The organism is Paenibacillus sepulcri, from assembly GCF_042647105.1.
Lineage (GTDB): Bacteria > Bacillota > Bacilli > Paenibacillales > Paenibacillaceae > Paenibacillus_Z > Paenibacillus_Z sepulcri.
On sequence record NZ_JBHRUP010000001.1, the window covers coordinates 1153427 to 1614799 of the forward strand.

422 protein-coding genes, 5 tRNA genes, 1 other RNA gene, 2 pseudogenes, 1 riboswitch and 2 other annotated features (2 of these 433 only partly in view) are annotated in these 461373 nt (G+C 51.3%); of the genes and pseudogenes, 57 read left to right on the top strand and 373 right to left on the bottom strand.

Annotated elements, in window-relative coordinates; genetic code table 11:
* The 52 genes from ACFOLF_RS05220 to ACFOLF_RS05475 form a co-directional block, all read right to left on the bottom strand.
* Positions 1 to 369 carry the 5' portion of an RNA polymerase sigma factor gene (locus tag ACFOLF_RS05220; protein ID WP_210041386.1) on the bottom strand. The gene continues 225 nt to the left of window position 1, outside the view, so the window shows 369 of its 594 coding nt (coding positions 1-369); the start codon lies at positions 367 to 369; its stop codon lies beyond the left edge, outside the window.
* Positions 370 to 1015: 646 nt separating this feature from the next.
* Positions 1016 to 2107 carry a prephenate dehydrogenase gene (locus tag ACFOLF_RS05225; RefSeq protein WP_210041388.1) on the bottom strand — a complete coding sequence of 364 codons (1092 nt, stop codon included), beginning with the start codon at positions 2105 to 2107 and terminating at the stop codon, positions 1016 to 1018.
* 4 nt (positions 2108 to 2111) lie between these two features.
* A complete protein-coding gene (gene hisC, locus ACFOLF_RS05230; RefSeq protein ID WP_210041391.1) occupies positions 2112 to 3209 on the bottom strand; it encodes a histidinol-phosphate transaminase in 1098 nt (365 codons plus the stop codon).
* Positions 3210 to 3522: 313 nt separating this feature from the next.
* Complete coding sequence (gene trpA, locus ACFOLF_RS05235) at positions 3523 to 4332, bottom strand: tryptophan synthase subunit alpha (RefSeq protein ID WP_210042259.1); 810 nt, start codon at positions 4330 to 4332, stop codon at positions 3523 to 3525.
* 5 nt (positions 4333 to 4337) lie between these two features.
* A complete protein-coding gene (gene trpB, locus ACFOLF_RS05240; protein WP_210041393.1) occupies positions 4338 to 5534 on the bottom strand; it encodes a tryptophan synthase subunit beta in 1197 nt (398 codons plus the stop codon).
* Positions 5531 to 6268 carry a phosphoribosylanthranilate isomerase gene (locus ACFOLF_RS05245; RefSeq protein ID WP_210041395.1) on the bottom strand — a complete coding sequence of 246 codons (738 nt, stop codon included), beginning with the start codon at positions 6266 to 6268 and terminating at the stop codon, positions 5531 to 5533. The genes trpB and ACFOLF_RS05245 overlap by 4 nt, the downstream gene beginning before the upstream one ends.
* The gene (gene trpC / locus ACFOLF_RS05250; RefSeq protein WP_210041397.1) at positions 6268 to 7062 is read right to left on the bottom strand and encodes an indole-3-glycerol phosphate synthase TrpC; all 795 of its coding nucleotides are present in this window, start codon (positions 7060 to 7062) and stop codon (positions 6268 to 6270) included. The genes ACFOLF_RS05245 and trpC overlap by 1 nt, the downstream gene beginning before the upstream one ends.
* Positions 7049 to 8098, bottom strand: coding sequence for an anthranilate phosphoribosyltransferase (gene trpD / locus ACFOLF_RS05255; protein WP_210041399.1), 1050 nt, complete (start codon positions 8096 to 8098; stop codon positions 7049 to 7051). Before trpD ends, trpC begins: the two co-directional genes overlap by 14 nt.
* A gap of 7 nt (positions 8099 to 8105) precedes the next feature.
* The gene (gene trpE / locus ACFOLF_RS05260) at positions 8106 to 9656 is read right to left on the bottom strand and encodes an anthranilate synthase component I (RefSeq protein WP_210041401.1); all 1551 of its coding nucleotides are present in this window, start codon (positions 9654 to 9656) and stop codon (positions 8106 to 8108) included.
* Between the two features lie 356 nt (positions 9657 to 10012).
* Positions 10013 to 10381 carry a chorismate mutase gene (gene aroH, locus ACFOLF_RS05265; RefSeq protein WP_210041403.1) on the bottom strand — a complete coding sequence of 123 codons (369 nt, stop codon included), beginning with the start codon at positions 10379 to 10381 and terminating at the stop codon, positions 10013 to 10015.
* Positions 10378 to 11481 carry a 3-dehydroquinate synthase gene (gene aroB / locus ACFOLF_RS05270; RefSeq protein ID WP_210042261.1) on the bottom strand — a complete coding sequence of 368 codons (1104 nt, stop codon included), beginning with the start codon at positions 11479 to 11481 and terminating at the stop codon, positions 10378 to 10380. The genes aroH and aroB overlap by 4 nt, the downstream gene beginning before the upstream one ends.
* An 8-nt stretch (positions 11482 to 11489) precedes the next feature.
* Positions 11490 to 12659, bottom strand: a complete 1170-nt coding sequence (gene aroC, locus ACFOLF_RS05275; protein WP_210041405.1) for a chorismate synthase — start codon at positions 12657 to 12659, stop codon at positions 11490 to 11492.
* A gap of 194 nt (positions 12660 to 12853) precedes the next feature.
* Complete coding sequence (locus ACFOLF_RS05280) at positions 12854 to 13021, bottom strand: hypothetical protein (protein WP_210041407.1); 168 nt, start codon at positions 13019 to 13021, stop codon at positions 12854 to 12856.
* A 69-nt stretch (positions 13022 to 13090) separates the two neighbouring features.
* Complete coding sequence (locus ACFOLF_RS05285; protein WP_379114582.1) at positions 13091 to 13873, bottom strand: CheR family methyltransferase; 783 nt, start codon at positions 13871 to 13873, stop codon at positions 13091 to 13093.
* Between the two features lie 31 nt (positions 13874 to 13904).
* The gene (gene ndk / locus ACFOLF_RS05290; RefSeq protein WP_210042265.1) at positions 13905 to 14348 is read right to left on the bottom strand and encodes a nucleoside-diphosphate kinase; all 444 of its coding nucleotides are present in this window, start codon (positions 14346 to 14348) and stop codon (positions 13905 to 13907) included.
* Between the two features lie 22 nt (positions 14349 to 14370).
* Positions 14371 to 15342 carry a polyprenyl synthetase family protein gene (locus ACFOLF_RS05295; RefSeq protein WP_210041409.1) on the bottom strand — a complete coding sequence of 324 codons (972 nt, stop codon included), beginning with the start codon at positions 15340 to 15342 and terminating at the stop codon, positions 14371 to 14373.
* A complete protein-coding gene (locus ACFOLF_RS05300) occupies positions 15339 to 16199 on the bottom strand; it encodes a menaquinone biosynthesis protein (protein WP_379114580.1) in 861 nt (286 codons plus the stop codon). The genes ACFOLF_RS05295 and ACFOLF_RS05300 overlap by 4 nt, the downstream gene beginning before the upstream one ends.
* 1 nt (position 16200) lies before the next feature.
* Positions 16201 to 16824: a UbiX family flavin prenyltransferase gene (locus ACFOLF_RS05305; RefSeq protein ID WP_210041432.1), complete on the bottom strand. Its 624-nt coding sequence runs from the start codon at positions 16822 to 16824 to the stop codon at positions 16201 to 16203.
* Positions 16818 to 17693, bottom strand: a complete 876-nt coding sequence (locus ACFOLF_RS05310) for a UbiA-like polyprenyltransferase (RefSeq protein ID WP_210041434.1) — start codon at positions 17691 to 17693, stop codon at positions 16818 to 16820. Before ACFOLF_RS05310 ends, ACFOLF_RS05305 begins: the two co-directional genes overlap by 7 nt.
* On the bottom strand, positions 17690 to 18409 hold the full coding sequence (locus tag ACFOLF_RS05315; RefSeq protein ID WP_210041436.1) for a demethylmenaquinone methyltransferase: 720 nt from the start codon (positions 18407 to 18409) through the stop codon (positions 17690 to 17692). The genes ACFOLF_RS05310 and ACFOLF_RS05315 overlap by 4 nt, the downstream gene beginning before the upstream one ends.
* A gap of 9 nt (positions 18410 to 18418) precedes the next feature.
* Complete coding sequence (locus ACFOLF_RS05320; protein WP_210041445.1) at positions 18419 to 19288, bottom strand: heptaprenyl diphosphate synthase component 1; 870 nt, start codon at positions 19286 to 19288, stop codon at positions 18419 to 18421.
* A gap of 131 nt (positions 19289 to 19419) precedes the next feature.
* On the bottom strand, positions 19420 to 19980 hold the full coding sequence (locus ACFOLF_RS05325; protein ID WP_210041447.1) for a hypothetical protein: 561 nt from the start codon (positions 19978 to 19980) through the stop codon (positions 19420 to 19422).
* An 80-nt stretch (positions 19981 to 20060) separates the two neighbouring features.
* Positions 20061 to 20282, bottom strand: coding sequence for a trp RNA-binding attenuation protein MtrB (gene mtrB, locus ACFOLF_RS05330; protein WP_210041449.1), 222 nt, complete (start codon positions 20280 to 20282; stop codon positions 20061 to 20063).
* An 82-nt stretch (positions 20283 to 20364) separates the two neighbouring features.
* A tRNA-Pro gene (locus tag ACFOLF_RS05335) sits at positions 20365 to 20441 on the bottom strand.
* 169 nt (positions 20442 to 20610) lie between these two features.
* Positions 20611 to 20886 carry an HU family DNA-binding protein gene (locus ACFOLF_RS05340; RefSeq protein WP_210041451.1) on the bottom strand — a complete coding sequence of 92 codons (276 nt, stop codon included), beginning with the start codon at positions 20884 to 20886 and terminating at the stop codon, positions 20611 to 20613.
* A gap of 267 nt (positions 20887 to 21153) precedes the next feature.
* Positions 21154 to 22140, bottom strand: coding sequence for an ABC transporter permease (locus ACFOLF_RS05345; RefSeq protein WP_210041460.1), 987 nt, complete (start codon positions 22138 to 22140; stop codon positions 21154 to 21156).
* Positions 22137 to 23666 (bottom strand): sugar ABC transporter ATP-binding protein, encoded by a 1530-nt coding sequence (locus tag ACFOLF_RS05350; RefSeq protein WP_379114578.1) that lies wholly within the window; start codon positions 23664 to 23666, stop codon positions 22137 to 22139. Before ACFOLF_RS05350 ends, ACFOLF_RS05345 begins: the two co-directional genes overlap by 4 nt.
* A gap of 48 nt (positions 23667 to 23714) precedes the next feature.
* Positions 23715 to 24881, bottom strand: a complete 1167-nt coding sequence (locus ACFOLF_RS05355; protein WP_210041462.1) for a sugar ABC transporter substrate-binding protein — start codon at positions 24879 to 24881, stop codon at positions 23715 to 23717.
* Between the two features lie 168 nt (positions 24882 to 25049).
* Positions 25050 to 26528: a stage IV sporulation protein A gene (gene spoIVA / locus ACFOLF_RS05360; protein ID WP_210041470.1), complete on the bottom strand. Its 1479-nt coding sequence runs from the start codon at positions 26526 to 26528 to the stop codon at positions 25050 to 25052.
* A gap of 352 nt (positions 26529 to 26880) precedes the next feature.
* Positions 26881 to 27609, bottom strand: a complete 729-nt coding sequence (locus ACFOLF_RS05365) for a hypothetical protein (RefSeq protein ID WP_210041472.1) — start codon at positions 27607 to 27609, stop codon at positions 26881 to 26883.
* A gap of 59 nt (positions 27610 to 27668) precedes the next feature.
* Positions 27669 to 28013: a 2Fe-2S iron-sulfur cluster-binding protein gene (locus tag ACFOLF_RS05370; RefSeq protein WP_210041480.1), complete on the bottom strand. Its 345-nt coding sequence runs from the start codon at positions 28011 to 28013 to the stop codon at positions 27669 to 27671.
* Entirely contained in the window at positions 28010 to 28609 is a 600-nt protein-coding gene (locus tag ACFOLF_RS05375) for a hypothetical protein (RefSeq protein ID WP_210041481.1), read from the bottom strand. Before ACFOLF_RS05375 ends, ACFOLF_RS05370 begins: the two co-directional genes overlap by 4 nt.
* Before the next feature lie 20 nt (positions 28610 to 28629).
* Positions 28630 to 28926: a 2Fe-2S iron-sulfur cluster-binding protein gene (locus tag ACFOLF_RS05380; RefSeq protein WP_210041483.1), complete on the bottom strand. Its 297-nt coding sequence runs from the start codon at positions 28924 to 28926 to the stop codon at positions 28630 to 28632.
* Positions 28927 to 28975: 49 nt separating this feature from the next.
* Positions 28976 to 29155: a DUF2768 family protein gene (locus ACFOLF_RS05385; protein WP_210041485.1), complete on the bottom strand. Its 180-nt coding sequence runs from the start codon at positions 29153 to 29155 to the stop codon at positions 28976 to 28978.
* A 185-nt stretch (positions 29156 to 29340) separates the two neighbouring features.
* Complete coding sequence (locus tag ACFOLF_RS05390; protein WP_210041494.1) at positions 29341 to 29622, bottom strand: stage VI sporulation protein F; 282 nt, start codon at positions 29620 to 29622, stop codon at positions 29341 to 29343.
* 161 nt (positions 29623 to 29783) lie between these two features.
* A complete protein-coding gene (locus ACFOLF_RS05395; protein ID WP_210041496.1) occupies positions 29784 to 30821 on the bottom strand; it encodes an NAD(P)H-dependent glycerol-3-phosphate dehydrogenase in 1038 nt (345 codons plus the stop codon).
* Positions 30822 to 30829: 8 nt separating this feature from the next.
* Positions 30830 to 31423 carry a glycerol-3-phosphate 1-O-acyltransferase PlsY gene (gene plsY, locus ACFOLF_RS05400; protein ID WP_210041504.1) on the bottom strand — a complete coding sequence of 198 codons (594 nt, stop codon included), beginning with the start codon at positions 31421 to 31423 and terminating at the stop codon, positions 30830 to 30832.
* Positions 31424 to 31773: 350 nt separating this feature from the next.
* A complete protein-coding gene (gene der / locus ACFOLF_RS05405) occupies positions 31774 to 33096 on the bottom strand; it encodes a ribosome biogenesis GTPase Der (protein WP_210041514.1) in 1323 nt (440 codons plus the stop codon).
* 184 nt (positions 33097 to 33280) lie between these two features.
* Positions 33281 to 33466, bottom strand: coding sequence for a capping complex subunit for YIEGIA (locus ACFOLF_RS05410; protein WP_210041523.1), 186 nt, complete (start codon positions 33464 to 33466; stop codon positions 33281 to 33283).
* Positions 33459 to 34382: a YIEGIA family protein gene (locus ACFOLF_RS05415; RefSeq protein ID WP_210041525.1), complete on the bottom strand. Its 924-nt coding sequence runs from the start codon at positions 34380 to 34382 to the stop codon at positions 33459 to 33461. The genes ACFOLF_RS05410 and ACFOLF_RS05415 overlap by 8 nt, the downstream gene beginning before the upstream one ends.
* A gap of 3 nt (positions 34383 to 34385) precedes the next feature.
* A complete protein-coding gene (locus tag ACFOLF_RS05420; protein ID WP_210041527.1) occupies positions 34386 to 35009 on the bottom strand; it encodes a YphA family membrane protein in 624 nt (207 codons plus the stop codon).
* A gap of 156 nt (positions 35010 to 35165) precedes the next feature.
* Positions 35166 to 36506: a 30S ribosomal protein S1 gene (gene rpsA / locus ACFOLF_RS05425; RefSeq protein WP_210041529.1), complete on the bottom strand. Its 1341-nt coding sequence runs from the start codon at positions 36504 to 36506 to the stop codon at positions 35166 to 35168.
* 108 nt (positions 36507 to 36614) lie between these two features.
* The gene (locus ACFOLF_RS05430; RefSeq protein WP_210041537.1) at positions 36615 to 37193 is read right to left on the bottom strand and encodes a lysophospholipid acyltransferase family protein; all 579 of its coding nucleotides are present in this window, start codon (positions 37191 to 37193) and stop codon (positions 36615 to 36617) included.
* Between the two features lie 3 nt (positions 37194 to 37196).
* Positions 37197 to 37898 carry a (d)CMP kinase gene (cmk, locus tag ACFOLF_RS05435; protein ID WP_379114576.1) on the bottom strand — a complete coding sequence of 234 codons (702 nt, stop codon included), beginning with the start codon at positions 37896 to 37898 and terminating at the stop codon, positions 37197 to 37199.
* 133 nt (positions 37899 to 38031) lie between these two features.
* Positions 38032 to 38235 carry a hypothetical protein gene (locus ACFOLF_RS05440; protein WP_210041541.1) on the bottom strand — a complete coding sequence of 68 codons (204 nt, stop codon included), beginning with the start codon at positions 38233 to 38235 and terminating at the stop codon, positions 38032 to 38034.
* Positions 38236 to 38345: 110 nt separating this feature from the next.
* Positions 38346 to 38999, bottom strand: coding sequence for a flagellar brake protein (locus ACFOLF_RS05445; protein WP_210041548.1), 654 nt, complete (start codon positions 38997 to 38999; stop codon positions 38346 to 38348).
* A 104-nt stretch (positions 39000 to 39103) separates the two neighbouring features.
* Positions 39104 to 40438, bottom strand: a complete 1335-nt coding sequence (gene ypeB, locus ACFOLF_RS05450; RefSeq protein WP_210041557.1) for a germination protein YpeB — start codon at positions 40436 to 40438, stop codon at positions 39104 to 39106.
* A gap of 116 nt (positions 40439 to 40554) precedes the next feature.
* Positions 40555 to 40710 (bottom strand): hypothetical protein, encoded by a 156-nt coding sequence (locus ACFOLF_RS05455; protein ID WP_210041559.1) that lies wholly within the window; start codon positions 40708 to 40710, stop codon positions 40555 to 40557.
* A gap of 76 nt (positions 40711 to 40786) precedes the next feature.
* Complete coding sequence (gene prsW / locus ACFOLF_RS05460) at positions 40787 to 41482, bottom strand: glutamic-type intramembrane protease PrsW (protein WP_210041566.1); 696 nt, start codon at positions 41480 to 41482, stop codon at positions 40787 to 40789.
* A 37-nt stretch (positions 41483 to 41519) separates the two neighbouring features.
* Entirely contained in the window at positions 41520 to 42776 is a 1257-nt protein-coding gene (locus ACFOLF_RS05465) for a Glu/Leu/Phe/Val family dehydrogenase (protein ID WP_210041568.1), read from the bottom strand.
* A 135-nt stretch (positions 42777 to 42911) separates the two neighbouring features.
* Positions 42912 to 43520 carry a genetic competence negative regulator gene (locus ACFOLF_RS05470; protein WP_210041571.1) on the bottom strand — a complete coding sequence of 203 codons (609 nt, stop codon included), beginning with the start codon at positions 43518 to 43520 and terminating at the stop codon, positions 42912 to 42914.
* A 247-nt stretch (positions 43521 to 43767) separates the two neighbouring features.
* On the bottom strand, positions 43768 to 44073 hold the full coding sequence (locus ACFOLF_RS05475; protein ID WP_210041572.1) for a hypothetical protein: 306 nt from the start codon (positions 44071 to 44073) through the stop codon (positions 43768 to 43770).
* Between the two features lie 270 nt (positions 44074 to 44343).
* Between ACFOLF_RS05475 and ACFOLF_RS05480 the strand changes: the two genes are divergently transcribed.
* Entirely contained in the window at positions 44344 to 45297 is a 954-nt protein-coding gene (locus ACFOLF_RS05480) for a polysaccharide deacetylase family protein (protein ID WP_379114575.1), read from the top strand.
* Here the strand turns inward: ACFOLF_RS05480 and ACFOLF_RS05485 are convergent.
* Both ACFOLF_RS05485 and ACFOLF_RS05490 read right to left on the bottom strand, forming a co-directional pair.
* A complete protein-coding gene (locus ACFOLF_RS05485) occupies positions 45248 to 46105 on the bottom strand; it encodes a metallophosphoesterase (protein ID WP_210041587.1) in 858 nt (285 codons plus the stop codon). The genes ACFOLF_RS05480 and ACFOLF_RS05485 overlap by 50 nt on opposite strands.
* Positions 46106 to 46373: 268 nt before the next feature.
* Complete coding sequence (locus ACFOLF_RS05490; protein ID WP_210041589.1) at positions 46374 to 46967, bottom strand: CPBP family intramembrane glutamic endopeptidase; 594 nt, start codon at positions 46965 to 46967, stop codon at positions 46374 to 46376.
* 101 nt (positions 46968 to 47068) lie between these two features.
* On the opposite strand from ACFOLF_RS05490, the gene ACFOLF_RS05495 reads away from it, so the two are divergent.
* Positions 47069 to 47989 (top strand): hypothetical protein, encoded by a 921-nt coding sequence (locus ACFOLF_RS05495; protein ID WP_210041591.1) that lies wholly within the window; start codon positions 47069 to 47071, stop codon positions 47987 to 47989.
* A 13-nt stretch (positions 47990 to 48002) separates the two neighbouring features.
* On the opposite strand, the gene ACFOLF_RS05500 is transcribed toward ACFOLF_RS05495, so the two are convergent.
* Positions 48003 to 48329 (bottom strand): rhodanese-like domain-containing protein, encoded by a 327-nt coding sequence (locus ACFOLF_RS05500; protein ID WP_210041593.1) that lies wholly within the window; start codon positions 48327 to 48329, stop codon positions 48003 to 48005.
* A 336-nt stretch (positions 48330 to 48665) separates the two neighbouring features.
* Here ACFOLF_RS05500 and serA point away from each other — a divergent pair, with 336 nt between their 5' ends.
* Positions 48666 to 50258: a phosphoglycerate dehydrogenase gene (gene serA / locus ACFOLF_RS05505; RefSeq protein WP_210041595.1), complete on the top strand. Its 1593-nt coding sequence runs from the start codon at positions 48666 to 48668 to the stop codon at positions 50256 to 50258.
* A 154-nt stretch (positions 50259 to 50412) separates the two neighbouring features.
* Here serA and ACFOLF_RS05510 read toward each other — a convergent pair whose 3' ends face one another.
* The 28 genes from ACFOLF_RS05510 to ACFOLF_RS05645 all read right to left on the bottom strand — a co-directional run bounded on the left by ACFOLF_RS05510 (position 50413) and on the right by ACFOLF_RS05645 (position 79235).
* Complete coding sequence (locus ACFOLF_RS05510) at positions 50413 to 51870, bottom strand: ATP-binding protein (protein WP_210041597.1); 1458 nt, start codon at positions 51868 to 51870, stop codon at positions 50413 to 50415.
* A gap of 3 nt (positions 51871 to 51873) precedes the next feature.
* Entirely contained in the window at positions 51874 to 52590 is a 717-nt protein-coding gene (locus tag ACFOLF_RS05515) for a response regulator transcription factor (protein WP_210041599.1), read from the bottom strand.
* A 27-nt stretch (positions 52591 to 52617) separates the two neighbouring features.
* A complete protein-coding gene (ccsB, locus tag ACFOLF_RS05520; protein WP_210041607.1) occupies positions 52618 to 53883 on the bottom strand; it encodes a c-type cytochrome biogenesis protein CcsB in 1266 nt (421 codons plus the stop codon).
* Positions 53880 to 55547 (bottom strand): cytochrome c biogenesis protein ResB, encoded by a 1668-nt coding sequence (gene resB, locus ACFOLF_RS05525; RefSeq protein WP_379114573.1) that lies wholly within the window; start codon positions 55545 to 55547, stop codon positions 53880 to 53882. Before resB ends, ccsB begins: the two co-directional genes overlap by 4 nt.
* A gap of 19 nt (positions 55548 to 55566) precedes the next feature.
* Positions 55567 to 56094: a redoxin domain-containing protein gene (locus ACFOLF_RS05530; RefSeq protein WP_210041611.1), complete on the bottom strand. Its 528-nt coding sequence runs from the start codon at positions 56092 to 56094 to the stop codon at positions 55567 to 55569.
* 118 nt (positions 56095 to 56212) lie between these two features.
* A complete protein-coding gene (locus ACFOLF_RS05535; protein ID WP_210041613.1) occupies positions 56213 to 56953 on the bottom strand; it encodes a pseudouridine synthase in 741 nt (246 codons plus the stop codon).
* Positions 56954 to 57088: 135 nt separating this feature from the next.
* Entirely contained in the window at positions 57089 to 57622 is a 534-nt protein-coding gene (locus tag ACFOLF_RS05540; protein ID WP_379114571.1) for a spore maturation protein, read from the bottom strand.
* On the bottom strand, positions 57615 to 58322 hold the full coding sequence (locus ACFOLF_RS05545) for a nucleoside recognition domain-containing protein (protein WP_210041615.1): 708 nt from the start codon (positions 58320 to 58322) through the stop codon (positions 57615 to 57617). The genes ACFOLF_RS05540 and ACFOLF_RS05545 overlap by 8 nt, the downstream gene beginning before the upstream one ends.
* On the bottom strand, positions 58316 to 59533 hold the full coding sequence (locus tag ACFOLF_RS05550; RefSeq protein ID WP_210041617.1) for a D-alanyl-D-alanine carboxypeptidase family protein: 1218 nt from the start codon (positions 59531 to 59533) through the stop codon (positions 58316 to 58318). Before ACFOLF_RS05550 ends, ACFOLF_RS05545 begins: the two co-directional genes overlap by 7 nt.
* Before the next feature lie 480 nt (positions 59534 to 60013).
* A complete protein-coding gene (gene ytfJ, locus ACFOLF_RS05555) occupies positions 60014 to 60511 on the bottom strand; it encodes a GerW family sporulation protein (protein WP_210041626.1) in 498 nt (165 codons plus the stop codon).
* A 93-nt stretch (positions 60512 to 60604) separates the two neighbouring features.
* Positions 60605 to 61300, bottom strand: a complete 696-nt coding sequence (locus ACFOLF_RS05560) for a DUF2953 domain-containing protein (protein WP_210041633.1) — start codon at positions 61298 to 61300, stop codon at positions 60605 to 60607.
* A gap of 65 nt (positions 61301 to 61365) precedes the next feature.
* Positions 61366 to 61986, bottom strand: a complete 621-nt coding sequence (gene scpB / locus ACFOLF_RS05565) for an SMC-Scp complex subunit ScpB (protein WP_210041642.1) — start codon at positions 61984 to 61986, stop codon at positions 61366 to 61368.
* A complete protein-coding gene (locus tag ACFOLF_RS05570) occupies positions 61955 to 62734 on the bottom strand; it encodes a segregation and condensation protein A (RefSeq protein ID WP_210041650.1) in 780 nt (259 codons plus the stop codon). Before ACFOLF_RS05570 ends, scpB begins: the two co-directional genes overlap by 32 nt.
* Before the next feature lie 17 nt (positions 62735 to 62751).
* On the bottom strand, positions 62752 to 63225 hold the full coding sequence (ribH, locus tag ACFOLF_RS05575; RefSeq protein WP_210041652.1) for a 6,7-dimethyl-8-ribityllumazine synthase: 474 nt from the start codon (positions 63223 to 63225) through the stop codon (positions 62752 to 62754).
* Between the two features lie 54 nt (positions 63226 to 63279).
* A complete protein-coding gene (locus tag ACFOLF_RS05580; RefSeq protein WP_210041654.1) occupies positions 63280 to 64521 on the bottom strand; it encodes a bifunctional 3,4-dihydroxy-2-butanone-4-phosphate synthase/GTP cyclohydrolase II in 1242 nt (413 codons plus the stop codon).
* Between the two features lie 36 nt (positions 64522 to 64557).
* On the bottom strand, positions 64558 to 65253 hold the full coding sequence (gene ribE / locus ACFOLF_RS05585) for a riboflavin synthase (protein ID WP_210041656.1): 696 nt from the start codon (positions 65251 to 65253) through the stop codon (positions 64558 to 64560).
* Positions 65254 to 65286: 33 nt separating this feature from the next.
* Entirely contained in the window at positions 65287 to 66384 is a 1098-nt protein-coding gene (ribD, locus tag ACFOLF_RS05590) for a bifunctional diaminohydroxyphosphoribosylaminopyrimidine deaminase/5-amino-6-(5-phosphoribosylamino)uracil reductase RibD (protein WP_379114569.1), read from the bottom strand.
* A gap of 175 nt (positions 66385 to 66559) precedes the next feature.
* Positions 66560 to 66758: riboswitch (FMN riboswitch) on the bottom strand.
* Between the two features lie 254 nt (positions 66759 to 67012).
* Positions 67013 to 67360: a hypothetical protein gene (locus ACFOLF_RS05595; RefSeq protein ID WP_210041658.1), complete on the bottom strand. Its 348-nt coding sequence runs from the start codon at positions 67358 to 67360 to the stop codon at positions 67013 to 67015.
* Positions 67361 to 67525: 165 nt separating this feature from the next.
* Positions 67526 to 67957 carry a peptidylprolyl isomerase gene (locus ACFOLF_RS05600; RefSeq protein WP_210041668.1) on the bottom strand — a complete coding sequence of 144 codons (432 nt, stop codon included), beginning with the start codon at positions 67955 to 67957 and terminating at the stop codon, positions 67526 to 67528.
* Between the two features lie 503 nt (positions 67958 to 68460).
* Positions 68461 to 69792, bottom strand: a complete 1332-nt coding sequence (gene lysA / locus ACFOLF_RS05605; RefSeq protein ID WP_210041670.1) for a diaminopimelate decarboxylase — start codon at positions 69790 to 69792, stop codon at positions 68461 to 68463.
* Between the two features lie 129 nt (positions 69793 to 69921).
* A complete protein-coding gene (locus tag ACFOLF_RS05610) occupies positions 69922 to 72012 on the bottom strand; it encodes a spore germination protein (protein WP_379114567.1) in 2091 nt (696 codons plus the stop codon).
* A gap of 67 nt (positions 72013 to 72079) precedes the next feature.
* Positions 72080 to 72514 (bottom strand): stage V sporulation protein AB, encoded by a 435-nt coding sequence (locus ACFOLF_RS05615; protein WP_210041672.1) that lies wholly within the window; start codon positions 72512 to 72514, stop codon positions 72080 to 72082.
* Positions 72507 to 73160 (bottom strand): stage V sporulation protein AA, encoded by a 654-nt coding sequence (locus tag ACFOLF_RS05620; protein ID WP_210041674.1) that lies wholly within the window; start codon positions 73158 to 73160, stop codon positions 72507 to 72509. The genes ACFOLF_RS05615 and ACFOLF_RS05620 overlap by 8 nt, the downstream gene beginning before the upstream one ends.
* 382 nt (positions 73161 to 73542) lie before the next feature.
* The gene (gene sigF / locus ACFOLF_RS05625; RefSeq protein WP_210041676.1) at positions 73543 to 74298 is read right to left on the bottom strand and encodes an RNA polymerase sporulation sigma factor SigF; all 756 of its coding nucleotides are present in this window, start codon (positions 74296 to 74298) and stop codon (positions 73543 to 73545) included.
* Positions 74299 to 74318: 20 nt separating this feature from the next.
* Positions 74319 to 74765, bottom strand: coding sequence for an anti-sigma F factor (gene spoIIAB / locus ACFOLF_RS05630; RefSeq protein ID WP_210041684.1), 447 nt, complete (start codon positions 74763 to 74765; stop codon positions 74319 to 74321).
* Entirely contained in the window at positions 74762 to 75115 is a 354-nt protein-coding gene (gene spoIIAA / locus ACFOLF_RS05635) for an anti-sigma F factor antagonist (RefSeq protein ID WP_210041686.1), read from the bottom strand. The genes spoIIAB and spoIIAA overlap by 4 nt, the downstream gene beginning before the upstream one ends.
* Positions 75116 to 75503: 388 nt before the next feature.
* The gene (locus ACFOLF_RS05640) at positions 75504 to 76694 is read right to left on the bottom strand and encodes a D-alanyl-D-alanine carboxypeptidase family protein (RefSeq protein WP_210041688.1); all 1191 of its coding nucleotides are present in this window, start codon (positions 76692 to 76694) and stop codon (positions 75504 to 75506) included.
* 288 nt (positions 76695 to 76982) lie between these two features.
* Positions 76983 to 79235, bottom strand: coding sequence for an FAD-dependent oxidoreductase (locus tag ACFOLF_RS05645; protein ID WP_210041690.1), 2253 nt, complete (start codon positions 79233 to 79235; stop codon positions 76983 to 76985).
* A 125-nt stretch (positions 79236 to 79360) separates the two neighbouring features.
* Between ACFOLF_RS05645 and ACFOLF_RS05650 the strand changes: the two genes are divergently transcribed.
* Positions 79361 to 80146, top strand: a complete 786-nt coding sequence (locus tag ACFOLF_RS05650) for an AraC family transcriptional regulator (protein WP_210041699.1) — start codon at positions 79361 to 79363, stop codon at positions 80144 to 80146.
* A gap of 37 nt (positions 80147 to 80183) precedes the next feature.
* Here ACFOLF_RS05650 and ACFOLF_RS05655 read toward each other — a convergent pair whose 3' ends face one another.
* From ACFOLF_RS05655 to ald, 7 genes are all read right to left on the bottom strand, one after another.
* Entirely contained in the window at positions 80184 to 81521 is a 1338-nt protein-coding gene (locus ACFOLF_RS05655; protein ID WP_210041717.1) for a pyrimidine-nucleoside phosphorylase, read from the bottom strand.
* A 52-nt stretch (positions 81522 to 81573) separates the two neighbouring features.
* Complete coding sequence (locus tag ACFOLF_RS05660) at positions 81574 to 81753, bottom strand: Spo0E family sporulation regulatory protein-aspartic acid phosphatase (RefSeq protein WP_210041732.1); 180 nt, start codon at positions 81751 to 81753, stop codon at positions 81574 to 81576.
* 109 nt (positions 81754 to 81862) lie between these two features.
* Complete coding sequence (locus ACFOLF_RS05665) at positions 81863 to 82687, bottom strand: purine-nucleoside phosphorylase (protein ID WP_210041734.1); 825 nt, start codon at positions 82685 to 82687, stop codon at positions 81863 to 81865.
* A 29-nt stretch (positions 82688 to 82716) separates the two neighbouring features.
* Positions 82717 to 83892, bottom strand: a complete 1176-nt coding sequence (locus ACFOLF_RS05670; RefSeq protein WP_210041736.1) for a phosphopentomutase — start codon at positions 83890 to 83892, stop codon at positions 82717 to 82719.
* A gap of 50 nt (positions 83893 to 83942) precedes the next feature.
* On the bottom strand, positions 83943 to 84842 hold the full coding sequence (gene xerD / locus ACFOLF_RS05675) for a site-specific tyrosine recombinase XerD (RefSeq protein ID WP_210041738.1): 900 nt from the start codon (positions 84840 to 84842) through the stop codon (positions 83943 to 83945).
* A gap of 131 nt (positions 84843 to 84973) precedes the next feature.
* Positions 84974 to 85204, bottom strand: coding sequence for a DUF4227 family protein (locus ACFOLF_RS05680; RefSeq protein ID WP_210041740.1), 231 nt, complete (start codon positions 85202 to 85204; stop codon positions 84974 to 84976).
* Positions 85205 to 85347: 143 nt separating this feature from the next.
* Entirely contained in the window at positions 85348 to 86451 is a 1104-nt protein-coding gene (gene ald, locus ACFOLF_RS05685; RefSeq protein ID WP_210041744.1) for an alanine dehydrogenase, read from the bottom strand.
* Positions 86452 to 86626: 175 nt separating this feature from the next.
* On the opposite strand from ald, the gene ACFOLF_RS05690 reads away from it, so the two are divergent.
* A complete protein-coding gene (locus ACFOLF_RS05690) occupies positions 86627 to 87895 on the top strand; it encodes a S8 family peptidase (protein WP_210041745.1) in 1269 nt (422 codons plus the stop codon).
* A gap of 59 nt (positions 87896 to 87954) precedes the next feature.
* Here ACFOLF_RS05690 and fur read toward each other — a convergent pair whose 3' ends face one another.
* From fur to ACFOLF_RS05710, 4 genes are all read right to left on the bottom strand, one after another.
* Positions 87955 to 88407, bottom strand: coding sequence for a ferric iron uptake transcriptional regulator (gene fur, locus ACFOLF_RS05695; protein ID WP_210041748.1), 453 nt, complete (start codon positions 88405 to 88407; stop codon positions 87955 to 87957).
* A gap of 97 nt (positions 88408 to 88504) precedes the next feature.
* Positions 88505 to 89149, bottom strand: coding sequence for a stage II sporulation protein M (gene spoIIM, locus ACFOLF_RS05700; protein ID WP_210041759.1), 645 nt, complete (start codon positions 89147 to 89149; stop codon positions 88505 to 88507).
* 133 nt (positions 89150 to 89282) lie between these two features.
* Positions 89283 to 90479 (bottom strand): endonuclease Q family protein, encoded by a 1197-nt coding sequence (locus ACFOLF_RS05705; RefSeq protein WP_210041761.1) that lies wholly within the window; start codon positions 90477 to 90479, stop codon positions 89283 to 89285.
* On the bottom strand, positions 90479 to 91042 hold the full coding sequence (locus ACFOLF_RS05710) for an NUDIX domain-containing protein (protein WP_210041763.1): 564 nt from the start codon (positions 91040 to 91042) through the stop codon (positions 90479 to 90481). Before ACFOLF_RS05710 ends, ACFOLF_RS05705 begins: the two co-directional genes overlap by 1 nt.
* A 186-nt stretch (positions 91043 to 91228) precedes the next feature.
* Here ACFOLF_RS05710 and mciZ point away from each other — a divergent pair.
* Positions 91229 to 91300: pseudogene (mciZ, locus tag ACFOLF_RS05715) on the top strand (Z-ring formation inhibitor MciZ); the annotation flags it as partial.
* A gap of 184 nt (positions 91301 to 91484) precedes the next feature.
* Here the strand turns inward: mciZ and ACFOLF_RS05720 are convergent.
* The 6 genes from ACFOLF_RS05720 to lpdA all read right to left on the bottom strand — a co-directional run bounded on the left by ACFOLF_RS05720 (position 91485) and on the right by lpdA (position 98459).
* On the bottom strand, positions 91485 to 92615 hold the full coding sequence (locus tag ACFOLF_RS05720) for a M20/M25/M40 family metallo-hydrolase (protein ID WP_210041782.1): 1131 nt from the start codon (positions 92613 to 92615) through the stop codon (positions 91485 to 91487).
* 134 nt (positions 92616 to 92749) lie between these two features.
* Positions 92750 to 93487: a lipoyl(octanoyl) transferase LipB gene (lipB, locus tag ACFOLF_RS05725; protein WP_379114565.1), complete on the bottom strand. Its 738-nt coding sequence runs from the start codon at positions 93485 to 93487 to the stop codon at positions 92750 to 92752.
* A 15-nt stretch (positions 93488 to 93502) separates the two neighbouring features.
* Positions 93503 to 94876: a dihydrolipoamide acetyltransferase family protein gene (locus tag ACFOLF_RS05730; RefSeq protein WP_210041784.1), complete on the bottom strand. Its 1374-nt coding sequence runs from the start codon at positions 94874 to 94876 to the stop codon at positions 93503 to 93505.
* Between the two features lie 11 nt (positions 94877 to 94887).
* Positions 94888 to 95871 (bottom strand): alpha-ketoacid dehydrogenase subunit beta, encoded by a 984-nt coding sequence (locus ACFOLF_RS05735; protein ID WP_210041792.1) that lies wholly within the window; start codon positions 95869 to 95871, stop codon positions 94888 to 94890.
* 2 nt (positions 95872 to 95873) lie between these two features.
* On the bottom strand, positions 95874 to 96908 hold the full coding sequence (locus tag ACFOLF_RS05740; RefSeq protein WP_210041794.1) for a thiamine pyrophosphate-dependent dehydrogenase E1 component subunit alpha: 1035 nt from the start codon (positions 96906 to 96908) through the stop codon (positions 95874 to 95876).
* A 123-nt stretch (positions 96909 to 97031) separates the two neighbouring features.
* Entirely contained in the window at positions 97032 to 98459 is a 1428-nt protein-coding gene (gene lpdA, locus ACFOLF_RS05745) for a dihydrolipoyl dehydrogenase (RefSeq protein WP_210041796.1), read from the bottom strand.
* 269 nt (positions 98460 to 98728) lie between these two features.
* Between lpdA and ACFOLF_RS05750 the strand changes: the two genes are divergently transcribed.
* Positions 98729 to 99028, top strand: a complete 300-nt coding sequence (locus ACFOLF_RS05750) for a DUF2627 domain-containing protein (protein WP_210041798.1) — start codon at positions 98729 to 98731, stop codon at positions 99026 to 99028.
* A 190-nt stretch (positions 99029 to 99218) separates the two neighbouring features.
* Here ACFOLF_RS05750 and clpP read toward each other — a convergent pair whose 3' ends face one another.
* The 29 genes from clpP to ACFOLF_RS05895 form a co-directional block, all read right to left on the bottom strand.
* Positions 99219 to 99815 (bottom strand): ATP-dependent Clp endopeptidase proteolytic subunit ClpP, encoded by a 597-nt coding sequence (clpP, locus tag ACFOLF_RS05755; protein WP_210041800.1) that lies wholly within the window; start codon positions 99813 to 99815, stop codon positions 99219 to 99221.
* Positions 99816 to 99840: 25 nt separating this feature from the next.
* A complete protein-coding gene (locus ACFOLF_RS05760; RefSeq protein WP_210041802.1) occupies positions 99841 to 100587 on the bottom strand; it encodes an RNA polymerase sigma factor in 747 nt (248 codons plus the stop codon).
* 293 nt (positions 100588 to 100880) lie between these two features.
* On the bottom strand, positions 100881 to 101480 hold the full coding sequence (locus ACFOLF_RS05765; RefSeq protein WP_210041804.1) for a hypothetical protein: 600 nt from the start codon (positions 101478 to 101480) through the stop codon (positions 100881 to 100883).
* 259 nt (positions 101481 to 101739) lie between these two features.
* Positions 101740 to 102552, bottom strand: a complete 813-nt coding sequence (gene spo0A, locus ACFOLF_RS05770) for a sporulation transcription factor Spo0A (protein WP_210041813.1) — start codon at positions 102550 to 102552, stop codon at positions 101740 to 101742.
* Positions 102553 to 102805: 253 nt separating this feature from the next.
* A complete protein-coding gene (gene spoIVB / locus ACFOLF_RS05775; protein ID WP_210041821.1) occupies positions 102806 to 104131 on the bottom strand; it encodes a SpoIVB peptidase in 1326 nt (441 codons plus the stop codon).
* Positions 104132 to 104253: 122 nt separating this feature from the next.
* On the bottom strand, positions 104254 to 105954 hold the full coding sequence (gene recN, locus ACFOLF_RS05780; RefSeq protein ID WP_210041823.1) for a DNA repair protein RecN: 1701 nt from the start codon (positions 105952 to 105954) through the stop codon (positions 104254 to 104256).
* 70 nt (positions 105955 to 106024) lie between these two features.
* Complete coding sequence (ahrC, locus tag ACFOLF_RS05785; RefSeq protein ID WP_210041825.1) at positions 106025 to 106474, bottom strand: transcriptional regulator AhrC/ArgR; 450 nt, start codon at positions 106472 to 106474, stop codon at positions 106025 to 106027.
* Between the two features lie 37 nt (positions 106475 to 106511).
* Positions 106512 to 106970, bottom strand: coding sequence for a hypothetical protein (locus tag ACFOLF_RS05790; protein WP_210041833.1), 459 nt, complete (start codon positions 106968 to 106970; stop codon positions 106512 to 106514).
* 222 nt (positions 106971 to 107192) lie between these two features.
* Positions 107193 to 108035: a TlyA family RNA methyltransferase gene (locus ACFOLF_RS05795; RefSeq protein ID WP_210041835.1), complete on the bottom strand. Its 843-nt coding sequence runs from the start codon at positions 108033 to 108035 to the stop codon at positions 107193 to 107195.
* Positions 108036 to 108046: 11 nt separating this feature from the next.
* Entirely contained in the window at positions 108047 to 109948 is a 1902-nt protein-coding gene (gene dxs, locus ACFOLF_RS05800) for a 1-deoxy-D-xylulose-5-phosphate synthase (protein ID WP_210041837.1), read from the bottom strand.
* A gap of 109 nt (positions 109949 to 110057) precedes the next feature.
* Positions 110058 to 110969, bottom strand: coding sequence for a polyprenyl synthetase family protein (locus tag ACFOLF_RS05805; RefSeq protein WP_379114563.1), 912 nt, complete (start codon positions 110967 to 110969; stop codon positions 110058 to 110060).
* Positions 110970 to 110971: 2 nt separating this feature from the next.
* The gene (gene xseB, locus ACFOLF_RS05810; protein WP_210041846.1) at positions 110972 to 111223 is read right to left on the bottom strand and encodes an exodeoxyribonuclease VII small subunit; all 252 of its coding nucleotides are present in this window, start codon (positions 111221 to 111223) and stop codon (positions 110972 to 110974) included.
* Between the two features lie 3 nt (positions 111224 to 111226).
* Positions 111227 to 112579 (bottom strand): exodeoxyribonuclease VII large subunit, encoded by a 1353-nt coding sequence (xseA, locus tag ACFOLF_RS05815; RefSeq protein WP_210041848.1) that lies wholly within the window; start codon positions 112577 to 112579, stop codon positions 111227 to 111229.
* Positions 112580 to 112600: 21 nt separating this feature from the next.
* Positions 112601 to 113452 carry a bifunctional methylenetetrahydrofolate dehydrogenase/methenyltetrahydrofolate cyclohydrolase FolD gene (folD, locus tag ACFOLF_RS05820; protein WP_210041850.1) on the bottom strand — a complete coding sequence of 284 codons (852 nt, stop codon included), beginning with the start codon at positions 113450 to 113452 and terminating at the stop codon, positions 112601 to 112603.
* A 569-nt stretch (positions 113453 to 114021) separates the two neighbouring features.
* Positions 114022 to 114522 (bottom strand): transcription antitermination factor NusB, encoded by a 501-nt coding sequence (gene nusB / locus ACFOLF_RS05825; protein ID WP_210041857.1) that lies wholly within the window; start codon positions 114520 to 114522, stop codon positions 114022 to 114024.
* Positions 114523 to 114672: 150 nt separating this feature from the next.
* A complete protein-coding gene (locus ACFOLF_RS05830) occupies positions 114673 to 114906 on the bottom strand; it encodes a DUF2273 domain-containing protein (protein WP_210041865.1) in 234 nt (77 codons plus the stop codon).
* Positions 114907 to 114917: 11 nt separating this feature from the next.
* Positions 114918 to 115481: an alkaline shock response membrane anchor protein AmaP gene (gene amaP, locus ACFOLF_RS05835; RefSeq protein WP_210041877.1), complete on the bottom strand. Its 564-nt coding sequence runs from the start codon at positions 115479 to 115481 to the stop codon at positions 114918 to 114920.
* Between the two features lie 105 nt (positions 115482 to 115586).
* Positions 115587 to 115994 carry an Asp23/Gls24 family envelope stress response protein gene (locus ACFOLF_RS05840; RefSeq protein WP_210042292.1) on the bottom strand — a complete coding sequence of 136 codons (408 nt, stop codon included), beginning with the start codon at positions 115992 to 115994 and terminating at the stop codon, positions 115587 to 115589.
* Positions 115995 to 116481: 487 nt separating this feature from the next.
* Positions 116482 to 117840 carry an acetyl-CoA carboxylase biotin carboxylase subunit gene (gene accC, locus ACFOLF_RS05845; protein WP_210041879.1) on the bottom strand — a complete coding sequence of 453 codons (1359 nt, stop codon included), beginning with the start codon at positions 117838 to 117840 and terminating at the stop codon, positions 116482 to 116484.
* An 80-nt stretch (positions 117841 to 117920) separates the two neighbouring features.
* A complete protein-coding gene (gene accB, locus ACFOLF_RS05850; RefSeq protein WP_210041881.1) occupies positions 117921 to 118412 on the bottom strand; it encodes an acetyl-CoA carboxylase biotin carboxyl carrier protein in 492 nt (163 codons plus the stop codon).
* A 404-nt stretch (positions 118413 to 118816) separates the two neighbouring features.
* Positions 118817 to 119506 (bottom strand): SpoIIIAH-like family protein, encoded by a 690-nt coding sequence (locus tag ACFOLF_RS05855; RefSeq protein ID WP_210041887.1) that lies wholly within the window; start codon positions 119504 to 119506, stop codon positions 118817 to 118819.
* 39 nt (positions 119507 to 119545) lie between these two features.
* Positions 119546 to 120184: a stage III sporulation protein AG gene (gene spoIIIAG / locus ACFOLF_RS05860; RefSeq protein ID WP_210041904.1), complete on the bottom strand. Its 639-nt coding sequence runs from the start codon at positions 120182 to 120184 to the stop codon at positions 119546 to 119548.
* Positions 120185 to 120242: 58 nt separating this feature from the next.
* Positions 120243 to 121064, bottom strand: coding sequence for a stage III sporulation protein AF (gene spoIIIAF, locus ACFOLF_RS05865; RefSeq protein ID WP_210041906.1), 822 nt, complete (start codon positions 121062 to 121064; stop codon positions 120243 to 120245).
* A gap of 61 nt (positions 121065 to 121125) precedes the next feature.
* Positions 121126 to 122376, bottom strand: a complete 1251-nt coding sequence (spoIIIAE, locus tag ACFOLF_RS05870) for a stage III sporulation protein AE (RefSeq protein WP_379114561.1) — start codon at positions 122374 to 122376, stop codon at positions 121126 to 121128.
* A 3-nt stretch (positions 122377 to 122379) separates the two neighbouring features.
* Positions 122380 to 122775, bottom strand: a complete 396-nt coding sequence (spoIIIAD, locus tag ACFOLF_RS05875) for a stage III sporulation protein AD (RefSeq protein ID WP_210041922.1) — start codon at positions 122773 to 122775, stop codon at positions 122380 to 122382.
* 31 nt (positions 122776 to 122806) lie between these two features.
* The gene (gene spoIIIAC, locus ACFOLF_RS05880; protein ID WP_210041931.1) at positions 122807 to 123010 is read right to left on the bottom strand and encodes a stage III sporulation protein AC; all 204 of its coding nucleotides are present in this window, start codon (positions 123008 to 123010) and stop codon (positions 122807 to 122809) included.
* Positions 123011 to 123026: 16 nt separating this feature from the next.
* Positions 123027 to 123545, bottom strand: a complete 519-nt coding sequence (gene spoIIIAB, locus ACFOLF_RS05885; protein ID WP_210041943.1) for a stage III sporulation protein SpoIIIAB — start codon at positions 123543 to 123545, stop codon at positions 123027 to 123029.
* Positions 123538 to 124548 (bottom strand): stage III sporulation protein AA, encoded by a 1011-nt coding sequence (gene spoIIIAA / locus ACFOLF_RS05890; RefSeq protein ID WP_210041953.1) that lies wholly within the window; start codon positions 124546 to 124548, stop codon positions 123538 to 123540. Before spoIIIAA ends, spoIIIAB begins: the two co-directional genes overlap by 8 nt.
* A 186-nt stretch (positions 124549 to 124734) precedes the next feature.
* On the bottom strand, positions 124735 to 125001 hold the full coding sequence (locus ACFOLF_RS05895; protein ID WP_210042298.1) for a YqhV family protein: 267 nt from the start codon (positions 124999 to 125001) through the stop codon (positions 124735 to 124737).
* A gap of 202 nt (positions 125002 to 125203) precedes the next feature.
* Here ACFOLF_RS05895 and ACFOLF_RS05900 point away from each other — a divergent pair, with 202 nt between their 5' ends.
* The 3 genes from ACFOLF_RS05900 to ACFOLF_RS05910 all read left to right on the top strand — a co-directional run bounded on the left by ACFOLF_RS05900 (position 125204) and on the right by ACFOLF_RS05910 (position 127363).
* Positions 125204 to 126064 (top strand): phosphosulfolactate synthase, encoded by an 861-nt coding sequence (locus ACFOLF_RS05900; RefSeq protein WP_210041955.1) that lies wholly within the window; start codon positions 125204 to 125206, stop codon positions 126062 to 126064.
* 29 nt (positions 126065 to 126093) lie between these two features.
* Positions 126094 to 126804: a 2-phosphosulfolactate phosphatase gene (locus tag ACFOLF_RS05905; protein ID WP_210041963.1), complete on the top strand. Its 711-nt coding sequence runs from the start codon at positions 126094 to 126096 to the stop codon at positions 126802 to 126804.
* Positions 126805 to 126901: 97 nt separating this feature from the next.
* The gene (locus ACFOLF_RS05910) at positions 126902 to 127363 is read left to right on the top strand and encodes a DUF441 domain-containing protein (RefSeq protein WP_210041965.1); all 462 of its coding nucleotides are present in this window, start codon (positions 126902 to 126904) and stop codon (positions 127361 to 127363) included.
* Positions 127364 to 127421: 58 nt separating this feature from the next.
* On the opposite strand, the gene ACFOLF_RS05915 is transcribed toward ACFOLF_RS05910, so the two are convergent.
* The 6 genes from ACFOLF_RS05915 to ACFOLF_RS05940 all read right to left on the bottom strand — a co-directional run bounded on the left by ACFOLF_RS05915 (position 127422) and on the right by ACFOLF_RS05940 (position 132751).
* Positions 127422 to 127916 carry a CcdC protein domain-containing protein gene (locus ACFOLF_RS05915; RefSeq protein WP_210041967.1) on the bottom strand — a complete coding sequence of 165 codons (495 nt, stop codon included), beginning with the start codon at positions 127914 to 127916 and terminating at the stop codon, positions 127422 to 127424.
* Between the two features lie 430 nt (positions 127917 to 128346).
* Positions 128347 to 129600, bottom strand: a complete 1254-nt coding sequence (locus ACFOLF_RS05920) for an aspartate kinase (protein WP_210041975.1) — start codon at positions 129598 to 129600, stop codon at positions 128347 to 128349.
* A 196-nt stretch (positions 129601 to 129796) separates the two neighbouring features.
* Positions 129797 to 130354 (bottom strand): elongation factor P, encoded by a 558-nt coding sequence (gene efp / locus ACFOLF_RS05925; protein ID WP_210041977.1) that lies wholly within the window; start codon positions 130352 to 130354, stop codon positions 129797 to 129799.
* Positions 130355 to 130469: 115 nt separating this feature from the next.
* The gene (locus ACFOLF_RS05930) at positions 130470 to 131543 is read right to left on the bottom strand and encodes a M24 family metallopeptidase (protein ID WP_210041986.1); all 1074 of its coding nucleotides are present in this window, start codon (positions 131541 to 131543) and stop codon (positions 130470 to 130472) included.
* An 81-nt stretch (positions 131544 to 131624) separates the two neighbouring features.
* Entirely contained in the window at positions 131625 to 132068 is a 444-nt protein-coding gene (gene aroQ, locus ACFOLF_RS05935; protein ID WP_210041988.1) for a type II 3-dehydroquinate dehydratase, read from the bottom strand.
* Between the two features lie 92 nt (positions 132069 to 132160).
* A complete protein-coding gene (locus ACFOLF_RS05940) occupies positions 132161 to 132751 on the bottom strand; it encodes a YqhR family membrane protein (RefSeq protein WP_210041990.1) in 591 nt (196 codons plus the stop codon).
* A gap of 210 nt (positions 132752 to 132961) precedes the next feature.
* Between ACFOLF_RS05940 and ACFOLF_RS05945 the strand changes: the two genes are divergently transcribed.
* Positions 132962 to 133927 (top strand): DUF1385 domain-containing protein, encoded by a 966-nt coding sequence (locus ACFOLF_RS05945; RefSeq protein WP_379114559.1) that lies wholly within the window; start codon positions 132962 to 132964, stop codon positions 133925 to 133927.
* Between the two features lie 53 nt (positions 133928 to 133980).
* Positions 133981 to 134271 (top strand): hypothetical protein, encoded by a 291-nt coding sequence (locus ACFOLF_RS05950; RefSeq protein WP_210041992.1) that lies wholly within the window; start codon positions 133981 to 133983, stop codon positions 134269 to 134271.
* Between the two features lie 10 nt (positions 134272 to 134281).
* On the opposite strand, the gene ACFOLF_RS05955 is transcribed toward ACFOLF_RS05950, so the two are convergent.
* Both ACFOLF_RS05955 and mntR read right to left on the bottom strand, forming a co-directional pair.
* On the bottom strand, positions 134282 to 135190 hold the full coding sequence (locus ACFOLF_RS05955; RefSeq protein WP_210041995.1) for a patatin-like phospholipase family protein: 909 nt from the start codon (positions 135188 to 135190) through the stop codon (positions 134282 to 134284).
* Positions 135191 to 135341: 151 nt separating this feature from the next.
* Positions 135342 to 135764 carry a transcriptional regulator MntR gene (gene mntR / locus ACFOLF_RS05960; protein ID WP_210041997.1) on the bottom strand — a complete coding sequence of 141 codons (423 nt, stop codon included), beginning with the start codon at positions 135762 to 135764 and terminating at the stop codon, positions 135342 to 135344.
* Positions 135765 to 135949: 185 nt separating this feature from the next.
* On the opposite strand from mntR, the gene splB reads away from it, so the two are divergent.
* Complete coding sequence (gene splB / locus ACFOLF_RS05965; RefSeq protein ID WP_379114557.1) at positions 135950 to 137011, top strand: spore photoproduct lyase; 1062 nt, start codon at positions 135950 to 135952, stop codon at positions 137009 to 137011.
* Here splB and ACFOLF_RS05970 read toward each other — a convergent pair.
* The 7 genes from ACFOLF_RS05970 to yidD all read right to left on the bottom strand — a co-directional run bounded on the left by ACFOLF_RS05970 (position 137008) and on the right by yidD (position 143341).
* Entirely contained in the window at positions 137008 to 137721 is a 714-nt protein-coding gene (locus tag ACFOLF_RS05970) for a cytochrome c biogenesis CcdA family protein (RefSeq protein ID WP_210042015.1), read from the bottom strand. The two genes, splB and ACFOLF_RS05970, sit on opposite strands and share 4 nt — an antisense overlap.
* A 79-nt stretch (positions 137722 to 137800) precedes the next feature.
* A complete protein-coding gene (locus tag ACFOLF_RS05975; RefSeq protein WP_210042300.1) occupies positions 137801 to 138607 on the bottom strand; it encodes a metal ABC transporter permease in 807 nt (268 codons plus the stop codon).
* A gap of 4 nt (positions 138608 to 138611) precedes the next feature.
* On the bottom strand, positions 138612 to 139409 hold the full coding sequence (locus ACFOLF_RS05980; RefSeq protein WP_210042017.1) for a metal ABC transporter ATP-binding protein: 798 nt from the start codon (positions 139407 to 139409) through the stop codon (positions 138612 to 138614).
* An 84-nt stretch (positions 139410 to 139493) separates the two neighbouring features.
* Positions 139494 to 140462: a metal ABC transporter substrate-binding protein gene (locus ACFOLF_RS05985; RefSeq protein ID WP_210042019.1), complete on the bottom strand. Its 969-nt coding sequence runs from the start codon at positions 140460 to 140462 to the stop codon at positions 139494 to 139496.
* A 121-nt stretch (positions 140463 to 140583) separates the two neighbouring features.
* Entirely contained in the window at positions 140584 to 142617 is a 2034-nt protein-coding gene (metG, locus tag ACFOLF_RS05990) for a methionine--tRNA ligase (protein WP_379114555.1), read from the bottom strand.
* 81 nt (positions 142618 to 142698) lie between these two features.
* On the bottom strand, positions 142699 to 142953 hold the full coding sequence (locus tag ACFOLF_RS05995) for a hypothetical protein (RefSeq protein WP_210042029.1): 255 nt from the start codon (positions 142951 to 142953) through the stop codon (positions 142699 to 142701).
* 109 nt (positions 142954 to 143062) lie between these two features.
* The gene (gene yidD, locus ACFOLF_RS06000) at positions 143063 to 143341 is read right to left on the bottom strand and encodes a membrane protein insertion efficiency factor YidD (protein WP_210042031.1); all 279 of its coding nucleotides are present in this window, start codon (positions 143339 to 143341) and stop codon (positions 143063 to 143065) included.
* 261 nt (positions 143342 to 143602) lie between these two features.
* On the opposite strand from yidD, the gene ACFOLF_RS06005 reads away from it, so the two are divergent.
* The 3 genes from ACFOLF_RS06005 to ACFOLF_RS06015 are packed head-to-tail and all read left to right on the top strand — an operon-like array spanning position 143603 to position 146687.
* Complete coding sequence (locus ACFOLF_RS06005; RefSeq protein ID WP_210042033.1) at positions 143603 to 144595, top strand: Gfo/Idh/MocA family protein; 993 nt, start codon at positions 143603 to 143605, stop codon at positions 144593 to 144595.
* 41 nt (positions 144596 to 144636) lie between these two features.
* Positions 144637 to 145608, top strand: coding sequence for a helix-turn-helix domain-containing protein (locus ACFOLF_RS06010; protein WP_210042041.1), 972 nt, complete (start codon positions 144637 to 144639; stop codon positions 145606 to 145608).
* Positions 145605 to 146687, top strand: coding sequence for a Gfo/Idh/MocA family protein (locus tag ACFOLF_RS06015; RefSeq protein WP_210042043.1), 1083 nt, complete (start codon positions 145605 to 145607; stop codon positions 146685 to 146687). The genes ACFOLF_RS06010 and ACFOLF_RS06015 overlap by 4 nt, the downstream gene beginning before the upstream one ends.
* A 154-nt stretch (positions 146688 to 146841) precedes the next feature.
* Here the strand turns inward: ACFOLF_RS06015 and ACFOLF_RS06020 are convergent, their stop codons facing one another.
* The 6 genes from ACFOLF_RS06020 to ACFOLF_RS06045 all read right to left on the bottom strand — a co-directional run bounded on the left by ACFOLF_RS06020 (position 146842) and on the right by ACFOLF_RS06045 (position 152605).
* A complete protein-coding gene (locus tag ACFOLF_RS06020; RefSeq protein WP_210042045.1) occupies positions 146842 to 148818 on the bottom strand; it encodes a stalk domain-containing protein in 1977 nt (658 codons plus the stop codon).
* Positions 148819 to 148971: 153 nt separating this feature from the next.
* Positions 148972 to 149193, bottom strand: coding sequence for a hypothetical protein (locus ACFOLF_RS06025; protein WP_210042047.1), 222 nt, complete (start codon positions 149191 to 149193; stop codon positions 148972 to 148974).
* Between the two features lie 112 nt (positions 149194 to 149305).
* Positions 149306 to 150481 carry an ABC transporter permease gene (locus tag ACFOLF_RS06030; RefSeq protein ID WP_210042049.1) on the bottom strand — a complete coding sequence of 392 codons (1176 nt, stop codon included), beginning with the start codon at positions 150479 to 150481 and terminating at the stop codon, positions 149306 to 149308.
* On the bottom strand, positions 150474 to 150677 hold the full coding sequence (locus tag ACFOLF_RS06035; RefSeq protein ID WP_379219411.1) for a hypothetical protein: 204 nt from the start codon (positions 150675 to 150677) through the stop codon (positions 150474 to 150476). Before ACFOLF_RS06035 ends, ACFOLF_RS06030 begins: the two co-directional genes overlap by 8 nt.
* Entirely contained in the window at positions 150649 to 151644 is a 996-nt protein-coding gene (locus ACFOLF_RS06040) for an ABC transporter permease (RefSeq protein ID WP_379219413.1), read from the bottom strand. The genes ACFOLF_RS06035 and ACFOLF_RS06040 overlap by 29 nt, the downstream gene beginning before the upstream one ends.
* A 16-nt stretch (positions 151645 to 151660) precedes the next feature.
* Positions 151661 to 152605, bottom strand: a complete 945-nt coding sequence (locus ACFOLF_RS06045; protein WP_210042060.1) for an ABC transporter ATP-binding protein — start codon at positions 152603 to 152605, stop codon at positions 151661 to 151663.
* Positions 152606 to 152785: 180 nt separating this feature from the next.
* On the opposite strand from ACFOLF_RS06045, the gene ACFOLF_RS06050 reads away from it, so the two are divergent.
* The 3 genes from ACFOLF_RS06050 (at position 152786) to ACFOLF_RS06060 (ending at position 155332) form a co-directional block, all read left to right on the top strand.
* Positions 152786 to 153952: a sensor histidine kinase gene (locus ACFOLF_RS06050; protein ID WP_210042062.1), complete on the top strand. Its 1167-nt coding sequence runs from the start codon at positions 152786 to 152788 to the stop codon at positions 153950 to 153952.
* Entirely contained in the window at positions 153949 to 154614 is a 666-nt protein-coding gene (locus ACFOLF_RS06055; protein ID WP_210042063.1) for a response regulator transcription factor, read from the top strand. The genes ACFOLF_RS06050 and ACFOLF_RS06055 overlap by 4 nt, the downstream gene beginning before the upstream one ends.
* A gap of 94 nt (positions 154615 to 154708) precedes the next feature.
* Entirely contained in the window at positions 154709 to 155332 is a 624-nt protein-coding gene (locus tag ACFOLF_RS06060; RefSeq protein WP_210042301.1) for a YktB family protein, read from the top strand.
* A gap of 97 nt (positions 155333 to 155429) precedes the next feature.
* Here the strand turns inward: ACFOLF_RS06060 and ACFOLF_RS06065 are convergent, their stop codons facing one another.
* Positions 155430 to 156860 (bottom strand): efflux RND transporter permease subunit, encoded by a 1431-nt coding sequence (locus tag ACFOLF_RS06065; RefSeq protein WP_379114553.1) that lies wholly within the window; start codon positions 156858 to 156860, stop codon positions 155430 to 155432.
* Positions 156811 to 157308 (bottom strand): efflux RND transporter permease subunit, encoded by a 498-nt coding sequence (locus ACFOLF_RS06070; protein ID WP_379114551.1) that lies wholly within the window; start codon positions 157306 to 157308, stop codon positions 156811 to 156813. Before ACFOLF_RS06070 ends, ACFOLF_RS06065 begins: the two co-directional genes overlap by 50 nt.
* 357 nt (positions 157309 to 157665) lie before the next feature.
* Here ACFOLF_RS06070 and ACFOLF_RS06075 point away from each other — a divergent pair, with 357 nt between their 5' ends.
* The 3 genes from ACFOLF_RS06075 (at position 157666) to ACFOLF_RS06085 (ending at position 160190) form a co-directional block, all read left to right on the top strand.
* Positions 157666 to 158421, top strand: a complete 756-nt coding sequence (locus ACFOLF_RS06075; protein WP_210042065.1) for an ABC transporter ATP-binding protein — start codon at positions 157666 to 157668, stop codon at positions 158419 to 158421.
* Positions 158418 to 159437: an ABC transporter permease gene (locus ACFOLF_RS06080; protein ID WP_210042067.1), complete on the top strand. Its 1020-nt coding sequence runs from the start codon at positions 158418 to 158420 to the stop codon at positions 159435 to 159437. The genes ACFOLF_RS06075 and ACFOLF_RS06080 overlap by 4 nt, the downstream gene beginning before the upstream one ends.
* An 87-nt stretch (positions 159438 to 159524) precedes the next feature.
* On the top strand, positions 159525 to 160190 hold the full coding sequence (locus tag ACFOLF_RS06085; protein WP_210042069.1) for a TetR/AcrR family transcriptional regulator: 666 nt from the start codon (positions 159525 to 159527) through the stop codon (positions 160188 to 160190).
* Between the two features lie 22 nt (positions 160191 to 160212).
* Here ACFOLF_RS06085 and ACFOLF_RS06090 read toward each other — a convergent pair whose 3' ends face one another.
* Both ACFOLF_RS06090 and ACFOLF_RS06095 read right to left on the bottom strand, forming a co-directional pair.
* Positions 160213 to 161403: an MFS transporter gene (locus ACFOLF_RS06090; protein WP_210042071.1), complete on the bottom strand. Its 1191-nt coding sequence runs from the start codon at positions 161401 to 161403 to the stop codon at positions 160213 to 160215.
* Between the two features lie 21 nt (positions 161404 to 161424).
* Positions 161425 to 162690 (bottom strand): MFS transporter, encoded by a 1266-nt coding sequence (locus tag ACFOLF_RS06095; RefSeq protein ID WP_210042073.1) that lies wholly within the window; start codon positions 162688 to 162690, stop codon positions 161425 to 161427.
* Positions 162691 to 162825: 135 nt separating this feature from the next.
* On the opposite strand from ACFOLF_RS06095, the gene ACFOLF_RS06100 reads away from it, so the two are divergent.
* Positions 162826 to 164295 carry an aminotransferase class I/II-fold pyridoxal phosphate-dependent enzyme gene (locus ACFOLF_RS06100; RefSeq protein WP_210042075.1) on the top strand — a complete coding sequence of 490 codons (1470 nt, stop codon included), beginning with the start codon at positions 162826 to 162828 and terminating at the stop codon, positions 164293 to 164295.
* A 60-nt stretch (positions 164296 to 164355) separates the two neighbouring features.
* Here the strand turns inward: ACFOLF_RS06100 and ACFOLF_RS06105 are convergent, their stop codons facing one another.
* Entirely contained in the window at positions 164356 to 165189 is an 834-nt protein-coding gene (locus ACFOLF_RS06105; RefSeq protein WP_210042077.1) for a dienelactone hydrolase family protein, read from the bottom strand.
* Between the two features lie 116 nt (positions 165190 to 165305).
* Here ACFOLF_RS06105 and ACFOLF_RS06110 point away from each other — a divergent pair, with 116 nt between their 5' ends.
* The gene (locus ACFOLF_RS06110) at positions 165306 to 165725 is read left to right on the top strand and encodes a DUF1885 family protein (RefSeq protein ID WP_210042079.1); all 420 of its coding nucleotides are present in this window, start codon (positions 165306 to 165308) and stop codon (positions 165723 to 165725) included.
* 106 nt (positions 165726 to 165831) lie between these two features.
* Here ACFOLF_RS06110 and ACFOLF_RS06115 read toward each other — a convergent pair whose 3' ends face one another.
* The 3 genes from ACFOLF_RS06115 to ACFOLF_RS06125 all read right to left on the bottom strand — a co-directional run bounded on the left by ACFOLF_RS06115 (position 165832) and on the right by ACFOLF_RS06125 (position 167197).
* Positions 165832 to 166152 carry a DUF1292 domain-containing protein gene (locus ACFOLF_RS06115; RefSeq protein WP_210042088.1) on the bottom strand — a complete coding sequence of 107 codons (321 nt, stop codon included), beginning with the start codon at positions 166150 to 166152 and terminating at the stop codon, positions 165832 to 165834.
* Between the two features lie 111 nt (positions 166153 to 166263).
* Positions 166264 to 166836, bottom strand: a complete 573-nt coding sequence (locus ACFOLF_RS06120; RefSeq protein ID WP_210042090.1) for a stalk domain-containing protein — start codon at positions 166834 to 166836, stop codon at positions 166264 to 166266.
* Positions 166837 to 166996: 160 nt separating this feature from the next.
* Complete coding sequence (locus ACFOLF_RS06125) at positions 166997 to 167197, bottom strand: hypothetical protein (RefSeq protein ID WP_210042092.1); 201 nt, start codon at positions 167195 to 167197, stop codon at positions 166997 to 166999.
* A gap of 176 nt (positions 167198 to 167373) precedes the next feature.
* Between ACFOLF_RS06125 and ACFOLF_RS06130 the strand changes: the two genes are divergently transcribed.
* Positions 167374 to 168099, top strand: a complete 726-nt coding sequence (locus ACFOLF_RS06130; RefSeq protein ID WP_379114549.1) for an MBL fold metallo-hydrolase — start codon at positions 167374 to 167376, stop codon at positions 168097 to 168099.
* A gap of 58 nt (positions 168100 to 168157) precedes the next feature.
* Here the strand turns inward: ACFOLF_RS06130 and ACFOLF_RS06135 are convergent, their stop codons facing one another.
* The 4 genes from ACFOLF_RS06135 to ACFOLF_RS06150 form a co-directional block, all read right to left on the bottom strand.
* Positions 168158 to 168415, bottom strand: a complete 258-nt coding sequence (locus ACFOLF_RS06135) for a DUF3892 domain-containing protein (RefSeq protein ID WP_210042094.1) — start codon at positions 168413 to 168415, stop codon at positions 168158 to 168160.
* A gap of 65 nt (positions 168416 to 168480) precedes the next feature.
* Positions 168481 to 168732 carry a hypothetical protein gene (locus tag ACFOLF_RS06140; protein ID WP_210042103.1) on the bottom strand — a complete coding sequence of 84 codons (252 nt, stop codon included), beginning with the start codon at positions 168730 to 168732 and terminating at the stop codon, positions 168481 to 168483.
* A 95-nt stretch (positions 168733 to 168827) separates the two neighbouring features.
* Positions 168828 to 168995, bottom strand: a complete 168-nt coding sequence (locus tag ACFOLF_RS06145; protein ID WP_210042106.1) for a hypothetical protein — start codon at positions 168993 to 168995, stop codon at positions 168828 to 168830.
* 105 nt (positions 168996 to 169100) lie between these two features.
* Positions 169101 to 169817: an acyltransferase gene (locus tag ACFOLF_RS06150; RefSeq protein WP_210042107.1), complete on the bottom strand. Its 717-nt coding sequence runs from the start codon at positions 169815 to 169817 to the stop codon at positions 169101 to 169103.
* A gap of 49 nt (positions 169818 to 169866) precedes the next feature.
* Here ACFOLF_RS06150 and ACFOLF_RS06155 point away from each other — a divergent pair, with 49 nt between their 5' ends.
* The 3 genes from ACFOLF_RS06155 to ACFOLF_RS06165 all read left to right on the top strand — a co-directional run bounded on the left by ACFOLF_RS06155 (position 169867) and on the right by ACFOLF_RS06165 (position 172865).
* The gene (locus tag ACFOLF_RS06155; RefSeq protein ID WP_210042109.1) at positions 169867 to 171039 is read left to right on the top strand and encodes an alpha/beta hydrolase family protein; all 1173 of its coding nucleotides are present in this window, start codon (positions 169867 to 169869) and stop codon (positions 171037 to 171039) included.
* Positions 171040 to 171745: 706 nt separating this feature from the next.
* Positions 171746 to 171853, top strand: a complete 108-nt coding sequence (locus ACFOLF_RS06160) for a YjcZ family sporulation protein (protein ID WP_379114547.1) — start codon at positions 171746 to 171748, stop codon at positions 171851 to 171853.
* Between the two features lie 214 nt (positions 171854 to 172067).
* A complete protein-coding gene (locus tag ACFOLF_RS06165; protein WP_210042111.1) occupies positions 172068 to 172865 on the top strand; it encodes a DUF2935 domain-containing protein in 798 nt (265 codons plus the stop codon).
* 845 nt (positions 172866 to 173710) lie between these two features.
* Here the strand turns inward: ACFOLF_RS06165 and ACFOLF_RS06170 are convergent.
* The 3 genes from ACFOLF_RS06170 to ACFOLF_RS06180 all read right to left on the bottom strand — a co-directional run bounded on the left by ACFOLF_RS06170 (position 173711) and on the right by ACFOLF_RS06180 (position 174912).
* A complete protein-coding gene (locus ACFOLF_RS06170; RefSeq protein ID WP_210042122.1) occupies positions 173711 to 173887 on the bottom strand; it encodes a hypothetical protein in 177 nt (58 codons plus the stop codon).
* A 378-nt stretch (positions 173888 to 174265) separates the two neighbouring features.
* A tRNA-Val gene (locus ACFOLF_RS06175) sits at positions 174266 to 174341 on the bottom strand.
* A 256-nt stretch (positions 174342 to 174597) separates the two neighbouring features.
* A complete protein-coding gene (locus ACFOLF_RS06180) occupies positions 174598 to 174912 on the bottom strand; it encodes a hypothetical protein (protein ID WP_210042303.1) in 315 nt (104 codons plus the stop codon).
* Positions 174913 to 175159: 247 nt separating this feature from the next.
* Between ACFOLF_RS06180 and ACFOLF_RS06185 the strand changes: the two genes are divergently transcribed.
* A complete protein-coding gene (locus ACFOLF_RS06185; RefSeq protein WP_210042124.1) occupies positions 175160 to 176182 on the top strand; it encodes an S-layer homology domain-containing protein in 1023 nt (340 codons plus the stop codon).
* A 96-nt stretch (positions 176183 to 176278) separates the two neighbouring features.
* Here the strand turns inward: ACFOLF_RS06185 and ACFOLF_RS06190 are convergent, their stop codons facing one another.
* From ACFOLF_RS06190 to ACFOLF_RS06220, 7 genes are all read right to left on the bottom strand, one after another.
* Positions 176279 to 177097: an SPL family radical SAM protein gene (locus ACFOLF_RS06190; protein WP_210042138.1), complete on the bottom strand. Its 819-nt coding sequence runs from the start codon at positions 177095 to 177097 to the stop codon at positions 176279 to 176281.
* A 3-nt stretch (positions 177098 to 177100) separates the two neighbouring features.
* Entirely contained in the window at positions 177101 to 177808 is a 708-nt protein-coding gene (locus tag ACFOLF_RS06195; protein WP_379114545.1) for a uracil-DNA glycosylase, read from the bottom strand.
* Positions 177809 to 178230: 422 nt separating this feature from the next.
* Positions 178231 to 178722 (bottom strand): hypothetical protein, encoded by a 492-nt coding sequence (locus tag ACFOLF_RS06200; RefSeq protein WP_210042142.1) that lies wholly within the window; start codon positions 178720 to 178722, stop codon positions 178231 to 178233.
* 263 nt (positions 178723 to 178985) lie between these two features.
* On the bottom strand, positions 178986 to 180329 hold the full coding sequence (locus tag ACFOLF_RS06205; protein ID WP_210042148.1) for a hypothetical protein: 1344 nt from the start codon (positions 180327 to 180329) through the stop codon (positions 178986 to 178988).
* A 281-nt stretch (positions 180330 to 180610) separates the two neighbouring features.
* Complete coding sequence (locus ACFOLF_RS06210) at positions 180611 to 181594, bottom strand: hypothetical protein (RefSeq protein ID WP_210042149.1); 984 nt, start codon at positions 181592 to 181594, stop codon at positions 180611 to 180613.
* Positions 181595 to 181599: 5 nt separating this feature from the next.
* Positions 181600 to 181962 carry an SLATT domain-containing protein gene (locus ACFOLF_RS06215; RefSeq protein WP_379219416.1) on the bottom strand — a complete coding sequence of 121 codons (363 nt, stop codon included), beginning with the start codon at positions 181960 to 181962 and terminating at the stop codon, positions 181600 to 181602.
* Entirely contained in the window at positions 181859 to 182134 is a 276-nt protein-coding gene (locus tag ACFOLF_RS06220) for a hypothetical protein (RefSeq protein WP_379219653.1), read from the bottom strand. The genes ACFOLF_RS06215 and ACFOLF_RS06220 overlap by 104 nt, the downstream gene beginning before the upstream one ends.
* A gap of 421 nt (positions 182135 to 182555) precedes the next feature.
* Here ACFOLF_RS06220 and ACFOLF_RS06225 point away from each other — a divergent pair, with 421 nt between their 5' ends.
* A complete protein-coding gene (locus ACFOLF_RS06225) occupies positions 182556 to 183506 on the top strand; it encodes a restriction endonuclease (protein WP_210042164.1) in 951 nt (316 codons plus the stop codon).
* Between the two features lie 370 nt (positions 183507 to 183876).
* Here the strand turns inward: ACFOLF_RS06225 and ACFOLF_RS06230 are convergent, their stop codons facing one another.
* From ACFOLF_RS06230 to ACFOLF_RS06260, 7 genes are all read right to left on the bottom strand, one after another.
* Positions 183877 to 187080: a hypothetical protein gene (locus ACFOLF_RS06230; protein WP_210042172.1), complete on the bottom strand. Its 3204-nt coding sequence runs from the start codon at positions 187078 to 187080 to the stop codon at positions 183877 to 183879.
* 83 nt (positions 187081 to 187163) lie between these two features.
* On the bottom strand, positions 187164 to 187622 hold the full coding sequence (locus tag ACFOLF_RS06235; protein ID WP_210042174.1) for a hypothetical protein: 459 nt from the start codon (positions 187620 to 187622) through the stop codon (positions 187164 to 187166).
* A 39-nt stretch (positions 187623 to 187661) separates the two neighbouring features.
* On the bottom strand, positions 187662 to 187901 hold the full coding sequence (locus tag ACFOLF_RS06240; RefSeq protein ID WP_210042176.1) for a hypothetical protein: 240 nt from the start codon (positions 187899 to 187901) through the stop codon (positions 187662 to 187664).
* 258 nt (positions 187902 to 188159) lie between these two features.
* Positions 188160 to 189309, bottom strand: a protein-coding gene (locus ACFOLF_RS06245; protein ID WP_379219418.1) for an IS3 family transposase whose coding sequence is annotated in 2 segments (ribosomal slippage) — positions 188160 to 189038 and positions 189040 to 189309 — 1149 coding nt in all. Because the reading frame shifts where the segments join, the coding sequence is not laid out codon by codon here.
* 382 nt (positions 189310 to 189691) lie between these two features.
* Positions 189692 to 190471 carry a hypothetical protein gene (locus ACFOLF_RS06250; protein ID WP_210047217.1) on the bottom strand — a complete coding sequence of 260 codons (780 nt, stop codon included), beginning with the start codon at positions 190469 to 190471 and terminating at the stop codon, positions 189692 to 189694.
* Positions 190464 to 191584, bottom strand: a protein-coding gene (locus ACFOLF_RS06255; protein WP_210047218.1) for an IS3 family transposase whose coding sequence is annotated in 2 segments (ribosomal slippage) — positions 190464 to 191335 and positions 191335 to 191584 — 1122 coding nt in all. Because the reading frame shifts where the segments join, the coding sequence is not laid out codon by codon here. Before ACFOLF_RS06255 ends, ACFOLF_RS06250 begins: the two co-directional genes overlap by 8 nt.
* A gap of 63 nt (positions 191585 to 191647) precedes the next feature.
* A complete protein-coding gene (locus ACFOLF_RS06260) occupies positions 191648 to 191950 on the bottom strand; it encodes a hypothetical protein (protein WP_379114520.1) in 303 nt (100 codons plus the stop codon).
* A 107-nt stretch (positions 191951 to 192057) separates the two neighbouring features.
* Here ACFOLF_RS06260 and ACFOLF_RS06265 point away from each other — a divergent pair.
* Positions 192058 to 193178, top strand: a protein-coding gene (locus ACFOLF_RS06265) for an IS3 family transposase (protein WP_210047218.1) whose coding sequence is annotated in 2 segments (ribosomal slippage) — positions 192058 to 192307 and positions 192307 to 193178 — 1122 coding nt in all. Because the reading frame shifts where the segments join, the coding sequence is not laid out codon by codon here.
* A gap of 214 nt (positions 193179 to 193392) precedes the next feature.
* On the opposite strand, the gene ACFOLF_RS06270 is transcribed toward ACFOLF_RS06265, so the two are convergent.
* From ACFOLF_RS06270 to lspA, 28 genes are all read right to left on the bottom strand, one after another.
* Positions 193393 to 193605, bottom strand: a complete 213-nt coding sequence (locus ACFOLF_RS06270) for a helix-turn-helix domain-containing protein (protein ID WP_210046532.1) — start codon at positions 193603 to 193605, stop codon at positions 193393 to 193395.
* A gap of 992 nt (positions 193606 to 194597) precedes the next feature.
* The gene (locus ACFOLF_RS06275; RefSeq protein WP_210046533.1) at positions 194598 to 195035 is read right to left on the bottom strand and encodes a hypothetical protein; all 438 of its coding nucleotides are present in this window, start codon (positions 195033 to 195035) and stop codon (positions 194598 to 194600) included.
* A 395-nt stretch (positions 195036 to 195430) separates the two neighbouring features.
* The gene (locus tag ACFOLF_RS06280) at positions 195431 to 195901 is read right to left on the bottom strand and encodes a hypothetical protein (RefSeq protein WP_210046534.1); all 471 of its coding nucleotides are present in this window, start codon (positions 195899 to 195901) and stop codon (positions 195431 to 195433) included.
* Positions 195902 to 196168: 267 nt separating this feature from the next.
* Positions 196169 to 196384 carry a hypothetical protein gene (locus tag ACFOLF_RS06285; RefSeq protein ID WP_210046535.1) on the bottom strand — a complete coding sequence of 72 codons (216 nt, stop codon included), beginning with the start codon at positions 196382 to 196384 and terminating at the stop codon, positions 196169 to 196171.
* A 13-nt stretch (positions 196385 to 196397) separates the two neighbouring features.
* On the bottom strand, positions 196398 to 197342 hold the full coding sequence (locus tag ACFOLF_RS06290; RefSeq protein WP_210046536.1) for a tyrosine-type recombinase/integrase: 945 nt from the start codon (positions 197340 to 197342) through the stop codon (positions 196398 to 196400).
* 163 nt (positions 197343 to 197505) lie between these two features.
* A tRNA-Leu gene (locus tag ACFOLF_RS06295) sits at positions 197506 to 197594 on the bottom strand.
* 19 nt (positions 197595 to 197613) lie between these two features.
* Positions 197614 to 197690 (bottom strand) — tRNA-Ile (locus ACFOLF_RS06300).
* 21 nt (positions 197691 to 197711) lie between these two features.
* Positions 197712 to 197788, bottom strand: a tRNA-Met gene (locus ACFOLF_RS06305).
* 86 nt (positions 197789 to 197874) lie between these two features.
* Positions 197875 to 198039, bottom strand: a complete 165-nt coding sequence (locus ACFOLF_RS06310) for a hypothetical protein (protein ID WP_210046537.1) — start codon at positions 198037 to 198039, stop codon at positions 197875 to 197877.
* 123 nt (positions 198040 to 198162) lie between these two features.
* Complete coding sequence (locus ACFOLF_RS06315; RefSeq protein ID WP_210046538.1) at positions 198163 to 199701, bottom strand: ABC transporter substrate-binding protein; 1539 nt, start codon at positions 199699 to 199701, stop codon at positions 198163 to 198165.
* A gap of 5 nt (positions 199702 to 199706) precedes the next feature.
* Positions 199707 to 200588, bottom strand: a complete 882-nt coding sequence (locus tag ACFOLF_RS06320) for an ABC transporter ATP-binding protein (RefSeq protein WP_210046539.1) — start codon at positions 200586 to 200588, stop codon at positions 199707 to 199709.
* Between the two features lie 7 nt (positions 200589 to 200595).
* A complete protein-coding gene (locus tag ACFOLF_RS06325; protein ID WP_210046540.1) occupies positions 200596 to 203514 on the bottom strand; it encodes an ABC transporter permease in 2919 nt (972 codons plus the stop codon).
* A gap of 3 nt (positions 203515 to 203517) precedes the next feature.
* Complete coding sequence (locus ACFOLF_RS06330) at positions 203518 to 204597, bottom strand: efflux RND transporter periplasmic adaptor subunit (RefSeq protein WP_210046541.1); 1080 nt, start codon at positions 204595 to 204597, stop codon at positions 203518 to 203520.
* Entirely contained in the window at positions 204563 to 205363 is an 801-nt protein-coding gene (locus ACFOLF_RS06335; RefSeq protein ID WP_210046542.1) for an ABC transporter ATP-binding protein, read from the bottom strand. The genes ACFOLF_RS06330 and ACFOLF_RS06335 overlap by 35 nt, the downstream gene beginning before the upstream one ends.
* A gap of 378 nt (positions 205364 to 205741) precedes the next feature.
* Positions 205742 to 206572, bottom strand: coding sequence for an ABC transporter permease (locus ACFOLF_RS06340; RefSeq protein WP_379114343.1), 831 nt, complete (start codon positions 206570 to 206572; stop codon positions 205742 to 205744).
* Positions 206556 to 207374: an ABC transporter permease gene (locus tag ACFOLF_RS06345; RefSeq protein ID WP_210046543.1), complete on the bottom strand. Its 819-nt coding sequence runs from the start codon at positions 207372 to 207374 to the stop codon at positions 206556 to 206558. Before ACFOLF_RS06345 ends, ACFOLF_RS06340 begins: the two co-directional genes overlap by 17 nt.
* Positions 207374 to 208387: an ABC transporter ATP-binding protein gene (locus ACFOLF_RS06350; RefSeq protein WP_210046544.1), complete on the bottom strand. Its 1014-nt coding sequence runs from the start codon at positions 208385 to 208387 to the stop codon at positions 207374 to 207376. Before ACFOLF_RS06350 ends, ACFOLF_RS06345 begins: the two co-directional genes overlap by 1 nt.
* 238 nt (positions 208388 to 208625) lie before the next feature.
* The gene (locus tag ACFOLF_RS06355) at positions 208626 to 208871 is read right to left on the bottom strand and encodes a hypothetical protein (protein WP_210046545.1); all 246 of its coding nucleotides are present in this window, start codon (positions 208869 to 208871) and stop codon (positions 208626 to 208628) included.
* A 262-nt stretch (positions 208872 to 209133) separates the two neighbouring features.
* A complete protein-coding gene (pyrE, locus tag ACFOLF_RS06360) occupies positions 209134 to 209781 on the bottom strand; it encodes an orotate phosphoribosyltransferase (protein WP_379114346.1) in 648 nt (215 codons plus the stop codon).
* Between the two features lies 1 nt (position 209782).
* On the bottom strand, positions 209783 to 210517 hold the full coding sequence (gene pyrF, locus ACFOLF_RS06365; protein ID WP_210046546.1) for an orotidine-5'-phosphate decarboxylase: 735 nt from the start codon (positions 210515 to 210517) through the stop codon (positions 209783 to 209785).
* 67 nt (positions 210518 to 210584) lie between these two features.
* Positions 210585 to 213800: a carbamoyl-phosphate synthase large subunit gene (gene carB / locus ACFOLF_RS06370; protein ID WP_210046547.1), complete on the bottom strand. Its 3216-nt coding sequence runs from the start codon at positions 213798 to 213800 to the stop codon at positions 210585 to 210587.
* Positions 213787 to 214932, bottom strand: coding sequence for a carbamoyl phosphate synthase small subunit (locus tag ACFOLF_RS06375; protein WP_210046548.1), 1146 nt, complete (start codon positions 214930 to 214932; stop codon positions 213787 to 213789). Before ACFOLF_RS06375 ends, carB begins: the two co-directional genes overlap by 14 nt.
* 134 nt (positions 214933 to 215066) lie before the next feature.
* The gene (locus ACFOLF_RS06380; protein ID WP_210046549.1) at positions 215067 to 216359 is read right to left on the bottom strand and encodes a dihydroorotase; all 1293 of its coding nucleotides are present in this window, start codon (positions 216357 to 216359) and stop codon (positions 215067 to 215069) included.
* Between the two features lie 52 nt (positions 216360 to 216411).
* On the bottom strand, positions 216412 to 217311 hold the full coding sequence (locus ACFOLF_RS06385) for an aspartate carbamoyltransferase catalytic subunit (RefSeq protein WP_210046550.1): 900 nt from the start codon (positions 217309 to 217311) through the stop codon (positions 216412 to 216414).
* Positions 217312 to 217329: 18 nt separating this feature from the next.
* Entirely contained in the window at positions 217330 to 217896 is a 567-nt protein-coding gene (gene pyrR, locus ACFOLF_RS06390) for a bifunctional pyr operon transcriptional regulator/uracil phosphoribosyltransferase PyrR (protein ID WP_210046586.1), read from the bottom strand.
* A 281-nt stretch (positions 217897 to 218177) separates the two neighbouring features.
* On the bottom strand, positions 218178 to 219413 hold the full coding sequence (locus tag ACFOLF_RS06395; protein WP_210046551.1) for an LL-diaminopimelate aminotransferase: 1236 nt from the start codon (positions 219411 to 219413) through the stop codon (positions 218178 to 218180).
* A gap of 119 nt (positions 219414 to 219532) precedes the next feature.
* Positions 219533 to 220486, bottom strand: a complete 954-nt coding sequence (locus tag ACFOLF_RS06400; protein WP_210046552.1) for an RluA family pseudouridine synthase — start codon at positions 220484 to 220486, stop codon at positions 219533 to 219535.
* On the bottom strand, positions 220452 to 221018 hold the full coding sequence (lspA, locus tag ACFOLF_RS06405; protein WP_210046587.1) for a signal peptidase II: 567 nt from the start codon (positions 221016 to 221018) through the stop codon (positions 220452 to 220454). The genes ACFOLF_RS06400 and lspA overlap by 35 nt, the downstream gene beginning before the upstream one ends.
* Before the next feature lie 185 nt (positions 221019 to 221203).
* On the opposite strand from lspA, the gene ACFOLF_RS06410 reads away from it, so the two are divergent.
* Positions 221204 to 221911, top strand: coding sequence for a TraR/DksA C4-type zinc finger protein (locus ACFOLF_RS06410; RefSeq protein WP_210046553.1), 708 nt, complete (start codon positions 221204 to 221206; stop codon positions 221909 to 221911).
* A 50-nt stretch (positions 221912 to 221961) separates the two neighbouring features.
* Here the strand turns inward: ACFOLF_RS06410 and ACFOLF_RS06415 are convergent, their stop codons facing one another.
* From ACFOLF_RS06415 to mraZ, 32 genes are all read right to left on the bottom strand, one after another.
* Positions 221962 to 222246 (bottom strand): DUF5665 domain-containing protein, encoded by a 285-nt coding sequence (locus ACFOLF_RS06415; RefSeq protein ID WP_379114353.1) that lies wholly within the window; start codon positions 222244 to 222246, stop codon positions 221962 to 221964.
* A gap of 198 nt (positions 222247 to 222444) precedes the next feature.
* Complete coding sequence (ileS, locus tag ACFOLF_RS06420) at positions 222445 to 225540, bottom strand: isoleucine--tRNA ligase (protein WP_210046555.1); 3096 nt, start codon at positions 225538 to 225540, stop codon at positions 222445 to 222447.
* A 93-nt stretch (positions 225541 to 225633) separates the two neighbouring features.
* Positions 225634 to 226002, bottom strand: a binding site (T-box leader).
* A gap of 63 nt (positions 226003 to 226065) precedes the next feature.
* Positions 226066 to 226563: a DivIVA domain-containing protein gene (locus ACFOLF_RS06425; RefSeq protein ID WP_210046556.1), complete on the bottom strand. Its 498-nt coding sequence runs from the start codon at positions 226561 to 226563 to the stop codon at positions 226066 to 226068.
* Positions 226564 to 226704: 141 nt separating this feature from the next.
* A complete protein-coding gene (locus tag ACFOLF_RS06430) occupies positions 226705 to 227487 on the bottom strand; it encodes a YlmH family RNA-binding protein (RefSeq protein WP_210046557.1) in 783 nt (260 codons plus the stop codon).
* Positions 227484 to 227729, bottom strand: a complete 246-nt coding sequence (locus ACFOLF_RS06435; RefSeq protein ID WP_210046588.1) for a YggT family protein — start codon at positions 227727 to 227729, stop codon at positions 227484 to 227486. Before ACFOLF_RS06435 ends, ACFOLF_RS06430 begins: the two co-directional genes overlap by 4 nt.
* Positions 227730 to 227763: 34 nt before the next feature.
* The gene (locus ACFOLF_RS06440) at positions 227764 to 228216 is read right to left on the bottom strand and encodes a cell division protein SepF (RefSeq protein WP_210046558.1); all 453 of its coding nucleotides are present in this window, start codon (positions 228214 to 228216) and stop codon (positions 227764 to 227766) included.
* 165 nt (positions 228217 to 228381) lie between these two features.
* Positions 228382 to 229104: a YggS family pyridoxal phosphate-dependent enzyme gene (locus ACFOLF_RS06445; RefSeq protein WP_210046559.1), complete on the bottom strand. Its 723-nt coding sequence runs from the start codon at positions 229102 to 229104 to the stop codon at positions 228382 to 228384.
* The gene (gene pgeF / locus ACFOLF_RS06450; RefSeq protein WP_379114348.1) at positions 229101 to 229967 is read right to left on the bottom strand and encodes a peptidoglycan editing factor PgeF; all 867 of its coding nucleotides are present in this window, start codon (positions 229965 to 229967) and stop codon (positions 229101 to 229103) included. The genes ACFOLF_RS06445 and pgeF overlap by 4 nt, the downstream gene beginning before the upstream one ends.
* Before the next feature lie 94 nt (positions 229968 to 230061).
* Complete coding sequence (locus ACFOLF_RS06455) at positions 230062 to 230340, bottom strand: PRC-barrel domain-containing protein (protein WP_210046560.1); 279 nt, start codon at positions 230338 to 230340, stop codon at positions 230062 to 230064.
* 213 nt (positions 230341 to 230553) lie between these two features.
* Positions 230554 to 231336, bottom strand: a complete 783-nt coding sequence (gene sigG / locus ACFOLF_RS06460) for an RNA polymerase sporulation sigma factor SigG (RefSeq protein WP_188992832.1) — start codon at positions 231334 to 231336, stop codon at positions 230554 to 230556.
* Positions 231337 to 231492: 156 nt separating this feature from the next.
* Entirely contained in the window at positions 231493 to 232728 is a 1236-nt protein-coding gene (locus tag ACFOLF_RS06465; protein WP_210046561.1) for a hypothetical protein, read from the bottom strand.
* Positions 232729 to 232748: 20 nt separating this feature from the next.
* Complete coding sequence (locus tag ACFOLF_RS06470) at positions 232749 to 233597, bottom strand: hypothetical protein (protein WP_210046562.1); 849 nt, start codon at positions 233595 to 233597, stop codon at positions 232749 to 232751.
* On the bottom strand, positions 233594 to 234283 hold the full coding sequence (locus ACFOLF_RS06475) for an ABC transporter ATP-binding protein (protein ID WP_210046563.1): 690 nt from the start codon (positions 234281 to 234283) through the stop codon (positions 233594 to 233596). Before ACFOLF_RS06475 ends, ACFOLF_RS06470 begins: the two co-directional genes overlap by 4 nt.
* Positions 234284 to 234307: 24 nt before the next feature.
* Entirely contained in the window at positions 234308 to 234697 is a 390-nt protein-coding gene (locus ACFOLF_RS06480; protein ID WP_210046564.1) for a GntR family transcriptional regulator, read from the bottom strand.
* Positions 234698 to 235115: 418 nt separating this feature from the next.
* Positions 235116 to 235838, bottom strand: a complete 723-nt coding sequence (sigE, locus tag ACFOLF_RS06485) for an RNA polymerase sporulation sigma factor SigE (RefSeq protein ID WP_210046565.1) — start codon at positions 235836 to 235838, stop codon at positions 235116 to 235118.
* Positions 235817 to 236800, bottom strand: a complete 984-nt coding sequence (spoIIGA, locus tag ACFOLF_RS06490) for a sigma-E processing peptidase SpoIIGA (RefSeq protein ID WP_379114351.1) — start codon at positions 236798 to 236800, stop codon at positions 235817 to 235819. The genes sigE and spoIIGA overlap by 22 nt, the downstream gene beginning before the upstream one ends.
* A gap of 242 nt (positions 236801 to 237042) precedes the next feature.
* Entirely contained in the window at positions 237043 to 238185 is a 1143-nt protein-coding gene (ftsZ, locus tag ACFOLF_RS06495; RefSeq protein ID WP_210046567.1) for a cell division protein FtsZ, read from the bottom strand.
* Between the two features lie 17 nt (positions 238186 to 238202).
* Positions 238203 to 239444, bottom strand: a complete 1242-nt coding sequence (gene ftsA / locus ACFOLF_RS06500) for a cell division protein FtsA (RefSeq protein ID WP_210046568.1) — start codon at positions 239442 to 239444, stop codon at positions 238203 to 238205.
* A gap of 245 nt (positions 239445 to 239689) precedes the next feature.
* A complete protein-coding gene (locus tag ACFOLF_RS06505) occupies positions 239690 to 240454 on the bottom strand; it encodes a cell division protein FtsQ/DivIB (RefSeq protein ID WP_210046569.1) in 765 nt (254 codons plus the stop codon).
* An 87-nt stretch (positions 240455 to 240541) separates the two neighbouring features.
* A complete protein-coding gene (gene murA / locus ACFOLF_RS06510; protein ID WP_210046570.1) occupies positions 240542 to 241822 on the bottom strand; it encodes a UDP-N-acetylglucosamine 1-carboxyvinyltransferase in 1281 nt (426 codons plus the stop codon).
* 15 nt (positions 241823 to 241837) lie between these two features.
* Positions 241838 to 242743 carry a UDP-N-acetylmuramate dehydrogenase gene (gene murB, locus ACFOLF_RS06515; RefSeq protein ID WP_210046571.1) on the bottom strand — a complete coding sequence of 302 codons (906 nt, stop codon included), beginning with the start codon at positions 242741 to 242743 and terminating at the stop codon, positions 241838 to 241840.
* 179 nt (positions 242744 to 242922) lie between these two features.
* Positions 242923 to 244032 (bottom strand): undecaprenyldiphospho-muramoylpentapeptide beta-N-acetylglucosaminyltransferase, encoded by a 1110-nt coding sequence (gene murG, locus ACFOLF_RS06520; RefSeq protein ID WP_210046572.1) that lies wholly within the window; start codon positions 244030 to 244032, stop codon positions 242923 to 242925.
* Between the two features lie 7 nt (positions 244033 to 244039).
* Positions 244040 to 245137: a stage V sporulation protein E gene (gene spoVE / locus ACFOLF_RS06525; RefSeq protein WP_210046573.1), complete on the bottom strand. Its 1098-nt coding sequence runs from the start codon at positions 245135 to 245137 to the stop codon at positions 244040 to 244042.
* A 45-nt stretch (positions 245138 to 245182) separates the two neighbouring features.
* Positions 245183 to 246604 carry a UDP-N-acetylmuramoyl-L-alanine--D-glutamate ligase gene (gene murD, locus ACFOLF_RS06530; protein WP_210046574.1) on the bottom strand — a complete coding sequence of 474 codons (1422 nt, stop codon included), beginning with the start codon at positions 246602 to 246604 and terminating at the stop codon, positions 245183 to 245185.
* Positions 246605 to 247112: 508 nt separating this feature from the next.
* Positions 247113 to 248069 carry a phospho-N-acetylmuramoyl-pentapeptide-transferase gene (mraY, locus tag ACFOLF_RS06535; RefSeq protein ID WP_210046575.1) on the bottom strand — a complete coding sequence of 319 codons (957 nt, stop codon included), beginning with the start codon at positions 248067 to 248069 and terminating at the stop codon, positions 247113 to 247115.
* 12 nt (positions 248070 to 248081) lie between these two features.
* Positions 248082 to 249539: a UDP-N-acetylmuramoyl-tripeptide--D-alanyl-D-alanine ligase gene (locus tag ACFOLF_RS06540; RefSeq protein WP_210046576.1), complete on the bottom strand. Its 1458-nt coding sequence runs from the start codon at positions 249537 to 249539 to the stop codon at positions 248082 to 248084.
* A complete protein-coding gene (locus tag ACFOLF_RS06545) occupies positions 249536 to 251023 on the bottom strand; it encodes a UDP-N-acetylmuramoyl-L-alanyl-D-glutamate--2,6-diaminopimelate ligase (protein ID WP_210046577.1) in 1488 nt (495 codons plus the stop codon). The genes ACFOLF_RS06540 and ACFOLF_RS06545 overlap by 4 nt, the downstream gene beginning before the upstream one ends.
* A 112-nt stretch (positions 251024 to 251135) precedes the next feature.
* Entirely contained in the window at positions 251136 to 253073 is a 1938-nt protein-coding gene (locus ACFOLF_RS06550; protein ID WP_210046578.1) for a stage V sporulation protein D, read from the bottom strand.
* Positions 253074 to 253185: 112 nt separating this feature from the next.
* Positions 253186 to 255381 (bottom strand): penicillin-binding transpeptidase domain-containing protein, encoded by a 2196-nt coding sequence (locus ACFOLF_RS06555; protein ID WP_210046579.1) that lies wholly within the window; start codon positions 255379 to 255381, stop codon positions 253186 to 253188.
* An 11-nt stretch (positions 255382 to 255392) separates the two neighbouring features.
* Positions 255393 to 255797, bottom strand: coding sequence for an FtsL-like putative cell division protein (locus ACFOLF_RS06560; protein ID WP_210046580.1), 405 nt, complete (start codon positions 255795 to 255797; stop codon positions 255393 to 255395).
* Between the two features lie 58 nt (positions 255798 to 255855).
* Complete coding sequence (gene rsmH / locus ACFOLF_RS06565) at positions 255856 to 256788, bottom strand: 16S rRNA (cytosine(1402)-N(4))-methyltransferase RsmH (RefSeq protein WP_210046581.1); 933 nt, start codon at positions 256786 to 256788, stop codon at positions 255856 to 255858.
* 71 nt (positions 256789 to 256859) lie between these two features.
* A complete protein-coding gene (gene mraZ / locus ACFOLF_RS06570; RefSeq protein WP_210046590.1) occupies positions 256860 to 257291 on the bottom strand; it encodes a division/cell wall cluster transcriptional repressor MraZ in 432 nt (143 codons plus the stop codon).
* A 238-nt stretch (positions 257292 to 257529) separates the two neighbouring features.
* Between mraZ and ACFOLF_RS06575 the strand changes: the two genes are divergently transcribed.
* Positions 257530 to 257775, top strand: coding sequence for a hypothetical protein (locus tag ACFOLF_RS06575; RefSeq protein WP_210046582.1), 246 nt, complete (start codon positions 257530 to 257532; stop codon positions 257773 to 257775).
* Positions 257776 to 257848: 73 nt separating this feature from the next.
* Here the strand turns inward: ACFOLF_RS06575 and ACFOLF_RS06580 are convergent, their stop codons facing one another.
* The gene (locus ACFOLF_RS06580; RefSeq protein WP_210046583.1) at positions 257849 to 258919 is read right to left on the bottom strand and encodes a DUF4349 domain-containing protein; all 1071 of its coding nucleotides are present in this window, start codon (positions 258917 to 258919) and stop codon (positions 257849 to 257851) included.
* A 661-nt stretch (positions 258920 to 259580) separates the two neighbouring features.
* Here ACFOLF_RS06580 and ACFOLF_RS06585 point away from each other — a divergent pair.
* Positions 259581 to 260701, top strand: a protein-coding gene (locus ACFOLF_RS06585) for an IS3 family transposase (RefSeq protein WP_210047218.1) whose coding sequence is annotated in 2 segments (ribosomal slippage) — positions 259581 to 259830 and positions 259830 to 260701 — 1122 coding nt in all. Because the reading frame shifts where the segments join, the coding sequence is not laid out codon by codon here.
* Between the two features lie 955 nt (positions 260702 to 261656).
* Here the strand turns inward: ACFOLF_RS06585 and ACFOLF_RS06590 are convergent.
* The 5 genes from ACFOLF_RS06590 to ACFOLF_RS06610 all read right to left on the bottom strand — a co-directional run bounded on the left by ACFOLF_RS06590 (position 261657) and on the right by ACFOLF_RS06610 (position 266921).
* Entirely contained in the window at positions 261657 to 262925 is a 1269-nt protein-coding gene (locus ACFOLF_RS06590) for an adenosylhomocysteinase (protein WP_210037663.1), read from the bottom strand.
* 17 nt (positions 262926 to 262942) lie between these two features.
* A complete protein-coding gene (gene bshC / locus ACFOLF_RS06595) occupies positions 262943 to 264601 on the bottom strand; it encodes a bacillithiol biosynthesis cysteine-adding enzyme BshC (RefSeq protein WP_210037664.1) in 1659 nt (552 codons plus the stop codon).
* Positions 264602 to 264794: 193 nt separating this feature from the next.
* Entirely contained in the window at positions 264795 to 265184 is a 390-nt protein-coding gene (locus ACFOLF_RS06600) for a DUF3397 domain-containing protein (RefSeq protein WP_379114073.1), read from the bottom strand.
* Between the two features lie 27 nt (positions 265185 to 265211).
* Complete coding sequence (locus tag ACFOLF_RS06605; RefSeq protein WP_210037665.1) at positions 265212 to 266165, bottom strand: ketopantoate reductase family protein; 954 nt, start codon at positions 266163 to 266165, stop codon at positions 265212 to 265214.
* A 108-nt stretch (positions 266166 to 266273) separates the two neighbouring features.
* Positions 266274 to 266921 (bottom strand): RsfA family transcriptional regulator, encoded by a 648-nt coding sequence (locus ACFOLF_RS06610; protein WP_210037666.1) that lies wholly within the window; start codon positions 266919 to 266921, stop codon positions 266274 to 266276.
* 270 nt (positions 266922 to 267191) lie between these two features.
* On the opposite strand from ACFOLF_RS06610, the gene ACFOLF_RS06615 reads away from it, so the two are divergent.
* On the top strand, positions 267192 to 267428 hold the full coding sequence (locus ACFOLF_RS06615) for a DUF2626 domain-containing protein (protein ID WP_210037667.1): 237 nt from the start codon (positions 267192 to 267194) through the stop codon (positions 267426 to 267428).
* 87 nt (positions 267429 to 267515) lie between these two features.
* Here the strand turns inward: ACFOLF_RS06615 and ACFOLF_RS06620 are convergent, their stop codons facing one another.
* The gene (locus ACFOLF_RS06620) at positions 267516 to 268700 is read right to left on the bottom strand and encodes a class I SAM-dependent methyltransferase (protein WP_210037668.1); all 1185 of its coding nucleotides are present in this window, start codon (positions 268698 to 268700) and stop codon (positions 267516 to 267518) included.
* A gap of 135 nt (positions 268701 to 268835) precedes the next feature.
* On the opposite strand from ACFOLF_RS06620, the gene ACFOLF_RS06625 reads away from it, so the two are divergent.
* Positions 268836 to 269924, top strand: a complete 1089-nt coding sequence (locus tag ACFOLF_RS06625) for a hypothetical protein (RefSeq protein ID WP_210037669.1) — start codon at positions 268836 to 268838, stop codon at positions 269922 to 269924.
* 36 nt (positions 269925 to 269960) lie between these two features.
* Here ACFOLF_RS06625 and ACFOLF_RS06630 read toward each other — a convergent pair whose 3' ends face one another.
* A complete protein-coding gene (locus ACFOLF_RS06630) occupies positions 269961 to 271238 on the bottom strand; it encodes an extracellular solute-binding protein (RefSeq protein ID WP_210037670.1) in 1278 nt (425 codons plus the stop codon).
* Between the two features lie 127 nt (positions 271239 to 271365).
* Between ACFOLF_RS06630 and ACFOLF_RS06635 the strand changes: the two genes are divergently transcribed.
* Positions 271366 to 271857, top strand: coding sequence for a hypothetical protein (locus ACFOLF_RS06635; RefSeq protein WP_210037671.1), 492 nt, complete (start codon positions 271366 to 271368; stop codon positions 271855 to 271857).
* Between the two features lie 45 nt (positions 271858 to 271902).
* Here the strand turns inward: ACFOLF_RS06635 and ACFOLF_RS06640 are convergent, their stop codons facing one another.
* Complete coding sequence (locus tag ACFOLF_RS06640; protein WP_210037672.1) at positions 271903 to 273234, bottom strand: PhoH family protein; 1332 nt, start codon at positions 273232 to 273234, stop codon at positions 271903 to 271905.
* A gap of 116 nt (positions 273235 to 273350) precedes the next feature.
* On the opposite strand from ACFOLF_RS06640, the gene ACFOLF_RS06645 reads away from it, so the two are divergent.
* Positions 273351 to 273896, top strand: a complete 546-nt coding sequence (locus tag ACFOLF_RS06645; protein WP_210037673.1) for a YhcN/YlaJ family sporulation lipoprotein — start codon at positions 273351 to 273353, stop codon at positions 273894 to 273896.
* A gap of 63 nt (positions 273897 to 273959) precedes the next feature.
* Here ACFOLF_RS06645 and ACFOLF_RS06650 read toward each other — a convergent pair whose 3' ends face one another.
* The 7 genes from ACFOLF_RS06650 to ACFOLF_RS06680 form a co-directional block, all read right to left on the bottom strand.
* A complete protein-coding gene (locus ACFOLF_RS06650) occupies positions 273960 to 274412 on the bottom strand; it encodes a pyridoxamine 5'-phosphate oxidase family protein (protein ID WP_210037674.1) in 453 nt (150 codons plus the stop codon).
* An 82-nt stretch (positions 274413 to 274494) separates the two neighbouring features.
* Positions 274495 to 275430 carry an LCP family protein gene (locus ACFOLF_RS06655; protein WP_379219421.1) on the bottom strand — a complete coding sequence of 312 codons (936 nt, stop codon included), beginning with the start codon at positions 275428 to 275430 and terminating at the stop codon, positions 274495 to 274497.
* A 135-nt stretch (positions 275431 to 275565) separates the two neighbouring features.
* On the bottom strand, positions 275566 to 275838 hold the full coding sequence (locus ACFOLF_RS06660; protein WP_210037676.1) for a hypothetical protein: 273 nt from the start codon (positions 275836 to 275838) through the stop codon (positions 275566 to 275568).
* 48 nt (positions 275839 to 275886) lie between these two features.
* Positions 275887 to 276201: a YlaH-like family protein gene (locus ACFOLF_RS06665; RefSeq protein WP_210037677.1), complete on the bottom strand. Its 315-nt coding sequence runs from the start codon at positions 276199 to 276201 to the stop codon at positions 275887 to 275889.
* A gap of 113 nt (positions 276202 to 276314) precedes the next feature.
* Positions 276315 to 278156: a translational GTPase TypA gene (gene typA / locus ACFOLF_RS06670; RefSeq protein ID WP_210037678.1), complete on the bottom strand. Its 1842-nt coding sequence runs from the start codon at positions 278154 to 278156 to the stop codon at positions 276315 to 276317.
* 67 nt (positions 278157 to 278223) lie between these two features.
* Positions 278224 to 278706: a hypothetical protein gene (locus tag ACFOLF_RS06675; protein WP_210037679.1), complete on the bottom strand. Its 483-nt coding sequence runs from the start codon at positions 278704 to 278706 to the stop codon at positions 278224 to 278226.
* Positions 278707 to 278814: 108 nt separating this feature from the next.
* Complete coding sequence (locus ACFOLF_RS06680; RefSeq protein ID WP_210037680.1) at positions 278815 to 279474, bottom strand: TerC family protein; 660 nt, start codon at positions 279472 to 279474, stop codon at positions 278815 to 278817.
* A gap of 161 nt (positions 279475 to 279635) precedes the next feature.
* Between ACFOLF_RS06680 and ACFOLF_RS06685 the strand changes: the two genes are divergently transcribed.
* A complete protein-coding gene (locus ACFOLF_RS06685; RefSeq protein WP_210037681.1) occupies positions 279636 to 280340 on the top strand; it encodes a TerC family protein in 705 nt (234 codons plus the stop codon).
* A gap of 36 nt (positions 280341 to 280376) precedes the next feature.
* On the opposite strand, the gene thiI is transcribed toward ACFOLF_RS06685, so the two are convergent.
* The 6 genes from thiI to ACFOLF_RS06715 all read right to left on the bottom strand — a co-directional run bounded on the left by thiI (position 280377) and on the right by ACFOLF_RS06715 (position 284910).
* Positions 280377 to 281597 (bottom strand): tRNA uracil 4-sulfurtransferase ThiI, encoded by a 1221-nt coding sequence (gene thiI / locus ACFOLF_RS06690; protein WP_210037682.1) that lies wholly within the window; start codon positions 281595 to 281597, stop codon positions 280377 to 280379.
* A complete protein-coding gene (locus ACFOLF_RS06695) occupies positions 281594 to 282757 on the bottom strand; it encodes a cysteine desulfurase family protein (protein WP_210037683.1) in 1164 nt (387 codons plus the stop codon). The genes thiI and ACFOLF_RS06695 overlap by 4 nt, the downstream gene beginning before the upstream one ends.
* A 119-nt stretch (positions 282758 to 282876) precedes the next feature.
* Complete coding sequence (locus tag ACFOLF_RS06700; RefSeq protein WP_210037684.1) at positions 282877 to 283587, bottom strand: lytic transglycosylase domain-containing protein; 711 nt, start codon at positions 283585 to 283587, stop codon at positions 282877 to 282879.
* Positions 283588 to 283747: 160 nt separating this feature from the next.
* Positions 283748 to 284134: a DUF4190 domain-containing protein gene (locus ACFOLF_RS06705; protein WP_210037685.1), complete on the bottom strand. Its 387-nt coding sequence runs from the start codon at positions 284132 to 284134 to the stop codon at positions 283748 to 283750.
* Between the two features lie 9 nt (positions 284135 to 284143).
* Complete coding sequence (locus ACFOLF_RS06710) at positions 284144 to 284356, bottom strand: DUF1540 domain-containing protein (RefSeq protein WP_210037686.1); 213 nt, start codon at positions 284354 to 284356, stop codon at positions 284144 to 284146.
* 53 nt (positions 284357 to 284409) lie between these two features.
* Positions 284410 to 284910: a YpuI family protein gene (locus tag ACFOLF_RS06715; RefSeq protein WP_210037687.1), complete on the bottom strand. Its 501-nt coding sequence runs from the start codon at positions 284908 to 284910 to the stop codon at positions 284410 to 284412.
* Between the two features lie 190 nt (positions 284911 to 285100).
* Here ACFOLF_RS06715 and ACFOLF_RS06720 point away from each other — a divergent pair, with 190 nt between their 5' ends.
* The gene (locus tag ACFOLF_RS06720; protein WP_210037688.1) at positions 285101 to 286969 is read left to right on the top strand and encodes a S8 family peptidase; all 1869 of its coding nucleotides are present in this window, start codon (positions 285101 to 285103) and stop codon (positions 286967 to 286969) included.
* A gap of 93 nt (positions 286970 to 287062) precedes the next feature.
* Here the strand turns inward: ACFOLF_RS06720 and rnpB are convergent.
* The 28 genes from rnpB to ACFOLF_RS06860 all read right to left on the bottom strand — a co-directional run bounded on the left by rnpB (position 287063) and on the right by ACFOLF_RS06860 (position 312801).
* Positions 287063 to 287499, bottom strand: an RNA gene (gene rnpB / locus ACFOLF_RS06725) — RNase P RNA component class A.
* Positions 287500 to 287629: 130 nt separating this feature from the next.
* On the bottom strand, positions 287630 to 288751 hold the full coding sequence (locus tag ACFOLF_RS06730) for a Nif3-like dinuclear metal center hexameric protein (RefSeq protein ID WP_210037689.1): 1122 nt from the start codon (positions 288749 to 288751) through the stop codon (positions 287630 to 287632).
* Positions 288727 to 289509: a tRNA (adenine(22)-N(1))-methyltransferase gene (locus tag ACFOLF_RS06735; RefSeq protein WP_210037690.1), complete on the bottom strand. Its 783-nt coding sequence runs from the start codon at positions 289507 to 289509 to the stop codon at positions 288727 to 288729. The genes ACFOLF_RS06730 and ACFOLF_RS06735 overlap by 25 nt, the downstream gene beginning before the upstream one ends.
* A 1-nt stretch (position 289510) precedes the next feature.
* Positions 289511 to 290338, bottom strand: coding sequence for a hypothetical protein (locus tag ACFOLF_RS06740; protein WP_210037691.1), 828 nt, complete (start codon positions 290336 to 290338; stop codon positions 289511 to 289513).
* Positions 290339 to 290459: 121 nt separating this feature from the next.
* Positions 290460 to 291587 carry an RNA polymerase sigma factor RpoD gene (gene rpoD / locus ACFOLF_RS06745; RefSeq protein ID WP_210037692.1) on the bottom strand — a complete coding sequence of 376 codons (1128 nt, stop codon included), beginning with the start codon at positions 291585 to 291587 and terminating at the stop codon, positions 290460 to 290462.
* A 33-nt stretch (positions 291588 to 291620) separates the two neighbouring features.
* Complete coding sequence (dnaG, locus tag ACFOLF_RS06750) at positions 291621 to 293456, bottom strand: DNA primase (RefSeq protein WP_210037693.1); 1836 nt, start codon at positions 293454 to 293456, stop codon at positions 291621 to 291623.
* A gap of 38 nt (positions 293457 to 293494) precedes the next feature.
* Positions 293495 to 293962: a YaiI/YqxD family protein gene (locus ACFOLF_RS06755; protein WP_379114071.1), complete on the bottom strand. Its 468-nt coding sequence runs from the start codon at positions 293960 to 293962 to the stop codon at positions 293495 to 293497.
* An 80-nt stretch (positions 293963 to 294042) separates the two neighbouring features.
* Positions 294043 to 294861 (bottom strand): pyruvate, water dikinase regulatory protein, encoded by an 819-nt coding sequence (locus tag ACFOLF_RS06760; protein WP_210037694.1) that lies wholly within the window; start codon positions 294859 to 294861, stop codon positions 294043 to 294045.
* A gap of 58 nt (positions 294862 to 294919) precedes the next feature.
* On the bottom strand, positions 294920 to 297001 hold the full coding sequence (gene glyS / locus ACFOLF_RS06765; RefSeq protein ID WP_210037695.1) for a glycine--tRNA ligase subunit beta: 2082 nt from the start codon (positions 296999 to 297001) through the stop codon (positions 294920 to 294922).
* On the bottom strand, positions 296994 to 297881 hold the full coding sequence (gene glyQ, locus ACFOLF_RS06770) for a glycine--tRNA ligase subunit alpha (RefSeq protein WP_210037696.1): 888 nt from the start codon (positions 297879 to 297881) through the stop codon (positions 296994 to 296996). The genes glyS and glyQ overlap by 8 nt, the downstream gene beginning before the upstream one ends.
* 333 nt (positions 297882 to 298214) lie before the next feature.
* Positions 298215 to 298961, bottom strand: coding sequence for a DNA repair protein RecO (recO, locus tag ACFOLF_RS06775; RefSeq protein ID WP_210037697.1), 747 nt, complete (start codon positions 298959 to 298961; stop codon positions 298215 to 298217).
* A gap of 34 nt (positions 298962 to 298995) precedes the next feature.
* Positions 298996 to 299151, bottom strand: a complete 156-nt coding sequence (locus ACFOLF_RS06780; protein WP_210037698.1) for a YqzL family protein — start codon at positions 299149 to 299151, stop codon at positions 298996 to 298998.
* A gap of 125 nt (positions 299152 to 299276) precedes the next feature.
* A complete protein-coding gene (era, locus tag ACFOLF_RS06785; protein WP_210037699.1) occupies positions 299277 to 300194 on the bottom strand; it encodes a GTPase Era in 918 nt (305 codons plus the stop codon).
* A 27-nt stretch (positions 300195 to 300221) separates the two neighbouring features.
* Positions 300222 to 300647, bottom strand: a complete 426-nt coding sequence (locus tag ACFOLF_RS06790) for a cytidine deaminase (protein ID WP_210037700.1) — start codon at positions 300645 to 300647, stop codon at positions 300222 to 300224.
* 25 nt (positions 300648 to 300672) lie between these two features.
* Positions 300673 to 301035, bottom strand: a complete 363-nt coding sequence (locus ACFOLF_RS06795; RefSeq protein ID WP_210037701.1) for a diacylglycerol kinase — start codon at positions 301033 to 301035, stop codon at positions 300673 to 300675.
* Positions 301035 to 301532, bottom strand: a complete 498-nt coding sequence (ybeY, locus tag ACFOLF_RS06800; RefSeq protein ID WP_210037702.1) for an rRNA maturation RNase YbeY — start codon at positions 301530 to 301532, stop codon at positions 301035 to 301037. The genes ACFOLF_RS06795 and ybeY overlap by 1 nt, the downstream gene beginning before the upstream one ends.
* Positions 301529 to 303742 (bottom strand): HD family phosphohydrolase, encoded by a 2214-nt coding sequence (locus tag ACFOLF_RS06805; protein WP_210037703.1) that lies wholly within the window; start codon positions 303740 to 303742, stop codon positions 301529 to 301531. The genes ybeY and ACFOLF_RS06805 overlap by 4 nt, the downstream gene beginning before the upstream one ends.
* A 124-nt stretch (positions 303743 to 303866) precedes the next feature.
* Positions 303867 to 304838 carry a PhoH family protein gene (locus ACFOLF_RS06810; protein WP_210037704.1) on the bottom strand — a complete coding sequence of 324 codons (972 nt, stop codon included), beginning with the start codon at positions 304836 to 304838 and terminating at the stop codon, positions 303867 to 303869.
* A gap of 6 nt (positions 304839 to 304844) precedes the next feature.
* A complete protein-coding gene (yqfD, locus tag ACFOLF_RS06815) occupies positions 304845 to 306038 on the bottom strand; it encodes a sporulation protein YqfD (RefSeq protein ID WP_210037705.1) in 1194 nt (397 codons plus the stop codon).
* Between the two features lie 31 nt (positions 306039 to 306069).
* Positions 306070 to 306348, bottom strand: coding sequence for a sporulation protein YqfC (gene yqfC / locus ACFOLF_RS06820; RefSeq protein WP_210037706.1), 279 nt, complete (start codon positions 306346 to 306348; stop codon positions 306070 to 306072).
* A 179-nt stretch (positions 306349 to 306527) separates the two neighbouring features.
* Positions 306528 to 307034: a hypothetical protein gene (locus ACFOLF_RS06825; protein ID WP_210037707.1), complete on the bottom strand. Its 507-nt coding sequence runs from the start codon at positions 307032 to 307034 to the stop codon at positions 306528 to 306530.
* Positions 307035 to 307088: 54 nt separating this feature from the next.
* The gene (gene floA / locus ACFOLF_RS06830; protein WP_379114069.1) at positions 307089 to 308084 is read right to left on the bottom strand and encodes a flotillin-like protein FloA; all 996 of its coding nucleotides are present in this window, start codon (positions 308082 to 308084) and stop codon (positions 307089 to 307091) included.
* A gap of 17 nt (positions 308085 to 308101) precedes the next feature.
* Positions 308102 to 309487: an NfeD family protein gene (locus ACFOLF_RS06835; RefSeq protein ID WP_379114067.1), complete on the bottom strand. Its 1386-nt coding sequence runs from the start codon at positions 309485 to 309487 to the stop codon at positions 308102 to 308104.
* Between the two features lie 118 nt (positions 309488 to 309605).
* Entirely contained in the window at positions 309606 to 310958 is a 1353-nt protein-coding gene (locus tag ACFOLF_RS06840; protein WP_210037708.1) for an MATE family efflux transporter, read from the bottom strand.
* Positions 310959 to 311134: 176 nt separating this feature from the next.
* A complete protein-coding gene (locus tag ACFOLF_RS06845; RefSeq protein ID WP_210037709.1) occupies positions 311135 to 311578 on the bottom strand; it encodes a GatB/YqeY domain-containing protein in 444 nt (147 codons plus the stop codon).
* Positions 311579 to 311594: 16 nt separating this feature from the next.
* A complete protein-coding gene (rpsU, locus tag ACFOLF_RS06850; protein WP_188992903.1) occupies positions 311595 to 311768 on the bottom strand; it encodes a 30S ribosomal protein S21 in 174 nt (57 codons plus the stop codon).
* A 162-nt stretch (positions 311769 to 311930) separates the two neighbouring features.
* Complete coding sequence (locus tag ACFOLF_RS06855) at positions 311931 to 312272, bottom strand: histidine triad nucleotide-binding protein (RefSeq protein ID WP_210037710.1); 342 nt, start codon at positions 312270 to 312272, stop codon at positions 311931 to 311933.
* A 139-nt stretch (positions 312273 to 312411) separates the two neighbouring features.
* Positions 312412 to 312801 (bottom strand): hypothetical protein, encoded by a 390-nt coding sequence (locus ACFOLF_RS06860; RefSeq protein WP_379114065.1) that lies wholly within the window; start codon positions 312799 to 312801, stop codon positions 312412 to 312414.
* 197 nt (positions 312802 to 312998) lie between these two features.
* Here ACFOLF_RS06860 and ACFOLF_RS06865 point away from each other — a divergent pair, with 197 nt between their 5' ends.
* Together ACFOLF_RS06865 and rpiA are read left to right on the top strand one after the other, a co-directional pair.
* Positions 312999 to 313640, top strand: coding sequence for a hypothetical protein (locus tag ACFOLF_RS06865; RefSeq protein ID WP_210037711.1), 642 nt, complete (start codon positions 312999 to 313001; stop codon positions 313638 to 313640).
* An 11-nt stretch (positions 313641 to 313651) separates the two neighbouring features.
* Positions 313652 to 314314 carry a ribose-5-phosphate isomerase RpiA gene (gene rpiA / locus ACFOLF_RS06870; protein WP_210038068.1) on the top strand — a complete coding sequence of 221 codons (663 nt, stop codon included), beginning with the start codon at positions 313652 to 313654 and terminating at the stop codon, positions 314312 to 314314.
* Positions 314315 to 314467: 153 nt separating this feature from the next.
* Here rpiA and ACFOLF_RS06875 read toward each other — a convergent pair whose 3' ends face one another.
* The 6 genes from ACFOLF_RS06875 to ACFOLF_RS06900 form a co-directional block, all read right to left on the bottom strand.
* On the bottom strand, positions 314468 to 315085 hold the full coding sequence (locus ACFOLF_RS06875; RefSeq protein WP_210037712.1) for a hypothetical protein: 618 nt from the start codon (positions 315083 to 315085) through the stop codon (positions 314468 to 314470).
* A 178-nt stretch (positions 315086 to 315263) separates the two neighbouring features.
* On the bottom strand, positions 315264 to 318755 hold the full coding sequence (locus tag ACFOLF_RS06880; protein ID WP_210037713.1) for an AAA family ATPase: 3492 nt from the start codon (positions 318753 to 318755) through the stop codon (positions 315264 to 315266).
* Complete coding sequence (locus ACFOLF_RS06885) at positions 318752 to 319978, bottom strand: metallophosphoesterase family protein (RefSeq protein WP_210037714.1); 1227 nt, start codon at positions 319976 to 319978, stop codon at positions 318752 to 318754. Before ACFOLF_RS06885 ends, ACFOLF_RS06880 begins: the two co-directional genes overlap by 4 nt.
* Positions 319979 to 320003: 25 nt before the next feature.
* Complete coding sequence (addA, locus tag ACFOLF_RS06890; protein ID WP_210037715.1) at positions 320004 to 324149, bottom strand: helicase-exonuclease AddAB subunit AddA; 4146 nt, start codon at positions 324147 to 324149, stop codon at positions 320004 to 320006.
* Positions 324149 to 327727 (bottom strand): helicase-exonuclease AddAB subunit AddB, encoded by a 3579-nt coding sequence (addB, locus tag ACFOLF_RS06895; protein ID WP_210037716.1) that lies wholly within the window; start codon positions 327725 to 327727, stop codon positions 324149 to 324151. The genes addA and addB overlap by 1 nt, the downstream gene beginning before the upstream one ends.
* A gap of 268 nt (positions 327728 to 327995) precedes the next feature.
* The gene (locus ACFOLF_RS06900; RefSeq protein WP_210037717.1) at positions 327996 to 329411 is read right to left on the bottom strand and encodes a class I SAM-dependent rRNA methyltransferase; all 1416 of its coding nucleotides are present in this window, start codon (positions 329409 to 329411) and stop codon (positions 327996 to 327998) included.
* 116 nt (positions 329412 to 329527) lie between these two features.
* Here ACFOLF_RS06900 and ACFOLF_RS06905 point away from each other — a divergent pair, with 116 nt between their 5' ends.
* Positions 329528 to 330532: a Na/Pi cotransporter family protein gene (locus tag ACFOLF_RS06905; RefSeq protein WP_210037718.1), complete on the top strand. Its 1005-nt coding sequence runs from the start codon at positions 329528 to 329530 to the stop codon at positions 330530 to 330532.
* On the opposite strand, the gene deoC is transcribed toward ACFOLF_RS06905, so the two are convergent.
* From deoC to gpr, 18 genes are all read right to left on the bottom strand, one after another.
* The gene (gene deoC / locus ACFOLF_RS06910) at positions 330459 to 331190 is read right to left on the bottom strand and encodes a deoxyribose-phosphate aldolase (RefSeq protein ID WP_210037719.1); all 732 of its coding nucleotides are present in this window, start codon (positions 331188 to 331190) and stop codon (positions 330459 to 330461) included. The genes ACFOLF_RS06905 and deoC overlap by 74 nt on opposite strands.
* Positions 331183 to 331620 (bottom strand): NUDIX hydrolase, encoded by a 438-nt coding sequence (locus ACFOLF_RS06915; RefSeq protein WP_210037720.1) that lies wholly within the window; start codon positions 331618 to 331620, stop codon positions 331183 to 331185. The genes deoC and ACFOLF_RS06915 overlap by 8 nt, the downstream gene beginning before the upstream one ends.
* A 161-nt stretch (positions 331621 to 331781) precedes the next feature.
* On the bottom strand, positions 331782 to 333173 hold the full coding sequence (gene mtaB / locus ACFOLF_RS06920; RefSeq protein ID WP_210037721.1) for a tRNA (N(6)-L-threonylcarbamoyladenosine(37)-C(2))-methylthiotransferase MtaB: 1392 nt from the start codon (positions 333171 to 333173) through the stop codon (positions 331782 to 331784).
* 4 nt (positions 333174 to 333177) lie between these two features.
* Positions 333178 to 333966, bottom strand: a complete 789-nt coding sequence (locus ACFOLF_RS06925; protein ID WP_210037722.1) for a 16S rRNA (uracil(1498)-N(3))-methyltransferase — start codon at positions 333964 to 333966, stop codon at positions 333178 to 333180.
* A gap of 248 nt (positions 333967 to 334214) precedes the next feature.
* Positions 334215 to 334934 carry a site-2 protease family protein gene (locus ACFOLF_RS06930; RefSeq protein ID WP_379114062.1) on the bottom strand — a complete coding sequence of 240 codons (720 nt, stop codon included), beginning with the start codon at positions 334932 to 334934 and terminating at the stop codon, positions 334215 to 334217.
* A gap of 74 nt (positions 334935 to 335008) precedes the next feature.
* A complete protein-coding gene (prmA, locus tag ACFOLF_RS06935) occupies positions 335009 to 335992 on the bottom strand; it encodes a 50S ribosomal protein L11 methyltransferase (RefSeq protein WP_210037723.1) in 984 nt (327 codons plus the stop codon).
* A 187-nt stretch (positions 335993 to 336179) separates the two neighbouring features.
* Positions 336180 to 336437 carry a hypothetical protein gene (locus ACFOLF_RS06940; RefSeq protein ID WP_210037724.1) on the bottom strand — a complete coding sequence of 86 codons (258 nt, stop codon included), beginning with the start codon at positions 336435 to 336437 and terminating at the stop codon, positions 336180 to 336182.
* Positions 336385 to 336540, bottom strand: coding sequence for a hypothetical protein (locus ACFOLF_RS06945; protein ID WP_210037725.1), 156 nt, complete (start codon positions 336538 to 336540; stop codon positions 336385 to 336387). The genes ACFOLF_RS06940 and ACFOLF_RS06945 overlap by 53 nt, the downstream gene beginning before the upstream one ends.
* Before the next feature lie 111 nt (positions 336541 to 336651).
* A complete protein-coding gene (dnaJ, locus tag ACFOLF_RS06950; RefSeq protein WP_210037726.1) occupies positions 336652 to 337779 on the bottom strand; it encodes a molecular chaperone DnaJ in 1128 nt (375 codons plus the stop codon).
* Between the two features lie 254 nt (positions 337780 to 338033).
* The gene (gene dnaK / locus ACFOLF_RS06955; protein ID WP_210037727.1) at positions 338034 to 339878 is read right to left on the bottom strand and encodes a molecular chaperone DnaK; all 1845 of its coding nucleotides are present in this window, start codon (positions 339876 to 339878) and stop codon (positions 338034 to 338036) included.
* 46 nt (positions 339879 to 339924) lie between these two features.
* Positions 339925 to 340521 (bottom strand): nucleotide exchange factor GrpE, encoded by a 597-nt coding sequence (gene grpE / locus ACFOLF_RS06960; RefSeq protein WP_379114060.1) that lies wholly within the window; start codon positions 340519 to 340521, stop codon positions 339925 to 339927.
* Positions 340522 to 340548: 27 nt separating this feature from the next.
* Positions 340549 to 341574 carry a heat-inducible transcriptional repressor HrcA gene (gene hrcA, locus ACFOLF_RS06965; RefSeq protein ID WP_210037728.1) on the bottom strand — a complete coding sequence of 342 codons (1026 nt, stop codon included), beginning with the start codon at positions 341572 to 341574 and terminating at the stop codon, positions 340549 to 340551.
* Positions 341575 to 341715: 141 nt separating this feature from the next.
* The gene (locus ACFOLF_RS06970; protein ID WP_210037729.1) at positions 341716 to 342183 is read right to left on the bottom strand and encodes an N-acetyltransferase; all 468 of its coding nucleotides are present in this window, start codon (positions 342181 to 342183) and stop codon (positions 341716 to 341718) included.
* A gap of 227 nt (positions 342184 to 342410) precedes the next feature.
* On the bottom strand, positions 342411 to 343598 hold the full coding sequence (gene hemW, locus ACFOLF_RS06975) for a radical SAM family heme chaperone HemW (protein ID WP_210037730.1): 1188 nt from the start codon (positions 343596 to 343598) through the stop codon (positions 342411 to 342413).
* Positions 343599 to 343796: 198 nt separating this feature from the next.
* Positions 343797 to 345611, bottom strand: a complete 1815-nt coding sequence (lepA, locus tag ACFOLF_RS06980; RefSeq protein ID WP_210037731.1) for a translation elongation factor 4 — start codon at positions 345609 to 345611, stop codon at positions 343797 to 343799.
* A gap of 67 nt (positions 345612 to 345678) precedes the next feature.
* On the bottom strand, positions 345679 to 346152 hold the full coding sequence (locus ACFOLF_RS06985) for a hypothetical protein (RefSeq protein WP_210037732.1): 474 nt from the start codon (positions 346150 to 346152) through the stop codon (positions 345679 to 345681).
* A 29-nt stretch (positions 346153 to 346181) separates the two neighbouring features.
* Positions 346182 to 347531, bottom strand: a complete 1350-nt coding sequence (gene spoIIP, locus ACFOLF_RS06990; RefSeq protein WP_210037733.1) for a stage II sporulation protein P — start codon at positions 347529 to 347531, stop codon at positions 346182 to 346184.
* A gap of 196 nt (positions 347532 to 347727) precedes the next feature.
* Entirely contained in the window at positions 347728 to 348732 is a 1005-nt protein-coding gene (gpr, locus tag ACFOLF_RS06995; protein ID WP_210037734.1) for a GPR endopeptidase, read from the bottom strand.
* 191 nt (positions 348733 to 348923) lie between these two features.
* Between gpr and rpsT the strand changes: the two genes are divergently transcribed.
* Positions 348924 to 349196 (top strand): 30S ribosomal protein S20, encoded by a 273-nt coding sequence (rpsT, locus tag ACFOLF_RS07000; protein ID WP_210037735.1) that lies wholly within the window; start codon positions 348924 to 348926, stop codon positions 349194 to 349196.
* A gap of 142 nt (positions 349197 to 349338) precedes the next feature.
* Here the strand turns inward: rpsT and holA are convergent, their stop codons facing one another.
* The 15 genes from holA to ACFOLF_RS07075 all read right to left on the bottom strand — a co-directional run bounded on the left by holA (position 349339) and on the right by ACFOLF_RS07075 (position 386862).
* A complete protein-coding gene (holA, locus tag ACFOLF_RS07005; RefSeq protein WP_210037736.1) occupies positions 349339 to 350361 on the bottom strand; it encodes a DNA polymerase III subunit delta in 1023 nt (340 codons plus the stop codon).
* A 227-nt stretch (positions 350362 to 350588) separates the two neighbouring features.
* On the bottom strand, positions 350589 to 351719 hold the full coding sequence (locus tag ACFOLF_RS07010; RefSeq protein WP_379219424.1) for an anti-sigma factor family protein: 1131 nt from the start codon (positions 351717 to 351719) through the stop codon (positions 350589 to 350591).
* Positions 351716 to 352264 (bottom strand): RNA polymerase sigma factor, encoded by a 549-nt coding sequence (locus tag ACFOLF_RS07015; protein ID WP_210037738.1) that lies wholly within the window; start codon positions 352262 to 352264, stop codon positions 351716 to 351718. Before ACFOLF_RS07015 ends, ACFOLF_RS07010 begins: the two co-directional genes overlap by 4 nt.
* A gap of 310 nt (positions 352265 to 352574) precedes the next feature.
* Positions 352575 to 353489 carry an iron-hydroxamate ABC transporter substrate-binding protein gene (locus tag ACFOLF_RS07020; protein WP_379114058.1) on the bottom strand — a complete coding sequence of 305 codons (915 nt, stop codon included), beginning with the start codon at positions 353487 to 353489 and terminating at the stop codon, positions 352575 to 352577.
* An 11-nt stretch (positions 353490 to 353500) separates the two neighbouring features.
* Positions 353501 to 354508, bottom strand: coding sequence for a helix-turn-helix domain-containing protein (locus tag ACFOLF_RS07025; protein WP_379114125.1), 1008 nt, complete (start codon positions 354506 to 354508; stop codon positions 353501 to 353503).
* A 340-nt stretch (positions 354509 to 354848) separates the two neighbouring features.
* Complete coding sequence (locus ACFOLF_RS07030) at positions 354849 to 355802, bottom strand: D-2-hydroxyacid dehydrogenase (RefSeq protein WP_210037739.1); 954 nt, start codon at positions 355800 to 355802, stop codon at positions 354849 to 354851.
* A gap of 321 nt (positions 355803 to 356123) precedes the next feature.
* Positions 356124 to 356834, bottom strand: coding sequence for a S1 family peptidase (locus ACFOLF_RS07035; RefSeq protein ID WP_210037740.1), 711 nt, complete (start codon positions 356832 to 356834; stop codon positions 356124 to 356126).
* A 25-nt stretch (positions 356835 to 356859) separates the two neighbouring features.
* A complete protein-coding gene (locus tag ACFOLF_RS07040) occupies positions 356860 to 366246 on the bottom strand; it encodes a chitobiase/beta-hexosaminidase C-terminal domain-containing protein (protein WP_210037741.1) in 9387 nt (3128 codons plus the stop codon).
* A gap of 118 nt (positions 366247 to 366364) precedes the next feature.
* Positions 366365 to 374098, bottom strand: coding sequence for an S-layer homology domain-containing protein (locus tag ACFOLF_RS07045; RefSeq protein WP_210037742.1), 7734 nt, complete (start codon positions 374096 to 374098; stop codon positions 366365 to 366367).
* A 116-nt stretch (positions 374099 to 374214) separates the two neighbouring features.
* Positions 374215 to 379758 (bottom strand): hypothetical protein, encoded by a 5544-nt coding sequence (locus ACFOLF_RS07050; RefSeq protein ID WP_210037743.1) that lies wholly within the window; start codon positions 379756 to 379758, stop codon positions 374215 to 374217.
* Between the two features lie 155 nt (positions 379759 to 379913).
* On the bottom strand, positions 379914 to 381041 hold the full coding sequence (locus ACFOLF_RS07055) for a response regulator (protein WP_210037744.1): 1128 nt from the start codon (positions 381039 to 381041) through the stop codon (positions 379914 to 379916).
* 284 nt (positions 381042 to 381325) lie between these two features.
* Positions 381326 to 384061 carry a ComEC/Rec2 family competence protein gene (locus ACFOLF_RS07060; RefSeq protein WP_210037745.1) on the bottom strand — a complete coding sequence of 912 codons (2736 nt, stop codon included), beginning with the start codon at positions 384059 to 384061 and terminating at the stop codon, positions 381326 to 381328.
* A gap of 207 nt (positions 384062 to 384268) precedes the next feature.
* Positions 384269 to 384799 carry a deoxycytidylate deaminase gene (locus ACFOLF_RS07065; RefSeq protein WP_210037746.1) on the bottom strand — a complete coding sequence of 177 codons (531 nt, stop codon included), beginning with the start codon at positions 384797 to 384799 and terminating at the stop codon, positions 384269 to 384271.
* A 30-nt stretch (positions 384800 to 384829) separates the two neighbouring features.
* Complete coding sequence (locus tag ACFOLF_RS07070) at positions 384830 to 386122, bottom strand: homocysteine synthase (RefSeq protein WP_210037747.1); 1293 nt, start codon at positions 386120 to 386122, stop codon at positions 384830 to 384832.
* Positions 386123 to 386190: 68 nt separating this feature from the next.
* Complete coding sequence (locus ACFOLF_RS07075) at positions 386191 to 386862, bottom strand: ComEA family DNA-binding protein (protein ID WP_210037748.1); 672 nt, start codon at positions 386860 to 386862, stop codon at positions 386191 to 386193.
* Between the two features lie 128 nt (positions 386863 to 386990).
* On the opposite strand from ACFOLF_RS07075, the gene comER reads away from it, so the two are divergent.
* Complete coding sequence (comER, locus tag ACFOLF_RS07080) at positions 386991 to 387830, top strand: late competence protein ComER (RefSeq protein WP_210037749.1); 840 nt, start codon at positions 386991 to 386993, stop codon at positions 387828 to 387830.
* A 68-nt stretch (positions 387831 to 387898) separates the two neighbouring features.
* Here the strand turns inward: comER and leuS are convergent, their stop codons facing one another.
* The 18 genes from leuS to ACFOLF_RS07170 all read right to left on the bottom strand — a co-directional run bounded on the left by leuS (position 387899) and on the right by ACFOLF_RS07170 (position 405312).
* Positions 387899 to 390340, bottom strand: coding sequence for a leucine--tRNA ligase (gene leuS / locus ACFOLF_RS07085; RefSeq protein ID WP_210037750.1), 2442 nt, complete (start codon positions 390338 to 390340; stop codon positions 387899 to 387901).
* 73 nt (positions 390341 to 390413) lie between these two features.
* Positions 390414 to 390656 (bottom strand) — a binding site (T-box leader).
* Positions 390657 to 390722: 66 nt separating this feature from the next.
* Complete coding sequence (locus tag ACFOLF_RS07090; protein ID WP_210037751.1) at positions 390723 to 391496, bottom strand: class I SAM-dependent DNA methyltransferase; 774 nt, start codon at positions 391494 to 391496, stop codon at positions 390723 to 390725.
* A gap of 12 nt (positions 391497 to 391508) precedes the next feature.
* Positions 391509 to 392411, bottom strand: a complete 903-nt coding sequence (locus ACFOLF_RS07095; protein ID WP_210037752.1) for a CvfB family protein — start codon at positions 392409 to 392411, stop codon at positions 391509 to 391511.
* Positions 392408 to 392755, bottom strand: a complete 348-nt coding sequence (gene rsfS, locus ACFOLF_RS07100) for a ribosome silencing factor (RefSeq protein ID WP_210037753.1) — start codon at positions 392753 to 392755, stop codon at positions 392408 to 392410. The genes ACFOLF_RS07095 and rsfS overlap by 4 nt, the downstream gene beginning before the upstream one ends.
* On the bottom strand, positions 392752 to 393327 hold the full coding sequence (gene yqeK, locus ACFOLF_RS07105; RefSeq protein ID WP_210037754.1) for a bis(5'-nucleosyl)-tetraphosphatase (symmetrical) YqeK: 576 nt from the start codon (positions 393325 to 393327) through the stop codon (positions 392752 to 392754). The genes rsfS and yqeK overlap by 4 nt, the downstream gene beginning before the upstream one ends.
* Complete coding sequence (nadD, locus tag ACFOLF_RS07110) at positions 393317 to 393904, bottom strand: nicotinate-nucleotide adenylyltransferase (protein ID WP_210038071.1); 588 nt, start codon at positions 393902 to 393904, stop codon at positions 393317 to 393319. Before nadD ends, yqeK begins: the two co-directional genes overlap by 11 nt.
* Before the next feature lie 62 nt (positions 393905 to 393966).
* Positions 393967 to 394266, bottom strand: coding sequence for a ribosome assembly RNA-binding protein YhbY (gene yhbY, locus ACFOLF_RS07115; protein WP_210037755.1), 300 nt, complete (start codon positions 394264 to 394266; stop codon positions 393967 to 393969).
* A gap of 25 nt (positions 394267 to 394291) precedes the next feature.
* Positions 394292 to 395194: a shikimate dehydrogenase gene (gene aroE, locus ACFOLF_RS07120; protein WP_379114056.1), complete on the bottom strand. Its 903-nt coding sequence runs from the start codon at positions 395192 to 395194 to the stop codon at positions 394292 to 394294.
* A gap of 19 nt (positions 395195 to 395213) precedes the next feature.
* Entirely contained in the window at positions 395214 to 396335 is a 1122-nt protein-coding gene (gene yqeH / locus ACFOLF_RS07125) for a ribosome biogenesis GTPase YqeH (protein WP_210037756.1), read from the bottom strand.
* Positions 396332 to 396859 carry a YqeG family HAD IIIA-type phosphatase gene (locus ACFOLF_RS07130; RefSeq protein WP_210037757.1) on the bottom strand — a complete coding sequence of 176 codons (528 nt, stop codon included), beginning with the start codon at positions 396857 to 396859 and terminating at the stop codon, positions 396332 to 396334. Before ACFOLF_RS07130 ends, yqeH begins: the two co-directional genes overlap by 4 nt.
* 159 nt (positions 396860 to 397018) lie before the next feature.
* Complete coding sequence (locus tag ACFOLF_RS07135) at positions 397019 to 399244, bottom strand: transglutaminase-like domain-containing protein (protein WP_210037758.1); 2226 nt, start codon at positions 399242 to 399244, stop codon at positions 397019 to 397021.
* Positions 399241 to 400503 carry a DUF58 domain-containing protein gene (locus tag ACFOLF_RS07140; protein ID WP_210037759.1) on the bottom strand — a complete coding sequence of 421 codons (1263 nt, stop codon included), beginning with the start codon at positions 400501 to 400503 and terminating at the stop codon, positions 399241 to 399243. Before ACFOLF_RS07140 ends, ACFOLF_RS07135 begins: the two co-directional genes overlap by 4 nt.
* 5 nt (positions 400504 to 400508) lie before the next feature.
* The gene (locus ACFOLF_RS07145; RefSeq protein ID WP_210037760.1) at positions 400509 to 401465 is read right to left on the bottom strand and encodes an AAA family ATPase; all 957 of its coding nucleotides are present in this window, start codon (positions 401463 to 401465) and stop codon (positions 400509 to 400511) included.
* Between the two features lie 319 nt (positions 401466 to 401784).
* Positions 401785 to 402135, bottom strand: coding sequence for a stage V sporulation protein AE (gene spoVAE / locus ACFOLF_RS07150; RefSeq protein ID WP_210037761.1), 351 nt, complete (start codon positions 402133 to 402135; stop codon positions 401785 to 401787).
* 31 nt (positions 402136 to 402166) lie between these two features.
* Positions 402167 to 403177: a stage V sporulation protein AD gene (spoVAD, locus tag ACFOLF_RS07155; RefSeq protein WP_210037762.1), complete on the bottom strand. Its 1011-nt coding sequence runs from the start codon at positions 403175 to 403177 to the stop codon at positions 402167 to 402169.
* A 2-nt stretch (positions 403178 to 403179) separates the two neighbouring features.
* The gene (gene spoVAC / locus ACFOLF_RS07160; protein WP_210037763.1) at positions 403180 to 403671 is read right to left on the bottom strand and encodes a stage V sporulation protein AC; all 492 of its coding nucleotides are present in this window, start codon (positions 403669 to 403671) and stop codon (positions 403180 to 403182) included.
* Between the two features lie 299 nt (positions 403672 to 403970).
* The gene (locus ACFOLF_RS07165) at positions 403971 to 404093 is read right to left on the bottom strand and encodes a hypothetical protein (RefSeq protein ID WP_379219426.1); all 123 of its coding nucleotides are present in this window, start codon (positions 404091 to 404093) and stop codon (positions 403971 to 403973) included.
* Between the two features lie 91 nt (positions 404094 to 404184).
* Positions 404185 to 405312 (bottom strand): LacI family DNA-binding transcriptional regulator, encoded by a 1128-nt coding sequence (locus tag ACFOLF_RS07170; RefSeq protein ID WP_210037764.1) that lies wholly within the window; start codon positions 405310 to 405312, stop codon positions 404185 to 404187.
* A gap of 144 nt (positions 405313 to 405456) precedes the next feature.
* Here ACFOLF_RS07170 and ACFOLF_RS07175 point away from each other — a divergent pair, with 144 nt between their 5' ends.
* Positions 405457 to 408630 carry a beta-galactosidase gene (locus tag ACFOLF_RS07175; RefSeq protein WP_210037765.1) on the top strand — a complete coding sequence of 1058 codons (3174 nt, stop codon included), beginning with the start codon at positions 405457 to 405459 and terminating at the stop codon, positions 408628 to 408630.
* A 236-nt stretch (positions 408631 to 408866) separates the two neighbouring features.
* Here ACFOLF_RS07175 and ACFOLF_RS07180 read toward each other — a convergent pair whose 3' ends face one another.
* From ACFOLF_RS07180 to ACFOLF_RS07190, 3 genes and pseudogenes are all read right to left on the bottom strand, one after another.
* Positions 408867 to 409433, bottom strand: coding sequence for a nitroreductase family protein (locus tag ACFOLF_RS07180; protein ID WP_210037766.1), 567 nt, complete (start codon positions 409431 to 409433; stop codon positions 408867 to 408869).
* A gap of 621 nt (positions 409434 to 410054) precedes the next feature.
* Positions 410055 to 412466, bottom strand: coding sequence for an immunoglobulin-like domain-containing protein (locus ACFOLF_RS07185; protein WP_379219428.1), 2412 nt, complete (start codon positions 412464 to 412466; stop codon positions 410055 to 410057).
* A gap of 55 nt (positions 412467 to 412521) precedes the next feature.
* A pseudogene (locus ACFOLF_RS07190) lies at positions 412522 to 414243 on the bottom strand (RCC1 domain-containing protein); the annotation flags it as partial.
* Between the two features lie 387 nt (positions 414244 to 414630).
* On the opposite strand from ACFOLF_RS07190, the gene ACFOLF_RS07195 reads away from it, so the two are divergent.
* On the top strand, positions 414631 to 415035 hold the full coding sequence (locus ACFOLF_RS07195) for a hypothetical protein (protein ID WP_210037768.1): 405 nt from the start codon (positions 414631 to 414633) through the stop codon (positions 415033 to 415035).
* Positions 414984 to 415574 carry a hypothetical protein gene (locus ACFOLF_RS07200; RefSeq protein WP_379114054.1) on the top strand — a complete coding sequence of 197 codons (591 nt, stop codon included), beginning with the start codon at positions 414984 to 414986 and terminating at the stop codon, positions 415572 to 415574. The genes ACFOLF_RS07195 and ACFOLF_RS07200 overlap by 52 nt, the downstream gene beginning before the upstream one ends.
* A gap of 76 nt (positions 415575 to 415650) precedes the next feature.
* Here ACFOLF_RS07200 and ACFOLF_RS07205 read toward each other — a convergent pair whose 3' ends face one another.
* On the bottom strand, positions 415651 to 416484 hold the full coding sequence (locus tag ACFOLF_RS07205) for a sugar phosphate isomerase/epimerase family protein (RefSeq protein ID WP_210037769.1): 834 nt from the start codon (positions 416482 to 416484) through the stop codon (positions 415651 to 415653).
* 112 nt (positions 416485 to 416596) lie between these two features.
* On the bottom strand, positions 416597 to 417454 hold the full coding sequence (locus ACFOLF_RS07210; RefSeq protein WP_210037770.1) for an amidohydrolase family protein: 858 nt from the start codon (positions 417452 to 417454) through the stop codon (positions 416597 to 416599).
* Between the two features lie 182 nt (positions 417455 to 417636).
* On the opposite strand from ACFOLF_RS07210, the gene ACFOLF_RS07215 reads away from it, so the two are divergent.
* The 5 genes from ACFOLF_RS07215 to ACFOLF_RS07235 all read left to right on the top strand — a co-directional run bounded on the left by ACFOLF_RS07215 (position 417637) and on the right by ACFOLF_RS07235 (position 422590).
* Positions 417637 to 418347, top strand: coding sequence for a FadR/GntR family transcriptional regulator (locus tag ACFOLF_RS07215; RefSeq protein WP_210037771.1), 711 nt, complete (start codon positions 417637 to 417639; stop codon positions 418345 to 418347).
* Positions 418348 to 418670: 323 nt separating this feature from the next.
* Entirely contained in the window at positions 418671 to 419336 is a 666-nt protein-coding gene (locus ACFOLF_RS07220; protein ID WP_210037772.1) for a helix-turn-helix transcriptional regulator, read from the top strand.
* Entirely contained in the window at positions 419329 to 420462 is a 1134-nt protein-coding gene (locus ACFOLF_RS07225; protein ID WP_379114052.1) for an alanine racemase, read from the top strand. Before ACFOLF_RS07220 ends, ACFOLF_RS07225 begins: the two co-directional genes overlap by 8 nt.
* A gap of 32 nt (positions 420463 to 420494) precedes the next feature.
* Entirely contained in the window at positions 420495 to 422105 is a 1611-nt protein-coding gene (locus ACFOLF_RS07230; RefSeq protein WP_210037773.1) for an N-acyl-D-amino-acid deacylase family protein, read from the top strand.
* 20 nt (positions 422106 to 422125) lie between these two features.
* Entirely contained in the window at positions 422126 to 422590 is a 465-nt protein-coding gene (locus ACFOLF_RS07235) for a RidA family protein (RefSeq protein WP_210037774.1), read from the top strand.
* A 144-nt stretch (positions 422591 to 422734) separates the two neighbouring features.
* On the opposite strand, the gene ACFOLF_RS07240 is transcribed toward ACFOLF_RS07235, so the two are convergent.
* From ACFOLF_RS07240 to ACFOLF_RS07255, 4 genes are all read right to left on the bottom strand, one after another.
* The gene (locus tag ACFOLF_RS07240) at positions 422735 to 423622 is read right to left on the bottom strand and encodes a carbohydrate ABC transporter permease (protein ID WP_210037775.1); all 888 of its coding nucleotides are present in this window, start codon (positions 423620 to 423622) and stop codon (positions 422735 to 422737) included.
* Positions 423623 to 423631: 9 nt separating this feature from the next.
* The gene (locus ACFOLF_RS07245; protein WP_210037776.1) at positions 423632 to 424465 is read right to left on the bottom strand and encodes a carbohydrate ABC transporter permease; all 834 of its coding nucleotides are present in this window, start codon (positions 424463 to 424465) and stop codon (positions 423632 to 423634) included.
* A gap of 143 nt (positions 424466 to 424608) precedes the next feature.
* A complete protein-coding gene (locus ACFOLF_RS07250; RefSeq protein ID WP_210037777.1) occupies positions 424609 to 425952 on the bottom strand; it encodes an ABC transporter substrate-binding protein in 1344 nt (447 codons plus the stop codon).
* 257 nt (positions 425953 to 426209) lie between these two features.
* Positions 426210 to 427067 carry a helix-turn-helix domain-containing protein gene (locus ACFOLF_RS07255; RefSeq protein WP_210037778.1) on the bottom strand — a complete coding sequence of 286 codons (858 nt, stop codon included), beginning with the start codon at positions 427065 to 427067 and terminating at the stop codon, positions 426210 to 426212.
* Positions 427068 to 427718: 651 nt separating this feature from the next.
* On the opposite strand from ACFOLF_RS07255, the gene ACFOLF_RS07260 reads away from it, so the two are divergent.
* Entirely contained in the window at positions 427719 to 428855 is a 1137-nt protein-coding gene (locus ACFOLF_RS07260; protein WP_379114049.1) for an ATP-binding protein, read from the top strand.
* A 37-nt stretch (positions 428856 to 428892) separates the two neighbouring features.
* Here the strand turns inward: ACFOLF_RS07260 and ACFOLF_RS07265 are convergent, their stop codons facing one another.
* The 4 genes from ACFOLF_RS07265 to ACFOLF_RS07280 all read right to left on the bottom strand — a co-directional run bounded on the left by ACFOLF_RS07265 (position 428893) and on the right by ACFOLF_RS07280 (position 438379).
* Positions 428893 to 430359, bottom strand: a complete 1467-nt coding sequence (locus tag ACFOLF_RS07265; protein ID WP_210037780.1) for an RICIN domain-containing protein — start codon at positions 430357 to 430359, stop codon at positions 428893 to 428895.
* A 113-nt stretch (positions 430360 to 430472) separates the two neighbouring features.
* Positions 430473 to 431465, bottom strand: coding sequence for a peptidyl-prolyl cis-trans isomerase (locus tag ACFOLF_RS07270; protein WP_210037781.1), 993 nt, complete (start codon positions 431463 to 431465; stop codon positions 430473 to 430475).
* A gap of 64 nt (positions 431466 to 431529) precedes the next feature.
* Positions 431530 to 434439: a golvesin C-terminal-like domain-containing protein gene (locus ACFOLF_RS07275; protein ID WP_210037782.1), complete on the bottom strand. Its 2910-nt coding sequence runs from the start codon at positions 434437 to 434439 to the stop codon at positions 431530 to 431532.
* Between the two features lie 34 nt (positions 434440 to 434473).
* Positions 434474 to 438379, bottom strand: coding sequence for an S-layer homology domain-containing protein (locus tag ACFOLF_RS07280; RefSeq protein ID WP_210037783.1), 3906 nt, complete (start codon positions 438377 to 438379; stop codon positions 434474 to 434476).
* A 607-nt stretch (positions 438380 to 438986) separates the two neighbouring features.
* Here ACFOLF_RS07280 and ACFOLF_RS07285 point away from each other — a divergent pair.
* Positions 438987 to 439547 (top strand): cupin domain-containing protein, encoded by a 561-nt coding sequence (locus tag ACFOLF_RS07285; RefSeq protein WP_379114047.1) that lies wholly within the window; start codon positions 438987 to 438989, stop codon positions 439545 to 439547.
* Positions 439548 to 440072: 525 nt separating this feature from the next.
* Here the strand turns inward: ACFOLF_RS07285 and ACFOLF_RS07290 are convergent.
* Positions 440073 to 441425, bottom strand: a complete 1353-nt coding sequence (locus ACFOLF_RS07290; protein WP_210037784.1) for an esterase/lipase family protein — start codon at positions 441423 to 441425, stop codon at positions 440073 to 440075.
* 513 nt (positions 441426 to 441938) lie between these two features.
* Between ACFOLF_RS07290 and ACFOLF_RS07295 the strand changes: the two genes are divergently transcribed.
* Positions 441939 to 442160 (top strand): hypothetical protein, encoded by a 222-nt coding sequence (locus ACFOLF_RS07295; protein WP_379114045.1) that lies wholly within the window; start codon positions 441939 to 441941, stop codon positions 442158 to 442160.
* Between the two features lie 326 nt (positions 442161 to 442486).
* Here ACFOLF_RS07295 and ACFOLF_RS07300 read toward each other — a convergent pair whose 3' ends face one another.
* Entirely contained in the window at positions 442487 to 443059 is a 573-nt protein-coding gene (locus tag ACFOLF_RS07300) for a glutathione peroxidase (protein ID WP_210037785.1), read from the bottom strand.
* Between the two features lie 388 nt (positions 443060 to 443447).
* On the opposite strand from ACFOLF_RS07300, the gene ACFOLF_RS07305 reads away from it, so the two are divergent.
* Positions 443448 to 443912: a CHRD domain-containing protein gene (locus ACFOLF_RS07305; RefSeq protein WP_210037786.1), complete on the top strand. Its 465-nt coding sequence runs from the start codon at positions 443448 to 443450 to the stop codon at positions 443910 to 443912.
* A gap of 152 nt (positions 443913 to 444064) precedes the next feature.
* Here ACFOLF_RS07305 and ACFOLF_RS07310 read toward each other — a convergent pair whose 3' ends face one another.
* From ACFOLF_RS07310 to fba, 12 genes are all read right to left on the bottom strand, one after another.
* Positions 444065 to 445942 carry a 5'-nucleotidase C-terminal domain-containing protein gene (locus ACFOLF_RS07310; protein ID WP_210037787.1) on the bottom strand — a complete coding sequence of 626 codons (1878 nt, stop codon included), beginning with the start codon at positions 445940 to 445942 and terminating at the stop codon, positions 444065 to 444067.
* A 739-nt stretch (positions 445943 to 446681) separates the two neighbouring features.
* Positions 446682 to 447593 (bottom strand): hypothetical protein, encoded by a 912-nt coding sequence (locus tag ACFOLF_RS07315; RefSeq protein ID WP_210037788.1) that lies wholly within the window; start codon positions 447591 to 447593, stop codon positions 446682 to 446684.
* A gap of 83 nt (positions 447594 to 447676) precedes the next feature.
* Positions 447677 to 449275: an ABC transporter substrate-binding protein gene (locus ACFOLF_RS07320; protein WP_210037789.1), complete on the bottom strand. Its 1599-nt coding sequence runs from the start codon at positions 449273 to 449275 to the stop codon at positions 447677 to 447679.
* Between the two features lie 67 nt (positions 449276 to 449342).
* Positions 449343 to 450296, bottom strand: coding sequence for a carbohydrate ABC transporter permease (locus tag ACFOLF_RS07325; RefSeq protein ID WP_379114043.1), 954 nt, complete (start codon positions 450294 to 450296; stop codon positions 449343 to 449345).
* A gap of 13 nt (positions 450297 to 450309) precedes the next feature.
* Positions 450310 to 451251 carry an ABC transporter permease gene (locus ACFOLF_RS07330; protein WP_210037790.1) on the bottom strand — a complete coding sequence of 314 codons (942 nt, stop codon included), beginning with the start codon at positions 451249 to 451251 and terminating at the stop codon, positions 450310 to 450312.
* A 225-nt stretch (positions 451252 to 451476) separates the two neighbouring features.
* The gene (locus ACFOLF_RS07335; protein ID WP_210037791.1) at positions 451477 to 453102 is read right to left on the bottom strand and encodes a helix-turn-helix domain-containing protein; all 1626 of its coding nucleotides are present in this window, start codon (positions 453100 to 453102) and stop codon (positions 451477 to 451479) included.
* Complete coding sequence (locus ACFOLF_RS07340) at positions 453095 to 454888, bottom strand: histidine kinase (protein ID WP_210037792.1); 1794 nt, start codon at positions 454886 to 454888, stop codon at positions 453095 to 453097. Before ACFOLF_RS07340 ends, ACFOLF_RS07335 begins: the two co-directional genes overlap by 8 nt.
* A 266-nt stretch (positions 454889 to 455154) precedes the next feature.
* Positions 455155 to 457086, bottom strand: a complete 1932-nt coding sequence (locus ACFOLF_RS07345) for a stalk domain-containing protein (RefSeq protein ID WP_210037793.1) — start codon at positions 457084 to 457086, stop codon at positions 455155 to 455157.
* A 315-nt stretch (positions 457087 to 457401) separates the two neighbouring features.
* Positions 457402 to 458262: an oxidoreductase gene (locus ACFOLF_RS07350; RefSeq protein WP_210037794.1), complete on the bottom strand. Its 861-nt coding sequence runs from the start codon at positions 458260 to 458262 to the stop codon at positions 457402 to 457404.
* A gap of 272 nt (positions 458263 to 458534) precedes the next feature.
* On the bottom strand, positions 458535 to 459407 hold the full coding sequence (locus ACFOLF_RS07355) for an AraC family transcriptional regulator (protein WP_210037795.1): 873 nt from the start codon (positions 459405 to 459407) through the stop codon (positions 458535 to 458537).
* Positions 459408 to 459695: 288 nt separating this feature from the next.
* Entirely contained in the window at positions 459696 to 460523 is an 828-nt protein-coding gene (gene iolB, locus ACFOLF_RS07360) for a 5-deoxy-glucuronate isomerase (protein WP_210037796.1), read from the bottom strand.
* Positions 460524 to 460571: 48 nt separating this feature from the next.
* On the bottom strand, positions 460572 to 461373 hold the 3' portion of the coding sequence (gene fba, locus ACFOLF_RS07365) for a class II fructose-1,6-bisphosphate aldolase (RefSeq protein ID WP_210037797.1). It continues 68 nt past the right edge of the window; the window shows 802 of its 870 coding nt (coding positions 69-870); its start codon lies beyond the right edge, outside the window; it ends in the stop codon at positions 460572 to 460574.

A 461373-nucleotide genomic window follows, 5' to 3' on the forward strand; every position in this document is an offset into this window, starting at 1 on the left:
CGACATCCGCTCATTTTGCAGCAAACGATGCTCAGGCACCGTATCGAGAGCTGCTGTGGGCATAAAGCCGATTTCATCAAGCGACACATTGCCCGTCTTCTGCTTGCGCAGCTCGCTTAATACCGTATTTCTTGCAATGGTGTACAGCCATGTGGAAAAGGAAGCATCAACTTCCCTGAACGAATGCAGGCTGCGGTACGCTTTGTAAAAGGATTCCGAGCATAGATCCTCAGCCAGAAGCTCAAGCTTTGCGCTCTTGAGCATGTGATAGATGAAAGCAAGGATTTTACGTTGGTAGCGCCGCATCAGTTCCGAATAGAGCTGTACGTTACCGTCTTTGATTTCGCGTATTAACTGGGAATCGGTCATTCGCGGGCGACCCTCCTTGGCCATAGGAGTACTCCGCTTCGGTATAATATTGTACCGAAACAGGAGGAAAAAGTTGCGCGGCTAAGGCAAAATAATGAATTTTTTTATAGCAGGCAGAAACGGCTGACGCCTTCCTTGGGGCAGCACGGCAAATTTCTTCGCCATGGAAATATGCAGAGTATAGACAAAAGTTTATACTTTTTTATATTTTAACGAATAGAATTCGGGGAATGAGACCAAATTCCTGCTTCTTTCGACATGTTTTATCATCCCACATTTTTACAGACGATACGTTCATTGTAACATAGAGGTCCATATTGAAAGATAAATTTTTCTCAAAATTATCGGGTCGAACGGATAAACGCGAGTATGTAAAAACCCCGAGCATCTGTCTGCCATAAGATTAGACGGAAGAAGTACCGTTAAAGTTTCACTTTAGAAGAAAGCGGATCAGGAAAAAAAATGCACAGGACTTGAAACTGCTTCAGTTTATAGAAGAAAGCATAAAAAAAAGGCCGCCTCTAGAGGCGGCCTCGCACATAGTGCGAAGGATTGGATAGGAGTGGAGAGAAACCATACTGTACTTTTATTATATGTATACGTTTTCATTTTGTCAATAAGCGTTTTCATAAATAACAGATTTATTTTAAAAATGGACAGGAAATCCAATTTCATCCATTTTGGCCACAGCCTGATCCAGATCCTCCTGAGTACGAAAAGACAACCGAAGCACGCCGGGTACATCTTCCCTGCTCTCGATAATATGGATATTGCTCAAATTGATTCTGCTGTTGCCGAGCTCAGTCGCCACTTTGCCGATGATTCCCGGGTGATCGGGCACGTCGACATAGCATTCGTAGATCGAATGAATCATGCCTTTGCGTCGTTCAGGCAGCTGGCTGCGGAAAATTCCCGCTTCCTGAAAGGCTCGCTCTATCCCCTCGCCATCCCCTGCTTCAAGCATGTGAATGAATGTCTGAATTTCAAGATTCCAATCCTTGAGCAGCTTGAGCAGCACACCGCTGTTATTGATCAGAATATCGCGCCATACAACAGGATCGCTGGATGCTATACGGGTAATATCGCGGAAACCGCCTGCGGCAAGCACGCTGTTCAGCGGATTCTTCTCATTATAGCCGCGCACCTGATTGACGAGCGCCACAGCAATGATATGCGGAAGATGGCTGATAGCCCCAACAATCTCATCATGCTCCTCGGGATTCACGTGGACGATATGCGCCTTGGTCAGCTTGATCAGCCCGGTCAGCTTGTCCACATCGCTGCTCGGCGTACCCGCTGCGGGGGTCAAAACATAAAACGCATTCTCAAACAAATATGACGAGGCTGCTTCAACGCCTGAGCGCTCCGATCCTGCCATGGGATGTCCGCCTATAAAGGTGACGTCCTTGCCGAATAATCTGCTGGCCGTCAAAGCCACAGATGCCTTGGTGCTCCCGACATCCGTAATAATACAGCCGGGCTTCAGCTTCATGGCGCTAAGCTCGCGCACATATTGCTCCAGGTTTCCAACAGGTACGCACAGAAAAATAAAATCCGCACCCTCAGCAGCATCATGCATGGACGTTGTCGCATAATCGACAACGCCTCTCTCCATGTACTTGGTTGCGGATGATTCGCGTACAGAATGACCGACGACGGTGAGCCCCGGCTTGCCCTTGAAGCACAAAGCCAGCGACCCGCCCATCAGTCCGACGCCGAATATTGCAATTTTAGTCATAATATTAACCCAGCACCGCCGCTTCTTGAAGCACTTCTTCCAGAGCCCGGATAAACGACTGATTCTGTTCCTGACTGCCCACCGTTATGCGGATATAAGTCGGGTAATACGTCCAGCGGGCACGGGAGATGATCCCTCTGCGCAGCAAACCGTCAAATACCTGCTGAGATGGCAGCTTGGCATCGAACATCACAAAATTGCCTTGCGATTCGAAATAGCTCAGACCCATGCGATCAAATTCCTGGTACAGATAGCGCCGTCCCTCTTCATTGCGGTCCCTGCAATTGTTCAGGAAATCAAGATCGGCCAGAGAAGCGACGGCAGCAGCCTGAGCGAACCGCGTAGTATTGAAGGGCTCACGCACCTGGTTCACGTGGCGGATCAGGCCGGAATGCGCAACTCCGTAGCCGATACGAAGCGAAGCCAGGCCGTATACTTTGGAGAATGTCCGCAAAATAATAATATTCTCATGCCCGCGCAGCAGCTCGAGGCTGTTCGGATATTCAGCATTTGTCACATATTCGAAATAAGCCTCATCCAAGGCAATAATGATATTTTTCGGCACCTGGCTTACGAAATGGGCCAGTTCGTCTTCATTGTTGATCGTTCCGGTTGGATTGTTGGGATTGCAAATCCAGATGATTTTGGTGCGGTCCGTGATCTTCGCCAGCATCGCCGGCAGATCATGCGTACCGTCCTTGAGCGGCACCTCAATCGCAGTCCCTCCCTCAATGACGGTATTATGCTTGTACTGCGGGAAAGTTTCATCCGCCATGATGGTCTCGTCTCCGGGAGACAAATATGCGCGGGCCAGCATCAGGATGACCTCATCAGAGCCGGCACCGAAAATAAGCTGATTGCGTTCCACCTGCAGATAATCGGCAACAGCGCCGGTTAATGCTGTACTGAAGCTATCGGGATAGATGGAGATATTCGCAAGCTCATCCTGGATCGCAGCTTTCGCATGCTCCGAGCATCCGAATGGATTTTCATTGGAAGCAAGCTTAATGACTTCAGTAAGTCCAAGCTCACGTTTAACCTCTTCAATCGGTTTGCCGGGTTGATACACAGGTAAATTTACGATACTTTGTTTAGGCTGCACCAATAGTCACCTCTTTGATTAATGAATTAACATTCAAGCTTCATTGTCTCATAAGTCGCTTTCATTTTAAAGGGAAAGATAAAACAGCTCCATTTTCCAAAAATGACCTTGAAGTGTCGGGAACTATTATTGTTGCTATAAACAAAGCCGGACCGTTACACCGCATCGGATGCCTATTTACAGCTTATGAATTGAACACTCGCCAACAACCATCGAAAAAAGCTCTGCAGGAGCGGCCCGAAGGCATCACTTGCAGAGCTTTTTCTACTTATCGGCGGCGGCCTCATGGAAAGAACAATCCGGCAATTCGCCGCTAGCCTTTGAGGGCGCTGACGAATGCGCGGATCTGCTCCAGACCTTCGGCCTTTGTTTGCGGCTCGTGAAGCAGAGGCAGCACCTCTTCGATTTTACGGACAATCGCGCTTCCGACGATCACACCGTCCGCCTGCTTCCCAAAGCGTTCAACCTGCTCGCGGCTGGAAATCCCGAAGCCAACCGCGATAGGCACCGACGAGTTATTCCTGACCGTGGCCAGAAATTCGTCGATTCCCTGATGAAAATCGGCACGGACCCCGGTGACACCAAGAGAGGATACGCAGTAGACAAATCCGCGCGCTTTGCTGGCAATCCGTGCGACGCGGTCGTGAGAGGTTGGAGCGACGAGCGGGATCAGATGTATATTCGCCTGCTCTGCCATGGAACGGACTTCCCCGTCCTCTTCGATCGGAAGATCGGGAATAATAAGACCGCTGATGACCTTGTCCACAATGAAGCGGAAGAATGGCTCAAGGCCGAACTGGAGAATCGGATTAAAGTAGGAAAATAGAATAAATGGAATCTGAACGCCCGCCTGCCGTGCGGTTTCAGCTACCTGTACGCAGTCCGCAAGCGTGACTTTGCCATTCTTCAAGGCGCGCTCGGAAGCGCGCTGAATGACCGGTCCGTCGGCCAGTGGATCGGAATACGGCACGCCAAGCTCAATCATATCCGCTCCCGCAGCCTCAAGCGATTGGATAATTTCAATCGAGGTCTCAATATCCGGATCGCCAATCGTGAGGAACGGGATCAGAGCGGTCCCGCCCTCCTTGCGAAGAGCCTCGAAGGCTCCGTCTATACGATTCAAGCTGCTCATCCCTGCTCGCCTCCCAGATAGCCCATGATGGCCTGAACGTCCTTGTCGCCGCGCCCCGAAAGGTTGACGACGATCATTTGATCCGGGCTCAGCTTGGGAGCCAGCTTCGTGACTTCGGCGATGGCATGGGCCGATTCAAGCGCCGGGATAATACCTTCAGTGCGGCACAGCAGCTGCAGCGCATCCAGCGCTTCTGCATCCGTAATCGGCACATATTGGGCGCGTCCGGTATCTTTGAGATGGGCATGCTCCGGTCCGATACCGGGATAGTCCAAGCCTGCGGAGATGGAATGCGCCGGCTGTACCTGTCCATATTCATCCTGCAGCACGTAGCTGAGCGATCCCTGGAATACCCCATGCCTGCCTTTCGTCATGGTAGCCGCATGCTCCTCAGTGTCCACGCCTTTGCCTGCGGCTTCGACGCCGATTAGCTTGACCGATTCATCGCCAATGAACGGGTAGAACATCCCGATCGCGTTGCTGCCGCCGCCAACAGCTGCGACGATATAGTCGGGCAGCCGGCCGGCTTCTTTTTGAATCTGCTCCCTGGTCTCATCGCCAATAATGCGCTGGAAGTCGCGTACGATCATGGGATACGGATGCGGACCTGTAACAGAACCCAAAATATAATAAGTGTCATCAACATGGCTGACCCAGTAACGCAGCGTCTCATTACAGGCGTCCTTAAGTGTGCGGGTGCCGGACATGACCGGAATAACCTCAGCGCCCAGCAGCTTCATCCGGAACACATTCAACTCCTGCCGCTTGGTGTCCTCTTCCCCCATGAATACCTTACATTCCAGCCCCAGAAGAGCGGCCACCGTCGCCGATGCGACACCATGCTGGCCTGCTCCGGTCTCGGCGATGATCTTGGTCTTGCCCATTCGTTTGGCAAGCACGCCTTGTCCGATGGTGTTGTTGATTTTATGCGCCCCTGTATGATTCAAATCCTCACGTTTCAAATAAATCCTGGCTCCGCCAAGATGCTTGGTCAGCCGCTCCGCATAAAATAACGATGTCGGACGGCCTGAATACTGGTTCAGCAAATACCGGACCTCCGCAATGAAATCCGGATCCTTGGAGTAATGCTTGTATGCTTCTTCCAATTCGAGAAGCGCGTTCATCAATGTTTCCGGCACGTAACGTCCGCCGAATTTGCCAAAACGCCCGTTTGCATCCGGGACCTGGTTCATACGCCTTTCACCCTTTCCACAAAAAGCCTGATTTTCTCTATGTCTTTCATTCCATCCGTTTCCACTCCGCTTGACACATCAACGCCATCCGGCGAATACCGCTCAAGCAGTCCGGCGACATTATCCGGATTGAGTCCTCCCGCCACATAAAGCGGAACACCGATCCCGCGTGCCGCCTCACGATAGCGGTCTATCACCTGCCAGGCAAATGAACGGCCCGTACCGCCGCCTGCCGTGTCGATCAAGATAGCGTCAACAGCGCCCCGGTAAGCCGCCAAACGGTCAGGTCCGGAAGATTGACCGTCTGCAGCCTCACCATTGCCAACCTCCCCTGAAGGAGAATTCCCCGCCTGATCGTCTTCGGTTACGCTTAGCGTCTTCCATACTTCTACGCCCAGTTCCGTCTTGATTGCAGCACACAACTCCGGGGATTCTCCGCCATGGAGCTGGACAATGTCCAGCGGCGCAATGGCAAGCAGATCGCGGAGTGTCATCAGGTCGGCATTGACAAAGACTCCTGCTGTCCTGGGAGCTTTACCCGCAGGCGTGCGCAGCTGGCGCACCTCATCAATAAGTTCGGCAGCCAGCTCCGGCGCAACCTGACGCCGGCTGCTGGCAAACACAAAACCGATTTCATCGACGGGCAGACCATTCATGAGTCGAATGGTTGCCGCATCGCGCAATCCGCAAATTTTCACCCGTGTACGTCTGGCCTGATTCTCTTCACCGTTCATTAATGATTCACCGGTCCCATAAGCTGCCCTACAGCCACGCCGACATCAGGCTGACGCATGAAATATTCGCCGACCAGAACGCCTTTAGCTCCTACAGCTTGCAGATAGGAAATATCCTGCGGGGATGATATGGCGCTTTCGCTGATAACTGTGACACCAGGAGGAACAAATCCAATAAGCTGCTCCGTCGTTTTCAAATCAGTGGCAAAGGTTTGCAGGTTGCGGTTGTTGATTCCGATCAGCGTCGCCTTGCCAAGTCCAAGCACCGACTCCATTTCTTCCTGATCGTGGACCTCAAAGAGGACATCAAGGCCAATCGACTTGGCCAGATCATGCAGCTCCGACAATAATGTGGGACGCAAAATAGCGGCTATCAGCAGGATGGCATCCGCGCCAATGGCACGGGTCTCATACACCTGACGGTAATCAACGATGAAATCCTTGCGCAGCAGCGGCAGCTTCACAGCGGCTCTGACCTCCGTCAGAAACTCATTGCGGCCTTGAAAATAATCCGCATCCGTGAGTACAGAAATACAATCGGCTCCCGCTTCTTCGTAGGTCCGCGCCAATTCAACGGGATGAAAATCAGGCCGGATCACCCCTTTGGAGGGTGATGCCTTCTTCACCTCCGCAATCAGACCAAGGGAACGTTTGGTTCCTGCGGCGAGCGTGCGCTCGAACCCTTTGCAGGCAGGCAGCTCGGCAATGATGCGCTCATATTCATTTATTGAAAAATGCTCGGCCAGATCATCGACTTCTTTGCGTTTGGAAGCTACGATTTTATCCAGAAACATAGGCAAGCTCTCCTGTCATTTCAATTAATTGCTGCAGCTTGGCCGCTGCCTTGCCAGAGTCAATGATGCTCTTGGCCGCCTCAACGCCCGTCCGCAGCGAATCCGCAGCACCGCCCATAAACATACAGGCTCCGGCATTGGCCAGCACAATATCACGATAGGCGCCGCGCTCTTCTCCGTTAAAGATCCTTCTAATGATCGACGCGTTAACATCCGCCTCACCGCCGACGATTTCACTCAGCTCATGCCTTGGCAAACCAAGCTCCTCCGGCGTAATCGCATAGGTACGGACGACGCCACCCTCAAGCTCCGAAATTTGGGTGGGCGCGGAAATGCTGATTTCGTCCAGCCCGTCAAAGCTGCTGACAACCATGGCCCGTTTTAGCCCCAGCTCGCCCAATACCTGAGCTACGGTTGCTGTCCGCGCCATATCGTAAAGCCCCAGCAGCTGACGGTCGGCTCCGGCCGGATTGGTGAGAGGTCCCAGCATATTGAATATGGTGCGGAATCCGAGCTCCTTCCGCGCTGCCGCCGCATGCTTCAAAGAGGGATGGTATAGTTGGGCAAACATGAAGCATATCCCGATCTCCTCCAGGCATTTTGCCGCCTGGTCTGCGGACAGATTGATCTGAACGCCAAGAGCCTCCAGCACGTCCGCGCTGCCTGCTTTGCCAGACATCGCGCGGTTGCCGTGCTTGGCCACCCGAACGCCCGCAGCTGATGCGATCATCGCCGAGGCTGTGGAGATGTTGAATTTATGAATGCCGGAGCCGCCTGTTCCGCAGGTATCCAGCAGTCCCTCCTGCAGCGTTTCCACCCGGTTGGAGTGGGTGCGCATGACCTCGGCGAAGCCGGTGATTTCTTCCTTGGTCTCGCCTTTCATCCGCAAAGCGGTGACGATTGCGCCAATCTGCGGTCCTGTAGCCTCACCCTTCATAATAATGCTCATAACCGATCTCGCATCTTCACGGGACAAATCATTACCGGCAATTACCGCCGCCAGCGCGCGCTGCATCGATATCGTTTCGGTTTCCATGCTCCGCTCACCCTTTCGCATTGGCGTAATAGTCCGTATTGATCATGTTCACGCCCCGCTCCGGAGCGGAGAATACCGCTTCGGCTGCGCGAACGGCCTTCAGCATCGCTTTAGCCTTGTTAATCGTCTCCACATATTCATTCTCCGGCACCGAATCCCATACAATTCCGGCCCCTGCCTGCACATAGGCCTTGCCATTCTTGAAAATAAGCGTACGAATGGTAATACAGGTATTCAGGCTGCCGCCAAAACCGAGATACCCGATGGCCCCGGCATAAGCGCCGCGCGCCTCGTTCTCCAGCTCTGCTATGATCTCCATAGCGCGCAGCTTCGGTGCGCCGGATACAGTGCCGGCCGGCATACAGGAGACAAATGCATCGAAGAAATCTTTATCCGGGCGAAGCTTGCCCGATACGTTCGAAACAATATGCATCACATGGGAATAGCGTTCAATATCCATATAGGCATCGCAGTGGACGCTGCCGAATTGGGATACGCGGCCGATATCGTTGCGGCCTAGATCAACAAGCATCAGATGCTCGGCCCTCTCCTTCTCATCGGCAAGAAGCTCCTGCTCAAGCAGCAGATCCTCCTCTTCCGTCTTGCCCCGCGGACGCGTACCGGCGATGGGCCTGGTCTCCACCCGATCACCGTCCACCTTGACAAGGGCTTCAGGGGAAGTGCCGACGATGACCTCATCATCCATTTTTAAATAGTACATGTAAGGAGACGGATTCATATTACGGAGTATTCTGTATACATGCAGCGGCTCGACATCCGTTTCGATGCTGAAGCGCTGGGACAACACCACTTGGAACACATCGCCTGCGCGGATATACTCCTTGGCCTGATCCACATTTGCGATGAATTGCTCCTTCGTCAGATTGGATTCAACTTCGCCCAGATCCGGATCAGCCGGTATGGTTCCTCCTGCCATCAATGGCGCAGGCAGCGGCTGCTGAATGCGTTCAATAGCGGCCTGAATCTTCGCCAGCGTCTCTTCATAAGCCTGGGCAATGACGCTGTCTGTCGCGGCATTCGGGATATGGACATTGCCAATAACCTGAATCTGCTGCTTGAAGTGATCAAAAACGATGACCTGGTCGCAGAACATAAACTGCAAGTCATTCATATTCATGTCATCAATACGGTGGGGCGGCAGCTTCTCATAATACTGCAGCAAGTCATAACCGAAAAATCCGATCGCTCCGCCGGTGAACGGAGGCAGCTCTGCGATTGACGGACTTCTGAACGAACGCAAATGCGCCTTCAGCAGCTCGATCGGTTTATCGCGGAGAATCTGCTCCTCGCCTCTTTGCTCCACAACCATCTCGCCATTCTTGCCGCGGATGAGCATAAAGGGATCCGTGCCGATAAAGGAATATCGTGCCCATTTCACTCCGCCTTCTACGCTTTCAAGCAGGAAAGCGCGGGGTTCCCGGTAAAAATGCTGAAACAGCCGGATCGGTGTCTCGGTATCCGCCATAACATGGCGTACGATCGGGATCAAATTGTAGGTCCCTGCAAGTCGAATAACCTGCTGCAGCTCCTGATTCATGTCAATCTCTCCTCTTTTTATGAAAATAAAAAAACTCCCGCCGTAGCAGGAGTGTTCATGTCAGAAGATGGAACATGAGTGCTGGAACGCGAATTAGAGGGCGTCGTCTATTCATTACGGCCTTAAGCGGCACAGCAAATGAACGACTCATCCTGCTTGAAATCGTGTTGGTACCTCAACTACTCTCAGCTCTACTCATCTCATCTGACAACATAAACGCTGCCTTTGCTCAGCTCTGCTCTAACTATTGCATCATTCGTATTTCCACACTATACACCAGGGGCAATAAATCGTCAATATGGGTTGGGTTCAATTGTGCAGAACCGGACTATCTGGTATTCTTGACTCTTTGCCGATTATTTATTAGTTAAATCCGGCCGGAGCGCCTGGGCGCCTCCATAATAGACATGCTCGATCTGCTTCTGCGTTTTGTCCGTATTGACCAAGACCATCAGCCTGATGCATTTTTCCAGGCTTCCCTTGACCGGTACTTCAAGCGCGCACATCAGAGGAACAAGCTCCCAGCCGGCCATCTGACGGATGGCGCTCGCCGGGAAGGTTGCGTCAAGATCATGAGTGACGGTTATGAAAACATTGCATATATCATCCGGAACCAGCGCATTGGCATTCACAATACCCTTCAGCAGCTCCAGGGTTGCTGTTAAGATAGGTCCTTCTTCATTAACATCGACTGTAATGGCACCGCGTATTCCTCGAACACTCATGCTTGAACGGCCTCCTGTTTCAATTGCTCCACGATTTCTCTTACAAGAGCCGTGGAGACGGATTTGTTGATTTCCACATGACCAATTGCAGTCGGGACAATAAAGACCATCGTGCCTTCGAGAAATTTCTTGTCATGGCTCATCGCTTCCATGATTCGATCGGTATCTAGATGCTCCGGCAGACGAACAGGCAGTCCAACCCGCGTCAACACGCGCTTCGTCACCGTCAGCACCTGTTCTGGGGCACCCAGCTTGACAGCCAGACGGGCAGAGCCTACCATACCGATGGAAATCGCTTCGCCGTGAAGCAGCTCGTTATAGCCCGCCACAGCTTCCAGCGCATGTCCGATCGTATGGCCCAGATTCAGAATCATGCGCAGGTCGTTTTCCTTCTCGTCCCGGGAGACGACAGCCGCTTTCACACCGCATCCTTTGTAGAGGGCATAGCCCAGCGACTCGGGATCCAGAGCGAGCAGACGTTCCGCATGATCATCGCACCATTGAACAAATTCCGCGTCCCAGATCAAGCCGTGCTTGACGACTTCAGACAGACCCGCACTAACCTCGCGCGGAGGCAAGGTTTGCAGCGTATTTAAATCATAGAGGACAAGCTCTGGCTGATGAAAAGCGCCGATAATATTTTTGGCCAGCGGATGGTTGACCGCAACCTTCCCGCCGACGCTGCTGTCGTGCGCAAGTATCGTTGTTGGCACCTGTACAAATTTGACCCCTCTCATATAGGAGGCAGCCACGAAACCGGCAAGGTCCCCTACAACGCCGCCCCCAAGCGCAACAACCGTCGACTTCCGGTCAAGACCCGCCTGCAGCGCTTTGGTCATCAGCGACTCGAAAACAGAGAGTGACTTTGAACTTTCTCCTGAGGGAACAACGGCGGATGTAACCTGATAGCCGGCTTCTTGCAGAACCGCCGCAAGCTTGGCCAAATGCCGCTCCGCCACGCGTTCGTCAGTCACAATCAGCATTGGCGATTTCTTGCCGATTCCCTGCTTCACAAACAGCTCTCCTGCCTGATCAAGCAGCCCTTCCCCGATATAGATCGGGTAGGATCGCTCTCCCAGTTCAACAGTGAGCTCACGCATCGCGCTCATTAGTAGCGCCCTACTTGAGCAAGATAGTTGTCATAATTGGCGCGAATCTCTTCCATCGAATCGCCTCCGAATTTTTCAAGGAATGCCTTGGCCACTTCCCAGGCGACAACATGCTCCATAACCACGCTGGCAGCCGGAACCGCACAGCTGTCCGAACGCTCCACCTGGGCTGTAAAGGGCTCCTTCGTATCGATATCAACACTTTGAAGAGGCTTGTAGAGCGTCGGAATAGGCTTCATTACGCCGCGTACTACTATCTGCTCGCCGCTGGTCATTCCGCCCTCGAAACCTCCCAGACGGTTGGATGCGCGGTGGTAGCCCCTCTCCTCCGAATACATGATTTCATCATGAACCTTAGAACCTTTCATCAGCCCCGCTTCAAAGCCGATCCCGATCTCGCAGCCCTTGAAAGCATTAATCGATACAACCGCCTGGGCAATCCGTCCGTCCAGCTTGCGGTCATATTGAACATAGCTGCCCAGTCCCACAGGGACCCCTTCGACGATGCACTCGACGATACCGCCGATCGAATCGCCTTCCAGCTTGATTTGATCAATGTAGGCCGTCATCTTCGCTTCCGTTTCCTTATCCACCACACGAACCGGCGATTCCTCTGTGAGTGCAATCAGCTCATCAATTGGCAAATTGTTGGCCGGGGCTTCAATCTCTCCGATCCGGATAACCTGGCCTGCAACCTTAATGCCGAAAGCAGCCAGAAACTGCCTCGCCACCGCTCCAACCGCTACACGTGCAGCCGTCTCGCGGGCGCTTGACCGCTCCAGCACATTGCGCAGATCCTTCAGATTGTATTTCAGTCCCCCGTTCAAATCGGCATGACCCGGGCGCGGACGATGAACTCTGCGCTTCTCCTCATCTCCCCCTTCGATGGGCTCGATGTTCATCACGCTTGTCCAATGCTTCCAGTCCTTGTTCTCCACGACAAGCGCAACCGGCGCTCCGGTTGTTTTGCCGTGGCGCACACCGCCTACTATGTTCGCCGTATCCTTCTCGATCTGCATGCGGCGTCCGCGGCCATGGCCCTTCTGCCTGCGATGCAGCTGAAAATTCAATTCTTCAAAATCCAATTGCAGGTTGCTTGGCAGCCCTTCAATAATAGCCGTCAGCTGCGGACCATGGGTCTCTCCTGCTGTCAAATAACGTAAACTCACGTTAGTGCTCCTCCTTCAAACCGAACAACGAAAATCGTCACCAGGCTTCTCTTGTTTTACGCCCAAATATCTTTGCTCATTATAGTATAGCCTTGCCGGTTTGACAAGGAATTGGAGGCGCCTGCCCGAAATACAAAAAAGCCGTCTATCGCGCTTTTGACCAAGCGTGACAGACAGCTTCTCCAACCTTTTCCCTAACTGTTAACGGATTGCTTGTCCAGCCTGACTTTCGGATCCGCCGACAAGTAAGGATCAGTCATCAATCCTGAAAGCTGGGCCATATCAATGCCAAGAATCTGTGCGCACTCCTGGACATTGATAAATCCCCGTTTGTAAGCTGCTATGACTTTCCGTTTATCCATTATGAAACCTCCAACGCCGTTTGTTTCTAATTGTTAGTATTGGAGAAATTGGAAAACGATATACCCTGCTCACAGCTTGCGGCGGTAAAAGAATGTTTCCTCGGTTTCGAAATCATACTGCGAAGGATTGAATATCTGCTCTGTGCTGCCGACAAACAGCAGTCCTCCGGGACGGAGCGCCTGCGAGAACTTGTGATAGAGCAGCTGCTTGGCTTCCTCGGTAAAATAGATCATAACATTGCGGCAAACGATAATATCAAAATGACGCTCGAAGGGATCATTCAACAGGTTCTGTTGTTTGAATGTGATGGCTTTCTTCAACCGGTCAGTTATGCCATAATGATCCGTCCCCTGCCTGGTCATATATTTTTGCAGGTAGTTCTTCGGCACATCACGGACAGACCGTTCATGATAAACGCCCGCTGCCGCCTTATCCAGAACAATCTGGTCCAGATCGGTAGCCAGAATGGAGGACCGGTCCAGCGCTCCCAGTTCAGCCGTGATCATCGAGAGCGTATAAGGCTCCTCGCCGGTGGAGCAGGCAGCGCTCCACATCTTGATGCGCCCGCCGCCTTTGAGCATCTCCGGAATAAAGCGTTTCTCCATCGCTTCCCATCTGCCGGGATTCCGCCAGAACTCGGAAACATTGATGGTCATGCGATCAAGGAATTCATTCATCAGTTTAGCATCATGCTCGATTGCCTTCCAATAGGAGGCGAAGGAATCAAAGCCGTACTTCTGCCGCAGCGTTGTCAGCCGCCGCTTCATCTGTGCTTCCTTATACTGCGTCAGGTCGATATCTGTCTTGTCTTTTATTCGCTTTGAAAAAAGAACGAAATCCATATCCTCCAACCGTCATACCTCCGCTGCCTGCCATGCTCCATTAAATCCAGTTCTGAATGGTCTGCTCATACTCAATCAGCTCATCTTGTCTGAAGAAAATGCCGATCTCCCGTTCAGCACTTTCCGGTGAATCCGATCCATGAATAAGATTGAAATTCGTATGTACGGCATAGTCGGAACGAATGGTTCCGGGAGCTGCTGCGATGGAATCCGTCTTGCCGATCAGCGCACGGGCAAGAGCGATGACATTGTCCCCCTGCCAAACCATAGCAAATACAGGACTGGACGTAATAAAATCAACAAGCGGCGGATAAAACGGCTTGCCGATATGCTCTGCGTAATGACGCTCGGCGAGCTCCGGAGTAATGCTCATGAATTTTGCTGCGACGAGTTTCAGTCCCTTGCGCTCAAAACGGGAAACGATTTCTCCGATTAATCCCCGCTGAACGCCGTCTGGTTTGACCATCAAAAATGTCTTTTCCATCATAAATTCCTCCTCGCTGATGCTAATAATTCCGTTTGGCTACAAAATGCGCGATATCCGTCAGGTTTTTCTTTGCAGGTATATCCGGCAAATCGGCAAGAGCCTGGGTCGCTTTGCTGATATAGCGGGCTGCCAGTTCCTCAGATATCCGGATTCCTGCGCTCCTACGTATAATGTTCAACGCTTTTTTCGTATCCCCTGCCCCGTCGGACTCGCGAATTTTATTTAATTCGTGAAGCAGCTGCTCCCGCCCCTGTTCCTGCAGCGCAAGCAGAACAGGCAATGTGATATTTCCCTGTCTGATATCCGAACCGGGCGGCTTGCCAATCTGCTTCTCTGTTCCAAGCAGATCCAGCAGATCGTCCCCGATTTGAAATGCCATTCCCACATTATAGCCAAAGCGGTACAGCCTGTTGGAGACCCACCATTCCGCTCCCGCTGCAATAGCGCCAAGCTGGCAGCTGGTGGCGATAAGCAGCGCCGTTTTGCGGCGAATCCGCAATAAGTAATCGCGGATCGACTGTTCCGTATTGAAGAAATCGCGAATCTGCTCCATTTCACCGATACACATCTGAACCATCGCTTTGGACAAAATCTGATGGATAAGCGGATTTTTGAGCTCAGTCACAATAGTGAGCGCTTTACCAAAAATATAATCGCCCGTGTACATGGCGATCCGGTTATCCCATTTGCTTTTGACCGTCAGCTGCCCGCGGCGTGTGTCAGCATTGTCAATCACATCGTCATGAACAAGTGAAGACATGTGAATCAGTTCAAGCGAAACCGCGATTTTTTCCAGCGTTTCCAGCCGGTATTCACCGAATTTGCCGGATAGCAGCACGAATACGGGCCGGATGCGTTTGCCGCCGGCTTTCAGCAGATGGGTGGAGGTTTCGCTCAGAAGGGAGTGATCCGATGTGACGCTTTGCGCCAGCTTCCCTTCGAGAATATCAAGATCGGATTTCATTTTGGCATAGATATCAAGTAGTTTCATTCGTTCACCTGTAGGGCAGTATGATCTGCAAAAAACTCCATCCGGACATGATGGTCAAGCAGGCCAAGTGATCGGGCATATTCAAAATACAGCGACAGCCCCTTCTGCTCCTTCGTTCCAAAGTTATAGGTCAATTCCCGAAAATAGCGCTGCCAGTATTTCTCAGTTCCGCCCAACTGGGCTCTGGCTTTGCTGACTAAAGGCGCAGTGTCCGCAAGGCTGCGGCGCTTGCTGTCCGTTAATGCCTGCAGCACCTGAGATACCGCCTTCGGATATGCTGCTGCCGCAGCCTTATGCACCGCGAACAAGGCAAAGGTCATGCCAAGGCCAGTCCAGCTGCGCCATAGTTCACCAAGATCAATGACTGTAAATCCCTCACTGCGCCATGATGCCTGAATCGCCGGGTCACCGATGAGAAGAGCGGCATCCGCACTGCCCAGCATCTCGTCAAGCGAAGGGTCCATTGTAATATAGTCCGGTGAAGCCTTGTAGTACAAGGACATCAGGATTTTGAGCAAATTGACCGAAGTCGCCGAAGTGGATGTCAGAGCGATCGTCCCCTTCAGCACTTTCTCCAGCGGCTCTTTTGTAATCAGCAGTATTGAATTAACCCGTCCCGCCGCGCTGACTGATAAATCAGGCAGCAGCAGAAAGCTGTCCGCATACTGCGCATAGGCGAACGATGACATCGAGGTGATATCGATTTCTCCCCGCTGCATGGCCGTATTAAGCGCAGAGGGCACTCTCCTGTCGATAATAAAACGGTCAGCCGGCAGCTGCTCTTCGGCATAGTGAAAAATCGGCCAGACGTTCGTATAGTCAATGCGTCCGATGGTGATCGGGCGGTTCAGCCCCATGCTACTCATCTCCCCATCTTCTGTACAGTTGATGTTCGATCGGCAGCTGATCCAGTACTTTTCCCACGAGAAAGTTGACCATATCCGCGACCGTTTGCGGTCCGTTATAAAAGGCGGGCATCGCCGGAATTATTTTGACGCCAAGTCTGGCCAGGGTCAGCATATTCTCCAAATGTATCGCATGAAGCGGAGTTTCCCGCGGAACCAGCAGCAGCTTGCGCCCTTCTTTCATCATGACATCCGCCGCGCGCGACATTAAATTATTCGAGCTTCCATGCGCGATTGAAGCAAGTGTACCCATTGAGCAGGGCATCACGATCATTCCCTCGACCCGGTAAGATCCGCTGGCGATCGTGGCGCCTATGTTGGCATTAGGATGAAAAACAAGCCTGCCCTCATCAAGCTCCGCTTTGAATTTGTCTTCGAGCGCCGCTTGCCTGCGGGTAGTGTCCCATCCCAATTCTTCCTTCAGAACACGCCAGCCTGATTCCGTGACAACCAGATGAACCTCCACATCAGATGCAAGCAGAACTTCAATCAGGCGTATGCCATATACAGAGCCGCTTGCTCCCGTGATTCCGACAACCCAACGCTTGCGCACCTCCGGGGTGCCTGCGCCTACCATTGGTGAAGCACCATCAGATCGATTAGCGTAAAACCGAATAATGTGATGCTGAGCGCCCCGTTCATTGTGAAGAACGCGGTTTGGACGCGGCTTAGATCGGCAGGCTTTACAATCAGATGCTCGTAGAACAGGATGCCCAGTGCGATGACCACCCCAAGCAAATAACCCCAGCTTAAGTTGGTCATCCAGAATAAGGTAAGGAAGCCCGCAGCCGTAATCAGGTGAAAGAGACGCGCAAGCCAGAGAGCGCCTGATAGACCAAAGCGCGCGGGAATGGAATGAACGCCTTCCTTGCGGTCGAAATCGAAATCCTGGCAGGCATAGATAATATCAAATCCCGCCAGCCAGAAGGTTACCGTTCCGAAGAGAATCCATGCCGGCCACGCGAATTCTCCCGTTACCGCCACCCAGGCGCCAAGAGGGGCGAGACCGATGGTCAGTCCAAGCACCAGATGACAAAGCCAGGTGAAGCGTTTGGTGTACGAATAAAAGACCAGCATGAGAACCGCAATCGGCATCAGCTTGATGCATAAAGGATTGAGCTTCGCTGCTGCAAAAAACAAGACAATAAATGATATCGCGATAAACAGGATAACTTCTGAGGTTTTCAACAAACCTGCGGGTATGGCACGTTTCTCCGTACGCGGGTTCTTCTTGTCAATCACCCTGTCAATCACCCTGTTGAGTCCCATTGCGGCGCTTCTCGCGCCGACCATGGCAAGAAGCACCCAACCGATCTCGCTCCACTGCGGAAGCCGGTTTTCCATAACGACTGCTCCAAGCAATGCGCCAATAAAAGCAAATGGCAGGGCAAACACCGTATGCTCCACCTTGATCATTTCCAAAAAAATTCTGAATTTGCGAATCATGCTTCCTCTGTTCCCTTCGTTCCGATATGCAGCGCGGCAATACCACCAGTCAGCGGGTACGCGCGAACGTCTCGGAGACCAATCTCCCGGTATACAGCCGCCAGCTGATTTTGGTCCGGGAAAGCCTTAAGCGATTCCGGAAGCCATTTGTATTGCTCATAACGCTTGGCAAAAAGTTTGCCCAGATTCGGTAAAATACGTTCGAAATAAAAATAATAAATCGACTTGAACGGCTGCCATACAGGCTTGGACAGCTCGAGACAGACCACTTGGCCGCCCGGCTTGACGACGCGCTGCATTTCTTTGAGCACCTGCACAAGATCCGGCACGTTGCGAAGCCCGAATCCGATGGTTGCATAATCAAACCGGTTGTCCTCGAACGGCAGTTCCATAGCGTTTCCCTGCACAAGCGAGATCTGGTTGTCCAGGCTCTCCCGGTCGACTTTCTGCTGACCGACATCAAGCATATTGCGGCTGAAATCCAGCCCGAACATCTTGCCTGTCCCGCTTGCGCGCGCGAGCGCAATCGTCCAGTCGCATGTGCCGCAGCACAAGTCAACGGCCGTTGCGCCCGGTTTGACGTTCATTTTGCGCATGGTGAAGGAGCGCCATGCCTTATGTCTGCGAAAACTGAGCAGATCGTTCATCAGATCGTATTTGGGAGCGATGCTCTCGAATACAGCATGAACATGCGTCTCTTTGGAATTGGATTGCATTATCTTTGATCACCTTCTCTCGCCGTGGACGGAAGCTGCAGGCATCAGCGGACGCCGGAATGATTCTCCGATCTGCAGCAGCTCGCGTACGAGCTTGTCGGACTCAAGCCTGGAAGCGGCCGCTTGAACATGCGCCACGGCGTTTTTCAATTTATCAGCCAGTTGGCTGCGTATATCATACTTGGCAAGAAGAGCGTCGACAAAAAAACTGTCAGCGGTCTTGTCGGCAAGTCCCTGCTTCTCTTCTTCGCTTCCCTCATCCAGGACATGCCAATAGCCCCAGCTGCCGCCGAAACGCTCCGGCTTCTCGCTGCGGGCCAGTTCGTCCAGAATGACCTCGCATCGGCCGAAGCCCTGCAGAAGCACCAGCCAGTCACGAACTGCTTTATCATCCAGAATGTCCGTAAAAGCCTGGAACAATTCGGTTTTCAGCTGAATGCACTGGTTCAGATAATCCTCAGCCGTCACCCGAAGCTGCTTCATCTTCACGTACAAATTCATTTTCAGCTTATTGACTTCACAAACTCCTTCGCTGATGCGCCTGATCATATCCACCTGTCCGGCTTGTGCCAGCAGATGATAAAACCGGCTGCTGAAGTAGTCCCCTGCGAGCACCTTAAGCTGGCGCGAGCGCATCTCACGTTCAGGGACATGTCCGGAATCGGAATCAATCATATCGTGGGTATCCATACCAAGCTGTACAAGAGCGGCAACCAGCGAGTAAAGCTCGCTGTGCAAAAGAGGCGTGCGTTGGTTGGCCAGAAAAGCGAAAAGCAGCCGAATCCGCGAATCAGGAAACTCCGGCAGCTCCGTGTGTGTCTGAATCATCTCATGATCCGTGTACTTCTTGGCTAGTTCAGGTATTCTGTATGGTTTCATAAGGTCAAGCCTCCGGACAGATCAGCGAAAACAGTGCTGTTCTATAATCTAAATTATTATATCATTTTGTCAAGCGTTGCGCTACAAGCTACCCCCTTGTGAATGGGTTATCCAAAAGAGGGACATCTGATTCAGTCAGCTGTCCCCAGACGGATAAGTCCTTCCTGGGATACCGACAAACGCAGCCTCTGTCTCCACTCCGGGCTTGACAGCAAATCCGTCTCTGCGAGGCCTGTCAGCTCGGTAGCCAGCCAATCATCTGTCTTCCTGACGTCGGCGGCTGCCAATACCCGCGCGGCTGACCGTGCTGTATCCCCTCCAGAGGGGATCGGCTCGACAAAACGCACCAGAACACGGTTCACGTTATCCGTCCGCACAAAGGCCAGTTCCAGCAGCCTCTGCAGATCAGCCGCCCATTCCCTGTTTTCATTGCCCCGGCCATCCACGACCAAATCTATCGAGAGCGCAGCCTGATTCCAGGCTACTTTCCTGATCGCAAGCGACAGCTGCAGACCGATCATGGAATCGACCAGATTTCCGCTGGTCAATTGCTTGATGGGCATCAATCGAAAAACGGCTATATCTCCGCTGCGCTGCGGCATGTCCTGCCGGAAATGAGGAAGTGCGGTTAAAAGAACGGTTATTGCCAGTGTTACCGCTGATGCAAGGATAAGCCTCTTCCATACGGACATGCTGCAACGCCTCCGCAACCAGAATGGTCTTCTCCTTACATTGTACAAACTAAAAAAGCAGGCTATGCCTGCTTTTACAATTAGTCTTCGGTGTCGACGGTTCCGTACTTTGTCAGAACAGTGGCTTTTCCGCGGATTTTGATCGCTGACGTATGATCGGTAAACTGGCAGATGAGCACTTCACCCTTGTCCAGCTTCTCGGTGTGATGAAATTTTGTATCCTGTCCGCGTGTGAGTCCGATTACTTGCACGCCCTGGGCTTTCGCTTTTACGACGATGTAATCCCCATGCAAATCACTCATAGAACCGTCCTCCTTGAATTTAAAAAACCGCCTCCCGAACGAAAGCGCTCAAGGGCAGCAGTTTATGGTTTGTCTTATAAAATGGTCGGGTGTACCGGATTTGAACTGGCGACCTCTACCACCCCAAGGTAGCGCTCTACCAAGCTGAGCTAACACCCGCCATGAATCGGGTCAGCACAAGCATCTTTCAGACACTTTCAAGACTGCACCCGTCAACCGCAAAGCCCAGTTTACTGGAATTAGAAGGGATTGTCAATAGGGATTTCTCTTTGAAAAACGCCCGAATGCTAACAAGCATCCGGGCGCCATCAGCGGCAGTGCCGCGCTATTATTTGGAGACTAGGTCTTTAAGCGATTTACCTGCTTTAAAGCTCGGGATTTTGCTGGCCGGGATATCAATCTCCTGACCCGTTTGCGGGTTGCGGCCTTTACGGGCTTCGCGGCTTTTCACCTCGAAGTTTCCGAATCCGACAAGCTGTACTTTATCTCCGCCTTGCAGCGAATCCGAGATGGCATCAAATACAGCGTCAACCGCTTTGGATGCATCCTTCTTGGAAAGCTCAGTCAACTCGGCTACCTTGGCAATCAGTTCCGTTTTGTTCAATTCTTTCACCTCCCCTTAAGTGCAGTTCATAAGCACATCAATATCATTCTGTTTTACCGAAACCTGAGAAATTATACCTGCAGGCTGTAGTAAAGATGAATTTGCTGTCCTTTTCGTAAGATAAGAGCCAGCTTGCCGCACACTTGAAATCAAAATTTGGATAAGTGTGCAACTCCTGCATACTGTACGACGAACAGATTTATAGTAATACAGCGTCTATATAATTTCAAGTGGGAGGGCGGTTTTCCCATGGAAACCATGGGTTTTTTATGTTTTTTTGCGGTTTAAGTGCACAAATGTAACAGCCAGAGCGAGCACAAGCACACAACCTTTCACAATATCATTGGTATAATATTGCAGGTTCATCATGGTCATCCCGTTGAGCAGCACTCCGATCAGCACCGATCCAATGAACGTTCCGATCACATTCGGGCGTCCCGCGCCGAGCACGGAATAACCGACAAAAACCGCCGCCACCGCTTCCATCAAGACGGAGGATCCCGCGTCGATTTGGCCTGTTCCGACCCTGGCCGAGAACAGAATGCCGCCAACAGCCGCGAACAAGCCCGAAGCGACATAAGCCGCGGTGCGGATCCGTTTGACCCGAACGCCCGACAGCCTTGCGGCTTCTTCATTGCCGCCGGTCATTTGCATTTGACGTCCCCAGCGCGTGTAAGTGAAGAACACATGCACGCCTGCTACGGCGATCACCATGAGGATGACCGGAATCGGGATTCCCAGCCATTTGCCCTGCCCCAGCCACAGGAAATCCTCCCGAAATACGCCGGGAGCCGTCGTTCCATCGGTCAGCTGCATATTGTTGTAAATGGAGTAGCCCTTGGTGAACGTTTTATGAATTCCCGCCACAATATACATGATAGCCAGTGTCGCGAGCAGATCCGGAATCCGGATTCTGACGATCAGCAGGGCATTGATCAGCCCTACCACAACACCGATAAGCAAAGGAAATACGATGACCACGATCAACGGCTGCTCATACCAAACCATCAGGGCTGCGGAGACAACCGTCGTAAGCGACACCGTGGAGCCTACCGAAAGGTCAAAGCCGTCCACAGTCAGCGAGAACGTGACGCCGATTGCAACGAAAGTAACGATCGAGATGGAACGTAAAATATCCGTTATGTTGCTGTAGGTAAAAAAGTGCTCATTCCAAAAAGAAAAAAACAGGATGACGATACCTATAACCATTATAGAGCCGTATTTAAAAATAAAATCCATCGGTTTGCTGATCATGCTGTACCTTCTCCTCCCCCGCTGGCATAGTAGAGCAATTGCTCTTGGGTCGTTTCTCCCCGCCCAAAGGAAGCTACAATCCGTCCATCATACATAACCAGAATACGATCGGCAATACCCAGCGCCTCTGAGAACTCGCAAGTTAAATAAACAATTCCCCTGCCCTGCTGCGCCAATTCCCCTATGATGCGGAAAATATCGCTTTTGGCGCCAATATCGACGCCTTTTGTCGGTTCATCAAACAAAAACACGTCTACCCCAGCATTCAGCCATTTGCCGATTGCCACCTTTTGCTGATTGCCCCCGCTTAAATACATCGTTTTCTGGGCGGGAGACGGCGTCTTGATGCCCAAACGGCTGATCACCGATGAAGCATTGCCCTGTTCGCCTGAGCCGGAGAGAAACCCGAAACGCGAGAGCAGCTTCAGAATCGGCAGACTGAGATTGCGCTGCACCGACTCAGAGACAAGAATCCCCTGACTCCGCCGCTCTTCGGGTACCAGTGCGATACCTCCGTTTATGGCCGTGGCCGGCTGGGAGAGATTCATCCTGGTTCCATTGACGCGGACTTCGCCGGAATCGACGGCATCTGCGCCAAACAGAAGCCGGGAAAGCTCCGTCTTGCCTGCGCCGACAAGTCCGACAATCGCAACGATTTCCCCCTTCTTCACCGAGAAGCTGACATCTTGCACAGTACGTGATGCTGTCATACGTGATGCTGTCAAGCCTTTCACTTCGAGCACAATTGATCCGATTTCTGCCTCCGCTTTGGGGAATTCCTGCTCGAAGCTTCGCCCGAGCATTGCCTGAATGACGCCGTCCATATCGGTTTCCTGCTTGTCCTCCGTAAGTACGCGCTCGCCGTCGCGCATGACAGTAATCCGGTCGCACATCTCGAACACTTCCGGCAGACGGTGGGTAATGAAAATACAACCGATGCCGTCGTCCCTCAGTTGCCTCATAACACGGAACAACCGCTCAGCCTCTTCAAGGCTGAGCGGTGCAGTCGGTTCGTCGAAAATGACAAACTTTGCTTGTTCGGTGAGCAGGCGTGCGACAAGGACAAGCTGTTTCTCGGCCAGGGTCAGTTCACTGACCCGTTTGCGGACCGGTATAGGAGAGTCGAGGCGCCGCAGAACGGCCTCCGCCTCCTGATGGAAGGCTTTCCAGCCAAGGAAGTGGCGGCTTCCCGGCGAAGAAATGCGGTCAAGCATAATATTCTCCGTAACGGTCAGATGCGGAACCAGTGCCGTATCGACCTCCTGGTAAACGCAATGGATGCCGCTTGCTTTGGCATCCCCTGGCGTCCGGACCTGGATCGTCTTGCCGTCAATTTCGATAGAGCCGGAATCCGATGTATAAGCACCTGAAAGAATTTTCATCAAGGTGCTTTTACCCGCTCCGTTCGCGCCCAGCAGAGCGTGAATTTCACCTGACCGGACTTCAAAATCAACCTCTTTGAGCGCATGCACACCGGCAAAGGATTTGCCGATGCCGCGCATAATCAAACTGCTGCCGTACCCCATGCTGCACTTCCTTGTCTGCTCATTCGCCTGCTTCATGCAAACGGGCTATTATTTTGCAGCTGAAGCTTCAAGCTCCTTCAACGTATCGGTATAACCTTGATCGTTGCTGCCCCAACCTTCAACATATTGGCTAAGCTGCGATGTACTTACTTTCTCCGGGAGAGCAGGCAAATCCTCACGTTTGACCATGGAAGGAGTGAGGACGACTGTCTCATCCGTTTGATCTCCGTTGAATTTTTGATACAAATAACGGACTTGAACGCTGCCGATCGAGATCGGATCTACGGCTGCGGAAGCGACCCAGGGACTTGCCGTATCTTGAATCATTTGAAGATCCTCATCGCTCATATCGATACCGTATACTTTAATTTCTGTACGTCCAGCCTGTTGGATTGCGCGCGAAGCGCCTTTGGCAAACTCATCCCATGCTGCCCATACCGCTGTTATATCGCCTTTGTTCGGAAATTTCTTCAGAACGGCTTCCATTTGCGATTGTGCATCCATGGCTGGATTGTTGGCATTACCGAAAGCGGAGATTTGCTTGATGTCCGGATTGCTTTCCATAAACGCCTTATAAGCGACTTCACGGCGTTCCATAGGGGCAAAGCCAGCTACCCACACTTTAACGATGCTGCCTTTACCGCCAATATCCTCGGACATTTTGTTCAACGTCATTTCCGACATTTTCTGGTCATCCTGCTGAAGGACCGTTACGCCCGGAATTTTGATATCCGCGTCGAAAACGACGACTTGAATGTTTTGCTCAAGAGCCTTTTTGATGCCGGCTTCAAGCGCACCGGCTTGTCCATGATCGATCAAAATCCCGTCGAAGCCTTGGTTGACGGCCGCATCCAGGTTGGAGGACATTTTGGCGAGATCATTATCCGATGCGAACACCTGCACCTCGCCGCCGAATTTGGCTGCTTGATCCTTGACGCCCTGAATATATTGCGACGAGAACGTTCCTGTATTAAACTGCATTATAAGGGCAATTTTCTTGCCTTTGAGTGCATCCAGGTCTTTGGAATCATTTGTTGTGCCGGCTTCATTGGCTTGGTTCGCCTCGCCAGTCTGGTTCGTAGCATTGTCACCAGTCTGGTTCGCTGCATTGCTGCCGCTGTTTGTGCTTTCATTTGTTTTGTTGCCGCAAGCGCTCAGCACGACCATCAGAGCAACCGCCAGCAGCATAATAGATACTTTTCCCCATTGTTTCATCTTCTCTTTCTCCTCCTGCTAACTCTTTCTATTTTTCATAATGATTATAATATCATGGTTTCCTACTATGTCAATCGGAATTAATAACCTATATGTAGAGATTATCCTTATATCTGTAAAAACGAGAAAAGAGACACGCCTAAGCGTGCCTCCAGCCTTGATTTTAGACTATAAAATGATGGCAATCAATCCGCCTGAGCCCTCGTTGATAATACGTCCGAGCGTCTCCTGGAGCTTGTAGCGGGCATTATCCGGCATCATCGCGATTTTGCCTTGAATGCCTTCGCGCACGATGGAGTGCAGCGAGCGGCCAAATATGTCGGATTCCCAAATCTTTATCGGGTCATTCTCAAAGTCCTGCATCAAATACCGGACCAGCTCTTCACTTTGCTTCTCCGTACCGATGATCGGCGCGAATTCAGATTCCACATCGACACGGATCATATGAATGGATGGCGCCGTCGCTTTCAGCCGGACGCCGAATCTTGAGCCTTGACGGATCAGCTCCGGCTCGTCGAGTGCCATTTCCGCCAGAGATGGGGCTGCTATGCCGTAGCCGGTTGTTTTCACCATCTCCAGCGCTTCGGCGAACCGGTCATATTCGCGCTTCGCGTGGGCGAATTCCTGCATCAGCTGCAGCAGATGGTCCTTCCCGCGAATCTCCACGCCCACGACTTCCATCAGGATTTGATCATACAGCTCATCCGGCGCATAGAGGTCAATTTCCGCGACCCCTTGGCCCATATTCATGCCGCTCAGGCCCGCTCTCGCAATAAATTCGTAATCCATGAACTGCGAAACGACGCGGTCCACATCACGCAAACGGCGGATATCCTTAACCGTGTCGCGAACGGAATTCTCATAGTTGCTGCGCAGCCAGTGCTGATCGTTCAGCACCATGACCCAGCTTGGAAGATTGACATTGACTTCATGCACCGGGAACTCATAGAGCACTTCGCGGAGCACCGACATGACATCTTCCTCGCCCATCGTGGCTACACTGAGCGTCATCACCGGAATATCGTATTTGGCCTGCAGCTCGCCCCGAAGCTGAATAGCTTCGTCACTGCGCGGACGTGTGGAGTTCACAATGAGGACGAAGGGCTTGCCTACCTCCTTCAGCTCCTCAATAACGCGCTCTTCCGCTTCAACATAGGAGCTGCGGGGAATTTCGGCAATCGTACCGTCAGTCGTCACGACGACACCAAGGGTGGAATGCTCCTGGATAACTTTTCGTGTGCCAATTTCCGCCGCTTCCTGGAAAGGAATCGGTTCGTCGAACCAAGGCGTCGTGATCATCCGCGGACCGTTCTCGTCCTCGTAGCCTTTTGCCCCGTTTACGGCGTAACCTACACAATCCACCAGACGGATGTTGACATCAAGCCCTTCTGCCACACGAAGCTGAACGGCTTGATTAGGTACGAATTTTGGTTCCGTTGTCATGATTGTCTTCCCCGCTGCGCTCTGCGGCAGCTCATCAATTGCTCTTACCCGATCGGCGTCGTTCGTGATGTTTGGCAGAACAACCGTCTCCATGAACCGTTTGATGAAGGTTGATTTGCCTGTGCGGACCGCACCGACGACGCCGAGGTAAATATCCCCGCCGGTTCGTTCGGCTATGTCCTTGAAAATGTCCACTTTCTCCACTGAATATCCCCTCCCAATCGAATTTCGCCTGTACATGGACGTACCGTTACTGCCGCGTATCCTCCTGCTGTGTAGCCGCCTGTGTCCGCCGCCTTCCGCCGTCTTTTCGGAGCAGGCCAGCGACGCAACTCGTACATGATTTTGGACTAGTAATAGCTTATTGCGCGTTCGTCCCAATTATGACGACTTGCTGATGAAATCTTTCGATTTGCTTCCTTGGCATCTTCGCCTCTGGTCCTTCCAATGAATGAGGTATATGAGAGAAAGAACGCTGCTATTCCTTGAACCTAAAAAAATCCCCCCTGCGCCTGCCCGGGGCACAAGGGGGACATGTATTCTCGTGTACAGCCGTTCACTTGAGGACCGCTTGCGGTTCCCCATTAATGAGATGATACACCGGAGACTTGACCGGCACGAAATCCGCATTGTTGACCAGCAGCCCGCGCAGGTCCTGCGCTGGTGCGATGCTCTTGCCTCCAGCCTTCTCAATGGCCTGCATGATATCGCTTCCGTAGTCAATGTACACATTTCCTTTGGCATCCATCAGCGTGTATAATGTCTGGCCTGTGAACATGCTGCGGATTACAGGCTCTTTCACAGCAAGCTTCTTATAATCAATGCGGACAAAATCCGGATAGGCCTCATCTGACGACGGGAGCTCGCCATTATGTCCACTCCTATAAGTTTTAACCGCTGCCTGGACATCATTGACTTGTTGATAGATTACCAGATTCATCAGCTTCACCGTCGGATCGGTCTCCTCGTTAATGATAAGGTAGTAATAGCTTCCTCCTTTCTCATAAGCCGTCTCCGGAATGCTCGTTAAGTAATTCATTCTTTGCAGCTTCGCAAAATCAATCAAATATTTTTCATAAATCGGCGTATCTTGATCACTATTTTGAATCGGGAGCAGTCCCGTATCTTTCTGATATTGGTCTATTACCGTCTGCACATTCAGGATGGCATCCTTGGCCGGCTGCTTAGCCAGCTGGTCATCCGGGTACAGACAGCCAGGCAACAAAATAATCATTGCCAGCAAAGTAATCATAGCAGCTGCGCTTCTTGTTCCTTGTCTAATCATAGTGCCTCCTGAGCGTTATAGCTTGCTGCCGGAACCGGTCTCAAGCATGAATCCTGCGCCTACCAGAGCTTATCTTCCTCCGCCTGACGCATTAACTGTTTCCTAACCGCTGCGCGAAGCGGATCTTCGGGTACTTCTACAACCGCTTTACCGATAATTTTAGCCTGACAAGCGAGCCTTGTGCCCTCGGCTTCAAGTCCCCCGAGCTTATACCGTTCATTATTCTGCATGGGAGACAGACCGCTTCCGTTTTGCGCTACGACTTTGCACATCAGGCAGGAGGCTTTCCCGTCGCATCTCGTACGTACCGGGATACCGAAGCGGCGGGCGGCGTCCAGCACCGTTGTCCCTGCCCGAACCGATACGGTACGTTCCGAAGGAAGAAACGTGATGTCTACATTCATAGCGGCCCCTCGTTTCTGGAGATTCCAATAAGATCGTGTATGGCGCCAATTGATGATCCGCTTAGTTGATTTGCCGCCTCAATGGCTTCAAAAGCTTCCAGGTGAACTGCGGGCTCAGTGCGTACCGCACCGGCGATGAGTGCCACCCTGTCCAAACGCTCACGCAGCAGATTGAACCACATTTCATGCGCCAAGGGAACAATGCCAATGGCGGTACCTTTGACAGATAGGGAAAGCTGCCGGGGCGCAAGCACTTGAGTGACCTGCACGGCATAACGGTCCTCACGTGATGTAATGACAAAGCCACCGACCAGCTCGACCGGAACCCCTTCGATGAGATAATGGCTGAGCACCGAACGGTAGATTCCGCTAACGCTTACCTGCTGCTGATCCGTGGCGTAGCTCTGGAGCATCTCATGCAGCCGCAACGCATCGCTTTCATCCGCATAAATATCCAGATCGCGCGGGGAGTTATCGAGCTTGATTCCCCTGAGCAGCAGGCCGGCGCTTCCTCCAGTCAGCCACGTGGCATTGGCGGAAAGGCCCGCTTCCGCGATGATGGACAATACAGACAGCAGGTTACTCTCGTTCAGCAACAAAAAGCACTTCCTTCAAATTAAAAATAAGTCCGGTTCTCCGCTTTGATAGCAGCATCTGCCGATTTTACTACCGCCTGACAGCCAAGCCGGTAGCCCTCATCGAATTCCTGGGGCTCCAAGCGGTCCCATTCTTCATCTGTGACATCTTCAAGGAATTCTCCGCCTTCTATAACGAGGCATCTGCATCGCGCGCAAGTGCCGCGCGTACAGGAGAATCCCCAATCCAGATTGTGCTTCAGCGCGATATCCAGCAAGGACAGTCCTGCCTCAGCCTCTACGCGAATTGATTTCGTCAAACCTTTTAGTTCTAACATATGCAAACCCTACTTCCTTTCGACATTGCAAACTGTACCCCTCGGCTCTTTATGTAATCGAAATTAATCCGAGAAATCCGCCAATCACCAAGAGCAAAAAAGCAAAAGAAGAAACCAGCATCTTAAACACGCCCTTGGTCTTGTACCTTGCCAGAGTGATCAGAACCGCAGCTATTGCCATAAGCCCGATCCCCACAAAAGAAACCCACATTTTCATCATCGGATCCATATTGCATTGTCGCCACCTTGTCCACCAAATAGTCGCTTCATTATACCATTAGTGTACTTTGCTCTGCTACTTTCAGGTTTAATTAGCAGGTTGCAAACAAAGGAACCCAAAAAAATAAGGATCTCGGCGCTGGGCGGCTCGCTGCGGTAGCTTCGCCGCCTACGCCGTGCGCTTCAATCCTCATTTTACTTCTTAAGCATCATTTTCATCAGCATTTCCATGCTTGACGTGTTCATCCCGCTCTTCTTAACGGCACCGATAATATCGTTGACCGTTTTATCCGTAACCGGCACCTTGGCCATAGCCGATACGGACTTGATAAGCTTGCGCAGCTCATCTTCATCCTGCAATGTATTGGCTGTTACATTGCTGGCCAGCTTTTTAACTGCATTCTCCGTTATCGGTTTACCGGTCTTTTTGTTGACCGCATTAAGAACGTCTTTGGAAAGATTATTTTTATCGCTCAATTTTTCCCCTCCTACAAGAGTTTACGAAGTAAACTCACCTCGCAAGCACAGGATTAGTTTACGAAGTAAACCCACCTCGCAAGCGTATGCCCAGTTTACGAAACGTAAGCTTACTTCGAAAGCAAAAGCTTGCTTTCCTCGTATCATATGAGGGGAAAGGATTATTGGTGTAGGCCCCAGGAGCCCGCTCCTTCTTCCATTTCATGCGTGCGGCCCCGGCCCATCAAATCCTCGACAGCGCTGCGCGGCGGTTTATTCGCAAACAAAACCTGGTACAGCTGCTCCGTAATCGGCATGACCACATCGAATCTGGCAGCGAGCTCACGCGCTGCGCTGGTTGTGCGGACGCCCTCAACCACCATTCCCATACGCTGCAGCACATCATCCAGTGCAAGTCCGCCGGCAAGCATGGAACCTGCACGCCAATTGCGGCTGTGCTTGCTTGTACAGGTGACAACCAAATCACCGATGCCGGCAAGACCGGCAAAGGTTAAAGGGTTCGCCCCCATTGCCGTGCCCAGACGGCTGATCTCGGCCAATCCTCTGGTGATGAGCGCAGCCTTGGCGTTATCGCCAAAGCCCAGTCCGTCCGTCAATCCCGCCCCAAGGGCGATGATATTCTTGATTGCACCCGCTACCTCAACACCGACAACATCGGGATTGGTATATACCCGAAAATAGGGGGTGATAAAGGCATCCTGAGCCCGTTCTGCCGATTCCTGGCATGCTGATGCCACTACAACCGTCGTTGGTTGTTTGTTCACGACCTCTTCTGCATGGCTGGGTCCTGAGAGCACAACAAGCTGTTTCGGATCACCTGACAGCTCCTCGGCAAGAATTGAAGTCATCCGGTTATAGGTGACAGATTCAAAGCCTTTGGTTGCATGAACACAAAGCGTCCCCTCAGCGATAAAAGGAGCGGCCTGTCTGGCCACTTCCCGCATGGCGGAGGAAGGCGCGGCAAATAGAACAAGCTCTGCCCCTGTGACCGCTTGTTCTATATCCGTTGTGGCTCCTATCCTGTCAGACAGTACAGTGTCGGGTAAAAATTTATGGTTGCGATGCTCTTCATTGATTTCCGTGACTTGCTCGGAATTGCGGGCCCACATGATGACGTTGTAGTCATTGTCAGCAAGAACGGCTGCCAGTGCGGTCCCCCAGCTTCCGGCAACAAGGACGGCTGCTTTCCGGTTTGTCATATGTGCACCTACCCTTTTTTGGCTCCCAGCTTGTTTTCATTGCCCTGCAGCAGCTTCACAATATTGCTGCGGTGACGGACAAATGCAAAGACACAAACAATCAGACTAGCCCACAGCAAGGCCTCGGACATCCCGAATAGCCAAACAAATAAAGGCGTTAGCAGTGCAAACAGCAAAGAACCCAGTGAAACAAAGCGGGTCAAAGCAATGGCAGCGATAGCCACGCCGCCGGCGATGAGACAGGGCACCAAGGCCAACGTTACCATTACGCCCACTGTCGTAGCAATTCCTTTGCCGCCTTTGAAATTAAACCAGATCGGCCAGTTATGGCCTGCAATGGCTGCCAATCCGCATAATACAGGAGCCCAATCATCACCGACGATCAGCATGCCCAGCAAGACGGCAGCGACTCCTTTGGCGATATCAAGTAAAAAGACGGTAATTCCCGGACCTTTGCCAAGCACGCGCAGCGTGTTGGTCGCGCCAGCATTGCCGCTGCCATGACTGCGGATATCAATGCCCTTGACCCATTTGGCAATTAGAATACTGAATGAGATGGAGCCTAATAAGTAACTTATGAGAACCGCGATGACTGTAAACACGTTCTTCTCTCCCCAGGAAGATATTTCTTACCCCCTAAATCCCCCTTTCATAGGGGGACCCCAAGGGCTCCGCCCTCTGGACACCCGAATGGTATAACGTTTGGGGGACAGAGATGGACTATTTGACTATTTTGCAGCTTCGGCCCGCTTTCGTCCCTTCGGGACACGCTTTAATGCGTAGATTCTGTAAAACGGGCTCTTGGCCCTTTTCACAGAATCGTTTTTTGTCCCCTGCCGGGACATGTTTCAAGCCATTTCAGTTGGTCGTTTTCGAGCTGTCTCGATTTTTCACATGGGCGCTTTTGATAGGAGAAACTCGCTGGTATAACGGTTGCTGCGATATGAATGATTTAATCCTCATCCGATTTGCGGCGGGTATAGATACGGATTGGTGTGCCTTCGAAGTTGAAGGCGCCGCGGATTTTATTTTCCAGATACCGCTCATAAGAGAAATGCATCATCTCCGGATCGTTGGCAAACAGCACGAAGGTCGGCGGTTTGGTGGCTACCTGGGTTGCATAGTTGATACGCAAGCGTCTGCCTTTGTCTGTTGGCGGAGGATTGATGGCGATGGCATCGGATACAATATCATTAAGCAGATGCGTCTGAATTCGAAGCGCATGCTGCTCGGAGACATGATCGACAACCGGAAGCAGCTTGTGCAGCCTCTGCTTGGTTTTGGCCGAAAGATATACAATCGGCGCATAGGTCATGAACAGGAAATGATCGCGGATGCTCGTGGTAAATTGCTGCATCGTCTTCTCGTCCTTTTCGACAACATCCCATTTGTTAATGACGAAAATCGATGCTTTCCCTGCCTCGTGGGCATAACCGGCAATATGCTTGTCCTGCTCGATGATGCCTTCTTCGCCATTGATCAGCACCAGCACAACATCTGCACGCTCGATGGCTTTTAATGCGCGCATAACGCTGTATTTCTCGGTTGTCTCATAAACCTTGCCCCGTTTGCGCATCCCCGCAGTATCGATCAGCACATATTTTTGACCGTCCCGCTCGAATGGCGTATCGATCGCATCGCGCGTTGTACCGGCGACATGGCTGACAATAACCCGTTCCTCGCCCAGCAGCGCATTGACCAGCGATGATTTGCCGACATTCGGGCGTCCGATCAAGGCAACACGAATCACATCGTCTTCATAATGTTCCTCTACAAGCTCGGGAAGCTTACTGACGGCAGCATCCAGCAGATCGCCTATGCCCATACCGTGAGATCCGGAAATCGCGATAGGCTCGCCGAAGCCCAGATTATAAAACTCGTAAATATCATCATGCCGATTGAAATTATCAACCTTGTTTACTGCAACCACAATCGGTTTGCGGGATCGAAGCAGCATTTGTGCAACTTCATCGTCCGCATGAGTCAATCCATCTTTGGCATCCACCATGAAAACAATAACATCTGCTTCTTCAACAGCCAGCTCCGCCTGCATGCGCACTGATTTCATGATTTCGTCTTCGCCGTCGATTTCAATGCCTCCCGTATCCACGATACTAAAGGCTCTGCCGTTCCATTCTCCGGAACTGTAAATGCGGTCCCGGGTTACGCCCGGCTTGTCCTCCACAATCGCTAACCGATCGCCAATGATGCGGTTAAATATCGTAGACTTCCCCACGTTAGGCCGCCCTACGATGGCGATAATGGGTTTTGCCATGTTTTCACTCCTTCATAAAAATAGGTGCTTTTTTGTATTTTCACTGCCTATTCACAGTGTATATGCAACGAATAATGCTATCCGTTTTTTCACAAATATAAGTTATGTATAAGAGAGGGTTATACGAGCTTATATTTACTCACGCCTACCATCATAGCAAAAAACCCCCCGCTTGGCTAACATTTCATTCCTGATGGCGATCTACCAGAATGATTGTTCCATTTTTCAAATCATGAGCGCTGGCGTCTAAAATCTTTTCCAGCAAGAATGCTGTCGTTTCCCGTTTGTCTATGTCGGGTTCGATAAAAATCGGCGCGCCTCCGCGGGTGCCCTCCCCATTCACCGTTACAATAGCCACAATTTTAGCCATGTCTATCCTCCTTACGGTTCACACTTGCTTCAGTTGGCATCCGAACCGCAGACTCCAGAATCGGCACTTTCAAGGTTACTGCACGCGCTTTGCTTCCATCCATATCCTGAGGCAGCAAAAAGACGGCCAACCGCCCATTTTTCATGTCCAATTTGGCTAAGGGGACCAGAGCAGGCTCGCCATCGTCACGGTAGACCCCAAGAATTGTGGACAAATCGAATAAAATCGCCTGCCGCTGTCCAAGATTGCTGAGTGTGGCTTTGCCATTGGCATTGAAGGGCGTCAAAATAATACCAAGACCTCTCTCCGCAATTATCTGCTGATTGGTGGTCAGCCCCACATTCATGATATATATATCTCCCACAAACAAATCCGGACCGTCAACTCTTACCTCAGCGATCTCCGCTTCCGCAATATGGGAAATATTTTTGCCGGATTTAAGCACCCATACCAGCATAAAAGACAAAATCCCCGCAAGAATGCCAAACAACGGCCCCAAGCTGATGGAAGCGAGACTTGTCAGCAAGGAAGTCAATATAACCAGATAGTTCCGGCCTTCAAATACCATGGCGATGCCTTCAATGTAAGTAGCCCCCCGGGGGACCAGCTCCAGACTGTCGATTTTGTCGAGCGTATCCCGTTCCATTTTACGGACATCGCGGAACTGCTGGGCAGCGAGGGTCAAAAAGGTAATCGCTGTGAAATCCTTGTTATACAAAGCCGGAACGGCTACAGCACCCAGCGCCGCCGCAATCACGCCGAGAGAGATATGAATAATCCGGCCATGCGGATATGTCGGATATTGCCGGTAATCCGTCCGCAGCATCAGCATCCTGGAAAAAATCCCAAATGCAATTCCAAGCAGAATTCCGATCAAAATATGATGCGGTTGTCCGATTTTCATCTGTTCCCACATGGATTATGAACTCCCGCCTCTCTGGGTGAACCGGCTATTGCCTTTTTGAAGCAGGCTCCGTATAAAGCACCTGACCAGACTGACAATTCTCGCTGCAAGCAAGGCGATGGCAAATCCATCCCACCATCCCAATGATCCTATAATCAGCATTCCGCCTGGCGGCCGGATAATATCCAATAGCTGCGATATCAGGGCGGAGGCAACAATTAAAGCAAATTGATGACGGAAACGCTCTGCCAGAATGCCGGCCATCAATCCGGCTATCAAGGGCCCATCCCATAAAGGATGGATGCCGACAAATACCGGATCTGCCCGGTACATAACATGCACCCACATCCAGATCACACCCGTAAACAACGAGCAAAGCGTAAGGTACACGAATTGTCCGGCCTGACGGATGCTTACAAGCGAAAGAATCGCTGCCCCGACCGCTGCAAGCACACTGCCTTGCACATAATCAGTCGTCGTTCCGATGGGAATTTTGATATTATGCAGAATAAGAACCGCAATAACGAAAATGGTAAGCGCCCGGCCTGATACCCCGTCGGCAACCTGCTGTTTCCATCCGGTTGCATATAAAATAAGCAGCATGGTAACAAACCAGCATGCGATAAATCCTTCATTCAAGCATTATCCCCCCTCTTTCGACTATCCTATTATGCGCCTAAGCCGCCTAACCTAATCTTGCGTATCCATCTTAGCGTACACAAAGAAAAAAGCCGCAAAGCAGGCAATAAATGCCTGTTTTGCGGCTAATGATAAAGATTTCTACAAATTTCGGTCTTATTTCAATTTGCTCAATTTATCGCCAAACCGCTCAGCCAACGTAAAGCTCATGCCTTCGTTGCTCAAGCTGACGTTCGGATTGTTCAGCTCCACCTTAGGTGAACGCTGCGATGAGGAGGAACGCTCCGGACGCGATGACTTCTCAGGTTGTTCAGGAGCTTCTTCCGTTTCCTTGATGCTGAGGCTAACCCGTTTCTCAGATGGGTTGAAATCAAGCACTTTCGCCTGTACTTCCTGACCTTCTGTAACCACTTCATTCGGAGTAGCTACATGACGGTGAGCAAGCTGCGAAATGTGAACGAGACCTTCAACGCCCGGTGCAATCTCAACAAAAGCGCCAAAGCTGACAATACGGCGTACCGTACCCGTCACGATGTCACCCGTTTTGAATTGACCATTAGCAGATTCCCATGGGCCCGGTTGTGCGGCTTTCATGCTCAAGCTGATTTTGCCTGCGGCAGGATCGACTTTAAGCACTTTAACGCTGACGGATTGGCCTTCCGAGACAATATCCTTCGGATGAGCCACATGCTGCCATGAAAGCTCGGATACATGAACCAGACCATCAATGCCGCCGATATCAACAAATGCGCCAAATGGAGTAAGGCGCTGAACAGTGCCCTCGATCTCTTGGCCTACTTGAATCGAGTTCATTACAGCCAGTTTGTTTTGCTCGAATTCAGCATCCAGCACTTCTTTTTGGGAAAGAATCACTTTATTGTTCTCGCGATCGATTTCCTTTACCTTAACGCGAAGCGTACGGCCTTTGTAGTCACTGAAATCTTCTACAAAATGACGCTCAACCATGGATGCCGGAATAAATCCGCGCACGCCAACATCGGCAACCAGCCCGCCTTTGACAACGTCGGCAACCGTTACTTCGAATACTTCTCCTTGGTCAAAACGGTTCTGAAGCTCATCCCAGGCTTTCTCGCCGTCGACCAGCTTTTTGGACAGAACGAGTTTTTCCTTGTCATCGTCAATGCTGACGACTTTCAATTCTACCTCTTGACCGACTTCTACGGCGTCTGCCGCACTTTCAATCTGAATCGAGGAAAGCTCGCGAAGTGGAATAACGCCGTCATATTTATATCCAAGGCTCACATAAGCTTGGTTATCCTCAATTTTGACGATTGTGCCTTTTACAGAGTCGCCTTTCTTCAAGGACACAAAGTTGTCCAATGCGTCTTGGCTTTCCACTTGCTCAGCGGCTTCGACATTTCCAGTCGTTTCCGCACCAGCGGATTGTTCAATTTCATTATTTTCCGCAGTAGCGGTCTCTTGCGATTCGATATTTTCCGCAGCTGCGGTTTCCTGCACGTTTGTTTCTTCTGACATTTGAAAAACCTCCTCAGTTCATACCCCAACTTTATTTAAACGCACGCCCGCGACATTGAAACAGAAGCTCCGACGTACCATCTAAAACTTAATTATACATGCAAAACCCTATCCTTGTGCAACCATTTCGCGAATTCGCTTCATAATGGCCTCGGTGACCTGCTCCAGAACATCGGATGCGGGATCCTCGGTGAATGCGGAAATATCAATAGGCTTGCCGAAACGGATCTTCATCTTGCGGAAGATACGATAATTCCCGACAATCGCTACCGGTATAATGGTTGCCTTGCTGCGCATTGCAATCATCGCGGCGCCTTTCTTCCCCATCTCGGAGGCGGCAGCCTTACGGGTTCCCTCCGGGAAAATGCCCATAACTCCCCCTCCCTGCAAAAGGGTGATGGAGGATCGTATGGCATCCTTGCTGACACCGCCGCGTTTGACCGGAAATGCCCCAAGCTTGCGGATAAAAGGACCGAATAACGGAATTTGGAATAATTCCGCTTTCGCCATATAGTGCACCCTCCGGTTAAGCTTTGTGCCTACTGTAGGAGGATCAAGCACACTAAGATGATTGGAGCAAAGGATTACGCCCCCTGTAGCCGGAATATTCTCCAGCCCGCTTGCCTCAAATCGGTAAAAGACAGCATACAGGACGCGGAGCACACGGCGGCAAACCCTATATAACATAGTTTACTTCGCCTCCGCCAGTTTGGTTCGGCTTAAGTCTAGAATAAGTGCTACAACTTGGTCAATAGTAAGCTCAGTGCTATCGACCTTGATGGCATCCTGCGCACAAACCAATGGCGAAATTTCACGCTGTTCATCGCTCAGATCACGCTTGGCAATTTCCGCTTCCAGCTGTTCCAGCGAGATTCCCTCAAGATCCTTCAATTCCTCATAACGCCGCTTCGCTCTTATTTGAACGCTTGCGGTCAAGAATACCTTCAATTCGGCATCCGGCAGAACATGGGTGCCGATGTCACGGCCATCCATAACAATGCCTCTTGATGCGGCAAGCTGCCGCTGCAGCTCCACCAACCGGATACGAACCGATTCATGTGAAGCCACCTGTGAAACGTGTAGCGTTACTTCGCGTGAACGAATAGCGGATGTTACATCTTCCTCATTCAAAAATACCATTTGACCGTTCTCACCCGGAGCAAGGCGGATGCTCAGCGAATTCACCAGCTGCTTGAGCCCGTCCGTTTCTCCGGGATGGATTCCCGCCCGATTGGCGGCCAGCGTTACCGCACGATACATGGCTCCGGTATCGATGTAAACATAGCCGAGCTGCTCGGCAACCTTGCGTGCAACGGTGCTTTTGCCGGCACCTGCAGGTCCGTCAATCGCTACGTTAATGCGGTCGCATTCGCGTCCCCCATTGATGCTCAACGGTGTATAACCTCCTTGAGAGCCGTTAGCGGTTTTCATCCCATGCTCTGATCATCAAGAAAAAAGCAGGCTCTGCCTGCGATAGTGAAAATTATACCACAGCAGTTTTGAAGATGCAAAGAACGTGAATCGCCTAGAAGGGGGTCCCCTCCAATCGATCCACGCCTGTTATCCATAAACGAACCTGCGGAATCTGCAGCACAAGCTGACTTACAACCAGAAGAATCAGCAGGATAATAACAATTTTTTTCAGTACATCGGTAACATCATCGGATAACTCTTCAAACCCTTTCAAACGCTTGGTACGTTTGCGGGCGAATAACTGACGAAGCTTCATGGTCGCCTCTCCTTGTTGACTGCCAGGTAGATAGATAGTCATGGGTTGTGAGGATAGTTTTTCCAATAAGCTTGTCCTTATGCGCCAAAAAAAAAGAAAAATGTCGGATTTTATTTTTTGCGAAAATCCAGTTGACGTTCAAAACAGAACCTAATAATCTTCTGTCTGTCACCGTCCGAAATGCTTGCGAATTTGGCCATAATCTGATTTTTGCCCGTTTCCATGCGTTTCACGCGGACAACCTCCGCTTTAAACTGGGCATGGTCTATCGTACCGTTTCGGTAAGGCACCAGCAGCCAGCAGTCCAGATCCGTACCGTCCACAATCGGCCATTTGGCATCGGCAAGAAAGGAGATCCCTCCTCCGCCGACATCGTCCGTCATCCCGATAAAACGGACATGAGTCGACATCTGGATTGCCAGCTCCAGCTCTGCTGACACCCGCAGGAAATGCCGTCTCTGGACCTTGGTTATACTCTCCGGGTCCGGCTTGCCGATCCGGATCATTTTGACCACATCGTCCTTGAATCCCAGCACATGTGAATTAAAATAATGTTTAACCCCATCGCCGGTCATAAAATAGATGGACAGCTCATCTCCCAGAAACAGCCGTTTGTACCGGCCATTACTTTCGAGAATGGGAATATCAATAAGGAGTTCATGATCTGCTTCGTCGGAAACTCTCGATTTATATTCGGTATTCGCTTCTTCTTCATCGGATGAGGCCACTTGCAGGTAAAGAAATTGATTCACTTTCGGCAGCATGATCGTCCCCCCATTTTCCTCGATTATAGCATAGCCCATGCCATATAGGGGAGGTCCTCATGAAAGAAGATAGGACGTGCAACATGAGTCGCACGTCCTATCTTCTATTGGGGCATTTCTTCGATTGCTTCTTCAACACCTGTATCGGCATTAATGTACATCCGATACATCGCATTATTGATTTTGCCGACAAATTCGTAGCACAGCACTTCTTCACCCTGTTCGCTCGCAATCAGGGCCAACTGTTCGGATTTCGTCTGAAAATCCGGATTCAATGCCTTCCTTGCTGCAGCCAAGGTCAGCTTGGGTTTTGGTATTGTCCGCTTATGATGCTCATACACATAATCCGAAGCCTGAAGTCCCACCACATCGCCATTGTCCAGCGCTACCTTAACCGTCACCTTCTCCGGGAAGATAAGCACTCCATCCTGTGTGCCGACGAGAGTTAGGACGGCAATCGTATCGTAGCGGTCGTAATTTACGGTTTTCATGCCTTTATAGCCATGGTCTTTCAAAAACTCCGTCGCCTTGGTCTTGGCTTCTTCGGCCTGCAGAGTCTGCTTGCCGATGGTGCGTGGATTCTCAAACCAGATCAGCTGCCCGCCTTTTTTTGTGAAATCCATCTGTATCGGATTGTCCATATTAGGCTGTTCAATGGTGGCGGAGTAGGACTCATATTCCGTTCCTTTCCCATTTTCGACAACGTGAATGTTGCTCATATCCGGCATATTCATAAAATCGGCAGCAAGCTTCCTGATGTCTTCGGCCGATTTCATATCGCCGCCAAGCATTTTAATCGATCTTTTTTGATACATGCTGGAAACTGAGGGTCCCCAATTGATTTCCGGGTATTCACTGACGGTTTTGTCCACGGTTTTGAATCCGTCAATAATGGTGTTGTCATTAGTCGATTTCTCGGAGGCCAACGCGACTTCAACATCCATCCACCGCAGACTGTTCGCCAGCACCTTGCCTTGAACGCCGATCAGCTCATTGGAGATTTGCTCTGAGTTCGTATACAGTGTTTTGAGCATCTTGTATTCGTCAGTCGACAGCGGTTGTTTGGTTAAATCCCGCACAGAGGTTTTATAAGAGAAGTTGGCGATCTTCGAGAGAAACTCCTCTGTCTTGTTAAACGGCAGCAGTGTAAGCGGCAGCTGATTGATTTCGCTTTGAGCCTGACTTGTCAGACGCCAAACGTTCACCAGCCCTTTGCGGTGATAATTCTGGGATGCCGCATGTACGGCAAGCGTGTTGCCAAGCTCCCGATGAAGCTGCGTGACATGGTAGGTCAAATCATGGAAAGCCCGCTGATATTGGTTCTCCGCTTTAATCAAAACTGAATTCTTCTCTTGATGCTCCTGATAGCCCCAATAAATCGAACCGATAAAAAACAGTGTCATTACCGGGAATAACACAGCGCTTAATCGACGGTACATAAGGCAAAAGCTCCTTTCGTGTGCAAAACCTGGTGTTAGTTTGGTTTGCACGAAGGAGCTTTATACATCCATGTCAATAACATATGGCAGCGGAGGATATTCCTCCGCCGCAGGCTTTACAGAGCCTCTTCCACTTCAAAATCATGCTCATTGTTGCAAAGACACTGCTTGAAGCCTGTATCGATGCGGTCTTTGTCTCTTCGTCCGCGAAGCACAAATTTTTCTCCGCAAACCCTGCAGCGAATGCTCACTTTAACTCGTGCCGTAATCATTTTTTCCTCCTGAATGTAATACTGCTTCAATCTTCAACAATAGTCGCGCTTGATGATGCTATTATGGACCAAAAAATTACAATTTAATCTCTTCTTCCCGCCCAAGCAGGGCAAACGGTGACCGGGCGTTGGCCCGGTTCATTTTCCGGATTCCCTTTATCCACAAATAGGTCATAAGCGGTACAATAAACCATACCCAGTAGGTGGAGCCGGAACCCATAATCCAATCGTAAACGCCATGCTCCACCATGGGCGCAGCGGCTGCAAGCATAATAAATTTGCCGCTGGATTTTTTCGCGGCAAATTTGGCTTTGCCCAAATAATATCCCATTGTGACGCCAAACAAGGCATGTCCGGAAACAGGAAGAAGCGCACGGATAAGCAATGTGCCCATGGAAGAAGGCTGAAATACCGCATAGAGCACATTTTCCACAGTAGCAAAACCAAGCGATATCGCTACTGCATACACAATCCCGTCATAAGGCTCATCGAATTCCGTATGATTGTATATGATGTGATACAGCACGAACCACTTGACCAGTTCCTCCACCCCTGCCGATACGGCAAAGGCAAATACGAAGGGATGGTCGCCCCACAAAAGGGTCAGGCCGCGTTGAATGACCATAATAGGCAGTACGATGACGACACCGAGAAGAAATACGCGCAGTACCATATGAATCGGTTCAGCATCGTACCGGTCCTTCAGATAAAAGTAAGTGAGCAAAGAAATTCCGGGCGCAACCGCTCCGGTTAATATGGAAAAAAGCAGCATTTTCTCGTCTGTCACCTCCTGGTGTCATGCACAACCCTTACACCCAACCGCGATAACGCGAGGCCTCCGCCATCTTGCGGACCCCGACCATATAGGCGGCCAGCCGCATATCCACCTTGCGGCTGATATGAAGGTCATAGACTTGATTGAATCCGCGGATCATCATTTCCTGCAGCCTGCTGTCCACTTCGGTTTCGGACCAATAATAGCCCTGATTATTTTGAACCCATTCAAAGTAGGACACAATCACGCCGCCGCCGCTTGCCAGCACATCCGGAACAAGCAGGATGCCGCGATCCGTCACAATTCGGGTAGCATCCATTGTTGTTGGCCCATTCGCTGCTTCCACAATGATTTTCGCTTTAATTCTGTCGGCATTATTCACCGTTATCTGATTTTCTATCGCAGCGGGTACGAGAACATCGCATTCGAGCTCAAGCAGCTCCTCATTGGATATCGTATCCCGGAATAAATTGGTCACCGTACCGAAGGAATCCCGCCGGTCAAGAAGAGAGTCGATGTCCAGTCCCTCTTTATTATACAACGCTCCGTTCACATCGGAAATACCTATAACTTTGGCACCGGCATCATGCATGAATTTTGCCAGGAAGCTTCCGGCATTTCCGAAGCCCTGAATAACTACCGTCGCATCGGGAAGAGGAATGCCTTTTACCCGGAGAGCCTCGTCGATGACGATCGCAACCCCGCGCGCCGTCGCGCTTTCGCGCCCCAGCGACCCGCCAAGCACAATAGGCTTGCCGGTTATAAAACCGGGTGAATCAAACTCGCGGATCCGGCTGTATTCATCCAGCATCCAGGCCATAATTTGTGAATTTGTCATCACATCGGGCGCGGGAATATCTTTGGTTGGACCCACAAGCTGGCTGATCGCCCGGACATATCCTCTGCTGAGCCGCTCCAGCTCCCGGAAGGACATATTGCGGGGATCGCAGATAATGCCTCCCTTTCCTCCGCCGAAAGGCAAATCGGCAATGCCGCATTTCAAGCCCATCCAGATCGAGAGCGCTTTGACTTCATTCTCGTTCACGTCGGGATGAAAACGGACTCCTCCTTTTGTTGGACCGACCGCATCATTATGCTGGGCCCGGTATCCCACAAACATACGCATATTGCCATTGTCCATCCGGACGGGAATGCGTACGGTCAACAGCCGCATCGGTTCTTTGAGCAGCTCTACCATTTCATCTCCATAACCCAGCTTGCGAAGCGCATCCTTAATTACCGCTTGGGTAGATGCGAGCATATCGTTTGAATTCGATACAGATTCATTCATAAATCCGCCACCACCTTTTCTACCATAATATGAGCGGTTAGAGTCGGGGCTATGCGGCGGCAAGCATGACAGGTAAACAAAAAGCACCGTGCACAGGGATTGAACCCCGGATGCAGATGCTTAGGAATGACCACTTTAGAAATAAGTGCAGATTTCGGCGACAGCCTTGGCCGGCATAATCACTTTGCCATACTCCTCAAGAATCGCAGTTGTCACGGATGTTGCTTCCCCGTACTCGGCAAGGAGGGCAATAATGGCGTGATAGCGCGCCAGCTCTACACCTTCAGATTCAAGAACAAGCATATATTTGCCATTATAGGAATATAAACGTCCATCGTCCGTTAATTCGGCTGCCTTGATTTGCTTGCAAACCGCAATCACATCTTCGATGTCCCGGAAAGCGTACATGACAACATCACTTTGCTCAAGCGTGACTTCAAGCTCATAAACATCCTCGTCGCCGTCGTCTTCCTCGAGGGAGCGTTCCTCCGGCTTGAAATTCACCTTGCCTCTTGTAACAATGACGACCATACCCTGAGCCGGGAGGGCAAATACTTCAACAGCAAGAGGACCGCTCGCATCAAAACCTAATTCGTTATAGGCCTGATCCATCATCTCGCTGAAAAGTTCGTGCACCTTCGGTATTTCGCGCCACATGTCTTCCTTCTGGATCCCACGCTCCAGCAGGTCGTCGAACGTCAGAAATATACGTATTTTGTCTTGATTGAGTCGTTCGATTTTCATGATAGGATCCCCCTTCTCGAAAGCATCTGCTTCGTTTTCGCGGAGCAAAACCGTCTTCGAAAGCGCACAAACGCGGTAATATCGGTTATAAACAGCGTATGAAGCAAGCGCTGTTTGGTGATTAAATCGTGCTATGTAACTATGTTAGCATGTCTGTGATTGGAATGCTACTTAGATCACACAAAAAAAGAATCGCCGGACCGTCTCCTATTATACGAAATCAGACGATCAAACGATTCAATTTTTTTTAATGCTTTGTCGCTTCCGCCATGATCTCTTCCGCCTGCCGCTTCACATGTGGATCCTGATTCAGCATTTCCTCAATTTGATTCCAGCTGTCGCCCGATCCTTCCGAATGCTTCGAGTCATGATCTGCTTTGTCGGAGCGGAATTTACGGTCGAGAACCGCATTAACCGCTCTTCCCTTCATTCCATCCCAAGCCTCGCCCGCCGCTGCGCCAGCCCAGGCAAACATTCCCGGACGTTTTCTGGCGGCATACACCGCTACTGCTGCTCCGGCAAGACCACCGAGCATAAAAGCGCTCCATTTCATCGGTAATCCTCCTTATTAAGCTTCGTGATTTCAAGCTTAGTTTGACCCAACAGGACTGCTGTCATTCCGTGCTCCAAGATATGCCGATTACATAATAACATCCTGTTTTCCTGGAATATTGCAAGCTGATTAAAGAGCGGAAAAATGCGTGCCGGAGGAATAATTATGTTACAATGGTTGAACTTTAGAGTAATAAAGAGGATTAGACTATACATATCCGGCAAGTCTTAGTAAGCCGGACAAATCAAAATGACTTTAGGAGGCATAACTATGCCAGGACTACATAAATCTACCATCATGCTTAAGCTGTCGCTAGGCTTCCTGCTGCTTTCAGGATGCGCGGCTCAGCCTCATAATAATGAAGCAGGCAATCAGACAATTGCGCCTGCGCCAAATACGGCTCCTTCCAATAAGGATGCCCCAGCTAGTGAAGGTCCGGCGCAGCCGGCCGCAGAGCCTGCAGATCCCCAATCCGATCAAACTGCGGGAACAGAGCCTGCTGTCAGCAGCGGGAGCGAAGACAATTCAACGGGTACAGCAGCCCAGAAACCGGAAGATGCGCCGGTCAAGGAAAAACTCTACAAAATGAGCAAGGCTTACCGATTTGAACCGATCTCCAAAGAAACGGCCGACAAGGTTGTTCTTCTCACCTTCGATGACGGGCCCAAAGAGGATAAAATGATTAGCGGCTTGCTGGATACGCTGGATAAGCATAAAGCGAAGGCAATTTTCTTCGTTAATGGCTACCGCGTGAAGAAACATCCCGAACTGCTTAAAAAAATAGCCGACCGCGGACAGACGATCGGCAATCACTCCTGGGATCACATCGATTTGAAAAAAGAATCAGTTGCTGCAATTGAAAAGCAGGTTGGGGATGTTCAGAACATTGTGAAGGAAACCTTAGGCTTTGAGCCTGTATTCTTTCGCCCGCCTTTTGGTTCGGGAGGAGACAAGGTCCGAAGCATTGTCAACAAAAAAGGCATGCTCTATACGACCTGGTCAAACGGTTCTCTGGATTGGGACACGAAAAGCACAAAGGAGCAGCCTGATCTCGTCATAAAAAACGTGCTGGAGCAGCTCCACCCCGGCGCTAATATTCTGATGCATGAGCTTCCCTGGACGGTTGAAGCACTGGACACGCTATTGACCAGGCTCGAAGAGAAGGGCTACGGATTTATTGATCCTCAGACGATAGACCTGGGTCTCGATCAGACTTCAAAGTAAGAAAATGCAGCTGTGCGGGTGCCAGCAGCCTGAGCGGGAATTTGGATGTGCCAAATCCGCAGCTTACGAACAGCAGGGGAGATACCATCTCTGCTGTCTGGATTGCCGGCAGCTTAAACCACCCGCGTCCATAATGCTTCAGAGATTGGGTCCTCAGCACGGGTCCAAGAAGAGGCAGGACGATCTGCCCCCCATGTGTGTGGCCGCTTAGTATAAGATCAACCGGCATATCGGAAAGCAGCCGTCCGGCAATAATGGGGTCATGCGCAAGCAGAAGCGTGAACAAACGATGCCCGTCTTCCGGCTCACTCAAAGCCAGGGACAGCTTATCCCTGTTGGTGCGGGGATCGTCCACGCCCGCCAGGCGGATACGGCTCCCATCCTTTTGCTCCAGAATCACGGACTCATTAACCAGCATATGGATTCTTTCTTCCTGCAGCATTACCTCAAACGGGCGGATATCCTCATCATGATCATGATTGCCATAAATAAAATAAACCGGAGCGATGGAAGCAAGCTTCCGCAAATTGCCGCGCACCCGTTCAAGAGGAACGCCCTTCTCCCGAAGATCGCCCCCAATCAGAACAAGATCGGCTCCCCCTTCCCCGATGCACCGCTCTATCACCTTAACCGGAATTACTCTTCTATGAATGTCGCTAATAAACAATAGCCGCGTACCGTCAAAAGCATCCGGCAGCCTGTCAAGCGAAATCACATGCTGATCAAGCTGGTAGCGGTAGGCTTCACTAATCATATAAACAATAAGACCTATAGCGGCGATCCCCAGAGCAAGCAGCCACCCTATCATCGACGAACCGCCTCCCATACTTGCATAGCCGGTTATATTCCGGACAGTTTTTTTCCCCAGATTACAAGTCCGATCACGAGAATCATAAACAGCATAATAAGCAACCGGTAATACCATTTGGCGATCTTTAGTTTGTTTGAGGGATGCTTCAGGACCCTTGAGGACAGGACGTTACCTTCCGGACGCGTTTCAGATGCGCTCCTGTTCCTTTTCTTCACCCGGGATTCAGGCTCAATCCTCCGCCCTCTTCCGTATTTTAGAACTCTGCTCATGTTTCCCTCCGAAAACGAATAACGAAACCCATCACCATATCAATAACAAAATGGGCGATGATCGGGGCCCATAACGACCCTGTCTGTATGTAAATCCAGCCTAATGCATAACTGATGGAGAAGACCAGACCAGTCGGAATCCAATGTCTCAAATAACGGACATGGATCGCGGCAAACACGATACTCGTCCAGTAAGGACCCAGATTATGCTGGATGGCTCCCCGAAACAAGGTTTCCTCACAAATAGACACAATCAAAGACAGAACGACGATATGCCAGATCGGCCTGTTTTTAAAAATCCGGTCGTTGACTCCTCCGTCGTCCCCCGCTTCCTCAGGGACAAAACGGGATACAAGAAGGTCTACAGCGATGACCGCAGCAGCCAAACCAAGACCCCACAGAAGGAATTTCCAGCCACTCGGGAGAGCATACAATAAAAATGGATTTCGATGCTGAAATAAAATCCAGATCAAACCGATAATAAAAGTAACGGCTTGCGTGGCATATAAATTAATCAGCAGCAGACGGTCATCAATTTGATCAATCGTGACTTTTTTAAAGCGGATTTTACGGATGTCGAATTTTTTCATTGTTAACCGCCTGACATGAAGGTTCATATTTCCTTTTCTACCTATTTAACCTATACTGATTAGGACAATCGAATTAGATCAGAAGAACGAAGGGGATTATCATGGAGAAACGATTAACACGAACTGAAATGCTGTTTAGCCTCGGTTTCCTGTTTATGCTGGTTTGTGCTGTCGGCGCTTTTTTTTATGGTGTAAAGATCGGATCCGACCAGACCGAAGCGAAGCTCATTGAGCAGACCAGGCATTTGAGCGGAGGCAAGAGCAACAGTGTAACCGCGTACCAGCAGCAAGATCTGGTCTCCTTCTATCATACCGTATTTTTACCCTATCGTGAATTTCAAAACGAATGGACTCAAACCTTACATAAAATGTCCACCCAACAGCTGTCGGATTCCGGTTCCGCTTTGAAAGAATTGGCCAGCTCAGCCAGGCAAAAATACGATGAAGCCAAGCTTGCATCCGTGCCGGCCACCTCTCCTCTTCTCGAACAATCCCAGCTGCAGCTCCTAAAGGGTCTTAAACTGTTTGGAGAAGCCGCGCAGCGCGGTGCAGGCTCTGCCAGAGATATGTCATCGGCCAATCTGGTGCAAGGCCTGGAGAAGGACGCTTATTACCTGGAAGGTGTCAAACAAGCTTTAACCGGCCAGCAGAATTATTATTATGCCATGATGAAATGGAGCAGCTCCGTTAATCCGGATATTCCCGACCAGTATGCAGCAACTTCGGTACTGGAGCTCAGCAAGTGGAAATCGCTCCCGCTTGTCGTGAAGAACAAATTAATAGCTGAGCAGTTCAAGGCGCGTATGCTGGTTGTTTCCTATTATCCTCAGGATTTGACAGCGCGCGTGGATCAATTCATCGGATCCGGGCAAGCCGCCAAGATGGGCATGAAAACGCTCGGGTCCGTCATTGATTTACTGATCAGCACAGAGGCCGTCCGTCCCGGAGACTTCGATGACAGCAAGCCGCTGCTTTATCCCAAGGAGCTGCTGCCGCAGCTGCCGTTTTTCTATCCGGAATAATGCAAATGCTTACTTAGTCATATTGGAAGCCTTGAAGAGAGGCTACAGCCGCCATTCCCCCAACAACGTTGTGGAGGCTGCTGTAGCCTTTCTCTGTTAAATACCGGCAGACTCCTGCACTTCTGACCCCATGAGCGCAGATAATATATACCGCTTTGCCCGCGGGAATTTCCGCAAGCCTGTGAGGAATTGTATTCATTGGTATCAGCAATGAGGAATCCAGATGATAATAATCCCATTCCTGCTGCTCCCGAACGTCAATAATTTGATCGGAATCAAGATTCCCCCCGGCCGCAAGCTGCAAAAACTTTCCCGGCTCGATATCATTCCATTGCTCCATCTGTGTGCTCCTCGGCGTTATTTGCATGCATGTCCGGTAAGCCCAAAAACGCCCTTGGGAAGCATGCTCTTTTCAAGGTCGATCATAACGAAATTTTCACAATTGAGCAAGTTTCGCCATTGCAATTATCCGCTTGCTTGCTATAGAATAGTAAAGGTTACGTGTCAATTCTTGTCGGTCCGTGCAGAGTCTCAACCCGCGCGGATGGAAAGCGTCAGGCGATTCACCGGGCACAGCTTTGTTCTGCGCCCGATGTCACCTAAACAACGGCTCTTACTACTTATAGTTCTACATAAGCGTGTACCTGCGTAAATAATTTTCAGGAGGCAATCAGACATGTTTAAAGTATTAGTCTCAGACCCGATAAGCGATCTCGGTATCCAGAAGCTTGTGGATGCGGAAGACGTCATTGTCGACAAAAAACCAGGACTGAGCGAGGACGAGCTTGTTGCCGTCATCGGCGAATATGATGCCCTGCTCGTTCGCAGCCAGACCCGCGTAACCGCGCGTATTATGGCAGCGGGCAAATTGCTGAAGGTAGTTGGCCGCGCAGGCGTCGGAGTCGACAACATCGATCTGGAAGCCGCAACGCAACGCGGTATTATTGTTATAAACGCGCCGGACGGAAACACAATCACGACCTGCGAGCATACCTTCGCCATGATGATGGCCGTTGCCCGTCACATCCCGCAGGCTTACCTGAAAACGGTAGGCGGCGAATGGGACCGCAAATCTTTCCTCGGCGTTGAGCTCCGCAACAAAACTCTGGGTGTATTGGGCATGGGCCGGATCGGCAGTGAAGTCGCCAAGCGTGCCAAAGCATTCGGAATGGAGATATGGGGTTATGACCCGTTCCTGACTGAGGAGCGTGCGGAGAAGCTCGGTATCCGTCTATCATCGGTTGATGATATAATCCGGAATGCCGATTTCATGACCGTTCATACACCGCTTACGCCGGAAACGCGCCACATGATTGGCAAGGCGCAATTCGAAGTGATGAAGAAAGGCATGCGTATTATCAACTGCGCGCGCGGCGGCATCATTGACGAGCTTGCACTCGTTGAAGCCGTAGATCAAGGCATTGTAGCCGGCGCAGCGTTCGACGTGTTCGAATCCGAGCCGCCTGCTGCCGATCACCCTTTCCTGTCCAATCCCAAAATCATCGTAACGCCTCATCTCGGCGCTTCAACAGTAGAGGCCCAGGAGAATGTTGCGATTGACGTCTCGGAGCAGGTACTGAACATTCTGCGTGACAAGCCGTTTATGAACGCAGTCAATATGCCGCCAATCCCAGCCAATGTGTTGAATATTCTTCAGCCGTACTTCAACCTGGGCGAGAAGCTTGGCAGCTTTGCCGCTCAACTGACTGAAGGTGCAATTCAGGAAATCACGGTCAATTTTGCCGGAGAGCTGGCCGAAGTCGATACCCAGCCGCTGACCCGCTATATTGTGCGCGGCGTGCTCTCGCATCATCTGGGCTCTGAGATGGTCAATGTTGTCAACTCCATGCATTTGGCCAAAGAACGCAGCGTTAACATTATTATTCAGAAATCCCATACATCGCGTGACTTTACGAATCTGGTTACGGTAACCCTGCGCTCGAAGCAGGAAGAACGCCTTGTAGCAGGCACCTTGCTCACCGGATATGGACCACGTATCGTGCAAATCGACAAATTCCCGGTCGATGTCGCTCCAGGAGGCAATCTCATTCTCGTATCGCATAATGATAAGCCAGGTATCATCGGCCGTGTCGGCACACTGCTCGGCACCAACGACGTCAATATTGCGACGATGCAGGTCGGACGGAAAATTGTCGGCGGCGCAGCGATCATGGTTCTATCTGTGGATAAAGGCGTTCCAAAGGATGTTCTTTCCCAGATCGCCGAGCTGCCTGATTTGAATAATGCGAAAGAAATTATTTTGTACTAGGCAGCTCCTTCTTCTTGGCGGGGTACAACAGTTTAAAACATTCTCTGACAAAAGCGCTCCTTCGCGGGGGCGTTTTTTTTGATGTTTCACGAACAACAAGATTAGTCGGCCTGCTTCAACAAAAAAAGCACCCCTGTCAGGAGTGCCTTGTCAATTATGTTATTCCTTCGACAGGAAGCAGCAGCGTAAAGGTGGTGCCTTCTCCAACAACGCTTTCGACATCAATTCGTCCGTGATGGGAGTCGACGATGTTCTTCACAATCGCAAGTCCAAGTCCGGTACCTCCCGAGGATGCTCCGCGCGTGCGCGCTTTGTCGGCTTTATAGAAGCGCTCGAAGATATAAGGCAGATCATCCGCAGATATCCCCTGCCCCTCATCCTGTATCTTCAGCTCGACAAAGCTCTTGCGGTCCTTCGTAACATAGCGGGCCGCCAGCTTGATCTGAGCCCCGCCCGGAGTATGGCGAAGCGCATTGTCGAGAAGATTGGTCAGCACCTGCTCCAGCCGGTCCTCGTCCGCTCCACGAATTGTCAGTCCCGTTCCCGGAGGAAGCTCGCTCTGCAGCGTAATGCCCTGTTCCTTGGCATAAACCTGAAATTTGCGATGAACACGCTTGACCAATCCTTCGAGATCAACCTGCTCATTTTTCATCTCGATGTGACCGGCCTCCATTCTGGCCAGATCCAGTAGATCCTTGACCAGCCTGCTCATTCGCAAGGACTCGTCATGAATTACCTGAACCAGCTCCATCCGTTCCTCGGGCGAAGCGGCGATATCATCAATCAGCGCTTCGCTGTATCCCTGCAGCATGGACAGCGGAGTCCGGATTTCATGCGACACATTAGCGACAAAGTCACGGCGAAGCTTCTCCAGCTTCGATTCCTCTGTCACGTTCCGCATTACAGCCACCGCGCCGCGTACAGAGTCATTGGATTTGAGCGGCGCCATTACGACTGACCAAACGCCGCTCTGCACATGAATCTTATCCGTCAAATCTCTGCCTTCGCGCAGCACACGCTTGTACAGCTCCGAGATGGGACCCGGCACCGGGATACCGGGACGTATTCGAGGGGCTGAGCCTGAGGAAGTATCATCCTCATTCCAGATCAGACTGCTCCAATTCTCGATTACATGCTGTCCGCCGGGATTGGCCAGAATCACTTGTCCCTGTGCATCCAACGTAATAACGGCATCTGCCATACTCCTGAGCACGCTTGAGAGATGCTCCTTCTCGTGGTTCAAATCCCGGATTAGCGTATCCAGATCTGCTGCCATGTGATTAAAGGTATTGGCCAGATCCCCGATTTCATCCGAAGAGCGGATTGGAACGCGTGTGCGGTATTCCCCCTGCGAAATAAGATCGGCCGCTTTCTTCAGCTGCAGCAGAGGTTGGGTAATCTTCGTGGATAGGAAAAAAGCAAAAAAAGTTGAAAGCAGGAAGCCGATTATCGCGGTATACACGAACAGCACTTTAACATGATGCGAGCTGCCCGGATCAAACGTAATGTCGATATACTGAAGGAGGAACATCCCCAGAATGAGCAGGACGACGGCGACCAGGCCGATGATGGTAATCCAGAGCTTGCCGACGACGCTTCGCAATAGCTTCATCGATTATTTGGAAACCTCAAGCTTGTATCCTACGCCCCATACCGTTGTAATCATCGAAGCAGCTTCCGGCGATACCTTGTTAAGCTTCTCGCGGAGGCGCTTCACATGCGTATCAACGGTGCGCAGGTCGCCGAAAAATTCATAATTCCAGACGTCCTTGAGCAGCTCCTCGCGGGAGAACACCTTATCTGGCGACGTTGCCAGATAATGAAGAAGCTCATACTCCTTGGGAGTCAGGCTTACTTCCTGGCCGCCTGCCATGACCCGATGAGCGTCATGCTCGATAATCAGGTGAGGAAATACGATATTGTTGGTTGTGATGGTTTCCTTCGTCAGGAACGCTGTCGCGGACGAGCGGCGCAGAATTGCTTTGACCCGATAGATCACCTCGCGCGGACTAAAAGGCTTGACCACATAATCGTCAGCCCCCACCTCGAATCCCTGAACCCGGTTCATTTCCTCGCCTTTAGCCGTCAGCATAATAACAGGCGTCGCCTTCACCTGACGCAGCCTTGTACATACCTCTATGCCATCGATGCCGGGCAGCATGACATCCAGCAGAATCAAGTCAAAGTCGCTGGCTGTCGCCAAGCGCAGAGCGCTCTCCCCGTCCTCTGCCTCCTCGATGGAATACCCCTCTTTTTCCAAATACATTTTGAGCAAACGACGGATCCGTTCTTCGTCATCCACGACCAGAATGCGATGCAGTTCTTCGGACATCCGAATCAGACTCCTCTCATGATAGGTTTAATCGACGCCTGCATAGGAATGCAGACCAACCAGAACAAGATTAACTCCCACCAGCGTGAACATGACCACGATAAAGCCGATAACCCCCAGCCAGGCGGATTTGGAGCCATGCCAGCCGCGCGACAGGCGCAAATGCAGAAAAGCGGTATAATACAGCCAGGTAATAAGCGCCCATACCTCTTTGGGATCCCAGCCCCAGAAGCGGGACCAGGCCTCATATGCCCAGATCATCGCGAATACGAGCGCCCCTAGCGTAAAGATCGGATAGCCGATCGCTATCGCCCTGTAACTGATTTCGTCAAGATCATCAGGGTCTATAGCCCGGGTCAGCGGGTGGATAACAGCGGCAATCGGCTTGCGGATCACAAGCCGGATCAAGCCATAGAGGATGAGACCGGCAATGATCGCCCAAACGATCGTGTTCAGCTTGCGGGCCGCATCTACCCCTTGCATCCAATGCGGCGTTTCAAACAGGCCGTCCTTCATGCCAAGGAAGGAATCCATGGAAGTGACCTGGCTATTGTACGGCTTGAAAATTGGTGGTGTGGTATACGTAACATCCTCGACTTTTGAGCTTTCGACACCCGCATCGCTGATGCTGACCGTTTCCTGGGTGAAAGTCGCTTCATATCCGGCTGCCCGAAAGGCAAATACCGATACCAGAAATCCGATCAGAACGATTCCGACGAACATTACCAGCTCAATCCAGCGCTGCGACCGGCGCGCACTCGCTCCGGTTTCCTTGAAATCAACCGTACGCAGCAGATACATCAGCGACAGCGCAAAGCCGACTCCGAAGAAGGCTTCCCCCAGCGCCGCTGTTGTGACGTGGATTTTCAGCCAGTAGGAGTTGAGCGCGGGAATAAGCGGCTGAACTTCCTGTGGAAATACGGAAGCGTAAGCGACGATAAAAACTACAAGCGGAAGTGTAAACACCCCGATAAGCGGCTTTCGGTAAATCGCGTACACTACAATGAAAGCAAACATGACGGCCATGGCGAGGAAAGTCATGAACTCATACATATTGCTTGTCGGGATATGTCCTCCTCCGATCCACCTCGTAATAAAGAACGTCAGGTGCGAGATAAACCCAAGCAGCGATACGACAAAGGAGATGCGCCCCCAGCGGCGGATATGCGCCTTGGGATCGCGATTGCTGAATTTCGCTCCTGCAACCGTGATGATATAGAAGATAAACCCGAAGCAGTATAAGAAAAATGCGACCAGAAAAATGTCGCTGCTGAAAGTAAGTAGTGAACTCACGTTGTGTTCCCCCCGTTATCTAGCGACTTTGGCTCCACGACGATGCCGGCACTGCCAAGTGCGGCCGCGACGTCGGCACGCATGCCGTAATTGTTCTTGTTTGTGTGAGCGCCGAGCAGCAGCCGGTTCGCGTCGGCGCGAAGCCAAATGCGGCGATGCTGCCAATAGGAGCCGATCAGCAAACCAAACATGGATATTCCCGCCCCCGTCCATATGAACGGCATGGCCCGGTCAGTACGGATGTTAAGGGTGGTAATGATACCGGCAAATGTTACATTTTCCATTGATCCAACCTTGATTTCAAACTGCTCGCCGATTTTACCGTTTATGACATCCTGACTGAAGGTTTGCTTATCCACTTCTTTCGGAAAGTACATGTATGGCTCGCCGGTCGCCGGCAAATTCGGTCCCTTGATCAGAAAAACAAAAGCCGGCGCGTTGGGCTCGGACGACTTGGTTCCCGGCTGCCCGTTCTTGTCCAGCGTAAAATCCATATAGGTCTGCTTCAACTGCAGCGTATAGGGACCGAGCTTATACTCAAGCTCCGGATTGCGCATCTCCAGATTGAACGGCCCATAGGTTTGACCGGTTGCTTTGTCTACAAGCACCGGTTTGACCGCTTTGAGCTTGGGTGTGTCGTCAAAACCGAACTGATAGGCTTTGAGTCCTTTATACGAGAGCGGATCATTCACGATGATATTGTGCCGGTTGACCTCTTTAAGCTTGGGGCCGGCAGCGGGATCATCGCAATCCGCCGTACAGGTATAGAGAACGGCTTGCGTCTCATACAGCTTGGCTCTTGCCGTCCCTTTCAGCGCGTCGGGCAGCTCGGCGTCCGTATAATAGTCAAGCGTGAATTTCTCGTTCTTGATGTAGTAGCTCGTATCGGGAATCTGCACCGTCTCCCCTTCAGGAACGGTCACATAGGAGTCCATGGCCCAGCCCGGTAGCGAACGCAGCAGCACGGCAAGGAGGAATACAATCAGACCGATATGATTAATGTATGGCCCCCATCGGCTGAATCTATTCTTCTCCGCCAGCAAAGCCGTTCCCTCGCGGGTTACGCGATAGCGCTTGCGCTTCAGCTTCTCGCCGATCTGGGCGGTCAGCTTCTCCGCGTCTTCCTCCTGAAGCTGCGTCTCAAATACCGTACGCTGCCGGGTGAGAAACTGCGGATGCTTGCGGATCTGCTGCTTGTTAAGCGCCCTGTAGAGCGGCAGCACACGGTCCAAACTGCAGATGACCAGGGATGTTCCGATCATCACCAGCAGCCCGATAAACCACCACGACTCGTAAGTGTTGGAAAATCCCAGCTTATAATACCACTTCCCGATCCACCCGTAACGATCCTCGTAATATGTAGTGGGGTCAAAGGAAATAAAGGCATTCTCCTGTGTGAAAATCGTTCCGATCATCGCGGCGATCAGCGTAATCACAATCAAGCGAACGGCAATCTTCACGGAAGAGAAGAAACTCCATACCTTGTCGATGACGGATTGATTGCTCTTCTGGGATCGGCGCGCTATTCCGTCGTACCGCATTTCAAGGGGCGTATCAATGTCTACTTCCTTGCCATCCAGCGGTTTGCCGCAGCTCTCACAGAGTACGGTCCCGACTGGATTCTGATGTCCGCATTCGCATTTTGTATTTTCAAATTCCAACAAGAAAAAAGACCTCCCTCGGTCAGGACTGAAGCAGTTTCGTGACGCGCTCATCAATGTCCTTTTCCGTCATCGGCCCGACGAAAATGTCCATAATCGTTCCGTTCGGTTTGATAAAAAAAGTTGTCGGATACGATTTCAAACCATATTGGCGCTCCACTTTGCGATTCTCATCCTGTACTATCGTGTAGCTTACTCCGTACTGTTTGATGAAATTATTAACCGTCAATTTGTCTTCGCCCAAATTAATCCCGATAATCTCAAAGGGCTTGTCTCCCTGCTGCTCGTACTGCTTCTGAAGATCCGGCGTTTCCGTTACGCACCCCGGACAGAAGGTTCCCCAGAAATTAACCACAAGCGCTTTACCCTTGTAATCTGAGAGCCTGTGCGTCTTGCCGTCGATGCCCAGAAGGGCAAAGCTCGGCGGTTTATCTCCTTTACGCGGCAGACCGTCGCTTGAAGCGAACAGAGCATTGCCGATCGCATAGCCGCCCAGCAGCAGCACAGCAAGAAAGATAGTAATTTGTATGGCTCTGCGGTTTGATTTCATGCGTATTATTCACCGCCCTATGCATAAAAAGTATAGTCCCGACAAGCTAATCACAGTTCGCTTTCGTGTCATATTGATTATAACGAAAACCGACGGCAATTGAGATTGCCGCCGCTCGTTATTTTTGAATTTTATGTGTCTTGACAGCAGATTTTAGCAGGAGTTCAACTTCCTTGGGTGTTAAATGACGATACTTCCCTCTTTTTAGTCCAAGCAGACTAAGTTCTCCGAATTTGATTCTGCGCAGCAGAATCACCGGATGGGAGATCGCGTCGAACATACGCCTTACCTGGCGGTTGCGGCCTTCATAAATCGTAATGGATATCGTAGACTGGTTCTTCTCCGTATCCACATCATGATACTCTACCTCGGCGGGAGCCGTCATTCCGTCCTCGAGCATGACGCCGTTCTGCAGCTTCTCCAGCAAGCTGCCGTGAGGCACGCCCTTCACGGTTGCCCAATAGGTCTTGGGCACATGATGGCTGGGATGGGTAAGCAGATTGGCAAACTCCCCGTCGTTCGTCAGAAGCAGAAGCCCTTCCGTATCATAATCCAGTCTTCCGACCGGATATACCCGTTCCGTTATGCCATGCAGAAAGTCGGATACGATCGTGCGTCCCTGCGGATCGCTTGCGCTCGTAATGACCCCCTTAGGCTTGTTAAGAACCAGATAAAGCTTTTTCTCGCTCTTAATAGGCTTGCCTTTTACTGTAATGATATCCACGGCCGGGTCTGCTTTCACCCCTAGCGTTGTAACAGGCTCGCCATTGACTTCAACCTGTCCGGATAAGATAAGCTCTTCGCATTTGCGCCGTGAAGCCACGCCCGCATGCGCCAAAATTTTCTGTAAACGTTCCAATGCTTTCACCTCATCCTTCATAATACCCTAAAAGCGGCAGCAAAGGAAAGGTTGATCAAAGAAGCCCGTCAAGGGAGGCTGCCGTCTCTTTGGAAGGAGATCATGCAGCCCCTTAACGGGCTTTGAGCGATTGTTTCATCCAAATACATATAAACAGATGATAATAGCAGCTATAAAGCCGACCAGATCGGAGAAAAGCCCAACCTTCAGGGCATAGCGGCTGCGGCGGATGCCGATCGCTCCGAAATAAACAGTAAGCACGTACAAGGTCGTATCCGTGCTCCCTTGAATCGTCGAGGCCATGCGTCCTATCATCGAATCGGGTCCGAAGGTTTTGATCAGCTCCGCAGTAAAAGCGAGCGAGCCCGCTCCGGTCAGAGGCCTGAGCAGGCCCAGGGGGAGCACTTCACTGGGTACGCCCAGCTGATCAAGCAGGGGACTGATCAAAGAAGCGAGCATATCCATCGCTCCCGAAGCCCGGAACATGCTGATGGCAACCATCATCCCCACCAGATGAGGAATAATGTTGACGGCTGTGCCGAAGCCGTCTTTGGCACCTTCCAGAAACGTCTCGTAGACTGGAATTCTGCGAAAGGCGGCGTACAGCGGAATAAATACGATAATAAAAGGGATCATCCAGGCCGATATCACCGTTATCCATTCATACAAGAACCTCACCCTTTCCGCTGCCAACGCTTCCGTTAGGCGGACCGCCGTCATGAGCAATGAACTCACGAGGTTCCTTTACAGGCGAATCAATATGACCTCCGTCCTTGTCCGTCCATTTCGGCGGCTTAGCGCGGCTTCTGTACCAGCGGTCAGCTGCGATGGCAGCTACGGTGGCCACCAGTGTTGCAGCCAGGGTAGTCCCGACAATTTCGGCCGGATGCGCCGAGCCATAGGTCATCCGGATAGCAATCAGGGTAGTGGGCACCAGTGTGATACTGGAAGTATTGAGCGCGAGCAGTGTGCACATGGCGGGCGTTGCCGTTTCCTTGTCGGGATTCAGCTTCTGCAGCTCCTGCATGGCTTTGATGCCCATGGGCGTGGCCGCATTGCCGAGTCCCAGAATATTGGCGCTCATATTGCTCATAATGTAGCCGAGCGCCGGATGCCCTTTGGGGACATCCGGAAACAGGAAGCGCACCACGGGCTGCAGCAGCGAGGCCATTTTGCGGAGGAGACCGGCGTCTTCGGCAATCCGCATCAATCCCAGCCACAGCACCATGACGCTGATTAAGCCGAAACTGACCGATACCCCGTTCTTGGCCCCCTCGAAGGCCGCCTCCGTCAGGGCCTCCATACGACCATTAATGACCGCGGCAACAAAGCTGATCGCAATAAAAAATAACCAGATCCAGTTTACCATCCTGCCCTCTCCTTCCCTCCAAATAACATAGAGAGTGTCAGTTTCAACGCACTGCCAAAAGAATGCATTGCCGGCTTCGCGGCAGTGGGATCGGCATCTCTCTCGTCCGCAGGTGTCCGTTCCGGCTGCTGAGTTTGCTGAATTCGACTGCTCTTTGGTTCATATACAGGAGTAGAGCCGATTTTCACATCCCCCATATACCAATCAATTTTCCCCCGCTCGCCGAGCAAGTACTCGGTCTTCTTGGAATCGGTCAGCACCAGCTTGGAGCGAAGCTGCTCCTTCTCCCCCTCCGCAAACGGATAAAGCATTGTGCGTCCTACGGACAAGGGATAGCCATTAACCGCCTGTCCCTTGTGGGTGATCTCGGCGAGCGGATAGTTGGCAAAGCCCCAATCCAGCAGCTTCTGGTGATCAAGCCAATCATTGCCGTCGTTCAACGTCACAACGGCCAGCTGCTGGCCTTCTCTTGTCGCCGAGCTGACCAGACAGCGTAACGCCTGTTTGGTGTAGCCGGTTTTCACGCCATCCGCCCCATCATACATCGTGAGCATTTTATTTTTGTTTTTCCATGTATAATCCCATTCATCATTTGGATTGGGAGCCGTTTTCACTTTGGTTTTCACAATCTCTTTGAAGGTCGGATTCTTCAGCGCATAAGCGGTCAGCTTGGCCATATCATTGGCCGTTGAATAATGACCTTCGATATCAAGTCCATGCGGGTTCATAAATTGTGAATTCGTCATCCCCAGCATCTGTGCCTTATCGTTCATCATGTGGACGAAGCCTTCCTCGGAGCCGCCTACATGCTCGGCAATCGCCGTTGCCACATCATTGCCGGAGCGCAGCATCAAACCGTAAAGCATATTCTGCAAGCTCATTTCCTCGCCCAGCTTCAAATAAATCGATGAGCCTTCCCTGCCTGCCGCCCGCTTGCTTGTTTTCACCATATCCGAGAGCTTGCCATGCTCAATGGCCACAATGGCCGTCATGATTTTGGTCAGGCTGGCGATTTTCATCTGTTCATCACCCTGGGAGGTGTATAGAAGACGCCCGGATTCCACATCGATGAGAGCGGCAGCTTTCGCATGTGTCGTAATCGGCTCCGGAGCGTCGGCATATGCAGCAAGCGGGACACCGATACCAGTGATCCCTGAACATGCAAGGGTTACAATCCCCGTAAGACCAATCAATAAACGGACAAGCCTCATACGCTTCCTCCTAAAGAGTTTTTGGTGGTCTTCATTGAATAACCACCCTTGAATATCAAAAACTCACTTCGTAAGCTTAAACTTAGAGTTTTTGGTGGTCTTCATTGAATAACCACCCTTGAATACCAAAAACTCACTTCGTAAGCTTAAACTTAGAGTTTTTGGTGGTCTTCATTGAATAACCACCTTGAATACCAAAAACTCGCTACGTAAGCTTAAACTTAGAGTTTTTGGTGGTCTTCATCGAATAACCACCCTTGAATACCAAAAACTCGCTTCATTGTGACTCAGCCACTGCTTTTAAGCATATGTAATCTCTGATGAATGGGTCTTGTACTATTATATGAACAAGCTGTCTGGTTATGCCCTTTGTCCTGTTGACCGGACCAGCACGTAAAAAAAGAAACCGCCGGGGATGAACGGTTTCTATAGGCGCTATCCGTTTACGAGCTCCAAAGCCCGTTAAGACGCGGAGTCTTTTTAGATATATTTTCCTTCGGTTCGGTCGTGCCGGTCAATATGAAGCGATGAATCGCGATCGCGATCACGATCACGATCAATATCCAGATCGTCCCGCTGGAACATGCTTTGAATTTTCTCAAACACCTTCGGAGCTGAGTCAATGACACGCTCCATAAGATGAGTCTGGTTATCAAGAGGTACAATACGGACGCCATGGACGCCTACCACCAGAAAAGCGATAGGAGTGATGGATACGCCGCCGCCGCTGCCGCCTCCGAAGGGAAGCGACACGGATGCCGAATGTCCTTCATGCTGCTTGGAATGGTGCTCGGTCTCATGATCAAACCGGATATCACTGCCGCCTGCCACAAAACCAAAGCCTACCTTGGATATCGGCATAATAACACTTCCGTCCGGAGTCTGGACGGGATCGCCAACGATGGTATTTACATCCACCATTTCTTTAATATTTTCCATTGCGGTTTGCATTAAGCCTTGAATCGGATGGTCTGCCACTGGGTTATCCTCCTTAAGATCAATCATATCGTCAAATCCCAACCTGCACATTGCAGTCTTTAGCGTTCCCCCAAGCCGCATCCTTTATGTGATTCAGGCACGCATTAAAATACGCTGCCAACCAACCAGACCCTTGGGAATTCCCTTGACCTTCTTCAGGCGGTACATCAATACGATAGTGGCATAAATCGCGTAACCAAGACGGATTCTTGCTTTAAACCGGCCTTCTGTTGCAAAATAAATCTGATTGTATAGAGGCTGTACCGTGAGCACAGGATCATGAGTCAAGCGGATAAGCTGAGATAACAGGCCAATCGACGTTGTTTTGGCCGACCAGATGAACCCGGTTACCATGGCCGTCCATACCGCATCGCCAGTACCCACTGCCGTATGCCATTTCCATTCGGTTACATGAATATGTCCGAGGGTCCGCCTGGCCCACCCGAACAGATCTCTGGTTTGGCCCAGTATCTGTATAACGGTTTGAAAAGACTTCATAGCCGTTTGTGAATCCAAATGATCGGTAGATGATTGCTGTTTGCTTCCACCAAGATTCTCCGCGGCCGCTTCTTTTTTCACTTCCAGACCTTTTTCTTTCTTCCGTATATCGGATAGCTTCCAGTGGTAATGAACCAATCCCATAAGTGCGCGAATCTGCAGCTCAGCCTGATCATCCTGACCGATCCGCTTCACATGACCACGAATCACGACAGGCGAAAGTGCAGCGGCTAACAAGAGCAAAAAAAAGAGACCTGCCGCGATCATCCATCCGAGCGGGTACCCTAGCATGGGCTTCTTTCCCCCGTTTCCCTATAATTGGTCGGATATAGTATGACCTAACGGACAAATCTCATTCATGCTTCATCATCATGTGCTGCATCAGGCACTTCATCAATCGTAATCTGACGGTTCTCCAGCTTGTCGAACAGCAGCTGCGTTTGCTCGTCCAGCGAATCATCATCGACCTCCGCCGGCTCGGGCAGCGCATCCAGACTGGCTAATCCGAAATAATCCAGGAATGATTTGGTCGTCCCGTACAGAATCGGCCGTCCAATCGCTTCCGCACGACCCACGCCTTCAATCAGATCTTTGACAACCAGCGTATGCAGGGCCCGATCACTCTTGACGCCGCGAATTTCTTCGATATCCACGCGTGTAATCGGCTGCCGGTATGCCACAATGGACAAGGTTTCCAGCGCCGCCTGCGACAGGCTTGATCTTGTCGGCGTATAGGCCATCCGCTCAAAATAGGAGGAATGGGCCGGGTTTGTCGTCAATCTGAACGCGCCGGCAACGAATGACATCTGGATACCGCGTTTTTTCTGCTTTAATTCCTTCATCAAATCCTTGGCGATATCGGAGGCTACCGTTGCATCCAGCTCTAAAATATCCGCCAGCTGCTTGACGCTCAAGCCTTCGTCTCCAGCCATAAACAGCAGGCCTTCAATAATCGATTTCAACTTCGAGAATTCCACTTTCTACTGCTTCTCCTCTCCAATGAACGACTATATCGTCAAATAATTGATGCTGAAAACATGTAACCTGCTTCATCTTCATCAGTTCCAGAATGGCCAGAAAGGTAACGACAATTTCATGGCGGCCCATCTCCTCGCGAATCAGCTTGGAGAAGCGGATGGTCTCATGCTCGCGCAGCAGGTCCATAATATCACGGATGCGGTCCTTCACCGAGATCTCGTCCCGGTGAATAGTCGACACCATATTCCGTCTGACCGCTTTGCGCAGCGCCTTCTGGAACGCTTTGATCAGGTCTCCGACATGCAGCCCTTCTATGGGGTTAACCGGCTCAGCCTTCATGAACGGCGTCAGATCCTCCGGCTCCTTCGTATACAGAAGGCTCCGCTCGAATTCCTGCTCCCGCAGCTGCTCCGCAATTTGCTTGAATTTCCTGTATTCCACCAGCTTCGCAATCAATTCGTCATGAGGGTCCAGACCATCGTCTTCCCACATGTCGTAATCATCCTCGATAACCGGCGGCTTCGGAAGCAGCTGTCTGCTTTTGATGGACAACAAGGTAGCCGCCATAACGAGAAATTCGCTCGTAACTTCCAGCTCCAGCTCCTGCATTGCACTTAAGTAATCCATATATTGATCCGTAATTTCACTGATGGATACCTCGTGAATGTCAATCTCTGCTTTATCGATCAGATGAAGCAGCAGATCAAGCGGACCTTCGAACGCTTCCAGTTTGTATGTTACCGTCATGACGGCCAAGCCCCTCCTTACCCTTGCAGCTGTCTGGTCAGGTTAGCCATCTCAATGGCCGTTACCGCCGCTTCCCATCCTTTATTGCCCGCTTTCGTACCCGCGCGCTCAATAGCCTGCTCGATCGTGTCCACAGTAAGAACGCCAAAGATTGTCGGGACGCCGGTTTTCAGCGCTACAGCCGAGACTCCCTTGGCTGCCTCATTGCATACATAATCAAAATGAGGAGTCGATCCGCGTATTACCGCGCCAAGGGTTATGACGGCGTCGTATTTTCCGCTCTCTGCCATCTTCTGGGCGATCAGCGGGATTTCAAATGCGCCTGGAACCCATGCCACTTCCACATTGGCATCATCCGTGCCATGACGCTTGAAAGCGTCAAGCGCGCCGCCAAGCAGCTTGCTGGAAATAAATTCATTGAACCGTCCAACGACGACTCCAAAGCGTTGACCTTCATTTACAATTAAATGTCCTTCATATATATGCGGCATTTTGATGTCATCCTTCCATAATTGGGTTTGTCTTTGCCTCTATAAGGCAAGAAATTAAATTTCAAATTCCAGCAAATGGCCCAGCTTTTCCTTCTTGGTGTGGAGATATTTCTCATTGTTCTTATTGGATACCATTTGAATCGGAACACGTTCAACCACTTCTATTCCATAACCTTCAAGCCCTTTAATTTTGCGTGGGTTGTTGGTTAACAGACGCATTTTGCGAATGCCCAGATCTTTCAGGATTTGAGCGCCAATGCCGTATTCCCGCAAATCGGGAGCGAAGCCCAATTTAATATTCGCGTCAACCGTGTCGAATCCCTGCTCCTGCAGCTCATAGGCCTTTAATTTGTTGATCAGACCGATTCCACGGCCCTCCTGACGCATATAAAGCAGGACGCCGGAGCCGGCTTCCTCAATCTGGCGGAGCGCCGCTTCAAGCTGCGGACCGCAGTCGCAGCGGTGGGAATGGAACACATCGCCGGTCAGACACTCCGAGTGGACACGAACCAGTGTCGGCTTGTCGGGATCGATCTCGCCTTTAACAAGGGCCACATGCTCCTTGTTGTCCACCTCATTCGTATAGGCTACAGCGCGGAATACACCAAAATCAGTCGGCAGATTGACATCAACCGCACGCTCGATAAGCTTTTCCTTCTCGTTGCGGTAATGTATCAAATTCTGGATGGTGATCAGCTTCAGGTTATGCTTGTTTTTGAATTCCACCAGGTCGGGCAGCCGGGCCATGGTGCCATCCTCTTTAATGATTTCACAGATCACCGCAGCGGGTGCGGAACCGCACATCCGGGCCAGGTCGATAGCGGCTTCCGTGTGCCCGGTACGGCGCAGGACGCCGCCTTTTTTGGCTATGAGCGGGAAGATATGGCCCGGGCGGCGGAAATCGGCGGCTTTGGTATTCGGATTCATCAAAGCCTTGACCGTCTGTGAGCGCTCGCCTGCGGAAATGCCTGTCGATGTGGATATATAGTCAACGGATACGGTGAAGGCTGTACCGTGATAATCCGTATTATGCGTGACCATCGGCGGCAGCTCCAGCTCCTCGGCACGCTCCTGGGTGATGGGCACACAGACAAGGCCGCGGGCTTCAGAAATCATAAAATTAATGATTTCCGGCGTTGCTTTATCAGCCAGCGCAATCAGATCGCCTTCATTCTCGCGGTCTTCGTCATCCACAACGATAACCGCTTTGCCCAGAATAAGATCATAAATCGCGGCTTCGATGCTGTCAAATACTTCGTCTTCCTTTAAATACGAATTCTGCTGCTCTTCTGTCATGCTGGTATCCTCCTTTATCGTCTAGGTGTCGGTCGTTTAATAAAAGCCATTGTCAGCCAAAAACGCGGCAGTAATCCCTCTGGAGCCGGCCGCCTGCTTGCCGCCGCCTGCGCCGTTAGCTGCTCCCTCTTTAGCTCCGCCTTTGAAGTGGAGCAGGTGGTCCACATATTTGCCCAGTACATCGCATTCGATATTGATGCTGCTGCCCGCCTGTTTCAGCTGCAGAGCCGTCGCGCGAAGCGTGTGGGGAATAATCGAGACTGTGAAAGCAATGGAATCCACATCGACCACCGTCAGGCTGATACCGTCAACAGTGATCGAGCCTTGCGGAATTACATACCTCATCAAGTCGCTGTCATGCGGCCGAATCGTAAAAACAACCGCGTTTGCATCCGTTGTCCGGGTAGCAATGGTTCCTGTCCCATCCACATGTCCCTGAACAATATGGCCGCCGTAGCGTCCCCCTGCTTTCATAGCCCGCTCCAGATTGACCTTGTCGCCTGGCCGTGTGTCCTTCAGGTTGGTATGGCGAAAGGTTTGCGGCATCACATCTGCCGTGAAAGTTGAACCCGACAGCTCCGTTACCGTCAGGCAAACGCCATTTACGCTGATGCTGTCACCAATCGCCGCATCCTCCAGCACGCGGGCAGCTTCGATCGTCATCATCATCGCTTCCCCCTGCTTATAGCTTCGCTTCAGGGCGCCAATTTCCTCAATCAGACCTGTAAACATACTCACACCTCCCTTGCAATTTCTTCATCCTTGTTAATCTGCTTCCGGCAGATGCTTGTAATCCGGATAACCTGTCAGGCAGAGATCGCTGCCGATACGTTCAAAAGTCAGCTCAGACAGTTCAATCGCCTCGCTCATTTTTTCAAATCCGCCAAACGTGAAAGCTTCGGGGGATGAGGCGCCGCCTATCAGCTTCGGCGCAACGAAGAGGATAATCTTATCGATAAGCCCAACTTCCAGCATAGAGCCGTTCAGCACGCCTCCGCCTTCGAGCAGAATGGAAGCAATCTCAAGCTCGCCGAGTTTGTGCATCGCCATGCGCAAATCAACTCTATCGCCCGACCCGCAGTTGAGCACCTCTACCCCATGTGCCTCAAGCTCAGCTCTTCTCCCGGTATCAGCGCCCTCGACAGTCAGCACAATGACGCGGGAGGTACGGTCCTTTACAAGCCTTGCCTTTGCTGACAGGCGAAGCCTGGAGTCGACTACAATGCGGATTGGGTGAAGAGCCGGAACGCTCAGCCGCGTCGTTAATTCAGGATCGTCCGCGATTGCCGTCTGCACCCCGATCATGATCGCCATATTCTGATGCCTTAAGGTGTGTACAAGCGCACGCGATTCCGGCCCGCTTACATACCGGCTGTCGCCCGTCCTGGCGGCGATTTTCCCGTCCAGCGTCATCGCTGTTTTCATCGTTACGTAAGGCAGCCTCTTGGTAATGAATTTATTGAAGGCTTCATTCATACGACGCGATTCTTCACCCAGCAGTCCGACTTCAACGGCGATCCCTTCTTCCCGAAGACGGGCAACACCGCGGCCTGCAACCAAGGGATTGGGATCCAGACAAGCGACCACCACCCGGGAAGCCTTTGCTTCGATGATCCGTTCACAGCAGGGCGGGGTCCTCCCATGATGACTGCATGGCTCAAGGGTTACATAAACGGTGGACCCTTCCGCATTTTCTCCAGCCATTGCAAGCGCATGTACCTCGGCATGGCCTTCCCCCCGCTTGAGGTGGGCGCCAAGACCGGCAATACGGCCGCCATTCACCACGACACAGCCGACAACCGGATTAATGCCGGTTTGCCCTTTCGCTTTAGCAGCCATGTCCAGGGCCAGCTTCATGTACATTTCGTCATTCAGCACCTCAATGGAAATAAAAAATCACCCCTATGCAGGCAAGCTGCCAACGGGGTGATGGTTTGAAAATCTTGAAAAAGACGGATCAAAGGCACATTCAAACAAACCAGTCATCTTTGTGAAAAAAAGAACAAAGAAGACAAGAAATGAAAATGAGCTTTGCAAACGTCCCCTTCTCCCATCCAGACTGTACTGTCGGTCCCGGATTTACACCAGGTCCACCGTTTCACTGCCGAATCCTCACCAGGAGAACCGATATTATGCGAAACGGGTCACGGACTGACAAAGCCGGAAATTGGGTAAACCCTCATTCACATGCTTTGATCACCGCCGGTTGGGAATTTCACCCGACCCCGAAGGTAGTTGCAAATATTTGATGTTGCTTAATCCTACCAAACAAATGGATTAACTTGATTGAAATAGTACCACTTGAAAATGAAAAAAGCAAGGATTTTCATCCTTGCCTCAGTCATTAGCCTAATAGGCTTGCTCTTTGAATTTTAATTTAATTATCAGGTTTGTTTCATTTTGTCTTAAGGTAGGGCCGCTATACTTCTAAATAACGACCCCCCATTCATATAGATTGACTTGACCCGCTCATGCCAAGCGGGTCCTTTTTTTATTTCTTGTAGCCCGGCATGGTGTAGTCCTGATTGGTCAATTTAGGCAGTATCTTCATGGATTCAATATGCTTTTTCGTCTCCAGCGTGCCGATTTGATAAATATATGCGTACAAATCTCTAATATCTTCGCTGAACTGCTCTTCCGATTTATCATGATCCGCGGATTTAAACGGAATGATTGCCCGCAGCGATGTGATATCGTCCGTATATTTTTCCTTGTCCAGCTTATGCTGAAGCTGAGCAAGCTCGTCCTCGCTCGCCTGAACGGTTAATTGGTCCGTTCCGGTCAATTCCGTTTCAATCGTTCCTGAAGTGATGGACACATAATAGGTTTGAGGCAACATATGGACCCCTCCTCTCGATTCGCAGCATTCCGGCCGTGACGGTCGGCGAAAACGGTAATATTAGCTGCGTTAAAGGTTATTAAACGAGTCCTCGCCCTGCGAAACAAACAACCCGTGCAGGCATGAACGCCTGCACGGGTTGTTTGTTTTACCGATATAATAATTTTAAACTTCAACGACTTCCACTTTTTGCATTTTGTCGCGGCCTTTAAAGCCATCCACATGCTCCATGCCCTCGGTTACTTTGCCGAAAACCGTATGCTCTCCGTCCAGATGAGGCTGCGGCTGAAACACGATGTAGAACTGGCTTCCCCCTGTGTTGCGGCCTGCATGGGCCATGGCAAGCGCTCCGCGCTCATGCTTGTTCGGGTTGATCTCACAATCGATCTGGTAGCCGGGACCGCCATTGCCGATACCGTTCGGACATCCGCCTTGTGCGACAAAGCCAGGAATGACACGATGGAATACAAGACCGTTATAAAAGCCGTCATTTGCCAGCTTCTCAAAGTTTGCTACCGTATTGGGCGCATCCTTTTCGAACAGGTCGATTTTTACCTCTGCGCCGTTTTCCATGGTGATTTTTGCTTGTTTTGCCAATTTGATCATTTCCTTTCTGGAATTAAAATAACATCCCCCTAAATCCCCCTTCGCCAAGGGGGACCCCAGGGCGCTCCGCCCCTGGACCCCGGATGGAACGTAACTGCTGCGGGGCCGTCTTCGATGAAACTTCAGCGGTAGGATCGTTTACGTCCGCTTACGCGGACACACTTGATTTTTTCCGCATTTAAGACACTTTTTGCCCGTGATGCCTGCTGCTTTCGCCGCTTTCCCATAACCGCCTGCTGCTTGCCGCGTCCTGCCTTCCGTCCGGAAGCTGACCTTTAGAGATCCGTTCGGCTTGCGCCAAACGTTAAAGCCACCATCGGGACACCAAACATGTTGCGTTAAACGTTTGCGGTATTGCAAAGCAGAAAGCTGAAAGCTGTTTTGCATCTGACTTTTGATATTATAGCATGAACCTATGGGTATACAAAGCATGTCCCCCACAGAAAATCCATCAGCTGTGGGGGACATGGGTGACAACGGGATAATTCAGCGCTTTATTTGGCAGCGGATTGCTGCAGCATGCGGGCCGGGATGACGTCGTTGCCGATAATATCGTCCATCGACTCGCGTTTGACCACAACATCTGCCTGGCCGTCTTTGACAAATACGACTGCCGGACGGCGAATCCGGTTGTAGTTGCTCGCCATGGCGTAGTTGTAGGCTCCTGTACAGGAGACAGCGAGCAGATCGCCGATTTCCGCTTTTGGCAGCTCCAGATCCAGAATAAGCTTGTCGCCGCTCTCGCAGCATTTGCCGGCAACGGTTACGGTTTCTACAACCGGATCGTTGGCGCGGTTGGCGAGCATAGCTTCGTATTTGGATTCATAAAGAGCAGGACGCGGATTGTCGGTCATCCCGCCGTCAACAGCAATATATTTGCGGACTCCCGGGATTTCTTTGCTTGTCCCGATCGTGTACAAGGTCGTTCCCGCATCGCCTACCATGCTTCTGCCTGGCTCGACCCAGATCTCCGGAAGCGGATAGCTGGCTGCCGAGAAGTTGGATTTGATGGAATCCGTAATAGCCTTCACATATTGAGAAATCGGGAGCGGTGTGTCGACCTCGGTGTAGCGGATGCCAATGCCCCCGCCAAGGTTAATGACGCGGAATGTGATTTTCAACTCATCGCGTACTTTAACGGCAAAACCGGCTACTTTGTCGACCGCCATCTGGAAGCCTTCGACTTCAAAAATTTGCGAGCCGATATGGGAATGTACGCCCAGCAGCTCAAGATTAGCCAGCGAAGCCGTTTCTTCAATAGCGCGATAAGCGGAGCCATTGCCCAGATCGAAGCCGAATTTGGAATCGGTTTGACCTGTTGAGATGTAATCATGCGTATGGGCCTCAACACCCGGCGTGATGCGCAGAAGCACATTGACTTTTTTGCCTTTGTCGCCAGCCAATGCGTTCAGCAGAGCAAGCTCGATGAAATTGTCCACAACAAAACAGCCGATATTGGCGTCAAGCGCCATGTTGATTTCCTCCGGAGTCTTGTTGTTGCCGTGGAAATGAATGCGTCCAGCCGGGAATCCCGCTTTGATAGCGGTGTACAGCTCGCCGTCCGATACGACATCAAGGGAAAGATCCTCCTGCTCCGCAATCGCGCACATGGCCATAACGCTGAATGCTTTACTGGCGTAGGCTACCTGAAATTTCAGGCCCGATGCCCGGAAGGACTCGACATATTCGCGGGCACGCTGGCGAACAAGCGCCTCATCGACGATATATAACGGTGTTCCGAACTGCTTCGCGAGATCTGCGGTATCGCAGCCGCCAATCTCCAAATGTCCCTGCGGGTTGATTTTACTGGTTCCGTGTAAGTACATGTATTTCCCTCCGTGTTCTCCAATTATTCGAATTGGCTGGTTTGCACCATTTAACACGAGTATACCCGATTCCCCCGCTGACCGAAATGGATAAATACGCATTAGATTTGTATTCTTTGCAAAATAGAATCACTTCTTATTGCTCTCGGGCATCCGTTTGCGCTGCTGCGGCTTAAGCATATTCGGACGGGTGCGGTTGTGCAGGACAGGTATGCGGATGATGACACTCCATAGTCCCTGCATATCAAACGGAATGAACGGCCACATATAGGGACGGTTGAATGATCGGCTCACGACCAGATAGATAAGCAGAAAGGTTGTCCCGATCATGAAGCCCGGCACCTTGAACGCAGCCACCGCAACAATGAGAATCAGACGGACGATCCGGTTCGCAAGACCAAGCTCATAGCTTGGTGTCGCAAACATTCCGATTGCAGAAACAGCCATGTACAGAATGACCTCATTGACGAACAGCCCGGTCTGCACCGCGATGTCGCCGATCAGTATAGCGGCTATCAATGACATGGCTGTCGCAAGCGGCGTGGGTGTATGTACAGAGGCCAGCCGCAGCAAATCAACGCCCAGCTCGGCCAATAGAAATTGAGCGACAAGCGGCAGCCTGCCTGCCTTCTGCACGCCAACAAATTCAAGGAAAGGCGGCTTCAGCTCCGGCTGGAGCGTGAACAAAAACCAGATCGGCAGCAAGAAAAGCGATGCCAGTATGCCTATATAACGCACCCAGCGCAAGTACGTGCCAATGAATGGCGTCTGGCGGTTTTCCTCGGCATGCTGAATCAGATCAAAGAAGGTTGTCGGCAGCATCATGACGCTGGGTGTCGTATCCACGAAGACGGCAACATGGCCCTCCATCAGATGCACGGCCACCACATCGGGCCGCTCCGAATACCTTACAAGTGGAAAAGGGTTCCATCCCCGCTTCACGGTTGCTTCCTCAAGCTGCTTGTCAGCCAGCGGCAGACCGTCCAGCTTGACCTGCGATATTTTATCCCGAATCGATTCCACCAGTTCCATGTCGGCGATATCGTCGATATAAGCCAAACAGATATCCGTCTGGGTGCGGTCTCCGAGCCTCATGATTTCATAGCGCAGATGCTTGTCCCGCAGCCGTCTGCGCACGAGCGTTACATTCACAAGCATCGTTTCCACAAACCCGTCGCGGCTGCCGCGCACGACGCGTTCGAGAGACGGCTCTTCCGGCTGCCGTGAGGGGAAGCTCTTGGCATCGATCATTAGCAGCGTGCTTTCCCCATCTATATAGAGCGCTGTTGCGCCGGACATCACGGCTGTCATCATATTATCCCAGTCACTTTCACGGGCGACCTGGACAGCCGGGACGTATAATTCAAGGAAGGAGTGGATCACGCCTGTGGATAAGTCTTCAGGCTGCAGATACGTCAAGCGCTTCAGCACCTCTGTAAGCACCGTATCCTTGGCAAAACCATTAAGGAAAAACAAGGCGGTCCGCTTCTCGCCGAATGTCATTTCCCTGACGACCACATCGAAGCTTTTTTTATACCCGATCTCATCCTCCAGTTTCTTGATAAATAATTCAAGCACCACCGGTATCGGATGCGGATCGCGTTTTTGCTCTTCCTGCCTTTGTTCTTTCCACCTCCCGATAACAGGATCAATTTCGAATTCCTGCTCGTCCCTAATTGCCGATCCGGCCTGACTCTTATCAGTATTCCGGCTGTCAGATGCCGGCCCGGAGTCCCTACTTGCGAATTCCCGCTTAAGCTTAAGCCCCTGCTCCTCTCCTTCAGTAGATTCTGCCCCTACAGCCGGGTTCTGCTCCTCTCCGTCAGTAGAGATTGCCGGCATTCCCTCGTCTTTTGCCGCTTCCATCCCGAGATCCTGCTTTCCTTCGCCGGTTGATTCTGACTGGAACTGCTTCTCTATATATCCGGTTTCTTCCTCTCCTTCCCCCTCCTCGCTTCCTGCAGAATCTGCCTGAGATATCCCCTCCGGCGCTTCTTCCCTTTCACCGGAGTCTTCCCTGCCATCCGCATGTTCTGCCGATTGCAAATCCTCCAGTGCATCTGCGAGGATCTCAAGTTCCTCCAGCAAGGGCTCAATATCCACTTCCCCGCCTATTGGCCGAGGCTTAATGCCATAATTTCCTTCCTTCCACTGCCCTTCGACAGGCTTCGGGATAATCATGGGAGAAGGCTTAAATTCTTTATGCTCATCCAATCTCATACTCCCTGCCTCCATTTAGAAAATATATAGTCTGTCCTGGCGGACCAGTAAGAAGATTTGCAAAAAGTCATTCCGGCCATTGAAAATAGAGCCAGTCGAATAATGAGCCTACGATCTTGCCAAGCACCATCGCCGTCACCAGCCATACTGTAAAGCTGCTTAAATTCAGCCTTTTCGCCAGAATGGGCAGAACATTCATGACCTCGGTGAGAGCTGCGGCCAGCATGCCTACGAAGATACCGTCGAACAGCCCCATGAACGCCAAAGTAAGATGGCGCGGCAGCGACAGACGCCAGTCCATAAAATCCGCCAGGGACCAGTACACCGCCCCCAGAATAACGGAGCTTTCAAACCAGATTGATTTGCGGTAGGCAAAAGCAAGCTGGGCCAGTCTCGGAATGATATCAAGCACAATAATCAGAGCTACAAACCCGCTTCCGACAGCAAGGCCCCCGGCAAGGCCCAATATTGCGGCAAATCCGTTAGCGGCCCAGCTAATCATTGTGGATCTTCGCTTTCATAGGGATGTTTTCGTTCTTTTTATACATTTCCTCGGCGATGACGCAGTCATTCACATTTTCCTCGTATATATAAAGCTCGACTTCCAGCGGATTAGGTTCCTCGTTAAACCTTTTACGGAACAGACGGTTAAAAAAAACGATCATTCCCGCCCCTATACCAATGGAATAAGGAATTTGAAACCACAGGGGGTGATCATTCTTGCGGCCGGTCACAAGCTCCGTAATCCGGATATGAACCTCCTTCATGCTTACATCCGTGTGGAAATTCATGATGGCGAGCCCGGATCCGAAAAACAACAACAGCCAGGCTGCCGCCAGCACAAGCATCTTCGGTTTGGGAGGATTATCCAAAACGACGACCAGCACCTGCGGATCTCCGAAGGGTTCGATATCCACTTCAGCTTCGGCCTCGCGAATGGCTTGAATGATCTGGAGCAGGTCGATAACTACACGGTTCCCGTCCTTGCTCTTATGCTGATGAAGCAGGAGAGTCTGGAGCCTGGACTCCATCGCAGAGTCGGCGCTGAAGATACGGGCCGCCTGCCCAAGCGTGACGCTTCCGCCAGGCTTGATCAGGATTCGCTTGCGCAGACGCAAATAAAGAGTCGAATTAGCTGCTGATCCCATGTCCGCTCCCTCCAATCACCCGTGCCCAACTGGGGTTATTCCCTTTAGTATGATTAAAGGCTGCCTTGGATAGTCACCCCTGCGCGAACAATTTCTGCCATTATTCCGTACGCAGCCTGCTTCGTCTGTCTTTGCACGGCCAATACTGGGGTTCTCCCGATGCAGACGGGTAGTGGTAATACTTGTAACCCGCTTTCTGCCTTTACTGAAATTTGAATGTTCAAGAAGAAACGACTTTGTCGTCCTTTGGCGGAAAAGTTAATTTCTTCCAATCCCTTATTGAAATTTATAGGCGTGAAGCTTATACAATCTATAAGGTCAAGCAAAAAAACCGGTTACCCCCTATAAGGGCAACCGGTTTTTTGCTGCAGCACCTATTCCTCTACAATGCAATCTGATCGCGGATCAGCTGTAAAATCTTTTTCTCCAGTCTGGATACCTGCACCTGCGAGATCCCAAGCCTTGCCGCAACCTCTGACTGCGTCTGATCGCGGTAATATCTTAGAAAAACAATAATTCTCTCCCGCTCCGACAACCCGCTGATCGCCTCGGAGAGAGCCAGCTTATCAAACCAGCGGTCCTGGGAATCATCGGCGATCTGATCCATTAAGGTAATGGGGTCGCCATCATTCTCGAATACCGTTTCGTGGATCGAGGTAGGCGGCTTATTCGCTTCCTGGGCGAACACGACATCCTCCGGCGTAATGCCAAGTGATTCAGCAACCTCTTTGATGGTCGGCAGCCTTCCAAGCACCTTGGACAGCTCGTCCTTCGTCTTGCGCACCTTGTTTGCTGTCTCCTTCAGCGAACGGCTGACCTTGAGCGTCCCATCGTCCCGCAGGAAGCGCTGGATTTCACCGATGATCATCGGCACGGCATAGGTGGAAAATTTGACATCGTAGGACAAATCGAACTTGTCCACCGATTTCAACAGACCGATGCAGCCGATTTGAAATAAATCTTCCGGCTCGTAGCCGCGACCCATGAACCGTTGAACAACCGACCAGACGAGCCGGATGTTGCTGTGCACAAGCGTATCGCGAGCAAGCGTATCCCCGGTTTGACTAAGCGCAATCAACCGCTTGACTTCAGAATCGTCCAAAAATGGCTGCGCCGTTTGTTTCAGATTAACATCCATGCGGTTCAACCCCTATGCGCCTAATTAAAAAGCGCTTTTTTCGATTCGATGCGCTTTGTCATCGCAATAGATGTGCCTTTACCCGGTTCGCTCGAAACGTCAAAGCCATCCATGAAATTCTCCATAATCGTAAAACCCATTCCGGAACGCTCAAGCTCCGGCTTGGAAGTGTAAAGAGGCTGTCTGGCCAAATCCAGATCTTCAATTCCATTGCCGTCGTCCTTAATGACAATTTTTACTGTATCGCCTGTAATGACCGCCTCAATCGTAACCATGCCGCTTGCATCGCTGTCGTAACCATGAATAATGGCATTGGTGACCGCTTCAGAAACGACTGTCTTCAAATCGCTCAATTCTTCCATGGTCGGATCAAGCTGGGATATAAACGCAGCAACCGCAACACGGGCAAACGACTCATTTTCCGAACGGGCGGAAAATGTCAGCTTCATCTCATTCGTTCCATTCATGAGACGACCTCCAGACTTGTGAGCGCTAAACGCTCATTCTCGTGAATCGATAAAATTTTGAACAGACCCGACAGCTCGAACAACCGGTAGACGCCCTGGTTGACATCGCAGACGACCATTTTGCCGCCCTTGGCCTTGAGCTGTTTGTATCGGCCGAGGATGACGCCAAGGCCGGAGCTGTCCATAAACAGAAGATCCTTCAAGCTAAGAATGATATGATCGGTATTGCCCCGCAGAATCGCTTCCTCCATCTTGAAACGAACGACATCGGCCGTGTGGTGGTCAAGCTCGCCACGCAGCCTTACGATGAGCACATTGCGATAATGCTCCAATTCCACCTGCAGACTCATAGCCTTGTTCACTCCCAAAAGTTTTTGCGTTTCTGCACCCGGAAGATCTCTCCCAGAATCAAAAGACATCGAAAGAGCCTGTCCAGATTCTACGAGAAAATGCCTGAACGATACGTCAAGCAATCCGCGAAGCCCGGCATACAGCGGCCTTCAGCATAGTAGCTATGCTGCGTACCGCCTGCTTTCGCAAGTACCCGCATGATGTTGAACAAGGAATTCTCTATCCTCGCTTCCGATTCCTGCCTCACGACAAAACTAGAAGCTAGACGCTATGAGCTGACAAAAAACGCTTGGTTGGCAGAATTCGCCGCATGTTGGATAGGCCGCTTTCGGCTTGCCGAAAGCCTAAGCCTATCCCTCCGAAGCAGCTCGGCTTGCGCCGAAAGCTTTAAGAAAACAGGTTGGCGCCGGTGCGTTTGAAGAGTTTCCACCATCCGGCGCGCTCAACCGTAGCTGGCGAATCCACCTGGAATTCGTTGAGTACCTGATCGCCCTGATAGACGATCAGTTTGCCGATCGGATCATTGATGGTTACAGGCGCTTTGAGCGGCTCCATCCGAAGCTCATAGCGGATGTCCTTCACCGGGCTCCCTTTCTTCAACAGTACGCTGTAAGAATGTTTCGCTTTGAGCTCCAGCTGCGGAATATTGCCCTTCTCCACCTGGATGGTGCCCATCTTATCGCCTTCCTTGAAGATTGAATGGTTCATATATTGAGCGAACGAGTAGTCAAACATTTGGGATACTTCCGCGTTGCGTGTCTTTGTATTCGGTTCTCCCATGACAACGGCAATAACTCGCAAATTATCGCGGCGGGCCGTTGCGGTCAGACAGAATTTGGCTTCCGTCGTAAAGCCCGTCTTCAAACCGTCGGCTCCGCTGTAGAAACGGACAAGCTTGTTCGTGTTGACAAGCCAGAACGGTTTCTCGCTCGATTTGCGCAGGTAGTCCTGATAGAGTCCCGTATATTTTGTAATTTCGCTATGCTTCAGCAGCTCCCTGGACATTACTGCGATATCATGCGCAGACGAGTAATGGTTCGCTACCGGTAGTCCGTTGCAGTTTTCGAAATGCGTATTCTTCATTCCCAGCTCGGCCGCGCGTTTGTTCATCTGGTTGACGAACTCCCCTTCAGTCCCCGCAAGCTTCTCGGCCATAGCCACCGAGGCGTCATTGCCCGATGCAAGCGCAATGCCCTTGATCATTTCGTCAACGCTCATTTCCTCGCCAGGCTCCAGAAAGATCTGCGAGCCTCCCATGGATGCTGCATATTCGCTGGTGGATACCTTATCCGTGAGTTTGATTTTCCCTTCGTCCAGGGCTTCCATAATAAGCAGCATAGTCATCACCTTCGTGATGCTTGCCGGCGGCAGTGGGGCATGACTATTCTTCTCGTAAATAATCGTTCCGCTGTCGGCATCCATCAGAATGGCCGATTTGGCGGACTCCGCCAGGTTCCCCTGAGCGGCAGGCGCCGTTTTTGCAGGTGCTTCCTCGCGCGCAAACGCAGCTGCAGGTACAGTTAACACCATCACAGCCGTTATACATCCAACTAGTAATTTCTTCCATTTTCGATTCATTATTGTGGTCCCTCCTAGGATGATGCCTGCGCGGAGCAGGGCCGCTTTTCGTCTACTATCTCATCCTTAGTGTGGACCGATCGCAGCTAAAATATTCCAAAATAAATAAGAAGAATCAAACAGAAAGAGACATGCGTTTCGCATGTCCCTGTAATGGATACGAATATCCCGGCAGCCCGGACCGCTACAGTCCGGTGAAAAGAAAGCCCGTGCACGCGAAACCCTCTTCCAATCCCAGCACTGCCGGTTCGCCTTGCTTGTTCATCTCCGGCCATATGCCGGGCGCGCCTACTTGCCGTAAACCCGGATTTCCGAAACTTCGACCCGGGGACAGCCATTGGTTTCAGAAGCAGCAAGGCGAAGACTCCCCGCTGTAACGGCTTCGGGCAGGCGGTGGATTCTTTTTCGCCGACGGTTATCGCGAACCTCGGCCACCACCATCCACTCTCCCGAGGCCAATACCTCAAGACGGTAGCTTTTCACAAGCTCCGGTATCACTTCGAACGGAGTAAAATGATGATGCAAATTGATCAAATCCTCATTCACATCGTCATTGAAGGTAAGCTGGATCTCGCTGATTTGCTGCGGTACATCCCAGCGAAGCTCAATCCATTCCTCCTCGCCTCCTGCCAGCGGCCCGGAAGACCACAGCTGCGGCCCCCCATAAGGCCGCCCGAAGCCGCCTGCAATTTTATCCGGTGAATAGGCTTCCGTAGGCTCGGTCAGACGAATGCAAAACAGTTTGCGAACCTTGCCCCGCATGCTCCACTGCACGACGGGCTGATCCGGCTGGACCTCCTCCAGATCGGAAGAAACAATTGGCTTCCGCCCTTTCTCAAATACAAGGATGCCCGTCTGAGGCTGAGCAGAGGTGTGCAGGGAAATCGCTTCATTCGCCTTGATGATAACAAAGGCATTGGCAGGGGACTCCGGACGCCACTTCGCCGGAATATGCACCCACTGCGATTCTCCTTGCGCAACAGCAACTTCATAACTTCCGAGCTGCGTATGCGGTACGTAGTTTTCCCCCCGGCCGGTATGCCATATCTCGACTGTCAGCATCGTATTAGCTGCGGCCGTGATCAAAACATCCATCCCGTTCAGCTCAGGATCCACCGGAACCAGCACACCCATGTCAGCGCTCAAGGGGGTTGAACCATCAGCCGATTCCACGGCGAGCCTCTTCAGGCTGCTCGAGGCTGACAGACTGGCTGTCCGCGCCAGATCCAGAGGATCCCTGTTCGGTACCCCGATAATGGAGGCATCCTGCTTGAGCATGGTCTGCTGGAGAAATTCCAGATGGCTGCCGTGAAGCTCCCTCGGGGCAATCCCCTTCTGGACGCATAAAGCGGCTCCTGTGCCTGCAGCCTCGCCGATTACCGCGCAGGTGGCCATAACCCTTGTTGTCCCGAAAGCCACATGCGAAGCGCTGATATCGCGTCCCGCGAACATCAGATTGTTGACGTTGACAGAATACAAGCTGCGGAACGGAATGTGATAAATGCCGTCAGCGTACAGATGCTTCGATCCGCTTTGCTGGGAATAGACACCCTGCGGCGGGTGCAAATCGATGGACCATCCGCCGAAAGCGACTCTGTCCTCGAACGGCGTTTGGGCCAAAATGTCATTCTGATGCAGCACATAGTCGCCGAGGAAGCGGCGGTACTCCCGTTTCCCGGGAACGCTTCCAACCCATTCAAGCGTCATCGTCCCGGAATCGAACTGCCCTGAATTTTTGATATAATCCCAAATCCCGTAGATAACTGACCACAGCTCATCGCGGATCCGTTCATTCTCAGTTACAATATCATGCTCTCCGCCCCATTCAATCCACCAGTAGGCGCATCCGTTGTCGCCGCTGCGAATAACCCGCTTGATTGGAATGTTGGTGGCAGTGATATCCTTGGCGAAGCTGGGCGCGATATATTTCACCGGCTGTCCGGTATCCTTCGTGTAGAACAGCAAGGTGCTTCCCAGGGTAATATCATCGGCAGCTTCCGGTGCCCAAGCCTCATTGTATTCCGATCTGGCTTCCCTGCCGATGCGGTGCTTGGCTCCGGCCAGAAAGCCAATGAGACCATCTCCTGTGCAGTCAAGAAACATCGGGCTTTCGAACCGGATGCGGCGCTCGGAGCCCATCATCCAGCCTGTGACAGATTTGATGCTGCGGGTTTCCCCGTCTCCATCGGCTTCCGCTTCGTGCACATCCGTGTTCATGAACAGGCTGATATTGGCCTCGGCACGAACCGCCTCCAACAATACGAGATCCCAGATATATGGATTTCCCTCTTTGTTGCGGTACTGGTTCTCGACGAACAGCTCACCCATTATGCCCGTCTCCCGGGCATACCGGTTGGTTCCATGGGCGGTTGCGCCGCATACCCACACTCTGACCTCACTGCTGGAGTTGCCCCCGAGAACAGAGCGGTTGTGGACCAGCGATACCTTCTGTCCCAGTCTGGCAGCTGCAATGGCAGCACATATACCCGCCAAGCCGCCTCCTATTACCGTTATATCCGCGTTGATCGTTTCGTTTCTCATTTTGCACCGCCTTATGAGTAAGTGATTCAACTTTATTTCATTGTATATGAACCACTTATCACTATGAATGCACCATGTTACAATATGGGATATACTTTATTTCATAATTTAAAGAGGTGAGTTCCATGATTCGCTCCTGTGGAATCAAGCTGTTCGCCCATCTTTACTGGAACAGCAAACAAGCCTTTGCACTGAGCAAAGACCGCTATCCCTATTGGACTCTGTTTGCCATGGAGAAGGGTGAGTTTGAATACAGCATCGGGGAACAAAGAGGAATTGCCGCAGAAAATGATCTGATCCTTTGCCCGCCGCAGGTCTGGTTTCACCGCCGCGCCCTGAAACCGGTAACTTTTCATTACGTTCAATTTGAATGGCTTGCCGGCGAAGAAAATGTGGATTATCCGCTCGAGGAGGTTCGTGTCAGAATCGCGGATAAGCTGCGGCTGTCGACCAGCTTTGCCCACTTGCGGCAGCTCTCTGAATTCATGGACGAGAGGTCACAGTGCTGGAAGGCATACATGGTGGAAGATATGCTGAACATGGCGGTAATGGAGCGTGAAAGGACGGCAAGGCTGCCGAAGCCCACAGGAGACACTCTTATGCTTGCGGTGAGGAAGGCCCTTCAGGAGCAGGCGCTCGAAGCGCTGCAGCTGGGTGAACTGGCCTCAGCCTTCGGTATGTCGCCGGTTCAGCTGACGCGGCGTTTCCGCGCTTCCTTCGGAGTGACGCCATCTCAATTTATAACCGATATCAGGCTCACCCATGCCGTTCTTCTGCTCAAAGAAACAGCGCTGACGATGGATGAAATCGCACAGCGCTGCGGGTATGACAACGGCTATTATTTTAGCCGCGTATTCGAGAAGCACCAGCAGGTGCGTCCATCTGTGTACCGCAAGCTGAATCAGGTCTGACAGACCTGTTCACCTTGGCTCTCATATTGGAAATCGCTTAAGCCTCGGACCGTTTGATGCCGTCCGAAGTGACGACCGACAGCAGCAAGGGCTTGCGGGTAGGCTGATCTTGTCCGCCAATTGTGTATGCAGCAAGCACGCGCTGCGCCACTTCGCTGACAGACGGGCTGCGATCCCGCGCATGAAGCTGTGCAATTGTGTCGCCGGTCTTCACGCTGTCGCCAACCTTACGCTTCAGCATCAAACCAACCGCATGGTCGATTTCATCTTCTTTGGCTGCACGGCCGGCGCCAAGCAGCATTGCAGCAAGTCCAAGCTGCTCGGCATCAATCTGCTGCACGAAGCCATCCTGCTGCGCTGTCACATTGATAATCTCGGGCGCCTTCGACAGCAGGCCTGGATTATCCGCCACAGCAGGATCACCGCCCTGTGCAGCGACAAAAGCCCGGAACTTCTCAAGCGCCGCCCCGGATTCCAGCTTCGCGCGCAGGAGTTTTTCCGCCGCTTCCAGATTATCCGCCTGCCCGCCCAGAACAACCATATGGGCGCTCAACGCGAGGCATAGTTCAAGCAGATCCCGGGGACCCTGTCCCTGCAGGACCGCAATGGCCTCCTCCACTTCAAGCGCGTTGCCGATGGCATAGCCGAGCGGCTGATCCATATCGCTGATCAGGGCTGCCGTCTGGCGGCCAACCTGCGAGCCGATCTCCACCATCGCAGCCGCCAGCGCTTCCGACTCTTCCAGCGATTTCATGAAGGCTCCGCTGCCTGTTTTCACATCCAGAACAATGGCATCCGCCCCGGCGGCAATCTTCTTGCTCATAACCGAGCTTGCAATAAGCGGAATCGATTCAACAGTAGCCGTCACATCCCGCAGGGCGTACAGCTTCTTGTCTGCCGGCGTAATATTGCCGCTTTGGCCGATAACGGCTATACCGATATCGTTCACCTGGGCGAAGAACTGCTCTCTGGAGAGCTCCGTGCGAAAACCGGCCATCGATTCCAGCTTGTCGATCGTTCCGCCCGTATGGCCCAAACCTCTGCCGGACATCTTTGCGACGGGTATCCCGCATGCGGCTACCAGAGGGGCGACAATCAGTGTTGTCTTATCGCCGACGCCTCCAGTGCTGTGCTTGTCCACCTTGATGCCGCGAATGGAAGAGAGATCGACCTGATCGCCCGATCTTGCCATAGCAAGCGTCAGCTCAGCGGTCTCCTCTGCAGTCATGCCGCGAAAAAAAACGGCCATTGCCCAAGCCGACATCTGGTAGTCCGGGATGTCGCCCTGGCAATAACCTTCAATGAGAAATGACAGCTCCCCGGCAGTCAGGGAGCCGCCCCCTCTTTTTTTACGAATGAGATCAACGGTCCGCATCTCTTCATCCTCCTTAATGAGGGGTGCCTGTGTGGTTCGGGATCAAGAGAAATTAAACCGGCTTGGATTCTTCAAGCGGCTTGCTTTTTTCCGCTTGTGCTTTCAAAATAAGCAAATCAAGCGTCTGGCTGAGCAGCAGCACGTCGCCATGCAGAAAGGTCTGCTGCCGCATAGCTGTCGCCACCAGTTGTCCCCGTAAACGTTCCAATCGGTGATTCGTATGGTTGTCCATGAAAATCCTCACTTTTTCGCTTTATCATGGACATTATACGACGGTTGCTGAACAAAGAATGTCACAATCAGTCGAGGTCATTATTACAATTTTGTTACAAAAAACGCAACTAAAGGAGCGGAATTAACCCCTCTACAAGACCTAGGAACCGTGTTTTTACTTTTTCGGTTGTTTCCATCACCTCTTGATGGGACAAAGGTTGATTCAAAATACCCGATGCCATATTGCTTATGCAGGATATTCCCAGCACTTCGATGCCGGAATGACGGGCTGCGACAACTTCAGCCACCGTCGACATTCCGACAGCATCCGCCCCCATAATCCGCATCATGCGAATTTCGGCAGGTGTTTCATAGGATGGGCCCAGTACGCCGATATATACGCCCTCGCGCAGAGAGAAGCCCTGCTGCTGGGCCGTCTGGACGGCAAGCGCGCGCAGCCGGCGGCTGTACGCCTCAGACATATCGGGGAAGCGCACGCCAAGCTCATCCTCATTCGGACCAATGAGCGGATTGCGGCCCGTCAAATTAATATGATCGCTGATCAGCATCAAATCGCCCGGCTCATAGCCTGTATTGATGCCTCCCGCCGCATTGGTGACCACCAGAATGCTTACTCCGATGGACTTCATCACCCGCACCGGGAAGGAAGTAAGCTCCGGTCCATAGCCCTCGTACATGTGGAACCGGCCGCGCATAAGTACAACAGCCCGTCCGGATATCGTTCCGATCAGGAGCTCTCCGGCATGGCCTTCAACCGTGGATATTGGAAAGTGGGGAATGTCCTCATAGGGGATCGTAACCGCATTTTCCAGGTTATCGCCAAGGATGCCTAAACCCGATCCAAGAATAAGTCCCACTTGCGGTTTAAGCTGTGTCCTGCTTGTAATATAGTCTGCCGCTTCGGCAATATGAACCGCATTTAATATTGTCATTCCTTTTCACCCCTGCCACATAATATGTTTTAACGCAGTCCTTTTATAAAGGACGCTCCGCTTTGCGGCGGCTTGACTCCGAAATTATCCGCGATGGTCGCGGCTACATCCGCAAGCGTCGACCGGACTCCAAGCGGCCCCGGAGACTGAAGCGCAGGACTGTACACCAGCAGCGGGACATACTCCCTCGTATGGTCGGTCCCCGCATGCGTCGGATCATTGCCGTGATCAGCCGTAATGATCAACAAATCCCGATCGCCCAGCGGTTCCATTAGAGACGGCAGCGCACGGTCAAATTCTTCAAGCGCCTCGGCATAGCCCTTGGGATCGCGTCTATGGCCGTACAAGGAATCAAAATCCACCAGATTGGTGAAAAGCAGCCCTTTAAACGGCCGTTCCAGCATTTCGCGGGTTTTTTGAATCCCGTCCGCATTGCTCTTAGTCGGGAGGGATTCGGTAACGCCCTCCCCGTCGAAAATATCATTGATTTTTCCGACTGCGATGACATCATAATTTTTGTCCTGAAGAGCATTCAAAAGTGTCGGCTCAGGAGGCTTCACGGCGTAATCATGGCGATTCGGCGTACGCTTGAAGGCTCCCGGCTCCCCTATGTATGGTCTTGCAATGACGCGGCCAATGGAATAACGGTCGTCCAGCGTCAGCTCCCTGGCAATCCGGCATCCCTCGTACAGCTCGTCCAGTGGAATAACTGATTCATGGGCTGCGATCTGGAAGACGCTGTCTGCTGACGTATACACGATCCACTTGCCTGTCCGGATCTGTTCCTCGCCCAGCTCCTCAATAATGTCCGTGCCGCTGGCCGGCTTGTTGCCGAGCACGCCGCGGCCTGTCCGGGCCTCGAAAGCCATAAGCAGATCAGGCGGAAAACCGCCCGGAAACGTGCGGAATGGCGTCGTCAGCTTGAGGCCTGCCAGCTCCCAGTGACCTGTCATCGTATCCTTGCCGACCGATACCTCAGCCATTTTACCATATGAAGCGACTACTTCGCCTTCGGGGGTCCAACTGCCAAGCGGAGTGATCCGGTCCAGTCCAAAACGGCGTAAATGGGGTAACTCAAGGTTGGGCACTCGCTCCAGGATATGACCGATCGTGTGTGCGCCTTCATCTCCGAACGAAGCGGCATCGGGAAGCTCACCTATTCCGACGCTGTCAAGTACAATCAGCGCAATTCGATCAAATCTCATCGTTCTACCACTCCTATTCCAATCCATGATGTGATGGCCCTTAAGCCGTCTTACTTTACTTTCGCCCTGGGATGGGCCTGATTATAAACGTCCTTGATGCGCGCCTTCGTTACCTGCATGTAGACCTGTGTGGTGGAAATATCGGCATGTCCCAGCATTTCCTGCACGCTGCGCAAATCCGCCCCGTTCTCCAGCAAATGAGCCGCAAAGGAATGACGGAGCGTATGCGGCGTAATTTCGCTTTTGATCCCGGCTTCGATGGTGTATTTCTTGATCATCTTCCAAAAGCCCTGCCTGGTCATGCGCGTCCCCAGCTGATTCAGATAAAGAGCGTTCTCGGCGCTCCCTTCCTTCAGCAGCGTATGCCGAATGGATACCAGATAAGCGGAGAGCGCCTCGCACGCGATGCCCCCAAGCGGAATGATCCTCTCCTTGGCACCCGCTCCCACGCAGCGAATAAAGCCAAGCGATAAATTGATATGATCGACATCAAGCGAAATCAGCTCGGATACCCGGATACCCGTCGCATACAGCAGCTCCAGCATCGCTTTATCCCTTACTCCCGCGAGAGTCGAGGTATCGGGGGCAGCGAGCAGGCACTCCACTTCCTCGACAGTCAGCACCTTCGGAATCCGCTTCTCCTGCTTGGGCGTTTCCATATTCAGCGATGGATCATGATTGATCATCCGCTGGCTGGTCAGGTAATGAAAGAATGAGCGAATGGAAACCGTATGCCGTGACACGGTCGCCGTAGCTCTCCCCTGCTGCCGAAGCTGGAGCAAATAACGGGAAATATGATGCATTTGGATATCAGCGATTTGCGTTAGGCCCTGCTGTGCCGAAAAATCGAGAAAACAGACCAGATCTCGTTCATAGGAAGTGAGCGTATTTGAGGAAAGCCTTCTCTGGGCTTCCAAAAAACGGATGAACGTCTGCAGATGAGCTTTCATGGGTTGTTCCTTTCCCGTAAATCGTTCAACTTCACAATCTCTACAACTGATATATTCCACAGGCATCGCTGTTTTCCTGCCAAACGGGCCCACTTCATGTCGAAAACGCGCAATCAGGCACTCATGCGGCGTTATTCACCATACCAGTAAAAGACTCTCAGCCTCTCGGACAGGCTTGTATCTTCAGCCACAGCATAAGGTTGAAACACTTTGAGCGCATGACCCTGCGGAATGCGGTAAGGATCGGAAGGAACAATCCAGGCGGCGGCAAACCGGCAGCCGCCGTACATCAGTATGGTGAGAATAGCAAGCAGCAAAGCAAAAGAAATCCGCCTGACCCACCTTCGCAACGACACGACCATAGTTATCGTCTCCTCATTTTTTTGGTGGAGAAGCATACCCCGGAATTGTCCCGGCGGTTGTCCTCTTTCATCACCTTATGTGAGAGAGACGCCTTTCATGTCAGATCAGCCGGCGCGGCCAAGCCAGTTAAGATGATGTCGGCTTATAATGGAACATAAGGCATGCCGACCGCTTCCGCGACCTGCGGGTGGGTAACATGCCCTTTATACGTATTCACACCCTTCCCCAGCGACGGGTTGAGCACGGCAGCCTGCTCCAGCCCCTGATTGGCAAGCACCAGCGCGTAAGGAATCGTGACATTCGTCAGCGCGTAGGTTGAGGTGCGCGGGACCGCCCCCGGCATATTGGCTACGGCATAATGAAGCACGCCATGCTTCTCATAAATCGGGTCGGAATGCGTTGTAACCCGGTCAATCGTGGCAATTGTACCTCCCTGGTCAACCGCAACATCGACGATAACCGACCCTTTTTTCATCGTTTTGACCATTTCCTCCGAGACCAGATGCGGAGCCTTCGCACCCGGGATCAGGACCGCCCCGATAAGCAGATCCGCCCTTCGGACCGCAGCGGCAATGTTATAGGAATGCGACATCAGCGTCTGAATCCGGCCGCCGAACACTTCATCAAGGTAACGCATGCGCTCGGCGCTCTTTTCCAGAATCACCACGCTTGCTCCCATCCCCAGCGCAATTCTGGCTGCATTAGTACCGACGATTCCGCCGCCCAGAATAATGACCTCCGCCGGAGGGACACCCGGCACGCCCCCCAGGAGTACGCCTCTGCCGCCGTAGAAAGCCTCCAGAAACTGCGAGCCGACCTGTACAGCCATCCGTCCTGCCACCTCGCTCATAGGCGTCAGCAGCGGCAGACTCCCGTTCTCCAGCTGAATGGTTTCGTAAGCAATGGCCGAAACCTTGGCATCAACCAGCGCTTGTGCAAGCGGCCCGGCTGCAGCCAGATGCAAATACGTAAATAATACAAGTCCGGGGCGAAAAAAACGGTATTCTTCCGGCAGCGGCTCCTTGACCTTCATGATCATATCGGAGCTGCTCCACACATCCGCCGCATCCGTGCCGATATGGGCGCCTTCGGCAGCGAATAATTCATCCGGAAAGCCGCTTCCCTCTCCTGCTCCCGGCTCAATCATCACCTGATGTCCGGCAGCAGCCAATACAGCAGCGCCGGCCGGCGTAAGGGCCACGCGATACTCGCTTGATTTGATTTCCTTCGGCACTCCGATTCTCATACGAACTCCTCCTAAGCATAGCTATTATTCTTCATATGCAGGGAATGGACGTTGTTGATAGTCCTCGACGATACGTTTTCCTGCCGTGCTGCAAATTATGTGCAGCCAGGGCGGCGGCAGCCCATGCCCGGAAGCATTTGCCCCCATACAATGGATTATTAAAGGAGGGCATACCTTGCAAAAGCTTGAACGATTGCTTAAAAGCTGTATAAAAGACCGGGCGGATGCGTCAACCAGACGCACTGTAATCGGTTTTAAACAACGCTCGCAGTATATAAAAGCGGTGAAGGAGCTTTCCAGCGCGGGCATCCATCCCATCAAAAGCATACAGGAAAGCAAGGCGATCTGCTGCCATCTCAATGCAAAGCAAAAGAATAGGCTGAAGGCGCTAAACAATCATCCGCACATCCAGTATGTGGAGGAGGATTTTAAAATAAAAGCGCACAGCCTGCCCGCAGCCTCCCGTTCCCACAGGAAGAGGCATGCAAAAAAACAAACGGAAGTCTGGTTCTCCCCCCAAAGGATCACCTGGAACATTCGCCGTGTCAAAGCGCCCCGCGTATGGCCGCTGACCCTGGGTAAAACGGTGGGCATTGGCATCATTGATACAGGCATCGCCAAGCATCCTGATTTGCATATCGCCGGGGGCGTAAACACGATAAATGGCAGGTCCTATCGCGACGATAACGGTCACGGGACCCATGTTGCGGGTATTGCGGCCGCTCTCGGGACAAAAGGCCAAATTCCGGGAGTCGCGCCAAGAGCCAGCCTTTATGCGGTCAAAGCGCTTGATGCCAACGGTGAAGGCTACTTATCCGACATTATAGAAGGCATTAACTGGTGCATCGAAAAAAATATCCCTGTCATTAATATGAGCCTTGGTCTGGAGGGTGGAACGAGCCTGGCTCTGCGGGAGGCGGTCCGCCGCGCGAGCAGGAAAGGAATTGTAATAGCCGCCTCCGCCGGCAATAACGGCCGTCTGAGCGGAGGTATTGATGAGCCGGCCAAATATCGTGAATCCATTGCGGTAGCCGCATCAACAAGAAGCAACAGGATTGCTCCTTACAGCAGCAGAGGCAAAGGCATTGCTGTCACCGCGCCCGGCAGCGATATCAAATCAACCTGGCTTGACGGCGGCTACAAGATTCTATCCGGCACCAGCATGTCCAGTCCCCACGCAGCCGGTACAGCCGCGCTGCTGCTGTCGCTTGAACCCCGCCTGACTCCATCAGCCGTCAAGCGCCGCCTTGAAGCTGCCGCCAGCCATCTGCCGGGGTACAGCAGACTGTCACAGGGTTATGGGCTGCTTAATGTTCCCGAATCAATCAGACAACCATACTTGCACTTCTCCCGGCGCCGGTTGACAGGCAGCTTCGGCTTTAATAATTCGCATCGCAAGGCTGGCAGTACGGCAGCCCGCATCAAAAAAGTCCATAAACATTAAAAAAACCCCCATATGTGCGTCGCAGCCTTCAATGCTGAAGGAGCGGCGCACCATGAGGATTATTGTTGTTCGTTCTTGCTGCGGCAGCGGCTGCAAATGCCTTGAAAATCAAGACGATGATCGATGACCGCAAATCCATATTCCAGCTCCAGCCGTTCTTCGAGCGGACCGAGCCAATCTTCCAATATTTCGTCCATCGATCCGCACTGCACGCAAATCAGATGGTGATGATGATGCTTGTTATTATCCGTGCGCAGGTCATATCTGGCCACGCCGTCTCCAAAATTCAGCTTCTCGACTACATGCAGCTCGCTTAACAGCTCAAGCGTCCGGTATACGGTAGCGAGTCCAATCTCCGGCGCTTTATCCTTAACAAGCATAAAGACATCTTCCGCGCTCAGATGATCCTCTTCGTTCTCCAATAATACACGTACTGTCGCTTCGCGCTGCGGGGTCAGCTTGTACCCTTGCGACTGAAGCTGCTGCTTAATCTTATCAATCCGGGATTCCATGGCTTCCCCCCTCGCAACTGCTTCGTGCCTATCACCGGAAACACTTGATATAATTATAGGGGCACATCGCGAGGAAAGTCAAACTTTTTTAGAATGATTACAATCCGCTGCCAAGGCCCGATATGAGCGGCACCGCCCACTTCAGAAGAACCGGCGAGATGAATGATTCCACCAGCGCCGCCCCCAGTGCAATGAAGATCATGAGCACACCCGTCGAGGTGTGTGAAATAAACGATTGGCTCATGGAGCCGTAGCTGCCAAGCAGTCTGTTCTTGATAATATAAATGGAGAACGATACGGCAGAAACACTTGCGATAAGAAGCGCGGGCACCACAATCAGGTTGGCGGGAGCGACCGATACCAAAGAGAAGAGCAGCCCCTTCCATTCATGCTGGCTGACCAGTGTGCCGACGGCAAAACCGACCAGAACCCCCTTCAGGAAATCCAGTGCCAGAACAAGGGGCATCCCCACAACAGTAAGTCCAAGCACCCATATTAGAATAATCCATTTGGCGTGGAATATGGCGCGTTCCCAGAATGACTCCGTGCTGCCTTCCAGCATCCCCGATTGGATGCGCTGGGCAAATTGCTGCACATCGCCGGCCAGATCCTGCTGCTGGTCAAGCGTCAGCGCATTGACCAGCAGCGCACCGAATACAAGACCAACAACAAACAGAACAGATACAAATACATAGAGGACCAGCTGGTCCTTAATCATCGGTTGCAGCGAAGAAGAACGCATGACATATCCCTCCAAAAGAGCCGGATGGTTCATTGTATGTCCAAGCCGTCTCCGCTATACCGTCTGATTTCCTTGAGTGCATTCAAAGACCATGATTGCGCCGGAAGCGGTTCATTTCAGTTGGGCGCAGCTCTCATGGCTTCGCGACCCTGCCATATCGCCCTCCGCCTCCGGCCTGAAGAACAAGCTTGCCGGTACGGGAAGCTGCGATCACCTCTGCCGCAGCCTCTCCCGCCGTCTCCGCGATATCTGTAATCGGCGCGTCATGAAGAATCTGCATCTCCGTGCCAAACCTGGCAAGCAGCTTGTCCATCGCCCGTTTCCCAACCCCGGGGATAAATTCCAACGGAACCTGATACACATAAGGCGGCCTGTTCTCCGGTACAAAAGGCTTCTCTCTGCCGGCCTGTGCGGCAAGCTGTTCGATGCGGTCCATTACCCCGCGCACCTGCTTTGGACTGCCGCAGTGTACACAACGCCCCGCCGCATTCGTCTCTTCCGCCAGCTCGCCGCAGTTCACGCAGTAGGTCCGGTGATATTTGCCCAGTACCGGATTGAGGCCATAATTTGCCGTAATGGCTCTGCCCGACTCGCCGCGAAGCGCAAGCGCAAGTTCGGCAAAGGAAGGCTCGGCGAGCAGGAGCTCATTATATTCGCGTCCGATCTTGCCCAGCGAATGAGCATCGGAATTTGTTACGAATGGAAGCTTATCAAGATCGGGAATCAGGCCGGCCATGCGGCTGTCTGAGCTTAATCCCAGCTCCACGGCATCAATCAGCGCCGGGTCCAGCGTTTGATCCAGCTGGTCGGAGCAGCTGCCGAACAGGCTCTTATGCGGAGTGAAGATATGAGCCGGGATGAACAAGCCGCCCCTGCTCTTCACTTCCTCCTGCAGTAATCTGGCAGGCACATAAAGGCGCTGCGAGCTGAGATTTACATTTTTCATGTGGCATGCCATCCATGTTGTGAACTGCGTCATGTCCGCAAGTGTAGGAAGGTAGGCAAGATGATGGGCAGGACCGCATCCCTCATCCCTGACTTCGATTTCCGCTCCCAGCAAAATCGTTGTATCCCGGTAGCGGATTCCCCCGCCCGGGACCTCCGCCATCTCCCCGCTGTCCAGTAGACGGATAATATCCTTCTGCACGCCGGGAGAGTGACAGTCAATGACGCCAAGCAGTCCGATTCCTTTGCGGATGGCAGCTTCATGGGCTATATTGCGGAAGGTCAAATCGCGGCTGCCGCTTATTTTGACCGGTTCGCCGCTTTCCGTCCGCCCGATATGCAGATGGAGATCGGCGAATACCCGCTCAAGCTTCACTGCCCCCATTACAGCCGGATCTCCCCCGTAAGCCGGTATATATGCCAGGCGTATACAGCCAGAATAGTCTTCGCATCGCTGATGCGCTCCTCGCGGATATACTGCTGCGCCTGCTCGAAGGTGATTGCCTCCACAGCCAGAAATTCATCCTCATCCGGGCGGCTGTCGCCCTTCACAAGATCTTCCGCCACATACATGTAGAGCTTCTCGTTGGCAAAACCCGGGGAAGTATAGAACGCGCTGAGCGGACGAAGCTTGCCTGCCCTGTATCCGGTCTCTTCCTCCAGCTCGCGAGCGGCCGCCGCCATGGGATCCTCGCCCGCATCCAGCTTGCCGGCAGGGATTTCGATCTGAAATTTTTCCATCGCTTTCCGGTACTGCTCCACGACAAGCATCTTGCCGTCAATGAGCGCCAGTACGGCGGCAGCTCCCGGATGCCGGATAATTTCCCTTGTTGCCGTACCGCCCCCCGGAAGCGTCACGGTATCCACCTGCAGCGAAATCACTTTTCCTTGAAATACAGGCTCTGTCGATACCGTTGGCTCACGATACTCATCCGTATGTTCCAGCATGTTCCTTCACTCCTTGTTGTTGTTCAGCAGTATGAATAGGATAAGCTTGTCATACCCATACTCTTTCACGCATAAGATTAAGCATATAACTTTCTTTCAATTGAAACCGCATAAAATCGAGCAAAGCTACTGAATGGTTAAAATTTCCGTCAAATGATTATAAATAATTAAAGGGGGTTTACGGTGATGAAACAATATTCCTTCTCCAGTCAGTTAACGCTTGTCGGCAAAGCGTGGGAAATCCGCCATCAGTTGAAGTTAATGGTGCAGCAAAGCCCTGCTCACATTCGCGGCAGCAAAATCAAATCCGCCGGCACGTTGGGAGATTATCTGGAGCATCGCCGCCCTGCCAGCCGCTGAATACTGCCATCATTCCATAACTTGGATAAAGACCGGACAAATTATTGTCCGGTCTTCTTGTCGGTTATTCAGATGACTGAAGTTATCCCCGTTTATTCGCCTGAGCAATAATCTCAACGACGAGAGAAGCTGTTTTAACCAGATCTTCCACTTTAATCTGTTCCTTGGTCGTATGAATATGCTCATAACCGATGGCCAGATTCACAGTCGGAACACCCAGTCCGTTGAAAATATTGGCATCGCTGCCTCCCCCGGAATGAAAGGTCCGCGGTTCTCCCCCAATCCCTCTGATCGCTTCCTTGGCCAGCTCAACCACCGGATCGCCATCATCATAAGCATAAGCGGGATAAATGATCTGGCTTTGAAAATCCGCTCTCGCACCATAATCAGCCACCGTGCTCTCCACCGCTTCGCGCATGGCTGTAATCTGCTTATCCAGCTTCTCCTGCACGATACTGCGCGCTTCAGCGTCAAGCTTGGCGTAATCGCAAACGATATTCGTCGCCCCGCCGCCTTCGAATCTTCCAATATTAGCTGTCGTTTCGTGATCGATGCGTCCCAGCGACATACGGGCAATTGCCTTGCCCGCCACTTGAATGGCACTGATGCCGTCCTCCGGATTAACGCCGGCATGAGCGGACTTACCGAAGATTTTGATTGTAATCTTCGCCTGGGATGGAGCGGCTACGGCGATATCGCCTATTCTGCCGTTGGAGTCCAGGGCATAGCCAAACTTGGCTTCCAGCTTGGAGCGGTCCAGCGCCCTGGCGCCAACCAGGCCGGATTCCTCACCTGCCGTAATGATGAACTGCACAGGTCCATGCGGCAGATTGTTCTCCTGCAGCACACGGATCGCTTCCATCATCGCAGCGAGACCGGCCTTGTCGTCGCTGCCAAGAATTGTCGTGCCGTCGCTGCGGATATAGCCGTCGGCATCAATCTGCGGCTTGATTCCAATGCCCGGCGTGACCGTATCCATATGCGAGGTGAAGAAGATCGTCTGAGCTCCGTCCGCGCCGCGGCCTTCCAGCCTGGCGATCAAATTCCCGGCGCCATGACCCGTCTTCTGCGCGGTGTCATCCTCCTCTACAGAAAGACCCAGCGCCTTAAATTTGGCGGTCAGCACATCACAGATTTGACGTTCATTGCCCGTCTCGCTATCGATGCGTACAAGCTCCATAAATTCGTCTACCAAACGCTTCTCTTTGATCATACACTTTCCACCGTCCTTCTCTATCGTTTACAATAGTAAAGTATGGACCTTATTCTACACGAAAGGAGCATGCCTTCATGCGTGTCAACCGGATCATGAAAGTGTTTATCTGGATGATTATTTCGGCAATGCTGTTATCTACCTTGATTGTTGGCATTGGCTGGATTTTCGAATAATCCGGATGCAGCCGGTTCCTTATAGCCAAACTGACGGCAAAAATGGGGAATAATGCCGGCAGCCGCCTGCTCGACAGTCAAATGGATACCTGTCAGATCGGCAAATGAGGTGACCGCAAAATCCTGAATCCCACACGGAATTATCCCTTGGAAGCCATCCTCTGCTATGCCCGCCTTCACATTCAAGGCGAAGCCATGACTCGTCACAAAACCGCGGCGGGTCCGGGCTTTATTGAATTTGACGCCGATCGCGGTAATCTTCTTGTCGTCCACCCATACGCCCGTATAATCCGGCTTCCGGCCGCCTTTTATTCCGTATTCGCCCAGCCAGTCGATGAACACCTGCTCCAAACGCCGCAAATAGCCATGCAGATCAAGTCCCACCGCATCAAGATAGAGCAGCGGATAGCCCACAAGCTGTCCCGGACCGTGATAGGTAATATCTCCGCCGCGGTCGATCTTGAACAGGCCGATGCCCCGCTCCGCAAGCTCCTCTTCCGAGTACAGCAGATGCTCCGGGTGATTCTGAGAGCCAACCGTATAAGTCGGCGGATGCTGAAGAAGAAGAAGCGATTCGACTCGCTCCTCCTTATCGATTTCTTTCACATAGGTTTTCTGCAAATCCCATGCTTCTGCGTACCCGAGCATAGGCGTATACGTAATATCCAGCGGTTGCGCCGCTGCTGCATTCATCATAATCCGTACCTCGTCTCAGTACAATTTCGTGTCCATATTGAAGCCTTCCAGATTCTCCTTCACACGCTGCAGGAAACGGCCGCAAATAACGCCGTCCAAAATACGGTGATCCAGTGACAGGCATAAATTGGCCATGGAACGGACGGCAATCATGTCGTCGATCACGACAGGCCGCTTGACAATGGATTCAAATGTAATGATCGCTGCTTGAGGGTAATTAATAATCGGATACGAAGCGATCGAACCAAACGATCCCGTATTGTTTACCGTGAACGTGCCGCCTTCCATATCGGAAAGCGTAAGCTTGCCTTCACGTGTTTTGCGCGCCAGTTCGTCAATCTCGCGGGCGAGTCCGGCGATATTTTTTTGATCGGCATTTTTGATGACCGGCACCTTCACCGCATCCTCTGTGCCAACTGCAAGCCCGAGATTAATATCCCGCTTCACGACGATTTTGTCAACCGCCCATACGGAATTCATGATCGGCACATCTTTAATCGCATTCACAACGGCCTTGAGCATGAAAGCCAGATAGGTCAAATTGATGCCTTCGCGTTTGATGAATTCATCCTTAAGCTTGTTGCGGAGCACGACCAGATTCGTCACGTCCACTTCAATCATCGTCCAGGCATGGGGAATTTCCGATGCGCTTTGACGCATATTGCGCGCAATGGCATTGCGGACAGGCGTCACATCGATAAAATATTCCCGGCCTGAAGTCGAACGGCCCTCGACTTCAATCGTCGGGATCGGCGGCGTATCCGTCAAATGCAGTCCTGTTGAGCGGACCGCCTGGAGCTGCGGCGATGCTGCAGAGTTTCCTGCCGGACTCGCCGTTGTCCTGTTATTGTTTCCTGCGGATTCGATAAAAGCAAGGATATCCTTGCGGGTTATCCGCCCGCCAAGACCCGTTCCCGGCACATGGGCCAGGTTAACGCCATGTTCGGCCGCCAGCTGCTGCACTGCAGGCGAGAAGCGGTGGCGCATGCTGATATCGGCCTCTTCCTGATCCGACACAGTGTGACCGCCGCCTGTGTTATAAGCGGCTCCCACGCTTGAGAGAGCAGCAGCGCCTTGGGCACTCCTGGAGCCATTACCCGCGCCAGAGGACGTGCCTGCAGGCGGTAGCGCCGCGCTGCCTTCCTCTTCCACTTCAACCAGACAGACCGGCGTGCCAACAGGCACATTCTCGCCGGCGCCTACCAATATTTTGACAATGATGCCCTCTAGTGTGGAAGGCAGCTCGGCGTTGACTTTGTCTGTAATAATTTCACATATCGGTTCGTACATTTCGATGGTGTCGCCCGGCTGTTTCAGCCATTTGTCGATCGTCGCCGATACAAGAGATTCCGCAAGCTGCGGCATGACGATCTCCGTCACGATTTTCATTTACACCACTCCTAATAAAGTGCCAGATGCCTCATCGCTTCTTTCACTTTTTCTTTATTCAACATGAAATGCTTTTCTCCCGGCGGGTTGATCGGCATTGCCGGTACGTCCGGTCCGCATAACCTCATAATTGGAGCATCAAGCTCATACAGCATTTCCTCCGCGATAATGGCTGACACCTCTGCCCCTACACCGCCGAATTTATTGTCCTCATGCACAATAAGCACTTTGCCCGTGCGGCGGGCGGCTTCCAGCACCGCTTCCTTGTCCAGCGGCTGAAGCGTCCGGAGGTCAAGAATGTGGGCGGTAATGCCTTCCTCCGCCAGTTCTTCAGCCGCCTGCATGGCAAAGTGAAGCGGCATGCTATAGCTGATGACGGTAATGTCGTCACCTTCCCGCAGAACATTGGCTTTACCGATAGGAACAGTGTAATCGTCAGTCGGAACATCGCCTACGACAAGCTTGTAGCATTTCTTGTTTTCAAAGAAAAGCACCGGATCGGGATCACGCACCGCGGCTTTCAGCAGCCCTTTGGCGTCGTAGGCCGAGTAAGGCGTTACAATCTTAAGGCCAGGTGTGCCGAAAAAAACGGATTCCGGACATTGCGAGTGGTACAACCCGCCGAATATCCCGCCTCCGATAGGAGCGCGGATGACAACCGGACAGGACCAGTCGTTATTGGAGCGGTAGCGGATTTTGGCCGCCTCGCTAATAATTTGATTCGTTGCGGGAAACATAAAATCAGAGTACTGCATCTCGGCGATCGGCTTCATGCCGACCATAGCTGCTCCAATGGCGACCCCGGCAATTGCCGATTCGGCAAGCGGCGTATCCATTACCCTGGCTTCGCCGAACTGTTCCAGCAGCCCTTTCGTGGTCGTGAACACCCCGCCCTTATATCCGACATCCTCGCCCAGTACGAAAACATTCTCGTCACGTTCCATTTCTTCCTTCATAGCGAGGCGGATCGCATCAATATATTCCATCATCGGCATGGTTAGCGTCCTCCCCCTTCGCCTTGACCTTCATCGTACACATGGAGCAAAATGTCCTCGGGAGCCTGGAACGGCGCCTTGTCTCCATAAGAAGTTGCATCATCCAGAAGCGCCTTGAGCTTCTTGTGAAGCTCCTCATCCTGCCGGTCGCTCCATAAGCCGCATTCCATCAGATATTGTTTGTATTTGGGTATTCCGTCCTTCGCCCGATTCTCGTCAACCTCTTCCTTCGTCCGGTAGGCCAGATCATTATCCGAGGTGGAGTGGGGAGACAAGCGGTACATCATCGCTTCAATCAGTGTTGGCCCTTCACCGGCAACTGCGCGGGCGCGGGCTTCCTTCACGACACGGTATACCTCCAGAGGATCGTTGCCGTCAACCTGGTAGCCCGGGAAACCATAACCGATCGCCCTGTCGGCAATCCGTCCGCTTACCTGCTTATGCAGCGGAACCGAAATTGCGTATTGATTATTTTCGCAAAAAAGAATGACGGGCAGCTTATGAACGCCTGCGAAATTACAGCCTTCGTGAAAATCGCCCTGGTTGCTGGAGCCTTCGCCGAAGGTGACGAAGCTCACCAGCTTCTGCTTCCTCATCTTCGCCGACAAAGCAATGCCGACGGCGTGAGGAACCTGGGTTGTAACAGGGCTGGAGCCGGTAACGATACGCAGCCGTTTGGAGCCAAAATGGCCCGGCATCTGCCGCCCTGCGCTGTTGGGGTCTTCCGCTTTGGCGAATACCGAAAGCATCAGCTCGCGAAGCGTCATCCCGACAGCGAGCACAAGCGCGTAATCGCGGTAGTACGGGAGGAAGTAATCGACTTCGCGGTCAAGCGCAAAAGCCGCGCCCACCTGTGCCGCTTCCTGTCCGATACCGGATACGTGAAAATTAATTTTGCCTGCGCGCTGAAGCAAAAGTCCTCTTTCGTCGTACAAACGTGCTGTCATCATCGTGACGTACATGTCGATGGCCTGCTCGTCCGTCAAACCGAGCTTGGCATGTCTGGATTGTTGCAGTGTGGATTCGGGTTGCGTCATGAGGGATGCCCTCCTTTTGGCTGCTATTATAACCTGGTACTAAGACTTGACTATACCTATTATAACCGACTTTCATTTAAAAGGAAATCCATTCAGAAATCGGTATATCTGCCGGGCTTGATCTTATATGACGGTGGCATTGCCATCGACGGCCAACATCGCTTCGCCAAGCGCCTCAGAAAGCGTCGGGTGCGGGTGGATAACCTGTCCGACCTCCCAGGGAGCTGCGTCCATCAGAAGTGCCAGAGACGCCTCGGAGAGCAGATCTGTCGCATGCGGACCGACAAGATGGACACCGATAATATCATTCGTTTTTTTATCTGCGATCACTTTTGCAAAGCCGCCCGGTTCGCCGAGGATAAGAGCCTTTCCAATGGCTTGAAAAGGGATTTTGCCAATCTTGATGTCATGGCCCTGCCTGCGCGCCTCTTCCTCTGTCAAGCCGATCGAAGCGATCTCCGGATGGCTGTAAATAGCGCGGGGTATTTGGGCATGGGCGGTACCGGACGGTTTGTTTCCAAGCAAATGCTCCACGGCAACCATCGCTTCATGCGCTGCAGCATGCGCCAGCTGCAGTCCGCCGTTCACATCGCCGACAGCATAAATATGAGGCTCGGTCGTCTGGAAGTTACCGTTAACCCGGATAACATCCTTATTCAACTGAATATCTGTGTTCTCCAGCCCGATTCCCTCGATATTGGCCTGCCGTCCCACGGAAACCAGCAGCTTCTCAGCCGCCAGAATGACTTTACCCTCGCCCGTATCTGCCTCCAGCGAAGCTTGTCCGTCTTTATAGGTATACGTATCGAGCTTCAATTGAATGCCCGTCAATATACGGACACCTCGTTTCCCAAGCTGTTTGGTAAGCTCAGCCGAAACTTCCGCATCTTCTCCAGGCAAAAGACGGGCCGCTGTTTCCACAAGCGTTACCTCTACACCGAAATCGATCAGCATAGATGCCCACTCCACACCGATGACCCCTCCGCCGATGATGAGTATAGATGCTGGCAGCTGCTCCATGACCAGCGCGTCGTCGCTTGTCATCACCTGGGCCGGATCAGCCGGCAATCCTGGCAGGGTGCGCGGTCTGGAACCAGTGGCAATCATCAAATGAACCGGTACAACCGTTTCCATCTCGCCATCCGCGAGCTCTACCGCAACGCTGCCGCTGCGCGGAGAAAAAATCGATGGGCCAATGACCCGCCCGGCTCCCGAAATAATCGTGATTTTGTGCTTGCGCATCAAATATTGAAGACCTTTGTACAGCTGTTCTACGGTCTGTTCTTTGCGCTGCTGGACACCTGGAAAATCGACGGTGACGGCACCCTCCGCTACTTTAATTCCGTATGTATCCGCATTTAGCAGCGTGGAGTAAATCTCAGCGCTGCGCAAAAGCGCTTTGCTCGGGATGCAGCCTTTATGCAGGCATGTGCCGCCAAGCTTTTCCTTCTCTATGATGACAACCTTCTTGCCTGCCTGGGCCGCTCTGATGGCAGCTGTATATCCCGCAATGCCTCCGCCAATGATGGCTATATCGCATGGAATGCTCATTTTCGTTCCCCTTTCACTGGTAGGCCGGGTGGCCAATAAGAAAGACTGATGCATGGGGGCCGAGCAGCCAACACGAAATCTAATGCTTGCGCGGGCCGCATTATCTCTCCCCTGTTCTATTGTACCTGTTTTTCATGTCCGGGAAAACAGCACCTCTTTTGCAAATGGACAGTAAGGGCGTAAAAAGGTATGATTAACAGGTGAATGTGGAGACTTCTCCGCCAGTATCGGTGTACGGCTTCTGCTTATATTCAGGAGGAATTGGTATTATGAAACAGATTGTTGTCCGCTTTATTGCTATCTTATTGTTAGTTATCCCCGGACTTGGGGCGACCTACGGTTTTCTGCTGATGAAGGATGCCGTGTTTCATTATTTTTCATCCTTTGGCGATGACCAGATAAATCCGAACTTCGAATGGCTGCTCTTTATCGGCGGGCTGCTGCTGTTTCTGGCAGGAGCCGGATTTATCGGAGGCTGGACCTTCTTCCGCGACAAAAAACGGAATTATCTCCAGTCGCGTTTCCGCGAGAAGCGCCCGCGTCCCCCGCGTCCAGGAGAGAATACGTGACTTAAGGAAAATCCGCTGCAGTAAGAAGAAACGGTTTCGCTGTCCTATGGAGGTACAGCCGGTATCCTCATTTAAACCGTTAATTTATAGGTGTGATACTTTTTACAAGCTATAAGGTCAAAAAAGGAGCTTGCCGGCCATAAATCAGCCGGATCAGCTCCTTTTGTCTCGATTTATTTGATTTTCACCTTTAAGCTGCTCCGCCGGACATGTCGGTTATGATCCCATCGATCAGTCCATAGGCTTTTGCTTCCTCGGCAGACATGAAATTATCGCGGTCGCAATCCAGTTCGATCCGCTCAATCGTCTGGCCTGTGTGATGAGCGAGTACCTTGTTGATTTTCTCACGTGTCTTCATGATCCAGCTGGCATGGATTTGAATATCCGTCGCCTGGCCGCGTGCGCCGCCAAGAGGCTGATGAATCATGACTTCACTGTGGGGAAGAGCATAACGTTTACCTTTGGCTCCCCCAGTCAGCAGAACGGCCCCCCAGCTGCCGGCAAACCCGGTACAGACCGTAGACACATCCGGCTTGATCAGCTGCATCGTATCGTAGATGGAAAAACCGGCAGTTACCGATCCTCCGGGACTGTTCACATACAAGGTGATATCCTTCTCCGGATCGTCCGCAGCTAGGAATAGCAGTTGAGCGACAATGGAGCCCGCCATGCTGTCCTCCACCTCGCCGCTGACCATGATGATCCGGTCCTTCAGCAGCCTCGAATATATATCATAGCTGCGTTCTCCGCTTTTGTTCTGCTCAATAACATAAGGTGTTAAATTCATGGAATGATCCCCTTTCAATTGCGGTTTATGCCGCTGCAAATAAATTCCACCGGGAACTTGCCGTATTTGATGTGCCTGCTGTCGCCGAAGGTGCAGATACGGACAGACGCTTTGCATGGCTGACGGCCTGAATAGTGTCCATCTGTCCATTATTCACCAGAGCCAGCAGCACGATTGCTTGCGGATTCGCTTCGCGGACAGCCGTCATATATGCGAGCAGTATTTCATTGAAATTCGAATCGCCAGAATTAACTGATTCCTTGTCAGACGCATCGCATGTGAGTCGCTCTATGGTGGTGCGGGCGCGATGAAGAGCCGCCTTGACGGCGCCTTCCGATGTATTCAGAAAGCCTGCGACTTCTGCCCCTGTATATCTGAAAACTTCTCTCAGCAGAAACACATTTCGCTGCAAAGGCGAAAGATGAAGCACCAGCAGACGCAGGGCATCTTCGATTTCGTAATCATTCTCCATATCATCGAAAATATTCTGCATATGTTGATCCGTTACAAGCTCAGTTGAATGCTTGCGGCGTGCGTGATCAATGGAGAGGTTCTTGGCAATTCGCAGCACATAGGCTGTCGGATTCGGGTGAAGCCGGGTTCCATTCACGACAGGGAGCGCTCTTACACAGGTTTCCTGCATCAGATCCTCGGCATCCCAGGAGCTGTTGGTAATCGAAAGACAGTATCGCTTCAGAGTGGACAGCAGCCGCTCCATATCCGGCAGTACCCCGATTCTTTTTTCCGCGGATGGGCTCGGGAAATTTCTCACGACGCGGCACCTCCTTATATTTGTCGCTTCAATTGGTAAACGAATGATTGGCTTCAAAGGATACGCAAGGTAAAAATAAAGTCTTACTTATTTGTATAGTTTATTACAAAATCACATTAAGTTCTCCTGTTGATTCTATTTTGCTTTGTTGATGGAGCTTATTGCTGAAAACAAAAATCCTCTCATCCATTGGTGTTTGTATTAACCCAATGAACAAGAGGAATGATTTTAATTAACTGCTGTTAACCCATGCTGGGAAAATGATCTTCAAATGATTCCAAACACGATCCGCCCTAACGGCTCATTTCAGAAATACCAATTAACTCTTTAAATTCCTCAACCAATTCATGGGGGCTAACCAGCGTTTGAAAATATTCAACCCTCATTATATTTTTAAGTTTATTAATGGTGTCTTCACTTTTATGAAACAGGTTAAATGAATCCAGATTTGCTTTTTCAAAATTCATTCGAACCATCTCGAGGTAGTTATCCTCAACTATTTCATCAAGCCGTTCACGTATTTCGCTTCCTTCCTCATCCAAATAGAGGAACGCAATAATGTCTTTATCCGGGTACAGCTTCTCCGCCAATTCAATGACCATACTATTTTTTGCTTCATAATCCAATTCAAAATCAGCTGCCATTTCACCTGATTCGAATAACTTATATCCCCAACAATGATCTTTATCGTAATAAAAGTATAATACAGGCAGCACCATAGATATTTGTTTTACATAATCCGGAACATCATTGCCCAGGATGGCATCACCATTCAAGAAAATAAGCCATTCAGCATTGAGTTCAGCAGCCTTTATGACAGAACTTTGTTCAGCCAAGCTGTCCAGGGATTTTTTCGTATTTAAAGTTAGAAATCCGGATGTAAACTCGCTCATTATCTCAAAAGCCCCTTTTGTTCAGAATCGCATCTTACTTAAGATCGTCTAAATAGTACCATAATTCAAGAAAAAAGATCATACAAAAAACCGCCTTTATTAATGGATTTACGTGCAATCCAATAAATGGCGGTTTTATGAATGGAATATTAGCCTGAAATCGTCTGATGGGGTTTTTGAAAACCGCAGCATCTCTATAAAGCAGCACATGAATTCGCCGCTTTATTTTTCACTATATGCCCCCTTATTCCTTACGCTCTCATGACACCTTGTGCTCGATCCGCAGCTTGTCCGCCACCATCGCAATGAATTCCGAGTTGGTTGGTTTGGATTTGCTGATGTTAATGGTATAGCCAAACAGGTGACTGATACTGTCGATATTGCCGCGTGTCCAGGCCACTTCAATCGCATGACGGATTGCACGCTCGACGCGGGAAGGGGTGGTTTTGAATTTTTCGGCAATAGCCGGATAAAGTGTTTTGGTGATAGCACCTAAAATTTCAATGTTATTGTATACCATTGTAATCGCTTCCCGTAAATACTGGTACCCTTTAATATGCGCAGGAACACCAATCTCATGGATAATGCTTGTGATATTCGCATCCAGGTTTTTGCCCTTCGCAATAGGCACTACATTTGATTTCATAATGGATGAGGAGTAGGAGGATGAAGATGATGAAATGACAGTCGAATTCCCAACAAGCTGGCGGATGCGGTTGGCCAGAATTTCCATATCAAACGGTTTCAATATGTAGTAGGAAGCACCCAGTTGTACCGCTTTTTGAGTAATATTCTCCTGACCGAAAGCAGTTAACATAATTATTTTGGGCATAGGTGATAAATTCATCTCACGCAAGCGCTCCAGCACACCCAATCCATCCAAATGAGGCATAATAATGTCTAAAATAAGTACATCCGGCGTATCGTGTGTTTCTTCAAGCAGGCGAAGCACTTCCTCACCATTGTAAGCAACTCCGGTCACAACCATATCGTTTTGTTCCGAAATGTACTCCGATAACAAATTTGTGAATTCCCGGTTGTCATCCGCCAACAATACTTCGATTTTTTGCAAGGTATAGTCCTCCTTAGACTCGATCTGCCATCAATCTGATTTTTAACCCTGACTGTCCTTTTCTCTTCCTGTCTACTAAACATTTTCGACACCCAAAATCAAATTCCTTCTGTCGAATAATCTTTTTCTTTATTTATTATTAGAATTGTTTTATAATTAAAAATTTACTACAACAACCCTTATATTTCGAAATTATTCGACAAAAATGGTTGTGAATTTCGCGGTAAAGAAAACAAAAAACCTTAAGGGGCAATTAAGCCGCCTTAAGATTTTCTTTATCCTGCTTCAGTAAAATGCCTGCATCCTGCAGCATCCACTCGATAAAGCAGCCATAACCGGAGCTTGGATCATTCACGAATACATGAGTGACGGCTCCAACTAATTTGCCATCCTGGATAATTGGACTTCCGGACATCCCTTGCACGATTCCCCCGGTTTGTTGCAGAAGACGGGGATCTGTGATTTTGATGACCATCCCTTTGGTCGCCGGTGAAGATTGATGAGTCACATGAACAATCTGAACATCGAATCGTTCCACTTTTTGACCATTCACAACAGTCAATAGCTGGGCAGGGCCTTCCTTCACTTCTTCAGCAAAGGCAACTGGAATTGATTGATCTTTATAGCTATGAGCCGGAAGCTCATTCATTTTTCCAAAAATGCCAAATGGCGTGTTTCGTTCAATATTGCCCAGAACTTTGCTTTCTTTGATGAAATGAGCTCTTTTCTCTCCTGGTTCGCCACTTTGGCTTTTATTGATGGAGGTCACATTGGATTGTAAAATCTGTCCTTCGCCGACTTCAATGGCGGTTTGGGTATCCATATCGGTTATAACATGTCCCAATGCACCGTACACGCCTTGATCCGGAGCAAAGAATGTTAGTGTTCCCACACCAGCCGCCGAGTCCCGTATATACAATCCAAGCCTCCAGGCTTTATCTTCAGAATCAAACACAGGAGAAAGCTTGGTTTCAAAAAACTCACTGCCTCGTTTCACCGTCAATTTTATCGGCTGCTTGGCTGCTCCCGCTTCTTCAGCAATTCGGGCCACCTTATGGACTTCATTGATATATTGGCCATTAATTTTAACGATCAGATCCCCCAGCTGCAGCTTTGCAAGCTCCCCCGGGGAAATTTTCTTGCCGTTCGCATGAATGACCTGATGATGGCCAACCACCATTATACCGGCTGATTTCACCTTAACTCCAATCGTTTGGCCGCCGGGAATAACGCGTAAATCCGGAACAACATTGACTTTGACCGTCTTGAATGGAATCCTGCCGAACAATTTCAACTTCATGGTTGTTTCGCCACTAAAATTGGATTGAAGCGATAATGGCTTGTTCAGATCAACCGAGATTGAATGGTTGGTCGATCCGTTGACCTGCAAAATGTGTGGATCAACCGTAACTTGTGCATGTACCGGCATCACATAATCCAACTGTTTTAATTGACCAGAGAACAATCGCAATTCATTTGGAAATGCTGCGAAATGTTGAAACGGAGCAGAAATACCAAGCAGACAGACCATTAATACAAGACCAAGACCAAGCCATCGCTTTCGCTGATTGCCATTCAATGACTTCACACTCCCTGCTGCTAAATCGCTTGACGAGAATGGTGTTCGCCATTTGCGTACACTTAAGGTATCCTTGGCTTTGATCTTTTATGTCGTCAAAATCATTCCCTGATTGGCTTCCATCACGCTCCCTTTTGCCTAAATGCCAAGTCAAGCATTTCTTGAGCATGATGTCTTGTTTTTTCCGTTATTTCAACGCCGCCCAGCATCCGGGCCAGCTCTTCAATGCGTAAATTGGGCTCAAGCTCCTTAACCCTTGTTGAAGTCCGTTCCGCTACAATGGTCTTGAGAATTTCATAATGATGATCGGCCATACAGGCCACCTGAGGCAAATGGGTAATGGAGAAAACCTGACACATTTCAGATAAACGGGACAGCTTATCAGCAATCGCTTGAGCGGCGCGTCCGCTTACCCCGGTGTCCACCTCATCGAATATAAGAACGGGAACTTGATCAATGGAAGCAAAAATGGATTTGAGCGCGAGCATAATTCGTGACATCTCACCGCCTGAAGCAATTTTGCTAAGGGGTTTAAGCGGCTCGCCAGGATTCGGCGCGATAAGAAATGCGGCTTCATCAATACCGTTTGGAAGCAGTCGGTGATAATTGCCTACAACATGCTGCTGAAGCTCTACACGAAAAGTCGTTCTTTCCATTTGAAGCTGTCTGAGCTCATTCTCGATGGCAACAGCAAGACGGTCAGCCGCATTGCGTCTCAATGTGGAAAGTACTTTGCCCAGACGGTAAGCTTCTTCAAATAATTTATCCTGTTCATCGCGAAGCCGCGCTACATGTTCATCACGGTTCTCGATTTTATCAGCTTCTGATTTGATTTTCTTCAAATAAGCCAGAATATCGGGGATATGTTCGCCATATTTGCGTTTAAGGCTGTTCATGGTATTCAACCGTTCATCTATAATCGCCAGACGCTCCGGATCAGAATCAACGCCATCCCGGTAATCCCTTAATTGAAAAGCGGAATCCTCAAGCTGATAAAATGCTGATTGCAGCTGCTCCAGGAGCGGCGCAAGCACTGATTCATCGTATCCCCGGATATCTTCAACCTTGCTTATCGCCCGATTGATTGCATCCAGTCCCTTGTTTCCATAAACAAGCTCATATGCCTCGGATGCGGCATCTCTTCTTTTAACGGCATGCATTAGCTTCTGCATTTCTTCGGCAAGTGATTCATCCTCGCCCACTTTTAAATCAGCAGCGGTTATTTCTTCAATCTGAAAGCGGTAAAGATCCAGCATCTGCATGTTCTGCCTGGAGGAGTCCTCCAGCTCGCGGAGCTGTGTGCGAACCTTCTCATACTGCTTAAATACAGTACGGTACTTGTCCAGCTTGTCCATCACTTTGACGCCGGCATACAAATCCAACCAATCCAGATGCTTCTCTGTTCGCAGCAGCGATTGATGCTCATGCTGACCATGGATATTTACCAGACATTCACCCGCTTCGCGCAGCATCGACATCGTCACAATATGCCCATTGATCCGGCTGACGCTTTTGCCCTGGGAGAATAGCTCTCTGCGGATGACGAGATCCTCATCAGGTGAAGCTTGAACTCCGAACGACTCTAATGTTTTCCATACCGGATGATTGCTTGGCAAATCGAACATGGCTTCTATTTCCGCTTTGCTGCAGCCATAGCGCACCATATCCGAAGATCCTCTCCCTCCGGCAACAAGACTAAGCGCATCGATCAAAATGGATTTGCCTGCCCCTGTTTCACCGGTTAAAACATGGAATCCATCATGAAAATGAGCAGTTACCGATTCAATAACAGCCAAATTGCGTATTGATAGCTCGCGAAGCATGAATGTCCCCTCCTTAAGTTCATCCCGAGCGGCATATGCCGCAAGAATTTCCTGGAAATATCTAAAGCAACTAATTCATTAAACCAAGCAATCTGTCAATGACTTCTCCGCTTTGCGTTTTGGTCCGGCAAATCATCAGGATCGTATCATCGCCGCAGATAGTCCCCATAACCTCAGGCCATTCCATATTATCAATCATGGCTCCGATGGCATTCGCTGTACCGGGAAGGCATTTCATGACAACCAGATTGTCGGTATGATCTATATGCAGAAAATGATCCGAAAGTGTCCGTTTCAGTTTATGGATGGGATTCATCCGCTGCTCCTGTGGCAGTGAGTACTTATAACGCCCGCCATCAGCGGACACCTTAATTAATTGCAGTTCTTTAATATCCCGTGATACGGTAGCTTGCGTCACCTGCAGCCCGGCAGCCCTGAGCGAATCAACAAGCTCGTCCTGGGTTTCAATGACTTGGCTGTTTATTATTTCACGAATTTTCATATGTCTGACACTTTTCATGGGATCCCCCTTTGCTTTGTCTGCTTATATATAACGGTCATCCAAATCGGAACGTAATTGTGCGGATGGTCCTTTCCTTCTGGTCGATGAACAAGACGCCGTCGCTTTCCGGCAGGAGCAGCGAGTACACCAGCAGCCTGTCCCGGACTCCACTGCCCGTCCAATCCATAGGCATGCGGTCACGGGAGGTCTTGACAATATAATATTTGCCATCTTTCTCGGCAATTAAATCAATGAAAAGCCGGCTCTGAAGCTGCTGACCGTCCAAATCGATATGAATGGGCAGCCTGTACTTCCCATGGGTCACCTCGTAGCCTGCCTGCTCCAGAAATCGAACATTCTCGTCACTGTCATCCACATCTTCAGCTTCACTGAGAAGAAGCTTGGTATTCATGCCCGGCGGTTCATGCAGCCACCGGTAGAAAACACGGTAAAGCCAAAAGATAATGATACAACCAGCGATCAGCATCACTAGCCAGTCTCCGTACTTTCCCAAGAAACCCCCTCCATTCACTCCCAATTAATGCTTCATACATCATTTCGCGCTGGAGGGGGTATTTCCTCTTTGCTCAAATACCGAACGCTTGTTTGGTTTTTTTCTAGTTTAACAAAAAAATCGGATTCTGCAAAGGGGTATCATTCGGAAAAATCAAAAAAGAGCCTTCCTGCACTGCAGGAACAGCTCCGAATCATAATATTAATGGCTAAATTGAAACTGTTACCCTTTTTTTGGACTGCCTTGGGCAAAAGTTTGGGCGGCTTCCTGGACAAGCGCTGCAACTGCCCCTTCAGACAGAGGTATTTCTGTCGTACCCGGCTTCCATATCCAATAGCCTAAAAATTCGATGTTGCCTTCCCCTCCCGTAATAGGCGAGAAAGTGACATCCTGCAGGGAGAAGCCCAGCTCGGCTGCAAAGCCTAATACTTTATTCAACACTTCCTCATGAACCTTGGGATCACGTACAACACCCGATTTGCCCACCTTCTCCCGGCCTGCTTCGAATTGAGGCTTAATAAGCGCAACAACGCCGGCACCCTCCTTGAGCAGGGTTCCCAGTGCAGGCAAAATGTGCTTGAGAGATATGAAAGAAACATCAATGGTCGCAAAATCAGGCTGTGGACCCTTTAGATCCGCAGGCTGTGTGTAGCGGAAATTCGTCCGCTCCATCACATCAACTCTGCTGTCCTGACGCAGGGACCAATCCAGTTGGTTGTATCCAACATCCACAGCATAGACGTAGGATGCGCCATTCTGCAGGGCACAATCCGTGAATCCCCCTGTAGAAGCGCCAATATCGAGCATAATGGCCCCTTCCAGAGATAATCCGAACTTGTTTATCGCCTTCGCAAGCTTCAATCCACCGCGGCTGACGTAGGGATGCGGCGCGCCTTTTACGGTGATTGCGGATGTTCGCAATACCTTCATTCCGCTTTTCTCAATCCGTTCGCCTTCAACCAGTACAAGTCCCGCCATTAATGCCGCTTTCGCTTTTTCCCGGCTTTCGTAATATCCCTGTTCTACCAGGAGAATATCAATTCTTTCCTTTGCTGTATTCATCATTGTCTCCGTTCTTATGCTGGTCCTTGTGCGCGTTTTCGCATAAGAGGGAGCATTGCTTTGAGTTCGGTTGCAACCCGTTCCCCAGTCAGACCAGCTTCCTTCCTCTGTTCCGGAATGGAGCCATGCTCGATGTACTCATCAGGTACCCCGATAATACGAACCAATCCGTTATAGGATTTGTTATGAAGTGAATAAAATTCCAGCACGGCGCTGCCTAAGCCGCCTTGTGTTGAACCTTCCTCCAGAACAATCATATGCAGCCCTTCCTTGGCCAGCTGAAGCAGCATGGACTCGTCAAGCGGTTTGATGAAGCGGGCATTCACGATACGCACATTGAGACCTTCCCTTTTCAATTGCTCAGCCGATTCCTCAGCCACCTGCAGCATAGGGCCAATCGCCAGGATAACGGCTGAATCACCTTCACGCACCGTCTCCCATTGACCGATCGGCAGGGATGTAATGTTCTTATCTATCGGGACCCCAAGCGCATTGACACGCGGATAACGGATTGCAATAGGTCCATCACTATATTCAACTGCTGTCTTCATCATGCGGTGAAGCTCATTCTCGTCTTTGGGCATCATCAGCACCATATTGGGAATGTGACGCAGGAAGGCGATATCATATACTCCCTGATGCGTCTCCCCGTCCGGACCAACAAAGCCCGCCCGGTCGATGGCGAATATGACATTGGCGTTTTGTCTGCAAATATCATGGACCACCTGATCATAAGCACGCTGCAGGAATGTGGAATAAACCGCAAATACAGGCTTCATTCCTTCCATTGCCAGCGCCGCGCACATGGTGGCGGCATGCTGCTCCGCGATGCCGACATCGATCATCCGGTTGGGGAAAATTTCGGCAAATTTGGTGAGGCCCGAGCCACCCGGCATAGCCGGCGTAACCGCAATAATACGTTTGTCATTCCTGGCGAGCTCAATCAATGCATCGCTGAAAACCTCTGTATACATTGGCGGGCCCACCGCTTTTAAAACCTGGCCCGATTCGATTTTGTAAGGGTTGATGCCATGCCATTTATAAGAATCCGCTTCAGCGGGTGAGTAGCCTTTTCCTTTGACGGTAATGACATGGACCAGGACAGGGCCTGTGGCATTGTTCGCTTGTTCCATGACATCCAGCAGCTGGTTGATATCGTGTCCGTCGACAGGACCGAAATACGTGAGTCCGAACTGCTCGAATAAAATACCGCTTACGAGTAAATATTTGACACTATCCTTCAATCTTTCCGCTGTCTTGGCCAATTTCCCGCCAATCGCCGGAATTTTATTGAGCAGTTGATTCAACTCTTCCTTGGCCTTTTGATAATGGCGGTCCGTACGAATTTTCCCCAGATAGTGATGCAGGGCACCGACATTCGGCGCGATCGACATTTCATTGTCATTCAGAATGACCAGCATGTTCTTCTTCTCATGCCCGATATGGTTGAGTGCTTCTAGTGCCATACCGCCGGTTAGTGCGCCATCACCGATGACAGCCACCACCTTGTTATTCTCGCCCTTCAAATCACGGGCAAGCGCCATACCCATGGCTGCGGACAGCGAAGTGCTGCTGTGTCCGGCTTCCCATACATCGTGATCGCTCTCCGCGCGTTTGATGAATCCACACAATCCTTTGTACTGGCGAAGCGAATCAAACTGATCCATGCGTCCCGTCAGCATTTTATGAACATAAGACTGATGCCCCACATCAAAGATAAATTTATCTTTTGGGCTGTCATACAAATAGTGCAAAGCAAGCGTCAGCTCCACTACGCCTAGATTCGACGCAAGATGCCCGCCAGTCGCGGAAAGCTTTGCAATTAAAAACTCGCGGATTTCTCCGGCAAGCTGCTCCAGTTGTGCAACCGACAGACTTTTGAGATCCTTCGGCTCATTAATATGTTCGAGCAACACGTTATTTCCTCGCTTTCCTAAGCTGGCAGCCTCCATTGTCCGAGAACTTTCGACGTTTCTAGCGTAAATTATACCATAGATTGTCGCTATGCCCAAGACTGCCGGCAAATCAGTGGTCCCGATTCATTAAATAATCCGCGATCGACAGCAGCTTCTCGGGCATCACCAGATTGGCCTGCTTCAGCGCTTCTTTGGATTCCATCGTTAATCTCCCTACGAGCTCCAGACTCTGCTCCATTCCGATTATGTAGGGATACGTTACTTTCCGCTGCTGCACATCGCTTTGCACCGGCTTGCCAAGCTTGGATTCATCGCCAATTAAATCAAGGATATCGTCCTGTACCTGAAAAGCAAGCCCCAGCTTGCGCGCAAACTGTTCAAGGGCCGCCAGTTGATCCCGTGTAGCGCCTCCGATGCGGGCTCCTGCCGTAACGGCGAATACAATCAAATCGCTTGTTTTATGCAAATGAATGTATTCAAGCTCCGTTATCGAGGTCACACCTTGTTCTCCCAGAATGTCAGCCGCCTGGCCGCCAACCATGCCGGAAACTCCGGAGAGCCTCGCCAAATCGGATACGATTGCCATGGCTACATCTGTTGGAACGCCAAGTGCCGCAGCCTGGGATACCGCATAAAAGGCATGAGACAGCAGGCCGTCTCCGGCCAAAATAGCCATCGCTTCTCCAAAAACCTTGTGGCTTGTTGGTTTGCCGCGGCGAAAATCATCATTATCCATTGCAGGCAAATCATCATGGATGAGCGAATAGGTATGAATCATTTCAATCGCACAGGCTACAGGCATCGCCAGCGTATAGGAGTCTGATTCGTTCTTTACCGCTTCCGCGGCTGCAAGAACAAGTATGGGACGCAAGCGTTTGCCCCCTGCCTCCAGTGAATACATCATAGCCTCGCGCAATCTGGCCGGAATATGCCACTCCTGAGGAATGGATGTTTTTAGCGCCTGTTCGATTCCATATGCTGTTCGCGATAGATAGTCTGCTGTAGCAACCGAAGCGTTCAAGTTTATTCTCCTCTGTCTTCGTTTGCCGGAGCAAACGTTTTTTTGATAAAGCCACTTTCGGATTCGATCAGCACTTCAATCTTTTTCTCCACCTGCTCGAGCTTGGCTCCGCAGAGTTGGGACATTTTCATGCCTTCCTGAAAAAGATCAATTGCCTTCTCAAGTGGAACATCACCGTTCTCCAGTTGGCTGACGATGACTTCCAAACGCTCGATCGCTTCCTCGAAAGTTATTTCCTGCTCCTTCTTGCTCATCGGTTAAGCCTCTCCCTTCATGCCCCACACCTGACATTCCAATTGGCCATCAGACAGCTTCACCTTCACCATATCTCCCAGCTGAACATTGGTGATAGATTTGATCAAGGTTTTCTCCTGCTCGTCATATACCAGACTGTACCCTCGAGACATGACCTTAAGCGGACTTAAGGCATCCAATTGCCTGATTGCAGCCGTCAGATGCATTCTATGTGTTTTTATTGTAGAAATCATCGTCGATTCCAGCCTCTGTGAGGTTCCCCGCAGCCTTGCCCTCGCATAAGCTGCCTTTTCTCCAGGATGTGCGCCGGCCAATGCGGAGCCAAGCCTCATGAGCTTCTCTCTTCTTCGCTGAGTTTGCCTCAAGGTACGATGCTCCAGCTTATCTTTCAGACGGTCCAGACGTTCTGCCTGCTGCAGCAAATATTTTCGCGGATTAACAAACAGAGGCGATCTCCGGATACGCAATAGCCGCTCTTTTCGGCTTGTCATCGTGCCGCGAAGCGCATGATCCAGCCGCCCGCGAAGCTGGTTAAGCTGCCCCTGCAGCTCCATGACATTAGCGACGGCAAGCTCCGCGGCAGCTGTCGGAGTCGGCGCGCGCAAATCAGCAACAAAATCAGAAATCGTAAAGTCAGTCTCATGCCCAACGGCCGAAATAATCGGAATGTCCGAAACGGCCATCGCCCGGGCTACGGCCTCCTCATTGAAAGCCCAGAGCTCCTCCAGCGATCCACCGCCCCGCCCTACAATTAATACGTCGACTTCAGCCATTTGGTTCATTATTTCAATCGCTCTGACTATCGCGGGTGCCGAACCCTTGCCCTGCACGAGTACGGGAAAAAGCAGCACCGGCACGGAAGGGTGGCGGCGCTGCAGCGTAATCATAATATCGCGCACTGCTGCGCCGGTTGGTGAGGTTATTACACCAATCGCTCTTGGATGACGCGGAATTGCGCGTTTGCGGGACGTTTCGAACAATCCTTCTCCCTCAAGCTTGCGCTTTAACTGCTCAAACGCCAAATACAAGCTGCCGATACCGTCCGGCTGCATTTGCGTCACATAAAACTGGTAGTTCCCGTCCCGCTCAAACACCGAGACATTCCCCCGCGCCAGAACCTTTGCCCCTTCCTTAGGCATAAAGGGCAGCTTCTGATTATGCGAGGCGAACATAATACATTTTAACCGACTATCCTTATCTTTAAGCGTAAAATACATATGGCCGCTTGAATGATGGGTGAAATTTGAAATTTCACCCCGCAGCCATACATCGCCAAGGAGCACATCGGACTCCAGCTTCATCCGGATATACTTATTAATATCCTTGATCGAAAAAATGCGCGAACCGTCTGCCATATGCGGTTTCGTCACTCCCGACTATTTATTTGCCTGTTCTGCGGCTTTAAGCGTGTTTTGCATCAGCATGGTTATCGTCATCGGGCCTACTCCGCCCGGCACTGGCGTTACATAACCCGCCACATCCAGCACATCGTCAAAATCAACATCTCCAGCCAGCTTGCCGTCAGGCAGCCGGTTAATGCCTACGTCGATGACAACTGCTCCCGGTTTGACGAAAGCACGGCCAATTGCTTTGGCTCGGCCAATCGCCACAACCAGTATATCCGCCGTCCTGGCGATTGCTTCCATGTCTACGGTCCGGGAATGGCAAATCGTCACTGTCGCATGCTCCCGCAGCAGCAGCATCGCCACCGGCTTGCCTACAATATTGCTGCGTCCAATGACAACGGCATGTTTGCCGGCAATATCCATCCCGCTGGACTTGATAAGCTCAATAACGCCGGCAGGCGTACACGGAAGAAGGCTGTCGTCGCCGATCACCAGATTGCCGACGCTGACCGGATGAAAGCCGTCCACATCCTTTTCCACACTGATCGCATCAATGACCGCTTTCTCGTCGATATGCTTGGGCAGCGGGAGCTGAACCAGAATACCGTGAATGGTCGATTGCTTGTTAAGCTTATCGATCAGTTGCAGCAGCTCCTTCTGGGTTGTCTCAGCCGGCAGGCGATGAACCTCGGAATAAAACCCTAACTGGATGCAGGCTTTCTCCTTGCTTCCTACATATACGCGGGATGCCGGATCGTCCCCTACGAGTACGACGGCCAGTCCTGGAGTAATCCCTCTGGCAATTAGACTTGACGCCTTTTCGGCGATTTGCTCGCGAATGGCGTCTGATATTGGTTTGCCTTGTATGAGTTGTGCGGTCATTTGGTTGTTTTCTCCTTTCGTTATAGAAGGGCATCCCCCTAATACTAGGGCATCCCCCTAAGTCCCCCTTGGAAAGGGGGATTCCAAGGGCTCCGCCCTCTGGACACCCGAATGGTTGTCGATTGCGCCACCATGACGCTCCCAATTCATTTTGGTGCTTGTCCCCGTTTACGTCCCTTGCGGGACACTTTACTTGCTGTGCACCTGGGGTGCTTGAACTTCGTTATGAATAACGTTTGAGTATAAGAGACGCTATTTGGGTTTTGTTACGCTTGTCCCGTTTACGTCCCTTGCGGGACACACATTACTTGCTGTGCGCCGGGGTGCTTGATTTCGTTATGAATAACGTTTTAGTGTAAGAGACGCTTATTGGGTTTTGTTACGCTTGTCCCGTTTACGTCCCTTGCGGGACACACTTTACTTGCTGTGCGCCTGAGGTGCTTGAACTTCGTTATCAATAACGTTTGAATGTAAGAGACACTTATTGGGTTTTGTGCGCTTGTCCCCGTTTACGTCCCTTGAGAGACACACTTCACATGTGGCGCACCTGCGGTGCTTGGTTTGATGCTCTATTTTTCCTGGACTTCATTTTCAATTAGGGATTCGTTTGGTTTGCCTTTAAGCTGATTGGGCTTGAGCTCGTCCAGTGCCTGGAGTAGCCGACCCAGAACGCCGTTGACGAATTTCCCGGATTCTTCGGTCCCGAAATGCTTGGCAAGCTCAATTGCTTCATTAATCGCCGCTTTTGGCGGAACATCGTCCCGGAAGATCATCTCGAAGCAGGCCAGCCGAAGAACTTGACGGTCGACACGCGATAACCGGTCCACCTGCCAGCCCGTTAGATAGTGCTGGAGCATATCGTCAATAGCCGCTTTGCTCCCGCTTACCCCATTGACCAAATCCCTGACATGCTCGTCTATTCGCGAGACGTCCGATACATCCGCCTCTATTTCATTCTCTTCCTTCACTTCATTCATCAGCATATCGACCGCTTCTTCCGCCGATACTTCGTTCATTTCCATCTGGTACAAACTTTGTACCGCTATCTCCCTTGCAAGCCTTCGTTTCATAGGGCCTCCCGAAAATCAATATAAACTGTTTTTCCTATCCTGTACTTCTTTGGCTGATCCTTCGCTTTTCTCATGTCCGGAAAAAATATGATCTCCTCCCTGCTCCGAACAGCCAAATGCCGTGTCCGGAGTACGGAGGAGATCATAGTACTATTTGAATGGACGCCATCGCTGCATGAGCCACTCGGTCAGACGGCTCCATGGAATGATGGGTCCGCTCTGCTCGTCTTTCATTTTGCCTACGGTATAGCCTATCCATAGCAGCAAGCCAAAAAACAGCATATCCCAAAACCCCACAATAAAATACAGGAGCCCCAGCACGATGGCCACGGTTAGACCCGCAATGCGGCCTCCGTAGCTTATCCAAATTTCCCTCCATAACATCGGCAGCACCCCTATTCCACGCGACTTTTATAGTTGGCCGTCTGGATGATGTTCGCCACATAGACCGAAACCGTCGCAACCGGTATCCCTGTAATCTCTTCCACATGAGACTTAACGGTACGCTGGATATCCTCTGTCAACGTGGGAATCGGACTTTCGCCATCGGCAATTGCACGCAGCGTAATCTCGATGCCAGCTTCACTAATTCGAATACGCGCCCGAAGATCCTTTACTCCCCGCTGCCGTCCTGCAGCCTTCAACGCAAGATTCTCAACGGTCTCGAGCGAGATACGAATATCGCCATACTCTGTTCGTTGATCGATAGACGGCATCGATGCATTGCTGCGGCGCAAGGATACATAGAAGAATCTCAGACTAATCAGGAAAATGACCACAGAGACGATGATAACGGTCACTTGCAGCCATTCCATTTCCCCATTATACAAGGTGCTCATGAAATCTCTGAACCCTTTTTCAGGCACCCAATTGAAGCCGGTACAGAAAGCAAAAACCGACAGTGCACCAATTGCCAGACTATACAGGAACAGCAGAAGCTTGTCCAACACTCTAATCAACGAGAAACTCCTCCTCGGGGCGCACTAGATAAAACCCCCAAGCGCCGAGCGACAAGCCCATACACAAGGGGGTACGCTATCATTTCATTATCAGCTTGAACCGCATTACTTTACGCGAAATGGTATCTCTTCTTCTTCAACCCGCTCTGTGGTCTTGAAGTGTACATCATGGATATGGACATTGACTTCAACGACATTCAAGCCCGTCATGGTCTCGATGGAACGCTTCACATTACGTTGAATTTCGGAAGCGATTTCCGGAATTCTGTTGCCATATTCAACAATAATGGAAACATCCACAGCAGCTTCGCGCTGCCCGACATCCACTTTAACCCCTTTAGACAAGTTCTTGCGGCCCAACAGTTCTGCGATTCCACCGGCAAATCCGCCGCTCATTCCTGCGACACCTTCAATCTCAACTGTTGCAAGTCCCGCGATTACTTCAATAACCTCGGGTGCGATCTGAATAGTGCCCATGTCGGTTTTTTCATAGTCCGCTGCCAGCGTGCTCATGGTTTTCATACACCTCCCGCAATATGTTGTAGCATCAGCCTCTCGCCGATAGCTCATCCGCTTCTTACTTTCTATACTATAGCATTCGAAGGGAAATATGACAAACACACAGTAACCGATAGACGCTTATTTTTGCGGCTCGGTTAGCTGTCTCACAGTAACCGATAGACGCTTGTTTTCGCGGCTCGGTTAGCTGCCTCACAGTAACCGATAGACGCTTATTTTTGCGGCTCGGTTAGCTGTCTCACAGTAACCGGTAGACGCTTGTTTTCGCGGCTCGGTTAGCTGTCTCACAGTAACCGGTAGACGCTTGTTTCTGCGGCGGCTCGGTTATAGTCACACAGCAACCGATAGAAGCTTATTTTCTCGGCCTGGTTAGCTGTCCACAGCAACCGGTAATGTTTGATTGACCAAGACGATATCGGACATCTCGTATATCCATCAACTGACCCGTTGTCAATACAGCCCCGCAAGATGTATAAACGAGTTAAACCTCAATATCGTTTACATTATATTCTTCAAGAAACTTGATATCGAAATCGCCTTTAATAAACTTCGGATGATTGAGCAGCTTCATATGAAAAGGGATCGTGGTGCGGATGCCGTCAATCGCAAACTCGGCCAGCGCCCGTTTCATTCTGGCGATCGCATCCTCACGGGTCTCTCCCCATACAATCAGCTTGGCAATCATGGAATCATAGTGCGGGGATATTGTGTACCCCGGATAAGCGGCGCTGTCAACGCGAACGCCAAGACCGCCGGGCGGCAAATAGAACTGGATCTGACCCGGCGAAGGCATGAAATTACGCTCCGGATCTTCCGCGTTGATGCGGCATTCCATCGACCAGCCGTTGATCTTCAGGCTATCCTGAGAGATCGATAGAGGATTACCCTCGGCTACAGAGATCATTTCTTTGATCAGATCGACGCCGGTAATCATTTCTGTAACGGGATGTTCGACTTGAATACGCGTGTTCATTTCCATAAAATAAAAATTGTCGTCCGGACCTAAAAGGAATTCAAGCGTTCCCGCCCCCGAATAGTTTACGGCGAGCGCAGCCCGGACAGCGGCTTTGCCCATTCGTTGACGGAGCGGCTCACTCAGCACAGGACAAGGAGCTTCTTCAACCAGCTTCTGGCGGCGGCGCTGCACAGAGCAGTCGCGTTCAAATAAGTGGACGGCATTGCCATGCTTATCAGCCATGATTTGAATTTCAACATGCTTCATGCCCGTCAGATATTTCTCCAGATAAACGCCGGCATTGCCAAACGCCTTCTGGGCTTCCTGCTGGGCAGCGGTGATTTGTGAAATCAGCGCTTCCTCATCTTCAGCAATACGGATGCCTTTACCGCCTCCGCCTGCTGTTGCCTTTATAATAAGCGGATAACCGATCTCACGGGCGATTCTCAGCGCCTCTTCCGCATCCTCGACAAGTCCGTCCGAGCCTGGAATAACAGGAACATCGGCATCTTTCATCGTCTGCTTGGCAACCGCTTTATCGCCCATCTTGCTGATGGCCTCAGGGGAAGGACCGATAAACACCACATTGCAGGATTCACAAATCTCGGCAAAATCCGCGTTTTCCGCCAAAAATCCATAGCCGGGGTGGATCGCGTCACATTCAGTGAGCGTCGCCAGGCTCATGATATTCGTTAAATTCAAATAGCTGTCTTTTGAAGCTACGGGGCCGATGCAGTAGGCTTCATCAGCCAGCCGGACATGAAGGGACTCCCGGTCTGCTTCGGAGTATACGGCCACGGTCTGGATACCGAGTTCACGGCACGCACGAATGATCCGGACAGCAATTTCACCCCGGTTAGCAATCAATATTTTATTGAATTTCACGCTCATAAGCTCCTCTCGTTCACAAATGTTCTAGGTGGGAGTAATCCCTCTTCAGGCAGATCCATGAACACCTGACAGATTCACTCCGGCTTGACCAGGAACAAAGGCTGTCCGAACTCAACGAGCTGTCCGTTCTCAACAAGAACTTCGACGATTTCACCTTTTACTTCCGCTTCCAGTTCATTCATCAGCTTCATGGCTTCAAGAATACATACAACCGATTTCTCGTTCACACGGTCGCCAACAGTGACGAAAGGTCCGTTCTCAGGCGAAGCAGCACGATAAAAGGTGCCGACCATCGGAGAAACAATTGTGTAGAGGTTGTCCACGGCTTGCGCGGAAGGCTGAACAGAATCCACCTGGGTGGATGCCATAGCCACAGATTGGCTCGTCGGGGCTTGTACGGCCTGCGTATATGTAGGAACGAGCGACGCGGCTTGGACGTTCACGACTTCCGTCTTACCCGGTTTGCGGATAAGCAGACGTGCGCCTTCGTTTTCAATTTCTAATTCATGTACGGATGTTTGATCAACCAGCTTGATCAGTTCCTTAATCTCGCTCAGCTTGAACAATAGTTTCACTCCTAAAAGTTTTCTGCTTACTTCTTGAATATGCTTCCCTGCGGCTGAAAACTTGCTTCGAAAGCATACGCTTAGTTTTCTGCTTACTTCTCGAATATGCTTCCCTGCAGCTGAAAACTTGCTTCGAAAGCATACGCTTAGTTTTCTGCTTACTTCTCGAGTATGCTTCCCTGCGTCTGAAACTTACCTCGAAAGCATACGCTTGGTTTTCTGCATACTGCAATTGCTCTTTTGCCTTTTCGCGTGAAAATACATATATGCCGCAGCAGGAAATACCAAATACTTGCTCATAACAGACCTATTATAGCACAAATGCCCGTGAAGACGAACCCATTTTTTACATAGCCTTAATGGAAAAAAGCCCCACTGCTTTCCCGGCAGCGGGGCTTACAGCGTTATTTATTGCTCGGAATGTATTGAACGGACACCTGGTCGCCGCCGACTTCCAGTTCATTCATAACCAGCATCATGATGCTGTCGGCTTGGCTTTTTTCCAGCTTGTCGCTCTGTACGACAACCTTGTACTTGTTATTTTCCTCAGACACGAAGGCATTGCTGAATTCCTTGGTCAGCTCTTCTTCAATGCCGGTAATGCGGGTATTCTTATCCTCCAGCAGGTTGATCTGCTCCACTGCCGCGCTCGCTTCTTCCGGTTTTTGTTTCGTGTCCGAGATTTGTCCGTAAAGCTGATTGATTTCGCTGTAGAATTTCTCATCGCGCTTCTCCTGCATATCATTGAAGACCGTGCTGACTGCTCCTCCGGACGCTTCTATTTCATTGATGACCTCTTCATCCGTTTTCACGGCATCGGCTGTCTCTCCGGCAGCTTGCTCGTCTGCCGCAGAAGCCGCATTATCACTGTTGGCAGCGCCCGTAACCTCTGTCACAGTAATGCCATTATCCAACGTCGTATCCGCTGTTGAGGCTTCCGTTGCGTCCGACTGAACCTGCTGTTCCTGCTGTGTGCCGTCTGTAAGCATGTCGGATGAAGTGTCTACGTCCTCGGTAAACAAGTAATAAGCGGATAAAATCACCATCAAGCTCAGCATTGACACAAGCCATACCGTTTGTCTTTTCGTGTTCATTTACGAACAGCCTCCCTTAATCGATTGGTTGGAATTCCATTATTGATATTTTCTCGGCACAACCGAAATGCGGCTGACCGGGACGTTGAACCCTTTCTCAACGGCATCCAGGATAAGTCGGCGAACCGTTGCGTTCTCCGCTCCTTTGGCGACAATGAGAACACCCCGTATTTGCGGCTTGATGCGTTTGACTACGAATGGCGTTTGGCCGCCTTCCGCCTCATAAAGCACGACTTGTCCGTCTTTGGTGATGGAGGTCATATGCCGCTTGCCTCCATTCTTATCGCTCTCGTCGGTAATTTGCTGTGTTTCCTTCTCATTTTGCTTGACTACAATCTCTTCCGTCGAATCGATCGTAATCAAAACATCAATCGATCCGACCCCTACGATTTTCTCCAATATATCTTTAAGGCGGTTCTCCAGCGGTTCCTCGATCGATGCGAAGCTTTCCGGATCGCCGGAGCCTTTACCTGAAAATGCTGCCTGATCGGATGATGCCGTCTCATCGGGCACCTGCGTGGAGGGCTCGCTAGGCTGGAAGGACAGAAAGGAATTTACCAGCATCAGCGCGGCTCCGATCCCTCCAATAATGAGCAGCCAGCGCAATGTCCGTACCCGCTTCGGTCCCCCCGGCCCACCGCCAACCATACTCTCGATTCCCTCCAGCCATTTGGCCACTTCGGCTCTCTCCTTTCAAACTGCTTCCAGAACACTTCTGACCTCGTTGTTCCTGTCTCTACTCGTTCGCCCTTGGCAGCTCCTGCTTCTGGCGAACCAGAATGGATTGCGAATCCACAGCCCATCCATTCCCAAGCAGCTGCTTGATCGCATCGGCAATGCCTCCGCTTAAAGCCTGATACCCGGCTTCGCCCGGCTGCCCCGGAGCTGCCTGCGAATCTGCCTTGTCCGATTCAAGCTGAACGATCACATCAACGGAAGGGATTTCATCCACCGGTCTCATGCCTTTTCCCGTTTCTGCCGGATTGTCCGGTTTTTGCTCGATAGAGTCGTCTGGTCCGCCAACATTGATTTCCCCTGTCTTTTCCACAGCCGTCGAGCTGTCGGGAATCTCCGAGGTTGATCTGGTTTGATCCGGGAGAGTGACGACAACGGATACAACCCGGGCATCCTGATTGCTTTTGCCAGTGCCGGCTTCCAGCTTCACCATCACTTCAGACGGCGTTATGCCCGTGCTCCGGGTAATTTGGGCGCGCATCGCTTCAGCCAGCTGCTTCTCCGTCAATGTGGCGACGGAAGCCTGCTGCTTGATCCTGAGCGCATCTGCGTCACGCTCGATATCCTGAAGCGTCGGCATCCGCAGCTCTCCCTTGGCCGGCTCACTTTTGAACCAGTTCTGCATATTCTGATCCAGCCTTGTGCTGAAATCGCCCTGCAGCAGGTTCAGAATCGGCGTCAAAATCGTAAGCAGTATGATTAATCCGGCAACAAGCCTGACATAACGCTGCATGGTCTGGTTGGGGAGAAGCAGGTCGATGAACCCCGCCAACAGCACGACCGCTATAATTTGCTGCAGCCAGGAAGCCAGCCAGGTCAGCATCGTGTTGCCCTCCTTTGCCGGGCGAAAGAAGTATTTGTCCGCCTTGTGCCCGAATAAGGCTCTACCTGATCATTACGGACGCATTGCCCGCGGTCAGAATGATCGTCACGGCGAGAAAAAACATCAGGCTCACGGCGGCAAGCGCCGCGAATACATAAATCAGCGTCTTGCCGATGGTTTGCAGACATTCGACGATCGGACTGTCACCCAGGGGCTGCATAACTGCAGCAGACACATTATAGATAAGAGCGAGCGTCAGTATTTTGATTGCCGGGAAAGCACATAGGAAAATGAGAATGATAACCCCGGCAAGACCGATGGCATTTTTGACCAAAAGCGAAGCCGACATCACGGTATCCGCCGCATCGGAGAATGTCCGGCCAATGACGGGAACAAAATTGCCGGTAATAAATTTTGCCGTACGCATCGTAACGCCGTCCGTTACCGAGCTGGTTGCCCCCTGTACGGAGATCACCCCCAGGAAGACGGTCAGCATGACGCCCATAAGACCTACACTGAAATTGCGCAGTACATTAGCCAGGTGGGTGACCTTGAATTTCTCCGTCATGGCACTTGCGATCTGCAGCACCGCCGAGAAGAAGAGCAGTGGAAAGACGATGGTATAGATGACAGACCCGACAGCGTGAATCATGAAAATAATGAGCGGATGCAGCACAGAAACGGTCACAATACTTCCCATGGTAGCCAGCAGAGTAAGCAGCAAGGGCACCATCGCCATCATGAATTGAATCATTCCGCCGATTGCGTCTTTGGCATATCCGATAGCTACCGTAAAGCTGTTAACCGCCAGCACGATCATAACCATGTAGGTAATGCTGTAAGCCACTTTGCTGACTGTGTTGCGTTCAAAGGCGGTTTGCATCGTCTGCAGCAGCATGCTGAATACGGTAAGGATCACGATGGTTACAAGCAGCTTGCCGTTATAAAGAACTTCATGAAACATATACCGCAGCAGCCCCGACAGCACGGTGGACAGCTTAAGGCCTTCCCCGCCCGGCGTGATCATTTCCATGAAGCTTGGGACTTTGCGGTCTGGAAAAAAACCTCCATAATCGGTCATCAACTGGTTCCAGTAATTCTCGACTGCCGACGCATCGATTCCCTGGAGCTGCTCGTCCGCCAGACTCTCGTTGATGCCCGCGGCATCGTCATTTGACTGGATAGCCGGATCGGGCGCGCCCTGATTATCGGGGACGGTTGCGGCGAGAGCTGCTGCCGGGATTAAGAAAAGCACAACGAGAAGGACAAGCAGGGCTGCGGCTGCCCAGCGGATCAAATGCTGCTTCATCATGCTTCAACTCCCTGCCGGCAGCAAGCCGAGCACCGTCTCAACGATGACGCTAATAATGGGAACGGCCATGACCAGTATCAGAATTTTGCCGGCAAATTCGATTTTTGATGCGACGCCTTCCTGGCCGGCATCCCGCACGATTTGTGCGCCGAACTCCGCAATATACGCGATACCGATAATTTTCAAAATGGTTTTCAGGTAAATGGAAGGGATGCCTGACCGGTCTGCCAGCTGCTCAAGAATTCCGATGACCGCTTCTATTTTGCCGATGACATACAGGAAGATAAACAAGCCGGTGAAGGCGGCGAGCAGGAAAGCAAACATCGGTTTCTGCTCCCGAACAACTAAGATCAGCACGGTTGAAATCAGCCCAAGGCCGACGATCTGGATGATTTCCATTTCCGGTTCACCTGCCCTAAAATCCCCTTCGTCATTGAAAAAGAAAGATCGTTTTGATTTCCTGAAACAACTCGTCGAGCATCCGGACTACCATAAAAAGCACAACCACAAATCCGATGAGCGTCACCCAATGCGCCATGTCTTCCTTCCCCATCTGTTTCAGCACGGTATGGATCATGGCGATAATAATGCCGATCCCCGCAATTTGAAATATGGCGCTAACATCCATGTTCATTGTTATTGGCACCCCACTAAACGATCAAAATGACGACAAGCGCTGCGATGAGGACGCCAAGGCTCTTCCACATCTTCTCGTAACGCGCCTGGTCATCCCGTGCCGTATCTTCTTCTGCCTTCAGCTGCTGAACGGCAAGACGCATATGCTTGATCTGGTCTTCACGGTCGCTGATGCCAAGCGCCGAACCCAGGCGGATCAATGCCGTCTTCTCGGGAATCCTCATTGCTGTGCCCGGCCAGTGATCGGCGAGCGAGAGCTCCCAGCATTCACGGAAGGTCAGCCCCTCAGGCTGATTGATCCGCTCCTTGACTCCCCGAAAAATCGAGGCCCCCGGCTCCGGCAAATGGGCCGCACAGCGCTCGAAGGCATCCGGCAGCGGCGTATAACCGTAGCCAATCTCCGTTTCCAGCCGCTGTACCGCCTGTATAAGCTGGCGGATTTGGCGCGGGCGGGCTGCATAGCGGGATGCCTGCATGAACCCGATCATCGTTCCTGCGAAGAGGATCAGCGCTGCGCCAATTAGCTTAACCAAAGGCATCACCTCCCGGAGTGAGGGTCGGTTCGCGGGCAGCCGGCGCTCTCCCGCCGGCCCTGACCGGTACAACCCTGCTAACAGGGGCATTGACGCCGCGGCGAAGCTCCACGCCGATCGCAAATGCTCCCTGCTCCAGCAGCCTGCGGAGTACCGGCCGCCCCCGGGCTTCCTCCATATCCTTTGCATGAGCGGTAGCAATCACGATCACGCCGGCATGGCTGGCATCGAGAATCGCATCCGCATCCTCCTCACGGCCGATTTCATCCACGATCATCACCTCCGGCGACATGGATCTGAGCATCATCATCATTCCTTCCGCTTTTGGACAAGCATCCATTACATCGGTTCTGGGACCGACGTTAAAGGTCGGCACTCCCCGGACGCAAGCGGCAATCTCCGACCGCTCGTCGATAATGCCAACCTTGCGGGCTGGCCAGCCGGAAGCCAGGGGATGTCCCCAGCCACCGCTGCTTATGGCTCTTGCCAGATCCCGCACAACCGTTGTTTTCCCCTGCTGCGGCGGGGCAATAATAAGCGCCGGGTGAACGGTGCGCCGATTTATATCCAGCATCTTGGGCAGCAGCGACGCTGCTGCGCCAATCACTTCGCGTGCGATTCTGAAATTGAACGCCGATACATCCCGGATGCCCCGCACCGCGCCGCCCTCCAGAATCGTCCGGCCGGCAATGCCGATCCGGTGGCCGCCGGCGACTGTAATATAGCCCCGGCGGAGCTCCTCCTCCATCGCATACAGCGAATGATTCGTCACACGCTCCAGCAGCTTGCGGCACAGCTCCGGAGATGGCTTGTACGCCATCTCAGGCTTGGCAAGCAGCTGGCCGTCTTCGCCGACAAACCAAAACCCTTCCCCTGTGCCGATTTCAAGCGGTCGGCCTTCCCGTATCCGCAATTCTTCTATGACGGTTCTCACATGAATCGGAATCCGCTCAAGCACGGCAATCAGTTCCAAGGGCAGCAAATGTGTTACACGATCCAGCATGCAGGCATTCCTCCTCTGGTAATGATTATCGTTTAGCCGCGGCGGTAGTTTCATAGAGCCGTAGTCAGCGTGGAGTGACCAAGGTCAGTTCAACTGACGTGATCAGCGTAAGGTACTAGTTTCAATCTATTCGGACAAGCCGAGTATTATGACATCCCGCTTGTCCGATTGATGCCGGGAATTCAGCTATTTTTTGAGAATCCCGGTCAGCAGGCAGGCAACGCCTGCAACGATCCAGACGATTTTGCCAAACGAGAGCTTATCCGACATACCAACCAGGCCAACCGTCGTGGTTGTAATTAATATAATCGGCCCTACCAGTGCCAGCGAAGCATTGACAGCCAATGCCTTGTCGATCTGGTTCAAACGAAGCATCCATATGGCTGCGCATATTTCCAGTGTTCCGGACAATACCCTCAGCGATGCCATAGATAAAACGATTTTATTGAAAATGGGATATTCACCTCCCGCCTGAAGACTATTGCTTGTTCTAGTAAAGCTTATGCAGGCTTGTCTGCCGTTCATACCGATAATGTAAACTCCTTTGGATGATACTTTCAGCGGGCACACGCCCTTCCCGTACTGCATATATTGCTTTGGTAATGGGCGTTAAGACTATTTTTATTACCTATTTATAAGTGAGGAGATTTCAGGTATGAGATCAAATTCCCGTCCAGCATGGCCTGCAAGGCTGCAGAATCCCGGCGGCCAGCGCATCACACCCCTTGAGCCGGAAAATAAGCACGACGCGGACCGGACCGTCGGACGCGGGCAAACCATGGTCATTGATAAAGGTCTGGGCCAAAACGGTTTCTCGGATCTATTGGAGACAGCCGGAGCCTATATTACCTGTGTGAAGATCGGTTTTGGAACAGCCCCCCTCTATCCCACCGAACTGCTCCTTGGCAAGATCGAGCTGGCCAAACGGCACGGAATCCTTATTATGCCAGGCGGTACGCTGCTGGAAGCAGCCGTCAGCCAGGAGCTGGTACCGGCGTTCTTCGAAACGATATGCCGCCTCGGCTTTAATGGAGTGGAAGTATCGGATGGAACGATAGAGCTCTCCCGAAGCAGACGTTCGGAATTGATACGCGAGGGTCTGAACCACGGCCTGCAGGTTGTAACCGAGTACGGCAAAAAGCTGAATGGCTCTACGGTCGATATAGCGGAGCTGCAGGCAACAGCCGATGCGGACTGGTACGCAGGCGCTGAGCTCATAACGATTGAAGCGCGGGAGTCCGGTGTGGGAGTAGGCTTATTTGACGAGAATGGCGATTGCAAGGAAGAGGTGCTGCTGGCTGTGGAACGGTCATTCGGAGGCATCAGCCGGATCATGTGGGAAACGCCGCTTAAACAGCAGCAAGCGCTGCTGCTTCGCACATTCGGTCCCGAGGCGCATCTGGGCAATATTCCTCCGCAGGACGCATTGTCACTGGAGACCATGCGCCGGGGATTGCGCTCGGATACTTTCAGCTTCGGCTTGAAAAATGAATTACCGATTCATTATATGATTTAGCCTGACAAGGCAAGGAGGCCGGTACCAGTATGCATGTCCAGGTGATTTCAAGCGTTAATGAAGCGCAGGCGGACCGCTTCACGCATCGAACGGCCATTGTAATCGATGTATTGAGAGCGGCCAGCACCATTGTTGCCGCTCTTCAGGCAGGCGCCTCAGGCATTTATTCCGTGGAAACCGTGCTGGAAGCAAGGGCGCTGCAGCGCCCTTCCGACCTGCTGGCAGGAGAACGCTTTTGCCGTAAAATACCCGGATTTGATCTGGGCAATTCACCGGATGAATTCACATCTGAAGCAGTTATGGGCCGCCGGATTATTCTGACTACGACCAACGGGACGAGAGCACTGCATAAAGCGGCAAGAGCCGACCATCTATTGGCCGGGTCTCTCCTTAATGCAGCAGCCTGTTCGCGGGCCGCACTGGAGCTTCGGCGCGATATTGTGCTGTTATGCTCCGGGAGCCATGATGAATTCGCGCTTGAGGACGGGTTATGCGCCGGAGCTATCGTAGCGAATCTACAGGCAGGAAGTCCATCCGGTTTGGAAATGGATGATTTCGCAGCCGCAATGCTGAGTCTCTATAACAATGCTTCCGGAAGAATTTATGAGACCCTGGCTGCAAGCGCCACCGGAAAGCGGTTGATCAAATTGGGCATGTCGCGAGATGTAAGGCACTGTGCCCAGTTGGACAGCAGTGAAATTATCCCCCGGATGCAAGGTGACATGATTGTAAGAGGTTGAAATAACATAATGGAGGGGCTTGTTCCATACAATGGAGTATGGACGCCGCGGCCGAAGCTTGCGGCGATGCTATCAGGTTAAAGGAGAGCATGCAGGCATGGGCGGGGAAATTATACTGGTTGTCCTGATCATTATCGGATTGATTGGCCGATCTCCAATTATTTCGACGGCAGCGTGCATACTGCTGATTGTAAAGCTCACACATTTCGAGCGGTACCTGCCTACCATCGAGCGGCGGGGAATGGAGCTGGGGCTGCTGTTTCTGACCTTCAGTGTCCTGGTTCCCTTCGCTTCCGAGCGGATTCAATCGAAAGATATTATGGGTGCATTATTATCCTGGCCGGGCATACTTGCGCTGATTGGCGGCGCCGCCGCTACTTATGTCAATGGAAAAGGGCTGGAGATGCTTAAATTCGATCCCCAGCTTATCGTTGGTCTTGTTGTAGGATCCATTATCGGCATTATTTTCATGCGCGGCATACCTGTGGGCCCTCTTATGGCGGCTGGCATAACAGCAATTTTGTTCAAAATTTTCCAACTGATCGCAAATCGCTTTTAAACGAAACGTTCTGATTCCTTTGATTTCACAGCAGTCCATGAATGAAAGCTTGCATGCTTCAATTGCCGGAGTATATGCGGCGGAACTTGATAAAGCTTCCGATGCGCCAAACGCAGACATACACATAAGCCAATACCATCGTCAGAATCGTAAATTCCGTGTAATCAAGACCCTTGAAATATTGAGACAACGCGATACGTATGACTATGACCGCGATAATCACATACTTAAAGTTTTTGTTGCGCCTGGAATAAACGAGTCCATCCTCGCGTTTCTCATAACCTGTGTGGTACAGCATAATGCTGCCAAGCCCCACTCCCAGAAGTCCAGCAAGCAGCAGCTCCCACAGCGCCGGCATCCGGAAGGGATGATCAGGTATATGAGTCAAGGATTGGATCGTGAAGCCGAATACAATGAGCAGCAGAAGAACCGGAAACAGCATGCCGATTCCTCTGTTGCGGATTGGGCGGCCCGTCCCCCGGCTTCGCAGCCAGATCACCAGCAAAATGATAACAGCAGCGAATGCATATCCCGTTAATTCTTGCGTATTCATGAGCAACCCCCTGGTAGTCGTTATTGTGTGAAATGCCAGGCATCCTTATTCCATCACAAAACAAGCCATCAAAATTCAACTAACCCCATAACATGAAGAAGGCCGCCAATCGTTCCGGGGCGGCCTTCTTCATGTTTCAAATAAACCGCCAGGGAATAACATCCTGACGGTTCAACCCAAGTAATCTCCCCAATGAATACCCACATCCCACGCGTTCTGCAGCGCCCACGTTATTCAGGGACGAAGTCCACCAGGCACCCCGGGAGTGCAGGATGGAAGTGTGTCCCGAATGGGACGTAAACGCTCCTCGCACAAAAGACACTAACACGCGGTTCTATGTAACGCCAACGTTATCTCATCCGGGTGTCCAGAGGGCCGGCGGCCCTTGGGGTCCCTCCTCAGGAGGATTTAGGGAGGGATATAGGGAGCATTAGCGCCTGTCTTGCGGTCCCCCGACAAAAGCCTGTTCCGCTGTGTCCAGTCCATAAGCGGTGTGCAGCGCCCGCACAACATCGTGTACCGGCTCGGCTGCAATGATACAGGACAAGCGGATTTCCGAGGTGCTGACCAATTTGATGCTGACGCCAAGTTTGTAGATCGCCTCGAACATTTTGGCTGCAACGCCGGGATTACTGACCATGCCTGCGCCGACGATCGAGACTTTAACCAGATTCTCCTCCGTTTCGAGCTCGCGGAAAGGCACTTCACCGCGAATGCCCTCTACTACAGCGGTTGCCCGGTCCTTATCGCCCAATCCGACTGTAAAGGAAAAGTCGGCTTTTCCATCCTGGACGCCGCTTTGCACAATAATATCGACATCGATGCCGCTTGAAGCGAGCGCGCCGAATACTTTGGCGAGCACGCCTGGCGTGTCCTCAACGCCTAAAATACTGATTCTGGCTACGTTTTTGTCATATGCGATGCCGCGAACGACAATCCCTTGCTCCATGACCGCTTCCCCTTTCACACTCGTTCCTTCGTTTTGGGTAAAGCTTGAACGAACAACCAAGCGCACATTATAATTTTTGGCGTATTCCACAGCACGCGGATGCAGGACAGCTGCGCCCAGATTCGCGAGCTCAAGCATTTCATCATACGAAATTTCATTCAGCTTGCGGGCACATTTCACAATCCGCGGGTCCGTTGAGTAAATGCCGTCCACATCGGTAAAGATTTCACAAACATCGGCATTGATCGCAGCTGCCAATGCTACAGCTGTTGTATCAGAGCCGCCGCGTCCGAGGGTTGTAATTTCACCGTCATCGGTCATTCCCTGAAAACCGGCTACAATAACCGCATGGCCCTGATCCAATGCCCTGAACAGCCGGTCAGGCTGTATATCCGTAATACGGGCTTTGCCATGAACGGACTCTGTACGGAAGCCGGCTTGCCAGCCTGTAAAAGACTTTGCGCTATGTCCGAGCTTATGAATCGCCATCGACAAAAGCGCGACGGAAATCTGCTCTCCGGTGGAAAGCAGCATATCCATCTCCCGCGCAGGGGGGCTCTCATTAAGTTTTGTTGCCTGATCTATCAAATCATCCGTCGTATCCCCCATGGCGGAGACCACGACGACCACCTTATGGCCTGCTTCCTTGTAATCGGCAATTCGCCGTGCAACACGCTGCATCCGTTCTGTGGAACCGACGGAGCTGCCGCCGAACTTCATAACTATCAACGACAACGCTTATTCACTCCCAACGTTTTTCTTATCAGCATAATAGCGATGCCTGGGCTTGAAAAACGTTTCGCATCCCGCCAGGCACTAAGAATTATACAAATTAAAATTATATCATAACGAAGCCTTCTTGGGTACAGAAAAACCGCCCCAACCGAAGCGGGACGGCCTTTTTTTTGCATCACATCAGGTGATAAGAGGCTTAAGCGCGGGAAACATACTTTCCTTCGCGCGTATCAATCAGCAGCACATCGCCTTCGTTAATGAACAAGGGAACCTGAAGCGTAAGGCCGGTCTCGACAGTAGCGTTCTTCGTAGCGCCTTGTGCCGTATTGCCCTTGATGCCTGGCTCGGTTTCCACGACCTTCAGATCCACGCTGTTCGGCAGTTGAATGCCAAGGATCTCACCTTGATAACTGGTGATGTTAACGGTCATGTTTTCCTTGAGGAAATTGATTTCCCATTCAAGCTGCTTCTTCTCAAGCTCAAATTGATCGTAAGTTTCGTTATCCATAAAGGAGTATTCATTACCGGAATTATACAAATATTGTACGGCACGATTCTCGATTATAGCGCGGCCGATCGTTTCGCCTGCACGGAAGGTTCTCTCCACGGTATTGCCGTTGCGGAGATTTTTCAATTTGGAGCGGACAAAGGCAGCGCCTTTGCCTGGCTTAACGTGTTGAAAATCAATAACCGTAAAAATATCGCCTTCCACTTCAACGGTAAGACCCGTCTTAAAATCATTAACAGAAATCACTTTTGTTTCCTCCTACGAGTTTTTAGCGTTACTTCTGGAATCATCGCTCATAAAGAGCTGAAAACTCACTTCGGAAGCATACACTTTTTGAGTTTATAGCGTATATGTAAAGCACTCATTCCAAAATCGTAAGCTCCTTCGGAGATGAGGTCAATAACGAATTCCCGGTTTCAGTGATAACAATGTCATCTTCAATCCGAACTCCGCCAAATCCCGGAAGATAAATCCCCGGCTCAACCGTAACCGTCATACCCGGCTGCAGCACGACATTTCCCGTCTTCGACAGCCTTGGCGCTTCATGAATTTCCATTCCCAGCCCGTGACCCGTTCCATGTCCGAAGAAGTCCCCATAACCGTATCTGGTTATGACCTCGCGCGCCAGCAAGTCGGCGTCCCGGCCGGTCATGCCCGGTTTGATGCCGGCAAGCGCAGTCAACTGGGCTTCCAGAACAATCGCATAAATCTCCTTATGCTTATCCGTCGGAGTACCGATGACCACAGTTCTTGTCAAATCGGAGCAATAACCATTATAATACGCTCCAAAATCAAGCTTGACAAATTCATCCCGTCCAATGATTCGCTCGCTTGCGACGCCGTGCGGAAGTGCCGAACGCTCGCCTGAAGCAACGATGGTGTCAAAGGAAGAAGAAGTCGCCCCTTTGCTTCTCATGAACATTTCCATCTCAAGGGCGATGGAGCGCTCGCTTACACCGGTTTTGATAAAACTCAGGATATGCTTGTACGTATCATCAGCCAAAGCAGCCGCCTCAATCATAACGGTGAGCTCAGCCTCATCCTTGATGAGCCGCAAGGCTTCCACTGCGCCTTCGGCCGGAACGAGCTCAATGCTGCCAAGCTGCTGCTTCCAGGAGGCATATTCTTTGTAAACGACATGATCTTCCTCAAAGGCAAGCTTGCGGATTCCCGCCGATGCGGCAAGTTCCTTGACGGTGTCCAGCATATTGAGCCCATGCTCAACAACTGTGAATGCGGCTGCCTGAAGCGGTGCCTGCGTCATATAACGAAAATCAGTAATCAGCCAGCTGTGCGCCTCTGTTATCAGGAGAACGCCCGCAGAGCCGGTAAACCCGCTCAGATAGCGCCGGTTAGCTGCGCTGGTAATGAGAATACCGTCTGCCTTAAGCCCGGAGAGCTTGCCTCTGATGCCTGCCAATCGATTGTTCGTCATCCATACCACCCTTTCAGATACCGCATGTAAAAATATAAACCAGGCCTTCTTCTAGCGCGGTGCTTACCGTGCCTGAACCAGTTAAGCCTGCTTGGTCAAATGATTCACGAGTGCATAAAAGCCCAGAACATAGCTCTGTGAGCCGAATCCGGCAATTTGGCCCAGCGCGACAGGCGCAGTGACAGAAACGTGGCGGAACGGCTCGCGTTTGTGAATATTCGACAGATGAACCTCGACAACAGGAAGTCCAACGGTGCTCAAGGCATCCCTGAGCGCATAGCTGTAATGTGTCAGCGCTCCAGGATTAATAATGATACCGTCCTCTTGGCCGTATGCTTCGTGAATACGATCAATCAACGCACCCTCATGATTCGACTGGAAGAACGAGACACCAACACCAAGCGACGCAGCCAATCCTGCAACCATCGATTCGATTTCTGCCAATGTCGTCGTACCGTATACAGCTGGCTCGCGAATGCCGAGCATATTCAGGTTGGGTCCGTTAAGTACTAGAATAGTTGCCATGATGTTCCTCCCGGCGCATAGATCAATTGCCATTTTACCACAAAGACCCTTGCTTTGAGAAGAGACAGCCCCTCTGCTTTGCGATTGTCCTGTCAGGAACCCATTTTCGACAATTTGCCGGTTGCGTTGCTTGGCTCCCGCGAGGCTTCGTCGGTGAATTCAAATGCAATTGTATAGCCTATGAACAAGCCCCAGAGCAGGAAAACCGACAGTTCGCTGACCATGCTGTCAACGCCCAGCTTCATGAAGGGAGGCGTCACAAGCAGCCACGGGCCAGCCCAGGCAAACAAGATGCCCCACCACAGCAAGCCGTAGCATAATCCGGCCCATGGCCCTCTTATACGGCCAAGAATGAGCTTGTAAATCATCGCCGCCGCCATCGAGAATACGATAAAGCAGCCTAGTCCTACGAGCTGACCCCAGCCTGTTTTGAGAAAAGACTGCAGGAAAAAGGGATCCGCCATAAAAGCAGGATTGACTTTGGTAAAATGAAACAAGTGTAACATCCATCTGGTCAGACCCCAAAAAAGTCCGGCGAAAAAACCAAGCATCATGCAATACAAAAAGGCATTGGTCCGGTGTTCTCCGTTGTAGTCTCCGGTTCGCTTGCCGTCTTTGTTCCTCTTCTGTACTTCCTCTGTTTTCACTTCGTTTTCCCCGCTGCTTGAACTTTGGTCCGGCATGGTACATCACTCCAGTCTCTCGTTGATCGATGCGGCTTCCAAATGGTAGTATGCGCCGGTTCCAGCTCTGGTAAACGATTGGCATTAATGGGATTTATGGCTGATGTGTGCCACTCGCAATCACAGCCGGAATCAAGTACAATAAGAGCTATAAAGCTCTTCATGAGAAACGGCTAAAACGCCGAAACAAAAAAGGATGGTGATTCGCCCTTGTCGCAAAATTCGCGCAATATATATGGCGGACAAGCCGTTATTGAAGGGGTCATGTTTGCCGGCAGACATGCGAACGTTACGGCAGTGCGCCGTAAGAACAATGAAATTATCTTTTATGAAGTGCCGCGGACCACAAAAACATGGATTCAGAAGCTGAAGAAAATCCCCCTGCTGCGAGGCGTCGTCGCTATTTTGGAATCAAGCGCGAAAGGCTCACAGCATTTGAATTTCTCCATGGAATCCTATGCCGAGGATGAATTGCCTGCAGAGAAAGAGGAGGACAAGGCGCAGAAGGAAGCCAAATCCGAGGAAAAAAGCGGCTGGAGCCTGAGCATGATCGTCGGCGTAGCCGTCGCCGGTATTATTTCCTTCATCGTGGGAAAACTTGTATTCACAGTCGTTCCTGCCGCCGTCGAAGAGTTGATCTTTGGACGTGCGTTCTCGAATATAATAGTACACAACCTGATTGAAGGCGGAATCAAGATCCTGTTCCTGCTCTGTTATCTGTATATTATCTCACTGACTCCCCTTATCAAGCGTCTGTTCCAATATCACGGCGCCGAGCATAAAGTGATAAGCGCTTACGAAGCCGGTGTCGAATTGACTGTGGCCAATGTTCAAAAGTTCACCCGTCTTCATTATCGCTGCGGAAGCAGCTTCATGGTGTTCTCCGTCCTGGTCGGCGTCATCGTGTATTCCTTCTTTCATTGGGATTCCATGTGGGAGCGGATTTATATCAGGGTCCTGCTTCTGCCGGTTGTGCTCGGCTTCTCTTATGAGGCGCTTCGCGTCACCAATTCCATGCGTGAGCTTCCGGTGCTTCGGTACTTGGGTTATCCGGGATTATGGCTGCAAAAGCTGACGACCAAAGAACCCAATGATGATCAGGTAGCGGTTTCCATCGCATCCTTCAACCGGATGCTCGAGCTGGACCGTCAAGGCAGTCAGCCTCAGCCTTTATAAGACGACGCTAAAGAGGTTGTAAAAAAGTCTCTAGGAAAGAAAGGGTGAAGGTCATGTCCCGAAAAATGAGTCCAATGCTTATCATCATCCTGGCATTAGTCGTTATCGGATTGGTCTCCCAGTCATTCACAAGTCCCATCCAGCTGATTATTCCGATAGCTGTGTTCGGCGTTATTTTCCTGCTTTATAAATTCCCACCGGGCGGAGCCAGAACAGCGAAGCCGCGGTCCAGAACCATCCCGCGGCGGGATCAGCAGCAGGGCAAGCCCAGAACGAAAAAAGCCATGCCGTTCCGCGTTATTGAAGGCGGCAAAGACGATGATAATTTACCGAAGTATCATTAAGCGGATTGCCCTACAATGCAGCCTGCTTGAAAAATTCAGAAGCCGCATCATAGCCTGAGTTAAACAAGGTGTCGCTTTGCTGCTTCGACAAATGAAATTGCGTTGTCCGAATGCCAAGTGTCGGAATTTTGACGGTACGCTCAATATTGCTTTTCTTGATATAACGCTCGTCATGCGCCTGCAGCATCGTCTCGAATATGGCTTGAAACATGGAGACCGGACCCCGAATGCTATGGGGTTCGGTTTCATTTTTACCTACCATCTGAAATCCTACGGTCGGAACCGGCTTCTCCTCCCCCCTCTGCTCCGTATCAAAAATCCATAACGGAAAATTACTGAGAAGCCCGCCATCGACGATATAAGCCCATGACGACAGAGAGTTTTCACGCTCCCTCGTTCTGATCCGGATCGGATCGAAGAAATAAGGGATGCCGGCGCTCATCCGTACTGCATCCGCAATGCTCAGCTTCATCGGCTCCTGTCCATAAAATACAATATCATCAGGCAGTACCAGCAAGCGGCCATTGGAAATATCAGAAGCGACAATGCGCAGCTTGCAGTGTGGCAAATCTCCGAATGTACGGATTCCCTTATTCGCCAGCAGCTCCTCCATCCATCGGGTCAAACCCGCCCCGCTGTAAAATCCGCGATGAATCAGCAGCCGCAGCGTTGGGCCGATAACGCCAATATTATAGAAAAACCCCCGCTTGAGAAAAGACCGGAAAGGCGTTTCTTCAAGCAAATCCTTAATCTCTCTGCAGGTATAGCCGGCGGCAAGCAGCGACGCAATAATCGCACCCGATGACGTTCCGGCCAGCCGGTTGAAGCTGATTCCCTGATCGACCGCAGCACAAATCGCGCCGGCCAGCGAAATGCCTTTTACCCCTCCGCCTTCAAAAACGGCATTAATGAGTTTCATAGCTTGCATGCCCCTTCCTGTATATGCCTGTTTGCCCACGAGTCTTTCGAAACTGTCGGCTTTTGGAACATATATATGCGGGAAGGCAAGTCTTAAGGCGTGGCATGCAAAAAGCCGCTCCCTCTGCAGGAAGCGGCTTTATGTTTCTTGGTTACTCGTTGTCCAGATCATTGCGTATTCCGTTAAGTTCTTCCAGCCGGTTGGCATCACGCTTGAAATATTCAACGAGGGTTTCAATGCAGGTAATGGAATCCCAGCTGAGATGATGCTCGATTCCTTCCACATCCTTGTAAATATTCTCTTCCTGTACTCCGATAATCGTCAAAAAAGATTCCAGCAGCTGATGGCGGTCCATCAGCCGCTTGCCCATTTTCTTCCCTTTGTTGGTCAGAACAAGTCCGCGATATTTCTCATATATGAGATAATTATCTTTATCGAGCTTTTGAATCATTTTTGTAACCGAGGAAGGATGCACTTCCAGTCCTTCCGCTATGTCCGAGACACGGGCATACCCTTTTTCATCGATAAGCTTGTAAATACGCTCCAAATAATCCTCCATACTGGGAGTCGGCATCAAAAAGAACCTCCATTCACCATCGTCCCGTACAGACAACGGCTGCCTGTCCGTTACTCTTAGTATCATACACCGCTCAGCCTGCCTGCCGCAACCTGTAACGGTGAACTTTCCATGTTTGTTGTCTGTCAAGCATGTGCAAACTAGGCTTGTTCATTCCCGTCCAAAGGAGGTTTATAAATCCTGTGCCTGTATCAACGACTGATCGTACGGACAGCCTTCATTCTTCATTTGTGCCCGAGCTGGTTTATTTTGAGCCCTCCGCGCTGGACTACCCCAAAGGCAAACGCATTATGGAGTGGGTAGCGGCAGCCGGAATTCCCTACCGCATGACGAACTCGCATAACCGGATAACCAATCTGCCCGGCGAAAGCGAGCTGGAGCAGTATAAAATTGCTAAAAGAACCTTGGTCGTAGGCATCCGAAAAACGCTTAAATTCGACCAATCCAAGCCTTCGGCCGAGTATGCCATACCGATTGCCACCGGCTGCATGGGACACTGCCACTACTGTTATTTGCAGACAACGCTCGGTTCCAAGCCCTATATTCGCGTTTACGTGAATATGGATGAAATTATGCAGGCGGCAAAAGGATATATTGATGAGCGCGCCCCGCAGAACACCCGCTTCGAGGCTGCCTGCACATCCGATCCGGTGGGGCTTGAACCGATCACCGGAAGCCTTCGGGAGCTGATCGAGTTCATGGCTGATGAAGAATACGGCCGGCTGCGCTTCGTAACAAAGTTTCATTATGTCGACTCCCTGCTTGACGCCCGCCACAACGGCCATACACGGGTCCGGTTCAGCGTGAACAGCAAATATGTCATCAAGCATTTTGAACCCGCTACATCGCGTTTTGAACAGCGTATAGAGGCCGCAGGCAAGATAGCACGGGCGGGATATCCGCTGGGTTTCATAATCGCTCCCATTATCTGGTATGAAGGCTGGCAGGAAGGATATGCGGAACTGCTGAGCTCGCTTGCCGCAGCCCTGCCCAAGGATGCTTCCGCGGGACTGACCTTTGAGATGATTCAGCACCGTTTCACCAAGACAGCCAAAAATGTGATTGAGCGGCGTTATCCCAAAACCAAGCTGGAAATGGATATCGACAAGCGCAAATATAAATGGGGGCGCTGGGGTCAAGGCAAATATGTTTACCCCGATGAACAGGCAAATGCGCTCCGCATGTTTATCTCGGAGCGCATTTTTGAACATTTTCCCGATGCCACTATTGATTATTTCACCTAGAACTTGAGCCAATCCGGCGTTATGCCATTCAGATAGATGGTAATTTTGGTCATCTGGTCGGTAAACAGCAGCAGTCCCATCAACAGCATGACCGAACCGCCAATCTTCATCATAATACCGGAATAACGGACAATGATGCGTGTAGAGCCGATGAAAAAAGCCAGAACGAAGAAGGGAATCGCAAAACCCAGGGCGTAAGCGGTCGTTAATTCAAACCAGGTGCCGGGCTCGGACGCGGCAAGCAGCAAAATGCTTGCCAGAATCGGGCCTGTGCAGGGCGACCAGCCTGCCGAAAAACCGATTCCGAATATAAAAGAGGCCAAATAATTGGATTTGCCCAGCTTCATATTCATCTTCCGTTCCTTCAGGAGCACTTTCGGCTGAATAATGCCAATCAGGAACAAGCCCATAAGTATAATAAGCACTGCCGATAATTGACGGATCAGCGTCTGGTATTCGGAGAACAAATCGGCAAATGCATTCGTGCCATATCCCAGCGTGTAGTAAACGACCGAAAAACCCAGTATAAAAAACAACGTGTGGGTCATCGTCCGGATGCGTACTTCCCTGCCGGGACGCTCGCTGCGCAAATCGCTTACCGATACACCCGTTATGTAAGACAAGTAGGAAGGATAGAGCGGCAGGCAGCAGGGGGAGATAAACGATGCAATACCTGCGCCGAATGCGGCCCACATGGTAACCTCAGACATGAAATTAGCCCTCTCTTAAATAAAAATGTGTGTATTCCCAAGGCTTTTGCAGTGTCAGTTTCTTATTTAAATTGTGTCGTTATGCTGCAGTAGACCTGCCTTTGAACGTTAAAAGCAGCAGCAGCACCGCAATCAGCAGCAGCACGATAGTGCCTCCAGGAGCCAAATTCCAGACTCCCGCGATCAGCAGCCCGCCAATGACAGCCAGCTCCGCAATTATCACAACAGCGATGACCGACTGCCTGAAGCTGCGGGCTATAACGAGACTGCAGGCCGCGGGAATGGTAAGCAGCGCCGACACCAGCAGCGCGCCGACAATTTTAATCGAGACGCTGATCACCAGCGCCGTCAGTATGCTGATCATAAAGTTAAAATATCGGGTTGGCAGACCGCTGACCGCTGCGGCATCCTCATCGAAGGTTAGCAGAAACAGCTCCTTGAAATGAATGCGGACAGCCACAAGTACGATTACTGTAACGACTCCAATTAACACCAGATCAATCGTATCGAGGGTGTAAATGCTTCCGAACAAGTATCCGCTGACACTGACATTGAAGCCTTTGCCCAGCGTAAACAGCAAGGATGCCAGCGCCACGCCGCCCGACATAATAATCGCTATGGACAGCTCCGCATAGGTTTTATACGCCTTGCGCAGCTTCTCGATGGCGAAGGTTGCAGCCAGCGCGAAGACAAGGCCGACGCCAATCGGATAAACGCCGATCAAAAAACCAAGCGCCACACCGGCAATCGATACATGGGCCAAAGTATCGCCAATCATGGCCAGCCGGCGAAGCACAAGGAACAGTCCCATCAGAGGCGCCGTGACTCCAATCAGTACGCCTCCGACCAAAGCCCGCATAAAAAACTCGCTTGTTACAATATCCAACAACCTAAACGCCCACTTTCCCTCTCTCCATCGAATCACGCAGGCCCTTTAAGCTGTGGGTCAAATTCGTTTCCCCGCAATTTTCCAGCTCATGGGAATGCTTCACATAGAATTTCAACTTTCCGCACTCGCCCTTGGGCTCCTGACCCAGATAAGACCGTATCATCTCCATATCATGTGAAACCATCAGGAAAGTAATGTTATGATGCTGATGCATATGCTTGATGAGATGAAAAAAATCCTGCTGCGTCTCGGAGTCGATGCCCACCGTAGGCTCGTCCAGAATGAGCAGCGCCGGATTATTGATCAGCGCTCTTGCCAGAAATGCTCGCTGCTGCTGGCCGCCTGACAGCTGACCGATTCGTTTGGCCGCTAAATCCTCTATATTCATGGCGTGCAGCGCTTCATCGCATTTGATTTGATCGGCTTTGCTTACCTTGCGGAACAATCTGCTGCCGCTGTACAGGCCCGATAACACTACTTCGCGGACCGTCGCCGGAAAAAGCGGGTTAAAGGAATTTTTCTGCGGCACATAGCCGACACGGCTCCAGTCCTTGAACTCCTTGACCGGTTGGCCAAACAGCTTGATAGAGCCGCTGCCCGGCTTCAGCAGGCCGACGATCATCCGCAGCAGCGTTGTCTTGCCCGCTCCGTTGGAGCCGATCAGGCCTACAAAATCCCGCTCCTGAACGCCAAAGCTTACATCCTCCAGCACGGGCTTGTTCTCATAGGAAAACGAGATATTCGACAGTTCAATCACATTCTGATGGCAAAAGCTTGGTTTGCCCTGTTCCAATTGCATTTTAATCACTCCCCAATACCGCCTAATGCCGCCTTCCGATCCGGAAAATATCCAGTCATCCCGCTGCGGGGTAAGCTCCTTCTACTATTGTAATGCTTGCAGAAGATTTTGCAAATTAAGCTCCATTAGCGAGAAATAGTCATCGCCCTTCTTCTCCTGCTCCGGCGTAAGGCCCTCCAACGGGTTCAGCACCATCGTTTCGGCATCCGCTTCCCTCGCCAGCGTCCGGGCAAGCTCATCGGAAACGAGCTCCTCAAAAAAGATATATTTGATCCCGTGCTCCTTGACAAATTTCGAAATTCTCAGCAAATCCTGCGCTTTGGGCTCCGCATCCGGCGACAGGCCCATAACGGCCACCTGATTAAGACCATAATCGCGCGCCAGATACCCGAATGCCTGATGAGAAACCACGATATCCTTGCTTGCCGCGGCAGCCAGCTTCTCTGTATATTCATCATCAAGCGCAGAAAGCTTATTCGTAAGCGACGCATAATTCCCCTCGTACTTCTTTGCATGGCTCGGGTCCGCTTCCACGAGATGATCGCGAACGGTTCCCGCCATCAGGATCATCGATTTGGGACTAACCCATGTATGAGGATCGAATCCGCCTTCATGGTCGTCATGGGCTTCTTCTTCTCCCGCATGCTGACCATCCGCTGCTGCCCCCGCCGGTATCAGCTTAATGTCCCGGCTTGCAGCCACTGTAACCAGCTTGCTGTCCTTGGACAGCCCTTTGAGAAAATCATCCACCCAGCCTTCAAGTCCCGCTCCGTTATAGAAGAACAGCTGCGCTTTGGATACCGTATCCAGATCCCGGCTCTTCGGGCTCCACTCATGCGGTTCGACACCGGCAGGGATCATATTAATGACATTGGCTTCTTCGCCGCCGATCTCCTTGGCCAGAAAATAAAGCGGATAAAAGCTGGTGACAATATTGACCTTATCCGCCACCAGCTTGCTTCCCGATCCGGTGCAGCCCGTCAATAAGAAGACGATTGCCGCGGTCAACAGCAAAATATGGCTTCTATAATAGTATGATCCTATCCGTATCATTTCCAGACACCCCAAGCCTAATATTCGTAAACATTACTGATAGATTATATAGACGAAGATACAGGGCTGTCAATGACAAACCGCCTGGCGCGGGCTGCACCAGGCGGTTTGCTGTTCATCGTTATTTCACAATTGAGCCATTCTTCATATTGTCCGGCACAGTCGCAAGCGTCAGCTCGTCGCCGTGCGAAGCGGCCAGGATCATGCCCTGCGACATTTCGCCGCGCAGCTTGACCGGCTTCAAATTGGTGACGCAAATCACTTTGCGGCCAACCATCTGCTCCGGCGTATAAAATTTCGCAATGCCCGAAACGACCTGCCGCTGCTCATACCCGAGATCCAGCTGCAGCTTCAGCAGCTTGTCGGCATTCTTCACCGGCTCTGCCGCGATGACCTCCGCCACGCGCAGCTCCACTCTGGCGAACTCGTCAATGGCAATTTCCTCCTTGGGCTCAGGAGTCTCCGGCTGCTCTGGCGCACCTGCCCCTGACGATTGGCTGCCGCCGCTGCCCGCCTGCGCCTGCGCATCCGGCCCCTGCGGCGCTGCTTCAACTGCAGCCGGGGCTGTCCCGCCGTTCATCGCCGCAGCGATGAACGCCGTTTCTTCTGCCGCATCCAGGCGCGGGAAGATCGGTCCCGCCTTCCGGACTCTCGTCCCCCTTGGCAGCAGTCCAAACTGTCTCGTGCTGTCCCATTCTGTGAGCGTTCCGTCCTCTATGCCCAGTTGGCGGCGAATCTCGATCGGCGAATTCGTCAGGAACGGCTGCAGCAGGATGGAGATGATGCGCAGCGATTCCGCAAGATGATGCATAACCGAAGCGAGCTCGCTGCGTTTATCCGGGTTCTTGGCCAGCGCCCACGGCTGGGTTTCATCAATATATTTGTTCGTCCGGCTGACAAACTGCCAGATAGACGAGAGCGCCACGGAGAACTCCATCCGCTCAATGGTTGCTTCCACCTGATCGACGGTCGCAGCCGCCAGGTCCGATAATGAAGCGTCAAAAGCGGTAACATTCCCTTCATAGCCGGGGATTTCACCATCAAAATATTTCTCGATCATCGCTACAGTCCGGTTCAGCAAATTCCCAAGGTCGTTGGCCAGATCGAAATTGATCCGCTCCACGAAGCCTTCCGGCGTAAAGGTCCCATCAGCGCCAAACGGCACTTCGCGAAGCAGGTAATAACGAAGCGCATCAAGACCGTAACGGTCGATCAGCGTGACGGGATCCACGACATTGCCTTTGGATTTGGACATTTTGCCATCCTTCATGAGCAGCCAGCCGTGGGCAAATACCTTCTTCGGCAGCGGGAGATCCAGCGCCATCAGAATAATCGGCCAATAGATCGTATGGAAGCGTACGATCTCCTTGCTCATCAGATGCACATCGGCCGGCCAATACTTCTCGAATTTGCTGGAATCCGGTGTCAGGTAGCCCAGAGCGGTAACATAATTGAGCAAAGCGTCAATCCAGACATAAATGACATGCTTGGGATTTCCTTTGACCTTGATGCCCCAATCATAGGTTGTACGAGATACGGCCAGATCCTCAAGACCCGGCTTGATAAAGTTATTGATCATCTCGTTCTTGCGCGATTCCGGCTGAATGAAATCCGGATTTGCTTCATAATACACAAGCAGTCTGTCCACATAATTGCTCATTTTGAAGAAATAGCTCTCTTCCTTGACCAGCTCCACCGGCCTGCCGCAGTCCGGACATTTGCCGTCAACCAGCTGGCGCTCCAGAAAGAAGGATTCGCATGGGGTACAGTACCAGCCTTCATACATGCCCTTGTAGATATCCCCCTGCTTCAGCAGCTTGTCGAAGACTTCTTCCACAACCACTTTATGCCGCTCATCCGTGGTCCGGATGAAATCGTCATTGGAGATGTCGAGCTTCTTCCACAAATCCTTGATCGTCACCACAATGTCGTCAACAAACTGCTGCGGGCTCTTGCCCTTTTCCTGCGCTTTGCGCTCAATCTTCTGTCCGTGCTCATCCGTTCCGGTCAAGTACCATACATCATACCCGCGCAGCCTTTTGTAGCGGGCAATTGCATCGCCTGCTACTGTGGTGTAGGCATGGCCGATATGGAGCTTGTCGCTCGGGTAATAAATCGGCGTTGTGATATAAAACGTTTTGTTTGCTTCGCTCATCTGAATGACCTCCTTGTAAATCTGCTTCATCTCTAACCGCACTGCCGATGAAACTGTAGCCTGAAAAACACAAAAAAAGCCTCATCCTCTATGGGACGAAAGCTTGTCGCTCACGCGGTACCACCCAAATTCCTTTCCCCGAAGCAGACCGGGAAAAGCTTCATTAGCGCCGTCCATTCGCGGACAGGCGTCTTGGGGCCGATAACGCTGCCGATGCGCCGCCCCCTTGCCGCAGCTGACTTTAAGCTGACGGTTCGAAAGCAGATTCTCCCGGACCATTTTCTGCAGGATGCGCCTTGCCGGCTTCCACCTGTTCCGGCTCTCTGTAAAGGGCATGCACTGTGTACTTATCCGTTCATTGAATATCTGATTTGATGGCTGTTCAACAAGTTGATTTTTTGACCCATGAATTCATTCCTATTACAGGAGTTTCTCTTGAATCAAACTATACCGAATCCGGCTTGCGGATGTCAATAGCGCCGGGTACTCGTCGGGCTTCAAGCTCTTCTCTCGTTGGCGGAACATGGTCAATGCCGCCGGGATGAAACGGATGACAGCGGCAAATGCGCTTGGCCGCAAGCCAGCTGCCGCGCAAGGGACCGTGCTTCTCGATCGCCTGAAGAGCATATTCCGAGCAGGTCGGGTAAAATCGGCAGGTGGGCGGCTTTAGCGGAGAAATAAACTTGCGGTAGGCTACGATCGGTGCTTTTATGACTCTGCGCATAGGCTTGCTCCTCCTTATTTTATCCCAACGTTATTCTTCCATAATGACGGAAAAAGGGCTTTGCGTCAATTCAGACGGAGGCCTCCGCTGATGATTATGACCAAATGTCGTAATTTTGCAGTTCAATTGTCACCTAAACACATTTTAGACCGTTTTCATTTGTGTTAGTGTAGCGTTGTGTCGCATAATTAGAGGATGAAAAACTAAGAATAGACGACACAACATCTGGAATCAGATGCATATATGAGGAGGAATTAGACGATGATCCGCGTTGCTATGCTCAGCTATTGGCATGTACATGCCTGGGATTACACCAAACAAGTGCAAGAAAATCCGGGTACCGAAATCGTTGCAGTCTGGGACGAAATTCCAAGCCGCGGCCAGGAAACCGCCGACAAGCTCGGTGTTCCATTTGTCGCTGATTTGGATGAAATATTGGCAAGAGCCGATGTTGATGCGGTTGTTGTCGATACACCGACGAACATCCATCGTGACGTTATGGTGAAAGCGGCCCGTGCCGGCAAACATATTTTCACCGAGAAGGTCATTGCCCCTACATTGAAGGAAGTCAACGAAATCATCGCAGCGGTTAAAGAAGCCGGCGTGAAATTGACCGTTTCCCTGCCGCGCCTGAATGACGGATACACATTGGCCGCACAAGAGGTTCTTGCCAAAGGGCTGCTCGGCGAACTGACCCAGGCGCGTGTCCGCTTGTCCCATAGCGGCGCAATCGCCGACTGGCTTCCTCAGCACTTCTACAACCTTGAGCAATGCGGCGGCGGCGCTCTGATCGACCTTGGCTGTCACCCGATGTACCTTGTCCGCCTGTTCCTTGGCCTGCCGCAGAGCGTAAACGCAACGTTCGGTTATGTTTCCGGCAAAGAAGTAGAAGACAATGCAGTGGCAACGCTGCGTTACGAGAACGGGGCAGTCGGCATCGTGGAAGCCGGCTTCGTCAACAGCCATTCACCTTTCTCAGTAGAAATTCACGGTACTGAGGGTACCCTGCTTTATGGATTGCCGGATGAGGTTGTCCGTGTCCGCAGCAACAAGCTTAATAAGGATGAATGGGTGACCATCGAAATGCCAGCAAGACATACGGCTGCATTTGACCAATGGGTGGAGCATATTCAGAATGATACGATCGCCGAGGAAAACATCGGTCTGGCCATCGATCTTACCAAATTGATGGAAGCTGCCAACCTCTCGGAAGCCCAGAAGCGCCAAGTAAAGCTCTCCGAACTGGCTAACTGATTGATCCGCGTTTGAAGTTCAGGGAAAGGACTGGTGATGGAATGGCAAAGCCGTTTGCTTACGCGCTGATGGCCGAGAAAATGGATGCGATCGACCGGCTGGATATTCAGTTCCGCTGGGGCGGATACGGCTTTCGCGTCCATCGCTGTCATTTGACCTCCTTTCCGGCAGGCAAAATCATCCGGTTCCACAAGCATTCGGAATATGAATTTCACTTCATACCCCGCGGCAAAGGGACAGTTGTTCTGGAAGACGGCTCCTTTCCCGTACATGAAGGCCAATTCTATCTCACAGGTCCGAATGTGATGCATCAGCAGGAGGCCGACCAAAGAGAAGCGATGGATGAGCTGTGCCTGCATATCGACATCGTGCCTCTTGAAGACGGAGAAAATGCGCAGTGGGGCGAACGGTGGGAGCGGCATGAGGCCCGGATGTGCATTCACGCTCTGGACGCCCTGCCTCTGGCTCCCCTGACCGATCAATACAATGCCATGGCATGGTTCCTGACCGCCTACAGAGCCTGGCATGAAGGGCAGCCCGGCGCATACTCCACCATCAAGCAGGCGGTTATCCAGATCCTGCTGCGCGCTTCCCGCCTGTCATCAGAACCTACGGTGACCTTCGAGCCGCCCAGCCGCAATATGAATGAGCACCGGTTCAAGATCGCCACGCAGTTTATTCATGACAATTACGCCTCCCCCCTTACGCTGCAGGAGGTCGCGGAACGCATCCCCATCAGCGGCCGCCAGCTGCAGCGGATTTTTCGGGAGCAAGGCGCGGAATCGTTCAGCGCTTATCTGGAAAACTACAGGCTTAACCAGATCTGTTCGGCAATTATGGAGGGTGCAAGCCCTATCGACCAAATTGCCTTGGAGCATGGCTTTGCCAGCGGCAATTATCTCTACTATGTGTTCAAGAAAAGATTCGGAATGACACCCAAGCAGTTCAGGACCCATCAAGCGGCTGTCGATGCGTCGAGGCCGGAAAACAAAGGAGATCGGAACCACTTATGATTAAAACCGTTCGAATCGGCATTATCGGCAGCGGCGGCATCGCTCACGCCCACGTCAGTCAATACAAGAAGCTGCCCGATGTGGAAATTGTCGCGGTTGCAGATGTTGTGCCAGGCAAAGCGCAGCAATTCATCGATTCGCTTTCCCTCGAGAATGCGCAGCCTTTTGAAGACCACCGCAAGCTGCTTGAATTGGACCTGGACGGCGTCAGCATCTGTACACCTAACGTCTCGCATCATCTGACAACTGTGGACGCCCTGCGCGCCGGCAAGCAGGTGCTGCTGGAGAAACCAATGTCGGTTACCTTGAGTGAAGCTGTGGATATGGTCCAGGCTGCGCGGGAATCCGGCAGCATGCTGACCATCGGCTTCCAGCCGCGCTATGACCCCAATATGAAGCTGGTACAGGATATTGTGCAATCCGGAAAGCTTGGAAAAGTCTATTATGTGGAAACCGGCGGCGGACGCCGCAGAGGAATGCCAGGCGGAACGTTCATCCGCAAGGATCTGGCAGGAGCCGGGGCGATGGCCGATATCGGGTGTTATTCGCTGGATATGGCTCTGAATGCGATGGGCTATCCGCGCCCATTGACGGTATCCGCTTATACATCCAACCATTTCGGCACCAATCCTCTGTACCATAAGGAGGCCGACCGCTTCCAGGTTGAGGATTTTGGCGTTGCCATGGTCCGCTTCGAGAACGATCTGGTGCTGCAGTTCAAGATTTCCTGGGCGATGCATATGGACTCGCTGGGTTCGACCCTGTTTCTGGGGACGGATGCCGGCCTGAAGGTCGAGCCCTTCGGAACCGGCAACTGGTCTGGTGTATGGGACGGCAAGGTTGGCAGCATGACGATGTTCCATGATTTCATGGGTCAGCAGACATCCACTCCCGTACCGGTGATCGAGCATTCCAAAGAGCTGTTCTTCGAGAAAGTACGCGATTTCGTCGATGCGGTCCGCGAAGGTCTGCCCGCCCCGATTCCCGGCGAACAGATCCTGATTCAACAGGCTATTATCGACGGCGTGCTCCGCTCTGCCGAGTTGAAGCGCGAAGTGTCCATTGAGCTTCCTTACTGATCACTCAGCTTGATACAAGTGAATACGTGAAATAACAAGGCCTGCTCCCCTTGCAGATTCATTCTGCTTGCGGGAGCAGGCCTTGTTAACTATAAAGAAAGAGGCGCCCATCTCGGGGCGCCTCCTTCTTTTGCAGCTATTTAATACGAATTATCTAAAAGCGCTTGGCAGGCAGTGGCAGAAACAGCATGGCGATAGGCAGATTGCTTCCTGCCGCAATTGTAAATACAATTTCAACCGATTCGGCGGAATCGCCTGTTCGGTACAACACAGCTGCGTCTCCGTTGCCCCTTAGAGCGCCGGTGTTCGTTGCCTGAACCACTTGACCATTGACAATGAAGGCGCCGGTATACATGCCGCCCCGGGGGTTAAGCGCGATCAGGGTATGAGGAGCCACATGCTGCAGCCTCATTTTGTACAGAACGCCGAAGTTCCCGGTATTGAGCTCGAGTTGTCCCGTAACCTCGTCAATTCCATCCGTATAGGAGTCCATTGTACGGTCGCCGAGCATAATGCGCTCCGGCACCTCGCCCAATGTATCGGACATTTCAATAGCCCGGTTTGCTTTGTTGAAGGTACCGCGGACATGAACATCGTTGCGCTCCATAATACTCAGGTTTGGCATCTCTTGAATCGGGTCTTTGCCGGAAGCTACGACCACTACGCGGTAGGTCAGCTCTTTGTCCGCATACAAGTCCGCGTAAGCAGTAAAGACATCGCTTTGCTTCAAGGCAACCTTGGATATTTCCGGAAGCAGAGTAACGGATTGACCCGGCTTGATCGTGGTAGTCGTCGGCGCCGGGTTGGCGACCAATGAATTCATATAACGCAGAACCGCCATCTTCCCGGACCGATCCACATGCGGATCCGGCCCGCCAATACCAACCGACCCTGTATTTACGTTAACCGATGAGTTGTTATTATTGGTCGCCACAAGATAGATCTTAACTGGATGTCCGATACTGTTCACATTATGGAACATGAAGCGAACCTGCCCCGTCAATTGCGATACATAGGCAATACCTTCATTCAGAAGAATTTCGGGACTGTTGCTTCTTACAAACTGGGATCCCTCATCTTGAATTTTGTAAGGCAGTGCAGGAAAATTCAGCACCGAACTGCCGTCAATCGGAATCATATCGCCAACTTTTTTGAACAGCTTGTTATATTCATCCTGCGTATAAAGCACTTCGCTCGTGACGTTGATCGTTTGCGTGATGGAATTGGTCAGTCCTTTGGAGTCTTCCACTTCCAGTGTGACTGTCTTTGGTCCCGCCTCGAAAAACACTTCACTGTTGCCGGTCCAGGTTCTACGGACGATATCATTGTTATCATCTGTGCTCAGGTCCGTATAATTAACCTTCTCGCCGATCCGGTACTCCGGCTTCTCCGTTGTGAAGTTTGCGACCGGAGGCATATTCTGCGGTTTAACCTCAATCGTGACCGAGTACGGATCACTCCACAAGCCGTTCACATCCTGAACCTGCCTTGTAATGGTGTAGGAACCGGCAGTTGGGAAAACATCCATTCTTCCGGTGTAATAGTCCTGCACGTAGGGCTGTCCGCTCGGGTTGGTAGATTTGTCGATATAGTTCACTGTCGTCTCCCCGGCAATGATTTCGCCCGGCTCGACGGCAAAATCCGCCGTAGGCTGCTTGAGCACATTCCAGGAAAGCGTAATTTGCTTGCCGCTTAAGACCAATGTGCTCTCAGCCAGATTCGACCATGTCCGGACCGGAACCATCAGGGAACCGTTCAGGATATAGGGTGCAATCGCAATCTTGACAGGCAGGCCGTCACCATAGACAATGGTGCTGCCGATTTTGAAGATAAGATCATGGTAATCGTTAGCGGCCGTAACTTCTTTGGTAGCCGCGTTATAAGAGACCTTGTAACCGTAAAGCGCGGAGATGGAGCTCAGCGCGATGAATGTTGTACCATTTTGCAAAGTAACCGGCTGCACCGAATTCATGGTGACGCCATTATGGACCATTACCTTGCTGTTCATTTGCAGAATGAGCTGATCAGACATTTCTCCTGCAGCCGACACGGTTGAATTGGAAACGTTCGCAAACGGCATGATCAGGAAAGATAAAATAAGCAGCCATTTTAATGATTTAAACGATTTCATTCTCTATCTCCTTCAATTCTCTGAATTATGTCAGCCCCTTCGCCAGATTCACCCCAAGCAAAAGGCCACCAGCAAGCTTTCATGACATGTTTAACGCTACGTGTCAGGTAAAAGTTGCGTGAGAATTGTAAACAGACAAGAATTGGACACAAACTAGCCATTCACTTTCATGTTCATTACAAAGCTGAAGGCCATCCCGATAAACGCCAGCACCGTTAATACAGCCCATATGGAACGGTTGCGCAAAGCTCCGCGAATGCGCTGCTCGGCCTTCTCCTGGCGCGCCAGGGTAACGGAACGGTGACTGAATAAAAGCAGGATCAAAAAAGCCACAAATAACATATTGACCACAAACCAAATCTGCTGCCACATCATAACGCATATCTCTCCCTTTTCAACAATACGTTTCGAATGTAACGTATTCACAGCGGGAAAGCAACCGGGAGGAGCGGTGAAATAATGGCTATTCCGGGAATTCGGGATCTTTTCAGGCAGCACTCCGGCTGGGCTGCAGAATATAGGCGCCGAAAGCGAGCATCACAGCTGCGAACAGCAGCATAATGCCAAGCGGAAGCAGCGTATCTGTAAGTGTACTGCCGAACGCCATACGGCTAAGCGCCTCCATCGCCCATTTCTGCGGTATGAAATTGGCCAGCTTCTGCATGAAGTCCGGCATTATGCTGATCGGCCAGAAGCATCCTCCCAGCATGCAGGTTGGCGTAACGACAAGATTGTTTAGCTGCGAGAGCTGATCCGTGTTCCGCACAAGACCGGCGACTGCGGTCGCGAGTCCTACAGTGGCAAGCAGAAAACATTCCAGGATGATGAGATGAGGGAAGAATCCGATTCCGTAATCGTATCCGATTATAAACCGGCTGGCTGCCAGTACGATAACAAGCTGAATCGTACCGACAAGCATGCTGCCGATGAAATTGCCGAGCGCGATTTCGTAGCCGCGCAGAGGAGCTGCAAACATGCGCGCCATCGTTCTTTTCTCGCGGTCCTCCATGACGACCTGTACGGATTGGTTGATCGCGAGCATCATAAACATGAGCATAATGCCATTAATAAGCACATTGAAGGGCACTCTGTGCTTCCCTTCGGCGGATTTCAACGGTTCTATCCCGATATGATGATTGTCCCGTTCGCCGAGCAGGCGCTCCAGCACCGGCGCTTTCGATCCTTCACCGGCCAATGCGGCCGCTTGCGTGAATGCTGCTAGTTGTGCTGCCTCTGCGGACAGCTTCTGCTCTATGGCGGCATTCCATGGCTGGACCTCTTTGCGCAGCAGCCTCACCTGAGGCCGTCCGCCTTCTTGAAGCTTCGAGGAAAAATCAGCGGGAACGTATATGCCCAGGTCCGCTTTCCCCTCCTTGACAGCATTGTTAAGCTCATCTTCGCTCTTCCATTCGCCGGAGATCACGTTGAGCGATTGTTCACCTTCTGCAGATGAGCTGCGGGCAGCTTGAACGAGAACATCGCCAAGCGGACCGGTGTCGGCATTCCAAACCGCAACTGCATGCTCGCTATCCTGATGAGAAGACCCGAAGATACCGACAATTCCCGAAAGAACTACCGCCGGAAGCAATACAAGAGAGATAAAGCCTTTGCGGTGACCGATCGTTCTGCGAATCATTGAACCGGCAATAATCAGACTATGCATCCAAGCTCACCACTTTCTTCATTCGTAATAAGGCAATCGTCATCAGAACTGTGGCAATTGCCGCAAGAATCCCGACACCCTTCCAGACGAGCATCCCCGCTTCGCCGTCCATTAACCGGCCTATGGTGACAACAGCCCAATGATTAATCGTGAAGCTGCCGATTCTCTTAATCCCCTCGCCCAGGTCCGCAATCATTCCTCCGCTCAGGAAGGTCATCAGTACCGCCAGAGTTGAAAATATCGATTGGGTCGCCCTCTTGGTCTTTGCAATGGAAGCGATAATGAGACTGAGTCCGACTGCGCAGGCCGAGGTAAGCAGACAGACAACCGCCAATTGACCGAGCCGGCCCCCCCCAGTCGACACCGTACACCAGCCAGGAGAACAAAATAATAATGGCCGATTGAATGGCCGCAAATATTATAATTGAAGTCAACCTTCCCGCAAGGATCAGCCCCCAGCGTTGAGGCATCGAATACAGGCGGCCAAGCGTCCCGCTTTCTTTCTCATCCAGCAGAGAAAGGGCGGCGGACATGCCGGAGTACAGCAAAAACATGATCAGATAGGTGCCCGCATAATATTGAATCGCTGATACTTTACCATACTCAGAGCCTCCGCCTCCCACCAGCCCGGCCGTTACAACCGATTGATCGTGACGGAAAGATTCTGCGGCGGAATGATTCTCTGAAGCTCCGCCATACCCAGTCATAACAATGCCAATGGTTTGAGCGGTTTGGATCGAGCCCAGATAACGGTTCAAAATGGACTCTGCCACCTGATTCTCCAAATCATCAGGCCCAGGGTAGCTCTTCCACTGCGCGTTCCCTCCGGACTGCACAAGCTCGGAGAAATTGGCCGGAATCTCGATCCCGTAATCGGCCCCGCCACCCCTGACCCGATTAAGGAGATCTTCTTCCGTATCCGCAGAGTCGAAGATGGCGTATCCGGAGAGCGCCGGGTCCCCGGTAAAGGTTTGCAGCGCGGCGTTCATTTCACCGTTATCCGCATTGTATATCACAATTTTGACAGGCTTCATTTCACCGCTTAAAGCACTTCCCAGCAGGAAAATAAGCAGCAAGGGCAAAACAAGCATGATAACGACAACGGATTTGTTCCGGATATAACGCAGGAAACCGTAGTATGCGGTATGGAACCAGATTTTCATTTCCTTCCCTCCCTTCTTATGAGCGGTCCCGAAGCGAACGGCCTGTGAGCTGCAGAAACAGCGTCTCCAGATCCGGCTCAATCCGGGTCAGTTTACTCAGGCCAATCCCGTGCTTATGCAAAATAAACAGCAGATCCTGCAGCGCCGTCGCGGACTCCTCAAGCACAACCTGGAGTGTACGCGGCTGGGTTTCCTCGGCTGATTTGATGCGGGGATGCCGGGCGATTTCAGCCATGGCTTCCTCTGTTATCCGGTCCACTTCCAGAATCAGCTGTTCATCCTGGCCCATCTGCCTGCGCAGCTCTTCCTTTGTTCCCGATACGATAAGCCGGCCGCGGTCCATAATGCCGACTCTTGTGCTGATGGCTTCGACCTCTTCCATGTAATGGCTCGTATAAATAATGGTAGAACCCAGTTTATTGAGGGTGCGGACCGACTCCAGAATATGATTGCGGGACTGGGGATCGATCCCCACTGTCGGCTCATCCATAATAATCAGCTTCGGACGGTGCATGATGGCGCAGGCGATATTGAGTCTTCGCTTCATCCCGCCCGAGAATGTGCCCGGCTTGGCTTTGGCCTTATCCTGAAGCCCGACAAACTCAAGAGCTTCGGCTACCCTCTCCCGCAGCAGCTTGCCTCCCAGACCGTACAATCTGGCAAAAAAGGTTACATTCTCGGCAGCTGTCAGAGAATCGTAGATCGCCAGATCCTGCGGTACAAGACCGATCCGCCGTTTGACTTCCAGCGGGGCCTTGCGGACAGAGTAGCCTTCAACCGTAATATCACCGCCATCAACGGACAGAAGTCCCGACAGCATATGGATCGACGTGCTTTTGCCGGCGCCGTTGGGGCCAAGCAGCCCGAAGATTTCACCTTCATGAATGGCAAGCGACAAATGGTTGACAGAAAGCGTCGTATCATATTTCTTAACGACTTCCTTAAAATGGACTAAGCTCATCGTGTATCCCCTCTCCTTTATTCCTCATGGCTTTATTGTAGAGGCTGCTGGCTCAAGGCGCAGGTCAATAAAGTCATGAAACCAAGATGACGAAAGTCATTTTCTTCCGTTCGCCCGGCCTGATTGTGACAAGCCTTATGCTATAATGAAAGAACTGAATATGCCGGAGGCGCTTGTCGAATGTCGCAGCTGCTGCAATGGTTAAGATATTTGTTGCTCTTTGTTCCCGCAATCGTAACCTTGTTGACCGTGCAGGTCGAATCCCCGAGCTGGTTCACCCTATATGTGCTGCTTGGCCTCTTGATGCTGAGAGTCGGGGAGCTCTACCCTGAGGCCGCTAAATGGATGATGGCTGCCGAGCTCATCGGCTTCAGCTTGCTTGCCTACGAGACTCAGGGTCTTATGTTCATGCTTCTGTACTCCAGCTTAATTGCTGTTTTTGTCAAATTCCGCTCGCCTCAGGCAATGTCCTTTGCCGTTGTGCTTGGCGCGGCGCTGCTCGGTATATGCATGCAGCACCGGCCGCTCGAGCTTATCTGGACGGCCTTGATAATGTGGTTTGCAATAGCTGCCGTTCTCCATACCGCCAGCCGGATGGCCGATAAGCGGCAGTATGTGGAATCGCTGTATGACGAGCTCAACCGCAGTCACGAAGAGCTGGAGCAGGCGCGCAGACGCCTGGAGGAATATGGCGCCCAAATCGGACAATATGCGCAGGCCGAGGAACGCAGCCGGATCGCTACGGATATCCACGATGATCTGGGACATCGCCTGATCCGCCAGAAAATGATGATGGAGGCGGCCTTGCAAGTATATGAACAGCAGCCGGAACGGGCGTATACGCTGTTTGGGCAAGTCCGCGATCAGATGGAAGACAGCATGGAGCGGATGCGGCGCACCGTCCGCCGCCTGTCTCCCGCCGATTCCCGGGATATACGGCAATACGCACTGGATCAGCTAATCGCCGATGCGGGCAGAGAGCTGGGAATAACCGTGACCTTTGCCGTAGAGGGTCAGCCGCAGCCGATGTATCCCAGCATGGAATATGTACTGTTCCGCAACGCCCAGGAGGCCATAACGAATGCTGTGCGGCATGGCGCGGCGAGAACCGTGAATGTCAATCTGGATTACAGGCGGCATGAGATCGCATTGACGGTTGTTAATGACGGCATCCTGCCTGAGGAACCGATCACGCAGGGGCTTGGTTTTCGGGGTATGAAGGAGCGTATCGTGATGCTTGGCGGCCGCCTCGACATCTCGACAGCTCCTGCTTTTGCCATAACGACCATACTCCCTCTCTCAGGCGCCGTTCGTCAAACCCTAACAACACGGAGGGATTATCCTTGATAAAAGTGTTGATCGTCGATGACGATCCGTTTATTCGCGAGAGCCTGCAGGTGATTCTCGATCTTGATCCTGAGCTCACTGTTGCCGGTACCTGTCCGGATGGCCATGCTGCCTTCCAGTATGCAGGCGAACATCCCGTTGACGTTGTGTTGATGGACATCCGGATGCCCGTCTGCGACGGTGTGGAGGGAACGCGCAAGCTGAAATCGCTGCCGCTTCCTCCCGCGGTGCTTATCCTGACTACCTTCGATGATGATCAGTATATTATTGAAGCGCTGCGAAGCGGCGCCAATGGGTATCTGCTGAAAAATGTGCCGCCAAGCCGGATCGTTTCCAGCATCAAGACCGTTCATGAAGGCTCCCTGCTGGTGCATCCCGACATCGCCCGCAAGCTTGCCGGTCTTGTCGGCACCGGATCGCTGCCCTCCTCGCAAGCTTCGGAAGAAGCGGAGGCTCTCCGCCAGAAGCAGCTCGCAGACATGGGACTGACACCAGCTGAGCAGCATGTCGTACAACTCATCGCGGAGGGGAAATCCAACAAGGAAATAGCAGCGGTATTGTTTTTTAGCGAGGGTACCGTCAAAAACTATATTTCCGTCATTCTCGGCAAGCTGGAGCTGCGCGACCGCACGCAGATTGCAATATTTTACTTGAAGATGTAACGTGGTAGGGGCAGCAGGTTAAGCCGTGGCTCGTCTTACGGTTGCACTTGAAGCATAAAGAAAGGGACGATGAATCGTGACAGAGCAGCAGATTATGACCTTTGACGGCTTTACAGCCGAAGATTTTGACGTATTCGAAATTCCGGGACTGGAAGCCCGCATGGAGGCGCTAATCGAGCATGTCAGGCCCAAGCTCCATCAGCTCGGCGAACGCCTCTCCCCCGTATTAAGCGGGCTGTGCGGTGAGACGATCTACCCTCATGTGGCCAAGCATGCCAGACGAACCATTAATCCGCCCATTGATACATGGGTCGCATTTGCAGCGAACAAGCGCGGCTACAAGGCCCATCCCCATTTTCAAATCGGCCTGTTCAACTCCCATATATTCGTGCAGTTTGCGATTATTTATGAATCCGACAATAAATCGGTTTTTGCGGAACATGCGCTCAAGCAGCTCGACGATATTATGAAGCATATTCCCGCCGAGTATGTCTGGTCGGGCGATCATATGATTCCCGGAGGCGACAAGCAGGGAGAGCTCGGACGGGACGGCCTGATCAAACTGCTGGAGCGGCTGCGGACGGTTAAAGCATCCGAGGCGCTGTGCGGCATTATCATCGATCGTGAAGATCCTTTGCTGAGGGATGGCGAAGCCTTCATCGATAAAACCATTGAGACCTTCAAGACCGTCCTGCCGCTGTACAAAATGGCGCTTTAACTTGAGCGTGTCGCCATAGAACAATGACAAAACCCCCAAATCACCTTTAGCTGTGATTTGGGGGTTCGTGCTTGTGCCCGTTTTATAGACGTATTGATTATGCTGCCTGCGGGGCCTCTACGCCAACACGCTGGCGCTTTGATTTGCGGTAGAAAAACAATTCATAAATGCACGGAATAATGATGAGCGTCAGCAGCGTCGCAGCCGCCAAGCCGCCGATAACCACGATTGCGAGACTCTGGGAGACGATGCTTCCGCTCTCCGATGAGCCGAATACGAGCGGCAGCATCGCGGAAATCGTTGCGATTGCGGTCATGATGATCGGGCGCATCCGCGTAGCCGCCGCTTCGATAAGCGCTTCGCGAATGGTCATCCGCTCTTCATTTTGCTTCACGCGGTCAATCAGTACGATGGCATTGGTAACGACAATGCCGATCAGCATCAGTACTCCGAACATGGCTGTGAAATCCGGCGTCACATTGGCGACCAGCAACCCGACGACCGCTCCGATTGCCGCCAGAGGCAGCGAGCACATGATGGCGAGCGGCGCACGCAGGGTTTTGAACGTTATGACCATGATCAAATAAACAATCCCGATGGCAATCATCATAATGATGCCCAGATCCACGAAGTCGTCGGATTGATCCGCGGATGCGCCGCCGACCGTGAACTTCACGTTATCCGGGGCTTTCAGCGCATTCACCTTATCGGTGATTGTTTTACCGACGACAGACAGCTGAGCCGGTTCAACATCAGCCGTCACCCGGATGTACAGCTTGCCGTCCTTATGGTAGAACACGCTGGACTGCTCGCTCTTCGTCAGCTCCGCTACCGACGATACCGCAGCAGGTCCTTGAGCGGTCATGATCGTCAGCTTGCTCAAATCCGTTTGTGATTTTGGATCGACCGCCGGCTGCAGGATCACATTGGTTTGACGGTTTTCGATCATTACTGTCCCGAGCGGTATCGGGTTGAGCAGCCCTTGAAGCTGCGAAGCGATCTCCTGTCCTTTGGCTTTGGCCGGATCAAGCTTGAAGGTATAAACCGATTTCTTCTCTTCTTCATTGGACTTGACTTTAATGACGTCTTTGACCGGTTTAATCGCTGCCATAACCTGCCCGGCCCCTTCGGCAATCAATGCCGGATCTTCGCCGGTAATGTCCACCAGAATCTGCGTGGAGCTGCCGCCGCTCATAAAGTCGGAAGCACCCGCGGTCATTTCCGCTCCCTCATACTCGGGCCGCAAGCTCTTGAGATCCTCAATCAGCTTCCCGGCATCCGCGCCTTCCTTCATATCGACCAGATAAGTGACCAGCGTCGGCGAGGAAACATCGCCGTATTGGGCATTCTCCGCGCTGTTCCCGTTGGACATCATGACCCAGTCAATGTCGCTGCGGTCATTCATATAGGCTTCCAGCTTGCGGCCTGCCGTAATGACTTGATCATGCGGCGTTTCGCTTGGATATTCCAGCGTTACATTAACATTCGCCGCATTCGAGGAATCGATGGCTCTGATCCCGCCGGGCATCAGTCATGGCGCCATCGAAGCCGATTGTCACCCAGGATATGGGGATCATCGAGGTGTTGAACTGCACCACGAACGGCTTGCCTACCCGCTCCGGAAGCTGAACGGCGGCAACTGCCTGCTCTACCTCGGTTTTGGCTTCCTTCATATCCGTCTTGGAATCAAAGGACAAATCGATTTTTGAATACCCGTTTCCGGATGAGGAGGTCATACCGCTTTTTCCCTTGATGAACTGCAAGGCATCCTCAAGTTTTCCGGTAACCTGCGTTTCCATCGATTTGGCGTCGTAACCCGGCCCGATCGCCGCGATCGATACCATGGGATTATCCGCCTCCGGCAGAAATTCCATCGGCAGCCGATAATAGCTCACCACCCCCATCGCAAGAGCCATAAGCACGACAAGCTTCATCGCCGCTTTGTTGTTAAACGCCCATTTCGTTATCCACTGCATCTTTCCTAAACCCCTCTCAAAGTTACGGTTCAAGGTGGATCATAGCCCCTAAAAATTTACATGATTCATACACAGATTTAATAGAGCGCTGATGTTGACGGTCTACAATAAATAAAGTCATAAGCAAGGAGGTGAATAATAGATGTACTATGAAGAGGATCGTGTACCGTTCGATGAGCCGGATCAAGTGACCGAGGAGAAAACGAAAGAAAATAAGGACGACAAAGAAGCCATTGTCTAACGGACAGTGCTTTTTTTATTTCTTTCAATAAGAGTGATTACTCACTTTACAAAATTGCCAAACGAGATGTATGATGAATGTGAGTAATCACTCATTTCATTGAAGGAGAGTGTCTTATGACAGTTGAATCCTCTTCCCTTTCCGGCGGCGAGCCTGCAGTGGAGCTGAGCCATGTAATTCGCCGCTTCGGCAAAAAAACTGTGCTTGACGGAATTACAATGACCGTTGAACCCGGCGAGCTGTTCGGCCTGCTCGGCCCGTCAGGCTCCGGCAAGACGACCCTTGTGAAGCTCATTACCGGCATTGACAAAGCAGACGAGGGATCCGTAAGGATGCTCGGGCAGCCTATGCCCAGGCTGTCCATGCTGCAGCGCTTCGGCTACATGGCGCAGTCCGATGCGCTTTATAATGAGCTGACCGCCAGGGAAAATCTCGTCTTCTTCGCGTCGCTGTATGGCCTTCGCGGCACTCACAGGAACAACCGCATTCGGGAAGCGATGACAATCGTCAATCTTCTCGATGATTTGAACAAACCGGTTGCCGCCTATTCCGGCGGGATGAAGCGTCGTTTGTCGCTCGCGATTTCGCTGCTTCACGAGCCTGATCTGCTCGTTCTCGATGAACCGACTGTCGGTATCGATCCCGTGCTGCGGCAATCCATTTGGCAGGAGCTTACCGCTATGCGGGGGCGCGGGACCACGATTATTCTGACTACCCATGTCATGGATGAAGCCGAGAAATGCGACCGTCTCGCACTTATCCGTGATGGGAAGCTAACCGCAGTCGATACGCCTGAAGCGATCAAAAGCAGAACGGGCAGCCAAACTATAGAGCAGGCGTTCATAGCTCTTGGCGGAGGTGCGAAGTCATGAAGATACGCGCGCTTGCCATCCGGATTATCCGCCAGTTTCTGCGGGATAAACGCACGCTGGCCCTGCTTTTCGTTGCGCCGCTGCTTATTCTGGTGCTGATGAAGCTGGTCTTTAACGGCCAGACTGTCCAGCCCCAGCTCGGAACGCTACATATCCCCCAGCAGCTTGCTGCACAGCTTGCGGCTGCGGATGCCCATATAACCGTTTATGAGGATATGGCGTCCGCCGAGTCAGCGCTGGAAGATGGCGAGCTCGATGCCATTCTGAATTGGCAGGAAGGCAAGCCTTCCCTGCGCCTGGAGGGAAGCGACCCTTCCGAGAGCCGGACGGTGCTTTTCCTGCTGCAGCAGGCGGTCCAGACTGCGGACCCTTCACTGCAACCGGCTGTTTCCTATCTGCATGGCAGATCTGATATGTCCTCCTTCGATTCTTTCGGCCCCGTGCTGATCGGCTTCTTCTCCTTCTTCTTTGTTTTTCTGCTGGCCGGTGTATCCTTCCTGCGGGAGAGAACAAGCGGCACCTTGGAAAGGCTGCTTGCCACGCCGATCCGCCGTTCCGAAATTGTCACCGGCTATTTGGCCGGATTCGGATTGTTCACTTTGCTCCAAGCAGCCCTCATCGCCTGGTTCGCCATCGATGTGCTGGGACTGTATATGGACGGTTCCATCTGGCTTGTGCTGCTGATGAATCTGTTGCTGTCGCTGACGGCCCTGACACTCGGCATCCTGTTGTCCTCTTTTGCCGGGAGCGAGTTCCAGATTATTCAGTTTATACCGCTCGTTATTGTGCCGCAGGTGTTCTTCTCCGGCTTGTTCAATCTGGATGCCATGGCTCCCTGGCTGCAAAAGCTGAGCTATATCATGCCGCTCTATTACGGTGCGGACGCGATGCGCGGAATTATGATCCGCGGTGCAGGCTGGTCCGATATTCAGCTTGATGTGTACGTGCTGGTTGGCTTCTCCATTTTGTTTGTCCTGCTGAACGTTCAGGCGCTGCGCAAGCACCGGGCCATTTAACAAACCCGTCCTGCTGTGATATGATCGGACTTGATCATGGAACAGCTGTTCCGACTTCATTTCTGGCTTTGAGGAGTTGTCCGTACGATGAAAGAGACGATGGAGCAATGGTTTGCGGAGCTGGAGAAAAGCGAGGCTGAAGCGGTAAAAATGACCGAGAAGCAGTCCAAAATCCTGCAGGCAGCCATTGAGGTTTTTGCCGAGAAAGGCTTCGCGGCGGCTTCCACGAATGAGATTGCGCAGCGTGCCGGTGTTGCAGAGGGTACGATTTTTCGCCATTACAAGACCAAAAAGGATCTGCTTCTGTCCATTGTCGCTCCGGTTATGACGAAGCTCATCGCCCCTTTTGTGCTGCGCGACTTCAATAAGGTGCTCGATGTGGATTATGACCGGTATGAGCTATTCCTGCGCGCAGTGATCGCCAACCGGATCGAGTTTCTGCGCAACCATATGAATGTGTTCAAAATATTGATTCAGGAAATCCCGTTCCACCCCGAGCTTCAGGAGCAATTCCGCAAAAATATATTGAGCAAGGTGCTTGAGCGGATGAATCTGATCGTGGACAAATTCAAATCCAGGGGACAACTGATGGAAATCCCCAACTTAACGGTGATTCGTCTGACGATGTCCGCGATTATCGGGTATGTCATCACGAGGGCTTATAATGAAAACCGTGAGGATGCGGGCTGGGACGACGAGTTTGAGCGCGAAGAAACCATTTCGTTTATCATTCGGGGACTGAGCATAAAATAAAAAACAAAGACGCTTCTCCGGCCTATACCGGGGGAGCGTCTTTTGCTGGAACATTCTTGGGCTGGGCCATCCGGAACCGCAGCAGAAGCAGCAGTGCCGCGAGAGACAGAAGTCCTCCTGCCAAATAAGGCAGCTTCAGATCAACCGTGAACAGGAAGGCGCCGAACAGTGGCCCGATAATCCGGCCCAGGCTGTCCATGGATGAGCTAAGCCCTGACGCGACACCTTGTCCGACTGTTGTCTTCTGTGTAATCAGCGAGGTTACGCAGGGGCGGATCAATGCGTTGCCGATGCCGAAGATGGCCAGATAGACCGTTGCCGACACCAGGGAATGCGACGTGATCAGCAGCAGAAAGCCGACTGCGGAAATCACCAGACCCGCGGCAATATATTTGGGCTCTTCCCCTTTGCGGATCCGTCTGCGGACCACACCGCCCTGGATGAGCGCCCCGACCAGACCGCATACCAAGAACATGATGCCGACCTGCAGCGGCGTGACATTAAAGCGTTCCATACCGAAAAGCTGCAGAGTCGCCTCAAGTCCCGCAAGCGACAGAGAAACGAGCAGGGCGAGCAGATACAAATATTTCACCGATCCCGTGAAGGCGCTCCAGCGGGAAGGCTTATGTTCGCCGGCAAGAAGCCGCAGATCCGGCGTCAAGGATTCCGGCAGCTTGGTCACCGCGAGCATGAACGTCACCAGAGAAAGACCCGCCGCTGCAAAAAACGGCGTATTATCCGAAACCAGGCTGAGAAGCCCACCCACGCCAGGTCCAATTGTAAACCCAAGGCCGATGGACATGCCCACAAGCCCCATGCCGCGTGTCCGTTGATCCGGAGGCGTAATATCGGCAACATACGCGACAATAACGGATGTCACCGCTCCGGAGAAGATTCCCCCGAGCACCCGGGAAGCATACATAAGCGGCAGGCTGCCGTCCGCGATTCCGAATACGAGGAAGCTGGCCGCGAAGCCCAAGACGCCAATCAGAATGACCGGGCGTCTGCCGATACGGTCGGACATGCCTCCCCAAAGAGGAGATACAAGGAACGACACAGCCGAATAGACTGACAGCATCATGCCCGTGTGGAACTCGACCGACTCCGGGCTGGTTTCCTTAACCAGCTCAGGCAGGACAGGAATAATAATGCCAAAGCCGATGAACGTTGTGATAAGCATAAGCATGACGATTAAGAGTCGTTTGTCCTTCATTCATTAATTCCCTCCACATCATCATCGTACCACAACTTCTGAGCGTCTTGTTATGAACAAATGAAGAACAAAAAGCAGCAGCATCACGATCCCGCTCAGTAAAAATGGAGAATGCGGACCCAGCTTATCCCACAGCTTCCCGGACATAATGCTGCCAAACACCATCCCCAGGCCTTCGATGGTGAGGAAGAAGCCCCAAACCGCGCCGCGCTCCGATTTGGGTATGGCCTGCGCAATAAGCGTATTCCAGGCTGGAATAATAAAGGCATAGCCCGCCCCCACAAAGGCCACGATAATCAAAACAAGAGGAAGCATCCGTGTATATCCGAGAGTTGGCAGCGAGATCGCCGCCGTTATAAATCCGACATGCAGAAACCATTTGGTCCCGAAGCGGTCGACCCATTTGCCGACCGGAATCAGCCCCAGCACGGTTACAGCCCCGCCTGCGATGAGGTACAGGCTGTACTGCTGCGGGGTCAGATGCAGCACAGTCCGGGCATACAGCGTCAGGATCGGGGTGAGCAGCCCCAGCGCAAAATTTTGCATAAACATGGCGGGATACAGCAGCTTGCTTGCATGCAGGGAACTGCGCACCTTGGCGAGGTAACGTCTTGTTCTATCCGCCATGCCCAGCAATTGCTTCTCCTTTAATTCCGCTGTTGCCTCTGGAGCGGCCCTTCCTTCAATTTCATGCGATTTGCGTCTGCCCGGCAGGAACAGTGCGACGACGACGACAACGCTCATCATCCCGATCAGCAGCCTGAAGGCGGGATGAAACGAATGCGCGATGAAGAAATTGATGACAATCGGTCCGCAGCCAACTCCAGTCAGCCATGCCATGTATACCACACTCATAATCGTTCCGCTTGCTTCATTTCCGGCTACAGCCGTTGCTCCGGTTATTACACAGGGCCACAGCGGAGACGTTCCGATGCCGAGCAGCAGGCAGGCCAATATAATCCAGAATACATGACCGCTGGACAAAGATATAATAGCGACAGAGATAAAGGTCAGCAATACGCCAAACAGCATTACATAACGATAGCCGATTCGATCGATGATCCAGCCCAGAGGACTACGGAATGCATTGTCTCCTATGTATTGCAGGGCCAGCGCCCAGCCGACCGCATAGACCGACAAGCCAAGAACTGTACCCATGTAGACGGGCAGGATCGACACCAGCAGTGCGCCCTTCACGAATTCGACAAGGTACATGATAATAAGCAGCTGAACGACAAACGGCGATTTGAGCACCTTTTTGCCCGCCCATGATTTCGCGATTTCCATGGTGTTTCCCCTTCCCGGCTTCAGCAGTCCATTACCCTTTCGGATTTCCCGAAAAACATGCTTGCAATCCCCTCTGTTTTTGCTATACTCAACCTTGTTTGTACGATACCTGACGAAAGGGTGGAATGAAAGTACATGAATCATACTCGGACACCGCTGTTCAGCGCACTGCGCAGTCATGCGGCTCAAAACCCTGTTCAATTCCACATTCCCGGACATAAAAAGGGCCTTGGAAGCGACCCCGAATTCCGGGCATTTATTGGCGATAATGCGTTATCCATCGATCTTATAAATATTGCGCCGCTCGATGATCTGCATCAGCCGACCGGAGTTATTGAAGAAGCGCAAATTCTCGCTGCCGATGCTTTCGGAGCCGATTATACCTTTTTTTCGGTACAAGGAACAAGCGGCGCCATTATGACGATGATTTTATCCGTTTGCGCCCCAGGCGACAAAATCATCGTGCCGCGCAATGTGCACAAGTCGATTATGTCGGCCATCATATTTGCCGGCGCACGGCCCGTATTTATCTCTCCTGCCCGTGATGCGAACCTCGGGATCGACCACGGGATTACGACAAGCGCTGTCAAACGGGCGCTTGAGCGCCATCCGGATTCCAAAGCGGTACTCGTTATTAACCCGACTTATTACGGCATATGCGCAGATCTTCAGGAAATTGTCGAGCTCGTCCACCGCTATGACATTCCTGTGCTGGTCGATGAAGCGCATGGCGTCCTGATTCATTTTAATGAGAAGCTCCCGATGTCGGCGATGCAGGCAGGCGCGGATATGGCGGCGACAAGCGTGCATAAGCTGGGCGGCTCCATGACTCAGAGCTCTGTCCTGAATGTGCGCAAGGGCCGGATCAATCCGCAGCGGGTTCAGACCATAATCAGTATGCTGACAACCACATCAACTTCCTATATTCTGCTCGCTTCCCTGGACACATCAAGACGCCATCTGGCGCTCAATGGCCATGAGATTGCCGAGAAGGCGGTCGGTCTGGCTCAGTTCGCGCGCGAAGAGATCAACCGCATGGATGGGCTGTACTGCTTAGGCAGCGAAATTCTTGGCGGAGAAGCGACCTTCGACTACGATCCGACCAAGCTGACCATTCACGTCAGGCATCTGGGCATTACCGGATATGAAACAGAGAACTGGCTGCGCGAGCATTATAACCTTGAAGTTGAATTAAGCGATATGTATAACATCCTTGCCCTTGTAACGCCAGGAGATACACAGGAATCGATCGATATCCTGATAACTGCTCTTCGGGATTTGGCTCAATCTCATTATCAGCTGAACGAAGCCAAGGAGCTGGTAGTCAAAATACCTGAGATTCCCCAGCTCTCGCTTACTCCGCGCGATGCGTTCTATGCGCAGACGGAAGTGATCCCGTTCAAGGAATCGGCAGGGCGTATTATTGCCGAATTTATCTATGTTTATCCGCCAGGCATTCCAATTCTGCTCCCGGGCGAGGTCATCTCCCAGCCGAATATTGACTATATTATCGATCACGTCGAGGTTGGACTTCCTGTCAAGGGACCGGAGGATCGCAGCATCGAATTCGTGAAGGTAATTGTCGAGGAAACCGCGATTTCGTAGCCCAGACTCAAAAGACCGCTTACCCGACGTCATCGTCGATGGGAAGCGGTCTTTATTGATTCAGGCTTGAATGGAATCCGTCAGCACCTGCTGCATAAATTGAAGCGTTCTTCCGTAAGCGTCCCTCGCTGCATCCACATAATAAGAAGGACGGGTATCATTGAAAAAGGCATGCTGGGCTCCGTCATAGATATGATATTCGAACGCCACGCCGGCTTTCTCTGCAGCTTCCGCGAATTCCGGTACGGCACTTGTAATCCGTTTATCCAGTTCGCCGTAAAAACCGGTGACAGGACACTGAATTTCAGGAATACTCTCTGAGGGAGGCGCACTTCCATAGAAGATAACGGCTCCCCGAAGCTCCGGATCAAGCGCTGCCAGCCGGCCTGATAATGTGCCTCCCAGGCAGAACCCCATGGAGGCTACCCCTCTTCCATACGAATACTCATACGTATCCCTCAGCCAAGCGGAGGTAGCTGCGACCTGGCGGGTGAAATCCGGAAGCATGCCGCCTGTGTTAAAAACTTTGCCCAACGTGCTCTCTATCTGATCGCGTTTTTGTACCGGCAGACTGGCCAGCGCAGCTTGACGCTGCTCCGGGTCGGCCCACTGCGCAGGCTTAATCGTGTTGTGAAACAGCTTGGCTTCATCGATTCGATCCTGCTCGAAGCCCGCCTGTCTGAACCCGTCCTTGCTGAACAAATCCGGCGCAAATGCCACATAACCGGCCTTGGCGATACGCCGCGTCACATCCTGGATATGCCCGTCGACTCCCCATATCTCCTGCAGCACAATGACAGACGGGAGCGGTTCCCGCACATCCGCCATCCTTGCCACATAACCGCTGTATTCCCCGTTTTCACCGTATCTGATCCATTCCGTTTCCACGCTCATAATTGAAATCCTCCTCTTCATTCGAAAGAGATACTTCCCATGATCACAAACAGCCTCTATGCAATATTGTCATTCTCAAACCCTAATGCTATGATATTGAAGGGGGTGGGCAAACAATGAGTCAGAGCGCTTACATTAAATTTGTAGACGGTTCCATTGTACAGCAATTGAGCCTTGATGAAGTGAAAGAACATCTCGCACGTTATCAGGAACAAACCGCTCTAACAGGTCAGCAGCTGGGCTGGGACTACTCCGAAGCAGCATTCCCTTACACGGTTGAAACAAAACCCGGCGAGGAGCAGCGTTGGTTCTATCTGAAAGGTACAAATCCGTTATATTATTATATTTTATTCGGTGTCGGATCGCAAAATCAAGGTGAACGCGAAATCCCCTATGTCCAGGTGGTCCTTCCGGAAGGTGCTACACATGGCGACAAAGCCAAGGGCAATGAGCTGTGCAAATATTTGGCCAAGCATCTGAAAGCGGAATTAATGATGTTCAACGGCCGCACCATCTATTATAATCCGCGCAAATAGCTTCAAGACATACATAGCCAGACTGGGCGTGCAGCCCCCTGGTACAGCTAAAACTCCGGCAGCCTGTGGTGGGTTACCGGAGTTTTAATGGTGCTATTATGATGTCTTAAGCCTCAGGCTCATTCTCGCGTTCGGCAATTTCCTCATAAATGCGCGTCACGCGATCCCATTCGGCATCATCTTCAATTCCAACGAGAAAAGCTTCTCCATTCTCTTCTTCAATTCGGAAAATCACGCCATCAGCTTCAGGATCGTTGCGGTCCAGAAGCACAGCATATACTTGCTCTTCAGACTCGAAGGTATAGACCATGACCATTTCACGTTCTTTGCCTTCTTCATCCGTCACAAGAAAGACATGCTCTTCGTGGTCGTGATCGCAGTCTTCTCCATGTACATGTTCGCCGTTATTATGTTCATGCTCGCTCATTGGATACCCTCATTTCAATTCATGATACCTTTCCTTCGTATCGTAACATGGAAGACAAGTTATGGTCAAACAAAAACGCCCCTGCTCAAGAGAAGCAAAGGCGTTGTTCCATTATGGGTTTTTGGCAGTAATTGTCTTTTCTGATAGGAGATTCCACTCGTCATTGCCGTCGGTTTTCATGAAAAATCTGATCGTATATTTGCCTGCTGTATCGAAGGAATAATTAACATCCTCTGTCCGATACCAGAAATTATCTTTGTCGATAGATTTGTTCTCCGATTGAATGATTTTCTCGGTTCCGCCTGGATCAAATATCGATACCTTCACAGCGGTTCCCGTGGTGAGCAAATTATCGATCTGTGCAAATACCTTGAAAGTAATTCGATTGCCCTTTACCACATTGCCGAAAATGGTGTTGTCCTGCTGAAATAGAAACATGTGGACGTTAGGCTTGTACACGGTAACCTTCTTTGCTCCTTCGTCCCAAATAACGAGCGCTTGAAGCGTGTTGGCTATCTGGCGAACGGATATGAATGATTTGCCATCCATAAACATTCCAGCGTCATCCAACTCAGAACCGTTCACGATTACCCGTACCTTCTGTGCTGCCGAATCGGCAAACAGCATGGTACCGCCCCACAATGACATCACCAGCAGCAAGATGAGAAGCTTTCTAAACTTCATGACATAAACCTCCATCACTTTGTCTGGATGTATGGTTATACTCACCAATTCGTCCAAAGTTGCGCCAATTCCAAAAATTTTTCAGGTAAGATTTCGGTAAGATTATAGTTATACACGAATGAAAGATTCCCCGGGAAATAAAACCCAGGGAAATCATTCCTTAAACATATGCTCTGGTTAAAATGCAGGGTACGCCTTTACCAACCGCACCAGGGGTTTTCATGGCCGCCCAATAGCGCAAACCGCGTGCACATGGTGTTTTGCATACTGCGCATGTATCAGAAAGAACAAGCTTCATTGCAGTTTGTTTTTTGTCGGAAGCCGATGGCGTTTTCTTTTTGGCAACTTTGCTTTTTGACATGACTGCTGCACCTGCCTTCACAGTAGCGATTCCTTCATCGTTATCATATGAAGATCGAGACAGGCGCGTATCGGCTCTTATCCCTGTTTGGCGGAAATATAAAACAATGGCACTCTTTCCATTTGCAATCAGAGATGATAAATTTGTAAGTATTGAATGGTAGGGGGAAGCGGCGGTTGAATGTACAAATGCTTGGAACGGGCAGCGCATTTGCCAAAAAATATTACAACACGAATGCGCTGATTTACTGTGAAGACCGCACCGTCATGCTGGACTGCGGAATTACAGCCCCGCTCTCCTTACATCAGCTGGGTAAAACCTTTAATGATATCGATGCTCTGATGATCAGCCATATTCATGCGGATCATATCGGAGGGATGGAAGAGTTTGCGCTGCAAATGAAATATATTTTCAAGCGCAAGCCTGCTTTGTTTATTATGGAGACGCTTATAGACACACTTTGGGAAACCTCTCTTCAGGGCGGTTTGAAACAGGATGAGTTCAAGTCACTGGACGATTACTTTGAGGTGCATCTTCTAAAAGAAAATAGAAGTATCCAGCTTCTCCCCGGCTTTAACGTGAAGGCGATCCGTACCAGCCATATTCCAGGCAAGCTCAGCTATTCCTTTCTTATTAATGAGACGTTTTTTTATTCGGCGGATATGAGGTTTGATGCGGAGCTGCTTGATACCCTTGTCCAGCAAGGCTGCACGACCATTTTTCATGACTGCCAGTTCACCTCTCCGGGTGCGGTCCATACAACGCTCGACGAGCTCAAGTCGCTGCCCGAATACATTCAAAAGCGCGTCATGCTGATGCATTACGACGATAACAGGGTCAACTATGAAGGTCAGACCGGCACCATGACCTTTGTGGAGCAGCATCACCTTTATTCCTTCTAAACGCAGCAAAAAAAGCCCGCCAATAGCGGGCTTTTTCGTTTATTTATAGAGGCTTTGTTCAGAACGTTGGCAGATTATCGAGATTATTGGTCGGATCGCCATCGGCATCTCCACGAATATACAGACCGCCATCTCTTCCTTTAAAGACATTGACGCCTGCAATCTGCCCTGTTTGCGCTTCTTGCAAGGCTTGTGCGTAATCGAGTACACGACCTGAGGAAGTCTTGAATGCCTGAAGATCTCCATCACCGTTCTTTTGTACCGCTACCAGTGACTCCCGGCCTGATTGGCCGAATCCTTGTTCATTCTCATTCATCGTTTTGCCTCCTTATGCATGCATGTCATTGTCTGCAAGTCTAGCTTGTCCGTCTTAAGAGCATATTATTCATCTCTTAAGCGACCGCCGCCTTTGCCCACATGCTTCTCCTCCGTCAAGCCTGGCTTCTTGTTTTCAGGATCACGTTTCAAGCCGTAAACATCTCCGAATATAGAGCGGCTCAGAGGGTATACATCAGTGGATATGCTTTGGAGATGCCCATCCTCGTAGGTCATGGCCGGCTCTACATTGCTTTTCACACAACCTGTGCACAGACATAAGCATGCTGCAGCAGCTGCGCAGATTAATTTTTTCAAACCAAAACCAGCCCCTTGGCATCTGTCGTTTTCTATGGGACTAGTATGTCCAATAGCCAAAAAATCAAACAACAGACCGCTCAGCGGCGGTATATCTATCGTTTAGGCCGTGCGTCCTTGGGTAGCTTCCTCCTCCACACAAAAGGCTCGTCATAGTCGAAAGTATCATGAATCACCATTTTTGCCGTGAGCACGATTACAATACCGCATATCCCAAATAAACCGATCAGCCAGACAACCAGTTCGGCAGCTTCCTTGATCATATAACCCGCCCCTTTCTCCAAGCCAAACGCCTATGAAGTAACGATATGCGCTCATCGGGTTGAATAGTCGTGCGGGAGACGGCAGCAGCGATTATTTTTCAGAAATTAGTCAACAAATCCTGTCATATTAATGAGTTCATGATACATCTTGTCCTTCTTGTCTTCCGTTATAAGTCCTCTTAGCGTAAAGTCTTCCTCATAGACCCGGGCCTGCTTATGCAGCTGCCGCATCTTTTCTTCAAATTCTGCTACAGTCAAAATGACCTTGGCCGGGTTGCCCGCCGCCACGCTTCTCTCGGGAATTGATTTCGTCACAACGCTGCCTGCCGCTACAATAGAACCTTGACCGACTGTGATCCCTGGCATGATGACCGCTCGCGCGCCGATAAACACATCGTCTTCAATTCTGACACTGCCGACTTTTGTATAACCAATCAGCGGCTTTGTACTTGCATCATGTGCTAATATGTAAGCTTGGGGAGCAATTGTAACATTATTGCCAATACGGATCAGCCAACAATGCGAATAGTCAAAGGTAACCCCAGGTTGTATGCTGCAGTTCTTTCCAATTCTCATGCCTAATTTGATGTAGTCCTCCAGCCAAACTTCCTCCAAAAAGTACTTTCGGGTTCTTACTTTCATGAAGGTAATCATTTTCTTTACCAATGAGATTTCACCTCTTCCAAGAGGAATGGGTTCTTCATAATGAATGATTCGTTCTTTAATACGAACATTATACAATGATCTCTCATCATCCACAATATGGAAATCAGTGGCGTTTTTAATTCGCAGAGCGTATGGTAACATAATAAGAGGAAACATGGGAATGGCTCTTGATTGAGAACGATACATAGTGGAGGATGACTTATAAATGCAAGCTAATAAACTAAAAATAATTATTCTGTTGTTGGCGTCCCTTACCGTTTGCTTTGCCTCGCTGCCTGGCAATTGGGGAATCCAAAGCGTACAAGCTGAAAACAAAATAATGGAATTCAAAGATGCTTCAGACCAAATAGTACTTCATTCATTCCGTTACCCTAGCACAATTGATGAAATCGACAATCTCTATGCTCATTACGCTTATGATGCTTCGAAGAAAAATCTCCCCATCGTCGTCCTCATGCACGGCTACACACAAGATTCAAGTTCCATGACAGACTGGATTATGAAGGACATGGCAAACTACGGATTCTTTGCCGTTGCCGTAGGGATGCGTGGTCGGGATCAGGCGGAAGGAACTATGGATGTGAATGGACGAGAGCTGTACGACATTATAGATGCTGTAGAATATGTTAAGAAAAACTTCTCCTCTTATGTGGATCCTGCCAATATCAATGTGTCCGGCTACTCAGGCGGGGGCGGCAATGCTTTTGGCCTTGCTGCCAAATTTCCCGATACCTTTAATGTGCTGGTATCTCATTTTGGCTTGGCTGATTACGGCTATGACAAGAATAACAGCTGGTGGGCAACCTCGAAAACGCGGCAAGCGAGTATAAAGCAGTATTTAGGCGATACGCCTCAGAGCAACAAGGCCAAATACTATTCACGCGCGCATCAATACGGCGTTGGTGAAAATCTGCAAGGCGGATTCTTATATATGTTCCACGATGCAGAAGACAATAATGTTCAGCCTGTTCAATCCAAAATGGTCAAGGAACAGATGGATCTCCATAAACACATCAATTACTCGTTCAACCTGAGTAAAAAAGGCGATGCCATCCGTTGGCTGCATGCCAGTCCTGACCAGGATCAGCAGGTAAGATTGTCGCGGGATATTTGGGGGCAGGCCATTCTAACCAAAAAGTACCCGCAGTGGACGATTGCCGAGAAAGGGAAGGTTCTGGTGCAGGGATATATTAAAACCAAACGGTTTTCAATCTGGTTAGACGACGGTACTGAAGAAGTGGCCGATATCACATACGACGCGTCCAGTGGCACTTATAATGTAAAACCACTGACTGGCTTGATGAAGGTAAGCATTACCCAGGGGACGAAAACAATATCTAAAACCATTTATAAGATGACGACATTGGTTGTGAAGTGATAGGATCCTGCACTAAATCCTCCCGGGCGGGAGGATTTTTTACCGCCTTGCTTTTTTTCTCCGGGCAGCAAAAGCTTTGTAGTTGTTTTAAATTGTAAGTCCACCTCTATACTGCACTTGCACCAGTCCTCTCGTTCGTCAACGCCATTCATTTGCCTCCTCTTGTATTTAAGCTCATGACTCTCCGGCCATCTTGTCGCAGCAGCCAGGCTGTGAGTTGGTCTTCGTAAATATGCCAGTTTGTCCAAGCAATGATTCTTATTTCACATATAATGGATTATCTCTTCTGAAGAGGAGGTGTAGCCCATGTGTAAAAAGACCTGGCACCCTAAAGTAATTAAAGTTGTGCTCAAGCCCGGACAAAAAGCCATCATTATTTGCAAGAAACACAAAAAACACAAGAAACATTATTGCTAATGCTTCACCCATTCAGGAGCATCTTGCTTTGCGAGATGCTCCGCTTTTTCTTGTTCTTACGGGTAGATTTACTTGGTTATGCTTGGACGTTCATACGAAGAATTCTCCTATCGGTTCGCATGATGTTCCAGGCACGTATGTTCAGTATGAAGGCTGTGCTGCCAGATCGACGAAGAATATCCGAACTCATGGGCTGTTCAAATTGATTAAATTGCTCGGTTACATATACCCAATCACACTATAATTGGCTTGCATAATTTACAGTACCCTACAAAAGGAGGTGCTTTGAATGTCAGGTCTTGTTGGTGGTGCTTTCACAAACACTGGAGTGATCCTAGTACTTTTCATTTTATTGGTGATCATCGCTTGTAGCTGTGGAGGCTTCGGAAGATACTAAACGAATATGACCACTGTAGCCGATAGGCACTATTCCGGAATGCATAAAACCTCCCTGCTCAACCCTAAAGGCGCCGCCAGCCTTTAGGGTATTTCCTGTTCAATCGAACCGAATATCATAGTCGTCAGCTTGGATTTGAACATTTCTATCCATTGACATAAAGATTCCGCCTCCTCTCATACAGTAAAGATAAAACTTCAGAGGAGGTATTACTTTGTCAGATCAGTTTGTAGCACGTTCATTAGATGAAGTACGCTTTTGGTCACGTATAATGAAAGAGCACTCCTTATTTTTGAGATTGGGATTCCGATGTGAAGATACTCAGTTAATTAATGAAGCCAATCATTTCTATACCGTGTTTGAAGCGATCGAGAATAGATCCAATGCATTTACAGCGGGAACAGATCCCAGTGTGATAAAAAGATTTAATGAAGAAGTCCATGCAGCAGTAACCTATATATGGGCCTTCAAGAGAAAGGTACTGGGTTTAATACTGACTTGCCAGCTTCCCGGTGCTAACAATTTCCCCTTGTTGGTTGATCATGTAAGCAGAGAAGCAAATTATTTTAGAAATCGCTTAGCGGAATTAAATTTAGGAAGATTAGAACCACTGCCTGACGCCATAATTGACGAGAATGTATTCTTTCTAAGAATAATGGCTGAACATGCCAAATTCATCAGTCACCTGCTTGATCCTTCTGAACGGAAGCTAGTTGAACAGGCGAATAACTTCAGTCAAGAATTCGATCAATTGCTTTTTCAAGCAAAGAATTTGGAATATATGCGTCCCCAATCACAAACAGTTCCGCTCCTTGACCAATTTCTTGATCAGAATAAGGTGTCCGTTAAAGCACTTCGTGACTTTAAGAAAACGGCTCGAGATTTAATCGAAGCCTGTCGAATTAAGAGCATTATTCATCCACTATTAGCCGATCATGTTTTCCGTGAAGCAGAACACTTCCTGGTCATAATTGATATGTTTGAAAGCAGCCTGAAGAGCAAACATGCTTAGCGTCACTATTTTACAATAACCCTTGGAATTGCAACATTATTTACCATGCTGCTCCGCCTCCCGTGTCACTGCTCATGTTCGTCAATATTCAAGCAATATTCACTCCACCTATTTAAAGGACAGACATATTCGGCCAATTCTGTGTTATCAAATAAATTACTAGTCCTTTCAAGCTTATCCCTCCATGTGGTTTATCTCCCTCGGACAATCCTTGGGTCAATGCCATTCCGTAACAATAATCCAAGCATGCCGAGTCAAGCATGCATAACTTACAGAGTACTCCAAACGTAAGGGAGGTGCTCTTGAATGGGTTGTGAAGGCGAAGTTGGCGGTGTCGGCACTGGTAGAGGAATCGGATTTATCCTCGTACTCTTTATCTTGCTGGTCATTATCGCTTGCGGTTGTGGCAGATTGTAATTGTGGTAGATTCGGTTATTAATTATTAAGCTTCGGAGTGCATCCCAACAACTACATTTACAAAGCACCCTGATTGACCCGCTCTGCGGGTCTTTTTCTATTTCTCTTAAAACTGTATCTGCTGCTGGAAGGCCTCCGTTCGGCGCTCGGCGATTTCCACAACACCACACAGATCATGATATAAGTTCGTATGCTCTTAATACACACGAGAGTAGCGTTACGTGCGTGATTATCTGATGCTCTATAAAGTGGGTTTAACACACCGCCTGTGTATCTTAATACGAGGCCACTCCATTGCAGGTAGCTTTTTCTGATTAAAGAGGAATAAACAATAAATGGGTAATGCTCCTAATATTACTTTTAGAAGTAAACAGCAAATAGAGCAGGTAAGGAGCGATCCCCTCCTGCTCTATTTTCATTTCCGATTCTTAGGCGGACCAAATTTTTTCGATTGACGATAGAGTATCTGCAAGATACTTCTCGTATAGTTTCATCCCCAGGTCATCGCCAGTTTTTTCATAATGTTCTATCCATTTGAGCAAATCATTCGCGCGGCCCTCCAAGGCTACTTTAACTTGTAGCTTTTCAGTTGATGTAAATCCCATCGTTAATCATCACCTCCCATATGTTTCGCCTGTTTAGGCTGGTGTTAAACTTTGTATGGCATAGTATATGCAAAAACGCACTACCTAGTTATTAATTCCAAATAACCCCGAAGAACATCTTCAGGCGGATTAATCATGATACACGATATCCTTTACCCTTTCGCATAATACAGACGATCCGGCATTTACCTGCTTCGCTGGGGATTGCGTCAAGAATGGGATGGTCCAGTGTTAAAAATGCTTGATCGCTACTCACATATCACGGGACATATGCAGCAAGAAGCCGCGGACGCTTTCGGGAAAATGTTTTATTCATAGGCAGAAACCCGATAAATCAAAAAAACCCTTGATTTATCAAGGGTTTCAGCGTTTAAGTTATGGTGATCTGAACAGGGTTCGAACCTGTGACCCCCACCCTGTCAAGATGGTGCTCTCCCAGCTGAGCTATCAGATCATAAGATAATGTCGTTCAGTGACAAATATTAATATATCAAAATCGAAAAACGAAGTCAACACTTAATTTCAACATTTTCCTGCACTAGCAAGTTCCGGAGCTTTGATTTGAATACCCTTCCCGATACAAAAGGGCCACCCGGAATTCGAGTGGTCTTATTTACATAGAAAATGAACCCTTCACCGCGTTACCCCTCCGGAATAAAGGGTAAGGCAATAGAAGGATGCGCAAACTATAAACGATCCGGATTGCCGATTTAATCAATTTTTACCGTTTTAAATACATTATCAAGCTTCTCATTCAGCTTCAGGCGTTTTTTCAGAGGAATTTTGATATCTCTGCCCAGCTCCTTGAAGAAGGTCTCCACATCACAGTTAACATTGCTCAGCAGCACAATCAACGAACCGCTTGCGGCAATATTATTGTTGTCTTCAGCAGGGACCGCAACATCAACCGTATATTTCTTGGTTAATGTATTGCTGTAGCGGGCAAATATCTCAATCAGTTCCTCGTTATCGAAATTTTCAATTGCGGCCTGACCTTTTGCAGTGAAATTTAAATTTACTCTCACGTTCACTTTACCCCTTTTCTTTGAACCATTATTATCGTCGCTGGCCATCCTGGTTGATCATATGGGTTCCTGAAGAGAAAAGCTCTTATACTCAACTCTCTAATCATAGCACAAAACAGCCCGGTTCATCGATAAATATATGAATAAAACAACTGGTGAATATTTCAGGCGCAACATTCGGCCGTTTCGGTCCGTCTATTGGGATACAGACAAGATAAATACCAAATAAACCCTGAGGTGATAAACCATGAAAAGAAGTCTGGTTATGCTGTCCGTTGTCGTCCTGCTGCTGTTTGCCGCAACCCAATCCGTATGGGCATTCTCCGACACGAAAAATGATCCGAATGAGTCCAAGATTGCCGATTTGCAAAGCAAAGGCATTCTCTCTGGAGGTAAAGACGGTTTATTCAAACCGGGAAATAATTTGACCTATGCGGAAGGCGTCTCGCTTATTGTCAAAGGTCTGGCTCTGAACATCGACACGATCCGCTTCGTCAAAGCGCCTAAAGCCAGTGATTATTATTCCAAAGCAAAAGACGGCTCCTGGTATGAGGATGCATTCATCATTGCACAATTTAACGGCATTAATCTTCCTAAGGATGTCGATCCCAATGCTGTCATGACGCGCGAGCAGTTCGCTTATCATTTGTTCCAGGGAATTATGAAAACAGGCGATTATGCGTTTATTGATATTTACGCGATGATTAATGACGAGGCGGATATCAATAAAGACTATATGAGCAATATTCAAAGACTGCTGATCGCCAAAATTGTCCAGCTCGACAGCAAACAAAATTTCTATCCGCAAAAAGCGATTACCCGCGGCGAAGCTGCCGGCTGGCTGTATAACTCCATCCAATTCGTAGAAGAACAGGCAAACAACACGGTACCGCCCGTTGAGGAGCCCACACCTTCACCGCTTAGCGATGTGATAATCAGCACGGTCGCCGTGAATGACAAAGTGAATGAAGTCACGGTCTCTGCCATGGCTCCAAACCCCGGCTACGGACTCAAAATCAGCTCCATCTCCTTTGACGGCGACAAGGCTGTCGTTCAAGTCGAGGCAACCTATCCAGAAGGCGATCAGGTCTATCCTCAGGTAATCACAGAAGTAAAATCGGTGACCTATGTCTCGTCAGCCTACACTCCCACGCTTGCTGACGCACCAGGTTCCGCAGGAGGATCAGACGGTAGTGTTGGTTCCTCAACCGGTATCATGCACGGTGACTCGTCACAATTGGACCCAGGCGATAGTGTGAGCCCGCAGTAATCGTCCGGCAGAGGAAAAGAAGCTTCCCAGGACTTTTCGTAAAGTCATCGGGGAGCTTCTTTTTTGATTAGTCTTTCGCAAGCTGCTCACGCCTCACTATGGCATAAATCCTTCATGGCCAAAATAAACCGCCCCCGGCTTCATCAGTTTGCCCAGCTCTCCAACAAAACGGTCCGCAGTTTCCTCCTCATAGAGGTGTTCCAGTCCAAGCAGGCGATAATGCTCCCGCATCCCAAGCTGTGCGGAACGTTTGCCCATGCTGCCGTCGCCGCGGAAGAAATCATCGACGACAACCCGTTCCACGGCTTCAGCGAGTTTTGCGGCAAAATGCTCTGAGCACGGCAGAAGCGGTGATACGGCGGCTTGAACCGGTATGCCATTATTCCTCAATTCGCGGATTGCGCTCCATCTGGCGGCGAGTGGAGGCGCTTTGGGAGTCAGCTGCTTGCGGATATCCTCCCGGTCCGTCTCAACCGTCATACTGACGCGGACATGACTGCCCAAACGCTTGAGCAAGTCCATATCCCGCACTACAAGCGGACTCCTGGTCTGCACAAGTACAAATTCAGGCGGCTTCTCCGCCATAACCTCCAGCACGAGCCTCGTCCGCATTGATGCATATTCTGCCGGTTGATAAGGGTCCGTTGCCGAGGACATGAAGACCGTTACTGGCCCTTTCTTCAAGGCTCTGCTCCATTCCTTGCGGAAATCCTCGCCTTCAAATGGCTTGGGATCCACCCACTCGCCCCATGGCTCATCGCGAAACATGGCAACCGGCATACGCCTGACATAACAATAGGAACAGCCGAAGGAGCAGCCAACGTACGGGTTCAGCGTATACGAATAACCGGTCAGATAGCCCGATGCGGGATTAAGCAGCTTCGATACCCGTTTCTTCGGCTCTGCTGGTGCCATAATTTACTCCTTGACCGCAGCGGATTCCAGCTGGGCGAGCGACGGCACGCACCAATCGATCTCCGGACGGCCAATGCTGCGAAGGAAATGGTTCGTGCGCGAGAAGGGCCGGCTGCCAAAAAAGCCCCGGTGCGCGGCAAACGGACTGGGGTGTGCCGATGAAATCATGCAGTGCGTGTCCGAATCAATCGCCGAGGCCTTCTCCTGGGCATGCTTGCCCCATAAAATAAACACCACAGGCGTCTCCCGCTTGTTCAAGGCCTGGACAATGGCATCGGTAAACCGTTCCCAGCCCAGGCCCTGATGCGATGCGGCAGCACCCGCCTGTACGGTCAGCACATTATTAAGAAGCAGCACGCCTTGTTTGGCCCATGAAACGAGATGCCCATGGTCAGGAATAGGACAGCCCAAATCATCCTTCAGCTCTTTGAAAATATTTTGCAAGGAAGGCGGAGTCTTGACGCCCGGCTGTACGGAAAAGCTCAGACCGTGTGCCTGATTTGGACCATGGTAGGGGTCCTGTCCCAGAATGACTACACTTGTCTTCTCGTACGATGTGTAATGCAGCGCATTAAAAATATCATGCATGCCCGGATAAATGGTTTGTCTCCGATATTGTTCCGCAAGATGAGAGCGGAGTTCCTTGTAGTAGGGCTGCTCCAGCTCCTGATCCAGAATCGAAGCCCAATCATTTTTGAATATGACAGCCAACTTCATTTCCTCCTCCAATGAAAATTAAAAAAAGCACCCCTCCGCTATACTCATCTGCTGACGAGGATATTACGGCTATGAGATGCTGATTTCTTTTCCGACTGCTCGTCCTTCGAACGTTATCGGTATGTATGGATCCTATAAGTACAAAGCTGGTGCCGAGGACGGGAATCGAACCCGTACGGTGGTCACCCACCGCAGGATTTTAAGTCCTGTGCGTACTTGCATCACGTAAAAAGCCTATAACATCAACACTTTGCAGTATCTGCATGATTTAAGCTTAACAGGATTTGCTAAGTTATAATCAAATAAGTAATTAAATCCTGTAAACTAACATTATTAAATATATCATGAGTTAAACAGGTAAATCAATACTTCTTCGTTGATCTTAATAAATGTGTGTGACGAATGTATACTCTGAACTACCCTCTATTTGAGCATTCGCTAATGAGCCAATCTACTTCTTCTTCAGACAATTCACGATGTGTCCTTGTTGAGTCAGAGATAGTTTTTAACTCAGATTGCTCACCACGTTCAACCTTTCCAAAATCTATATTTAGAGATTTAAGTTTGATAACTATTCGCTTATCAAATGGTAATGGATAACTTAATATCTTTGAATGTTCTCTGTTCCCTATTATAACGACATCATCATTTTTTGAATCAGCTATTAAATTGGCTATCTCAGCTTGGTTTTTTTCCTTAGTAAGTAATTTTTCAACATAGAAATACGCCGTTAAATATTCTTTCTGATTGTATGAAGTGTGAAAAAAGATGTAGGAACCAATTTCAATTTTATTTCTAAGAATTGCACCTCTTGAACCACTATCCCCATATGTAAGATAAGTGAAGTTAGGATCAACATGATTATTAATGTCTTCTGGCTGTACGTATTTAATTAATAAATGCTTCATGAAATTCCTCCAAATAAGAAGTAATTAAAATTAAGTTTATTTATCTTACATTTCCACACTAACTAATGGTTCTCTTTGTACTATTCTGGGGAAACTACTACTAAGCATCGCAATGTCCTCATCCTTCATTTACGAAATATGCTATCTGTGATGCTCCGCCTTACTCCAAAAAAGCTGAGAAGTCAAATTTACAAACTTCACAAACAACTTCCATACTAATAAGAAATGATTCGCTCCATAGAGTTATTTTCCTCATTATATTGTTATTCAATATGTGACTTGTTCTCATTCCATGGTACTGATTCATATGCTTTATCCCAACCAAAATATAATTGACTAACATATTTCCCATCATATTTCATTATAAAGAGAAGACTTAGTTCAAGATAATGTAACCCTAACTTTAATATATAAAAACTGAAGTCGCTTTGTAATGAGTGAAATTTTTTCCTCTTTTTAGGGTGAACTATATTATTTCTGAAATCAGCAAGTAAATGTGAAGATTCACTATATTTCAATCTTCTTATATCTTCTAAATATGGAAATTCATTAGGGATTGCAGTATCCTCACAAAATTGCTTGAAGAAAACACGAAAAATATCCGAAGCTCTCATGTCCTTATATTCATGTTCTTTCAGAATCCTCGTGTCTTCAACAAGATATGCCCAAGCTAATGTTTCCAATGCAACTTGGTTTGACACTATTTTATTATCAATAATCCCATCAGATTGACACTCAAGATACCAACTCAAGGTATTAGTCAGAACAACTCTCCAGTATTTATCCTGCAACTTACTGTAAATAGACGGTAGAATTTTAGAAATTGTTTCCCACTCATTATTCGGAAACCACGTCTTCCTATATTTCCATTTATCTATTATAGGAGTTTGATACTTACACCAGACTACCTCGTTTTTATTATAGCCCTCTAATAAAACAATTCCCACACGCCTTCCACAAGCAAAGGATAGCGTCCAGTATAATGCTTTTTCCAATTCCAAAATATTATTAGCTTCAAACGCTTGCCCATCATGTCTTTTAATGAGACAGAGATGGGTTATTCCATAACCACCAGTATTTTTAAGTTTTTCATTAATCTTTTTCTCACTATAATCAGGTCTTTTGTCAATGATAACCTCCCATTCATTTATATTTATTTTAATCCTGTTCCGAAGTCCCATCCCCTTATATTGTACAATTTCTCCATATGTGTTCAAAAAGTTAGCAATTCCACATTTTATATAGAAAACTTTTTTTGATGGTTGTACCATTATATTGGTTATTTCACCTTCAATTTTCATACCATCAGAGTTGCTTGAAAATTTACTTATTATCACATCGCACTTAATATAATTAGGTAATGCAAACTTGATTTTATTTTTTTCTAAGTTACTGAATAAACTGAAAATCTCATCATGCCGATGATTAGTTTCACCAAAAAACTTAATTGTTGGACTGGGAAGCCAATCTAATCTTATTTCACCTTTAAAATCAAATTGCTCTGAATCATTCATAACTAAGACAATATCCCCTTGATAGATAGGAATAGCCTCATTTACATCAAATTTCAGGTAATCTGCTTCTAATGCTTGGTCATAATTTAACAACGAACTCAGCTCCTTCATAAATAATTATCGGGCTCCTGTGTCTCAGATCTGTAGGAGCAATATTATGACCGAGCTGTGAAACTAGTCTTAGTTGAATTATTAAGACTATATATGTCTGCTACTGTAGATTAGTTAAATACTACTCATGGTCTAATTTTTTTGAGAAATCAACTTATAGTCTCCGTTGAATACATGCTTATGAGTTTATGAGTCTCAATTACTTATTATTCACTTGCCTTTCCACCTAAGTTTTTACCCACATTATGTATTCTTGTTTTTACTTATTCGTTCTTAAATGCTCTATAGATATTTCGAATTACTTTATCTTGATCTTCCTCTTGCTCCATCCTATCAAGTATAGATACAATGTTCTCAACTCTTTGGGCATACCAATCAAGGCTGCTTACACCTGCTAACAAATTTACTTTGAAATCATATGGGTCAGGCAATAGTCCTTTCTTAAATATCATTGCAATATAGATTAGAACTTCCCTAACATTGTATGAGAATACTTCAGTCCAAATACGAGTTTGTTGGTATTGAACAACAGCCGATTCTATTGCAAAAGAAGAAACAGAAAATCTATATTTATTCTTAATATACTTGCATAAACGTACGAGATTCCTGAAACCCTCATTGTTTTTTGCAGCACCATCTAGTAAATTTATGTCTTCACGTGGAGATGTAATAATCCAAGATCCTTCTTTATCACCTTTAGGGATAATATAAAATATTGAGTCATCATCATTCCGTTTGAATATTCCTGCAGGAACTAAGTCAATTTTGAAATTATGTTTTTGAATATATGCGGTGATTGCTTGTCCATCTCGTTCTGGCGCTTGCCCACCAAAGCTTTCTGTAACAGTAGCAACTGCACTCTGAAGCCAGTTTAGTATTCTAGTAGGACTTACACCGCTATTATCTGACTTTCTGTATTTATTAGCATATCGATAATTAGGTATTGCGTTTCCCTGTCCAATCCCATATTTTGTGCCACCTTTAGAGAAAACACCCGTATTACAGTCAATAACTACAAGTACATCAAATTCGTCAACATTAGACACTTTTGTCCTTTTGAAATAACTACCGAAGTAAACAAAAGGCGAAGGAGTGTAGAGGATAGGTTCATTTGAACGACGGTTGATCTCATTCTGTAGCCTTCTTAGGAACCATTCTCTACTACTTACTGCAGCACTAATATCTGTTCGATTTAGTTTAATTTCTTCGTAAATAAATTCATCAATCGCTGTATCAATATTCCCCATATCATCTACTCACCTTTGCGCTGTTTTTCTGATACGGTATATAATTCCTCACCATCGTTCAACCCTTGTTGGGCAATACGATAGTCTGTATTTGAAGTAGGAAATGCATCAGCATCATTATTAATTTGATTACAAACTCTTGATAAGTTTTCCAACTGCTCCCGAAGGCTTTCAGGATCAAAATGTTTGTCAATAAAGTACGCTTCAACTCGATTGCATTCTTTTGAAACGACTAAATATCGGGAGGCTATACTTCTGTGCCCTTCAACTTGCTTCTGAAAATTGAAAAAAGTTTGAATGGCAATAAATGCTGCAGTAATTAAAGATAGAAGCGCCCCTATCCATTTTCCCCCAGTTAGACCATTCATTTGAAAAAAATGCAAAAAGTATAGAACCAGCAAGAATATTTGCCACTAAACTACTAATTCCAATGTAAGTATGATACTTCTGTTTTCTCTCAGCAGCATTATAATGCTTCTTCTTACCATAAAGTGCATCAACACGTAATTCACGCACCAATTCCAAAACATTATTCGTCATGTTTTATCTCCACCTATATTTGTATTAACAATTCATAAGACTTAAAGCTAGATTTATATATAATGCATAAAATACCACGTTTGATGCGATGATTATTAATTGCCACCTTCAAATTTTCTTTGTTTGATTCATCACTGGAAGACTTTACAATAACAATACTTATTGGTTTATAATCCCTCTAACAGCTTCTGCTATTACAAGTATTCCTCAAATACATGTTTATAGTTATAATGACCTATACAACATACTAACATATTCCAAATGATAGGAGGACAATTATTTGGCTAGAAGACGTAAAAGGATCGACATTTTAAGAACTAGCATTACAAGTAGTAGTCAACTATGGATTTCTGCTCGCCTTTTCTCACCATTTTACGCTCAACAGAGAAACACAAAAAACATAAAGTAAAGGAGCACTGTCTTGAAACATACAAGTAAGTTGCACTCTATAACTGCAAGTGAATTAGAGTTTCAAAAATGGCGTGAGATAATTCTATCAGAAGAATATCATATTTTGGATATTGGAAGATGCTTTCCCAGCGAAGAACTCGAAGAGATATTTTTGGAACATGCTCATGAAATTAATGAGGAACATATTAACACATTACTTCGACGATTTTTAATGACTGCGGGAGAATCAAGTAGGGATACAACCCGACTAGAATTTTACAAAAATAAAGAACTCTTAGGTTCGCGGAATGACGCATATAATTCAGAATACTATAAGAGATTAGCTTCAGAAGATAGATTTGCATGGGAAGGCTTGTCTTGGATTATTGATTTATTACCCGATAACCCGAAGATGGCTATTGACGTTATTAATGCATATGAACTTGCGCATCTCTCTGTACTAGATGAATATGACATATATGGAATGCATGATGCAACTTTAATTATCCGTAAAAAGTTTATTGATGTTAAGCAACCGCGAGCGGTTCTTCTTAGTTTAAGCCCACGAGAATTTGAATTGCTAGTAGACGCTTTGTACGAAAAAATGGGATACAAGACCACTCTGACTTCCACAACAAGAGATGGTGGCCTTGATGTAATAGCGGAATCAAATGAACTAGGAAAATCAGAAAAAATCATTGTCGAATGTAAAAGACACGAGTCAGACATCGGACCTGATTACATCAGAGCATTAACAGGTGTTGTGTTCTCAGAACGGGCGACTAAAGGAGTGTTGGTTGCAACCTCGAATTTCACAAAAGAATCTGTCAAATTTGCCATGAAAAATGGAATTGAACTTATTAACCATGATGATCTAGTAAAGCTACTCAATCTCTACCTTGGATCAGAATGGTCGGTATACCTAGATAGAATCATACAGATTAGAAGGTTACATCATGTTAAAGAAGAGATTGACGGATAAGTTTTATGTCGGTAATGGTTTACCATTCCGTAGCTTAGGGAAAATAAGGAATTAATCTATTAACGCGTTTCATCATATGGACCATATTCTCATCCACAATGCGTGCTTGGTCTGCTTCTTCATACTCGTTCTTTTGTGATTGTCAAAACCAATACAAATAAAAGGTTTGTTTACAATGAATATATCAGATACCTCGTTTGAAGCTACATAAAATTTTACTGGTTTCTTTTTAGGAATGGGCGCAGTATTAGCATAAGAATGGCATGGGACTAACTTACAGTCAATTCTCAATCACTAAATATGTGAAAAGCAACAATAAGCAAGGCTCTCATCTGTTTATTGTTGCTTTCTACGAATTTGATTTATCATTTTAGTTGAGATCAATCCTTGAACCAGTAATTTGAACATTCCCTGTTGCGTTCAATGTTATATCACCATTGATATTAGCTTTCAATCCTGTATTACCTACCTCTACAATACTACCATTCGAAAGCTTCAAGTATATTGTCTCTCCTGCTTCATCTATTCCAAAGCTTGTACCAGAAGAATGTTGAAGCTGAATCATCCCACCTTCGGTCTTTACTCTAACTTCTTTTCCCTCAATTCTTACCGGCTTACCTAAACTTGCTATATCAATTCCCTGATCATATAACTTCACTTCTCGCAAATCACCTGAATTACTTGCGTTATACTTGAAGTGAAACTCAGTAGGTAATTTATAAATATACCCCCTTGCGGTATCACCATAATTCGTTCCTGTATTGACTATGACACCATCGCCAGCACCCCATACGCTATATGGATGCGATGCAATACCAGAATCTTGGAATGCAATCTTCAACTTATCTGTTTCATCCATCTCATAGCTATATGCAATGTAAGGAGTCACATCTGTAGTCAGATACTTCTTCTCAGAATCCTTCCAATACAACGCATTTCCCCTTGAATCAATTGCAGGAGTCTTCGACGTAATCCTACCAGTAATCCATCTCGCTTCATTGTTCATGATATCGATGAAGTCAATGTATCCTCCAACATTCCCATCCTTCGCCAACGTTTTCAGGTGGTTAACTGCAAGGTCTGCGATGTATCCATTGTCCGCTGTGATTGTATTCGTAATGATATGTTCAGAAGTAATCAGTCCAGCACCGATGATATCGAACTTGTTGAGATACAACTTTCTTTCGTCTCCATCAATAAGCATATCACCATCACCAGAAATGATTCTGAGTCTTATCGCACGAAGTTCCTCTGCATAAAAGTTTCCTTCTATGTCAGCATAGAACTTATCTACCCATACTGGCGCATTAGCTGAACCTGTATTTTTTTGAAGCGCGAACCCTCTGGTAGCGTTCATGATTGCCCTGTTCATCATGTTCCCTCTCGTGACTACAATGCCATTCTCAGCGTCGATAACAGTGTTGTTGTAGTTTCTACCTAACTGCATCGAACTCTTCTCTAGGAAGTCAGAAAGCTTCTCTCTAGCGCCCTCATATGCCTTGTAGAAGTCTTCCCACTTGGAATGGAATATCAGCCTTGTCGATCCAAGATCGTTGACGATATGAGTTGTAGCATTCATATTCGCGAAGATTGGATTCATATATGAGGTTAGTGAATTGTACGAAGAATCCAACTCACTCCCTGCTGTCATCAACTGGTTTCTGGCATCATCTAATTCATAATAAGATGAATCTCTATCGTTATATACACTTGTTGCGTATCTTTGTATTTGATCCTTTAACGTAATGTACTGTTTCGTAATACTCTTATACTGATTGGACAGTGTGATCTTCTCTGTAGAAACAATTACATCGTCGAGGACAATGGAATCTAGCACAGTAAAGTCAAAGTTAAGAGCATCAGCATCAAGCAGCACATCGCCAAGCTTCGTTTCAATTCGCAAGCGTTTAGCTACCAAGTCTTCCGCAATGAGTGTTCCATCCTCATACGATGAGTTTCCGATAGATGCATACACTTTATTTGTCCATTGGTTATTCTCCCACTTCTGCAATGCCAGTCCATTCGTTGCATTAAGAACAGAACGATACTTTCCATCACTCCTTAAAGCAATGAATCCATACTCGCCAATAACGACATTGTTATAGAAGGTTCCCATATTCAGACCAGAATAGAATTGGGCATCTTCGATTTTATTTCGAAGATTTATCTCTTCATCATAATAAGTCTTGAACTTCAAGATGAACTCAGCACGATCAGGGATTTCACTCGTTTGATCTGTTTTAGGAGAATTGATGTTAACATTTAATGGCTCTCTGCCTACAATGTCAATGTATTGTGCCATGTAGTCAATCAATGCATTATATGCATTTGACAGCGGTGTTGTGGAATACAGATCGATTGTGCTTGGAGTTTTAGATAAGAATTGAGCATCCATATCAAATACATCATCTCGTTGTGAGCGTTTATATTCTTCTGCCTGTTCAAGCATCCTGTGATAGCCTGATTCGATCTTATACAGTTCAGTAATGACCTGCGTCTTTTCAAGCGTTGTCAGCTTATTATCCATGACGATATTCTTGAAGTCTCCAATGTTTAGGTAGTTATTCTCAGCGTCCAGAATAACATCACCCACATTATTGACGATCTTGATGTTCTCAGCTACAAGACCTTTCGTGTAGAGAGTTCCATCACTTGGGTCTGCCCACAGAACCTTCTCCCATCCATCAGGATGATTTGTTGTATCTGTGGTCGCTTTGTCGATTACAAATCCAGAAATATCATCCATTTTGACTCTCGTAATATCATTAAATGACCAGAGTCCAAAAGTATCTGGTTCTTCATCAACTAAACCAAGCTTCATGACAAGCTTCCCATTGCGGTCAAAGATTTCACCTTTGGAGCCTTGGAATTTCAATACACCATCCTCGTCTTCAAGGGCAAGGTTTGTACCCATGAAAATCTTTCCGTAGAGTCTTTCAGCCACTATACAGTGCTTCTGATAATAATCAGCCAGAACACTTATACTAAGCATTCTTAAATCATGTGGTTCTTTGATTTGGTGTGTAAGATATCTACTTATTCCTTCTTTATTTATCCTGAACACAGAAAGCATCCCGCCGATACCTTCAAAAGCAATGCTATCAAACACTCTTTTATAGGTTTCTTTAACAGTTCGGCCCCCAAATATGTTCATACATGCAACTTCATGCGATTCCCTGGTCTTTATCCCTGCGGAGAGTACGTGAATGCCACCCTCAGGAATATTGCTATGAATCACAGGAATGAAGTTATTGTACGACGATAACTGATGAATAACAGTCTGATCCCCATCATGTTCACAAATTACGATTTCAATGACTTGTCCGGCATAATGCTGATAGATAATCTGTCTAAGCTGCTCAATGCCTCTCGTTTTTGATTGCTGAAATTTCTCCATCACACTATAGCAAAAGTGCAGTTCACCAGAAGCGAAAATAATCTTATCGTCAACTTGATACAACTTTATTGCTTCGGTATCTTGCCTGAATAAGTCCCCATTAACTTCAATTGAAGTTGCGCTATCAGAACCAATAAACACATTATCTCTTGTCTGAATAATAGTGGCATTGCTCATTCCAATCACACTCCCTTACTTTTTTCTATACAAAACAAAAGCCTACGAGCTTGAATTTGCTCATAGGCTTTGTTAATTATTGCTTATTCTTCATCGTCATCATCATCACGCATGGCTCGTGCAATTGATTCGCGTGCTTCCTTACTAAGAAGATGAAAAGGGACTATTCGATCATGATGCTCTCGCATATTCAACCAATACTCAATATCCTTAATAGCATCAAGAGCATAAGAATCATAGTATTGCTCTAAACAATCTGGATTTGAACATTGTGCGCCATACACCTTTACGCTCAATAACCGCTTATTGTTTGATTTTAACGGAATATCCAATAAAACATTTGGTACATCATCACTTCCACACAGCGAACAAGTGACCAAGTTAATTGCTTCTTCCTGATAATCTGACTTTAGTTTCCGAGCTTCATACTTTGCTTTTTCTTTTTCAAGTTCTTCTTCACCCAGATAGATTTTCCACAGATCCTCTAAACTTTTACCTTCGAGTGAATGTGAGGTATTATTATTGTCTTGGTTTTTCTTCATAATCCCGCTCCTTCATTCTAAATAAAACTCATCTTCCATTTAGAATCGTTTTAGAGTCTTCAATAAGTCCTGAACTTCCGAATAATGAACATCAATCATTTCTCCATCTTCAACTAAAGTGATCTGTATTTGGGAAAAGAATCGTGAATAATCTGATACTCTTCTCCGCGTTTTACCACTAGATATTAAGCGAATATACACTCTATAGTCGCTCATATTTTGATTAGGCTCGACAGCTAGAATAAACTCCTTGTAATCACGAGCCATTCCTTTTGCCATTGGTAGAACACCCTTAACTTTGACTTTCACTTCATGACCAATTAATGATTCGAGTGGGACGCTGCCTATGGTGCTACAAGATGTCAAGACAGCTTTTTTAGATTTTTAAGGTGTGAAATCATGCACAAGGTGTCGCTCTTTCGTTCTTCCTCATCGTTTGGATATCGCTCTTAACTGGAAATAGTAATCATGAGATCCCCCGCGCGAAGATGTCCATGGGTGGAGGACACAGCCCAAGCGAAGGCGCGGGAGCTTTGTTTATTCACTTGTGGATTTGAAAACGACCGCTCGGTTGTACACAGCTTCCGGCGTATGATTTTGAAGCGATTGATGCGGCAGATAATGATTGTGCAATTGGATGTAACGTTCCACGCCGCGCCTTGTTTCTCGCGGGCTGTTGTAGTCGTGAATATAGATCTCATTGTATTTCAAACTGCGCCAGAAGCGCTCAATGACAATGTTATCGGTGGCACGGCCCTTGCCGTCCATGCTGATCCTGACGCCGTTCTCCTTCAGCAAGTCGATATACTGGGGACTGGTAAAATGGCTCCCTTGATCGCTGTTGATAATTTCAGGCTTACGACGCGCCAATGATCGTCTCATGGTCTCCAACACGAAACCGATTTCTAGGGATTGATCAAGTTGCCAGTCAACGATGTATCTGGAATACCAGTCCATAACGGCATAAAGATACAGCCAGCCTTGTTTCATGCGTATGTAAGTGATATCCACAGACCAAACGTGGTCAGGTCGAGTGATGTTCAACTTACGCAGCATATAGGGATAAATGCGATGCTGCAGATCACGCTTACTCAGGTTTGGACCAGGGAAGATCGCCATGATTCCCATTTCTCGCATGTAGCATCTTACGGTGTTCTCGTGAATACAATCTCCTTCCCGGTTCATAATGGCAGCAATCTTTCGGTAGCCCAGAAACGAATGCGCAGTGTAAAGCTCGTCAATCCGGTGCTTGAGGCGTATCTCCTCCGTAGATGGAGGTACCGGCTTGTAGTACAGGCTGCTACGGTTGAGGCCTAATAGCTCGGCTTGCACGGTAATGGCCAGCTCAGGGTTCTGCCAGTCCAGGAGTTCGAGGCGCTCTTCTCGTGACCAGTTAGAGACCAGATTTTTTTTTAATCCACGACAATTGCGTGGAGAGTTTCCCAACTTCGGCGTAGAGTTCACTGATCTGCTGTTCATAATCCAGTTTCATTTTCGTGATGCCTTTCCGATCGTCTACGAACAACTGAGCGAGGTTCTGGATCGCTTCCGTCTTCCACCGGGTGAGGACATTGGCATGGATGCCATGCTCGGTTGCAAGCTGAGAGACAGACTTTTCTTCTTTCAGAATTTCCAGCACTAGACGCGCTTTTTCTTCCGGAGTGAACTTCCTTCTTGTTGGCTTCATACAACTAAGATACTCCTTTTTCGCTGTCTAGTTTCTATGTAGCATTATAGCCATTCATATTTGAAGCTTGCATTTCAGACATTGAAATCCCTCCATATTGGTTTGTTTTAGTTTCATCTGACTTACTGATTCATGCAGTTATAATTACATTTCAACCCCCCTACTCAACGAATGCCAAATAAAGTGCAGCGCCAATTTTTCGTAAAAAAAAGCAAAGTAGCTTAGTAGCTACTTTGCTCGTAAAAACCGTATGATTTTGTCTCGGGATTCCGATCTATATGGAAACTTATAGACACGACACTCATCTCTTTCATAAAGGTATTATTACGAGAGCATACCATACCAAATACAATTTGTAAATTTATGCCAAATAAAGTACTATTTAAAAAGGGAGATCATTCAGTTCGTCATCATCATTTTCTTCAATAGATGAATCTTCATATAGATATCTTCCTCCTGTCCTTTCGTATGCCGCTTGACTCATAACTTTCCGTACCTCTACTTCCCTTCTTGAATCAGTAAATTGAGTTCTATTCAGTGTCCTGTAACCATTCGCTGGAATACTCTTATCCTGAGACAAAAAAGGCACAAAAGTGCTGTGGGAATTTGTAATCATATTATGCGCTTCCAAGGTTGTTATTGCTTCTGAAAGCTTAGTACTCTTTATACCAGTGTTTACAACTAATTGTTCAATGGGGCTATTGTATTCACCTCCGAAGTAGCTATTCATACTCTTGATGAAAGAATACAAATAGAATCCAACGACTCCTATATCGCTGTGCTTCATGCAGAAGATAAATGTATTAATGTCCACCTCAGTGGTGTTTTCGAAGCGATAGAAATAACCTGTTACTTCATTCTCTCTTTCTGATTGTTCATCTCCATAAATACCTCTTACAGGAAAATTAATCATTTTAGCCCTTGGTTTATCAAATACCCCAGTCAATCTATTTTGGGATGAATACATGTGCCAATCTACAAAATTATAATCTGTATTTCCATATTCATCAGTGTAATAATCATAGCTTATAGGATAATCACCTTCCTTTCGCAAGTAACCTAACTTCGAAAGGATACCTTGTTTCTTGGTGATATAACTTTTCCCTTCTTTTCCTCTACTGTCAGGTGAAGTGTTGTGGATTGTCAACAGTAAATCAGACAACCTTTTTAAGGGCTTCTTGGCGATACTGAATAGGCGTCATATAGCCTAATGTTCCATGAATGCGATGCTTGTTGAACCAATTAACATAATCGTTTAATTCCAGTTCCAAGTGACGAAGGCTCTGGAAGTTCATCTGGTTTACGAACTCTGTTTTCATGATTTTGTAGGTGGCTTCGGCTACAGCATTGTCGTATGGACAGCCTTTCGCACTTAGAGATCGGCCGATTTCAAAGGTACCTAGAAGCTCGTCTATCTTTTGATTTTTAAACTCGCTGCCACGGTCCGTATGAAACCATTGAATATAACGCAAATCACCCTGGACGCTCGCAAAGGCGCGGGAAATCAGAGCAGCGTCTTTATTCGGACCTGCACTGTGGCCAATGATCTCTCGATTGAACAAGTCGAGCAGCACACAGATGTAATGCCACCTGTTCTGAACCTTCACATAAGTCAGATCACTGACAACGAAGCGCTTTGCTTCCTCCTGCTCGAATTCGCGGCCCAAAACATTCTCTGTTGTTGCTTCATTAGGAGTGGTTTTATGGGGCTTATATTGAGCCACTGTGTAGGTCGAGACTAGCCCTTGCTCTTTCATAATCCTTCCAATTCTACGTCTGGAAACGACGATTCCGCGTTCCTGGAGCTTAACCTTAATCTTTCGTGTACCGTAAGCTTTTCGGTTATTGTGGAATATCTCTACAATCGCTTCGGTTATATCGTCTTCGTTCAATTGTTCTTTCGCGTCGTAGTAATACGTACTTCTTGCAATTTGCAGGACGTCGCACATTGCTGATACCGAGTATTTATCACGGTTATTCCGGATGATAGCTACTTTCGTCCCATGATCAGCGCTGCTTGCTTTAAAATATCCACTTCCATTTTCAGACGCTGGTTCTCTTTTCGTAAAGCGATCAATTCGTTCTCGTCTGACGAGCGATTGTCCTTCTCCTTGAAGGAACCGCTTGTCTCATCTTGTTTGATCCAGCGGTCTAAAGCAGAGGCTGTGAGGTCATATTCCTCCACAATCGCCGCTCTGGACTTCCCATTTTTATAGAGCTCCACCAGTTGTTTTTTGAATGCTGGAGTAAAGGTACGTCGTTCTTGTTTTGGCATTGTAGAGATCCGCTCCTTCATAATGATAGGTTCATTCTACAAGCCCTTATTTTTTCTGTCCAACTAAGTGTAGACGATCCAGTTGCAGATCATGTACATGACCTTATCATCAATAAAATTCTCTCTAAAGTAGTCTTCATAATAAGTAAAACGAGCATATCTATACATGTACGAAGCTAAATAAAGATAAGAAAAGGCAAATGCTATGTGAGTCGCATTTGCCTTTCTTGATTTGAAATCTTCGCATTTGACCAAGTCGTTGAAAACCCCATTTGGCATGTATATTCTATGCTTACTTTCTCCATCTGCCCCTAAAATCATTCTAAGCTGTTTTTCGTCATAATAAGTACCACTGTTAATAGCCAAGCCAACCACCTCTATATATTCACTATTGGATCGTCTACACTTAGTTGGACAGAAAAAATAAGGGCTTGTAGAATGAACCTATCATTATGAAGGAGCGGATCTCTACAATGCCAAAACAAGAACGACGTACCTTTACTCCAGCATTCAAAAAACAACTGGTGGAGCTCTATAAAAATGGGAAGTCCAGAGCGGCGATTGTGGAGGAATATGACCTCACAGCCTCTGCTTTAGACCGCTGGATCAAACAAGATGAGACAAGCGGTTCCTTCAAGGAGAAGGACAATCGCTCGTCAGACGAGAACGAATTGATCGCTTTACGAAAAGAGAACCAGCGTCTGAAAATGGAAGTGGATATTTTAAAGCAAGCAGCGCTGATCATGGGACGAAAGTAGCTATCATCCGGAATAACCGTGATAAATACTCGGTATCAGCAATGTGCGACGTCCTGCAAATTGCAAGAAGTACGTATTACTACGACGCGAAAGAACAATTGAACGAAGACGATATAACCGAAGCGATTGTAGAGATATTCCACAATAACCGAAAAGCTTACGGTACACGAAAGATTAAGGTTAAGCTCCAGGAACGCGGAATCGTCGTTTCCAGACGTAGAATTGGAAGGATTATGAAAGAGCAAGGGCTAGTCTCGACCTACACAGTGGCTCAATATAAGCCCCATAAAACCACTCCTAATGAAGCAACAACAGAGAATGTTTTGGGCCGCGAATTCGAGCAGGAGGAAGCAAAGCGCTTCGTTGTCAGTGATCTGACTTATGTGAAGGTTCAGAACAGGTGGCATTACATCTGTGTGCTGCTCGACTTGTTCAATCGAGAGATCATTGGCCACAGTGCAGGTCCGAATAAAGACGCTGCTCTGATTTCCCGCGCCTTTGCGAGCGTCCAGGGCGATTTGCGTTATATTCAATGGTTTCATACGGACCGTGGCAGCGAGTTTAAAAATCAAAAGATAGACGAGCTTCTAGGTACCTTTGAAATCGGCCGATCTCTAAGTGCGAAAGGCTGTCCATACGACAATGCTGTAGCCGAAGCCACCTACAAAATCATGAAAACAGAGTTCGTAAACCAGATGAACTTCCAGAGCCTTCGTCACTTGGAACTGGAATTAAACGATTATGTTAATTGGTTCAACAAGCATCGCATTCATGGAACATTAGGCTATATGACGCCTATTCAGTATCGCCAAGAAGCCCTTAAAAAGGTTGTCTGATTTACTGTTGACAATCCACTATTCTATAATCATTACCTACACTGGTATTCCTTCAAGGCTATCTCTAACTCATTATTTTTTTCGAACATCCAGAAGGGCATAAGAGTTTTAGCGTGAAGAGCATAGCAAATAAAAGAAATACCCTTGTCCATTTTAAGAAACTTGAACAAAGGTACCGAGTAACAGTAAAAATATTCTGTTGTAAATGTCCTGTTCACAATGATCCATTCCCTTCGTTACCAACCGCACTAATAATGAACTCACGATATTGTTTTTCCTTTTCTTTGTGAAGGTTCACAATTTCGTTCTCGTACATTGATAACATAGGAACCGATACCCCGATTTTTGATGCAAGGTCTTTTAATTTTATCTTCTGCTGCTTTCTCAACAACTGGTATCCTTGCCTTACACTAAACTCAAATTGCATTCTGTAACTCCCCCTCAAAATTGTCTTCTTAACTAATTAAGTGATGGCAGCTTAAAAAGTTAAGTAATTTGGCAGGGGATGTTGAAAATCAATAACGTGCGATTTGCGGTGTATATATAATATATAGATATACATCTGCAATAGATTTATCTAGATATAATACATATTATATATATGCCGTAAATCGTACATTTTAGAAAATCGACTTTCTTAAATGTCTAAATGCATTGCACACAGTTGCAGCGATTCATAGCATTACAGATTTTAAAGACCTTTAAAGGTTTGCAAGGTTTGAACAACGTTAAAGGTACTTTAAAGGTTCTCAGATTGCATGTCGCGCTACCTTTTAAAGTGTTTTTACCACATTGAAATTCTCTGAAAGCTTGCAAAGGTATGAAAGGTTTCAAACCTTTAAACGAGGTTGAAACTATTCTCAAACTCGTCTTTCCTCCAAAATCACAATTAGAGACGCAGCACAATCACTGTACATAGAGATGTGATTATCGAATAAAATTAATAACTTCACGAAAGAGCCTTATCGTAATCACGAAAGCGATTTGTTACAGATATTAGGGATCGTTCGTAGATCGAGGTCGGAAGTCTGGGAGTATGAGTTACCAAGTTGTATAGAAAAATCCTTTGGTTTTCAACTGTAAACCATCCCCTCCCTATGGCTGCTCTTTTTCCATAATTGTGGTTATGGAGAAATTGGTTCGCTCTCACTCAGCGCGTGGTTTGAAGCGGGCAAGTTGTAAAAGAAGAAGTAACGATGATTAGCCTCTTACACAACTTTTAAAGGTTTTAAACTGTTTCAAAGCTTTAAAAGGTCGCGCTTGATTTATGTAATTGCTGATACCTCCTCGTATCGTAAAATATAATTAGTTGCTTGCTGGGAGCAAGTCATCATTCGATGCAGATACGTTTATCTTTCTATATAGCTATGGTGAACTAACCGAAAAACACACACGAATAACATTTCAATTTCCAAACTGTTAATATCCACGAACCATATTTGCATCAGCTATCTTAACTGAGTAGTAATTCTCATCATGAATGATCTCATCCATTATAAAAGTCTCATCTGGCTTCAAGCCAACATTCGGCAGACTAACATATTGCGTATCGATAATATTGTCATTTTTATCGTATACAACAAGCGAGAAAGAACCCTTTAGTGTCTTTTCAGAATGCATGTTTGTCAACTTTGCATATGCCCTGTCGTTGCTTGGATTGTCTCTCTTGATCTCAAACTCCTCTATCATAAGCCACTTGAAATAATCCGTTTTCTCTGATTCTAAATCCCTTTGAGCGGCTTTCTCCGCTATCGCCTTATCCATTCTCTCATACATCTTCTCTTCTTCACTCTTGCCACATGCAGTCACACTAATCGATAATGCTAATACAGATGCAAATATTATCACTTTCTTCATGCTGTAACCCCCGCAGTCTATCTCATTAATTTACCATTAGCTTTTACAATAACACTTTTGCATTCAATTTTGAATACAATTTGTGTTATATATTTTCATCACTTCTCACTTCTATACTGGTGTAAGAGGTGATTATATTATGGATAACGATGATTTTATCGTCACACCTAAAGAAGAGAAGTCCGTTACAATAACGATACGTATAGATAAAGCCCTCCAAATCAAACTCGACGACCTTTCAAGCAAGAGTAACCGTTCTCGGAACGAATTAATAAATATGGCGTTAGAGTATGCTTTGAAAAACGTAAAGTTTGTTAAGGGGACGCGAAAGGATTAATAAAGAAAGAGAAGCCGCCTGTAATTAGGCGGCTTTGCTTTTTCATTCGGCACTGGAGCTAATCCAGCTTAATTTGGAGAGATTTGATTAGAATAAGTGATTCCCGAACAGAGTATTGGCAGCGATATCGAACAACCAATTCATACAATTTATTATGCGTAATCATATTACCGTTTAACCAAAGCACTACTCTCATAAGATCTTGAGAGTTCGAGCAAAACAATCGAGCAAGCACTCCTTGTTTTTCGAAAATCGTATTTGCTGAGTTGTATGCAGTAATAAACTCATTGCAATCTGTAAACGAATGTTTGTTCTCCATATGTTCGATGAACCTATGTACGAGCAATACCTTCGTCAATTTCCCTTCTTCCTCTTCTGTTTTCGTGATAAAGTTGTAGAATGTGTGCAATGTGATATTGTTAACGATAACGCCAAGCAGATTACGCAACAAGAAACCTTTGAAGCCCATTACGATTAATTCTTCTCTTATTGAATCAACAATGATGATTTTGCTTTTTATAGCGATCATTCTTTCCTCCAGAAAAGATTTAGTAACTAATCTTGTTCGATAACACGTGCTTTGCAATTCGTAATTTTAACAGTTCAGTGTGGCATATGATTTCATTTGAATGTATGGTTTTTATGATTTCCACAATAGTTAGCAAATGAAGATCATTTGTACCCTGTTTGTGAATCAACATTAGCAGTTCTGCAATCGCTTCTTGATATGTCTTTAGTTTAAAACACAACTCGTCCTCTTCACATACAAGTTTTTCGTATTTTATTAACTCCTCGTTCATTGTACGCCCTCCAGCTTAAAGGACTTTAACAAGCAATCCTTCTCCACTCTCAGACGCTCAATTTCGGCTCGTATAGCTCGTCTCCGCTCTGGAGAAGAATTATTATCGATGTGTTCCAGAGCAAGCTTGAAATGCTTTCTCACCAGTTCTACGAGCCTTTGAGCAGTAACATCATCTTCCATAGCCTTCCACATATTCCTTCTTGTTGTCATGGCTCAGACCTCCTCATTTCCCCTCAATATTCCGTAATCGTTTCTTCTGAGGAAGTATTCTATTAATAGGAGAAGCCATCGAATGTTGCTCTTTTACGTCACTATTCGTTAATCTTACATACCTTCGGGTCATGGTCATATCTACATGCCCAAGCATCATTTGAAGCGCAAAAGCGTTCCCTTTGCCACGCAGAAACATAATCGAGAATGCATGACGTAAAGCATAAGGATGAAATCGGGTTCCAAGCTTCTTACAATACATTTCGATTCTGTCCCCCCAAGTATGCCGGTTTAACGGCTTACCTTCATTTGTACAAAAGAGTGGAGCTTTGTTTTTCCATTCCTCTGGACGTACAGATAGCAACTCATTTATTGCCTTTGCCGTTTGGGGTAATATATGAAGTGTTCGTGATATTCTTGTCTTTGCCTTCTCTGCGGTTACTGTAAGTTCACAAGAACGATTATTATAGTCTGATTCCATCAAGCTAAAAGCTTCTTTCGGGCGTATACCGCTGTCTAAGAAAATCAACAGCAGTGCGTAATCGCGTAATCCGGCATACGTGCTTTGATTAGGTATTTGGAGAAGATCAGTAAGTACATTCTCATCAATTTGAACGATTCTACCCTCATCTTTTCGTTTTTTAAAGCTATCCAGTGGATTATTAGACAATACTCCCTGTTCTACACACCATTTGAAGAAGGTTCGCAAGTAAACCAAACGATTGTTATATGTTGCGGGTTTGATATTCTCCTGTCCCAAGTGTTCATATAGCGCTTTCTCAAGCTGTTCATACGATTCTGCTGCATTGGGAAAACGTTTGAAGAGAAGATTGACATGAGTGGTATAATCGAGAATGGTTTGTTCACTAAGGTTGTTTGCTTTTTTCCAATTGATAAATTGATTTAATGCTTCTTCCATTGTTGCGGGTGCCGCTTTTTTAACTTTCGTTATACGCATAACAAAAATACCTCCTTCGAATGCATCTGATTTAGTCAGATACTACAAAGGAGGTATTATTGGCTTTTCGTGAATCCTGTGTACTTAAATTAACCACACAGGACTATCAATTTTACTACAAGTATGTACATCGTAAAAACCTAGTAAAATCAAGGTTTTTTAATGGTGCCGAGGACGGGAATCGAACCCGTACGGTGGTCACCCACCGCAGGATTTTAAGTCCTGTGCGTCTGCCAGTTCCGCCACCCCGGCATGAGTGACGTGTATGAGATGGTGGGCCCTGAGGGACTCGAACCCCCGACCAATCGGTTATGAGCCGACCGCTCTAACCAACTGAGCTAAGGGCCCTTAAGATAATAATCGAAAGGTTGGTTGCGGGGGCAGGATTTGAACCTGCGGCCTTCGGGTTATGAGCCCGACGAGCTACCGGGCTGCTCCACCCCGCGAAAGTACCATTTTCACAACAACGTCATTTGAATGGCGACAAGATATAATATACAACACATTCCAATATTAAGTCAAGATTTTTTTCTCAGGGGACATACCGGACTCCGAAACGCCCTTTCCGTGACTGGAATACCTCGATTTCCCGGGGACTTTCATAGCCATAAACCCACCAGTCACTCTCCATTCGGCTTACCAGACATCCTGCCTGAAACTTCGTTTCATACAAACGGATCCAATACACCCATCGCATGAAGACAACCTCCATTACCATTTTTCCAATAGGTTGTCCATTTAAGGAAGTCTTCATCAGTTTTATATGTTTCATATCCAACAAAAAAATACTGCCGCACGATTGTGCGGCAGTGACGGAGTGTTAGCCTCCGGAGTTATATATGACTTTTCCGCCGCCCCCGCCGCCAGCAGCAGGGTCAAGCATGGCATTCGGATCTGTTTTAAGCTTTTGCAGAAATGAATCGCCTTTAGTCTGCCATTCCTTGAGTGCGGCATCCACCGACTTCTTGCCGTCGACAACCTCCTGGAAGAGAGGCTGGCCCAATTGATTTACTTGATAAAGGCCCTGTTTATCACGGTATAATTTATCCAGCTCAATGTCCTGCGGCGGTACTGGCTTGAGAGCGTAGAAAGCGCCGATATTATAGCTCATGCCATCCTTGGGCTTGAGGAACGATTTGCGGGCCACCATTTCGTAGGTGCTGCGTGATTTCAGCTTTGCCCATTCCTTGCTGTTATTGAATTGAATGAATTCCCAGGCATCCTCGCTGTTTTGCGCTTTCGCATTGATGGCCATCAGATTGCTCAGATAAATACTTCCGCCAACGCCTGGCGCTTCGGCAAAGGTAGGAACGGTTACGACATCCCAATCGATCGCTTTGATATCTTTGTTTGTAGCCGAGTAGTCTTTGGCTTTTGCCAGTTCATTCACATAATCATAGCCGCCGATTGTCATCGCTACGCGTCCACTCAGGAACAAATCGCCCTGGAACGGGTTAAAGACTGGTTTGGAACTGCTGGTCGCCATCCCATTATCAAAATTCATATCCGACTGGGAAGGGACAATTTTCTTCTTATACAAATTGACGACGTCGGTCCACACTTTATTCCACTGCGGCGTATCAACGGTCATCTTCTCGCCTTTTTTGTCAAACATCATGAGCTGCAGCGGTGCCGCATAGTTCTGCGCATCAGAGAAGCCATCGCCGCTCCAACGGTTGAACGAGAAGCCGAAGGTGCGTGTCTTGCCTTCTCCTTTGGCAACTCTCTCAGCCAGTGCCATTATATCCGGCCACTGCATATTGTCAGTAGGCGGTGTAACGCCGGCATCGGTAAATATTTTCTTGTTGAAGTAAAGAGCGGACGCGCTGAATGTCGGCGTCAAGGCGTAGATGTTGTTATCGCCAGCATCTTTGATTCCATTGATGACAGCAGGCACGAAATCCTCGATATCGAACTTGCTTTCCTGAATAAGCGGGTCCAGCTGTTTCAGCATATTATCCTGTACCAGACGCTTCAGATAAGCGGATTCCAGAACGACAACATCGACCGGATTGCTGCCAACGAGCATTTCCTTCAGCTTCTCGTACGGATCTGGCTGTTTGTTATTCGGATCCGGTTCCTGAAAGCGCTGATCGTCATAATTGATGGCCGCCGCGATTTCGATATCCACATTGGGATGTGTCAGCTCATAAGAGTCCGTAAATTGCTGGCGCAGATAAGGCTCATTATCCGAATTGGAGTACATGAAACCAATTCGCAGAACATGCCGCTCGGCATCGCTGCCGCTGTCTCCCTTCGAGCAGGCTGCAAGCACGGTCGATACAAGAGCGAGCGACAATACAAGTGCAGAGGCTCTGCGGATGACTGATTTTCCTTTAGGTTTGACCTTGAGTTCCATTACGGTTATCCCTCCAATGATTTTGGCGGCGAAATAATAATGCGCTCGCCATCGAATTCCATCGACGCTTTATCGGTAATCTTTAAAGCCGTTAAATAATTTTTGGGTATTTGGAGCCGGCCAACCCGGTCGACCACCACATACTCCTCATGAACCTCTCCTATGCCCTGCTGCGACAGGCTGATGTTGCCATCTGCATCTATGTTGGGATTCCGCTTAATAAATTCCGTACTGGTCAACCCGTCGCGAATCGCCACGACACGGTCCACCTTGCCTGCCAGCGACAGATCATGGGTTACAATCACGATTGTAATCCCGATTTCACGATTTAATTTTCGGAAGATATCCATAATCATGTCCGAGGTCCGTGAATCGACCGAGCCGGTCGGCTCATCGGCCAGCAGCATCTTCGGATGATTGGACAATGAGATCGCTATGGCTACGCGCTGCTGCTCCCCGCCTGAAAGCTGATGGAGCTTATTGTGCATCCGCTCCTTCAGACCCACCCATTCCAGCAGCTGCTTGGCATAAGGACGGTCCAGCTTGGATGACAGCATCATCGGCATCTCCACATTCTCCAGCGCCGTTAAATAAGGCAGCAGATTGCGTGCGTTGTTCTGCCAGATAAAGCCCACGGTATCCCTTTTGTAAGAGACTAGCTGCTCATCGGTTATCTTGAGCAAATCCCAGGGACCGACTGTGACGGAACCGGCAGAGGGCCGGTCAAGCCCTCCCAGAATGTTAAGCAGGGTGGATTTCCCGCTGCCGCTGTTGCCGATGATCGCCATCATCTCGCCCTCGCGGACGTTCAGATTCAGTCCTTGAAGAGCAACAACTTCGAGATCTTCGGTTTTATAAATTTTGACAAGGCCTTCGCATGTAATCATGTTGGTATTAACGCTCCTCTCCCATCTTCACCGCCTGATGCACACGCAATCTGCGGATATGCACCAGCAGCAGCGCCGCTCCCAGAAGCATCATGGCACCTACGACAATATATAATTGCGTCGTATCCTTCGAATCGAAAACCACCCGGAACGGCGGAACCGAATTCGTGACATTTTCCGATGTCTGCAGAAAGGGCAGGAAGAGCAAACTCGCAATCTTTCCAATCAGTATGCCGAGGCCGATCGACAAGCCGGCTGTAAAAATCTGCTCCAGCAGGAGCATGCCTGTCAACTGCCTGCGCGACAAGCCCATGGCTCGAAGAACGCCAAACTGTACGATTCTGCCTGATAGATTAAAGAACCAATAGAGTACATAACCAGTAAGCGAAACGATGATCGAGACCAGAAAACCCAGACTCAGAATACCGAAGACGCCGCCCCTGGTCGGATGCTTGGCTTGAGCCGCCAGCTCGATGCGGACATCCTGGACGCCCGCAAGTTCAATCCCCTGACTCTCCAGCTCCTTCATAATCGGCCCCGTAAGCGCGCCAGGCTTCATCTTCAGCCATACATCATAAGGAATGATCGGAACCTGATCATAGATATAATCCAGATTGGCAATGACAAAAGGCGATTGATCCGGGTATTGGGCAGGCCAGTAAGGCACAATGCCGACAACGACGAAATCGATCATCCCTTCCTGCAAGCCGACCGAAACGACATCCCCAAGCTTCAGCTGATATTTCTCCGCAACACCGGAGGGAATAATTGCTGCCTGCTCATACATGCCCAGATAGTTCAAATAATTGAAAGGATGCGTCTGGAACAAATCATCCCGGAACCAGGCAACCTTGGAGAAATCGACATTATCGATTCCCATCAATGTCCCTTGGCCGATAGAACGTCCGGAGATGACCACATTACCTTTGGTCTGCAGCACGCGGGCCGCTGCTTCCACACCGTCAAGCTTGCGGAAAATTTCGAAAGGCGGCTCCGAATAATTGATTCGCGTCGGAACCGTGGAACCACCGCCCTGGCCGCCGCCGCCTCCAGCTCCTCCACCGCCTCCTGCTCCACCGCTGCCCTGGCCGCCTCCTTGACCGCTGCCGCCGTTTTGGCCGCCACCGCCGCCATTTTGGCCTCCGGTATCGATCACTTCGGCCTTTCCTTCCCAGACTGTCTGCATAATGACGTCTGTTCCAAACTTGTAGAGCGTTCGCTCCGTAGAGTTCAGGTCAATCGTCCGGGCTGCCGAGGCATTGTATACGCCCAGGCCAAGCGTCAATATAAGCAGAATCATAAGCGGATAATAACCTTTCGACGAACGGGAGAGCTGAGTCAGTGTCAAGTAAAGCGGCACCGGCAGCAGCTTCCGGCCAAGCCAATTAAAGAGCTTCAGCAGCCACGGGAACACGCGCAGGAAGAAAAGCCCCATCGCGAAGATCGCCAGCGCCGGAACAAAGAACAGGAACGGCTGGACATTCAATTGGTCCGTAGTCATCCCGCTTTGGAACGAAATCATCTGCCGTTCATTGAACAAATACCAGCCGTATCCGGCCGCTCCCAGCAGCAGCACATCCAGGTACCAGCGCTGCCATACCGGCCTTCGATCCGATCGGGCAAGCTGCTGCTTGTAATTGACGATCGAAGATCTGGCATAGATAACAGCGGGAATAACCGTTGCCAGCATCGCAAGGACGACAGCCGCAAGCCCGGCGATGATCGCTTCCGTAGAGAAGCCGACCGGAATCGATTGGCGGTTGACAAACTCCAGGAATCCATTGGCTGAACCGATGCTCTTGGCCATAAACCATCCAATGGAAGGACCGATGATCAGAGCAATAATGCCCAGCACAATGCTCTCGAGCAGATAGATCCAGATAATCTGCCTTGTGCCCGCTCCCCGGCTGCGAAGCACCGCGATGTCGCTTCGCTGCTTGTCGAGCGATTGCCTTGCATTCATCGCAATAAAGTAGAATACCATCGCCAGCATCGGCGCAGCCAATGTAAAGAGCAGCAGCTGCAGCTGGAGACTTTGTGTCCGGAATTCACTCAGCAGACTGGCGAAGGAAATTTCAACCTTCGTATCCTTGAGCCGCTGGTACAATTCAATATTGAGGCGATCCAGCGTTTTCTCCAGAGGAGACAATTGACTCGTCTGGATTTCTCCCAAATCAAAGGCATAATACCAATTCGCCGTATGAAGAGGGATTTTACGGTCCTGGAGGAGACCCTTCTCGAAGGCGGTCCCGCCAATTTGCAGCGTGCTCATCATGCCTTCAAGCCCCTGATACCAATAGGGGTCCGTCTCGCTCAGCGGTTTATAGGCGCCGACGATCTTTACCCGCAGCGTCAAATTCAATCCGCTGTATATCGGATACTCGAACACATCACCGATATGTATATCACTTCTGTACATGGCTTCTTCCATGATCACCGCTTCAACCACGTCATCGTCACCTACAGCATCGGCGAACCAGCGCCCTTGGGTCAGCTCGCTTTTGTCCTCAAGTCCCGACATGGAGGTTAAAGACATTTGCCTGGAACGGCTGGCATCCACCTTGGTAGGATCTTCAGGCGTGATGTCCGCGCTGCGGATTGCCAAATTCTGAACATAAGTATTGTAAGGAAACCCGATATCGGGAGGAACATCTTCTTTGACATAACGCGATACTTCCGTCAGTGCATTCACATCCGTGCTGCCGCCGCCTGTCGCCTGATAGCGCATAAGCAGCGATCCCGCGGGCAATCCGCTGCTTTCTTCCTTCAGCGATTGCGCGACAACCCGTTTAAGGGCGCCGTCCGCATACATCGGAATGCTAGTCGCGAATGCTACGGCAATAATCAGACCGGCAAGCGAGCTTAGCGTCATCCATCGCGTGTTCCACATTTTGCGGAACAAAAAGCGAAATAACGGCATCCCCATCGTCTATCGACCTACGACTTTCTGTCCAGGCGTTAAACCTTTTATAATTTCAATTTCTGTGGCTGTCTGCTCGCCAACCTCGACATCCACCTCGCGTTTGCCCTGATCGTCAACAACCTGGACATACGTGCGCGAACCGATGGTGCGGAGAGCCGAAGGAGGAATAACAATGACATTTTCCTTGCGCGATGTGGTAATGCTGATGGACAGAAGCGTTCCACGCACGGCCTTCGCCGGCATTTTCTCAAGCTCTACAATAAGAAAATCCTCAGGGCGCTCAGGCTTTTCCGGGGCATTGCCGTTACCGCCGCCACCGTTGCCCCCATTCTCATCCTCCTGTTCAACAACAGGCAGCTGCTTCACCGTGCCCTTGACCTCGCCGGCTCCGTTAATGTCTACAGTTACCGGCATGCCGACGCTGATTCCCGTCAGTTCTTCCGGGGTCATCTTGGCTCCTGCCGTTAATTGAGCCGTGTCCGCAATCACGCAGATCGGATCATAGGCCGTAACGGAATCGCCTTTCATCACCGACAAGGATACGACGGTTCCGGTAAAAGGAGCCTTGATCGTCGCCTTATCGATCTCAGCCTGGGCTTCCACCAGCTGCTGGCGCTTGGCCTCAAAATCGACGACAGCCATTTCAAAATCGACAGGGTCCATTTCATCCTTCTTGCGCAGCGTATCTTTCATCTGCACTTCGTCTTTCTTAAACTGCAGTTTGTCGGACCGCAAAGTCTTCACCAAATCATCGACGTCCAAGGAGGCGATAACCTGACCGGCTGTTACCTTTTGCCCTGCTTTTACGTTCAAATCCTTAAGGCGCTTGCCTTCAAGCGTAAAATACATCGTCTCTTCCCGCAGCGAGATAATCTTGCCGGTTCCCGTTGTTTTCGATTCAAGCGTCGTCGTCGTCACCTCATATTCCGGCTTCTTCGAAATTTGCGGCGGCGTGATCTCAGGCAGCACTTCCTCCGGGTCCTCATTGGGGAGCAGCGAGCAGCCGCTTGTGAACACGAGTACAGCCCCCAGAATAACTGCGGCTGTCCGCTTAAATGAACCTTCCGTCAACCATTTCGTAAACATGATCGGCAACCTCCAAAATCGTAGGATCGTGCGTTGTCATACAAATTGTAACTTGCTCCGTGCGGATAATCGTTTGAAAAACCGACATGATTTGGGCTGACATCTGCGAATCCAGATCCGCCGTCGGCTCATCCGCCAGCAGCAGCAGCGGACGGTGCGCGATCGCCTTGGCAATGGCCACACGCTGCTGCTCGCCCCCCGAGAGCTCAAAGGGTCGGTGATTCATCCGCTTGGTCAGGCCCACCAGCTCCAGACAATGATGCACCCGCGATTTCCATTCGCCCTTGGGCGTCCCGGCCATCCGCAGCGACAGCTCCACATTCTCATAGGCCGATAACAGAGGCATAAGCGCGAAGGCCTGAAAAATAAAACCCATCTGCTTGCGCCTTGTAGACGTCCTCTGATCATCATTCATCTTGTGAAAAGGCAGCTCATGAAAAAAAATCTGTCCCTTCGTCGGTTGATCTAGTCCCCCGATCATGTTGAGCAGTGTCGTCTTGCCGGATCCGGATCGCCCGCGAAGCATGACGAGCTGCCCGGGCTTTAGCTCCATGTTAATGCCCTTAAGAACATGAAGCGGCTGTCCGCCGGCCTGGAACGTCCGCTCTACTGATTCGACAGACAAGAGCGGCTTGCCGCTCTCTGCCAATTGCTTCAGTTCAGCCCTGACCTCTTGTTTAATCATCCCTGTTGGTTCAAGTGCCAGCTCTGCCGAAGGCTCGATAACGGCAACTGATTCAGTTTGTTTGCGTCTCCACAATGCCATGCTGGTATCCGTGACCCCCTTTCCCATTAGAATTCTTTAATCCCAATATACCGTATAGACGGAGCTCAAGGACAAAAAGTTACGAATAAAGTGGCACGATTAGATAAATTTTTAATAAAGTGGGAGCATTACCACATAAATTTCCTGAATTATGGATTTATCGCTTAAATACGCGGATATTTGAACATAGCAGACATCAAGAATAAAACGGCTATGCTGTCCTTTTGGAAGCACAGTTAGTTTCTTCCATTAGAAATATAAGCAAAGTATGGGAACGTTTTATACGTTGCTTAGATTTGAACAAAGGCCGCCGTCATGTTGACGGCGGCCCGAACACAGTTCGATCCGGATGAAGGAAATGGCATTCCCGTTGAAGGATCAGCCCCGCATGGCGATGGCATTGCCTGATGTATAACGGCGCAGACCGATTTGAAAAAACACCACCGCTGCAGCAAACAGCAGAACAGTAATAGCTATGGCGCTGAATGCAAACAAAGGGTCAAAATGCTTCAGCATGCCTATGGGCAAATAGCTGATGAAACCGGCGGGAACCAGCGAGAACAACAGCATTTTGGCCAATCCCCGAAAAATATCCGAAGGATAGGTGGTGAGCGCAAGAAACCCGTTGAATACCTGCTGCGAAATCCCCTCGGAATTCCCCATGAAGAACGAGCAGCAGCCGGCAATAATCATGACCGCCATGAATAATACACCGCTGATAAGCATAGCGACTGTGAACAGCAGCGCCCCGATAATTGTATGGTCGCCCACCAGCAGATACACCACGATGCCAAAGGCAAAATCCCCTATCGCAGTAAGCGACATCCGGCTTGCAATGACATGGAGAAGCACGGGCTTCGGCTGCGACAGGTAGACATCCAGTTGACCTGCGGCGACAATCGACGCAATCCGGTGAAAGTTGCCGAATAGCATGCTGGCCCATCCAAAGCCGCCTGCACCGACAGCCCACAGCATCATCACATCGTTAAGATCCCAGCCATTGACAACCGGAAACCGGTTAAAAAACAGGCTCCAAAAGAACAACCACATAAAGTTATTCACAAACATCATCCCGGCCATGAGGAAAAAACTGATCCTGTATTCCATCGCCGATGCGAAATTCACTTTCCAGCAGGTCAGCAGAAAACGTACGTTTGACAGAAATGATCCGCCTGCTCTGCGGCTATCTGCCCTATCCCCCATTGACATGAAGCTTCGCCACCCCTCTCCGGTAGATGAAGATCACAACAGCCGCCATGATCGATATCCAGGCTGCTTGAATGGCAAACTGCTGCAGCATGGGCGCATGCTCATAATTGACGGCCGTCCGGGCGGAAAAATACAAGACGGCCTGAAAGGGCAGCCATGCACAAACCCGCTGCAGCCACTCCGGCATCAAATCGATGGGCAGCAGCATGCCGCCTACCGTAAACTGCAGCTTTTGCAGGACAAACTCCATTCCCCGGGTTTCCTCCACCCAGAAAGCCGTTAAAGCTACCGCAGCATTAAGCAGGAAGGCAAGGGTAAGCGAACCTAAGCTAAGAGACAGAAAACCGAGCCATCCAAGACCGAATGACGGCGCGCCGACGAATGTCCAGGCAATCAGGCTGCCCACCACCAGATGAACGGCAAAGCGAAAGACGGATTCCGCTATATACGAGATATAATGATAGCCGACATAAGACAGCGGCCGAATAAGCCGGATCGCAATATCGCCGTTCTTCACCTCTTCCTCGATGCGCAGGCAAAGGGAAGGAACCGCCATGGTCAACGCCTCGGTAAACACCAGATACCAGACGATCTGTTTGAGTGTAAAGCCCGAGATGACCCGCTCGCTGTCCCCTTCATAAGCTGCCGACCACAGCTGGGTAAAGACATAGAGAATGACCAGCAGAAAAATGGCGCGCATCGCAAAATCAGTTTTGTACGCCAGCTGCTGGCGCACGGTTATCCGGGAAACCGCTCCAGCCTTCATGCTTTTGGCCTGCCACTTCAGCAATCGTCCGTTCATTAGCCCTCTTCCCCTCCCGTCCCGGCCGCACTCATCCCGTAAATATGCTTAATAATCTCTTCCATCGGCGGATCTTCTATCGTCACATCCTCAAGCCTGACCTGCGTAAGCAGAGCGCCAAGCACGGTTTCAATATCGGTTTGCCGCAGATCCACAGCCAGCTTCATCCGCCTTCCTTCAGCCGAGACCAGGCTTGCTCCTGCTACCGCCGGCTGAACAGATCCCGTATGGGATGCGGCCAACGTTAATACGATCGTCTTGCTGTTCATGACGTCGCGCTTCAATTTCTCCACAGGCGCGTCCAGCAGAATGCCGCCATGATGGATGACTACCGCCCGGGCGCAAAGCTCCTCAACGTCGCCCGCATCATGGGAGGTCAAGAACACCGTCGTGCCTTCCTCGCGGTTGCACTGCCTGATCAGCTCGCGAATGCGCTGCTTCACCACAACATCCAGCCCGATGGTCGGCTCATCCAGAAACAGCAGCTCCGGTCGGTGAAGGAAGGTGACCGCGATTTCGCAGCGCATTCGCTCGCCAAGCGACAGCTTGCGGACCGGCGTATACAGATACGGCCCCAGTTCAAAGCGTTCAATCAAATCTGCGCGTCTTGCGAGATAATCGCTTCTGTTCAACTCATAAACCCGGCTGATCAGATCAAACGTATCAATCGGCGGCAGATGGTACCACAGCTGTGACTTCTGGCCGAAAACAGCGCCGATCCGGTACGAAAGCCGGGAGCGGTCGCGCCACGGCGTGAAGCCGAGCACTTCCGCGCTTCCCGAGGTGGGATGAAGGATGCCGGTCAGCATTTTGATGGTTGTCGATTTGCCGGCTCCGTTAGGGCCGAGAAAAGCGACCGTTTCCCCGGCATGAACGATGAGGTCGATGCCGCCCACTGCCTGCTTTTCCTCCCACTCCGGTCTGAATAAGGATCGGATACTTCCGCTCAGACCAGCCGATTTCCGTTTCACCCGGAACGTCTTGCATAATCCATTGGTTCGCAAAGCGATCATATTGTCCGTCCGCCCCCTTTTTATAAAATAACAAAAAAGACCTTCCGCAAACGCCGCCCACTAGAAGTGAGGCGGAACTTGCCGAAGGTCTTTTATCCCTACGGTGTAGCATGACTATCGTCCTTTGCCTGGTTTCGCTCGGTTCGCCCGGTGGCGGAGCCCTAGAAACCCTTCCGTTTAATGTAACATATTACTATCCCATAAACGGTTTGGCAAGCATTTTATTACGATCCATAAATTAGGCGGTAAATAATAAATCCTCCATCATCGTAACCAGCCTGTACTTCATTTGCTGGAGCTTATGGGCAGCCCGTTCCTTCCAGGCGTCATTGTCCATTCTTTTCAGCTTTCTCTCGATCATGCTGTAGGTTTCATCCATTTCGATGATTTCGTCAACCTTCGTTAGCTCCCGGTCGTAGATGCGTACACGGTAAAGCAAGTCGCCTGTAGTTTCAAATAAATGTTCAAAATAGGTGTTGTTCATATCGTTTTTCCCTCTCATTATCAGTTTCTATTGGGTGGATAAGCTATTGTATGCAGCAGCGTTTTTACTTATTACACAGATTTATAGGATTTGAACCAATTGAATGAAGAAGAAACTAACCTGCCGTCCTTTTGCCGGCAACGTTAGTTTCTTCCTCAAACATATAATAAGCAAAGTAAAGGTCAAATTTTATACTTTCTTATATTCAAAAAAAAAGAGAACATGGATGATTCCCATGTTCTCTGCTATGTTTGAGCGTCATTTATTGCCCGAAGGCTTGCGGATTCTCCCGCCATTCGAGCAGCAGCTCCACTTCACTCTGCTGCACCGCGCCGTTCTGTACGGCAACTTCAATCAATGCCGTATAGTTGGATAACGTATCCAGCGTAATATGTTGAGCGGCAAAAGCATCAATTGCCAGCTGGAACTGATACGTGAAGATGGCGATAACCCCCTGCACCTCGCAGCCCGCATCCCGCACCGCTACAGCCGCTTTGAGAGAACTGCCGCCTGTGGAGATCAGATCCTCGATCAGGACCACCTTTTGGCCTGGCGTGAAATGGCCTTCAATCTGGTTCGTCTTGCCGTGTCCCTTGGCTTTGTCCCGCACATACAGCATCGGGAGGTTCAGCTTCTGAGCCACCCAGGCGGCATGCGGAATTCCGCCTGTCGCGATCCCGGCAACGGCCTCGCAGTCCGGGTAGCGCTCCCGTATAACGGCTGCGAACCCTTCCGCAATCCGGTCACGGATTTCCGGATAGGACATCGTCAAGCGGTTGTCGCAGTAGATCGGCGATTTCAATCCCGACGTCCAGGTGAAGGGATCTGCGGGGCGCAGCATCACCGCGTTAATTTCCAGCAAGGCTTTGGCAATTTCAACAGGCAGCTGTTCCAATAAAGGTATCGTCATCTTATAGCATCTCCCTCAGAATGGATTCAAGCGCTTCCCGCGGATCGGGAGCAGCCGTAATGGGACGGCCAATTACCATATAATCAGTTCCTGCTTCGAGCGCTTCGCGCGGCGTCATAATCCGTGATTGATCATTGACGTCCGCGCCTGCCGGACGGATGCCCGGCGTGATCGTTTGAAAAGCTGCGCCGCAGGCGGCTTTGATGGACTGTACTTCCTGCGGCGACGCAACTACGCCGTCGAGTCCTGCCTGTTTGGCGATCCGGGCATAACGCAGGACGGCATCCTCGACACTTCCTCCAATGCCGATTTCCTCATTGAGCGTAAGCCGGCTTGTACTGGTCAGCTGAGTTACCGCAATAACCGCAGGACGCTTCTGGCTGCCGGCACTGTCAAATGCCGCATCCACCCCTTCAAGGGCAGCTTCCATCATCCGGACGCCCCCGGCTGCATGTACATTGAAAATATCAACCCCAAGCTTCGTGATGCTGCCCGCCCCGCCTTTGACGGTATTGGGGATATCATGCATTTTCAAATCCAGGAAAATCCGGTAGCCCCGCTCCTTCAGTCCCGCTACAAAGTCCGGGCCGGCGGCGTAAAAGAGCTGCATGCCCACTTTCATGTAGCAGGGAATACCCTCCAGACTGCGAAGCAGCCCTTCGGCTGCGGCGGCATCGGGATAATCAAGGGCTACCATAATGCGCCCTGCCGCTTCCTCACGAGACAGCTTAATCATGAACCCACCTCCGAAATTTTGCGAACGCATGGCAAAAGCCTGCTTGTGGGCAGGCTTTTATGGCCTTTTATTTCTGCAGAACCGGCATCGGACGGGATGAGAAGTTAATCGTCTCGAGCATATTCAGCAGCGCGCGAACGGTATCCAGCGAAGTCATACAGACAACGCCGTTCTCCACCGCTTCACGGCGGATGCGGAAGCCGTCACGCTCCGGTGTCTTGCCTTTGGTCAGCGTATTGACCACGAAATGCGCCTGTCCATCGCGGATCAGATCCAGAATGTTCGGCGAGCCTTCGCTGAGCTTGTTGACGGTTTTCACGCGAAGCCCCGCGGCTTTGAGCGATGCTGCCGTTCCGCCCGTGGCAATGATGTTGTAGCCAAGATCGTAGAAGCCGCGCAGGATTTCAAGCGCTTCCGGCTTGTCTTTGTCAGCCACCGTCGCGATGATCGCACCTGTTGGCGGAATTCGCATACCGGCGCCGATCAGCCCTTTGTACAGCGCTTTGGCATACTGCTGATCGCGGCCCATCACTTCTCCGGTCGATTTCATCTCCGGCGTCAGTGTCGGGTCAACGCGGCGAAGCTTCGCAAACGAGAATACCGGCACTTTTACCGAAACAAAGTCATCTTCCGGCCATAGGCCTTCGCTATAGCCCAGATCAACCAGCTTCTCGCCCAGAATGGCTTTGGTCGCCAGGTTGGCCATTGGAATGTTCGTCACTTTGCTCAGGAACGGCACCGTACGCGAGGAACGCGGATTGACTTCGATAACGTATACTTCGTCCTGGTAGATAACGAACTGGATGTTCACAAGTCCGATGACTTTGAACTCCTTGGCGATTTTAATCGTAATATCGACCATCTGCTGCTTCAGCCTGTCAGACAGAGACTGTGGAGGATATACCGCAATGGAGTCGCCGGAATGGACGCCCGCACGCTCGACATGCTCCATAATTCCTGGAATCAGCACGGTATCGCCATCGCAGATCGCGTCGACTTCCGCTTCCTTGCCGAGCATATAACGGTCGATCAGGACCGGATGCTCCGGATTGATTTTTACCGCCTGCTCCATGTACATGAGCAGCTCCTCATCGGAATAGACGATTTCCATGGCGCGTCCGCCAAGCACGTAGGATGGGCGTACCAGAACCGGGTAACCGAGTCCTTGAGCGGTCTCGACTGCCTCGCCGACGGAGATGACTGTCTTCCCTTCCGGTTGGGCGATATTCAGCTTGCGCAGCAGCGCTTCGAACTTCTTGCGGTCTTCCGCAGCGTCAATGCTTTCCAGATCCGACCCCAGAATGCGGATGCCGGCCTTGGTGAGCGGAGCCGCAAGATTGATTGCGGTCTGGCCGCCGAACTGCACGATGACGCCGATCGGGTTCTCCTGCTCAATGACGTTCATGACATCCTCGAAGAACAGCGGCTCGAAGTACAAGCGGTCGGAAGTCGAGAAGTCCGTAGAAACCGTCTCCGGGTTGTTATTGATGATGACCGCCTCATAGCCGGCGCTTTGAATGGCCCACACGGCATGTACGGTGGAGTAATCGAACTCGATGCCCTGACCGATCCGAATCGGACCGGAGCCAAGCACAAGCACTTTCTCCTTGGAGGTCTGGATGACTTCATTCTCTGTTTCATAGGTCGAGTAATAATAAGGCGTGGTTGCTTCAAATTCCGCCGCGCAGGTATCTACCATTTTGTAAACGGGATTCAGACCCTGTTCCTTGCGGAATTTGCGCACATCATGCTCATTGGCCAGATCCCTGTGATTGCCTTCCATGCGGATTTCCGCAATGGAGCGGTCAGAGAAGCCCTTGCGCTTGGCCTGGTACAGCAGCTCATAGGTCAGTACTTCAGCGCGGCGCAGTTCATCCTCGAAGCGGACGATGCCTTCGATTTTATCCAGGAACCACCAGTCGATCTTGGTCAAATCCTGAATATCCTGAAGCGCGTATCCGCGGCGGAAGGCCTCTGCTACAAGGAACATCCGCTCGTCATCGGGCTTCTCCAGCCGCGTGCGGAGCGTCTCCTCGGACAGTCCAGCCGCATCCTTCAGATGAATGCGGTGCGCGCCGATTTCAAGTGACCGGACCGCTTTATGAATCGATTCCTCGAATGTGCGGCCGATCGCCATCACTTCGCCGGTCGCTTTCATTTGCGTACCCAGCTTGCGGTTCGCGGACAGGAATTTATCGAACGGCCAGCGCGGAATCTTCGATACGATATAATCCAGCGTCGGCTCGAAGCAAGCGTAGGTCTGGCCTGTGACGGGATTGACGATTTCATCGAGCGTATAGCCGATTGCGATTTTGGCTGCCATCTTGGCGATCGGATATCCGGTCGCTTTGGATGCCAGAGCCGATGAACGGCTGACGCGCGGATTCACCTCGATGACATAATATTGATAGCTGTGCGGATCAAGCGCGAATTGTACGTTGCAGCCGCCCTCAATGTTCAGGGCGCGGATGATTTTCAGCGAAGCCGAGCGCAGCATTTGATATTCACGGTCGGACAAGGTTTGGCTTGGCGCCACAACGATGGAATCACCCGTATGAACGCCTACCGGATCGAAGTTCTCCATGTTGCACACGACGATACAGTTGTCGTTCGCGTCGCGCATAACCTCATATTCAACTTCCTTCATGCCGGCGATCGATTTCTCGACCAGACACTGGCTGATCGGGCTGTAGCGGATACCCGAGGCTACGATTTCTAGCAATTCCTCTTCGCTGTGACAGATGCCGCCGCCTGTTCCGCCCAGCGTGTAGGCCGGACGCACGATAATCGGATAACCGATTTCATTGGCGAAATCGACCGCTTCCTTCACCGTTGTCACAATAACGCTGTCCGGTACCGGCTGCTCCAGCTCGCGCATCAAATCGCGGAACAGATCGCGGTCCTCGGCTTTCTCAATGGCCGTCAGCTGAGTGCCGAGAAGTTTGACATTCTCCCGCTCCAGCACACCTGCCCGGGCAAGCTCGACCGCCATATTGAGGCCGGTCTGTCCGCCAAGCGTCGGCAGCAATCCATCCGGACGCTCCTGGCGGATAATTTGGGTAACAAATTCAAGCGTAATCGGCTCGATGTATACTTTGTCGGCCATATTCGTATCAGTCATGATTGTTGCCGGATTGCTGTTGATCAGCACAACCTCGAAGCCTTCTTCTCTCAGCGCCTGGCAGGCCTGCGTGCCTGCATAGTCAAACTCCGCCGCTTGTCCGATGACGATGGGTCCGGAACCGATGACGAGAATTTTTTTGAGTTCATTATTTCTGGGCATACTGCAGCTCTCCTCTCAATGACTCCGCAAGTTGTGCCTGACGCGGTCTCTGTGGGTTGTCTTTTTTATGGGTGCGGATCATTTGCAGGAATTCATCAAACAGGTAGCTGGAATCGAATGGACCTGGCGCTGCCTCCGGGTGATATTGAACCGAGAAAGCCGGGAACTGCGTATGCTTCAATCCTTCAATCGTACGGTCATTATTGTTGATGTGCGTCACTTCCAGCTGAGTGCCGCTCACTGAGTCTTCAAGCACGGTATAGCCGTGGTTCTGCGAGGTAATGTAACAACGGTTGGTTGCCAGTTCCTTGACCGGGTGATTGCCGCCGCGGTGCCCGAATTTCAGCTTCGAGGTATCCGCGCCGCAGGCCAGTGCGAACAGCTGGTGACCCAGGCAGATGCCGAACATCGGATATTCGCCCAGCAGCTCCTTGATGGTTTCAGCCGCATGCGGGACATCCTTGGGATCCCCGGGGCCATTGGACAGCTGTATGCCGTCAGGCTTCAGGCGGCGGATTTGGTCAGCCGTCGTGTCCTGCGGCACGACGATGACGTCGCAGCCGCGCTTGGTCAGCTCGCGGAGAATTCCGCTTTTTGCGCCGTAATCGATCAATACGATCCGCTCGCCTTCACCTGGGCTTGAGAAGATGCTTTTGGTCGAAGTGCGGGCCACCTGATCGGTCATCAGCGGAGTCAGGCCAAGACGCTCCTGCAGCTCTTCCACCCGCTCGGAGCCGGTCGTAAGAATGCCTTTCATCGTTCCAAAATGACGAAGTTTACGGGTAAGCATGCGGGTATCGATTTCGCTGATGCCGATAATGCCATATTCCTTCAGCAAGCGGTCAAGCGTATATTCAGCGCGCCAATTGCTCGGAACCGGCTCATGACGGCGCACAACAAATCCATGGATAAACGGACTGATGGATTCAAAATCATTGCGCGTAATGCCATAGTTTCCGATAAGAGGGTACGTCATCGTGACAATCTGTCCGCAGTAGGACGGATCTGAAAGGACTTCCTGGTAACCGGTAATGCCGGTGTTGAACACGACTTCGCCGGCCGACTGGCCATCCGCGCCGAAGCCAAGGCCTGTAAACAAAGTGCCGTCTTCCAATAACAATCTTGCTTGCATCCGTATCACTCCTAAAGGTTTGAAAGTTTTGCTTGTAACGCATCCTCAGCGTTTTCCTGCTCCTCTGACAGAAGAATAGGTTCGCATCAGACGCGAGACACTGATCTAAGTTGAGTATGTTTCTCTCTGTTATGTTACAGTTCCGACCAAACCACAGATCCGTCCACAATGGTCAGCACGGGCCACCCGGATAATTTCCAACCGCCAAACGGCGTATTATTGCTTTTGGAAACGAAGCTTTCCGGATCAACCGTCCGCTCGTTCTCCAAATCGACAATCGTCACATCCGCTGGCGCTCCGATTTCAAGCCTGCCGCTGCTGAGTCTGAATACCCGCGCAGGGTCAGTTGTCATTCTCTTGAGCAGGAAGCCCAGCGTCCATTTGCCAGTCTGCACAAATTTCGTATACAGGAGCGGAAAAGCTGTTTCAAAGCCGACAATTCCGAACGGCGCAAGCTGCATGCCGCGCGCCTTCTCCTCTGCACTATGCGGCGCATGGTCGGTCACGATCATGTCCAGCGTTCCGTCCTCGAGTCCTTCGATAACCGCTTCGACATCGCGGGGTGTCCGCAGCGGAGGGTTCATTTTCCAATTGGCATCCATCCCCGGAATGTCCTCATCCGAGAGAACCAGGTGATGGGGGCATACCTCGGCAGTTACTTTAATCCCGACCTGCTTGGCGAGCCGGATCAGACGAACCGACTGCTCGGTGCTTACATGGCAGACATGATAGTGGACGCCTGTCGATTCCGCCAGCAAAACGTCCCGTCCGACATGGATGGCCTCCGATTCGTTGGGAATGCCTTTCAAGCCGCTGCGTTCAGCGAATTTGCCCTCGGAGACGAACAGGCCTTCAACGAGTGAGTCGTCTTCGCAGTGGGCAATAACCGGCATGTCCATGGAAGCTGCCAGCGCCATGGCGTTTTTCATCATTTGCGCATTCTGAACGCCCACGCCGTCATCGGTAAAGCCAACTGCGCCAGCTTCCTTCAGCGCTGCAAAATCGGTCAGCTCGCGGCCAAGCTCGTTCTTGGTTATAGCCGCATAAGGCAGCACCTTAACGACGCCTTCAGCTGCAGCCTTGTCCAGAATGTACCTGACGGTTTCCGGCGTGTCGGTAACCGGTCGGGTGTTGGGCATACAGGCAATCGTTGTGAAACCGCCTTTGGCAGCAGACCTGGTGCCTGTTGCGATATCTTCTTTATGTTCAAAACCGGGATCGCGCAGATGAACGTGCATGTCGATCAATCCTGCGGAAACCAGCTTTCCTGCCGCATCCACAACTTCATATCCAGCTGTATCCGGAATCCCTGCTGCGCCGTCTTCGATAGCGGCAATCAGGCCATTCTCAATCTTCACATGTCTGGTTTCCAGCTGCTCTTTATTCTCATTCCATATTTGACCGTTTACTATCCATAAGGACCTCATATTTATTCAATTCTCCTTTTTGGCATTTGCATGCGATCTGATTAGCCGCTCCTTAAGCGAGCGCCCGCTCGATAACGGCCATCCGGACCGCTACGCCGTTCTGCATTTGCTGGAAAATCCGCGACTTCGGATGCTCCACCAGTACATCGTCGATTTCCACATCGCGGTTGATCGGAGCCGGATGCATAATGATGGCGTGATCCGCGATTGACGCTGCCCGCTCTACTGTCAGCCCGTACTGCTCCCGATATTCCCCGGCTGTTTGGAACACGCCGTTCTCATGGCGTTCCAGCTGCACGCGAAGCATCATCACCACATCGGACTTCAACGCTTCTTCGATCGTGACATATTGAACGTCGAGCTCGGAAGCTGCCATGCCTGGCGGGGCGCAAAACCGTACGTTCATCCCAAGCTTCCGCATCGCCCACAGGTTGGACCGGGCAACCCGGCTGTGCAGAACATCGCCTATAATGGAAACGGTCAATCCCTTTAATTCACCGAACTCCTTGCGAATCGTATAAAGATCGAGCAGCGCCTGTGTAGGGTGCTCGTTATTTCCGTCCCCGGCGTTAATCAGCGGCACCTTGACTCGGGTTGCCAGCTCCGCCAGCACGCCGATCGGCTTCAGACGGATGATCCCGGCGTCAATCCCCATGGATTCAAGCGTGCGCACCGTATCGTAGATCGATTCGCCTTTTTGCACACTGGATACCGCTGCTGAGAAGTTCAGCACCTCAGCTCCCAGCCGCTTCTGGGCGACCTCGAACGAGAATCTCGTGCGGGTGCTGTTCTCAAAAAACATATTGGCCACAAATTTACCCTGGAGCACAGGGGTTAGCTTGTCGGGCTGGGCTTCCCAATAAGCGGCGCGTTCCAGCAGTTCGGTTATTTCCTCCTGCGGCATATCCTTCAATCCCAGCAAACTGCGCTGTTTTACTATCGTTTCATTCATGCTTATAGCCTGCCCCCTTTAATGGATAATGGTCACTTTATCTTCATGATCCACTTCTTGAAGCGAGACCTGAATCTGTTCCTGCTTGGAGGTCGGCACGTTCTTGCCCACATAATCAGGCCGGATCGGCAGCTCGCGATGTCCCCTGTCCACCAGCACCGCCAGTTGAATCGTCTGGGGCCTGCCGCAATCCATCAATGCATCCATTGCAGCTCTGATCGTACGGCCCGTATACAGCACATCGTCGAACAAAATAATCCGCTTGTCCTGCACACTGATGACATTGTCGTCTTTGCTTGCCTCCAAGGATGAAGCTGACTGCTCTGAGCCGGAACCCGACCTTCCGCCGGTTCCTCTGTCATCGCGGTACAGGGTAATGTCGATTCCCTTCACCTCTACAGGGAGGCCTTCGATCTCGCGGATTTGCTCGGCGATTCGCTGCGCCAGATAAATGCCGCGTGTACGAATGCCGACGAGTACACAGTTATCAATGCCCTTGTTCTTTTCCACGATTTCGTGGGCGATACGCGTGAGAGCACGGCGGATCGCAGTTTCGTCCATAATGATGCGGTGCTGCCCATCCATACGCTTCATCCGCCTCCCTGACTCCAAGCGATGATCGGTCACAATAAAAAACTCCTTGCGGCCGTCGCAAGGAGTCGTTCAAATGAATGTTCCCTTCTCTTTCCGACAAGAGCCGTCTGCGCGCAAAAAGCCGCCAGCGGTTCTTGTCCGGGTTGCATGAGGAACATTCCATTATTCACGATACCTTGACAGCCTCTCTGGACTGAATTAAAGGTACTACTGTTCATTAAAGGAATTATCCCACGTTCGACAAATGATGTCAATACCTTACATGAGAGTTGTTACAGGCTGAGCTTCGTAATGCGTTCAACGGCTTTCTCGGTATTCTCGCGGCTGCCGAAAGCGGTAAGACGGAAGTAGCCTTGTCCGCTTTGGCCGAAGCCTACGCCAGGAGTTCCCACAATGTTGGCCTCGGACAGTAATTTATCGAAGAATGCCCATGAATCCATGCCGTTTGGTGTTTTGAGCCAGATATAAGGGGCATTGACGCCGCCGAAGACTTCCAGGCCAAGCGAAGCCAGTCCGTCACGGATAATACGGGCATTGGTCATGTAATAATCGATGGTGGCGGCAATTTGCTGCTTGCCTTCAGGGCTGTAGATCGCCTCTGCCCCTCGTTGGGTCACATAGGATACGCCGTTGAATTTCGTTGTGTGGCGACGGTTCCACAGATCATTGACGAGCAGCGTATTTCCGTCTGCATCTTTGGCCTTCAGTTCGCGCGGAACAATCGTGTAGGCGCAGCGGACACCAGTGAAGCCTGCTGTTTTGGAGAAGCTGCGGAATTCGATGGCTACTTCCTTCGCCCCTTCGATTTCATAAATGCTGCGCGGAACATCCTCTTCCTGAATAAACGCTTCATAGGCGGAATCATACAGGATGATGCAGTTGTTCGCTCTGGCATAATCCACCCAGCGCTTCAGCTCTTCCATGCTCAGCGTCATACCCGTCGGATTGTTGGGATAGCACAAGTAGATCAAATCCACTTTGCGGTCAGGCAGGCTTGGAATAAAGTCATTCTCCGAGCTGCATGGCAGATAAACAATGTTCTCGTACTGGTTTTTTTCTTTATTGAATTGACCCGAACGGCCTGCCATGACATTGGTGTCCACGTAGACCGGATATACCGGATCCTGTACCGCTACTACCGCATCCTGGCTGAAAATCTCCTGGATGTTGCCTACATCGCATTTGGAACCATCGCTTACAAACACTTCATTGGTTGCGATATCGATGCCCCGCGCTTTGTAGTCATTCTCAATAATGGCCTGAATCAGAAAATCATATCCTTGCTCCGGACCGTACCCGCGGAATGCATCGGGGCTTGCCAGCTCGTCCACGGCTTTGTGCATGGCTTTCACGACAGCATCAGGCAAACCGCGGGTAACATCGCCGATACCCAGGCTGATAATTTGCGCATTCGGATTCTCCTGGGTGAATTTGGTGCGGCGTTTGGCAATCTCGGAAAACAGGTAGCTGCCCTGCAGCTGCGTATAGTTGTGGTTAATTTGTGTCATCTGACTTCAATCTCACCTTTCTATGGCCGTTCGCGGCATAGTATGAATTGCTATCATCATAGCCTACAGACAGAACAAACATAATAAAGAAAATAGTGAAAAGTTTGCACTTTTCACCATTAACGCTGCCGCAATATCATCAATTCATGTTCAATGTCCTCTGGAATAGGAGCAGAAAACTCCAGATACTCTCCGGAACGGGGATGCGTAAAGCCCAGAACGGCCGCATGCAGCGCTTGCCCTTTGAGTGCAATCGTCTTGTTGCGTCCGTACATGGGATCCCCGGCCAGCGGGTAGCCGATGTATTTGAGATGAACGCGGATCTGATGCGTACGGCCGGTTTCCAGCTGCAGCTCCAGCAACGTAAAGTCCTCGCCCAATCTCTCCAGGACTGCAAAATGCGTAACCGCATGCTTGCTGCCCTTCTGGGTGACCGTAAACAGCTTGCGGTCCTGCGGATCCCGCCCGATCGGGGCATCGATGGTGCCATGCTCATGCGGCACTTTGCCGTGAACGAGCGCGATATATTTGCGCGTCACAGTGTGGTCCTTCAGCTGGGCTGCCAACGAGGCGTGGGCCAGGTCATTTTTGGCCGCCATAATCAGTCCGGAGGTGTCTTTATCTATACGATGTACGATGCCGGGACGAAGAACGCCGTTGATGCCGGACAAATCGGTACAGTGAAACATAAGCGCGTTAACGAGTGTCCCCGAATAGTGGCCTGGCGCCGGATGCACGACCATCCCGCGCGGTTTGTTGATCACGATGACATCGCTGTCCTCATAGGCAATTTCAAGCGGGATATCCTCGGGATCGATTACGGCTTGCTCCGGTTCAGGAATGACAATGGCGATATGCTCGTCGGCTGTAATCTTGTGATTGGCTTTAACCGTCCGTCCGTTCACCTGAATCGCACCGGTCCTGATCCATTCCTGCACCTGCGTGCGTGATGCCAGTCCTTCTTCAAGGCTTTCTGTTACATATTTATCAAGCCGCTGTCCTGTCTGACTCTCGTCAACCATGAACTCAAGCGGCTCATCATTGAATGGGTTGATGCTCTTGTTTGCTGTCATGTCCGTCTTGTCCATCCTGTCTGTCCTGTTCGATAGGCTCTTTGTGTTCATTCGAATCTCCGTTCTCATTCTTCATGGATAAAATGGCATCCAGCAAAATCAGCGCAACCCCGCATACGATCCCCGAGTCAGCCAAGTTAAATATCGGAAAGATGTAACGCCCAAAGGTAAATTGCAAAAAGTCGACAACATGGCCATAAAGCGCACGGTCGAGGAAGTTGCCTACTGCCCCGCCGAGCACCATGCCAAGGCCCACCAGTAACAAGGGCTTGCCGGTCTGACGGTTCTTCTGGAGATACCAGACTATTCCTGCCACAACTACCAGAGTGATGCAGACAAACAATACCTGCTGCTGCTGGAGGATGCCAAATGCCGCTCCTTCATTGCGGAGGGAGGTAATAATAAAAAATCCGTCGCCAAGCACATTGATTTTTTCACCGATTACAAGATTATTCTCGATTAGCCTTTTGGTAACCCAATCAATCACAAAGACGAATAAAGCGATCCAATAATAATATAATCTCAAAAACATCATGCCCCCTTGTCCCAAACATTGTAGCATATTCCACCTATTTGCCACCAGCGAATCCTTCATTGGCTTCGCCTGCCCCCGTTTGCCAAATGCCCCAGCGATGCCCACCTCTAAAATCAGGCATATCAGCGAAAGCTAAAGGCAATCCTGCACAGCTATACAAATGGAAAAGAGGGGCTGCAATCGTGAATACATTGACGATGAATCAGTTGAATATGCTGCGAAGCCAACTGGAAGCGGAGAAGAATGAAACTGCCCGGCGGCTTGAAGACAGCGATCATTACGGTCATGCCGACTCTCAACGGGATGAAACCGGAGAACTGTCGATGATCGATAACCATCCCGGCGATGTGGCAAGCGAAATCTATGAGCGTGGCAAGGATACAGCGCTTCTGGAGCAGGAGGAGCTGCGGCTGGAACGGATTGAAGCGGCATTGACGGCAATGGATAATGGCGTTTACGGCAGCTGCCTGGTGTGCGGCGAAGCGATACCGTATCAACGGCTGCAGGCGCTGCCCGATACCTTATATTGTGTGGAGCATTCGCCCAGGCAAGAGATATCAGAACGCAGACCCATTGAAGAGCAGGTGCTCACGCCTGCCTTCGGACATTCCAGCATGGATGAGCATGAGGGCTACAATGGCTTTGACGGGGAAGACGCTTGGCAAATCGTGGAGCAGTGGGGAAACTCCGACTCTCCGGCCATGTCCGAAAACCGCGACGTCGAGTCCTATGATGAAATGGGTGTTGAAGCGGGCGAACCAGACGGTTATGTAGAGCCGCTGGAGAGCTTCCTGGCTACCGATATTACCGGGAAAGTCGTCAGCGTGGTACGCAACCGTGAATATTACGATTATCTGAAAAACAATGAAGGAGACAGCGGGCTGGAATAGCCCTTAAACCTTATGTACAGAACTGGAAACGAACTTGCCGTTCTTATAGGTCAATAAACCTTGCCTTCGAGCTGATGCTGGACGATCCGTACAATATCGGCGATATAGTCGCCGACAATCGGCAGGTTCAGGGCGCCAAGGAACTGCAGGATATAAATAATCGTCGCCGCAAAAATGGAAAATCCCAGCGCGATGCCGACGCCGCGGAATATGCCGGCCAATAAATTGCGCCATATCAGGGAAAGCGGCCGATTAAGAAGCAGCACGTAATCCGCCATTTGCGAACGTTCCATATCCACGGCGACTTTCTCCAGCCGGCGGTCCAATATTTCCATCGAATGCTGGATGGCGTTCAGGCTTTTTGTTTCCTCGGTCATATTGAACCCTCCGTATGATCGTGGTAGTTGATGAGCAAGGCAAGAAGTAAAAAAACGCCCATGCAGATGCTGCCGGCGAAGCGGCATTTGCCGCTTCGCCGGCAGCATTCGCATGAACGTTAAGTCATATGCGGTTATTCATCCGTTATAATGCCCTTAACCGCCGATTAAAATTCCAATTTCTTTCTCTCCGAGCTTCAGCCGCTCCATTCCCTCGCTGCTTCCATAATCGACTCCGCTCAGCAGCACATTCTCCATCAGAACAGATTCGAATGCCTTCAGCGCCGCCGTCAGCTCGCCATCCACGTCAAGCGTCAGATGAACCCGCTTCTCAATCGGCAAATCCAGCTTCTTGCGTGTATCCTGAACTGCGCGGATGACTTCGCGGACCAAGCCTTCCTGTTCAAGCTCGGGTGTAATGTCGGTATTAACCGCCACCGTCAGCTGATAACCCGAAGCGGATGCAAAGCCCGCCTTGGCCTGTTTCTCAACCAGCAGCTCATCGAGTGCAATTATCAATGTTTCACCTTCGGAGGAGGGATAGACAAGCTCCCCGCTTTGCACCACCGCTTGAGTCTGCTCCGGCGTCAGCTGCTTCAGATAAGCTTGAATGCCCCCTACCAGTTTGCCGTATTTTTTACCCGCAACCTTCAGGTTCAGCTTAAAGGTGAAATCCACAAACCCGCTGTCGCCGCTTGCAATTGCAATAGTCTTGATATTGATTTCGTCCTTGATGATGTCTTCATACGCTGTAAGATCGAATTCACGATCCAGTGCAATAATCAACTCGGATAACGGCTGACGGGTCTTGATCCCCGTTTCGTTGCGGACATTGCGCGCAAGCTCGACAATCTGACGGGCGGTCTCCATATCACGCTCCAAGGTTTCATCGATTGCGGAGTCATCGGCTTTTGGGTAATCGGCCAAATGAACGCTTTCCGTACTGCCGCCCAGGTTGCCGTAGATGTCTTCCGCGAGAATTGGCGCATAAGGGGCAATAAGCCGCGAGAGCGTGAGCAGAACATGATGCAGCGTGCCGTAGGCATCCAGCTTGTCATCCGTCAGGCCGCTTCCCCAGAACCGGTCGCGGGAACGGCGGATATACCAGTTGCTTAATTCATCGACGAAGACCTCTATGGCTTTGGCCGGGTTGAGAAAATCATTCACCTCAAGCCCCTTCTCCACCTGCTTGATCAAGCTGTTCAACCTCGACACAATCCAGCGGTCCAGCTTTCCTGAAGATTCCCGGTATGGATGCTTGGAAGGCTCATATCCGTCAATCGACGCATACAGGGCAAAAAACGCATGAGTATTGACGATAGTGTCCATTACTTTCGATTTGGCTTCGCCAACGATCCCCCGCGAGAACCGTTTGCTGTTCCATGGCGCGCTGTCAGACAATAATGCCCAGCGGAACGCATCGGCTCCATATTCATCGAGGATTTCCCACGGGTCAATGACATTCCCTTTGGACTTGGACATTTTCTGCCCGTTCTCGTCAAGCACATGTCCGGTTGAAATAACCGCTTTGTACGGAGCCTTGCCGTTATAAAGCGTTGATACGGCCAGCAGGCTGAAGAACCAGCCGCGCGTCTGGTCAATGCCCTCGCAAATAATATCTGCCGGGTACTGATCCGCAAATGCCGCCTCGTTCTCAAACGGATAATGCTGCTGCGCGAACGGCATCGAGCCGCTGTCAAACCAGACATCGATAACCTCAGACGTTCTGGTCATCACACCGCCTTCGCAATGCGGACAGTTCAGCTTAACTTCATCCACATAGGGCTTGTGCAGTTCAATGTCGGGAGAGATGGGTTCTACCGAACGCGCAACCAGATCCGCCCTGCTTCCAGGCGCATGCTGTCCCCCGCAGCTGTCGCAAACCCAAACATTAAGCGGCGTTCCCCAGTAACGGTTGCGGCTGATGTTCCAGTCGACGAGATCCTCAAGGAATTTGCCGAACCGGCCTTCCCGGATATGCCCCGGATACCAGTCCACCTTGTTGTTATTGGCAATCAGTTGTTCCTTCACCGCGGTCGTTTCAATGAACCAGCTCTCTGTTGCATAGTAGATAAGCGGCGATTTGCAGCGCCAGCAGAACGGATAGCTGTGTTCGTACCGCTCCTTGGAGAACAGCAAACCCTGCTCGCTGAGCATCTTGACAATATCGATATCGCAATCTTTTACGAAGCGGCCTGCCAGATCAGTCACCATGTCCATATACCGGCCGGCATTGTCCACCACATTCAGGAAGCTGACGCCATTCTGGCGGGCCACTTTGTAGTCGTCCTCTCCATGGGCCGGCGCAATATGAACAATCCCTGTACCGCTCGTATCGCTGACAAAGTCACCGGGAATGACGAAGTGCCCGTTATCCAGCGCGGCGTAGCGGAATGGAGGCTCATATTTCAAGCCGAGCAGATCAGCCCCTTTTACAGTGGACTCGATTTCATAGCCGCTTTTCATTACACTTTCCACAAGGCCCGCTGCAACGATATACAGCTCCCCTTCTTTTCTCACCCGGACATAGTCCAGCTTCGGATTGACGGCAAGCGCTACATTCGCCGGAAGGGTCCAAGGAGTTGTCGTCCATGCCAGCACATACGCGCCGGAATCGGTCAGCTTGAATTTCACCGTTGCGCTGAGATCCTTTACATCTTCATAGCCCTGGGCAACCTCGTGAGAGCTGAGCGTTGTCTGGCAGCATGGGCAGTAAGGGCTGACCCGGTGACCGCGGTACAGCAGCCCTTTGCCATGAATCGTGGATAAAATATGCCATACGCTCTCAATGTAGTTGTTGTCCAGCGTAATATAAGGCTTGTCCATATCGGTCCAATAGCCGATCGCTTCCGTCAGATCACGCCACTGCCGTTCATACTCAAAGACGCTGTCCTTGCATTTTTTGACAAAGGCTTCGATGCCGTATTTCTCGATTTCCTGTTTGCCGGAGATGCCCAGCTGCTTCTCCACCCCAAGCTCGACAGGCAATCCGTGCGTATCCCAGCCTGCTTTGCGCACAACACGGTATCCGGACATTGTCTTGTAGCGGCAAACAAAATCCTTGATTACCCGTCCAAGCACATGGCCGATATGCGGCTTGCCATTGGCAGTCGGCGGACCTTCGTAAAATACAAAATTAGGTTTCCCATTACGATTTTCGATCGATTGCTCAAATGTCTGTTCTGCTTTCCATCTGCCCAGTACCCGGATATCGCGGGCTCTTGCACGTTCCTTTACATCTACGCGCTGCATGCTATACAGATCCCCTTTCTTATTTGAAACATTCATTGAAAGACCATGCGAAAAATCTGACTGCTGTGACAACAAAAAAAGCCCCATCCCCTGGAAAGGGACGAGGACCTGCTCGCGCTACCACCCTTGTTCCAAGCATAATGATAAAAGTGAATCCAACATGCCGCTTCCTTGCCGGGCATTGTCTTTCTCACATTTACATGCTTGACACTTGTTACGGATTTTAAGAAATCCGTATTCCTTGTAACGGGGGGAGTCCGGCAGCGCTTAGTGCAAGTTCAGCTTGCAAGAGGAGAATGATGCTGTTCGCACATCTGGTCTTGTCAGCAATTTATCCACTTGGGCATTCAGCGCAGCTTCTCGGAGATGATCTTCAACCACGTTCTGCGCACCGATTCACAGCAATCATCGGATTCTCTGGGGGCAAACGCATGGTCTACTCGTTCTCGTCAATGAATTTGGTTGATTAATTATTCACATTTATACGCCAGTCCTGCGTGTTTGTCAAGAGCAGCGAGTGCGTGCCTAGGAATTATTGATCACTTCATTGGGCAAGCGGTCTCTGCCTTCAAGCGAATCCCAGCCATTATGGCTCAGCAGCTCAAGCTGCGCTTCGACCAGCGAACGGAAACGGGCGCGGTAGATGGAAGCCTGTTGTTTGAGCTCCTCGACTTCAAGCGCAACCTTCCGCGATTTGGAGAGAGCTTCATTAATGATCCGGTCAGCATTCTTCTCCGCTTCCTTAACAATCAGCTGAGCTTCCTTCTTGGAGTTGCTCTTTACATCATCAGCCGCTTCCTGTGCGACGATGATCGTTTTACTAAGCGTTTCTTCAATATTGGAGAAATGGTTCAGCTTCTCCTGAAGCGACAACGCCTGGTTTTGCAATTCTTTGTTTTCCCGAATAAGCGCCTCATAGTCTTTGATGACCTGATCGAGAAACTCGTTTACTTCATCTTCGTCGTAACCGCGAAGACGTCTTCCGAATTCTTTATTATGTATGTCCAATGGCGTAAGCGGCATTGGCGCACCTCCCAAGAGTATGAAGAGTCGAAGAACGAAAATAATTCAGGGCAAAATCAAAACCAAAGTCCCATGCCCCGTACAATTAGTTCGGGTCTGCCTGTTTACATTCGACATATCGGGCTAAAATCCTGCAAGGGACTATATAAATTTGCCGATTTTCACCCGAACTCTGCCTTTCTTCGTAACACCTTCGACGCTGAGGACTTTAAAACGGCCCAGGCCCTGAAAAGAAACGACATCCCCTTCTTTAAGCATCGCAGAAGGATCTTCTTCCGCACGCCAGTTGACCCGGCAGCGTCCTGCGCGGATGGGATCCACGATTTTGGACCGGCTGACCCGGTAAACATCGCTTGCAATCCCGTCCAGACGCAAAGAAGCCACCGATAGGTTCTGTTCCTCCAGCACCGGAGCCGCAGCCTGCAGACCGGTTAACGGAACAATGTCCGTCAGGACTTGAACCCGGTGAACTTGACGCAAGTGAATGTTCACATAATCGGCAATTTCCTCTTCAACGAGACAATGGCAGAATTCGGGGTGAATGTGAAGATCCCCTACCCGGTCCCGCTTGATTCCAAGCCCTAGCAGCGCGCCAAGGTAATCGCCGTGATCGAGCTGAAGATGCCCTCCGGTGCCGGCCGTAATCCGAATCAAGGCTATACCTTCAGGCTCATCATCCAGCATCCGGTAATCCGGCGCGATAAGAGCACGCCGGCGCTCCGCCTGCTCATATCCGCCCATCAGCTTAACCTGTATGTCCATTTGGCGGTTAGCCAAACTCATTAGAATATCAACCTGTCTGGGATCGAGGAAGTCCGTGCGTTTCATCTCATGGCCAAATGCTGCCCGTTCGACCCACTCCGAGGCCCGATCGACAAAAACACGCTCATCAGGATGGAAATGCACATAGATTTCTGGTTTCATTGGAAAATCATGTTGAGAATCGCGATAATCCCATATGCCACAAACCGGAGTGCAAACAAGGCAACGATGGGGGAAATGTCGAGCATTCCGCCAATGGGAGGAATAATCCGTCTGAATGGCGTCAAATAAGGTTCTACGATCTTAGCCAGCAGCACGCCGATAAAGCTTTCGCGCGCGCTTGGGAGCCATGACAAAAGAATGTAGCCAATAATCAAAAAGTTGTAGATCGTATAAAGATTCATGACAATGCTCGTTACATTCCAGTCCAACTAAAGGTCACCTCGTCTTTTTGTATTCGTTCTCTTCTGCCAGCATATCCGTAATCGTCCCCTGAATTTCAACCGTATCCGGCGTGCAAAGAAAAATATTCGGTCCAAGCTTCGAAATGCTTCCATTCAGAGCGTAGATGGTTCCGCTCAGAAAGTCAACAATCCGCACAGCCAGATCCGTACGCACCCGCTGCAGATTGACAACGACTGCGCGCCGCGAGCGCAGATGATCGGCGATTTCCTGGGCTTCGTCATAAGAACGGGGTTCATTCAGAATGACGCGCACATTTTTTTGCGAATGGATGCTAACTACATTATTGCCTTTTGTAGATTGTTTACGTGCTTCGAATGGAGAAGTTTCAACCTCTTGCTCCTCATGATGCTCAATTCTTTCACGTTCGACGATTTCTTCTTCCTCCTGCAGCCCAAGAAAACTCATGAATTTATTCATAACACTCATTATCCATTCCTCCTAAGAGTTTCTGGTGATACTTCTCATGGATCACTCCAAAGCAAGCCAGAAACTCACTTCGGAAGCGTTACTGAGTTTCTGGTGATACTTCTCATGGATCACTCCAAAGCAAGCCAGAAACTCACTTTGGAAGGCAAATCTATGACCGTTGTGTCAGCTTTTGCCGACTAGAACCGTCCCTAAGCGAAGCCACGTGGCTCCTTCTTCAACAGCCACTTCAAAATCGTTGGACATGCCCATAGATAACCCATTCACGGGCTGACGAAGCAATGCCAAGGCATTTAATTCGTCCCGCAGCTGACGCAGCCCGCGAAAAACCGGACGGGCCTGCTCCGCTTCCCCGTCCAGCGGGGCCATGGTCATAAGCCCAACGGGCTCAATATGCGGCAGATCTGCTAGCTCTCGCGCAAACACGGGCAGCTGCTCGGGAGCCAAGCCATGCTTGCCATCCTCGCCAGATACGTTCACCTGTATGAAACAGGGTACGATGATTCCAAGCTGCTGCGCCCGATTTTCAATGGCCTGCGCCAGTGAAGAGCGGTCAAGCGAATGTATATAGTTAAATTTCCCTATGACTTCTTTCACTTTATTGGTCTGCAGCGATCCGATGAAATGCCATCGGGCTTGTCCCTCCGGAAGATCCGGGAACCCGGAGCCGCTTCCTTCCCCGCTGATCGCATTCCATTTGGCAGCGGCGTCCTGCCAGCGGTTTTCGCCCAGATGGTTGAGCCCCTGCCGGAGCACATCAGCAGTCTGTTCTACGCCAACATATTTGGTTACTGCAATAAGCTCAATATCTTTCCGGCTTCTGCCGCTGCGCCCGCAAGCCTCGGCCAGCCGCTGCTCCACCGTTTCAATCCGATCCAACAAGGTCATATTAACCGTTCACCTCTCATGCCAATCCAGCTGACCATGCGCCCAGTGGCTCCTCCTTCCATACGATGAGAATAGAAGAGTTCGGTATTGCAGCCAGTGCACCACTCAGATAATTCGATAGCCATCGGCAAAATTCCTGCTTTTATCATAATCTGTCGGTTGATTTCTTTCAAGTTGATCCGTGCCCGGCCGTTTTCCGTCGGCTGCATCCACCGCTCCGGGTTGGCACGGAACTCCGGACTGAAGTCGTCAACCAGCGGTTCAACGCGCCGAAGCACGGTCTCATCGACCTCATAACAGCAGCTTCCGATGGACGGACCAATCGCCGCCCTGATATCCTCAGCGGCGCAGCCGTAGCCATCCGCCATGGCCTGTACGGTATGCCGCGCAATCTCGAGCACCGTGCCCTTCCAGCCGGCATGGGCCAGCGCGATTACCCCCTGCTTGGGCGCAAAAAAGTACAGCGGCACACAGTCTGCATAAAAGGAGGTCAACAAAATATCCTTCTCATCGGTTACAAGCGCATCCGCATCGGCAATCGCTGTCTCCCGGCTTAAACGTCCTTTTCCCCTATCTGCTGCCGTTACCCGGTGGATATGATTGCCATGAACCTGTTCCGCACATGTCCAGCTGTCAAAAGTCCAATCCAGGGCATCCGCAAGCAGCACCCGGTTGTTGACCACTGCCGCCGTTTCATCGCCTACATGCAGTCCACAGTTCAGCGATGTCCATGGCTTGCTGCTTGTCCCGCCCAGCCTGCTGGTGAAACCGGCCGTCAAACCGGCATATTGCTCCGCCCATTGCGGCAATAAAAAAAGCGAAGGCCCCTTCGCTGTATCTTCACGTTTGAATGCTTCCATCATAATCGCTCACCCCGCTACCAGTTTACCATAGGGGCAGCGGCTCATGCGAGCGGTGTTATCCGCCCGCCCAAGCCGAAGAAGCGCCCTTAGAAACCTACCTTGCTCCTTGTTCCTCGTCTTCATTCTTGTGCACCTTCGTATCATCGATCCGTACAAGCACTACATCCGTGCCGATTTTCACAATATTGCGCCAAGGGATCACAACATCCGTTCCGCCGCCGCCGAACAACCCGAAAAATCGGGTATAGCTTGGCACGACAATGGAATCGATTCGCCCCTGCCGCAGATCCAGCTCCAAATCGCTCACTTGACCCAGCTTGCGGCCATCGACGATATTAATGACATCCTTCGTTTGAAAATCGGATATTTTCAATCGGTACTCACCACGTTTCCGCAGAGGTTTTTCGTGCATCAGCAGCTTCTTTCCGCTCCTGCCTTTACTATTACTATATGTACGATATAGTTAAAATGTCCTGATTCCTATTAAAAACTTCCTGTCCACTCTGCTGCTTGCCTCCCTGCGGTCAAGCCCTTTCGACCAATCTTTCGTGAGGGCATAAGAAAAACGGCGCGATAGCGCGCCGTTTCAGGTTTTTACATGCTTTTGCATTTGCTGGATGGCCGATTTCTCAAGACGTGAAACCTGGGCCTGCGAGATGCCGATTTCATCGGCTACCTCCATCTGGGTCTTTCCTTCGAAAAACCGCATCGATAAGATCATTTTTTCCCGTTCGTTAAGCTTGTGCATCGCTTCCCGCAGCGCAATCTCTTCGATCCAAGATACATCCTTGTTCTTGTCGTCGCTGATTTGGTCCATCACATAAATAGGGTCGCCCCCGTCGTGATAGATCGGTTCGAATAAGGAAACCGGATCCTGAATAGCATCAAGGGCAAAAACCACTTCTTCCTTCGGCACATTGAGCGCCTCGGAAATTTCCATTATTGTCGGTTCCCTTGAATTCTGATTCGTCAAGGTATCCCTCACCTGCAGCGCCTTGTAGGCGATATCCCGCAGGCTTCGCGATACGCGAATCGGGTTGTTATCCCGTAAATAACGACGGATTTCTCCGATGATCATCGGTACAGCATAGGTTGAAAACTTGACATTCTGACCAAGGTCAAAATTGTCGATGGCCTTCATGAGACCGATGCAGCCGACTTGAAATAAATCATCAACGAATTCGCCGCGATTGTTAAACCGCTGAATCACACTGAGTACCAGCCTCAGGTTGCCGTTGACCAATTTCTCTCTTGCTGCCCATTCATTCTGTGTTTGCAAAGCCGTGAAAAGTTCCCGCATTTCGACGTTGGTAAGTACAGGTAGTTTTGCGGTATCCACACCACAAATCTCGACTTTGTTTCGGGTCAACGTGATTACCTCCCAAGGAGAAACATTAATCTACAGTATCTCCTCGGTCCTCCAATTTATTCCCGAAACAAGAAACGGAATGCAGCCGGATTTGCTTCATCAGCGGTCAACCGAATGTCAATGCCTGAGCTGCCAAGGGCTGCAGCCTTTTTTAAATTACTGGGAAGGAATCAGATTTATTACAGTCAGCCGGCTCAGCAAAAGTTCGCGCTCCTCCGGAGTCCCCTCCACGCTTACAGCGCCTTGATACAAGACAGCTCCGCTTTTCCAATCCACTACCGCAATACCCGGCTTTCCGCTAATTTCAATTAAGGCGTACAGCTTATTCTGCTGCAGAATCAGGCGATCTATCGACTGCCCTCCGAGCTCCTTGAAGGTGATGAGCTTATCGCTCGCTATTTTCTTATCGTCGAGACTGTATATGGCAATATGGAGCCCCAAACTGCTGCCGCTTGCACGTACAAGCTGGTTCCCGGCAGTGGTAAACGACATGGAATTCTCCTGAAAATCTCCGTCGCCGCTGAATACCACAGGTTCGAATTGCCCGGAAGCCAGACTGTAGGACATTAGCTTTTCCCCAATTTGCTCTGAGGTATTGGAACCGGCGCCTGTCTGGATATTCTTCATTTCATGCACCTGATAAACTACAAACGGGCTTGCATCCAGGGGATCCAAGGTAGGAACCACCTGATAATTGATACCATGACCATACCCGGATTCTACTGCATCGTCAGCAAGTTCCTCCATACTGGTTATGGATCCGTCTGCTTCATCGATGGTGTATACTCCAACAAGCTGCGAGGTTTTCCCGGTTCCTTCTGCAGTCAGCTGAGTCTGAGTGAAAATTTTGAACTGATTCCCGCTCATCTGAACCTCATCGATCGTTAACCACTGCAGCTTGATTCCCTTCGGCTCCGCAATCGGAACTTCCATGCTGCGCGCTTCTTTTGTCTTCTTGTCCCAGATCGAAATGACAATTCTGAAGTCCGCGCTGAGATTACCGGTAAGTTCATAAGCTGTTTTGGCAAAAGCGATCAGATTGTCATTCTCATAGAAGCCGCCCGGTTGATGACTGCCCTTCAGAAACTGACGATGCCCGGCAAGGACCGAATTAAAATGGCTCCAGGGGCTTGGGCGAAAGGAAAACTGGTCCAGGAAGCCCTTATTGGCTTCATAATCACTTCCCTGTATGCCGATATTTAAGGGTTCGGAAATGATTCCGGAGCCATAGTAACCTTCCAATTGAATATGTGCCGCCTCCTTCCCGTCGCCGCTGAGCTTCGCCAATCTGTATTGGGGAAGCCCGCTGCCGGATGAGGCCTGCACATAATAAGTTCCGATACTAATAATGATCAGTGCAAGAAGTGCGGCTGACAGCCCGTACCTTTTCATTTTTTGTAATCCTCCCCCGGTCAAACCGCCACTTTTCTTTTGATTAGAAATAAGCCTGTCCAAATTGAAATAACACCAACGATCAAGCCCAATATCAGCTCGAGGATAAAGATTTCCATAGGATACAAATAATTTTCAATAATAGTGTTCCACATCAGAAAAGGGATAAGAATTGGACAAGTCACGATGAATACCGAGAGTGCCACATATAAAATACCGGCTGCAAGTCCCTTCAGCCGATAGCTCCGTTCGATCAGAACTGCCGTGAAAATCACGCTCACCGCAAGCAGGCCCGCTCCATAATAAATCACGAAGGACATGAAGCTTGAGGGCAGCAGAATTTGCAGCATAAATTGAGAACGGATGAAGTCTCCGGTCGAAATCGTCTCTCTCAATTCTGCAGGCACAAGGGATTGAAACAAGCCGATTTCCAGCGGCAGCAGCAGCAGCTGGAAAGCAACCAGCCCCAGAAACATGATAAGAATGGCGCTTAACTTGGAGAAGTACAGATGATACCGCTGCGTCGGAAGCATTAGAAGCCGATAAATAAAGGGTTGCTTGAACAGCCAGTCGCGATACCAGATCATAAATATATAGAGCAGCAGTACCGAGGCGCTTAGAAAGACAGGAGCCATAAAGAACAGACTGTTCGACATCACATCCGCGAAGTTTGCTTTGCCTGCCTGAGCTGTATATTCCAAATAAGCTTCGAGGCCGCCATTGTGCCACTTCCCGGCCCTTTGAATGAGATCCTGCGCTTTCATCCATACTCCCCCCATCTGCACCAGCAGGATGAGCGCAAATAAACTTAAATAAATGTTTCTGAAGCGGCCAAGCTCCATATGAACCAGCTTCAAATATCGGTTCATGTCTGATACACCTCCCTCATCACATCCATAACGGATTTCCCTTGCTCCTGCCGCATTTCCTCGCAGTTGAACGATGTTAAAACCGCGCCCTGATCCAGAAGAACGACTTTATCCAGCAGATGCTCAATGTCATTGATTTCATGGGTGGTGATAATAACGCCGCGATCCTCGATTAACTGGCTGGTAAAGACCGAGGCAATCTGTTCCCTGCTGAACACATCGATACCCGAGAACGGCTCATCCATCAGAATATAATCGGAATCGACGGCCAGCCCCAGCAGCAGATTAAGCTTCGCCGCATTTCCTTTGGACAGCTCGGCAACTTTATCCTCCACCTTCAGCTTGAAGAAAATCAGCAGCTCATTGGCCCTGGACTGATTCCAATTGTTGTAGAAATCCGCCATGAAGCGCATGCAGGCCTTAATCGTCATGCTCCCGGGCATCGTGATCGTATCGGGAACAAAAGTGATCCTCTCATAATGCCAATAATGAACAGGCTGTTCATCAATATGTATATGACCTTTGTCGATAGGCGTCAGCCCCATAATGGCTTTGAGTACAGTTGATTTTCCGACTCCGTTAATGCCGATTAAACAGGTGATTTCATTTTTTTCGGCTGTAAAGGATACTCCGTTCAGTACCTTCTTGCGTCCATATTTCTTTGTCACATTCTGCAATTCAATCATTTTCGGGCACCTCCCTTTATTCCATTAACGTCCTTTCAGATACTGCTTTCTTACAACATTCAACAGTTCCTCAACGGGCACGTCGATGTTTTTGATAGAATCGATAAAGGCGGCCGCAGCCTCCTGAATAAGCTCATCCCGGATAGAGCCAATCAGCTGTTCATTGCTTGCGATTCGGCTCGGGGAATTTCCTTCGGTTATGATCAAGCCCTGATCCTCCATTTCCTTGTAAGCTTTTTGCGCCGTATTAGGATTGATCTTGAGGAGGCCGGCAATTTCCCTGCGTGAAGGAATGACATCTCCTGCGGAAAGCCTGCCAGCTGCCAGTCCCTCCTTGAAGTAACGGACAACCTGCAGGTAGACTGGATCGCGATTGTTAAATCTCATGTTGATTTGCCCGTCGTCCACGTTCATATCAACCTCTCTCTACCAGTGTGTGTACTATGTAGTTCATACACCATAAGTGTACTATACGAATAATACACCTTGATGTCAATTGTTAAATAAAAACAAAAAAGAGCCGACTAAGCGGCTCTTGCGGGCAATAATGTCAGAAATATAGTGTGTCCCGTCAGGGACGAAAACGAGGACAGGCACAGCTGAATCTCTCCGTCGCCTCTGTCCCGATAAACGTTATGCCAGCCCCGCAAGGGGCACAGGCAGCACGGGAGCGCCAAAATTGGAGTGTGTCCCGCGGGGACGAAAACGAGCTTTGCACATACGTTTCTACCAAGCTTGTGGGTCCCTCTCTCGTTTCCCATTTCCGGGAGTCCAGAGGGGCGGCCCCCTCTGGGGTCCCTCCTATGGAGGGATTTAGGGAGGGCCCTACAACTTAAACCATCTTGTTGAATTCCTTGCGCAGACGCTTTATAATCCGTTTCTCCAGCCTGGAGATATAGGACTGCGATATCCCGAGCAGATCAGCTACATCCTTCTGGGTTTTCTCCTCGCCGTCGGCCAGGCCGAAGCGCAGCTCCATAATAATCCGTTCCCGCTCTGTCAGCTTATCAAGCGCCTTATGCAGCAGTTTGCGGTCAACCTGCTCTTCAATATTGCGATAGATCGTATCATTTTCTGTGCCGAGCACATCCGATAGCAGCAGCTCATTGCCATCCCAATCGATATTCAGCGGTTCGTCGAAGGAAACCTCTGTACGCGTCTTGCTGTTTCGCCGCAAATACATCAGAATTTCATTCTCAATGCAACGTGAGGCATAGGTGGCCAGCTTGATTTTTTTCTCCGGATCAAAGGTATTGACGGCCTTGATCAGCCCGATCGCTCCGATGGATACCAGATCCTCAATATGAATGCCCGTATTCTCAAACTTGCGGGCAATGTATACGACAAGTCTCAAATTGCGTTCGATCAGCATAGCGCGTATGGCCGTATCACCGGAAGGCAGTTTGCCCAGCAAAAATTCTTCTTCTTCCCTTGTCAGGGGAGGGGGCAGCGCCTCACTTCCGCCGATATAATAAATTTCCTCGCTCTTGAGACCGAATAAAAATAAAATCCGATAATAATATAACTGCAGGATCAGTTTCCATTTGACGAGCATGCCGCTCCATCCCTTCTCGAAGAACTGTGAACTGGATCAATCGTGACGGTTCGATTTTGCAGCATTGACGGATGGAGGATCGCCTGGTACGCCCCATCTGCGACTAATTTGCCGGCATCCAAGCCGATCAGCACTTTACGTGTTTCGAATGTCTCCTCTTCCCTTACAACGATGACCAGGTCGGGCTTGACGGCAAGCATGAACTGAGCACCGCCATTGACTCCGCGGTAAGGCACAAGCCGTAATCGATCCCGCCAGACAAATGGTTCATCGTCCATATTGGCTAGCAGCTTATCGACCTGCGCTTCGCGAATTTGCTTCATCCACGCGGGAGGCAGAACATCCTGCCACAGGGAAGCCTCCATAACCATTACCGGCGTGCGGGTCATGGGTTCATACAGTTGGTTGCCCGTATCAATAAGTCCCGTACATGAACGCTTGTCATCCCCTATCGTTATGTTCACCTCCGCAAGATGACTATGAACAAGATCGCGTTCCCGGCGCTGGATCATGATCGAGCGAAAAATATAATAACCCACACAAATAACGCAAAACAGAAACACCAGCCCTAATTTCAGCTGAAAATTACCGTTTATCATGGAATTCCACAAAGGTGCGGAACCATTCATAAACAAGTAATGCAGTCCAAGCACTGCCCCTGCCGCTGCAAAGTTCACCCCGTAGAAGGCTCCGATATGCCGGGCGAAATGCTGAATGCTGGGAAAACCAAACGCAACAAGAAGCATAATGAGCGACAAAGCAAATTTCACAATAAGCGTAAACATAAATGAAAGAGGAGGAAAAATAATCATTACCGCATAAAGCGATCCGATGAGAGCTGCAAGCGCAACCCGCCACCATTTGGCGCGAATGCTCCGGACCCAAGCGGTCATCAACAGGGCAGAACCGTCTATTAGCAGGTTAATCATAAAATAAACATCGATATAAACTGCATCCAGCACATTCACCTTCCTGCCGTACTTCCACTATCCGCCTGCTTCTGCATTTGCGTTCGCAAGGCTCAAGCGGCTTGTGTCTAGTATATTTAAATCCTATTACAATGTCTGTCTAAACATGCCGTCAGCAGCGATCTTTTTTTGTCGATGTGTCGGGTCTAAGAGATAGCCCTGTGAGGGGATTATCTCCTGAACATACAAAAAAACCGCCCTCCCATAGATGGAAGAGCGGTTGATAAAGCTGGTTGTTATCTGTCGTTATTCCGGCGGTTGCGAAGAAAGGCCGGGATATCCAGTTGATCGCTTGAGGTCGGGCTGCCAAAAGGCTTGGGGCCAGGCGCTGCGGGCTGTGAACGGTTATCCGAAGCTGCCGGCGCTCCCTGCGCGCTCTTGTCTGCAGCCTGTTGACCGGGCATTTGGCGCAGAGACGGGTTGCTGCGGTGCTCAAAACCGGTAGCGATAACGGTTACTTTGATTTCTTCCTTCAAATTCTCATCAATGCTGGCCCCGAAAATCATGTTCACTTCAGGGTCCGACGCGGAGATAACAATTTCTGCAGCTTCATTGACTTCATAGAGAGACAAATTGGAACCGCCGGTAATGTTCATGATGATACCGCGCGCTCCGTCTATCGACGTCTCCAGCAGAGGACTTTGAATCGCTTTGCGGGCTGCTTCAGCCGCACGGTTCTCGCCGGTCGCAGCACCGATGCCCATCAAGGCCGAGCCTCGTTCCGTCATGATCGTCTTCACGTCGGCAAAGTCAAGATTGATAAGCCCCGGTACGGCGATCAGGTCCGAAATACCCTGCACCGCCTGCTTCAGTACATTATCCGCTTCACGGAAGGCTTCCAGCATCGGGGTTTTCTTGTCGACGATCTCAAGCAAGCGGTCATTAGGAATGACGATCAGCGTATCAACCTTTTCCTTGAGCGATTCAATCCCAAGCTCGGCTTGTCCGGAACGCTTGCGTCCTTCAAATGTGAAGGGGCGTGTAACGACGCCGACGGTCAGAGCGCCGCATTCGCGGGCGATCTCTGCAATGACTGGTGCGGCTCCCGTGCCGGTACCACCACCCATGCCGGCTGTGACGAATACCATATCCGCCCCTTTAAGCGCATTTGCTACCACTTCGCGGGACTCTTCGGCGGCTTTCTTGCCAACCTCCGGGTTCGCTCCCGCTCCAAGACCCCGGGTCAGCTTGTCCCCGATTTGCAGCTTCTGCTCGGATCTGGCCATATGGAGCGCTTGCGCGTCCGTATTGACCGTAATAAATTCAACACCCTTGACGCCATTCTCAATCATCCGGTTGACGGCATTGCTGCCACCGCCGCCAACGCCAATGACCTTAATCTGGGCCAGTTGTTCCATATCGAAATCGAATTCCAACATTCTATTAGTTCCCCCGATCAAATGAATTCACTAAACATATTTTTCAATCTTTCAAACAATCCGGGTTTAGTAGACGAAGGAGCGCTTGCTTTACGTCCAGCACTCTTCTTCGGAGCCGAAGAAATCCGGTTTCTCATATATTTGGAAACATATTGAATCATTCCAACACCGCTTGTAAAAGAGGGATCCCTTACACCGATGAAATCGGGGACAGCGATCCTGACCGTTGATTCCAGCTCGCTCTGCGCAAGCGGAAGTGTTCCGGGCATGATCACAGTGCCTCCTGTCAATACATAACCATTTACTTTGTCCCCAAATCCCAAACGGATGACTTCCTGGCGCATGAGATGGAAAATCTCCTGCATGCGGGGCTCGATAATATTGGCCAGATCAACCTGCGAGAATTCCTTCTCGACATTGCTTCCCATACGCATAACCTTGAACTTCTGATCTTCAGCCGCATCCTGAATCAATGCGCAGCCGAATTTCTGCTTGATTTTCTCCGCTTGTTCGGTTTGGGTACGTAGTCCGTAGGAGATATCGCTAGTGACATATTCGCCACCGATAGGAAGTGTGGAGGTTGCAACTATGCTGCCTTGATCAAAAATCGCAATTGTGCAAGAACCGGCTCCGATGTCAGCGAGCACGGTCCCCATCATTTTCTCGTCTTTGGTTAGCGCCATCTGCCCCGAGGCCAGCGACATGAGAATGACGCCGGCAATCCGCAGATTCGCCTTCTCCACACAGCGCACCAGATTATGGATGGCCGTCTTGGCGCCGGTTACGACGGTTGCCTCAACTTCAAGCCTTACGCCGATCATACCCCGCGGATCCGAAATTCCCTCAAGTCCGTCAACCAGGTACTGCTTTGGAACCAGATTGATAATTTCCCGTTCGGGCGGAAGGGCAACAACTTTCGCCGCCTGCAGCACCCGCTCGATATCCTCTTCGCCGATTTCCCTGTCCTCGTTGGATACGGCCACTACGCCATGATTGGTTTGGAGTGAAATATGATTGCCTTGTATACCGACATATACGTCGCTTATTTGAATGCCCACCATGCGTTCCGCATGATCCACTGCATTACGAATGGATTGCACGGTTTGGTCAATATCAACGATGGCCCCTTTTCGTATTCCTTCCGAGTCGGCAGATCCAACTCCAATAATATTAATGGCTCCATTACTTACTTCGCCAATAATAGCACGAACTTTGGATGTACCGATGTCCAAACTAACGATGATGTCGTTGCTGCTCAACCCGTGGCACCTCCGTTTCAAAATGTTATAGATTCCAGTATATAGAAACCGTATCAGGTCCAGTCTCCAAGTGCATTTCTACTTATTCAACGTTGGGCCTATTTTCCCTCTTTTTTCAACAACTTTTTCGGTGTATGTTAATATTTCCAGCGCCGCAGCCGCTGCGCTGCTTCCGCAATTCTAATGAAAAAATAATCGGAGAGAGGCAAAAAGATGCATAATTAAAATTCTAACACTCTTTGACCCTATTGAGTAGTGTCTTTTTGATCGGCGTCCTTATTTCCCCCCTCGTCCGGGGTAAATGATGTATAAGTATCTGCAAGCAGCATCGTGATAAGTCCCGGCTCCTGCGTCTCGATAACGGCATTCAGCGCCGGCACCTTCCCGGGGAGCAGCGAAACCGCGGTAATGACCTCAAAACGTGTGCGCGTATAAATCTTGATGCGGTCCGGATACGCATTTGAAGGCGTAGGGATGATTTCCGAGAAATCGGACAGCGACTGGGCGGATAGCTCGGCAAGCTGCTTGCACAACTGCGCCTTAACCGGGTCATCGGCTTTCCAGCCGGACAGGATAGGCTTGTCCACGATGATGTCGCTCCCCGTCGGAACGCTTGTCCCGTTGGATAACAGAGCGGTCAGCACGCCCTGGTCCGACAGCTGGAATGCGACACCCGGAAACTCGTGAACCACAATTTTGACGGTGCCGGGAAATGATTTGGTTACTTCCACCGTCTCAACCGGAGCGAGCTTCTTTACCCGTGCTTCAATGGTTTTGGTCGATGTACCCAAAAAGGCGTCGCCCACACTGATGCCCGCAGCCTTCTGAACATCCGCCGCTCTCGTAAACTTCTGTCCTTCCACCACGACGGAAGAAATTTTACTGATATTCGAATTAAAAAACAATACGCATAATATAACTATAAAGAGCAAAAAGAGCACTGCCAGCAGCTTTTTGCCGCCCCGGCGTCTTCGGACAGGTTCCCTCAGCACGGGCATCTTGTCTGCCATGACTTGTCCCTTCTTTCGAACAGACAATAAACGGCAAAGAGGCTGCCGTTCACGGTCTGTATAGCGCTTCATCCAGCAATGGTTAATTTAAGAGACAATCTCTTTCTTGGGAACCGGAGACAGCCGAGAGATTCGCGCGCCCAATCGGGAAAGCATCGTCTCAATCCGGTCATAACCCCTATCAATGTGGTGTACCTGCTCCACGACTGTTCTGCCTTGGGCGGCGAGCCCTGCGATAACCAGTGCGGCTCCCGCACGCAAATCAGTCGCTTCCACCGTAGCCCCGTAAAGCCTTGGAACACCCCGAATGAATGCGGAATTCAAGTCGACCCTGATGTCCGCCCCCATACGCGAGAGCTCGTCGACATGCTTGAAGCGGCCTTCAAAAATCGTTTCCTTCATGACGCTTACCCCGTCGGCGAGCGACAGCAGCACCATAATTTGCGACTGCAAATCCGTTGGAAACGCCGGATAAGGAGAAGTGACAATCCGGTCGATAGACTTGCTCCGGCTCGCACTGCCAACTTTGATTATATCACCGTCCACCGATATTTGAACACCTGCCCGGCGAAGCACGTGAATGAGCGAGGTGAGATGGGATGGCTGCGTGTTGTGCAGCGTGACCTGGCCCCTGGTGGCCGCTGCGGCAACCATGACGGTTCCTGTAACGATCCTGTCCGGGATGACCTGATACCGGCATGGAACAAGCTTCTGTACGCCTTCAATCGTTATGGTGTCGGTTCCGGCTCCGATGATCTTGGCGCCCAATGCGCACAAGAACCGCTGCAGGTCCTGAATTTCCGGTTCACGGGCAGCATTGCTGATTGTCGTAAGCCCTTCCGCCAGTACTGCAGCCATCATAATATTTTCTGTTGCGCCCACGCTTGGAAAATCAAGATGGACTTCAGCGCCCTTCAGCCGGTCCGCGAAGCAAACAATGCGGCTGCCTTCTTCTTCTATTTGTGCTCCAAGCGCCATAAGACCTCTCAAATGCAAATCAATCTTTCGTTCCCCGATCGCGCAGCCGCCTGGCTGATAAATCGTTGCTTTGCCAAATCGTGCTAGAAGCGGCCCCATCAAAAAGATGGAGGAGCGCATTTGACGCATAAGAGCTTCCGGGACATGCGAGGAATGTGCGAATGTTGTATCAAGCATAACCGTTTCATCCACATGTTCCGCCCGGCAGCCGAGCTCGCGCAAAATGTTCAGCATGACGTCGATATCAAGAAGCTTTGGCACATGATCGATCGTCACTTTTCCTTCTACTAGCAGACTGGCAGCCAAAATCGGCAAAGCGGCATTTTTCGCTCCTTGGATAACTATGGTTCCTGAGAGAGGTTTCCCGCCTTCAATCACCAATTTGTCCAATGTATCACCTCCGAATTACCGCTCACCCACCACCAGTACTTCCGGCACCAAATCGACTCCGAATCGGTCTTTAACGGTGCTGCGAATAGTTGTCATGAGGGTGAGGACGTCTTCGGCCTTCGCTTGACCGGTATTCACAATAAAATTGGCGTGCTGCGTCGACACTTCGGCATCTCCGCTTCGCATCCCCTTGAGCCCCGCTTCTTCGATCAGCCTCGCGGCAAAATCATTCGGCGGATTGCGGAACACGCTGCCTGCAGTCGCCGACTTTAGCGGCTGCGTGCGCAGCCGGCGCTCCTTGTAAGCGGACATCGTGGACGCGATCTCTCTACGGTCGCCGCGTCCAAGCTCAAATGTCGCATTAACAACGATTCCGGGCTGCTCATGAAGAAAGGAATGACGATAGGAAAAACCCATTTGACCAGAATCGCAGCGTACCAATTCTCCTGTTTCCAGTACAATGTCGGCCGATTTGAATATACGTGACACATCCGACCCGTGGGCACCGGCATTCATGTACACCGCTCCGCCGACCGAACCTGGAATTCCCCCTGCAAACTCCAGACCGGTCAATCCTTCCTTGCCTGCCATGACAGACAGCTTGATGAAGGAATAAGCCGCGCCCGCATGAACGAGCGTGCCATCAAATCGTGCATAATCGAATCCTTCGCCCGGCTGGATCACAACGCCCCGGATTCCCTTATCGCTTACCAGCAAATTGGAGCCGCGTCCGAGGTTGGTCCAAGGCACTCCTTGTTTGCGGAGCAAACGCACCACGGACACCAGCTGCTCTTTATTTTGCGGAATAACCAAGATGTCTGCCGGACCTCCGATTTTCCAGGTTGTATATCCGGAAAGCGGTTCGCCAGATCTCACGTTGCCTGAATCGATTTGTTGTAATTCCGCTAACAATTGCTCCATCCTTGCCCGTACCTCCTTTTTGCTATTAGCGATTGTCGAATGCGGGGCATGCTTCTCCCAGCCAGGCTGCCCTCCCTGCTGACTTTCGGTTGCAGATACGGGCCCCGCCAGGTGACGGTCACGATTATAGGGTATTCTATGCCTTCCCGCGCATGAGTGTGACAATCGCCCATGATGCACTACGGTTTGTCCGTTAATCTCTTAATTTCTTGTCCGATGAGGGATGCCGATTGCGGCATGCCGAGCGTCAGGGCTGCAAGCCCCATTTTGGTCAGCAGCTCTTCGGCGCCGATCAGTCTTGTTACGCGCTCGAATAATTTGCTGCCGCTTAAGTCCCGTTCGAGAATCATCTCCGCCGCTCCTGCATCCGCGAGGCTTCTCGCATTCGCTTCCTGATGGTTATTCGTGACATTCGGAGACGGTATTAAAATAGAAGGAACTCCCAAAGCTGTGATTTCCGCGAGCGATGAAGCTCCCGAACGGCTGACAATCAGCTTGGACGCAGCCAGCACCTCTGGCATATTATGCAAATACGGCCGCACATGAAGATTGGCAGGCTGCCCCTGCTGTGCATCCTTCATTCTCTTCATCGTGCTTTCATAGTAGCTTTCTCCAGTCACAAATACAAAATGGACCTTGGGCATTCGCATAACCATTCCTGCCATGTCCACCATCGCATCATTCATCGCCTTCGCGCCTCTGCTGCCCCCGACCATCAGTACGATCTGGCTGCCGGCAGGCAGTCCCAGCGATTTGAATCCGTTATCCCTGCTTGCGCGAACCACATGAGTCGCACAAGGATTGCCTGTATAAACAGCATGCTTCGAGCGCTTGAACTGGGACAACGAGTCCTTGAAGCTGACAGCTACGCAATCCGCATACCGGGTTAAAAACTGGTTGGTCAAGCCGGATACGGCATTCTGCTCATGGATAAGCGTTGGAATGCCGAGCTTGGCGGCCGCATAGACGACCGGCCCGCATACATATCCTCCTGTACCCACCACGACATCGGGTTTGAATTCCCGCAGGAGCTGCTTGGAGCGCCTTACGCCTCTTAGAAAACGCATGATGGTTTTCACATTGTCCAAAGACAGCTTGCGCCTGAAGCCCGTGATCTCCACGGGTTCAAACGCGATCCCCTGTGCAGGCACAATCCGGCTCTCCAGTCCTTTGGGAGATCCGATATATAATATCGATGAATCCGGAGCTTCTTCCTTCACCTGCCTGCCGATCGCAAGCGCCGGATAAATATGGCCGCCTGTTCCGCCGCCGGTCAATACGATACGCATGACATGTTCACCTCGAATAACGGGATATATTAAGTAAAATGCCGAGCGCCGTAAGCAACAGTGTCAGCGATGAACCGCCATAGCTGACAAGCGGCAGTGTAATGCCCGTCACCGGCAGCATGCCAATGACGACGCCAATATTGATAAACACCTGTACGGCGACAATCCCGACAATGCCCACCGCAAGCAGGCTGCCAAACGTATCAGGAGCTGAGATCGCCGCCCGCATACCGCGCCACAGCAGGATGGCAAATAGAATAATAATCGTGCCGCCGCCGATGAAGCCCAGCTCCTCCGAAACGATAGAGAAGATAAAGTCGGTTTGCGGTTCGGGCAAATAATTAAATTTCTGACGGCTCATACCAAGCCCAAGTCCGACAAGTCCCCCAGGTCCGATGGCATAGAGGGATTGAATGATCTGATAGCCTGCGCCAAGCGGATCGGCCCATGGGTCCATGAAGGCGGTGATGCGCTGCATCCGGTAAGGCGCCGCAAGTATCAGCCCCACAAATCCGGCAACGCCAATCATGGCAAGCGAGCCCAGATGCGCCATACGCGCGCCCGAGGTGTAGATGACCAGCAGGGAAGCGCCTACCATAACAGCGCCGGTTCCCAGATCCGGCTGCAGCATAATCAGCGCAAAGGCTGCGCCGAGAATACCGAGCGGTGGCAGCAGTCCCTTGGTAAACAAGGTGACGGTCTGCTGCTTCTCGGATAACAGCTTGGCCAGGAAGATCACCATGGCCAGCTTCATGAATTCCGAGGGCTGGATGCCGAGCGAGCTGATGCCCAGCCAGCTTCTGGCTCCCCCGCGGACAACCCCGATTCCGGGAATCAATACAATGACCAGCAGGCCAAAGCAGATAAACAGAGCGGGCCGGGACCATTTCTTCCATATTCCATAGTCAGCGTTCATCGTTACCAGCAGGGACGCAATACCCAGCACAGCAAAAATGGACTGGCGCTTGACGTAATAGAATTTGTCGCCGAACTCATGGAATGCCAGTACTGCGCTTGCACTGTATACCATCACAAGGCCGATGGCGAGAATACACGATATCGATACGATCATCCATACATCCGGGGCGGACCGGGCTTTTACCATAGCACAAACACCTCTTGCATGCGTAAGTAGGGACAAGCCCCCTACTTACAAGGTATGCGCCGATTGTTTAAAAATGCGCCCCCGCTCTTCGTAAGACTTGAACATGTCCCAGCTGGCGCAGGCGGGCGAGAGTAGAACGATATCTCCCGGCTCTGCAAAGGAGGCGGCTTCGCGCACGGCTTGCTGCAGCGTCGCTTCGGCGTCCTCTTCAGGTTCGACTGTTTTGATCCACGCTAAACCTGCCAGCTCGGCAACCGCAGCAATCTTCCCGCGTGTCTCTCCGAGCGTCACGACCGCCTTGACCTGATCCTTGATATGCGGCAGCAGCTCCATATAATCCGAACCCCGGTCAAGTCCTCCCGCAATCAGTACAATCCGCGGGGGGAACGAGCGCAGTGCATTGATCGTTGCTGCCGGATTGGTCGCTTTAGAGTTGTTATAGTAGCGTATGCCACCGCGCTCACAGACGAACTCCATACGGTGCTCAACCCCGCTGAACTCCCTCAGCGGAGCTCTGAGCGCTTCAAGCGGTGCGCCTGCAGCCAGCGAGGCTCCAATCGCGGCAAGTGCGTCGGCTGCGTTATGCCTTCCCGGAATGCCCAGTTCGTGAACGGGCAAGACGACATGTCTTGCTTCTTCCCTGTCGATCCAGATGATCTCCCTATCCAGCCCGTCAGGCGGCGCGGACAGCTCTTCCGGGAAGGGCGGCTCAATGAACAGCCCATAAGGCAGGCTTTGAGAAACCGCAAAAGGAATGATATGCGCCTTAATCCTGCCCTCGCTGACAAGCTGGCGGCAAACGGGATCGTCCATATTGATGACAGCGGTATCCTGCTCCGTTTGATTGGCAAACAGCTTGGCCTTCGACTGGACATAATCCTCCATGTCCCCGTGATAATCCAGATGGGTCTCGACTACATTCAACAGTACGGACACGCGCGGACGAAAATGCTGCGTGCCTTTGAGTTGAAAGCTGCTGAGCTCGGCCACCAGCCAATTGTTGCCTGTAGCGGTTTGCGCCGCTTCGCAAAGCGGTGTGCCGATATTGCCTGCCACGATCGGCGCAAGGTCGGCAGCCTCCAGCATATCCCCGATCCACGTTGTCGTGGTGGTCTTGCCGTTGGAGCCGGTAATGCCGATAATCGGCGCATCCGAAAGCTGGTAGGCGATCTCCACTTCCGTGACCACTTTCAAACCCAGCGCGAGCGCCCGCTTGACCGGCGGCGCGCTGTAGGGAATACCCGGGTTTTTGACTACCAGCGCGGTATCCCCGGTAATGAGATCATCCGGGTGGCTGCCGCAAATAACAGAAATACCCAAAGCGTCCAATTCATCCGCTTCGGGGCACAATTCGCGTTTCTTCTGGTCGTTGACAATCACTTTTGCGCCCAGCCTGTGGAACAGCTTCGCAACGCTGACGCCGCTTTTGGCGAGCCCCAGTATGACTATTTTTTTGCCTTGGTACAATGTGGATTCCCCCCTAAATCCCCCTGAGGGGGACCCCAAGGGCCCCGGCCCTCTGGACACCCGGAATGGGATAACGTCCGAGTTGCAGAGTAGCGCCCTCGTTAATGTTATTTGATGTGCTCGCTTTCGTCCCTAGGGACACGCTTTACTTTTGATGCTCCCTGGGTACCAGGATGACTTCGTCTAGAATAACGTTTGGGTCAATGAGACGGTTAGTGCGGTTGTTTGGTCGTTGGATCGCTTTCGTCCTTTGGACACGCTTTTACTTTTGGAGCTGGTCGCCCCTCTTCGGGGCGATTGTCGGCGCCTGAGGCGCCTTGTCCCTTGCGGGACTTTTAAGGCTCGGCACCTTCGGCGCCTTGTCCCTTGCGGGACTTTTAAGGGCTCGGCACCTTTGGTGCATTGTCCCTTGCGGGACTTTTAAGGGCTCGGCACCTTTGGTGCCTTGTCCCTTGGCGGGACTTTTAAGGCTCGGCGCTTGAGGCGCCTTGTCCCTTGCGGGACTTTTTTATCGGCCCAGAACGAGGCCGATAGCTGCCAGGATGAGCGATACGAACCAGAAGGACGTGACGACGCGCCATTCGCCCCAGCCCGATAGCTCGAAGTGATGATGGATCGGGCTCATCTTGAAGATTCGCTTGCCGCGAAGCTTGAATGAGGCGACCTGCAGAATCACCGAAAGCATTTCGATGACGAATACGCCGCCGATAAGGACAAGCAGAATTTCCGTTTTCGTCAAGATCGCAACTGCCGCCATGCCGCCGCCAATGCCCAATGAACCGGTGTCGCCCATGAAGACTTTGGCCGGATGGGCATTGAAGATCAGGAAGCCCAGCAGGGCGCCGATCATGGCGGCTGAGAAAATTGCGGATTCATGCTCGCTTGCATGCAGAGCCAGGATGGTAAAGGCGGCGAAAGCAATCGCGCCTGTGCCTGCCAGCAATCCGTCGACGCCATCGGTGAAGTTGACGGCGTTGGTGGTGCCGAAGAGCATGATGACGACAAAGGGATAATAGAACCAGCCGAAATCAAATTGTATCGTTGTACTGGGAATGCCCACGACGGTGCTGTGATTCATTTGATAGAGCAGGACACAGATTATAATGGAAAAGATGAGCTGGCCGATCAGCTTTTGCTTAGCGGTTAAGCCCAGTGATCGCTTGAATACGATTTTAATATAATCATCAAGAAATCCGATAAGTCCGAAACCCAGCGATGCAATAAGTAGTACCCAAAATTCCGGTGTAATCTCTGAAAATTTCAAAAAGCTGAGCAGCAGCGCCAGCATAATGATGATGCCGCCCATAGTCGGCGTGCCTTTCTTCTTCAGATGGCTCTGCGGCCCGTCCGTCCGGATCTGCTGGCCGAATTTAAGCCGTCTAAGCAGCGGGATGAACAAAGGTCCGAGCAAAACCGCAAGGAGAAAAGAAGCGCCAATTGACAGCAGGATGACCTTGATGTCCATGTTGTCACCTCATCATACACGCTGCAGCGCGTGGACGATTTCTTCCATACGCATGCCTCGTGAGCCTTTCACTAATACAAGATCCTCCGGTGTCAATGAGGCGCGAAGGCACTCGATCAACTGCTCTTTATCTTCAAAAGCGACCACCGGCGCTTCGGTTTGCAAAGATGAAGGATCGCTCAGCGTCCCGCTGCTCTCTTCCGCTCCCGCATTTTTCTCAAATGATTTGGAAGCTGCGGAGGCAGTGTGGCGGGATAGCGCTCCATAGGTCAGCAAGCGATCCGCCTTGTATGGGGTAATGTAATCGCCAATATCGGCGTGAAGCTCCGCATCCTGTGCGCCAAGCTCCAGCATATCCCCGAGAACCAGCCATTTGCGCCGGTAACCTGTCAGCTGCGCCACCAGATCAACCGCTGCGCGGACCGCCGTCGGATTGGCGTTATAAGCATCATTAAGCACCATTGCCCCGTTGTATGCCCGCACCGGTTCAATACGCATCCCCGTCAACCGCAATCCTTCGAAGCCCTCGCGGATTTTCTCCGCCGGAATGCCAAGGGCTCTGCCTACGGCTACCGCTGCCAGCGCATTGGACACGTTATGATGTCCGGGAACCGGGAGCGACAAGCGGTTGAAAGATTCCAGTCCATTGACGTCAAAAGCGGAGGATATCGCGTCCACCTCGACATGGACGGCGTTCCAGTCATTGCCTTGCCCCAAACCAAAGGTCTGCCTCCTGAGCGTATCAGGCAGATTCAGTGCTTCTACTCCAGCATGCAGCAAAGGCTCATCGCCGTTGAACAGGAGCAGTCCGCCTTCCCGAAGCCCTGCGACAATTTCCAGCTTGGCCTTCGCAATGCCTTCCCGCGACCCGAGCTGCAGCAGATGCGCATCCCCGATATTGGTAATGACAACGATATCCGGCTTGGCTATGCAGGTGAGCAGCTCGATTTCGCCAAAACCGCTCATTCCCATTTCCAGCACGACCACATCAACCGATTCATCCAGCTGCAGGACGGTAATCGGCAGCCCGATATGATTGTTCAGATTGCCTTCGGTTTTATGTACCCGGAAGACGCCTGATAACACGGAGGCTACCATATCCTTGGTTGTCGTCTTGCCGTTGCTTCCCGTAATCCCGACAACGCGCAAATTCAGCTCTTCCCGGTAGGATGCGGCTAATCGCTGCAGAGCCGTAAGCGGGTCGTCCACCAGAAGCAGAGGCTCGTCAATCAGCGCCTCCGGTATCGACCGGTTGGACTGCCAGAGCAGCGCAGCAGCCCCGCCCGCAAGGGCGTTGGCGGCAAAATCATGTCCGTCAAAATTATAGCCGGCGAGCGGAATATAAAGCTGGCCGGGCTGAACATCTCGTGAATCCCTGGTTACGCCGGTTATGGCAATTTCGGCAAACCGGTTGTTTGTCAACGTTCCACCGCACATGTCGGCAATGGCGCCTAACGTTCGTTTTATCACAGTCTGAGACTCCTTATCGCTTCTTTGGCCACAACGCGATCATCAAAGTCGTGCGTCTGATCCCCGATGATCTGATACGTCTCATGACCTTTCCCCGCAATCAATATTACATCGTCGGGGCTGGCCATATCAACCGCTTTTTGGATCGCCGCATGACGGTCCGCCAGCAGCTCGTAACGGTCTCCGGGCACCCCGTCCCCGATGAGCCCGACTTCAATATCCTTCAGGATTTGCGCCGGATCCTCGGTGCGCGGATTGTCGGAGGTCACGATCGCATAGTCGGCGTAACGGCCGGCAATCGAGCCCATAAGCGGACGTTTCGTCCGGTCCCGGTCGCCGCCGCAGCCAAATACGCAGATAATTCTTCCTGAGGCTACCTCTTTGACCGCTGCCAATACATTTTCCAGGCCATCGGGCGTATGCGCGTAATCGACAATGACGGCGAATGGCTGGCCGGCATTAACTGCCTCGACTCTCCCCGGAACTCCCGGCAGGCTCTCCAGACTTGCTTTGATCTGCGCAAGCGGAACCTCTTCGATCAATGCAGCGCCTATTGCGGCCAAAGCATTATAAACGTTGAACTTCCCGGTCATTTGCAGCGTAATATCCGCTTCTCCCTTGAATGTGTTCACATGAAAGGACGTTCCATGCGCGGTAATCCGTACATGGGTCGCGCGAATATCTGCTTCCTGATCCACACCATAGGTAATGACTTCAGCGGCCGTAGCTTTGGCAAATCCCTCAGAAGCCTCATCATCGGCATTCAACACCGCAAATGTTCGGTCGCCCTGAGAATTGGCATACTCGTTGCCGAGCCGGGAGAACAACAGCTCCTTGGCTGCAGCGTAACGCTCCATTGTATAATGATAATCCAAATGATCCTGCGTGAGGTTGGTAAATATTGCCGTCCGGTAACGGCAGCCCTTTACACGCCCCTGCTCCAGCGCATGCGAGGATGCCTCCATGACGCAGTAATCGCTTCCTGACTCCACCATTCCGGCCAGGCTGCGCTGAAGCTCCAGCGCCTCGGGCGTCGTGCCCGACATTGGATAGGATCGGCCGCCATAGCGCATTTCTACCGTTCCGATCACACCCGGGCTGAAGCCTGCATCAGCCAGAATGCGTTCAATCAAATAAGTCGTTGTTGTTTTCCCGTTCGTTCCCGTTACGCCGATCAGCTTCAATTTGTGGCTGGGCTGTTCAAAATATATATCGGCAATGACTGCCATCGCGAGACGACAGTCCTTGACGAGAATTTGCGGAATGCCGACCGGCAGCTCCCGGTCCACCACCAGCGCTGATGCCCCAAGTTCCATCGCCTGGGGCGCAAAGTCATGACCATCCTGCGTATGGCCCGGCAGGCAGATAAACAAGTCGCCTGCCGATACTTTGCGGGAATCGATTTGGATTCCGTTGATTTGTGTGTTCTTATCGCCAATAAGTCGTGCTGTAAGCAGCAATTCGGCTATTTGTTCCAAACGCATGGGTCAGTTCCTCCACCCCGGCCTTTTTGATCATGTCCCGGCCCTGTAATAGGTTCTATTATTCTTGCTGCCATATCACCCGTACCTGTTATACATTCTCTTACCAGTATAGTCAAGGATGATTGCTTTCATCATCCTTGGCCAAATAAATGCGGATCGTCGAGCCCCGCTCCACCCGTGATCCTGCAGCCGGTGCCTGCCTGATTACGGTGTCTCCGCTGCCGGCTGACGTCAGATTGAAATTCATATTCATATCCTCGTAAATATCGGATACTGTCTTGCCTACAAGATTCGGAACCGTAACGATTGGCGTTTCGCCATATTTGTAATCCCGCTCGATCTGCTTCTTACGAGGCTCAATTCCCATATAGGGCAGGGCATCCGCAAGGATGTTATGCACAATAGGGGCGGCAACGACGCCGCCAAACTGAATGCCCTGCGGATTGTCGACCGCCACATACACGACAATCTTGGGATCGTCCGCAGGTGCGAAGCCGATGAAGGACACGATATGCTCATTGGGCGAGTACCGCCCATTGATAACTTTCTGCGCCGTACCGGTTTTACCGCCAACCCTGTAGCCATCCAGAAAAGCATTGCGCCCCGTTCCTTTGGCCACCACGCTCTCCAGCGCCTCCCTTACCTGCTGGCTGGTTTTCTCCGAGATCACCTGCCGCACGGCCTCCGGCTCCACCGTTTCGACCGTTTCACCGGTTTCCGGGTTGATCCAGGCTTTGGCAACATGCGGCTTGTACAGCGTTCCGCCGTTGACTGCCGCCGAGACCGCCGTAATCTGCTGGATCGGCGTTACGGAGACCCCTTGGCCGAAGGCGGTTGTCGCCAGCTCCACCGGGCCGACCTGGCTCATCTTGAACATGATCCCGTTCTCTTCGCCGCCGAGGTCAATGCCGGTCTTGGTGCCGAAGCCAAAGTCCTTGATATACTGAAACAATTTATCTTTGCCAAGCCGGTTGCCCAGCGCGACAAAACCGGGATTGCATGAATTTTGCACAACCTCCAGAAACGTCTGTGAGCCGTGACCGCCCTTCTTCCAGCAGCGCAAGCGGGCTCCGCCGACTTCCACGAATCCTGGATCATAGAAGTGATCATTGGTTAAGTTTACCTTGCCTTCTTCAAGCGCAGCGGAAAGCGTAATAATCTTGAATGTCGAACCCGGCTCATAGGTCATCCAAATGGGCAAATTCCGGTTGTACACCTGTGGATCAACATCACGATATTTATCCGGCTCGTACGTAGGACGGCTAGCCATTCCAAGAATTTCTCCCGTACTCGGGTCCATCGCAATCGCCATGATGTCGTCCGCCTGGAATTTAACCATGGCCTGATCCAGCTCGCGTTCCATAATGGACTGGATTTGCTTATCAAGGGTCAGTTCCAGATTCAGACCATCCTTGGGCTTCAGATAAGAATCAGCAGAGCCCGGCATTTGCCGGCCTTTCGCGTCAGAGAGAAATGAAATATTCCCGTTGATTCCGGAAAGCATGTCATTGTACTGCGCTTCAATACCGGTCAAGCCCTGATTGTCGATCCCGGTAAAGCCCAGCACATGCGAAGCAAAGCTGCCCATGGGATAATAACGTTTGTTATCCTCCGCCACAACAACGCCCGGCAGTGCCAAATCGCGTATCAATTGGGCCTTGTCCGTTGTGATTTTCCGGCCTCCGGGCTGAATACGGACGATCAACTGTTTTTTCGTAATGGTCGTCAGCACGGCGTCTTCCGTCATGTCGAGCACTCTCGCAAGCTCTGCTGCCGTCTTCTGCGCATCCTTGATCTGGGCGGGAATCGCCATAATCGTCGGCGAGCTTATATTATACGCAAGCTTGGTTCCGTTTCGGTCCCATATTTCCCCCCGCTTGGCCGAGAAAGGAATTTCCCTCCGCCAGGAGTTTTCCGCTTTTGACGCGAGCTCCTCGCCCTTCCACAATTGCACGTAAGCGAGCCTGCCTATAAGGAGCGCAAAAGAAGCGACAGCGATGATCAGCGCGATAAATAAGCGCCGCCTTACGGTAACATTCGAAATTTTCACCTGCAATCCCCTCCGAATAGCACGTAAAACGGGAACATACGCACATCCGTTTCCTAATCCAAGCCTATTCGGTTTAAAAAGGGGTTAGAACAAGCTATCCTTTACCGGCATCTTACTCTTTCTTGTCTTCCTCCTGCTTTTCCGCATCCCCGTCCTCTGTTGATGTCTGGTCTGCGGGAGGAGCCAATGTGAGCTTCAAGACCTTTTCGCCTTTCAGCTGGGCAAGTGTCTGCGAGGTGACAAAACCTTGTCCCTCAGTCACACATTTGATTTGCAGCAGCGTGCAGATTTCCATTGCGTCGCGCAGGGACAGACCGCTCATATTCGGAATCGCGAGCTCGCTCCGGTTCTCCGTGATCAAATAAACACGCTGCGTGGGATTGACCGCTGAATTTGCTTTTGGAATTTGCTGCAAAATTTTATTGCCCTTGCCGATGACCTCGGGTGTAAGCGAACGCGAGGTAAGCTGTGCCTTGGCCTGATCGAGAGTAAGATTGGTCAGCTCCGGCAGTGTGACGGTCAAGTCCTTCGCTGCGGATTCCTTGGCAGGCTCAACTGTTGGACTGACGCCCATATGGCGCAGACTTTGCAGCACTATTTTTTTGAAAACCGGCGCCGCAACCGCCCCGCCGCCCAGTAGCTTGTCTTCCGGCGCATCGGCTACCACATACACAGCGATTCTGGGCTTTTCCACCGGTGCGTAACCAATGAAAGATACGACATATTGATCACTGGAATATGCACCGTTTACAACCTTTTGGGCTGTCCCTGTCTTGCCTGCGATGCGGTAGCCTTCGATGTAGGCGTTTCTCCCTGTGCCAATCTCTTGGTCAGAGACGACCTGCTCCAAATATCCGCCCACCAGTTCCGCGGACTTATCGGAAATAACCTCACGAACGACCTTCGGCTTCGTAACGACAGATGTTTTGGCCACCGGATCATCGATTTCCTTGATCAGATGCGGCTGCATCAGCTTGCCTCCGTTCGCGATAGCAGCAACGGCCGTAACCTGCTGAATCGGCGTAACCTGCACCTTCCCCTGACCGAATGAAGCATTTGCGACATCCCTTGCGATATTTGGATTAATGGTAATGGAGCCAGCCGCTTCACCCGGCAGTTCGATATTCGTTTTCTCATTGAATCCAAACTTCTTGATATAATCCATCAGGCGGTCCGCTTTGAGTTTCTCATAACCAAGCTTGACGAAAGCCACGTTACTGGATCGCTTGAGTCCTTCCAGATACGTAATATCGCCCCAGCCGCCACGTTTGATATCGTTAACCTGCTGCTTTCCTACCTGAATCGATCCGGACATATAATGATCATTGGGATCAAACAGTCCTTCCTGAACGGCCCCCGCCAGCGTTACGATTTTGAATGTCGAACCGGGCTCATAAAGAGCTCTAATCGCGCTGTTATAGAAATCCGACGGCTGCGCCTTTCCATATTCGTTAGGGTTAAAGTCCGGCAGGTTCGCCATCCCCAAAATGTCCATCGTTTGCGGATCTACGGCGATCGCCGTCATGCTTTTCGGATGAAATTCATTCCAAGCTTCCCTGAGCGCCTCTTCGACATAATACTGAATATCCGAATCAATGGTCAGCTTGACATTCTTTCCATCCACGGAAGGATTGAATTTGACCGTTCCATCCTCCAGAATGACGCCATTGCCGTCCCTTTCATAAACGATCTCGCCTTCCTTGCCGCTTAATTCCGTGTCCAGCGATTTCTCAAGCCCCATAACAGGCACGCCTTGGTTGTTCATATAACCGACGATATGGGAAGCCATATTGTTCTTCGGATAATACCGCTTCTTATCCTCTGTCAAATAAATGCCGATATCCGGCTCTTTGGTCTGCTTCATCAATTCGTCTCTATATTTCTCAATCCGGTCCTTGACTTCCTTATCCACCTGCCAGCCCTTCTGGCGCACCTCGCGGTTGACATAAAACTCTCCCTTATCGTTCTTCGCGGTTACAATCTCCTGAAGGTCGCTTTCCGATGTTCCCAGAATCGTGTGAAGCTTGCTTACGATCTGGTCTTCCAGTTTGAGCTTGTTGATAAGCTTCGGATTAACCGAGACGTTGTAAGCCAGCACATCCATCGCCAGGACATTGCCATCCCTGTCGGAGATGGTTCCCCTGGTTGGAACCAGCTTCTCCGATCTGGACCAGACATCCCGGGCTTTATCCGCCCAGTAATCGGCCTTGACAACCTGGACCCAATAGATTCGGCCTACGAGAACAACAAAAAAGAGGGTAATCAACCCTCCGACCAGCAGCGTACGCAGTTTTATCCTTTTTGTCATAGCTGATCACCTTATTCCTTATTCATTGCGGTTTCTGTCTCTTTACTCCCTGTTCTCACCTTGATCGGTTCGTTAGGATCCTCGACCATACCCTGCATCTTGGCCTGATCCTGAATGGTCTCGGGATTTTTCAGCGTTTCCACCTGTTTCTTGAGCTCTTTCATCTCTACCTGCATCGTCGTATAATCTCGCGTCATATCTTTGATTTTCTTATCCATTTCATAGATTTGCGCGTAACGGAAAATAATGACCCCCGCAACAATGACACAAACAATAATCGTGAACAGATAAAGCAGCTTTTCTTGCACAGGCATGGATTTCCGTTTAATCTGAACTTTCTTCGTCTCGCGGTACTGCTGCTTAGGGTCCGGTTTGCGTTTCGGTTGAAGTGCAAGATTGCCGTTTACGTAAGCCATTTTGTTCCTCCCTATTGTCCTATCTTCTTGCCTGATTTAACGCTCTGCTCAACTTAATTTATAATTTCTCGGCAATCCGGAGTTTTGCCGACCGCGCTCTGGGATTCTGTTCAAGCTCTTGTTCGCCCGGCACAATCGGTTTGCGGTTAACCAGCTTCAGCCGGCCGCTGCGCCCGCATACACAAATCGGAAAGTCCGGCGGGCATGTGCAGGTCTCCACATATTTCGCGAACATCTGCTTGCAAATTCTGTCTTCGAGGGAATGAAAGGTAATAACCGACGCTCTTCCTCCGGATTTCAAAACATTAATGGTTTGTTCCAATGCTGATTCTTCCGCTCCCAATTCATCGTTCACCGCGATGCGCAGAGCCTGGAAAGTCCGTTTGGCCGGATGCGGCCCGGTCCGCCTTGTTGCTGCAGGTATGCCGGATTTGATCAGCTCGACAAGTTCCCCCGTATTCTCAATTGGCTTCAGTTCCCGGGCCTGGATGAACTTGCGGGCAATTGACCTGGCAAACCGCTCCTCCCCATAGGTCGAAATGATTCTGGAGATTTCCCGTTCATCCCAGGTATTCACAATTTCTCCTGCTGTCAGATCACCCTGACGATCCATTCTCATATCGAGCGGAGCATCATGGTTATAGCTGAATCCACGCTCCGCTTCATCAAGCTGCGGACTGGACACGCCCAGATCGAATAAGACACCATCAACCCCGTCAATATTCAGTTCCTGCAGAACCTGCTCCAGATCGCGAAAATTCCGTTTGACCAGCGTTACCTTATCGAGGTATGGAGCAAGACGGATCTTCGCGTTATCATGCGCCCATTCATCCTGATCGAGCGCAATAAGACGTCCGCCCTCCCCAAGCTTGGATGCAATGCTTTCACTGTGGCCGGCACCACCGAGCGTACAATCGACATAGATGCCATTCTGCTTGATTGCCAAACCTTCAACCGCTTCTTCTTTGAGCACCGTTATATGTTGAAACAAGCTGCAGCCCTCCCGGCTCAAAGGTACCTTTGCCGTCAAACGGCATGGGCCCGCGTTCTAAAAAAATCATGCTAAAAATTAAAATCAACAAGCTTCTCCGCAATTTCATTGAATGACTCTTCCGATTGCTGAAAGTAGCCCTCCCAAATCGATTTGCTCCAGATTTCCACCCGGTTCGAAACTCCGATCACGACGCATTCTTTGTTGAACTTCGCATACTCACATAATGTATTGGGTACATTTACCCTTCCCTGTTTATCGAGCTCGCATTCAGTCGCACCCGAGAAGAAAAACCGGGAAAACGCCCTGGCGTCCGATTTCATGAGAGGCAGCGACTTCAGTTTTTGCTCCAATACGCCCCACTCGCTCATCGGGTATACGAATAAACAGTTGTCCAGACCACGCGTAATGATGAATTGCTCGCCGAGTCCTTCACGGAACTTGACTGGAATAATGATACGGCCTTTGTCATCAATGCTATGCTGGAACTCCCCCATAAACACGGCCGCTTCACCCCCTTGGTTCAAGCCCGCCACTTTGCCCCACTTTTCACCACTAATGTTGATCTATTCGCCACCTGAAATTGAAATCCTCCTTTTGCATGCAATTATTAAGAATAATTTATGTGATTAATCTTGTTACACTTTTGAAACCTTTTAACAACAAGCTTCGTGTAAGCTAGAGCTATCGAGCCCGACTTCTGTTTACTATTTTGGATAAAAGGAGCGTCCGACTGAAGCCATGATTCCTACCGCCGATCTAAAAATCGAGCTGTTACGCCCGGTCGAACAGCTATGCTACCAGGTAGCCCATTATCTCCTCGGCAATGACTACGATGCGGCAGAAGCCAGCAAAGAAGCGCTTATCGAACTTTATCAAATGCCGCAGTTCGTTGTTTCCAGCGAGGATGAGCGGCAGCGTCTCGCCAAAGCCGCCGCGATCCGCAATGCCCTGCGGCATGTGGGTGATAAAACGCTGGTCCAATAAAAATGAGCTGTCATCTTAAGCCCCAGAAGGCTTTGATGCAGCTCATGCCAGAAATATAAAGGTATTTAATATTTCAATCCTGCTTTTCTTGTTCTTCCGTTTCATTCAGCTTTATTCCGCCTGCCTCTACCGGGTGCCGCCTGCTTCTGCTTTTTCTTCGATAGATGAAATATCCCGGAACACCGATCACCAGAGCTATTGCTATGATTGGCAGCGCCCCCGCTATAACAACAAACAGTCCTTGAACAAAATGATTGATGAATGAAGTGCTGGCCTTCATGGCATCCAGCGAACGATCCAATAAGGGTGGTTTTGCTTGCTGGGACGAATCAGAGAATCCCGCATTTTGATACATCCTCAGCTCAATGGTGGAGAACGACACATTCTGATCCAGATAACGCGTTCTCCCTTTGATTCTTTCGATCTCCAGCTGCACCTCGCTAAGCTGATTGGAGTACTTCAACAGATCATCCGCCTGTGTGGCTTTGTCCATAAACGCAATCAATCTGGCTTCGACCACCTGCCGGGATTTCAGTCTGGCTTCCAGATCCACATACTCCTCGGTCACATCTGTGCCCTTCATGCTGCTTTGATAATCCAGATGCTTCAGCTTCTCCAACTGACTGAGAAAGGATTGGAAGCCTGAAGCGGGAACCTTGATCGTGTAGGTGCCACCCAGCTCATTTGCGGATTTCTGGTCGCCAAACTCCAGAATATAACCTCCTGACAAATGGATAATATTTTTCAGCTCCGTCTGCGACTGGCCATAGTCGCTCACTTCCATCGTGATATTTGCGTGGTAAATCAGCTTGCGGCTGAATCCGTCGGCATCTATGTCTGGGCCTGTGGACATTCCCGTCTCCGCTTCTGCCGTGTTGTTCACCGGCGTTCCGGAAGCGGTATTTGCACTCATACCGCTGTCGGCTGCCGGAACTGCCTGCTCCGTTGCTGCCTCGGAAGATTGCGCCGATTGATTTTGCATACTTGAAGCATTGCTCGTTTGCCTATTTCCTGAATTTCCGCTATCCGTGTTGGAGCTGCTGGATGAGCAGCCTGCCGCAATGAGCAGGATCGCCGAGATTACGGCTGTGATGTACAATTTCAACCCTTTGCGGCGGAGCTTTACAGTGTTGACCATGTTCATTTTGTGATTCCCCCTTTTAGAAAATTGTGGATTTTTTTGTGTATGTTTCCTAGACGGGAATGAGGGGGGATATGTTGCAATTGGAGTGCCCCCCTAAATCCCCCAGAGGGGGACCCCAAGGGCTCCGCCCTCTGGACACCCGAATGGGATAACGTTTGTGCCACTGAGATGAGACCTAGCTGGTGTGTGCCCGGATTCGTTTTCGTCCCTTTGGGACACACTTTTACTTTTTGCGCACCTTGTTGGCCGCTCTGGGCCTATGATTTTTGGATAACGTTTGTGGCATTGAGATGGAGGGAGCCCCCCTAAATCCCCCGGAGGGGGACCCCAAGGGCTCCGCCCTCTGGACACCCGAATGGGATAACGTTTGTGGCATTGAGATGGGAGCCAGTTGGTGTGTGCCCGGATTCGTTTTCGTCCCTTTGGGACACACTTTTACTTTTTGCGCACCCTTGTTGGCCGCTGTGGGCCTATGATCTTTGGATAACGTTTGTGGCAATGAGATGGGGGGAGTCCCCCTAAATCCCCCGGAGGGGGACCCCAAGGGCTCCGCCCTCTGGACACCCGAGTTGGGATAACGTGGATCGTCTACACTTAGTTGGACAGAAAAAATAAGGGCTTGTAGAATGAACCTATCATTATGAAGGAGCGGATCTCTACAATGCCAAAACAAGAACGACGTACCTTTACTCCAGCATTCAAAAAACAACTGGTGGAGCTCTATAAAAATGGGAAGTCCAGAGCGGCGATTGTGGAGGAATATGACCTCACAGCCTCTGCTTTAGACCGCTGGATCAAACAAGATGAGACAAGCGGTTCCTTCAAGGAGAAGGACAATCGCTCGTCAGACGAGAACGAATTGATCGCTTTACGAAAAGAGAACCAGCGTCTGAAAATGGAAGTGGATATTTTAAAGCAAGCAGCGCTGATCATGGGACGAAAGTAGCTATCATCCGGAATAACCGTGATAAATACTCGGTATCAGCAATGTGCGACGTCCTGCAAATTGCAAGAAGTACGTATTACTACGACGCGAAAGAACAATTGAACGAAGACGATATAACCGAAGCGATTGTAGAGATATTCCACAATAACCGAAAAGCTTACGGTACACGAAAGATTAAGGTTAAGCTCCAGGAACGCGGAATCGTCGTTTCCAGACGTAGAATTGGAAGGATTATGAAAGAGCAAGGGCTAGTCTCGACCTACACAGTGGCTCAATATAAGCCCCATAAAACCACTCCTAATGAAGCAACAACAGAGAATGTTTTGGGCCGCGAATTCGAGCAGGAGGAAGCAAAGCGCTTCGTTGTCAGTGATCTGACTTATGTGAAGGTTCAGAACAGGTGGCATTACATCTGTGTGCTGCTCGACTTGTTCAATCGAGAGATCATTGGCCACAGTGCAGGTCCGAATAAAGACGCTGCTCTGATTTCCCGCGCCTTTGCGAGCGTCCAGGGCGATTTGCGTTATATTCAATGGTTTCATACGGACCGTGGCAGCGAGTTTAAAAATCAAAAGATAGACGAGCTTCTAGGTACCTTTGAAATCGGCCGATCTCTAAGTGCGAAAGGCTGTCCATACGACAATGCTGTAGCCGAAGCCACCTACAAAATCATGAAAACAGAGTTCGTAAACCAGATGAACTTCCAGAGCCTTCGTCACTTGGAACTGGAATTAAACGATTATGTTAATTGGTTCAACAAGCATCGCATTCATGGAACATTAGGCTATATGACGCCTATTCAGTATCGCCAAGAAGCCCTTAAAAAGGTTGTCTGATTTACTGTTGACAATCCAAACGTTTGTGCCACTGAGATGGGACCTAGCTGGTGTGTGCCCGGATTCGTTTTCGTCCCTTTGGGACACACTTTTACTTTTTGCGCACCTTGTTGGCCGCTCTGGGCCTAATGATTTTTGGATAACGTTTGTGGCATTGAGATGGGAGCCAGCTGGTGTGTGCCCGGATTCGTTTTCGTCCCTTTGGGACACACTTTTACTTTTTGCGCGCCCTTGTTGGCCGCTGTGGGCCTATGATCTTTGGATAGCCTTGGCGGCAATGAGATGGGGGGAGTCCCCCTAAATCCCCCGGAGGGGGACCCTGAGGGCTCCGCCCTCTGGACACCCGAATGGGATAACGTTTGTGGCATTGAGATGGGAGCCAGTTGGTGTGTGCCCGGATTCGTTTTCGTCCCTTTGGGACACACTTTTACTTTTTGCGCGCCCTTGTTGGCCGCTCTGGGCCTATGATCTTTGGATAGCGTTTGTGGCAATGAGATGGGGAGAGTCCCCCTAAATCCCCCGGAGGGGGACCCCAAGGGCTCCGCCCTCTGGACACCCGAGTTGGGATAACGTTTGTGCCACTGAGATGGGACCTAGCTGGTGTGTGCCCGGATTCGTTTTCGTCCCTTTGGGACACACTTTTACTTTTTTCACACCTTGTTGGCCGCTCTGGGCCTATGATTTTTGGATAACGTTTGTGGCATTGAGATGGGAGCCAGCTGGTATGTGCCCGGATTCGTTTTCGTCCCTTTGGGACACTCTTTTACTTTTTGCGCGCCCTTGTTGGCCGCTCTGGGCCTATGATCTTTGGATAACGTTTGTGGCAATGTGGCGGGGCTTGGTTGGTTTGGGCTGGGTGGAACGCAAAAAACCGTTTGTGCGGATTCTTTTGGAATCCTGCTCAAACGGTTTTTTGATGAGAACCCCAGCTTGGTTGTCAGCGATTAGTTATTGCTTAATGCTCGGTCCAGCTTTCTTGGTAGGCTTTTTGCTCGTCTGTGAGCTTGTCGATCGCCATACCCATAGCAGCCAGCTTGTATTCGGCAACCCGTTGATCCAGCTCGTAAGGAACATTAACAACTTTAGCCCCGATTGTTTGATAGTTGTCATTTACATATTTAAGCGAAATCGCCTGCAAGGCGAAAGTCATATCCATGATTTCCGCCGGATGTCCGTCCCCTGCTGCCAGATTGACCAGTCGCCCTTCCGCCAGAAGGTAAATGCTGCGGCCATCTTTTAATTTGAATTCTTCGATATTCCGTCTTACGACGCGTTTGCTTGCCGTTAAAGCCTCAAGCTCCGGTTTGTTGACCTCGATATCAAAATGGCCGGCATTCGACAGAATCGCGCCATTCTTCATCACTTCGTAATGCTCGCCGCGAATGACGTCCCGATTGCCCGTAACGGTGACGAAAATATCGCCGACTTTGGCCGCTTCAATCATCGGCAGAACCGTGAAACCGTCCATGTAGGCTTCAACCGCACGGATCGGATCGATCTCGGTTACAACTACATTAGCGCCTAATCCCTTGGCACGCATAGCTACTCCCTTGCCGCACCAGCCATAACCGACAACCACAGCCGTTTTGCCTGCAGCGACCAGGTTGGTGGTACGGTTGATGCCGTCCCATACCGACTGTCCTGTGCCATAACGATTGTCAAACAAATATTTACAAAATGCATCATTCACCGCTACAACCGGGAATTTCAGCGAACTGTCCTTTTCCATCGCTTTCAGCCGCAGAATACCCGTTGTCGTTTCTTCCGCGCCGCCGCGCACATTTTCCATCAAATCAGGACGCTCGGCATGGAGAATCGATACAAGATCGCCGCCGTCATCAATAATGAGATCAGGCTTGGTTTCCAGCGCCTTGATCATCAGTTCTTTATACTCTTTGGGATCCGGATTGTATTTGGCGAATACCGTAATGCCATCTTCCACCAAAGCAGCACATACATCATCCTGTGTGGACAACGGGTTGCTGCCCGTTATGGTGACTTCAGCGCCGCCCGCCTGAACAACCTTTGCCAGATAGGCCGTCTTCGCTTCAAGATGAAGCGAAATCGAGACTTTAAGCCCCTTGAATGGCTGTTCTTTCTCGAATTGCTCGCGGATCCGGTTCAGCACCGGCATATGAGCCGCTACCCAATCAATCTTCAAATGTCCTTCCGGTGCCAGCGACAGGTCAGTGACAATGCTTGCTTTTTTGGCATCTACAGTCAATTATTCCAGCTCCCTCTCTATATATAAATCATGCGGTGTCCGCCACAGCGGTCAAGCGGCAGTTCCAGCAGACGGTCCAGCCAGCTTCGGCCGTACAGGTTCCAATATACCGAGATATTCACGACCCGTTCCTGCGGCAGTCCGGCAGGCCAAAGGGCTGTGGCAATCCGGTCCAATTGTCTGGTCACGGTTTCAAACCGCCTGGCATGCGCCTCTTTAGTCCGTTTCTCCAAATATTCGATCTGCTCTGTAATACGCCGCTTGTTGACTTCACCCAATAAGGACAGCCCTGTTTCAATGGAGCCAATTGTGTCCAATAAGGGATCGTACATCTCGGCAAAGTAACGCTTGGCTTCTGCAAAACGGCCATCGATGTCGACATCATCCTGCTCTTTCAGCCAGGTTTCCTTCCTCTCCGGGAAGCGGAAAGCCACATCATCAAAGGTTAAATCATATTTTATCATATGCTTCGCAATTGTTCCCTCAACCAGGGTAAACGACATGCGGGGCATAATAATCGGCATTTGCATGTCAAGCATGCGGAATGCGGGGGCTGTCAGCGCCCAATATGCGATTTCCCCTGCGCCAAGCACAGTTGCCAGCACCGGCAGCACATAATCCTGCATGACCGGGCGCGTCAATACATTATTGCTGAGCCTGCTCGGCGTATTAACCGCAATGCTCATCAGCTCCTCGCGCGAGCATGAGAATGTGCCTTTCCGATTCTCGAATCTTCCCTCGCGCTTGTACAAAAGAGTCCGTTCCGGAATGCCGGCGCCGTTCTCATCCTGCGGATCAAGGAAGAGGAACAGGTTGGCGCTTCCTTCCTGCGCATCGGCCTGCGGTTCAAATCCCAGCCCGCGCACCGCTTCGGCTCCCGTTAAATATGCCTGCTCCAGCTCATCATTGCGCTCGATGATCATCTGGAACATCGGAGCCTCCAGCTCCCGAAGCGCCGGATCATCCGAATCAAGCAGCACCAGACCCTGATCCCCGAACAACCAGCCCATTGTCAATGCGAACAAATCGGACATGGTCCGGGATTGTTCGGCAAATCCGGTTAAACGTGCTATAAGATCAGGCTTGAAGCCGGTATCCGGCAAGGAGCTTTTCAACTGCTCAACAGCCTCAAGAAAAGCCTCCCGGGTCAGCTCTGTACGGCTGACGGAAGTTCGTGAGCCCGAGGGGCGGTCGATGGCGATTTTATTAATTCCAGCGTCGCCATGATGAATAATGGCATGATTGGCTTCATCCCAATCGTGATCCTCGCCTGCAATCCAGAAGACAGGAATTACGGTTTCTCCGGTTAGTAGGGAAGCTTCCCTGGCAGCTGCAATTATGGTGACAGCCTTATGTATCACCAGAAGCGGTCCAGTCCATAATCCGGCCTGCTGTCCTCCTACAACTACCGGCGCTCCATTTGCAATGGCCTGAATATTGCTGATAACGGAACGATGTCCGTTTACTCTTGTATTATAGCGCTCCAGCATAGCCGCCAAACGATCGGCCGGGATGCGCCTTGACGTGTGTTCCTTCAACTGGCGGAGCCTATCCGTCCATGCTCTGTCATCTGCGGGGTGACTGCCAAATATACTCTCCACTTTCGGATTTGTCCGTTTCACATATTGTTCGGTTAACGGCTGACCGAAAGGCAGCTGTACCGATTCGATCTCCATGTACAGTCTCAACCTTCCCTCTATTTCATCATCATGAATTATGAAGTTGTATTGTTCTTGCTAAGCTGCTATAAAAAAGAAAGCATTTTCCCTCATTGTACACAACGTAAAGCTGACCGTCAAAAAGAAAATCGCCTCCTCTGCCGAGGAAGACGATGGAGCTTTTTATGTATAGACATCGATAGCGGTCATTTTATGCGGCGAAAAGGCTTTTGCCCATGCCAATACACATCAGCAAAACATATAAAATAGCCATCAAAAAAAAACCAAGCCGCCAGACGGCTCTGCCGATCCGCCGGACATCAAGGACGCCCTTCGATTGGTACTGCACATTTCCGAGCAGACCTCCGCCAAGCAGCAGAATCAATAAAATCCCGTATAAGCCAAAGTTGCTGTGAAAGATCCGATTGAACAAAACAGCCACGCAGCCGATCAGCAGGGCTGTGGTTATATCCATCGCCAATCGGAAAGCCCGTTTGCGGTCGCCGCTGATTGCCGCATATCCGAAATAAATCAGAATAAAAGGAACGATCGGAATCACAGCCAGCGAGGCGTAGACATTTTTGATACTTTCCCAAAGCAATTGTATAACGGCCGACTCCTCTCGCCATTAGCTCTTGGATAACGATTTAACTGCGTTCGTTACAGCATCATTTAATGGAGAAAGCAGGCCATACCGCTTGGCAAGCGAGGAAATTCCTCCGTTGATCCAGTCGATTTCCGTTAAGCGACCCGCTTTTACATCACCCAGCATGGATGATTCGTTATTTGCGGTTTGCCTGCAAACCTGCAGCAGCCGTCCCCAGGAATCTCCAGCCGCCGTCATGCCTGCAGCAAGCAGGATTTTCTCGCTCTCCGCATGCAGGTCCGCCATTTCTTGTCTTAATCCCGGGTCCTCTGCCAATATTCCGTTAGGGATACCATGTATGGCCGTAAGCGGATTAATAACCGCATTGATTAACAATTTCTGATAAATCCGATTACCCATGTCATTCGACAGTTCAGCCTCAATTCCTGCCGCATGCAGCGTTTCAAGCAACATTTTTTGCGTTTTGTCCCCATCTTCCGCGGCTTTTGGCCATTTGCCAAAGGTAAAGACGCCGTGTCCGGTGTAACGAACCCGGGTATCCGCTGTACGCAGGGCGCCTTCTGTCGTAACGGCGGCATAGAGCGGATTTTCCGGAAAATGCGACTGCAGTCTTTCCATATGTCCAATGCCATTCTGCAAAGCTAGCAGGGATGCCCCCCGTGCCAATAAACCGGACAGCCTGAGTTTGTCCATAAACGCGTCAGTCAGATGCGATTGCTTGACGGTCAGCCAAATCCAGTCGTCTGCCCCAGGCTGCATGCCAGCCCCTGCCTTGTCAAGCTCGGTGGCCATGACAGGATATCGTCTGCTCTGCAGGCCGGCCTCTTCGAGGCAAATACCGCCGTCACGTAGCGACGCGGCTTGCTTTTCCCCGCGTGCGGCAAGCATAACCTCAGCGCCCGATCCGGCGAGCCGCGCTGCGTACATCAGTCCAAGCGATCCGGCTCCAACGATTATGATTTGCATTCTCATCATCCTTCGTCACATCCTAGTAGTATCTGTATCGTAGCATGCGAACAGCAAAAAATCCCGCCATTCCTGCTCGGATGGGCGAGATTTCTTCATTTGCAGGTATTTAATTTGTTACTCAATACGCTCAAGATTACCGTTTGCATCCATTTTGAACCGCGGCTTTGATTCGTCTTCCTCCGTCAACACCGTGAGCCTGCGCGCTCGATCCATAATCTGGATCAGCGTTTTGTAGTCATCGTTGACGGTACGGTAATCCGTTTGCGCGCTGTTCACTTCAAGCGAAAGCTTCTGATTCTGCTCACGAAGCGTGTACAGCTCTTCATCCTTGTCACGGACATCCCGTTCAAGCGTTTTGATCTGTCTTGTGAGCTCTTGATAAGTCCCTTTCCATTGACGAAGGAAACGAATGACCATATCGATGGATAACGACTCTTCCGTCAGCGGTTCACTTTTGTACGTGCGCTCTTCCCCATCGATAACGGCAATCGAAGAAACATGAGGAGCCGCCACAAACGTTTGTTTTTTCATATAGTTCCGTTTTTGACGCTGCTGTTTCGCGATTTGTATAGCTTCTTCATAACGCTTGCGGACACAACTGTTCCATCGAAATCCACATGCGGCGGAAGTTCGGGCGATCCGTTCACCCACTTCTTCGAAAGCGGCCAGTTGTGTGCTGCCTTCGCGAATGTGACGCAGGGTTACCTCGGCGAGGATGAGATCGTCATCCGGGCTCCACGCATCTTGTCTGACTGCTGTCATGCAACGAAAACCTCCTAACATTAGGCGCTTACTTTATCTCTATGCGCTTGGTAGAGTTCATAGAATCTATCGGATACTAAATTGTATATCCATTTTTTCGAAAGCTCATACATGTTTTACTCCGAATTGTCACAAACTAAATAACATGCATCACCAAAAGGCCGTAAAGTTTGCCAATTCGTCACCGGTCACTGGTTTACAGCGGTTTCCCAAAACGATATAATGGGCAATAGAAATCGGGTCTTGTACTTGCGAGAGGGGGATGAAATCATGGCACGTATGTTTCGGGTGCTCGGCTTTTGGACGTTGGTCATTGCGCTGATGGCGTTTGCCGGGGATATGAACGAGATGGCGTTGTTGTTCTTTATCCAAACGGTCGTGTTTGTCCTGTTAGGCTATCTGAACTTTTCTGAAAAAACCTACCTGCTGATGTTCTGGGGTTATATGTTTATCTCATTCGTCGGCTTTACGTATTGGACCGTATTCGTAATGGGCAACCCTTTCTAATACATCCTTTCGTGACAACAAATAAGCAAAAGGCTGCTGAACGAAGAAATCCCTCTTCGTTCAGCAGCCTTTTTTCCGTTCCTGCCGTTATTCCTTGCGCAGCACCAGTACCTTGAATGTCTCGCTCATCCCATTTCCCAAAAGAAGCTGCGCAATGGCCCGATTGCGCCTGGCTTCATCGCCGAACGGATTTCGCCCGTCATGCGCAATGAGGTCGTCAAGCACACCCTGATCCACCAGAAAGCGCTTTTGTGTATCGTAATAACTGATTTGCCAGCCAGAGGCTTTGGCGGCCCGCATACAAGCGGTAAAATTCACATGGGAGGTTATATCCTGCTCGCCGATGGAAACAAACGGGTCCTCATGCGCGATATGATCCTTATAGCATTGCAGCGTTCCGTTCATTCGATGCGGCGCATAAAGCTCTTTCGCCTCATGTCCGTAGTCAATCAGAATCATCGCTCCCTGCCGGATGATCCCGGCCATCGCAGCGATCCACCGTTCCGCAGCAAGATTGACTTCCGCTTCCTGTCCCTCCTGCAGCTCCACCCCGTCGAGACTCAGAGACTTCTCAATATCAGGGTCGGTCAGCGGCATACAGGCGTATTGAAAAGCTGCCCCCTGCGGCCCGGAAGAGATGCTGCCTCCACCGGTGCTGGCGACACCGAGCTCCCATAAGCGGCCATCCAGCTTGACAACCCGATGAACGGGGAAGGCATCGAGGAGTTCGTTGGCAACGACAATGAGCGGCCCTGAGCGCCAATTGGCAGCCTCTGCTTCTGCCGGGGACATAAACCGCATACTGCCAAGCTCCTCGCGGTTCGGCTCCAGCAGACTTTGTGCAGCGGCCAGATGTACCGGGTTGGCATCAACAACCGTGTAGTGCATCATTCCAAGCGGCATATGTCCGGTCCGTTTCCAGGCAGCCAGCATCTGCCGGGACAATCTGCCGGTTCCCGCTCCCCACTCGGCCGCATTGGTTTCTTTCCCGAAGGATTCCGCAAGCCCGGCAATAAATTCCGCCAACTTGTCGCCCATCACGGACCCCAGATGCGAGCTTGTGTAGAAGTCTCCCGTTTTGCCAACGCGCACCTCTCCCGAACGATAGTATCCGCCCTTCTCATCATATAAACACATATCCATATAGTCATAAAAAGACAGACAGCGAACCGTATGTTCTCCACCTGTATGTTTATTGTACAGCCTTCCTTGCGTGCCATTCCGTTCAATCCGCTCAGCAATCCGGACTCTCAACGGCTCTGATTCATTCACCTTACGCCTACCTCCATGTCAAGGACAAATTAGCCTGTTCAAGATATAATAGAAAATTATACCGCATATATTAGTTCATGATAAAATCCTGATTTCGTACGGCCGCTTGAAAATCATAAAGGGGGAGCTTTATTCTTGAGAGCAACGAAACGCCGTGGGCTTCTGGCTTTCGCCGCCAGCGCCCTCGCCATTTGGCTGACGGTTTACCCTGTTCTCGCCCAGTCGCCGGAGGATGAAGAAGTAAGACGCATCATGGAGAAGAGCCTCTCCGTCGTGGAATTGGACAAGGAGATCACCCGGATAGCCGAGCAGCAGAAAGCGATTGCTGGCCAGCTTGATCAATCCCGTTCCTCGCTTCAGACACAGGAGCTGATCATGGATAAACAGAGAGAGGAAGCCGGAGCTGTCCTGCGAGCCTATTACACTGGGGAACGCGATATTCTGATGACTGCGCTGCTGAAATCGGGAAATCTTGCGGATTTACTGACAATGCTGGACTATTTCAACTTTATTTTCTCTCATGACAAGGTGACATTGAATGAATATAAGCAGCAGTATAATGGCATCCAGAAGGGCATTCAGCAGTTGGACCGCGAATCCAAGCAGCTTGCTGAAGTGGAAGTCCGCTTGAAAGAACAGCGCGACCGCGTCTCCGCTCTTTCCAAAGATATTGACAGCAGCCTGAGCGGCCGGTCCGACGAAGAAAAGCTGCGGCAGATGATATCGGAGCTGACTGATTTCTGGCAGAACGTCGGCCTGCTTGAGGTCAGAAAATATTTCAGCGCATTGTCCAAAGCGATGAAAAATATGCCGGACTGGGTACAGAACAATAAGGATTTACTGGAGATTGACGGCTTCAACTATACTCTCTCGATACCGGAGGATAAGCTGAACGCTTTTTTGCGGGAGCAAAATGAAATGTTCAATAATTTTGCATTTGCCTTCACTAACGACGCCGTTATCGTAACCGGCAAACGCGACGGACTTGAGGTTAAGCTCACAGGGCGCTATACGGTGGAGGAAACGGATGAAGGAACGGCCATCTTGTTCCATGTAAACGAACTGGTATTCAACGGACTTGTTCTTCCGGATACAACCAGACAATCGCTGGAGAAAGAATTCGATCTGGGCTTCTATCCTCAGCGGATTGTTTCTTTCCTTAAGGCCAAATCCGTATCGATCGAAGATGGGAAGCTGATCGTCAAGCTGGCTGTCAATCTGTAAAAGAAGCGGCGCATTTTGCGGCGCTTCTTTATATCTTTATGATCCATTCCAGTTCTCAATCATTTTCTCCATGTCCAGCGCTTCAAAAGGCTGCCGGTCGTCCGTCTTCCAGAGACTTGTCCAGCGCTCCCAACGCTCGGACCATGAAGGATCCGGAATGAAGACCTTGCTTTTGAATAAACTGAGCACCCAATAAGGCGGTTTCTTCGCCATGCTGTCAGATTCAAATTCACCTGCATAAGCCGATTTTCTTGCCGGCAGCCTGCCGAACGTTTCATAGCGGTCAAGCTGCGAGCCTTTTATCACCATTTCATTGATCCACAAACGCGCCTGATCCGGCCACAGCGATTGCGCGGATAATACAAAGCTTCTGCCGCCGATCCAGCTCAGCGGACTTCGCTGCGGACCAGCGCTTACAGATCCATTATTGGACAACATCATGCTCCTGTATTCCGACCAGGGCATAACAGCCGAGAGCAGTTCGCCGCTTTTCAATTTGTCCGGAACGGTATTCTTGCCCGATTCGGCACCCTGTTCCGTCTGCGGCCTGCTGAAAGGGCCGAGAAACCGGAGCTGCTCCTTCATCTCTGCGTTCATTGGATGAAGATTGGCTGCATCCTCCGCATTGGAATCGAACATACCAAGCCATGCCAGCATCTGCCGGGGATCAGACATCGCAAGACTAACCGGTTCCACCTTAGGTGACGCGGCTTGCAGACCATTATATCCCTTCACGAAAGACTCCCAATTCTCAGGAGGCTCATTCATACCCGCTTGCTTCAACAACTCCGTTTGCCACACGATCAGCATAGGGTTGATATCCAGCGCGACTCCCCACATGGAGCCGTTCCATTTCAACGTATCTGTTAACGCTTCCAATTGATCCGCCAGGGAATCTCCCGTATAAATATCATCGGCAGGCAGCAGATAGCCCTGAACCGCAAACTCGCGAACGCGGTTGTTGTCCAGCAGCATGATATCGAAGGGCTCTCCGCCATGGGCCGCTTCCTTCCACTTGGCATATGCATCAGGTCCGGGAATATTCGCCAAGTCGACCCTGATTTGCGGGAACCTGCTCTCGAAGTTCTCTTCGCTCTTCTGCCAATACTGAAACTCCGTCTCACTCATGGAGACGGCTATGCGAACGGTCGCCACATCCTCGCTACCATTGTCAACCGTTAACGGCTGCTCCTCTGAAGGCAATCCTCCGGAAATCGTGTTTGGCGAGCCGGGTTTGCCAATCATCGGAACAAGCAGAGCTGTGCATATCGTGCATATGCCCAGCAGCAGTACAACCAGTTTCCTGCGAGACACCTTTTCCCTCCCTCAGTCACCTTTGACTTCAAGTCAGACCAAACCGTATACTTACCTATAGTTTAGCAATAAAGCGGCGTGTTGTCGCCTATAGATTGTCACAATGCTGGAAGGAGATTTACATTTGATGAATGTCATCCATAGCGTAGAGCTTCATCTGCCCGGGGATAAGCTGCCCGGTTATTACGCGCAGATCGTGAAGGGCATTGCCAATACAGTCACCCTGCTTGACCGCGACAAAACCCTATTATTCGTAACCAGTGAGGCAGAAGCGGCGGAGATTGAGAATTTTGTCCAGCATTACCGCGTGGAAACGGACAGGGGAATTTGGTTGGCGCTTGAAGAGAGCTGGGAAGTGAATGAGCGGAAATTTGAAGATTACGGGGTCCGGACCCGCTCCGGCAGCCGGTATCTGGATTTGCATCTTGCGGCGGTTATGGAACTGTCCTCCGGCGGCGGCGACTCGGAGCTTGCGCAAGCTCTTGAGCAGTGCGAAGAACACAGCGCCGCGAAGCAGCATAAAGAAGGCCGACAGCTGCTGGCTGTCGACCGTGAACAAATCGAGCTTATTGAGGGCATTGCCCGCGCTTACCGCTGCAGGGCAGATCTTCTGCTGTAAGAGTCCGTCGTCACATCCTGCCGCTCTGTCGGCTCTGCAGAGGCCTTACAGCAAATCGGCGGCCAATTGGGCCAGCCTTGACCGTTCGCCTTTCTCAAGCGTCATGTGGCCGCTTATGTTCTCCTGCTTGAATGTCTCCACAATATGGGTCAGCCCGTTGCTGATGGAATCCAGATAGGGATGATCAATCTGCTCGGGATCCCCCATAAGGACGATCTTACTGCCTTCACCGACACGGGAGACAATGGTCTTGACCTCATGCCTGGTCAAATTCTGGGCCTCGTCGATAATAATGAACTGTCCCGGAATAGAACGGCCGCGGATATAGGTGAGCGCCTCAACCTGGATACTGCCCAGCCCCATCAAAATTTTGTCGATATCGCCGGATTTTTTGGTATCGAACAGAAACTCCAGATTATCATAGATCGGCTGCATCCACGGACGCAGCTTCTCCTCTTTTTCTCCCGGCAAATATCCGATATCCTTCCCCATCGGAACAACAGGTCTTGCGATCAGGAGCTTTTTGTACTTATGCTCATCCTCCACCTTCATCAGCCCTGCGGCCAAGGCCAGCAGCGTCTTGCCTGTTCCGGCTTTTCCCGTCAATGTGACCAGCGGAATATCATCGCATAATAGCAGTTCCAGCGCCATCCTCTGCTGCGCGTTGCGGGCCGTAATGCCCCACACCGGATCATTGCTCAAATAAAGCGGCTCCAGTCTCGCCCCATCCTGCGTAACCTTGAGCAGCGCAGACTTCGAAGTGCCCATCTCATCCCTTAGAATAACGAATTCATTGGGATGGAGCCTGGTGCCCAGCTGCATATTTTTGATCGTCAGGAAACGGTACGTGTAAAATTCGTCGATGACGCTGGGATGAACGAATATCGTCAAATACCCGGCATACTCCTCCGATGGCGAGACCACCCGGTCGGACAAATAATCCTGTGCGGAGAGACCCAGCACATCCGCTTTGATCCTGACCAGCACATCCTTGCTCACAATGACAACCGGTCTTTTTTCCCCTTTGTTTTCTTCCTCCATCTGATAATTCAGGGCCACCGCCAGTATGCGGTTATCATTAGACATTTCGCCGAACATTTCCTGCACACGGACGAAGCTCCGATGATTCAGCTCTACCTTGAGGAGTCCGCCGTTATCAAGCTTGATTCCCTCATGCAGCCGGCCTTTCTCGCGCATTTGATCAAGAATCCTTGAGATGGAACGCGCGTTTCGGCCCAATTCGTCGGCCAGTCTTTTTTTCGAATCTATTTCTTCCAACACCACCGCGGGAATAATCACTTCATTGTCATCAAATGCGAAGAATGCTTGTGGATCATGCAGCAGCACATTAGTGTCGAGCACGAATATTTTTTTCATCGTGAGCCCTCCTGGCGTTGGAATTTCGTAACCAAGGCATACATAGCGCGATACCTGAATGGGGCAAACTATGCTCGATTGAATGAAATGTGAATGATGAAAGGCAGGTGGCGATAATGAGTAAGTGGCTGGCATCGGCTATGATCCTTTGCTTGCTCGCAACAGGCTGTGGAACTGTTGCTCGCAATGAGACATCACCCTCTCCACAGAATACTAAAGGTGTGCGTGTGCAGCAGACCACCCCGCACAAAGAGCCCATCAGCAGTCCAAAGCAGGTCGCAGCCCATCTGGAAGCCTTGGCAAACCAAGTTCCGGGTGTAAAAGGTGCGCACTGCGTCGTGTTTAATAATACGGCGGTCGTTGGAATCGATGTGGATGGCAAGCTGGACCGTTCCCGTGTTGGAACGATCAAATATGCGGTTGCGGAAGCTTTACGCAAGGATCCCTACGGCATAGATGCGGCTGTCACGGCAGATATGGATTTAACCCACCGATTGAACGAAATGGGCACCGATATCAGGCAGGGTCGGCCCCTTCAGGGCTTTGCGGAAGAGATGTCCGATATTATCGGACGCATCGTGCCGCAGATGCCGCGGGACACGCAGCCAAGAAATATGGAGCATGGCGATCCGAACCAACCCAAGCTCCAGAAAAATTTGTAAAAAGAGCTGATCGCCTAAAAGCGAGACGCCAAACAAAGACACAAAAAGCCTAGCAGCTTTACACTAGGCTTTTTTCATGGCGGCAAACACCTGTCGATCCAGTTTATCCGCAGCTCGTTTATCGTAGGTTTTCTCATACTCCGGCATGGCGGACAAGCGCGATCCATAGAACATCGCATCACGGATATACCCGATTTCAATATCGAAGCAGACCAGCTTGAAAGGAACTTCATCCAGTGAATCCTTGACCAGACGGGCTATGCCGTATATGGTCTGGATACTCCCGGGCACGAACACAGTGACGCTCACGTCGGCTTTGGACAGCATATTCACAGCCAGGCGGGAACGCCCGTCAATGGCAAACCGGAGTGTGGATTCATTCACTGGATAAATCCATGAAACTGCGCTGGAGGTCGGAGAGCCGGCTTCCGCATCAATCGTGTGGAGAAGTGCGAATGGTTCGTTTTGCAATTGTTGGAACAATGATTCAGAGAGCGCAGTAACGGTTTCGGTCATCCGCATAACCTCCTTGCTCAAATAGTCAAGATTGCGCCCGATGCGTCCATTATAACATAGCCATGAACGCTCTTACCACCCGTCATTCCGCCGCCAGTTTTGACTTCAGAGCCGCTTTGGCTTCATCAAGCTTTGCTTCGTCCAGATGGACATACGGGCTTTTCCAGACACCCGTCAGCGGAATAAACTCAATATCGTCGCGGCCCATCCCGAAATACGTCTTAAGCATGTTCTGCACCTCGGCGGAGGGAACATCCATACGCATATTATCGCCTACCGCTTTAATCACGCCTCCGATTTTGGTCACCCCGGAGAACGACTTCAGTTTATCGGCAATCTCGCCCAATACCTGACTTTCACGTTTGTTGCGGTCAAAGTCGCTGGACATATTCTTGCCGTCATTGGATTTGCGGTAACGGACAAAATCCAGAGCCTGCTTGCCGTTTAGCACCTGGACGCCCTTAGACAAGTCTATGTTCGTGCCATCCGCATTATCCACGTAATGCATATCCATATCCACATCGACCTGAATACCGCCGAGTGCATCGACTACATCGGCAAAGCCCTCGAAGTTGATCGTGGCCGTATAATCGATAGGTATATCAAAAAATTCGCCGAACATTTCGCGCATCCCTTGTTTCGCCTTTTTCTCCGCATCCTTCTGCTCAAGGCCATCTTTCTTGGCACTGGACAGGAATGCCGCATAATAACCATTGGCTTTCCGGACTCTATAACCATCCAGATCGATTTCCGAATCCCGCGGGATGGAAACGACCGTCGATTTCTTCGTGTTCGGATTGAATGAGGCGATCATCATCACGTCCGTGTTCAGACTTCCTGTTTCCTTACGGGTATCGAAGCCCAGCAGCAAAAAGGTGACCGGTTTCACTTTAACAGACTCTGACGCAGGCACTTCCACAGAAGGATCGGCATCCGTTGTAATACTGCCAAGCGTATCTTTATACAGCCAGTACAGGTAGCCGGCAATAGCTATCAATACGAGCAGGATGACGACCATGATGCGCCGCATCCAATAAACACGCTTTTTTGGTTTTTTGTTGCCTCCGGATCCTTGAGGCCCGTCCGATTTCCTGGAACCTCGCGAAGTCGATCTCGGCGGCATAGAGGACTTACTCATCGCTTCCACCTTCAATCAGTTATATTTCGGGTTTTCCTTGATGTCATTGAGCAGTTGTTCACCCGCTTCACGAGGGATCATCTGGACTTTACTGCGCCCTTCCTTCTCATAGCGGACATGAATCATCGTGTCGTCAACCTTGTCGATAACGATCTGTGTGACATGATGGTCCTCCGTCAGGATCTGCAGAAAAAAATCACGCGTATCCAGAGCGGCGCCATCATGGGGTCTTCCTTCAGCAACGAGCTGAATTTGCAGCCAGTTAAACAGGGCGTCTTCAAACCGCATGATGCTGCCACCTCCTGTTCATCAAATGGATTATTTGCCTGTCGCCGGTTAACGGGTCGGCTTATTGCTTGGATCGGCGGGAGGTTCGGAGCTCGAGCCCTTGCCTTTCCACTTGTCGTAAAGCTGGCGCCCGCGCAGCATCAGCATCATAATCACGGCAACCGACATACATTGAATAATCGGCAGCTTGTCGATTTGAAATACGAACAATACGAATGCGCCGGCAGCCATGACGAGATGAACCAGAATTTCCTTGATAAGGGGCAGCCGCTGTACCCGGAACACTGAATTGAAGATATAGATAACCAAGCACAAGATGATAATATACGTTATAACGGGATGGCTGTGAAACCAGTTTTGCATCCTTCAGCCTCCTCCTTCTTATTCTACGTTATAGGTTTCTAATGAAAACGGCAGGGTAATCGAACCGAAGTCGGTCCGCCACCCTGCCATGAAAGAGCTCGTGAAATAATGGATTATACGCCCGATTGTGCTGTTCTGCGCTGTTTATCGGCACGCTCACGTTCGCTCTTATTCAAAATCTTCTTGCGCAGACGAATGGATTTTGGCGTCACTTCGCAATACTCATCGTCATTCAAATATTCAAGTGCCTGCTCCAGCGAGAACAATACCGGTGTTTTCAAACGAACCGTATCATCCTTGGAGGCGGTACGAATATTGTTCAGCTGTTTCTCCTTACAAATGTTGACGATAATATCGCTGTCGCGATTATGCTCGCCTACAATCATGCCTTCATAGACTTCAGTTCCCGGTTCGAGGAACAGCACTCCGCGGTCCTCGACACCAAACATGCCGTAAAATGTGGATACGCCATTCTCGCTGGCAACCAGAACCCCTTGATGACGTCCGCCAACCGAAGTGCCGACGAATTGGCCGTAATTATCAAAGGCATGATTCATGATGCCATAGCCGCGGGTCAGTGTCAGGAAGTTCGTCCGGTAACCAATAAGCCCGCGAGCAGGAATGATGAATTCCAGACGTACCTGGCCTGTTCCATTATTAATCATATTGACCATTTCCGCTTTGCGTGCACCAAGGCTCTCCATGACCGAGCCTGTGCTTTCTTCCGGTACATCGATCAACAGGCGCTCGTACGGCTCCATTTTCTTGCCATCGATTTCCTTCACGATAACTTCCGGCTTGGACACCTGCATTTCAAAGCCTTCACGACGCATATTTTCGATCAATATGCCCAGATGAAGCTCTCCGCGTCCGGATACGACAAAGGCATCCGGGCTGTCCGTTTCATCGACGCGCAGGGCAACATCAGTCTCAAGCTCTTTAAACAGTCTCTCACGGAGTTTACGCGAGGTTACCCATTTTCCTTCACGACCCGCAAACGGGCTGTTGTTGACGAGGAAGGTCATCTGCAGGGTAGGCTCATCGATCTTAAGCACCGGCAAAGCTTCAGGGTTCGCAGGGTCCGCGATGGTTTCCCCGATATTGATCTCACGGATGCCGGCGATCGCCACGATATCGCCCGCTCCGGCTTCTTCAACCTCGATGCGCTTCAAGCCCTGGAAGCCGAACAGCTTCTCGATACGCGCCTGCTTCACCACGCCTTCGCGGTTAATGACTGCTACGGATTGACCCTGGCGGATCTTGCCGCGGTTCACACGGCCGACTGCGATACGGCCCAAATATTCATTGTAATCCAGCAGGGTAACGAGAAACTGCAGCGATTCATCCACGCTCTCTGTCGGAGATGGAATATGTTCGATGATCGTTTCGTACAAAGCCTGCATATTCTCATCCTGTTTATCCACATTCAGGCTGGAAGTCCCCATCAATGCGGATGCATAAACAACCGGAAAGTCAAGCTGCTCGTCGCTTGCGCCGAGTTCGATAAACAGATCGAGCACCTCGTCAACCACATCGGAAGGGCTGGCGTTGGGACGGTCGATTTTGTTCAATACGACAATCGGCGTCAAATTGCTTTCAAGCGCTTTGCGGAGCACGAATTTCGTCTGCGGCATACAGCCTTCGAACGCGTCGACGACCAGAAGCACGCCGTCAACCATTTTCATAATCCGTTCAACTTCGCCGCCAAAGTCGGCATGTCCCGGCGTATCTACGATATTGATCAAATAATCCTTATAGTTGATCGCCGTATTTTTGGCAAGGATGGTAATTCCGCGTTCCCGTTCCAAATCATTGGAGTCCATGGCCCGCTCCTGTACGGCTTCATTGTCCCGGAACGTACCGGATTGTTGAAGCAGTTTGTCGACGAGAGTCGTTTTCCCATGGTCAACGTGTGCGATAATCGCGATATTGCGTAAATTTTCTCTGGCTTGCATGTTCAGTATCCACTCCACTTTGTTTAGTTTATCTTTATTATAATCCAACCGTCACTTGCTCACACACTTACCAGCGGGTCTTTCTCCCGGCTACCAGCCAGGCGCCGATCGCAATAAGACCTGCCGCAACAATATACAACCCCCAGCCCCAGAATACCATGATTACGAAAAAAGATGCGGCAATCAACGCAAGAGTTATAGCAAGCGTCAATGGAAATTTGGGATGGGCCATTTCAAACAGATGGAATTCGTACAACCCGACCGCAGCCCCAAAAATAAACAAAGGCCATAAGTACTGCATATTGCTCCACCCGAATGCAATACAAAAGAAAAAAATTAAGGCGCTTATCGACGATATCGCCCCAGGCACAAGCACAAATGTGGGAAGCAATCTGCCGAAAAACAGCACGTGCAGCAATATGCCTGGGATCAGCACGAAAAGCGGCCAGAAGTTCGTCCCGATAAACGCAAACAGGCCAAGCTTCCCGAGCAGAATTACAGCGCCGGCGAATAAAAAAAGAAAACCGACGGTGTATTGATTTTTCGACATGCCCAAAGTTCCTTTCTCTCGACACTTTTTATCATTACTATAGTGTACTGGAACGGACAGCAAAAAACCAGTGCAACAGACTAAAATCCACACAAAAAAAACACTGCTTCATCTTTTCAGACGGAGCAGCGCGATAATTATGACAAAAGGAACACATAAAATCGGCAGCGCCTGCTGCATGGTGGGCAAGCTGTGAAACCCCAATCCGGCAAGCCCGGGATCATGTACAAGCATCTCCCCTGCGGCGTAGCCGAGCAATCCGCCTCCCGCATAAACCAGCGGCGGATAACGCTTCAACAGATTGCCGAGCAGTTGGCTTCCCCAAATAATGATAGGGATACTGAGTCCGATTCCCAGCATAATCATTATAGGCTCGCCTTCGGCAACGGCTGCAATGGCAAGCACATTATCCAGACTCATAATAAAATCGGCGACCACAATGGTACGGATCGCTCCCGCAAGGGAGCCGGGTTTGCGGATTTGATGGGACTGCTCGGCAGGAGACGCAGCATCCATCACCAGCTTGACGGCAATCAAGAAGAGCAGCAAAGCGCCCAATGCCTGGAGATAAGGTATTTGCAGCAGCGTAATGGCCACCAGAGTCAGCAGACACCGCAAGCCTATAGCCGCAGCCGCTCCCCACCATACCGCTTTGCGCCTCTGCTCCGGGGGCAGCTGCTGGCTGGCAAGGGCGATGACGACAGCATTGTCGCCGCTGAGCAGTACATTAATGAAGATGATTTGAACAAAGACCCACAGGCTGTCCATTCCCTGCCACCTCTCACATGCTATCCGTAATACGAGCCTCTTTATGAAACGGTATGTCCCGGCATGGCTTCTTATGTTAGAAAATAATTATGAATCGAACCTAGTGCTTGCACGTATATACTAAAAAATCAGGTAAGGGTTGGAAGGGAGAGGACAAGAGGATGGATTTCTTTTCGTTTGAATTTTTTTCAGCCTTGCTTACTATCGTATTCATTGACCTCATTCTTGCAGGGGATAATGCCATTGTAATCGGGCTTGCCGCCCGCAAATTGCCTAAATTACAACAAAAGAAAGCCGTCATCTGGGGAACGGTAGGAGCGGTCGGCATCCGGGCATTAGCCACCATATTGGTCGTTTATTTGCTGGATATACCGTGGCTCATGCTAACAGGAGGAATCCTGCTGCTGTGGATTGCCTACAAGCTGCTGGTGGACGAGAACAATCATGAGGATATCAAGGCAGGCAATAATCTCTGGCAGTCCATACGAACCATCATCATTGCCGACGCCGCGATGGGGATAGACAATGTTATCGCAGTCGCAGGCGCAGCGCACGGCAATATAACCCTCGTCATACTCGGCCTTTTAATCAGTGTTCCGGTGGTTGTTTGGGGAAGCACCCTGTTTATCAAAATCATCGAACGGTTTCCATGGATCATCTATCTGGGCTCAGGCGTTCTCGCCTACACAGCAGCAAAAATGATCACGCATGAAACCAAGATCAGCCAGGTGTTTGAGAGCAGCGCGCTGTTCGAATGGTCCTTCCTCATATTGGTCGTGGTCGTCATCATCGTCGCAGGCCTTTGGAAAAACACTGCAAGAAGCCGCAAAATTTCCAATGAAAAAAGCAGGGAAGCCCAAGCTTGACCGGGCTCCCTGCTTTTTCTTTGTATGCGATCCCGCTTAAAACCAATCGTCGTCGCCGGCGGCCTGCGCCCCAAGCTTGTCATCCGGCGATATCTCCAGCGTCTCCACCTCCGAAACCGCCTGCGCAATCATCTCCTCAAGCTCCGGTACAAAAGACTCCACCTTGCTGACTACATTTAAATTTGGATTGGTGCTCGGTGATTTCGGCAGAAACAAGGTGCAGCAATCCTCAAAGGGAAGAATCGAGGTCTCATACGTGCCGATTCGCTTCGCAATCCGGATAATATCTTCTTTGTCCATCATAATAAGCGGACGCAGCAGCGGAAGTTCGGCGCTTCGTCCGATTACGTTCATGCTGCTCAGCGTCTGGCTGGCCACCTGGCCCAGGCTGTCGCCGGTAACAATTCCGAGCGCGTCCGACTGAACGGCGAGCATTTGGGCGATGCGAAGCATCGAGCGGCGCATAAGCGTGATAATGAGATTATCCTGCTTGGCCTGGGCGAATGCTGTCTGGATCTCTGTGAACGAGACGAGATGCAGCTTTATCGGAGCACCGCTGTAATGGGATAACCGTCTCGTCAGCTCAATTACTTTTTCCTTGGCCTGCTCGCTCGTAAAGGGATAGCTGTGAAAATGAACCGCTTCGATTTCCAGCCCCTTGCGCATGGATAAATAACCTGCGACCGGGCTGTCAATACCGCCTGAGAGCAGCAGCATGGCTTTGCCGTTGCTGGCAAATGGATACCCGCCGGCAGCTTCCACAACCTCGCTGAAAATATAAGTGCCCTCGGGCTGGATTTCGACGCGAAGCTCCACCTCCGGTTCCCTGACGTTAACCTTGAGGCGCGGCATGGCCCTCAGCACATGAGCCCCTACCAGCTGGTTCATCTGCTGGGAATCATGCGGAAAGGATTTCTCCACGCGGCGTACCGACACCTTGAATGTGGCGGGTTCCCGGGAAAGAGAAAGCATGGCATCAAGCGATGCCGCCTGGATGGTTTCCAATATATTTTCAACCCGTCTGACCGGACTGAAGGAGCCGATTCCGAATATATCCTTCAACCGTTCAGCTATGGCAGCATATGGCTCTCCATTCAAGGCAACGTAAATCCGCCCGTAGCTGCGGGTGATCGCTGCCCTCCTGTAGGGAGCGAGCACGCCTCTCACCTGCTGGAGCATGCGTTTCTCAAACTGGCTCCGGTTGCGTCCTTTTATCGTATGCTCGCCGAAGCGAATCAGAATGATGTCTGGTGTCATGAACGTATTTCCTTCCTCTCCAGCGGCTTCAGCTTCTTCACAACCGTCTCCAGCATGCTGCAAAGCCATTCGAGTTCGCGATTACCATGCTCATCGCCGAAGCTCACGCGAATGCCGCTGGACGCTCTCGCCTGGCCCACTCCCATGGCTTCCAGCACACGGCTTGGCTTATTGTCTTTGGACGAGCATGCCGATTTGGTCGACGCCGCGATTTTATGCTTCTCCAGCAAATGAATAAATACCTCCGGCTTCATTCCGGGATAAGAAAAGCTGACAATATGCGGGGCCATATCCTCCTGTTCCCCTCCATTGAGAACAAGCTCCGGAATTTGAGCGATTGCTTCTGCTAGCTGTCGCCTCAAGGCCGTCATCCGCTCATATCGCTCCGGCTGGCTCTCCATAGCCATGCGAAACGCTTTGGCAGATGCAACAATGGCCGCCACATTCTCCGTGCCTGAGCGCATCCCGAATTCCTGATCCCCCCCTGCAAGCAGAGCATCCAGCTTGACGCCGCTCCGTATATATAAAAGGCCTGCGCCTCTTGGCCCTCTCACCTTATGCGCGGAAGCGCTGAACAAATCAATGCTATCGCTCCGCAGATCGATGGGCAGCTTGCCCACGCTTTGAACCCCATCCACATGAAAAACAATCCCGCGGCGCCGATCTTTGAGCATCCGGCCGATTTGGTGGACCGGCTGAATGGAGCCGACCTCATTATTCACATGCATAATGGTAACAAGTATCGTCTCGTCGGTTAAATGAGCTTCCACGTCTTCAAGGCTCACAATCCCGTTCCTTGAAACAGGCAGGAAGCTGATCCGGAATCCTTCACGCTCCAGCTGCTTGCAGGTTTCATAAACAGATGGATGCTCGATGGCTGTTGTAATAATATGCTTGCCCTTATGCGCATTCGCTCTGGCTGCGCCTTGAATAGCCAGATTGTTGCTCTCCGTCCCGCCCGAGGTAAAAACCCATTCCTTCGCCTCCGTTCCGAATAATCCGGCAATGGCGCTCCTGGACCGCTCCAGCAAATGGCCGGCTTCCACACCGCTCCGGTGCAGGGAGGAAGGGTTGGCATAATGTTTCGCCATCACCTCGGCCATGGTACGAATCACTTCCTCATGCGGCGGGGTGGAAGCGCAGTGGTCAAAATAATACATGCGCCACTCTCCTTTCTTCATATGCACAAAATAAAAAGATCAACGACAGAATGCCGGCGCGAAATTCTGCGCACGATATTCTTCGCGATCTATTCAAGGCTAAAAATCTTCGGCTTCGATTAGAAATTGGACGGGCTGTATTGTGCCAAAGCCGCCAATACCTTGCCCACATAACGCTGTGTCTCCGCAGGCAGAGCGCCAAGCTTCTGTGCAAAATCCTCATTGCTTGAGATTCCAGCGCGGTCTACACGTCCGGGACCGGCATTATACGCCGCCAAAGCCGCCTGCTCGCTGCCGCCGTATTTTCCCAGCAGATAAGCGAGATAACGCGTGCCGCCCTCGATATTTTGCTGAGGATCAAATGAATTCTCGACTCCCAGCCCGCGGGCAGTTCCATCCATCAGCTGCATAAGGCCTTTGGCGCCGGCGCTGGACACGGAATTCGGATTGAAGGCGGACTCCGTATCAATGACAGCTTTGACAAGTGAAGGGTCAACCCCGTATTTGGCCGAGGCTTCGTTTATATAGGGATCAAATACTGTTTGAGTCGGGTTAGCCATTGACAGATCCGGTTCATTATAAAAAGGCAGCGGTTGTTTGAATAAAGTCGTTATGGAAGCCAGTTCATCGTTTAATGCCTGCAGTCCTGAATTCTCCTGCAAGGAACTGCCGCTCCCGGACAGCATTTTGGATAATAGCGTACCGAACAAGGAAGGGTCTTCCTGGCTGCCGGGGGATAGGATATTCGGACTGCTGCTTCCCGTAAAATCAAGACTAGGCATCCATTGCAGCTGGAGCAGTGTTTTCATAATACGCGGATCTATGCTCATCGTTGGCCTCCAGTTGGGTGCATTGCATAAAATGACAGCTTTTGCATCTATTTTACATGGTTTCAGGAAGAATCGCCAGTAAGACAATAGTCCTATGCCATATTAAAATTGTAAGATATGTAAAAACCGGCGAATGCAATTCCGCCGGTCCTGAAGAATTTTAGGTAATGGAATAATAAAGCGGGATAATCACCAGATAAGCAATAACAGAAATCAGTCCGAGAATCATGGACCACAGGCCAAGACCTCTTGCGTCCTGCCGGTAGGCGATAAAACCGACGACAATTCCTGTAGCTCCAAGAAGCAAAGGCCACACAAACCAGGATAGTACGGATAGAACAAGAGCTGCCCAACCTGCGGCTTGGCCTGCTGAACGTGTTTGCTCAACTGCTTCTTCGACATGCTCCTTCGTGTGATCCGTCTGGTACGCCTGTGGAGGTACAGCAAGCTCTGCGGACATTTCTTCATTGTAAGGATGATGATCATGTCCGTAACTATGATGTTTATGGCTGTCATCATGCGATTCATGCTCCGAATGTTGTTCCATAGCTTAGCCTCACTCCTTTGGTTTGAATGTGTGGCAGCAGGTGGACGCCGATTCGGTGGCATTATCTTGGTGGCTTGCCTGAAAATGTTCTCCGGCAAATTCGGAATCAAGATTGGTGTGTGCATGACTGTCGATGTCGATCATGATTTGATCGGCATTGCATTGGTTGCCTTGCCCCCAGAAGGAACAGTTTGCAACGCTGCAGCTTACGCCTTTTGGCATAAAAATCACCCCCGGTATCAATTTGCCCGCACCGGGGGTGACTTATGCCTGCCTTATTTTTGCCCTTGCATACGGCGCTGGGTCATGTAGTCGCTCTCATAATAAGACAAGTCGTCACGGAGCTCCTCATACACCTTCGATACCGAAAGCACAGTGTCGCGGGCATCGCGAACCGGTTTCTTGCGGAATCGGATCGCATCCTGGCCCGTATAGGCATAACGTCCGTCTTCGGAATAACATTCATTTTTAGGGTAGAAAAATGCGTTTACGCATTGGTGGTACACTTCATAAAGAACCCGTGCGGCAAAATCATCATCAAAATTCGGCCGTCTGAGAGCAACTCCCAGTTTCTCGTAAGCTACTTCCGAAAAAACAAGCAAATGCCTTAGGTCAGACAGCAATCCTTTATAGAAAAGCTCCGCTTCGTTATCCTGATCTTCACTTGCAAGCTGCGGAAGCGCATGCTGGTTAAGGAACAGCTCCAATTGACCGATGGCGTGTTTTAACTTGTCCCTTGTCGATTCGCTCAGCGATTTCACGTTTGTCGATGGCATGATCGGTAGATCCCCTTTCGTTCTCCAAAACAATACTTAGACCATCAACATCGTACCACAAAATGCATACAGATGGTACTGCCGTTTGACGTCCTCGACCGTATATTTTCATTCATTCCACCGAACTCTAAAGGCAGGGAGCTTCATTGAGGCTCGTGAATACTGCAAATTCGAGGAGGCAGCCATTAATATGCGACGCAAATGGATCGGCTGGTTCGCGGTGCTTGCCGCCGCGGCATTATTAATTCCTTTATCCCCCTGGTTCGGCGCACCTAAACAGCAGCCCGGCAAAATCCAGGCTCCGGTGAAAGCAACGGCCGCATCACGGGAGCATACGATCAAGATGAAAACAATTAACCGGGATATGGAAGCAACGGCTTTAATGTGCACCAGGGAATGTTCAAGGAACCTGCATAAAATGATGATGAGCCGTTCAATTGGAGACCCGGGCCCCGTCAATATGGCGGACATGATGAAGAAGCATAAGCAAATGGTGTATCTCGTCTGGATTCACAACGGTAAAACGATGACCCATGGCAAAAAACCGCAGGATGCAAACAAAATGCTTCAAACGCATCTGGCAGCTGCCAAAGCCAGTCTCCGGCAGGGCAGGGATTATACATCCACATCCCTGAAGCTGCATGGACACCGTTATGCCATCGTAGCCGTGCCGGACCATCGCCGCCGGGGCGACGGCATAATCGGCGTCATACTCCAGGATGTCATCACAGAGGTCGAGCGTCATCAGAAACGCAATTTAAGGATTGTGCCTTATCCGGCGGAGGGGCATTATAAGATCGAGTCCGTTATTCCCAACACGACAACCGATATGACGGTTGAGCAGGGTGAGGATAATGGCAACGCCAGTCATTATCATATTAATGAAGTCGTCGTGAAATTCAGTCATCCGCCCACGAGGCATGATTTGGATCGGATGAAAACGGATATTGGTGCCATTTCAGTAAAAAAACTGGCCCATACCTTTATTTTCCGTTCCAAACTAATGGATGCCGAAAGCATGATGGATTATTTTAAAAGAACATGGCAGCCGGAGTATGTTGAACCCCATTACTTGTATATGACCAACGATATTGCGCCAATCATTCCTAACGATGCACTGTACTCGGAGTATCAGTGGAATTTGCCATCGATTGAAACGGAGAAAGGCTGGACGCTCTCCAAAGGCAGCGAGCGTGTGCTCGTCGCCATATTGGATACCGGCGTTCAAGCCGATCATCCCGATCTTCAGGGGAAAACGGTGGATGGCATCAATCTCGTCAGCGAAGATGATCCGCCTGAAGACGATGTCGGACACGGTACGCATGTTGCCGGCATTATTGCCGCCAACGTGAATAACGGCGAAGGCGTAGCCGGCTTATCCTGGTATAACAAATTAATGCCTGTCAAGGTTCTGGATGCCAGCGGAGCCGGCTCTACCTATACGGTGGCGCAGGGAATCATCTGGGCGACGGACAACGGGGCCAAAGTCATCAATATGAGCCTGGGCAACTACGCTGAGGCGGAATTCCTTCATGATGCCGTCAAATATGCCTATGACCATGATGTGGTTCTGGTCGCGGCAAGCGGCAATGATAATACCGATCGTCCGGGATATCCTGCGGCTTACCCTGAGGTGTTCGGCGTAGCTTCTACAGATGCCGACGGTTCCCGGTCATCCTTCTCCAACTTTGGGGATTACATCGACGTTGCAGCACCGGGAGCAAGCATCGCGAGCACGTATCCCGGCAGTCAGTATGCAGCACTGTCAGGAACATCGATGGCCAGTCCCCATGTTGCCGCATTGGCGGGTCTGATCCGCTCCATTAATCCCGATCTGACCAATGTCGAGGTGATGGATATCATGCGCAAATCCGCAACCGACCTGGGTGACAAAGGCAAAGACAATTACTTCGGCTATGGACAGATCGATATCGTCCAGGCATTGGAAATGGCGAATCAATCGAAGTTATCGCTGCAGCAGTTTGAGCAGCAGGTGGAACAGCGGCTTGCGAAGATCAAGAGCAAATACGAGTCCCATTTGACAGCTGCCAAAAAATAAGGATCAAACGAAAAAACTGTTCCGATTGCGCCTTAGAAAGACAAAGGCTGCAAAAGGAACAGTTTTTAATTTTAATGTTGGATTTGAATCGTTGCGGAAAGCTTGCCGTAAGCCGGGTTCTGTACTCCATGTGGTCCAAACGGGAACGACCCTCCCACTTTCGAAGCGACAATCATCTATCTAGGCCTACCATTGCTGATCGGCTCAAGCAACCAACCCGAACGCTCCCCGGGCAAGGGTGCAGCATGAGATGCCTCTGCAAAAGCAGGTGCATGCTCGTACTGCCGCGTTCTCTCGGTCTTGCTCCAGATGGGGTTTACCAGCACCGTTGTCACCAACGGTCCTCGTGGTCTCTTACACCACGGTTCCACCCTTGCCTGTGCTGACGCAAAGCCAGCCATCGGCGGTCCATTTCTGTGGCACTATCCTTCGGCTCGCGCCGACTGGACGTTATCCAGCATCTTCGCCCTACGGAGCCCGGACTTTCCTCTCGCAGCCTCACAGCTGCCAGCGATTGTCTGTCAAACTTTCCGTCATCTAGCTAGTATACTAAGAAGCGGTCAAAAGCTCAAGGCGAAAACGGCTCCATGTTTTCATATTTCTTCAAAATTTCTTGATGATCCGAATTTCCTGCTCCAAGCCTGGAGGTAAAGTTTAAATTTAAATGAACCGGAAAGGTTCCGTCTCTACCTGGGATGCGGCCGCGACCGTTTTGTATTTACGCTTAATCAGCTCATGGGTCAGCCACTGCGCCACCCTCGGCTTCATGATTTTCTCAATATTATGTCCCGGATCAATAATGCACAGGCCTGCCACCAGAGCGTCATGAGCAGTATGATAATCAATATCTCCAGTAATAAGCACATCCGCTCCGGCGAACTGGGCGTGTTTCACATATCTGCCCCCGGAGCCGCCAAGAACAGCCGCTTTGCGGACAACCGTATCCGGATCGCCCACCATTCTGACCGCAGGCACATCAAACACCTGTTTAACCAGCTCAGCGAGTTCAATCAGCTTTACAGGTTCCGGCAGCTTCCCGACTCGTCCCAGTCCATAAGAAGGCCCATTGATTTCAAGCGGATACAGGTCATAGGCGACCTCCTCGTACGGATGTGCTTTAATCATCGCCTGAACAACCTTCCGCTGCAGGCTTTGCGGAACAATCGTCTCCACTCTTACTTCGGATACCTGCTCGAGCTGGCCATGCTTTCCTATGAAGGGCTGCGCCTGCGCTCCAGGCAGGAAAGTTCCCGTCCCTTCCAGCTTAAAGCTGCTGCAGCTGTAATTTCCCGTCTCTCCGGCTCCTGCGTTCCAGATCGCCTGCAGAACGGCATCCTCATGCGCTGCAGGGACAAAAACAACAAGCTTAAACAGCTTGTCGGTATGGACAATTTCCAGACTTGCTCTGCCCTCTTGGGCAATACCAACCAGATCGGCCATCCAGTCATTGATGCCGCCTTCAGCCGAATCAAGATTGGTATGAGCGATATACACGGCAATATCATGCTTGATCAGCTTCTCATAAAGTCTGCCGGCCGGCGTTGAGGTGTCAAGCTTCGCCAGCGGTCTATAGATGATGGCATGATGGGCAATGATCAGCCCGGCGCCTGAGGCGATTGCCTCATCAACCACCTCATCGGTCACGTCAAGAGCAACCAGCACCTTGCTTATTTCCTTCTGCAGCGTACCCAGCTGCAGGCCGATTTTATCATTCTCGACGGCCAAATGCTTGGGTGCCAGCTGCTCCATTAATTGAATTACGGTTTGACCATGGGCAAACATTGAAGCACCTCCTCCATTTGCTGCATTTCATCTCCAAGAGCCGCTTCCTTCTCCCTGGATTCGCTGAGCGTCGACAAAGCCAGCTGATTACGGATCCGCTCGAGCTTTCCAAGCTCCATCCGCCACTTCTTCTTCAAGAGCTCATCGCCTTCTTGCAGCAAATACGGTCCCATCCGGTACAGCCATTCACTGCGATAGCCTGCAGACATTTGAAGAGGAAGCTCAGAAGCATCGTACAAGCGGGTGTTCCACGCCTCTGCCGCCTCTTTATTCTCACCGGCGAGGGCATGCAGTATTTCATAAATACGGCCGTCTTCTTCCATTATCGTCTCACTCTGAAGAACATAATCGCGGCGTACGAGCCAGCGGCGCACCAGATCCTCTCCCACATTCGGCTGAAGAACCAGCTCCCGCACGCCGTCCAGGCGGCCATCTCTCCAGCCCGCTTCCAGAATATCGGACATCAGGCTTCCTCCCATGCCCGCAAGGATGACTGTATCCGCTTCTCCCGGCAAGAGGACCGACAACCCGTCTCCTTGACGGACATCGATTGCCCCGGTCAATCCGGCTTCAGCAGCACCCTTCTGCGCCGCCAGAAATGGTCCGGTATTCAGTTCCCCGGCAATTGCCGACGGGCATTTGCCGCTCTGCACCAGATATACCGGAAGGAGGGCATGGTCAGAGCCGATATCGGCTGCCCGAGCGTCCGCGCTGACACGATCTGCTATCGTTTGCAGTCGTTTGGATAATTTTATCATGTTAAGCAACCCACGCAATCCACTGTTTTCTTAAGCTGAAGAGGAGCAAGCCCCCTGCAATGATTTTGGTGATAAGCTGCAGCTGCAGCCATATTTGTTCCTTGGCAAATACGGCGGAATATAATTCCGGCATAAACCAGATAAGCGCTCCCGCCACGAATAAAATAGCCGCCACGGGCCTTGACCAGCGGTGAAAAAACCAGCTGCACCAACCGAATACAAATGACGCCGGAAGCCAGAAAAGCTGAATTTCATACCATTCTGGAGAATCGAAAGTATTGGAGAGCAGCCAGGCATAAACGAGAAAAGAAGCGACCCAGCCGCATAGATGAAGCAGCGGAATGCGCACGCTAATCCCAAAAACGATCCAGACAAGCGAGCAGAAAGCAAGCAGTCCCGCCTTCCAGCCCCAGGCTTGCAGCTCATGCAGCTGCAGCATATAGATCCCGGCGCCGAGCATCAGCAGCATGCCAATTCCGATGAGTCCCAAGCCGGCCGATTCATTTTTCTGGCGATAACGCTGGCCATACAGAAGAAGAACAAGCACTGCCGACAAGGATATGCCAATTTGCAATAAAGGATGAAAAAAGCTAAAATAAAGAACAACAAAACAAATCAAGGAAAAAATTCCAAATGTAAGGAACCATTGCTTCCATGAAGCCTTGGATACCGCCTGGGCCGCTTTACCGGTAATTGTCGAAGGCGTGCGGGCCGCTCCCTCTTCCACATATAAATTAAGCAGGAAATCGCAATATTGCTCCGGGAGCAGCTTGCTTCGCTGCCAGTGTTCAATTTCTTTTACAATCGTTTTGCGGCGCTCCTGATCCATGTTGATCCTCGTTCCTTTCGGGCAGCAATTTCTCAAACCTGTCGCGAGTTCATCATGATGCGGTAATCCTTAAGAAAAAAAGACCTTTGCTGCCGCAGCAGAAAGGTCCTCGTCTTCATCCTTATTCGAGAAAATCCTTCAAGCGCTTGCTGCGGCTCGGATGTCTCAGCTTGCGCAGCGCTTTCGCTTCGATCTGACGAATCCGCTCCCGCGTGACGCCAAACACCTTGCCCACTTCCTCAAGGGTCCGGGTCCGTCCATCATCCAGTCCAAAACGCAGACGGAGCACATTCTCCTCGCGTTCGGTCAATGTATCCAGCACATCTTCCAATTGCTCCTTGAGCAGCTCGTATGCGGCTGCATCCGCCGGTGCAAGTGCTTCCTGGTCCTCGATAAAATCTCCCAGATGGGAATCGTCTTCTTCACCGATCGGCGTCTCCAGCGATACCGGCTCCTGGGCAATTTTCATAATCTCCCGGACCTTCTCCGTACTGAGATCCATCTCCGCCGCTATTTCCTCTGGACTTGGCTCACGGCCGAGCTCCTGCAGAAGCTGACGGGAGACCCTTACCAGCTTGTTGATCGTCTCCACCATATGAACCGGAATCCGGATTGTTCTGGCCTGGTCGGCGATGGCTCTTGTTATCGCTTGGCGGATCCACCAGGTTGCGTACGTGCTGAATTTGTAGCCCTTGGTATGATCAAACTTCTCAACGGCTTTGATCAGGCCCATATTCCCTTCCTGAATCAGGTCGAGAAATAGCATTCCGCGTCCCACATACCGCTTGGCAATACTGACTACGAGCCGGAGGTTGGCTTCGGCAAGCCTGCGTTTTGCTTCCTCATCGCCATTCTCGATCCGTTTGGCCAGCTCAACCTCATCATCCGCGGACAAAAGCGGAACTCGTCCGATCTCCTTCAAGTACATCCGGACGGGGTCATTGATTTTGATACCGGGCGGGAGCGCCAGATCATCGTCAAAATTAAATTCATCCGGTTCTCTCTCCTGATCTTCACGTTCTCTGCTTGTTGGAAGATCATCATTCTCATTCAACACTTCAATTCCGATATCATCGAGCTGTTCGAAAAATTCATCAATTTGCTCCGGATCCTGATCAAACGGTGAAAGCTTCTCCATGATCTCTTTATAGGTTAAGGAGGATCTTTTTTTACCGTGTTCAATCAGCTGCTCTTTGACAATCTCCAGCTTCTGTTCGATATCCAATTCAGTATGTTGATCATTCGCCATATTCCGACTCCCTCCTCCCTAGAAACGATCATCCTACTGTCCTTTAAGCTGTCTCTCTAGGGCTATAATCTCACTTGCAATTCGAGCCGCCAACAACATGTCGCCGGATCGTTCCGCCTGCACCATTTCCTCTTTCTTATGCTCGATTCCACGAAATCTGGGCACTTTGAGAATTTCCATAATATAGTGAGCGAGCAGCTGCTCGTCGAACGGAAAATCATCGTCCATCATTAAGATTGAAGCGGCCGTCCTCTCAAGACGGTCGTCCTGAAGCGAAGCGATAAATCGGCTAATATCCGGATCATGACCTTGTGCATAATAAGCATATAAGTAAGCAGCAAGCGCTGCGTGATCCTCAACGTTAAATGCTTCTCCGAGCTGGCCGTGCACCGTTTGCGCCGTTTCCCTGTCCTGCAGCATGCGGGCCAGAAGTCTGCGTTCCGCTACCTGATAGGCAGGCAGCACAGGCGGCGAAGAAGGCATACGACGGATTTCATTCCTACCATTATTCCACGAATTGTCGTTATTATCCCTTTGCGGCTTCAATTTCTGGTGCTGCTGTCTATGCTGGAAGCAGTCTTGTTTGAGCGCCTCTAAAGATATATCGAATTCACGGGACAGATCTTTTAGATAAAACTCACGCTCGGTGGGAGAATCAAGCTCGGCAATAATGCCGACAGCTTCGAGCATATAGTTCTTCTGTCCTTCTTCTTCTAGGAGTATATGGTTTTTCTTCGCATATATTAGTTTAAATTTCGTGACGGAAACGGGGTGTTCAATCGTCTCCCTGATAAATGCCTGCGCCCCGTTCTTTTCAATAAACTCATCGGGGTCCATGCCTTTGGGCAGCATGGCCACCTGCACGCGCAGACCTGCCTTTTCCAGCAGTGGAATGGTCTTCACGACTGCAGCTTGTCCGGCGCTGTCGCCGTCGTAACAAAGCAGTACTTCATCCACATTCCGCTGAAGAATCATGGCATGGCTCTCTGTCAGAGAAGTACCCATCGTGGCCACACCGTTATTGACTCCGGCGGTCCATGCTTTGACCACATCCATGTAGCCTTCGAACAATACGGCGCGCCGGCTCTTCCGCATGGCCGCCCTGGATTGATTGAAATTGTACAGGCTGCGGCTTTTGTTGAACAGCATGGTTTCGGGCGAATTCAGGTATTTGGGCTGCCCTTCGCCAAGTATCCGCCCTGCCAGCGCAATTGCCTTGCCTTCGCCATTACGGATTGGAAACATAATCCGGTCCCGAAACCGGTCGATATATCCGCTTCCGTCCTGCTTGGCAATCAGGAGGCCGCCCTTTTCCATCAGATCCAGTTTGAATTCCCGCTTGTCCAGAAAACGCACCAAGGTATCCCATTCCGGCGGCGCGTAACCGATCAGGAATTGGTCGATCTGCTTGTCCGTTACTCCGCGCGAGCGCAAATACTCCAAAGCGGGCTGGCCATGAGACGTATTCATCAGCAGGTAATGATAAAGCTTTCCGGTAAGCTCATGCGCTTCAATCAGCTTATCCCGTTCACCCGATTCGACTGAGTCGAAACCGTCGGAATTCCCTGTCCACGTTACCGGGATACCGGCCTCCTCCGCCATAACGCGCACCGCTTCAGGGAACGAATAGTTTTCGATTTCCTCGATGAATTTTACAGCATTGCCGCCTTTGCCGCACCCGTAGCAGTAGAAAATCTGTTTCTCGGGCGTAACGGTGAACGAAGGGGTCTTCTCTGAATGAAAAGGGCATAACCCTTTCATATATTTGCCTTGTTTTGAGAGGTTAACGTACTTCCCAACCGTCTCGACGATATCGTGATGCCGCAGCACCGCTTCTATGACGGAATCAGGTATTTTAGCGAACGCCATATATCCCCACCTTCATCCTAAACATGTTTAAATATTCGCTAAGATTCACCATTCTCCTGCCGGGTTCGCAAAACTTTTGTCAGCTTTTGCTGAAAACGGATCCGATCCTCGCTTGTCATGGCCTTCGGCCCTTTGGTCTTGCCGCCGCTTCTTCGACGCTTCGCAAGCTCATGTCTGCGCTCCATGAGATAATCAATATTGCTGTCATCATACTGCTGCCCCCGATTCGACAGCGCAATTGCCCCTTTGGCCAGCACGATCGTCGCAAGCCCGAAGTCCTGCGTAACGACGATATCTCCCCGTGCGACATGATTGGCGATATACAAATCGACAGATTGATCGCCTTTATCCACCTGAACAATCTGAATGCCTGCCCCCGGCTCCAGACGATGGTCGTACGAAGCAACCATCAGCACGGGAACGGACATATTCCGCGCTACCTCGACGATTTCGCGCTTGACCGGGCAGGCATCGGCATCCACCACAATTGTAGGGGTATTCGCCACGTTTATGCATCACCGCATCCCTGGAATAATTCTGTACTATGTTATATACGGCAAAAGATAAAAGAATCCTGCAAGAAAAATCAGCTGGAAGGAATACATTCCATGATTAAACTTGCCGTTTCCTCCACCGCCCGGTGCGACACATCGATTACAACGCAGCCGATCCGCTTCATAATATCCGCAGCGTAAGCTAGCTCCTGCTCAATTCGCGCTGTCGTCGCATAAGCCGCACTGTCCGGCAAGCCAAGAGCCTTAAGGCGTTCCTTGCGGATGACGTTCAAATAATGGACATCAATCGTCAGTCCCACTATTTTCCCCTTGGGGATCCGGAACAGCTCGTCGGGCGGCTGGAGCTCCGGCATGAGCGGCACGTTGGCGACTTTAAATTTCTTGTGTGCCAGGTACATCGACAGCGGAGTTTTGGAGGTTCGGGAAACGCCGACAAGCACGATGTCCGCCTTGATAATCCCGGTCGTGTCGCGCATATCGTCATACTTGACGGCGAACTCAACAGCCTCCACCTTGCGGAAATAATCCTCGTCCAGCACATGATTCAGCCCCGGCTCCTTGCGGGAGGGGCGGTTGGTCTTCAGCTCCAGGCTGCCGATCAGCGAACCCAGCAGATCAATCGCCACGACGGAATGCTCCAGCGAAAACTTGCTCAGCACGTCACGAAGCTTGGGAATCACAAGTGTGTACAAAATAATCGCATTATGCTCCTTGGCCTGCAGCACCATCCGTTCTACAGCAGACTCATCCTGTACAAAAGGAGCCCGGCGTATATCCGCGTAAATGGGATGGAACTGGGCAACCGCAGCACGCACAACCAGTTCGCCGGTATCGCCGGCGGAATCCGAAACCACATAAATAATCACATCAGGATGAAGCCCGGTTGTCATGTTGGTCCCCTCCTAAAATGCTAAAATATGATGGCTGTGCAGGCCGAGCCACCTTTTATTACCACACAAGTCTGGATAAATCTGCAACTGTACCCGCTCCGTCGGCGATAAGAGCCAATAGAGCCAGGCGGTTTGCACGGACGGCTTCATCTTCAGCCATAACCATAACGCGGTCAAAGTACGCAGTGATCGGTTCCTTTAATCCCGCGAGCTTGGCGATCGCACCTGCAGCATCATCATTATTAATACATTCCACTATGCTTTCGCTTACGGCCTGCCATGCGGCGTATAATTCACCTTCAGCCTCATCCGCAAAGAGGGAAGGCGCCACATTCTTAGACGCAGCTTTAGAGGCAAGGTTGCTCACCCGGTTCAGAGCATCGACCGCCAGCTTGAATTCATCCCGCCGCTCGCCCGCAGCGAAGGCTGTCACAGCAGCGGCTCTGTTGACCGTTTGGCGCAAATCATTATAGCCTGCCGCCATAACCGCATCAACAACATCATAACGGATGCCCTGCTCGGAGAGCACATTTTTCACCCGCAGCGCGAAGAACTCATAAAGGTCTTTTCGAATATCTGCGGCTTCGCGTTTTATTGGCTTCCCGCTGTGCACCTCCAGCGAGAGATCGAATAATCTGTCCAGCGGCAGCTTCAATCCATGCGCCAGAATAATCTGGATAATGCCCGCTGCCTGGCGGCGCAGAGCATAGGGATCCTGGGATCCTGTGGGAATAATGCCGATGGAGAAGCAGCCGACAATCGTATCGATTTTGTCAGCCAGGCTCACAATCGCACCTGTCAGGGAGCCTGGGGCACGGTCACCGGCAAAACGCGGCTGGTAGTGTTCATTGATGGCGACTGCAACCGCCTCCCGCTCCCCTGCCTTGCGGGCATAATCCTCACCCATCACACCCTGCAGCTCCGGAAACTCGTAAACCATCTGAGTGACCAAATCAAACTTGCAGATCTCCGCTGTGCGCGCAATATCGTCCACGGTCTGCGGATCAAGATCAAGGGCGGTTGCCAGCTTGGCCGCCGTTGCCTGAATGCGTCCAACCTTATCCGATACCATTCCCAGCTCCTCGTGGTAAACGATCTTCGCAAGCTTTTGCAGAGAATCGGAGATCGGAGTCTTCTGATCTTCGGCATAGAAGAATCTGGCGTCGGACAGACGCGCTCTTAAAACCTTTTCATTGCCCTTGGCTACCTGCTCGATAGAGGTACGATCGCCATTGCGGACGGTAACGAAGAAAGGAAGCAGTTTGCCCTGCTCATCCAGCACCGGAAAATAACGCTGATGCTCACGCATCGAAGTAATCAAAACCTCCTGCGGGATCTTCAGGAAAGCTTCATCGAAGGTTCCGAACAGCACATTCGGATATTCAACAAGAAACACAACTTCCTCCAGCAAATCCGCCTTCACGTCGATTTTCCAGTTCTTCTCGGCAGCCAGCGCATGGATCTGATCCAGAATCAGCTGCTCGCGTTCCGCTGCATTGACAACGACCTGCTGCTCGCGCAGCCGTTCCACATAATACGATGGGGAAGTGACTGAGGTTTCTCCTCCCAGGAAACGGTGGCCTCTGGTGATCGTTCCGCTCTGAACATCCGTGATTTCAATTGGTATGACTGTTTCCCCGAATAAGGTGAGAAGCCATTTGATCGGGCGGACAAATTTCAGCTCGTGGCTGCCCCAACGCATGTTTTTGGGAAAAGACATGGAAGTAATCAGGCTCGTGAGGCCCTCTGGCAGAACATCAAAGGTAACCGTGCCGATGCTGCTTTTATTGGCATAGATATACTCTACTCCGCCAAGCTCCTTGAAATAGAAGGCCTCCGGTTCAACGCCCTGGCTGCGGGCAAATCCAAGAGCCGCTTTGCTCCAGGCCCCTTGCTCGTCGAGTGCGATTTTACGGGAAGGACCTTTCACTTCTTCGCTGACATCCGCCTGCTTTTCTTCCACATCCCGGACCAGCACGGCGATCCGGCGCGGCGTGGCATAAGCTTCCACCTCACCATGGGCGATGCGGGCGGTATCCAGCCACTTGACCGTCTTTTCCTTCAGCTGGTTCATCGCTCCCCGCACAAAACGCGCAGGAACCTCTTCAAGTCCGATTTCCAGCAGCAAATCCTTAGCCATTCGCGCTCACCTCTTTCTTCAATAGCGGGAAGCCGAGCCGCTCGCGCTCCTCCAGATACGTGGCTGCGCAGGCGCGCGCCAGATTGCGGACCCGCATAATATAGCCTGTGCGCTCCGTCACGCTGATTGCCCCGCGGGCATCCAGCAAATTGAAAGCATGCGAGCATTTGAGCACATAATCATACGCCGGGAAAACAAGCTTGTGCTCCATCGTTTTCTTCGCTTCTTCCTCGTACATGTTGAACAACGAGAAAAGCATCGCAGCATCCGAGGTTTCGAAGGTATATTTGGAATGCTCGTATTCCGGCTGCAGAAATACATCTCCGTAAGTAACGCCTGCAACCCATTCCAGATCAAACACATTTTCCTTATCCTGAATATAGGAAGCCAGACGCTCCATCCCGTAGGTAATTTCCACAGCGACCGGATTCACGTCGATACCGCCAACCTGCTGGAAGTACGTAAACTGCGTAATTTCCATGCCATCGAGCCAAACTTCCCATCCAAGTCCCCATGCGCCAAGCGTCGGCGCTTCCCAGTTGTCCTCAACAAACCGGATATCATGATGAAGCGGATCAACGCCAAGCCGCTTCAGGCTCTCGAGATACAACTCCTGAATATTGTCGGGCGAGGGCTTGAGAATCACCTGGAACTGGTGATGCTGATAGAGGCGGTTCGGATTCTCGCCGTAGCGGCCATCCGCAGGACGTCTGGAAGGCTCCACATAAGCCACATTCCAGGGCTCCGGTCCGATTGTGCGCAGAAAAGTCATCGGATTCATGGTGCCTGCACCCTTCTCCACGTCATAGGGCTGAACGAGAATACAGTTTTGCTCCGCCCAAAACTGCTGAAGCGTCAAAATCATGTTTTGAAAATTCATCTGCCGACCTCTCTCCTTTATTATTCAAATTCAGACATGGCCAAAACGATATAAAAAGCTCTCGTCCCTATGTCTGACAAAGCTCAGACATAGGGACGAGAGCTGATCTCCCGCGGTTCCACCCTACTTGATCTCCCAATGTGTGTTGGCACACACAGGAAATCCGCTTTTCACGTTCATCCGAACTCCGAAGCGCCTTTCGCCGATTCGTCCGCCCAGGCTTTCACTGTCCCTGGTTCGCTGCCGCTGACGACTGTCCATCGACTACTTTCTTCATCATCGTTCCTATTCTAATAGTATATCTTAGCTATTCACCGCTGGTATGTCAAGCTGTTAAAGGGGATATTTATCCATTTGGTCAAGAAATGCACGGGATTTGAGCGGAATATTAATATGGGTATCGATGAGCAGCCGCATCGCCTGCTTAAGCTGGGCTTTTGTTTCATCCTTGACCTGGATATTCCCAAGCCGCGTCAGATCCATTCTACGGAACAGCTTCAGCAATTTGTGCGCGCTCTCGCTGAGCGGCATTGCGGAAGAATCCTTGTATCGGCAGCGGTTGCAAAGAACGCCGCCTGAACGGGCGCTAAGCGCCATCGGACCAACGACATTCCCGCAGGATACGCATTCATCGAACATGGGAGCATACCCGGAGGCCTCAAGAATTTTCATCTCGTATAACTGAATAATCGTTGGACCGTCTTTGCCGTCGGCCAAAGCGCGCAGGCAAGCCAGGAGCTGCATAAACAAGTATCCGCTTGCTTCCTCGTCGTTGGTCGTCCGGTCTGTAAGCTCGACAGCATAAGCCGCATAGGCGGTCAATTCCAGCCCTTCACGCAAAACATGGTGAGATTCAATAATCTCACCATGCGTCAGCGTACCAAGCCCGCTATTGCGGTAATAAAGATATTCCCCATGGGTAAACAGCTGAGTCAGCGAGCCGTGACGGCTCTTCGCTTTTTTGGCGCCGCGGACAAGAATTGCCGCTTTGCCGTGGGAAGGAGTAAGAATCGTAATGATTTTGCCGCCTTCCCCATAATCCATACTACGGATGACAATGCCTTCAACCCGGTACTGCATCGCGGTTCTCCCCTTACTCGCATGTAAAGACGCATCATATGGAAGGAGCACTCTCCATATCGGATACCAACTGCGTTTCTTCATCAACGCCCGGCTCATCGGATTTGCTCAATTGATCCACGTCTTTATAAAGCAGAAAAGCATCCACATCCCCGGTCAGCGCAAAATACTTCCACGAAAAGTCTCGCATTCGTATCATCCCTTCCGCTCTATCCGAAATGGTTCTCAACAGTTAGGATGCGATGAATGGGGATGTCCTATGCCAGACAAATAACGGGCATTCTACGCTATGGCAGGAAATGTGGACAAGCCGTTTTATTCGTTTTTGTAACCGAGATCCTTCAGAACCCGCTCCTGATTGCGCCAATCCTTCTTGACCTTGACCCACAGCTCCAGGAACACCCGTGAGCCCAGCAGCAGCTCGATATCGCGCCTTGCCAGTCTGCCCACTTCCTTGAGCAGCGCACCCTGCTTGCCAATGACGATTCCCTTCTGCGAATCGCGTTCGACAAAAATAACTGCCCCGATGTAGACAACTCCATTGTCCTGCACCTTCATATCCTCAATAGACACCGCGATGGAATGCGGCACTTCTTCGCGCGTCTGATGCAGGATTTTCTCCCGGATCAGCTCTGCGCAGACGAACTGCTCCGGATGATCCGTCACCTGATCTGCCGGGTAATATTGCGGCCCTTCGGGCAGATAACGGGTCAATACATTCAGCAGCGTATCGATGTTATTGCCCTGCAGCGCGGAGATCGGAATGATCTCGGCAAAATCATGCAGCTCCTTGTAGGTGGCGATCAGAGGCAGCAGCGCTTCGGGATGAATTTTATCGATTTTGTTCATCACCAGAAAAATCGGCGTTTTGACAAGCTTGAGCTGCTCGATGATATAGCGGTCTCCGCCCCCAAGACCTTCGGAAGCGTCAATCAAGAACATTGCGGCGTCCACTTCGCCCAAGGTGCCGACAGCGGATTTATTCATATAATTTCCAAGCTTCGACTGCGGCTTGTGTATTCCGGGCGTATCGAGAAATACAATTTGCGAATTGTCTTTCGTGTATACGCCATGAATTTTATTGCGCGTTGTCTGCGGCTTGTCCGACATTATTGCGATTTTCTGGCCGATGACTTCGTTCATCAGCGTCGACTTTCCAACGTTCGGCCGGCCGACAATCGCTACGAAACCGGAATGGTATTTTTCTTTTTTACCGGATGGTGTGTGATTCATAATAGACTATTCGATCCCCTTCCAAACTTAGCCTTTCCTTAACGAAAATGCTCCCGGCAGCAGCTCTTCGACCGTCATTACTGATCGGCCGCCAGTCAGGTTTGCCATAATGACGGGCATGTCCGGCTTGCAAAGCTCAACCAGCACTTGTCTGCACACCCCGCAGGGCGTGATGGGAAGCATCGTATCTCCAACAACAGCAATCGCCGTAAACTCGCCTGGCCCCTGCCCATCGGCAATTGCCCGGAACAATGCGGTCCGTTCCGCGCAATTCGTCGGACCGTAGGCTGCATTCTCAACATTGCAGCCCAGATGGACATTTCCGTCCTTATCCAGCAGAGCCGCGCCTACGGCAAAGCCGGAATACGGTATATAAGCACGGCCCCGTACTTCCATTGCCTGCTCCAGAAGCCGCTCCCAGTCCGCTGAGAGCGGCTCATTTGATACCTCCATCCCATTACCTCCTTCTTCACTTTAGCTAATGGTAGACCATATCCCATATATGCGGGCAGAAGATGATCAATCCGATAACGACGGCCGCAATAGCCGCAACCAGTACAGCCCCCGAAGCTGTATCCTTCGCCGCTTTGGCCAGCGGGTGAATCGCCGGGCTTGCCAGATCCACGACGCTCTCGATCGCAGTGTTCAGCATCTCGGCGCATATGACCACCCCCATCACAAGCACCAGCACAGCCCATTCGATTTGCGTAATCCTGAAAATGAAGCCTGCTGCCGTGGCAATAAGAGCGGCGATTATATGAATACGCATGTGAAGCTGCGTGTCCAGGGCCAGACGGATGCCAGCCACTGCAAATTTACAGCTCTGAATGAACCTGCGCATTAACGGTGCAGACCAGCCTGCCGGAGGACGTCTTCCTGCTTTTTCGTCATGATCGCCTCGCTCGCTTCGTCCTGATGATCATAACCAATCAAATGCAGGAATCCATGCACAAACAGAAATCCAAGCTCCCGCTCCAGCGAATGACCGTACTCCAGACTTTGCAGCTTCGCCCGCTCGGCGGAGATAATGATATCGCCAAGCATGCCGTCCAGCGGCAAAGGAACATCCTCTTCCTCAATATCATAAATAATATCCAGCTCTTCGTCGGTATGTTCCTGCATGGCAAAGGACAACACATCCGTCGGCCGGTCGATGCCTCTGTAATCCCGATTTAACTGATGAATTTCTTCATCGTCTACAAAGGAAAGAGTTACCTCGCCTTCAGTGAGCCCTTCCGCTTCCCCGGCAAGCAGAAGCAGCTCCTCCAGACGTCCCAGAAACGCTTCGGGTATTTCAACTTTATTCTGTTCATTATTCCATTCCAAGCGCAAACTCATGCCAGCCGCTCCTTTGGTTTACTGTCTTCGGGATATTCGATCCGCGAATGGAAGATACCGATAACGGATTCCTTCAAAGTCTGCGCGATTTGATCAAGCTCCTTGAGAGTCAAATCGCATTCATTAAACTGGCCGTCATCCAGGCGGTTTTTAATGATTTTGTTGATCATCGATTCCACCTGCTCCATGGTAGGACTCCGCAAACTCCGGACAGCGGCTTCGATGCAATCCGCTATGCCGACAATGGCGGCTTCCTTCGATTGCGCCTTTGGTCCGGGATACCTGAAGTCATCCTCGGTGAAATCCGTCTCTTCCCCGGCCGCTTCAGCCTGCTTCCATGCTTTGTGGTAAAAGTACTGCAGGAACGTCGTCCCATGATGCTGCTCCGCAATATCCCGGATCGGTTTGGGAATGTTATGGTTCTTCAGCATCTCCACGCCATCGCGGGCATGCGCGATAATAATCGATTTGCTCAGCTTCGGATCGATGGAATCATGCGGATTCTCGATATTGCTCTGATTTTCGATAAAATAACTGGGCCGTTTGGTCTTGCCGATATCGTGATAATAGGAGCCGACCCGGCACAGCAGACCGTTGGCGCCAATGGCTTCGGCTGCCGCTTCGGACAGATTGCCGACCATTACGCTGTGATGGTACGTACCCGGCGTCTCCGTCAGCAGCTTGCGCAGCAGCGGATGATTGGGATTTGACAGCTCCACAAGCTTAAGCGCGGACAAGATGCCGAAGGTAATCTCGAAAAAAGGCATCAAGCCGATAACCAGAATCGCCGTCAGCAGGCCTCCGGCAAAAGCAAACGCAATCGTGGTGACCATTTCCGTCTTCTCCGGCAGCTCGCCCCCAAGCAGAATCAACGCAAGCACGGAAGCAGATCCGAACAGGCTGACCATAATGCCTGCCTTTAATATCGTAGACCGCTGGCTCGCCCGGTGAATGGCAAAAATAGCGGCAAATGAGACAACCGTTGTCATAAATCCATAATTAAAATCAAAGATACGGTTGGAATCGACGTTGAATAAGATACTGCCGGCAATAGCGAACAGAAACGAGCAGACAACCGCGAGCTGAACATCCAGCAGCAGCGTAATGAGCATCGCTCCCATTGCTGTCGGCGCCAAATATCCGACATAGGAAATGGTATCGGTCTGCGTCAGCTCGACGATCCGCATAATCAGCAAATTCAGGATAAAAATAAGCAGCAGCATCGCAAGCTGGGCATTATTGTATCGCACATTTGCGGTATTAAGGCCCGATGATTTGTCCAGAAAGCTGTAAATAAACAAAAGGAATAACAAAGAAAGCAGCAGCAGGCCGAGCTGCGGCCAATAGGATTTTTTGTCCTGCAGCAGATTGAACGATGAGAGCCGGTCGTATAACTCCTGGGTTACCATCTCTCCCTTATGGACGATAATATCCCCTTGATTAATGACGACCTCAGGCGTGTTTTCTTTCGCCGCCACCTTCGCTTCGCTCGTTGCCTCGCTATCGAGGAATTTGTTCGGCATAATGGCGAATCGAGCCAGCTCCTGAACGATCTCCCTTGTTTTGCGCTCGCTCAGCGAGCTTGCGTTCACAAGCTCCGCCACCTTCGTGCGGGCCGTCTCCGCTTCCCGCAGCGGATCGCTCATCAGCTTGCGGACGATGGTAAGCCCCACCTGCTGCATATCGGCAATCTGCACAACGGTAAGCTGCGGCAGCTTGTAGTACGTTTCCTCCGGAATGCGGTATTCCTGATTCTTGACTGTCGTTGCCATCTCCTGCAGCAGGGTGTCGTTATAGGCATCCTTGCCTGTATTGCTGCGTACGAACTCGTCGACATAATCACTATAGAGCTGCGGAATTTCCGTCCTGTAGATGGTCACTTTATTATCAGTCGTAACCTGATCATCCTGATTCAACTGCTCCATACGGGCAAAGATCTGCTCCAGCAGCTGCTCGCTGCGCATCGCGACAATGGAATAAATCGGTTCCACGCGATCCGCTGCTTCCTCCTGCGCCTTGATCCTTGCCTTATCATCCTTGATTTGCGCAGGCGCCACAACGTCGCGTTCCATCCGCTTGCCTTCTTGAATATCGTAGGTTTTGGGAAGCAAATAAGGAGCTAGAGTGATATAAAACAACAAAACAAATAAAAACAGCAAGATCCATCGAACCGCTGCGCTCTGCTTCCAACCACTCCATGAAAACTGCACGTATTATGTCCCCCCTCGTGCTGCGACCACCCCATAGGGTTGCTTCAACTGCGGGGCCGTCCATGCTGGGTATTATAAAACCGTACACCCGGGTAATCTACGTTCTATGCTGGCCTGACGCCATTTAGCCCTGATTATCGGCATCCATGTTGTAAGCCACGATGATTTTTTGAACCAGCGAATGACGGACGACGTCCTGTTCAGAGAAATGCACGAAGCCTATCTCGTCAATATTTTGCAAGATACGCTGTGCTTCATTAAGTCCGGAACGTTTGCCGCGGGGCAAATCGATTTGCGTGACATCGCCGGTCACCACCATTTTGGAGCCGAAACCAAGCCGGGTCAGAAACATTTTCATCTGTTCCGGAGTCGTGTTCTGCGCTTCGTCAAGAATTATGAATGAATCATCAAGCGTACGGCCGCGCATATAGGCAAGCGGCGCAACCTCGATCAAGCCCCGTTCAAAAGCTTTCACCGTTTGATCCGGACCCAGTACGTCATGCAGCGCGTCATAGAGAGGGCGCAAATAAGGGTCTACCTTCTCCTGCAAATCGCCTGGCAGGAAGCCAAGGTTCTCACCGGCTTCTACCGCCGGGCGGGTCAATATGATCCGCTTGACGGAGCCTTCCTTCAATGCCGCAACCGCCAGCACAACCGCCAAATACGTTTTGCCTGTCCCGGCAGGACCGATGCCGAATACGACGTCCATTTTCTTGATCATCTTCACGTAGTGGCGCTGCCCTATCGTCTTGACGCGAATCGGTTTGCCGCGGAATGTGGAGGTAAGCTCCGCTTTGAATAAATCCAGCAGCTGGTCAGCCTGCAGCGTCTTTGCCAAATCGAGCGCATACATGATATCGCGTTCCGATGGCGTATACCCTCCACGGAACAATTGCTGCAGCACGGTAAAAAGCTGTTCCATGGACTCTACCTCGGCAAGAGGCCCGGAGATCATGATTTCGGCGTCGCGGGACATAATATCCGCTTCCGTCTGCTGCTCGATCAGTTTCAGAAATTTGTCCTGCGGTCCAAAGAGCGCAAGTCCTTCCGCCGCGCTCGCGAGCGGGATTTTGATAATCTTGGTTTCATTTGGCAAAAATGCTCAATCTCCTTGTATATGAACTAACGGTCTTTCAGCTACGATCGACTGTTCCACCTCAAAAAGCACTTTCATATAAACTTTACCATTGTCCGCCTTTTCATGCAAAATGTTTTCGGCGCGGATCTTCGATCCCGCCCCTGCTTTGGTCAATAAATCGGCTTTGGCCTGAAGCAGTCCCGCCTCTCTTGCCTCCTGCTGCGTGAGCGTCTGTTCATCCACGCGGACCTCCCGGATGGTCTCCTTCATCCGGCCGAGCGGCAGCTTCAGGGAACGCCAGGAGGCCTGCTCCAGATGTCTTTCGGTCTCAAATTGATCATAGGGAACCTTGCCAAAGCCGCTGACCCGAAGAGCGCGTCCCCACGCTACCCCATACCAGCGGGTAATACTCTCCCCTGTGTAGGTTTTCATTTTCTGCTGCATCGGTGAGACAATCATATATTCATGCCAGACCAGACCTTTAACGATTCCCTTAGCCACTACCGTGCGTGTATGAGCTTCATCCCCATAGATTCCGGAGATCAGAACGTCGCCTTTCTTGACCTTCGTATTCCGTTTCACGACAGGCCTTCCGGTATCGGCCAGAATTTCAGTCACAACGGCATCGGCCGAGGCCACAAGATGGCGGGGACTGAGCAGCTCCTGCTTTTCGGGGATAGTTGTCTCCACCACCTGGATCGTAATCTTCGTTCCCTGCTTTTCCACACCGATCCAGGCTGCTCCAGGCAGCTTCTGCGTCAGCTTCTTGGACAGCACGTCCGACTTTTCAAGTCGAAAAGACCATTGGAACGGATAAAGACCTTCCTGCTTGGCAGCCTGCAAAATCTGCTCTTCGGACAAGCGGTCGTTCCCTTTAATATCGATGGTCCAGATCAACGAAGATAAAATGTACATGCCAATAAAAAAAATGAGAAGACCCGCGCCGAAAAACAGCCTTTTCTCCAGCTTGACAAGCCAGAAGGGGAGCCCCCTGCGGGACTCGACATGGACCCGGGAGCTTGTCTCCCTGAGAAGCGGCCGAAGGCGAAAGAAGTCATTGACGGTTAAATCGCAAATCAGTTCCCCGCTGCTTGTCCGGCGGATGGACCACAGCTCAAGTCCGCTCGCCAACGCGCGGTTGACAAGCAATTCCAAGGATTCTCCTCTGATGCAGACCGTTACGATTCCCCGCAGCCATTGCAGCCATGAAGCATTCATCCTTTCTTCCCCCTTTACGATCCATTTATCGTCATTCCTTGATTTGAATATGTTTGATTTTCCCTTCCACGAAGACTTCTTCGGTCCAAATGGTCCTGATAATCAGACCCTCTCCCGTTACTTCCAGCTCCCCTTTGCTGAGCGCGAGGCGCAGACTATCGCTGGAGAAATGGAGCACGCCGCGGTGGTTTTCAATATACAGCTGACGATCGCCAATCATCGTCAAGCGGGGCAAATCGAATACGACATCCTGCGGTAAATCGAGCAAATCGGCAGCCATTTTACGCAGTTTGCGGTTTATGCGGCGCATGCGGACAACAAGCCCCCTTCCCATACTGTACCAACGTATGCTGGAAACCGCTGAAATATGAGGATAGCGATGCAGTTGAGACTGAAAAAGCAAAGAAGCCCTCAGCATCCACTTTCCAGTGGCCTGAAGGCTTCTTAAGCGTTTTGATTATAGCAAGCTAACATTGTCACGAAAATCGATCAGGGACGGCGGTGGGGCCGCTTGGAGCGCGGTGGACCGAGAACCTCGGCAAGAACGACCGCACGCCGGAGTTCATTCTTATCCAAATTACGCAATAAGCCGCCTTTCGAAGCAGCGGAAGGCTCAGAAATGCGTGCCTGCGCAAGCGGTCTGCGCTGAAACGGCGAAGTTCTCTCGGTGATCCTGACCTTCGGGGGTTCGTCATACAAAGGCTCCTCAAAAACAGGTTCTTCATATTCCAAACTAACCCCTTCTCCGTCCTCTGACCGGTTACCGCTATCGTAGCGAGCAGGCTGATCCGGTTGATTCACAGGCTGGCCAAACTGCCGCTGTTGGTGCTCGAGGCTCCTGCGACTGCGGGGCGCCGCCGGGCCGCTTCCAAAGTCGGGCATCCGATTCCCCTGCGGATTGCCCTTTCTGGCTTTATTGATCAGGGAGAAGAGAAACCCGACCACAATAATGACAATAAAGAAGTTTTTCAAAATAAATTGAATCAGGTCGTTCACTGCATCACCTCCGGCAATCCTTTACGAGGACTGTTTATGCGGGTTAATAAAAATCTATTTATCCTCTTTGTCCGGCTGGTTGGATTCCTGGTTGCCGATTGAACCGCGCATTTGCGTGTCGGCCTCAATGTTTTTCAAATTCATATAGTCCATCACGCCAAGCTTGCCGCCTCTGAGCGCTTCAGCCATCGCAATCGGCACCTGTGACTCCGACTCAACGACAAGCGCGCGCATTTCTACGACACGGGCCTTCATCTCCTGCTCATGAGCAACAGCCATTGCACGCCGTTCTTCGGCTTTGGCCTGGGCGATTCTTTTGTCGGCTTCCGCCTGCTCGGTTTGCAGATGGGCGCCAATATTTTTGCCTACATCCACGTCCGCGATATCAATGGACAGAATCTCAAATGCCGTGCCGGCATCAAGTCCCTTGCCAAGCACAGTACGGGAAATCAGATCCGGATTCTCAAGAACATCCTTATGAGAGCCGGAAGAACCGACTGTCGTTACGATTCCCTCACCGACGCGGGCAATAATCGTTTCTTCGCCGGCGCCGCCGACAAGGCGTTCGATATTGGCGCGCACTGTAACACGCGCTTTAACCTTGACTTCAATTCCGTTTTTGGCAACGGCAGCTACAATCGGCGTTTCAATTACACGGGGGTTGACACTCATTTGCACCGCCTGAAGCACATCGCGTCCTGCCAGATCAATTGCCGCCGCGCGTTCAAACACCAGCTCGATATTCGCACGGTGAGCGGCAATCAGGGCATTGACAACGCGGTCTACATTACCGCCTGCCAGAAAGTGGCTCTCCAGCTGGTTAATGTTCAGCCCAAGCCCCGCTTTGGTCGCTTTGATCAGCGGATTGACGATCCGGCTTGGTACGACTCGCCGCAGGCGCATGGCCACAAGCGTAATGATTCCGACCCGAACGCCCGAGGACAGCGCGGCAATCCAAAGCATAATCGGGAAGAAACTCAAAAATACGGAAAGCACGATAATAGCCAGTACGACGATAATTATAATGGTAACGGTTGGATCCAGCTCCATAATTTCCCCTCCATGGTTTAAATGTTTTCGTTCAACTGCTGCACAACGACACGCGTTCCTTCAACTTTAATAACTTGAATTTCCGCATTTGCCGCGATAAATTCTCCCTGCGTTACAACGTCGACCCGCTGTTCGCCGATAATCGCCGTACCGGCAGGCCGCAGCGGCGTAACGGAGCGTCCACGCATGCCGAGATATAACGCTTTATCGGCCGTTGAGACATACCCCTGCTCCGTCGTCAGGCTTTCACTGAGGATAAACCGGTTCCATACCCCTTTATGAGCAAAGCGTTTGGCAATGATAAAGACGATTACTCCTGCCGCAAGCAGAGCGACGAACAGGGATAGAAAGGCTGATTTCGGGCTGGGCGCGGCAAGCACAACCCCTGCAATAAGCGATGCTGATCCCAGTATTCCCAGTATTCCGAAGCTTGACACAAACACCTCGGCAATGAGCAGCACAACTCCGATTACAAACAGAATAATTTCTTCCATTCCGGCAAAGCCCGTGATGTAATGACCGAAGAAATAAAGTCCGAAGCCGGCAAGCCCGATCAGACCGGGGATGCCGAAGCCGGGAACGATCAGTTCAATCGCCACACCTGCTATGCCGATAACGAGCAGCAGCGTCATGATGGCGGGCTGGGTCAGAAATTGCGAAATCCGCTCCATTACGCTGGCTTTGACCTCCACCAGATTGGGCTGCTCGATGCCCAGATGCGCCAGCACCTCATCGACGGAGCTTGCCGTATAATCGGCATAGCCCACTTTCACCGCATCGGCGGCGGACAAGGCCAGCAGCTCGCCTTTCTCGACCGTACGTCCAAGCGGCTTGATCTCCAGCGTCACATTCGGGTTGACCATCGCGGTTGCCAAATTGGGATCGCGGCCGTTTATTTCGGCGGCTGCTCTCATTTTTTGCGTCCAGTAGGCGACTGTTTTCGGATTGTCAATCAATGTGCCCGTTCCGTCCACAACCGCCGCCGAGCCGATCACACTATTGGGCTCCATCACAAGCTCATCGGCATTCAGGGCAATGTAAGTACCTGCGGATACTGCCCTCCCGTGAACCAATGCTGTCGTCGGAACCTTGCTGGTACGAACGAGATCGCCAATTCCCTCTGCGCTGACAACGCTGCCGCCAAGGGTGTCAATAACGAGCACAATACGCTCAGCGCCGGCTTCTTCCGCTTCCTTGTAAGCACGCTTGAGGAATTTCTCAAGCCCTGATTCGATTGGCTGTTCAGCCGGAATAACATAGACCGTGGAGCCGATCTTCCCCCCGCCGGTATCGCTATCGGCCGCAAATGCAGCGGGAACCATAGCGCCAAGCAGATTCATGAAGATAAGCCCCACAACAACAGAAAGCGTCCCTCTGGCTATCAGCCGTTTAACCCATTTCAATATTTGACCCTCCTCTCCTTACTGTAACCAAGAAGAAGCTGACGCCATTCCTCTCTGCGTCAAAATCTGCCGCAATCGTAATCCTTCATACGGTCTGACAGTGCCCCCGTTCCAAGTATTATCCGTGGGTGGCCTCCTTAAGCCTGACTGAAGTCCAGTCCGTACGGTAAAAACGCAGCATGACCGACGTGCCGAACACCGTGAGGAAGGAGTAAAGCGCGATCCAGGCTCCCAGGCTGCCCCAATGAAACACAAAGATAAACAAGTAAGCAACCGGCACAAAGAAAAACCAGCTTAGAAAAAATGAGATGCGCATGAGAAAAGTGGTATCGCCGATTCCCCGCAATCCGCCTGCATAGAAATTAAGCAGGCCATCAAAAATTTGCAGGTAGGCGGAAACCTTGATCAGAAACGCCGCCAGCTCATAAACTCCGGGGTCCTTGGAATACAAGTGGGCAATCTGCTCGGCAAACACCAGCTCCACCGTGCCAAGCGCAATGATGAACATGGTACCCAGAATAGCGGTATCTGTTCCAGCCCGGCGTCCAATCAGAGCCATTCCTCTGCCCACGCTTTGCCCTACCAGAATTGTTGCCGTCGCTCCGAAGGCAAAGGCTGGCATAAAGCCGAAGGACATCACATTCAGCGCCACTTCATTGGCAGCAAGCGCGTGGTCGCCCAATCTGGCTACGAAGGCGGTGAAGATAAACATGGATACGCTGAGCGAGAATTCCTGCATGCCCAGCTTGCCGCTCTCCTGGGCGATCAGTTTTATTTCCGGCCAGTCAAACGAGAAAGCAGCAACACGGCTGCGGGTTTGGTAACGTTTATGCAAAATAAAGAAAAAGATGTATACGCAAATGAACAGCTGGACCCCTTCACCAATGATCACGGCGAGGCCTGCGCCGGTCAAGCCCAGATGCGGAAAACCCCAGTGGCCAAATGTGAGAACGTACGTCAGAAAAATCATCAATAAATTGGATATCAGCGACACAATCATGGACATGGTGGTCGATCCGATTCCGCGCAGAAAGCCGTGGAAGGCAAAATTAATAATGCCAAAGGACATGGCATAGAAACGCAGCTCCAGATAATAGCCGCCTTGATGGACCAATTCCTCCGATCCCCCGGTCCAGCGCAAAATATCGTCAGCCGCTAGCCAGCCCGTTACGAATATAACAACCGCGAAAAATATGCACATGTACATAGCCAGATATGTCCGCTGCAGGCCTTTGCGCATATCGTTGGATCCGTAATTCTGTGCGACCAGATAACTGACCGTATGGCCGATACCGGAAAAAATGGCAAATGCATTATACATAATAATATTGGAAACGCCAACAATTGCGATAATTACAAAGCCCAGCTGACCCACCATTATCAGATTAATGGTTCCTGTCACGGTCTGTGTGGCGAAGGTGACAAGAGAGGGTATGGCAATCAGCAGGATTTGAAGCCAGTTACGCAGCATAGTAAAGTGTTCCTCATTTCCCATCTATTAGCCCCTATTCTGGAGCAGTCTGTAGGATGTGTCAATAGCTCCGAATAACGGGAAACAAAAGAAAACTGCCCGCTTTCAATGAGACAACACGGGCAGTTCATGAAAAAACACCCCCTTCGCAGGGAGTGTCTGGCTGTCAGCCTATGTTATTGCAGAAATTGCTGCACATATGTGTTTACTAGTTTACCATCAGCACGCCCTTTGGTCTTGGGCATGAGGGCGCTCATAACTTTGCCCATATCGGCTTTCGATGAAGCACCGGTTTCCGCTATGGTCTGCTGAACAATTTCTTTGATTTCTTCTTCGGTCAGCTGCTGAGGCAGGTACACACTAATAATTTCAATTTCTGCGGCGACGTCTTTTGCAAGATCATCGCGGCCGGCTTTTTCGAATTCTTGGAGGGAATCTTTACGTTGTTTGATCTCACGACTTAGGATATCAAGCACTTCATTATCATCAAGCGGTCGCTTTAAGTCAATTTCCAGATTCTTGATGGAAGCACGAATCATGCGAATCGTGGAGAGCTTGAACTTCTCTTGACCTCTCATGGCTTGCTTCATATCATCGTTCAATCGTTCGCTAAGGTTCATTAGTGGAAGGATCCTCCTAAAACTTTCTCTTACGCGCAGCCTCGGACTTCAGTTTGCGTTTAACACTAGGCTTCTCATAATGCTTGCGTTTCTTAACCTCGGCAAGGACACCATCTTTAGCGATAGTCTTCTTGAAGCGGCGGAGTGCAGCATCGATTGTCTCGTTTTTGCGAACTTTTGTTTCAGACACCAGTTTTCCCTCCCTCCGAGCAGACCGTCTAAGAAAGATCACACGGTTCATCACATTTAATTATATGGTATAACCAAAGTCAGTGTCAACTTGAAAGGACCAGCTAATTTCCTTCTTTTACTATAAAATGCGCATCTGCTGTACATCCATGTATTCCGTGATTCAACCGGCGAGCGATTTCATCTGGTGTCCGCCCAGAAGATGCAGGTGCAGATGATACACAACCTGGCCCCCCTCGGCGTTGCAGTTATTTACCAGCCGGTATCCCGACTCGTCAATATTGTGCTCCTTGGCGATTTGCCGGGCTGCTGCGAACAGCTCTGCAATCAGCGCATTGTCCTCATCCTGAACATCGTTCATCGTCGGTATGTGCTTCTTCGGAATGATGAGAATATGTACGGGCGCAGCCGGCTGAATATCGTGAAAAGCCAATATGCGCTCATTCTCGAACACCTTCTTCGAAGGGATATCACCGTCAATAATTTTGCAAAATAAACAGTCCATTTCCGCTGCCTCCTGTCCAAAAGCATTCTTTATTTATCCATAATAACGAAAAAAGCCATTCCCGTCCAACGGAAGGAAGAAATGATAGACCGGTGCCACCGGCGCCGGTCTTGGTTTGAGCTTATGGATGGCCGGCGATTTAAAAAAAAGGAAGCAGCGAGAGTCCCAACAGCGCAGCAAGCGGAAATGCTTGACGGTAGAAACGGCGGCGCGGGTAATACGGATATGGATAAAGCGGCGGGTAAAGCGGCGGATACGGGAAAAACCCCCGCGGATCGTACTGATTGTCACAATGAGGAACTGCGAGATACACCATCTCATCATCGATATGCTCCACAAATCCGTCACAGCACCAACCATCCTTGGTGTGGGCCAGGACATAACGGTACTTATGATCCTTGCACCATTTTTTCATTTCATGTTTTTCCATCGGCTGTGTGACCGGTGCGGTTGCAGTCGGCATTTGAGCCATAGGCTTTTGGTTAACGGGCATTGTTGCAATAGGCATTGTTGTAACCTTTTTTTCCATGCTTGATCCAGCCTCCTTCATTCTCCTTTTATCCTATTCGGCTATGGGCGTTTGGCGCCTATGGCGCCCAAAAATGGGCAGATGACTACTCAGCAATGACAAAGCGTAAAGCGCCCGGCAGCAGATGAACCGCAATATACACCTCAATAGAAAGCTCTGTGACAAGGGTTGGCAGAGGATTGACTTGGGAGGTATACTTGCAGCAAAAGGAAAATGAACAGCAGGGCATTATTAAGAAGGGCGGAAATTCATTGAAGGCACGAACCCGAACGATTATGTTTATTCTCCTCATTGGGGCCGCGGCGTTCGCCGGCTACAAAGTATATGATTATTACCGGGATGACAGCTTGCTCCACCGTATCGTGACACAGGATGGGTATCAGTTGACGCAGGCAAATACGGCAGACTCCACCAGGCTGGAATTCAAACCGGAGTGGCTGAAGACAGAGTATCAGGAATCGAGGACGCTGAACGTTCCGGTCGGGTACGATCACCAAACCCTCTTCGTGCTGGAGAAGATCCGGAGCGAAGCGGACGCCGTGATTTTCAGCATGAAAGCCATACCCGAGCTTAAGAAAGAAGAAGGGGAATTTTTGTATACAGCCGAAATCCACGGGAACGGCGCGTTTTCCCCTGCAGCACCTAATGTGCCGTGGGCCTTTTTGGATCAAAGCGGTAACAAAATTGATATAAATGGGGTAAAATATAAGATAGAACCAGAGGCAGGGCCCTCCGCAAGGTTTTCGCTGGAGATTAGCAAAACAGGCCTGGACAAGCTTGCAGCTGGCTTCACCGCAGAATACACCGGATTTAATTTGTATACCTATTCCAGGAAATAGCAGGTGAGATGATGGAAAGCAAACGAATCGCCGCAGAGCATGCCGTAACGTATATAAAAGATGGGATGGTAGTCGGACTGGGTACAGGCTCAACGGCTTACTGGGCCATTCGGAAAATCGGAGAACGCGTCAAGGAAGGCCTTCTTGTGCGGGCAGTGGCAACTTCAAGACAATCGGAACAATTGGCGCAAGAGCTTGGGATTCCTCTCGTCGCTTTTGAAGAGATTGACGGAATTGATATTACGATTGACGGAGCCGACGAGGTTGATGGTGAGCTGAATCTCATCAAGGGCGGCGGCGGCGCCCTGCTCCGCGAAAAAATCGTAGCCGCATCCAGCGGCAAGCTGATTATTATTGCCGATGAAAGCAAGCTTGTGAACCGGCTTGGCACTTTTCCCCTGCCGGTGGAGGTTACTGTTTTCGGCAGCTCCCTCACCATGAAAAAGCTCGCCAAATTCGGCTGTCCGCTGAAGCTCCGGACTGTGAACAACCAGCCTTTCGTCACCGATAACGGGAACTATATTATAGATTGCCAGTTTGGCGCGATTGAACAGCCGCAGCAGCTTCATGATGAAATCAACGGAATTCCGGGTGTGGTCATAAACGGGCTGTTTATCCACATGGCGGATCGGGTGATTATCGGACAAAATGACGGGACGGTAAGAGAGCTCTAGCAGGCAGGGCAGGTTTTCGCACCGCACGCAGCTCCCAGCGCGCGGTGCGAATTTGAAGAAACCGTTCGGAGCGTAATCAAAGAGCCTGCATTCCTGGCGAGGAATGCAGGCTCTTTGATTTTTGATGCTGGCAGGTGCGATAATTTTGATCTTTTAACTGCCTGACTGGTACATGACGCTTGCCGGCTCGTTCATGATATCCAGCAGCTTCCTGCTCATATCCACCCATTTGGGGTCGATCAGAATGGTCTGCGCCGAGGTTTCCGATAAGGTGTCCTCATCAAAGGAGGCTATGGTTGTTTTCAATTGCGTATACCAGCTCTCCAGCTGCTGAAGATAGCTTCGTTCCGCTTCGGTGAGCGGTCCTTCATGATTACCGATCATCGTGGTGGACTGCTCGACCTGTGACAAGAAGGTTTGCGCATTGCGGTTCTTGAAGGCAAAAGGCTCCTTGCTCGCCGCACCGGCCTGGTCCAGCAATATAATCAGGCTTTGAGCCTGCTTGAAGGCAGCCTGCAAAGCCGTTTTGGTTGAAATCCGGCTGTCGATCGCATCATTATCCAGCAGCTTTTGAACATTCGCTTGAACGGCATCCACATGCAGCTTCGCCTGATTGCCGGCATTAATGATGCTCATGCCCCGGCTGACACGATCATCTTTGTCATGCTGTATCAGTTTGGTGACGAAAAAAACGTTGCCGATCAGACTGATTACGAGCATTAAAAGGACAATAGGTGTGAATATAGGCCGTTTCGGTTGATGCTCCTCCACGAAGATTCCTCCAAACAGACGTTGATCAGCGGCACAGCGCTTTGGGGTGTTCATTCCTGCTATATCTTCATTTACGTTACAATGTTCCCGCTTGCAATGCAAGTCGAAACCGGAAGCAAATGTGAGCAATTATTGCCGAAATAGGCGCAGCCGGCAAGTTTAAATGACCGCCTGGCGGTCACATCGTTTCCAGTTCCACGCTGCTGCCCCGGCCGGATGAATCTGCCGCCGTGACAATCAATCTGCGCGGCAGGCGCGCCCGAAGCTCGGGAACATGGCTGATCACGCCGACGGACAGCGTCTCGTTATGAAGCTTTTCCAGTGCGGTAATAACCGTATCCAGCAGTTCCGGATCCAAGGTGCCAAAGCCCTCATCCAGGAAAAAGAACTGCAGGGGATATTTGCCGCGAAGCTGAATCTGGCTGGACAATGCGAGGGCCAGTGCAAGCGAGGCCAGAAATGTTTCGCCGCCGGACAAGGTGGAGACAGGGCGCCGCAAGCCTCCGTTCGCATCATCGCGGATGACAAAACCGCCTCCCGAATCAACCTCTAGCGCATATCTCCGCTTGGTCAGGAAGCCTAGACGTTCCGAAGCGGCTCGGCATACCTGGACCAGCTGCTCCTCAGCCACATATTCCACAAAGGTATTGCCGCGAAACAGGGTCTGCAGTGATTTCAATCGTCCGCACAGAAGGTCCATCTCGGCCCGCCTGACCTCCAGCTGCTGCCAGCGCTCCTGCTTGGCCTTCAGCTCGTCCCAGTCACGCTCTGCCTTCGCCGTCAGCTGCAGCATGGCTTCGTTGTTGACGCGGGCCTGCTGGAGCGCGGCAGCGCACTGCACCCATTCCTCGTCCGTAATGCTGCGGCCCTGCAGTTGATCCCGCAGCAGCCCGGTCTGGGCGGCAAGCTGCTGCTCGGACTCCCGGAAACGGGCAATCTGTTCCGCAAGGCTATTCTGCTGACCGAGCAGCGGCTTGAGGGAAGCGGCCTCTTCGGCCGTATCGAACGGGGATTGCGCAAGCGCAAGTCCCCAAATCTCTTCGGTTTCCTGACGGCGTTTGATGGCGGAGCTTTCCCCTTCGGAAGAGGCGCTTCTCTGCTCCGCAGCAGCTTGCAGCGCAGCCTGTGCTGCTTCATGCTTCTCCTTGCTTTGCCTGAGCAGGCTGCGGACATCCGCAAGCTCCCGCTCAGCCTCCGCAATAAGTGCGTCGGCGGCCCGCCCACCTGTCCACTCCTTGAGCTGGGTCTGAATTCTCTCCAGCTGCTGAGACAGATGCCCAAGCTTCGCTTTTTGCTCCACAAGCTCCAGTTGGGCAGCTCCGGCCTGCTTCTCATCTTCGGCGATCTGTCTGGTTGTCGCATCGATAAACTCGACGCTCCGCTCCACTCTGCTGCGCAGCTCATGAGCGGCATTATCCCTGCGCTCGTAGTTGTCCAAAGCGGCGTGAGCCTGCTCCGGAAGCAGATTGCTGCCAAACTGCCCCTGCCACAAAGCCAGCTCCCGGTTCATGAGATCAGTGCGTTCGCTTGCTTTGTCCCCGGCTGTCTGATCGATTCTGGCACGTGATCCCAGCTCCCCAGCCTCCAGACCGCAGCGGCGCTGGCTGTCGCTGAATCGGGAGCGTGCTGCGCCAAGTCCAGGTTCCATCGATGAAAATCCGCTGCTATGCAAGGCGTATGTCTCAGCAGCATCGCTCAAAGCCCTCTGCATGATATCCAGGGCATCCTCGCTGATTAGCTCCGGATTCCGGGAATCGGGTATCGCCTCGGCTCGGTCGACTGAAACCGCCGCCTCCAGCATGGATAAATCCCGGGCTAACGAATGATGCGCCCCCGCTTCTGGCCGATCGTTAACGGAAGACGTTGAGCCAAGCTCCAGCAAGCGCTCCTGGGCGGACTCCACTTTGCCAAGCAGCGGCGTAACGCGTATCAGCTGTGTCTGCACCCGCTGCTGCAGGTCTTCCCAAGGAGCAGCATCCCCTTGGGAATTGTCAGAGACGGAGGCTTCCCTTATGCCGTGCAGGGACGGATGATCGCAGGAGCCGCATACCGGACAGGCTTCTCCTGCTTTCAATTCTTCAGCAAGCTGCGCGGCAAGCTGCTGCCTCCGCTGCTCCGACTGCTCCTGGCGGACACGAAGAATCCAGCCAGGAAGCCTGTCGCTGAGCTGCTGCAGCTGTGATGCAAGCTGGCGCAGCCCGGCGAGCATCGGGCTCAGCGCGGAGAGGCGGTCGTTCAAGACGGCTGCTGCCTCCGCTTGTTCCGCTTCTGCAGCCGCCAGCGCAGCTTGCGCTTCGGCAAGCTGACGGGCTGCTGAAGCGGCTTCCTGCTGCGCCGCTTCCAGCTGTTCGCGCAGCGCGTCCAGCTGCTGCAGCCGCTTAGCCAGCGCTCCGCGCTGCTCGCGCTCGGCGGCAGTAAGCTCGGCGGATCGGAGCTCGGCCTTGAGCTCGCTCTGCTTTGCAACGGCGCGGCCGAGCTTGTCCTGCGCTTTGGCGGCCTGCTCGCCAAAGCTGCGCTGCCGCTCTGCGGCGTCCGCACAGCGGCGCTCGCAGGCGGCGATGCTTGCCGCAAGCGCGGCGGCTTCGCCTTCAAGCCGCTGCGCTTGCGCGAGCTGATCGAGCCGCAGCGCAAGGCGCGGCTCGGAAGCCTCTGCGGCGTCGGCCGCCGCGGTCCATGCGGCGGCGGCCGACGCCGCCTCTGCCAGCCGGGCGGCATACGCCAGCCCGGCGGCTTCGTGGCGCGAAGCGGCGGCGCGAAGCGCCGCTTCGGCCGCTTCCGCGGCTGCGAGCGCGGGCATCAGCCGCTCCGCCGCCGCCAGGCGCTGCAGCTCGCGCTCAAGCGCCGCAATGCGCGGCGCGTCGGCCAGCAGCTGCGCCTGCTGCTCCTCCTTCGCGCGCAGCGCCTCCACCCGCTCGCGTACATGCAGCCGCTCCGCATAGAGCCGCTCCGCTTCGGCAAGCACTGTCCGCGCCGCCGCAGCCGCAGCGGCCGCTTCGCGGTGACGCTCCGCTGCCGCAGATACTGCAGCGGCAGAAGCATCGCCTAGCCCCAGCTGCTCGGCTGCGGCTTCTCCCAGCGCGGTCTCCGCCGCTTTCATCCGCTGGCTCAGCTTCAGCGACAGCCCGTCGCCGAACCGCTCCAGACGGAACAGCCGCTGCAGCATGGATCGCCGGTCCTTGCCGGCAAGCGACAGAAATTCAGCGAATTTGCCCTGCGGCAGAACGACGGCGCGGGTAAAATCCTGCATGTTGAGGCCGATGCGCTCTTCCACGCAGCGCGTAACATCAGCCAGTTTATCGGCAATCACGATATCACCGGCATCCGTGATCTCCACAAACCGGCTCAGCGTACTGCTCACCGAAACATCCCCGCTCCGTTTGAACTGCCTTTCCACGCGGTAGCGCTTTTTCTCTCCTCCGCCGGCAAGCTCGAAGGTAAAAGCAACGGAAAGCTGCTTCTCCTCCTGATTCAAAATGCCCTGGGTACCGTTAGCTGCCCGTTCAACCTTGCCGTATAAAGCTAATGTGACCGCATCGAGGATGCTCGATTTGCCGCTTCCTGTCGAGCCAAATATCCCAAATACCCCTGCTTCGCACAGACGCTCGAAGTCGACAACCTGCGTCTGGCGGTAGCTCTGAAGTCCGCTTAATCGAAGCCCTATCGGTTTCATCCTTCATCCTCCCCTTCTGCCCATCCCGCGGCAGCCTCGGCATCCGCTCTCGAGGAAAGATCATCGTCCTCAGCCACCAGTTCCAGAAACAGCCTTACCGTCTCCGCATCCGGCTCCGCCCCTGCGCTCTGGCGGGCAAAAAAACGCCGGAACAGCTCCTCTGCCGGCAGCTGCTCGCGCAAGCGGGTGTCTCCTTCCGAAGAAGACATCATTTCGGGATAAATCGGACGAATATGTATAAGCCCGTCATGCAGGCGGCGCAGCTGCTGGATGTCGGCAGCCGTCATCGCTTCCTTCATCCAAATGTCCAGATTGATCCAAGCCCGCGCATCGCGGCCCTCTTCCAGCCATCCATGCACATCGGACAAGCCGCCCTTCGCTGTCCAGTTTACGAGCGGACGTCCGCTGCTGAGCAGCATCTCCTGCGGCTCAATCTGTTTGCCCGGAGATGCGTCGAAGACCATGACCGACTTGGCCTGCCCGGCCTCGGAGAAGCTGTATGCCAGAGGGGATCCGCTGTAGCGCATCGTCTCGTCGCCGTCAACCCGCTGCGGGCGGTGCAGATGGCCAAGCGCCACGTACTGGGCGCCAACCCGCAGCGACGAGGGATCGACGGTATAGGCGCCGCCGATTTGAATCGGTCTCTCCGAATCCGTCTCCAAGCCGCCCAACACATAAATATGGCTCATCGCCAAATTGACAGTGTCCGGCGTGAAGCTCTCCCCTAATTTCCTCATGAGCCGTCCTACCCGCTCCGAATAAGCGGTGCGCAGCAGCGCTTCATCCGTTTCCTCGCTGAGCAGCTCTCTCAAACGCGATTCCGAAGGGTATGGTAGAGCAGCGATAACAGCTCTCTCTCCCGTGCGGACAACATCGACCTCAAGCGGCCGGTCCGAGGGCAAGCCGACAAGCCTGATGCCGCTGCGGGCGGCAAGCGGTGAAGAAGCTGCTACCCGCTCCGGGTGATCGTGATTGCCGGCGATAACAGCAACCGTTCTCCTGCCCCCGTCCGCGAGTTTGGACAGCGCCTCATAAAACAGCTGCTCGGCCGCTGCCGGCGGATTGACTGAATCGTACACATCCCCGGCAAGCAGGACAAGATCTATATCTTCCGCTTTGACGAGGGTTGCCAATTCATCCACGAAAGCCGCCTGTTCATCCAATCGGCTGCGTCCTTCCAGCGAGCGTCCGAAATGCCAATCGGCAGTATGTAATATACGCATGGTAAAATTCCTCCTTCCCGCTATGTTAAAACAGCTGTACCGCCTGTCCCCCGTCAAAGAAAAACACATAACAGGCCATGACAGGCCTGTCAAGAATTCGGCTGATCGCTTCCGCATAGAGCGACAGCTGGAAACGATGCCTCTCAGCGGCAGCGCTCCACTGCTTCATATAAATTTTGTCGGTTTTGTAATCGAGGAGAACAAGCCCATTCCCGTCATCGAACATACAATCGACGATCCCCTGAATCAGAATCGGCTCATCGCCAACAGCTCCCGCTTCGCGATGATAGATGCGGGAAGCCGGAAACGTGCAGCTGAAAGGCGTTTCCCGGCGGACCCAGCCAGCCGCAAGCAGCCTTTGACCGATTTCGCTTGCGAAGAATGCAGCAACCTGGGCCGTATCAACAGCACTTGCCTGCTCGGCCGAAAGCATGCTCTTTTCCTGCAGAACCGCGATGGTATCCCGGATAATGCCTTCATCCACCGCTGCATCAAGGGGAATATGCTGCATAACCAAATGACTGACCGTCCCGCGCTCCGCGGCGGTCAACGCCTTCTCCTCCATGAATTTGGGCCGGCGCAGCCGGAAGGTATATTCCCCGCCTGAGAAATTTTCTGCCGGCCGGTCCGTAAACTCCCTGCCACGTGAAGCAGCTCGTTCGTCTGCTGCCAATGGAGCATCCTGCCCGTGATCATCCTTCTCCGCCGGAGCGCCGGACAGTTCCGAAGCCCCAACGTTCCACAGAGTGGAAGCTTCCGCGGCCGGAGGTAATCCAGCCTCCTCAGGCAGCAGTACGACAGCGGCATTCTCATCTGCCGCCGCTTCAGCATGCATCCTCTTCATCTCGGTAACCGATGTTTTGGCAGCAATCACGGTTGCGGCATAGTGCGGGTAGCTCCATGCCAGACGGCGCTCGATTTCGGCCGCTGCCGCAGGCGATTCCGGAATCGGTACAAGCGCCTGGACGGCCTGCATCCGCTCTGCGAATTCCGCTTCTGACGCTACATCCGTCTCTACGGCTGCGGCTGCTTCCAGCCCGAACAAGGCTGCAGGGACAATGCCTGTCCTCCAGGCTCTGCCTGTTGCCCGGCTCGTCTGCTCTACCGTATAGCTAGCCGCGGATTCACCGGAGTCCGCTTCAGCATCCAATCCAAGCTCCGACCGCTCTTCCACTTCGTTGATTACGTCCATAACCGTATAAGGAGAAGCATCACCAGCCACCTCGACCGTAATGGGAATCCCCTCCTGCACGGCCAACGGTCCGAGCCAATCTATGAATCTTTTGGCCTGCGAAAGGCGGTAATCCGGAATCCGCCCTTCCCCATCAAGCGAAGACTGCCAGCGCAATAGCTGCTTGGCAGCATCGGATACCGTACCGATCAGGAACATTTTCTCCTTGGGACGGGTAAGCGCTACGTACAGAATGCGCATTTCCTCGGCCAGCGTCTCCATCCGCATCTGCTCCCGGATTGCCAGATAGGGAAGCGTGGGATAGCTCACCCGGAGTTCCGTATCAATAAAGCGCGGCCCGAAGCCAAGCTGCTTATGCATCAGAAACGTTCCGTTCAGGTCCTGCCGGTTAAACAGCTTGCCAAGTCCTGCGACAAAGACGACGGGGAATTCCAGTCCCTTGCTTTTGTGAATGGACATGATCCGGACAACATCCTCCTGCTCGCCAATGGCCCGGGCCGTACCCAAATCGCCCCCGTTCTCCCGCATCCGGTCGATAAAACGCAGGAAACGGAATAACCCCCTTAAAGTTGTGGCCTCATATTGCCGCGTCCTGTCATGCAGAGCCCGCAAATTGGCCTGCCGCTGCACACCTCCGGGCATTCCGCCAACCAGATCGTAATAACCCGTCTCCCGGAAGATATTCCACAGCAGCTCGGCCAGCGCCCCCCGCCTGGATTCTTCCCGCCAGCGCTCCAGACGCGTGAGAAAATCGGCCAGCTTGATGCGGGTCGTTTCTTCGATGAGCGAAGCGCCGGCTGCTTTTTTTACGGCATCATAATAGGAGGCGCGCCCTCCGATAATGCGGATTTGCGCCAATTCCTCGGCTGTCAGACCAAATATGGGAGAGCGAAGCGCGCCGGCAAGCGGTATATCCTGATACGGATTATCGATAACGCGCAGCAGCGAGAGGATGGTCTCGACTTCCGTCGCCTCAAAATATCCCGTGCTTAGTTCCGCATATGCCGGTATGCCGCTGGACTGCAGCTCCTCAATAATTACCGGCGCCCACTGCTTGTCCGCGCGCAGCAGAATGACAATATCGCGCCAGGCCAATACACGCTTCCGCCGGCGTTTTCCGTCATAAACTTCAAATGGGGCTCCACCGCCTCCAAGCGCGGAATCAAGTCCCTTGAGCTTGGCGATTTGGGCCGCGATGTAGCGGGCCTCGAGCTGAACGGTTTGCAGATCAAGCGCCTCTTCACCGGAAGGCGAAGCGGAGTCTGGCCCGTCTTCGCTCTCGTCACCGGCGAATGCAGGCTCGCCATCCTTGACGCCGCTGCCTCCCCCCTTGTCGATCAGCGCGAATTCAACATCGTAGCGCTCAGCCGGGCCGCCTTCAGCTGCAGGCGGATAATCCGCCCCGCAAACAAGCTCAGCCCGCTCGTCATAGTCCATTTCCGCGACTTTTTCGCGCATGATGGACCGAAAAACACCGTTCACTCCCTCCACAACCTCAGACCTGCTGCGGAAATTTCGTGCCAGGTCAATCCGGACACCGGCTGCAGCATAAGAGCCCGTTTCTTCAACAATCGAGGATGAATAGGATTTATACTTCTGCAGGAAGAGATTCGGCTCCGCCAGACGGAACCGGTAAATGCTCTGCTTCACATCGCCCACCATGAACCGGTTGCCCGCTCCGGGCCGCGCCAGCAGAGAAACGATGGCTTCCTGCACCATATTGGTGTCCTGATATTCATCCAGCAGAATTTCATCGAACTGACGCTGATATTCAATGGCTGCCGCCGAAGGGACGGACAGCTCGGGCGTAGAAGCGGGATCACGGAGAATCCGCAGGCAGTAATGCTCCATATCCCCGAAATCGATCAGCCCCTTCTCGCGCTTCGCTTCCTCAAACCGGCTGCCGAAGTCAATCACAAGCTCGGCCAACGTATGCATAACTGGCGCAAGCTCCCGCAGCTCAGCTGCAAAATCATCCGCGGAGCGCACAAACAGCTGGTCGGTCATGTCCGAAATAATCGATTTGGCCATGTCCCGGATCTCCTTGACCTGTTCCTGAAGACCCTTGTCGAAGTCGTCGCCCCGCCGGCTCTTTAACTTGCCGAAACCAACCTCAGCGAATACCTCATACCACCGCTCCCACGGCAGCTCGCGGGTATGGGCGGTTAAATTGCGGACAAGCGCCAGATCATCCTCAAGGGTAGCCGCATAATGATCAGGGCCCATGGGAAGCCGTGTCAAATCCAGCGCTTGCTGAAGCAGGCTCCCGGCTCCCTCCAGCGCCAGGACAACAACACTTGCGATGCTGCTGACCCATTCGGTTCGTCCAAGCTCGGCCGCATCCGCTACCTGGAATGCCGCAGCCGTCTCTCTCAGCCATACATCCGGCCAGGGGTGGCTGTGCCCGAAATTGTACAGCTGGAGTACCAGCGCATAGAGCGGCTCATCCCCGCGCTCGCCTCCAAACCGATCCACGAGACGCAGAAAATCGCTCTCGCTTTCCTCGGCCTGCAGATAGTTCTCTTCGAAGATGGAGTCCAATACATCCATCCGCAGCAGCTCGGCCTCGGTTTCATTGGCGATGCGAAATCCGGGGTCAAGACCGATAAGCGGATAATATCGGCGAATCGCATCCAGACAGAAGGAGTGCAGCGTTGTAATCGAAGCCCGGCTCATCAGCGCCAGCTGGCGCTTCAAATGATCGGAGCCCGGCTGCCGCTCCAGCTCCTTCTCGAGCGCCATCCGGATACGCTCCTTCATCTCGGCCGCAGCCGCTTTTGTAAAAGTGGCAACTAACAGCCGGTCGACATCGGTATCATCCGAAATCTTGCGGATAATCCGCTCAACAAGCACTGCCGTTTTACCTGATCCTGCAGCTGCAGCCACAAGGACATTGGAGCCTCCGGTTACAATCGCCTTCCATTGGTCATCTGTCCAGATGCTGCCCTCAGGCTTTCCTGGCACGGTTAATCCAGCCACTACCCTTGTCCCCCTTTCGCATCCATATCGGTGAAGCCGTTCTTATTCAGTACCTGAATCAGATCCAAGCCGTGAGGGCCATCTGCCTCTTCAGCTGCGGCAAGCAGCTGCCAGACCTCGTCCTTTCCCGGTTTGTGCAGCTTGGAGAAGGCATTGCCTTCAATGAGCGGATCAAATTGGCAGACCGGTTTGTAGGCACAAAATTGACAAGGCGTCTTGGCGCCAAGCCGGTAGGGCGCAATTGCCACATCGCCGGCGGAGATCCGGTCTCCGATCCGGCGCAGCGTCCTGCGTACGGAATGCCGCAGCGTATCCCACTGTTCATGCGAAACGACTGAGGAGCTGCTGTAAAAACCGCCGTCCCGCTTGAGCGCCACAGGAAGCAGCTCCGAATAGCCGGATTCCAGCGCGCCATCCATCATTCTGGCCGTTGTTTCATCAGCCAGCACGAGCCCCTTAAGCTTGAACCGCTTCAGACGTTCTGCACCGGCCTTATTGCTGCTGAGCACATTGGAGGATGATATAAGCGGATTATGCACATGAAAATAAAGCACGCCTGCGGGCTTGGCCGGCTGCCCCAGCCACTCTGGGGCAGCGCTGAGCAGGACATCCAGATAGGTCAGCATTTGCAGCGCCAGCCCGTAAGCAACCTCCTCGAGGCGCAGCTGCGTAGCGCCAGACTTGTAATCAATCACACGCAGCAGCAGGCCTTCATCGGTTTGGGCCGCATCAACCCGGTCAATCCGGCCGGACATCTCAAGCATGCGGCCATTGGCCAATGGAATCGTTACCGGAGGCAGGGGACCATCCGGACCAAAGTCAATTTCGAGCCCAACCGGCTGGAACAGCGCGCGCCGCGCATGCTCGCCCAGAATAACGGCGGCTTGGCCGACTATATCTTTTAATTTGCGCGCGACATAACGGTGCCGGCTGCTGCTCAGCAGAATCTGCGATTGAAGACGCATGGCCAATTCTTCAACAACGATGGCGGACTCAGCCCGGATTTGCTCCGCACCGAGCATGCCCCATCTCTCCCCAAGCGATAGTGCAAGCCTGCTGAGGGCAGCGTGGAACAGCTGCCCGATATCCGGCGCTCCAAGCTGGAACAACACCCTCTCACGCAGTCTTAGCCCGTGGATGGCAAAATGCTGGAACGGACAGGAAACAAACCGTTCCATTCTGGACACACTGCCCTTAAGCAATGTTCCATAAAGCTGATCGGCGGTGGCCAGCGACAGGGAAGGCACGAAATTCGTATATTCCAGCGAACGCACAAGCCGTCCCAGCTTGTCCTGCCAGCGTGGCCGGACAGCAAACCAGTTGAAGGCTTCCCACCATGCCGGTGCGATGTCCGTACCTTGACGCCATGCGCGCAGCTGATTGATGACATATGAGAGCGTCCGCTCCGGATGGGAAATGAAAGACAGCTGCTCCTCCTCTTCCATCCCGGCAGCAGGCTCGGCGGCTATCCCCTTCTCCTGTATCCCTGGAAAAAGCTGCTTCATATGGCGCATAATTTCGGAGGGATGAAGACTTTTTCCTTCTTCATCCGCTACCGGCCAGCTGATCCACAAATAACGGCTTGCGCTCGTTAATGCGTTGTAAATCAGAAAACGCTCGTCAAGCAGTCTCCTGCGGACTCCCGGCGCCATCTGAAGCCCTCCGCTTCCCAACGTCTCCCGTTCCTGCTCAGTAAGAACGCCATCCTCCTGAATTCTCTGCGGCATTACTCCATCGTTGGCTCCCAGCACATAACAACCGCGCACCCTTCCCGAACGGGTACGGTCTATATTCCCGACCAGCACCTGATCCAGCGCCGGCGGAACTGCAGCAAGCTTGAGACTCTCAAGACCTGTTTCCACCATACCCGCGAACAGGGGGACCTTCATAGACTCGTCCCCTGTCATCTCTGTCAGCTGATCCAGTATATTCATAACCCCGTCCCACAGCTGCCGGTGCTCACGGGCAATTTGGGTTTTCCCTTCAGCTGCCGCTCTGCGGCTCCAGCGCTCCAGTTGGTCGGGAGCATCAATTCCCATAAGAAGCTGATACAAGGCCTCGCACATCTGCCTGACGCTGCCCGCCTTCTTCAGAGACCTAGTAAACTTGTGGAGCGGCGTCACTACGGCTTCCCGCGCGGCAAGAACAGCCTCCAGCAGGCGGATATCCGGTTCACGGGCCTCCGCAGGATCGCCATCAAGCGTATCTCTCATCAAGGGCTTCCACTGGCTGCGGGTCAACCAGCGGTTACCGTCAATGCCTGCAGCCAGAGCGTAGTTCTCCAGAATGTCGAAGGATTCCCGTGTCAGTCTACCGTCGTCAGGCATGAGGAGCTCCGTTTTGATGCAGCGGAATACCGCTTCATATCTCCAGCCATGAGCGGCAATTTCCAAAGCAGAGCGAATAAATTCCACAAGAGGATGATGCAGTGCGGCATCCTTTTGGTCAAGAAAATAAGGGATTCCGTAATCGGCAAACACGGCCGTTATGTAATCATTATAGTCCGGCGCATTTCGCACCATGACGGCGAGATCCCTGTAGCGGAGCCCTTCGTCCTGCGTTTTGCGGACAATGTCGCGCGCCACAGCCTCCACCTCGGCGCGCCGGTGAACGGCGCTGTGAAGCGTCAGCCCGCCGCCATCCAGCTGCTCCTGCGTGAGCTTCAGCGGAGCGCGGTCATTGTAATGCCCTTCCAGATGCGCCAGCATCGGACTGCCGCGGTAACGCCAGGGCGTCCCGCCATTCAGAACCACCGGCTCTGCCACCGGAACATTATTGGCAAGCGCCAGCTCACGCAGCTTCAGGAAGGTCTCGGCAGTGGAGCGGAACATATCCAGCTCATGAGGTTGTTCCCCGGCCCCATATACCCGGTCCAGCGTTAGTGTTACTGTGATCTCTTCAGCTTGCCGCATCAGAGCTTCAAGCGCTTCGAATTCCTTGGGGGTAAAGCCGTGAAAGCCATCCACCCATATATGCGTCTGCCGCATCGAAGGCGCTTCGTGGAAGCCTCGAATCAGCCAGGATAAATAATCTTCAGCATCTATGTATAAACCGGTCAGTTCCTTGACCAGCTGCCCACCAATCAGCCTCAGATCGTGAAGCTTGCGGCTAAGCAGCTGATTACTGCTCCCATAACCGCCCTCCGACAGGAATGTTTCAATATCTTCCGGCTCTATCCCGTACCGCTTCCATTCCGTCATCAGATCGCCAAGCCGTTCGATAAACCCGGGCTGCGACTCGCTTCCCTGATATAACTGCAGGTCATCGTGAAGCCGATGCACGATTTTGTACAGCAGCATGTTCTTGCCGTTCTCGCTGATTGGAACGAGGGCTGTTCCGCCCGTCTCCTGCATAACGCGGAAAGCCAGCCTCCTGAAGCTGAGCACCTGGGCCCGTATCGTCCCGCTCAACTGCGATTCTCCCAGAAGGGCATATTCGGTTTGAAAAGTAGCCTGCTCCGGCACGAGCATTACAAGCGGCGGACCGCCCGGCTGCTCCAGCACCTGATTGCGTATCTCATCCAGACAGAACCGGGTCTTGCCGGTTCCCGATCTTCCTATTACCAATCGGAGCGCCATACGCTCACCCCTTCGCCGTTTCGATTCTATTATTCTATCATACCTGTATCTTGTTTTCATCCAAAAAAGCAAACATTTGTTCGCAATCCATTAGGTAAATCATGCATCTTATGAAAGCATCGGAAATTCAGACAGTTATCCCCTCCTGATAAGGCGTATCCACAGCTGCCTGTCTTGTCTGGAGGCATCCAAGTCAAAAAGCCGTCCCAGACAGCGTAGACCGGCGCTGCAGAAGACGACTTACCTTGGACCTTATTCGACTTGCAGTCTAGCGGCTGCGGACTTCAAAAATAGCAAACTTTAAATAGTGGCCTTCGCTAACTCCCAGAATTTGGGGGTGATCCTTGCCGGCAGCCCGCCATTCGATCAGCCGCAGCTGCTTGCCCGCATCGACGGCAGCCGACTGGACAGTCTCGAGAAATAAATCCGGGCGCATATGGTAGGAACAGCTGGCCGTCACGAGGTAGCCTCCTTCGTTCACCAGCTTCATCCCATGCAAATTAATATCTTTATAGCCGCGGATCGCTCCCGGAACGGCGCTCTTGGATTTGGCGAACGCGGGTGGATCGAGAATAACGACGTCCCATGTCCGGCCTGCGTTCCCCATCGGCTTGGAGGTATCCGGCATTTTACCGCCAGCCGCAAGTCCGGCTCTCCCGCGCTCCGCCCGCTCATCCAGCCCTTTCACCTGCGACCGCAAATATTCGAAAGCATCGGCGACCACAAATTCGACCCGGTCCTCGAAGCCATTGCGGGCCGTATTGCGGCGGGCAGTCTCGATAGCATGGGAGGATACATCGAGACATGTCACTTTCTTGGCTCCGTATTGACAGGCATGCAGCGTGAAGCTGCCCGTGTGGGCGAAGCATTCCAGAACGGTGGCCCCGTCCCAATAAGGGAAAGTAACGGCTTTACCGTTCGCATTGACGGGAACCCGTGTGCTCTCCTGCAGCTCCGCCAATGCTCCCGTGTCATCGGAGGCTTCATCGGGTGAGCGCTCTTCAAGCTTGATGCCGCTGCGCCATCCCCAGCCCTTCATGAGGGGAGCGATGGATGCGCGGTTCTCACGCTGGTCGAAAAAATAGCCGGTTTTCTGCCCCTCGACGATGTCCACCTCGAGCAGCAGTCCATTCTCATGAATATCCACGATGCGCGGGCATTCCCCGTAGATGACTCCTGTCCTCTCTTCCAGACCCTCAAGCGCGCGAACCGATACATCGCTGCGCTCATATATGCCCTTCGGCGTGAAAACGGCAGCCAAGGCGGCCGTAATGGCTTCCCGCCGGGCATCCATGCCAAGCGTCAGCAGCTGCACCACCAGCACATCGCCAAAACGGTCGACAATCAGCCCTGGCAGCCTGTCCGCTTCGCCATAAACAAGGCGGCAATCATGATCCTGTACGAACCGGCTGCGGTGCAGCGCGCACTGCTCGAAGCGTTCACGGAAAAAATCTTCATCCATGGCTTCAATCGGTTGATAGGAAACAATTCTTACTATAATTTGCGACTGGGGATTCCAATAACCCGTGGCCAGATACCGTCCCTGGTGGCTGTGCAGATCTACCAAATCCCCGGGAAGAGCCTCGCCTTCCATGCGGTCGATTTCACTGGCATAAACCCAGGGATGTCCCTGCTCTACTCTTTTTTTGCGATCACGCAGCAGTATTGCTCTGGGGTGTTTCATATCCTGCTTCCGCCCTTCAAATGGTCATTGCTTGTCATGGTTGTCCGTTTTTACGCATATGTATCGATACAACAGCCGGTCTTTAATTATATGAACGTAAAAGGAGTTCTGCCTTCATGATTCACTCCATTATTGCGCCTATGCTGCTTGGTTTTGCCTTGTTCATGCTGGGTATGAAAGCGATGGAGCTCGCTCTCCAGCGCTCGGTCGGCAAGCATCTGCACCTCGTGCTGCAGCGATCAACAGCGACGCCGCTGCATGGTCTTGCCGTCGGAACAGCAGCAACGGCCGTTCTGCAAAGCAGCACGGCCGTCACAGTCATGTCGATGGGACTTGTCAATGCCGGTCTGCTCACTTTCCCGCGCACGCTCGGCATTATTCTTGGCACCAATATCGGAACCTGCCTGACAACAGAGCTGATCGGACTGAACATTAACCGCCTGGCTTGGCCCCTGCTTGCTGCGGCATGCGGACTTTGGCTGGTGACGGCGCTGATCGGAGAAATGAAGCTCATGCCGTTTCGATCGGCCAGCTACTCCACCAACACAGGAGGGGCAGCCGGACATCGCTGGTTTCAACCTGTCCGTAGCGCCGCCGTGATTATAGCCGGTTTTGCTCTCCTGCTGATCGGGATCAGCGTGATGCAGTCCATTGCCCCGGCCGTTCAAACAAGCGGCTTGTTCAGCACTTTTCTGAACCGCGCGGAGGACAGTGTACTCTGGGGGCTGGCAGCCGGGTTCGTATTAACAGCGGCAGTGCACAGCAGCGCCGCCGTCATCGGTATTATTATGGGTCTTACATCCGTTGGCGCGATGCCCGTTGAAATCGGGATTGCCGTTGTAATTGGCGCGAATGTGGGCACCTGTGTAACAGCCCTTCTTGCGTCGCTTGGCGGCACCAAATCCGGCATTTTTGTCGCATGGTCCCATACCGCCCTGAATGTTGGCGGCGCGGCGCTATTCGCCCCGTTTGTCGCGGAGCTGCAGGCAGTATCCGCCTGGATGAGCGCGTCCCCGGCGTCACAAATCGCCCATGCTCAAACGATTTTTAATATAATGAGCTCCCTGATTGCCCTTCCGCTCTGCTATCACCCGGCGCTGAAGCGGTTGACTCCGGACTGACAATCGCGATTCCCGCACTCGTTCCGAGCCTGTTCGCCCCGCTGCGCAGCATCAGGATCGCCGTATCCCTGTCACGGATACCGCCGGAGGCCTTGACTCCGGTACCAGCTGCAACGGATGCCCGCATCAGCTTGATATCCGCTTCCGTTGCTCCTCCCGGACCGAACCCGGTCGAGGTTTTCACATAATGGGCGCCAGCAGCTTCGGCTGCAAGTGAAGCTTCGACTTTTTGCCGGTCATCCAGAAATCCCGTTTCCAGAATAACTTTGACGATCGCCCGGTTTTCCACCGCTTTCACCACAGCAGCGATATCTCTGGATACGCTATCCAAGCGCCCCTCCAGGACTGCTCCGATTGACAGCACCATATCGATCTCCCTGGCCCCATCCTCAACCGCACTGACGGCTTCGAACACTTTCACCTTCGTCGCCATCGCTCCCAGAGGAAAACCGCAAACGGCGCTGATCGCGACATCGCTTCCGGCAAGCTGCTTCCGGCAAAATGCAACCCATGATCCATGCACGCAAACGCTGTAAAACTTGTAGGCGATGGCTTCCTTGCACAGCTGCAAAATATCCTGTTCCGAAGCGGACGGCTTCAGCAGGGTGTGATCAATAAAACGGGCCAGCGATGAATCCGGCGTCCAAACTTCAACCATTTCCGCGCACCTCCAGGCCGAGCAGCTTAAGCGCTCCCGACAATATACGATCATTGTTGTTATAGCCTGATTGACGCTGACGGCGCCAGGCCTCGGAAGGCTCAAACCATTCAACCCCGCGGATTTCCTCCACCTGGGCCTGCAGCTTGCCTCCAACCGCTTCAACGAGGTAATAATGCACCTCTTTATCGACAGAGCCTTTGGTCTCGTGATTGTACTTATACTTAATTTGGTCGATGGGAGCGATTATAACGCCTTCCATTCCCGTTTCCTCTACGATTTCACGCAGAGCCGTTTGTTCGACTGTCTCACCAGGCTCCATTTTTCCCTTGGGAAGCGAGATTTTGCCGTAACGGTCCTGAATTAATTGGATTTGCAGCCCGCCGTCAATACGGCGAAATACAACGCCTCCTGCCGAAATTTCTTTCATATACGCTTCCCCTCCGCTATTCAGGTGGCCTCACCTTAAGGCACATGAATGCCTTCGGCCTGGTGCTGTGACCTATGTAGAGCAAGGATTCTCTTCGCAGCCCCATACTTCAGGGCGGATAAGAATCCTCGCAATTTTAAAATATGAATGAAACGCTCCGCCTAAGCTCTTAAGGCTTCAGGCAGGGCGGCAATTTCGGAATCCAGCTGTTTCGATACCGGAGCTTCATTGGTTTTCAGAACACGGACAAGCTGACCAAAGCATTCGTTAACACCAGCCTCAGTGATTTTTACCCGGCACAGCTGGCCGATAAGCAGCTCCGAACCTTCGAATACAACCTGCAGGTAGTTGTCCGTGTAGCCCATAACGCGTCCCGTTCCAGGTGCACCCTTGTAATCGCGCTCGGGAATGACATCCAGTACCTCGCCGACATATTTCCTGGCGTATTCAAGCTGCATTTGCTCCGAAAGATCAATCAGCTTGTGGACACGCTCATTCTTAATCCCTTCATCCACCTGTTCCTCCATCCGGGCCGCAGGCGTACCCGTTCTTCTGGAATAAGGGAACACATGCATTTCCGAGAACTTCAACTCTTCCATCAGGCGGTAGCCATTCTCGAACATTTCCTCGGTTTCCCCCGGGAAGCCGACAATCACATCTGTCGTAATCGCCACCCCGGGCATAGCCTGATGAAGAAGACGGATTTTCTCGGCAAATTCTTCAACCGTATATTTGCGGCGCATGCGCTTGAGCACGGTATCATCGCCTGCCTGGAGAGGAACATGAAGATGGCGGCACATTTTGGATGAACGGTTAAGCACGTCGATCATGGCATCATCGATTTGGCTTGCTTCAATGGAGCTGATGCGGATGCGCTCAAGTCCTTCGATCTTGTCCAAATCCCAAAGCAGATCGGATAAACGGTAATTTTCCATATCATCGCCGTACCCGCCGGTATGAATGCCGGTCAGAACGATCTCCTTGTATCCGGCAGCCACCAGCTGACGTGCCTGATTAAGCACGCTCTCGGGGTCGCGGCTGCGGGAGAGCCCGCGGGACCAGGGAATAATACAGAAGGTGCAGAAGTTATTGCAGCCTTCCTGGATTTTCAGAAAGGCCCGTGTACGGTCGGCAAAGTCAGGAACATCCAGCTCTTCGAACTCGCGTGTTTTCATAATATTGCGGACGGCGTTGACCGGTCTGCGGTCGGCCTGGATCTCGCGGACATGGTCCAGTAATTTGTCCCTGCCCTGCGTGCCGATTACCAGATCGACGCCTTCAATAGCCAGAATCTCAGCCGGGGATGTCTGAGCGTAACAGCCTGTCACGGCAATTACAGCATCCGGATTACGCCGGATTGCACGCCGGATAATCTGGCGGCTCTTCTTGTCGCCCGTATTGGTTACCGTGCATGTGTTGATCAAATAGACATCAGCGGTCGTCGTCTCAAAATCAACCTGCTCATAGCCTTCATTCTTGAACAGCTGCCAGATCGCTTCCGTATCATAGAAGTTTACTTTACAGCCCAATGTATAAAATGCAACCGACGGCATGTCGTTATTCGCCTCCCATTTCTCCGGATTCGTACATCAGGCAGGCCAGGCCTACCATCGCCGCTGTCTCGGTACGCAGAATGCGTTTCCCGAGCCCTACGATAACGGCGCCAGTCGCTTCCGCCTCCTCGGCTTCCCGCTGTGTAAATCCGCCCTCAGGGCCGACAATCAGCAGTACGCTAATCCGGGATGATTTCCTGTCCACCATCCTGCCGCTTTCTTCAAAAGAACGAATCGCATCGCGCAGTCCTGCGCCTGCCGATCCGCTCTCCTTCTCATAGCAAAACAGCACCAAATCATATTGGCTGAACTCATTCAGCAGCTGGCGCCAGGATAATACCGCCTTCACTTCCGGGATGCGGCTGCGGTGAGCCTGCTCTGCCGCTTCCTTGGCTATTTTGCTCCAGCGCTCCAGACGCTTCGTTTCTTTCTTCTCATCATACTGGACGATGATCCGCTGCGATTGGAACGGTATAAAGGCAGCTGCGCCGATTTCCGTTCCTTTCTGAATGACCAGCTCCATCTTATCGCCCTTCGGCAAGCTTTGCGCTATCGTAACGGACCATGCCGGCTCACCATTCATCGGAAGCCATTCCGCAACAGCCGCTTCCACCCGTCCTGCCTCCGCCGTGCGGATAACCGCTCTTGCCGTACGTTCGGCGCCATCGCTGACGATAAACTCATCGCCCGGCTCCATTCGCATGACACGCAGGGCATGATGAGCATCCTCGCCGGTCAGATATACCAATTCGTCGCCGGCAAGCTGCTCCGGCGCTACAAAATATCGCTGCATGCTATTCAGAAACCCTTCGTTATCGATTGTTGAAACAACAAAGACGGAGCATAAAAAGAGAGGAGCTGCACCGGCTTGCGGCGAGCACTATTCTTCCCTTAGAAAAACCAGCAAAGTATAGAGAAGGTAACCAACCCTGCCGATAATTCAAAAAAACTCCAACCTTTATCATACACGTTTTAGATCAGCCGCGCCAGAGCCTCCCTATTTTTGGTCATGACTCGGGAAGAGTGCGGCAAAGTCTGGGATTACGTTCTCGTGTAACCAAGGAAGTCCAGAATAAAGCTTTGCCAGCTGACCGGCCTGAAGAACAGCTCATAGAAATTCTGCAGGCCTTCAATGATACTGCTTGATTGGGAAAACAACGGATCCAGCGTAACTGCCCGGAGCTGCGGAATAAAGATGATCAGTAAAAAAACAAACATGCCCCAATGAACGTTCTGGTCCATTTTGAATCTGACCTTCAAAGGAACGAGGTCTTGAATGATCCGATAGCCGTCAAGCGGAGGAATCGGAATCAGGTTAAAGATGAACAGCATAAGGTTAATCGTGATCAGATAATACAAAAAGTGAATGATCGCCCTGTGCACGCCGATCGAGCCTACGTCCATCAGGCCCGTTTGATTCAATACATACAGCAGTAAAATGCCAAGCGCTGCGGTAACCAGATTGCTCAGCGGCCCCACTGCAGAGACCACAATCCCCATCAGTCTCGGATTCTTGAACTTACTGCGATTGACCGGTACAGGCCTCGCCCAGCCGAAGCCGGCGATCAGCAATAGAATCATCCCGAAAATATCGATGTGGACTCGCGGATTAAGCGTCACTCTTCCCGCATCGTAAGCCGTGCGGTCGCCAAATTTATAAGCGCTGTAAGCATGGGCAAACTCATGTACCGTAAAAGCAATCATGATCACAATAAAAATAAAGGGTAAATCCTCAATGGGATACCAAAGAAAATTGGACACAATGGACCTCCTAAGAATTTTCCGAAGGAAAACTCACTTCGTAAGCATAAGCTTTGTTTTTCAAACGCTTCTTGCTATTGCGGCTTTCGTGCAACGAAAGCGATCCAGTCCTGGTCCCGCTGACGATCGGTGACGATGAAGCCGGACTTCTGCAGTCCCTCTTCCACCACATCTTCCTTATTTTTGAAAATACCTGAGGCTATGTAGATTCCACCCGGCTTTAAAGCAGCATAAACATCGTCGACGAACAGCAAAATAATTTCTGCCAGAATGTTGGCAACCACCAGATCAACAGGAAGCGTTACATTAATGATGGACGCGGCAGAGCCGGAAGCGGCACTGGTCTGAACAACACCCAGCAGATCGCTTAGCTGTACCTGTATAGTTGATTCCAGTTTGTTCAGCTTGACATTCTCCGTTGCGGAGGAGACCGCAACCGGATCCAGATCGAGCGCAAGCACCCGTTTGGCTCCCAGCCGCACTGCGCCGATCGCGAGAATGCCGGAGCCGGTTCCCACATCAATGATTTCTTCGCCCCCGCGGATTACGGATTCAAGCGTCCTCAGACACAGCGCAGTAGTGGGATGTGTTCCGGTACCAAAGGCCATGCCGGGATCAAGCTCAATAATTTCCTCGCCCGGCGCAGGGTGGTACTCTTCCCAGGTCGGTTTAATTGTCAGACGCGGCGATACCTGAATCGGCTTAAAATACTGTTTCCAGGCTGTGGCCCAATCTTCCTCATCCACGATGACCGTGGATATTAGATAGTCGCCGGCATCAATGCCAAACTCGCGCAGCTGATCAATCCGCGGCCTTACATTCGCCTCCAGCGCAGCCATGTCCGTCGCTTCGGGGAAATATCCTTTTATGATGGCCTGGCCTTCGGGAATATCGTTCAGCGGGGTCTCATACCATTGCCCCAATGATGTGTCCCGCTGCTTGTTAAGCGTACCCGATTCTTCAATCGATACGCCGTCCGCATCCATCTCATGCAAAAAATTAGTGATCATCTCAATCGCTTGCTCCGTTGTTGAGATCGTCAATTCATACCATTTCACAGCCGTACGCCCTCCTATGTATAAAACCTTTGCCCGTCTATTTTACACCAGAAACCCCGCTTGCACAAAAAAGCTTCCACTGACGTTAAATTTTTCCTGCCATCGGCACCGCAAGGCATCAAAAAAAGGACTGCGAGCCCGAATCGGTAATACCGATCCAGAAGCACACAGCCCTCTTCAGGTTCCTTCAAAGCTCTGTCGTTCCACCCGTTTGACGAATAAGATACAGCGCACGGTCCACCAAATCATCCTCAACCATTGCAGTAAGCATGGATCCGTCCGCTTCGCCTTCGACCTCAGTCACTCTGAGCGCCTGCAGCTTCAGCTGAGCCTCGCGGGTTCTGCTTCCATCCTGAAACACAGCGACTATTCTGGAGGTCATATCGTAACCTTCATTCGTGCGCGGACTGCGCGGATTGATCTGCTGCGCGCTTCCGGACTTCATGATTATGATTGTCATCCACAGTCTCGGCAAATTCAGTATCCTCTTCACTGCCGACAGGCAAAATAACGACGCAATCATCAGTCTTGTTTTTTTCATTCGCCATTGCTGCATGCCTCCTCAAATGCTTAGGATATTCTCCCGTCAATTGAGTAGCATAACCGATCGCAGGACCCTCTATTCCTGACAGGTTCCAGGGCTCTTCAGAGAACGAATGCTATTCTCCCCGAAACGCCTTCTTCATCCGCTCAAAAATCGTTTCATGATGATCCTCTTGGCCTGTTCCTTCGCTTCCTCCACCGAACTGGCGGAGCAGTTCCTTTTGCTCGTCACTGAGGTTGGTCGGAGTCACGATCGTCACTTTTACATGCTGATCGCCCTGGCCATACCCGCGCAAGCGCGGAACCCCTTTGCCTTTCAGACGGAAGTAGGTGCCTGTTTGCGTACCCGAAGGCACCTTGAGCTTCACCTTCTCGGTAAGAGTCGGAATTTCGATCTCATCGCCCAGTGCCGCCTGGACAAAAGTGAGCGGTACCTCGCAATAAATATCGTCGTTCTCGCGTTCGAAGAAATCATGGGCTTTCACCCGGATTACGATATATAAATCCCCCGACGGGCCTCCGCGTGTTCCGCCTTCGCCTTCCCCGGTCATGCGGATTTGCGCGCCGTCATCCACGCCTGCGGGAATCTTGATATTAATTTTGCGCTGGCGCTTAACTTTGCCTGCTCCGTGACACGTGGTGCATTTCTCCTTGATGATGCGTCCCGTGCCACTGCAGTTCGTACATGCGCGGCGGTTCACCATACGGCCGAAAGGCGTATTTTGAACCACTTCCTGCTGCCCCGAACCTTTACAAACCGAACAGGTTTCCGGCTTGGTTCCCGGCTTAGCGCCGCTGCCGGTGCACGTATCGCAGGTTTCTGTGCGCGGAATCGTAATTTCCGTTTCTTTGCCGAATACCGCTTCTTTAAATTCGATGGTCATCGTATACTGCAGGTCATTGCCGCGCTGCGGCGCGTTAGGATCGCGGCGGCCGCCGCCTCCGCCAAAGAACATATCAAAGATATCGCCAAAGCCGCCAGCATCGCCGCCAAAACCGCCGCCTCCGCCAAAGCCCTGGTTGGGATCGACATGACCGTATTGGTCATAAGCGGCCTTTTTGTTGCCGTCGCTCAGAACGTCATAAGCTTCTTTCATTTCCTTGAACTTGCTTTCCGCATCCGGCTCCTTGTTCACGTCAGGGTGATATTGACGCGCAAGCTTCCGGTACGCTTTCTTGATTTCTTCCTCCCCGGCATTCTTCGCGACGCCGAGTACTTCATAATAATCACGCTTGCTTGCCAAATCCGTCACCTCGTCTTTCGTATTCCCCTATGGCGCTAGCCGTTCCCGTCCGTTAACAGATGGACAAGAAGAAACGCTGCGTCGCGTTTTGCGGCGCAGCATCCCACACAAAAATATCAGAAAAGTATACTCATGAAGATTATACTTTTTCTGATACAAGAAAGAAACGGCTGTCGCCGCCATTTGGCGGGAAAGTTCGTTTCAGGAAGAAAAGGCTGCGCCGTCCGGGCTCGGACGGCGCTCCGCTTAACGTCTTAAGATTTTTTGTCGTCGACGACTTCATAGTCGGCATCTACGACATTGTCTTTGCCTCTGTCCCCGCCGGCAGCATCGGCTTGAGGGCCATCAGCGCCCTGCTCGGCCTGAGCAGCCTGCTCATACAGCTTCACGGACAGCTGCTGAACAATTTCCGTCAAGGCTTCGGCAGCAGCCGTAATTTCTTCAAGATTGTCGCCTGCGATCGCCGTTTTCACTTTCTCTTTGGCTTCGTTTGCTTTCTCAATCTCGCCGGCATCTACTTTATCGCCCAGATCCTTGATCGTTTTGTCAACGGAATAAACAAGCTGGTCCGCATTGTTCTTCGCTTCGACAAGCTCGCGGCGTTTGCGGTCTTCATCCGCGTTCAGCTCGGCATCCTTCATCATGCGCTCAATTTCCTCGTCGGACAAACCGCTCGAAGAAGTGATCGTGATTTTTTGGCTTTTGCCTGTGCCTTTATCCAAAGCGGATACGTTAACGATACCGTTAGCGTCAATGTCAAAAGTAACCTCGATTTGCGGTACGCCGCGCGGCGCAAGAGGAATATCGCCAAGTGTGAAGCGTCCCAGCGTTTTATTGCCTGCCGCCATTTCCCGTTCGCCCTGCAGAACATGGATCTCAACGCTAGGCTGGTTGTCCGCGTAGGTCGAGTATACTTGTGATTTGCTGGTCGGAATGGTCGTGTTGCGGTCGATCATTTTGGTAAACACGCCGCCTGCCGTTTCGATACCCAATGACAATGGGGTAACGTCGAGGAGGACAACGTCTTTCACATCGCCTGTCAGTACGCCGGCTTGAACGGCAGCGCCGAGGGCAACAACCTCATCCGGATTAACGCCTTTATGCGGCTCTTTGCCGATCAGTTTTTTGATTGCTTCCTGTACCGCAGGAATACGTGTCGAACCGCCGACAAGCACGACTTTATCGATGTCGCTTGCACTCATTCCGGCATCCTTCAAAGCTTGACGGGTTGGGCCGAGCGTGCGCTCAACAAGAGCGGAAGAAAGCTCATCGAATTTGGCGCGGGTCAGGTTCATCTCCAAATGCTGGGGAACGCCGTCCGCCATCGTAATAAACGGGAGCGAAATGGATGAAGCTACTGTACCGGAAAGCTCTTTTTTCGCTTTTTCCGCCGCATCTTTCAGACGCTGCACAGCTGCTTTATCTTTGGAAAGATCCACGCCCTGCTCTTTTTTGAATTCTGATACCAGATAATCGATGATGACCTGGTCGAAGTCGTCTCCACCCAAATGGTTGTCTCCGCTTGTCGCTTTAACCTCGAAGAAGCCATCGCCCAATTCAAGGATGGATACGTCGAACGTACCGCCGCCAAGGTCATAAACGAGAATGGTGTGATCTTCAGTCTTCTCAAGACCGTAGGCAAGAGCGGCTGCGGTTGGCTCATTGATGATACGGAGCACTTCAAGACCGGCGATTTTACCTGCATCCTTCGTAGCTTGACGCTGGCTGTCATTGAAATAGGCAGGCACCGTGATAACGGCTTGGCTGACAGATTGGCCGAGGTAAGCTTCGGCATCGGATTTCAGCTTCTGCAGGATGATAGCGGATATCTCTTGGGGCGAGTAATCTTTGCTATCAACCGTTTCTTTGTGATTTGTGCCAATATGGCGTTTGATGGAGCTGATTGTACGGTCAGGGTTGGTGATGGATTGACGCTTTGCAGCCTCGCCCACAACACGTTCTCCGTCTTTCTTGAAGCCGACAACCGAAGGGGTTGTACGGTTGCCTTCCGGATTTGGAATAACGACAGCCTCGCCGCCTTCCATAACGGCTACGCAGGAATTTGTGGTTCCAAGGTCGATACCAATGACTTTACTCATAATAGAAATCCTCCTAAATTGTTATGTTTTATAGTCAGCTGTTGTCCTAACTGCTTACTTTAACCATAGCGGGACGCAGCACTTTATCCTTCAGTATATAGCCTTTTTGGACTTCTTCGACAATAATGCCTTCTTCATGCTCCTCCGATTCCACCTGCATAATCGCCTGATGGAATTCCGGATTGAAGGGTTCGCCGACGACTTCCATCGGTTTCAGGCCTTCCTGTTCCAGAACCTGCTGGAATTGACGGAAGATCATGTCAACGCCTTTAGCGAACGACTCCACGTCACCGCCGCCTTGTCCTGCTTCAATGGCACGGCCGAAGTTGTCGACAACGGGCAGCAGCTGCCCGATCAGCTTCATGGAAGCATACGCGCCAAGCTCTTCCTTCTCCTTGATCGTGCGGCGGCGGAAATTGTCAAAATCCGCTTGAGCCCGCAGATAACGCTGCTGATGCTCTTCCACCTGCTTCTGAAGCTCCTCATATCGCACATCTGCCTGCGTTTCTTCAACAGAATCGAATGTTTCGGCTTCTGCAGCCTCTACAACCTCTGCCTGCTCCTGCGTATCCAATATCTCTTCCGAAGCGCCAGTCACTTCATGTTTATGATCTTCATCAGTATGTTGTTCATTCACACTCACGGGCCGCTTCACCTCCTTAAATATGCTTTACTTATACCAGCGACCGAGAAGCACGGCCATGTCCTTGGACAAAATATCGATCAGGCTGATCACTTTCCCGTAATCCATCCGGGTAGGACCAAGAATGCCGATCGTTCCAAGCGACTGGCCGTCAACGGAATAGTTCGCCGTGATCAAACTGCAGTTGTTAATCGCTTCATGTGCGTTTTCAGTACCGATCCTGACTTGAATGCCGCTTGGCAAAGCCGTGAACATGCGCATCAGGGTGGGAGTCTGCTCGAACAGATCAAGCAGCGTCTTTACTTTGTCAACATCCTTGAACTCCGGCTGCGTCAGCATGTTGGTCGTCCCGCTAAGAAAAACGCGGTTGTCTTCATCGTTCATCAGCGCTTCGTCTAGAATGCCCAGCAGCCGCTCACATCCATCCACATAACGGCCGAGCTCCTGCCCGACCTCCGAATAAATTCTCGATTTCAGCCGCGAAATCGGCACACCGATAAGCTTATGGTTCAAAACATTAACCGCATGCTCCATCTCTTCCATACTCATATCAGCAGGAAGCGAAACCGTCCGGTTCTCGACATGTCCGGTATTCGTCACAACAATTGCAACTGCCGTATCCGAGCTGAGCGGAACGAGCTGAAAATGTTTGAGCGAATTCGTAAACGTCTCCGGTCCCAAAACAATAGACGTATAATTCGTCAGATTGGAAAGGATCATCGCAGCATGCTGGATGATTTCTTCCATTTGGTTCATTTTTTCCGCAAAAAACGAGCGCACTGTGCTTAAATCTTGTTCATTGACCTTACCCAGCCTGACAAGATGGTCAACGTAATAACGATAGCCCTTGGTAGAAGGGATACGGCCAGCCGACGTATGGGGCTGCTCCAAAAATCCGAGCTCTTCCAGATCGGCCATCTCGTTGCGAATCGTAGCAGGACTGTAGCCGACATCGCCGCGTTTGGAAATACTGCGGGAGCCTACAGGTTCTGCAGAACGAATGTAATCATCAATTATTGCGCTAAGTATCATTCTTTGCCGCTCTGTAAGCATCGCAGCACCTCCTGTGGTTTTGCAGAGCAAAACGATGTTATTGCCATTGTTGAATGCAATTTCTCAACCTCGTTAGCACTCGTTATCGTTGAGTGCTAATCATTAATACAAAAATACCAAACCAACTTGCCTATTGTCAAGTCAGTTCAGCATTTTCAGGACTGCTATTTCATCGCAAGCATGCTGCTTGGCGCAATGTACACAGTCTTTCCATACTTTTTCGGGAAAAATTTCTTTATCCACGATTTTGAAGCCGTTTTTCTGGAAGAAGGTGACTTCATACGTCAGCGCCATGACTTTGGTGATGTGCTGATTTCTGGCTTCTTCAATAAGGAAGTCTACAAGCTTGCTTCCAATACCGAGCCCCTTATAGCCTTCGGAGATGCCGAGTGAACGTATCTCCACGAGATCCGTTCCGAGCTTGCAGAGCGATCCGCAGCCCACCACTTCCCCGTCCACCTCTGCGACTATAAAAGTATCAATCTGACGCTGCAGCACCTCTTTCGAGCGCGGCAGCATGATCCCCTTCTGGGCATAACCCGCAATCAGATCAGCCAATGTGCCTGCGTCTTCTATTGTTGCCTTTCTGCATACCGCTTGTGCTTGCATCGCTTTTCGCCTCCACCCGGGTGTTCCATTAAATCGGATAATACGAATAAATATACACTACTACGCATAACTGTACAAGAAAAATTTATGGACATCTTCCCGCGGGGAAATTTCTATACAGAGTCTATGATAAAAGTATTGTTAAATAGCAAAAAGACACCCGTGACGGTGCCTTCCTGCCGCCTTCAAATAATTCATTGATCACCAGCCCTGAGCAAAATGCAGGGTCAATCGACCACAGCCTCATCCTTTGTTCCTATAAATGCGGCAAAAACTTCATTGCCCAGCGGCAATCCTTTGCCGGAAAGCTTGTATCCCTGAGGGTTGCCGGCTGCTGCTCCGGTTATCTCCAGCAGTCCGTTCTCAAGTAGCGGCGCAAGCTCCGGTCCGAATTCTGCTGCAATGGTACGGCCGGGGAATTGAGCCGCAAAATCAGATTCGCTCACACCCTCCAGCAAACGAAGCCCAACCATCATAAAGTCTTCCATCGCCTCATAATCGCTGACTCTGTTCGTTTCGAGACGCGGCAATCTGACGCCCGCAGCATCGATATATGGCTGTACCCCTTTGATATTCATATGCCGCTCGCCGCGGGCATAACCATGGGCGCCGGCACCCAGTCCGTAATAGGGCTCGTTGCGCCAGTAGGTTGTATTATGCCTGCTCTCGAAGCCCGGCTTGGCAAAATTGCTGATCTCATAATGATGAAAGCCCGCACCCTTAAGCTTCTCGATAAGCAGCATATACATCGCCAGTTCATCATCCTCCGGAGGAAGCGGCAGCTCATTGCGCTCGTACATGGCATGAAACAGCGTATTTTCCTCCACCTTCAGGCCATACAGCGAATAATGCGGCAGCTCAAGCGCCAGCGCACGGTCCACGCTCTCGGAGAGCAGCTGCACCGTCTGCCCAGGCAGACCGAACATCAGATCGATGGAGAGGTTGTCAAAGCCGGCAGCGCGCGCATTCTCTATGCTGCGGTATACATCGTCCACATTATGAATGCGTCCGATCCGCTCCAGCAAGCCATTGTCGAAGGATTGCACGCCGAAGCTGATGCGGTTGACGCCGCCTGCCCGCATAGCAGCCAGCTTGTCGGGATCGGTTGTCCCAGGATTGGCTTCCATGGTGAACTCAAGATCGCCATACAGCGGAAAATGCCGTTTCACAGAAGACAGAAAACGTTCCATCTGGACCGGATTCAGCACGGTTGGCGTTCCGCCGCCGACAAAAACCGTGCGGATTTCCTGCGGCGGCAGCGCCGCTGCAGTCAGCTCCATCTCGTGTTCAAGCGCAGTCAGATAATCATCGACGGGCTGTCCTTTAAGCACGTAGGAGTTGAAATCGCAGTAAAAGCATTTGTTTGTGCAGAAAGGGATATGAATATAAAGCGCGCTCGGCGCAATGTTCAACATTTAGATTACCTCCAATTAAAACCCGGCCCTTGCGTAAGCAGCCTTGTACCTTAATCACAGCCGTGATTTCGGAAAGCAGCACATAACCTTCCGCCCGCTTCCCGGGCAGTCAAATAATTGCTCTATAAGTCGAAAAGGGAGCACTTGGCTCCCTCTCATCTGTTCTTTTGGGCCCATGACGGAACCGCAAAAGACGGATTAATCGTCGATCTTGAGGACAGCCATAAAGGCTTCCTGCGGCACTTCCACGCTGCCGACCTGCTTCATCCGCTTCTTGCCTTCCTTCTGCTTCTCCAGCAGCTTGCGCTTCCGGCTGATGTCCCCGCCGTAGCACTTGGCAAGAACGTTCTTGCGCATGGCCTTGACGGTCTCACGGGCAATGACCTTTGTACCGATGGATGCCTGAATCGGCACCTCGAACATTTGGCGCGGAATAAGCTCTTTCAGCTTCTCGCATATTACCCGTCCGCGGTTATAGGCGCGGTCGCGGTGTACAATGACAGACAATGCGTCAACCTGCTCATTGTTAAGCATGATCTCCATTTTGACCAGTTTGGATTGACGGTAGCCCGACAATTCATAATCAAAGGATGCATAGCCCTTCGTGCTCGATTTGAGCTGGTCGAAGAAATCATAAACGATTTCCGACAGCGGCACGTTATAGCTGATGGTCACGCGGTTGGTATCCAAATATTCCATATTAATGAACTCGCCGCGTTTGTTCTGGCAAAGCTCCATGATGGCGCCGACATAATCGTTGGGCACAATAATGGCCGCCTTGACATACGGCTCTTCCACGAAATCGATTTTGCCGATCTCAGGTAAATTGGACGGGTTGTCGATCTCGATCACCGATCCGTCGGTCAGTGTTACGCGGTACACAACGCTCGGAGCCGTCGTAATCAACGGAATATTGAATTCCCGCTCGATCCGCTCCTGAATAATCTCCATGTGCAGCAAGCCCAGGAAGCCGCAGCGGAAGCCGAAACCAAGCGCTGTTGACGACTCCGCCTCATAGCGCAGGGAAGCATCATTAAGCTCCAGCTTCTCCAGCGCATCCCGCAGATCATTGTAATCCTGTGTTTCGATCGGGTACAACCCGCAGAATACCATGGGATTGATCCGGCGGTAGCCCGGAAGCGGCTCGAGCGCCGGCTTCTTCGCATCGGTAACCGTGTCGCCGACCCGGGTGTCCTTCACATTCTTGATACCGGCGACAATGAATCCGACATCGCCTACAGCAAGCTCCGATACGATCGCCATGCGCGGCATGAATGCGCCCACTTCAATAACTTCAAACTCGGCGCCGGTAGCCATGAAGCGGATTTTGTTGCCTGCCTTGATGCTGCCGTCAACGACACGGACATAGACGATTACGCCTTTGTAAGCATCATAGTGGGAATCGAATATCAACGCTTTGAGCGGATTATCCGGTTCGCCGTTTGGCGAAGGCATCTTCTTGACCACCTGCTCCAATATCTCTTTGATTCCGATTCCCGCCTTGGCCGAGGCCAATACCGCATCGCTCGTATCAAGGCCGATTACATCCTCGATCTCCTGCTTAACCCGTTCCGGCTCAGCGCTGGGCAAATCAATTTTGTTGATAACAGGTACGATCTCAAGGTTGTTGTCAAGCGCCAGATACACGTTTGCCAGCGTCTGCGCTTCAATGCCCTGTGCTGCATCGACCACGAGCAGCGCGCCCTCGCATGCAGCCAGACTGCGGGATACCTCGTATGTAAAATCGACGTGTCCCGGCGTATCGATCAAATTCAAGATGTATTCTTCGCCGTCATCTGCCTTGTAGCCCAGACGAACAGCCTGCAATTTAATGGTAATCCCGCGTTCCCGCTCCAAATCCATCTGGTCAAGCACCTGGGCCTGCATCTCCCTGGAGGTCAAAGCGCCGGTATATTCCAATATCCGGTCCGCCAAGGTCGATTTACCATGATCGATATGAGCAATGATTGAAAAATTTCGAATCTTCTTTTGTCGGTCACGTACGTCCGCCATGCCTAACCCCCACAAAATGCCTAATTGCTAATCATTCTTATTATTATATCAGTTCGGGGGTGTGTCATCAATCGGTAACGGATTCAAAAAACGAAACGATCATTCGAATCCCCTTGCTCGAGACGGATTGCAGCATCCCGGCTGTTCCGTCAGCCAGCTTGTTCACGCCCGAATCGCTCGTCAGATCGGGAACGCCTGGCAGCCGCTCGTTCTCATAAGCCGCCTGCAGCCGTCTCTGCGCCTCAAGCTGGCGCTGCTCCTCAAGCTTCACCCAGTCTGTCTCTCTGCCGTGCTGGGCGTCAATAATACGCCGTGGGCCGCCAGACGCGGCAGATCCTCCATCCACAGAGTCAGCAGGGCCAGCTGGGTTGGAATATCCTTCATATTCCGCTGCCGGATCCGGATAAACCGGCATCGCTTCCTCCGTCGTCAGCGGCCCGTTTATGCGCTCGATTCCGCTTGACGCGATATCAATGCCGAACATCACAACCAGAGCCACGACACCGCCAACCACGACCATTTTCAGAGAATGACTGCGCATATCGACTCCCCCTTATCTTTTTCATATCCTTACAGTCCTGCACCCAGGTTCGTGTTGACCTTCTCCGCATTCCAATATATTTCGGTGATCACCTTGGCTAGCGCATCGATCGTCCGGTAAGATTCCTCCAGCGTGTTGTCGACACCGCCAACTTCGATCAATACACTGTCAGGGGAAACCGACTGGTTATACTCCCCGTTTCCGCTTGCCGTCGTTTTGCCCCAGATCCCCCTTGATATTCCGGGATACCGGCTTTCCAAGGCTTCGTGAATTTCGCCTGCGAACGCCTCATTCTTCCGCCAGTCGGGATTCGCGTGGCCGATGATAAAAAATACCTGGGCGTAGGATTTTCCGCCGATGGTTGTCGTGGTTTCTTTGCGATGCTGGGAGTCCCTGTGGATATCAAAGAAAAATTTTAAATCCTTATTGACGGCCAACGCCTCAGTCACCGTTTTTTTCGAATATTTATAGGATAGGGCCCAATTGTAATTTTTAATCGCTGTCACGTAATCTTCTGATGAATGAAGAGCGCCTATACCATTCGCCTGAAGCTTATCCGCAAGACGCTTGCCAAGCAGCGTGATGTTGGTTGTAGCGGATTCCGCAGTCTTGGTGCTTTTCACCTCGGGAAACCAGGATTCGCGGCTGTGCGAATGATAGATAAAAACGACATTCCGTCCTCCCGTTGTAGGCTGCGCGCTGTTGTCCCCGCTGACCTGGCCATCTTCCCCGCTTCCGCTCTGTCCAGACGTTCCACCGCTGTCCGGCGCTGCCTGCCCGTTCCCCGCTGTCTCGCTGCCGCTGTCTGAATCAACCGTTCCGCCGCTTCCCGGGTCGGGGTCCGCTGTCAAGTCTTCATCCGGCCCCGGATCAGGGCGGCCCGATTCATCCACCCGATGCCCGTCATCCACGGCTGACTGCCCTCCCTCCGGCAGCGGCTCATGGTCCTCCGGCTCCACCGCTGTATCCGCGCTTGATCCGCCTCTAAGCAGGACAGCATCATCGCCGTTCATGCCGGGATATTCAGAGGCAAGCAGGCTTTTCGGATCGGAAGGATTAACATCAGTCAGCAGACGCACCAGGAAGGAGCTCATCTGCCTGCCTGAAATGGCGGAAGTATTCTTCCCTTGATCGCTGCCTGGCATTTCCATTGCAAGCATATCCGCAAAAGTTCCGCTGGAAACAGCTGCAGCGAACCCTTTCATGGAAGAAACCGGCGACTTGGCCGTCTTCGCCTGCACAATTGCGCCAATTCCGATAACAATGACGAGAATCATCGATCCAATAGACAATATGGCGAATGTTCGGCCGGCAACAAGCAGATTGCGAAGCCGCATGCTGCCTCTTCCCAGATTCCACGTTACAATAACTCGTCTCATAGGTTTAGTTCCTCCCAAGTAAAATCTTCGTCAACATCCCACTATCACCATATGAGAGGCAACCATTTCATAGAACCGGAATTTGGTAGAGTAAGACAAGAATTATTCAGAAGTTGCTAGTTTGATAGGCTGAAAAGAAAGATTGGACAACGCAAAAAGTCCCTGCAGTCAAGCAGCAGGGATTATGTCCGGCAAGTCAGTGCGTATAGGCGGCGACATTGCTTTTATCCACCGCTTCATGAAGAGCGGCATTCAGCCCGCTGGCAACAATATTGGCAATATCCTCAATAAACTGGTCAATCTCTTTGGGAGTCACCAGCAGATCGTAGCCAAGCGGTCCGAGCGCTTCACGCACAAGCTGGAGACGTTCATTCTCAGGCATCTGATTGATCAAGCCGAAGATCTTGTCCGTATTTCCATTCTGCGCCTTGATATGATTGCGCATGAGCTCGATGGTATTGTTGACGATGGTAGACGCATACACAACAGTCGGCACTCCTATCGCTATTACGGGGACGCCCAAAATTTCCTTGGTCAGCCCGCGGCGCTTGTTGCCGATCCCGGAGCCTGGATGGACGCCGGTATCAGCGATCTGAATGGTGGTGTTTACGCGGTCCAGCGCTTTGGATGCCAGCGCATCGATCGCAATGATAAGATCCGGCTTGGAGCGGTCGATGATACCTTGTACGATATCGCTCGATTCAATGCCCGTTACGCCCAGCACCCCGGGTGCCACTGCGCTGACGCAGCGGTAGCCGGGAGCCACCTGTTCGGGCATAAGCTCATAATAATGGCGGGTTACAAGGGAATTCTCCACTACCAGGGGACCAAGTGCATCCGGTGTTACATTCCAGTTGCCCAGTCCTACGATAAGCACATTGGCAGACTTGCCAATGCCGATACGGTCCAGAAATCCCGCGAATTCCTGAGCAAACTTGGTAGCGACGCGATCTTGCAGAACAGTGTCCTGCTTGCGCAGATCCGGGACTTCGAAGGTGACGTAATGACCCATCATTTTGCCAAGCGCCGCCGAGCCTTCCTCGGTGGTGATTTCCAGTCTTGTGATCGTAATTCCGTCATCCTCCGTGGTATCGGTCAGAACCCCCGGAATGGGTCCGTTTCCGCCCGCTTCCGCATGTTCCTTGGCCTCCAAAGCCAAGTCAATGGTCGTATTAAACTGCTGCAGATCAAGATCTCCCATCGTATCTGTGCGCTCCCTCCAGAATCGTTTTCCTTAGTTTGCGGTTGAAGGGTGCGAATTATGCGGATAAGAAGGGAATTGCTGTTGCTTTGCTCCATCCGGACAGTATTGCTTTTTGGGCATGTGCGTGGTAAAATATTTCAAGTTGTGTTGTTAACAAGGGGTTTCTTTTTTTACAGGAGGTGAATGCAATGCCAAACATTAAATCAGCTGTGAAACGCGTTAAAACAAGCGAGAGACGTCGCGCTTTGAACGCTTCGCAAAAATCCGCGCTCCGCACGGCCGTTAAAGCTGCCGATCTAGCTGTTGTCGCTACTGATGTGGATGCTGCCAAAGCAGCTCTTCAACTAGCTACAAAAAAGCTCGACAAAGCGGTTACTAAAGGTCTGATTCATAAAAATGCGGCTTCCCGCAAAAAGTCTCGCCTGGCGAAAAAGCTTAACGCTCTTTCGGCTCAAGCCTAATACACACAAAAAGAAACTAACCTTGCCGGCAAGGTTAGTTTCTTTTTGTGTACCTGGATAGATACCTGCAGCTCCTAAAAAGCAAAATCCCTGCTCACCGCATAATTGCGCCGGCAGGGATTTTTTTTCGCGGGCTGTTTCCTTATGCGGTCAGCGACAGCAGGAATAATTCAAGACCCAGCGTTTTTTCGATCTTCCCCGTTTTCATCTTATAATCCAGCTCTGCCAGTCGATCCAGATGGCCGCCAAGCGACTTGACTGAGAAAATCCTAGCCTTCTCGGCGGCAAGCTTGACCGCGTAAGGGTGGAGTCCCAGCTGTCCGGCCATCTGTTGGGGAGAATACTGGTGCTGGGCAAGCTCCTTGATCTGCAGCATAATGCGAAGCTGGCGGGCAATGAGCGCCGCAATCTTGATCGGCTCCTCCTTGCGGAGCAGCAGCTCGCCGTAGAGCTTGAGCGCTCTATCCACCTTCAGCGTGGCCATGGCATCGATGAGGGCAAATACATCCTCCTCCACCGTAGAAGCGATCAGCGTCTCCACCTCGCTTACATCAATGGTTCCTCCTGGTCCTGCATGAAGACAAAGCTTGTCCACTTCATGGGCAAGCTGCTGCATATTCGTTCCGGTTCGGGCAAGGAGCAGCTCCGCCGCTTCCTTCTTCAGAATCCGGCCCTGCTCCTCTGCCCGCTTGATCGTCCACTGCTGCAGCTCGCTCTCCTGCAGCTCCTGAAAAGGAATAAGCGCATTTTGTTCCTTCAGCAGCTTTACGACCTTGCGCCGCTCATCCAGCTTCTCAGCCATCACCTGGAATACCACCACGCTGCTTTCGCAGGGCTGCTGCAAATAAGCGAGCAGCCGCTCGGTCTTATGCTCAATCTTGCCTTCCTTGCCCTGCGCCGCTGCCAGTACGGACTGATCCCGGATAATGACAAGCTTGCGGGAAGCAAAGAACGGCAGCGTATCCGCTTCAGCGACGGCTTCTTCAATTGAAGTCTCCGAGGTATCAAATTTGACAATGCCAAGCTCACGCTCATCTCGCGGCAGCAGCAGCTCCGTCAGCGCCCCGATAAACTGCCCCATCCGGTATCTGTCCTTCCCATAGATCACGTAAACCGGAGAAAATTGACCGGATTTCCACTGCTTCATCGCCTCTTTGACATCCATTTCTGTTCACTCCCTATGTATACTTGGAGAAGCAACAGCAACAAAGGGATGAAGTCATCTGCGACTTCACCCCTTTGTCCCTAAACATCTATATAAACATCCGCAGGTCGGTCGGCCCATGGTACCGTCTGTGGATGGTCATACGACGTTAAGGTTCCGCACTGTGACGGTTGTCGTATCCTGCATTATACGCTAACATCACACCATGTGTGCAGATTCGGCAGCAATTAATTGGTCTTGAGCTTCTCGGACGAGGCTGCCAGATCGACGACATACTCCTGCTTCTTGCCGTCGGCGGCAGTCGACTCATATGTGATTGTCTTGCTGTCCGAAGACCATTTCAGGTTGGTGATGCCATCCCTTTCCGCGCCTTGAAAAATCATCTCATTATCAGCTGTGTTAAAAATCTTCAATGCTTTATCGACCACAGCCGCGTTGTAAAGTTTATCAGGCGAGAGGGCTTGCGGATCCTGCGAAGAGAGAATCTGATTATGAAGCGTATCTTCCCCTCCCGGGGCCGGCATGCCTGCCGCCGGAGCCGGCGGGTCTGCGGGCGCATCCGCCTCTCCCCCGGCATTGCCGCTGCCCGATTCGTTATACAGTGACTGTCCCTGGCTATTACCGGGATCATTGGATGGCGCAGCTCCGTCCTCTCCGTTCGCCGGCGAACCTGATCCTGCGATATCCTTGGATGCCGGGTCCTCCTGGGTTTGCATATTATTTGCGATTGGGGACGATTCGGCAGAACCCCCGGCTGCTTGACTACTTGCGGCATTGTCTTTCGCATCGGCATTGTTGCCGGATACCCGCACTTCATCATCTGCCTTGGGCGTGTTGCTATCTTGAGCGTTCTCATCCACAGTCATTTTGCGGCTCGCCGTATCGGCTGATGAAGTATCTGCGGTCATCGTACCGGAGTTCGCCGAATCGTTCAGGCTGTTGGTGCCCTCAAACGGATTCGTAATGAAGATCAGGCCGACCACGATTCCTGCGGCAATAACGCCTCCCATAATACGTGTGGAAAACCGGCTCTTGCGTCTCTCCTGGGACCGGCCGCCCTGCACGCGTCTTGGCGCAAGCGCTTCTTGTTCCTCTTCCTGAGAAGGATCAGCCGCAAGCTCGGCGCTTTGAGCGGTCTGCAGCTCAAGCAGTCTGGGCATAATCGCATCAACCAGGCTGTAGCTCGGGGTTACCTTGGGAAGATTATCGAGTCCGGCGGATAGCAGCTTTAATTTCTCGAACACCGCTGTGCATTCGGGGCAATGCCGCGTATGAGTCATCAAGATTTCGGTTTCCCGATCATCAAGGTCCCCATCCAGCTCTCGTTGCATATATTCCATCACCTCTTGACAATTCATCCTCGGACACCACCTTTCTGATAATCATGGAGGTACGTTTGCAGCTGCTGTCTTGCCCGGAATAAATAGGATTTGACTGTATTTAGTGGCAGGTCTAAAGAATCGGCAATTTCATTGTAAGAAAAATCCTGTAAGTACCTTAAAACCACCACTGCCCGATGATGCTCCGGAAGCTTGTCTATAGCTCTGCGGATATCCTGCACCGCATAACTGGACAGCACTTCCTCTTCAACGGAATGCGAATCGGAAAACACCATTTCGTGTTCCTCGATCGACACAGTTGGTTTGTTGCGTCTGAACTTGTCGATACAAATATTTGTTACAATCCGCTGCACCCATGTTTTGAACTGCGCCTTCTCCTCGTAGGATCCAATTTTGGTATAAACGCGGATAAGCGCCTCCTGGGCCGCATCCATCGCATCCTGCTCGTTGTTTAATATATAGTAGGCTGTCCGGTAAACATGATTTTCAATCTCTCGCAATAGAGAAATAAGAGCGTCGCCATCGCCGGCTTGGGCCGCTTTAATTAGGCCGGGCTCTACCACGGAGGATCCCCCTCTCTTGCAACCTTTAGACGTAAAGGAAGTTGATAATGTTGCATTATTCAATCATTAAATCTTTAAACAAATTTTAGAATTATTATCATAAGAACGATTTGCACTGATTTTAAGAATATCAGAAAAGCAAAGTGCCGTATAGCCTTGCGGGAGGAGCCTAAATTAGGATATTTTGCAGGTGGAAGCACTCTCTTGGCCATAAATAAAAATAAGAGCTGCAAAACCATGCATCAACGCACGTTTTTGCGGCTCTTGCCTGCAAGATGAATCTTAACTCTTTTTCTGTAAATCAAGTCATTCAGAGGCTAGTCAGCCATGCAGCCAATTCTTCCGTCTGGCTCAGAATCGCTATCGGGTCCCAGTAGCCGGAGCGATCGCTTGTCCATAGGAACACATGATTATTTTTGACTGCCGGCAACAACCCCCAGACCGGGTCAGCCTTGAGGTCATCCAATGTTTTCGAATCGGAGGTCAGAATAATATAGTCCCCCACATAATCCGGCAATACTTCGGCAGAGAAGGAGGCCCAGCCAGGATCGGCCATTTCGGCGGCAACTTTCGCGGGAGGCTTGAAGCCGAATCCGTTGTATATCGGCTGCCCGCCTTTGCCGTAGCCCGTTCCGACGGCCATAATATCTTTGTCGCCCAGTTCAAGAATCGAAAACGTGCTGTCCGCAGGTATAGCCTTCAACACCTTCTCCTTGGCGCTGGCTATACGGCTGTCATAATCGGCGAGCCAGGCTTTCGCTTGATCTTCTAGGCCCAGCAGTTCCCCGAAAAAAGCAACCTCCTCGTGTACCGTTTTTAAGGAAGCGTACGGAATGACGACAGTGGGCGCAATTTTCGACATCTGCTCGTTCAGTTCAGGATAGAAGTCGTCCATTATAATCAAATCCGGCTCAAGCGACAGTATTTTCTCTACATTGCCGTTACCGTCCCCTATATTCTCAACGTCTTGCAGGTATTCCAGAAAATAAGGATTTTTAATATGATGATCGGACGTTCCGGCAGGCGTAATGCCGAGCGCAATCAAACTGCCGAGATACTCGCCTGCAACAATTCGTTGGGGCTTAAGGGGTACTTCCACCTCGCCGTTAACCGTTTGAACGACTTTGGTCTGCGCCTTCTCCGAAGCGGCCGGCGTGTCGCTTGGGCTTGGCTGTGAGGCGTCTGTCTCCCTAGTACCATTATTCGTGCCGCATGCGCTCAGCATCAGAATGGAGCTTAGCAGCAGCGCCGCCGCGAGTGCAGGCTTGAAATGTTGAACATGAATAAATCTCCCTTTCCGTCACTGTGATACTGATAATCGTTATCAATAGAATCAGTATAGTTAAATGACTCGGAAGGGGCAATGGAGGATTCCATGGTCGTGCAAGGACAATCTTCTGGCTTCTTCTTTGCGGCATGCACTTCTCTATAGCGCATTGGGGAAATACCCCTGTACTTTTTGAACAATCTGCCCAAATAGCCCGGGTCTTGATAGCCGACACCAACTGCAATCTCCTTCAGCGTAGCGTCCGTTTCAAGAAGCAGTGCCGCCGCTCTATCGATACGCACCTTGATCAAGTAGTCAATCGGGCTCATTCCGGTACGGATTTTGAAATAGGAGGACAGATGGGGAACGCTATAATTCAGGCTTTCCGATAACGACTCCAGCGTAATGGATTCCGCATAATGTGAATGGATGATGGCAGCGACCTGGGCGGCCAAATCGCGTTTAGCCGAGCTTGGGCCTTGCGCCTGCATCTGGTGAAGCAACCCATGCATAAACTGATAAAGTAAAGTCCTGGCGCGCAGACGCATAAGCGGCTGTTTTTTTTCCCAGTCTTTGAACATATCGCTCAAGATTCGGTGCAGCGCTATCGGATTGTCCGGAGTTATGCTGTACGAACGTTCAAAAGGCTGAGTCCGCTCTAATAACACGGCAAGCTCTGGCGGTGCAGGAGGATGAATGCTCGCTTTGTAATAAACGCTATAGTAATCCAGGTCCTCGCTGCCCGCGACAATGTCGAGCACAGCCCCTTTGCCTGCGTGAATCACTGTAAAGCGCTGCAATTGATAAAATTCCCGCCCCAAATTCACGGCAGCATGGCCTCGAATCGACATAAGAAACAGGCTTGAGGGCACATAATAGGAGCGTATAGACTCGCCGGCCTTGATTGTAGTGCGACGAATATCTATGACTTTGCAAAACGCGTGATTCCATAGAGCAATAAGATCATTTATGTCCATCACGTGACCTAGCCTCCACTCCTGTCTTCAGGGGCACTTTCCGCGTCTAGCAAAAGACTGCTGCAGGGACTTCAAGTACACTCCTGCCACGCCCTGACACCGTCAGGCATTCCCCTGGGCCTCCTTCACCTGCACATCCGGGCACGCGATCCAAGCCAGCGCGGGCAGCGAAAAGCAAATCGCCCTTTTGAAGAGACAGAAAGCTGCAAGTGGACCGCCTGTGCCCAAGCAACGGGAAGCCGACCGGCTCAAGAAATTATTCCTCATGTAGGCGGCTATCTCCATTGAACTGTTGCCGTTTTCTGGGTGCATTGGGGGTAAAGCATCGTCCTGACACGGGTTAATATTCACTGCTTAAATCAACAACACTCGTATCCGGCTGAATGCCCTGCACGTACTGCTTCAAATTTTCAATAAATATCGCAATAACGCGCTCCGTATAAAAATTGGTGCTGCCTGCATGATGAGGGGTTACAATTACATTGTCCATCGTCCAGAAGGGGTGATCGGCCGGCAGCGGCTCCTGCTCGAATACATCAAGGCCCGCTCCGGCAATTTCCTTGTTCCGCAAAGCGTCAAGCAATGCTTCGGTATCAGTCGTTTTGCCCCGGCCTATATTAATGTAGAAAGCCGTTTTCTTCATCGCCGCAAACTGCTCCTTGCCCAGTACGTGTTCCGTTTCCCGCGTGTGAGGCAGGCAATTAACGATATAGTCGCTTTGCTCCAATACCTCAAGCAGACCCTCGCTGCCGTACATCCGGTCGACCCACTGCTCCGGAAGGCCGGATCTGCGGACCCCCAGCACTTTCATGTTAAAGGCTTTAGCCAGCCTTGCCGTTTCAAGTCCAATGGCGCCCACGCCCAGAATTCCCATCGTACGCCCATGGGCCTCCCCCATCTCGCCCGTGTTCATCCAGCTGCTCCTGGTTTGATTTCGGATAGCTGTGTGGAGATGGCGAGTGAAGGACAGCAGCATGGCAAAAATCGTTTCCGATATCGGATTCGGGTGGACGCCGCTTGCGTTCGTTAAAGCAATACCGAGCTCCCTGAATTTTCCCAGCGGCAGAAGTTCGACGCCAGCCCCCCAGTTCTGTACCCATTTCAAATGAGAAGGACCCGTAACGACAAGCTTTTCCACCAACGAATTCCAGCCCAAAACAATTTCAGCATCAGGCAGATGCTGTGCAGCGAATGCTCTGTCATGGCCTTCGATAAGCTCCCATCCCGGAGCGGCTTCCCTTATTTGATCGGCAAACCTCGGTTCAAGCGGATGAACGACAACGATTTTCCCCATGTATGCTCCACCTTTCTCTTCAAGCGAATAGAAAAACTGACCGTTCGGGACTTCATAAAAAAAGAGACTCCTGAACCAGCTCCTTCTCGGTCTGATCCATAGCCCCTGCCTTTCTTCATTTCTACCGGAAGAAATAATAGTTAACCAAATCGTACCATTGCCTGCTGAGAGCTGTCAAATAATAGAGCGGCGGGCGAATTTTGATCTGGCGGCCCGATTATTGAGTCGCCGAATTCCTTTCTCTGCCAAATAAAAGAACCGCACAGCCATGGGGCCGCGCGGCATCTACTGCTGTCTCTCCTGAAGCAAACCTGTCCTATCTTACTTGACCGCTGCCGGTTTGGCCTGCGCTTGCAGAAGGCTGCGCAGGTCTGCAGTACCCACCACCAAATGAATAGCGTCCATTGTCCGGAGCGACCCCGACAGAATTCCGGCCAACCGGCCATATTGATCGATCAAAGGTCCGCCGGACATTCCGCTGACGACCTGGGCGGAAGCCAGAATGACAGATCTCCCGTTAATCTTCGCGGCAGGAGAATTGACAATGCCTTCTGTAATAATCGGCGTCTGCTTCAGCGGGTAACCGATCGCAAATACTTTTTCCCCCTGTAATACAGCCGGATTCCTGATCTCAAGTGCGGCGTAAGCCGCTTCCTTGCCTGCCGGGAGCGGCAATTTCAGAACCGCCGCATCCGTCAATTCGTCATAGCGAAGCACCCTGATACCCGTCACTATGCGTCCGTCGTTGAAGATTCCCTCCAACTTGTCCGCATCGGTTACGACATGGTACGCTGTCGCTGCAGTTCCGTCCGGGGAAATCATAACGCCGGTACCGGTATTCTTCAATACGCCATTCTTGCCCAAGGCGCGGATATAGAATACCGCATCTTGAGTGTTTGCATAGATTTCCTGCGCATTATAGCTCACAGGCGTGTCCCCGTAAACATTCCGGTCGGGTTGAGTGTCCGCATAGAAGCCGATGCCGGCCAATACCGAAAAGAATAAGAACAAGGCCAGCAGTTTCCGTTTCATCTCTTATCGCCCTTTCCCCTTTGTTCTACTCCTTGACGGCCGACATAATCGCTGAATAGGCCCAGTGTCTGGAAGGCACATCATCGTATTTATGCCCTGCGGTCTGCTGCTTCCCTCTTCCAATGATATTGTTGATCAGCACAACCGCCTGAGCTCTTGTGAGCTTGCTGTCAGGCTTGAAGGTTCCGTCCGGGAAACCCTGGATATAACCGGCCTTGGCGAACGCTGCGATGTAATTTTTCGCCCAATGGCTGGCCGCGTCGGAAAACTCCGACTTCCCTCCCTGGCTGACATTCAGGTTCAGTACTCTCGATAAAATCACAACAAATTCCGCTCTCGTCAGACCGTTTTTCCCGCGGAAGGTGTTATCCGGATATCCGGACAGAATGCCCGCCGATGTAAAGAATGCGACAAGATCTTCCTTGCTGCGGTCTACGTCGCTGAACACATTTGCAACCGCAACATCCTCCTTGTCCAGCAGCTGTGAGAGGATTTCGGTAATCTCATATCGGGTGAGTGCCGTGTCCGGCTTAAATTGGCGGCTGTTGTAGCCCGAAATATATTTCACATCTTTTGCATCGCTTTTCAATTCGTATTTCGCATTCTCAACCACGCAGTTAATCGTGATGACCTTATCATCAGAATCGGTAATGAACTTGATCGTCATATTCTTCGTAACCAGAATATCACCCTTGTACAGCTTGCTGTCTTTGGTCGGGCTGCTTCCATCGGTCGTGTAATAAATCATTTGACCCTCCGGCACAGATAGCGTCAATTTGCTGTTTCTGGCCATAGTGACAGCCGTCTTGCCGTCCATTTGCACCTTTTTAGAACCGATGCTGGCGGTAACAGCTGGCTGCGGAGCCGGTGGCGGGAAGAACACAAACCAGCCGAAGGACTCCTTCTTCGTCCAGGTTCCGGAGAAAACCTCGCTGTCTTCCTTATCCTCGGCAATCGTGACCGCTTTGATGGTCGTCGTGTCCATCAAGACGATTGGCCCGGTGTATAGACGTGATCGTCCGTCAGGCTCACTGCCGTCCAGTGTGTAATAAATAGTTCCCGCCGGTTCAACTGTGCTCAGACTAACCGCTGCTTTGTCCGTGAATGTTTCGGACTCGGAATCCGCCGTCGGCGCTTGGGCCGATTCGGCAAATCTCGGTGCTGGAGCATTAAGCATGAAGCTTCTGGCAGCTCCATCCAGGGTGACCGTTAAAACTGCGCTGCCGGATGTCTTCAAAGATCCCTCCAGAGATCCTGAAACAGGCTGAAGCGAAACTTCTTTCGGATCGGCGCTCCAGGTCATTTCATCACCTTGGGTGAGTTCAAAGCCGTTCCGGATACTGTTAATCGTATCCTGCCCGTCAAGAATGACAGCCGCCGTACTGAGTTTGGATGCATCGCTTGCATTGAATGCCGCAAGCTGAGGGAAGAAGCCCGGAACGCCTCTCCAGACTCCTGCATTGAGCTTGGCCGGCAAGCTTCCGCCCGCAAGTTCCCTGGACGTCATACCCGCACTCTCCGCCGCGCTTCCTGAAACCCGCTTCCCATCGGCCTCATAATAAGCCGTATTGGCCTTCAGCATCTGCTTGTTGAAGGTGGTGCCGGCAATAACAGCTGCCGCTTCCTTCCGGCCGGCAATGCCGCCGAAATCGCTCTTGCCCGGCACAATCCTGCCGCCAGTAACAGCGGTAACTTCACCGACACTCAAGGAATCGCGTATGGCGCCTTCAGCCGCATATCCGACAATACCGCCTGCCTGAGATCGGGTGGAGCCCTCTGCGCTGGCATGTCCCGAATAATAGACATCATGGATCGTCCCGCGGTTCACGCCTGCAATGCCGCCAACCGCGGCTTGTTCGGCCTGAGCAGTGATATCCATATACGAGAATGATTCACTGATTTCACCGGTTATCAGGTTAGAGCCGGCAATTCCCCCGCGCGCTAAGGCAGCTGCGGAATGCCCGTTCATGCTTCCGCTTGAATAAGCCTGGCTGATCGTTCCCTCATTGGAACCGGCGATTCCTCCTGCAAACTCTCCCGCAGCCGCAAGCGTCGCGTTCACAGCGGCGTCTTCAATCACGCCTTTGTTCATGCCGGTAAGGCCTCCGGTATAATCGGCGCCGCTCACCGACATGGATGACAGCTCGATCCCGGTCATGTTGCCTTCATTCGTTCCGGCTGCACCGCCGGTATATTCGGAGCCGCTCACCGACATGGATGACAGCTTGATCCCGGTCATATTGCCTGCATTTGTACCGGCTATACCGCCGGTATAATCGGAACCGCTCACCGACATGGATGACAGCTCGATCCCGGTCATATTGCCTGCATTTGTACCGGCTATACCGCCGGTGCGATCGGATCCTTTGACCGCTCCTCCCGCTTTGATTCCGCTGATCGTCGCTCCCGCATGGTTGATCCCGGCCACAAGTCCGGTATTTTCACCGCCTGTGATACTCCCATCGACAAAGCTTACGTTCGCGATGGTTCCGTTGTTCTCGGCTGCGAAGCCGTAAGCGGACCGTCCCTCCGCCGTTCCCGTCAGGCCGGCAATTGATTTGCCCTGGCCGTCAAACTGCCCGGCAAATATGCCAAACGGCACCCAGTCATGATCGTCCATAACAATGTCCGCGCCAAGCGAAAGCTTGGTCATCTCTGGTTTGACGGTCGCTGTCCGGTTAAACAGCCTTAAATAGGCAAGCGCGGTTTCGTCATTGTACAGTCTCACAGCGGCATTCAATTGCTCCGCGTTGAGAATCGTGAAATCAGCGGGCTGCGGCCCGCTCAGGAAAGAGGCTTCGAGGTCAAAATTCCAGTTTTCATAACCGTACGAGCCGGCAAGGTCCTTATCCGCCTTATTTACCTCTGCCGTGCCCAGATTACGTCCAACCCCGTTCAGCGTGCTTAGATAATCAGAGGATGTCACCTTTCCGTTCCGGAAGTTGTAGCCAATGAATCCTCCGCTGAAGACGTTCGCTCCTGCCGCATCCAACGTAATGGCCGGGACGCGGGCAAAAGCATCCTCGATTATGCCGTCGTTGTAACCGGCAAAGCCGCCTGCATAGGATCTTGCAGGGTGATTGACGCCTATCGTCGCTACCCGTTCCTGTGCCGCGTAGGCTTGCCTGATGATCGCATTCCGCTCGACAACCCCGGCAAAGCCGCCGCTTTGCGTATCAAAACCGGTATTGGCCACCTCGCCGTCCGCATAAGCGCCAGTGATGGAATAACGGTCTACGGAACCCGCAAAACCGCCGACATAAGAACCGGTAATCCCCTGGACTTTGATATCTCCCTTGGCGTAAGCCCGGTCTACAGTCCCCGAGCCGGAGCCGTCTCCGCCAAGAAGGCCGGCAAAGCCGCCTGCATAAATGGTCGTGTCCGGATTATCGCAAAATGCTTCGACAGGAAGATCGGCATATGAATCCGTAATTGCGGTGTCGTCGCCCATTCCGATCAATCCGCCAACATATGTCGACGGCACCATTCCCGGTTTGGTGACGGCGCTGCCGATAGTGATTTTCTCTCCTGTCTTTGACACAGCGCGCACATAATGAATCTCACCGCCTGCAGCCTGACCGACCGCTCCGCCAACCTCATAGACGTTGCTGGAATCCGCACCGATCTTGCTGCCGGCTGCAGCATTGACAATGATGCCGTCGCTGAAGCCCGCGATACCGCCAACGACAGCCTTTTTGCCGCCGGTGACATCAAGAGAGGCCCTTGACTGAGAATAATAAATGGAGGCTGTCTCATTCCTGCCGACGATGCCGCCCACGAACAAATCCGCTTGCTGATCCGTTCCATTCGCCGCAATACTGATTCCGGATACGGAAGTATTGTAAAGCCCCGGATAAAAAGGGGCAGCCTTGCCGAAATCAAGACTCCTGTCGGGATTGCTCGCCGCTAATATTCCGGCAGCGCCGCCGATCGCCGATCCGCCCGTTTGCGCGGCTGCTTCTATTGCCATCTGCGCATCCGCTTGGTCCAGCAGCGAATCGTCAGACCGCCCGACAATTCCGCCAGCCGTAACCCCGTCTCCGGCAGCACGGATCGTGCCGCTTGCCTCAGTTTGCCGCGCCGCGGCATTGGCAAGCCTGCCCGCAATCCCGCCCACAGTAACCTGGGCGTTCCCGCCGTCAGCGGCAAGCGTCAGACCGCTGACTTGGACATGATCCAGGTCGTAGGTCTGGCTGCCCTTGCCGTTCTTGACTCCAACGATACCGCCTACGGTGCCGCTGCCCTTCAACTGCGGACCGTCCTGCATGCCGGTCAGCGTTATATTCGAGATTGGACTATCGGCAGCCGATTGGCCGATCAAGCCGCCGAGCACGGATCCTGCACCCAGCGCTTCCAGACTGCCATTCTTCAAGGCAAGTGACAACTTGTCGGCTTTGCCGGATATATGCTGTCCGATCATTCCGCCAAGCGTGTCCCCTGCGCCTGTCGACGAGATGCGGAAGTTCGCGGACATATCCCATTCCATGCCGATTACATCCCCGGCTTGTTTCCCGATCATTCCGCCGATGACCGCATTCTCTGCACCACTGCCCACACTGCCGTCAACAAGCGTAAAGCTGACCGTCTCCGGTGTGACCGCAGCGGAATTATCGCCAATCAATCCTCCGGCGACCGAATTCGCTCCAACGGCTTCGATCCGGCTGCCGCCTTCCATACGAAGCGAGAGTCGTGCCAGCGTTCCCGTGTTTTTGCCGAGAATGCCGCCGACCGTGCCGCCGCTGATTTCGGTGCCGTTCAACAGCCTGATCTCCACATCGGAGACCTCGCCCCTATTCAGACCCGCGAGCGCTCCTGTAAATTGCTCACCGGACACGGATAATGGCTCGAGGATGACCTTCCGCACCTTGCCTTGTTCTCCGATGACGCCGAACAAACCGGCATACTGATCATCGGTCGGCGCGCTGAGCCCGTCGATCAATTGGCTGTCCCCGTCAAAGGTTCCATTGAAAGGATGGTCTTCATCAATGCCGATCGGCACCCATTGATTCGACTGGATATGAATCGGGTTCAGCATCTTGATTGTGCGGTCTTCGAATGAGAACGGTGCGACACCTGGAATCTTGCCGTTCACAACCGCTGCCAGTCCCGCCAGCTCCGCCTCGGTCCTAAGCTCGAAGCTGATCGCTCCCGTATCACGCAAATACCAGTTGATATTGGCATTAACATCGTTCCCGCCGCCTCCTCCTCCGGTATTGGCTGTACGGACCAACTCCGGATACTGGTACGCGGCATTCATCGAGCCGTATCTCCACGTGCTGTCAAAATCCCATCCGGACAACGCGGGAAAGTAATCCCTGTTTTGAAGCGTGGTTGACAGGATGGTGCTGAGCCGTGCATAAACATTCAGCCAGATATAGTTGCCTTCGGCAAAATCCGGCAAATCCCCGTTGATGTCGTTGTCGACATCCTTCACATAATACGTCCTGTAAAGCAGTTCCTTGCTGGCATTGTCATAGCGCCCTGCAAAACCTCCCGCAAGCGCGCCGCCGCCTGCCGTGACCCGGCTTGCCGAATAAGCGGTCTCGACCGTGCCGTCCGTCAATCTGCCCACCAAACCGCCGGCATAAGAATGATCGGCATTCGCCGCAACTTCCCCTGCTGTATAGGAGTTGCTGATGCTCCCGGCCGCATGCGCCCCAACAAGCCCCCCGACAATCGTATAGCTGCCGTTGGCCGTTACTTTGGATACTGAATAGGATTTATCCACCGTTCCGCTGTTCCGGCCGATCAGGCCGCCCAAATAAACGGAATGGCCATTCGTTCCGTAGGCATCTCCTGTTACATCGATATCGACATAGGAGGCGATAACGCCGCCCCGGTTCTCGCCGGATAATCCGCCGGCGAGGGCATCTTTTCCTTTTAGCGTAAGATTGGCGTTGGAATAGGTGTAGTAAAGGGTTCCGCTCTCCGCATTCACCCCGGCTATCCCGCCCAATATGCCGGATTCCCCAATGGAGGAAACCGAGATTTTGTCGGAAATGCTGCCGTTGGCGATCAGGCTGCGATTCTCTCCAACCATGCCGCCGGTCACCGAATCCGGCGCATTGACCCATATTGTGCCGACCATGCGGCTGTTCTGGATGGTGCTGACCGCGTGAACCGGATCGTTCTCCGGATCTGTGCCCCGCTTATCATTGACGCCGACGATTCCGCCGACTATGGCGGAGACCCCGGTATCATTCACCTTGATGCTGAGCGCTGCCGTATTATTGTCTGCAAGGACAGCCTCGTCGGTACCAAGGTTATAACCGGCCATGCCGCCGACTGTTGTGCCTGGACTGCTCACAATGAGATTGACGGAACCGGAAAAAACCTGATCCAGCCTGGTCTTGTCACTGGTTCCGATGAGGCCGCCAAGAACAGAGGAAGCTGCCGAGGTCGTGCCGGTAATGACCAGATTGTCCGCATTCGTCAGTTCTCCGTCTCCAATGATGGCGCCGTTCTCGCTGCGGCCGGCAATTCCTCCGGCCTGCGCGTTGGTGCCTGCGGCGGTTATCATCGCGTAATCAGGCAGCTCGCCGTTCACCTGGAAATCGCTGATTTCGGTATTTTGCGCCGATCCGACAATCCCTCCAATGATGGCATTGACGCCGGTTGCCTTAATCAGCGCTTCCTCGCCTGCCAGAACCCGAACATGGTGGATGCCGGCCAAATCCGTCTGGCCGCCCGGCGTCTGTGAATGGCCGGCGATTCCACCGGCTTCGACATGGTTTCCGCCCGACTCAATCTGCAGGGCATTCACCTGAACATTGGTAATGGTGCCCGTATTGTGGCCGGCAATTCCTCCGAGCTCATTGTCTGAACCCTCTGCGACAATTGTGATATGGTCTGCCAAGCCCTGAGGCGTATCCGCGGCATTTTCTCCGAAAAGTCCGCCGATCTCAAGCGCGTCTCCTGCTGCCGATACCGTCAGGTTCCGGACTGTTAACGCATCGCTGCCGCTCGCCGCATCATTACCCAGCTCGATATTCGCAAGACCGGCAATTCCCCCTGCCTTGACTCCGGATGCCGGAACATCGATGCTAAGGTTTTCCACATTCAGATAGACTTCGGCTGACTGATTCCTGCCGACAGCGCCGCCCACGAAGCTGTCGGATGCATTCACCTGAATGTCAACCTGCTTAACGGTAACCGGAGCGACTTCCGTCCCGATATGCGCATCGGGAGTCAGACTGCCCGCAACCGCGCCCAGATTGTAGCCGCTTCTACCGTCCTCGCTGAGCAAGCCAATTCGGGTGACTCCGCTGTCCGTAACGGTAAGCGAACCAGTATTATGGCCCACTACCCCGCCGGCGGTCATCCGGTCGATGCCGTTTGCGGCAGCGAGCTTCACGCTGTCGCTGCCTGCTGCAGCTTCGTCGCCGACCGCTGCCCCGGCGATCGCACCTCCGGCGGCACCGGCAATTCCGCCAATGAAGCCGTCATGGGTCGTCAGCGTCCCGCTGAAATACTTGACCGCTGCGGCATCGACGGTACCTTGCATATAGCCGGCTACCGCTCCAATAACGCCATCAGCCGTAATGGCGGCATAGCTGCCCGCCGTATTGCCGGAAGCCGCATTATTTATAGTGCCGCCGTCCATGTAGCCGGCGATCCCCCCCGTATACGTGCCGGATCCGCCGCCAGTTGATACGATCGTGCCGCTGAAGGAATCCTGACTCAGAGCTCCGATGCCGCCCCCATCGGCGAAGTAACCAACAATCCCTCCTGTACTGACGAGATTCGTCAGGTCGGAAGCTGCCGCTGTGACGGTAATCCCCCCGGCAAACGCTGCATTATAGACTGTTTTATCGACTCCATCCTGCACAATGCCGATGAATCCGCCCGTATACAGCCTGGTATTACCGGCAACGGTAATATTGCCGGCGCTGCTCACGTTATCACTGTTTTCGGTGATTCCCCCGCCCGGGGCTCTGGCGTAAGCGCGATTGGACGAAATGCCTCCCGTGTACACACCCGTGCCTCCGATTACGGTAATCGCCCCGTTGTTCGCATAAGCATTTTCAGCCGGATTGTTGAAGAGAAGCCGGCTTCCGGCATAGCCGGTCAGACCGCCTGTATATGCGTTGTCCGGACCAACCGGCAGCGCTCCTCCGGATACCGAGACGGCCCCGGCGTTTGCGGCGGTTCCCGACAAGCTCAGCTCGCCCGTCACAGAGCCGAACAGTCCGCCGCTATATACCTGACTCATTCCGGACGCAGATACGCCCGCATTGTTAGCAAGATTGTCGTCCCAGGTCAAAGCGCCTTCGATGTAACCGGCAATACCGCCCGTGTACACATTGGTACCTCCGTTATTCGTCACGGCTCCAGTGTTGTTGAAGGCAAACGCATGGGTTCGTCCAACCACCAAGCTATCCATCGAACCTGCCAGGCCGCCCGCGTACGAACCGCTTGCCGCCGGAGCGGAAATACTCACCTGCCCGCTGTTTGATGTATCCTCCGAGAAGCTTGCGGTCCAGCTTGCTCTGCCCACGATGCCTCCGGAATAATTGCGATTCCCGCCACTGGATGAGACAGCGCCTGCATTCAGAATGATCGTATTGTCATCGCCCATGTTGACAGATACGGGCGCATATCCGACAATCCCTCCGGCAGATGCTTCATTGCCATAGGAAATGGCGTTAACCGTGCCGTAATTCCAGATCTTCTTGAGCTTGAGGCCGGTCCCGTATACTTGCCCTGCTACTCCTCCGGCATATACATCCCCACCGGAAGCTGTGATTGCGGCATGATTTTCCACGTTGGAGACCACGCCTTCACTCTGGCCGACGATGCCTCCTGCATAAGTCACGCCGGTCACCGTTGCGACAGATATCTGCATATCGGCTGCAACATTGATATCATATAATGTGCTGTTGTTCGTCATTTTGCCGACTGCCGCGCCCGCATAGACGGCCTGCGTAACGGAAGTCAGATTGATGCGGCCGCCCGTGAACGTCAGTCCGCCCACCGTTGCTTCATCCATGTATCCGATGAAGCCCGCGTACTCGGCATTGTCCACCGTCATGCCACCGATCGTTTTGACAACACCGCCAGCTGCAATAAGCGTTCCTCTGAAAGGATGATCCGCCGTGCCGATTGGCACCCACGTATAGGCGGATACATTCAGGTCGCCCGCGATCTCCAGCACCCTGCCGTTAAAACCGTCAATGGAGTAACCGTCGTCGCTCAATCCGCCATTGACCAGCTTCGCAATACCGGCAAGCTTTGCCGGCGTATCAATCGTAAAAGTCGCATAGTCCGGATCATACCAGCCGGTGTCGGCATAATCCGTCCAGTACTCCGCCCCTGCCTGTGCCGTGAAAGCCTTCCATCCGGCCAATCCGGCCAGCACCAATAACAACGCCAATCCAATTGCAAACCTTCTTGTTCCCGGCTTTACAGCCATTTAAGTCACCGCCTCAATTTGTTAAGCCCCCGCCTGAAAGCGGACATCCTGTACGTTCCCTCTTCTTAACAGCAAGGAGCCGGCAACCTGTTCGAGCGGTTGCCGGTGCTGCCTGTCATTATTTTCCGGTTATAAGGGCATCGAGCCGCATCACAATTGCCGCAGCCTGCGCCCGTGTCAATCTATCCGTTGGGTTGATTTGTTGATTCTCGCCCAGAATGATGCCTTCCTGAATACAAAGCGCTGCTGACAGCTTGGCCCACTCGGGAATGGATGGACCGTCCGCGAACGTGCCGAGCAATTGCGCAGCTTTCTCCTCTGTAAGATCGCCGCCGCGGCCGAGCGCGTTCAACAGTCTGCCCGCCATGGTCATCGCCTCAATCCTCGAAATGGTCGCGCCCGGACCATATGAACCGTCGCCCATTCCGGTGACAATACCCATTTGCGCGGCAATGGCTACGCTTTGGTAATACCAGTCCTGCTTCCTGACGTCGGCAAAGGATGCCCCCGCCTGTTTATTCATCATGCCTGCGGCCCTAAGCAGCAGCGTCGGATACTCCGCCCGCGTAATATTGCTGTCCGGCTCGAAACGCCCAGCGCCTCTGCCCATCACAAACATTTTGGACGCTGCCTGATCAATCGACTGCCTGGCCCAGGAGCTGGCCTTCACATCGGTGAACGATGCGCTTTTCCGCATGAACACCAGACTGCCGCTTCCGGTCAATTGCACGTTCACATAGGCCTGATTGCCGGACCGCTCCAGCTTCCACGGCAGCGTGGTCCATGCCCCGTCCGGGCTTCTCAGCACGACCGCCGTTATATCCTCAGGCTTGATTGCACCCGGCACCGCGATGCGGGCGGCGGCGTAAGAATGCCAGTTGGCTGCGGGAAGATTCGTACGGATCGAAATCCCCTCTCCTGATCCGAGCATGGAGGCATCGGAATCATCCGCAATTTGTTCCAGCGCTTTAAGCGCAGAAGCGTCGTTCGGATCGATGGATACCTCCAGATCCTGCTCCATTCCCGCCAGCATATCGGGCGTCAGCGTCAGGCGGCCTGCAGGAACATCGATGATGATCCGCTGCCCCTTATCCGCAGCCTGCTGCACGAGCGCCTTCTCGAATTGGAAAGTATAGCCCTTCAATGATGAATCCCTGGATACAATCCGGATATCCGACGTATCGTCTGTTATATCCTTGGTCGTAATCCGGGCGGTCAGCCTGCCGTCGTCTGTCCGCTGCGCGTCAAACGGCTTGTCGTTCAGGCTGAGCGCCGGATCTTTCGGACCTACGGCCGGAGCCCCCGCTCCGCCGAAAAATCCGCCTACCGATTGCCATACCTGGGCGGTAAGCTTAGCTGAAGCCGCCACGGCCTTTTTGTCCGAAGAGGTCCGCTTCGCCACCACTATGATGTTGCCCGGCTGGGCAGCAACCACTCCGTCTTCAGGAAGGAAGCCCCAATCGCTCAGATCCTCATTCAATGATGGCTGCCTCGCAGTCTCCGATTGCGAGAATACGTTGTAAACCAGCTGATAGCCAAGCATTTCTCCCGGATTGTCTATCTTGACTTCGCTCAAGGCGCTCTCAAAAGCGATTGGAGACGTTGAAGCTTCCAAATGACCGAGCCCCGTCGGTTCAGGCACTTCCACGGAAACAGCCTGCATCGCTTCAAGCGTGACGCCGTCTGCCAGTTCGTAGCTTGCCTGAATCAGGCTCGCCCCTGTTTCTTCCGCAGTGATCGTTCCGTCATCGGCCAAAGTCACCGAATCGCCCTGCAAAAGGGTATAGCGGACCCGATCGCTTGCGGCCGTAACCTCCTTGCATGACGGTTTGCCTTCCGTTAAATCGCCCTCCGGCATGCACAACACGACCTGGAGCTTCTGCTTGTCGCCTGGCTTCAAGCCAAGCTCCCGCTCGCCCGGCTGCGCTCCCGCCTTCTGGATGGCGATCTCTGTCGGAGCCTGGAATTTGTCGTTCGTCACTTCAACGACCGCCTGATTGTAGTTCCCCGCTTTGTCGTGAGCCTGCACCGTCAGCTCTACCGTCGGAGCATCCGAGCTGACAGCTACTTCTCCTGAGAATTTGCCGTCCTCTGCTACGGTAAGAGGAGTAGTGTTCGTGCCATCCAGCACCTCCAGCGTGTCGCCAGTGGTCGTCTGGCCGGAGAAACGGATTTTTCCGTCTATCGTTCTGTCTCCGGTGATCGGCTCGTCCAGATACAGAATCGGAGCGATCGTATCCACGGTCAGATACAGCATCTTGACGGAGCTGTCCTGCGTCTTCGTATTGGTCACACGCAACTCGATGGCATAGGTGCCGTCCGTTGTGAACGGATCAAGCTGCAGCACGCCATGGCTGCCTTCGCCGTCTTTTTGCAGCGCAACCTTGCCGACGGATTTGCCGTCGTTGATCGCCTCTACTTCGACGCTTGGAAGATCGGAGTACAGCTCAACGCTCTGCTGTGCCGTATTTTTCGTCGTGATGTCGATTCTGGCTGTCGGCGCCGAGAAGTCTTTTGTTTGCTCGAGCTTTGGCTTGACCGGTGCCGGAAGCAGCGTATTCACACTGTCGACCCTCTCTGCATAATGATAGTTTTCATTTTTGTCCGCTTCCTTGTCAGGCTTGACTACGGCCTCGACACCGATGACGTATTTCTGTCCGACCTGCAATCCGGAATACTGGACATCTTTCGGGTCCAGCGCCGTACCTTCCAGGCTGCTTTGATCGACCGTATTGTCGGTTGTCGTCGCGGACCAGCCGCCGAGCAGAATGCCCTCGTACTTGCCGGTTGCCGCATTCCAGTGATCGGCCAGCTCCTGTTCGGTAAACAGAATGTCGCCAAAATTCGGATATGGCGCAAGGCTGCCGTTCTGATCCTGCAGCGCAGTAAGCACATAATCATGCTCGAACGATTCCTGACCGGCTTTCTTCGCCGCAGGCTTGAAGGACAGCGAGAAGTATCCGTCGCCCGCAGGCCTGATCTCCACATCGGTTACTTTGCTTGGCGCAAGCGGATCGACGATACTGATCTTCTCAGGCGACGATTTGGTGCCGAAGGTGGATGCCGACTTGAGCTCGGCACGCAGGTAATAATCGCCCTGCTGCAGCAGCCCCCGGATATCCTCCTCGCCGCCCAGCATATCCACCTTGGTGATATCGATGTCCGTTTTGCCGCTTGTCGCGGAGCCGGACTTGCCGCCGTTATTGCCAACCGGCAGTCCTTTGGCAATCAGCATTCCCGGATCGCCCGGATCGAGCACCTCCTGCCCGTTGGCCAGCTTGGCCGTGTTCGAGGATACGGCATTCTCCGTTAAATAGAGGTCCACCGTGTCGCCCGTCTCGGCGTTGTCCACGGTCCAGCTTGCCGTAAATTTATTCGTATCTGCTCCGCTTTGCGTCAGGTTCACCTGCTTCAGCTGCGGAACCGTCGGTACGTTAATCAGTCTGGTTTCGACCGACGATTGCGCGGTAAGCGTCCAGCTTCCGCCATTCTTGACCTTATCCTCGGGAAGAATGATATAGGCCTTCCGGTGATCCACCTTGTCGCTGGACGAAGCAGCGGAAATATACTGCGTAAAGGCGTTCGCGTCAGGATTCGTATTCGTGTTGTCGAAAACCACCGGATACGCCTTGCCGCTCGGGTCCTTCAGTGTAAAGCCTGGCATTTCCTTATCGGTATACTCCATTTCGATAATGGCGTTTCCGCTCACGCCGCTCATCGGAATTTCGTGAATGCGTCCATTATTGGATACCGTAATCCCGCCGACGCCGATGTCCATCGACCCGTTATCCAGCAGCTGTACGCCTTCGGAAATGTCCCGGTAGGTGATCTGCTGCGTCTCTTTCTCGGCATCCACCCAAGAGGTCGCGACCGTCTTCATCCCCTGCCCGATAACAAGCAGGCGCGGTCCGCGCTCGGGATCATTGATCAGCAGATCGGCAAAGCCGTCTGGGAGCTGTTCGCCCGAGGTGCCGAATTCGACGCCTCCGCCCCAGTAGTACGTAATTCCCAGGGAAATAAACAAAATGCCGATGCTGCCCCAGATCTTGTCGTTATTGAGGCCGAAAAATACGCTGGCCAGCGGCATCCCGCCGACGACAGGCACATCCTCGGGTATCTGTACTTTCGCGCCGATATAGCCTTCAAAGTCGATCCGGTGCTTCTCGAGATTTTGTCCGACAAAAATTCCGACCTTGCCCACAATCAGATTCCAGCCGCCGATGTCCACTTCCGCTGCCATATGCACGAACCACGGACTTGTCCACTGAGCTTCAATCAGCGCCATGGTCAGCATCTTGATCAACTGGTCGTCTTCGGGCTCGGCCACCGCGGAAAAATCCATCGTTCCTTCCAGCTTTATGCCCGTACGCTTCAAGGTCATGTCGATATCGCCGAAGAAGTAAGCCGGCGCAACTCCGAAGCGCAAGCCCACGCCGGCCTGCAGCGTAAGCGGGAACGGATCGTCCTTCGTTCCTCCGGCGATCGTATCGGCCAGTTCACGCACCGCTCCCCGCAGCGCAGTCAAATTCAGCGCCCCGGCAATCGGAATGCCCGGCGCCGGCAGCGTTGTTCCGAATGCAATGACATCGGGCAAGATGCGGCCGTCTGCCACCTGCTTGAAGGAGAGTTCCGCAGAAATTTCCGTCATGCTTTTCAATTGGGCGTCGAATTTTATGCCGTATTGATTCGACACATCGTCCACAGGCTGCACAAAATGCACGATATCGATTTCGCCGCTCGGGCTGCCCGGTTCTTCCTCTTCTTCTTTGCCCCCGCCACCGCCTGGACTTCCGGGTGTATCCGGATTTTCTGGCGTACCAGGGTTTCCGGGCGCGTCAGGATCCTCGGCTTCACTGGTTTCCTCCTCATCGGAGTCCTCCGGCTCGATCAATCCAATTCCTTCATTGAGATTGAACTTGAGCGCCGCATCGATTCCGACAAAACCTTTGTCGTTGAAGATGACGTTGCGAACCTCGGCATTGATAAAGCTCAGGGAAATGCTCCCGCCGAAAGATACGCCGCCCTGTCTGAGCACGAAGTCGTTAAACTTGATGCCAAACCCGCTAAACGAAAACCCCGGCACTGCGAACAGGCTGTGCTTGTTGAAATATACGAGCGGCACCGTCACCTGCCGAAGCGGATTGATCTGGTCGCCAAGCGCTCCCGACGCCCACTGCAGGCCGCCGTTCAGACTTAAGTCCATCGGATTGCCGCCGCTTTGCGGATAATCCTCAGGGAAAAGTGAATAGCCGTCGCCCAAGGATTTCTCGAAGCCGTTATAGAAGTCCAGCGTCCATTCTCCCTTATGGAACACGAAACCGCTGCTGGCCACGCTGAGCGTGCCATCTCCTTTCACAAACAAGGTGTCGAAGAAAGGCATGTCATTATAGCCCGCAAGACCGGACAGATTAAAAGCATCCAGCTTGCCGCGCACGAACACCATATCCTTGCCCTGGTAGGCGACGGCGTCATTGATAATCGCCGGCTCGGTCTTCGTGTCCACCACGACCTGCTTGTCGTCGCTTCCGCCGGACTCCTTGATCATTCCACGGATGCTGACAAGCATTTCACGGTCGGGATGCTCCTCCGAATCGAAGAATTCCTCGAATTCCTCCTCGGAATCAAACAGCTTGTATTCGTAGGCCGGCAGCTCCGCCAATGAATCCGTGTCCAGAAACGGACCCATATCGAAGCCCGAATCCACCGCTTGGCTCGCAATTTTCAGGAATCCCATCGCCGTTGTATAAGCCTGGACAGCGTTGAACGGATCCCCGGGGTTCTTAAACTTATTCGTCGGATAGGCCTCGTTAAGCTCATCCAATTGCTCCTGACCCATGGATAGGGGGACGGAGCTTAAGTCGACTGTTTGCTTGTAGACAGCCATGAGCTGCGCTTCCCGTATCCGGGTCGCGTCATTGTCCGTGACAATAAACGTCTGTTTCGTCGCTACGCTGTACATTGAAGCGATATCCGTATTGCCTCCGGTATCGCCTTTGTAGTCAATTTGGACCCGGTATTCGCCAAGCGGCAGATCCGGCCCGAGGCCGCTCTTGTCCTCGATAGCCACGCCCTTGTCGTCTACCTGATCGCCGCCACGATACGTGATGCGCATATCGCCGGAGAAGCCGTCATCCGTCGGCTGCAGAATGACCGAGCTTTTGACCGGCACCTTGTAGCGCTCGCCGCTGGCCACATTCTCCAGAAACAGGTCAAAGTTCGGTTCAGCCGAGTCGTTGCCTGTATTATACGCGTCGATGTTCGTCATATTGACCGTTATATATTTCACATCGCTTGCGTAGTTCTCTTTGGGGGAGAGGCCGTAGGCCGTTGTCGGCACCGCGTCCCCGACAGCAGGCAGCAGAATGAAGTTGGCTTTGTTGGACTCATACTGCGCCTTGATGCCCTGATCTTCTTCCCCGGCAAGCGTCTTCTCCGTTTCCGGACTGCTAGCCGTCAGCATGTACTGTCTGGTTGTCGGCCAGGGCTTGCCTTTGGCTTTCACCTTGAAGGTGGCGGTTACCGTATCGCCAGGCTTGTATTTCGGAATAATGCCCTGCTCCGCTTCCGCCGGAGTGGCCGTCTTCTTGAATGTCAGCTTCTTGCTGCGCCCCTGTTCCGTCTGGGCGCTGCCGTCTGTGTTTCTCACCACATTGCCCTGATCATCCAGCTTGACGAAATCAAGTCCGTCATCAAGCTCCATAATGACCTCGATTTGCGATTGTTCCATATTGAACGCGGGCAGATTCTCCACTTCCGCGTTGATATCAAAGACGCCTTCATCGACATATGCGCTTTCGTCTTCATTTGCAGCAAGCTGCAGCGGCGTATCCAGATAACGGATGGAGAATACCTTGTCCGGAGCGACAAGCTCGCCCAGACCGTAGACGGTTTCGAACGATTGCGACGCCTTGTCGGCGATCACATTCGGATCCCAATAGAAAGCTACGGCGGAGTCGGCAGTTCCGTAGTCATTCGTATCCGTCGTATAATCCAGATTGCCATCCGGAGTATAATCCCACTTCGTATTGGCAAGACCGTTCCAATGTCCGACCTGCATCCTGTCCACAATATTGATGTTCTGCTCGGCAAAGTTGTTGAAGCCGTAGGCCATGACGTCAGTCGCCGTAGGCTTGCTCAGATCGAGCTTGTCCCGCATAACCCAATACGGCGGAAGTTTATAGTACGCTCTGTCTTCTGGAGAAATCTGTTCATTATCTTCCGGATTGTGCACCAGTTCCCGTTCGACCGTGAGCGGCTGCTCATAGGCCGTGCCGATCTGGAAGGCGGGACCGTCATTGCCGCCCACCATCGTATCCAATAGAATGCGGGTACCCAGCTCCACCTGATGACCGCTGTTGTTAAGCACCTCATAGCGGATGTTGATATTGCCCGCATTGAGCTTGTCGGATGGATCGGCATACAGCATCAATACCTGTTTGATTTGAACGCCTTTTATTGTCCAGACCGTTTCAATCTGCTTGGTGCCGTCGTTGTTCTCGATAATGCTCGGCTTGGATGTCTCAGAGAAGAAATCGATGCCGAATTTGTATGGATTGCCGAATATATAAGGAGTCCCGTCAATCTTGAAGGTCGTAAAAGAAGTTTCCGGATCATCACCCTGAAAGAGCAGACTTACATTCTGGTCCTTCTTGCGAATGGGCTGCCCGTCCACCGTCCGGATGCCGAACCGGCCGGAGGCATTGTCGACAGTAATTTTAATAAAATCATTTTGCAGCTCCGTCACCTTGGGCGCGCTGATGTCCTCCGCAAGAGCGGACGAGATCCCGCTCCCCGAATAAAGGAACAGCAGCAGCGCGAGCACGCATGCAAGCAATTTGGTAAACAGCTTCAAAACGAACTGCCTCCTCTTGTGAAGTCTCTTTTTTGTATTCACGGTGGTAAGTGATGGCCCTTGAGAAACCCAGCCCAAGCCACCGCATCTGTTTCGATCAGCCTTATGACTTCGCGCTAGCCTTTCTTACTGATGAAGAAGGTCGCAAACTCGCGTTCCCGCTCCTGATTCCGGACTATAATCGTGTACCAGCCGGCACTTGGGAAGCTCACTTTGAAATTGCCTTTTACCAAATCGCTGTATGAAATGCCCGTGGCGATATATTTCATCTGCCCTTCCCGGTACAATCCGGACTGGTACAGCAGGTCGTAAGTGCCTTTCTCATTGACCTGATCGCGTCCGCCAACGTTCACAACGTTGTAGTTTGTAATATTGAACGTAAGCGTGCTTTGATCGAAAATGGCTGTCGTCGCGGAGGAGCCGGATATCAGCAGACCGTTCGCGAATATGCTCATGCCATCCTTGTCGACTACCGTCACATACTGGGTGGCTGTCGCCTTATTGCCCACCTCGTCGACGGCCGTGTAGGTCACAAGCTGCTGCGTGCCATCCGTCTTGCTCATATCCAGTCCGCTGACGATGACGCGGATAGAGCCCTCGACCGACAGATTATCCGAAACCTGGAATCCGCCGAGACCCATTTCTTTGGCCTTGTCTGCGGTAACGATATAACCGCCGGCAGCAGGGTCCTTCACCAGACCAAGCGCATCCAGATTTTTCTTCACGATGCCTACAGCCGGTAAATTCAGTTCAATCGACGGCGGTGTATTGTCAAGTCCCTGAATATCGAGAGGCACCTTGACCGCATTGCCCACGATATCCGACAGGGCAACGGTCGTCGCTCCATTCGCGGAATAGGTCCGCGTGTAGCTGAATGAGCCGTCCGCCTCGCTGATGGCATTCGAATAGCTGCCGTTTTCGGCTTTGGTCGGAGCTATGCCGAGGAATACACGGTTCGGCGACGCCGTTTTGCCGGTTAGCGTTACCTTCACATTTCCTCGGGCAGCCTGCTTGCCGTTTACGGTCTTGATCTGATTCTGCGGCAGCGGATTGCCCGCGCTATCCACGAAAGTATAGGTGATCGAATCGACTGCCGGCGGACTTGAGATGATGTTGTCGACCACCTCTTTAACGACGTCCGTATTGCCGTACTGATCGGAGACGATGAAGGAAACCGTACCATTCTTCTGCAGCATGATCGTATCCTTGCCATCCACTGGAGTGATGGTGACGTCCTCGGCCTCATCATTGGCTTTGACCACCGTCAGGTTGACGCCGGAGGCAAACAGCACATTGCCGCTGCCGTCCTTAATCGTGCCGTAGCTCTTGCTGTCGTTCTCCCCATACGTATAGGAGCGGACGACCTCGACCTTCGGCACTGCTTTACGAATATTTTCAACGTTGGCCGTAATGTCATTGGTGTTGCCGGCCTCATCCATCAGTTGGAAGGTAAAGCTTCCGTTCTCCGTAAATGTATAGGACGTCCTGCCGTTGTTATTGAGCACTCTGGCTGGCTCGGACAAATCGACCAGTTGAACCGTCACATTGCCGTTGGTCGGAATTGTCTTCAAATATTCAATCTCACCATGCGGCAATATGTCGTCGATGTTGCTGACGGAAATATACAAGGTGCCCGTACGGGTATCGTCCGCAATGTCGGTAAGGTCAAAGGCGTACACGCCGCTTGTGTTGACTTTGAATGTATTGCCCGACCGGACCGGAGCGGACGGATTCACAGCCGCAGGCACCACTTTGATGCCAAGCGGAGCCGTGACGTTAATGTCGACGCCTACGCTTGGCTTCACCGGCCGCGTTGTGCTCAGCGATGCCAATGCATAGACCGGCTGCTGCGTAGAGACACCCGACGTATCCAGCTTGACCGGATCACCGACGATACCGCCCGGCGTGCGGAATTTGACCTGGAGCTGCAGAGCCGCCGGCTTGTCCGTCGGCACCTTCAACGAGACGAAATTCGTGTAAGGGCTCCATTTCATCCAACTGGCTCCATTGTCCGGGGATACGGAATATTCATAGCCTGTTTTGTCCTCCGCTCCGAGGCCCAGCTTCACGATCGCGGTGTAGCCGTCCAGCGTGTCGCCATACAAGTAGATCAAGCCTGCTGACACAGAGGTCGGAGGAATTTCGTCAGCCTCCCTGGATATATTGAACGTCCCCGTATGCGTAATGCCGGCGTTGCCGATTCCGTCAAGGGCAAGCACGTATAAGGTATAACGCGCCGTTTCGCCCGGCTGCAGCCCCAGATTGTCGACTGCCGCCGTACCGCCTTCCAATGGCTTCCATCCGGGAGAGCTCACATCCGGTATTGCATCCCCATCCTTGACAAACTGATAGGTCGCGCTTGCACCAGCCGGAGTGTACAGTTCATTGATCGCAACCGCCACGCTCTGGGAGGGCCGCGGATAATCGGAGCCGGTTCGGCTGAACGTCACTTCCGGAGGCAGGTTATCGAAATAATAGGCCTTGGAGAAGTAGTATTTCTTCTCCATACCGGACTGGTCCAGCTTCGCCAGTATATGAAGATACTGCTTTCCGTTTAATGCCGGATCAGCCGCAATCGCGTAGCTTAAAGTTCCGTCGTCCGCTTGATTAACAGCTGCAAGCGGCGTGAACGCACCGTCATCTGCGGGATGTACGGGACTTGAGCTGAAGGCATAGCCGGCAAAAAGCGGTCCGGCTGCCGCATCCTCCAGATCGGCTAATGGCTGATTGCCTGCGCCGTCGTCACCATCCGAATAGGTCGCATCAATGACCGTCTGCTCTCCTGTTCCGGCTTCATCATCCGAATAGGTCGCAGAGGTAACGGTTGACAGCAGCGAGCCGCCGAGCAGGAACTGTACCTCATGACTGTTTACATAAACGTCGGCTTCGGGCTCCGGAACGAAGCTCCCGGTAACGGCATTGACGGAATTAACCGTCACAGTCTCGCTCGTGAGGGTCTGCCCGTTGCCTGCATGATCCGATGCTTTCACGTAAAGGACGTAGCTGCCGTCCTCAATAATGTCATTCGACGTGGCCAGCGTCAGCGTGCCTCCCGAGCCCGGGAGATCCTTCCAATCGACGTCCTGAGGCTGAGCGCCTGCTTTCACCCATTGATATTGGCTGGTTTGGATTCCGCTGTGGGGATCATTCACCGTCACCTTGACCTGAACGGAAGAGGTATCGTTCCCGGTGGTGCCGTCAAATGCAATATCCGGCGCACGGTTGTCCACCTTGACGGCAGTCACATTATGCGTCCAGTTCGAATCGTCGTTCCTGAAGTCGGCCAGCGGCCAGACGCTCAGATCGCCGTAGCTGCCCACTTTCGCCAGCGCCTGATTATTGGCGTAGAAGATCTTGTCCGCCTCTGAGCCCGGCGCTTCGTCCAGCCAGTCGCTGTACTCTTGAGCATGGTCCTGGATATAATTGTCCTTCTTCTCTTCCTGCATCAGCTCTCTCGCCGAATCCCAGGTCATATCCGCCGTCCAGACATGCAAATACCATTCGCCGCTGTTCGGGGCGGTCAGCGCCTCCGGGGGAAGCGGAATCAGATTCGTTTTGTTGTTGACTACGCCAAGATCAAGCTCCGCCAGTTGCGCATTGCCCGGATACAGCTCCTCTCTGGGCTGTTTGCCAGACAAGGCGTACCGTTTGACGGCTGTGAACGGATCATCAAATACGGGATTGGATGGATCAATTATTGGTTCAACCGGTGCGTCTTTGAAGGGATCTGTCTCGCTGCGCGTCCACGCATAATAGACCAGTCCGACAGCCGGAGAATTCGATCCCGTCAAATTCGAAGGACGATAGATACCCTTGCTCGGCCGGGTCGTTCCGGGCTGCACCGGATCCAAGGCCGGTACAATCAGCGGCGGATCGTTGGCGTCGATCGTCACCTTTCCATTCTTCCGGTACGTTTGATTGTCGGCTCCGCCATTCTCGAAATGATATCCGATCGCCGGCGGCGTATTGTCAATCGACAATCCTGCCCAGTCAATTTTCGAATTGACATTGGCTCTGTCATCGGCGTTGACATCCGCAGGCCAAACACCGTCATAGTTGATGGGCTGGATCAGCATATTCCCCGCATAATCCCGCAGCACGTTGGTGTCGGACGGTTCATTCGTTGCGGGATTGATCGGAGCCTTGTCATTCGTCAAGGCCACCGCCTTGAGCAGCGGTGTTTCCACTTCCTGTCCGTCCGGAATCTGGAGACTGAAGGTCCACTTGTCTGTTCCTTCTCCTGCTGTATACGTCGCTTTCATACCATTATTCAAAAGTAGGAACGTCTTGGTTACGTCCCATTGCCTGTTCACGACGGCCGGCTCCGAGAGCTGCAGCGTGAAATCGAACGCATCATGATTATTAAGATTAACGCCGGTAAGAATTTGCGGCTGTATGCCGTTGCCTACCTTCGTGTACTTGGGAGGCACCGCATCGACTATGACGCGGAAGCCCTCTTTGCTGTAGTCGAACGGATCAACTGTTTTGCCGTCCAGATAATTATTGCTGCCCCCGTTGGCTGTACCGGGAAATGAAATATCCGCCACATTGCCGGCCGCGTCTGCGAACACGGCATCCTTGAACTTTTTCTCCAAAGGCTGGTCTATCGGCGGATCTCCCGACGTATCGTCGTCCGGATCGATCAGTATTTTCGGTTCAAGCGGATTATTGCCGCTGTTATGGTACTGGGTGCCCGTATATTGATACGCAATGCTGTCATGAAGAGGAAACTTGAAATACTGATACGGGTCCCCTTGATTGGCTGAAAAAGTACTTTGCGTGTATGTCTTGCTGGTCAAATACTGCGCTTGCCCTGAGGCCGGCAGACCGGTTCCGGCTGGATTGACAAACAGCGGATGCTTAAGAAAAGCATCCGCATTCGCCGCAACGACTGTCGTAGGGCGTACGGGCTCGCTGAAATTGTAAGATAATGAAATATTTTCGCCCTTCTTGACATAAAGCTCCTGCTGATTAATCTTGTTGTTTGGCCATTCCTCTCCATTGCCGGTGAACGTATAATCCGTCATCTCCGGACGTTCTTTATCCTGAAACTTGACAAATAAACCTCTGGGTCCCGACGGAGCGTCTACGCCATCTCTGACACCGCTCACCTCGATCCGAATCTCGGTCGTCGGAGTTATCGTCACCACAGCACTTCTTGCCGAAACCCCGCCGTCCCATGCTTCTTCATACAATACTTCCGTTCCGTCCACGTAAATCCATGTTCTCGTTCCCTGGAAGCAATTTTCAAGACTCAAAAAGCCGCAGCCGCCTGATGTTTCAGTCCAGTGAAGGGAGCCCCATCCCACAATCGCTTGCGCCTGCCCGCTTTGTGCAATTGCCTTTAGAGCAGGATTGTCAGCTACGTTAATGATGAATTGGGCCGATTCTCCTGAATGGACGAAGACATCCCCGTTAGCAGGATCCATATTGATCCCGTCACTCTTGGTGAAACCCGGCTGATTACTGGCAAAATTAAGAAACGAATTGTCCGCCTCATGCGATAAATTTCCGATAAGCGTACCTGCGCCAAAAGTCACCTCCAAATCATCGCCTGCGGCCTCCGCCTTCGGCGCAGTCCAGACCGGCAGCAGCGAGAAAAGCAGACTAAAAACCGCTGTCACCGCCAGCCATTTTCTCAACTTTTGGCTATTCAACATCAACATATGACCCCCCAGCTATAAATCTGATTCCAATTACCTATATTACGCCAGGATTCTCACAAAACGCTGACAAGCTTCGACAATAAACCGTTCATTTCAACGAAAATAAACAGGCTTCGAAGCGCGTCCATCCCACACGCCTCGAAGCCTGTTTATTTCATTTCCGTTTTTATTTTTTTATAAAGCCTTCTAACCGAAGCGGAGGGGGCGATCCCCACTTCCTTCAGCAGCCAATCCTCCATTTTTTTATAATGCGTGAAGAAAGAAATTCGGTCTTTCCGCAAAACGTAGATGCTCAGCAGCCATTCATGCGCCGTCTCGTCATATGGAACCCGTTCGAGCATGAATTGAAGCAGTTCATGCGCCCGATTAACATTTTTCGCGTCCATACAGACGCGGATCAGCTGTTTGGCAAGCTCGGCGAAAATCTTCTGAACACGCTCCTTCTCCGACTCGCACCATGCGTAATCCTTGTCCCCGAACAATGTGCCGCGATATTGAAGCAGCATCCGCTCGGCATCATCCAGTGACTGATCACTCGGCGTCAGGCTTTGGCTGCTGAGTTCCACCAACTGCCTGTAATCGCATGAATCAAGCAGTTCAAAGCGATACACGCCTTTTCTTGATTCCAGATGGATGCGGACACCGTTTTCCAGAAGGGTCTTCTTCATCCGGTATACGGAAGTGTGCAAATTCTGCTCCGACTTCTCCGGTTCCTGCTCCGGCCACAAGGCTTCGCATATCGCCCATTTGGAAAGATCCGTGTCGCGGTGGGTCAAAAAGTAGGCAAGAAGCTCTTCCGTCTTCATCGTCGGGAAGCGGACCGTTTCCCCGTTCCTTCCAAAAACCGCGAAGCTGCCGAAGCATTGAATGCGCGCATGTGCACTCTCCGCCGCCCGGTTCAGGGAACTTCCCCTCTCCTTCCGCTTATAGATTCTCTGAATCGTACGCTCGAGCAGGCCTGGATCGACCGGCTTCAGCAAATAATCTATCGCATTGACCCGGAACGCCTCCAGGGCGTACTGGCTGTAGGCTGTGGTAAAAATAATTTCCAGATCCTCCTGCATGTCCAGCAGCAGCGCCGCCAGTTCGAGACCGTTTCTTTCCGGCATTTCAATATCCAAAAAAGCCACATCCGGCCTCAGCTCCGGAAATGCTTTGAGCGCTTCGGAGGCTTTGGTAAATCCACCGACAATCTCCACGTCTTCCCGGACATTGAGTATTTGCTGCAAGCGGTGAATGGCCGGTCGCTCATCATCCACGATGACTGCTCTTAACATTATTGATGCCTCTTTTCAGTTTGAAATTCCACCCAATATGCAAGCACCGCATAAAAAGACGGCTGCATTTTTGCACCGCCCCGCGGGTCAATTAAATTGAATCCAATAAGCTGTCCAGCCTTAAGGCGCATCTTCAGATGACACTGGTTAATGAATATCTACAGGCATATCCTTAACCTGGTTTTTGAAATGTTCTTGCGCGGAGCCTGCTTTTCTCTATTTATTCGACAATAATTGGCAATATCCTCCTATTGCCCAAAAACACGGCTCCAAATAATTTCCCTTTAAGGCCATCCAGCAAGCATCTGCCGTGCGAACAACTGACTGTCCGCAGTGATGCGATACTCAATCTCGCCGTTCAGATCCGTGCGTTTCACATCGGCTCCGGCAGCGGTTAAACGCTCCATGACCTCGCCGTTCGGATGTCCATACGTATTGTTCCTGCCGACGGAAATGACCGCAGTATGAGGCTGCCAGTAGGCAAGCCACTCCGGTGTGGAAGAGGTTTTACTTCCGTGATGGGAAACTTTCATTACGTCGATGACATTCGATTTTGTTTTATTTATTGCTTGATTTTCTTCATGTTCACCGATAGCAGCGCTTGCCGGCTGTTCGAGCAAAGCTCCTCCGGATTCAGAAATCCGGGAAAGAATCGCACGCTCCTCCGCTGCATCGGCATCGCCGGTCAGCAGAAACGATCTTCCGTACAGCTCTACGATCATCGCTACGCTCTGCCCATTCTGTTCCTCCACCAGAGGAATAGTGTCGGATTCGCTATCCCTGTTTCCTCCAATTAAGGAGATGGTCGCTCCATCGTCGATAACCCAGCTTTGGCCGGCCTCGCTGCGGTACATCGGAATTCCCTTGTCAACGGCAGCGCCAAGCATGGAAACCGCATCATCGGAGCGCTTGAAGGTACCGTTCCAAAGCATCCCTTTGACAGGAATATTGTCTATGACAGCCCGCAGCCCCTTGATATGATCGCTGTCCAGATGAGTCATGACCAGCAGATCTATCTGCTGCACGCCGCGCTTTTGCAGCAGCGGAACAAGGACCTTGCGGCCTACCTCGAACGGATCGTCGCGATCCTTCCACTCCTCCCCCTTCTTCCGAAAGCTCACCGAGCCCCCTCCATCTATGAGAATATGCTTGCCATGAGCTGTCCGGATCAGAATGGAATCTCCCTGCCCCACATCCAGAAAGCTGACGTAGGCATCGTTATTGTTCCATTTCGGATAATAGGCCCACAGAATCGGAGCAATCAGCGCCAAGCAAAGCAGGACGGAAATTATAATTCGACCGGTGGATTGGATAGGCTGTCTGGAACCCGATGCGCCAAGGGAAGCCTCCGCCCGGTTCGGAAGAAGCGAACCCAGAGGTTGGGTAACGTCTTCTTCCACCCACTGCTTTCCGCCCATCGGTCGGGTATCGTTGTCAGGCTGCTTCGATGACTTCCCGAAGATTGGCTGCAAGCCCCGACGATGAAGCAACGACAGGCACAATCCTATTGATGCGTACATATAAAGAACCCAGCCAAACGGCGGCGAACCAATAATGAAGCGGAGTTGCTGGAATCCGCTTAGCTGCAGTACAACGCCAAAGCTCAAACGGTTGGCTACTGACGCAACCGAACCGAGCCACGCTGCTCCTGCATGCCATAGACTGTCCAGAACTAGCGCAGCTCCTCCAAGGGGCATAACGATGAAGCTGATGAACGGTACCAGAATGAAGTTTGCCAGCAATGAAAGCAGGTGGATCTGATTAAAATAATAGATAGTGAGCGGAAACGATACAGCCTGGGCCACCACCGTTACAGCGATCAAATCAAACAGCGCCTTCGAGCGTTTGCCACGGGGCAGTAATTTCCTGACAGGCTGTACGCCCAGAATGAGTCCGGCTGTAACAAGAAAGGATAGTTGAAAGCCAACATCCTCAAGCAGATAGGGATCCCAAACCAGCATCAGCAGCGCAGCGGCTGACAACAGGTGCAGGCCGTCCTTCAGCTTGTTCAGCCGCGCCGCGAACAACCCCAGCATGGCCATGATTCCGGCCCGCATAATGGAGGGGGCGCCGCCCGCCAGAAGCACATAGAACGGGACAGCGGCAATCATGATAAGCAGCATGCGCTCGCGGGTCAATCGCAGCAGCCGCAGCAGCCCCCCGAGGACGTAGAGGAATACCGCTACATGCAGACCCGATACCGCCAATATATGCGTCAGTCCCAGCTGGGAAAATTGCCGGAACTGCTCCGGATCCAGGTCCTCGCGTATACCCAGCACCAGTCCCTTCATATATCCGGCCTGATCCGCTGGGAACAGCCCGTCCATGCGGCTTCCGAGCGATCCGCGAAACTCGTCAATGCGGCTTAATAGAGAAGCCTTGCTCAGACGCGGACCGGGGCTTATTTGCACGGATGAAATGCCATTTGCCTTAAGCAGCCAATGGATGCGCTGGCTGAGAAGATAGCTCCGGTAATCGAAGCCGCCAAAATTGGTCGCTGCAGCAGGCTCGCTGATTTCGCCATTGATCACGATATGCGACCCCCGTCTCCAGCCCGCGGCAATGGCCTGATCCGGCTGCTCGGCAAGCTTGACGTTGACAAGCAGAAGCTCGCTCAGCTTGCGCGGCTCTGATTCGCCAGCTACCGCGGCATCGTGCACACGCACTTTAAATTGGGCGCGGTCACCATCCACCTCGACAGCCGAGACAATCGTTCCCGAGACTTCCACGCTGTACGCAGCGGAACTGCCGGGAGCCGCCGCCTCCTGATCAGGTGGTGGCAGCGCGCTGACATTATGCTTGTCCGCCCAACCCCGTTCTGCCGCGGCGCCGGCAAATGCCACCAGGCAGGCGGCCGCCAGCAGCCAGGTTGAACGATGCAGCAATATCTGTGCAAACAGCAGGACGGCAAGGGCCCCTCCCGCCAGCATGATGCCAGGGACCAACAGCCCGGCTCCAGCCGCACTGCCCAGTACCCAGCAGAGTGTAAAAAAGACCAAAGGTCGACTGTTCATGTTCATTTGCAGCCCCCTCCTTCCTATGATTCAACAAGAAGAAACGCTTCACCGTCCTCTAGACGGCAAAGTAAGTTTCTTCACCTCAGAAATATAAGCAACGTATAGACCAAACACCATCCTATCTTATTTTCAAAAAAAAGAACCCCCGCAGCGCCCAAACAGGCGCACACAGAGGTTCTTCCTCAAAAAACGCTTCATTGTATCCTCTAATCAGGATGTAACATTCATCTTTGCCTGCTCCGGCGGCTCATATCCCGCCAATGCACGGAAAAAAATGCCTTTTTGCTGCATCAAATTGGTAACCTTATCGCTGTCCTTCAAGTAATTCCGATGGTAGACGATTTCTTTGATTCCGCTGTTCGCAAGCATGTTGGCACAAGTCCAGCATGGCTGATCCGTCACATATACGGTAGAGCCTTCCCGGTCGATCCGGTCGGTGAAGAGCAGCAGGTTCTGCTCCGCATGAATGGTTCGGATACAGCGCTGCTTCTTGACCATGCGCTCTTCTCCGTCCGTAATTTGAAGCTCCAGCTCCTCCACAATCATGCAGCCGGCCTCCGAACAGTCGGCCACGCCCATGGGAGCTCCGTTATATGCCGTCCCGAGCAGCTTCTTCCCCTGCACCAGCACAGACCCTACATGCCGCCTCAAACAACGTGAACGCGTGGAGACCATGTAGGCAATATCCATGAAGTAAGTATCCCAGTCTTTGCGCGCGCTCTCGCGCGAATCCGTAACCATCGTAATTTTTCCTCTCCTATCCTGTTAATCCTACTGCTGACTGGCCGACAAAGCCTGGCTCAGATCATGCAGAATATCGTCGATGCCTTCAGTTCCGATCGAAAGACGGATCATTCCCGGCGCTACGCCTGCCGCTTCCTGCTCCTGCTCCGACAGCTGCTGATGGGTTGTGCTGGCCGGATGGATAATCAGCGACTTCGAGTCGCCCACATTAGCCAAATGGGAGAACAGCGATACCGCATTAATCACTTTTTTGCCGGCATCCGCCCCGCCTTTAATACCGAAGGTAAGGATCGCCCCTTGACCTTTGGGCATATATTTCTGGCCAAGGTCATAGGAGACATGGCTCGGCAGCCCCGGATAGTTGACCCATTCCACCGCATCATGAGCTTCGAGGAATTGAGCTACAGCCAGAGCGTTGGCGCTGTGCCGTTCCATCCGCAGATGCAGCGTCTCCAGCCCCTGCAGCAGCAGGAAGGAGTTGAACGGCGAAATGGCAGCTCCCATATCGCGAAGCAGCTGTACGCGCATTTTAATAATATATGCAATTGGCCCTACGGCATCCGTATAGATGACGTCATGGTAGCTGGGGTCCGGTTCGGTCAAGCCGGGGAATTTTCCGCTTGCCTTCCAGTCGAAGGTCCCGCCATCCACAACGACGCCGCCGATGGACGTCCCGTGACCTCCGATAAACTTGGTCGCGGAATGGACCACAATATCTGCGCCATGCTCAAGGGGACGACACAAGAACGGGCTTGGAAACGTGTTGTCGACAATAAACGGAATACCATGCTTGTGAGCAATGGCAGCGACCGCTTCAAGGTCAATAATATCACCTTTCGGATTGCCAATGCTCTCCGCAAAAAGGGCTTTTGTATTGTCGGTGATCGCGGCCTCGAAGTTGTTCGGATCCTGCGGATCGACAAAATTGACCTTGATGCCCAGCTTGGGAAGCGTAGTTGAAAACAGATTATAAGTCCCGCCGTACAAGCTGGTCGCGGAGACGATTTCATCTCCTGAGCCGGCTATGTTCAGAATTGCGTATGTAATAGCCGCCGAACCCGATGCGACAGCCAGAGCGGCCGGTCCGCCTTCCAGAGCGGCAATACGTTTCTCAAACACATCGCTTGTCGGATTCATGATGCGGGTGTAAATATTGCCGAATTCCTTGAGCGCAAACAAGTCAGCAGCATGATCGGTATCACGGAACCCATAAGACGTTGTTTGATAAATCGGTACTGCCCGCGACATCGTCGCAGGATCGATTTCCTGGCCTCCGTGGACGGATAGCGTTTCCAATGAAAGCTTGCGTTGTTCGGACATGTAAGAATCCTCCTCGCCGGAATTGAGCAGCAACGGCTCTGGCCGCTGCTTTTCCCATTGTCGCACAATCAAGGCGCAACAACAATGGAAGGTTTCATTTTTTCCAGTAGTTTGGGACCGATTCCTTTGACCCGGAGCAAATCGTCAACTGAGCGAAACGGACCATTCTTCTCCCTGTCCGCAACGATCGTTCCCGCCTTGGCTTCCCCGATGCCGGGCAGCTCATCCAGTTCCTGGGCCGTAGCAAAATTAATATTGATTTTGCCCTCTTCGGTCAGGCCGGCTCCCTGAGGTTCAATAGCCTTCTCACCTCCTGCCCCTGCACTTGCAGCCTGCTTCGCGTCTGTCCCTTTCCCCGAGTCTGAGGGTATATATTCCGAGCCAGGCTTAGCTCCTTCCTTGGTCTTGCTTCCGCCTGAGGTCTTGCTGTCCTCCGCGACATCCGTGGGGCTTGCGGCTCCCTCCTGTTCCGCATCTATTGAAGCTGGAACCGTCATCCCGCCGCTTTGCCGGTCCGCGCCAGGAGCGTCGTTCTTTATCTTATCCTTCGCAGCAAGTCCTGGCTCATTGTCCGCCGGATTCAACACTTCTTTCACCTGGCTGTTCATAGCCACCCAGCCTGGCGGCTCGCTTGAATCCGATTGATAGAGCGCAGCGACCAGCAGCAGGGCCCCCAGGAGAAGCAGGGCGGCCACCATAAATTTTCGATTCCAGTCGGATCTTCTTTTTTCAGAGTACATATTGTAGAGGTCACCTCTGTCCTTTATTTATCCGGCGATAATGTCTAAAACTTTGCCGTACTTTTGGTTATGTTGGCCTTGCCCCCTTGCATAGGGTAGTAAGAGCAAAGTGCCAAGGAGGGGTTACGATGAATGTTGGATTTATCGGAATCGGAAGTATGGGAAGCTTGCTCATCGATTCGTTTATCGGTTCGGGCGCGCTTGAACCGTCACAAATTACCGCCAGCAACCGTACCTTCGCCAAAGCGGAAAAGCTTGCCGTCCGGCACCTTGGCCTGCGCGCTGTCCCTCTTAACCGCGATGCCGTCATCGGACAGGATCTGATATTTTTGTGCATCAAGCCGCTAGAATATAAACGGGTCATCGAAGAGATTCGCGGGATTCTGTCGGAAGACCAGATTGTTATCTCGATTACCAGCCCTGTCCTGATTGAGCAGCTGGAAAATTCTCTACCCTGCAAGATAGCGAAAGTCATTCCCAGCATAACGAATTATGTATGCTGCGGCGCAACCTTATGCATGTATGGCGATAGACTGAATGAAGCGGATAAAGCCCGCCTGAACAACCTTTTCTCCATGATCAGCGCACCTCTGGCCATTGATGAGAAGCATACGCGGATCGTCTCGGATATTTCCAGCTGCGGTCCGGCCTTCATGGCCTTTGTCCTGCAGAGCTTCATCAACGCGGCGGTTGAAGAAACCGGAATCCCCCGGGAAGAGGCGGAGATTGTGGCAAGCGCGATGCTCTATGGCACCGGCCAGCTGCTCACCGAAGGAGGCATGTCGCCAGAAACCCTTCAGGCAAGAGTAGCCGTTCCCGGCGGCATAACCGCCCAGGCGCTTGCCCTGCTGAGCCGCGAGCTTGACGGTGTATTCAATGCCGTCATCCGGACGACACATGCCAAATACGAGGAAGATCTGGAGCGGGTCGCTCTCTCCTTATACGGCAAAGAGGTGAATGGCCCATAACGCATGCTTTGCGTTAATAAGCCATTCACCTCTTTTTACCAGGCAGCTTTGCTTACCTTGACTGATCCTTAATTGGCTACGATGTTGACAAGCTTGCCTTTGACGGCAATTACTTTGCGGATCGTTTTGCCCTCAAGCGCCTCAGCCACTTTAACGGATTGCTTGGCGATGCTCTCCATCTCGGATTCCTCCGTATCGGCCGCTATCGAGAGACGATCGAGGATTTTTCCGTTGACCTGTACGACAATTTCCACCTCTTGATCAATCGTCCAGGACTCATCGTAGGCTGGCCAAGCCACATAAGTGACCGAACCGGTATGACCCAGCTTTGACCACAGCTCTTCGGCGATATGCGGCGCGAGCGGAGACAGCATCTGAACAAAATGCTCGACTGCTTCCCGGGGGAGCGATTCTGCCTTGTACGCCTCATTGACGAATATCATCAGTTGACTGATCGCCGTATTGAAGCGCAGATGCTCGTAATCGTCCGTTACCTTCTTGATCGTGCGATGCCAGGTGCGCTTGAACGCATCCGACGTTTTTGCATCCGATATTTTCGCATGAAGAGCGCCGTCTTCCCCGATCGCCATACGCCATACGCGGCTGAGGAAACGGTACATCCCTTCCACACCGTTGGTATTCCATGGCTTCGTAGCTTCAAGCGGTCCCATGAACATCTCATACATCCGCAGCGTATCTGCCCCGAACTCATTGACAATATCATCAGGATTGATGACATTGCCCCGCGATTTGCTCATCTTCTCATTATTCATGCCAAGAATCATGCCTTGATTGACCAGCTTATGGAACGGCTCCTTCGTATCCACAATGCCCAGATCGTACAGCACCTTATGCCAAAAGCGCGCATAAAGCAGATGAAGCACGGCATGCTCCGCGCCGCCGATATACAGATCCACCGGCAGCCACTGCGCCTGCTTCTCCTTGGAGCAAAGCTCATTCTGGTTGTGAGGATCAATAAACCGCAGATAGTACCAGCAGCTGCCTGCCCATTGCGGCATCGTATTGGTTTCCCGGCGCGCCTTCATCCCCGTTTCCGGATCAATCGTCTCCACCCATTCGGTTACATTCGCCAAAGGCGATTCGCCCGTCCCGGAAGGCTTGATCTGATCGATTTCCGGCAGCAGCAACGGCAGCTGATCATCCGGAACCGGCTTCATCGTGCCATCCTCCAGATGAAGAATCGGAATCGGCTCCCCCCAATAACGCTGGCGGCTGAACAGCCAGTCGCGAAGGCGGTAGGTGATTTTGCCTTTGCCCTTGCCGTTCTCCTCCAGCTTGCGGATCATCAGGGCGATAGCCTCTTCGTTGTTCAATCCATTCAAATATTGCGAATTCACATGGGGACCGTCTCCGGCGTAGGCTTCCCCGGTGATCGTCCCGCCCTGAACAACCTCCACTATAGGCAGATCAAACTGCTTGGCGAATTCCCAGTCGCGTTGATCATGGCCCGGTACTGCCATAATGGCCCCGGTGCCGTATCCGGCAAGAACGTAATCGGCGATCCAGATCGGTGTTTTGGCTCCGCTCACCGGATTGATGGCATAGGCTCCTGTAAATACGCCCGTTTTGTCCTTGGCCAAATCTGTGCGTTCCAGATCGCTTTTGCGCGCGGCCGACTCCTGGTAAGCTTCCACGGCAGCCTTCTGCTTCGCAGTCGTAATTTGAGCGACAAGCTCGTGCTCCGGCGCAAGCACGCAGTATGTTGCGCCAAAAAGCGTATCGGGCCTTGTCGTAAACACGGCCAGCGATTCCTCATAGCCATCGATGGCAAAGGTCACTTCTGCTCCCTTTGATTTGCCGATCCAGTTGCGCTGCATGTCCTTGATGCTTTCGGTCCAGTCCAGTTCCTCCAGATCCTCAAGCAGCCTCTCCGCATATTCCGTGATCTTCAGCACCCATTGGCGCATCGGCTTGCGGATGACGGGATGATTGCCCCGTTCGCTCAGGCCGTTGATGACTTCTTCGTTCGCAAGCACTGTGCCCAACGCAGGACACCAGTTAACAGGAACCTCCGCCACATAAGCGAGTCCCTTGTTAAACAGCTGAATGAATATCCACTGCGTCCATTTGTAATAATCGGGATCGGTGGTGCTGAATTCGCGGTCCCAATCATACGAGAAACCAAGCGACTTGATTTGTCTGCGGAAATTATTGATATTCTTGACCGTAATTTCCCGAGGATGCTCCCCCGTATCCAGAGCATGCTGCTCCGCAGGCAGTCCGAACGCGTCCCAGCCCATCGGGTGGAGGACATTATAGCCCTTCATCCGTTTGTAGCGGGAGACGATATCGGTAGCCGTGTACCCTTCGGGATGGCCTACATGCAGCCCTGAGCCGGATGGATACGGAAACATATCCAGCGCGTAAAATTTCGGTTTTCCCGGATCCTCAGTCGTTTGAAAAGTCTTGTGCTCATCCCAATACATCTGCCATTTCGGCTCAATGACCAGTGGGTTATAGCCTTGCTGCTCTGGACGTTCCTGTGACATTACCATTGCCTCCCGATTTCATTTGCTTATTCGCATATTTTTCATAAAAAAACCTCCCGCCCCCAGCGTAAACGCTAGGGACGAGAGGATTATCTCCCGTGGTACCACCCTAGTTAACAACAGGCATGCTTTGCCGCTGCTCACTCGAACCCTTAACGCGGGCGGGACGGCACGCTTTGACAGGCCATAAGCTAATATGCCTGCTTGCACGTGCGGCTCCAAGGCGAGTTCATAACCCCTCTGGTCCGGCTTGCACCAACCGCCGGCTCTCTGAATCCAGTTCAAGGAAACTACTGCTCCTTATCGACGCCAAACCTAAAATGATTAGTTCGATTATAAAGAAGCACCCCCACGCATGTCAAGAGCACATCTGGATAAGTCTTCATTTTACCGCAGCGAAGAAGAGCCGCTCAGAACGGTCATCGGGCGCAGCCAGCCTAAAGTCCGCGAACGATTCCACCCTGCCAAACCCCGCTCTCGCCAGCGCCTCCCGAATCCACTTCGGCTGATAAGCCCGCTGGACATGAATCTCTTCAAAACGGTTGTAATGGGACGGCCCTTCATCCGACTCACGGACAAAAATCGTCAGATGATGCTCGATTTCCACCCGTTCGCTGTCCAGATCGCTCGTCCAGATGTAGGCGATATCCCGGTCATCAAGCACGAAGGGCTGCTCATCCGCGTAACGCTGCAGAGTCCTGGGCGGATGCACATCGAAAAGAAAGACGCCGCCGGGCTTAAGTCCTTCGTAGGTGGCACGGAAGGCGGCTTCCACATAATCCTCTTCCGTCAAATAATTGATGCAGTCGCAAAAGGAGATAACGGCATCAACCTGCTCCGGCAGCTCCCAGCTGCACATATCCTGCTGCAGCCAGCGGATGGCGCCAGCAGAGGACCGAATCGCCTGCTGCGGACTTTCGTCCCATTTGCTCCGCCCGATGCTGAGCATGTCAGCCGAGAGATCGATACCGAATACCTGAAAACCGGAGCGAGCGAGCGGAATCGCCAGACTCCCCGTGCCGCAGCCCAGATCGACGACGGTTTGCGGGATGCCGTAGCGGTCCCAGCACTCCCTTGCAAACCGCAGCCAATCGGAATAGGGCATGTCCTCCATGAGACGGTCGTAAACGGTGGCAAACTGCCGGTAAGCACGCATCGCTTCTCTCCTCTATTCTTCTTCTGCAGGCTGCTTTTCCTGTACCAGTGTCGTCCAGCTTCCGTCCTGCACAACAAGCCCTTCCCTCATGAGCTTGCCAATCGCCCGCTTGAAAGCCGACTTGCTTATATTAAACTTCTGTTTAATGATATCAGCCGATGTTTCGTCCGAATACGGCATGGCGCCGTCAGGCCGCTCCCGCAGAAAGGCAAGGATGCGTTCCGAATCCTCCAGCCTGCCCACTTCCTTGCGGGGAGTCATCGACAAATTGACCCGTCCGTCTTCACGGATGAATGTCACTCTGGCCCGGACACGCTCGCCCAGCCGCAGCAGCTTGGTCCGCTCCTCTGCAGGAATGAAGCCCATAACGCCAAAACCGACAACACCGCCGTCAATAAGTACAAAAGAACCAATCTTCAGCGTCTTGGTGACAAAGCCTTCCACCCATGTATTGCGCCAGGACTCCGGTGCGGAAAAAGCAAGCTCGGCAAGCTCTTCTTCAAAAGCCACTTTTGCCACGAGACGGCCGATTTTGTCATGGGCCAGGATCACATGCACTTCATCGCCGCGCTGGGGGCGCAGCTCCTTGAGCTCCGGCTGCTCGGACATTGGAAGCAGCAGCTGCCGCCCGAGTCCCATCTCCAGAAAAGCTCCGATACGCGGATGGATATCCGCAACCGCCAGACGGGCGACCTTGCCAAGCGTAATGAACGGCTGCTTCATCGTTGCCGCGATCCGGTCATCGGTATCATAAAATATGAAGGCTTCAACTTCATCGTCCACTTTCGGACGGTGACCGACAAGCTCGGTATAGTGAAGCAGCACTTCCGATTCTCCATCGCTCAAAAAATAGCCGTAGGGCGACACTTCGCGCGCCACCCTGAACTTCTGGATTGTACCGGCTATTAAACTCATGCAAACTCCACAACTTTCGCGTCGGACCACAGCCGCTCAATATTGTAATATTCACGTTCTTCCCGGTGGAAAACATGGACAACGACATCTCCGAGATCGATGAGCACCCACCGGCCCGAGTCCATGCCCTCAATTCCGCGCAAACGCGCGCCATTGGACTCCGCCTGCTTGCGTATTTCCGTTGTAATCGCCTGTACCTGCGTATCCGAATTACCGTGGCAGATGACAAAATAATCGGCCACAAGCGAAATGTTCTGCAAATTGAGAGCGACGATCTGATGCGCTTTTTTCTCCTCGGCCGCTGCTACTACGAGCTGCAGAAGTTTCTCTGGTTTTATGGTCATTGCTCAGCCTCCCTGGCTTTTAATAGTAAATCGTTGCGTGCTGCTATGGTGAGCGGGTAAATCCGCTTCCCTTGGGCCAGTAAATGAGTGATGGTGGAGTCAAACCCGGCGATCAGCGCCTTCTCCAAATGCTGTCCGGACAGCTCGCGAATACGCTCCACTCCCGGAAAATCTCTTCCCGGCTCCATGTAGTCGGCCAGACAGACGATTTTGTCCATCCGCGTCATGTCTTCCCGGCCCGAGGTATGATAGCGAATCGCATCCAATACCCCGGAGTCCGTGACGCCAAAGTTATGCTCGGCGACATAGGCGCCAACAGGCGCGTGCCACAGCTCTTTGTCATACTTGAGCAGATCGGGGGGAAGGCCCTCCTCCCGGATAATGGCTTCCATTCGCGACGTTTGCCAATACTTCGCCACATCATGCAAAATCGCGGCGAGCTCTGCCCGCTCCGGATCTTCCCCGAAGCGCCGGGCAAGCAATACGGATGTCTCCATGACGCCAAGCGTATGCTTCCAGCGGCGCTCGGGCATCTCGGCCTGAACAGCGGCTATCATGTCATCACGATTCATATAGACCATTCCTTTTTATAAAAGAGTGGACCTTCTCCGGCACCATGAAACGGATGGATGAGCCTTCTGCCCTGCGCCTGCGGATATCCGTCGAGGAAAGTCCGATCAGCGGCATCTGCGTTATTTGCAGCCGGTCCAGGATGTAATCCGGAAGCCGTGATTTCTCAATCGATTCTCCCGGGCGTTCCACACCGATGAAGGTGACCAGCTCCGCAAGTTCTTTGGCACGGTGCCAGCTTGGAAGGTCGTTAATCCGATCCGATCCGATAATAATGCTGAACGAACGCTCCGGGTTCTGCTCCAGAAGCGCCTCTACCGTATCAATGGTATAGCTCGTTCCGCCCCGCTCAAGCTCAATATCAAGGGCGCGGAAATGCGGTTGAAAGTCAATAGCCCGATATACCATTTCAAGCCTGGAAGGCCCTTCTGCTCCCGGCTCATTGTCTTTCAGCGGAGGCTGAAAAGCAGGGATGAACCATACCTCGTCAAGACCGCACGCCTCACGCGCTGTTTCCGCAGCGAGCAGATGCCCGTAATGAATCGGGTCGAATGTTCCGCCCATTATACCAACTTTGATCACGATGTCCGCTCCCTTCCGTTACCATGCGCCATCCCTATGACCCTCGCAAGGTTCGCGTATTAACTGTTTTTCGGCAGTACGATTGTTTTATAGTCCTTGGATTCCTTGTAAAGCACAATGGTCTTGCCGATCACCTGTACGAGCTCCGCTTCCGCTTCCTCCGCCAGCCATTCGCCCACTTCTTTTGGATCCTCGACAGAGTTGTTCAGGACTGAAATTTTGAGAAGCTCGCGCTTCTCGATCGCTTCTTCCACATGGCGGACAAGATTTTCGTTCATTCCGCCTTTGCCCACCTGAAATACGGGCTGCAAATGATGCGCAAGTGCGCGCAAATGCCGTTTCTGTTTGCCTGTAAGCATGTTGATTGTTCCTTCTTTCGTCATATTAGCGTCCCGCGCTGAACGCATCAAGCACGGCCGAACGCATCGCCTCGACAGGAGCCTTGCGGTCTGTCCAGAATTCAAAGGCGTAGGCCCCCTGATAAATAAACATTCCGAGCCCCCCATGAATGCTGCAGCCCCGCTGCTTCGCTTCCGCAAGAAAGCGGGTCGTCATCGGGTTATAAATCAAATCGCTCGCAATGGCGCCTGGCGCAAGCCAGCTGGCATCGACAGGCGTCTCATCGATCTTTGGATGCATTCCGAGCGATGTCGTATTAATAATGATATCCGCCTCGCCGCATGCTTCCCGCAGTGCTTCATTGCCGATGGCCCGCAGGATGTCTGTTTGGCCCTCAAAGGCCAGGACCAGCTCTTCCGCCCGCTGCACCGTGCGGTTCGAGATCGTGATGCTGGCTGCTCCTTCGCGGGCCAGGGCATACACGATTCCTCTTGTCGCGCCGCCAGCGCCAACGATCAGTATCCGCTTCCCTGCCAAATTCGGCTCCGCTTCTTCCTTCAAGGACCGGACATATCCGATCCCGTCGGTATTGTAGCCAACAAGACGGCCATCATGGTTTACGATTGTATTTACCGCCCCTATGGCCCGGGCGCTCTCGTCAATCTCATCAAGCAGCGGCATGACAGCAAGCTTATGAGGAATCGTGACATTCACGCCTCTGATTCCCATCGCCCGCACGCCCGCCACAAAATCAGGCAGCTGTGCGTCCTTAATATGAAAAGCCGTATAAATCCCGTTAATGCCCGTTTCCCGGAAGGCCCTGTTCATCATGACCGGTGATTTGGAATGATGAATAGGATCGCCGATGACACTGTACAAGATGGTGTGGCTGTCCACAACATTTCCAGCCTGGTCGGATATCCCCGTAAAGTTGTCTGCTGTACTCACTGTCTTAGCCCACTCCTTCTCAAATCAGCGCTTCTCGCAGCATAACCCGTATGCCTTTGGGGGCGTAGACATCGAGAATCGCTCCCGAGGTATCATTGATACGAATCCAGCCCAGACCGGAGATCACCACATCCATATCCGAGCCGCGTTTGATCGTCAATCGATGACGTGTCCACGCCGGGATTTCCTCCAGCTGCTCTCTGGTCGGCGGAGCGAGCATCTCTCCCCGATGATCAGCGAACAGCTGATCGGCCCGCTCCAGCTTTGTCCGGTGAATCGGCAGCGCATTGGAGGTGTACAAGGTGAACGATTGTCTCGGACCCTGGGCAAAATCAAATCGGGCCAGCGACCCGATAAACAGCGTCTGCTGTTCGTTTAATTGATAAACGACCTGCTTGATCGGCTTGTCCGGCAGCAGCGCCTGCAGCACGCCGCGGGGAACCACTTCGGTCAACCGGTGGTTGTAGACGATGCCGGGAGTATCAATGATGTCATGTCCGTCATCAAGCGGAATATGCACGGCATCAAGCGTCGTTCCCGGATAGCGGGACGTGGTCAGCTCGCGCTCGAGATCGCTGTAATCGCGGATGATCCGGTTAATCAACGTGGATTTCCCGACATTGGTCGCGCCCACGACATACACATCCCGGTCGCCGCGGTGCTCGGCCAACGCTTCAACCACACGTTCAAACCCGATGCTGCGCTTCGCACTGCACAAAACGATATCCACTGTCCGCAGTCCCTGAGCCTTGGCTTGCCTTTGCACCCAGTTGAGCAGTCTGTTCATATTAATGCCTTTGGGCAGCAAATCCACTTTATTGACGACAAGCAGCACCGGATTATTGCCGACAAACCGCTGCAGCCCGGATATCAGACTCCCTTCGAAGTCAAATAAATCGACAATATGAACGACCAGGCTGTCCGTTGCGGCGATACCGCCGAGCAGTCTTAGAAAGTCGTCCTGATCAATGGCGACGGAAGCCGCCTCGTTATAATTCTTGATACGAAAGCAGCGCTGGCAGATCAAAGGCTCTCTCTCCAGCGCCGATTGCGGGATATACCCAAGCTTGTCGGCCGAATCCGTTTGCAGTTTGATTCCACAGCCTGCACAAGCTCCCAGCTCTAATTGCTCATTTGTCAAGACTTACGTTCCTCCTCGGGCCACAGCCCTTTTTTGCGCAAACGGGACAGGGCCACTCGTTCGATCCTGCGGTTGATCCGGGTCATGAACCCTTCATCGCCAGGCGATATCGGGCTGACAAGAATCGTGAACAGTCCCATCCGCCGGCCGCCGAGCACATCCGTCATCATCTGATCGCCAATGACCGCCGTATGCTCGGCTGCCAGCTCCATTACCGTAAGCGCTCTGACAAACGCCTTATTGGAGGGTTTGCGGGCGGCATGAACAAACGGAATGCGCAGCGGGTCAGCGAATTTCGAGACACGGGTGCGGTGGTTATTCGATACGATGACGACCGTAAAGCCCAAATCGCGCACAACATCAAGCCATTTGACAAGCTCCGGTGTGGCGAGCGGCACTTTTGCGCCAACAAGTGTATTGTCCAGATCGGTTATGATCCCGAGAATGCCCTGTTCCTTCAAGGCATGCAAATCGATATCGTAAATGGTATTGACGCGCATATGCGGCAACAGCCGTTCAAACATATTTTCGACTCCCCTGTTATCGCTATCAGGAAAAACTATACCATACAAAGGGAATTTGTTGCAAAGCACGATTCTCCAGCCCGCCGTCATCAGGCTTCCCCTTGCAGAATCAAATAACCGGAAGGCATGCCGATGCCGTCCGGTTATTTGATCCATTATTTACCCGATACGCTCACGGATCAGCTTCACATTGCTGTCGAAACGGTCGGCTTCCTCCTGGGTCAGCATCTGGCTGCTGTACATCGCTTTCTCAAAGGTTCCCAGCACAACCTTGAACTCGGACTGCAGAAAGGTCAACCGCCCGGACCAATGAGTCATGGTTTCACGAACCGTTTCATTCGCCTGACGGTCAAGACCTTTTTTACGGCAGTATTTGATCAAGCGGTTCGTCTCTTTCACAATCATCTCATTAATAGTGCCTGTACCGCGGCGGTAGCGGCGCAAAGCCGCAAGAATGGCACGCAGACGGAAAAGCACGATCAAGGCAGCGATTACGGCTGCGCCTGCAATGTAGACCCAGACCGGCATTTTGAAGCTTTCCGCCGCCACAGGCTCATCAACGGCTGCAGGTACTTCGGGCTCAACCTCGGGCAGCGGGGCCGCTTTTTCCTCAGGCAGCAGGTAGGGATACAGGAAGCCCGCCGTCGGCTCGAATGGCAGCCAGCCGTATCCGTCAAAATAAACCTCTACCCACGAATGGGCATCCGCATTGCGCACCGTATAGGTGCCAGAGCCATCGGGATTAAGATCCAATCCCGGTGTGCCCTCCATCCCCATCATACTGGGATCGACCGCCATAGCCCCCGGGGCGTATCCTTTCACCCATCTGGCCGGAATGCCGGAAGCCCGGGTCAGCACTGCCATCGCGGTAGAGAAGTAATCGCAATAGCCCTCCCGTAACTCAAAGAGAAAGGAATCCACGAAATCGCTGCTCTCTTTCTTGGTCAAATCAGGCTCATTCGTATACGTATAGTTCAGCTGCAGATACGCCTCGATCGCCTTGGCTTTATCGTAAGGCGTTGACGCATCCTTGGTGATGGTTGCCGCTAGATCCCGGACACGCTGCGGGAGCTCCTCAGGCAGCTGGGTATACATGGGACTCATCTCGCTGTCGTCCCGGGCCGCCTTACCCTCACGCAGCGCCGGTTCATCGAGCAGCGTTACTTCCGAGACAATCGAGTAGGTTTTGGGATAGCTGGCATTCCTCTGGGGCAATCTCAGCTCCCATGACTGCGGCATCCAGTTCAGACGGGGCAGCGAGCCCTCGCCGTCATTGACGGAAACCACGCTTGCTATCGGTCCCGCGCCAAACAATACGGGATACTTGTCATCGCGGAGCATGGTGAAGGTCTGTTCCACCTTGTCCGTCTGGACGGAATCCGGCTGCCCGATCGGCTGCAGCTGCTCATCCTTCGCTATGGAGCCTACCACTTCTTCCTGTCTTTCTCCCCTCGCTTCCTCCCAGCCGCTTCCATTATAGAAAGCCTTCGTTTCGCCGCGCCAATAGCTGCGTTTGGTGGTAGTAACCGTCATGACGGGAGAATAATCGAATTTGAAGCCGCCGCCCAATTCATCATCATTGCGGCTGTAGCCTGAGCGGCTGTCGCCGGTGTTCTTCGGTGCGGAGGAACTGACTCCCTTATCCCCCACAAAAGAAGGAACCGCCTCCCCTCTGGACTCTTTCCAGGCTGTATAGGGATCGGTCAGAATCGGCTTGATTGTCGGAACGAACAACCCCGCGCCCATGAAGATCGCGAAAATAAGCAGGACGGGCAGGAACAGGCTGAGCGGGTAATCCAGCAGATGGCGCCAGCTGTCCGGATGGCTTTGCTTGAAGCCTGAAAAATGACTGGCCACAAGCCAGGCAAGTCCCGTGAAAACGATCCAGGCGATCTCGTCCCACAAATAAATCGGCGTAAATAATGAATCCATAATGGTCAGGGAAAGAAGCGCCAAACCGACCATAACAATAATGCCGATACGCTTCATCCGGAAAACAAGGATTAACCGGAAGATCACCCATACCGCAAGGCTGATCCACAAAATAGGCGACAGCTGGTCGAACTGCGAACCGGCCCAATCCGCCCAGTCAGCTGCTTTTCGTTTATCTCCGATAAAGGAGACCCACTGAAAATCCGTAAATACAATATTGAGAACCAGAATCGCAAGCAGCTGCAACAGGCCTGACATGATTTTTGAAGGAAGGAATGCGACAAATAAAAAGGTGGTCAGGAGCAACCCGTTAACGACCGCGAAAGTTTCTTCCCACCAATAATCTCCCAGGCAGCTGATCCATTGAAAAATAATGATGCCGGTAAACAAGGCCGACAGCTTCAAATATAAATCGGCCGTCAGCCATTTGACAAATCCGCGGGAAGGATTCATGCGGTCCCTCCTTCCAGAACGCCGGGAAGTTCCTGGAGAGCGCCAAGCGAATGCGCTGAGTAGCCGCTCCGCTGCAGCAGCCGCAGCCAGTCTGCGCCTTTGACCAGGGAATCTCCTATCCCCACAACATTGCTAGTGCCCTTAAGATGGATCAATACAGGCACGGTACCCTTGCGCTTCAACCATTCCATCGAACGCACCGCCTCTTCGCCGCCTTGCGGACTTACAATCACCACGAAAGACCCCGCAGGGATCAACGATGACGACTGTCTCAGCATTCGGTATAACGGAGTCGTTCCATCGGGCTGAACCTTCACGAGATGGTTCATGAGCATCAGACGGTGATCCGAGGACGATTGCGGCGCAAAGCTGTCCACACTCTCCCCTGCGGATACCAGACCGACTGCAGTAGCCCGCCGAAACCCGAATTCAAGCAGGGAAGCAATGACGGACACGCCGGTCTCGAACTGCTCCTGGTTCTCGTATGAACCTGAATAGCGGTCCAGCACAAACACGGTTCTGGGCAGGGATTCGCGCTCAAACTCCTTCGACTTCCATTGACCGGTTCTTGCCGTAGCATTCCAGTGAATACGGGAGAGCCGGTCGCCATAGATATATTCGCGGACGCCGTTGATCTGAGTGGTCTCCTTCGCCGACAGACGCGATGAAGAGGTGGAATAGGGTCCTTTTACACCCAGCTTGAGCTGACGCCACTGCCGAATGGATACCATTCTCGGATAAACGCTGAAGGGAACGGAGGATTCAAAGGAACCCACATGCTCGAACAAGCCGAAAATATCGCGGGTCGAGCACTCTGTAGGCGCGAACTGATAAACGCCACGCTCCAGCGGCGGTGTGGTATACGTGATTTCCCCCGCTCTCCGGTAGCTCGGCACGAACGAGGCTTCAAACGGAACCGAGCTGCCGTTCTGGCGGACAAGACGGTCGCGCACCAGAATATACGGTATCGGCCAAACGCCGGGAACCCGGATGGAAATATGCACTTCCATTCTTGCGCCCGCGGACAGCGTATGCTCGGATTGCGATACGCCTCCCGCCGCATTGGACAGACGGCGCATGCCCGTCACATTGCCGATTCCGCTCCACCTGCCCATCACAAGATAAAGCAGCAGTACATTCAAGATACAAAAGAGCATTAAGGATGTTTTGCCGCCCTGAAACAGCAGGAACAGCAGGGCGCCGATATAGATGATGCCAAACATCCGCCATCTGAACATCGTTGCTTTTGCTGTCAGCATATGCGTTATCGCTCCATCCGAACGGGCACGTTCGTTTCGCGAACGACTGTCTCAATAACTTCCTCCGCCGTTAGTCCATTCACTCTCGATTCGGTGTGAAGCATCATCCGATGCGCCAGTACGGGCGAAGCAAGCTGCTTGATATCGTCGGGAATGATATAATCCCGTTCCTGGAGGAAGGCGCTGGCTTTGGCCGCAGCCAGCAGGGAAATCGCCGCGCGGGGGCTGGCGCCAAGCTGCACGCCACGATGCTCGCGGGTTGCACGCACGATGCGGATCAGATAATCGGCTACCGCCTCGTCCACATGCACCCTCTTCACGCTGCCCATTATAAGGGCGATACGCTCGATATCGGCGATGGGGAACAAGGAATCCGCAGGAGCGGAGGAGTTCGGGGAGAGCACCATCTGGCGCTCCGTCGCTTCATCCGGATAACCCAGCGTAATCTTCATCATAAAACGGTCAAGCTGCGCCTCAGGAAGGGTATAAGTGCCTTCGAATTCTATCGGGTTCTGGGTAGCAATCAGGACAAAAGGAACCGGAAGGGCGTAGGATTCGCCATCCACCGTCACATGCCGCTCCTCCATGGCTTCAAGCAAGGCCGACTGCGTCTTTGTCGTCGCGCGGTTGATCTCATCGACGAGCAGGAGGTTGGCCATCACCGGACCCGGCCGGAATATGAATGCTTCATCCCTAGGATGATAAATAGCGACGCCTGTAATATCGGTCGGCAGCAAGTCCGGGTTGCATTGAATGCGCCTGAAATGGCCGCCGATCGTTCTGGCGAGCGCTTTTACAAGCTGGGTTTTCCCGGTGCCCGGCACATCCTCAAGCAGAATATGCCCGCCGGCAAGCAGAGCCACCATCAAACGTTCTATTTCTACTTTTTTACCCAGGATACAATTTTCCAGATTGCGGCGTATTTCATTGCATAACGTAAAGTCAGCGCTACGGTTGTCCATAGAAAAACCTCCCGGATGATGAAATGGAAACGGAATTGGAAATAGAAGAAGAAACAGCAGACGCCTCGGTACGAACTTTATACGGAAGTTCCCGCATTTAGTTGCGTACCCATTAGGAAGCGCAGCAAGTTTCTTCCAAGCGTGCTTATGAGAGAAAAGTTATTCCTGTCTAATACTTTAAAGATTGTTGATAAAAATTGCATCATGTTATTATTTTACAAAAGATACATCCTAACGTATAGCTGTATATCCAACAAAAAAAATTGGAGAATCCCACAGGGACTCTCCAATACACGGATTTTTGAACCGTCTCTTCCGTTTATCCCTTGGGCTTGGCCACCAGCGCCGCGAGGAAAGAGAAGATAATCGCAGCGGAGATACCCGCACTCGTCACATCGAATATCCCGGTAATCACCCCGATCCATCCGTCGCGGTGAAGCTCTGTAATCGCGCCGTGCACAAGCGCATTGCCGAAGCTGGTTATAGGCACAGTCGCACCCGCACCGGCAAAATCAATGAGCGGCTCATACCAGCCCAGGCCATCCACTACAGCACCCACGACAACCAGTGTCGCCATCGTATGAGCCGGGGTTAATTTGGCAACATCAAACATCAGCTGTCCGATAACGCATATTGCGCCTCCAATAATAAACGCCCACAAGTAAATCATGATGATCTATGCTCCTTCCGGAATTTTAAAGTTAATTTGGCTGCTCGATTGAAACGGCATGGGCGATGCAAGGAATGCTCTCCCCCTGCTGATAAGAAATGGGAGACAAAAGCGCGCCGGTGGCGACCATGAGAATTCTGCGCAGCTCCCCCTGCTTCATGCGCTTCAGCAGATGGCCGTAAGTCACGACAGCGGAGCACCCGCACCCGCTTCCGCCCGCCTGTACCTGCTGCTTGTCCAGGTCATATATCATCAGGCCGCAATCATTGAATTCCGTCTGTTCCATCTGGACTCCGTCGCGCTTGAGCAGATCTCTGGCAATCGGAAATCCGACCGAGGCCAGATCGCCAGTAACGATCAGATCATAATCGCCCGGCTCGCGGCCCGTATCATTAAAATGGGTCTGGATGGTGTCCACCGCAGCAGGCGCCATGGCCGCTCCCATATTAAACGGGTCCTTAATGCCAAGATCGACGATTTTGCCGACTGTGGCGCATTCGATTACCGGCCCCTCCCCTTCGGCCGCCACTACCACGGCTCCGGCGCCTGTAACGGTATATTGGGCGGTCGGCGGTTTCTGCGAGCCGTATTCCGTGGGATAGCGGAACTGCTTCTCGACGGTGCAGTTATGGCTGCAGGTGCCGGCCAGAACATATTGTCCGGAGCCGGAATTGACGATCAATGAAGCGATGGCCAGCGATTCCATGGAGGTGGAGCAGGCGCCGAACACCCCCAGATAGGGAGCTCCAACGGTCCGCGCAGCAAAGCTGTTGCTGATGATCTGATTCATGAGATCGCCGCCGACGTAAAACTGCAGCTGCTGCTTGTCAATGCCTGCATGCTCCAGGGCAAAGTCCGAAGCCTGCTCCAGCAGAAGGCGCTCCGCTTTCTCCCAAGTTTTCTGCTGCATATCAAGCTCCGGATGAATCAGATCGAAGTCTGCTGCCAGCGGTCCATTCCCTTCATCGGGACCGACAACTGTGGCTGAACCGATTATGACCGGCCGTTTGTCAAACCACCACGTTTGCTTGCCTCGCAGCATGGTCAGTGTCCTCCAATCCCGAACACCCAGTAAATAATACCGATGAAGAAAGCGGCGACTGTGCCAAAGACGATAACGGAGCCGGCAATTTTGAACATATTCCCGCCTACCCCCAGCACCATGCCCTCGCTGCGGTGCTCCAGCGCGGCCGAGCACATGGAATTGGCGAACCCGGTAACCGGGACCGCGGAGCCAGCTCCAGCCCACTGTGCCAGCTTGTCGTAAACACCCAGGCAGGTCAGGATAACCGAGATCAAAATAAGGATGGCTACCGTTGGATTCCCTGCTTCAATCGGTGTCATGTCGAAGGCATAACCGAAGAAATCCTGAATCGCCTGACCGATCAGACATAAGCACCCGCCCACCAAAAATGCTTTCAAGCAATTTTTCAGAACAGGCCGGGCCGGCTCGCGCGACTTGGCAAAGGCCTGGTACTCCTGGGGGGACATCGTCATTTTTTTGTATTTGCTTTTCTCTGCGCTCTTGGTTGTCATTGTTCACCCCGTAACCATTTTTCTGTATTTCACTTTTCCTCGGGCGGCACTCCCATCCAATCCGTTTCCCTGTTAGGAAGCAGCCGCTGATGCTTGTAGTATTTGTCAAGACAGGAGAGGTTATGCCAGTATATTTCAAGAAAAAGGGTCCGGAAACAGCAAGAACCGGCTGCGCCATCCTCTGGCGGCGCAGCCGGTTCTTTCCTTTGAACTTATAGCAGATGATCGATGTATATATGGTTAGTAAAACTCTCCGGCCGTAACCGGAGGGCAGCTATTCCCAATGTCGCATGCAGCGCCTATGAGAAAGAAATCGCGAACAGCAGCAAAAGCACAAGCAGGACATACAGGACAAGCGCCAGCAGCAGTACAATTCGTCTGGATTGCCGCATAATAGACTCCTTTTTTGTTAAAGCAGACATTTTACTCTATCCTATGCACAGATCATCCAAACCGGAGCTTATCCGCGCCATTAGCCGTCAATAAAGATACCGGACAGGACATGCGGGACAGTCAGCCGGAGTGTCTGACAATCAGTCTGGCGGAGAGAATCACCTTCTCATAGGGAGCTTCCGGGTGCCGGCGTCTGCGGATGAAGGTCTCGACCGCACGCATCCCGAGCCGTTCCTTCGCAAGCTCCACCGTCGTTAACGGGACCGCAGCCTGCAGGCTTGCGGCGGTATTATCAATTCCCAGCACGCGGCACTGATCAGGGAGGCTGATGTTATGCAAACGCAGCAGCTCCAGCAGATGAAGGGCAATATCATCGTTGGCGCAAATAATCCCGTCCGGCAGCTCCTTATTGCTGATTGCCGCCGTAATTCGCCGGTTCAGAACCTGCTGCCAGGAAGATCCGCCGTAAGGAATGGTCCACTTCTTCAGTTGAATGCCTGCTGCAGTTGGTGATTGTGAGGAAGCCTGAATTGCTCCTTTTGGCAGCTTCCGCATTCCCTGCCTCTGCTGATCATCCAGTGAGATCCGGCAGCCCCAAAACCGTTCCCGGAAGCTGACGGCAAAACGGTCATGTCCGATAAAAACAATGGTTTTGCAGCCCTGCGTGGCCAAATGGCTGCAGGCCATCCGTCCCGCCTCCACATTGTCGTTCAGCACCGCATCCGCTCCCACAACCGCTTCCTCATGGTCGACAAGCACCATGGGCAGCCCAATCCGGCTTATCCGGAGCAGCACCGCAGCGGGACATTTGCCTGCAATAATAAATCCGCTGGCGCCGGCAATCCGGAGCTCTCCCAGCCCGGTCAGGTCAACCGGACGGTCAACAATCTTGTCCAATATAAAATAGTGCGGATGAAGTCCATGCTCCCTGCAGCCTGCGGCTATGCCTTCTCTGACCCGCTGCCAGAACAAAGGCTCATTGGCATGGATCTCGTTCATGCCGATCAGTATAGTCCCGTTCGCTGCCGCGGGCTGCTTCTGATTGGCTTGCTCCGTCTGCTCCACGCGGGAATCCAGCTCCCTGGAATTGCGCGGGGGGATGCGGTAACCCAGTGCCGCCGCCATCGCGGTCACTTCCCGCCGGGTGGCTTCACTCACGCCCGGTTTGCCCGATAATGCTTGAGAAACCGTATATTTGGAAACACCTAAACGGTCGGCTATTTGCTGCATGGATATCTTTTGGGCCACCTTCGGTACCTCATTTCAAAAAATATAAGCGTTGACTTTTTGACTCTTCCTCTCTATTGTATGCGCCAAACAGAGTTGGGATCAACCTAACAAAGCTAACAATTTTGTTCTATTAACGATGATGAAACGGGATGGTGACCATTTATGAGCAAGACCGTACTTTTTTACGATGAATCATTTCCTTATGAAGGGCAGAGACCCGGCGAATCGCAGCTTGCCCGTCTGAAAGAGGTTTTTGCCGTGGCTGATGCCGGGCAATTGGCTGAAGCTTTGGCAGATGCCGATGCGTTTGTGCATATTCACGGCGCTTATTTCCCCAAGGATGCCTGGAAAGCGATTTTCAGCCATGCCTCTCAAGGCAAAGGACTGCTGCATGCCGGAGGAGCCCCTTTCAAAATACCGGTATACCGGGAGAACGGCGAGTGGGTGCAGGAACCAGCGCAAACCGCTTATCATCAGCAGCTGCATATTAATGAAGTGCTGTCTGTTTCGGTCGACGGCATTGAAAAGCTGGCCCATAATGCCGATGTTCCACTATTTGCGGATAATGTGAAGCTTTTCACTCTTGAGCCGACTTTCGGTCTTGTCCTGCATGTGACCCGCTCGGATGACCATCCTGCAGAGGGAGGCACCGCCGGACCTATGGACGCCCATATCTACCCGCTGCTCCGCGGAATTAGCGGCGATGGTCTTGCCCGGGAACTGGCGGCGCCGGCTGTGCTGCTGGAGCATACGAAGGGAATATTCAGCGGCGGGCGCTGGGTGCTGGTCAATCAGGCGCTGCAGACCGCTTTCTGGGAGAACGGCGGCGCAGATGCGCTTGCGAAATGGGCGGCATTCACCGCTGAAGGCGTGACCGAGCTGTGGCTGAAGCCGAATTACGGCTCCTATGAGCCTGGCGAACGCGCCATCTTCATGCTCCAGGGCCAGCGGATCCAAGAGGCGCGAAAGCCGCATAATCAAGCCGAACCGGCCGAATGGACCTTCAAGCTTCGTGTGCTCCGCTCAAATGAAAGCGCCGTGGCAAATTCCAATCCGGTATTTGAGTACGGGTCCGACCGCTTCACGGAAATTTGGAAAACGGAACAACCTGTTGCCATTGGCCGCGAACTGACTATTCAGCGCATCCCTATGCCGATTACGCTTGCAGCCGGATATTATGCGGTTGAATGCGAAGCAGTATCGCCATCCGGCGAGCGCCGGATTCTGCGCCAGGGGTTCTGGGGCTTTGATCAGGAGCTGCTTGCTTCGGGCGACTTCCTGACCTGCGACAGGGATTATTTTATCAAGGACGGGCGTCCGCTTCCTATTGTCGGCATGACCTATATGACCAGCGATGTTGCGCGCAAGTATTTATTTTTGCCCAACGCAGCCGTATGGGACCGCGATATGGCTCAGATGAAACGGGCGGGAATCAACCTGATCCGTACGGGCATATGGACAGCCTGGCGCAGCATCATGTTTGTCGACGGCCATCCATATGAGGAGGTGCTGCGGGCTATAGACGCGTTTATTCTGACTGCCAAGCGACATGATCTGGAGGTTACCTTTAACTTCTTCTCCTTCACTCCGGAAACCTGGGAAGGCGTCAACCCTTATCTGGATCCGCGCAGCGTGGAAGCCCAGAAACGTTTCATTGCCGCGATCGTCTCGCGCCATGCGCAGTCCAGGCATTTGCATTGGGATCTGATTAATGAGCCATCGATGTTCGATCCCAAGCGGATTTTCGAAGGTCCCCGCTCCGCTCACGATCCCTTCGAGCATAGCCATTTCATAGAATGGTTGCGCGAGCGCCATGGTACAATCCGGCTGCTTCAGGAACGGTGGAACATGACGCCAGCCGAGCTGCCCGCTTTCGAGTCGGTCAAGCTGCCTGAGCCGAAGGAGATCAATTTCGGAACAACCGAGACTATGACCAAGCGCGGCGGACCATGGCTCGACTATACATTGTTCACGATGGACATGCATAACCGCTGGGCGGCCCAGCTGATTGAAACCATCCGCTCCATTCAGCCCCGGCAGATGGTCACCGTCGGCCAGGATGAGGGCCTTGGGGCGCAGCGCCCGTCTCCGTTCTTCTATGCCGAAGAGGTTGATTATACAACGGTCCACTCCTGGTGGAAAATGGACGCGCTGGTCTGGGACGGTGTTTTCGCCAAAGCGCCGGATAAGCCCAATCTTATTCAAGAGACAGGCATCATGTACGTGGAAACCCCGGATGGCCGGGCCAAACGCAGCGAAGCCGAGCTCCGCAATATTCTCGAGCGCAAATACGCCTATGCCTTCTCGACCGGCGGCGCCGGCGCTGTGCAGTGGATCTGGAATATCAATTTCTATATGAACAATATCAATGAGTCCCATATCGGCGCTCTGCGCGCAGACGGAACGGAAAAGCCGGAAGCGGCGGTTTCCTATGATTTTGGCTCGTTCATGGGACAAATCCGCGATCTGTTCCGTGGCCGGAAACTCGAAGAGGTTGCGCTGGTCTACCCTTACTCCAATGATTTCTCCAGCCGCAATCTGGCTTATGATGCTACAACCCGGCTGGTAAGGACCTTATCCTACGCGATGAACGTGCATGCCCTGGGCATTAGCGAATATCATCTGGAGCGGCTGGATGAGATCAAGCCCAAGCTTATCATTGTGCCAAGTCCGCATAACTTCACGCAAGCTGCATTGGACGCTCTCACCGCTTATGTTCGTGCGAACGGCGGCACCCTGCTCTTCACTGGCCCTGCCGGACTCGACGAATACTGGCGGCCGGCCGGTCGCAATCCGGATGAGTTCGGCGCTCTGGTGAACAGCTCGCAGACAAGCAATCTGCTGCGTGAAGAGCTGCTGGAGCTTGGCGGCTCGCTTCTTCCGGTCTCATTCGGCGGGGCCCGGATTGCCGACAGCAACAAACAAAGCGATCCTGCATGGAGCGGACCGGCCAAACTCCATAATATCCAGCTTGGAGCCGGACGTCTCCTCTACTGCCCGCTGCCGCTGGAGCTTAACGAGCGGATTGAGCCGCTTGTTGCCGTGTACAATGAAGCGCTGAATCTGGCAGGCGTAGACAAGGAGCTCGAATGGCTGCGCGGCGGCGAGCTGCCGGGCGTATATGGACGGAAGCTCGACTTTGCGGAAGGCTCCCTTTATATTTTTGTATCGGAGCTTGGCATGGATGCCGAGATTGAGGTGCGTGATCCCTTATCCGGCAAAGGCTACTCCTTCACGCTGGAGGAGGAACGCTCCGTGTTATTTGCGACCGACCTGAACGGCCAGATTACCGCTGTCTACCGCCCGCGAGAGGTACAGATCGACACGAAGAATTAACTATGTTGTTGGCACGGCTTGTGGCTTGTCCGCTGCGGGAATCTTACAATTAGCAGCTGGCACAGCGTCAAGTCTTGCCTTTGTAAAAATAAAGTGTTGCTCCTGGCACACGCTGGGGCATCGCGCTGGATGACAACCACACCTCACTATGAAATACAAATGACCCGGAAGAGCGGCTCTATTCCAAGAGCCCGCCTTTTCGGGTCATTTGTTCCTGTACCTATTCTTCTGAAAAATTACTCAATCCATTCTGTCTTGCTCGCCGCGCTTTCACGTCGTCCCTGCGGCTGTAAATCCGGTACCCCCAGAAAAATAAACCCAAGCATCTTGTCCTGCGGGCGCAGCCCGAAGCTCTCGTTCATCAGGGGATGAAAGCAGGGGTCGCCTGTGCGCCAAACCGCACCCAGACCCAGCGCGTGTGTAGCGAGGAGCATATTCTGGATAGCCGCAAACACCGCTCCGTATTCCTCAAGCTCAACCACACCCTTGGCGTCGCTTGGCTCAACTCCCACCCCGATGACGACAGGGGAACGGAACGCTTTTTGCCTGGCGGACTCCGCCTTCTTCACGTTCTCTTCCGAATCCGGTTCCTGCGCCGCTTCAAGAGCGATGCGCGCATACGCGTCCCCCAGCCGATTGCGGCCGTCTCCCGACATGACAAAAAACCGCCAAGGCTGCGTCAATCTATGGTTCGGCGCCCAAATACCGGCCTCCAATATGGTTTCGATCTGTTCTTTGGCTATCGGATCTTCTTTCACTCTGCCGATGCTTCTTCTGGTATGAATCGCTTCAATAATATCCATTTCTGATTCTCCTTCTTGTACCATGTGATCTCTTTATCCTAATGCAGTTGAGTGCTTTATGTAAACCTTCAGAAGCGGAACATTGGAATAAATATCTCTTCATTAATCCATTGGGTCCAATTACGCCCTCCTTTTAAGAGCGGCCATGATCTTCGGCAACATTCACTCATCCAATTTCTTCCTAAAAAGCAGTGCTTCTTTATTTCCAAGAAACAATATGCAAACAAGCCCCCGTTCCACATATTGCGGAACAGGGGCTGGCGCTAATTTCTATGCGTGGAATATCGTTACCGGAGCACTGTTTCTCCTAGAAAAGGATCGAACGGCTGATGATGACAAGCAAGATGAAAAGTACCAGGATAATGCCTATTCCTGCGCCGCATCCAGTCGATACTGGGCTTACTACCGGACCACAATTACCTACGCCTACGCCGCCTACTGGATTACCATATCCGTATGACACCTGCAAAACTCCCTTCGTTTTATACTACTCTGCATTGTATGGGGCTGGCATGTATCATGCCTGTGCGTTTGCCCCTCCATGGCATATGCCTACTAGAGTCGGCTCCCTGCAAACCGGAAATATGCGAAAAAGCCATAAATGGTTGTTCTAAACAGCCATTACGAGGGAGCTGCCGACAGAGCTGATAAGACTTTCTGCATACGTAAAAGCAGGGTCACTGCCTCCGCGCGGGTGGTCTTGTCAGTGGGCATAAACAGATTGCTGCTTCTGCCCTGAAGAAGCCCCTGTCGAACACTTGCCAGCACATAGGGCTTTGCCCATATGGGAATATCGGAATCATCTCTAAATGATGTGCGGCTGGAGATGTCGATTTGCAATTGCAGCGTTCGGGCAGCCAGGACAGCCAGTTCATTGCGGCTTATTGTATGGTTAGGCAGGAAGGCGCCATCGGTGTACCCTTTCACAATCCCTTGGGAGACTCCATAATGAATAGCCTGCCGGGCCCAATCCGGGATATCGCCTGAATCCGTAAAAACCGCTGCGGTTGACTCGGCGGTAGTTTCCGAGCTTGAATCATCCAGTATGCGATAAAGCATCACTACAAATTCTGCCCGGGTTACCGCGTCATCGGCGTGAAACCTCAGATCCGGATCTCCCTGCACGATTCCTGCCGATGCAGCCTCACAAATTTGTACTGCTGCCCAATGTCCATGGATATCCGTAAAAGCGCATGATGCTTCGTTGGTTCCCTTGTAGACTGTTCGATGAATGGTGTAGGTGTAGGACTGCACCGTGCCATCCGGCGCTTTGACCGAAATGACAATCACATTATCGCCTTCAGACAGTTGAATGGTTATGGGACCTGTCAGAGCTTCACCTTGCAGGGAAATTGTACTTCCTGAATCTGCTGGCAAGGCGTGAATCTCAATCTGTTCTGCTGTAGTTTCGATCATCCCGTCTGGAGATGACAAAAGCTGCTTGCCTTCAACGACAAAGCTGATATCCTTCAATGCCGCATTGCCGGAAGCGATTGATGGCGGATAATTGTAATAAACTTGATTCTCAACCGTTACGGTTCGTATAGCTTCAGCTGCCGTTATTCCTGCCGGGTCCTGAACATTGTAGCGCAGCATATAAGTTCCGGCTGCTTGTGTATTTACCGATCCGGTGACGGTGATCCGGTCCGAGATATCTCCGTAGTAGGCATCAGCCGCCTGAGCTCCAGGTTCAGTGAAGGTCTCCCCCGCCTTCAGCTTAATTACGGATTGACCAAGCAGCGTAATGACGGGAGGAGGTATGACATAGACCAACCGTCTCACCGAGAGCGCTTCATTATTGGACGTATCAATGACATTATAATTCAAGCTGTACGTTCCGGGTCGGCTGGAATCTACCGTTCCCTGAATGGAGATCAAGGCAGACAGATCTCCCTCATACAAATCCTCAGCTCTTGCTCCAGGATCTTGATAGGTGCTGCCGACTCCCGCGACCATCACGCTATCCCCTTCTAAAGTAATAACGGGAGCCGCTGTATCCTTCACATACACATACCTCGTCACGGTAGGCGCAGCATTATTGGCCTGGTCGACAGCACTGTACAGGAGAGTATAGGTGCCCAGCTGCCGCGTGTTTACCGTTCCAGTGACGATTGGCTCAAGGGCTCCGTCCTGAGGATCCACCGCCGCTGCGCCAGGGTCGGTGAATGTGCTGAAAGCTTCTGCTTCCATGGGATTCGGGCCCTTCAAATAGACCGCAGGCGCGTCTCCATCGTATACATTCACATTGCGTGTCACGGATGCCTGATTGCCCGCGTGATCGCTTACTTCATACAGGATCTGATAATTGCCGATGCTTGCAGTATCCACGCGTCCTGATTTTGCAATAGCGGTTGCTGGAATAATCCCGTCAATCCTATCCTCAGCTATCGCACCAGGTTCAATATAAGGATGCCCGACTGGCACGTTCATGGGATTGCTGCCATTCAGAGCCAATACCGGCGGAGTATTGTCCAGGACAAAAGGATCCGATACCTCGTCGGTACGATTGCCGGCAAGGTCTTTGGCCTGAATGTGCAGATACCATTTTCCGTCTCCGCTGTTCCGGATGAGCGTGTCCCCGCTCGCAAAAGAGGTCCACCCGCTGGCTGGCACGTCCGGGCTCTGCGTCCAAACGTATTGCAGAGAGGCGGGGTCCAGCCCGCTTTCCGCATCCGCTGCCGTCACCAGGGTTGCGGCCGTTTTTGCTGATGACAAGCTTCCATTCTCACCGTATTGAACAACGGGGTACACGGAATCTCTTATTACCGTGATTGTATACGTTTTGCCTGGCAACAGAAGAGGTTCCATACGGATCGGAATTACCGTCGATGGTCCTGACACCTCTACCGCGGTTGCGCTGCCGCTGGCTTGCAGCTGGTTATTGATATAGAGAGACGCCTGCGACGGCATATTGACAGCAGCTGCCACATGTACTTTGTCGACGGAAGCTCCAATATAAGAGTATGTATACTGGGCAACTGCGGTCTGGAAAGGCGGATTGAGATTGCCCTCCTCCAGCGTTAAAGCCGTCAAAGCCGCTCCCGTACCCGGAATAACGGTTTGACCAGCTATGCCATCCCCCCCACACAACAACAGTGCCGTCTGATTTCAATGCGAGCGAATGATAGCTGCCGGCGGCAATTGCAATGACGCCCTTCAGTCCTGCCGGCACATCTGTTTGCCCCCTGCCATCACCGCCCCAGGCTGCTACAGTGCCATCCGATTTCAATGCGAGCGAATGCTCAACTCCCGCAGCAACCGCTAAAACGCCCTGTAATCCCACGGGTATGCTCGTTTGACCATAATCATTTAGTCCCCAGGAAGCGACGGTCCCGTCTGATTTCAGCGCCATGGCGTGGGAATTTCCTGCGGCAACGGCCACTACATCTGTCAGACCCGTCGGCACATCTGTTTGACCGTACATATTATAGCCCCAGGCAACAACCTTGCCGTCTGATTTCAGTGCCAGCGAATATGCATTTCCTGCGGCAATCGATATGACGTCTTTCAAATCCGACGGTACTTCTGTAGTAACCAGTCCCCAAGCGACCACGGTGCCATCAGACTTCAGCGCCAATGAATGGAAATCCCCCGCAGCTATCATATAGCTTTTAGCTGGCGGGGCCAGTTCTGCCGGTATGTTGTCAGAGTAACTGGATCCCCATACCCTGATGCTGCCGTCTGCTTTCAGCGCGAGCGAATAATTGGATGACGCGGCGACGGATACCACCCCATTCAGACCATCCGGTACAGTGGATTGGGTATATTCATTATCTCCCCAGGCCACAACGGAACCGTCCGGCTTCAATGCGAGCGAGTGGTAGGATCCTGCTGCGAGCCTGCTCCTTTTCACAGGTGAAGACAGCTCTGCAGGCACATTAGTCTGACCGCTGGCATTCAATCCCCAGGCGGCGACGGTACCGTCCGCTTTCAATGCGAGCGAATGACTGCTTCCTGCCGCGATCATGGTCACCTTGTCAGGAAAAGACAAATCCGCCGGTGCGTTCAATTGACCATTCGCATTGTCTCCCCAAGCCGCCACTGTGCCATCCGTTTTGAGCGCAAGCGAAAAGACTCTTCCTGCGGTGAGCGTGACAGTCCCGCCAAGATTGGACGGTACAGCCGTTTGACCCGAACTGTCCGCTCCCCAGGCCACAACGGTGCCATCCGCTTTGAGCGCAAGCGAATGGGTTCCTCCTGCGGCGATCGATATGACTCCGCTTAAGTCCGGAGGTATGTCCGTTTGGCCGAAATTGTTATCTCCCCAGGCGACGACACTGCCGTCCGTTTTGAGCGCAAGCGAATGCAGCCCTCCGACGGCGATCGATACCACTCCGCTTAAGTCTGCCGGCACTGTCGCTTGACCGAAGCTGTTGTCTCCCCAAGCGACCACGGTGCCGTCTGTCTTGAGAGCAAGCGATTGGGAACCCCCCGCAGCGATCACCGACACTCCGTTCAGACCCGCCGGCACATTCGTTTGACCGTAAGTATTATTCCCCCAGGCCACGACGGTGCCGTCCGTTTTCAACGCGAGCGAATGAAACAATCCCGCGGCAATTGCGGTCACTCCGTTCAGACCCGCCGGCACGGTTGTTTGACCAAAGCTGTTATCTCCCCAGGCAGCAACGGTACCGTCCAGTTTCAGCACTAATGAATGGGAATCTCCAGCAGCGACCATAACAGCCTGCGCAGGAGTCGGGGCAGCTTGCGCCGTCCGGGAGAAATCGGCGATAACGGCACCAAAAAAACAAAACTGCATGACAGCAAGCAGAATAACAGCGGATGTCTTGCCTAATTTTATCGATTGCATGATTGCATGATCATTCCCTCTCCAATATCAATTTTCGCGATTAATGGCTTCCACGCCATTCATATGCAGATCATGCTGATTAAGGCTTTGTCAAAGCAGGGAATCAGAGTTAATTCTGTATTAAGGTTGGGGGATTCTGAGGTGGGATAAATGATTCAGGAGCGGGCCATCACGATACTATCGTAACACCTAATCAGGTGTTTACAATCATTTTCTTACGGCGCATCACAATGTGATTTTTCCGATTGACGGGCCATTGCTTCCTTTTCCCGCAACAGGTTTAATGGATTGTAAAGAAGTAAATAATCTTGGGTCATCGCATGGTGGTCCATGGCTTTTCCGGGTTTTGGACATCTGCTCTTATCCAAATATTTAAGGGGCTATGTATTGATCGGATGGGAATTATTAATCAATTTTAAAGCTAGAATCAATCAAGCGATGGTATTTTCTTTTACCGGACAATTTGCCATGGCTAAGGAAATACTTGACGTAAGATGGATGTCCTTATATGCACCGGTGTATCTATTTGCTATCTATGACAGTTACCGGACAACGGTTGACTTAAACCACCAATACACATTGGCGGATAGGGAAAAGGCCTATTTTCCATCCTTTTTTATCAACGGGCTGGAAATCAACTATCTGGATAAACGAACTCCCTGGGCCGCATTTGTTTGGTCGCTTCTAATGCCAGGGATGGGGCAGCTTTACATTCACAGGATTGCCACTGGCTCCTGTTTATGCCCTCTATTTATGGCTTTGCTGTATATGACGCCTACACCAACACCGTAGAAAACAACAAAGGATTCGATAAAGAGCAGAAGCTGTTCTGGAAATCCGATTATCAGAAAAAAAAGGATGGTCCTATGCGGGTCATTTCGTCTTTTGACCATTCCATTTACCTGGAGCTGGCGCTTACGGCATTGGAAGAGCACGGAATTGAAAAAAGGAGCATTCTTGCGGTTCCTTTGGAAAAAGCCGCAGAGAAACCAAAACTTCTGGACAGCATCCACCGGTCAGACGGGACGAGTTTAATTGATATTGGTGCCGCATGCGCCACGGCGCTGACGGTTATTGCCTCATCCATCGGATTTATTTTGCATTGGGGACCGATTATATGGGGTTTAATCGGGGCTGCAGCAGGTTTCATTATTGGAGTCCTGGTCGATTGGCTATTAAAACGACAGAAATCTAATCAACGAAAATCACAAGTGATAAAAGGAAAAAGTACGGAGGTTATTGTTGTAATCGATTGCGAAGCGCATCAAATGGAAGCAGTAGAGGCTACCCTCTGGAAGCATATGGCGTTTGGCGTGGCTAAACTTCAATAAAAACATCCAAGAAGGCGGGAGCGTCATGCCCCCGCCCTCTTGATTGCTTACTTAATGCCAACGGATAAATCGATGCTTATAAATCCGCAGCCTGAAACACCTTGTCAAAACCGGCTTTGGACCGCTGGGCAAGCTGCTCCGGCGAATCCGTCGGCGCCGGGGCGAGGATTTCCTGGGAAACCGCTCCCTGATAGCCGATTTTATGGAGCGCCCGCAGGAAGCCGCCCAAATCGATGACACCCTCGCCCGGATAGATTCGTCCGCCATCCATCGCTTCCGACACCGGCACATCCGGAGCGTCATTAATATGGACATGCACGATCTGATCGGCGCGCAGCGCTTCAATATCCGCAATAGTCAGCTCATTCGTGTACCAGTGGTAAGAATCGAAGAGCAGGCCGACATTCGGCTCGCCGATGGCATCAATCCAGTCCAGTGTTTCCTGCAAGGTCCAGATAAACGGATTCTTCCATGCAGTGCGCAGATGATGCGGTCCGACAAACTCCAGACCAAGTCTGATACCATAAGCGCCCAGTATTTGCGCACAGATACGGATCCTGCGCGTAGCCAGCGCCATGAAATGCGCTGCTTTGTAATCCGTGGCGGGAAGAACATACGTACAGCAGCTTGTACATCCCAGTGATGCGGCGGCCGCAGCGGCTTGTGTCAGCTTCGTCAATCCCTGTTGAAAATTCTCATCCGTGTTTCTCCAGTCCACAGGAAGTCCAATGGAACCGATTACAACATTATGGCTCTTAAGCAGCTCGCGGGCGCCTTCAACCCCATGACGTTCCACCAGGCCCAGCGCATCCACATCCACAGCCTGAAAGCCGTATTGCGAAGCCAATTTAATAAGCTGTTCGTCATTCTCCACTTTTCCCAAACCGGCAGAAGTCAAACCTCTAAGCATTCCTGCACCTCCATATGAAGATATTAATATCGCGCTGCTTATATCCTCAATAAGTATATCAGTTTTATAGAAGGCTTCAACCTCTACCGCCAAGAAAAATTGCGCTGGCCGATTACAGATTATAGAAGGAAACAGCGGTACCTCCCAATATTGCGTCCCTCTCGGCCTGCGGCCGGTCCTGCAGCGCCAGATTAGTCTCTGCCCATACCCTGCCGTAGTCGCCTGCCAGATTCGCCACCGGCCAGTCGCTGCCGAACATCAAGCGGTCCGCCCCGAACAAGTCAATCGCATAATCAATATAGGGCTTGATGTCGGAAGCCGACCAGTTATCCGCAGCCGCGGTGTTAAGCCCGGATACCTTGGCATAGACATTCGGATATGCGGCTGCAGCTTTCAGCTCGCCAGCCCATGGCTCCATCCGCTGTTCCTTGATCTGCGGCTTCGCCAGATGATCGATGACCATTCTCAGACCCGGGACTTTCTCTGCAAGAGCCGGCACATGCTTAAGATGGTTCGGGAACACAGCTACAACATCGAACGTCAGTCCGAATGCCGCCAGCACCTTCAGCCCTTCAACAACCGTATCCTGTACGACCCAGTCGGGATCCTTCTCTTCATGAATAAGGTGGCGAACCCCCTTGAACAGCGGGTTACGGGTATACAGCTCCAGCCTCCTGGCCGCTTCATCGGGCTTGTTCAGCGGAACCCAGCCCACCACGCCTGCCACCCAATCATACTGCGCTGCCGTCTCCAGCATATAATCCGTATCCTCATAGGAGTCCATTGCCTGAACGATGACGGTTCGATCAATTCCGTTCTCCCGCAGCAGCGGCTCAAGCTCCGGCGCTTCAATCGTCCGGTAAATCGGGCCAAAGCCTGCGGTCAGCCAAGGGTAGGCCACCTTTTCCAAATTCCAAAAATGCTGATGTGCGTCAATCCTTGGTTTCGTCTTATCCGGGAGTGGCTCCATTGCCGCAATCGCTCCTTTTTAAAGGGTTTAGGGTCCATTAATTCGGTTGCTATTGGTACTACCAGAGTACCTAACATTGACCTTATCACACGTTCTTGTGCAGTTCAATAAAATTCTGTATAGTAGGCTCCATAACCCTATCCCTGAACATTTCCACCAGCAGGTCTATCGGAGGCTACCGTATGTTTGAAGTGAATCCCGTCAAAAAAGTGACCGTAACCGAGCAAATTATGGAGCAAATAGCAGGGCTTATCACCACCGGACAGCTTCGTCCCGGCGAGCAGCTGCCCAACGAAAGAGATCTGGCCGAGAAGTTCAAGGTGACGCGGGGCCGCGTGCGCGAGGCTCTTCGGGCATTGTCTCTGGTCGGCCTGATCACCATCAAAGCGGGCGAAGGCAGCTTCGTTAACGAGCAAATGGTACCCCTGCCCGCGGAAACGATTATCTGGCTGTTCCATAGCGAAATTCATAATCTGGATGAGGTATACGCCGCCAGGCAGCTCATAGAATCAGAGGTCTACCTGGCTGCAGCCGTGCTTGCCAAGGAAGAGGATTACGCCTACCTGCAGGGCCTCCTCACGACTCTCTCCAAATCCATTAAAAAAGCCGATCCCGCCGTTTTTCTGGACGGGCTGGATACCTTTGATCTCTATATGGGAGATATATGCGGCAACCGCATCTATGCCAAGCTGATGCAGACGATCGTCCATCTCCGCCGGGAGACCAGCCTGCGGCTGCTGCGGGTTCCCGGCGCGATCGAGAACAGCGTGGAGATGCGCTCGGCTCTCTTGAAGTCCTGCCAATCCAAGGATATGGCGCTCGTGAAGGAATCGGTCGAGGCGTTCTTCCTGAACTCCCGGCGTTTCTATGACAATATTATCGCGAAGTCATAGTCTTGTGTCTCGTTACGAAGAAATGGCTGTCGCCGTCCTTTTGGCGGCGCAGTTCGTTTCTTCCCTCAAACCTCATAGACATTTATAGGCGTGAAAACTTATAAAACTTATACATGCTATAAGGTCATCAAAAGGCAAGAGAAGGCATCATGGGTGCCTGTGCTCTTGCCTTTTCATTTGCTCCGCCCGGTCCTTCGTGAAGTATGGCGACTATCAGAAACAAACTTTTTGTTATTCAAACTAAATTTATGTTTGAATTCATTTTGGTTTGTGTTACTATTTTCGAAAGAAGGATATTTTACAGGAGGAGACCGTGATGAACGATGGAGTCTATCCACGAGGACTTTGAATTTTACAGCGATATGATCAAGGGTATTGCCGCTCAATTCGGGGATCAATGCGAGGTTGTGCTGCATGATTTGACCGGCGATTACGAAAGCACGATCGTGGCCATTGAGAACGGCCATATCACCGGAAGAAAAATCGGCGATCCCGGTACGAATCTGGGACTGGAGATTTTGCGGGGCAGTCAGGTCAACGGCAACCGGTTCAATTACATGACGCAAACCAAGGATGGGCGCATCCTCCGCTCCACTTCCATCTACAAGAAGAACCGCGAGGGCAAAATCATTGCCGCCATCTGCATCAACTATGATGTCACGGATCTGATGCTCGCCAAAAGAACGCTTGATTCATTAACGACCGGCGGACAGCAAATCGATGTGAAGGAATCGTTCGTCAGCAATGTGAGCGACCTTCTGGACGCGCTGCTTCAGGAGGCGCAGGAGCAGGTTGGCAGGCCGGTGGCTGCCATGACCAAGGAAGACAAGATGAGGATGATTCAGCTATTGGACCAGAAAGGCGCTTTTCTGGTCAAGAAAAGCGGCGAGAAAATATGCGGCTATCTGAACATTTCCAAATATACGCTGTACAGCTATCTGGAAGAAAGCAAATCCCAAGCGGAAGGAAAGGGGGAGCAGCATGAGTGAGTCAGCGGATAAGTCCATGTCGCCAATTCAGCCGCAGACGCCTTGCATCGTTATTGAACAAGCCGTTATGGAGCGCAATATTCAGGCTATGGCTGAAGCTGCCCGCAGTCACGGGGTTCAGCTTCGGCCACACGCCAAAACCCATAAGCTGCCCGAAGTCGCTCACCGGCAGCTGCAGGCCGGAGCTGTCGGCATAACAGTGGCAAAGGTGTCAGAGGCCGAGATCATGGCACAAAACGGGATCACGAATATTTTCATTGCCTATCCGCTCGTAACGCCGGATAAAATCGGGCGCGCCATCCAGCTGAGCCGGCAGATCACGCTGATCGCAGCCGTGGACAGCCTGGAGGGCGCCAAGCGGATGAACGAAGCTGCCGGCCTCAGCGGGCATCCGCTGCAGGTAAGACTGGAAATCGACACCGGTCTGCGGCGGACCGGCGTGCTGTACGACCAGGCGCCGGAGCTGGCAGCCCGTATTCATGAGCTGGAGCATCTGCGGTTGACGGGAATTTACACCTTTCGCGGAGCGATTCACAAGCAGAAGCCGACACTTGATCTGCAGGCTGCAGGCGAGGAAGAAGGCCGCATGATGGCTGATTTGGCCGGGCGGCTGCGCGCAAGCGGCATCCCTATCCTCGATGTGAGCGTAGGCTCGACGCCGACAGGCAGGTACGCCGCAGCTGTAAAGGGCGTTACCGAAATCCGGCCGGGTACCTATGTGTACCAGGACCGGATGCAGGCGCGCCTTGGCGTATGCAGCCTTGAGGATTGTGCCGGCAGCGTCTGGGTGACGGTCGTCAGCAGGCCGTCGGCTGATCTGGCCGTCGTTGACGGCGGCAGCAAAACATTTGCCACCGATGTGCAGCCCGGCGTCGAGCCGCTTATGCTCCAGGGCTTCGGCCATGTCGAAGGCCTGGATGATGCCGTGCTCGAGCGCCTGTCCGAGGAGCATGGCATGCTGCGCCTGGGACCGGATGCGCAGAAGGCGAATCCTCAGATCGGCAGCCGGCTGAGGATTATCCCGAACCATATTTGCAGCACCGTTAATCTGCATAATAAAGTGTTCTTCAAAAACGGTCCGGAATTCGAGGAAATGGCCGTGCTCGGGCGCGGAATGCTGGAATAGCGTCAGATCCGCAAAATAAGGAGGCTTAAAGGATGCTTGATCTCATTTTGAAAAATGGCCGCATTGTAGATGGCACAGGCAATCCATGGTATATGGGCGATGTGGGAATCAAGGATGGCTTGATTGCCGCCATCGGAAAGCTTGACCAGGAAGCGCACAGGATGATCGATGTTCACCGGCAGGTGATCTCACCGGGCTTTATCGACGGACACTGCCATTCCGATCTGATGATACTGGATCACCCGCTCAGCGAGATCAAAATCCGCCAGGGGGTCACGACAGAGGTGGTCGGCAACTGCGGGCTCGCCCCTGCCCCGCTGTTCAGACCGAATGCCGAGCTGCTGCAAAGCTACGTTCAACCTGTGCTGGGCTCAACCTCATGGGAGTGGCCGTGGGAAACCGTGGCTCAGTATATGGATACGCTCGCCCATTCCTCCCCTTCCGAGAATCTGGCAACATATGTGGCGCATGGGGCGCTGCGCATTGCCGTGATGGGCTTCGCCAAACGCGATGCAACGGCGCAGGAGCTGCAGCTTATGAAGAAGCTGCTGGAAGAAGGGCTTCAGGCAGGAGCGATCGGCTTCTCCATCGGACTGCTCTATGCTCCCGGCAGCTACACATCCAAGGAAGAAATAGCCGAATTATGCTCCGTTCTGCCCAAGTACAACGGTCTTTTCTCGACCCATATCCGCGGCGAAGGCAACAATCTGATTCCTTCCGTCAAGGAGGTCATCTGGATCGCTGAGAAAACAGGCGTTTCCCTGCATATCAGCCATTTGAAGGCGGCGGGCAAACGCAATTGGGGCAAGGTCATGGAAGCCATGGAGCTGATCGAGCAGGCCCGTGCCCGCGGCCTTGACGTCACCTGTGATGTTTATCCTTACAGCGCCGGCTCCACGTCACTCACGACCGTGCTTCCGCCCTGGTCGCTAGAGGGCGGTATAGCAAGCGCTCTTGAGGTTTGCCGGGACCCGGGATTGCGCAAACGGATCCGGGAAGAGTTGGGAAGCGAACAGGAGGATTGGGATAACCTCGTCTGCTCCACCGGTTGGCAGAGCATCTACCTCTCGGCCGTACATACCGACAAGAACCGGGAGCTTGAAGGCAAGCATATCGAAGAGATAAGCGAAATGAGGGGCCAGCATCCGGTGGACTGCATGCTGGATCTGCTGCTTGAAGAAGAAGGACGGATATCGATCGTCTATTTCCATATGGCGGACGATGATGTCAAGCAGGTTATCGGGTATGAGCGGTCGCTGATCGCCTCGGACAGCCTGACCTGTGAAACCGGCAAGCCTCACCCGCGGCTCTACGGGACATTTCCGCGGGTGTTCGCGAAATATGTGCGCGAAGAGCGGGTTCTGACACTGGAGCAGGCAGTACGCAAGCTCACGTCTTTCCCTGTCCAGCGCTTCAAGCTGGGCAAACGGGGATTGATCGTACCCGGATACGCGGCCGATCTGGCCGTGTTCGATCCGGAGACGATTCAGGATCATGCCACCTTTGAGAATCCCAGGCAGTACCCTGGCGGCATAAACCAGGTTATCGTGAACGGCAAACCGACATTTGACCGTGAGCAGCATACGCATGCCAGAGAAGGCCAATTCATCCGGGCACAGCACAGCTGCAATCATTCCCATTAAAATTACGGAGGTATGTTAAAATGGCAAAAATCGAACAGCGTCTGCTTGAGCTTGGCATCGTGCTCCCCCCTTCGCCGGAACCGCGGTTCACTTATATTCCCTGCAATCAGACGGCGAATCTGATTTATTTGTCCGGCCAGGACTGCCGGATCAACGGCGAGCTGATGTACGAGGGCAAGCTGGGGACGGATCTGACCATTGAACAGGGCCAGGAAGCCGCCCGCCAGACCATCATCAACTGTCTGGCTGTCATGAAAGGCTATCTGGGCGACCTGGACCGCGTCGTCAAAATCGTCAAGATGCTGGCTTTTGTCAACAGCGCACCCGGCTTCGCGGATCAGCCCTATGTCATTAACGGCGCATCCAATCTGCTGGTTGATGTATTCGGCGAGAGCGGCAAGCATGCAAGATCCGCTATCGGCACAAGCGACCTGCCTTTCCATACGCCTGTCGAAATCGAGATTATTGCGGAAGTACGGGATTAATAAATCCCGCATGAAGCAGCGGCTAACGCCGTCCTTTCATGAACAACGTACAGAATACATTTTTTATACAGGAAGAACCGGCGGCCGCCGGCCTTTTAAACGATAAGGTTGAGAAAAGCCTGCTCGCGCGAGCAGGCTTTTTCTTTATTCGGAGTGACCATATTTCTTGTTCAGCTTGAACAGCAGCAGTATGATAGCCATTGCAATGACCAGCAGAATCCAGGCCATCGCCGATGCATACCCCATCTTGAAGTACTGGAACGCCGCACGGTACAGGTTGAGCGAATAGAACAGCGTCGCATTATCCGGACCGCCTGCCGTCATAATCAAGGGCTCCGCGAACCATTGAAAGACGTGGATGACGGACATGACAACATTGAACAGGATGACCGGCGAGAGGATCGGCAGCGTAATGGACATCGTCCGTCTGAAGAAGCCGGCTCCGTCAATCGAGGCGGATTCGTACAAGGAATCCGGAATTTCCTGCAGCCCCGCCAGATAAATGATGATGGAGGTGCCAGAGCCCCATATCATCATCAGAATGAAAGACGGCTTGGCCCATACCGGACTGGCAAGCCAGCCGGGACCGGTGATCCCGAATTGAGCCAATATGACATTGATAATCCCGTTATCAGGCTGCAGAATCCAGATCCACAGAATGCTCACGATTACCACGGGCACCAAGGTAGGTATGAAGAAAATGACCCTTAAAAAGGATAATCCCTTGATCCTTCGGTTGTTCAGCATAATAGCCAAAGCGATCGCGATGATGGTCGTGAAGAACGTGCCGATGACCACCATATACAGTGTATTGGTCAATGACTTGTAGAACAATGCGTCATTGAAAAGAGCGGTATAGTTATCCAGTCCGATAAACTCCGGCGGATTCACAACGGAATAATCGGTCAGTGAATAGTAGAACGAAATGAGAATCGGATAGAGTTTAAATACCTCCGTGCCGATAATCCACAGAGAAATGAACAGCATGGCATTGCGGAAATCTCTTTTTCGGATATTCAGGCCTTTGTTCATGGTCTCCCCCTAACCCTTGATTCCGGACATGGCCACACCCTGTATGAAATATTTCTGCAGCAGGAAGAACAAGATCAATACAGGCAGGGTCATCGTCACGCCAAGAGCCATCAATATATTCCATTTGGGATCGTAAGTTCCCATGATCTGCTGCGCGCCCAGCGATAAGGTGTATAATTTATTGTCGCTCAAGAAAATCAAGGGGCCGATAAAGTCATTCCATGTCCCGAGGAAAGCAAAGATGACCACAGTGGAGATAACCGGCTTTGCGAGCGGCATAATAATTTTCCAATAAATTTGAAACTCGTTCGCGCCGTCTATCTTGGCCGAGTACGATAATTCCTTCGGAATCCCGAGCAGAAACTGACGCAGCAGGAAGATGAAGAAGGCATTGCCAAAAAAGCTGGGAACGATCAAAGGCAGAAACGTACCGATCCAGTTGAACTGCTGAAACAGCAGAAAGAGCGGAATCATGGTGACCTGAAACGGCAGAATCATCGTGATCAGCACCAATACGAATACACGGTCTCTGTACTTCCAGTCCAATCTGGCAAACCCGTATGCGATCAAGGAGTTGGATATGACGGAACCGATAATATTCGGAATCAGAATGATGATCGTATTTTTCAGGTAAAGCATGAAGGGAAATGACGTAAAAACCAGGGAAAAATTAACCCATTGCGGCGTTTCCGGCCACCATTTGGTCGGCACCTCGAACAATTCGGAGGGAGCTTTGAGGGATTCCGCTATCAGCCAGAAGAAAGGAATAATGAAGCATAGCGCAAAAAGAATCAGACATACATAAACAACAAATAACTCCGCTTTTCTCCCGATATTCCCCAATTGAAGTCATGCCTCCAATCCAATTTCATCCTGGATTTGCCGGATTCATCACAGGCAGTCACGCCCGAAATGAACCCGGCAGGTCTCATTGATGCTGCTTCCCTTCAGGCCGGAAGGCCGCCTGGAGGTTTCCATGCGGTGTATTATTGCTTGTCAATTTCCTTTTGCAGCTTATCCTGCAAAGCTTCGAGCAAGGGCTTCGGATCTTTATTGTTATAGATCACATTGTCTCTGAGCTGGACAATTTCATCCGCGAGCTGCGAGGATACCGGCGTAAGTCCGGGATGGCCGGAATTCGGCGAATTCGCAAGTTCGCGCTCAACCTTGTAGATCTCATCGTTGTTTTTGGTCCAGCTGACTTCATCAAACTTCGCGTCCGTAACCGGTATGGATCTCCAGATATCGAAATTGTTGCCGTTGATTTCCGGCTTCAGCGCAAACTTGACGAACTCCGCGGCAAGATCCACATTCTTGGAGCCCTTCGGTATCATGAATACATTGGAATTCAGAGGCGATCCGCCTTCTCTGCCGCCCGGCGGCGTCGGGATCTTCGCCACTTTGTACTGGACGTCGGGGGCATAGATCTTGAGCGCGTTGGTGAACCAGTTGCCGGTCAGGGTCATGGCGATCTTGCCTGTCATGAAAGGATGGTCAGGCGAGAACATGCCTCCGAACCCGGATGTGAAAGATTTCAATTTGGCAGGATCGTATTTTTGGGCGTAGCTGTTCATCCATTTGAAGGTTTCCACACTTTTGTCATCCGACAACACCAGTTTTTTGGCGACCGGATCATAGATCGGGGAACCGAACATCCATAACCAGGTAAACGCATCTCCGCCGTTGTCCACCCAGGGAATAAATCCAAGCTGTTCAATTTTCCCGTCGCTCACCTTCGTCAGCTTCGCGGCATATTCGTCAAGTTCCGCTAAAGTCGCGGGCGGTTTGTTCGGATCCAGCCCCGCTTCCTCAAACATCTTCGTATTATAGTAGAGAAGCAGAACATTGGAATCCTGGGGCACCAGATAAGTCTTGCCGTCGTATTTCATCAGGTCCTTGAACCCAGGCATAACCGAACCGTCCTCAAATCCGATTGCCGGGAGATAGTCATCCCAGGGCATCAAAGAATCCTGCGCCGCAAAATTGTAGCCTCTGGCCGGCGCGCTCGTTTCCACCAGATCGGGAGCGGTGCCTCCGGATATGGCTGTCAGCAGCTTCCCGTTCGACAGCCCGCCATCCGGTTCAATAAACTGAACGTCCACCTTGATTCCCGTTTCTTTCGTGAAAGCAGCGATTCTTTCCTTATCCCAAAGCTGGGAATCGCCGCTGAACGGGCTCCAGTAGCTTAATGTCCGCCCTGCAAAAGGCTGATCCGCTGTGGCTCCCTCACCGGAAGAACTTCCTCCGTCATTCCCTCCGCTGCCTGCACAGCCAGCAACCAGAGCCAGGATCAGTATGAAAGCGAGCGTCAAAAGCCAATTTCTCTTCATAAACAGGTTCCTCCTCTTTTAACCTTTTTCCCTGAAGCCTGGAATCGGGCTGTCTCCCCTTGATCCGTCAAATTTTGTAAGCGGATACACTACCACCTGCCTTTATTTGTCTGCACGTCTTATTTTAGGGGAGATCGATTATGAATGCTCGCCACACATTGTCTGATTTATAGCCATTTTTTGCTCATTATTTGTGCATGGACAGTAATAAAGGGGCTGGCTACCCCTGGCGTAAGTCCGTCATTTCCCCGCTCCCCTCAGGGGGAAGCTCTAACCGATGTTTTGCGAAGATCCGTCGGCGTATATCCTTTTACCAGTCTGAAGCATCTGTTAAAGGTCCGGATACTGTTAAAGCCGCACTCGTAGGCAATGTCCGTTATTGCCGCATTTTCCGTGAGGATCATGCTCTCCGCTTTGTTCAGCCTGAGCTGGTTTTGATAGGTTTTGAGATTCATGCCGATCGTTTTATTGAAGATTCTCGAGAAATAATGGGGGCTGACGTTCAATGTCTTCGAGATATCGTCAAGGGATATGCTGTGCATATAGTTTTGTTCCATATATTCAACAGCCGCTTGCACAAGCCTGATGCCTGAGGAGCTTCGGGCCAGCGCGGATTCGCTTTCTTCCTTGGGCAAATGCCGCAGAAACATGCCGCAAAGCTCAAGCAGCTTTCCTTTCATGACGATCGTAAAATAATCGTTTTGCCGCTGCCTTTCATGGACCAATGCCCGGAACAGCTCCAGTATATCCTCATAGACGCGGCTTTTCAGACCGTTTTTCTTGTCTACGAACTTCTTTTGGATAAAGGGAGGCACAAAATGATGCTTCTGCCATGACCCGCTGCCGTCGATCAGCTCCGGAAGGAATTTGATCACCAATGTCGAGCTGGATTTCTTCGTCACAAAATAATGAATGTCATTGCTGATGCATATCGCCATATCCCCTGCTTCAAGCAGTCGGCTTTCGGTATTGATGCCCATCTGGATGGGACCTTCAAAGACGAGGATAAACTCCACATCCGCATGCCAATGAGCCAAATTATTCAAATTTGGCTGTGTCGTCACAACAATCGGAATGTCATTATAATTGTTCTTGTTTTCGAAAATAGGTTTCATAGAAGGACCTCTTTCGACTAGACAGTGAATCTTTTTCATATGGATATGCAGGCCTGTCCGGCAATTATTCCATTATTCTTTAAAACATCTCGATTTCGACATTTATTTTATTTGGGATCGGATATAATGGGCTTTGGATTGGTCGAACTCGAATCGAATTCTTTCTTTTGGGAGTGTCCTATGTTCAGTAGAAAAGCCAGATATGTATTGATAACTGCTTTAACTGCTTTACTCACGTTATCCTCCTATATTTTGGGAAAAGCAACCAGCCCTGCCTTGTTGCTTCTTTCTGCTGTACTTTTTTTATCTTTGATGATCATTGATCATCAATCCAAAACAGTTCTGTATTCACAAGTGACAGCGCTCGCATTCTTTCATTGGTGCAGCCACCTCAATTGGTGCCAGCTGCTGTACTTTATTTTGATTGTTCTGGAAATCAGAAGCCGGCGGGATATTAAATATACCTTATCCATCACCGTAGGGTATTCACTTCTTTATACCTCCATAAGACTGACTTACCTTCCGTGGACAGAATATAATCTCCTGGTTTCCATCTATGATTTAATTGGTTTCATATTGGTCGTCTTCGTGATCCAGTATCTTCTTGCATCTGAAACAGAGAAAAAGCGTCTTCAAAAATGGAATAACTTTTTGACGAATCATGACCCCCTGACCGGGCTGCTCAATTATGACGGTTATATCAACGCGGTGAACGATTTGGTTGAAAACAAGAAAGCAAGCTTTGTCCTGCTGTTATTGGACTTTCAGGATTTCAAGAGCATCAACAAAGAAAGTATAAGCAGCGGCAATGAGATATTGACGAAGATATCCATTATCCTGCGAACCTACTTTTCAAATGCGGCGGCTATCTCGCGTTATGCCGGAGACCGTTTCGCCCTGGCGATTCCGGTAACAGGAGATGCCTTAAGAGAGGTACGAGAGATATTGGAATCGCGGAGCCTTGGCTACGAGATCACCTACAGCATGGCTATGTTCCCCGAGGAGAGCTCGTCCTCCCAGCAAATTATCTCATTAGCGGAGGATCGTCTTTTTCAGAACAAGAGAGTGCTGTGGCTGAAACGCGAAGAGGAATTATTCAGAAACGAGAAATTGAAAATGGTGGGTGAGCTTGCTGCCGGGATGGCTCATGAAATCAGGAACCCGCTGACAACACTTAAAGGCTTCATTGATTTATCGAAATCCCAGTCATATAACATTAAACCATGGGTGGATATCATCTCTAATGAAATAACCAGAATGAATGAATTAACGGCTGAATTTTTGCAATTCTCGCGGCCCCATATGAGCAATATGAAACCGGAGACCATCTCCGGCTGCCTGGACAGAGTCAAATACTTAACCGAATCGCAGACTCTCTCGAAAGGACACAGCATCCGTATTCACAGCCTGGATGACACCATCCTGGTCATGATGGATCGGGACAAGATCGTGCAGGTCCTGATCAATCTTGTTCGAAACGCTCTGGAAGCCATGGACGAACCGGGTCATATTTATATCCAGGTGAAAAGAACGGACACGATATTTACGGTTATCGAACTCCAGGATACCGGTAGAGGCATACCTGAAGACGAGCTTCCCAAAATATTTGATCCCTTCTACACGACGAAAGAAGAGGGAACCGGACTTGGCCTGTCCATCTGCTACAAGATCATTCAGGACCACGGAGGCATGCTGTCCGTGAAAAGCATCGTAAATGAAGGCACGTTATTTACCATTACACTGCCTGTCCTGGCCCAGCCGCTAGAAAAAAAACCTTCCCCTGTATGAAGGGAAGGTTGGTGAGGTCTCGTTCTCGCTGCCGGTTTTATCTTAAATAAACACGGCTGTAATCAAACTCGTAGTATTTGCCGAGAAGCTCGGAGGCGGGCATGGAATGATTCACGCTCGCTACTCCCGTATGCCCCCAGCCCGCATCAACCAAAAAATGGAAATCAATCGGCGTTCCGTTCGAAGTGGCCCCGAGCGTCCAATTGATCGTGCCGGACTGGATCTCGATACCATCCATATAGTGGCTGTAGGTGTTATTCGCCCGATAGACCAATGTATAGGTGTGATACTGGGTGGCATCAAAGGATGTAATGCCGTGAGAAGCCATTCCCGTTCCCCAATTCGAATAATTTGTCGTGGCTGTCCCGCCTACAGGATCTGAATGCCAATACCGTCCGTCGAAGTTCGTGTTGCCGCCGCCGTTATCGTAGCCGAAGCTTTCCTGCAGATCCAGCTCTGCGCCGCCATCCCATTGGTTTCCTGAGTTCCAGAGCGCAAACCAGAAATATTTAGGCGTAACGTACTTGACCCGGGTCTCCCAAAGAATATCACGGCCGAGCAGCGAACCGCCGCCGGGCAAAGTGAATTTCGGCTGGAACGATCCGTTGCCCACATTATGCTGGGTCGGGGAAACCGTCGTGGCGCCGTTTAACGGAACAAGGGTCGTTTTCAAGGAATCCGTCGTAAACTGACGGACCTTGTTGTTCGGATCTTCGATCGGCTGACCCGAAATCGCGTTCGCCGCGTCCGGGGCCAGCGTTATGGCCCCGTAATTCGTGCCGTTGCCGATCGTATTGAATTGATCGTGATAATAAAACTCGCTGTTCATATCCGAAATGTTTTTAATTGTGCCATTGCTGCCGAAATTCCAGTTCTTAACCAGAACAAAACCGCTTCCGCCCACGCTGAACGAAGGTGCGGGGCCTACCGCAGGCGCCGACAAACTGCCTGTTCCTATCGTTTCCGCCGCACCTGTCACATTGATCAGCTGCCACTTTTGCGCTGCCGAGGTGTTTGAGGTCCAGATTTGAACATTGGTTCCATTGGCCGTTCCCCCGCCGTTTACATCGAGTGCTTTGCCGCTGTTCGGATTGATCAGCTTCACAGAGCCGTCGGCATTGTTAGTGATTTGCCACTTCTGGGCCACGCTCGTGCTCGAGGTCCAAATTTGAACGTTGGTTCCATCGGCCGTCAATTCGCCGTTAACGTCGAGCGCTTTGCCGCTGTTCGGATTGACAAGCTTGCAGGTCCCGTCCCCATTGCTGGTGATTTGCCACTTTTGCGACACGGAACCGTTGTCGGTGTAGATTTGAACATTGGTTCCATTGGCCGTCCCGGCCCCGTTTACGTCCAGGGCTTTGCCGCTGGCCGGATTGATGAGTTTATAGACATTTCCGGAAACGATGGGATCTGATGCGCTTACCGTTGTCAAATTGGATGTGAAAAGAATAGAGCATATGACAGCCAAAGATAAGAAAAAGGATAGAAACCGTTTCTTCATCATAACGCCTCCTTTAAATGGGTATTCGTATGAATCTTGGGCCAATTTGACATCATTCGACTAACCGGAGCTGTACAAATCAATCATGTGCGGTCACCTCCCTCCATCATGCACGATTAGCCCTGAACCGTTTGATCACGAATGCGGTCATAAACGTCCTCGTTGATTGAAACCTTGGCATCCTGCAGCAGCCGCTCTATTTCCCGGTCATACGCCTGGCCTGCCAAATGACTCCGAATCGCTTCCTTGACCTCCTTGAATGCCAGGTAGCCAGGGGTCGTCCGCTCTATACATTGGGCAAACAGATACTTGCCGTTTTCCTGAAATACACCCGTTAGCTGTCCCTGCAGCAGCGGCTGCACCTTTGAAAGCAAGATTGGATAGCCCAAGGTGTCGCTATGTGCGGATTTGGCATCGAAAATCTGTTCTTCAACATGCGCGGACTGTCCGTAGCCGGAGGAAGCCTCATCTATATTCATTCCGCTGTCGACCCTGGAACGGATGTCCTTCATAATTTTCCCGGCATCGGCATCGACGCCGGATACGGTAACCTTTCTGGTTCTGATCGTGTCCGGCACCTTATATTGTTCCTTATTGGTATCGTAGTATTGCTGCAGCTGTTCATCGGAGAATACCGTCTCCGATTGCAAGATCTTTTTTAATTCCCCGGCTATATTGGATTGGATAAGACGATAGTATTCGGATTCGCCATAGTGCTCGGGTCCAAAGACGGCTTGATTGCTTTTAACCGCAGCCGCCCTTCTTTTATTTTCTTCGGTTAGGCCTTTTAAGAAGGCTTCGTAGGAAATATCCGCAACGACGCCCTTTTCCTTAGCCATCATCTGCATAACCTTCGTGTTAACCGCGTTTGATAATGCTTCTTTTTTTAATTTTTCCAATGGTTCCTCCCCGTCAGAGCTTGTTCCGATCACCCTCGCACGCTGGCTGTCCATTTCCCGCTTCATCTCGCCGTACGTGATCGGCTCGCCGTTAACGACAGCGACGACAGAGTTTCCCGCAAGCTTCGGCTGATGGTTGGTCAATAGAAAAAAAGCCAAGAGGGCGAGTGCGGGGATCAGAAGGAAGTAAAGCCGTGTTCTTCTTAGCATGCTGGTCTCCTCCCCCTTTCCTGGCGGCAGATTGCTTTCTTTCAATCTGCCGCCAGGAATCGATTTAATTGAGAGAATCAGGATAAATGGTTCGCGCCGCAAGAGGATGCATTTCATCTTTGCCATCCCATACGAACACTTTCAAATAGCATCCGGATACATCTTCCGGCATAACCAGAGAGATATTCAGCTCTGTGTTGTCATAGCTCTTGATAACTGCATTTTGCATACTGGTTTTCACCAGACCCTTACGGTTATACACAGCCATAATTAATGTGACATTCTGCTGTATATCGGTAGAATTAACGGCAAAAGTCGAAGCTGTCACCAGTCCGAACGAAGAGAATGAAGCGAGCGGCAAGCCGCTGCTGTCCGTAATGGAAGGTTCCTGGACAGAGAAGCCCGGTCCAACGATAACTTTCACATGATTGCTTGTAAAAGCGACTCCGTTGATCGTAACGCTCGCGCCAATCGTTGCTGTTCCTTGAGATACTCCCGTAATTACGCCGTCTCCGGAAATCGATACGGCTGCATTGTCGCTGGTGAATTGAACGGCCATGCCTTCGGAAATCAAATCCAGCGCTTTGCCCGCCCCATTCATTCCTTTAACCGAGAGCCCCATCGTCTCGCCGATCTTGAGCTGAAGCTTATCGGTTGTCAATGCTACCCTGGTTATGCTGTCCGTGCCAAATTCGTCGTTAAACAGAAACTTCACCGCATCTGCCGCAACTTCTCCATTGGCCTTATCGCTCAGCCTAACATTGCCTGTCGTCCCGGCCTTGAATTTATGGATTCCGAGAAGTACCCAGCTTCCTCCGGGAAGCCGTTCATTCACGGCATACGTTTTGGAGCCTCCATCGAAATTGACCGTAAACGGAGCATTGGATGCTCTGCTTGCCGATCCGTTCGGCAGCTGGTAATAAACCGAGTAGTAGCCATCCTTTGCAAGCTCAGGTGTCCATGCTGCCGTGTTCGAGCCGCTTCCTTTCGCAATCGTTACATAGTCGTTCTGATAGGAGGCATTTGCGGTACCCGGTACCCATGCTCCTGTCAGGCTTGCTTCCGCATTATCAACGATTACTGCGGGAATCGTTGTTTTGACCGTTAGCGGATCGCTGGCAGCCGAAGCATTGCCTAACATATCCTTCGAAACCACATAGAAGGCATAGCTGGTATCGGGGGTAAGCCCCGTCAATTCCGCCGTGTTGCTCATCATGACAGATGCCACCTTCTTACCGGTCGAAGCATCATAGATGTCCCCATCGAGCGGCACATTATTTTCAAGCGAGTCCCATGACAGGGTTATTGCCGTATCCGACTTATCCGCTGCCGCAAGACCCGACGGTTTCGCAGGCGCTGCCGTATCGGAAATCGTACTGTTCGGATCTTCAAAGGCTCCGATGTCCGGAGACCCCGTATAAAGCGGATTGCCCTGGAAGTCCTTGCCGCCATTGCCTTCAATCGCTTTGCCCGCTCCGATGAGCGGCGAATCTGCCCGCAGCTTGTATCCGGCAGCGATTGCCATTCCGTCTCCGCTTTTGCCCGGATCGGCAAACTTCGGATCAACCGTCAGGTTGTTCACGCCCTGGCTTGGCGGCGCCGATCCGTAGAAATCATTATTGTAGAATTTCGGCCCTGCCGGGTATGGAGCATTGCCTTTGGACGTATAGAAAATATTGTTGATAAACGAAGCCTTGGAATTGTCCTTGATTACGATTCCATCTCCATTATCGTTGTACATCACGTTATTGTAGAAAAGAGTAGGATCTGAAATATTCAGCGTGTTCCCCGTAAAACCGTGATGAGCGTCGTTCTGGCTTATATTATAGCGGTATGTCGTCGTCCCGTTCTGCAGCTGCCCCATGTCCATCGTGAAGCCGCCCGCATTGTCGTGGGAATAATTATATTGGAATAAATGATTGCCCTGCGCCTGGATATCCACATCGAAAGCGTTCGAATCCGTGTTCGAGCTGTTCTGATAATGGACACGGGCAACCTCGTTGTATTGGATCGTTGCTCCGATTGTTTTCCAGACCCATACGCCCGCGATCCATTTGCCGTCCACCGAATCGATGGCCACATCGTAAACGGAGTTGTGTTCAATAAGCGGATTATTGGCCACGCCGATGATGATGCCGTCGGATCCTGTTTTGTTAATGGTGTTGCCGCGTATGACGACATTCTTATGGTACGTATCCGGGTCGTTCATGTACCCGTCCATATTGATGCCAATCGTCTTGATATCGTGGATATTGCAATTTTCCACGGTGAAATTTTTGTAATAACCATGCTTGTCGGCCGGGACATTCGCATCCCATTCCCATGCGTTCACCATTATGGCCGCATTGAAATTTTTATTGACCGATTCGCCATCCGTATCCTCAACCCATGACTCGCCTGTCACGGATATTCCCGTAATGTCGTGGATATCAAGGCCTACCAGCCGGATGTTGTTCATAGGACCATTATGATAAGCCTGCACCCAAACGCCCGAACGCCGGTAATAGTCCGTTTTGTAGTCATCATAGTCGTTAGCGTTGAAGTTCGTTATTTCAATATCCTGAACCGTCACATTCTGCTGGTTTTGAATACGTACCGCATAATTTCCGCCACCGCCGTTAATGACCGGTTTGATGTCTCCGCCGTATTTGCCGATCGTAATCCCGTTATCGTCAGAGCCGGAGAAGGTGACGTCGAACGATTCGTTCCAGACGCTGCCGGCTTTCAGCAATATCTGGTCTCCTGGCCGGAATAACGATGCGCTTTCACTTACATGGCTTAACGTTTTCCAAGGTGAATTTTTGTCCGTACCGCTGCTGCTGTTGTTTCCGGCTGCGGAATCCACATAATAAATCATGCCGCTGCCTGCAGCCGCTGCCGGTTTCCCCGCGAATCCGCTTGTGATGGACATGACCGCCAAGATGGCGGCCAAAGCCATAACGAGCATGGGCTTGAGTAATTGGTTAGTCTTCATGTGTAACCCTCCCAAAACGAATCGTACTTCCTTGCTAGCGCTCCATTTGCTTCAAGAAGTTGTAGATGAGCTGCGCCGTATCAGAACGCGCGCTGCCGGCTTTCGGATCGAACTCGTTGCTTCCTCTGCCGTTTATGAGTCCTGCCTGTTTCGCTGCGCTTACTGCATCCTGAGCCCATACGGAAATGCTCGAGCTGTCGGCAAATGATTCGCTGCCGGTATCAAGTGCAGTCCCTGTTTTGAATTCAAAAGCATGAACGATCAGCAAAATCATTTCCTCACGCGTAATGGTCGCAGTCGGATCGAATTGATTATCGCCGCGTCCGCTGATCAGCTTCGCTTCGAACAAAGCCGCAACTGCGCCGGCATAATAGCTGCCCGGATCAACATCCGTGAAGCTTGTTTGCTGCTCTGGTTTGAGTCCCAGGACATTCGCCAGCAGCACAGCAAAATCCGCTCTCGTTATTTGTTGATTCGGCTTGAAGGCGTTTTCAGTCATACCGTTCACAATATGCCTGGCCGACAATACCTTGACAGCGCGGTTTGCCCAATGACCGGAAGGTACGTCCAGGAATAATTTGTCATACTCCACCACCTGATAGACGCCCGGTTTCACAAGATCGAAAGTCAACAGGCCGTTTTCATCGATATGTCCGCCAATATACTCCAGCTGCTTCGTTTGTTCATTGTAGAAATAAACACCGAGAAGCTCCGGATCCGCTTCGCCGCCGGCAGCAGGCATTGCGATGCTTACAGTCTTGCTGAAGCGAGTCAATTCTTTGGACACTCCATCCTTGTTCACCAACGAAACCTGGAGCTTGAATCCGTCGCCGAACAGTTTCACCTTCAGATTGTCCGAGCTCATCTTGTCGGCTGCATCTGTTTGATCGCCGTTTGCGTGCTGATCGACATGAATGGCGATATAAGCACCATTCCCATCGCCAAGCTTCGCAGCATCCGCCAGCACTTCGGCCGGAATCGCAATCTCGGCATTCCCGGCTTTGACGAGGAGCCCGCCGCTGCCCACAATCGAAATCTGGTCAACGGCAATTTGCAACACCGCTGCGTCCTTCGGCAGCTCTACTGTGACCTGGCCATTCTGGTCGGGCTTCTTGTCCTTCAAATCAACAATGACGGTATCCTTATCCGTCTCAGGGGCAGTGGATGCATTCCCGGAGCTTGTTGATGGTGTACTTGGACTCACAGGCGTTCCCTTAACTTCTATGCCTGGCGAAATATTCCCGGTCAAATCCACTGTCTGAATGGCAACGGTATACTCGGTGCCGTTAGCCAGACTGCCTATTTCAATCCGTTGTTCTCCTTTTGTGACGATGACAGGTGCAGCGGATTGACCTTGCACGCGAACCACCGCATGATCGTAATCGGCATCTGCCGGATCTGTCCAGGTAAGGGTCAGCATGCCGCTGCCTGCGCTCACTTCGGTATTCGTTACTTCTGCAGGCGCTGCCGTGTCAGCCGTTGGGGTACTCGGGATGACAGGCGTCCCCTTCGCTTCCATACCTTGCGATATATTGCCCGACAAATCCACGGTCTGAATGGCTGCGGTATATTCAGTGCCATTGGTCAGGCTGCCGATTTCAACCTGCTGCACTCCTTTCCCTACCATAACAGGTGCCGAGGTTTGTCCAAGCACGCGGACAAGGGCATAATCGTAATCCGCATTCGCCGGATCCGACCAGGTAAGGGTCAGCTTGCCATTGCCTGCGCTGACTCCGATATTGGTTACTTCAGCAGGCGCTGCGGTATCCGCAGCAAGAGTAAAGGCGGCTGCATTCGTGCGGACGATTCCCTCCCCGCCGACTGTTGCCGTATAAATTCCGGCGCCAAAAGCATCGGAATTAACCGGAAAAGTAAAGGAGTAATTGCCCTGCGCGTCACTCAGCGTTTGGTCGATGTAGGCGATGTTCTCATTCGCATCCGTTACCAGAATCGTAACGTCCCGCGATTGTACATTGGCTGTCTGACCGGCAACCGTGACCACGTTTGTATTGATTTCAACAGAAGCATTGGCGGAAATTTCAACCTGCGGAGCGTCTGCCGGCTCCAATGCCGCAAGTCCCCACTGGCCTCTGCTCTTCTTGGACGCTTCATCGTTCGTCGTCCATCCCCATTGACCCCGCTTATCATAACCGCCGTCATTCAATACGGGGTTCATAATTACCTTCTTGCTATCCCACGAATTGGCGATTCCGAGTACGCTGAGCGGAATGGCCGCCTCAATCGTATAACCTTTTCCATCTGCATCCTGATGTACGCCCATCGTAATATTCGGGTAGGTAAAGACGCCATTTTGGTATAAATAAAACTGGGGCCCATCGTCGATACCGCCGCTTAACACAATTTGTACGTCGCTTGGAATTGTCGTCTGTTTCTTGTCCGGGTAAAGGGCATAATCCAAATCATCCGTGCCCAGGAAAATTTCCATATTGTCCCCGTTCCAGATATTGCTTCCGGTGTTGGTATTTCTCATTGGTGTCGGATCTTTGATTTTGGCCCCTACATACAAATTGTCATAGTCATATTTCAAATAAACATCCGCACCGTGCTCATCTCCGTTGGCATCGACCAGGCCTGCGATATTCTCGGCAAACGCACCCTGCCAATCTCCTGTCAGGCTTCCATTCTCGCCAGTTTCAACAACACCGTCGATTGCCACGGGAGCTGCCGCAAAGCTGATGACCGTTTCAGCCGGATACTCGCCGACCGGTCCGCTTGGGCCCGCTGGTATAGCCGGATCATTCGGATCGGCTGTCCCCGGATCGGCAGGATCGCCTGGATTCCCGGTTCCCGGATCTGTCGGGCCGGTCGGATCAACCGGATTCCCGGTGTCTGGATCAGTCGGATCGGTCGCATCGCCTGGATCCCCAGAGCCAAGCACGACCCTGGTCATCCTCGGGTACTTCATTCCCCACAGCTCACCGGAAGTATATGCCGGAAGCCTGATCTGAACATACCGGGTTCCTCCGGGCAAATCGCTTATCTTCAGCACGGTCGGGATCCAATCACCGTTATACGGGAAGGGGACCGTTATATAATGACTGCTTGCCGAAGCGTTCGTATAATTTACGCCGTCTTCTGAAATCCAAACCTCGAACAATTTCGAGGGAACAAAATTAAAGTAGCCTTCCACATAAACACTCTGAAATTCTTTCCCTTCCGGAGACGCATAAGTCATGGATGAGTCTGCTTTGGTCGCATCCGCTCTTTCCATAAAATGGTTGGAAGCAAATGTACGGGCATCCAATATTTTATCTGCCGCCGTTAAATCATTGATGCTTAAATTGCTTGTATCCGTTCCGTTCGCAAAATGCGAGAAATCGGCAAGTTTATCGATCGTCAGATCAACCGGCTTCGCTGCCGCCGCACTGTTTTCCAGCGTGATTCCGTCAACCTTATAATCGGCGGCATTCTGCACATCCGCGAAGAAATCCGCTTGCGGCAGCAAGACACGCAAATATTTCGTTCCCGGAGTAATCGGTCCGGAAACATAGGTCGCTTTGTCGGTATCCTTGCCGGTCATGAGATCAGGACTAAGCTCTCTGGCCATCACAACCTGCTTCCCATCGACAAACGTGTCTGTGCCGGCGTCATACGCTGTCTCATATACCGCCAAGTCATGACCGGAATAATTCAGCGCCCACTTATTAAACGTCGTATCGATTGAAATCGAATGAAAATCACTGCTTCCCGCACTGTATATCACTTCTCCGGGACCTGTCATACTGCCGTCCGTTTGCAAAATCCCCGATTGATAAACCATATAATCGGTATTATCCAATGCATCAACGAATTTGCCACTGCTGTCGAATTCAACAGCATCGGCGGCATCCGCATCCGCTGCAGCCGGCTTCATCATGATCGGAAATGTTAGCAATGCCACGATGCAAATCAGTTTGACGAATGTTTTCATGCTTCTCATCCAGCTTTTTCCTCCCGGTATTGAAATGAATTTCTCTTCGTAAAGCTCAAAGAACTGCTGTTTGTAAACCACCCTTTTGGATATCCCGCTTTCCATCCCTCCCACAACCTCTTGTTCAACTCGGAGAAAGCCGCGTATCGCCATGTGTCAATGAAGCCTGACATGTCTGCGCATCCATTCTAAATTGTAAGAGCGCTTACAATTTCACGCTATGCAGTAACATGATTGACATAACGTTTTTGTGACATCTTTCCAATTTCCCTTGTCTGGCTCCCAATAGAACAAGAGGAAACGGCTGTCGCCGTCCTTTGGCTCCCATGACGGTAGCGGTGTTCGGAACGACTTGCTCTGCCTAAGGATAGAGCGTTCCGCGTTCCACTGCACATAACTCACGTTCGTGTGTCCAAATCACTTTTTGACATTTCATTTATTTTTTTTGAAAACTCGCTAAACTCTGGCAGGAACCTGATCCTGACCATAGAATCCTTTACAAAAAAGCGGAAACTTCAATTCAAAACCAGATTAACTAACAGGCTATCCTATTACCTTTTTACTGGGTGCGGTATAACGGCTGGACCTTATAAGTAAGTGACAGGGAGGGAGTCTATTGAGCGGTACCACTGAACGGAAGCTAGCGGAAAGGGAAATCACAGTAGGCAAAGCATTGGTTCATCCCGATGGTCGGACTGTCACTTTTTTGGCAAAGGGAACGGACGAGAAGGGGGATTTTCTGATCATCGAACATAGCGTAACGCAACAGGGAGCAATGAACGGCCCCCACTGGCACCCGGTACTTACGGAATCGTTCCTGGTAACGGAGGGTCGTATGCGATTCATTGTGGATGGGAAGGAGACCATTCTCGAGGCTGGCGGACAACTGACGATTCATCCGAATCAGGTTCATCAATTCTGGAATATCGGCGATCACCAGCTGGTAGCTACTCATGAAATTCGCCCGCCGGGGTTGCACGGGAATATGTTCGTCCTGATTCACAAGCTGGAGTGCGAAGGCAAGCTGACATCAAAAGGAATTCCTCGAAATCCGTTGTGGCTGGGGGTCGCTTGGGAGTGCATTGACGGTTACCTCGCCGGACCTCCCAAATGGGTACAAAAAGCATTATTGGGAGGCTTGGCGAGGTTGGCCAAAGCGATCGGGTACCGGTTTTGATATCGGGGAACAAGGAATATGTCATTTCGCAGCTAAATCTTGTAGAACCGATTGGCGCTTTATAACGAACAGGCGAAGGGAACGCAGTAATTACCATAAGGTTGGAGAATACGCCGTCATCCCATTCTCCGATCGGAGCGTTCGTGTTGCTGGTATGGTTATGGAGAGCCGTCTTCACCTGGTGAAAGGTCGCCCAGTTAATGCCCTCGTACGGGTTGATAATGTCCCACTTGGGATCGACCGGCGGCAGCGGTAAGGGTGAACGAATTCGCCGCGCTTTTCAATGCACACTGCTGACGGCCACATTGACCGTCTGGCACCTTGAAAGGCACCGTCCTATGGCCTTCCTTTTCCGTTCTCTCTCGGGTTTTGTCGGGAGTAGGATTAAGTTCTTGTCATTGAAACTTGACAAGAACATGATCCCATAAAACAAAAATACCGCGATTTCCACGGTATTTAGTGAGTCATGTTATTATCACCCGACAATCACGATTGCGAGACTGTCGGAGGTATTCCTCCATCGACTCAGTGGATTTTGTCGAACCAACACACTTTATTTGGTCCAGTAAGCGGAAGCGGTTCTCGATTAAGCCGTATTTCTACGAGTGTAGTTGTGTACGGATGGAAAAAATTCACTCTGCTATCTTTAAGCAAACTGGATAGTTTCAGGGAAGCTTGCCAATTACCATCTTCATCAATTAAATCGGGGATCGCGGATGCTCCTCCGACATATCCACGGTAGGTAACCATGGCAGTTCCAGAAGATGCAATGATTCGCAGTTGGAGACTCTTTAGGGTTTCAACCTTTAATTCACTCAGATTGACATGAAAGCTCCGTAGGCTGGGGTCATTGCTATAAATATGTACGTCCATGTCAAACGCCTGAAGCTCCTGTTCTTCTTCATTTTCGCGACTACCTTCAAGCCGGATGTAATAGTCATTAATCGGATCGCCTCGCTCATCAACAGCACGGATCACAAATTGCTGCCATTTCTCAAGATTAGCCAGCGTGCTTCCGGTTCGGCTTGTAGTATAGCCATACCATTCGTTTAGTGCTTGCTCGCTCTCTACCTCAAGTGCTCGATGAACGAAATCGACAAGCTCGTCCGACGGTTCACTCATGATCGTTCCATGGTCAATTCCCTGGATGGGAATCAACGGAATGTCAACATTGCTCCAATTCGAGAATAAAATCCGATCATTCTCCTCACCGCTCCTTGTTAGATCCAGGGTGATCTTCCGCGTATTTAACGCGCAGCCCGCCCATCTGACTGTACCGTCTGTACCTGGCTCACTAACCAGCTTCTTTATGCCATGGTATCCTTCTGTTCCACAGAAAATAAAGACATACGGCGTATTGTTATTGGGGCCGTAAAAAGGTTTGTTTCCAAGCAAGTCTTTCTCCGCCAATTCCCACGAAAAACGGCTACCGAGCTCAAGACTGTCCAAGATGCGGTTCCCTGCCTCCAGGAAGTCTGGCCCAAGTTCCTTTCGGCCAACAAAAATACCTCCCAACCAACTGCGACCCTTGTGGGCAAGAGGAGACCCGAAGCTCGCTGGGGCTAAACCGATAAGGTGTTTTAAACGATCCCTCCGTTTGACAAATGCCGAAAGCCATGATCGGATGACCAGCATCCCGGTCGAATGAACGATTGCATCGAACTCTTCATCACCATTTAACCCAATTTTTTCACGGAGTGCTCGATCAAATCCTTCAGCAATGTCGGGAATTGACACCTCGTTAGTTAGAGTCTCATAGGTGATCACATGAATGGTTTGCTTATCATATCCTCGGCTGTAAAGCTTGTTAACCCAAGTTTCAAAGGCGTTGCCTTTACTTGAGTAACCGTGAATTAAGACAACTGGTCGTTTTTTCATAAACGGTCTCCATTTTAATAGAATCTATAACTGTATGATCGGCAACTGACTAAATTTTTAATATTAATTGCTTGTCATACGAGGCACCTCTGCGGGAATATCCAGATTGTCACCTGCTTCTAAAATATGGGTCTTGCCGTCAATATAGAAATGAATTTTTTGTCCGCTACGGGATTCGTAATGGAATGACCTGAAAATGTCATTAGCAGCCTCCCCCTTGTACCAGGAAAGTGAAAGCAGAATTCTTCCTCTATCTTTTATACTACTTGCTTTGAGCATGGAATGCTATTGAAGCAAATGTCGAAAAAGGTTAAGTATTCGTTTAGCCCGTATAGATGATGACATCAATATCAACCTGTCCAATCCGGTCCTCAAGCTCAAACAGCAGCTCAGAGTTTGCCACATCCGCAACACGTTGATTCTCGTCTCTCGACAAGGCTCCGTCGGTACGAACCGACAGTCTGCAAATGTGATTTGATACACCCAAACGGTGTCAAGGAAAAGAAACTGGAAGTGATTGATGGCTGCACGATCAAGTATCATGCAAACGGAAAAACAATATGGTCAAAGGGAAAAATAATTGATGATAAGCCAGACGGCTATTGGGGATGGTATCGTCCCGATGGAACAATAAAACGTTCAGGGTATTTTGATATGGGCAAGCCCGTTGGTGAATGGGTCACCTATGACAGTCAAGTCAATAAACACAAAACTACCATGCGTGATAAAGAATAAAATGACAGGGAAGAAGGGCTTTCGCGCGGCGATCCTACTTGAGCTTTCATGTCCAGATCGTTGAATAATCAACTATCCTATCCGATGGCTGCAGTCATACTTGTAATAAGCAGCGACAAAGATACAGGTGCCCAAATTCTTCTTTCCCATTTGCTCCTCGTAATAACGTTCAATATAGTAGCAATCACCGAAACAAACACAACGAACCAGATAACCTTCTTTGCAAATGGGTACCAGTCAGGAAACATGAAGTCTGACTTACTTAGCACGATTGACGCTAGTAATGCCAGCATGATGACCTGAAATAAAGCGACGAAACGCAAAGCTTAAACACCACCGAATTCATTTGCTTTTAAAAGAAGAGATTCAATATCTGGCTCTATGCCAAATGGTTCCGTCGCAGTTTCGTATCTACCATAAACATAACCGTTCCGATCGATCAAAAACTTTGAGAAATTCCACTTGATCCCGTCACCGGCGTATATGTCCGGATACTTTTCCTGCAGAAATTCCTGCATCCTTTGACCGTCAAAGGTCTGAGTATCGTATCCTTGAAATGGTGCTTGCTGCGTTAGATATTGAAATAAAGGATGAGCAGATGGTCCCCTAACCTCAACTTTCTCAAATAACGGAAACTTCACTCCAAAGTTGCTCTCACAATATTCATGTACTTCCGAGCTGCTCCCCGGCTCTTTCTCGTTGAATTGGTTACAAGGAAAACCGAGTATTTCAAATCCCTGCTCATGGTGACTTTCATAAAGTTTTTGCAGATCAGCGAATTGGCGAGAATAGCCGCACCTACTGGCAGTATTGACAATAAGGAGAACTTTACCACGGTAAATTGACAATTCAACGGGCTTACCGTTAATTGCGTTCACTTGAAGATCATAAATAGACATGAGATCATTCCTCCTCTTTATTATAAATACATAATACAGCTGCAGACTATTATTGGTCTAATATATAATAAAGATATCATTTATAGGTATAAACAATATATCAACAAAACTTTATCACTAATTGCAAAAAGGATGTCCATCCAATATTGCTCCAGTATACTGCCAGTTACTTTAATGGAAAGAGGAGCTCCCAGTTATGAAATCGAAGTCAATGGTTAACTCAGTTGACTCCAAATTCAGAAAGTAAACAAGACCGGCTTTGTTGAATACAGTCTTCTCCAAATAAGACTTTTTACGGGCATCTTGTATGGTCTCTTGCCGAAGAAAACTTCATAATAGTTGCCTTGTCAAAGAACCAGAAGTCCTGAATACCAACAGACTTGGACAGATGAACGAGCCACCACCTTCCACTCGGAATAGAATACCGTATCAACGGAGAGGGGGGAAGGATATCAAAACATTCAGGGCTATTTTGAAAGGAAGAAACGAAGTACCTCCTGTAAGAACAATTGCTACAGGAAATGCAGTTTTTCAGCTTAATCGTACTGGTGATAAATTATTTTTTAGACTTGTTATCCGAAATATAAACCGGGTAACTCAAGCCCATATTCATCTTGGGCAAAAAGGTGTAAACGGTCCTGTAGTAGCGTTTCTGTTCGGCCCGTCCAAATTTGGCATTTCCGTGAAACGAGGGGTTATTCGGGGAACCCTGACTCGCAATGATTTAGTCGGTCCTCTTCAAGGAAAGACAATCCGTGATCTCGTCCGTGAACTTGAAAGAGGCAACGCCTATGTCAATGTACACACCATACAAAATCCAGATGGAGAAATCCGCGGCCAAATTTTTTCGTAAATCTTACTTGTTCTCCATACATGCCAAAAAGCACCTCTCCAATGGATCGGTGCTTTTTGCAATTCTAGAATCGCTTAAACACCCAAATTTTTGACTCAAGACCGCTTAACGAGACTCATCCTCCCATAACGACCTTCAACCCTAGACTTATTTTATTCAATCAACCTCCATAGCAGATAGGCGGCTTCCGCACGCGTGAAGCCTTCCTTTGGCTCGAACAAATTTTGCAATCTTCCTGTCACAAGACCTTCTTTGGCCAAACCGGCGACCGCAGCTTTAGCCCATTCCGATATCCGGTCGTTGTCAGCAAAATCCGTCGTTTCCGTTTTGGCAACCGATTGGCCCTTGGCTTCCAACACCCATTTCATGATAACGGCCATTTCTTCCCGGGTCAGAGGCGATTCCGAATTCAGACCCTTCAAGCCGTCTTGACTCCATGCCGCTGTGCAATCCATCGAAAATGCTTTATTCAGAAGATCGGCAAACTCCGTTTGAGATAAGATTTCACTGGGTGCGAAACGACCTTCGGCTGTACCTTCCATGATCCCTTTGCCGGTTAATCCGTAAACTCCTTCTTGTGCCCAGTGACCATACGTAACATCTGCGAACCCGTTTACCTGAATACGGTTGTCGGTTTTGATGTTAATTTTGCCAAGCTTTTCCGCATAAGCGATAAGCAGTTCCGCATCAGTTAAAGCTTCATTTGCGGCTACGATACTTTTAGCTTTCCCAAACATAGTGTACTTGTCGCCGCCCGTGAACATATAGTTGGACATTGCAACCTTGTATTGGGTATCTTTGTCTATGGGCAGACCGTTTACCTCTGCCTTATCAATCCGCTGTCCCACAGGCTTATCGGGACTATACGAGTACGATATGCCAGAGACCTGCAGGAAGCCGCCTGCTAATTGTTCCGTTGCTGAAACGCCATTCTCAAGGGCGGCGAGCAGCATTTCCCCACTTACCTCCGCCACGACGATTTTGTTGCCGAAGGGCAAGATGGATTTGGCATCCTTTAAAGTAAAATCTCCTTTTTGGGCGCTTGCGCGGATGCCGCCGCCGTTTGCGAATGCGATGTCGGTTTTATAGTAATCCTTGTAGGCGTCCGCGATCAAATCGCCGATGGCAGTCTCCTGGAAACGGGATTCATGGTTGTCCCCATAGGACAGATCAGTTTCCGTTACGGCAATCGTTTTCCCCAATTCCTTATCCAGCCGGGATTGATACTTTCCAGCCATTTCCGCCAAAGGCGCATCGTCCTTGACGGTTTCGTCCGCCTTCATTATCTCGTGCGCCAGCTTCACTTGTCCATTGGAGTCCTTGGTAATGTCCAATCGAATTACTGACCCCATGTTCCCCTGGGGAGAGAAAATGAACCTTTTCCCTCCGTCGACATCGTACACGAACGACTTCTCTTCTGCTTCTTCCTCGGTAAAAACGACCCTGATGTCGGGAATGGCTTGAAGCAAGGCTTTATCATCGATAACCGGTTCCTGGGTCAGCGCAATGATGAGATCGGGTTTCGCCACCTGTTTTATCACCCCAACCGCCTTTTTGGCCGACTCGATAACGCTTAACTGCCTGACATTCTCGACCTGGGTCGTCGTATCCATGGCGCTGGTCAAACCAATGACACCTATTCGAATGCCCTGCCTGTCAAATACTTTATACTCCGGTACTTGGCCAAAAGGCTTCCCGTCCTTGCCAACAAGATTGGACGAAATCCAAGTGAAACGGGAAGCCTTAATTAATTCGAGCGCATTCGCCGTTCCTGCATCAAAATCATGCTGGCCGAAATTCGCCAGATCAATCGGAATCGCATTAAAGGCTTCAACCATAGGAAAACCTTTGAATACTCCGCCGAAAAGAGTACCGCCGCCCAGGTCTCCTCCGAATGCAACGATTTTATCGTTTTTGACGTTATCGACCAGTGTCTTGATCCGGGCAACTCCGCCCCGGTCTCCAAAATCATCTGACACGGGGCTGATTTCATGTCCGTCATTAAAATACAAAAAAGAAACGGTATCCACTATTTTCGATTCCGCCCGAACCGGTACATCCCAACCAAATAGAACGGCAGCAATTAACAGCAATAATATAAAATGAAAAATATCGTTTTGACATGTACGCTCAATCCCTTCTTATGAAGCCGAAGAATGCAGGCTTAATCCTGTATAAGTTTACAGCTAAGTGAAAATATCGTGCCAGAAGTCTTCGGCACCCTTCCTGAGTACCGATAATGAATCTTCAGTCACGATGGCTGTAGCCGCACGGTTTAATGGTTTTAAAGCGCTTTCGTATCCGGATGCTTCTCCCCGCAAGAGATTCCGGACGTTTTGACTGAACACGCTTGAAACCGTATTCTAGAAACTCTCCAGTTCTAGCCACATCTTGATTGTTATCAAGTCACCTCCTCCTATCGTATTGATAATGACTTGTGGATTAATATCAGACAAAATCATATTAAACCGGTTTTATAATCGTGATGTTACTGATTTATTAAGTTAATTTGAATATTCCTTCATTTCCCATACCAGTTTTTTTGCCATTTAGTGAAACCGGTTTAATATCGAATGAATAGTTTTTCCCATAATAATGGCCTCTGATGAAGCGGAAGATCGCGATGCTGCGATTTTGACAATCATACAATAGCATAGGGAAACCTTAATCTTCGATTTTAATCTCCGGAAATAACAAAAGAGAAAATGACGCCCTGCAAATGGAGCATTGTAATAAAAAAACACCCGCGAGGGTGCTTTTTTACGATGTTTATCGGTTGAGGGCCCGTTTGACGCTGGCTTCCAAAGGTGAATAGTCCGTGCCATCGTTTCGGTCGAACTTCATCCGCTCTTTCAACGGAGTCGTCCGATTGCACATGAACCGGGTAATGCCGCTATGATTTTGCGAAGGGGTGTGATACAGGAACGGATGGCATAAAATAACGTCGCCCGGCGATGCAATCGTTTCAATGACCTTCAGACGGGTACCGTGCTCATCGATGTATGCATGGTCCATGAACTTGCCTATCCGATCCTCCCCCGGCAGGAAAGCATCGCCGTCCTGACTCGTCAACGCGGCAAGCCAGGGATGCTGAAGGCTGCACTCGTCGATCCCCTCTTGCGACTCGACCCCTTCCGTCTTGCTTGCCAAATAACGGGCCACGACCTGATGCGATCCTTCCGCTACCAAGGTCCCGCCACCGTGCTTTCCAATCTCGGAAAATATGCATAAACAGAGCAGTCCCTGCTCCGATGCGTCGACGTAATGGCGAAAATGCGCTCCGTCCCAGTGCCAGCCTGCCGCAGGCACATCCCATTCTTTGTCTCCTCCAAGCCGGAAGTTGACCGGCCACCAGCCCCACGTTGGGTAATTCCGGTTCGGGTCGCCGTTCCAAAGCACCTTCTCCGTCCATCGGCCAACGCCGATCAAGTCTTCGATAGCCCCGCCCAGCCGCTGCGAATTGCATCTGTCGAACGACGGGCTGCGGAATGATTCCTGCACAAACAGGATCGGCTTATCCCATGTTGCCGGATCACCCCGATCGATGCCATACCTTATTAACTGCTCCCATAAGAAATCCTGCGATTCGAGCGCCAGCGCAGTGTGGAATGCCTCCTCCACTTTGACCCAGCCAAGCTCCATAAACTGTTCGATTTGTGAGTCCATCAGTACTTTATTCATGGAAATTCAGTCTCCCTGTTGTCCTGGATTTAAGAAGGGCTAACGCAATTTGCACGTTAGCCCCGGCCGCTATTCCATCCAATTCACTTGGATGCCTTCCACTCATCCAACTGCTTTTGCACTTCCGCGTAAACTTTATCCATGCCGATCGATTTCATTTTTTCCAGGAATTTCGGAAGCACTTCCTCCGGATCAACCGTGCCGGTATGCAGACCAGGCGTGAATTCTTTCACGGCATTCTGGAATGCGGAAATTTCATTTTTCACCGGTTCGATGTTGAAATTGAAGCCGAGCAGCTTGGATTCTACCGCCTCTCCATTGAACCTCTCGAACTCATTCCATTTTTCCGGATTTTCGTTGTCGAACAGATAATCGTTGAATTGATTTCCGAACATGAAAGGCGTACCCGGGTTATAGCCTGACGTGGTTCCGTCTATTCCTTCCGGGTAGGAAATGATGTTGTCTGATTTTTTGACATAATGCTTGCCCTCGATCCCGAATGAGAGCAAATTGACCAGGTATTTGTCGGTATAGAGCAGGTTCAGGAACATCATGGCTCTCTCCGGATCCTTCGATGTAGCAGAGATCGACATCATGGAACCGAGCGCGTCTCCGGTTGAAATAATTGGCTGCGTGAGCTCGACCTGAACCATCGGAACGCCGTGGGAATTGGTCTTCTCCGCATCCTTGCCGGGCTTGAGCTGATCCGTAAAGGCAAACCATTGGCCGGCTTTGATTGCGCCGTCGAAATCCTGAAGCGTGGCTGCATCTTTGTTAATATAGCCTGCCTGATACCATTTGCGCATCAATTCAAGCGATTCTTTATAACGGGGATCCGCGTAAATATTAAATACCTTCAGCTCATCCCCTGCCGCTTCACGGTCGATCGCAGCGCCCCCATCCGTCATGTTCAGCACTAGTTCGGCTTCGTTGCCGAACGCGACCGTATTATCGATAGGATTGACGCTTTTGTTCATTAAATAAGGCGTAATACCCGGCTCGTTCTTTTTGATGATGTCCAGATACGGCTCCAGGTCGGTCAAGGTCTTGATGGTGCTGATATCGATTTTATATTTCTCGACAAGCGCCTTGTTCAGAAGCAGGCCGCGTTGGGACGCGATTTCTTTATTAACCGGCAGGCCATAGTTCTTCCCGTCGTACAAGCCACCCTTGAGCAGGGCCGGATTAAGAATGGCCTTGGCGTCCTGGCCGTATTTTTCAATCAAATCGTTAATCGGCAGGTACGAGCCTTTCTCGACTCTCGAGAAGTAGTTATCCCATGAGGCTGCCCAGTTAATATCGAAGGCTTCGTTCGACGCGAACTTCAGGTTCATTTTGTCCGGCCAGCTGCCCCAGTCGACAATAGTCATTTCCAGCTTCGCATTGATTTTATCCTTCAAATATTTGCTGGCTTCCTCGTTGATGAGCGCGATATCTTTCTGTGGTACGCCCGGCACGAACATCTTAATCGTATACTCCGGCAAATCCGCTGCTGCAGGAGCGTTTGCGGCATCGGTGCCATTGGCTGCATTTGCCGCAGCCGGCTCGGTCCCGCTTCCATTAGAATCGTCCGCAGGCGGCGCCGTGTTGTTGGCATTGTTTCCGCCGCACCCGGAGAGAACCAAAACGGTCATAATCATTAATGCGAAAGCGGTAAGCCTGACCCTCTTCAAAGCGTTCATGTTTCATCCTCCTAGTAGATGTTATTTATGCTCACCGGCAAAGCCGGATACAGCCGATCATTAACATTTATCCCTTGACCGCCCCGATCGTCAGCCCTTTGACGAAATACTTCTGGAATATCGGATAGGCCAGTACGATCGGTCCCATACCAATGATCGCCATCGCCATACGCACCGTTTCACCAGGGAGCTTGGCGATGGCTCCGCCCGCATTGCCGGTATTCGCTGCGTTCGAAACCAGGAACTGCAGGTTCATCATCGTTTTATACATCAGGTACTGCAGGCTGACCAGTTTATCCTGCTGGATGAATACCAGGGAATTAAACCAGTCGTTCCAATAGCCGATCGTATAAAACAGCGCAATCGTCGCCATTACGGGCGTGGAAAGCGGCAAAATGATCCGGAAGAAGATTCGAAGCTCTCCCGCCCCGTCAATGCCGGCCGATTCGATGATCGACGGGTGGATGGAGGTTTGGAAGAATGTCCTCATGATGATCACGTAGAAGGCATTGAACAGCAGACCTGGAATAATCAGCGCCCATATCGTGTCTCTCATGTCGAGCCAGTTCGTGAACACGATGTACCAGGGAACGAGCCCTCCTCCGAAGATCATCGTAAAGAAGAGGAAGAAGGAGAAGAATGTGCGGAAATCGAAATCCTGTCTGGAGATCGGGTAGGCGAACAACGCCGTCATCAGTAATCCAAGTGTCGTCCCGATTACCGTGACAAGGATAGACAGTCCATAGGCATGCACGATTTGCGTTGCATCGTTCAGCAGATAAGAATAGGCGTCCAGACTGAACTGCCTCGGAATAATGTTGTAGCCGTGAAGCGTCACCTGCTTCTGATCAGAGAACGAAACGGCCAACACGACAAGAATGGGAAACAGGCATAATACGGTATAGACCCAGAACAGGATGTTCAACACCACATTCGTTACCGGAGAAATCGCGTTAATCTCATTTGACTTTACATGTTGTTCCACATTCAAGGCGGTCTGCTGCTGCATCGTCGTTTTCATCTCAAACCCCCTCCTAAAACAGTGCGTTTTCTTTATTGATTTTGCGGACGATCCAGTTGGATGAAAGTACGAGAACGAATCCGACGACAGCCTGATAGACGCCGGCAGCCGATGACATGCCGAGATCTCCGATTCGGAGCAGCGCCCGGTATACATAGGTGTCGATGGTCTGGGTTACCGGATATAAAGCGCCAGCATCCAGCGGAACCTGGAAGAACAAGCCAAAATCCGAGTTGAATATTTTGCCGACGGCGAGCAATGTCATGATCGTAATCACCGGCATGATCAGCGGAAACGTAATGCGCCTGGTCTGCTGCCATTTGGAAGCGCCGTCAATTAACGCAGCCTCATAATACTCGTTGTCGATGCCGATGATGGCTGCCAAATAAATAACGCTCAGATAACCGATGTTTTTCCACAAGTTCACAAGCGGTAAAATATAGGTCCAGTATTTGGGTTCGGCATACCAGGCAACCGGTGATAATCCGAGCGGTTCCAATACATTTTTGTTGATATAACCGAATTCCTGGCTTAACAGCGATAATCCGAGATAACCGACGATAATCATGGAGAGAAAGTAAGGCAGGAACATGACGCTTTGATAAAATTTGGCCATGATCCGGTTGCGGAGCTCATTCAGGCCAATTGCGACGGCTACGGCAACGATGGTGTTGAGGACAATGAATACCGCATTGTACAGCACCGTATTTCTGGTAATGACCCAGGCGTCCGGCGTTTTGAACAAGTACTCGAAATTCGCGAATCCGTTCCATTCGCTGCCCAGGATGCCTTTCTGATAGTCAAAATCCTTGAAAGCGATTATAGTTCCAAACATGGGCAAATAGTTGTTCAGCAGCAAATATAGCGTTCCGGGCAGCAGCAGCAATAGCAGCATCTTGTTCTTGCTGAGCTTCTTCAGGAACGATTGCCGCCGGACCGCCGCTTTCTTCTGCATGCAGGTTCATCCTTTCCTTGTCTCGATTAAGAAGTCTGTCAGCTTATTATAGGTTACTGTCTGCACCCGAAAAATAGCGTATTGTGACCGAAGTAACGTTTTTATGATTTCTATGGCGCAAGAAGAAACGGAGGCCGCCGTCCTCTGGCGGTATAGATGCTATAGGGTAAAAAAAAGAGACCGCCCTCCACCCTTATGAAGTGGAGACGGTCCCCGCGCACGCGACTACCCGATCGCCTGATACCGTTTGCGGAAATCCTGCGGCGTAATCCCGACCTGCTTCTTGAATGTCTTCGCGAAATGGGACAAATTCTCGTAGCCCAAACTATCGCAGATATCGCTGACTTTCATATTGGATTTGGTCAGCATCTGCTTCGCCCGGTTCATCTTCATCGAAATGATATAATCCATCAACGACATTCCGGTCTCCCGTTTATACAGCCTGGACAAGTAGGCGGAATTCAAATAAACCGCTGAAGCGAGCTCTTCCCTTGTAACGCTTTGAAGATTGCTTTCCACATATGCATTTACTTTCTCGACAAGCGCCGAGCTCTCCGTCCTGGTCTTATCGAAGTATTCGGCTGTCGACAGGATCAGCTTGCGCGTCCATGCCAAAAACTGGGTCACTGAACGCGTTGCCGCTGCGGCTTCCGTCCATTTGGAATTCCCGAGAAGCTGCTTGACTGACCCCCCCTTATGATGAACCGTCTGATAAACGAATCCCAGCAGCGTATGATACAAAGCATCCAGCGTTTCCGAACTCATGCCGGACGCCGCATCGCCTCTGAACAATTCCTCGATTTGACGGATGACCGCTTCCGTTCTTCCTGCTTCCAGATGAAGCGTCCACTCCGCCGGATCGAACGCGAACGAGGTCATCTTGCGCGGAAGAGGAGCATCCGCACCGTCATTAACCTTCAAGAACAGGACTTGGCCGGTATTGACGATATTGCTTTGTTCCAATTCGATCAGCCGGTGATAGACGGGACTGATATCCGGAATCGGTACGGCTTCCCCGATGTAGCAGGACAGACTGCAGTAAAAATAACGGGAACAGGCTCTTATATAACGCTGACAGGCTTCTTTGAGTTCATCCTGGGAATACGCCTTGGGATCCGGCCAGTATAACAAAGCAAACAAAATGCCGTTGCGGTCTTCGATCACGTCTCCTTCCACTTCCCGGGGCCGGAGCAGCTCGGACGCGGCGTTGCGGAGAGCGTATATCAATATTTCTTCATCGCGCTCGGTAAATTCCCGATCCCAATGCTCTACGCTGAGCAGAATCGGCATGACATACCGGTCCTTGGCTATTCTTACCTGATACTTGTTCATGATCTCGTCCCACTGCTCGGGATACGGATGGATGCGCTTGGACAAGAGATCCTGCCAAAACAGCTCCTTAAGCAGCGGTTTCTGGGATTCCTGAAGCTTGGCATACGTCTTGTACATCTCTTCGAAACGTTTTGCCTCCTTGTTGTTCTCCACCTCTGTCAAAGCCCGCTCCACAATGGTCCGGAACTGCTCGTAACGAATCGGCTTCAGCACATAATCGAATCCCGAGAGCTGAACGACCTGCCGGGCGTAATTGAAATCCGCGTGCGCCGTAAGCATAATCGTTACTGTAGCCGGAGAATGTTCGTTCGTCCACTCAAGCAGTTCTACCCCGCTGCTGCCGGGCATTTCAATATCGCAAATCATAAGGTCAATGGGGTGCTGCAGCAGAAAGCCTTTGGCTTCTTCCGCATCGTACGCGCAATACACGTCGGAGAACCCCAGCGACTCCCAGTCAATGCCGACTTGAACGGCTTGTACAGCATAGATTTCATCGTCTACGATAAGCAGTCTATACATCTGTCTGGTTACCCTCCTTGCTTGCGTCAAATGGGATCCTAAGGGTTACTTCCGCGCCTCCGGTCAGCTCGCCGCCGTTATTCGCAGGTGTACGATTTTGAAATCGGATGCTTACAGACCTGCCGTATTTGTGCTTGAGCCGGTGCTGAACGTTGAGAATACCGAGGCTGCCGCTATTTGCGGTTTCGGTTGTCAGGCCGCTGTTTAAACGCTCCAACGTTTCTGCTGAAAAACCGATGCCGTTGTCGGCAATGACGATTTCCATGACCCCGGGGTTCTCAGAACAGGAGCGCGCTTCTACCGTAATATGAAAAACATGCCTCCCCGTTTTCATTCCATGCACAACCGCATTCTCAACGAAGGGTTGAATCATAAGCGGCAGCACGCTCTGATTTTTGTACTCGCGGGGCACCGTCATCTCGAAGGTCAGCTTTTGGGGAAAGCGCAACCGCTGAATCTCCAGATAGTTACGGATATGCTCCGTCTCTTCCTCCAACGTGATATATTCCCTGTTAGCCCGGGTAATGAACCGGAAAAAATCGGTCAGGTGATGGGCCATTTCCATAACCAGATCATTATGTCCGAGCTTCGATAAGCTGTGTATGATATTCAGCGAGTTGAGGTAAAAGTGCGGGTTAATCTGCGATTGCAAATGTCTGAATTCCGCCTCCTGCGTTTTGAGCATTTCTTCGTATACGTTAATCTTCAGCGACCGGATCTGGGAAACCATCCGGTTAAACGTTTCATTCAGAAATTTGAACTCCTGGGTAGCGCCTTCGCTCAAGCGAATGGAGAAATCGCCCTGCGCCGTTCTCCGCATGCCGCGGATCAAGGAATTCATCGGCTTGTGCAGCACCTGCTTGAGGACGATCCAGAACATAATAAGCAGGAGGACAAGACCGATCGGGATCAAGACGAGTCCGCGCTGAAAATAAGGCAGCTTCTGGAGGAGATCCGTATCCGGTATCGTAACGGCGAGCATAACTGGGGCTTGCATCACCGGGAAGCCAACCAAAATATAATCTTTGCCGTTGTCCGGATTGTTCATGATTTGATAGGGCTCAGTTTTGACCGAAAGCTTCCGCACCATGTCCTGAAGACTGGTATTATCCCACGTCGTATCCGTCAGCGACACCGCATTATTGGAAATGAGCATCGCTTGTCCCGTAGGCCCGAGATCCAGTGAGCGCAAATCCTTCATCAAATTCTCGACAGGAATGAGCGCGCCGACATAAACATTCGGTTCAATCTGGATCTGCTCGGTCCGCACCAAATAATAACGCTGCGCGTCTTCAACGATTTGCCAGGTATGGCTGTTGCTGAGCGATCCATTGTGAATAAACCGGGTAAGCATCTCGTTCATCTTCTGGGAGCTGGCATAATCGACCTGCGATGCGATCAATTCGTTATATTTCTCCGTATACGTGAAAAACGTATCCACAACCACATAAGAATTCGAGGTAATTTCATCCTGGAAGCTGTTATAGATGCGTTGTTTGGCAAAAAAATAATTGCTGCTCCCCTCCGGATAAATGGAAAGTCCGATCAAATCCGAGTAATAGTTTTTGCTGGAAACGAGCCGCAGCAAATAATTGCCGACCTTCTCGAGGCTGTTATCGATCTGATTCACATGAATGGAAAGAAAATTGGTCGTAGACTGCGAGACTTCGTCCCGGACAACATTCATCGCATACAGATTAAGCATGAACAAAGCGACGGCCAGGGGGACGATAACGGCGATAAAACCAGCCAATAGTCTAAAACGCAACGTTTTCGTGAACGTCATGGAATGGCACCTTTCACTCGTGGATTCAAATGTACGCGCTTTCTACATAATATAGCAGGAGATTTGATTCCAGTCAGCAATTATTCCGAACCATAGAATCCGTTCATACCCTTTCCATGAAATTCATTAGGTTTATCTTAAAATTTAACCTGCTTTATTTCAATCCTTATCTTCATTTTGATCGTTGGGTCATCATCCTGTTCGCAAAAAAAACCGGTGATCATCTTCGCATCAGGAAGACGGATCACCGGGAGTCGTTGCTGCAATTAGCCTGTATAAATTCCCGATACTTTGCCATTGGTGAACGTTACGTAATTGAAGCCTGAATAGCCCCATGTTTCCACATTTATTCCGCCTGAAGAGAGCGAGCTTTTGGACGACGGGTTGCCCCAGGACAGAAGCACCTGTTCCTTTGTCATGCCCATGGAGATTTTCTCCGCCTTCACGGCATTCCATACAGAGGATGACCATTTATATTTCTTGTACGGATCGTAATTTGTAAAGGAATAGCCGTCGGTCAAGGTATCCTGAACATTTGACGCCGGCATGGCGTAGGATTTCAATTCTTTGTTTGATGCTGTTTTAAACACAATTTCAAAATAGCCGTTTTTATCCGGCTCGATATCGGCGACCGTCAGCTTGACGAATCGTTCCCATCCCTGGAAGTGGTTAACCCAGTACGTTTTTCCGATAAATGCGGTCAAGCTTCCCTGTGCTTCCCGCTTCTCGATTTTCGCCGTTTCGGCCGATTGTACGGTCATTTTCGCTTTACCGAACGTAATATTCATCTCTTGCCATCCTGTATCCCACTGCAGCTTTGCTCCTAATGCATCTGCAAGAAGTCCGGCCGGAAATAAAGTCTCCCCGCCCGACACTAGCGGAGCTGCCTTCATCTTATAGGGTTTGCCGTTGAGCAGCGCATTGACGCTGCCGCTGGTGAGTACAATAGTTGTCTGACCGACCTTGATCGCAAATGATTTGGATGCAGCCGTATAGGAGACGGTCCCTCCCAATGCTTGGAACACCGGTTTGACGGGAAGGAATACAACGCCTTTTACCTGCTTCGCATTCTGCAAGGCGCTGCCTAAACTCGCCGATACGGTAACGGTCTTCGACACCCCGCCCGACGTTACGGTAACTTGCGTTTCTCCGACGCCCATAACCTTAAAGGTACCGTCGCTCTCCGGCTTTAACAAATGCGGCTTCTGAACGGTTACGTTCGCTTTGCCAAGCGGCACCTTTATTTTCGCCTGATTGGAATAGAGCTCCGTAATTTCCGCTTTCACCTTGTCCCCGACATTTGGCGCAAGCTTATCCAGCGCGAATGTAATACTTTGCACGGCAGGAGCCACTAAAGGCTTAATCACCTCATTATTATAAATCAGCCAGCTGCCGTCGGCTTTTTTGGCATAAAACAAGGAATCGTCGTCCAGTGCGGATGTACGGGTAATATTGCTCAGTCCGCTGATTTGCTGCGTTAATTTGTACCGTTCCTGGTATTCCCCGCTCTTCCATACCGTGCCGTCTTTACGGGTCACCAGCAGTGTTCCGTCATTGGCATAGGCCAGGTGAACGGCGTCCTCAGTCATCGTTTCCGGAATGACCTCCAGCGTATCTTTGTCAAGGTTATAAATATCGTAAATCACTATTGTGCCGCTGCGATCCAGCAAGGCTGTCCTGCCGTCATGCGTATCCATCATAACAATATCGGATGCAGCGGAAACCTTGCCCAGCTTCCTGCTGCCGTACAGAATATCGCCCGTCTGCGAAAGCGATGCGTAAGATGTCTCGTCTGCGACAATCAGTGCGGTCCCATCAAGCTCTTTGATCGGTCCGTCATAGTTCCACACCGTGCCATCCGTCTTAAGCCATGCGCCTTCCGTTACCAGACGGACTCCGCCGTATTCTGTTTCAGGCTTGAAAATTCCGCGATTCCATGAAACGACTTTGCCGTCACGGGTCAATCCATAACCGTTAATGCCATTGCCGGCAATGGCCGCCAGGTTAAGATTGTTGTGCACATGTCCATCAGAGCCGTATGTCCATAAGGAACCATCATCCAGCAGAAGCGTATTTCCCCCGACAATATCAACCATTTTCGGCTGAGCAGCAGCGGCAGCAGCGGCGGTCTCCGCTGTCCAATTTGCCGAGACAACCAGCAAGCATAATACGAGAAAAAAACCTAATAACCGTTTCATCTTTCCAACCTCTCCTCAACTCTGAATATAATAGGTAAAATATACTAGGGTTCGATAGTATTCTATAAGATTCGCTATAATTTTACAAATATTTCTTATCCGATGCATATACAGGACTCCCTTTCGCAAAAAAAACAGACTGCCGCGGCAGCCTTGTTGTCGGTATGTAAATTTAAAGGGTGACTTGATCGTTAAGAGTAGAACAGACTATACCGCCAGGTACTCAGGACCCACTTTACAAAATCCAATTATTTCCTTAGAAGGAAATGAATCTCGGGGACGATTTTATCAGAAATGATGCTCTGTTTCGATTCATTATTTGACATCGTCATGATCTGTGCCCGTGATTACCTCAAGCCATTCGTCGATCTCTGCCTCAAAACGAGCCGTCTTATCGCGATAGCGCGCCAGTGAATCACTGCCCAGCGGCAGATGGACCGGCGGATTCTCCGATTCGGCTAATGTAATGAAGGCCAACGCCAGTTTCTTGGGATCGCCGGGCTGCTTCTTGTTTACTTCCGTAGCAAAATCCCGCATTTTGCCGACCGTATCCGCATAATCCGCAATAATATTTCCGGTCCGGCTCAAGGAAGTCGTGTCCAGGAAATCGGTACGGAAGAAGCCTGGCGCCACTACAGTTGCATGTATACCTAACGGAGCCAGCTCCAGCTCCAGCGCTTCCGTAATTCCTTCGACTGCAAATTTTGTGGAACCGTATATCCCCCAGCCGATATAACCGCTTAACCCGCCAACCGATGAAATATTGATTACATGTCCGGAACGCTGATTGCGCATGTGTGGAAGCACAGCACGTATGACATTCAATAATCCGAAGACATTCGTTTCATAATTTTGTCTGACTTCTTCACCGGATGCTTCTTCGACTGCGGTTAACAATCCATAGCCCGCGTTGTTGACGAGAACATCGATTCTGCCAAATTTTCTGATGGTCTGTGCAGCGTTATCAATGGCCATCGCCTCGTTCGTAACATCCAATACTGTAACAAGAAGGTTTTCGTTGTTGTTGAATTGCGCTGCCAATTGTTCCGGCTTGCTCCGGACCGTGGCTGCAACTTTATCGCCTGCTTCGAGAGCCGCTTTTACGATCTCAAATCCGAATCCTCTTGCCGCGCCTGTAATAAACCATACTTTTTGCTTTGTTTTCTTGTTTGACATGGATATTCTCTCCCTTAGCTTGAAGTGCTGACCGCCTTCTCCATTCATGGTTCCCGGCTGGCTTATGCCATAACTATACCAGAGCATAAATGGATCTACTTTGCTTGGAAGTCCAGAGTATTTGTCTATTTAGCTCAAAATCATTCGCCATGCCGCCATGTACCTTTGCTCAGGCAATGAACCCGCAGAAATGAAAAAAGCACCTTTTTCAAGCACCGGATCACCATGCGGTCTCCATTGATTGAAAAGAGGTGCTGATATATTTTTCTCGATTACTTAAGCGAGGATGGAGAGTATCCAAACCTTTCTTTGAATACTTTGGAGAAATGGGCTGCATTTTCAAATCCAGTTGAGAAACAGGCATCTGTAACCGATAAGGATGAATGGGTTAATAATTCTTTGGCCATATCCAATCGGCGATTTCTGATCCATTGTAGAGGCGAAGTATTGTAAATCGCCTGGAAGTCCCGTTTAAAGCTCGATAAACTACGGCCTGATAAATAGGCAAGATCATTGAGAGAAACCGGGTTAGTGATATTCTCCTCAATCACCTCGGTAATATTCTTCCTTTCTTTACGCTTCAGCATAAAAAACTGGAATAAAAATTTTTCGTTGGCATTTGCCACATCAAACAATAATTCCAATAATTTAACCTTAACCAATCCATCCTCTACCTGTTCCGGTTCTTTGAAATAGGGTTTGAGAGACTCGATATAGCTGACAAGCCGGTCATTGACCGCGCTGATAGAAATTGGAACGATTGCGGCTGGGTACGCGTTCTGCAGATCCGCCATTTTGATAAACTCCGTAATCAATTCTTCTTTCAAAAAAAACATCATGTAGTTCAGTAAATAGTTTGACTCCTCTTCCCCTGACTTCTCAAATTCCACCACAATCGATTTTTGGAGCAGAACCATTTCATTTTTACGAACCGTAAACTCCTGGTCGCCAAACCGCACCGTGTATTTTCCGTCAAGCACAAATAAAAGCAGATGGTCCTCCAGCAGCATAGTCCCCTTCTTGCCTTCTGTATGCGTACAGGTCTCGATCACGGTCAGATCGTTCATACTTAAAGCCGCTTGATAGTAGGGGGCTTTTGTCAAATCCTGCGGAACTTTTGATACTTTCCTGGTTCGCAGCGCCATTGCTCCGACCTCCTTTTTTTCGAAAGCCACAGAAGGTAACCGAAGTTAGATGGCCTAGGTTCCCTTTATTGAATAAATCATAACCTCCTTACTCATCTAATTCAATAAGCCACCGCCATATGGTTATCACGGGTAGATCATCTCGTTCGAGTGCCCGCCAGCTCGAATCGTTGTGAAATCCTGGTGACCTATGGAAAAGAGGAGCACCACATCGGATGCTCCTCCACAATTTCAATATGCAGCATGTATCATATTCACGCATCTTGCAGCAGGCATCACCCGGAATTGTCAGACTCCCGGCAGATTCGCCGGCTTGGGCATAAGCCATGCGTGATTCGGATCATTATAGAACTTCCACGCGCGGACCGGTCCCGCCATTACGTTCAAATAATAGACCTCATAGCCCGGCGGCGCGGATACCGGATGATAACCCCTGGGCACGAGTACGGCTTCGCCGCTCGCAACGGAAAGCGTCTCGTTCAGCGACCCGTCATCCGTATACACCCGCTGCACCGCGAATCCCTGCTCCGGCTGGACTTGGTAATAGTAGGTCTCCTCCAGCAGGGATTCCTCCGGCAGAAAATTTCTGTCATGCTTATGCGGCGGGTAGCTGGACCAATGGCCGCCCGGGGTAAACACCTCAACGACCAGCAGGCTGTCCGCTGCCTCAGACTCCGGCAAAATGTTGTGAATGAGCCGCTCTGTGCTTCCTTGTCCACGAAGCTCGACTCCCACCTGCCCGGGAGCGATAAGACGCGCAGGCTGCGACCCTTTGCCCGGGGCCCAGCAGACAGCGATTCTAAGCTCGGTCAGCGCCGTTATGGCAAAGCTGTCTCCGGAAGGAACATATACGGAATAAGGCGGGATCTTCTCAAACACGCTCATGCGCCCGCCGATCTGCTTCCATTCCAATTTGTCCGTGGATACATCCGCTTTGCCTCCGAGGAGAACGATGCAGGCTTCCTGACTGCCGGTTGGGCGGCTAAGCCGTTCACCCCTGCCCAGTGTGTATACTTCGAAGCCGACATGCTCCCAGCCAGCGGACTCCGGTGTAATCCGGAGCAGATTGCCTTCGGCATCCGGGATCTGGCTTGGTTTTACGATAAGATCGCTCATCTCTCTGGACCACCTCTCCTAATTATGACTCCATTTATCCGTCATCGGTTACGCGTTTGCTTTGCCGGATGAACCGAACTCGCGAATTTTGGCCTGCACGCTCCGCTTCACAGCTTCCCGTCCTGCTCCCAAATATTTGCGCGGGTCATATTCGGAGTCATTCTCCGTCAAAAAAGCGCGGATTGCGGCCGTGTTGGCCATTTGATTTTCCGTATTCACGTTGATTTTGGCTGTGCCCAGCTCAATCGCCCGCCGGATCTGGTCAGCCGGAATACCGCTGCCGCCATGCAGTACAAGCGGCAATCCGGTCAATCGCCCGATTGTCTCCATCCTGTCGAATCCAAGCTTTGGCTCGCCGCGGTACGGACCGTGTACAGAGCCCAGCGCAGGAGCCAGACAATCGATGCCGGTTTCCTTTGCCAGCCGGACGCATTCCTCAGGCACCGCATACATCGCTTCCGCTTCGTTGACGACGAGATCGTCTTCCCGTCCGCCGATTCGGCCCAGCTCGGCCTCCACAGAGATATTGTAACGATGCGCTTCCTCAACAACCTTTTGCGTAATCCGGATATTCTCCTCGAGCCCGTGATGGGAAGCGTCGATCATAACAGACGTAAAGCCTGCGCGGATCGCTTCTGCGCAAAGCTCGTAGGACGTACCGTGATCAAGATGCAGGGCAACAGGCACCGTGATCCGATAGTAATCAACGAGCGACCGGACCATTCCGGCAATGCAGGACAGACCGCCCATATAAACGATATATCCCTCGCTTAAACCAAGAATAACCGGTGCCCGCTCCTCCTCGGCAGCCTGCAGAATCGCTTGTGTAAACTCCAGATTATTCAGATTA

Excerpts from the sequence above, each read along its gene's own strand:
- ACFOLF_RS06665 (WP_210037677.1), bottom strand. The coding sequence starts at position 276,201 with ATGCAAAACTGGTTTCACAGCCATCCCGTTATAACGTATATTATCATC.
- ACFOLF_RS06580 (WP_210046583.1), bottom strand. The coding sequence starts at position 258,919 with ATGAACATGGTCAACACTGTAAAGCTCCGCCGCAAAGGGTTGAAATTG.
- ACFOLF_RS06080 (WP_210042067.1), top strand. The coding sequence starts at position 158,418 with ATGAAGATACGCGCGCTTGCCATCCGGATTATCCGCCAGTTTCTGCGG.
- ACFOLF_RS05455 (WP_210041559.1), bottom strand. The coding sequence starts at position 40,710 with ATGATTACGGCACGAGTTAAAGTGAGCATTCGCTGCAGGGTTTGCGGA.
- ACFOLF_RS07210 (WP_210037770.1), bottom strand. The coding sequence starts at position 417,454 with ATGGAGCCACTCCCGGATAAGACGAAACCAAGGATTGACGCACATCAG.
- ACFOLF_RS05930 (WP_210041986.1), bottom strand. The coding sequence starts at position 131,543 with ATGACGAACAATCGATTGGCAGGCATCAGAGGCAAGCTCTCCGGGCTT.
- ACFOLF_RS06710 (WP_210037686.1), bottom strand. The coding sequence starts at position 284,356 with ATGCCAAAAGGCGTAAGCTGCAGCGTTGCAAACTGTTCCTTCTGGGGG.
- ACFOLF_RS06640 (WP_210037672.1), bottom strand. The coding sequence starts at position 273,234 with ATGAAAAAAATATTCGTGCTCGACACTAATGTGCTGCTGCATGATCCA.
- ACFOLF_RS05245 (WP_210041395.1), bottom strand. The coding sequence starts at position 6,268 with ATGAACGGTGAAGAGAATCAGGCCAGACGTACACGGGTGAAAATTTGC.
- ald (WP_210041744.1), bottom strand. The coding sequence starts at position 86,451 with ATGAGAATCGGAGTGCCGAAGGAAATCAAATCAAGCGAGTATCGCGTG.
- clpP (WP_210041800.1), bottom strand. The coding sequence starts at position 99,815 with ATGAATTTAACACCTTATGTTATTGAGCAGAACAAAAGCGGAGAACGC.
- ACFOLF_RS06845 (WP_210037709.1), bottom strand. The coding sequence starts at position 311,578 with ATGAACCTTAGCGAACGATTGAACGATGATATGAAGCAAGCCATGAGA.
- pyrF (WP_210046546.1), bottom strand. The coding sequence starts at position 210,517 with ATGATTAAGCTGTCTCGTGAGGAAGCGGCAGGGCGCATTATGGTAGCC.
- murB (WP_210046571.1), bottom strand. The coding sequence starts at position 242,743 with ATGGAGCAATTGTTAGCGGAATTACAACAAATCGATTCAGGCAACGTG.
- ACFOLF_RS05470 (WP_210041571.1), bottom strand. The coding sequence starts at position 43,520 with ATGAAAATCGAACGACTCAATCAAGACAAAATACGTATATTTCTGACG.
- ACFOLF_RS05660 (WP_210041732.1), bottom strand. The coding sequence starts at position 81,753 with ATGGACAACCATACGAATCACCGATTGGAACGTTTACGGGGACAACTG.
- ACFOLF_RS07040 (WP_210037741.1), bottom strand. The coding sequence starts at position 366,246 with ATGGCTGTAAAGCCGGGAACAAGAAGGTTTGCAATTGGATTGGCGTTG.
- ACFOLF_RS05320 (WP_210041445.1), bottom strand. The coding sequence starts at position 19,288 with ATGAAACCATACAGAATACCTGAACTAGCCAAGAAGTACACGGATCAT.
- ACFOLF_RS06395 (WP_210046551.1), bottom strand. The coding sequence starts at position 219,413 with ATGACACAAATTAACCACAACTATACGCAGCTGCAGGGCAGCTACCTG.
- spoIIAB (WP_210041684.1), bottom strand. The coding sequence starts at position 74,765 with ATGAATGGAACGAATGAGATGAAGCTGACATTTTCCGCCCGTTCGGAA.
- ACFOLF_RS07165 (WP_379219426.1), bottom strand. The coding sequence starts at position 404,093 with ATGTCTGCTTTAACAAAAAAGGAGTCTATTATGCGGCAATCCAGACGA.
- ACFOLF_RS06940 (WP_210037724.1), bottom strand. The coding sequence starts at position 336,437 with ATGAAGTCCGGAAGCGCGCAGCAGATCAATCCGCGCAGTCCGCGCACG.
- ACFOLF_RS06120 (WP_210042090.1), bottom strand. The coding sequence starts at position 166,836 with ATGAAGTTTAGAAAGCTTCTCATCTTGCTGCTGGTGATGTCATTGTGG.
- ACFOLF_RS07345 (WP_210037793.1), bottom strand. The coding sequence starts at position 457,086 with ATGAAACGGTTATTAGGTTTTTTTCTCGTATTATGCTTGCTGGTTGTC.
- ACFOLF_RS06125 (WP_210042092.1), bottom strand. The coding sequence starts at position 167,197 with ATGTCAAAAAGCAAAGTTGCCAAAAAGAAAACGCCATCGGCTTCCGAC.
- ACFOLF_RS07265 (WP_210037780.1), bottom strand. The coding sequence starts at position 430,359 with ATGATGAAGAAACGGTTTCTATCCTTTTTCTTATCTTTGGCTGTCATA.
- thiI (WP_210037682.1), bottom strand. The coding sequence starts at position 281,597 with ATGACACCAGACATCATTCTGATTCGCTTCGGCGAGCATACGATAAAA.
- lysA (WP_210041670.1), bottom strand. The coding sequence starts at position 69,792 with ATGTACTTACACGGAACCAGTAAAATCAACCCGCAGGGACATTTGGAG.
- ACFOLF_RS06905 (WP_210037718.1), top strand. The coding sequence starts at position 329,528 with ATGATTCACTCCATTATTGCGCCTATGCTGCTTGGTTTTGCCTTGTTC.
- ACFOLF_RS05905 (WP_210041963.1), top strand. The coding sequence starts at position 126,094 with ATGCATGTCCAGGTGATTTCAAGCGTTAATGAAGCGCAGGCGGACCGC.
- ACFOLF_RS06860 (WP_379114065.1), bottom strand. The coding sequence starts at position 312,801 with ATGGAAAAAAAGGTTACAACAATGCCTATTGCAACAATGCCCGTTAAC.
- xerD (WP_210041738.1), bottom strand. The coding sequence starts at position 84,842 with ATGAAAGCTCATCTGCAGACGTTCATCCGTTTTTTGGAAGCCCAGAGA.
- ACFOLF_RS05915 (WP_210041967.1), bottom strand. The coding sequence starts at position 127,916 with ATGAATACGCAAGAATTAACGGGATATGCATTCGCTGCTGTTATCATT.
- ACFOLF_RS05500 (WP_210041593.1), bottom strand. The coding sequence starts at position 48,329 with ATGGAGCAATGGAATGATATCGAGCCGGGAAAGTTTTTGCAGCTTGCG.
- ACFOLF_RS05750 (WP_210041798.1), top strand. The coding sequence starts at position 98,729 with ATGAAACAGATTGTTGTCCGCTTTATTGCTATCTTATTGTTAGTTATC.
- era (WP_210037699.1), bottom strand. The coding sequence starts at position 300,194 with ATGAATCACACACCATCCGGTAAAAAAGAAAAATACCATTCCGGTTTC.
- ACFOLF_RS05490 (WP_210041589.1), bottom strand. The coding sequence starts at position 46,967 with ATGAAAAAATTCGACATCCGTAAAATCCGCTTTAAAAAAGTCACGATT.
- ACFOLF_RS06025 (WP_210042047.1), bottom strand. The coding sequence starts at position 149,193 with ATGATGTGGCAGCAGATTTGGTTTGTGGTCAATATGTTATTTGTGGCT.
- ACFOLF_RS06385 (WP_210046550.1), bottom strand. The coding sequence starts at position 217,311 with ATGAATGAAACGATAGTAAAACAGCGCAGTTTGCTGGGATTGAAGGAT.
- rpoD (WP_210037692.1), bottom strand. The coding sequence starts at position 291,587 with ATGGCGAATGATCAACATACTGAATTGGATATCGAACAGAAGCTGGAG.
- ACFOLF_RS06215 (WP_379219416.1), bottom strand. The coding sequence starts at position 181,962 with ATGAATGGTCTAACTGGGGGAAAATGGATAGGGGCGCTTCTATCTTTA.
- ndk (WP_210042265.1), bottom strand. The coding sequence starts at position 14,348 with ATGGAAAAGACATTTTTGATGGTCAAACCAGACGGCGTTCAGCGGGGA.
- ACFOLF_RS06155 (WP_210042109.1), top strand. The coding sequence starts at position 169,867 with ATGCAAGCTAATAAACTAAAAATAATTATTCTGTTGTTGGCGTCCCTT.
- spoIIIAA (WP_210041953.1), bottom strand. The coding sequence starts at position 124,548 with ATGCTGGATCGTGTAACACATTTGCTGCCCTTGGAACTGATTGCCGTG.
- ACFOLF_RS05595 (WP_210041658.1), bottom strand. The coding sequence starts at position 67,360 with ATGTTGCCTCAAACCTATTATGTGTCCATCACTTCAGGAACGATTGAA.
- ACFOLF_RS05670 (WP_210041736.1), bottom strand. The coding sequence starts at position 83,892 with ATGAGATTTGATCGAATTGCGCTGATTGTACTTGACAGCGTCGGAATA.
- ACFOLF_RS06470 (WP_210046562.1), bottom strand. The coding sequence starts at position 233,597 with ATGAACCGATATTTGAAGCTGGTTCATATGGAGCTTGGCCGCTTCAGA.
- ACFOLF_RS06085 (WP_210042069.1), top strand. The coding sequence starts at position 159,525 with ATGAAAGAGACGATGGAGCAATGGTTTGCGGAGCTGGAGAAAAGCGAG.
- ACFOLF_RS06065 (WP_379114553.1), bottom strand. The coding sequence starts at position 156,860 with ATGCCCGGCGGGATCAGAGCCATCGATTCCTCGAATGCGGCGAATGTT.
- ybeY (WP_210037702.1), bottom strand. The coding sequence starts at position 301,532 with ATGAGTTTGCGCTTGGAATGGAATAATGAACAGAATAAAGTTGAAATA.
- spoIIM (WP_210041759.1), bottom strand. The coding sequence starts at position 89,149 with ATGCGTTCTTCTTCGCTGCAACCGATGATTAAGGACCAGCTGGTCCTC.
- ACFOLF_RS05655 (WP_210041717.1), bottom strand. The coding sequence starts at position 81,521 with ATGCGGACCGTTGATCTCATTCGTAAAAAAAGAGGGGGCGGCTCCCTG.
- ACFOLF_RS07235 (WP_210037774.1), top strand. The coding sequence starts at position 422,126 with ATGGCAAAAATCGAACAGCGTCTGCTTGAGCTTGGCATCGTGCTCCCC.
- spoIIIAD (WP_210041922.1), bottom strand. The coding sequence starts at position 122,775 with ATGGAAATCATCCAGATCGTCGGCCTTGGGCTGATTTCAACCGTGCTG.
- ACFOLF_RS06715 (WP_210037687.1), bottom strand. The coding sequence starts at position 284,910 with ATGCCATCGACAAACGTGAAATCGCTGAGCGAATCGACAAGGGACAAG.
- ACFOLF_RS06150 (WP_210042107.1), bottom strand. The coding sequence starts at position 169,817 with ATGTTTCCTCTTATTATGTTACCATACGCTCTGCGAATTAAAAACGCC.
- ACFOLF_RS07075 (WP_210037748.1), bottom strand. The coding sequence starts at position 386,862 with ATGTACTCTGAAAAAAGAAGATCCGACTGGAATCGAAAATTTATGGTG.
- yqfC (WP_210037706.1), bottom strand. The coding sequence starts at position 306,348 with ATGCGCCGCATAAACCGCAAACTGCGTAAAATGGCTGCCGATTTGCTC.
- ACFOLF_RS06280 (WP_210046534.1), bottom strand. The coding sequence starts at position 195,901 with ATGATCGCTATAAAAAGCAAAATCATCATTGTTGATTCAATAAGAGAA.
- dnaG (WP_210037693.1), bottom strand. The coding sequence starts at position 293,456 with ATGGCGTTCGCTAAAATACCTGATTCCGTCATAGAAGCGGTGCTGCGG.
- ACFOLF_RS06900 (WP_210037717.1), bottom strand. The coding sequence starts at position 329,411 with ATGAAACACCCCAGAGCAATACTGCTGCGTGATCGCAAAAAAAGAGTA.
- ACFOLF_RS06380 (WP_210046549.1), bottom strand. The coding sequence starts at position 216,359 with ATGAGGTCCTTATGGATAGTAAACGGTCAAATATGGAATGAGAATAAA.
- xseB (WP_210041846.1), bottom strand. The coding sequence starts at position 111,223 with ATGAGCAAGAAGGAGCAGGAAATAACTTTCGAGGAAGCGATCGAGCGT.
- ACFOLF_RS06240 (WP_210042176.1), bottom strand. The coding sequence starts at position 187,901 with ATGGCAAAAGGAATGGCTCGTGATTACAAGGAGTTTATTCTAGCTGTC.
- ypeB (WP_210041557.1), bottom strand. The coding sequence starts at position 40,438 with ATGTACCGTCGATTAAGCGCTGTGTTATTCCCGGTAATGACACTGTTT.
- spoIIAA (WP_210041686.1), bottom strand. The coding sequence starts at position 75,115 with ATGAGTCTGCAGGTGGAATTGGAGCATTATCGCAATGTGCTCATCGTA.
- ACFOLF_RS05440 (WP_210041541.1), bottom strand. The coding sequence starts at position 38,235 with ATGAAGCTTCGTCAGTTATTCGCCCGCAAACGTACCAAGCGTTTGAAA.
- ACFOLF_RS07130 (WP_210037757.1), bottom strand. The coding sequence starts at position 396,859 with ATGTTTGAACGGCTGTTGCCGCATATGCGCGTCAATACCATTTACGAT.
- ACFOLF_RS07135 (WP_210037758.1), bottom strand. The coding sequence starts at position 399,244 with ATGAATCCTTCCCGCGGATTTGTCAAATGGCTGACGGCCGATTTATAT.
- ACFOLF_RS06275 (WP_210046533.1), bottom strand. The coding sequence starts at position 195,035 with ATGAAGAAAGTGATAATATTTGCATCTGTATTAGCATTATCGATTAGT.
- pyrE (WP_379114346.1), bottom strand. The coding sequence starts at position 209,781 with ATGACGATACCTTTATTGGAACAGCTGCCTGTTGAAATTGCCAAAGCC.
- ACFOLF_RS06190 (WP_210042138.1), bottom strand. The coding sequence starts at position 177,097 with ATGGCACCAGCAGAGCCGAAGAAACGGGTATCGAAGCTGCTTAATCCC.
- aroQ (WP_210041988.1), bottom strand. The coding sequence starts at position 132,068 with ATGGCAACTATTCTAGTACTTAACGGACCCAACCTGAATATGCTCGGC.
- rpiA (WP_210038068.1), top strand. The coding sequence starts at position 313,652 with ATGGAAAGCAAACGAATCGCCGCAGAGCATGCCGTAACGTATATAAAA.
- ACFOLF_RS05365 (WP_210041472.1), bottom strand. The coding sequence starts at position 27,609 with ATGATTAGACAAGGAACAAGAAGCGCAGCTGCTATGATTACTTTGCTG.
- metG (WP_379114555.1), bottom strand. The coding sequence starts at position 142,617 with ATGAGCGAAGCAAACAAAACGTTTTATATCACAACGCCGATTTATTAC.
- ACFOLF_RS07240 (WP_210037775.1), bottom strand. The coding sequence starts at position 423,622 with ATGAACAAAGGCCTGAATATCCGAAAAAGAGATTTCCGCAATGCCATG.
- ACFOLF_RS05680 (WP_210041740.1), bottom strand. The coding sequence starts at position 85,204 with ATGGTCGTGTCGTTGCGAAGGTGGGTCAGGCGGATTTCTTTTGCTTTG.
- sigF (WP_210041676.1), bottom strand. The coding sequence starts at position 74,298 with ATGGATGTTAATCTGAAACAAACGGCGCAGCCATTTTTGGACGATTCT.
- spoVAD (WP_210037762.1), bottom strand. The coding sequence starts at position 403,177 with ATGCTGCGAGGCAAGCAAACGTGGTGGTTTGACAAACGGCCGGTCATA.
- ACFOLF_RS06400 (WP_210046552.1), bottom strand. The coding sequence starts at position 220,486 with ATGACAGCAAACAAGAGCATCAACCCATTCAATGATGAGCCGCTTGAG.
- ACFOLF_RS05305 (WP_210041432.1), bottom strand. The coding sequence starts at position 16,824 with ATGGTAGGCGCAGGCACCCCGGAGGTGCGCAAGCGTTGGGTTGTCGGA.
- ACFOLF_RS06075 (WP_210042065.1), top strand. The coding sequence starts at position 157,666 with ATGACAGTTGAATCCTCTTCCCTTTCCGGCGGCGAGCCTGCAGTGGAG.
- ACFOLF_RS06730 (WP_210037689.1), bottom strand. The coding sequence starts at position 288,751 with ATGTTTGCCCATGGTCAAACCGTAATTCAATTAATGGAGCAGCTGGCA.
- ACFOLF_RS06350 (WP_210046544.1), bottom strand. The coding sequence starts at position 208,387 with ATGATCGCTTTGCGAACCAATGGATTATGCAAGACGTTCCGGGTGAAA.
- ACFOLF_RS06210 (WP_210042149.1), bottom strand. The coding sequence starts at position 181,594 with ATGGGGAATATTGATACAGCGATTGATGAATTTATTTACGAAGAAATT.
- ACFOLF_RS06060 (WP_210042301.1), top strand. The coding sequence starts at position 154,709 with ATGACCTTTGACGGCTTTACAGCCGAAGATTTTGACGTATTCGAAATT.
- ACFOLF_RS07300 (WP_210037785.1), bottom strand. The coding sequence starts at position 443,059 with ATGTCTATTTATGATCTTCAAGTGAACGCAATTAACGGTAAGCCCGTT.
- ACFOLF_RS06315 (WP_210046538.1), bottom strand. The coding sequence starts at position 199,701 with ATGGAACTCAAGGTCAAACCTAAAGGAAAATCAGTCATCCGCAGAGCC.
- trpB (WP_210041393.1), bottom strand. The coding sequence starts at position 5,534 with ATGAACCAGGTCCCGGATGCAAACGGGCGTTTTGGCAAATTCGGCGGA.
- ACFOLF_RS06575 (WP_210046582.1), top strand. The coding sequence starts at position 257,530 with ATGATTCCTACCGCCGATCTAAAAATCGAGCTGTTACGCCCGGTCGAA.
- ACFOLF_RS06705 (WP_210037685.1), bottom strand. The coding sequence starts at position 284,134 with ATGGAACAACATTCGGAGCATGAATCGCATGATGACAGCCATAAACAT.
- yhbY (WP_210037755.1), bottom strand. The coding sequence starts at position 394,266 with ATGCTTACAGGCAAACAGAAACGGCATTTGCGCGCACTTGCGCATCAT.
- recO (WP_210037697.1), bottom strand. The coding sequence starts at position 298,961 with ATGCAGTACCGGGTTGAAGGCATTGTCATCCGTAGTATGGATTATGGG.
- glyS (WP_210037695.1), bottom strand. The coding sequence starts at position 297,001 with ATGGCTAAGGATTTGCTGCTGGAAATCGGACTTGAAGAGGTTCCTGCG.
- ACFOLF_RS05310 (WP_210041434.1), bottom strand. The coding sequence starts at position 17,693 with ATGATTCGCAAATTCAGAATTTTTTTGGAAATGATCAAGGTGGAGCAT.
- lepA (WP_210037731.1), bottom strand. The coding sequence starts at position 345,611 with ATGGCGGACGTACGTGACCGACAAAAGAAGATTCGAAATTTTTCAATC.
- mraY (WP_210046575.1), bottom strand. The coding sequence starts at position 248,069 with ATGGACATCAAGGTCATCCTGCTGTCAATTGGCGCTTCTTTTCTCCTT.
- ACFOLF_RS05740 (WP_210041794.1), bottom strand. The coding sequence starts at position 96,908 with ATGACGCAACCCGAATCCACACTGCAACAATCCAGACATGCCAAGCTC.
- ACFOLF_RS05830 (WP_210041865.1), bottom strand. The coding sequence starts at position 114,906 with ATGTTATGGAGGGAAATTTGGATAAGCTACGGAGGCCGCATTGCGGGT.
- der (WP_210041514.1), bottom strand. The coding sequence starts at position 33,096 with ATGGCAAAACCCATTATCGCCATCGTAGGGCGGCCTAACGTGGGGAAG.
- ACFOLF_RS07350 (WP_210037794.1), bottom strand. The coding sequence starts at position 458,262 with ATGTCAAACAAGAAAACAAAGCAAAAAGTATGGTTTATTACAGGCGCG.
- ftsZ (WP_210046567.1), bottom strand. The coding sequence starts at position 238,185 with ATGTTGGAATTCGATTTCGATATGGAACAACTGGCCCAGATTAAGGTC.
- ACFOLF_RS06030 (WP_210042049.1), bottom strand. The coding sequence starts at position 150,481 with ATGCATAGTCTGATTATTGCCGGTTCAATGATTCGCAGAACGATCGGT.
- ACFOLF_RS06465 (WP_210046561.1), bottom strand. The coding sequence starts at position 232,728 with ATGAAAAGGTACGGGCTGTCAGCCGCACTTCTTGCACTGATCATTATT.
- ACFOLF_RS06475 (WP_210046563.1), bottom strand. The coding sequence starts at position 234,283 with ATGATTGAATTGCAGAATGTGACAAAGAAATATGGACGCAAGAAGGTA.
- ACFOLF_RS06020 (WP_210042045.1), bottom strand. The coding sequence starts at position 148,818 with ATGAAATCGTTTAAATCATTAAAATGGCTGCTTATTTTATCTTTCCTG.
- ACFOLF_RS05985 (WP_210042019.1), bottom strand. The coding sequence starts at position 140,462 with ATGATACGGATAGGATCATACTATTATAGAAGCCATATTTTGCTGTTG.
- ACFOLF_RS05735 (WP_210041792.1), bottom strand. The coding sequence starts at position 95,871 with ATGCCGATGATGGAATATATTGATGCGATCCGCCTCGCTATGAAGGAA.
- ACFOLF_RS06970 (WP_210037729.1), bottom strand. The coding sequence starts at position 342,183 with ATGCAAGCACAAGCGGTATGCAGAAAGGCAACAATAGAAGACGCAGGC.
- ACFOLF_RS07205 (WP_210037769.1), bottom strand. The coding sequence starts at position 416,484 with ATGCTTAGAGGTTTGACTTCTGCCGGTTTGGGAAAAGTGGAGAATGAC.
- ACFOLF_RS07275 (WP_210037782.1), bottom strand. The coding sequence starts at position 434,439 with ATGAAGACTAACCAATTACTCAAGCCCATGCTCGTTATGGCTTTGGCC.
- ribE (WP_210041656.1), bottom strand. The coding sequence starts at position 65,253 with ATGTTTACAGGTCTGATTGAGGAAATTGGCGCCCTGAAGCGAAGCTAT.
- ACFOLF_RS06220 (WP_379219653.1), bottom strand. The coding sequence starts at position 182,134 with ATGACGAATAATGTTTTGGAATTGGTGCGTGAATTACGTGTTGATGCA.
- ACFOLF_RS07050 (WP_210037743.1), bottom strand. The coding sequence starts at position 379,758 with ATGTTGAATAGCCAAAAGTTGAGAAAATGGCTGGCGGTGACAGCGGTT.
- sigE (WP_210046565.1), bottom strand. The coding sequence starts at position 235,838 with ATGCTCGTCAAATGGAAACTGATCCTGCAGTTATATTATTATCGGATT.
- ACFOLF_RS05410 (WP_210041523.1), bottom strand. The coding sequence starts at position 33,466 with ATGGCTAAAATTGTGGCTATTGTAACGGTGAATGGGGAGGGCACCCGC.
- ACFOLF_RS06445 (WP_210046559.1), bottom strand. The coding sequence starts at position 229,104 with ATGACCTTGTTGGATCGGATTGAAACGGTGGAGCAGCGGCTGGCCGAG.
- ACFOLF_RS05610 (WP_379114567.1), bottom strand. The coding sequence starts at position 72,012 with ATGAGATTGGATGAGCATAAAGAATTTAAGCCTTCTCCCATGATTATC.
- ACFOLF_RS06855 (WP_210037710.1), bottom strand. The coding sequence starts at position 312,272 with ATGGACTGTTTATTTTGCAAAATTATTGACGGTGATATCCCTTCGAAG.
- ACFOLF_RS06050 (WP_210042062.1), top strand. The coding sequence starts at position 152,786 with ATGTCGCAGCTGCTGCAATGGTTAAGATATTTGTTGCTCTTTGTTCCC.
- ACFOLF_RS05225 (WP_210041388.1), bottom strand. The coding sequence starts at position 2,107 with ATGACTAAAATTGCAATATTCGGCGTCGGACTGATGGGCGGGTCGCTG.
- ACFOLF_RS05300 (WP_379114580.1), bottom strand. The coding sequence starts at position 16,199 with ATGGGGCTGAACCGCCCGATCACCATCGGACGCATTGACTATACGAAC.
- ACFOLF_RS06740 (WP_210037691.1), bottom strand. The coding sequence starts at position 290,338 with ATGGATCAGGAGCGCCGCAAAACGATTGTAAAAGAAATTGAACACTGG.
- mtaB (WP_210037721.1), bottom strand. The coding sequence starts at position 333,173 with ATGCCGTCGGTTGCATTTTATACATTGGGCTGTAAAGTAAACTTCTAT.
- ACFOLF_RS05465 (WP_210041568.1), bottom strand. The coding sequence starts at position 42,776 with ATGAATGAATCTGTATCGAATTCAAACGATATGCTCGCATCTACCCAA.
- ACFOLF_RS05980 (WP_210042017.1), bottom strand. The coding sequence starts at position 139,409 with ATGCAATTGGAACAGGGCAAACCAAGCTTTTGCCATCAGAATGTGATT.
- ribD (WP_379114569.1), bottom strand. The coding sequence starts at position 66,384 with ATGTACATGAAGCTGGCCCTGGACATGGCTGCTAAAGCGAAAGGGCAA.
- hemW (WP_210037730.1), bottom strand. The coding sequence starts at position 343,598 with ATGTTGAACATTGCGCCGAGCGCGCTTTATATTCATATCCCTTTCTGC.
- ACFOLF_RS06925 (WP_210037722.1), bottom strand. The coding sequence starts at position 333,966 with ATGCAGCGATATTTTGTAGCGCCGGAGCAGCTTGCCGGCGACGAATTG.
- ACFOLF_RS05315 (WP_210041436.1), bottom strand. The coding sequence starts at position 18,409 with ATGCAATCCAATTCCAAAGAGACGCATGTTCATGCTGTATTCGAGAGC.
- yqfD (WP_210037705.1), bottom strand. The coding sequence starts at position 306,038 with ATGAATGCTTCATGGCTGCAATGGCTGCGGGGAATCGTAACGGTCTGC.
- ACFOLF_RS05480 (WP_379114575.1), top strand. The coding sequence starts at position 44,344 with ATGCCAGGACTACATAAATCTACCATCATGCTTAAGCTGTCGCTAGGC.
- ACFOLF_RS06840 (WP_210037708.1), bottom strand. The coding sequence starts at position 310,958 with ATGCTGCGTAACTGGCTTCAAATCCTGCTGATTGCCATACCCTCTCTT.
- ACFOLF_RS06505 (WP_210046569.1), bottom strand. The coding sequence starts at position 240,454 with ATGGCAGACAAGATGCCCGTGCTGAGGGAACCTGTCCGAAGACGCCGG.
- ACFOLF_RS07220 (WP_210037772.1), top strand. The coding sequence starts at position 418,671 with ATGGAGTCTATCCACGAGGACTTTGAATTTTACAGCGATATGATCAAG.
- ACFOLF_RS07140 (WP_210037759.1), bottom strand. The coding sequence starts at position 400,503 with ATGCTGACAGCAAAAGCAACGATGTTCAGATGGCGGATGTTTGGCATC.
- ACFOLF_RS07070 (WP_210037747.1), bottom strand. The coding sequence starts at position 386,122 with ATGTCCGAACAACGCAAGCTTTCATTGGAAACGCTATCCGTCCACGGA.
- ACFOLF_RS06605 (WP_210037665.1), bottom strand. The coding sequence starts at position 266,165 with ATGATGAGAATGCAAATCATAATCGTTGGAGCCGGATCGCTTGGACTG.
- spoVE (WP_210046573.1), bottom strand. The coding sequence starts at position 245,137 with ATGGTAAAAGCCCGGTCCGCCCCGGATGTATGGATGATCGTATCGATA.
- ACFOLF_RS05415 (WP_210041525.1), bottom strand. The coding sequence starts at position 34,382 with ATGTGGGAACAGATGAAAATCGGACAACCGCATCATATTTTGATCGGA.
- ACFOLF_RS05710 (WP_210041763.1), bottom strand. The coding sequence starts at position 91,042 with ATGCTGGAACATACGGATGAGTATCGTGAGCCAACGGTATCGACAGAG.
- fur (WP_210041748.1), bottom strand. The coding sequence starts at position 88,407 with ATGGAATCCCGGATTGATAAGATTAAGCAGCAGCTTCAGTCGCAAGGG.
- ACFOLF_RS05950 (WP_210041992.1), top strand. The coding sequence starts at position 133,981 with ATGTCCCGAAAAATGAGTCCAATGCTTATCATCATCCTGGCATTAGTC.
- ACFOLF_RS06650 (WP_210037674.1), bottom strand. The coding sequence starts at position 274,412 with ATGACCGAAACCGTTACTGCGCTCTCTGAATCATTGTTCCAACAATTG.
- ACFOLF_RS07270 (WP_210037781.1), bottom strand. The coding sequence starts at position 431,465 with ATGCTAAGAAGAACACGGCTTTACTTCCTTCTGATCCCCGCACTCGCC.
- ACFOLF_RS06560 (WP_210046580.1), bottom strand. The coding sequence starts at position 255,797 with ATGGCTTACGTAAACGGCAATCTTGCACTTCAACCGAAACGCAAACCG.
- ACFOLF_RS06735 (WP_210037690.1), bottom strand. The coding sequence starts at position 289,509 with ATGATAAAATTATCCAAACGACTGCAAACGATAGCAGATCGTGTCAGC.
- ACFOLF_RS05560 (WP_210041633.1), bottom strand. The coding sequence starts at position 61,300 with ATGCTAGGGTACCCGCTCGGATGGATGATCGCGGCAGGTCTCTTTTTT.
- ACFOLF_RS05515 (WP_210041599.1), bottom strand. The coding sequence starts at position 52,590 with ATGTCCGAAGAACTGCATCGCATTCTGGTCGTGGATGACGAAGAACGG.
- trpE (WP_210041401.1), bottom strand. The coding sequence starts at position 9,656 with ATGAATCAGGAGCTGCAGCAGGTTATTCGACTTGCAGGGACCTACAAT.
- spoIIP (WP_210037733.1), bottom strand. The coding sequence starts at position 347,531 with ATGAGACGAGTTATTGTAACGTGGAATCTGGGAAGAGGCAGCATGCGG.
- ACFOLF_RS05730 (WP_210041784.1), bottom strand. The coding sequence starts at position 94,876 with ATGAAAATCGTGACGGAGATCGTCATGCCGCAGCTTGCGGAATCTCTT.
- ACFOLF_RS05380 (WP_210041483.1), bottom strand. The coding sequence starts at position 28,926 with ATGTTAGAACTAAAAGGTTTGACGAAATCAATTCGCGTAGAGGCTGAG.
- aroH (WP_210041403.1), bottom strand. The coding sequence starts at position 10,381 with ATGAGTGTTCGAGGAATACGCGGTGCCATTACAGTCGATGTTAATGAA.
- ACFOLF_RS07035 (WP_210037740.1), bottom strand. The coding sequence starts at position 356,834 with ATGAAACGGAAACTGCTGGCCTTGTTCTTATTCTTTTCGGTATTGGCC.
- ACFOLF_RS06095 (WP_210042073.1), bottom strand. The coding sequence starts at position 162,690 with ATGGAAATCGCGAAATCATGGGCGGGCAAAAAGGTGCTCAAATCGCCG.
- ACFOLF_RS06160 (WP_379114547.1), top strand. The coding sequence starts at position 171,746 with ATGTCAGGTCTTGTTGGTGGTGCTTTCACAAACACTGGAGTGATCCTA.
- deoC (WP_210037719.1), bottom strand. The coding sequence starts at position 331,190 with ATGGTTGAAGTTTGGACGCCGGATTCATCGCTGGCCCGTTTTATTGAT.
- ACFOLF_RS06695 (WP_210037683.1), bottom strand. The coding sequence starts at position 282,757 with ATGTATTATTTTGACCACTGCGCTTCCACCCCGCCGCATGAGGAAGTG.
- ACFOLF_RS05970 (WP_210042015.1), bottom strand. The coding sequence starts at position 137,721 with ATGTCTGAGGTTACCATGTGGGCCGCATTCGGCGCAGGTATTGCATCG.
- mntR (WP_210041997.1), bottom strand. The coding sequence starts at position 135,764 with ATGCCGACTCCCAGTATGGAGGATTATTTGGAGCGTATTTACAAGCTT.
- rsfS (WP_210037753.1), bottom strand. The coding sequence starts at position 392,755 with ATGACCATAAAACCAGAGAAACTTCTGCAGCTCGTAGTAGCAGCGGCC.
- ACFOLF_RS06415 (WP_379114353.1), bottom strand. The coding sequence starts at position 222,246 with ATGGAAATATTGGACCGCCGGCTGGAGAAAGTCGCCGTGGATATGGAA.
- ACFOLF_RS05355 (WP_210041462.1), bottom strand. The coding sequence starts at position 24,881 with ATGAAACAATGGGGAAAAGTATCTATTATGCTGCTGGCGGTTGCTCTG.
- dnaK (WP_210037727.1), bottom strand. The coding sequence starts at position 339,878 with ATGAGTAAAGTCATTGGTATCGACCTTGGAACCACAAATTCCTGCGTA.
- ileS (WP_210046555.1), bottom strand. The coding sequence starts at position 225,540 with ATGCAGCGCGTAGATGTAAAGGAACGTGCAAGAGCCCGCGATATCCGG.
- ACFOLF_RS05295 (WP_210041409.1), bottom strand. The coding sequence starts at position 15,342 with ATGAAACTACTTGATATCTATGCCAAAATGAAATCCGATCTTGATATT.
- ACFOLF_RS06270 (WP_210046532.1), bottom strand. The coding sequence starts at position 193,605 with ATGCAATTTGAGTTTAGTGTAAGGCAAGGATACCAGTTGTTGAGAAAG.
- carB (WP_210046547.1), bottom strand. The coding sequence starts at position 213,800 with ATGCCCAGAAATAATGAACTCAAAAAAATTCTCGTCATCGGTTCCGGA.
- ACFOLF_RS05530 (WP_210041611.1), bottom strand. The coding sequence starts at position 56,094 with ATGAAATCAAACCGCAGAGCCATACAAATTACTATCTTTCTTGCTGTG.
- ACFOLF_RS06760 (WP_210037694.1), bottom strand. The coding sequence starts at position 294,861 with ATGACAACCGGGCTTCATCCTGATGTGATTATTTATGTGGTTTCGGAT.
- ACFOLF_RS06440 (WP_210046558.1), bottom strand. The coding sequence starts at position 228,216 with ATGAGTGTTATGAATAAATTCATGAGTTTTCTTGGGCTGCAGGAGGAA.
- ACFOLF_RS06645 (WP_210037673.1), top strand. The coding sequence starts at position 273,351 with ATGAGTAAGTGGCTGGCATCGGCTATGATCCTTTGCTTGCTCGCAACA.
- ACFOLF_RS06010 (WP_210042041.1), top strand. The coding sequence starts at position 144,637 with ATGGCAAAGCCGTTTGCTTACGCGCTGATGGCCGAGAAAATGGATGCG.
- leuS (WP_210037750.1), bottom strand. The coding sequence starts at position 390,340 with ATGTCACAGGAACGTCCAGAGCAGCAAGGCTATAACCCACTGGTCATT.
- ACFOLF_RS05765 (WP_210041804.1), bottom strand. The coding sequence starts at position 101,480 with ATGAGCGAGTTTACATCCGGATTTCTAACTTTAAATACGAAAAAATCC.
- ACFOLF_RS05720 (WP_210041782.1), bottom strand. The coding sequence starts at position 92,615 with ATGATCAAAGAGAAGCGTTTGGTAGACGAATTTATGGAGCTTGTACGC.
- ACFOLF_RS05350 (WP_379114578.1), bottom strand. The coding sequence starts at position 23,666 with ATGGGGTACGGCAGCAGTTTGATTATGCGCGGCATCGGCAAATCCTTT.
- ACFOLF_RS05795 (WP_210041835.1), bottom strand. The coding sequence starts at position 108,035 with ATGATGAATACAGCAAAGGAAAGAATTGATATTCTCCTGGTAGAACAG.
- ACFOLF_RS07325 (WP_379114043.1), bottom strand. The coding sequence starts at position 450,296 with ATGAAAACGACGATGCAGCAGCAGACCGCCTTGAATGTGGAACAACAT.
- ACFOLF_RS06880 (WP_210037713.1), bottom strand. The coding sequence starts at position 318,755 with ATGAAACCGATAGGGCTTCGATTAAGCGGACTTCAGAGCTACCGCCAG.
- spoIIIAC (WP_210041931.1), bottom strand. The coding sequence starts at position 123,010 with ATGAACATGGATGTTAGCGCCATATTTCAAATTGCGGGGATCGGCATT.
- ACFOLF_RS06340 (WP_379114343.1), bottom strand. The coding sequence starts at position 206,572 with ATGTCAATGGGGGATAGGGCAGATAGCCGCAGAGCAGGCGGATCATTT.
- ACFOLF_RS05955 (WP_210041995.1), bottom strand. The coding sequence starts at position 135,190 with ATGAAACTCATTAATGCCGTTTTTGAAGGCGGAGGGGTAAAAGGCATT.
- ACFOLF_RS06675 (WP_210037679.1), bottom strand. The coding sequence starts at position 278,706 with ATGTCGAAAAATCAATACACCGTCGGTTTTCTTTTTTTATTCGCCGGC.
- xseA (WP_210041848.1), bottom strand. The coding sequence starts at position 112,579 with ATGGCAGACGGTTCGCGCATTTTTTCGATCAAGGATATTAATAAGTAT.
- ACFOLF_RS06795 (WP_210037701.1), bottom strand. The coding sequence starts at position 301,035 with ATGCGCAGGTTCATTCAGAGCTGTAAATTTGCAGTGGCTGGCATCCGT.
- ACFOLF_RS07020 (WP_379114058.1), bottom strand. The coding sequence starts at position 353,489 with ATGCTGAGCGCATGCGGCACGAATAATGGTACTAGGGAGACAGACGCC.
- ACFOLF_RS06115 (WP_210042088.1), bottom strand. The coding sequence starts at position 166,152 with ATGAGCGAGCATGAACATAATAACGGCGAACATGTACATGGAGAAGAC.
- recN (WP_210041823.1), bottom strand. The coding sequence starts at position 105,954 with ATGCTTCGCGAGCTATCAATACGCAATTTGGCTGTTATTGAATCGGTA.
- comER (WP_210037749.1), top strand. The coding sequence starts at position 386,991 with ATGAATGTTGGATTTATCGGAATCGGAAGTATGGGAAGCTTGCTCATC.
- ACFOLF_RS05645 (WP_210041690.1), bottom strand. The coding sequence starts at position 79,235 with ATGAGAAACGAAACGATCAACGCGGATATAACGGTAATAGGAGGCGGC.
- ACFOLF_RS07030 (WP_210037739.1), bottom strand. The coding sequence starts at position 355,802 with ATGGGGAAAATCGTTGTCGTTCATCCGCTTGAACCGAGGTTTGCCGAT.
- ACFOLF_RS06005 (WP_210042033.1), top strand. The coding sequence starts at position 143,603 with ATGATCCGCGTTGCTATGCTCAGCTATTGGCATGTACATGCCTGGGAT.
- ACFOLF_RS06635 (WP_210037671.1), top strand. The coding sequence starts at position 271,366 with ATGAATGTCATCCATAGCGTAGAGCTTCATCTGCCCGGGGATAAGCTG.
- ACFOLF_RS06435 (WP_210046588.1), bottom strand. The coding sequence starts at position 227,729 with ATGAATCTTTATACGATCTACAACTTTTTGATTATTGGCTACATTCTT.
- spoIIIAE (WP_379114561.1), bottom strand. The coding sequence starts at position 122,376 with ATGATGAAGCAGCATTTGATCCGCTGGGCAGCCGCAGCCCTGCTTGTC.
- prsW (WP_210041566.1), bottom strand. The coding sequence starts at position 41,482 with ATGCTGCTTTTTTCCATATTAACCGGAGCGGTTGCGCCCGGAATTTCT.
- ACFOLF_RS05620 (WP_210041674.1), bottom strand. The coding sequence starts at position 73,160 with ATGGGATCAGCAGCTAATTCGACTCTTTATTTGCGTCTGCGCAAGCGA.
- floA (WP_379114069.1), bottom strand. The coding sequence starts at position 308,084 with ATGGAGCTGGATCCAACCGTTACCATTATAATTATCGTCGTACTGGCT.
- ACFOLF_RS06425 (WP_210046556.1), bottom strand. The coding sequence starts at position 226,563 with ATGCCGCTTACGCCATTGGACATACATAATAAAGAATTCGGAAGACGT.
- ACFOLF_RS05665 (WP_210041734.1), bottom strand. The coding sequence starts at position 82,687 with ATGACAATATTAAATGCGGTTCATATTGCCGAAGCGGCAGACTATATT.
- ACFOLF_RS06430 (WP_210046557.1), bottom strand. The coding sequence starts at position 227,487 with ATGAAACCAGAAATCTATGTGCATTTCCATCCTGATGAGCGTGTTTTT.
- ACFOLF_RS07315 (WP_210037788.1), bottom strand. The coding sequence starts at position 447,593 with ATGAATAAAGTACTGATGGACTCACAAATCGAACAGTTTATGGAGCTT.
- ACFOLF_RS06105 (WP_210042077.1), bottom strand. The coding sequence starts at position 165,189 with ATGAGCGTGGAAACGGAATGGATCAGATACGGTGAAAACGGGGAATAC.
- ACFOLF_RS07200 (WP_379114054.1), top strand. The coding sequence starts at position 414,984 with ATGCCCTCTATTTATGGCTTTGCTGTATATGACGCCTACACCAACACC.
- ACFOLF_RS06200 (WP_210042142.1), bottom strand. The coding sequence starts at position 178,722 with ATGAAGCATTTATTAATTAAATACGTACAGCCAGAAGACATTAATAAT.
- ACFOLF_RS05900 (WP_210041955.1), top strand. The coding sequence starts at position 125,204 with ATGAGATCAAATTCCCGTCCAGCATGGCCTGCAAGGCTGCAGAATCCC.
- gpr (WP_210037734.1), bottom strand. The coding sequence starts at position 348,732 with ATGGGAGATCTTGATCTGCAGCAGTTTAATACGACCATTGACTTGGCT.
- ACFOLF_RS05940 (WP_210041990.1), bottom strand. The coding sequence starts at position 132,751 with ATGCCGGACCAAAGTTCAAGCAGCGGGGAAAACGAAGTGAAAACAGAG.
- ACFOLF_RS07055 (WP_210037744.1), bottom strand. The coding sequence starts at position 381,041 with ATGTTAAGAGCAGTCATCGTGGATGATGAGCGACCGGCCATTCACCGC.
- ACFOLF_RS07180 (WP_210037766.1), bottom strand. The coding sequence starts at position 409,433 with ATGGATATTATTGAAGCGATTCATACCAGAAGAAGCATCGGCAGAGTG.
- ACFOLF_RS06660 (WP_210037676.1), bottom strand. The coding sequence starts at position 275,838 with ATGCGGTTTGAAGACGCCCTGTTTAACTGGCTGCAAATTCAGCTCGTT.
- ACFOLF_RS06320 (WP_210046539.1), bottom strand. The coding sequence starts at position 200,588 with ATGATTACATGCGAAGGCCTTGTCAAAATTTATAAAACCGAAGATCTC.
- ACFOLF_RS05430 (WP_210041537.1), bottom strand. The coding sequence starts at position 37,193 with ATGTTATATAGGGTTTGCCGCCGTGTGCTCCGCGTCCTGTATGCTGTC.
- ACFOLF_RS06040 (WP_379219413.1), bottom strand. The coding sequence starts at position 151,644 with ATGAAAATCTGGTTCCATACCGCATACTACGGTTTCCTGCGTTATATC.
- ACFOLF_RS05640 (WP_210041688.1), bottom strand. The coding sequence starts at position 76,694 with ATGAATCGAAAATGGAAGAAATTACTAGTTGGATGTATAACGGCTGTG.
- ACFOLF_RS05385 (WP_210041485.1), bottom strand. The coding sequence starts at position 29,155 with ATGGATCCGATGATGAAAATGTGGGTTTCTTTTGTGGGGATCGGGCTT.
- pgeF (WP_379114348.1), bottom strand. The coding sequence starts at position 229,967 with ATGATGGAAGCATTCAAACGTGAAGATACAGCGAAGGGGCCTTCGCTT.
- ACFOLF_RS07010 (WP_379219424.1), bottom strand. The coding sequence starts at position 351,719 with ATGAATTGTCAAGAGGTGATGGAATATATGCAACGAGAGCTGGATGGG.
- ACFOLF_RS06090 (WP_210042071.1), bottom strand. The coding sequence starts at position 161,403 with ATGAAGGACAAACGACTCTTAATCGTCATGCTTATGCTTATCACAACG.
- ACFOLF_RS07305 (WP_210037786.1), top strand. The coding sequence starts at position 443,448 with ATGAACGAGCCACCACCTTCCACTCGGAATAGAATACCGTATCAACGG.
- lpdA (WP_210041796.1), bottom strand. The coding sequence starts at position 98,459 with ATGAGCATTCCATGCGATATAGCCATCATTGGCGGAGGCATTGCGGGA.
- lipB (WP_379114565.1), bottom strand. The coding sequence starts at position 93,487 with ATGATGAATGCAGCAGCGGCGCAACCGCTGGATATTACGTATACGCCT.
- ACFOLF_RS05615 (WP_210041672.1), bottom strand. The coding sequence starts at position 72,514 with ATGATTAGCTGGGCCGCTAACGGATTTGCCGCAATATTGGGCCTTGCC.
- ACFOLF_RS06170 (WP_210042122.1), bottom strand. The coding sequence starts at position 173,887 with ATGGGATTTACATCAACTGAAAAGCTACAAGTTAAAGTAGCCTTGGAG.
- ACFOLF_RS06945 (WP_210037725.1), bottom strand. The coding sequence starts at position 336,540 with ATGGCGAATGAAAAAAACAAGACTGATGATTGCGTCGTTATTTTGCCT.
- ACFOLF_RS06045 (WP_210042060.1), bottom strand. The coding sequence starts at position 152,605 with ATGAGCTTAGTCCATTTTAAGGAAGTCGTTAAGAAATATGATACGACG.
- ACFOLF_RS06110 (WP_210042079.1), top strand. The coding sequence starts at position 165,306 with ATGAGTCAGAGCGCTTACATTAAATTTGTAGACGGTTCCATTGTACAG.
- ACFOLF_RS05475 (WP_210041572.1), bottom strand. The coding sequence starts at position 44,073 with ATGAAATGGAGCGCTTTTATGCTCGGTGGTCTTGCCGGAGCAGCAGTA.
- ACFOLF_RS05510 (WP_210041597.1), bottom strand. The coding sequence starts at position 51,870 with ATGAAGCTATTGCGAAGCGTCGTCGGCAAGCTCTGGATTACCATCATC.
- aroB (WP_210042261.1), bottom strand. The coding sequence starts at position 11,481 with ATGCGTGAGCTCACTGTTGAACTGGGAGAGCGATCCTACCCGATCTAT.
- ACFOLF_RS07065 (WP_210037746.1), bottom strand. The coding sequence starts at position 384,799 with ATGGTTACGGATTCGCGCGAGAGCGCGCGCAAAGACTGGGATACTTAC.
- ACFOLF_RS05580 (WP_210041654.1), bottom strand. The coding sequence starts at position 64,521 with ATGACAGAAGAGCAGCAGAATTCGTATTTAAAGGAAGACGAAGTATTT.
- serA (WP_210041595.1), top strand. The coding sequence starts at position 48,666 with ATGTTTAAAGTATTAGTCTCAGACCCGATAAGCGATCTCGGTATCCAG.
- ACFOLF_RS07355 (WP_210037795.1), bottom strand. The coding sequence starts at position 459,407 with ATGGCGCTGCGAACCAGGAAAGTATCAAAAGTTCCGCAGGATTTGACA.
- ACFOLF_RS06015 (WP_210042043.1), top strand. The coding sequence starts at position 145,605 with ATGATTAAAACCGTTCGAATCGGCATTATCGGCAGCGGCGGCATCGCT.
- ACFOLF_RS06285 (WP_210046535.1), bottom strand. The coding sequence starts at position 196,384 with ATGACAACAAGAAGGAATATGTGGAAGGCTATGGAAGATGATGTTACT.
- ACFOLF_RS06330 (WP_210046541.1), bottom strand. The coding sequence starts at position 204,597 with ATGTTTACGAAATGGTTGACGGAAGGTTCATTTAAGCGGACAGCCGCA.
- lspA (WP_210046587.1), bottom strand. The coding sequence starts at position 221,018 with ATGTTTTTGAGATTATATTATTATTGGATCGCTTTATTCGTCTTTGTG.
- ACFOLF_RS07025 (WP_379114125.1), bottom strand. The coding sequence starts at position 354,508 with ATGGACATAAATGATCTTATTGCTCTATGGAATCACGCGTTTTGCAAA.
- ACFOLF_RS07215 (WP_210037771.1), top strand. The coding sequence starts at position 417,637 with ATGTTTGAAGTGAATCCCGTCAAAAAAGTGACCGTAACCGAGCAAATT.
- ACFOLF_RS07255 (WP_210037778.1), bottom strand. The coding sequence starts at position 427,067 with ATGAAACCTATTTTCGAAAACAAGAACAATTATAATGACATTCCGATT.
- ACFOLF_RS05855 (WP_210041887.1), bottom strand. The coding sequence starts at position 119,506 with ATGAACACGAAAAGACAAACGGTATGGCTTGTGTCAATGCTGAGCTTG.
- ACFOLF_RS07230 (WP_210037773.1), top strand. The coding sequence starts at position 420,495 with ATGCTTGATCTCATTTTGAAAAATGGCCGCATTGTAGATGGCACAGGC.
- nusB (WP_210041857.1), bottom strand. The coding sequence starts at position 114,522 with ATGAAACGAAGGCTTGCAAGGGAGATAGCGGTACAAAGTTTGTACCAG.
- ACFOLF_RS06780 (WP_210037698.1), bottom strand. The coding sequence starts at position 299,151 with ATGCGAGACTTTTCGTGGAAGTATTTTGCGCTGACCGGGGATGTGGAT.
- ACFOLF_RS07090 (WP_210037751.1), bottom strand. The coding sequence starts at position 391,496 with ATGCGTGCTTACCGGCAGTTTGCCACCGTTTACGACCGTCTCATGGAG.
- ACFOLF_RS06145 (WP_210042106.1), bottom strand. The coding sequence starts at position 168,995 with ATGATCAAGGAAGCTGCCGAACTGGTTGTCTGGCTGATCGGTTTATTT.
- ACFOLF_RS06680 (WP_210037680.1), bottom strand. The coding sequence starts at position 279,474 with ATGGACAGCCTGTGGGTCTTTGTTCAAATCATCTTCATTAATGTACTG.
- ACFOLF_RS07340 (WP_210037792.1), bottom strand. The coding sequence starts at position 454,888 with ATGACGTTCACGAAAACGTTGCGTTTTAGACTATTGGCTGGTTTTATC.
- ACFOLF_RS05345 (WP_210041460.1), bottom strand. The coding sequence starts at position 22,140 with ATGATCAGCAAACCGATGGATTTTATTTTTAAATACGGCTCTATAATG.
- spoIIIAF (WP_210041906.1), bottom strand. The coding sequence starts at position 121,064 with ATGCTGACCTGGCTGGCTTCCTGGCTGCAGCAAATTATAGCGGTCGTG.
- ACFOLF_RS07175 (WP_210037765.1), top strand. The coding sequence starts at position 405,457 with ATGAGCAAGACCGTACTTTTTTACGATGAATCATTTCCTTATGAAGGG.
- ACFOLF_RS07320 (WP_210037789.1), bottom strand. The coding sequence starts at position 449,275 with ATGAACGCTTTGAAGAGGGTCAGGCTTACCGCTTTCGCATTAATGATT.
- iolB (WP_210037796.1), bottom strand. The coding sequence starts at position 460,523 with ATGAGCGATCTTATCGTAAAACCAAGCCAGATCCCGGATGCCGAAGGC.
- spoVAC (WP_210037763.1), bottom strand. The coding sequence starts at position 403,671 with ATGACAACCAAGAGCGCAGAGAAAAGCAAATACAAAAAAATGACGATG.
- ACFOLF_RS06070 (WP_379114551.1), bottom strand. The coding sequence starts at position 157,308 with ATGCAGTGGATAACGAAATGGGCGTTTAACAACAAAGCGGCGATGAAG.
- yidD (WP_210042031.1), bottom strand. The coding sequence starts at position 143,341 with ATGCGCAGAGTCATAAAAGCACCGATCGTAGCCTACCGCAAGTTTATT.
- ACFOLF_RS05910 (WP_210041965.1), top strand. The coding sequence starts at position 126,902 with ATGGGCGGGGAAATTATACTGGTTGTCCTGATCATTATCGGATTGATT.
- ACFOLF_RS06345 (WP_210046543.1), bottom strand. The coding sequence starts at position 207,374 with ATGAACGGACGATTGCTGAAGTGGCAGGCCAAAAGCATGAAGGCTGGA.
- ACFOLF_RS06615 (WP_210037667.1), top strand. The coding sequence starts at position 267,192 with ATGGCACGTATGTTTCGGGTGCTCGGCTTTTGGACGTTGGTCATTGCG.
- ACFOLF_RS05445 (WP_210041548.1), bottom strand. The coding sequence starts at position 38,999 with ATGCTGCCGAAAGTGAATCAATTTCTTTACCTGCAAGTGGCCTCATCC.
- ACFOLF_RS07280 (WP_210037783.1), bottom strand. The coding sequence starts at position 438,379 with ATGAGAAGCATGAAAACATTCGTCAAACTGATTTGCATCGTGGCATTG.
- holA (WP_210037736.1), bottom strand. The coding sequence starts at position 350,361 with ATGGATGTCAAAGAGGCGATGAAGCAGTGGAAATCCGGTCAATTTTCT.
- pyrR (WP_210046586.1), bottom strand. The coding sequence starts at position 217,896 with ATGGATGGGCAGCACCGCATCATTATGGACGAAACTGCGATCCGCCGT.
- ribH (WP_210041652.1), bottom strand. The coding sequence starts at position 63,225 with ATGCCGCATATATATGAAGGACATTTAATTGTAAATGAAGGTCAACGC.
- ACFOLF_RS05995 (WP_210042029.1), bottom strand. The coding sequence starts at position 142,953 with ATGCCCTTTACAGAGAGCCGGAACAGGTGGAAGCCGGCAAGGCGCATC.
- ACFOLF_RS06610 (WP_210037666.1), bottom strand. The coding sequence starts at position 266,921 with ATGACAGCAGTCAGACAAGATGCGTGGAGCCCGGATGACGATCTCATC.
- addB (WP_210037716.1), bottom strand. The coding sequence starts at position 327,727 with ATGGCGCTCCGATTGGTAATAGGAAGATCGGGAACCGGCAAGACCCGG.
- ACFOLF_RS05840 (WP_210042292.1), bottom strand. The coding sequence starts at position 115,994 with ATGAGCACGCTGGCAGCGGACTATGAAAAAACCGACATGGGCACTATT.
- rpsT (WP_210037735.1), top strand. The coding sequence starts at position 348,924 with ATGCCAAACATTAAATCAGCTGTGAAACGCGTTAAAACAAGCGAGAGA.
- ACFOLF_RS06335 (WP_210046542.1), bottom strand. The coding sequence starts at position 205,363 with ATGGCATTGTGGAGACGCAAACAAACTGAATCAGTTGCCGTTATCGAG.
- ahrC (WP_210041825.1), bottom strand. The coding sequence starts at position 106,474 with ATGAAAAGTGTCAGACATATGAAAATTCGTGAAATAATAAACAGCCAA.
- ACFOLF_RS07225 (WP_379114052.1), top strand. The coding sequence starts at position 419,329 with ATGAGTGAGTCAGCGGATAAGTCCATGTCGCCAATTCAGCCGCAGACG.
- ACFOLF_RS06700 (WP_210037684.1), bottom strand. The coding sequence starts at position 283,587 with ATGAGCATAGATCCGCGTATTATGAAAACACTGCTCCAGCTGCAATGG.
- ACFOLF_RS07060 (WP_210037745.1), bottom strand. The coding sequence starts at position 384,061 with ATGAACATGAACAGTCGACCTTTGGTCTTTTTTACACTCTGCTGGGTA.
- ACFOLF_RS05650 (WP_210041699.1), top strand. The coding sequence starts at position 79,361 with ATGATTCGCTCCTGTGGAATCAAGCTGTTCGCCCATCTTTACTGGAAC.
- ACFOLF_RS07095 (WP_210037752.1), bottom strand. The coding sequence starts at position 392,411 with ATGAGTTTAATAGCCGGTACAATCCAGAAGTTCAGGGTGGCGCGCGAA.
- ACFOLF_RS05280 (WP_210041407.1), bottom strand. The coding sequence starts at position 13,021 with ATGGATAAACGGAAAGTCATAGCAGCTTACAAACGGGGATTTATCAAT.
- ACFOLF_RS06480 (WP_210046564.1), bottom strand. The coding sequence starts at position 234,697 with ATGAACGTGGACGACGGGCAAATCAACATGAGATTTAACAATCGCGAT.
- trpD (WP_210041399.1), bottom strand. The coding sequence starts at position 8,098 with ATGGAAACCGAAACGATATCGATGCAGCGCGCGCTGGCGGCGGTAATT.
- ACFOLF_RS05705 (WP_210041761.1), bottom strand. The coding sequence starts at position 90,479 with ATGGGGGCAGTGAAGCTTGAGCGGGTATTCGCCGATCTCCATCTGCAT.
- trpC (WP_210041397.1), bottom strand. The coding sequence starts at position 7,062 with ATGTTTCTGGATAAAATCGTAGCTTCCAAACGCAAAGAAGTCGATGAT.
- ACFOLF_RS05550 (WP_210041617.1), bottom strand. The coding sequence starts at position 59,533 with ATGAGGCTTGTCCGTTTATTGATTGGTCTTACGGGGATTGTAACCCTT.
- ACFOLF_RS06135 (WP_210042094.1), bottom strand. The coding sequence starts at position 168,415 with ATGAATGAGAATGAACAAGGATTCGGCCAATCAGGCCGGGAGTCACTG.
- ACFOLF_RS06355 (WP_210046545.1), bottom strand. The coding sequence starts at position 208,871 with ATGAACAACACCTATTTTGAACATTTATTTGAAACTACAGGCGACTTG.
- ACFOLF_RS05545 (WP_210041615.1), bottom strand. The coding sequence starts at position 58,322 with ATGGTAAACTGGATCTGGTTATTTTTTATTGCGATCAGCTTTGTTGCC.
- ACFOLF_RS06310 (WP_210046537.1), bottom strand. The coding sequence starts at position 198,039 with ATGCGATGGGTGTATTGGATCCGTTTGTATGAAACGAAGTTTCAGGCA.
- ACFOLF_RS07335 (WP_210037791.1), bottom strand. The coding sequence starts at position 453,102 with ATGTATAGACTGCTTATCGTAGACGATGAAATCTATGCTGTACAAGCC.
- ACFOLF_RS07250 (WP_210037777.1), bottom strand. The coding sequence starts at position 425,952 with ATGAAGAGAAATTGGCTTTTGACGCTCGCTTTCATACTGATCCTGGCT.
- ACFOLF_RS07330 (WP_210037790.1), bottom strand. The coding sequence starts at position 451,251 with ATGCAGAAGAAAGCGGCGGTCCGGCGGCAATCGTTCCTGAAGAAGCTC.
- ACFOLF_RS06230 (WP_210042172.1), bottom strand. The coding sequence starts at position 187,080 with ATGAGCAATGCCACTATTATTCAGACAAGAGATAATGTGTTTATTGGT.
- ACFOLF_RS05495 (WP_210041591.1), top strand. The coding sequence starts at position 47,069 with ATGGAGAAACGATTAACACGAACTGAAATGCTGTTTAGCCTCGGTTTC.
- ACFOLF_RS06885 (WP_210037714.1), bottom strand. The coding sequence starts at position 319,978 with ATGCGTATATTACATACTGCCGATTGGCATTTCGGACGCTCGCTGGAA.
- ACFOLF_RS06985 (WP_210037732.1), bottom strand. The coding sequence starts at position 346,152 with ATGCGCAGTCATTCTCTGAAAATGGTCGTGGTTGGCGGTGTCGTGGCT.
- ACFOLF_RS06325 (WP_210046540.1), bottom strand. The coding sequence starts at position 203,514 with ATGGGGATGCCGTTATTTCGCTTTTTGTTCCGCAAAATGTGGAACACG.
- ACFOLF_RS06790 (WP_210037700.1), bottom strand. The coding sequence starts at position 300,647 with ATGGAGGTATCAAATGAGCCGCTCTCAGCGGACTGGGAGCGGCTTCTG.
- ACFOLF_RS06375 (WP_210046548.1), bottom strand. The coding sequence starts at position 214,932 with ATGCAAGCAAGATTGTTATTGGAAGACGGCACTTTGTTTACAGGCCTT.
- ACFOLF_RS07145 (WP_210037760.1), bottom strand. The coding sequence starts at position 401,465 with ATGGACAACCGTAGCGCTGACTTTACGTTATGCAATGAAATACGCCGC.
- ACFOLF_RS06655 (WP_379219421.1), bottom strand. The coding sequence starts at position 275,430 with ATGGTCGTCATCCTGCTCGTATTGATAGCTATTGCCGGCTACCTGTAC.
- typA (WP_210037678.1), bottom strand. The coding sequence starts at position 278,156 with ATGCAAGCCAGAGAAAATTTACGCAATATCGCGATTATCGCACACGTT.
- ACFOLF_RS06100 (WP_210042075.1), top strand. The coding sequence starts at position 162,826 with ATGAATCATACTCGGACACCGCTGTTCAGCGCACTGCGCAGTCATGCG.
- ACFOLF_RS05570 (WP_210041650.1), bottom strand. The coding sequence starts at position 62,734 with ATGACGGTAACATACAAACTGGAAGCGTTCGAAGGTCCGCTTGATCTG.
- spoVAE (WP_210037761.1), bottom strand. The coding sequence starts at position 402,135 with ATGATTTACTTGTGGGCGTTTATTATTGGAGGCGCAATATGCGTTATC.
- ACFOLF_RS06035 (WP_379219411.1), bottom strand. The coding sequence starts at position 150,677 with ATGATTGCGGACCTGGGCGAGGGGATTAAGAGAATCGGCAGCTTCACG.
- ACFOLF_RS06720 (WP_210037688.1), top strand. The coding sequence starts at position 285,101 with ATGCGACGCAAATGGATCGGCTGGTTCGCGGTGCTTGCCGCCGCGGCA.
- yqeK (WP_210037754.1), bottom strand. The coding sequence starts at position 393,327 with ATGAATCGTGATGACATGATAGCCGCTGTTCAGGCCGAGATGCCCGAG.
- ACFOLF_RS05370 (WP_210041480.1), bottom strand. The coding sequence starts at position 28,013 with ATGAATGTAGACATCACGTTTCTTCCTTCGGAACGTACCGTATCGGTT.
- ACFOLF_RS06235 (WP_210042174.1), bottom strand. The coding sequence starts at position 187,622 with ATGAAGAAAAACCAAGACAATAATAATACCTCACATTCACTCGAAGGT.
- ACFOLF_RS06185 (WP_210042124.1), top strand. The coding sequence starts at position 175,160 with ATGAAAAGAAGTCTGGTTATGCTGTCCGTTGTCGTCCTGCTGCTGTTT.
- ACFOLF_RS07290 (WP_210037784.1), bottom strand. The coding sequence starts at position 441,425 with ATGAAAAAACGACCAGTTGTCTTAATTCACGGTTACTCAAGTAAAGGC.
- glyQ (WP_210037696.1), bottom strand. The coding sequence starts at position 297,881 with ATGAATTTTCAAAACATGATTTTGACGCTTCAGCAGTTTTGGGCGGAG.
- hrcA (WP_210037728.1), bottom strand. The coding sequence starts at position 341,574 with ATGCTTACAGAGCGGCAAAGAATGATACTTAGCGCAATAATTGATGAT.
- rpsA (WP_210041529.1), bottom strand. The coding sequence starts at position 36,506 with ATGTCAGAAGAAACAAACGTGCAGGAAACCGCAGCTGCGGAAAATATC.
- bshC (WP_210037664.1), bottom strand. The coding sequence starts at position 264,601 with ATGGAGATCGAATCGGTACAGCTGCCTTTCGGTCAGCCGTTAACCGAA.
- mtrB (WP_210041449.1), bottom strand. The coding sequence starts at position 20,282 with ATGAGTGATTTGCATGGGGATTACATCGTCGTAAAAGCGAAAGCCCAG.
- folD (WP_210041850.1), bottom strand. The coding sequence starts at position 113,452 with ATGACCGCACAACTCATACAAGGCAAACCAATATCAGACGCCATTCGC.
- murG (WP_210046572.1), bottom strand. The coding sequence starts at position 244,032 with ATGCGTATCGTATTGACCGGCGGCGGAACAGGCGGCCATATTTATCCG.
- ACFOLF_RS06555 (WP_210046579.1), bottom strand. The coding sequence starts at position 255,381 with ATGACAAAAAGGATAAAACTGCGTACGCTGCTGGTCGGAGGGTTGATT.
- ACFOLF_RS06685 (WP_210037681.1), top strand. The coding sequence starts at position 279,636 with ATGGATTTCTTTTCGTTTGAATTTTTTTCAGCCTTGCTTACTATCGTA.
- ACFOLF_RS05485 (WP_210041587.1), bottom strand. The coding sequence starts at position 46,105 with ATGATAGGGTGGCTGCTTGCTCTGGGGATCGCCGCTATAGGTCTTATT.
- ACFOLF_RS06915 (WP_210037720.1), bottom strand. The coding sequence starts at position 331,620 with ATGAAAGAAATTTCGGCAGGAGGCGTTGTATTTCGCCGTATTGACGGC.
- ACFOLF_RS06545 (WP_210046577.1), bottom strand. The coding sequence starts at position 251,023 with ATGCGTTTGGAACAAATAGCCGAATTGCTGCTTACAGCACGACTTATT.
- ACFOLF_RS05325 (WP_210041447.1), bottom strand. The coding sequence starts at position 19,980 with ATGTCCGTATGGAAGAGGCTTATCCTTGCATCAGCGGTAACACTGGCA.
- ACFOLF_RS05395 (WP_210041496.1), bottom strand. The coding sequence starts at position 30,821 with ATGACAAACCGGAAAGCAGCCGTCCTTGTTGCCGGAAGCTGGGGGACC.
- ACFOLF_RS06290 (WP_210046536.1), bottom strand. The coding sequence starts at position 197,342 with ATGCGTATAACGAAAGTTAAAAAAGCGGCACCCGCAACAATGGAAGAA.